General features: G+C 68.8%; 422 protein-coding genes, 5 tRNA genes, 3 rRNA genes and 3 pseudogenes (2 of these 433 only partly in view). 256 read left to right on the top strand and 177 right to left on the bottom strand.

Going from position 1 to position 458,290, the window contains the following annotated elements:
- Positions 1 to 771 carry the 5' portion of a class I SAM-dependent methyltransferase gene (locus G6N30_RS01125; protein ID WP_134055473.1) on the bottom strand. It extends 87 nt beyond the left edge of the window, so only the first 771 of its 858 coding nucleotides appear in the window; it begins with the start codon at positions 769 to 771; its stop codon lies off the left edge, out of view.
- On the opposite strand from G6N30_RS01125, the gene G6N30_RS01130 reads away from it, so the two are divergent.
- Together G6N30_RS01130 and G6N30_RS01135 are read left to right on the top strand one after the other, a co-directional pair.
- Positions 770 to 1,213 (top strand): PPOX class F420-dependent oxidoreductase, encoded by a 444-nt coding sequence (locus G6N30_RS01130; protein ID WP_134055471.1) that lies wholly within the window; start codon positions 770 to 772, stop codon positions 1,211 to 1,213. The genes G6N30_RS01125 and G6N30_RS01130 overlap by 2 nt on opposite strands.
- Before the next feature lie 41 nt (positions 1,214 to 1,254).
- On the top strand, positions 1,255 to 1,422 hold the full coding sequence (locus G6N30_RS01135; protein WP_163687310.1) for a DUF5302 domain-containing protein: 168 nt from the start codon (positions 1,255 to 1,257) through the stop codon (positions 1,420 to 1,422).
- Here G6N30_RS01135 and G6N30_RS01140 read toward each other — a convergent pair.
- From G6N30_RS01140 to G6N30_RS01170, 7 genes are all read right to left on the bottom strand, one after another.
- On the bottom strand, positions 1,419 to 2,540 hold the full coding sequence (locus G6N30_RS01140; RefSeq protein WP_234880245.1) for an MFS transporter: 1,122 nt from the start codon (positions 2,538 to 2,540) through the stop codon (positions 1,419 to 1,421). The two genes, G6N30_RS01135 and G6N30_RS01140, sit on opposite strands and share 4 nt — an antisense overlap.
- Positions 2,541 to 2,630: 90 nt before the next feature.
- Entirely contained in the window at positions 2,631 to 4,211 is a 1,581-nt protein-coding gene (locus G6N30_RS01145; protein ID WP_134057426.1) for a monocarboxylic acid transporter, read from the bottom strand.
- 41 nt (positions 4,212 to 4,252) lie between these two features.
- Positions 4,253 to 4,606 (bottom strand): DUF485 domain-containing protein, encoded by a 354-nt coding sequence (locus tag G6N30_RS01150; protein ID WP_134055468.1) that lies wholly within the window; start codon positions 4,604 to 4,606, stop codon positions 4,253 to 4,255.
- A gap of 150 nt (positions 4,607 to 4,756) precedes the next feature.
- Positions 4,757 to 6,493, bottom strand: a complete 1,737-nt coding sequence (locus G6N30_RS01155; protein WP_134055463.1) for a sodium/solute symporter — start codon at positions 6,491 to 6,493, stop codon at positions 4,757 to 4,759.
- On the bottom strand, positions 6,490 to 6,864 hold the full coding sequence (locus tag G6N30_RS01160) for a hypothetical protein (protein ID WP_134055461.1): 375 nt from the start codon (positions 6,862 to 6,864) through the stop codon (positions 6,490 to 6,492). The genes G6N30_RS01155 and G6N30_RS01160 overlap by 4 nt, the downstream gene beginning before the upstream one ends.
- The gene (locus G6N30_RS01165) at positions 6,857 to 7,639 is read right to left on the bottom strand and encodes a LytR/AlgR family response regulator transcription factor (RefSeq protein WP_134055459.1); all 783 of its coding nucleotides are present in this window, start codon (positions 7,637 to 7,639) and stop codon (positions 6,857 to 6,859) included. Before G6N30_RS01165 ends, G6N30_RS01160 begins: the two co-directional genes overlap by 8 nt.
- The gene (locus tag G6N30_RS01170) at positions 7,636 to 8,832 is read right to left on the bottom strand and encodes a sensor histidine kinase (RefSeq protein ID WP_134057425.1); all 1,197 of its coding nucleotides are present in this window, start codon (positions 8,830 to 8,832) and stop codon (positions 7,636 to 7,638) included. Before G6N30_RS01170 ends, G6N30_RS01165 begins: the two co-directional genes overlap by 4 nt.
- A gap of 64 nt (positions 8,833 to 8,896) precedes the next feature.
- Between G6N30_RS01170 and G6N30_RS01175 the strand changes: the two genes are divergently transcribed.
- Positions 8,897 to 9,487, top strand: coding sequence for an HhH-GPD-type base excision DNA repair protein (locus G6N30_RS01175; protein WP_134055457.1), 591 nt, complete (start codon positions 8,897 to 8,899; stop codon positions 9,485 to 9,487).
- Positions 9,488 to 9,591: 104 nt separating this feature from the next.
- Entirely contained in the window at positions 9,592 to 9,738 is a 147-nt protein-coding gene (locus G6N30_RS01180; RefSeq protein ID WP_011561426.1) for a DUF1059 domain-containing protein, read from the top strand.
- Positions 9,739 to 9,795: 57 nt separating this feature from the next.
- Here the strand turns inward: G6N30_RS01180 and G6N30_RS01185 are convergent, their stop codons facing one another.
- Both G6N30_RS01185 and G6N30_RS01190 read right to left on the bottom strand, forming a co-directional pair.
- Entirely contained in the window at positions 9,796 to 10,815 is a 1,020-nt protein-coding gene (locus tag G6N30_RS01185) for an Rv1157c family protein (protein WP_134055455.1), read from the bottom strand.
- Positions 10,816 to 10,863: 48 nt separating this feature from the next.
- A complete protein-coding gene (locus G6N30_RS01190) occupies positions 10,864 to 11,370 on the bottom strand; it encodes a hypothetical protein (RefSeq protein WP_134055453.1) in 507 nt (168 codons plus the stop codon).
- A 69-nt stretch (positions 11,371 to 11,439) separates the two neighbouring features.
- On the opposite strand from G6N30_RS01190, the gene G6N30_RS01195 reads away from it, so the two are divergent.
- Positions 11,440 to 12,753, top strand: coding sequence for a mannosyltransferase (locus G6N30_RS01195; protein ID WP_134055451.1), 1,314 nt, complete (start codon positions 11,440 to 11,442; stop codon positions 12,751 to 12,753).
- Here the strand turns inward: G6N30_RS01195 and G6N30_RS01200 are convergent.
- Positions 12,698 to 12,982 carry a 4a-hydroxytetrahydrobiopterin dehydratase gene (locus G6N30_RS01200; protein ID WP_134055449.1) on the bottom strand — a complete coding sequence of 95 codons (285 nt, stop codon included), beginning with the start codon at positions 12,980 to 12,982 and terminating at the stop codon, positions 12,698 to 12,700. The genes G6N30_RS01195 and G6N30_RS01200 overlap by 56 nt on opposite strands.
- 27 nt (positions 12,983 to 13,009) lie before the next feature.
- Between G6N30_RS01200 and G6N30_RS01205 the strand changes: the two genes are divergently transcribed.
- Positions 13,010 to 13,408 (top strand): (deoxy)nucleoside triphosphate pyrophosphohydrolase, encoded by a 399-nt coding sequence (locus tag G6N30_RS01205; protein ID WP_134055447.1) that lies wholly within the window; start codon positions 13,010 to 13,012, stop codon positions 13,406 to 13,408.
- A 49-nt stretch (positions 13,409 to 13,457) separates the two neighbouring features.
- On the opposite strand, the gene G6N30_RS01210 is transcribed toward G6N30_RS01205, so the two are convergent.
- The 3 genes from G6N30_RS01210 to G6N30_RS26880 all read right to left on the bottom strand — a co-directional run bounded on the left by G6N30_RS01210 (position 13,458) and on the right by G6N30_RS26880 (position 15,397).
- Positions 13,458 to 14,678, bottom strand: a complete 1,221-nt coding sequence (locus G6N30_RS01210; RefSeq protein WP_134055445.1) for a hypothetical protein — start codon at positions 14,676 to 14,678, stop codon at positions 13,458 to 13,460.
- A 177-nt stretch (positions 14,679 to 14,855) separates the two neighbouring features.
- Positions 14,856 to 15,128 carry a hypothetical protein gene (locus G6N30_RS01215; protein WP_163687313.1) on the bottom strand — a complete coding sequence of 91 codons (273 nt, stop codon included), beginning with the start codon at positions 15,126 to 15,128 and terminating at the stop codon, positions 14,856 to 14,858.
- 101 nt (positions 15,129 to 15,229) lie between these two features.
- The gene (locus G6N30_RS26880; protein ID WP_134055442.1) at positions 15,230 to 15,397 is read right to left on the bottom strand and encodes a hypothetical protein; all 168 of its coding nucleotides are present in this window, start codon (positions 15,395 to 15,397) and stop codon (positions 15,230 to 15,232) included.
- A 151-nt stretch (positions 15,398 to 15,548) separates the two neighbouring features.
- Here G6N30_RS26880 and typA point away from each other — a divergent pair, with 151 nt between their 5' ends.
- Entirely contained in the window at positions 15,549 to 17,444 is a 1,896-nt protein-coding gene (gene typA, locus G6N30_RS01220; protein WP_179965591.1) for a translational GTPase TypA, read from the top strand.
- 11 nt (positions 17,445 to 17,455) lie between these two features.
- On the top strand, positions 17,456 to 19,348 hold the full coding sequence (locus tag G6N30_RS01225) for an ABC transporter family substrate-binding protein (protein WP_276027542.1): 1,893 nt from the start codon (positions 17,456 to 17,458) through the stop codon (positions 19,346 to 19,348).
- 52 nt (positions 19,349 to 19,400) lie between these two features.
- Here the strand turns inward: G6N30_RS01225 and G6N30_RS01230 are convergent, their stop codons facing one another.
- The 4 genes from G6N30_RS01230 to G6N30_RS01245 form a co-directional block, all read right to left on the bottom strand.
- Positions 19,401 to 20,639: a hypothetical protein gene (locus G6N30_RS01230; RefSeq protein ID WP_134055436.1), complete on the bottom strand. Its 1,239-nt coding sequence runs from the start codon at positions 20,637 to 20,639 to the stop codon at positions 19,401 to 19,403.
- A 464-nt stretch (positions 20,640 to 21,103) separates the two neighbouring features.
- Positions 21,104 to 25,147, bottom strand: coding sequence for a hypothetical protein (locus G6N30_RS27320; RefSeq protein WP_280526592.1), 4,044 nt, complete (start codon positions 25,145 to 25,147; stop codon positions 21,104 to 21,106).
- A 1,048-nt stretch (positions 25,148 to 26,195) separates the two neighbouring features.
- Positions 26,196 to 27,377: a hypothetical protein gene (locus G6N30_RS01240; RefSeq protein WP_234880194.1), complete on the bottom strand. Its 1,182-nt coding sequence runs from the start codon at positions 27,375 to 27,377 to the stop codon at positions 26,196 to 26,198.
- A gap of 186 nt (positions 27,378 to 27,563) precedes the next feature.
- Positions 27,564 to 29,330: an alpha/beta hydrolase family protein gene (locus G6N30_RS01245; protein WP_163687316.1), complete on the bottom strand. Its 1,767-nt coding sequence runs from the start codon at positions 29,328 to 29,330 to the stop codon at positions 27,564 to 27,566.
- A gap of 514 nt (positions 29,331 to 29,844) precedes the next feature.
- On the opposite strand from G6N30_RS01245, the gene mshB reads away from it, so the two are divergent.
- The 7 genes from mshB to G6N30_RS01280 all read left to right on the top strand — a co-directional run bounded on the left by mshB (position 29,845) and on the right by G6N30_RS01280 (position 38,963).
- On the top strand, positions 29,845 to 30,702 hold the full coding sequence (gene mshB, locus G6N30_RS01250) for an N-acetyl-1-D-myo-inositol-2-amino-2-deoxy-alpha-D-glucopyranoside deacetylase (protein ID WP_134055430.1): 858 nt from the start codon (positions 29,845 to 29,847) through the stop codon (positions 30,700 to 30,702).
- A 113-nt stretch (positions 30,703 to 30,815) separates the two neighbouring features.
- Complete coding sequence (locus G6N30_RS27090) at positions 30,816 to 31,235, top strand: hypothetical protein (RefSeq protein WP_134055428.1); 420 nt, start codon at positions 30,816 to 30,818, stop codon at positions 31,233 to 31,235.
- A gap of 945 nt (positions 31,236 to 32,180) precedes the next feature.
- Entirely contained in the window at positions 32,181 to 34,760 is a 2,580-nt protein-coding gene (locus G6N30_RS01260; protein WP_134055426.1) for a bifunctional FO biosynthesis protein CofGH, read from the top strand.
- Between the two features lie 90 nt (positions 34,761 to 34,850).
- Positions 34,851 to 35,399 carry a YceI family protein gene (locus G6N30_RS01265; RefSeq protein ID WP_134055424.1) on the top strand — a complete coding sequence of 183 codons (549 nt, stop codon included), beginning with the start codon at positions 34,851 to 34,853 and terminating at the stop codon, positions 35,397 to 35,399.
- 305 nt (positions 35,400 to 35,704) lie between these two features.
- Positions 35,705 to 36,028 carry a ferredoxin gene (fdxA, locus tag G6N30_RS01270; protein ID WP_134055422.1) on the top strand — a complete coding sequence of 108 codons (324 nt, stop codon included), beginning with the start codon at positions 35,705 to 35,707 and terminating at the stop codon, positions 36,026 to 36,028.
- 45 nt (positions 36,029 to 36,073) lie between these two features.
- Positions 36,074 to 37,159, top strand: a complete 1,086-nt coding sequence (dapC, locus tag G6N30_RS01275; RefSeq protein ID WP_134055420.1) for a succinyldiaminopimelate transaminase — start codon at positions 36,074 to 36,076, stop codon at positions 37,157 to 37,159.
- 31 nt (positions 37,160 to 37,190) lie between these two features.
- The gene (locus tag G6N30_RS01280; protein ID WP_134055418.1) at positions 37,191 to 38,963 is read left to right on the top strand and encodes an acyl-CoA dehydrogenase family protein; all 1,773 of its coding nucleotides are present in this window, start codon (positions 37,191 to 37,193) and stop codon (positions 38,961 to 38,963) included.
- Here G6N30_RS01280 and G6N30_RS01285 read toward each other — a convergent pair.
- On the bottom strand, positions 38,864 to 40,522 hold the full coding sequence (locus G6N30_RS01285) for a PucR family transcriptional regulator (RefSeq protein WP_134055416.1): 1,659 nt from the start codon (positions 40,520 to 40,522) through the stop codon (positions 38,864 to 38,866). The two genes, G6N30_RS01280 and G6N30_RS01285, sit on opposite strands and share 100 nt — an antisense overlap.
- Before the next feature lie 83 nt (positions 40,523 to 40,605).
- Between G6N30_RS01285 and pruA the strand changes: the two genes are divergently transcribed.
- Together pruA and G6N30_RS01295 are read left to right on the top strand one after the other, a co-directional pair.
- Positions 40,606 to 42,234: an L-glutamate gamma-semialdehyde dehydrogenase gene (pruA, locus tag G6N30_RS01290; RefSeq protein ID WP_134055414.1), complete on the top strand. Its 1,629-nt coding sequence runs from the start codon at positions 40,606 to 40,608 to the stop codon at positions 42,232 to 42,234.
- Between the two features lie 3 nt (positions 42,235 to 42,237).
- The gene (locus G6N30_RS01295; RefSeq protein ID WP_134055412.1) at positions 42,238 to 43,194 is read left to right on the top strand and encodes a proline dehydrogenase family protein; all 957 of its coding nucleotides are present in this window, start codon (positions 42,238 to 42,240) and stop codon (positions 43,192 to 43,194) included.
- Between the two features lie 101 nt (positions 43,195 to 43,295).
- Here G6N30_RS01295 and G6N30_RS01300 read toward each other — a convergent pair whose 3' ends face one another.
- The 4 genes from G6N30_RS01300 to G6N30_RS01315 all read right to left on the bottom strand — a co-directional run bounded on the left by G6N30_RS01300 (position 43,296) and on the right by G6N30_RS01315 (position 46,744).
- Positions 43,296 to 43,820, bottom strand: coding sequence for an Rv2253 family sensor-like surface protein (locus G6N30_RS01300; RefSeq protein ID WP_134055410.1), 525 nt, complete (start codon positions 43,818 to 43,820; stop codon positions 43,296 to 43,298).
- A 116-nt stretch (positions 43,821 to 43,936) separates the two neighbouring features.
- Positions 43,937 to 44,329, bottom strand: coding sequence for a YybH family protein (locus G6N30_RS01305; RefSeq protein WP_134055408.1), 393 nt, complete (start codon positions 44,327 to 44,329; stop codon positions 43,937 to 43,939).
- 43 nt (positions 44,330 to 44,372) lie between these two features.
- The gene (locus G6N30_RS01310) at positions 44,373 to 46,112 is read right to left on the bottom strand and encodes a DUF222 domain-containing protein (protein WP_179965532.1); all 1,740 of its coding nucleotides are present in this window, start codon (positions 46,110 to 46,112) and stop codon (positions 44,373 to 44,375) included.
- An 86-nt stretch (positions 46,113 to 46,198) separates the two neighbouring features.
- Positions 46,199 to 46,744, bottom strand: coding sequence for an NUDIX domain-containing protein (locus G6N30_RS01315; RefSeq protein WP_134060742.1), 546 nt, complete (start codon positions 46,742 to 46,744; stop codon positions 46,199 to 46,201).
- Positions 46,745 to 46,787: 43 nt separating this feature from the next.
- Here G6N30_RS01315 and G6N30_RS01320 point away from each other — a divergent pair, with 43 nt between their 5' ends.
- A complete protein-coding gene (locus G6N30_RS01320; RefSeq protein WP_134060868.1) occupies positions 46,788 to 48,191 on the top strand; it encodes an acyl-CoA synthetase in 1,404 nt (467 codons plus the stop codon).
- Positions 48,182 to 48,532 (top strand): VOC family protein, encoded by a 351-nt coding sequence (locus tag G6N30_RS01325; RefSeq protein ID WP_134060743.1) that lies wholly within the window; start codon positions 48,182 to 48,184, stop codon positions 48,530 to 48,532. Before G6N30_RS01320 ends, G6N30_RS01325 begins: the two co-directional genes overlap by 10 nt.
- A 6-nt stretch (positions 48,533 to 48,538) precedes the next feature.
- On the opposite strand, the gene G6N30_RS01330 is transcribed toward G6N30_RS01325, so the two are convergent.
- From G6N30_RS01330 to G6N30_RS01340, 3 genes and pseudogenes are all read right to left on the bottom strand, one after another.
- Positions 48,539 to 48,940, bottom strand: coding sequence for a DUF302 domain-containing protein (locus G6N30_RS01330; protein WP_134060744.1), 402 nt, complete (start codon positions 48,938 to 48,940; stop codon positions 48,539 to 48,541).
- 30 nt (positions 48,941 to 48,970) lie between these two features.
- Complete coding sequence (locus tag G6N30_RS01335; RefSeq protein WP_134060745.1) at positions 48,971 to 49,240, bottom strand: metal-sensitive transcriptional regulator; 270 nt, start codon at positions 49,238 to 49,240, stop codon at positions 48,971 to 48,973.
- 74 nt (positions 49,241 to 49,314) lie between these two features.
- A pseudogene (locus G6N30_RS01340) lies at positions 49,315 to 49,443 on the bottom strand (rhodanese-like domain-containing protein); the annotation flags it as partial.
- A 136-nt stretch (positions 49,444 to 49,579) separates the two neighbouring features.
- On the opposite strand from G6N30_RS01340, the gene G6N30_RS01345 reads away from it, so the two are divergent.
- Both G6N30_RS01345 and G6N30_RS01350 read left to right on the top strand, forming a co-directional pair.
- The gene (locus G6N30_RS01345) at positions 49,580 to 50,959 is read left to right on the top strand and encodes an MBL fold metallo-hydrolase (RefSeq protein ID WP_134060746.1); all 1,380 of its coding nucleotides are present in this window, start codon (positions 49,580 to 49,582) and stop codon (positions 50,957 to 50,959) included.
- A 2-nt stretch (positions 50,960 to 50,961) separates the two neighbouring features.
- Positions 50,962 to 51,735, top strand: coding sequence for a sulfite exporter TauE/SafE family protein (locus G6N30_RS01350; RefSeq protein WP_134060747.1), 774 nt, complete (start codon positions 50,962 to 50,964; stop codon positions 51,733 to 51,735).
- Here the strand turns inward: G6N30_RS01350 and dapD are convergent, their stop codons facing one another.
- Positions 51,736 to 52,683 (bottom strand): 2,3,4,5-tetrahydropyridine-2,6-dicarboxylate N-succinyltransferase, encoded by a 948-nt coding sequence (gene dapD, locus G6N30_RS01355; protein ID WP_134060748.1) that lies wholly within the window; start codon positions 52,681 to 52,683, stop codon positions 51,736 to 51,738. It abuts the gene before it with no gap.
- Between the two features lie 25 nt (positions 52,684 to 52,708).
- Between dapD and dapE the strand changes: the two genes are divergently transcribed.
- Both dapE and G6N30_RS01365 read left to right on the top strand, forming a co-directional pair.
- The gene (gene dapE / locus G6N30_RS01360; protein ID WP_134060749.1) at positions 52,709 to 53,776 is read left to right on the top strand and encodes a succinyl-diaminopimelate desuccinylase; all 1,068 of its coding nucleotides are present in this window, start codon (positions 52,709 to 52,711) and stop codon (positions 53,774 to 53,776) included.
- A 129-nt stretch (positions 53,777 to 53,905) separates the two neighbouring features.
- Positions 53,906 to 55,525 (top strand): ABC-F family ATP-binding cassette domain-containing protein, encoded by a 1,620-nt coding sequence (locus G6N30_RS01365; RefSeq protein ID WP_134060750.1) that lies wholly within the window; start codon positions 53,906 to 53,908, stop codon positions 55,523 to 55,525.
- A 3-nt stretch (positions 55,526 to 55,528) separates the two neighbouring features.
- Here the strand turns inward: G6N30_RS01365 and G6N30_RS01370 are convergent, their stop codons facing one another.
- Together G6N30_RS01370 and G6N30_RS01375 are read right to left on the bottom strand one after the other, a co-directional pair.
- Complete coding sequence (locus G6N30_RS01370) at positions 55,529 to 56,170, bottom strand: ESX-1 secretion-associated protein (protein WP_134060751.1); 642 nt, start codon at positions 56,168 to 56,170, stop codon at positions 55,529 to 55,531.
- Between the two features lie 9 nt (positions 56,171 to 56,179).
- On the bottom strand, positions 56,180 to 58,288 hold the full coding sequence (locus G6N30_RS01375; RefSeq protein ID WP_134060752.1) for an ATP-binding protein: 2,109 nt from the start codon (positions 58,286 to 58,288) through the stop codon (positions 56,180 to 56,182).
- A 32-nt stretch (positions 58,289 to 58,320) separates the two neighbouring features.
- Here G6N30_RS01375 and G6N30_RS01380 point away from each other — a divergent pair, with 32 nt between their 5' ends.
- The 7 genes from G6N30_RS01380 (at position 58,321) to G6N30_RS01410 (ending at position 63,817) form a co-directional block, all read left to right on the top strand.
- Entirely contained in the window at positions 58,321 to 58,881 is a 561-nt protein-coding gene (locus G6N30_RS01380) for a cytokinin riboside 5'-monophosphate phosphoribohydrolase (protein WP_134060753.1), read from the top strand.
- A gap of 53 nt (positions 58,882 to 58,934) precedes the next feature.
- A complete protein-coding gene (fadD6, locus tag G6N30_RS01385) occupies positions 58,935 to 60,713 on the top strand; it encodes a long-chain-acyl-CoA synthetase FadD6 (protein ID WP_134060754.1) in 1,779 nt (592 codons plus the stop codon).
- A 19-nt stretch (positions 60,714 to 60,732) separates the two neighbouring features.
- Positions 60,733 to 61,608 (top strand): dihydropteroate synthase, encoded by an 876-nt coding sequence (gene folP / locus G6N30_RS01390; RefSeq protein ID WP_134060755.1) that lies wholly within the window; start codon positions 60,733 to 60,735, stop codon positions 61,606 to 61,608.
- Positions 61,605 to 62,570, top strand: coding sequence for a glucosyl-3-phosphoglycerate synthase (locus G6N30_RS01395; protein ID WP_134060756.1), 966 nt, complete (start codon positions 61,605 to 61,607; stop codon positions 62,568 to 62,570). Before folP ends, G6N30_RS01395 begins: the two co-directional genes overlap by 4 nt.
- Before the next feature lie 35 nt (positions 62,571 to 62,605).
- Positions 62,606 to 62,917, top strand: coding sequence for a DivIVA domain-containing protein (locus tag G6N30_RS01400; protein WP_134060757.1), 312 nt, complete (start codon positions 62,606 to 62,608; stop codon positions 62,915 to 62,917).
- Positions 62,914 to 63,534, top strand: a complete 621-nt coding sequence (locus G6N30_RS01405; protein ID WP_134060758.1) for a DNA-3-methyladenine glycosylase I — start codon at positions 62,914 to 62,916, stop codon at positions 63,532 to 63,534. The genes G6N30_RS01400 and G6N30_RS01405 overlap by 4 nt, the downstream gene beginning before the upstream one ends.
- A 115-nt stretch (positions 63,535 to 63,649) precedes the next feature.
- The gene (locus tag G6N30_RS01410) at positions 63,650 to 63,817 is read left to right on the top strand and encodes a DUF3117 domain-containing protein (protein WP_005059648.1); all 168 of its coding nucleotides are present in this window, start codon (positions 63,650 to 63,652) and stop codon (positions 63,815 to 63,817) included.
- Between the two features lie 75 nt (positions 63,818 to 63,892).
- On the opposite strand, the gene glgA is transcribed toward G6N30_RS01410, so the two are convergent.
- On the bottom strand, positions 63,893 to 65,056 hold the full coding sequence (gene glgA, locus G6N30_RS01415; RefSeq protein WP_134060869.1) for a glycogen synthase: 1,164 nt from the start codon (positions 65,054 to 65,056) through the stop codon (positions 63,893 to 63,895).
- A gap of 173 nt (positions 65,057 to 65,229) precedes the next feature.
- Here glgA and glgC point away from each other — a divergent pair, with 173 nt between their 5' ends.
- On the top strand, positions 65,230 to 66,444 hold the full coding sequence (gene glgC / locus G6N30_RS01420) for a glucose-1-phosphate adenylyltransferase (RefSeq protein ID WP_134060759.1): 1,215 nt from the start codon (positions 65,230 to 65,232) through the stop codon (positions 66,442 to 66,444).
- Positions 66,445 to 66,450: 6 nt separating this feature from the next.
- On the opposite strand, the gene G6N30_RS01425 is transcribed toward glgC, so the two are convergent.
- The 5 genes from G6N30_RS01425 to G6N30_RS01445 form a co-directional block, all read right to left on the bottom strand.
- Positions 66,451 to 67,125: a methyltransferase family protein gene (locus G6N30_RS01425; RefSeq protein WP_134060760.1), complete on the bottom strand. Its 675-nt coding sequence runs from the start codon at positions 67,123 to 67,125 to the stop codon at positions 66,451 to 66,453.
- 14 nt (positions 67,126 to 67,139) lie between these two features.
- Entirely contained in the window at positions 67,140 to 68,735 is a 1,596-nt protein-coding gene (locus G6N30_RS01430; protein ID WP_134060761.1) for an ABC transporter permease, read from the bottom strand.
- A complete protein-coding gene (locus G6N30_RS01435; protein WP_134060762.1) occupies positions 68,732 to 69,673 on the bottom strand; it encodes an ABC transporter ATP-binding protein in 942 nt (313 codons plus the stop codon). The genes G6N30_RS01430 and G6N30_RS01435 overlap by 4 nt, the downstream gene beginning before the upstream one ends.
- The gene (locus tag G6N30_RS01440; RefSeq protein WP_134060763.1) at positions 69,636 to 70,319 is read right to left on the bottom strand and encodes a TetR/AcrR family transcriptional regulator; all 684 of its coding nucleotides are present in this window, start codon (positions 70,317 to 70,319) and stop codon (positions 69,636 to 69,638) included. Before G6N30_RS01440 ends, G6N30_RS01435 begins: the two co-directional genes overlap by 38 nt.
- A gap of 83 nt (positions 70,320 to 70,402) precedes the next feature.
- Positions 70,403 to 71,068 carry an O-methyltransferase gene (locus tag G6N30_RS01445; protein WP_179965533.1) on the bottom strand — a complete coding sequence of 222 codons (666 nt, stop codon included), beginning with the start codon at positions 71,066 to 71,068 and terminating at the stop codon, positions 70,403 to 70,405.
- A 177-nt stretch (positions 71,069 to 71,245) separates the two neighbouring features.
- Between G6N30_RS01445 and sigE the strand changes: the two genes are divergently transcribed.
- From sigE to tatB, 4 genes are all read left to right on the top strand, one after another.
- Positions 71,246 to 72,007: an RNA polymerase sigma factor SigE gene (gene sigE / locus G6N30_RS01450; RefSeq protein WP_134060765.1), complete on the top strand. Its 762-nt coding sequence runs from the start codon at positions 71,246 to 71,248 to the stop codon at positions 72,005 to 72,007.
- Positions 72,008 to 72,095: 88 nt separating this feature from the next.
- Complete coding sequence (rseA, locus tag G6N30_RS01455; RefSeq protein ID WP_134060766.1) at positions 72,096 to 72,494, top strand: anti-sigma E factor RseA; 399 nt, start codon at positions 72,096 to 72,098, stop codon at positions 72,492 to 72,494.
- A 69-nt stretch (positions 72,495 to 72,563) separates the two neighbouring features.
- A complete protein-coding gene (gene htrA / locus G6N30_RS01460) occupies positions 72,564 to 74,057 on the top strand; it encodes a serine protease HtrA (RefSeq protein ID WP_134060767.1) in 1,494 nt (497 codons plus the stop codon).
- Positions 74,057 to 74,461, top strand: a complete 405-nt coding sequence (gene tatB, locus G6N30_RS01465; RefSeq protein ID WP_134060768.1) for a Sec-independent protein translocase protein TatB — start codon at positions 74,057 to 74,059, stop codon at positions 74,459 to 74,461. The genes htrA and tatB overlap by 1 nt, the downstream gene beginning before the upstream one ends.
- Positions 74,462 to 74,465: 4 nt before the next feature.
- Here the strand turns inward: tatB and G6N30_RS01470 are convergent, their stop codons facing one another.
- The 4 genes from G6N30_RS01470 to G6N30_RS01485 form a co-directional block, all read right to left on the bottom strand.
- Entirely contained in the window at positions 74,466 to 75,608 is a 1,143-nt protein-coding gene (locus tag G6N30_RS01470) for an Mrp/NBP35 family ATP-binding protein (RefSeq protein WP_134060769.1), read from the bottom strand.
- A 58-nt stretch (positions 75,609 to 75,666) separates the two neighbouring features.
- Positions 75,667 to 76,977 carry a lytic transglycosylase domain-containing protein gene (locus tag G6N30_RS01475; RefSeq protein ID WP_179965535.1) on the bottom strand — a complete coding sequence of 437 codons (1,311 nt, stop codon included), beginning with the start codon at positions 76,975 to 76,977 and terminating at the stop codon, positions 75,667 to 75,669.
- A 101-nt stretch (positions 76,978 to 77,078) separates the two neighbouring features.
- Positions 77,079 to 77,627: a DUF1003 domain-containing protein gene (locus tag G6N30_RS01480; RefSeq protein ID WP_134060771.1), complete on the bottom strand. Its 549-nt coding sequence runs from the start codon at positions 77,625 to 77,627 to the stop codon at positions 77,079 to 77,081.
- The gene (locus G6N30_RS01485) at positions 77,624 to 78,919 is read right to left on the bottom strand and encodes a magnesium transporter MgtE N-terminal domain-containing protein (protein WP_134060772.1); all 1,296 of its coding nucleotides are present in this window, start codon (positions 78,917 to 78,919) and stop codon (positions 77,624 to 77,626) included. Before G6N30_RS01485 ends, G6N30_RS01480 begins: the two co-directional genes overlap by 4 nt.
- A gap of 112 nt (positions 78,920 to 79,031) precedes the next feature.
- Between G6N30_RS01485 and G6N30_RS01490 the strand changes: the two genes are divergently transcribed.
- Complete coding sequence (locus tag G6N30_RS01490) at positions 79,032 to 79,928, top strand: HpcH/HpaI aldolase/citrate lyase family protein (RefSeq protein ID WP_407664767.1); 897 nt, start codon at positions 79,032 to 79,034, stop codon at positions 79,926 to 79,928.
- A gap of 12 nt (positions 79,929 to 79,940) precedes the next feature.
- Here G6N30_RS01490 and G6N30_RS01495 read toward each other — a convergent pair whose 3' ends face one another.
- A complete protein-coding gene (locus tag G6N30_RS01495) occupies positions 79,941 to 80,480 on the bottom strand; it encodes a DUF4190 domain-containing protein (RefSeq protein ID WP_134060774.1) in 540 nt (179 codons plus the stop codon).
- A 128-nt stretch (positions 80,481 to 80,608) separates the two neighbouring features.
- Between G6N30_RS01495 and G6N30_RS01500 the strand changes: the two genes are divergently transcribed.
- The 6 genes from G6N30_RS01500 (at position 80,609) to G6N30_RS01525 (ending at position 86,299) form a co-directional block, all read left to right on the top strand.
- The gene (locus G6N30_RS01500; RefSeq protein ID WP_134060775.1) at positions 80,609 to 81,136 is read left to right on the top strand and encodes a YflT domain-containing protein; all 528 of its coding nucleotides are present in this window, start codon (positions 80,609 to 80,611) and stop codon (positions 81,134 to 81,136) included.
- 179 nt (positions 81,137 to 81,315) lie between these two features.
- Positions 81,316 to 82,713, top strand: coding sequence for an ABC transporter substrate-binding protein (locus G6N30_RS01505; protein ID WP_134060870.1), 1,398 nt, complete (start codon positions 81,316 to 81,318; stop codon positions 82,711 to 82,713).
- Positions 82,714 to 82,721: 8 nt separating this feature from the next.
- Entirely contained in the window at positions 82,722 to 83,648 is a 927-nt protein-coding gene (locus G6N30_RS01510; protein WP_134060871.1) for a carbohydrate ABC transporter permease, read from the top strand.
- Positions 83,649 to 83,662: 14 nt separating this feature from the next.
- Positions 83,663 to 84,487, top strand: coding sequence for a carbohydrate ABC transporter permease (locus G6N30_RS01515; protein ID WP_179965594.1), 825 nt, complete (start codon positions 83,663 to 83,665; stop codon positions 84,485 to 84,487).
- 4 nt (positions 84,488 to 84,491) lie between these two features.
- Positions 84,492 to 85,709 carry an ABC transporter ATP-binding protein gene (locus tag G6N30_RS01520; RefSeq protein WP_134060777.1) on the top strand — a complete coding sequence of 406 codons (1,218 nt, stop codon included), beginning with the start codon at positions 84,492 to 84,494 and terminating at the stop codon, positions 85,707 to 85,709.
- Positions 85,706 to 86,299: a suppressor of fused domain protein gene (locus G6N30_RS01525; RefSeq protein ID WP_134060778.1), complete on the top strand. Its 594-nt coding sequence runs from the start codon at positions 85,706 to 85,708 to the stop codon at positions 86,297 to 86,299. Before G6N30_RS01520 ends, G6N30_RS01525 begins: the two co-directional genes overlap by 4 nt.
- Here G6N30_RS01525 and corA read toward each other — a convergent pair.
- Positions 86,296 to 87,327: a magnesium/cobalt transporter CorA gene (gene corA / locus G6N30_RS01530; protein WP_134060779.1), complete on the bottom strand. Its 1,032-nt coding sequence runs from the start codon at positions 87,325 to 87,327 to the stop codon at positions 86,296 to 86,298. The genes G6N30_RS01525 and corA overlap by 4 nt on opposite strands.
- 99 nt (positions 87,328 to 87,426) lie before the next feature.
- Here corA and G6N30_RS01535 point away from each other — a divergent pair, with 99 nt between their 5' ends.
- Both G6N30_RS01535 and G6N30_RS01540 read left to right on the top strand, forming a co-directional pair.
- A complete protein-coding gene (locus tag G6N30_RS01535) occupies positions 87,427 to 88,587 on the top strand; it encodes an NAD(P)-dependent malic enzyme (protein WP_134060872.1) in 1,161 nt (386 codons plus the stop codon).
- A 7-nt stretch (positions 88,588 to 88,594) separates the two neighbouring features.
- On the top strand, positions 88,595 to 89,428 hold the full coding sequence (locus G6N30_RS01540) for a glycine betaine ABC transporter substrate-binding protein (RefSeq protein WP_134060780.1): 834 nt from the start codon (positions 88,595 to 88,597) through the stop codon (positions 89,426 to 89,428).
- A 2-nt stretch (positions 89,429 to 89,430) separates the two neighbouring features.
- On the opposite strand, the gene G6N30_RS01545 is transcribed toward G6N30_RS01540, so the two are convergent.
- Complete coding sequence (locus tag G6N30_RS01545) at positions 89,431 to 90,261, bottom strand: SDR family NAD(P)-dependent oxidoreductase (RefSeq protein ID WP_134060781.1); 831 nt, start codon at positions 90,259 to 90,261, stop codon at positions 89,431 to 89,433.
- Positions 90,262 to 90,364: 103 nt separating this feature from the next.
- Between G6N30_RS01545 and G6N30_RS01550 the strand changes: the two genes are divergently transcribed.
- Complete coding sequence (locus G6N30_RS01550) at positions 90,365 to 90,733, top strand: DUF732 domain-containing protein (RefSeq protein WP_134060782.1); 369 nt, start codon at positions 90,365 to 90,367, stop codon at positions 90,731 to 90,733.
- Between the two features lie 2 nt (positions 90,734 to 90,735).
- Here G6N30_RS01550 and G6N30_RS01555 read toward each other — a convergent pair whose 3' ends face one another.
- Together G6N30_RS01555 and G6N30_RS01560 are read right to left on the bottom strand one after the other, a co-directional pair.
- Positions 90,736 to 94,530: a multifunctional oxoglutarate decarboxylase/oxoglutarate dehydrogenase thiamine pyrophosphate-binding subunit/dihydrolipoyllysine-residue succinyltransferase subunit gene (locus tag G6N30_RS01555; RefSeq protein WP_134060783.1), complete on the bottom strand. Its 3,795-nt coding sequence runs from the start codon at positions 94,528 to 94,530 to the stop codon at positions 90,736 to 90,738.
- Between the two features lie 165 nt (positions 94,531 to 94,695).
- Positions 94,696 to 95,454: a hypothetical protein gene (locus G6N30_RS01560; RefSeq protein ID WP_134060784.1), complete on the bottom strand. Its 759-nt coding sequence runs from the start codon at positions 95,452 to 95,454 to the stop codon at positions 94,696 to 94,698.
- Positions 95,455 to 95,626: 172 nt separating this feature from the next.
- Between G6N30_RS01560 and G6N30_RS01565 the strand changes: the two genes are divergently transcribed.
- Both G6N30_RS01565 and G6N30_RS01570 read left to right on the top strand, forming a co-directional pair.
- The gene (locus tag G6N30_RS01565) at positions 95,627 to 96,928 is read left to right on the top strand and encodes a multidrug effflux MFS transporter (protein ID WP_134060785.1); all 1,302 of its coding nucleotides are present in this window, start codon (positions 95,627 to 95,629) and stop codon (positions 96,926 to 96,928) included.
- Between the two features lie 85 nt (positions 96,929 to 97,013).
- A complete protein-coding gene (locus G6N30_RS01570) occupies positions 97,014 to 98,915 on the top strand; it encodes an MFS transporter (protein WP_134060786.1) in 1,902 nt (633 codons plus the stop codon).
- A 26-nt stretch (positions 98,916 to 98,941) separates the two neighbouring features.
- Here the strand turns inward: G6N30_RS01570 and G6N30_RS01575 are convergent, their stop codons facing one another.
- Together G6N30_RS01575 and G6N30_RS01580 are read right to left on the bottom strand one after the other, a co-directional pair.
- Positions 98,942 to 102,355 carry a TM0106 family RecB-like putative nuclease gene (locus G6N30_RS01575; protein ID WP_134060787.1) on the bottom strand — a complete coding sequence of 1,138 codons (3,414 nt, stop codon included), beginning with the start codon at positions 102,353 to 102,355 and terminating at the stop codon, positions 98,942 to 98,944.
- Between the two features lie 30 nt (positions 102,356 to 102,385).
- Positions 102,386 to 102,922: an LppP/LprE family lipoprotein gene (locus tag G6N30_RS01580; protein ID WP_134060873.1), complete on the bottom strand. Its 537-nt coding sequence runs from the start codon at positions 102,920 to 102,922 to the stop codon at positions 102,386 to 102,388.
- Between the two features lie 118 nt (positions 102,923 to 103,040).
- Between G6N30_RS01580 and G6N30_RS01585 the strand changes: the two genes are divergently transcribed.
- The 3 genes from G6N30_RS01585 (at position 103,041) to G6N30_RS01595 (ending at position 106,663) form a co-directional block, all read left to right on the top strand.
- Positions 103,041 to 104,714: a DEAD/DEAH box helicase gene (locus G6N30_RS01585; protein ID WP_134060788.1), complete on the top strand. Its 1,674-nt coding sequence runs from the start codon at positions 103,041 to 103,043 to the stop codon at positions 104,712 to 104,714.
- Entirely contained in the window at positions 104,711 to 105,874 is a 1,164-nt protein-coding gene (locus G6N30_RS01590) for an acyltransferase family protein (RefSeq protein WP_134060789.1), read from the top strand. Before G6N30_RS01585 ends, G6N30_RS01590 begins: the two co-directional genes overlap by 4 nt.
- Before the next feature lie 72 nt (positions 105,875 to 105,946).
- The gene (locus tag G6N30_RS01595) at positions 105,947 to 106,663 is read left to right on the top strand and encodes a siderophore-interacting protein (RefSeq protein WP_134060790.1); all 717 of its coding nucleotides are present in this window, start codon (positions 105,947 to 105,949) and stop codon (positions 106,661 to 106,663) included.
- Here the strand turns inward: G6N30_RS01595 and G6N30_RS01600 are convergent.
- The 3 genes from G6N30_RS01600 to G6N30_RS01610 all read right to left on the bottom strand — a co-directional run bounded on the left by G6N30_RS01600 (position 106,635) and on the right by G6N30_RS01610 (position 109,848).
- The gene (locus G6N30_RS01600) at positions 106,635 to 107,210 is read right to left on the bottom strand and encodes a TetR/AcrR family transcriptional regulator (protein ID WP_134060791.1); all 576 of its coding nucleotides are present in this window, start codon (positions 107,208 to 107,210) and stop codon (positions 106,635 to 106,637) included. The two genes, G6N30_RS01595 and G6N30_RS01600, sit on opposite strands and share 29 nt — an antisense overlap.
- On the bottom strand, positions 107,207 to 108,403 hold the full coding sequence (locus G6N30_RS01605) for a cytochrome P450 (protein ID WP_134060792.1): 1,197 nt from the start codon (positions 108,401 to 108,403) through the stop codon (positions 107,207 to 107,209). Before G6N30_RS01605 ends, G6N30_RS01600 begins: the two co-directional genes overlap by 4 nt.
- 80 nt (positions 108,404 to 108,483) lie before the next feature.
- Positions 108,484 to 109,848 (bottom strand): FAD-binding oxidoreductase, encoded by a 1,365-nt coding sequence (locus tag G6N30_RS01610; protein WP_134060793.1) that lies wholly within the window; start codon positions 109,846 to 109,848, stop codon positions 108,484 to 108,486.
- Positions 109,849 to 109,919: 71 nt separating this feature from the next.
- On the opposite strand from G6N30_RS01610, the gene G6N30_RS01615 reads away from it, so the two are divergent.
- On the top strand, positions 109,920 to 110,618 hold the full coding sequence (locus G6N30_RS01615) for a winged helix-turn-helix transcriptional regulator (RefSeq protein WP_134060794.1): 699 nt from the start codon (positions 109,920 to 109,922) through the stop codon (positions 110,616 to 110,618).
- Here G6N30_RS01615 and G6N30_RS01620 read toward each other — a convergent pair.
- Complete coding sequence (locus G6N30_RS01620) at positions 110,551 to 111,804, bottom strand: multidrug efflux MFS transporter Tap (protein WP_134060795.1); 1,254 nt, start codon at positions 111,802 to 111,804, stop codon at positions 110,551 to 110,553. The genes G6N30_RS01615 and G6N30_RS01620 overlap by 68 nt on opposite strands.
- Positions 111,805 to 111,882: 78 nt before the next feature.
- Between G6N30_RS01620 and G6N30_RS01625 the strand changes: the two genes are divergently transcribed.
- The 3 genes from G6N30_RS01625 to G6N30_RS01635 are packed head-to-tail and all read left to right on the top strand — an operon-like array spanning position 111,883 to position 114,949.
- Positions 111,883 to 112,704: a uracil-DNA glycosylase gene (locus tag G6N30_RS01625; protein ID WP_134060796.1), complete on the top strand. Its 822-nt coding sequence runs from the start codon at positions 111,883 to 111,885 to the stop codon at positions 112,702 to 112,704.
- Positions 112,704 to 113,846: an FAD-dependent monooxygenase gene (locus tag G6N30_RS01630; RefSeq protein ID WP_134060797.1), complete on the top strand. Its 1,143-nt coding sequence runs from the start codon at positions 112,704 to 112,706 to the stop codon at positions 113,844 to 113,846. Before G6N30_RS01625 ends, G6N30_RS01630 begins: the two co-directional genes overlap by 1 nt.
- Positions 113,847 to 113,899: 53 nt before the next feature.
- On the top strand, positions 113,900 to 114,949 hold the full coding sequence (locus G6N30_RS01635; protein WP_134060798.1) for an LLM class flavin-dependent oxidoreductase: 1,050 nt from the start codon (positions 113,900 to 113,902) through the stop codon (positions 114,947 to 114,949).
- Here the strand turns inward: G6N30_RS01635 and G6N30_RS01640 are convergent.
- The gene (locus G6N30_RS01640) at positions 114,946 to 115,389 is read right to left on the bottom strand and encodes a nitroreductase family deazaflavin-dependent oxidoreductase (RefSeq protein WP_134060799.1); all 444 of its coding nucleotides are present in this window, start codon (positions 115,387 to 115,389) and stop codon (positions 114,946 to 114,948) included. The two genes, G6N30_RS01635 and G6N30_RS01640, sit on opposite strands and share 4 nt — an antisense overlap.
- Positions 115,390 to 115,429: 40 nt before the next feature.
- On the opposite strand from G6N30_RS01640, the gene G6N30_RS01645 reads away from it, so the two are divergent.
- A complete protein-coding gene (locus G6N30_RS01645) occupies positions 115,430 to 116,620 on the top strand; it encodes an FAD binding domain-containing protein (RefSeq protein WP_134060800.1) in 1,191 nt (396 codons plus the stop codon).
- 3 nt (positions 116,621 to 116,623) lie between these two features.
- Here the strand turns inward: G6N30_RS01645 and G6N30_RS01650 are convergent, their stop codons facing one another.
- The 3 genes from G6N30_RS01650 to G6N30_RS01660 form a co-directional block, all read right to left on the bottom strand.
- Entirely contained in the window at positions 116,624 to 117,055 is a 432-nt protein-coding gene (locus tag G6N30_RS01650; RefSeq protein WP_134060801.1) for an HIT family protein, read from the bottom strand.
- A 116-nt stretch (positions 117,056 to 117,171) separates the two neighbouring features.
- Complete coding sequence (locus G6N30_RS01655; protein WP_134056399.1) at positions 117,172 to 117,420, bottom strand: hypothetical protein; 249 nt, start codon at positions 117,418 to 117,420, stop codon at positions 117,172 to 117,174.
- A gap of 140 nt (positions 117,421 to 117,560) precedes the next feature.
- Positions 117,561 to 118,073, bottom strand: a complete 513-nt coding sequence (locus G6N30_RS01660; RefSeq protein ID WP_134060802.1) for a DNA-deoxyinosine glycosylase — start codon at positions 118,071 to 118,073, stop codon at positions 117,561 to 117,563.
- A 44-nt stretch (positions 118,074 to 118,117) separates the two neighbouring features.
- Here G6N30_RS01660 and G6N30_RS01665 point away from each other — a divergent pair, with 44 nt between their 5' ends.
- Positions 118,118 to 119,224 carry an adenylate/guanylate cyclase domain-containing protein gene (locus tag G6N30_RS01665; RefSeq protein ID WP_134060803.1) on the top strand — a complete coding sequence of 369 codons (1,107 nt, stop codon included), beginning with the start codon at positions 118,118 to 118,120 and terminating at the stop codon, positions 119,222 to 119,224.
- A 3-nt stretch (positions 119,225 to 119,227) separates the two neighbouring features.
- On the opposite strand, the gene G6N30_RS01670 is transcribed toward G6N30_RS01665, so the two are convergent.
- Both G6N30_RS01670 and G6N30_RS01675 read right to left on the bottom strand, forming a co-directional pair.
- Positions 119,228 to 121,426 carry a heavy metal translocating P-type ATPase gene (locus G6N30_RS01670; protein WP_134060804.1) on the bottom strand — a complete coding sequence of 733 codons (2,199 nt, stop codon included), beginning with the start codon at positions 121,424 to 121,426 and terminating at the stop codon, positions 119,228 to 119,230.
- Positions 121,423 to 121,626, bottom strand: a complete 204-nt coding sequence (locus G6N30_RS01675; protein WP_134060805.1) for a cation transporter — start codon at positions 121,624 to 121,626, stop codon at positions 121,423 to 121,425. The genes G6N30_RS01670 and G6N30_RS01675 overlap by 4 nt, the downstream gene beginning before the upstream one ends.
- A 45-nt stretch (positions 121,627 to 121,671) precedes the next feature.
- On the opposite strand from G6N30_RS01675, the gene G6N30_RS01680 reads away from it, so the two are divergent.
- Positions 121,672 to 123,876 (top strand): Ig-like domain-containing protein, encoded by a 2,205-nt coding sequence (locus tag G6N30_RS01680; RefSeq protein WP_163687321.1) that lies wholly within the window; start codon positions 121,672 to 121,674, stop codon positions 123,874 to 123,876.
- On the opposite strand, the gene G6N30_RS01685 is transcribed toward G6N30_RS01680, so the two are convergent.
- The gene (locus G6N30_RS01685; protein WP_134060807.1) at positions 123,873 to 125,453 is read right to left on the bottom strand and encodes a class I adenylate-forming enzyme family protein; all 1,581 of its coding nucleotides are present in this window, start codon (positions 125,451 to 125,453) and stop codon (positions 123,873 to 123,875) included. The two genes, G6N30_RS01680 and G6N30_RS01685, sit on opposite strands and share 4 nt — an antisense overlap.
- Complete coding sequence (locus tag G6N30_RS01690) at positions 125,450 to 126,283, bottom strand: AIM24 family protein (protein WP_134060808.1); 834 nt, start codon at positions 126,281 to 126,283, stop codon at positions 125,450 to 125,452. The genes G6N30_RS01685 and G6N30_RS01690 overlap by 4 nt, the downstream gene beginning before the upstream one ends.
- Positions 126,284 to 126,432: 149 nt before the next feature.
- On the opposite strand from G6N30_RS01690, the gene G6N30_RS01695 reads away from it, so the two are divergent.
- A complete protein-coding gene (locus G6N30_RS01695; protein ID WP_134060809.1) occupies positions 126,433 to 126,996 on the top strand; it encodes an ATP-binding transcription factor AbmR in 564 nt (187 codons plus the stop codon).
- Here the strand turns inward: G6N30_RS01695 and G6N30_RS01700 are convergent.
- Genes G6N30_RS01700 through G6N30_RS01710 form a run of 3 tightly spaced genes read right to left on the bottom strand, consistent with a single transcriptional unit; the run spans position 126,993 to position 132,853 of the window.
- Complete coding sequence (locus G6N30_RS01700) at positions 126,993 to 129,158, bottom strand: molybdopterin-containing oxidoreductase family protein (protein WP_134060810.1); 2,166 nt, start codon at positions 129,156 to 129,158, stop codon at positions 126,993 to 126,995. The genes G6N30_RS01695 and G6N30_RS01700 overlap by 4 nt on opposite strands.
- Positions 129,159 to 129,218: 60 nt before the next feature.
- Positions 129,219 to 131,102 (bottom strand): ABC transporter ATP-binding protein, encoded by a 1,884-nt coding sequence (locus G6N30_RS01705; RefSeq protein ID WP_163687857.1) that lies wholly within the window; start codon positions 131,100 to 131,102, stop codon positions 129,219 to 129,221.
- An 8-nt stretch (positions 131,103 to 131,110) separates the two neighbouring features.
- Positions 131,111 to 132,853 (bottom strand): ABC transporter ATP-binding protein, encoded by a 1,743-nt coding sequence (locus tag G6N30_RS01710; protein WP_134060874.1) that lies wholly within the window; start codon positions 132,851 to 132,853, stop codon positions 131,111 to 131,113.
- A 77-nt stretch (positions 132,854 to 132,930) separates the two neighbouring features.
- On the opposite strand from G6N30_RS01710, the gene G6N30_RS01715 reads away from it, so the two are divergent.
- Entirely contained in the window at positions 132,931 to 133,515 is a 585-nt protein-coding gene (locus G6N30_RS01715) for a DUF3558 domain-containing protein (RefSeq protein ID WP_163687327.1), read from the top strand.
- Positions 133,512 to 134,063 (top strand): DUF3558 domain-containing protein, encoded by a 552-nt coding sequence (locus G6N30_RS01720; RefSeq protein ID WP_134060812.1) that lies wholly within the window; start codon positions 133,512 to 133,514, stop codon positions 134,061 to 134,063. Before G6N30_RS01715 ends, G6N30_RS01720 begins: the two co-directional genes overlap by 4 nt.
- On the opposite strand, the gene G6N30_RS01725 is transcribed toward G6N30_RS01720, so the two are convergent.
- On the bottom strand, positions 134,060 to 134,578 hold the full coding sequence (locus G6N30_RS01725; RefSeq protein ID WP_134060813.1) for a SixA phosphatase family protein: 519 nt from the start codon (positions 134,576 to 134,578) through the stop codon (positions 134,060 to 134,062). The genes G6N30_RS01720 and G6N30_RS01725 overlap by 4 nt on opposite strands.
- A 112-nt stretch (positions 134,579 to 134,690) precedes the next feature.
- On the opposite strand from G6N30_RS01725, the gene G6N30_RS01730 reads away from it, so the two are divergent.
- The 3 genes from G6N30_RS01730 (at position 134,691) to G6N30_RS01740 (ending at position 139,274) form a co-directional block, all read left to right on the top strand.
- Positions 134,691 to 135,842, top strand: coding sequence for a metallophosphoesterase family protein (locus G6N30_RS01730; RefSeq protein ID WP_134060814.1), 1,152 nt, complete (start codon positions 134,691 to 134,693; stop codon positions 135,840 to 135,842).
- Complete coding sequence (locus tag G6N30_RS01735; protein ID WP_134060815.1) at positions 135,839 to 138,472, top strand: AAA family ATPase; 2,634 nt, start codon at positions 135,839 to 135,841, stop codon at positions 138,470 to 138,472. Before G6N30_RS01730 ends, G6N30_RS01735 begins: the two co-directional genes overlap by 4 nt.
- Before the next feature lie 106 nt (positions 138,473 to 138,578).
- Entirely contained in the window at positions 138,579 to 139,274 is a 696-nt protein-coding gene (locus G6N30_RS01740) for a hypothetical protein (RefSeq protein WP_244964982.1), read from the top strand.
- Positions 139,275 to 139,377: 103 nt separating this feature from the next.
- Here the strand turns inward: G6N30_RS01740 and G6N30_RS01750 are convergent, their stop codons facing one another.
- The 6 genes from G6N30_RS01750 to G6N30_RS01775 form a co-directional block, all read right to left on the bottom strand.
- Positions 139,378 to 140,589: an acyl-CoA dehydrogenase family protein gene (locus G6N30_RS01750; protein ID WP_134060816.1), complete on the bottom strand. Its 1,212-nt coding sequence runs from the start codon at positions 140,587 to 140,589 to the stop codon at positions 139,378 to 139,380.
- Positions 140,590 to 140,654: 65 nt separating this feature from the next.
- Positions 140,655 to 142,319, bottom strand: coding sequence for an oligopeptide ABC transporter substrate-binding protein OppA (locus G6N30_RS01755; RefSeq protein ID WP_134060817.1), 1,665 nt, complete (start codon positions 142,317 to 142,319; stop codon positions 140,655 to 140,657).
- An 11-nt stretch (positions 142,320 to 142,330) separates the two neighbouring features.
- Positions 142,331 to 144,166, bottom strand: coding sequence for an oligopeptide ABC transporter ATP-binding protein OppD (locus tag G6N30_RS01760; protein ID WP_134060818.1), 1,836 nt, complete (start codon positions 144,164 to 144,166; stop codon positions 142,331 to 142,333).
- The gene (locus G6N30_RS01765) at positions 144,163 to 145,080 is read right to left on the bottom strand and encodes an oligopeptide ABC transporter permease OppC (protein ID WP_134060819.1); all 918 of its coding nucleotides are present in this window, start codon (positions 145,078 to 145,080) and stop codon (positions 144,163 to 144,165) included. Before G6N30_RS01765 ends, G6N30_RS01760 begins: the two co-directional genes overlap by 4 nt.
- A gap of 95 nt (positions 145,081 to 145,175) precedes the next feature.
- On the bottom strand, positions 145,176 to 146,156 hold the full coding sequence (locus tag G6N30_RS01770) for an oligopeptide ABC transporter permease OppB (protein WP_134060820.1): 981 nt from the start codon (positions 146,154 to 146,156) through the stop codon (positions 145,176 to 145,178).
- 65 nt (positions 146,157 to 146,221) lie between these two features.
- The gene (locus tag G6N30_RS01775; protein WP_134060821.1) at positions 146,222 to 146,434 is read right to left on the bottom strand and encodes a hypothetical protein; all 213 of its coding nucleotides are present in this window, start codon (positions 146,432 to 146,434) and stop codon (positions 146,222 to 146,224) included.
- A 163-nt stretch (positions 146,435 to 146,597) separates the two neighbouring features.
- Between G6N30_RS01775 and G6N30_RS01780 the strand changes: the two genes are divergently transcribed.
- The 12 genes from G6N30_RS01780 (at position 146,598) to G6N30_RS01835 (ending at position 161,008) form a co-directional block, all read left to right on the top strand.
- The gene (locus G6N30_RS01780; RefSeq protein WP_134060876.1) at positions 146,598 to 147,302 is read left to right on the top strand and encodes a response regulator transcription factor; all 705 of its coding nucleotides are present in this window, start codon (positions 146,598 to 146,600) and stop codon (positions 147,300 to 147,302) included.
- Positions 147,277 to 148,884, top strand: a complete 1,608-nt coding sequence (locus G6N30_RS01785) for a sensor histidine kinase (RefSeq protein ID WP_134060822.1) — start codon at positions 147,277 to 147,279, stop codon at positions 148,882 to 148,884. The genes G6N30_RS01780 and G6N30_RS01785 overlap by 26 nt, the downstream gene beginning before the upstream one ends.
- A gap of 22 nt (positions 148,885 to 148,906) precedes the next feature.
- Complete coding sequence (locus tag G6N30_RS01790) at positions 148,907 to 150,766, top strand: glycosyltransferase family 39 protein (protein ID WP_134060823.1); 1,860 nt, start codon at positions 148,907 to 148,909, stop codon at positions 150,764 to 150,766.
- 54 nt (positions 150,767 to 150,820) lie between these two features.
- Positions 150,821 to 152,095 carry a bifunctional glycosyltransferase family 2/GtrA family protein gene (locus tag G6N30_RS01795; protein WP_163687330.1) on the top strand — a complete coding sequence of 425 codons (1,275 nt, stop codon included), beginning with the start codon at positions 150,821 to 150,823 and terminating at the stop codon, positions 152,093 to 152,095.
- Between the two features lie 28 nt (positions 152,096 to 152,123).
- Positions 152,124 to 154,013: an ArnT family glycosyltransferase gene (locus G6N30_RS01800; protein WP_134060825.1), complete on the top strand. Its 1,890-nt coding sequence runs from the start codon at positions 152,124 to 152,126 to the stop codon at positions 154,011 to 154,013.
- 44 nt (positions 154,014 to 154,057) lie between these two features.
- Positions 154,058 to 154,549, top strand: coding sequence for a beta-class carbonic anhydrase (locus G6N30_RS01805; RefSeq protein WP_134060826.1), 492 nt, complete (start codon positions 154,058 to 154,060; stop codon positions 154,547 to 154,549).
- Positions 154,550 to 154,753: 204 nt separating this feature from the next.
- Positions 154,754 to 155,683 carry a sulfate adenylyltransferase subunit CysD gene (gene cysD / locus G6N30_RS01810; RefSeq protein ID WP_134060827.1) on the top strand — a complete coding sequence of 310 codons (930 nt, stop codon included), beginning with the start codon at positions 154,754 to 154,756 and terminating at the stop codon, positions 155,681 to 155,683.
- A 1-nt stretch (position 155,684) separates the two neighbouring features.
- Positions 155,685 to 157,535, top strand: a complete 1,851-nt coding sequence (cysN, locus tag G6N30_RS01815) for a sulfate adenylyltransferase subunit CysN (protein ID WP_179965536.1) — start codon at positions 155,685 to 155,687, stop codon at positions 157,533 to 157,535.
- Positions 157,532 to 158,260: a 3'(2'),5'-bisphosphate nucleotidase CysQ gene (locus G6N30_RS01820; RefSeq protein WP_134060829.1), complete on the top strand. Its 729-nt coding sequence runs from the start codon at positions 157,532 to 157,534 to the stop codon at positions 158,258 to 158,260. Before cysN ends, G6N30_RS01820 begins: the two co-directional genes overlap by 4 nt.
- Before the next feature lie 14 nt (positions 158,261 to 158,274).
- Positions 158,275 to 158,874, top strand: coding sequence for a cysteine hydrolase family protein (locus G6N30_RS01825; RefSeq protein ID WP_134060830.1), 600 nt, complete (start codon positions 158,275 to 158,277; stop codon positions 158,872 to 158,874).
- A gap of 71 nt (positions 158,875 to 158,945) precedes the next feature.
- On the top strand, positions 158,946 to 159,434 hold the full coding sequence (locus G6N30_RS01830; RefSeq protein WP_134060831.1) for an Rrf2 family transcriptional regulator: 489 nt from the start codon (positions 158,946 to 158,948) through the stop codon (positions 159,432 to 159,434).
- The gene (locus tag G6N30_RS01835; RefSeq protein WP_179965537.1) at positions 159,431 to 161,008 is read left to right on the top strand and encodes a threonine/serine exporter family protein; all 1,578 of its coding nucleotides are present in this window, start codon (positions 159,431 to 159,433) and stop codon (positions 161,006 to 161,008) included. Before G6N30_RS01830 ends, G6N30_RS01835 begins: the two co-directional genes overlap by 4 nt.
- Here the strand turns inward: G6N30_RS01835 and G6N30_RS01840 are convergent.
- The 3 genes from G6N30_RS01840 to G6N30_RS01850 are packed head-to-tail and all read right to left on the bottom strand — an operon-like array spanning position 161,005 to position 163,982.
- Positions 161,005 to 162,072, bottom strand: coding sequence for an NAD(P)H-dependent amine dehydrogenase family protein (locus tag G6N30_RS01840; protein ID WP_134060833.1), 1,068 nt, complete (start codon positions 162,070 to 162,072; stop codon positions 161,005 to 161,007). The genes G6N30_RS01835 and G6N30_RS01840 overlap by 4 nt on opposite strands.
- Positions 162,069 to 162,458: a VOC family protein gene (locus G6N30_RS01845; RefSeq protein WP_134060877.1), complete on the bottom strand. Its 390-nt coding sequence runs from the start codon at positions 162,456 to 162,458 to the stop codon at positions 162,069 to 162,071. The genes G6N30_RS01840 and G6N30_RS01845 overlap by 4 nt, the downstream gene beginning before the upstream one ends.
- A gap of 42 nt (positions 162,459 to 162,500) precedes the next feature.
- Positions 162,501 to 163,982: an HNH endonuclease signature motif containing protein gene (locus G6N30_RS01850; RefSeq protein ID WP_134060834.1), complete on the bottom strand. Its 1,482-nt coding sequence runs from the start codon at positions 163,980 to 163,982 to the stop codon at positions 162,501 to 162,503.
- Positions 163,983 to 164,142: 160 nt separating this feature from the next.
- Between G6N30_RS01850 and G6N30_RS01855 the strand changes: the two genes are divergently transcribed.
- Positions 164,143 to 164,391: a hypothetical protein gene (locus G6N30_RS01855; RefSeq protein ID WP_134060835.1), complete on the top strand. Its 249-nt coding sequence runs from the start codon at positions 164,143 to 164,145 to the stop codon at positions 164,389 to 164,391.
- A 166-nt stretch (positions 164,392 to 164,557) separates the two neighbouring features.
- On the opposite strand, the gene G6N30_RS01860 is transcribed toward G6N30_RS01855, so the two are convergent.
- The 4 genes from G6N30_RS01860 to G6N30_RS01875 form a co-directional block, all read right to left on the bottom strand.
- Positions 164,558 to 164,803, bottom strand: a complete 246-nt coding sequence (locus G6N30_RS01860) for a hypothetical protein (protein ID WP_134060836.1) — start codon at positions 164,801 to 164,803, stop codon at positions 164,558 to 164,560.
- A gap of 85 nt (positions 164,804 to 164,888) precedes the next feature.
- On the bottom strand, positions 164,889 to 165,779 hold the full coding sequence (locus G6N30_RS01865) for a DUF4097 family beta strand repeat-containing protein (protein WP_134060837.1): 891 nt from the start codon (positions 165,777 to 165,779) through the stop codon (positions 164,889 to 164,891).
- A 19-nt stretch (positions 165,780 to 165,798) separates the two neighbouring features.
- On the bottom strand, positions 165,799 to 166,443 hold the full coding sequence (locus G6N30_RS01870; protein WP_134060838.1) for a response regulator transcription factor: 645 nt from the start codon (positions 166,441 to 166,443) through the stop codon (positions 165,799 to 165,801).
- Positions 166,431 to 167,738, bottom strand: a complete 1,308-nt coding sequence (locus G6N30_RS01875) for a sensor histidine kinase (protein WP_163687333.1) — start codon at positions 167,736 to 167,738, stop codon at positions 166,431 to 166,433. Before G6N30_RS01875 ends, G6N30_RS01870 begins: the two co-directional genes overlap by 13 nt.
- Positions 167,739 to 167,842: 104 nt before the next feature.
- On the opposite strand from G6N30_RS01875, the gene G6N30_RS01880 reads away from it, so the two are divergent.
- From G6N30_RS01880 to G6N30_RS01890, 3 genes are all read left to right on the top strand, one after another.
- Complete coding sequence (locus G6N30_RS01880) at positions 167,843 to 168,730, top strand: LLM class flavin-dependent oxidoreductase (protein WP_134060879.1); 888 nt, start codon at positions 167,843 to 167,845, stop codon at positions 168,728 to 168,730.
- Positions 168,727 to 169,398, top strand: coding sequence for a DUF899 domain-containing protein (locus G6N30_RS01885; protein ID WP_134060839.1), 672 nt, complete (start codon positions 168,727 to 168,729; stop codon positions 169,396 to 169,398). The genes G6N30_RS01880 and G6N30_RS01885 overlap by 4 nt, the downstream gene beginning before the upstream one ends.
- Positions 169,399 to 169,515: 117 nt before the next feature.
- Positions 169,516 to 169,749, top strand: coding sequence for a hypothetical protein (locus G6N30_RS01890; protein ID WP_134060840.1), 234 nt, complete (start codon positions 169,516 to 169,518; stop codon positions 169,747 to 169,749).
- 65 nt (positions 169,750 to 169,814) lie between these two features.
- Here the strand turns inward: G6N30_RS01890 and G6N30_RS01895 are convergent, their stop codons facing one another.
- The 3 genes from G6N30_RS01895 to G6N30_RS01905 form a co-directional block, all read right to left on the bottom strand.
- Positions 169,815 to 170,306: a hypothetical protein gene (locus tag G6N30_RS01895; RefSeq protein WP_134060841.1), complete on the bottom strand. Its 492-nt coding sequence runs from the start codon at positions 170,304 to 170,306 to the stop codon at positions 169,815 to 169,817.
- Between the two features lie 263 nt (positions 170,307 to 170,569).
- Positions 170,570 to 172,555, bottom strand: coding sequence for a SpoIIE family protein phosphatase (locus tag G6N30_RS01900; RefSeq protein WP_134060842.1), 1,986 nt, complete (start codon positions 172,553 to 172,555; stop codon positions 170,570 to 170,572).
- 99 nt (positions 172,556 to 172,654) lie between these two features.
- A tRNA-Arg gene (locus tag G6N30_RS01905) sits at positions 172,655 to 172,727 on the bottom strand.
- Between the two features lie 102 nt (positions 172,728 to 172,829).
- Between G6N30_RS01905 and argS the strand changes: the two genes are divergently transcribed.
- The 6 genes from argS (at position 172,830) to rho (ending at position 181,562) form a co-directional block, all read left to right on the top strand.
- On the top strand, positions 172,830 to 174,482 hold the full coding sequence (gene argS, locus G6N30_RS01910) for an arginine--tRNA ligase (RefSeq protein ID WP_134060843.1): 1,653 nt from the start codon (positions 172,830 to 172,832) through the stop codon (positions 174,480 to 174,482).
- On the top strand, positions 174,479 to 175,903 hold the full coding sequence (lysA, locus tag G6N30_RS01915; RefSeq protein ID WP_134060844.1) for a diaminopimelate decarboxylase: 1,425 nt from the start codon (positions 174,479 to 174,481) through the stop codon (positions 175,901 to 175,903). Before argS ends, lysA begins: the two co-directional genes overlap by 4 nt.
- Positions 175,900 to 177,222 carry a homoserine dehydrogenase gene (locus G6N30_RS01920; protein WP_134060845.1) on the top strand — a complete coding sequence of 441 codons (1,323 nt, stop codon included), beginning with the start codon at positions 175,900 to 175,902 and terminating at the stop codon, positions 177,220 to 177,222. Before lysA ends, G6N30_RS01920 begins: the two co-directional genes overlap by 4 nt.
- A complete protein-coding gene (gene thrC / locus G6N30_RS01925; RefSeq protein WP_134060846.1) occupies positions 177,219 to 178,301 on the top strand; it encodes a threonine synthase in 1,083 nt (360 codons plus the stop codon). The genes G6N30_RS01920 and thrC overlap by 4 nt, the downstream gene beginning before the upstream one ends.
- A 12-nt stretch (positions 178,302 to 178,313) precedes the next feature.
- Positions 178,314 to 179,258, top strand: coding sequence for a homoserine kinase (thrB, locus tag G6N30_RS01930; protein ID WP_134060847.1), 945 nt, complete (start codon positions 178,314 to 178,316; stop codon positions 179,256 to 179,258).
- 291 nt (positions 179,259 to 179,549) lie between these two features.
- A complete protein-coding gene (gene rho, locus G6N30_RS01935; RefSeq protein WP_134060848.1) occupies positions 179,550 to 181,562 on the top strand; it encodes a transcription termination factor Rho in 2,013 nt (670 codons plus the stop codon).
- Between the two features lie 125 nt (positions 181,563 to 181,687).
- Here the strand turns inward: rho and G6N30_RS01940 are convergent, their stop codons facing one another.
- Positions 181,688 to 182,293, bottom strand: coding sequence for a TetR/AcrR family transcriptional regulator (locus G6N30_RS01940; protein WP_134060849.1), 606 nt, complete (start codon positions 182,291 to 182,293; stop codon positions 181,688 to 181,690).
- A gap of 142 nt (positions 182,294 to 182,435) precedes the next feature.
- Between G6N30_RS01940 and fadD1 the strand changes: the two genes are divergently transcribed.
- Positions 182,436 to 184,031 (top strand): fatty-acid--CoA ligase FadD1, encoded by a 1,596-nt coding sequence (gene fadD1, locus G6N30_RS01945; protein ID WP_134060850.1) that lies wholly within the window; start codon positions 182,436 to 182,438, stop codon positions 184,029 to 184,031.
- On the opposite strand, the gene G6N30_RS01950 is transcribed toward fadD1, so the two are convergent.
- On the bottom strand, positions 184,012 to 184,446 hold the full coding sequence (locus G6N30_RS01950) for a MarR family winged helix-turn-helix transcriptional regulator (protein ID WP_134060851.1): 435 nt from the start codon (positions 184,444 to 184,446) through the stop codon (positions 184,012 to 184,014). The two genes, fadD1 and G6N30_RS01950, sit on opposite strands and share 20 nt — an antisense overlap.
- Positions 184,447 to 184,513: 67 nt before the next feature.
- Here G6N30_RS01950 and G6N30_RS01955 point away from each other — a divergent pair, with 67 nt between their 5' ends.
- From G6N30_RS01955 to G6N30_RS02030, 16 genes are all read left to right on the top strand, one after another.
- A complete protein-coding gene (locus G6N30_RS01955) occupies positions 184,514 to 185,104 on the top strand; it encodes a maleylpyruvate isomerase family mycothiol-dependent enzyme (protein ID WP_134060852.1) in 591 nt (196 codons plus the stop codon).
- A gap of 119 nt (positions 185,105 to 185,223) precedes the next feature.
- Positions 185,224 to 185,436 (top strand): 50S ribosomal protein L31, encoded by a 213-nt coding sequence (gene rpmE, locus G6N30_RS01960; RefSeq protein ID WP_134060853.1) that lies wholly within the window; start codon positions 185,224 to 185,226, stop codon positions 185,434 to 185,436.
- A 75-nt stretch (positions 185,437 to 185,511) separates the two neighbouring features.
- The gene (gene prfA, locus G6N30_RS01965) at positions 185,512 to 186,585 is read left to right on the top strand and encodes a peptide chain release factor 1 (RefSeq protein WP_134060854.1); all 1,074 of its coding nucleotides are present in this window, start codon (positions 185,512 to 185,514) and stop codon (positions 186,583 to 186,585) included.
- Positions 186,582 to 187,433: a peptide chain release factor N(5)-glutamine methyltransferase gene (gene prmC, locus G6N30_RS01970; RefSeq protein WP_134060855.1), complete on the top strand. Its 852-nt coding sequence runs from the start codon at positions 186,582 to 186,584 to the stop codon at positions 187,431 to 187,433. Before prfA ends, prmC begins: the two co-directional genes overlap by 4 nt.
- Entirely contained in the window at positions 187,430 to 188,086 is a 657-nt protein-coding gene (locus tag G6N30_RS01975; protein ID WP_134060856.1) for an L-threonylcarbamoyladenylate synthase, read from the top strand. The genes prmC and G6N30_RS01975 overlap by 4 nt, the downstream gene beginning before the upstream one ends.
- Positions 188,087 to 188,117: 31 nt before the next feature.
- Positions 188,118 to 189,296: a glycosyltransferase family 4 protein gene (locus G6N30_RS01980; protein ID WP_134060880.1), complete on the top strand. Its 1,179-nt coding sequence runs from the start codon at positions 188,118 to 188,120 to the stop codon at positions 189,294 to 189,296.
- A 237-nt stretch (positions 189,297 to 189,533) separates the two neighbouring features.
- A complete protein-coding gene (locus G6N30_RS01985; protein WP_134060857.1) occupies positions 189,534 to 189,980 on the top strand; it encodes an ATP synthase subunit I in 447 nt (148 codons plus the stop codon).
- The gene (gene atpB, locus G6N30_RS01990) at positions 189,977 to 190,732 is read left to right on the top strand and encodes a F0F1 ATP synthase subunit A (RefSeq protein ID WP_134060858.1); all 756 of its coding nucleotides are present in this window, start codon (positions 189,977 to 189,979) and stop codon (positions 190,730 to 190,732) included. Before G6N30_RS01985 ends, atpB begins: the two co-directional genes overlap by 4 nt.
- 87 nt (positions 190,733 to 190,819) lie before the next feature.
- On the top strand, positions 190,820 to 191,065 hold the full coding sequence (locus tag G6N30_RS01995) for a F0F1 ATP synthase subunit C (protein ID WP_011561261.1): 246 nt from the start codon (positions 190,820 to 190,822) through the stop codon (positions 191,063 to 191,065).
- Positions 191,066 to 191,085: 20 nt separating this feature from the next.
- The gene (locus tag G6N30_RS02000) at positions 191,086 to 191,595 is read left to right on the top strand and encodes a F0F1 ATP synthase subunit B (RefSeq protein ID WP_134060859.1); all 510 of its coding nucleotides are present in this window, start codon (positions 191,086 to 191,088) and stop codon (positions 191,593 to 191,595) included.
- Positions 191,596 to 191,599: 4 nt separating this feature from the next.
- Complete coding sequence (locus tag G6N30_RS02005; RefSeq protein ID WP_134060860.1) at positions 191,600 to 192,931, top strand: F0F1 ATP synthase subunit B/delta; 1,332 nt, start codon at positions 191,600 to 191,602, stop codon at positions 192,929 to 192,931.
- Positions 192,932 to 192,976: 45 nt separating this feature from the next.
- The gene (gene atpA / locus G6N30_RS02010) at positions 192,977 to 194,623 is read left to right on the top strand and encodes a F0F1 ATP synthase subunit alpha (protein WP_134060861.1); all 1,647 of its coding nucleotides are present in this window, start codon (positions 192,977 to 192,979) and stop codon (positions 194,621 to 194,623) included.
- Between the two features lie 14 nt (positions 194,624 to 194,637).
- The gene (locus G6N30_RS02015; RefSeq protein ID WP_134060862.1) at positions 194,638 to 195,567 is read left to right on the top strand and encodes a F0F1 ATP synthase subunit gamma; all 930 of its coding nucleotides are present in this window, start codon (positions 194,638 to 194,640) and stop codon (positions 195,565 to 195,567) included.
- Positions 195,568 to 195,609: 42 nt separating this feature from the next.
- Entirely contained in the window at positions 195,610 to 197,157 is a 1,548-nt protein-coding gene (atpD, locus tag G6N30_RS02020) for a F0F1 ATP synthase subunit beta (RefSeq protein WP_134060863.1), read from the top strand.
- Positions 197,158 to 197,159: 2 nt separating this feature from the next.
- Positions 197,160 to 197,525 carry a F0F1 ATP synthase subunit epsilon gene (locus G6N30_RS02025; RefSeq protein ID WP_134060864.1) on the top strand — a complete coding sequence of 122 codons (366 nt, stop codon included), beginning with the start codon at positions 197,160 to 197,162 and terminating at the stop codon, positions 197,523 to 197,525.
- A 9-nt stretch (positions 197,526 to 197,534) separates the two neighbouring features.
- Positions 197,535 to 197,981 (top strand): DUF2550 domain-containing protein, encoded by a 447-nt coding sequence (locus tag G6N30_RS02030; RefSeq protein WP_163687336.1) that lies wholly within the window; start codon positions 197,535 to 197,537, stop codon positions 197,979 to 197,981.
- Positions 197,982 to 198,021: 40 nt separating this feature from the next.
- On the opposite strand, the gene G6N30_RS02035 is transcribed toward G6N30_RS02030, so the two are convergent.
- On the bottom strand, positions 198,022 to 198,588 hold the full coding sequence (locus G6N30_RS02035) for a cob(I)yrinic acid a,c-diamide adenosyltransferase (protein WP_134060865.1): 567 nt from the start codon (positions 198,586 to 198,588) through the stop codon (positions 198,022 to 198,024).
- 80 nt (positions 198,589 to 198,668) lie between these two features.
- Here G6N30_RS02035 and murA point away from each other — a divergent pair, with 80 nt between their 5' ends.
- The 4 genes from murA (at position 198,669) to rrf (ending at position 205,578) form a co-directional block, all read left to right on the top strand.
- Positions 198,669 to 199,922, top strand: a complete 1,254-nt coding sequence (murA, locus tag G6N30_RS02040) for a UDP-N-acetylglucosamine 1-carboxyvinyltransferase (RefSeq protein WP_134060866.1) — start codon at positions 198,669 to 198,671, stop codon at positions 199,920 to 199,922.
- A gap of 340 nt (positions 199,923 to 200,262) precedes the next feature.
- Positions 200,263 to 201,782, top strand: a 16S ribosomal RNA gene (locus tag G6N30_RS02045).
- 433 nt (positions 201,783 to 202,215) lie between these two features.
- A 23S ribosomal RNA gene (locus G6N30_RS02050) occupies positions 202,216 to 205,342 on the top strand.
- Between the two features lie 121 nt (positions 205,343 to 205,463).
- Positions 205,464 to 205,578, top strand: a 5S ribosomal RNA gene (gene rrf / locus G6N30_RS02055).
- The 16S, 23S and 5S rRNA genes sit together here, the layout of an rRNA operon.
- Before the next feature lie 65 nt (positions 205,579 to 205,643).
- Here rrf and G6N30_RS02060 read toward each other — a convergent pair.
- Positions 205,644 to 206,144: a methylated-DNA--[protein]-cysteine S-methyltransferase gene (locus G6N30_RS02060; RefSeq protein ID WP_134059350.1), complete on the bottom strand. Its 501-nt coding sequence runs from the start codon at positions 206,142 to 206,144 to the stop codon at positions 205,644 to 205,646.
- Positions 206,141 to 207,631 carry a DNA-3-methyladenine glycosylase 2 family protein gene (locus G6N30_RS02065; protein WP_134059353.1) on the bottom strand — a complete coding sequence of 497 codons (1,491 nt, stop codon included), beginning with the start codon at positions 207,629 to 207,631 and terminating at the stop codon, positions 206,141 to 206,143. Before G6N30_RS02065 ends, G6N30_RS02060 begins: the two co-directional genes overlap by 4 nt.
- A 128-nt stretch (positions 207,632 to 207,759) precedes the next feature.
- Here G6N30_RS02065 and G6N30_RS02070 point away from each other — a divergent pair, with 128 nt between their 5' ends.
- The 3 genes from G6N30_RS02070 to G6N30_RS02080 are packed head-to-tail and all read left to right on the top strand — an operon-like array spanning position 207,760 to position 210,439.
- A complete protein-coding gene (locus tag G6N30_RS02070; protein ID WP_163687339.1) occupies positions 207,760 to 208,143 on the top strand; it encodes an ArsR/SmtB family transcription factor in 384 nt (127 codons plus the stop codon).
- Complete coding sequence (locus G6N30_RS02075) at positions 208,104 to 208,586, top strand: SRPBCC family protein (RefSeq protein ID WP_134059359.1); 483 nt, start codon at positions 208,104 to 208,106, stop codon at positions 208,584 to 208,586. The genes G6N30_RS02070 and G6N30_RS02075 overlap by 40 nt, the downstream gene beginning before the upstream one ends.
- 35 nt (positions 208,587 to 208,621) lie before the next feature.
- Positions 208,622 to 210,439 carry a fatty acyl-AMP ligase gene (locus tag G6N30_RS02080; protein WP_134059362.1) on the top strand — a complete coding sequence of 606 codons (1,818 nt, stop codon included), beginning with the start codon at positions 208,622 to 208,624 and terminating at the stop codon, positions 210,437 to 210,439.
- 3 nt (positions 210,440 to 210,442) lie between these two features.
- Here the strand turns inward: G6N30_RS02080 and G6N30_RS02085 are convergent, their stop codons facing one another.
- Positions 210,443 to 212,059, bottom strand: coding sequence for an adenylate/guanylate cyclase domain-containing protein (locus tag G6N30_RS02085; RefSeq protein ID WP_134059365.1), 1,617 nt, complete (start codon positions 212,057 to 212,059; stop codon positions 210,443 to 210,445).
- Positions 212,060 to 212,109: 50 nt separating this feature from the next.
- On the opposite strand from G6N30_RS02085, the gene nucS reads away from it, so the two are divergent.
- Together nucS and G6N30_RS02095 are read left to right on the top strand one after the other, a co-directional pair.
- A complete protein-coding gene (nucS, locus tag G6N30_RS02090; protein ID WP_134059368.1) occupies positions 212,110 to 212,781 on the top strand; it encodes an endonuclease NucS in 672 nt (223 codons plus the stop codon).
- Positions 212,782 to 212,798: 17 nt separating this feature from the next.
- Positions 212,799 to 213,095 carry an Rv1322 family protein gene (locus tag G6N30_RS02095; protein ID WP_134059371.1) on the top strand — a complete coding sequence of 99 codons (297 nt, stop codon included), beginning with the start codon at positions 212,799 to 212,801 and terminating at the stop codon, positions 213,093 to 213,095.
- A gap of 4 nt (positions 213,096 to 213,099) precedes the next feature.
- Here the strand turns inward: G6N30_RS02095 and mce are convergent, their stop codons facing one another.
- Positions 213,100 to 213,570, bottom strand: a complete 471-nt coding sequence (gene mce, locus G6N30_RS02100) for a methylmalonyl-CoA epimerase (RefSeq protein ID WP_134059374.1) — start codon at positions 213,568 to 213,570, stop codon at positions 213,100 to 213,102.
- Between the two features lie 93 nt (positions 213,571 to 213,663).
- Between mce and G6N30_RS02105 the strand changes: the two genes are divergently transcribed.
- From G6N30_RS02105 to G6N30_RS02115, 3 genes are read left to right on the top strand one after another with little or no spacing between them, the layout of a single operon-like run.
- A complete protein-coding gene (locus G6N30_RS02105; protein WP_134059377.1) occupies positions 213,664 to 214,845 on the top strand; it encodes an acetyl-CoA C-acetyltransferase in 1,182 nt (393 codons plus the stop codon).
- Positions 214,846 to 214,901: 56 nt separating this feature from the next.
- Positions 214,902 to 215,285 carry a DUF3817 domain-containing protein gene (locus G6N30_RS02110; RefSeq protein WP_134059380.1) on the top strand — a complete coding sequence of 128 codons (384 nt, stop codon included), beginning with the start codon at positions 214,902 to 214,904 and terminating at the stop codon, positions 215,283 to 215,285.
- A 13-nt stretch (positions 215,286 to 215,298) separates the two neighbouring features.
- Entirely contained in the window at positions 215,299 to 216,201 is a 903-nt protein-coding gene (locus tag G6N30_RS02115; protein ID WP_134059382.1) for a tetratricopeptide repeat protein, read from the top strand.
- 79 nt (positions 216,202 to 216,280) lie between these two features.
- On the opposite strand, the gene glgB is transcribed toward G6N30_RS02115, so the two are convergent.
- On the bottom strand, positions 216,281 to 218,581 hold the full coding sequence (gene glgB / locus G6N30_RS02120) for a 1,4-alpha-glucan branching protein GlgB (RefSeq protein WP_234880306.1): 2,301 nt from the start codon (positions 218,579 to 218,581) through the stop codon (positions 216,281 to 216,283).
- Positions 218,582 to 218,606: 25 nt separating this feature from the next.
- Positions 218,607 to 220,694 carry an alpha-1,4-glucan--maltose-1-phosphate maltosyltransferase gene (locus G6N30_RS02125; protein ID WP_134059384.1) on the bottom strand — a complete coding sequence of 696 codons (2,088 nt, stop codon included), beginning with the start codon at positions 220,692 to 220,694 and terminating at the stop codon, positions 218,607 to 218,609.
- A gap of 189 nt (positions 220,695 to 220,883) precedes the next feature.
- Between G6N30_RS02125 and glgP the strand changes: the two genes are divergently transcribed.
- From glgP to G6N30_RS02140, 3 genes are all read left to right on the top strand, one after another.
- Complete coding sequence (gene glgP, locus G6N30_RS02130; RefSeq protein WP_134059386.1) at positions 220,884 to 223,493, top strand: alpha-glucan family phosphorylase; 2,610 nt, start codon at positions 220,884 to 220,886, stop codon at positions 223,491 to 223,493.
- On the top strand, positions 223,490 to 224,332 hold the full coding sequence (locus G6N30_RS02135) for a Vgb family protein (RefSeq protein ID WP_134059388.1): 843 nt from the start codon (positions 223,490 to 223,492) through the stop codon (positions 224,330 to 224,332). Before glgP ends, G6N30_RS02135 begins: the two co-directional genes overlap by 4 nt.
- 95 nt (positions 224,333 to 224,427) lie before the next feature.
- Positions 224,428 to 225,129, top strand: a complete 702-nt coding sequence (locus G6N30_RS02140) for an MspA family porin (RefSeq protein ID WP_134059390.1) — start codon at positions 224,428 to 224,430, stop codon at positions 225,127 to 225,129.
- Positions 225,130 to 225,142: 13 nt separating this feature from the next.
- Here the strand turns inward: G6N30_RS02140 and G6N30_RS02145 are convergent, their stop codons facing one another.
- The 3 genes from G6N30_RS02145 to G6N30_RS02155 are packed head-to-tail and all read right to left on the bottom strand — an operon-like array spanning position 225,143 to position 229,902.
- The gene (locus G6N30_RS02145; protein WP_134059393.1) at positions 225,143 to 226,588 is read right to left on the bottom strand and encodes a peptidase; all 1,446 of its coding nucleotides are present in this window, start codon (positions 226,586 to 226,588) and stop codon (positions 225,143 to 225,145) included.
- A 45-nt stretch (positions 226,589 to 226,633) separates the two neighbouring features.
- A complete protein-coding gene (locus G6N30_RS02150; protein WP_134059396.1) occupies positions 226,634 to 228,628 on the bottom strand; it encodes an ATP-dependent DNA helicase in 1,995 nt (664 codons plus the stop codon).
- Between the two features lie 2 nt (positions 228,629 to 228,630).
- The gene (locus G6N30_RS02155; RefSeq protein WP_234880331.1) at positions 228,631 to 229,902 is read right to left on the bottom strand and encodes a nicotinate phosphoribosyltransferase; all 1,272 of its coding nucleotides are present in this window, start codon (positions 229,900 to 229,902) and stop codon (positions 228,631 to 228,633) included.
- Between the two features lie 87 nt (positions 229,903 to 229,989).
- On the opposite strand from G6N30_RS02155, the gene clpS reads away from it, so the two are divergent.
- From clpS to G6N30_RS02215, 12 genes are all read left to right on the top strand, one after another.
- Positions 229,990 to 230,301 (top strand): ATP-dependent Clp protease adapter ClpS, encoded by a 312-nt coding sequence (clpS, locus tag G6N30_RS02160; protein ID WP_134059402.1) that lies wholly within the window; start codon positions 229,990 to 229,992, stop codon positions 230,299 to 230,301.
- 14 nt (positions 230,302 to 230,315) lie between these two features.
- A complete protein-coding gene (gene aosR, locus G6N30_RS02165; protein ID WP_134059405.1) occupies positions 230,316 to 230,903 on the top strand; it encodes an oxidative stress transcriptional regulator AosR in 588 nt (195 codons plus the stop codon).
- Positions 230,900 to 231,937: a P1 family peptidase gene (locus G6N30_RS02170; RefSeq protein ID WP_134059408.1), complete on the top strand. Its 1,038-nt coding sequence runs from the start codon at positions 230,900 to 230,902 to the stop codon at positions 231,935 to 231,937. Before aosR ends, G6N30_RS02170 begins: the two co-directional genes overlap by 4 nt.
- 10 nt (positions 231,938 to 231,947) lie before the next feature.
- Positions 231,948 to 232,361 carry a M67 family metallopeptidase gene (locus G6N30_RS02175; protein WP_134059410.1) on the top strand — a complete coding sequence of 138 codons (414 nt, stop codon included), beginning with the start codon at positions 231,948 to 231,950 and terminating at the stop codon, positions 232,359 to 232,361.
- Between the two features lie 20 nt (positions 232,362 to 232,381).
- The gene (locus G6N30_RS02180) at positions 232,382 to 232,663 is read left to right on the top strand and encodes a MoaD/ThiS family protein (protein WP_134059413.1); all 282 of its coding nucleotides are present in this window, start codon (positions 232,382 to 232,384) and stop codon (positions 232,661 to 232,663) included.
- 2 nt (positions 232,664 to 232,665) lie between these two features.
- The gene (locus tag G6N30_RS02185) at positions 232,666 to 233,637 is read left to right on the top strand and encodes a PLP-dependent cysteine synthase family protein (RefSeq protein ID WP_134059415.1); all 972 of its coding nucleotides are present in this window, start codon (positions 232,666 to 232,668) and stop codon (positions 233,635 to 233,637) included.
- Positions 233,628 to 234,317: a rhomboid family intramembrane serine protease gene (locus tag G6N30_RS02190; RefSeq protein ID WP_134059418.1), complete on the top strand. Its 690-nt coding sequence runs from the start codon at positions 233,628 to 233,630 to the stop codon at positions 234,315 to 234,317. Before G6N30_RS02185 ends, G6N30_RS02190 begins: the two co-directional genes overlap by 10 nt.
- On the top strand, positions 234,314 to 235,156 hold the full coding sequence (gene murI, locus G6N30_RS02195) for a glutamate racemase (protein WP_134059421.1): 843 nt from the start codon (positions 234,314 to 234,316) through the stop codon (positions 235,154 to 235,156). The genes G6N30_RS02190 and murI overlap by 4 nt, the downstream gene beginning before the upstream one ends.
- Before the next feature lie 75 nt (positions 235,157 to 235,231).
- A complete protein-coding gene (locus G6N30_RS02200; RefSeq protein WP_134059424.1) occupies positions 235,232 to 236,005 on the top strand; it encodes a cyclic nucleotide-degrading phosphodiesterase in 774 nt (257 codons plus the stop codon).
- 25 nt (positions 236,006 to 236,030) lie between these two features.
- Positions 236,031 to 236,813: a ribonuclease PH gene (rph, locus tag G6N30_RS02205; RefSeq protein ID WP_134059427.1), complete on the top strand. Its 783-nt coding sequence runs from the start codon at positions 236,031 to 236,033 to the stop codon at positions 236,811 to 236,813.
- A 5-nt stretch (positions 236,814 to 236,818) separates the two neighbouring features.
- On the top strand, positions 236,819 to 237,433 hold the full coding sequence (gene rdgB, locus G6N30_RS02210) for an RdgB/HAM1 family non-canonical purine NTP pyrophosphatase (protein ID WP_134059430.1): 615 nt from the start codon (positions 236,819 to 236,821) through the stop codon (positions 237,431 to 237,433).
- Positions 237,434 to 237,485: 52 nt separating this feature from the next.
- Positions 237,486 to 239,408: an MFS transporter gene (locus G6N30_RS02215; protein WP_134059433.1), complete on the top strand. Its 1,923-nt coding sequence runs from the start codon at positions 237,486 to 237,488 to the stop codon at positions 239,406 to 239,408.
- On the opposite strand, the gene G6N30_RS02220 is transcribed toward G6N30_RS02215, so the two are convergent.
- Together G6N30_RS02220 and G6N30_RS02225 are read right to left on the bottom strand one after the other, a co-directional pair.
- Positions 239,386 to 239,745 (bottom strand): DUF3817 domain-containing protein, encoded by a 360-nt coding sequence (locus G6N30_RS02220; protein ID WP_134059436.1) that lies wholly within the window; start codon positions 239,743 to 239,745, stop codon positions 239,386 to 239,388. The genes G6N30_RS02215 and G6N30_RS02220 overlap by 23 nt on opposite strands.
- Entirely contained in the window at positions 239,742 to 240,125 is a 384-nt protein-coding gene (locus G6N30_RS02225; RefSeq protein ID WP_134059439.1) for a hypothetical protein, read from the bottom strand. The genes G6N30_RS02220 and G6N30_RS02225 overlap by 4 nt, the downstream gene beginning before the upstream one ends.
- 74 nt (positions 240,126 to 240,199) lie before the next feature.
- On the opposite strand from G6N30_RS02225, the gene G6N30_RS02230 reads away from it, so the two are divergent.
- Positions 240,200 to 240,283, top strand: a tRNA-Leu gene (locus G6N30_RS02230).
- Positions 240,284 to 240,302: 19 nt separating this feature from the next.
- Here G6N30_RS02230 and G6N30_RS02235 read toward each other — a convergent pair.
- On the bottom strand, positions 240,303 to 240,521 hold the full coding sequence (locus G6N30_RS02235) for a hypothetical protein (RefSeq protein WP_163687344.1): 219 nt from the start codon (positions 240,519 to 240,521) through the stop codon (positions 240,303 to 240,305).
- A gap of 150 nt (positions 240,522 to 240,671) precedes the next feature.
- On the opposite strand from G6N30_RS02235, the gene G6N30_RS02240 reads away from it, so the two are divergent.
- From G6N30_RS02240 to G6N30_RS02265, 6 genes are all read left to right on the top strand, one after another.
- Positions 240,672 to 241,094 (top strand): DoxX family protein, encoded by a 423-nt coding sequence (locus G6N30_RS02240; protein WP_134059445.1) that lies wholly within the window; start codon positions 240,672 to 240,674, stop codon positions 241,092 to 241,094.
- Complete coding sequence (locus G6N30_RS02245) at positions 241,081 to 241,548, top strand: DUF309 domain-containing protein (protein WP_134059448.1); 468 nt, start codon at positions 241,081 to 241,083, stop codon at positions 241,546 to 241,548. The genes G6N30_RS02240 and G6N30_RS02245 overlap by 14 nt, the downstream gene beginning before the upstream one ends.
- A gap of 46 nt (positions 241,549 to 241,594) precedes the next feature.
- Complete coding sequence (locus G6N30_RS02250) at positions 241,595 to 242,923, top strand: MFS transporter (protein WP_134059451.1); 1,329 nt, start codon at positions 241,595 to 241,597, stop codon at positions 242,921 to 242,923.
- A 4-nt stretch (positions 242,924 to 242,927) separates the two neighbouring features.
- Entirely contained in the window at positions 242,928 to 243,917 is a 990-nt protein-coding gene (locus tag G6N30_RS02255; RefSeq protein ID WP_134059471.1) for a LacI family DNA-binding transcriptional regulator, read from the top strand.
- An 84-nt stretch (positions 243,918 to 244,001) separates the two neighbouring features.
- Positions 244,002 to 245,204 (top strand): cytochrome P450, encoded by a 1,203-nt coding sequence (locus G6N30_RS02260; RefSeq protein ID WP_134059476.1) that lies wholly within the window; start codon positions 244,002 to 244,004, stop codon positions 245,202 to 245,204.
- Entirely contained in the window at positions 245,201 to 246,289 is a 1,089-nt protein-coding gene (locus G6N30_RS02265) for a phosphotransferase (RefSeq protein ID WP_134059479.1), read from the top strand. The genes G6N30_RS02260 and G6N30_RS02265 overlap by 4 nt, the downstream gene beginning before the upstream one ends.
- 7 nt (positions 246,290 to 246,296) lie before the next feature.
- On the opposite strand, the gene G6N30_RS02270 is transcribed toward G6N30_RS02265, so the two are convergent.
- From G6N30_RS02270 to G6N30_RS02290, 5 genes are all read right to left on the bottom strand, one after another.
- Positions 246,297 to 247,595, bottom strand: coding sequence for an MFS transporter (locus tag G6N30_RS02270; RefSeq protein WP_134059482.1), 1,299 nt, complete (start codon positions 247,593 to 247,595; stop codon positions 246,297 to 246,299).
- A 53-nt stretch (positions 247,596 to 247,648) separates the two neighbouring features.
- On the bottom strand, positions 247,649 to 248,959 hold the full coding sequence (locus G6N30_RS02275; protein WP_134059485.1) for an MFS transporter: 1,311 nt from the start codon (positions 248,957 to 248,959) through the stop codon (positions 247,649 to 247,651).
- A 109-nt stretch (positions 248,960 to 249,068) separates the two neighbouring features.
- Complete coding sequence (locus G6N30_RS02280) at positions 249,069 to 249,371, bottom strand: hypothetical protein (protein WP_134059488.1); 303 nt, start codon at positions 249,369 to 249,371, stop codon at positions 249,069 to 249,071.
- Positions 249,368 to 250,882: a class I adenylate-forming enzyme family protein gene (locus tag G6N30_RS02285; RefSeq protein ID WP_134059491.1), complete on the bottom strand. Its 1,515-nt coding sequence runs from the start codon at positions 250,880 to 250,882 to the stop codon at positions 249,368 to 249,370. Before G6N30_RS02285 ends, G6N30_RS02280 begins: the two co-directional genes overlap by 4 nt.
- Positions 250,879 to 251,706: an SDR family oxidoreductase gene (locus tag G6N30_RS02290; protein WP_134059494.1), complete on the bottom strand. Its 828-nt coding sequence runs from the start codon at positions 251,704 to 251,706 to the stop codon at positions 250,879 to 250,881. Before G6N30_RS02290 ends, G6N30_RS02285 begins: the two co-directional genes overlap by 4 nt.
- A gap of 212 nt (positions 251,707 to 251,918) precedes the next feature.
- Here G6N30_RS02290 and G6N30_RS02295 point away from each other — a divergent pair, with 212 nt between their 5' ends.
- From G6N30_RS02295 to G6N30_RS02310, 4 genes are read left to right on the top strand one after another with little or no spacing between them, the layout of a single operon-like run.
- Entirely contained in the window at positions 251,919 to 253,496 is a 1,578-nt protein-coding gene (locus G6N30_RS02295) for a methylmalonyl-CoA mutase family protein (RefSeq protein WP_134059496.1), read from the top strand.
- 16 nt (positions 253,497 to 253,512) lie between these two features.
- A complete protein-coding gene (locus tag G6N30_RS02300; protein WP_134059499.1) occupies positions 253,513 to 253,917 on the top strand; it encodes a cobalamin B12-binding domain-containing protein in 405 nt (134 codons plus the stop codon).
- Positions 253,918 to 253,919: 2 nt separating this feature from the next.
- Positions 253,920 to 254,876: an LLM class F420-dependent oxidoreductase gene (locus G6N30_RS02305; protein ID WP_134059502.1), complete on the top strand. Its 957-nt coding sequence runs from the start codon at positions 253,920 to 253,922 to the stop codon at positions 254,874 to 254,876.
- A 44-nt stretch (positions 254,877 to 254,920) separates the two neighbouring features.
- On the top strand, positions 254,921 to 255,916 hold the full coding sequence (locus G6N30_RS02310; protein WP_234880333.1) for a CaiB/BaiF CoA transferase family protein: 996 nt from the start codon (positions 254,921 to 254,923) through the stop codon (positions 255,914 to 255,916).
- On the opposite strand, the gene G6N30_RS02315 is transcribed toward G6N30_RS02310, so the two are convergent.
- Positions 255,904 to 256,221, bottom strand: coding sequence for a 2Fe-2S iron-sulfur cluster-binding protein (locus G6N30_RS02315; RefSeq protein ID WP_134059507.1), 318 nt, complete (start codon positions 256,219 to 256,221; stop codon positions 255,904 to 255,906). The genes G6N30_RS02310 and G6N30_RS02315 overlap by 13 nt on opposite strands.
- Positions 256,222 to 256,328: 107 nt before the next feature.
- On the opposite strand from G6N30_RS02315, the gene G6N30_RS02320 reads away from it, so the two are divergent.
- From G6N30_RS02320 to G6N30_RS02335, 4 genes are read left to right on the top strand one after another with little or no spacing between them, the layout of a single operon-like run.
- Positions 256,329 to 257,753 carry a class I adenylate-forming enzyme family protein gene (locus G6N30_RS02320; protein WP_134059510.1) on the top strand — a complete coding sequence of 475 codons (1,425 nt, stop codon included), beginning with the start codon at positions 256,329 to 256,331 and terminating at the stop codon, positions 257,751 to 257,753.
- On the top strand, positions 257,731 to 258,546 hold the full coding sequence (locus G6N30_RS02325) for an acyl-CoA dehydrogenase family protein (RefSeq protein WP_134059513.1): 816 nt from the start codon (positions 257,731 to 257,733) through the stop codon (positions 258,544 to 258,546). Before G6N30_RS02320 ends, G6N30_RS02325 begins: the two co-directional genes overlap by 23 nt.
- Positions 258,533 to 259,621, top strand: coding sequence for an acyl-CoA dehydrogenase family protein (locus tag G6N30_RS02330; RefSeq protein WP_134059516.1), 1,089 nt, complete (start codon positions 258,533 to 258,535; stop codon positions 259,619 to 259,621). Before G6N30_RS02325 ends, G6N30_RS02330 begins: the two co-directional genes overlap by 14 nt.
- The gene (locus G6N30_RS02335; protein ID WP_163687347.1) at positions 259,622 to 260,389 is read left to right on the top strand and encodes an enoyl-CoA hydratase/isomerase family protein; all 768 of its coding nucleotides are present in this window, start codon (positions 259,622 to 259,624) and stop codon (positions 260,387 to 260,389) included. It begins immediately after the preceding gene.
- 82 nt (positions 260,390 to 260,471) lie between these two features.
- Here the strand turns inward: G6N30_RS02335 and G6N30_RS02340 are convergent, their stop codons facing one another.
- Positions 260,472 to 261,227 carry an SDR family NAD(P)-dependent oxidoreductase gene (locus G6N30_RS02340; RefSeq protein WP_134059519.1) on the bottom strand — a complete coding sequence of 252 codons (756 nt, stop codon included), beginning with the start codon at positions 261,225 to 261,227 and terminating at the stop codon, positions 260,472 to 260,474.
- Positions 261,224 to 261,988: an SDR family NAD(P)-dependent oxidoreductase gene (locus tag G6N30_RS02345; protein WP_134059522.1), complete on the bottom strand. Its 765-nt coding sequence runs from the start codon at positions 261,986 to 261,988 to the stop codon at positions 261,224 to 261,226. The genes G6N30_RS02340 and G6N30_RS02345 overlap by 4 nt, the downstream gene beginning before the upstream one ends.
- Before the next feature lie 78 nt (positions 261,989 to 262,066).
- Here G6N30_RS02345 and G6N30_RS02350 point away from each other — a divergent pair, with 78 nt between their 5' ends.
- Together G6N30_RS02350 and meaB are read left to right on the top strand one after the other, a co-directional pair.
- A complete protein-coding gene (locus G6N30_RS02350) occupies positions 262,067 to 263,218 on the top strand; it encodes a thiolase family protein (RefSeq protein WP_134059525.1) in 1,152 nt (383 codons plus the stop codon).
- Between the two features lie 24 nt (positions 263,219 to 263,242).
- Complete coding sequence (gene meaB, locus G6N30_RS02355; RefSeq protein ID WP_134060315.1) at positions 263,243 to 264,115, top strand: methylmalonyl Co-A mutase-associated GTPase MeaB; 873 nt, start codon at positions 263,243 to 263,245, stop codon at positions 264,113 to 264,115.
- Positions 264,116 to 264,121: 6 nt separating this feature from the next.
- On the opposite strand, the gene G6N30_RS02360 is transcribed toward meaB, so the two are convergent.
- Complete coding sequence (locus G6N30_RS02360; protein ID WP_134059528.1) at positions 264,122 to 265,729, bottom strand: FAD-dependent oxidoreductase; 1,608 nt, start codon at positions 265,727 to 265,729, stop codon at positions 264,122 to 264,124.
- A 31-nt stretch (positions 265,730 to 265,760) separates the two neighbouring features.
- A complete protein-coding gene (locus tag G6N30_RS02365; protein ID WP_234880307.1) occupies positions 265,761 to 266,468 on the bottom strand; it encodes an IclR family transcriptional regulator in 708 nt (235 codons plus the stop codon).
- Positions 266,469 to 266,576: 108 nt separating this feature from the next.
- Here G6N30_RS02365 and G6N30_RS02370 point away from each other — a divergent pair, with 108 nt between their 5' ends.
- From G6N30_RS02370 to G6N30_RS02405, 8 genes are read left to right on the top strand one after another with little or no spacing between them, the layout of a single operon-like run.
- Complete coding sequence (locus G6N30_RS02370) at positions 266,577 to 267,440, top strand: alpha/beta fold hydrolase (RefSeq protein ID WP_134059534.1); 864 nt, start codon at positions 266,577 to 266,579, stop codon at positions 267,438 to 267,440.
- Positions 267,440 to 269,146 (top strand): bifunctional 3-(3-hydroxy-phenyl)propionate/3-hydroxycinnamic acid hydroxylase, encoded by a 1,707-nt coding sequence (locus G6N30_RS02375; RefSeq protein ID WP_134059537.1) that lies wholly within the window; start codon positions 267,440 to 267,442, stop codon positions 269,144 to 269,146. Before G6N30_RS02370 ends, G6N30_RS02375 begins: the two co-directional genes overlap by 1 nt.
- Entirely contained in the window at positions 269,094 to 270,011 is a 918-nt protein-coding gene (locus tag G6N30_RS02380) for a 3-carboxyethylcatechol 2,3-dioxygenase (protein WP_244964983.1), read from the top strand. Before G6N30_RS02375 ends, G6N30_RS02380 begins: the two co-directional genes overlap by 53 nt.
- Positions 270,012 to 270,061: 50 nt before the next feature.
- Positions 270,062 to 271,777 carry an FAD-binding protein gene (locus G6N30_RS02385; RefSeq protein ID WP_234880334.1) on the top strand — a complete coding sequence of 572 codons (1,716 nt, stop codon included), beginning with the start codon at positions 270,062 to 270,064 and terminating at the stop codon, positions 271,775 to 271,777.
- Positions 271,774 to 273,093 carry an LLM class flavin-dependent oxidoreductase gene (locus G6N30_RS02390; RefSeq protein WP_134059542.1) on the top strand — a complete coding sequence of 440 codons (1,320 nt, stop codon included), beginning with the start codon at positions 271,774 to 271,776 and terminating at the stop codon, positions 273,091 to 273,093. Before G6N30_RS02385 ends, G6N30_RS02390 begins: the two co-directional genes overlap by 4 nt.
- A 10-nt stretch (positions 273,094 to 273,103) precedes the next feature.
- On the top strand, positions 273,104 to 273,916 hold the full coding sequence (locus G6N30_RS02395; RefSeq protein ID WP_134059545.1) for a coniferyl-alcohol dehydrogenase: 813 nt from the start codon (positions 273,104 to 273,106) through the stop codon (positions 273,914 to 273,916).
- A 1-nt stretch (position 273,917) separates the two neighbouring features.
- On the top strand, positions 273,918 to 274,907 hold the full coding sequence (locus G6N30_RS02400) for a cyclase family protein (protein WP_134059548.1): 990 nt from the start codon (positions 273,918 to 273,920) through the stop codon (positions 274,905 to 274,907).
- Entirely contained in the window at positions 274,904 to 275,485 is a 582-nt protein-coding gene (locus G6N30_RS02405) for an NADPH-dependent FMN reductase (RefSeq protein ID WP_134059551.1), read from the top strand. The genes G6N30_RS02400 and G6N30_RS02405 overlap by 4 nt, the downstream gene beginning before the upstream one ends.
- Before the next feature lie 133 nt (positions 275,486 to 275,618).
- On the opposite strand, the gene G6N30_RS02410 is transcribed toward G6N30_RS02405, so the two are convergent.
- The gene (locus G6N30_RS02410) at positions 275,619 to 276,206 is read right to left on the bottom strand and encodes a helix-turn-helix domain-containing protein (protein ID WP_134059554.1); all 588 of its coding nucleotides are present in this window, start codon (positions 276,204 to 276,206) and stop codon (positions 275,619 to 275,621) included.
- A 13-nt stretch (positions 276,207 to 276,219) separates the two neighbouring features.
- On the opposite strand from G6N30_RS02410, the gene G6N30_RS02415 reads away from it, so the two are divergent.
- From G6N30_RS02415 to G6N30_RS02475, 13 genes are all read left to right on the top strand, one after another.
- Positions 276,220 to 276,729: a GNAT family N-acetyltransferase gene (locus tag G6N30_RS02415; RefSeq protein ID WP_234880308.1), complete on the top strand. Its 510-nt coding sequence runs from the start codon at positions 276,220 to 276,222 to the stop codon at positions 276,727 to 276,729.
- A complete protein-coding gene (locus G6N30_RS02420; protein ID WP_134059560.1) occupies positions 276,726 to 277,982 on the top strand; it encodes an MFS transporter in 1,257 nt (418 codons plus the stop codon). Before G6N30_RS02415 ends, G6N30_RS02420 begins: the two co-directional genes overlap by 4 nt.
- Positions 277,983 to 278,120: 138 nt before the next feature.
- On the top strand, positions 278,121 to 278,963 hold the full coding sequence (locus G6N30_RS02425) for an alpha/beta fold hydrolase (RefSeq protein WP_134059563.1): 843 nt from the start codon (positions 278,121 to 278,123) through the stop codon (positions 278,961 to 278,963).
- The gene (locus G6N30_RS02430; protein ID WP_134059566.1) at positions 278,963 to 279,793 is read left to right on the top strand and encodes an SDR family NAD(P)-dependent oxidoreductase; all 831 of its coding nucleotides are present in this window, start codon (positions 278,963 to 278,965) and stop codon (positions 279,791 to 279,793) included. The genes G6N30_RS02425 and G6N30_RS02430 overlap by 1 nt, the downstream gene beginning before the upstream one ends.
- Positions 279,790 to 280,497 (top strand): TetR/AcrR family transcriptional regulator, encoded by a 708-nt coding sequence (locus tag G6N30_RS02435; RefSeq protein ID WP_163687350.1) that lies wholly within the window; start codon positions 279,790 to 279,792, stop codon positions 280,495 to 280,497. Before G6N30_RS02430 ends, G6N30_RS02435 begins: the two co-directional genes overlap by 4 nt.
- A complete protein-coding gene (locus G6N30_RS02440; protein ID WP_134059572.1) occupies positions 280,497 to 280,691 on the top strand; it encodes a ferredoxin in 195 nt (64 codons plus the stop codon). Before G6N30_RS02435 ends, G6N30_RS02440 begins: the two co-directional genes overlap by 1 nt.
- Before the next feature lie 4 nt (positions 280,692 to 280,695).
- Positions 280,696 to 281,934, top strand: a complete 1,239-nt coding sequence (locus G6N30_RS02445; protein WP_134059575.1) for a cytochrome P450 — start codon at positions 280,696 to 280,698, stop codon at positions 281,932 to 281,934.
- 34 nt (positions 281,935 to 281,968) lie between these two features.
- Positions 281,969 to 283,138, top strand: a complete 1,170-nt coding sequence (locus tag G6N30_RS02450) for an amidohydrolase family protein (RefSeq protein WP_134059579.1) — start codon at positions 281,969 to 281,971, stop codon at positions 283,136 to 283,138.
- Entirely contained in the window at positions 283,135 to 284,403 is a 1,269-nt protein-coding gene (locus tag G6N30_RS02455) for a M24 family metallopeptidase (protein WP_134059582.1), read from the top strand. The genes G6N30_RS02450 and G6N30_RS02455 overlap by 4 nt, the downstream gene beginning before the upstream one ends.
- The gene (locus tag G6N30_RS02460; RefSeq protein WP_134059585.1) at positions 284,393 to 285,526 is read left to right on the top strand and encodes a M24 family metallopeptidase; all 1,134 of its coding nucleotides are present in this window, start codon (positions 284,393 to 284,395) and stop codon (positions 285,524 to 285,526) included. Before G6N30_RS02455 ends, G6N30_RS02460 begins: the two co-directional genes overlap by 11 nt.
- Positions 285,519 to 286,475 (top strand): enoyl-CoA hydratase/isomerase family protein, encoded by a 957-nt coding sequence (locus G6N30_RS02465; protein ID WP_134059587.1) that lies wholly within the window; start codon positions 285,519 to 285,521, stop codon positions 286,473 to 286,475. Before G6N30_RS02460 ends, G6N30_RS02465 begins: the two co-directional genes overlap by 8 nt.
- A 2-nt stretch (positions 286,476 to 286,477) precedes the next feature.
- Positions 286,478 to 288,889: a CaiB/BaiF CoA transferase family protein gene (locus tag G6N30_RS02470; protein ID WP_134059590.1), complete on the top strand. Its 2,412-nt coding sequence runs from the start codon at positions 286,478 to 286,480 to the stop codon at positions 288,887 to 288,889.
- A gap of 16 nt (positions 288,890 to 288,905) precedes the next feature.
- The gene (locus G6N30_RS02475; RefSeq protein WP_134059593.1) at positions 288,906 to 289,712 is read left to right on the top strand and encodes an SDR family NAD(P)-dependent oxidoreductase; all 807 of its coding nucleotides are present in this window, start codon (positions 288,906 to 288,908) and stop codon (positions 289,710 to 289,712) included.
- On the opposite strand, the gene G6N30_RS02480 is transcribed toward G6N30_RS02475, so the two are convergent.
- Positions 289,709 to 290,776: an NAD-dependent epimerase/dehydratase family protein gene (locus G6N30_RS02480; RefSeq protein WP_134059596.1), complete on the bottom strand. Its 1,068-nt coding sequence runs from the start codon at positions 290,774 to 290,776 to the stop codon at positions 289,709 to 289,711. The two genes, G6N30_RS02475 and G6N30_RS02480, sit on opposite strands and share 4 nt — an antisense overlap.
- A gap of 155 nt (positions 290,777 to 290,931) precedes the next feature.
- Between G6N30_RS02480 and G6N30_RS02485 the strand changes: the two genes are divergently transcribed.
- Positions 290,932 to 291,729 carry a lysophospholipid acyltransferase family protein gene (locus G6N30_RS02485; RefSeq protein WP_166674622.1) on the top strand — a complete coding sequence of 266 codons (798 nt, stop codon included), beginning with the start codon at positions 290,932 to 290,934 and terminating at the stop codon, positions 291,727 to 291,729.
- Between the two features lie 50 nt (positions 291,730 to 291,779).
- Positions 291,780 to 293,372: an acyl-CoA ligase FadD12 gene (gene fadD12, locus G6N30_RS02490; protein WP_220097770.1), complete on the top strand. Its 1,593-nt coding sequence runs from the start codon at positions 291,780 to 291,782 to the stop codon at positions 293,370 to 293,372.
- Here fadD12 and G6N30_RS02495 read toward each other — a convergent pair.
- The 3 genes from G6N30_RS02495 to G6N30_RS02505 form a co-directional block, all read right to left on the bottom strand.
- Positions 293,369 to 294,820 carry a WS/DGAT/MGAT family O-acyltransferase gene (locus G6N30_RS02495; protein WP_134059601.1) on the bottom strand — a complete coding sequence of 484 codons (1,452 nt, stop codon included), beginning with the start codon at positions 294,818 to 294,820 and terminating at the stop codon, positions 293,369 to 293,371. The genes fadD12 and G6N30_RS02495 overlap by 4 nt on opposite strands.
- A gap of 162 nt (positions 294,821 to 294,982) precedes the next feature.
- Positions 294,983 to 295,819 carry a mycofactocin-coupled SDR family oxidoreductase gene (locus G6N30_RS02500; RefSeq protein ID WP_134059604.1) on the bottom strand — a complete coding sequence of 279 codons (837 nt, stop codon included), beginning with the start codon at positions 295,817 to 295,819 and terminating at the stop codon, positions 294,983 to 294,985.
- Positions 295,820 to 296,037: 218 nt separating this feature from the next.
- Positions 296,038 to 296,757 (bottom strand): TetR/AcrR family transcriptional regulator, encoded by a 720-nt coding sequence (locus G6N30_RS02505; protein WP_163687353.1) that lies wholly within the window; start codon positions 296,755 to 296,757, stop codon positions 296,038 to 296,040.
- 121 nt (positions 296,758 to 296,878) lie between these two features.
- On the opposite strand from G6N30_RS02505, the gene G6N30_RS02510 reads away from it, so the two are divergent.
- Both G6N30_RS02510 and G6N30_RS02515 read left to right on the top strand, forming a co-directional pair.
- Positions 296,879 to 298,060, top strand: coding sequence for an acyl-CoA dehydrogenase family protein (locus G6N30_RS02510; RefSeq protein ID WP_134059610.1), 1,182 nt, complete (start codon positions 296,879 to 296,881; stop codon positions 298,058 to 298,060).
- 9 nt (positions 298,061 to 298,069) lie between these two features.
- Complete coding sequence (locus tag G6N30_RS02515; RefSeq protein WP_134059613.1) at positions 298,070 to 298,852, top strand: enoyl-CoA hydratase; 783 nt, start codon at positions 298,070 to 298,072, stop codon at positions 298,850 to 298,852.
- Between the two features lie 75 nt (positions 298,853 to 298,927).
- Here the strand turns inward: G6N30_RS02515 and G6N30_RS02520 are convergent, their stop codons facing one another.
- The 8 genes from G6N30_RS02520 to G6N30_RS02555 all read right to left on the bottom strand — a co-directional run bounded on the left by G6N30_RS02520 (position 298,928) and on the right by G6N30_RS02555 (position 305,782).
- Positions 298,928 to 299,815: a type IV toxin-antitoxin system AbiEi family antitoxin gene (locus G6N30_RS02520; protein WP_134059616.1), complete on the bottom strand. Its 888-nt coding sequence runs from the start codon at positions 299,813 to 299,815 to the stop codon at positions 298,928 to 298,930.
- A 181-nt stretch (positions 299,816 to 299,996) separates the two neighbouring features.
- Positions 299,997 to 300,776 (bottom strand): acyl-CoA dehydrogenase family protein, encoded by a 780-nt coding sequence (locus G6N30_RS02525; RefSeq protein ID WP_179965597.1) that lies wholly within the window; start codon positions 300,774 to 300,776, stop codon positions 299,997 to 299,999.
- A 23-nt stretch (positions 300,777 to 300,799) separates the two neighbouring features.
- On the bottom strand, positions 300,800 to 301,927 hold the full coding sequence (locus G6N30_RS02530; RefSeq protein WP_134059622.1) for an acyl-CoA dehydrogenase family protein: 1,128 nt from the start codon (positions 301,925 to 301,927) through the stop codon (positions 300,800 to 300,802).
- On the bottom strand, positions 301,924 to 302,361 hold the full coding sequence (locus G6N30_RS02535) for a nuclear transport factor 2 family protein (protein ID WP_134059625.1): 438 nt from the start codon (positions 302,359 to 302,361) through the stop codon (positions 301,924 to 301,926). The genes G6N30_RS02530 and G6N30_RS02535 overlap by 4 nt, the downstream gene beginning before the upstream one ends.
- Positions 302,336 to 303,574 carry a metal-dependent hydrolase family protein gene (locus G6N30_RS02540; RefSeq protein ID WP_134059628.1) on the bottom strand — a complete coding sequence of 413 codons (1,239 nt, stop codon included), beginning with the start codon at positions 303,572 to 303,574 and terminating at the stop codon, positions 302,336 to 302,338. Before G6N30_RS02540 ends, G6N30_RS02535 begins: the two co-directional genes overlap by 26 nt.
- Before the next feature lie 2 nt (positions 303,575 to 303,576).
- The gene (locus G6N30_RS02545; RefSeq protein WP_134059630.1) at positions 303,577 to 303,906 is read right to left on the bottom strand and encodes a hypothetical protein; all 330 of its coding nucleotides are present in this window, start codon (positions 303,904 to 303,906) and stop codon (positions 303,577 to 303,579) included.
- On the bottom strand, positions 303,899 to 305,245 hold the full coding sequence (locus G6N30_RS02550; protein ID WP_134059634.1) for an SRPBCC family protein: 1,347 nt from the start codon (positions 305,243 to 305,245) through the stop codon (positions 303,899 to 303,901). The genes G6N30_RS02545 and G6N30_RS02550 overlap by 8 nt, the downstream gene beginning before the upstream one ends.
- A 6-nt stretch (positions 305,246 to 305,251) precedes the next feature.
- Entirely contained in the window at positions 305,252 to 305,782 is a 531-nt protein-coding gene (locus tag G6N30_RS02555; RefSeq protein ID WP_134059637.1) for a carboxymuconolactone decarboxylase family protein, read from the bottom strand.
- A 232-nt stretch (positions 305,783 to 306,014) separates the two neighbouring features.
- Between G6N30_RS02555 and G6N30_RS02560 the strand changes: the two genes are divergently transcribed.
- The 8 genes from G6N30_RS02560 to G6N30_RS02595 all read left to right on the top strand — a co-directional run bounded on the left by G6N30_RS02560 (position 306,015) and on the right by G6N30_RS02595 (position 314,238).
- Complete coding sequence (locus G6N30_RS02560; RefSeq protein ID WP_134059640.1) at positions 306,015 to 307,313, top strand: amidohydrolase family protein; 1,299 nt, start codon at positions 306,015 to 306,017, stop codon at positions 307,311 to 307,313.
- 101 nt (positions 307,314 to 307,414) lie between these two features.
- Positions 307,415 to 308,581 (top strand): acyl-CoA dehydrogenase family protein, encoded by a 1,167-nt coding sequence (locus tag G6N30_RS02565; protein ID WP_134060321.1) that lies wholly within the window; start codon positions 307,415 to 307,417, stop codon positions 308,579 to 308,581.
- A gap of 1 nt (position 308,582) precedes the next feature.
- Positions 308,583 to 309,350, top strand: a complete 768-nt coding sequence (locus G6N30_RS02570) for an SDR family NAD(P)-dependent oxidoreductase (RefSeq protein ID WP_134059643.1) — start codon at positions 308,583 to 308,585, stop codon at positions 309,348 to 309,350.
- A complete protein-coding gene (locus tag G6N30_RS02575) occupies positions 309,350 to 310,594 on the top strand; it encodes a CaiB/BaiF CoA transferase family protein (protein ID WP_134059646.1) in 1,245 nt (414 codons plus the stop codon). Before G6N30_RS02570 ends, G6N30_RS02575 begins: the two co-directional genes overlap by 1 nt.
- Before the next feature lie 29 nt (positions 310,595 to 310,623).
- A complete protein-coding gene (locus tag G6N30_RS02580; RefSeq protein ID WP_134059649.1) occupies positions 310,624 to 311,775 on the top strand; it encodes a thiolase family protein in 1,152 nt (383 codons plus the stop codon).
- A 28-nt stretch (positions 311,776 to 311,803) separates the two neighbouring features.
- Positions 311,804 to 312,952, top strand: coding sequence for an acyl-CoA dehydrogenase family protein (locus G6N30_RS02585; RefSeq protein WP_134059655.1), 1,149 nt, complete (start codon positions 311,804 to 311,806; stop codon positions 312,950 to 312,952).
- Between the two features lie 126 nt (positions 312,953 to 313,078).
- Positions 313,079 to 313,711, top strand: coding sequence for a TetR/AcrR family transcriptional regulator (locus tag G6N30_RS02590; protein ID WP_134059658.1), 633 nt, complete (start codon positions 313,079 to 313,081; stop codon positions 313,709 to 313,711).
- A gap of 14 nt (positions 313,712 to 313,725) precedes the next feature.
- Positions 313,726 to 314,238 carry a hypothetical protein gene (locus G6N30_RS02595; protein ID WP_179965598.1) on the top strand — a complete coding sequence of 171 codons (513 nt, stop codon included), beginning with the start codon at positions 313,726 to 313,728 and terminating at the stop codon, positions 314,236 to 314,238.
- Here G6N30_RS02595 and G6N30_RS02600 read toward each other — a convergent pair.
- The 5 genes from G6N30_RS02600 to G6N30_RS02620 form a co-directional block, all read right to left on the bottom strand.
- Positions 314,235 to 315,209 (bottom strand): NADPH:quinone oxidoreductase family protein, encoded by a 975-nt coding sequence (locus tag G6N30_RS02600; protein WP_134059664.1) that lies wholly within the window; start codon positions 315,207 to 315,209, stop codon positions 314,235 to 314,237. The two genes, G6N30_RS02595 and G6N30_RS02600, sit on opposite strands and share 4 nt — an antisense overlap.
- The gene (locus G6N30_RS02605; protein WP_134060323.1) at positions 315,206 to 316,189 is read right to left on the bottom strand and encodes a phosphotransferase family protein; all 984 of its coding nucleotides are present in this window, start codon (positions 316,187 to 316,189) and stop codon (positions 315,206 to 315,208) included. Before G6N30_RS02605 ends, G6N30_RS02600 begins: the two co-directional genes overlap by 4 nt.
- A 32-nt stretch (positions 316,190 to 316,221) precedes the next feature.
- The gene (locus tag G6N30_RS02610) at positions 316,222 to 317,523 is read right to left on the bottom strand and encodes an acyl-CoA dehydrogenase family protein (protein WP_134059667.1); all 1,302 of its coding nucleotides are present in this window, start codon (positions 317,521 to 317,523) and stop codon (positions 316,222 to 316,224) included.
- Between the two features lie 58 nt (positions 317,524 to 317,581).
- Positions 317,582 to 318,241: a TetR/AcrR family transcriptional regulator gene (locus tag G6N30_RS02615; protein WP_134059670.1), complete on the bottom strand. Its 660-nt coding sequence runs from the start codon at positions 318,239 to 318,241 to the stop codon at positions 317,582 to 317,584.
- Between the two features lie 86 nt (positions 318,242 to 318,327).
- The gene (locus G6N30_RS02620) at positions 318,328 to 319,245 is read right to left on the bottom strand and encodes a LysR family transcriptional regulator (protein ID WP_134059673.1); all 918 of its coding nucleotides are present in this window, start codon (positions 319,243 to 319,245) and stop codon (positions 318,328 to 318,330) included.
- Positions 319,246 to 319,367: 122 nt separating this feature from the next.
- Here G6N30_RS02620 and G6N30_RS02625 point away from each other — a divergent pair, with 122 nt between their 5' ends.
- The 3 genes from G6N30_RS02625 to G6N30_RS02635 are packed head-to-tail and all read left to right on the top strand — an operon-like array spanning position 319,368 to position 321,807.
- Complete coding sequence (locus G6N30_RS02625) at positions 319,368 to 320,654, top strand: aromatic ring-hydroxylating oxygenase subunit alpha (protein WP_134059676.1); 1,287 nt, start codon at positions 319,368 to 319,370, stop codon at positions 320,652 to 320,654.
- On the top strand, positions 320,651 to 320,974 hold the full coding sequence (locus tag G6N30_RS02630) for a hypothetical protein (RefSeq protein ID WP_134059679.1): 324 nt from the start codon (positions 320,651 to 320,653) through the stop codon (positions 320,972 to 320,974). The genes G6N30_RS02625 and G6N30_RS02630 overlap by 4 nt, the downstream gene beginning before the upstream one ends.
- Positions 320,975 to 320,979: 5 nt before the next feature.
- Positions 320,980 to 321,807 (top strand): TauD/TfdA dioxygenase family protein, encoded by an 828-nt coding sequence (locus G6N30_RS02635; RefSeq protein ID WP_134059682.1) that lies wholly within the window; start codon positions 320,980 to 320,982, stop codon positions 321,805 to 321,807.
- A 13-nt stretch (positions 321,808 to 321,820) separates the two neighbouring features.
- Here G6N30_RS02635 and G6N30_RS02640 read toward each other — a convergent pair whose 3' ends face one another.
- Genes G6N30_RS02640 through G6N30_RS02650 form a run of 3 tightly spaced genes read right to left on the bottom strand, consistent with a single transcriptional unit; the run spans position 321,821 to position 324,469 of the window.
- Positions 321,821 to 322,780: a TIGR03564 family F420-dependent LLM class oxidoreductase gene (locus G6N30_RS02640; protein ID WP_134059685.1), complete on the bottom strand. Its 960-nt coding sequence runs from the start codon at positions 322,778 to 322,780 to the stop codon at positions 321,821 to 321,823.
- A gap of 13 nt (positions 322,781 to 322,793) precedes the next feature.
- Positions 322,794 to 323,537 carry a hypothetical protein gene (locus tag G6N30_RS02645; protein ID WP_134059688.1) on the bottom strand — a complete coding sequence of 248 codons (744 nt, stop codon included), beginning with the start codon at positions 323,535 to 323,537 and terminating at the stop codon, positions 322,794 to 322,796.
- A gap of 11 nt (positions 323,538 to 323,548) precedes the next feature.
- Positions 323,549 to 324,469: an NAD-dependent epimerase/dehydratase family protein gene (locus G6N30_RS02650; protein WP_134059691.1), complete on the bottom strand. Its 921-nt coding sequence runs from the start codon at positions 324,467 to 324,469 to the stop codon at positions 323,549 to 323,551.
- 99 nt (positions 324,470 to 324,568) lie between these two features.
- On the opposite strand from G6N30_RS02650, the gene G6N30_RS02655 reads away from it, so the two are divergent.
- Positions 324,569 to 325,318: an alpha/beta fold hydrolase gene (locus G6N30_RS02655; protein ID WP_179965542.1), complete on the top strand. Its 750-nt coding sequence runs from the start codon at positions 324,569 to 324,571 to the stop codon at positions 325,316 to 325,318.
- Between the two features lie 15 nt (positions 325,319 to 325,333).
- Here G6N30_RS02655 and G6N30_RS02660 read toward each other — a convergent pair whose 3' ends face one another.
- Genes G6N30_RS02660 through G6N30_RS02670 form a run of 3 tightly spaced genes read right to left on the bottom strand, consistent with a single transcriptional unit; the run spans position 325,334 to position 329,055 of the window.
- The gene (locus tag G6N30_RS02660) at positions 325,334 to 327,079 is read right to left on the bottom strand and encodes a nitric oxide reductase activation protein NorD (protein ID WP_134059693.1); all 1,746 of its coding nucleotides are present in this window, start codon (positions 327,077 to 327,079) and stop codon (positions 325,334 to 325,336) included.
- A complete protein-coding gene (locus tag G6N30_RS02665) occupies positions 327,076 to 327,894 on the bottom strand; it encodes a CbbQ/NirQ/NorQ/GpvN family protein (protein WP_134059696.1) in 819 nt (272 codons plus the stop codon). Before G6N30_RS02665 ends, G6N30_RS02660 begins: the two co-directional genes overlap by 4 nt.
- A complete protein-coding gene (locus G6N30_RS02670) occupies positions 327,895 to 329,055 on the bottom strand; it encodes a spirocyclase AveC family protein (RefSeq protein WP_134059699.1) in 1,161 nt (386 codons plus the stop codon). It abuts the gene before it with no gap.
- A gap of 132 nt (positions 329,056 to 329,187) precedes the next feature.
- Here G6N30_RS02670 and G6N30_RS02675 point away from each other — a divergent pair, with 132 nt between their 5' ends.
- Complete coding sequence (locus tag G6N30_RS02675; RefSeq protein WP_134059702.1) at positions 329,188 to 329,790, top strand: TetR/AcrR family transcriptional regulator; 603 nt, start codon at positions 329,188 to 329,190, stop codon at positions 329,788 to 329,790.
- A 4-nt stretch (positions 329,791 to 329,794) separates the two neighbouring features.
- Here G6N30_RS02675 and G6N30_RS02680 read toward each other — a convergent pair whose 3' ends face one another.
- Complete coding sequence (locus G6N30_RS02680) at positions 329,795 to 330,961, bottom strand: spirocyclase AveC family protein (RefSeq protein ID WP_134059705.1); 1,167 nt, start codon at positions 330,959 to 330,961, stop codon at positions 329,795 to 329,797.
- 103 nt (positions 330,962 to 331,064) lie between these two features.
- Here G6N30_RS02680 and G6N30_RS02685 point away from each other — a divergent pair, with 103 nt between their 5' ends.
- On the top strand, positions 331,065 to 331,673 hold the full coding sequence (locus tag G6N30_RS02685; protein ID WP_134059709.1) for a TetR/AcrR family transcriptional regulator: 609 nt from the start codon (positions 331,065 to 331,067) through the stop codon (positions 331,671 to 331,673).
- Positions 331,674 to 331,699: 26 nt separating this feature from the next.
- Positions 331,700 to 332,902, top strand: coding sequence for a cytochrome P450 (locus tag G6N30_RS02690; protein WP_134059712.1), 1,203 nt, complete (start codon positions 331,700 to 331,702; stop codon positions 332,900 to 332,902).
- Here the strand turns inward: G6N30_RS02690 and G6N30_RS02695 are convergent.
- Positions 332,899 to 333,663 carry an emopamil-binding protein gene (locus G6N30_RS02695; RefSeq protein ID WP_134059715.1) on the bottom strand — a complete coding sequence of 255 codons (765 nt, stop codon included), beginning with the start codon at positions 333,661 to 333,663 and terminating at the stop codon, positions 332,899 to 332,901. The genes G6N30_RS02690 and G6N30_RS02695 overlap by 4 nt on opposite strands.
- A gap of 4 nt (positions 333,664 to 333,667) precedes the next feature.
- Positions 333,668 to 335,149 carry an aldehyde dehydrogenase gene (locus tag G6N30_RS02700; RefSeq protein WP_134059718.1) on the bottom strand — a complete coding sequence of 494 codons (1,482 nt, stop codon included), beginning with the start codon at positions 335,147 to 335,149 and terminating at the stop codon, positions 333,668 to 333,670.
- 200 nt (positions 335,150 to 335,349) lie between these two features.
- Between G6N30_RS02700 and G6N30_RS02705 the strand changes: the two genes are divergently transcribed.
- The 13 genes from G6N30_RS02705 to G6N30_RS02765 all read left to right on the top strand — a co-directional run bounded on the left by G6N30_RS02705 (position 335,350) and on the right by G6N30_RS02765 (position 345,523).
- Positions 335,350 to 336,624 carry an aromatic ring-hydroxylating oxygenase subunit alpha gene (locus G6N30_RS02705; RefSeq protein WP_134059721.1) on the top strand — a complete coding sequence of 425 codons (1,275 nt, stop codon included), beginning with the start codon at positions 335,350 to 335,352 and terminating at the stop codon, positions 336,622 to 336,624.
- Positions 336,625 to 336,626: 2 nt separating this feature from the next.
- Positions 336,627 to 336,995 (top strand): hypothetical protein, encoded by a 369-nt coding sequence (locus G6N30_RS02710; protein ID WP_134059724.1) that lies wholly within the window; start codon positions 336,627 to 336,629, stop codon positions 336,993 to 336,995.
- A complete protein-coding gene (locus tag G6N30_RS02715; protein ID WP_134059726.1) occupies positions 336,992 to 338,275 on the top strand; it encodes a metal-dependent hydrolase family protein in 1,284 nt (427 codons plus the stop codon). The genes G6N30_RS02710 and G6N30_RS02715 overlap by 4 nt, the downstream gene beginning before the upstream one ends.
- 33 nt (positions 338,276 to 338,308) lie before the next feature.
- Positions 338,309 to 338,761 carry a MarR family winged helix-turn-helix transcriptional regulator gene (locus G6N30_RS02720; RefSeq protein WP_134060326.1) on the top strand — a complete coding sequence of 151 codons (453 nt, stop codon included), beginning with the start codon at positions 338,309 to 338,311 and terminating at the stop codon, positions 338,759 to 338,761.
- 66 nt (positions 338,762 to 338,827) lie between these two features.
- Positions 338,828 to 339,859 (top strand): ferredoxin--NADP reductase, encoded by a 1,032-nt coding sequence (locus G6N30_RS02725; protein WP_134059729.1) that lies wholly within the window; start codon positions 338,828 to 338,830, stop codon positions 339,857 to 339,859.
- Between the two features lie 30 nt (positions 339,860 to 339,889).
- Positions 339,890 to 340,633, top strand: a complete 744-nt coding sequence (locus G6N30_RS02730) for an SDR family NAD(P)-dependent oxidoreductase (protein WP_134059732.1) — start codon at positions 339,890 to 339,892, stop codon at positions 340,631 to 340,633.
- A gap of 39 nt (positions 340,634 to 340,672) precedes the next feature.
- Positions 340,673 to 341,935 (top strand): aromatic ring-hydroxylating oxygenase subunit alpha, encoded by a 1,263-nt coding sequence (locus tag G6N30_RS02735; protein WP_134059735.1) that lies wholly within the window; start codon positions 340,673 to 340,675, stop codon positions 341,933 to 341,935.
- A complete protein-coding gene (locus G6N30_RS02740) occupies positions 341,932 to 342,267 on the top strand; it encodes a hypothetical protein (protein ID WP_134059738.1) in 336 nt (111 codons plus the stop codon). The genes G6N30_RS02735 and G6N30_RS02740 overlap by 4 nt, the downstream gene beginning before the upstream one ends.
- A gap of 19 nt (positions 342,268 to 342,286) precedes the next feature.
- A complete protein-coding gene (locus G6N30_RS02745; RefSeq protein WP_134059741.1) occupies positions 342,287 to 343,132 on the top strand; it encodes a TauD/TfdA dioxygenase family protein in 846 nt (281 codons plus the stop codon).
- The gene (locus tag G6N30_RS02750; RefSeq protein WP_134059744.1) at positions 343,129 to 343,653 is read left to right on the top strand and encodes a carboxymuconolactone decarboxylase family protein; all 525 of its coding nucleotides are present in this window, start codon (positions 343,129 to 343,131) and stop codon (positions 343,651 to 343,653) included. The genes G6N30_RS02745 and G6N30_RS02750 overlap by 4 nt, the downstream gene beginning before the upstream one ends.
- A 91-nt stretch (positions 343,654 to 343,744) precedes the next feature.
- A complete protein-coding gene (locus G6N30_RS02755; protein WP_134059747.1) occupies positions 343,745 to 345,031 on the top strand; it encodes a cytochrome P450 in 1,287 nt (428 codons plus the stop codon).
- A complete protein-coding gene (locus tag G6N30_RS02760) occupies positions 345,028 to 345,219 on the top strand; it encodes a ferredoxin (protein ID WP_134059750.1) in 192 nt (63 codons plus the stop codon). Before G6N30_RS02755 ends, G6N30_RS02760 begins: the two co-directional genes overlap by 4 nt.
- Before the next feature lie 16 nt (positions 345,220 to 345,235).
- Complete coding sequence (locus G6N30_RS02765) at positions 345,236 to 345,523, top strand: DUF1330 domain-containing protein (protein WP_134059753.1); 288 nt, start codon at positions 345,236 to 345,238, stop codon at positions 345,521 to 345,523.
- A gap of 68 nt (positions 345,524 to 345,591) precedes the next feature.
- Here the strand turns inward: G6N30_RS02765 and G6N30_RS02770 are convergent, their stop codons facing one another.
- The 9 genes and pseudogenes from G6N30_RS02770 to G6N30_RS02810 all read right to left on the bottom strand — a co-directional run bounded on the left by G6N30_RS02770 (position 345,592) and on the right by G6N30_RS02810 (position 354,079).
- On the bottom strand, positions 345,592 to 346,809 hold the full coding sequence (locus G6N30_RS02770) for a cytochrome P450 (RefSeq protein WP_134059756.1): 1,218 nt from the start codon (positions 346,807 to 346,809) through the stop codon (positions 345,592 to 345,594).
- A gap of 28 nt (positions 346,810 to 346,837) precedes the next feature.
- Positions 346,838 to 347,035 carry a ferredoxin gene (locus G6N30_RS02775; protein ID WP_134059758.1) on the bottom strand — a complete coding sequence of 66 codons (198 nt, stop codon included), beginning with the start codon at positions 347,033 to 347,035 and terminating at the stop codon, positions 346,838 to 346,840.
- Positions 347,032 to 348,234 (bottom strand): cytochrome P450, encoded by a 1,203-nt coding sequence (locus tag G6N30_RS02780; protein ID WP_134059761.1) that lies wholly within the window; start codon positions 348,232 to 348,234, stop codon positions 347,032 to 347,034. The genes G6N30_RS02775 and G6N30_RS02780 overlap by 4 nt, the downstream gene beginning before the upstream one ends.
- 63 nt (positions 348,235 to 348,297) lie before the next feature.
- Positions 348,298 to 349,113, bottom strand: a complete 816-nt coding sequence (locus tag G6N30_RS02785) for an NAD(P)-dependent oxidoreductase (RefSeq protein ID WP_134059764.1) — start codon at positions 349,111 to 349,113, stop codon at positions 348,298 to 348,300.
- Positions 349,110 to 349,928: an NAD(P)-dependent oxidoreductase gene (locus G6N30_RS02790; protein WP_134059767.1), complete on the bottom strand. Its 819-nt coding sequence runs from the start codon at positions 349,926 to 349,928 to the stop codon at positions 349,110 to 349,112. The genes G6N30_RS02785 and G6N30_RS02790 overlap by 4 nt, the downstream gene beginning before the upstream one ends.
- Positions 349,929 to 350,789: an alpha/beta fold hydrolase gene (locus G6N30_RS02795; protein WP_134060327.1), complete on the bottom strand. Its 861-nt coding sequence runs from the start codon at positions 350,787 to 350,789 to the stop codon at positions 349,929 to 349,931.
- A gap of 23 nt (positions 350,790 to 350,812) precedes the next feature.
- Positions 350,813 to 352,465, bottom strand: coding sequence for a thiolase C-terminal domain-containing protein (locus G6N30_RS02800; protein ID WP_134059770.1), 1,653 nt, complete (start codon positions 352,463 to 352,465; stop codon positions 350,813 to 350,815).
- A gap of 2 nt (positions 352,466 to 352,467) precedes the next feature.
- Positions 352,468 to 352,782 (bottom strand): ferredoxin, encoded by a 315-nt coding sequence (locus G6N30_RS02805; protein WP_134059773.1) that lies wholly within the window; start codon positions 352,780 to 352,782, stop codon positions 352,468 to 352,470.
- Positions 352,779 to 354,079, bottom strand: a pseudogene (locus G6N30_RS02810) (NADH-ubiquinone oxidoreductase-F iron-sulfur binding region domain-containing protein). The gene G6N30_RS02805 and the pseudogene G6N30_RS02810 overlap by 4 nt, the downstream one beginning before the upstream one ends.
- A 39-nt stretch (positions 354,080 to 354,118) precedes the next feature.
- On the opposite strand from G6N30_RS02810, the gene G6N30_RS02815 reads away from it, so the two are divergent.
- Positions 354,119 to 354,592: a hypothetical protein gene (locus tag G6N30_RS02815; protein WP_134059779.1), complete on the top strand. Its 474-nt coding sequence runs from the start codon at positions 354,119 to 354,121 to the stop codon at positions 354,590 to 354,592.
- 9 nt (positions 354,593 to 354,601) lie between these two features.
- Here the strand turns inward: G6N30_RS02815 and G6N30_RS02820 are convergent, their stop codons facing one another.
- From G6N30_RS02820 to G6N30_RS02835, 4 genes are all read right to left on the bottom strand, one after another.
- Positions 354,602 to 355,522, bottom strand: a complete 921-nt coding sequence (locus G6N30_RS02820; protein ID WP_134059782.1) for an alpha/beta fold hydrolase — start codon at positions 355,520 to 355,522, stop codon at positions 354,602 to 354,604.
- 88 nt (positions 355,523 to 355,610) lie between these two features.
- Positions 355,611 to 356,018 (bottom strand): Rieske (2Fe-2S) protein, encoded by a 408-nt coding sequence (locus G6N30_RS02825; protein WP_134059785.1) that lies wholly within the window; start codon positions 356,016 to 356,018, stop codon positions 355,611 to 355,613.
- 5 nt (positions 356,019 to 356,023) lie between these two features.
- Positions 356,024 to 357,166, bottom strand: a complete 1,143-nt coding sequence (locus G6N30_RS02830) for an amidohydrolase family protein (RefSeq protein ID WP_134059787.1) — start codon at positions 357,164 to 357,166, stop codon at positions 356,024 to 356,026.
- A 26-nt stretch (positions 357,167 to 357,192) separates the two neighbouring features.
- Positions 357,193 to 358,290 (bottom strand): amidohydrolase family protein, encoded by a 1,098-nt coding sequence (locus G6N30_RS02835; protein WP_163687357.1) that lies wholly within the window; start codon positions 358,288 to 358,290, stop codon positions 357,193 to 357,195.
- Between the two features lie 278 nt (positions 358,291 to 358,568).
- Between G6N30_RS02835 and G6N30_RS02840 the strand changes: the two genes are divergently transcribed.
- Positions 358,569 to 359,567, top strand: coding sequence for an acyl-CoA dehydrogenase family protein (locus G6N30_RS02840; RefSeq protein WP_134059790.1), 999 nt, complete (start codon positions 358,569 to 358,571; stop codon positions 359,565 to 359,567).
- Positions 359,551 to 360,738, top strand: coding sequence for an acyl-CoA dehydrogenase family protein (locus G6N30_RS02845; protein WP_134059792.1), 1,188 nt, complete (start codon positions 359,551 to 359,553; stop codon positions 360,736 to 360,738). Before G6N30_RS02840 ends, G6N30_RS02845 begins: the two co-directional genes overlap by 17 nt.
- A gap of 22 nt (positions 360,739 to 360,760) precedes the next feature.
- Here the strand turns inward: G6N30_RS02845 and G6N30_RS02850 are convergent, their stop codons facing one another.
- The 5 genes from G6N30_RS02850 to G6N30_RS02870 all read right to left on the bottom strand — a co-directional run bounded on the left by G6N30_RS02850 (position 360,761) and on the right by G6N30_RS02870 (position 364,473).
- A complete protein-coding gene (locus tag G6N30_RS02850; protein WP_134059794.1) occupies positions 360,761 to 361,099 on the bottom strand; it encodes a hemophore-related protein in 339 nt (112 codons plus the stop codon).
- Between the two features lie 133 nt (positions 361,100 to 361,232).
- Positions 361,233 to 362,627: a cytochrome P450 gene (locus tag G6N30_RS02855; RefSeq protein ID WP_264006998.1), complete on the bottom strand. Its 1,395-nt coding sequence runs from the start codon at positions 362,625 to 362,627 to the stop codon at positions 361,233 to 361,235.
- Positions 362,628 to 362,635: 8 nt separating this feature from the next.
- Entirely contained in the window at positions 362,636 to 362,830 is a 195-nt protein-coding gene (locus tag G6N30_RS02860) for a ferredoxin (RefSeq protein ID WP_134059798.1), read from the bottom strand.
- A 39-nt stretch (positions 362,831 to 362,869) separates the two neighbouring features.
- A complete protein-coding gene (locus tag G6N30_RS02865) occupies positions 362,870 to 363,742 on the bottom strand; it encodes a mycofactocin-coupled SDR family oxidoreductase (RefSeq protein ID WP_134059800.1) in 873 nt (290 codons plus the stop codon).
- Positions 363,743 to 363,771: 29 nt separating this feature from the next.
- Complete coding sequence (locus tag G6N30_RS02870) at positions 363,772 to 364,473, bottom strand: SDR family NAD(P)-dependent oxidoreductase (RefSeq protein WP_134059802.1); 702 nt, start codon at positions 364,471 to 364,473, stop codon at positions 363,772 to 363,774.
- 258 nt (positions 364,474 to 364,731) lie between these two features.
- On the opposite strand from G6N30_RS02870, the gene G6N30_RS02875 reads away from it, so the two are divergent.
- The 12 genes from G6N30_RS02875 to G6N30_RS02930 are packed head-to-tail and all read left to right on the top strand — an operon-like array spanning position 364,732 to position 379,518.
- Positions 364,732 to 366,237 (top strand): aldehyde dehydrogenase family protein, encoded by a 1,506-nt coding sequence (locus tag G6N30_RS02875; RefSeq protein ID WP_163687866.1) that lies wholly within the window; start codon positions 364,732 to 364,734, stop codon positions 366,235 to 366,237.
- Between the two features lie 31 nt (positions 366,238 to 366,268).
- A complete protein-coding gene (locus G6N30_RS02880) occupies positions 366,269 to 367,477 on the top strand; it encodes a CaiB/BaiF CoA transferase family protein (protein ID WP_134059804.1) in 1,209 nt (402 codons plus the stop codon).
- A gap of 14 nt (positions 367,478 to 367,491) precedes the next feature.
- On the top strand, positions 367,492 to 368,691 hold the full coding sequence (locus G6N30_RS02885) for an OB-fold domain-containing protein (protein WP_134059806.1): 1,200 nt from the start codon (positions 367,492 to 367,494) through the stop codon (positions 368,689 to 368,691).
- A 22-nt stretch (positions 368,692 to 368,713) separates the two neighbouring features.
- Complete coding sequence (locus G6N30_RS02890) at positions 368,714 to 369,880, top strand: thiolase C-terminal domain-containing protein (protein ID WP_134059808.1); 1,167 nt, start codon at positions 368,714 to 368,716, stop codon at positions 369,878 to 369,880.
- A complete protein-coding gene (locus tag G6N30_RS02895) occupies positions 369,873 to 370,670 on the top strand; it encodes an MlaE family ABC transporter permease (RefSeq protein ID WP_134059810.1) in 798 nt (265 codons plus the stop codon). The genes G6N30_RS02890 and G6N30_RS02895 overlap by 8 nt, the downstream gene beginning before the upstream one ends.
- Positions 370,671 to 370,673: 3 nt before the next feature.
- Complete coding sequence (locus G6N30_RS02900) at positions 370,674 to 371,531, top strand: MlaE family ABC transporter permease (RefSeq protein ID WP_163687359.1); 858 nt, start codon at positions 370,674 to 370,676, stop codon at positions 371,529 to 371,531.
- A 9-nt stretch (positions 371,532 to 371,540) separates the two neighbouring features.
- Entirely contained in the window at positions 371,541 to 372,818 is a 1,278-nt protein-coding gene (locus G6N30_RS02905; RefSeq protein ID WP_134059814.1) for an MCE family protein, read from the top strand.
- Positions 372,815 to 373,840, top strand: coding sequence for an MCE family protein (locus tag G6N30_RS02910; protein ID WP_134059816.1), 1,026 nt, complete (start codon positions 372,815 to 372,817; stop codon positions 373,838 to 373,840). Before G6N30_RS02905 ends, G6N30_RS02910 begins: the two co-directional genes overlap by 4 nt.
- Positions 373,840 to 374,922, top strand: a complete 1,083-nt coding sequence (locus G6N30_RS02915) for an MCE family protein (RefSeq protein WP_134059818.1) — start codon at positions 373,840 to 373,842, stop codon at positions 374,920 to 374,922. Before G6N30_RS02910 ends, G6N30_RS02915 begins: the two co-directional genes overlap by 1 nt.
- A complete protein-coding gene (locus G6N30_RS02920) occupies positions 374,919 to 376,394 on the top strand; it encodes an MCE family protein (RefSeq protein ID WP_134059820.1) in 1,476 nt (491 codons plus the stop codon). Before G6N30_RS02915 ends, G6N30_RS02920 begins: the two co-directional genes overlap by 4 nt.
- Positions 376,391 to 377,767: an MCE family protein gene (locus tag G6N30_RS02925; RefSeq protein WP_134059822.1), complete on the top strand. Its 1,377-nt coding sequence runs from the start codon at positions 376,391 to 376,393 to the stop codon at positions 377,765 to 377,767. Before G6N30_RS02920 ends, G6N30_RS02925 begins: the two co-directional genes overlap by 4 nt.
- Complete coding sequence (locus G6N30_RS02930) at positions 377,767 to 379,518, top strand: MCE family protein (protein WP_134059824.1); 1,752 nt, start codon at positions 377,767 to 377,769, stop codon at positions 379,516 to 379,518. The genes G6N30_RS02925 and G6N30_RS02930 overlap by 1 nt, the downstream gene beginning before the upstream one ends.
- Positions 379,519 to 379,593: 75 nt before the next feature.
- On the opposite strand, the gene G6N30_RS02935 is transcribed toward G6N30_RS02930, so the two are convergent.
- Positions 379,594 to 380,100 carry an Rv2253/PknI dimerization domain-containing protein gene (locus G6N30_RS02935; RefSeq protein ID WP_134059826.1) on the bottom strand — a complete coding sequence of 169 codons (507 nt, stop codon included), beginning with the start codon at positions 380,098 to 380,100 and terminating at the stop codon, positions 379,594 to 379,596.
- Between the two features lie 189 nt (positions 380,101 to 380,289).
- On the opposite strand from G6N30_RS02935, the gene G6N30_RS02940 reads away from it, so the two are divergent.
- Positions 380,290 to 380,679: a hypothetical protein gene (locus tag G6N30_RS02940; RefSeq protein WP_134059828.1), complete on the top strand. Its 390-nt coding sequence runs from the start codon at positions 380,290 to 380,292 to the stop codon at positions 380,677 to 380,679.
- 13 nt (positions 380,680 to 380,692) lie between these two features.
- Here G6N30_RS02940 and G6N30_RS02945 read toward each other — a convergent pair whose 3' ends face one another.
- The 3 genes from G6N30_RS02945 to G6N30_RS02955 form a co-directional block, all read right to left on the bottom strand.
- Complete coding sequence (locus G6N30_RS02945) at positions 380,693 to 381,109, bottom strand: Rv2576c family protein (protein ID WP_134059830.1); 417 nt, start codon at positions 381,107 to 381,109, stop codon at positions 380,693 to 380,695.
- Complete coding sequence (locus G6N30_RS02950; protein ID WP_134059832.1) at positions 381,109 to 381,567, bottom strand: hypothetical protein; 459 nt, start codon at positions 381,565 to 381,567, stop codon at positions 381,109 to 381,111. Before G6N30_RS02950 ends, G6N30_RS02945 begins: the two co-directional genes overlap by 1 nt.
- Positions 381,568 to 381,686: 119 nt before the next feature.
- Positions 381,687 to 382,964, bottom strand: coding sequence for a cytochrome P450 (locus tag G6N30_RS02955; protein WP_134059835.1), 1,278 nt, complete (start codon positions 382,962 to 382,964; stop codon positions 381,687 to 381,689).
- A 148-nt stretch (positions 382,965 to 383,112) separates the two neighbouring features.
- Here G6N30_RS02955 and G6N30_RS02960 point away from each other — a divergent pair, with 148 nt between their 5' ends.
- A complete protein-coding gene (locus G6N30_RS02960; RefSeq protein ID WP_234880311.1) occupies positions 383,113 to 383,730 on the top strand; it encodes a TetR/AcrR family transcriptional regulator in 618 nt (205 codons plus the stop codon).
- Positions 383,731 to 383,750: 20 nt separating this feature from the next.
- Here the strand turns inward: G6N30_RS02960 and G6N30_RS02965 are convergent, their stop codons facing one another.
- The 7 genes from G6N30_RS02965 to G6N30_RS02995 form a co-directional block, all read right to left on the bottom strand.
- Entirely contained in the window at positions 383,751 to 384,044 is a 294-nt protein-coding gene (locus tag G6N30_RS02965; RefSeq protein WP_134059839.1) for a cytochrome C oxidase subunit IV family protein, read from the bottom strand.
- 3 nt (positions 384,045 to 384,047) lie between these two features.
- Positions 384,048 to 384,635 (bottom strand): cytochrome c oxidase subunit 3 family protein, encoded by a 588-nt coding sequence (locus G6N30_RS02970; RefSeq protein WP_134059841.1) that lies wholly within the window; start codon positions 384,633 to 384,635, stop codon positions 384,048 to 384,050.
- Positions 384,636 to 384,640: 5 nt separating this feature from the next.
- Positions 384,641 to 385,387 carry a hypothetical protein gene (locus G6N30_RS02975; RefSeq protein WP_134059843.1) on the bottom strand — a complete coding sequence of 249 codons (747 nt, stop codon included), beginning with the start codon at positions 385,385 to 385,387 and terminating at the stop codon, positions 384,641 to 384,643.
- Entirely contained in the window at positions 385,384 to 386,124 is a 741-nt protein-coding gene (locus G6N30_RS02980) for a hypothetical protein (protein ID WP_134059845.1), read from the bottom strand. The genes G6N30_RS02975 and G6N30_RS02980 overlap by 4 nt, the downstream gene beginning before the upstream one ends.
- Before the next feature lie 6 nt (positions 386,125 to 386,130).
- On the bottom strand, positions 386,131 to 387,273 hold the full coding sequence (locus G6N30_RS02985) for a thiolase family protein (protein WP_134059847.1): 1,143 nt from the start codon (positions 387,271 to 387,273) through the stop codon (positions 386,131 to 386,133).
- A gap of 28 nt (positions 387,274 to 387,301) precedes the next feature.
- On the bottom strand, positions 387,302 to 387,715 hold the full coding sequence (locus G6N30_RS02990) for a Zn-ribbon domain-containing OB-fold protein (protein ID WP_134059849.1): 414 nt from the start codon (positions 387,713 to 387,715) through the stop codon (positions 387,302 to 387,304).
- Between the two features lie 107 nt (positions 387,716 to 387,822).
- Complete coding sequence (locus tag G6N30_RS02995; protein ID WP_134059851.1) at positions 387,823 to 388,539, bottom strand: enoyl-CoA hydratase/isomerase family protein; 717 nt, start codon at positions 388,537 to 388,539, stop codon at positions 387,823 to 387,825.
- An 80-nt stretch (positions 388,540 to 388,619) separates the two neighbouring features.
- Between G6N30_RS02995 and G6N30_RS03000 the strand changes: the two genes are divergently transcribed.
- The 7 genes from G6N30_RS03000 to G6N30_RS03030 all read left to right on the top strand — a co-directional run bounded on the left by G6N30_RS03000 (position 388,620) and on the right by G6N30_RS03030 (position 396,221).
- Positions 388,620 to 390,194 (top strand): AMP-binding protein, encoded by a 1,575-nt coding sequence (locus tag G6N30_RS03000; RefSeq protein ID WP_134059853.1) that lies wholly within the window; start codon positions 388,620 to 388,622, stop codon positions 390,192 to 390,194.
- 35 nt (positions 390,195 to 390,229) lie between these two features.
- Complete coding sequence (locus G6N30_RS03005) at positions 390,230 to 391,420, top strand: amidohydrolase family protein (protein WP_134059855.1); 1,191 nt, start codon at positions 390,230 to 390,232, stop codon at positions 391,418 to 391,420.
- 32 nt (positions 391,421 to 391,452) lie between these two features.
- Positions 391,453 to 392,865, top strand: a complete 1,413-nt coding sequence (locus G6N30_RS03010) for a FadD3 family acyl-CoA ligase (protein ID WP_208324453.1) — start codon at positions 391,453 to 391,455, stop codon at positions 392,863 to 392,865.
- 143 nt (positions 392,866 to 393,008) lie between these two features.
- Complete coding sequence (locus G6N30_RS03015; protein ID WP_234880312.1) at positions 393,009 to 393,854, top strand: Rv1363c family protein; 846 nt, start codon at positions 393,009 to 393,011, stop codon at positions 393,852 to 393,854.
- Entirely contained in the window at positions 393,851 to 394,483 is a 633-nt protein-coding gene (locus G6N30_RS03020; RefSeq protein WP_134059861.1) for an Rv1363c family protein, read from the top strand. The genes G6N30_RS03015 and G6N30_RS03020 overlap by 4 nt, the downstream gene beginning before the upstream one ends.
- Positions 394,484 to 394,576: 93 nt before the next feature.
- Positions 394,577 to 395,785, top strand: a complete 1,209-nt coding sequence (locus G6N30_RS03025; protein ID WP_134060330.1) for a low temperature requirement protein A — start codon at positions 394,577 to 394,579, stop codon at positions 395,783 to 395,785.
- Positions 395,786 to 395,801: 16 nt separating this feature from the next.
- The gene (locus G6N30_RS03030; RefSeq protein ID WP_134059863.1) at positions 395,802 to 396,221 is read left to right on the top strand and encodes a ChaB family protein; all 420 of its coding nucleotides are present in this window, start codon (positions 395,802 to 395,804) and stop codon (positions 396,219 to 396,221) included.
- Here the strand turns inward: G6N30_RS03030 and G6N30_RS03035 are convergent.
- A complete protein-coding gene (locus G6N30_RS03035) occupies positions 396,218 to 397,498 on the bottom strand; it encodes an MFS transporter (RefSeq protein ID WP_134059865.1) in 1,281 nt (426 codons plus the stop codon). The genes G6N30_RS03030 and G6N30_RS03035 overlap by 4 nt on opposite strands.
- Positions 397,499 to 397,772: 274 nt before the next feature.
- On the opposite strand from G6N30_RS03035, the gene G6N30_RS03040 reads away from it, so the two are divergent.
- From G6N30_RS03040 to G6N30_RS03060, 5 genes are all read left to right on the top strand, one after another.
- Positions 397,773 to 398,561: a MerR family transcriptional regulator gene (locus tag G6N30_RS03040; protein ID WP_134059867.1), complete on the top strand. Its 789-nt coding sequence runs from the start codon at positions 397,773 to 397,775 to the stop codon at positions 398,559 to 398,561.
- A gap of 629 nt (positions 398,562 to 399,190) precedes the next feature.
- Positions 399,191 to 408,412, top strand: a complete 9,222-nt coding sequence (locus G6N30_RS03045) for a type I polyketide synthase (RefSeq protein ID WP_134059869.1) — start codon at positions 399,191 to 399,193, stop codon at positions 408,410 to 408,412.
- A gap of 43 nt (positions 408,413 to 408,455) precedes the next feature.
- Entirely contained in the window at positions 408,456 to 408,848 is a 393-nt protein-coding gene (gene acpS / locus G6N30_RS03050; RefSeq protein ID WP_011561029.1) for a holo-ACP synthase AcpS, read from the top strand.
- 68 nt (positions 408,849 to 408,916) lie between these two features.
- Positions 408,917 to 409,735, top strand: a complete 819-nt coding sequence (locus G6N30_RS03055; protein WP_134059871.1) for a formate/nitrite transporter family protein — start codon at positions 408,917 to 408,919, stop codon at positions 409,733 to 409,735.
- Positions 409,736 to 409,834: 99 nt separating this feature from the next.
- A complete protein-coding gene (locus G6N30_RS03060) occupies positions 409,835 to 411,166 on the top strand; it encodes a dipeptidase (protein WP_163687362.1) in 1,332 nt (443 codons plus the stop codon).
- Here G6N30_RS03060 and bcp read toward each other — a convergent pair.
- Entirely contained in the window at positions 411,163 to 411,636 is a 474-nt protein-coding gene (gene bcp, locus G6N30_RS03065) for a thioredoxin-dependent thiol peroxidase (RefSeq protein WP_134059873.1), read from the bottom strand. The two genes, G6N30_RS03060 and bcp, sit on opposite strands and share 4 nt — an antisense overlap.
- A 115-nt stretch (positions 411,637 to 411,751) precedes the next feature.
- Here bcp and G6N30_RS03070 point away from each other — a divergent pair, with 115 nt between their 5' ends.
- Positions 411,752 to 411,976, top strand: a complete 225-nt coding sequence (locus G6N30_RS03070; RefSeq protein WP_134059875.1) for a DUF3618 domain-containing protein — start codon at positions 411,752 to 411,754, stop codon at positions 411,974 to 411,976.
- A gap of 464 nt (positions 411,977 to 412,440) precedes the next feature.
- Here the strand turns inward: G6N30_RS03070 and G6N30_RS03075 are convergent.
- Positions 412,441 to 412,516: transfer RNA gene (locus tag G6N30_RS03075), tRNA-Lys, on the bottom strand.
- A 159-nt stretch (positions 412,517 to 412,675) separates the two neighbouring features.
- On the opposite strand from G6N30_RS03075, the gene G6N30_RS03080 reads away from it, so the two are divergent.
- Positions 412,676 to 413,896, top strand: coding sequence for a L,D-transpeptidase (locus tag G6N30_RS03080; protein WP_134059878.1), 1,221 nt, complete (start codon positions 412,676 to 412,678; stop codon positions 413,894 to 413,896).
- A gap of 55 nt (positions 413,897 to 413,951) precedes the next feature.
- Here G6N30_RS03080 and G6N30_RS03085 read toward each other — a convergent pair.
- The 3 genes from G6N30_RS03085 to cmrA all read right to left on the bottom strand — a co-directional run bounded on the left by G6N30_RS03085 (position 413,952) and on the right by cmrA (position 415,588).
- Positions 413,952 to 414,024, bottom strand: a tRNA-His gene (locus G6N30_RS03085).
- A 57-nt stretch (positions 414,025 to 414,081) separates the two neighbouring features.
- Positions 414,082 to 414,711, bottom strand: coding sequence for an oligoribonuclease (gene orn, locus G6N30_RS03090; protein ID WP_134059880.1), 630 nt, complete (start codon positions 414,709 to 414,711; stop codon positions 414,082 to 414,084).
- Between the two features lie 70 nt (positions 414,712 to 414,781).
- Complete coding sequence (gene cmrA, locus G6N30_RS03095; RefSeq protein ID WP_134059882.1) at positions 414,782 to 415,588, bottom strand: mycolate reductase; 807 nt, start codon at positions 415,586 to 415,588, stop codon at positions 414,782 to 414,784.
- A gap of 25 nt (positions 415,589 to 415,613) precedes the next feature.
- Between cmrA and G6N30_RS03100 the strand changes: the two genes are divergently transcribed.
- Complete coding sequence (locus G6N30_RS03100; RefSeq protein ID WP_163687365.1) at positions 415,614 to 416,978, top strand: MFS transporter; 1,365 nt, start codon at positions 415,614 to 415,616, stop codon at positions 416,976 to 416,978.
- Here G6N30_RS03100 and G6N30_RS03105 read toward each other — a convergent pair.
- Positions 416,946 to 417,716, bottom strand: coding sequence for an MmpS family transport accessory protein (locus G6N30_RS03105; protein WP_134059887.1), 771 nt, complete (start codon positions 417,714 to 417,716; stop codon positions 416,946 to 416,948). The two genes, G6N30_RS03100 and G6N30_RS03105, sit on opposite strands and share 33 nt — an antisense overlap.
- A 123-nt stretch (positions 417,717 to 417,839) precedes the next feature.
- On the opposite strand from G6N30_RS03105, the gene G6N30_RS03110 reads away from it, so the two are divergent.
- The 3 genes from G6N30_RS03110 (at position 417,840) to G6N30_RS26885 (ending at position 420,228) form a co-directional block, all read left to right on the top strand.
- Positions 417,840 to 419,732, top strand: coding sequence for an alpha/beta hydrolase family protein (locus G6N30_RS03110; protein WP_134059889.1), 1,893 nt, complete (start codon positions 417,840 to 417,842; stop codon positions 419,730 to 419,732).
- Between the two features lie 93 nt (positions 419,733 to 419,825).
- The gene (locus tag G6N30_RS03115; RefSeq protein ID WP_134059891.1) at positions 419,826 to 420,035 is read left to right on the top strand and encodes a hypothetical protein; all 210 of its coding nucleotides are present in this window, start codon (positions 419,826 to 419,828) and stop codon (positions 420,033 to 420,035) included.
- Positions 420,036 to 420,072: 37 nt separating this feature from the next.
- A complete protein-coding gene (locus G6N30_RS26885) occupies positions 420,073 to 420,228 on the top strand; it encodes a DUF6131 family protein (protein WP_166674618.1) in 156 nt (51 codons plus the stop codon).
- Here G6N30_RS26885 and G6N30_RS03120 read toward each other — a convergent pair.
- Complete coding sequence (locus tag G6N30_RS03120; RefSeq protein ID WP_134059893.1) at positions 420,225 to 420,848, bottom strand: SACE_7040 family transcriptional regulator; 624 nt, start codon at positions 420,846 to 420,848, stop codon at positions 420,225 to 420,227. The genes G6N30_RS26885 and G6N30_RS03120 overlap by 4 nt on opposite strands.
- 95 nt (positions 420,849 to 420,943) lie before the next feature.
- On the opposite strand from G6N30_RS03120, the gene G6N30_RS03125 reads away from it, so the two are divergent.
- From G6N30_RS03125 to G6N30_RS03160, 8 genes are all read left to right on the top strand, one after another.
- On the top strand, positions 420,944 to 422,494 hold the full coding sequence (locus tag G6N30_RS03125; protein ID WP_134059896.1) for a carboxyl transferase domain-containing protein: 1,551 nt from the start codon (positions 420,944 to 420,946) through the stop codon (positions 422,492 to 422,494).
- A 2-nt stretch (positions 422,495 to 422,496) separates the two neighbouring features.
- On the top strand, positions 422,497 to 424,485 hold the full coding sequence (locus tag G6N30_RS03130) for an acetyl-CoA carboxylase biotin carboxylase subunit (RefSeq protein WP_134059898.1): 1,989 nt from the start codon (positions 422,497 to 422,499) through the stop codon (positions 424,483 to 424,485).
- Positions 424,482 to 425,642 carry an acyl-CoA dehydrogenase family protein gene (locus G6N30_RS03135; protein ID WP_134059900.1) on the top strand — a complete coding sequence of 387 codons (1,161 nt, stop codon included), beginning with the start codon at positions 424,482 to 424,484 and terminating at the stop codon, positions 425,640 to 425,642. The genes G6N30_RS03130 and G6N30_RS03135 overlap by 4 nt, the downstream gene beginning before the upstream one ends.
- A complete protein-coding gene (locus tag G6N30_RS03140) occupies positions 425,639 to 426,136 on the top strand; it encodes a MaoC family dehydratase (RefSeq protein WP_134059902.1) in 498 nt (165 codons plus the stop codon). Before G6N30_RS03135 ends, G6N30_RS03140 begins: the two co-directional genes overlap by 4 nt.
- Positions 426,136 to 426,951: an HpcH/HpaI aldolase/citrate lyase family protein gene (locus tag G6N30_RS03145; protein WP_179965544.1), complete on the top strand. Its 816-nt coding sequence runs from the start codon at positions 426,136 to 426,138 to the stop codon at positions 426,949 to 426,951. The genes G6N30_RS03140 and G6N30_RS03145 overlap by 1 nt, the downstream gene beginning before the upstream one ends.
- 104 nt (positions 426,952 to 427,055) lie before the next feature.
- Positions 427,056 to 428,129, top strand: a complete 1,074-nt coding sequence (gene pdhA, locus G6N30_RS03150; protein WP_134059904.1) for a pyruvate dehydrogenase (acetyl-transferring) E1 component subunit alpha — start codon at positions 427,056 to 427,058, stop codon at positions 428,127 to 428,129.
- Between the two features lies 1 nt (position 428,130).
- Positions 428,131 to 429,180, top strand: coding sequence for an alpha-ketoacid dehydrogenase subunit beta (locus G6N30_RS03155; protein WP_134059906.1), 1,050 nt, complete (start codon positions 428,131 to 428,133; stop codon positions 429,178 to 429,180).
- Positions 429,177 to 430,400, top strand: a complete 1,224-nt coding sequence (locus G6N30_RS03160) for a dihydrolipoamide acetyltransferase family protein (RefSeq protein ID WP_134059908.1) — start codon at positions 429,177 to 429,179, stop codon at positions 430,398 to 430,400. Before G6N30_RS03155 ends, G6N30_RS03160 begins: the two co-directional genes overlap by 4 nt.
- Position 430,401: 1 nt before the next feature.
- Here the strand turns inward: G6N30_RS03160 and G6N30_RS03165 are convergent, their stop codons facing one another.
- The 5 genes from G6N30_RS03165 to G6N30_RS03185 all read right to left on the bottom strand — a co-directional run bounded on the left by G6N30_RS03165 (position 430,402) and on the right by G6N30_RS03185 (position 433,464).
- Positions 430,402 to 431,154: an enoyl-CoA hydratase gene (locus G6N30_RS03165; RefSeq protein ID WP_134059910.1), complete on the bottom strand. Its 753-nt coding sequence runs from the start codon at positions 431,152 to 431,154 to the stop codon at positions 430,402 to 430,404.
- A gap of 26 nt (positions 431,155 to 431,180) precedes the next feature.
- Positions 431,181 to 431,762, bottom strand: coding sequence for a class I SAM-dependent methyltransferase (locus G6N30_RS03170; RefSeq protein WP_134059912.1), 582 nt, complete (start codon positions 431,760 to 431,762; stop codon positions 431,181 to 431,183).
- Complete coding sequence (locus G6N30_RS03175) at positions 431,759 to 432,460, bottom strand: pyrimidine reductase family protein (protein WP_134059914.1); 702 nt, start codon at positions 432,458 to 432,460, stop codon at positions 431,759 to 431,761. The genes G6N30_RS03170 and G6N30_RS03175 overlap by 4 nt, the downstream gene beginning before the upstream one ends.
- Before the next feature lie 2 nt (positions 432,461 to 432,462).
- Positions 432,463 to 432,960: a flavin reductase family protein gene (locus G6N30_RS03180; protein ID WP_134059916.1), complete on the bottom strand. Its 498-nt coding sequence runs from the start codon at positions 432,958 to 432,960 to the stop codon at positions 432,463 to 432,465.
- A 66-nt stretch (positions 432,961 to 433,026) separates the two neighbouring features.
- Positions 433,027 to 433,464, bottom strand: coding sequence for a pyridoxamine 5'-phosphate oxidase family protein (locus G6N30_RS03185; RefSeq protein WP_134059918.1), 438 nt, complete (start codon positions 433,462 to 433,464; stop codon positions 433,027 to 433,029).
- A 228-nt stretch (positions 433,465 to 433,692) separates the two neighbouring features.
- Here G6N30_RS03185 and G6N30_RS03190 point away from each other — a divergent pair, with 228 nt between their 5' ends.
- A complete protein-coding gene (locus G6N30_RS03190; RefSeq protein ID WP_134059920.1) occupies positions 433,693 to 434,574 on the top strand; it encodes a universal stress protein in 882 nt (293 codons plus the stop codon).
- A gap of 151 nt (positions 434,575 to 434,725) precedes the next feature.
- On the top strand, positions 434,726 to 436,279 hold the full coding sequence (locus tag G6N30_RS03195) for a PE-PPE domain-containing protein (RefSeq protein ID WP_163687368.1): 1,554 nt from the start codon (positions 434,726 to 434,728) through the stop codon (positions 436,277 to 436,279).
- 32 nt (positions 436,280 to 436,311) lie between these two features.
- Here G6N30_RS03195 and G6N30_RS03200 read toward each other — a convergent pair.
- Positions 436,312 to 436,384, bottom strand: a tRNA-Arg gene (locus G6N30_RS03200).
- A 165-nt stretch (positions 436,385 to 436,549) separates the two neighbouring features.
- Here G6N30_RS03200 and G6N30_RS03205 point away from each other — a divergent pair.
- The 9 genes from G6N30_RS03205 (at position 436,550) to G6N30_RS03245 (ending at position 452,437) form a co-directional block, all read left to right on the top strand.
- Positions 436,550 to 438,031 carry a wax ester/triacylglycerol synthase family O-acyltransferase gene (locus tag G6N30_RS03205; RefSeq protein WP_163687370.1) on the top strand — a complete coding sequence of 494 codons (1,482 nt, stop codon included), beginning with the start codon at positions 436,550 to 436,552 and terminating at the stop codon, positions 438,029 to 438,031.
- On the top strand, positions 438,028 to 439,749 hold the full coding sequence (locus G6N30_RS03210; RefSeq protein ID WP_134059926.1) for an HAD-IB family hydrolase/lysophospholipid acyltransferase family protein: 1,722 nt from the start codon (positions 438,028 to 438,030) through the stop codon (positions 439,747 to 439,749). Before G6N30_RS03205 ends, G6N30_RS03210 begins: the two co-directional genes overlap by 4 nt.
- On the top strand, positions 439,746 to 442,091 hold the full coding sequence (locus G6N30_RS03215) for a glycerol-3-phosphate 1-O-acyltransferase (protein WP_134059928.1): 2,346 nt from the start codon (positions 439,746 to 439,748) through the stop codon (positions 442,089 to 442,091). Before G6N30_RS03210 ends, G6N30_RS03215 begins: the two co-directional genes overlap by 4 nt.
- 43 nt (positions 442,092 to 442,134) lie before the next feature.
- On the top strand, positions 442,135 to 444,132 hold the full coding sequence (locus tag G6N30_RS03220) for a bifunctional copper resistance protein CopD/cytochrome c oxidase assembly protein (RefSeq protein WP_134059930.1): 1,998 nt from the start codon (positions 442,135 to 442,137) through the stop codon (positions 444,130 to 444,132).
- Between the two features lie 144 nt (positions 444,133 to 444,276).
- Positions 444,277 to 444,729, top strand: coding sequence for a single-stranded DNA-binding protein (locus tag G6N30_RS03225; protein WP_134059932.1), 453 nt, complete (start codon positions 444,277 to 444,279; stop codon positions 444,727 to 444,729).
- A gap of 72 nt (positions 444,730 to 444,801) precedes the next feature.
- Positions 444,802 to 446,475: an energy-dependent translational throttle protein EttA gene (ettA, locus tag G6N30_RS03230; RefSeq protein ID WP_134059934.1), complete on the top strand. Its 1,674-nt coding sequence runs from the start codon at positions 444,802 to 444,804 to the stop codon at positions 446,473 to 446,475.
- A gap of 54 nt (positions 446,476 to 446,529) precedes the next feature.
- Positions 446,530 to 451,371, top strand: coding sequence for an NAD-glutamate dehydrogenase (locus tag G6N30_RS03235; RefSeq protein ID WP_134059936.1), 4,842 nt, complete (start codon positions 446,530 to 446,532; stop codon positions 451,369 to 451,371).
- Positions 451,368 to 451,781 carry an acyl-CoA thioesterase gene (locus G6N30_RS03240; RefSeq protein WP_163687373.1) on the top strand — a complete coding sequence of 138 codons (414 nt, stop codon included), beginning with the start codon at positions 451,368 to 451,370 and terminating at the stop codon, positions 451,779 to 451,781. The genes G6N30_RS03235 and G6N30_RS03240 overlap by 4 nt, the downstream gene beginning before the upstream one ends.
- Positions 451,778 to 452,437, top strand: coding sequence for a DUF8010 domain-containing protein (locus G6N30_RS03245; RefSeq protein WP_134059938.1), 660 nt, complete (start codon positions 451,778 to 451,780; stop codon positions 452,435 to 452,437). Before G6N30_RS03240 ends, G6N30_RS03245 begins: the two co-directional genes overlap by 4 nt.
- Here the strand turns inward: G6N30_RS03245 and G6N30_RS03250 are convergent.
- Together G6N30_RS03250 and G6N30_RS03255 are read right to left on the bottom strand one after the other, a co-directional pair.
- Positions 452,434 to 454,041 (bottom strand): glycoside hydrolase family 13 protein, encoded by a 1,608-nt coding sequence (locus G6N30_RS03250; protein ID WP_163687375.1) that lies wholly within the window; start codon positions 454,039 to 454,041, stop codon positions 452,434 to 452,436. The genes G6N30_RS03245 and G6N30_RS03250 overlap by 4 nt on opposite strands.
- 24 nt (positions 454,042 to 454,065) lie before the next feature.
- Positions 454,066 to 454,461, bottom strand: a complete 396-nt coding sequence (locus G6N30_RS03255) for a globin (RefSeq protein WP_134059940.1) — start codon at positions 454,459 to 454,461, stop codon at positions 454,066 to 454,068.
- Between the two features lie 141 nt (positions 454,462 to 454,602).
- On the opposite strand from G6N30_RS03255, the gene G6N30_RS03260 reads away from it, so the two are divergent.
- From G6N30_RS03260 to G6N30_RS03270, 3 genes are read left to right on the top strand one after another with little or no spacing between them, the layout of a single operon-like run.
- A complete protein-coding gene (locus G6N30_RS03260) occupies positions 454,603 to 455,265 on the top strand; it encodes an HNH endonuclease (protein ID WP_134059942.1) in 663 nt (220 codons plus the stop codon).
- A gap of 42 nt (positions 455,266 to 455,307) precedes the next feature.
- A complete protein-coding gene (gene ctaJ, locus G6N30_RS03265; RefSeq protein WP_134060335.1) occupies positions 455,308 to 455,580 on the top strand; it encodes an aa3-type cytochrome oxidase subunit CtaJ in 273 nt (90 codons plus the stop codon).
- Positions 455,567 to 456,052 (top strand): DUF5130 domain-containing protein, encoded by a 486-nt coding sequence (locus G6N30_RS03270; RefSeq protein WP_134059944.1) that lies wholly within the window; start codon positions 455,567 to 455,569, stop codon positions 456,050 to 456,052. Before ctaJ ends, G6N30_RS03270 begins: the two co-directional genes overlap by 14 nt.
- Positions 456,053 to 456,165: 113 nt before the next feature.
- Here G6N30_RS03270 and G6N30_RS03275 read toward each other — a convergent pair.
- Positions 456,166 to 456,498: pseudogene (locus tag G6N30_RS03275) on the bottom strand (HNH endonuclease); the annotation flags it as partial.
- A gap of 91 nt (positions 456,499 to 456,589) precedes the next feature.
- Positions 456,590 to 458,290, bottom strand: the 3' portion of a protein-coding gene (gene pepN, locus G6N30_RS03280) for an aminopeptidase N (RefSeq protein ID WP_134059948.1). It continues 897 nt past the right edge of the window; 1,701 of the gene's 2,598 nt are visible here — the last part of the coding sequence; the start codon falls outside the window, past its right edge; the stop codon is at positions 456,590 to 456,592.

Here is a 458,290-nt window from a genome sequence, read left to right on the forward strand (position 1 = left end):
GAACAGGCCCCGACCGCGAGGCAGGGGGATGTCGTGGGCGGCGGCGACGCCGGGGATCCGGTCGGCCAGCTCCAGCCCCTCGTCGGCGGTCAGCGCGAACGGCATCAGCGGCGTCACGTAACGGTCGGACAGCTTCAGACCCTTCATGGTGCGACGGCTCAGCCAGTGCGGGATCGAATCGAACATCATCCGGCCGCCGGGGAAGCGCGCGGCGCACTCGGTGATCAGCGCCGTCACGTGCTCGGGGTCGAGGTACATCAGCAACCCCTCGGCGGTGATGAACACGCCGTGCTCGGCGTCCACGCGATCCATCCACGACAGGTCGAGCGCGGACTGCGCCAGCGCGACGATGCGGTCGTCGGCGGGCAGCAGCTGCTCGCGCAGCGCCATGACCGGTGGGAGATCGATTGAGTACCAGGTCAACTCGTCGGCCACCCCCATGCGGTCCAGTCGCCACAGGCTGGTCTGCAGGCCCTCGGCGAGTGCCACCACCGCGGCCTTCGGGTGGGCGGTCAGGTACTCGGCGGTGGCGGTGTCGAAGGCGCGGGCGCGCAGCGCGTGCGACTGGTTGGGTCTGCCGAACTTGAGGTAGTCGTACTCGATCGCGTCGAACAGCGTGACGGCCCACGGGTCGCGGATCGCGCCGTCAGAGCGCTTCGCCTCGGTGGCCCGGTTGTGCAGGGTCCACAGGGTGGTCGCCGAGACCCCGTCGAGGATGCTGCCGTCGATCGCCGTCACACTTTCGAGTGTAGGAACGTAGTCTCGAATCATGGTGCGCCAGGTATTCGACGACAAGCTGTTGGCCTTGATCAGCGGTAACTCGCTGGGAGTGCTGGCCACCATCAAACGCGACGGCCGGCCGCAGCTGTCGAACGTGACCTACCACTTCGACCCGCAGGCCACTGCGCTGCAGGTGTCGATCACCGAACCGCGGGCCAAGACCAGAAACCTGCGGCGTGACCCGCGCGCCTCGATCCACGTCAGCTCCGACGACGGCTGGGCCTACGCCGTCGCCGAGGGTGACGCGATCCTCACCCCGCCCGCCGCGTCGCCGGACGACGACACCGTCGAGGCGTTGATCACCTTGTACCGCAACATCGCCGGCGAACACCCCGACTGGGACGACTACCGCCGCGCGATGGTCGACGACCGGCGGGTGCTGCTCACGCTGCCGATCACCCACCTGTACGGGATGCCGCCCGGCCGGCGTTAAAGGAGGCGACGGCGGGCGCTCGCAGGGGTTACGCTGCCGGCATGGCTGACGAACCGGAAGACGACACCAAGCGCAAGTTCCGGGAGGCCCTCGAACGAAAGAAGGCCAACTCGGCGGGCAACGCCGCCCACCGCGACGGCGGACCGAAGCTGCCCAAGGCGCACGGCCCGGTGGAGAACCGCCGCGAATTCCGGCGCAAGAGCGGCTAGGCGGCGCGGGTCCTCTCCCGGGACACGATGGCGATCAGGCACCCGGTGGCCAGCACGGCGACGGCGATCGCGAAACCCACACCGGCCGTACGCAACCCCACCGCCTGGGCGGCCAGCCCCTCACCGATCACCGGCAGCGAGATCGCCACGTAGGCGACGACGAAGTACGTCGAGCTCACCTCGGCGCGCCGCTGCGGCGGGGTGCGTTCGACGACTGCGGCCAGCCCGCGGCTGAAACTCATCCCCTGTCCGACACCCGAGATCACCGCCGCCGCGACGAGTCCGGGCAGCGACGAGAAGTGCAGGGCGACAGCGAGAGTCGCCATCCCGGCCACCAAGATCGCGCAGCCGACCGCCACCGCCCGGGGCGGCGGGATGCGGTTGGCGGCGATCTGGGTGGCCGCCGAGCTGGCGAAGATGGAGCACACGATCGCACCGGTGACGGCGTGGTTGCCGACGCCGACGACGTCGGCCAGGAATGACGGCGCCACCGCGGTGAACAGGCCGGTGACGGCGAACCCGGCGAAGGCGGCCAGCGCGGCGATCACGAACACCGGCAGCGCCTCGCCGGGCACGGAGAGCCGCTGCAGTCCCACGCGGCCGCCGCGCGGCGAGGTCTCGGGCACGATGAGCACGGCGAGGCCGGCCAGCACCGCCATCACGATGTGGACCACGAACACCAGGTGCAGCGGCTGCGGCGCGTACTGGACCAGGAATCCGGCGAGCAGCGGGCCCGCGCCGAGGCCGCCGATGTTGGCGACCGTGGCCACCGCGGCCGCCCGCGTGCGCCAGCGCTCCGGGGCGGCCTCGATGACCGCGGCCGTCGCGGTGCCGGTGAAGACACCGGCCGACAGACCGGACAGCACACGCCCGATCAACAGCAGCGCCACCGAATCGGCGACCAGGAACACCACCGCACTGGCGATCGCGAACCCGACGCCGGCCAGCAGCATGGGCCGCCGGCCGACGGCGTCGGACCAGCTCCCGAAGGCCAGCAGCGCGAACAGCACACCGCCGGCGTAGGTCGCGAAGATGATCGTCGTGGTCAGCACCTGGAAGTGCATCCGGTCGGCGTAGAGCGCGTAGAGCGGTGTGGGCACCGTGGTGCCGAGCATCATTGCCGCGAAGGCGTACGCCAGCAGGGGGAACGCGAAACGGCTCAGTCGGCTCGGCACACCCTCAGACGGTAGGCGGTCCCCATTCGCTCCTCAGTGCGAGACGGCCTTCTCCGCGCCGACTCCGGTCAACGAGCGCACCTCCATCTCGGCGGCGATCGCCGGATCCTCGTCGTCCGGTGACGTCAGCGTGCCGACGATGCCGAGGAGGAAGGCCAGCGGAATCGACACGATCCCCGGGTTGGACAGCGGGAACCACGCGAAGTCGGCGCCCTTGATCATCGAGGTGGGTGTCCCGGACACCGCAGGCGAGAACACGATCAGCACGATCGTCGAGATCAACCCGCCGTACATGCTCCACAGCGCCCCGCGGGTGTTGAACCGCCGCCAGTACAGCGAGTAGAGGATCGTCGGGAGATTCGCCGCCGCCGCGACCGCGAACGCCAGCGCCACCAGGAACGCGACGTTCTGCTCGCGGGCCAGGATGCCCAACCCGATCGCGAACGTGCCCAGCACCACCGCGGTGATGCGCGAGATCTTGACCTGTTCGCGCTCGGTGACCTCATGGCTCTTCAGCACGCTGGCGTAGATGTCGTGGGCGAACGACGCCGAAGCGGTGATGGTCAGCCCCGCGACGACCGCGAGGATCGTCGCGAACGCCACCGCGGAGATGATGCCCAGCAGCACCACGCCGCCCAGTTCGAACGCCAACTGCGGTGCCGCGGAGTTCACCCCGCCCGGCGCGTCCAGGATGCGGTCGGGGCCCACCAGCGCGGCCGCACCGTAACCCAGGGCGAGGGTGAACAGGTAGAACGCGCCGATCAACGCGATCGCCCAGACCACGCTGCGCCGGGCCTCTTTGGCGGTGGGCACCGTGTAGAAGCGCATCAGCACGTGCGGCAGGCCCGCGGTGCCCAGCACCAGGGCCAGCGCCAGGGAGATGAAATTGATCTGCGTCGTCAGCGACGCGCCGTACTGTGCGCCGGGGGCCAGCACGTCGCGCGCGGCCACCTTGGCGTCCTCGCTGCCGCTGACCATCGCCTGCGCGCTGCCCAGGATCTCGGAGAAGTTGAACCCGAACTTCGCCAGCACCATCACCGTCATCACGCCGGCGCCGCCGATCAGCAGCACCGCCTTGATGATCTGCACCCACGTGGTGCCCTTCATCCCGCCGACCAGGACGTAGACGATCATCAGCACCCCGACGACCGCGATCACGATCGACTGGCCGAGGTCGCTTTCGATGTTGAGCAGCAGTGCGACCAGCACGCCCGCCCCGGCCATCTGCGCCAGCAGGTAGAACAGTGAGACGGCGAGGGTGTTGGTGGCCGCGGCCAACCGCACCGGACGCTGCTTGAGTCGGAAGCTCAGCACGTCGGCCATGGTGAATTTGCCGGTGTTGCGCAGCAATTCGGCGACCAGCAGCAGCGCCACCAGCCAGGCGACCAGGAAGCCGATCGAGTAGAGGAAGCCGTCGTAGCCGTAGACGGCGATGGCGCCCGCGATGCCGAGGAAGCTGGCTGCCGACAGGTAGTCACCGCTGATCGCGATGCCGTTCTGCGGACCGGTGAAGGCGCGGCCCGCGGTGAAGAACTCGGTGGCGGTGGCGTTCTTCTTGCTGGCCTTGATGACGATGAACAACGTCACCAGCACGAACAGCGCGAAGATCGCCATGTTGGCGACGGGGTTGCCGATGGTCTCGGCGGCGAGCACGGTCACGGTGCGTGGCCCTCCAGTTCGGCGCGGATGGCCGCGGCGCGCGGATCGATTACTTTGTTCGCGAACCGCACGTAGACGGCGGTGATGAGGAACGTGGTGAGGAACTGGCCGATGCCGATCAGCAGACCCACGTTGATGTTGCCCCAGACGCGGATCGCCATGAAGTCGTGCGCGAACGCACCGAGCAGCACGTAGGTGGTGTACCAGATCAGGAACCCCGCGCTCATCGGGAACACGAAGCGGCGCAACCTGTTTCGTAGCTCCTGGAATTCGGGGCTGGCCTGCATGGCCACGTACTGCTCACCGCTGGGCATGGCTGCCTCCCGCGGTGGAAGGTCCGTTTCGGGCACCGTGTCTCCTGACCTCGTCGTGTGAACCGGTTCTCGGCTGAACCTAGATGAGATGCAGGTCACATACCCAGGGCTTCGCGCGGTCACACGGCGAAGCCCGGCAGTGCTGCGGTGAGCGGTCGGTGACCGGCGACGAACGGCGGGGGTTGCTCAGCCCCTCGGCACGCGTTCGATGCCCAACCCCAGCCGTTCCGGCACGTGCATCCGCGCGAAGATCTGCGCCACGTCGGGCGGGACGCTGCGCCGGGTGAACCGGCTGACGACGATCATCGTCACGAACGCCAGCGGCACGGTGACCGCGGCCGGGTAGCCGATGGCCACCGCCGCCCACCCGCCGAGCGCCTGCTCGTCGACAACGCCGGCGATCGCGAGCGTCACCGCGGTGCCCGATGCGAGCCCGCCGACGACCAACCCGCACGATGCGCCGACCGCGGTGAGCCCGCGCCACCAGATCCCGAGCACGAGCAGCGGGCACAGCGTCGACGCGGCCACCGCGAACGCCAGGCCGACGCTGCGTGACAGCTCGAGCCCAGAGGTGATCAGCGACAACGGGATCGGGATCAACCCGCCGACCAGCGCGGCCATCCGGAAATCGCGCACGCGGCCCCACAGCACGTCGGTGGCCAGCGCCCCGGCGATGCTCACCAGAAGGCCCGACGACGTCGCCAGGAACGCCGCGATCGCGCCTGCGGCGACGAGCGCGGCGAGCAACTGGCCGGACACCCCGCCGATCGCCGCACCCGGAGCGAGCAGGACCGCGGCGTCGGCCGTGCCGGTGATGAGCAACTGCGGCACATAGAGGCGGGAGAAGACCCCGAGCAGCGTCGGGAAGAGGTAGAACAGCCCCAGCAGCGCGATCACCGCGAGCGCGGTCCGCCGGGCCACGCGGCCGTCGGGATTGGTGTAGAAGCGCACCAACACGTGCGGCAGTCCCATCGTGCCGAGGAACGTCGCCACGATGATCGACACCACCTGGTAGAGCGGATGTGCGCCACCCAGACCGCCGCCCGAGGCCAGCCACTCGCTGCCGGCGGCGGGCGTGCCCGCCAGCACGGGTGTCGCCGCGCCCTCGGCCAGCGTCATCGTGGTGCCCTGCGCGAGTTCGTGTTCGCCGGGCGCTCCGATCGGCGCCGCGGTGACCGTCCTGCCGTCGAGCGTGCCCGTCACCGTGATGCCCGCCGGTTCGGTGACCTGCACGACGACGTCGGTCTCGATGGCCACGGTGGTCTCATGGGTGACGGTGGGCGGTAGCGGACCGCCCAATTCGCCGCGGTCGGTGAAGAAGAGCCCGAGCAGGGCGAGCGCCGGGATCGCGATGGCGGTCAGCTTGAGCCAGTACTGGAAGGCCTGCACGAACGTGATCGACCGCATACCGCCGGCCACCACGTTGGTGATGACGATGCCGCCGACGACCACCGGCCCGATCCACACCGGCATCCCCAGCAGTGTCTTCAGCGCCAGGCCCGCGCCCTGGTACTGCGGGACCAGGTACACCACGCAGATCACGATGACGACGAGCATCGCGACCTTGCGCAACCGCCGCGACCCGAGCCGGAACTCGGCGAAATCGGGCACCGTGTACGCCCCGCTGCGGCGCAGCGGTGCCGCCACGAACAGCAGCAGGCCGAGATAGCCGGCGGTGAATCCGACCGGGTACCACAGCGCGTCGGCGCCGTACTTCGCGATCAGGCCCGCGACGCCGAGAAACGATGCCGCCGAGAGGTATTCGCCGGAGATGGCGGCGGCGTTCCACTGCGGGCCGACGGTGCGGGACGCGACCAGGAAGTCCGAGGTGGTGCGCGAGAGCCGCACCCCGTAGGCGCCGATCGCGATGGTGGCCACCGCGGCGAGGAGCAGTGCCGCGGCCGTCAACGGTGATCCGGTCATGGCTCGCTGTCGATGACCCGGACGAAGTCGCGCTCAGCCTGTTCGGCGAGCCGGACGTAGAGCCGACCCACCCCGTAGAGCAGCGGGTACACCAGCAGGGCCAGCAGCAGCCAGTTGAGCCGGATCCCGGCGACGGTGAGCGCGGCCCACTCGGGGAACAGCGCCGACAGCAACGGGATCGCCGCCACCACGCACACCACCACCGCGGCCAGCCGCAGCGCCAGCCCCAACTGGGCGCGCACCAACCCGCGCACCAGCGCGTCACCGACCTGGGTCTGCTCCTGCACCTCGACCCGGGTGCGGACCATGCGGGCGCCGCGACGGTGGGCGAGGACCACGCGCTCGCGGTGCGGGCGCCCCGGCTCAGTCATCGCCGCCGGCGGGTCGCAGGTGGCGCATCGGATCACGCACCAACCGGTCGCGCAACTCGCGGGCCTGGCGGCGGCTCACCGGCAGCTCCACCGCCGGTGAGGAACCGTTGGCGCGCAACCGCACCAGCACCGCCCCGTCGCTGGTGCGCAGTCCCGTCACCAGCCGCAGCGCCACGAGGTACGAGCGGTGGATGCGCTGGAATCCTCTTTCTCGCCAACGTGTTTCCAGGGTGCTCAGCGGGATGCGCACCAGATGCGAACCCGAAGCGGAATGCAGCCGGGCGTAGTCGCCCTCGGCCTCCACCCAGCCGATGCTGTCGCGGGGCACCAGATGGGTGATGCCACCGAGCTCGGCGGGCACGACGTCGGAGTCGGGTTCGTCCTCGGGTGGGGGAGGTTCGGCGCTGCGAGCGGCGGCCACCCGGCGGACGGCTTCGTCGAGGCGGTCCTGCCGGATCGGTTTGAGCAGGTAGTCGATCGCCCCGACGTCGAAGGCGGCGACCGCCTTGTCGTCGTGGGCGGTGACGAACACGATGGCCGGCCGGTGCGCGAAATTCGCCAGCACACCGGCCAATTCGATGCCCGACAGGCCGGGCATGTTGATGTCGAGGAAGACCGCGTCGATGGTGCGCTGATTGAGCTCGCGCAGTGCGGAGGTGGCGTCGCCGACGCGCACCACCTCGCCGATGTCGGGATGGCGGCCCAGCAGGTAGGCGAGTTCGTCGAGCGCGGGCGCCTCGTCGTCGACGGCCAGCACGGTCAGCGCCGGCCTCATACCCGCACCCCGGACCGGAACTTCGGTACCCGCATGATGACCTTCGTGCCCGCCCCGATCGCCGTCTCGACCACCAGACCGTAGTCGTTCCCGAACGCCGCGCGCAGGCGATGGTCGACATTCGTCAGGCCCACGTGCGCGGAGTGACCGCTGGCGGGCGATCCGTTGTCGCCCAGCGCATCGCCGGGTCCGGTGCGCAACGCGGCGGGATCCATCCCGACCCCGTCGTCCTCGACGGTGATGACACAGTCCGACCCCTCGTCGCGGGCGACGATCTCGATCGACCCGCCGCCGCGGTCGGCGAGACCGTGGCGCACCGCGTTCTCGACCAGGGGCTGCAGCGCCAGGAACGGCACCACGACGCCGAGCACCTCGGGGGCCACCTGCAGGCGGACCTCCAGCCGCGTGCCGAACCGGGCCCGCTCCAGCGTCAGGTAGCGGTCGATGTTGCGCAGCTCCTCGGCCAGCGTCGTGTACTGGCCGGCGGCGCGGAACGAGTAGCGGGTGAAGTCGGCGAATTCGAGAATCAGGTCGCGGGCGCGGTCGGGGTCGGTGCGCACGAACGAGGCGATCGTGTTCAGCGCGTTGTAGATGAAGTGCGGGCTGATCTGCGCACGCAACGCGAGCACCTCGGCGCGGTCGAGGCGCGCGCGCGACGCGTCGAGTTCGGCGAGTTCGAGTTGGCCCGCGGCGTAGCGCGCCACCTCGCCGACGGCGCCGAGCATGCCCGGCCCCGGATCCGGGGTGGTGACGACGGCGAGCACGCCCAGCAGATCACCGGCGTCGGTCAGCAGCGGCTGCGCGACGATCGTCGAGGCGCGTACGGACGTGAGGACCCGGCGCTCGCCGGAGATGGCTTCGCGCACGGTACGTGCCGCATCGTCGGCGACGTCTGAGGCCCAGATCGCACCGTCGTCCGGGTCGCGGGCGAGGAGCCGGCCGTCACCGTCGAACAGCGCGATGCCGTCGGTGCCGGTCAGCGCGCGCAGGAATGGGGCGGCCGACTGCGCGGAGCTGGTGTCGAGGCCCCGGCGCAGGGCCCGGGCGGCCTGCGAGGCGGTGTGCAGTGCGGCGTGGACGGCACGTTCGGTCGGCGTCGCCACCACCCGGCGGGTACGCACGACGACGACGGCGGCGGCCACCGCGGCCGCGATCAGCACCGCCGCCAGGACTATCGCGAGCTCGCCGGACATCAGCTGTAGGTGCTCCTCGCGTCCGCGTCTCCTCACGGGGTTTGGGCCACCTTAAACTGGCAGTGTGGCGAAACTGCAGCTTGTCCAGGATCCGGCGGCCGACGAGCTGCTCGAGGCCAACCCGTTCGCGCTGCTGGTCGGCATGCTGCTCGATCAGCAGATCCCGATGGAGGTCGCTTTCGGCGGGCCGAAGAAGATCGCCGACCGGATGGGCGGTGTCGACGCCCGCGAGATCGCCGAGTACGACCCGGAGGAGTTCACCGCGCTGTGTGCGACCCCGCCTGCGGTGCACCGCTTCCCGGGCTCGATGGCCAAGCGAATCCAGACGCTCGCGCAGATGATCGTCGACCGCTACGACGGGGAGGCCGCCGCGCTGTGGACCGCCGGCGATCCCGACGGCGCCGAGGTGCTGCGCCGGCTCAAGGCGCTGCCCGGGTTCGGTGAGCAGAAGGCGAAGATCTTCCTCGCGCTGCTCGGCAAGCAGTACGGCGTGACGCCGCAGGGTTGGCGGGAGGCGGCCGGCGACTACGGCACGGCCGGGTCCTACATGTCGGTGGCCGACGTGACCGACGCCGGATCGCTGCAGAAGGTGCGCGCGTACAAGAAGCAGATGAAGGCCGCGGCCAAAGACAAGGCGAAAGCCGCCAAGGGCTAGTGCTCGCGCGCCGAGGCTGCTGCCAGATCACGGTTTTCGGCGAATACGCGATCTGTGCGCAGTCTCGCTGACTCATATGCCGATGTGCGAATAGGCTGAGGCACATGAAGACACACTTGAACTGCCCGTGCGGTGAGGCCATCACCGGCAAGGACGAAGAGGATCTGGTCGAGAAGGCGCAGAAGCATCTGTCGGAGGCGCACCCCGGCCGCGAGTACGACCGCGACGCGATCCTGTTCATGGCCTACTGACTCCGAAACCACGAATCCCCGGCCGCTCGGCGACCGGGGATTCGTCGTATCAGGGGGTCAGGGCACGACCGTCGATCCGATGGTCGGCATGAACTGGCACTGCTTTTCGGTGGTGGTGACCTGGCCGAAGATCGTCGACATGATGCTGCCCGATCCCGTGTCGACGATCGCGGTCAGCGTCGTCGGCCCCTCCGGGTTGATGTCCGACCGCGGCTTGAGCGTCGCACTGCCGGACTTGCCGGTGGTCAGGTTGACCCATGTCACGTTCAGCGGGAGCTTCTGCTCGGCCGCCGGGCCTGGCGTGCCCACCGCGGTGAACACGTAGGCGGTCTGGCCGGGACCCGGGCCGGGTGCCGGGATCTTCGCCGGTCCCGCCACCGAGATCGCGGTGGCCAGCACGTTTCCGCCGTCCTTGAGGCAACCGTTGCTGATCGACGGGTACATGAAGTCCTGCGTCGGCGGCGCGTCCGGGCCGAATCCCGGCGGACCGGGTGCAGGCGCAGGAGCAGGAGCGGGCCCGGGGACCGGGTTGGCCGCCTGAGCCACCGGCGCTGCCTCCGGTGCCGGTCCCGTCGCAGGTGCGGCTTCGGATGCCGGCGCCGGTGCCGGAACCGCTGCGGCCACAGGGGCTGCGGCCGGGGCGGCGGCCGGATCCGGCCCCGGGGCCGGCGGGGTGGCGCCCGCGGGGAGCGGACCGACCGCATGGGCCGGGTTGACGCCGGCCGGCAGGTGCGCCTGCGTGCCCGGCACCGCGCCCGGTGCCGGGACATGCGCCGCCGGGTCGGCCACGAACTGGTTGACTGCCGACGCCACGTCGCGGGACGGCGCGGGCGCCGCCGCATCCCCGGCGAAGACGGCGGCTGCGGCCATCAGCATCGAGGCGGCGTTGTTCGGATCGGCCGCCGCCTGCTGGATGACCGGACCGAGGCTTTCCATCGCGGGCAGACCGGGCGCCTGCAGCGTGTCGATCGGAAGCCCGGGCGCGGGTTCGGCGGCGGCCGTCGCGCTGCTCAACAGCAGTGCGACGGACGCGCCGATCCCGGCCGCGGTCGTCAACAGAGTTCGAGTCGGTGACATGTCACTCCTCGCGAGAATCGGTCAGGGCACGGTCGAGCGGGGCAGTGGTCAGGGCAGGGCCGAGACCGGGAAGATCGGCGGCGTCGCCGGCGCCGCCGCTCCACCCGCCGCCGGTGCGCCGACGGCCGGTGCCGCCGGTGCCGCCGGGGTGGCGGCGGGTAGCAGGCTGGTCAGCGGTGAGCCCGCCGGCATCAGCGAGGCCAGACCGCTCGGCACGTTGACCCCGGGCAGCGGTGAGGTGGCCGCGGCCGGGGTGCCCGGCAGGGTCGTCGGCGCCTGCGGCAGCGTGATCGAGGCCGTCGCGCCCGGCGTGGCCGCCGGTGCGGCGGGCGTCGCGGGGGTGGACGCGGGCATCCCGGTGCCGGCCAGGGCGGTGGCGAAGGTCTGCAACAACTGCGGCGCGTTGCCGAGCTGATCCAGGAACGGGATGCCCGGCGCGGGCGGTGCGGGCGCCGCCGGCTGGGCAGCGGCGGGCGCACTGAGAGCCAAGGCGATCGGAACCGCCCCAGCCGCGGCAATCACGCTGGTCACGAGGGTTTTTCTGGTGAGTTTCATGGATCTCCCAATCCGTCGACAGCACGTCTGCGACCGACGCTACGCAGTTACTGGTGTTACTCAAGTGACATGTGTGGCATTTATTCAACCGTTACTGAGGTGACGGGAATCGGTTACCGGATCAGTAGAGTCGGGCTGATCGACACCTTCACCGCCAGTGCGGCGACCTCCGCCCGACTGCCCGGCCGACTGGCCGCGGCGGCGCCCGTACTGCTGGTGCTCAGCATCGCGGCGCGACTGGCGTGGACCTATCTGGTCGCCAACGGCGCGAACTTCGTCGACCTGCACGTGTACGTCGGTGGAGCGGCCGCCCTCGACGAACCGGGCACGCTCTACGACTACGTCTACGCCGACCAGACACCGGACTTCCCGCTGCCCTTCACGTATCCGCCGTTCGCCGCGGTGCTGTTCTATCCGCTGCACCTGCTGCCGTTCGGCGTCGTGGCGTTCGCCTGGCAGGTCGGCATCATCGCCGCGCTCTACGCCGTGGTGCGTCTCAGTCAGCGCCTGCTCGGCGACAGCGGTGACCGCAGGACCGCGATGGTGTGGACGGCGATCGGCATCTGGCTCGAGCCGTTGCGCAGCACCTTCGACTACGGGCAGGTCAACGTGCTGCTGGTGCTGGCAGTACTGGCAGCGGTCCACAGTTCGCGGTGGTGGCTGTCGGGGCTGCTGGTCGGGCTCGCCGCCGGGGTCAAGCTCACGCCCGCGGTCTCCGGGCTGTATTTCGTCGGGGCGCGGCGCTGGAGCGCCGCGATCTTCTCCGCCGTCGTGTTCGCCGCCACCGTCGCGGTGTCGGTGGCCGTCGTGGGCGAGCAGGCGCGGTTCTACTTCACCGATCTGCTCGGTGACGCCGACCGCGTCGGACCCATCGGCACGTCGTTCAACCAGTCCTGGCGCGGCGGCATCTCGCGGATCCTCGGATACGACGCCGGCTACGGGGTGCTCGTCGTCGCCGGCATCGTCGTCACCGCGGTGCTGGCGCTGCTGGCCTGGCGGGCGATCGGCGGCAGCGCGGACCGATTGGGCGCCATCCTCATCGTGCAGCTGTTCGGCCTGCTGCTCTCGCCGATCTCATGGACACACCACTGGGTGTGGATCCTGCCGCTGATGATCTGGCTGTGGCACGGCCCGTTGCGGCAGCGCACCGGGGCGCGCGTCCTGCGGTGGGGCTGGCTCGCCCTGACGCTCGTCGGGGTGCCGTGGCTGCTCAGCTTCGCCCAGCCGACGATCTGGGAGATCGGCAGGCCGTGGTACCTGGCGTGGGCCGGGCTAATCTACATCGTCGCCACGCTGGCGACGCTGGCGTGGGTGGCCGCTACCGGCGCTACTGGTCGAGGATGGCGTCGATCTCCCGCGCCATCTGCAGATCCTTCTCCGTGATACCGCCCTCGGAATGGGTGACGAGCGCGAAAGTCACTGTCCGCCAACGAATATCGATATCGGGGTGGTGGTCGCGCTCCTCGGCGCGCTCGGCGATGCGGCGCACCGCCTCGATCCCGTCGAGGAACGCCGGAAATTTCACTTTGCGGCGCAGCGTCCCCTCGGCGCGCTCCCAGCCGTTGAGGTCGGGCAGTGCGGCGTCTACTTGGTCGTCCGTCAACACAGCCATGTCCGCGACGGTATACCGTCGCCGCTGATGGCAGAGCAGATCGTCGTGGCCGGCGCCCTGATCGCCGGGTCGCAGCTGTTGGTCGCGCAGCGGGAGCGGCCCCCCGAACTGGCCGGCCTGTGGGAACTGCCGGGCGGCAAGGTCGCCGACGGAGAGAGCGACGCCACCGCGCTCGCACGAGAGTTGCGCGAGGAGTTGGGCATCGACGTCGCGGTGGGGGCGCGGATCGGGGACGACATCGCGCTGAGCGCCACGACCGCCCTGCGCGCCTATCTGGTGACCCAGACCGGCGGACGCCTGCGACCACTCGACCACCGTGCGCTGCGCTGGGTGGGGCGCGACGAACTCGACGCTCTGCCCTGGGTGCCCGCCGACCGCGCGTGGCTCGGCGCGCTCGCCGCCGCGTTGCGCGACGGCTCCCCGTAGAACGACGATCGGCCCCCTGTTGTGGAGGGGGCCGATACGTGTGCGGTGGTCAGGCCGCGGCGGCCTCGGTATCGCTGCTCTCGGGGGCGCTGTCACGACCCTCGGTCGAGTCGGATTCCTCGGCGTCGTCAGCCGCAGTCTCCTCCTCGTCGGCGGCCTGCTCCTCCGTGGCCTCTTCCTTGGCTTCCTCGGCAGCCTCTTCCTCGGTGACGTCGGTGGCTTCTTCGTCGGTGACGTCGGTGGTGTCGGTGGTCTCCTCGTCCGAGACCTCCTCGGCGACGTCTGCCGTTTCGGCGTCTGCCTCCTCCTCGGCGGCGGTGGCGCGGTCAGCCACTGCATCCCCGGCCTCCTCGTCGTCCGACGTGGTGGACACGGTGATCACGGTCGGCTCCGGGCTGGGCAGTTCATCGACCGCCCCGATGCGGGCGTTGGTCGTGGCGAGCGAGGGCGCCGGAGGCGCGATCGCCTGGGCGACGGCATTGCGCAGCCAGAGCAACCCGCCGAGGACGCCGTTGGCGAACGGATCGACGGTACTGCTCGCCAGGATGCCGTCGTTGAGGAACGTGTCGAACGTGTCGGCCACAGTTGCCAGCGCCGCGTTCACCACCGCCTCCAGGTCGCCGGACCGGATGGCGGCTGCCACACCCTCCAACCCCTCGCCGAACGCCTGCGCCGTGCCAGTGGTCAACTGCGTCACCCCGAGAAGGAGAGGCAGAACGTTCTGCGGGGTGGTGGCGGCGGTGATCGCCGCTCCGATGTTGGTGAACGGTCCCGCCAGGAGCCCGCCGATCTGCGGAATGATTTCGCCGAGCGTTCCGAAGACGTTGCCTGCGGTCAGGAAGAGGATCGGCACGGCCGCCAACAAGCCGAACGCGAGGCCGTAGTCGCCGTCCTCGAGGGCTTCGAAGGCGTCGGTGAGCTGGCCCGGCAACGTGACCCCGTCGCCCATCCCGGTGATGAAGTTGACGAAGTTCTCGACGTAGTCCCGGCCGATACCGCCGAGCACGCCGGCCGACGCGATCTGGTTCTCGATCACCTGGGTCAGGATGGGCGCCGGGTTGTTGATGACGGCGGTGACCAGCTTCTCGATGTTCGTCACGGTGTTGTCGAAGACCGGCCCGAACGGATTGGCCAGCGCCGCGGGCGTGACGGCCCGGCTGAGCACTTCAGGGACATCGGGCATCGGCGGTGCGACGGGGCCGACAGCGATGGCGCCGGCGCCGACCAGCGCAACGCCGACCGCGAGATAGGGACGAACAACGAGCTGCACGGGTAACTCCTTCACTAATCAAGCAATGTGACGCGCATAACTTACCCAGAAGTAAGTTGCTATCGAGAAGTTTTCGGCAAAGTACTTTCGCGCGCGTCAAAGCCGCAGGCGCGTGTGACAATCAGGCATCTGATCGGGGGGGGCGGCAACCTCTCGGGATGGTCGAACGCAGCGCTCTCAGTACCGCAGGCTGTCACCGACGACGCGTACCTGGCGCGCGTCGCGGGGGTGATGCAGCGCATAGAGCGGATGCGTCAACACCGGATGGCGGCAGTGCGGGCAGGATTGCTGCGGCTGCCTGGCGGATGCCATCGTCAGGTGGTGGCAGGAACTGCACCGCACCACGTGGGCGGCGCCGACCCAGTTCATCAACCCGACGTAGAGCGCGACGACCGTGGCCGCGGCCAACACGATGATCAGGGCGACGGTGAGCGCCTCGTAAACCGTCATGATCGCACCTCCAAGCACGTACGACAGACCTCGACGGATGCCACAACGGTACTCGCGAAAGCGCACTGCGGCACCCACTTTCGCCAGGTCAGCGGTGGTCCTCAGGCCTTCCGGGCGCGCTTGTAGACCTTCTCCAGCTCCTTGCCCCGGAGCCCCAGGTGTTCGGCCTTCTGCACCTTGTGCACCACGAGCGGGCACCGCTTGCAGCGCGGTTTGCTGCGGCAGCACTTCTTCTTCGGTTTGAGGCCGGCGAACTTGGTGGACTTCACGGGCGGGCAGGATCCTGACGTGGGTGCGGGGGAGGAGAATTCGGTTCTCATACATTGCCACGGGGCCGCCGTGCCGCGGTGACCTCCCTCGCATGCCGGGCTTTGCATTTCGCGATCGAGTCATCGCACTGCGACAATCAAGGACGTGGATTTGCCCAATGACTTTCGGAATGTCGCCATCGTCGCCCACGTCGACCACGGCAAGACGACCCTGGTTGATGCGATGCTGCGGCAGTCCGGTGCGCTGAGCCATCGTGGCGATGACGCCGTCGAGCGGCTGATGGACTCCGGTGACCTGGAGAAGGAAAAGGGCATCACCATCCTGGCCAAGAACACCGCGGTGCACCGGCATCACCCCGACGGGACGATGACGGTCATCAACGTGATCGACACCCCCGGCCACGCGGATTTCGGCGGTGAGGTCGAGCGCGGGCTGTCGATGGTCGACGGCGTGCTGCTGCTCGTCGACGCCTCCGAGGGTCCGTTGCCCCAGACCCGGTTCGTGCTGCGCAAGGCACTGGCCGCGCACCTCCCGGTGATCCTGGTCGTGAACAAGACCGACCGTCCCGACGCGCGCATCGCGGAGGTGGTCTCCGAGAGCCACGATCTGCTGCTCGACGTCGCCTCCGACCTCGACGACGAGGCGCAGAAGGCCGCCGAGGAGGCGCTCGGTCTGCCCGTGCTCTACGCGTCGGGCCGCGCCGGCATCGCCAGCACCACCGAACCCGCCAACGGGGAGAACCCCGACGGCGAGAACCTCGACCCGCTCTTCGACGTCCTGCTCGAGCACATCCCGCCGCCGCAGGGCGACCCGGAGGCGCCGCTGCAGGCGCTGGTGACCAACCTCGACGCCTCGGCCTTCCTCGGCCGGCTCGCACTGATCCGCATCTACAAGGGCCGCATTCGCAAGGGTCAGCAGGTCGCGTGGATGCGTGAGGTCGACGGGCACCCGGTCGTCACCAACGCCAAGATCACCGAACTGCTCGTCACCGTCGGCGTCGAACGCACCGCCACCGAGGAAGCCATCGCCGGTGACATCGTCGCCGTCGCCGGCATCCCGGAGATCATGATCGGCGACACCCTCGCCGATCCCGATCACGCGCACGCGCTGCCGCGCATCACCGTCGACGAGCCCGCGATCTCGGTGACGATCGGCACCAACACCTCGCCGCTGGCAGGCAAGGTCTCCGGACACAAGCTGACCGCCCGGATGGTCAAGTCACGGCTCGATCAGGAGCTGGTGGGCAACGTGTCGCTCAAGGTGGTCGACATCGGCAGGCCCGACGCCTGGGAGGTGCAGGGCCGAGGCGAGCTGGCGCTGGCCGTGCTCGTCGAGCAGATGCGCCGCGAAGGCTTCGAGCTCACCGTGGGCAAACCGCAGGTGGTGACCCAGACCATCGACGGCAAGCTGCACGAACCGTTCGAGGCGCTGACCATCGACTGCCCCGAGGAGTTCGTCGGCGCCGTCACGCAGTTGATGGCCGCCCGCAAGGGCCGCATGGAGGACATGACCAATCACGCCGCCGGCTGGGTGCGGATGGACTTCATCGTGCCGAGCCGCGGGCTCATCGGCTTCCGCACCGACTTCCTGACGTTGACCCGCGGCACCGGTATCGCCAACGCGGTCTTCGACGGCTACCGGCCCTGGGCGGGGGAGATCCGCGCCCGCCACACCGGTTCGCTGGTGTCCGACCGCAGCGGGTCGGTGACGCCGTTCGCGATGATCCAGCTCGCCGACCGCGGCCAGTTCTTCGTGGCACCCGGCGACGACACCTACGAGGGCCAGGTCGTGGGCATCAACCCGCGCGCCGAGGACCTCGACGTCAACGTCACCCGGGAGAAGAAGCTCACCAACATGCGCAGCTCCACCGCCGATGTGATGGAGACACTGGCCCGCCCGCTCGAATTGGGCCTCGAACAGGCCATGGAGTTCTGCGCCGAGGACGAATGCGTCGAGGTCACCCCGGAGGTCGTGCGGGTGCGCAAGGTCGAGCTGGACGCCACGTTGCGGGCCCGGGCCCGTTCGCGGGCGAAGGCGCGGGGATAGCGGCCGATACTCTGAGGAGCGTGCCGACCCGTCCCCGCTGTTCCCGCGTGACGCTGGGGGCACTCGTCTCCGCCACCGCGCTGCTGCTGGGTGGTTGCACGGTGAGCCCGCCGCCGGCTCCGCAGAGCACCGAGACGACGGAGACCACTCCGCCGCCGGCTCCCAAGGCCACGCAGATCATCGTCGCGATCGACTCGATCGGCCCGGGGTTCAATCCGCACCTGGTGTCCGACCAGTCACCGGTCAACGCCGCCATCGCCGCGCTGGTGCTGCCCAGTTCGTTCCGGCCCATCGCCGATCCGAACACGCCGACCGGATCGCGGTGGGAGCTCGACCCGACCCTGCTCGAATCGGCCGAGGTGACGAACCAGAACCCGTTCACTGTCACCTACAAGATCCGGCCCGAGGCGCAGTGGACCGACAACGCGCCGATCGGCGCCGACGACTACTGGTATCTGTGGCGCCAGATGGTCAGCCAGCCCGGGGTCGTCGATCCGGCCGGCTACGACCTGATCACCGGTGTGCAGTCGGTGGAGGGGGCCAAACAGGTCGTCGTCACATTCTCCCAGCCCTACCCGGCCTGGCGCGAGCTGTTCAACAACATCCTGCCCGCACACATCGTCAAGGACGTGCCGGGCGGATTCGGCGCCGGGCTGGCCCAGGCGATGCCGGTGACCGGCGGCCAGTTCCGGGTGGAGACCATCGATCCGCAGCGCGACGAGATCCTGCTGGCCCGCAACGACCGGTACTGGAGCGCACCGGCCAAACCCGATCTCGTGCTCTTCCGCCGCGGCGGGGCGCCGGCGGCGCTGGCTGACTCGATCCGCAACGGTGACACCCAGGTGGCCCAGGTGCACGGTGGCGCAGCGACTTTCGCGCAGCTGAGCGCCATCCCCGATGTGCGGACAGCGCGCATCGTGACCCCGCGCGTCATGCAGATGACGTTGCGCGGTCAGCTGCCCAAGCTCGCCGACCCCTCGGTCCGCCGGGCCATCTTCGGCCTGCTCGACGTCGACCTGCTGGCCTCGGTGGGCGCCGGCGACGACAACACCGTCACTCTCGCCCAGGCTCAGGTGCGTTCGCCGTCCGATCCCGGCTACGTGCCCACCGCACCGCCCGCGCTGGGCACCGAGGCGGCCCTGGAACTGCTGGCCGAAGCGGGCTACCAGATGGCGCCGGTGCCGGATCCGCAGCCGCCGGCACCCGGTACGCCTGGGCCGGACAACGGACGCGGGCGGATCTCCAAAGACGGTGTGCCGCTGACCCTCGTGCTCGGGGTGGCCGCCAACGACCCGACGTCGGTCGCCGTGGCCAACACGGCCGCCGATCAGCTGCGCAACGTCGGCATCGAGGCGTCGGTGCGGGCACTGGATCCGGTGACGCTCTACGGGGAGGGGCTGGCCGAAAACCAGGTCGACGCCGTCGTGGGGTGGCGGCAGGCCGGGGGAGACCTCGCGACGTCGCTGGCGTCGCGCTACGGCTGTCCGGCGCTGGAGGCGACGCCGGTGCCGACGGCGCCGAACGCGGCGCCCACTCCGCCGCGACCGTCGCCGTCGCCCACCCCCGACGGCGAGCAGCCGCCACCGCCGTCCGCCACGCCCACGACCACACCCGGTGCGGCGCCCGAGTCGGGCGCTCTGGTGCAGGCGCCCAGCAACATCACCGGCGTGTGTGACCGGAGCATCCAGCCGAAGATCGACGCGGCCCTCGACGGCGGGGAGCCGATCGGAGAGGTGATCGACGCCGTCGAGCCACGGCTGTGGAACATGTCGACGGTCCTGCCGATCCTCCAGGACACCACGATCGTCGCGGCGGGTCCGAGCGTGCGCAACGTGAGCCTTTCGGGTGCGGTGCCCGTCGGCATCGTCGGCGACGCCGGCAGCTGGGTGAAATCCCCGCAGTGACGGCACAGGGCCCCCACCCCGCAAGGGTGAGGGCCCCGATCAGCCGGCCGGCTTATGCTTCGGCACCTCCGGTGTCGTCTGCTCCGGTGTTCTCGGCTCCGGCGTTGTCCTCGGCCGCGGGCTCCTGCGCGGCCGGTTCCTCTTCGGCGGCTTCCTCTTCGGCCGCTTCTTCCTCAGCGGCTTCTTCTTCGGCTGCCTCGTCGTCGGCGACCTCGTCCTCGGCGGCGGTCTCGTCGGCGAGTTCGTCCTCGCCTGCCTTCTCGTCAGCCGTTCCGTCGGCCGTTCCGTCGTCGGTGGTCTCATCGTCGGTGGGCTCGTCGACCACGCCGGCGCCGCCACCCGTCTCGGGCGCGAGGTTCTCGGTCGTCGAGGTCTGGCGAGCCGCCGAGGTGACCGCCGAGTCCGTGACGTCGATCGTGACCGACGCCGCCGGATCGGTGGACGTCGACGAGATCTCTGTGGTGCGCAGTGGCGCCTCCGGGGGATTGGGCTTGAGCGCATCGGCGATCATGTTGCGCAGCGTCATGATCGCGGCGATCGTGCCGGACATCGGGGTGAGGAATCCGCCGTCGAAGCCGTAACCGTTGAGCACGCCGCCGGCCACGACGCCCGGGATGTCGAGCACAGCGGTGAACGCGCCGAGCAGATCGCCCTCGTTGGCGGCGTCGACCACGGCCTGGGCTGCCGCGCCGAAGGCGTTGAACCCGCTGAAGACCGGGTTGAGGAGGCCGATCGCGCCGAGCGCGACCGTTGTGATCGCCAGGTTGGCGACGTCGAGGACGTTCTGGGCCGACTGGGTGATGATGCCCTGGATCGGCACCAGCAGTTCGAGCGACGGGAAAAGGATGGGCTGAAGGAAGGCCTGGAAGATCGCCGGGACGCCTTCCGCCGGATGGCCCGTGATGATCAGTTCGAAGGCTTCTCGCAGGTTCGCCGGTATGCCGTTTGGATTCGTGGGCGACAACGATGCGAGGAAGCCCTGGGCGAACGCCTCGAGCGCCGGAGCCAGGGTCTCGACGTTCGACCACTGGTTCTCGATGATCTGCTGCAGGATGGGCGCCGGCCGGGCGATGAACTCCTGACCGAGTATCGAGATGTTCTCCGCCGCTTGCCCGAACACCTCGATCCAGGTCTGCAGGGGATTGACGGCGGCACTGAGTCCGACGCCGATCGACGACACCGCCGGCACCTCGAGATCGGGCACGGGTGGCGCGACCGGGCTCATCGCGATGGCTCCTGCGCCGACCAGTGCCACACCGGTCGAAAGATAAGAGCGGGCTGCGGCGTGCATGGGTTCTCCTTTACGTCGTTGTAACCATGTCGAGCCGGAACCTACGCCAGAGTAAGGTCCGAATCCGGCTAATTGGCAAACTTTTTTCGACTGATCAGCCGCCCTCCGGTTTGAGCTAGGCGCTCGGCGGTTACTCACCGAATCCGCATGTAGACCGCATGATCAGTTTCCTCGAACGTGCCGCAAAGTGCGGTCAGTGACTGTCATCTGACAGTGTCTGGCAACATAGAAGTTCTTGCATTGCAATTGATCGCGCAATGTTTTTGCCCGTGCCGACGGTGCGCGGGGATCTCGCAGTGACGAGGTCGTCAATTACGCGGGTGACTATTTGCGCCCAAAGGCTCAAACGTCGCCGTCCCGCTCCCGCCAAGCCGTCCACTGCCCGGAGGAGCGGAGTTGCCGGCAAACACCGGGCAACGCAAAGCGGCCCCGGACCGTGAGGTCCAGGGCCGCCTGCGTGGTGCTTACTCCGAAGCGGACTTGCTGCTCGCTTCCTTCTTGCTGGAGGTGTCCGAGGAGTCCTTCGTCGAACCCGCCGGCTTCTTGTTGCCGCCGACAGCGTTCTCGATGTTCTTCCGGACCCCGTTCGCCGCGTTCTCGAGGTTCTTGCGGGTCTGGTTCGCCGCACCCTCGAGGTTCTTGCGGGTCTGGTTCGCCGCACCCTCGAGGTTCTTGCGGGTCTGATTGGCCGCACCCTCGAGGTTCTTGCGGGTCTGGTTCAGCCCGTCGTTGATCTGCTTGCCGGCATTGTCGACCGCGTCCTGCAGCTGTGCCTGCGCCCGCGTGACCTGCTTCTGCAGATCTGCGGCCGGGTTGGCGGGCATGACCGGGTTGACGTTCACCGGAGGCAGCTTCGCCTCGGTGGCCGGTGCCTCTTCGGCGGGAGCATCGGTGGTCACCGACAGCGTCCGAGACTGCGGCGCGATGCGGGTCTCCGTGACCGCCGGAGACTCGACCTCACCGGTGTCCGCACGCAGTGCGTTGATCTCACCGTTCGCGTCGCCACCGACGTTGAGGCCACCACCGATGCTGCCACCGAGGCCGCCGATCGCACCGCGGATGGCGCCACCGATCGCGGCGCTGATCGCACCGCCGATGTTGACGTCACTGGCCGCTTCGGCGAAGGCGTTGACCGCGGCGAAGATGCCCGCACCGATCGCCTGGAGCGCGTCGTTGCCGTTCTCCAGAGCCGACACCGCCGTGGCGCGGAACGCCTCGACCACTGCGTTCGTGGCTGCGGCGATGTTGTTCGCCGCGTCGACACCGATCTCGGTGATCGCGTCGGCCGCCGCACCGAACTGGGCACCGGCCTCCTCGAACGAGGCGATGAACTCGGCGGGGGTCGGCAGGCCTTCCAGGCTGGCGCCGATCGCCGCGGAGATGTCCGCACCGACCTCGGCGAAGCCCTCCAGCGCGGCGGCACCCAGGTCGAGACCGGCCTCCAGACCCAGCTGCAGCGATGCGCCGAGGTCGGCCAGCACCGGGCCGAGCGCGGCCGATGCGTCGACCAGGGCGTCGATGAAGACCGCCGGGCTCGGCAGGTTCTCCAACGCGGCCTCGAACGCGGCGGCGAGCGTTCCGCCACCCTCGACCAGCGCCTCGAGGAACGCCCCGAATTCGGCGCTGCCGATGTCGATGCCCGTCTCGATGGCGGCGGTCAACGCGGCCGACAGGTTGCCGAGGGCCTCGGCGGTCGCTTCGGCGATCGCGTTGAAGCCCGGCACGAAGGCCTCGATGGCACCCTCGATCGCGGCGGCGAACTCGGCCGGTGTCGGGAAGCCCTCGAACGCCGCGTCGAACGCTGCGGCCAATTCGGCTCCGGCGTTGAGCAGCGCGTCGGCGATGGCGCCGGCATCCAGGTCGATGCCGAGGTCGACGAGAAGCTCCAGCGCCGCATCGAGCGAGGCACCGAGGTCGACGTCGATCGCACCGAATGCGGTGACCAGGGCGTCGATGAACGCTTCCGGCGTCGGGAAGGCTCCCAGTGCGGCTTCGAACGCCGCGGCCAGCTGGCCACCCGCATCCTGCAGTCCGGCGATCAGCGCCTCGAAGGCCGTCTCACCGGCGGCCAGGCCGGCTTCGATCGCCGCGGACAGCGCGCCCGAGAAGTTCGCGATCGCCGTGCCGGTGGCATCCGCCAGCGCGGTCAGCCCGGGGATCACGCCTTCCAGAGCGGCCTCGAAGACGGCGACGAACTCTGCCGGCGACGGGAAGCCCTCGAGGGCCGCGTCGAAGATCGCGCCGAGTTCGGCCCCGGCTTCGAGCAGCGCCTCACCGATGGCCGTCGCGTCCAGGTTCAGGCCCAGGTCGACGATGACCTCCAGGGCGGCGTCGATGGCCGCCGACAGGTCGACGTCGATCGCGCCGAAGGCCGTGACGAGAGCGTCGATGAACGCTTCGGGCGTCGGGAACGCCGCGATTGCGGCGTTGAACGCGGCGGCGAGGTCGCTACCGGCGTCCAGCAGGCCGGCGACGATCGCGTCGAACGCTTCGGTTCCGACGGCCAGACCGGTCTCGATCGCCGTCTCCAGCGCGCCCGAGAGGTCACCGATCACCTCGGCGGTCGCCGCGGCGAGCGCATTGAAGCCGGGGATGACGCCCTCGAGGGCGGCGTTGAAGGCCGCGATGAACTCTTCCGGAGTCGGGAACCCGTCCAGCACACCGTTGAACGCAGCGGCCAGCTCAGCGCCGGCTTCGAGGAAGGCATCGGCGATGGCGCCGGCATCCAGATCGATGCCGAGGTCGACGATCACCTCGAGTGCGGCGTCGATGGCCGCACCCAGGTCGACGTCGATGGCGCCGAAGGCCGACACCAGGGCGTCGATGAACGCCTCCGGCGTCGGGAACGCCTCGATCGCCGCGGCGAAGGCGGCCGCCAGTTCGCCACCGGCGTTCTGAAGCGCGACCACCAGGGACTGGAACGCGTCCAGACCCGCGGCGAAGCCGTCCTCCAGCGCGCCCGCAAGCGCACCCGACAGGTCGGTGAACGCCTCCGCGGCGGCCTCAGCCAGCACGTTGAAGCCCGGCACCAGCCCGGCGATGGCGGCGTTGAACGCGGCGAAGAACTCGCCCGGGGTGGGGAAGCCTTCCAGAGCACCCTCGAACGCGGCTGCCAGATCGGCCCCCGCCTCGATGAGCGCCTCGGCGATCGCGGTGGCGTCGAGATCGATGCCGAGGTCGACGATCACCTCGAGCGCCGCATCCAGGGCTGCGCCCAGGTCGACGTCGATGGCCGCGAACGCGTCCACGAACGCGTCGATGAACGCCTCGGGGGTCGGGAAGGCCTCGATCGCCGCGGCGAAAGCGGCGGCCAGATCGCTACCCGCGTCCAGCAGGCCGGTGACGATGGCGTCGAAGGCCTCGATACCGGCGGCAGCGCCTGCGTTGATGGCGGCGGCCAGCTCACCCGACAGATCGGTGAGCGCCTCGGCGGCGGCTTCGGCGAAGGCGTTCAGGCCAGGCAGGACGCCGGCGATCGCGGCGTTGAACGCGGCGAAGAACTCGGCCGGAGTCGGGAAGCCCTCGAAGACGGCACCGAAGGCGGCGGCGAGCTCGGCGCCCGCATCGATGAGCGCCTCGGCGATGGCGCCGGCGTCGATGTCGATGCCCAGCTCGACCAGCGCCTCGAGCGCCACGTCCAGGGCGGCGCCGAGGTCGACGTCGATGGCGCCGAACGCCGACACCAGCGCGTCGATGAACGCCTCGGGGGTCGGGAACGCCTCGATGGCTGCGGCGAATGCGGCGGCGAGTTCACCACCCGCGTCGAGCAGGCCGTCGACGAGCGCCTCGAAGGCGGTGGAACCCGCGGCGATGCCGGCTTCGATGGCGGCGGCGAGCTCACCCGAGAGCTCGGTGAGTGCCTGCGCCGCGGCGGTGGCCACCGCGTTGAAGCCGGGGATGACACCGCCGAGGGCTGCCTCGAACGCGGCGACGAACTCTTCCGGTGTCGGGAAGCTGGCGAGGGCGGCGTTGAACGCGGCGGCCAGGTCGGCACCGGCTTCGAGGAACGCATCGGCGATGGCGCCGGCGTCCAATTCGATGCCCAGGTCCAGTGCGGCCTCGAGCGCGAGCTCGATGGCGCCGGCCAGATCGATGTTGATGGAGGCGAAGGCCGACACGACGGCATCGACGAAGGCCTCCGGGGACGGGAAGTTCGCGATGGCGTTGTCGACCGCGGTTGCGAGCACGCTGCCGCCCTCGAGCAGACCGTCGACGACTGCCTGGAAGGCGTTGTTGCCTTCCTCGACGGCGCTGACGAGTGCCGCCTCGAGTGCGCCGCTCAGTCCGATGATCGCGGCCTGGGCCGCCGCGGAGGCACTGTCGAGTGCACCGCCGACCGGCTGCCACGCGGCCTGCGCCGCGGCGATCAGATCAGCGAGCGAGGACAGTGAAACGTCTTCGAGCACCGCGACCATCCGGTCGCCCCGAATCTGGAAGTCCGGCGGCAACACCTCGACCGGAGCCAACGCAATCGATGTAGCGCCTACAACAGCCACACCGGCGGTCAAGTATGACCGAACAGCAACTTCCATGACATCCCCTCAGAGTCTCAAACAGCCCGACGGAGCAAAACATACCTGAGAACTACCTAAGTAACAAAGCGATCTCTCGCTTTTTCTCTGACCGTTTTCTAACCCCCTGAATAGCGTTTGCTTGAGGTTCGACGAACGAAATTAGCCCCGTCGCTCTCACCGCACTGAGACGGCGCAGGATGGCAAATACGTAGCAGTCCGAAGTTGTTGGCGGGATCCGTGTGCGCGAGATCGTTCGCCTGGCGTACGAAAATAGCTGAACTCGTTGCAAGTGGAACTTTGAGCAGGAGGACAGCGGGCAGATCGAATCTCGGGACTTTGCCCTTCCGGCTCTCCGTGACACTGCGTTCGATGACCCGCCAGGCCATCGCCGTCAAACGGTCGCGCGATTGTTGTTTCAGCAAGGATCGGGAGGTGCGAGGGGCATCGGTGCAGCTCTTCGCTGTTGTCCGCGCGCCTGGAGATGTGGCAACCTTCGTCAGAAGCTCGGAAGTCGGCGGGTCGGTCGAGCGCCCGGCGAGGGAGTGAGGAGGGGGCCGGCACGCGGGCGGCGGGCTCATCCGGTCCGGAGCCGACGGCTATGCCGCTGCTACGCGGGTGGTTTTGACGCTGACGAAAGTGGGTACCTGTGCAGGACTTCGGAGACGTGCTGCCCAGCCGGCGCAGGAGGTTTATTCTGAGGATTCTGGGTGGTCGTCCCGCGGAGCAGGGGCAGGTGACGCGTACCTCCGGCGCTTATCGATCCCGGTCGCTGAATAGGTAGCTGGAACCTTAGTTTTCACCCACTATTCGCATTAGCCACCTTGGCAAAGACCACCAAAACCTGAGAGCAAGCTGAGTTGATCAGTTAACTTTCCGGAGGGCGCTGCAGCGAACAGTCTGGTAGGCGGCACAAGGGCGTCGAGGGGTGCCCGCTGACCCGCGGATGAGCGCACGGACCGGGCATCGGGCAGCTCGACAGGTGGCTGAAGGCAGGCCGCCGATCGGCGACGGAATCGCCACCGTGACGCTTTCCGAGAGCCTGCTATTCCTGGGTGTCGTCGCCGCGGTCGGCCGGCGGGTCGTCCCGATCCGGCGCCTGCGTGTCCGCCCCCGGAGCCTCTGCGGGCTTGTCGACAACGGTGCCGTCGTCTTTCCCGCCCGTCGCACCGTCGCCCTTGCCGTCGTCCGCGGCCGGCGCGTTCTTACGGCCGCCGGTGGTGAATCGTTTGATCGTGGAGTGGAAGTTGTCGAGGCCCTGCTGCACGCGGACGCCGAACTCGCGCGCGAGGTCGCCCGGCTTGGGCAGCCTCGGTGCCCCGGGGCGCGGGGTTGCGGCGGGCTCGGTGCCGTCGTCGTCGGGCAGGCCCTCGAGTTCCGGCGGGAGTTCCTGGTCGGTGCCGGTGGACGCTGACGGTCCAGTGAGCTGACCGGGGGCCGACGCCGCGGGAAGTCCATCGCGGATGTCGACCGCGACGTCGTCGACGGTCTTGTCGACCTGATCGATGAGCCCGCCGGGCTGGCCGATGGGCTTCGGCAGGTTGCGGATCAGTGCCCGGATGAGTGGTTTGAGGGCACTCTCGTGGAAGGCCCTGTCGATCGCTTCGATGCCGGTGAGGTTGGGGTGTCCGGTCAGGAGCGCGGTGAGCGGGTCCACGATGAGTCGGCGCAACGCCTCCTCGGGGCCGATCTGACCGGTGATCAGCTGGTGCACCACCTGCTGTGTCAGGACCAGCGCGACCGCCGGCGCGGCGGCGACCTGCCTGACGAAGTTGATGCCCGCTTCGCCGAATCCGGTCCCGATGTCGGTCAGTGCTCCGACGATGCCTTCGATGGCCTCGTGGGGAGCGACGGACGGCAGGGGAGTGTGGGGCACCATCGTGCGCTGATGCGGCGAGCTGAAACCGTCGACCGGCAGCGCAACCGCCGGCTCGGTGGTGGCCACTCCGACGCCGAAGGCGGAGATGACGGAGTCACGGCCGGTGTTGGACACGTCGTTGAACAGGCGCTGCAGTTCCTCGACCGAGCTCAACCAGTCCTGCCGGATGGCCCCGATGGATTGCAGGAACTCCGGATCGAGGACATCGAGACGCTGGCCATCGGGGGTGAAGTCAGTCGCCGACACCCGGATATCGGACGGAAGCGGTACCACGGGATTCGCCACCACGACGGCAGCACCGGACAACACGACTCCGGTGGCCAGAAAAGGGGCGATGGCCCGCCGCATGGCGCCCTCCCCACGTGCGCAGCGTTAGATCGATAAATGGTATCTGAGACTGTCCTGAGAATACAGCAGCGGGAAATGGTTTCTTCCTGAGAATTCGGGGCTGCAGGTTTAAACGAACCGGTGGCCGCGAAAAGAAACCGGCCCCCGAGGCGGTGCCTCGGGGGCCGGCTTCCTGATTATTTGTGGTCAGTCGTCCTGCGACGGCGACGCCTCGGTCTTGGTCTCCTGCTTCTCGGGTGCCTCGGTGTCGGCCGCGGGCTCCCGATTGGCGCGCCCACCGGTCAGGGTGTTGCGGAGGCGCTCACCGGCGTTGTTGAGCCGATCGACACTGTCTTCGACCGCGTCGCGCACCTGCTCGCCGGCGTCGCGCAGGTTGCCGACCAGCGAGGAGCGCTTCGGGCCGGACTGACTGCGCACGATGGGATCCTTGTCCCCGGAATCCGATTCCTCGACCTCACCGTCCGGCTCATCCGATGCGGTGACACCAACGGTCAATTGCGTTGCGTCCCGGCGCAATTGAGTGTCGTTGATCGATGGAGGTGTGAAACCGTCGGCGGTGATCTCCGTGGTGGTCCCGGCCGGGAGGTCGACGGGCAGGGCGGGCAGATTCTGCAGGAGACTGGCCAGGTCCCCGAGGACGTCGATCGGATTGCGATAGATGCCGTCCGGCGGATTGTTGACGCCGGGGATACCGCCGAAGAAGAAGGCCTCGGTGAACCCTTCGACCAGTGCGTTGAGCACGTCTTCGGGGACCTCGGCCCAGTCCACGTTCTGCGGGAACGTGAAGAACGGCGCGTAGTCCTGACCGTAGTTGTTCGAGAAGTCACGGTCGTACGGTTCGAGGCCCGCGGCGATCTGCGCCTGGGTCGGGTGCTGAACGACGTTGGTGTAGCCCAGGTTGCCGAGGATCTTGATCGCCGGTTCGACCGCGTCCGCGAACGGATTGGTGAATCCGAATGCGCCACCGGTGAAGAAGTTGGCGACGTCGAACGGATAGCGGAACGGCTCGAGGATCGGCTGACGGTCCGAGGGCACGGTGAGGAAGATGTTGATCGCGCCGTCTTCGTTGAGCAGGCCGGCGAGGATGGCCGGTAACGCGGCCGCCAGTTGGGGTGTCAGCGCCGCGACGTCGCCACCGCGCAGGATGTACGTCGGGAAGAGCCCCGCCGCAACGGAATTCGCCAGCGACACCGGGTTCGGCCAGGCCGGGAAGTCAGAGAAGGTGTCGTACTCCCAGGTCGCGTCGACCTTGATCGGGACGAGCCCGCCGACCGGGATGTCGAGGCCGAGCAAGTTGATGTAGTCGGCGTCGTTCTCGACGTCCGGCGTGACGACGCTCTCGTAGCCGAAGAGCCGGGCGATGGGGTCGAGCAAGGGTGCGAAGCGGGCGGCGATTCCACCGTCGGCACGGCCCCAGTTCCGCAGTAGCAGCAGCGGGAGGATCGTCAGGGTGTCCCGCTGCTCTTCGGACGTGAAGTAGTCCCTGATCTGCGGGTAGGCCAGTCCGGTCGCAAGCGCTCCGAGGCCGAAGCCGACGACGATCGGGATGCGGACCCCGTTGGGGATGGGAAGTGCGGGGAGTCCCAGGAGCCCGAGCAGCTGGCCGATGTTCAGGGCGGGCTCGGTGCTCGTCACCTCGTCGACGATGAGCGGCGGAAGTGCAGGCACGTAGCCGAGATTCAGCCCGAACAGCGCGGCCAGGCCGAACGGCGGACCGGTCGTCACGAGGTTGATTCCCAAGGGCTCCAACACATCTGTGATGCCGTTGATCGCGTCGAAGTCGAGGCCCAGGAGCCCGCCGAGGTCGAGGGCGCTGCCCAGGCCGAGGATGTCGGTCGGCGACAGATCCGCGAGCGCACCGCTGGGGAGTTCGACGCCGTCGGTGCCCGGGATCGTCCCGAGGCCGGGCAGCGTCAGCGCACCCGCCGCCGGCGCGGTCAACCCCATTGTCATGGCTGTCGCCGTAGCGGTGACGCCTCCCGCAATCGCGGCTTTCTTGATGCGATTGCGAATCGGCTTGCGCCGGTGCTTCGACATTTATTACCTCCCTCTAAGCGATCTCTCAGCTACTGGGGCGAAACGTAACACCGGGCGAATTCAAAACGACATCAATTGCTGTCAGCGCACCCACGGGTCCTTGCAGGCGGAAGTAAGTTTACTTACAGAGGCGAGAATGTGACGCCCGACACTTCGACCTAAGTGAGGGTTGGTTCTGCGGCAACCGTCGCCCGTCGGCGCGGCACGGCTGCAATAGAGGCTGGTCCTGGCCTATGCAGGAGCGGCGTCGACGCCAGGAGGTTGACGGTTGAGATGCCTGGCGCCGCTCCGTCCAGCGCGGACATGCGATACCGCCGATCGCAACAAGTCGGGCGGAAGCTGATCTTGAATTTTCGGGCGTTTGTTTGCCCAAATCGCTCCGCCGCGGCCCGGGGAGCGGTCCAGCGACGCTGGCGTACATTCACCGCTGATGACAGCTATCGCCCCCCGTCTGCTCTTCGTCCATGCCCATCCGGACGACGAGACGCTCACCACCGGCGGCACCATCGGTCACTACGCCCGGGCGGGCGCCGATGTACGGGTGGTCACCTGCACACTCGGCGAGGAAGGCGAAGTGATCGGCGAGCGGTATGCCCAACTCGCCGTCGATCACGCCGATCAGCTGGGCGGATACCGGATCAGCGAGCTCACCGCCGCGCTGTCCGCACTCGGTGTGGACGAGCCCCGGTTCCTCGGCGGACCCGGCCACTGGCGTGATTCGGGGATGGAAGGGACCCCGGAGCGCCACCACCAGCGGTTCGTCGACGCCGACATGTCCGAAGCCGCCGGCCTGCTGGCCGCGATCATCGACGACTTCCGGCCCCATGTCGTCGTCACCTACGACCCCGCCGGCGGGTACGGCCACCCGGACCACATCCAGACCCACCGCGTCACCACCGCGGCCGTCGAGCGCGCGCAGTGGCGGGTGCCGAAGCTCTACTGGACCGTCATGTCTGCCTCGGCCATGCAGGAAGCGCTCGACGCCGCCGAGGACGTCCCGGAGGCGTGGCTTCGGATCAACGCCAACGACGTACCGTTCTGTCTGCCGGACGACAAGATCGACGCGGGCGTCGATGTCAGCGACAGCCTCCAGGCGAAGGTCGCCGCCCTCCGGGCGCACGCCACCCAGGTCTCGGTCGCCGCCAACGGACAGTCGTGCGCGCTGTCCAACAACATCGCGATGCCGATCCCCGCCCAGGAGCACTACATCCTGGCCGCCGGCGAGGCCGGTGCCCGCGACGAACGCGGGTGGGAGAGCGATCTCCTCGCCGGGTTGGACCTGGCGTAGCGAATCCGGTGCACGGTAGGCTCCACGTCATCCGGCGACGTCGAAGGGGCATTCATGGATCCCGACCTTGATCCCAACCTGCAGCACTGGCAGGACCGCCTCGACAGCTACCAGTGGGTGGTCGGTTCCCTGGTGGGCCTGCTCGACAGCATCCCGACCTGACAGCCCCGCTCACGCGTGGTGTCGTTCTCACGCTTCTCGCGCTCGACGGCGTCATCTCGGCGGTCCTCGGCGCCTTCTTCCTGCCGCTGCGCCTGGGCGTGGTGCCGTTCCCCATCAGTGCCGTGATCGTCGGCGCGCTCAACGCCGCGCTGGTGTGGGCGGCGCTGGAGTGGACCGACTCCGGCCGCCTCGCGGCGTTACCCCTCTGGACTTGGCTGCTCACCCTCGTCGCGCTCACCCTCGGTGGGCCGGGAGGCGACATCGTCTTCGGCGGGCGTGACGTCATGGCCTACAGCGTCTTGTTCTTCACCGCCGTCGGCGTCGGTCCCGCTGCCTGGCTGCTCTGGCGGCGCGACGTCCGCCCCGTCTGAGAGCTCACCGTCTGAGAGCTCACCGTCTGAGAGCTCACCGCCCAAGTCCTGCCCGTCCGCCGACCCGGCCACCTCTTCGGCCGGCTCTTCGGCGGGCTCTTCAAGCGGCGCCTCGAGCTCGACGTTCGCCACTTCCTCCAGTGCGACCTCGTCCTCGACGACCTCGTCCTCGACGACCTTCTCCTCGACAACCTCGTCTTCCGCAACGGACAGGGTGGGGAAGGGGAACGGCCCGGGCAGCGGCGGGATGAGCCAGCCGAAGAAGTAGTCGACCTCACCCACGGCCACGTTGACCAGGGCGGTGACGGTGCTGACGGCGACGTCGACCAGCCCGTCGATGTAGGCGGCCAGATCCACCGGGTTCTCCAGCACCGGGTCGATCAGGTCGTACACGATGCTGTCGGTGACGCCGATGATCTGCGGATAGATGATGTTGATCTGACTGGAGATCAGGTAGCCGAACGGTACGAACTGCAGCGCGTAGTCGGCGAGTTCAACGCCGTAATCGGTCCAGTAGGTGATCGCCGAGTACACGGAGTCGACGACGTTCGTGGCGGCATTCTGCGGTGCGGCCAGCTGCTGTGCCGCTGCCGCGACGATTTCGCGGAACTCCGGTGAGACGACCTGCGACGCGGCGAGGCGCACCTCACGGGTCGCCGCCTCGTCGGGCAGCGGCCGCACCGCGGGTGCCGCGACGATGGCGGTCGCGCTGAGCGCGGCGACACCTGTCGCCATCCACGAGCGGGCTGCAACGGGCATGACGACTCCTTGTTATCGGCGCGCTAAGAACTTATCGTGCGCGTCCACCGGCGACCGGCCGTTCGCGTGAGGCGGGCCGCGCACCCATCGGGCGACCGCGGACTACTGTGGCCGATATGCCGGACCCAGTGCTTCCAGGATGTGAGACACGCGGATGAAAGTTGCCATCGCCGGGGTTAAAGGGGAGTGGCTCTGAACCCCCAGCACGGCGCTGATCTGCCCAGCCCGGTGGTCCCACCGAAGTCCGCAGCTACCGGTTCCGCAGCGCTGCGGCGCGTTCTGCGCCGGGCCCGCGACGGCGTCGCCCTCAATGTCGACGAAGCCGCGATCGCCATGACGGCACGCGGTGACGACCTCACCGATCTGCTTGCCAGCGCCGCCAGGGTGCGCGACGCCGGGTTGACCTCCGCCGGCCGACTGGGACCCAACGGGCGGCTTCCCGTGACGTACTCCCGAAAGGTCTTCATCCCGGTCACGCATCTGTGCCGCGACACGTGCCACTACTGCACGTTCGTCACCGTGCCCGGACGGCTCCGCGCCCAGGGCCTCGGTATGTACATGGAGCCCGACGAGATCCTCGACGTCGCACGCCGCGGGGCCGAGTTGGGCTGCAAAGAAGCGCTTTTCACCCTCGGTGACCGCCCGGAGGCGCGGTGGGACGAAGCGCGGCAGTGGCTCGACGAGCGCGGCTACGATTCCACTCTCGACTATGTGCGCGCCATGGCGATCCGTGTGCTCGAGGAGACCGGTCTGCTCCCGCACCTGAACCCCGGGGTGATGAGCTGGTCGGAGCTGTCGCGACTCAAGCCCGTTGCGCCGTCGATGGGCATGATGCTCGAGACCACGTCACGCCGGCTGTTCGAGACAAAGGGCCTGGCGCACTACGGCAGCCCGGACAAGGACCCGGACGTTCGGTTGCGCACCCTCGACGACGCCGGCCGGCTGTCCATCCCGTTCACCACGGGCCTGCTCGTCGGGATCGGCGAGACGCTCACCGAGCGTGCCGAGACCATGCACGCGATCCGCAAGTCGCACAAGGAATTCGGGCACGTCCAAGAAGTGATCGTGCAGAACTTCCGGGCGAAGGACCACACCGCGATGGCCTCGGCGCCCGACGCCGGTATCGACGACTTCCTCGCGACGATCGCCACCACGCGGCTGGTGCTCGGCCCCAAGATGCGCATTCAGGCGCCGCCGAACCTGGTGTCACGCGAAGAGTGCCTGGCGCTGATCGCCGCCGGCGTCGACGACTGGGGTGGCGTCTCGCCGCTGACCCCCGACCACGTCAACCCCGAACGACCCTGGCCCGCGCTCGACGACCTGGCCGACGTCACCGCCGAGGCGGGCTATGACCTGACCCAGCGGCTCACCGCACAACCGCAGTACGTGCAGGCCGGTGCCGCATGGATCGACCCGCGCGTGCGCGGCCACGTCGACGCACTGGCCGACCCCGAGACCGGGCTCGCGCTCGACGTCATCCCGCAGGGCCGGCCGTGGCAGGAGCCCGACGAGGCGCTGCAGTCCCTGGGGCGCATCGACCTGCACGAGGCCATCGACAGCGAGGGACGGCTCACCGACACCCGCAGCGATCTCGGCAGCGCGTTCGGTGACTGGGAGTCGATCCGCGAGAAGGTCCACGAGCTGGCGGCACGGGCGCCCGAGCGCGTCGACACCGACGTCCTGGCGGCGCTGCGCGCCGCCGAGCGCGACCCGGCGGGCCTGTCTGACGACGCCTACCTGGCGCTCGCCACCGCTGACGGCCCGGCCCTCGACGCCGTTGCCGCCCTTGCCGATTCGCTGCGGCGCGATGCGGTCGGCGAGGACGTGACGTTCGTGGTCAACCGCAACATCAACTTCACCAACATCTGCTACACCGGTTGCCGGTTCTGCGCCTTCGCGCAGCGCAAGGGCGACGCCGACGCGTACTCACTGTCCACCGACGAGGTCGCCGACCGCGCGTGGGAGGCGCACGTCGCCGGCGCCACCGAGGTGTGCATGCAGGGCGGCATCGATCCCGAGCTGCCGGTGACCGGCTACGCCGACCTGGTGCGTGCGGTCAAGGCACGGGTGCCGGAGATGCATGTGCATGCGTTCTCGCCGATGGAGATCGCCAACGGAGTCACGAAGAGCGGCCTGTCGGTGCGCGAGTGGCTGATCGCGCTGCGCGAGGCCGGGCTGGGGTCCATCCCCGGCACCGCCGCGGAGATCCTCGACGACGAGGTGCGCTGGGTGCTGACCAAGGGCAAGCTGCCGACGTCGATGTGGATCGACGTGGTCACCACCGCCCACGAGGTGGGGCTGCGGTCGAGTTCGACGATGATGTACGGCCACGTCGACCAGCCCCGGCACTGGATCGGTCACCTGCGGGTACTGCGCGACATCCAGGACCGCACCGGCGGCTTCACCGAGTTCGTGCCGCTGCCGTTCGTCCACCAGTCGTCCCCGCTGTACCTGGCCGGCGGCGCTCGGCCGGGGCCCACCCACCGCGACAACCGAGCGGTCCACGCGCTGGCGCGAATCATGTTGCACGGCAGGATCTCCCACATCCAGACCAGCTGGGTCAAACTCGGCGTCGAACGCACGCAGGTGATGCTGCAGGGCGGGGCCAACGACCTCGGCGGGACGCTGATGGAGGAGACCATCTCGCGGATGGCCGGCTCCGAGAACGGTTCGGCGAAGTCGGTCGAGGAACTGGTCGCCATCGCCGAGGGGATCGGACGCCCGGCACGGCAGCGGACCACGACGTACGCACCGATGGCTGCCTGATCCTCTCGCCGTCGGAATAGAACCGGACCGTGGTCCGTTTGATTGGGTGGAGCGTCGGAACCGGCCGGCGCACGACCCAAGGAGACGGATATGACTGCTGCAACCGAGACCACCCTGAGCGCCGGCACCTGGGCCATCGACCCGGTGCACTCGACCATCGGCTTTTCGGTACGACACCTCATGGTCAGCAAGGTGCGCGGCACCTTCGACGACTTCAGCGGCGCCATCACCATCGGCGAGGACGGCACCGCGTCCGTGGCCGCCGAGATCAACGTCGCTTCGCTCAACACCCGCAACGAGCAACGCGACGCCCACCTGCGCGCGGCCGACTTCTTCGACGTCGAGAACCACCCCGTCGCCACGTTCACCTCGACCGGTGTGCGTACCGAGGGCGACCGCTACGCCCTCGACGGTGAGTTCACGCTCAAGGGCCGGACCCATCCGATCACCCTTGACCTGGAGTTCCTCGGCACCAACCCCGGCATGGGCCACGGCGAGGTCGCCGGATTCGAGGCGTCGGTGGTGCTCAACCGCAAGGACTACGGCATCGACTTCGACGCGCCCCTTGAGACCGGCGGCGCCGTCGTGGGCGACAAGGTGACCGTCACCCTCGAGATCGAGGCCCTCAAGCAGGCCTGATTCCGCGACTTCCGAGCGCCACGGTGGCGGCGCGCACGCGGCCACCGTGGCGTTCGTCGTCCCAGCCCACATCCACTTACGCGCATCAGGCGTGGCGCCTAGCCGTTTTGTATCTGCGACGTTTAGTATCAGTAACCACGCGCAACTCCTATCGTGTTCGCGCGTGAAGTTAGGGCACACTGAGACAACCGTCCCGGTATCGGCTGGGGATACTTCCAGGCGGACTTGGCGGCACTGCCTCGGCGTGCCCGACCCGATCCGGCAGCCCACTGGACAGTTAGACCGAGGAACACTTAGGAGAACCGGTGACGTACGTCATTGCCGAACCCTGTGTCGACGTGAAAGACAAGGCATGCATCGAGGAGTGCCCCGTCGACTGCATCTACGAGGGCGCACGCATGCTGTACATCCACCCCGACGAATGCGTCGACTGTGGAGCCTGCGAACCGGTGTGCCCGGTGGAGGCGATCTACTACGAGGACGACGTCCCGGACCAGTGGAGCGGTTACACGCAGAGCAACGCGGACTTCTTCAGCGAACTGGGTTCGCCGGGCGGTGCCTCGAAGGTGGGGCAGACCGACAACGATCCGCAGGCCGTGAAGGATCTGCCGCCGCAGGGTGAGGACTGACCGACGGCCAGGCCTGAAGTAGCGCGTCGGGCGGTCTCAGCGAAGCTGCCCGAGTTCCCGTGGGACACGCTGGCGACCGCCGGCGCGCTCGCTCGCTCACACCCGGACGGGATCGTCGACCTGTCGGTCGGCACCCCGGTCGATCCGGTGGCGCCACTGATCCGCGACGCACTGGCCGCGGCCGGCTCCGCACCCGGATACCCGACCACCGCGGGCACTCCCGAGCTGCGGGCGTCGGCGAAGGCCGCGCTCGAACGCCGCTACGGCATCACCGGACTGGCCGCCGACGCGGTGCTGCCCGCGATCGGCACCAAGGAACTCATCGCATGGCTGCCGACGTTGCTCGGCATCGGCGGTGACGACGTGGTGGTGGTCCCCGAGCTCGCGTACCCGACCTACGACGTGGGTGCCCGGCTCGCCGGCGCCCAGGTGATCCGCGCCGATTCACTCACCCAGCTCGGTCCGCAGACCCCGGCGCTGGTGTTCCTCAACTCCCCGAGCAACCCGACCGGCAAGGTGCTCGGCCTCGACCACCTGCGCAAGGTGGTCGGCTGGGCGCGCGAACGCGGGGTCCTCGTCGCGTCGGACGAGTGCTACCTCGGGCTGGGCTGGGACGCCGAACCGGTCTCCGTGCTGCACCCCTCGGTCTGCGACGGTGACCACACCGGTCTACTGGCCGTGCACTCGCTGTCGAAGACGTCGTCGCTGGCCGGCTACCGCGCCGGATTCGTCGCCGGTGACCCGGCCGTCGTCGCCGAACTCCTCGCGGTGCGCAAGCACGCCGGGATGATGGTGCCCACCCCGGTGCAGGCCGCGATGGTGGCCGCGCTCGACGACGACGCCCACGAACACGAACAGCGCGACCGGTATGCGCGCCGCCGCGACGTCCTGCTTCCCGCACTGACGTCGGCCGGGTTCACCGTCGACCACTCCGAGGCCGGGCTGTACCTGTGGGCCACCCGCGGCGAGGCGTGCCGGGCAACCGTCGACTGGCTGGCCCGGCTCGGCATCCTGGCCGCGCCCGGCGAGTTCTACGGTCCCCGGGGCGCCCAGCACGTACGGATCGCCCTGACCGCCACCGACGAACGCATCGACGCCGCCGCCGCGCGGCTTTCGGCGATTCACCGCTAGCTCGCCGCCGCGCGTAATACCGTCGCTGTCGATGAGCGACTACGACGTCGAGCCCGTGGACCGGCTGCCCTTCAGCACCGGCGACAAGGCCGACCGGTACCGCACGGACCGCTTCGGCGGAGCTGTCGGGCTGAACTGGTATGCCACCGACCCGACGCTGCAGTTCACGATGGCCTACTACCTGCCGCCGGACCAATTGCCGCTCGCGGAAACACATCTGACGAGCATCGGCGCGCTGATGGGCGGCGCGGTCGCCCGCTGGGCCGAGGAGACCGACCGCAACCCACCCCGACTCGAACGCTACGACCGCTGGGGCCACGACGTCAGCCGCGTCGTCATGCCGCCGTCGTTCACCGACGCCAAACGCGCGGTGCTCGACGCCCAGCAGGCGCTGCGCGACGACGTGCGCGCCGCGGGCGGCCGCTCGTCCATACCGATGTTCGCCGCCAACTACCTGCTCAACCAGGCCGACATCGGGATGGGCTGCGCGCTGGGCACCGGCGGCGGCATGGTGCAGGCGCTGGTGGCCGCGTACGCACCGGCCGACATCCGCGACCACGTGCTGGCGAAGTTCGAATCCGGTGAGTGGGCGGGTGAGACGGCCCAGATGCTCACCGAGCGCACCGGCGGGTCCGACCTCGGCGCGCTGGAGACGACGGCCACCCGCCACGGCGAGGCCTGGCTGCTCAACGGGTTCAAGTGGTTCGCCTCCAACTGCGACGGGCAGGCGTTCGTGGTGCTGGCGAAACCTGAAGGGGCGCCGGACTCCGGCCGCGGCGTCGCGTCGTTCCTCGTGCTGCGCACCCGGCGCGACGGGTCACGCAACGGCCTGCGCATCCGGCGGCTCAAGAACAAACTCGGCACCCGCTCGGTGGCCTCTGGTGAGGTCGAGTTCGCCGACGCCGAGGCGTTCCTGCTGTCCGGTGAGCCCGATACCGCGGCCGGCCCGTCCGACGGCAAGGGGCTGGGCCGGATGATGGAGCTCACCAACGCCGCCCGCCTCGGCATCGCGCTGTTCGCGGCGGGCAATGCGCGACGGGCGCTGGTCGAATCGCTGACCTACACGCGCCACCGGCATGCGTTCGGCTCGGCGCTGATCGACAAACCGCTGATGCGGCGCAAACTCGCGGAGATGATCGTCGACGTCGAAGCCGCCCAGGCGTTGGTGTTCGACGGCACCGGGCTGGCCAACCACCGTCAGCCGCGGCGTATCCGGCAGCGCATCGCGGTGCCCGTCACCAAGCTCAAGGTGTGCCGCCTGGGCATCACCGCCGCATCCGACGCCATCGAGATCCACGGCGGCAACGGCTACATCGAAGACTGGCCGGTCGCCCGCCTGCTGCGCGACGCGCAGGTCAACACGATCTGGGAGGGCCCCGACAACATCCTGTGCCTCGACGTGGCACGCGGCATCCGGCGCGCCCAGGCACACGAACCGCTGCTGAGCCGGTTGCACGACGCGGTGTCCGCGTCCGACGACGACCCGACCACACAGCTGGTGTCGCGGCGGGTCGAGGATCTCGACGCGGCGATCACCGCGTGGACGAAGCTCGACGGCGCGGTGGCCGAGGCACGGCTGTTCCCGCTGGCGCAGTTCATGGCCGACGTGTATGCGGGCGCGTTGCTGACCGAGCAGGCGGCGTGGGAGCGCGCCGAACGGGGCGGTGAGCGAAAAGCGTTGGTGGCGAGCCTGTATGCCCGCCGCTATCTCGCCGACCTGGGGCCGCTACGCGGGATCGACGACGACGGTGACGAGGCACTCGAACGGTTCGACGAGTTGGTCGACGGCGCCTTCACCGGCTGAGTGGCCTCGGTGGCGCGCAGTCCCAGCGCGAGCACCAACCGGTCGTCGGGGTCGTCGAGCGAGGTGCCCAGCAACGTTTCGATGCGGCGAACCCGGTAGCGAATGGTGTTGGGGTGCACGTGCAGTCGGCCGGCCACCGCGGAGATGTCGCCGAAGCCGTCGAGGTAGGCCTGCAGCGTCTCGGCGAGCAACGGGTCCCGTTCCCGCAGCGTCCGCACGCGTGGGTCGACGAGACTCGGCTGGGTGGCGACATGCGCGACGATCTCGTCGAGCAGCACCGTCGTGCGGGCATCGGCGAGCGAGGTGATCTGCCCGATGGCTCCGGGATGACGTGCGGCGCTGTCGAAGACGCGGTCGATCTCGACGCGCGCCGCCGCCGCGGCGGTCAAACCCGGTAGGGGAGCCGCGATCACCGCCCGTGACGTCAGCCCGGCCTCGCGCTGCAGGACGCCGACGACGCCGCGCACCCACGACGTGACCGACGTCGGTGCCCCGATCTTGGGCAGGAGCACGTAGACCCGGTCGGTGGTCGAGGCCACCTGCGCGTCGGCGCGAAACGCGGTGGCGCTCAGTGCGATCACGTCGGAGGGGGCTGCGCCGAAGCCGATGAGCGCGGCGCGGCTGTCGGGGTCGACGCCGAGGTCCCGTGCGATGGCGCCGACGTCGATGTCGCCGCTGTCGGCCAAGCCGAGCAGTTCGCGGGTCCGCACCGTGTGCGTGGACGGGGTGGCTGCCATCCTGTCGAGCACACGCGCGGCCAGCACCGCCCCGCCGCGCAGCACCTCCTCGGCGTCGTCGGCGAACGGCGCCGAACCCTGCTGCAGCCAGATGGTGCCGGCGAACGTGGGCGTACGTCTGGTGCGCGACGGCAGGTGGATGCCGACGGCCATGCGGGGCCGCAGCCCGAGTTCGGGCCGCTCGGCCACCCGCACCACGTCCGCGCCGGAGCGCAACGCGTCGAAGATGCCCCACTGCCCGATCCACGCCAGGTGTTCGGGCGGGCCGGCGCGGCCGAGAATCGACAGGCGGCGCAGTTCGTCGGCCTCCTCGCTGGACGCCGAGTACGCGAGGACGTGTGATTGCGCGTCCTCGATGCTGACCATGCCGCGGGCCCGGTCGGCGATCGACTGGGCCAGGCTGAACAGGTCGGTGCCGCCGGGCAGCGGTGGGTCGTCACGGTCTCCGCGGTGGTCGAAGAACTGGTTCGCCAGCCGGTACAGCCGTTCCCACCGCGCGTGCGGATCGACCGCCACGACCGCCGCGCCGCGCGCCACTGCGTGCCGCACCAAGTCCGGCGACGGCTCCTTGACGAACACGGCCACCGGCGGCCGGGGCTGCGCGGCCAGCCAGCGCACCGCCGCCTCGGCCGGCACACCGAGGAGGAAGAACAGGTCCGCATTCCCGGCCGACGGCGCGATTCCGAGGCGGACGTCGTCGGCGTCGACCAGCGCCACGGAGGCAACCGGCAGGTCGAGACCCCGCGGCGCCTGCTGCAGCGTCACCATCGTGCGGTCCAGGGCCAACAGCAGCTCGCCGAGCCGGATGCGGGCGGCGCGCATATTGTCCGATAGTAACGACGACGCCCCGCTTCTTTGGCCGATCGGCTAAGTGACGCAGGTCTCGTCTCGGGGATTCTTGACTCATGGACGCGATCACCGACGTACCCCTGCCGGCCAACGAGCCGGTGTTCGACTACGCCCCCGGCTCGGGTGAACGCACCCGGCTCACCGACGCACTGGCGGAGCTGGCCGCGACGCCACTGGACCTGCCCCACGTCATCGGCGGACGGCACCGCATGGGCGACGGCGAACGCATCGACGTCGTCCAGCCGCACCGGCACGCCGCCCGGTTGGGCACGATGACCAACGCGTCGCACGACGACGCCCGTGCCGCCGTCGACGCCGCGCTCGCCGCGAAGCCGGCGTGGGAGGCGACGCCGTTCGACGAGCGCGCCGCGGTGTTCCTGCGGGCCGCCGATCTGCTCGCCGGGCCGTGGCGGGAGAAATTGGTGGCGGCCACGATGCTCGGACAGTCGAAATCGGCGTACCAGGCGGAGATCGACGCTTCGTGCGAGCTGATCGACTTCTGGCGGTTCAACGTCGCGTTCGCCCGGCAGATCCTCACCCAGCAGCCGGTGAGCACCCGCGGGGTGTGGAACCGCACGGACTACCGGCCGCTCGAGGGGTTCGTCTACGCGATCACCCCGTTCAACTTCACCGCGATCGCCGGCAACCTGCCGACGGCGCCGGCGCTGATGGGCAACACCGTCGTGTGGAAGCCGTCGCCGACGCAGACGTTCGCGGCGTATTTGACGATGCAGTTGCTCGAGGCCGCCGGTCTGCCCGAAGGGGTGATCAACATGGTGACCGGTGACGGCAAGGCGGTGTCGGACGTGGTGCTGCCCGATCCGCGGTTGGCCGGTATTCACTTCACGGGGTCGACGGCGACGTTCCAGCATCTGTGGCGTGAGGTCGGCGCGAACATCGAGCGCTACAACGGCTATCCCCGCCTGGTCGGGGAGACCGGCGGCAAGGACTTCGTCGTCGCCCACACGAGCGCGCAGCCGGATGTGTTGCGGACGGCGCTGATCCGCGGTGCGTTCGACTACCAGGGCCAGAAGTGCTCGGCGGCGTCGCGGGCGTTCGTCCCGCGGTCGGTGTGGCAGCGGATGGGCGACGACTTCCTCGGAGCCACCGAGGCGGTGCGCTACGGCGATGTCACCGATCTGTCCAACTTCGGCGGCGCGCTGATCGACGAGCGGTCGTTCGCCAAGAACGTCGCGGCCGTCGAGCGGGCGAAGAGCGCCCCGTCGGTGACGGTGGCGGCCGGTGGCGAATATGACGACAGCGAGGGGTATTTCGTGCGACCCACAGTGCTGCTGTCCGACGATCCGTCCGACGAGTCGTTCTGCACCGAGTATTTCGGACCGATCCTGTCGGTACACGTCTACCCCGACGACGACTACGAACGCATCCTCGGCGTCGTCGACACCGGTGCAAAGTACGCACTGACGGGTGCGGTGATCGCGGACGACCGCGGCGCCGTGCTCGCCGCGCAGCAGCGGCTGCGGCACACCGCGGGCAACTTCTACGTCAACGACAAACCGACCGGAGCGGTGGTGGGTCAGCAGCCGTTCGGCGGGTCGCGCGCGTCGGGCACCAATGACAAGGCCGGCTCGCCGCAGAACCTGTTGCGGTGGACCTCGGCACGGTCGATCAAGGAGAACTTCGTGCCGCCGACCGATCACCACTACCCGCACATGGGGGTGTGAACGATGGGTGCCTTCCAGCGCATCGCGCGGCCGGCGATCCTGGCCGCCGCTCGCTCGGACTCGCTGCGCCGCACCGCGGAACGGCTGCCGGTCACGCGGGGGGTGGTGCACCGGTTCGTGCCCGGTGACAGTGTCGACGAGGCGTCGTACTGCGTTGCCGGGCTGCGCAATTCCGGGCGGCTGGTCAGCGTGGACTACCTCGGCGAGGACGTCACGGACGCGGACACGGCGAATACGACGGTCGAGGCGTACGTGAAACTGCTGGATGCGCTGGGCCGGCGCGACGAACCGGTCGGCGGGGTGCGTCCGCTGGAGGTGTCGGTGAAGCTGTCGGCGCTGGGGCAGGCACTGCCCCGCGACGGGGAGAAGATCGCGTTGGAGAACGCGCACACCGTCTGCGCGCACGCACAACGCGTCGGGGTGTGGGTGACCGTCGATGCCGAGGACCACACGACCACCGATTCGACCCTGTCGATCGTGCGGGAACTTCGGGCGGAGTTCGACTGGCTGGGCACGGTGCTGCAGGCGTATCTGCGTCGCACGGCCGCGGACTGCGAGGAGTTCGCGGCTTCGGGTGCGCGGATTCGCTTGTGCAAGGGCGCGTATGACGAGCCGAGGTCGGTGGCGTTCCGGGAAGCCGACGCGGTCACCGACTCGTACCTGCGGTGCCTGGAGACGCTGATGGCTGGGCGCGGCTATCCGATGGTGGCGTCACACGACCCGGTGGTGATCGACGCTGTGCCCGCGCTGGCGTCGGCGCACGGTCGGGGTCCCGGCGACTTCGAGTATCAAATGCTCTACGGCATCCGGGATCCGGAACAGCAACGCCTCGCCGATGCGGGAAACGCGGTCCGGGTCTATGTTCCGTTCGGCACGCAGTGGTACGGCTACTTCGTGCGGCGACTGGCGGAGCGGCCGGCCAACATGGCGTTCTTCCTCAGGGCGTTGGCAAGTCGCTGAACGGTCTGCGATGATCATGATCGGCGCCGTGTCTGGCCGCACCTGTCTTGGGTTCGGGGGAACGCGGCGGAACCGGTCAGTCACGGGCGCCGCCAGGTGGGTCACCACACGGGGTGCGCTGCGACCGCCATGGTGACGTTGCCGTTGCAGGGGCCACCGAGGATGTCGGTCCGCCAACTGCCTTCCAGTGAGCCGTCGCGCTGCGGAACGTAGTAGACGAAGCTGCGCGCGGGGGTCCAGACTTTCGGAGCGCCGGGGCCCATGTAGCAGTCCCACTGCCAGTCGTAGGACTGCGTCCAGCGGGCGCCGTCCCAGGTGTATCGCAGGGGCTGGGGGACGGTGGGGTTCGTCGAGCGGGGGCCGCTGACCACGGTGGCGATGCAGACACCGCTGACGCAGTCGGTCTTGAAGACATACTGGCCGGTGAAGTCGGCTTCGGGCTGCTGGGCGGCCGGGCTGGTGCCTGCCTTCTGCGAGGCGTAGCTGACCACGGAGAACCGGCCCGTCCAGATCTGTCCCACGGGTGCGGCGGATGCGGTGTCCATCGGGCGGATGAGGGTTCCGGCCATGGCGACCAACACGACCGTTGCGGTCGACAACGCCACTAACGCTCGACGGGTAGCCATCGCCTTCCTCGCACTCTTCAGGACACTTTTCATGCCGGAAGCGCCAGCGTAGCAGCGGTTTTCAGCGGCCGAGTCCGACGTTATGCGAAATTGTCGATCTTGTTACCGCCCGCGGGTCACGTCATGCAGAAGGAGTGGTGTTCATGGGTGATGAGCCACTCCCCGTCCTGGCGGTGTAGGCCGAAGGTCATCCGCAGCCGATTGTCGGGATCGGTTTCGAACATCTCCTTGGGGCCGCACCGCAGCAGACCGTAGGCGAAAGCGACGTCGGTGCCCGCAGTAACGTGGAGTTCGACGAGTTCGAATATGGCGCCACTGCGGAGGAAGTCGAAGAACGGGGGCCACGTGTCGCGGTATGCGTCGATTCCGCGCACACCGGCATGGGGCGGCGGCACGTCGAACTGCACGATGTCGGAGTCGTGATGGGCCAGCACACCGTCGATGTCACACGCTGCCACGGCGTCGATCCAGTCGGTGATCAGCTGCCGGACGATCGTTTCGTTGTTCACACCGGTGCAGACCCGGCCGCTTCGTGAAAGTCATCGCCGCGCCTCAGAACGGGGGTGGTTTGGTGCGTTCGGCGACGAAGTCGTCGTTGAGTCGGCGTTCGGCGTCGATGCGGTAGCGGCGGTCTTGGGCGCGGGTGCGGCGGCGTTTGGGCATCATGAGGCCGCGGTTCTTCGCGGCGTCTGCGGTCTTCCCTTTCCGGGCTGCTGCGGTAGGGGTGCACAGGGTCGGGAACAGCAGCGCACTACCCGGGTGGGTGATGTGGGTCTGCCCGCTCGGTGAGGTCCAGATGACGGTGCCGTCGGCCAATTGTCTGTCCCGCCAACCGGTTTGGCCGGTCCAGAAAGTCTTGAGCAGGTGGTGTTTTCGGCAGAGGCATTTGAGGTTGGACGCGTTCGTGGGCCCGGTGGGGTAGGGCACGGTGTGGTCGATGTCGCAGAGGGTTGCGGGTTTGTCGCAGCCGGGGAAGCGGCAGGTCAGGTCGCGGCAGCGCACGAAGTCCTGCAGCGCGATCGAGGGCCGGTAGTGGGGTTCGGGTGGGGTGTCGCCGGGGTGGCGGAGTTGGCGGATCTTCGCGCGGTTGAGGAATGCGGGCAGCACCACCGGGCTGAGCACCCCGCCGCCGATGACGAACGCCGGCGCGGGGGTGGGCTTCGGGGCGGGCTGCGGGTCGGCCGGGGGTTCCTCTGACGCGTCACTAGTGGTGTGCGGGTTCGTGTGGTCGTCGACCGGCTGGCACTGGGCCGGTGAATCAGTCCTCGGCGGGGTTCCGGCGTTCACCGGCGCGGGCGACTGCGCGTCGTTGTCTGAGCTGTCCACGGATTCACTGTGCGCAGCGACTTCGTCGCCCGCTGGGGCCGGCGACGCTTCACTGGGTTCGGCATCGGTGTCCGACTCCGCAATAGGGTCGTCCTCAACAGGGGCTGTGGTGGCCGCACCCTCACCCGTCTGGGCCTGATCGAGTGCGTCGTGGGTGGTGATGAGGTGGATGATGACGTTGGGGGTGGGGCGGTCGGCGGTGGCGGTGGGGCAGTGGGGGTTGTCGCATTCGCAGCGCAGTGGGTTTCCGGTGGCGACTGCGGCGAAGGCGTCGTTGCGGCGTTCGCGCATGGTGCGGGGGTCGTCGGGGCAGACGGTGTGGGCCATGGCCTCGACGCGTTGTTCGAATGCGACGCCGTCGGGGGCGTACATGCGGGCCCAGAGGGTCATGTAGCCGGCGTCGTCGGCGGTGTCGCCGAATTCGATGTCGCGGTGTTGGTCGGCGGTTGTGGTGCGGCGCAGCGCTGCGGGGTCGTGGGTCTCGACGATCGCGTCGATGGCGGCTTTGGTCTTTTTGGCTGATGTGGGGCCCCAGGACAGTAGTTGCTCGGCTAGGGCGGTGTCGACGGCGGCCAGCGTGTCGGGGTCGGTGATCAGGGTGGTGCGGCAGACGACCGCGCGCACGAGCAGGTCGCTGAGGAGTCCGCGGGCGAACAGTGCGGCGACTTTGGGGAGTCGGTCGCGCAGGGCGACGGCGCGGTGGGTTTGGAACAGGGCCAGGGAGTCGGTGATGTTGTGGGCGGCGGCCAGTTCGCTGACCACGCTGGTTTCGGGGTCGACGAACCACAGGTTGCGGTCGAGGGCGTCGTCGAGGCCGGTGCGGCGGCGGAACACCTCGGCCATGGCGGCGAGTTTGCGGGCGGCGGCGGCGGATTCGACGCGGCTCCACCCGGCGGAGGCGGTGATGAGTTCGGCGTCGCTGAGCGCGGCGAGGTCACCGATCTCGGGGAGCGAACCATCGAACATGGTTTCGATTCTGGCACGCCCGACCGACACCAGCCACGCCAAAACAACGACCCTGTGGACAAAAACCCCGCTGTGGACAACCGCCGTCAGCCGTGCGTGCGCTCCCACAGCAGCAGCATCCCGTAGGCCGCGATGCTCTGCGCATCGGTGATCTCGCCGTCGGTGATCATCCGCTCGAACTCCGCGCGCGTGAACCAGGCGCTGCGCATGTCCTGCTCTTCATGCTCGCGCTCATGCGGGCCCTCGGTCAGGTCGGTGGCGAGGAAAACCCACCCGCGCTGGCTGCTCATCCCGGGCGCTACGTCGAGCAGTCCCAGCCGGGTGACGGTGCCGGCACGCAACCCGGTCTCCTCGCGCAGTTCGCGCGCGGCCAGGTCGAGAGGCGCCATATCGGCCCGCCCCGGCGCGGTGCCCTGCGGAAACTCCCAGCGGCGCAACCCCAGTGGATAGCGATACTGCTCCACCAGCTTCAGCCGGTCGCCGTCGCAGGCGATCACCAGCGCATAGTTCGGCTTGTCGACCACGGCATAGATCCCGTCGCTGCCGTCGGGTCGCAGGATGTCGTCCTCGCGCAACGTCAGCCAGTCGTTCCGGTACATCTCGCGCGACGCCACACATCGGATCGATTCCACGCGCCCAGTATCGCCGAGGGCGATGACGAGTAGCCTCGTCGGCGTGTTGCTGACCTCGCTGAACCCTGCCGCGGTCGCCGGCGGCGCCGACATCTCCGACGCCGTCACGATCGGGGAGACAGTGCTCAGCCGCAGCGATCTCGTCGGCGCCGCGACGTCGGTGGCCGAGCGTGTCGGTGGGGCGCGTCGGGTTGCGGTCCTCGCCACACCCACGCCCGCGACGGTGCTGGCCATCACCGGCTGCCTGATCGCCGGTGTGCCCGTCGTCCCCGTCCCCGCCGACGTCGGTGTGGCCGAACGCCGCCACATCCTCGCCGACTCGGGCGCTCAGGCCTGGCTGGGTGAGAAGCCGGAGGACGCCGACCTTCCACACATCCCGGTCCGGCTTCACGCCCGGTCCTGGCACCGCTACGCCGAACCGCATCCGGACTCGGCCGCCCTGGTCATCTACACCTCGGGTACCACCGGGCCGCCCAAGGGCGTGGTGATCAGCCGCCGCGCGATCGCCGCGGACCTCGACGCGCTGGCCGAAGCGTGGCAGTGGACCGCCGACGACACGCTGGTCCACGGTCTGCCGCTCTACCACGTGCACGGGCTGGTGCTCGGACTGCTGGGTTCGCTGCGCACCGGTAGCCGGTTCATCCACACCGGCCGTCCCACCCCCGAGGCCTACGCGCAGGCCGGCGGCACGCTGTACTTCGGGGTGCCGACGGTGTGGTCCCGTATCGCCGCCGACGAAAACGCCGCGCGCGCACTGAGTTCGGCGCGTCTGCTGGTGTCGGGCAGTGCGCCGCTGCCCATTCCGGTGTTCGACCGGGTCTCCGCGCTGACCGGTCACCAGCCGGTTGAGCGATACGGCAGCACCGAATCGCTGATCACCCTGAGCACCCGCGCCGACGGTGAACGCCGGCCCGGCTGGGTCGGTCTGCCGGTGCCCGGTGTCGAGACGCGACTCGTCGACGACGACGGCGCACCGGCCGCCCAGGACGGGGAAACCATTGCCCGCCTCGAGGTTCGCGGCCCGATGCTGTTCGACGGCTACCTCAACCGGCCGGACGCGACCGCCGACGTGCTCAGGGCGGACGGCTGGTACCGCACCGGCGACGTCGCGGTCGTCGACCGTGACGGTATGCACCGCATCGTCGGACGCGAATCGGTCGACCTGATCAAGACGGGCGGGTTCCGGGTCGGGGCGGGGGAGATCGAGACCGTCCTGCTCGGACACGACGGAGTCGACGAGGCCGCGGTGGTCGGGGTGCCCGACGACGACCTCGGTCAGCGCATCGTCGCGTTCGTGGTCGGCGACGCCGCCCCCGAGATACTGATCGGCTATGTGGCCGAACAGCTTTCGGTGCACAAGCGGCCGCGCGAAGTGCGCATCGTCGACAGCCTGCCACGCAATGCGATGGGTAAGGTGCTCAAGAAGGAGCTGACTCGATGGGTGTGAGATTCACCGATCTGTGTGTCGACGCGGCCGACACCCAGTCGCTCGGCAGCTGGTGGGCCGAAGTGCTCGGGTACACCGGGGAGGTCACCGACGACGGCGACGTGGTCCTCCGCCCGCCCGCCGGTGGGGGACCGAACCTGCTGTTCCTCGCCGTGCCGGAAACCAAGGTGGTCAAGAACCGCCTGCACATCGACCTCACCCCCGATGATCAGGAGGCCGAGGTCGACCGGCTGATCGGGTTGGGCGCCCGCCGGGTCGACATCGGTCAGGGCGACCAGAGTTGGGTGGTGCTGGCGGACCCCGAGGGCAACGAGTTCTGCGTCCTCGCCGCGCAGGACTGAGCGCGCTCAGGCACCGGCCAGCGCGTCGATCACCGCCTGAAGCCGTTCGGTGACCTCGTCGGCGATCGGCTGCAGCTGCGCCTCGCCGGTGACGTCGGCGAGCAGCTGAGGGTTCATCGCCTCGACGACCGTGGTGTTCGGATCGGACGGGTCGCTGCGCACCACCACGTTGCACGGCAGCAGCAGGCCGATCTGGCGGTCGACGCCGATGGCGCGGTGGGCCAGCGGGGGATTGCAGGCGCCGAGGATCAGATAGTTCTCCATGTCCTCACCGAGCTTGTTCTTCAGCGTCGACTGGACGTCGATCTCAGTCAAGACGCCGAAACCTTGCTCGGACAACGCTTCCCGCGTGCGCGCCACAGCGTCGTCGAACGTGGTGTTCAGGCTGGTGGACAGTGCGATGCTCATCATGACTCCTTTGTCTCGATGGTGGGGCGGTCAGGCCAACGCGAGGAACAGCTTCTCGAGTTCGGCGACGGTCATCGGATCGCGCGCGTCTGTCCCGTCTCCGGCAACGCATTCCCGTAGTCCGGTCGCGACGATCTTGAACCCGGCCCGGTCGAGCGCCCGGGACACGGCCGCCAGCTGGGTGACGACGTCTTTGCAGTCACGGCCCTGTTCGATCATCGAGATGACGCCGGAAAGCTGGCCCTGCGCCCGGCGGAGCCGGTTGAGGACCGCGTCGATGGCTTCCTGATCGCCGACCATGGTGGTTCCTTTCGTTCACCTGATGTCAGGGTACCCTGGGGGGTATACCCCGGAGAGGAACAAGCGGGGTGCTCTCAAGATTCCCGTGACCGGTCGGCTGTCAGCTGGCTGACGATCGTCTGTGCGTCGCAGGTCGCGCTGCCGCGGTTGTACGGCAGCCGGGCCAGCAGCATCCCCATGGCACAGCTGTTCGTCAACGCCGCGAGGGCGGGTGCGGCCATGGCTGGTGTTCCTTTCGGTGGGGATCGGAGGTCGGGAACTTATACCCCTGGGGGTATAGTGAAGATATACCCACGGGGGTATCCGAACGGAAGCCCCGAAACCGGAGGAGAGAAACCGATGATCCTGGAGCAGTACTACATCGAGTGCCTTTCGCACGCCTCGTACCTGATCGGTGACGAGACGACGGGACGCGCCGTCGTTGTGGATCCCCGCCGCGACATCACCGACTACCTGGCCGACGCCGAGAAGTACGGGTTGACGATCGAAGGCGTCATCAACACCCATTTCCACGCCGACTTCGTCTCCGGCCACCTCGAACTGGTCGAGGCGACCGGCGCATGGATCGGCTTCGGTGAAGCCGCGGAAACGGACTATCCGATCCGGCGGCTCAGCCACGGCGAGCGTCTGTCCCTCGGGCAGGTGGACCTGGAGACCCTCTCCACCCCGGGGCACACCTGGGAGTCGATCAGCATCCTCGTGCGCGAACGCCCCGATGCCGAGCCCACCGCGGTCCTGACCGGCGACTCGCTGTTCATCGGTGACGTCGGCCGGCCTGACCTGGTCAACATCGGCGACAGCTCGACCAGTGATCTTGCCCGGGCGATGTACCGCACCATCCACGAGACACTGATGACCCTGCCCGATTCCGTAACGGTGATGCCCGCTCACGGCGCGGGCTCGTCGTGCGGCAAGAACCTGTCGACCGAGCTCACCTCGACCATCGGCAAACAGCGGCTGAGCAATCCGTCGGTACAGCCGATGAGCGAAGAGGACTTCGTCGCGATGCTGACCCACGGGCAGCCCGCTGCTCCTGCCTATTTCGCCTCGGACGCCGCGATGAACAAGCGGGTGCACCCACTGCTGCGTCAGGACCGCGCGGTGCCCGAGATGTCACCGCGGCAGCTGCGCGCCGCACTCGATACGGGGGTGCGTGTAGTGGATGCCCGTGGCGTCGAGGATTTCGCCGCCGGACACCTGCGCGGATCGGTCAACGTCGGATTCGACGGGCGCTTCGCCGAGACCGGCGGCATGGTCGCCGACATCGGTGACGAACTGGCTCTCATCACCTATCCAGGTGAAGAGCAGGACGCCGCACTGCGCCTGGCCCGCATCGGGTTGGACAACGCCGTCGGCTACCTCAACGTCGGCCGGGACGGCCGGTTCCCCGCCGAACTGGCCGATCTCGTCCAGACGGCGTCACGGGTCGCGGTGACCGACCTGGACCGACTGCTGGACGAGAATGCGGTGACATTGATCGACATCCGCAACCCCGGTGAACGCGAAGCCGGCGCGATTCCCGGCTCGCTGCACATCCCGCTGGCGCAACTGCGGACGCGGGTGGCGGACGTCCCCACCGGCAAACCTGTCGTCCTGCACTGCGCCGGCGGATGGCGATCGAGCGTAGCCGCGTCGCTGTTGCGCGCCAACGGAATCGATCAGGTCGCCGATCTGCTCGGCGGGTACAACGCGTGGGTGGACGCCCACGCCGCGGTGTGACGATGACCCTCGCGGCGGGGCTGGGTCTCGGCGCGCTGATCGGCGTGCTGCTGGGCCTGCTGGGCGGCGGGGGTTCCATCCTCGCCGTCCCGGCCCTGGTCTACGGGATGGGCCTGGACATGGGGCAGGCCATTCCGGTGTCGCTGATCGTCGTCGGCGCCGCCTCCGCCGTCGGGGCAATCCCGAAAATCCGCGCCGGACAAGTGCAATGGCGAATGGCGGCGATGTTCGCCGCGGCAGGCATCCCCGCGACCATCGCCGGCAGCGCCGTCAGCAGGCACCTGCCCGAGTCGGTGCTGCTGATCGGGTTCGCGGTGCTGATGGTCGTGGCGGGTGTCCGCCTGCTGCGTGACGACGGCCGAACCGGCACCGCGTGTGCGGTGCGGACCGGGAAGGTCAACTGGCGCAGGTGTATTCCGCGGTCCCTCGGCGCCGGCCTGCTCGTCGGCGTGCTGACCGGACTCTTCGGGGTCGGCGGTGGATTCCTGATCATCCCGGCGCTCGTGGTGCTGCTGGGCGTCGAGATGTCGACGGCGATCGGCACGTCGCTGCTGATCATCGTCGCCAACTCCGTGGCAGGCACCGCCTCACACCTGACCGGGGTCGACGTCGACTGGTCGAGCACCGCCGCATTCATCGCGGCCGCGATGGTCGCGTCGCTGATCGCCGGCCAGGTCGGCACCAAGGTCGACACCGCCCGCCTGCAGCGCTGGTTCGCCTATCTGGTGTTCGCGGTCGCGGCCTACGTGGTCGTGGCGACCGTCGTCGGCGGCTGATCAGTTCGCGTGCAGCGCCTCGTTGAGGGTGATGCCGGTACCGTCACGCTTGACCACCTCGACGGCGCCGGACACCGAGTTGCGCCGGAACAACAGGTTGTTCCCACCCGAGAGCTCGCGGGCCTTCACGGTCTGCCCGTCGCTCGTCTGGACCTTGGTGCCCGCAGTGACGTAGAGGCCCGCCTCCACCACACAATCGTCACCCAGCGAGATGCCCACACCGGCGTTCGCGCCCAGCAGGCACCGCTTGCCGATGGAGATGACCTCTTTGCCGCCGCCGGACAGCGTGCCCATGATCGACGCGCCACCGCCGACGTCGGAGCCGTCGTCGACCACCACGCCGGCCGAGATGCGGCCCTCGACCATCGAGGACCCCAGTGTCCCGGCGTTGTAGTTCACGAAGCCCTCGTGCATCACCGTCGTCCCCGCCGCGAGGTGGGCGCCCAGCCGCACCCGGTCGGCGTCGGCGATGCGCACCCCCGTCGGCGTCACGTAGTCGACCATGCGCGGGAACTTGTCGATCCCGTAGACGGTGACCGAGCCGCGACGGCGCAACCGGGCGCGAACTGTCTCGAAGCCCTCGACCGCGCACGGCCCGAAATTCGTCCACACCACATTGGCCAGCACCCCGAAGATGCCGTCCATGTTCGCGCCACGCGGCTGGATCAGCCGGTGGGAGAGCAGGTGCAGCCGCAGGTAGGCGTCGTAGCCGTCGGCCGGCTTGTCCTCCAGCGACGAGATGACAGTGCGGACGACCACGACGTCGACGTCACGGTCCTCGTCGCGGCCGGTGAGCTCACCGAGTTCGGCGGGCACCTCGGCGACCGACATCCGCACCGTGCCGGACTCGCCGAGATCGTCGCCCAGTTCGGGCGCCGGGTACCAGGTGTCGAGGACGGTCCCGTCGGCGGCGATGGTGGCCAGGCCGATTCCTGCAGCAGAAGTCACGGGGCTAGAGACTACCGTTGACCTCATGGGCCTGGATTTGCACGGTGACCCCGTCGACCTGACCGCCGCGCTGGTCGACATCCCCAGCGAATCACGCCACGAGAAGCGCATCGCCGACGAGATCGAGACCGCGCTGCGGGAGCAGACCGAGGGCTTCGAGATCATCCGCAACGGTGACGCGGTGCTGGCCCGCACGCACCGCGGCCTGCCCTCACGGGTGGTGCTGGCCGGGCACATCGACACCGTGCCCGCCGCCGACAACGTGCCCAGCCGACGTCAAGGCGACGACCTGTATGGCTGCGGCACCTCCGACATGAAGTCCGGGGACGCGGTGTTCCTGCATCTCGCCGCCACCGTCGACGAGCCCGCGCACGACATCACACTGGTGATGTACGACTGCGAGGAGATCGAGGCCTCCGCCAACGGACTCGGCCGCATCGAACGCGAATTACCCGACTGGTTGCGTGCCGACGTGGCGATCCTCGGCGAGCCGTCGGGTGGCCTCATCGAGGCCGGCTGCCAGGGGACGCTGCGCGTGGTGGTGAGCGCCACCGGGACACGCGCACACTCCGCGCGATCCTGGTTGGGCGACAACGCGATCCACAAGCTCGGCCCGGTCCTCGACCGGTTGGCGGCCTATCAGGCCAGAAGCGTCGACATCGACGGTTGCGTCTACCGGGAGGGTCTCTCCGCGGTGCGCGTCGACGGCGGCATCGCGGGCAACGTCATCCCCGACGCGGCTTCTGTCACGGTCAACTTCCGGTTCGCGCCCGACCGCACCGTCGCGCAGGCGCTGGCGCATGTGCACGAAGTGCTCGACGGACTCGACGTCACCGTCGAGCAGACCGACGCCGCCGCCGGAGCGCTGCCGGGGCTGACCAGACCGGCCGCCGCCGCCCTGGTCGACGCGGCCGGCGGGCAGGTGCGCGCGAAGTACGGCTGGACCGATGTGGCGCGGTTCGCCGCACTGGGCGTCCCCGCCGTCAACTACGGCCCCGGCGACCCCAACCTGGCGCACCGTGCCGACGAACGGGTCGAGGTCGGGCAGATCACCGCGACGACCGAGGTGCTGCGGCGTTATTTATCCGCTTGACGGATGGTTTTATCCTGGAACGCATGTGGGGAGACGACGACATCTCCGGGTGACCGGAGACCGAACGCCTGATTCGTTGTCGTCTCCTGCGGCGCCGAGGTGCCCGCAGCGTCCTCCCGAGGTCTTCCCATGTCTCCGTCATCGATCGTCTGTTCCGGCCTGTCGTTCGCCTGGCCCGACGACACCGTCGTCTTCACCGACCTGACCGCCTCGTTCGGGGCGGGCCGCACCGGCCTCGTCGCGCCGAACGGCGCAGGCAAATCCACCCTGCTGCGGTTGATCGCCGGGCAGTTGCAGCCTTCCGCGGGCAGCGTCACCGTCAGCGGGACGCTCGGCTACCTCCCGCAGACCCTGCCACTGGCCGCCGACCTGACCGTTGCCGATGTGCTCGGCGTGGCGCCGGTGATCGCGGCGCTGAACGCCCTGGCCGCCGGGGACGCGGGCGACGCGGTGTTCACCGCGATCGGCGACGACTGGGACATCGAGGAACGCGCCCGCGCCGAACTCGACCGGCTGGGCCTGGCACACGTCGGGCTCGACCGGACGCTGAGCACACTGTCCGGCGGTGAGATCGTCTCGCTCGGCCTGGCCGCCCAGCTGCTCAAGAGGCCGGACGTGCTGCTGCTCGACGAGCCGACGAACAACCTCGACACCGACGCCAGGCACTCGCTGTACGCGGCGCTCGACGAGTTCCCCGGCGCACTGCTGCTGGTCAGTCACGACCGGGTGCTGCTCGACCGGATGGACCGGATCGCCGAACTGTATCGGGGCGAGATCGTCTTCTACGGCGGCAATTTCGCGGTCTATCAGGAGACGGTGCGCCAGGAACAACAGGCCGCCGAGAACGAGCTGCGCAGCGCCGAACAACAACTCAAACGCGAGAAGCGCCAGATGCAGGAGGCCCGTGAACGCGCGGCGCGGCGCTCGAGCACCGCCGCACGCAACCTGGCCGACGCCGGCCTGCCGAAGATCATTGCCGGTGCCCGAAAGCGCAGGGCGCAGGAGTCGGCGGGCAAGGCCGACGACGTCCACGCCAAGCGGGTGGGTGACGCCCGGTCACGGGTGGACGACGCCGAGCGGTCACTGCGCGACGACGATGCGATCGTGCTCGATCTGCCGGGCACCAGCGTCCCCGCGGGCCGCGTGCTGTTCACCGGCGAGGGGCTGCGCATGGCGCGTGGTGGCCGGGAGTTGTTCGGCCGCATCGGGATCGATCTGTCGATCCGTGGTCCGGAGCGCATCGCGCTGACGGGGGCCAACGGTGCGGGCAAGTCCACCCTGCTTCGCATCCTCGCGGGCGCCGTCGACCCCGATGAGGGCTCGGTGCAGCGCGCCGACGGCCGCGTCGCCTACCTGTCGCAGCGCCTCGACCTGCTCGACGACGAGTTGTCGGTGGCGGACAACCTGGCCCGCTTCGCGCCCGAGATGGGCGTGACCCGCAGTCGGCACCTGTTGGCGCAGTTTCTGTTTCGTGGTGACCGCATCCACCTGCCGGTCGCGGCGCTGTCCGGTGGCGAACGGCTGCGGGCGACGCTGGCGTGTGTGCTCTACAGCGAGCCCGCGCCGCAACTCCTGCTGCTCGACGAGCCGACGAACAACCTGGACCTGGTCAGCGTGGGTCAGCTCGAGTCGGCGCTCGACGCGTACCGTGGCGCGTTCGTCGTGGTGAGCCACGACGAGCGGTTCCTCGCCGAGATCGGCGTGAACCGGTGGTTGCGGCTGGCCGACGGGGCCCTGGTCGAGAGGTGACGGTCAGACCTCGCGCGTGTGGTCCGGCGCCGATTCAGCCGGGGCCGCGGGCTCGGGTTCCGCCTGCGGCTCGCCCGTGGCTGCCTCGCCGCCGCCCTCTGCGGCGCCCGTGGCCGCCTCGACGATCTGCTGGACACCCTGCATCACCTGTTGCGGGACCTGCTGCAATCCCTGTACGAGGCCCTGTACCGCGCCGCTGCCCTGCTGACCCATCTGGCCCAGTTGCCCCAGCTGGCCGAGCACCTGGCCGACAGCCCCGGTCGCCCCCGAAGCGCCCGACGTGCTCGACGCGGGGCTCGCGCCGCCACCGGCGCCGTCCGCCGGACCGCCGGCGCCTTCCATCGTGGCCTTGAGCTTGCCGGCCGACCGCTCATCGCCCTTGTCGTAGGCCGCGGCGGCCTTCCCGAGCAGCTCGGCGATCTTGTCGCCGCTCTTGGCGGTCGTCTGCAGAGTGCCCTGGCGCGCGCCGAGCAGGCCGCTCAGCGCGTTCTGCACCGCGAAGGCGATCTGCCCGTGCGAGGTCTCGACACCGGCGACAGTCGGTGCGCCGCTGACCAACTGGGCGACCCCCGCGGCGATCTCGGCATGTGTCTGCGAGAACTGACGCAGACCATCGGTCTGCACGAACAACGGCCCACCGGTCATGGGCCCAGTTTAAGGGCCGCTCGACGGCGCCTGAGGCGGCAATTTCCGGGCGCGCACCGCGTCCGCCTGGCGGACGGCGTCGGCCGCCGCGCTCTGCCAGCCCATCCCGGCGAACGCCGCCGCCGCCTCGTCGAGGCCGTCAGCGTCCGATGCGGTGAACGCCCTGGCGTGCAGAAGAGCGATCCTGCCGAATTCGCAGTCGACGCCGAGGCGGGCCATGTGGTCGCCTGCGCGGGAATCGCCCAGGCGCACCGCGGTGTGCAGCGCGCGCAGCGCCACCGCCAACTGGCCGCCGCGCTCGGCGGTGCGTGCCGCGTCGCGGGCGGCGGCGACCGCGCCGTGCGAATCGTGTCGCGCCGACATCGTCCACGCCCGGCCGAGGGCGAGCTCCGGCGCGAACAGCATGGACTTGAGCCCGTGGCGAGATTCCGCGCGCGCCAACGCCTTTGCGGCCTCCACGGCGGCACCCTGTTCACCGAGGGCCCGAGCCAGCAGCATCCACGCGAGCGGACCCCAGGAGTAACCCGTCGGCGCCAGCGTCGCCGCCGCGTCGCGCAGCAGTGTCACTGCGCCGTCCACCTCGCCGCGGGCGATGAGGACGTCGGCGATCAACACCTCACCGATCGCCCGGCCCGGCTGCTGCAATTCGGCGAATTCGGTGAGCCGGCGCGCCAGTTCGTGTGCGCGCTCCAGGTCGCCGGTCAGCATCAGCGCCGTCGTCTGCCCGAACCCGCTGGTGAACCGCAGCAGGCCGGGATGATTGGCCGCCGCCGCCCGCTCCGCCAGCGCGTCGACCTCGATGAACCGCCCCATCCGCGCGCAGCTGAGCGCGGCGGCGGCCGCCGCCCACCCGACCGCTGTGTCGTCGGCGTGTGGGGACGCCAGCACTCCGCCGGCGATCTCCATGGCCCGGCCCGGCGTGCCCGCGTTCATCGCGAACGTCGATGACAGCGCGTCGATCGTGGTCCTGGCCGCCGGGCTGACGGCTCGGTTGCGGACGGTGCGCAGGAACGCGGTCGCGCGCTCGGGTTCCGACAGCATCCAGAACCGGTTGGCCGCGCACGGCAGCGCCCACGCCATCAACTCCGCTTCGTCCAGCGCCGACTCGTCGACACCGGCCAGCACCTCCTCGGCGTCGCGTCCGCGGCCCTGCCACCCGAGTGCGTATCCCAGCGCCAACCGCGCCCGCAGCTCGCCCGACTCCTGCAGTGCCGCACGCGCCAACCGCTCGCTCAGCACCAGGTCGCCGAGCCGCAGCGCCTCCTCGGCGGCAGCCGTCAACGCCGCGGAGGGCACGTCGTGATCGCTGTCGAGCGCCATGGCCGCCACCTGCAGCCGGTCCAGCACCCCGGCGGGTCCCGCCGCAGCCAGGCGGGCCACCACGTCGGTGCGCAGCCTGCGCAGATCCGGTCCGCCCAGCCGGTCGCGCACCCCGTCGACGAACAGCGGATGGCCGGCGCGGGCCAGGTCACCGTCGACGGCGACCGCGCCCGCATCCGTCGCGGCGGCCACCGCCTCGTCACCGGCCAGCGCGCGCAGGTCCGCGACGGGCAGCGGATCGCACACCGCGAGGTACTCCAACGCCTGCCGCGCCGGCGCCGAGAGATCCGCGACGAAGGATTCGACCTGGCTCGCCACCCGGGCGTCGTCGTGACCGGGTGGCTGCACCTCGACGCGGGCCAGCAGATCGTCCTCCCACAGCGCGGTCACCTGGGCGGGTACGGGGACACCGGCGGCCACCGACACCACCAGGCCGGCCGTGCCCGTCAGCGCCAGTTGATACAGCAGCGTCGCCGACAGCGGGTCGAGCAGATGCGCATCGTCGACGAACAGCATCCGCTCGCGCAGGCGTTCCCGCGCGGCCCGCACGATCGCCGCCGTCTTGCCCGCGGCGGGGATGTCGATGAGATGACGGAAGGCGCCGAACGGAAGCACGGCGTTCGACGCGGTCCCCGTCACCCACGCGCCGGGACCGAGCCGTTCGGCCGCCGCGCGCAGCAGCGTCGTCTTGCCCACTCCGGCCGGGCCGATCAGCACCGCGCCCGAGCGTCCGCGCACACCCGCCTCGAGGGAATCCAGTGCCGGTTGGTGCGGCGCCACCACCCAGTCGACAGGCACGGCCGGATTCTAGGACCGTCTAGGTTGTCCGTGTGTCCGATCAGCCCGACCGCCCGTGGGCGGTGTGTGTGTACTGCGCCTCCAGCCCGACCGACGAGAGGTTGCTGGCTCTGGCCGCCCAGGTCGGGGAGGCGATCGCCGCCCGCGGCTGGACGCTGGTGTCCGGTGGCGGCAACGTCTCGGCGATGGGCGCCGTCGCGCAGGCCACCCGGGCGCACGGCGGCCGGACCGTCGGGGTGATCCCCAAGGCGCTGGTGCACCGCGAGGTGGCCGATGTCGACGCCGACGAACTCGTGGTCACCGACACGATGCGGGAACGCAAACAGGTGATGGAGGACCGCGCCGACGCCTTCTTGTCGCTACCTGGGGGTATCGGCACACTCGAGGAATTCTTCGAAGCCTGGACCGCGGCATATCTGGGTATGCACGACAAGCCGGTGGTGATGCTCGATCCCATCGGTCACTACGACGGTCTGCTGGCCTGGCTGCACGGTCTGGTCGACAGCGGCTACGTCGCGCAGAGCGCGCTCGACCGGTTGATCGTCGTCGGGGACGTCGACGAGGCGATGGCGGCATGTGCCCCTCGCCGCTGATCGGGCGCGGCTAGGGTGTTGCTCACAGACGACGATCGGAGGGTTTGCACAGCATGAGCGACCAGAAATCGGGGACTCGCAGCAGCGTCGGATTGCTGGACATCGCCGGGAGGCTGCCCGGGTTTCTCATGGACGTGCCGACCATCCTGGGCGGTGTCGTCACCGGCTTCGGGGCCAGGCCGTCGGCGAAGACGTCGATCGGCAAGGTCTTCCAGGAGCGGGCCGCCAAGTACGCCGACAAGACCTTTCTGAGGTTCGAGGACCAGGAGATCTCCTACCGCGAGGCCAACGAGACCGTCAACCGCTACGCCGCGGTGATGGCCGCCCGCGGCGTCGGTCAGGGCGACGTCGTCGCGATCATGCTGCGCAACTCCCCGGAACCGGTCCTGCTCATGCTGGCCGCCGTCAAATGCGGCGCGATCTCCGGGATGCTCAACTACCACCAGCGCGGTGACGTGCTCAAGCACAGCCTCGGCCTGCTCTCGGCCACGCTCGTGATCACCGACCCCGACTTCGTCGACCCCATCAAGGAATCCGGCGCGGACACCGACGGCCTGCTGACGATCGACGAGTTCGACCGGCTCGCCGAGACCGCCCCGACCACCAACCCCGCGTCGGCGTCGGCCGTCCTCGCCAGGGACAAGGCGTTCTACATCTTCACCTCGGGCACCACCGGCATGCCGAAGGCCAGCGTGATGACGCACTACCGGTGGCTGCGCGCACTGGCCGGGTTCGGCGGGCTCGGGGTGCGCCTCAACAGCGGCGACACCATGTACTGCTGCCTGCCGCTCTACCACAACAACGCGCTGACGGTGGCGCTGTCGTCGGTGCTGAACGCCGGTGCGACGCTGGCGCTGGGCAAGTCGTTCTCGGCGTCGAAGTTCTGGGACGACGTCATCCGCTACGACGCCACCGCGTTCGTCTACATCGGCGAGATCTGCACCTACCTGCTCAACCAGCCCGAGAAGGACACCGACCGCAAGCACAAGGTCCGGGTGATCTGCGGCAATGGCCTGCGCCCGGCGATCTGGGACGAGTTCACCAACCGGTTCGGCATCAAGCGGGTCTGCGAGTTCTACAGCGCCAGCGAGGGCAACACCGCCTTCGTCAACGCCCTCAACGTGGACAAGACCACCGGCATCTGCCCGACTCCCGTCGCGTTCGTCGAATACGACGGGGACACGGGTGAGCCGGTCCGCGACGAGAAGGGGCGGGTCAAGAAGGTCCGCAACGGCGAGCCGGGTCTGCTGCTGAGCAAGGTCAGCAACTTCCAGCCGTTCGACGGCTACACCGACAAGAAGGAATCCGAGAAGAAGCTGGTGCGCGACGCCTTCAAGGACGGCGACGTCTGGTTCAACACCGGCGACCTGATGCGCTACCAGGGCTTCGGCCACGCCGCGTTCGTCGACCGCCTCGGCGACACCTTCCGCTGGAAGGGCGAGAACGTCGCCACCACCGAAGTCGAGGCCGCGCTGTCGATGGACCCGACCGTCGACGAGTGCACGGTCTACGGCGTCGAGGTCGAAGGCACCGGCGGCCGCGCGGGCATGGCGGCCATCAAACTCAACGAGGGCAGCGACTTCGACGGCAAGACACTCGCGCAGACCCTCTACGACCGGCTGCCCTCGTACGCCGTGCCGCTGTTCGTCCGCGTCGTCGACGAACTCGCGCAGACGTCGACCTTCAAGAGCCAGAAGGTCGACCTGCGCAAGGAGGGCCACGGCAACCACATCGACGATCCGCTGTACGTGCTCAAGGGCCCCGACGAGGGTTACGTCGAGTACTACGACGAGTACCCCGAAGAGGTCAAAGCCGGGAAGCGACCGAAGTAGCGGTCTCTAGCCTGGGGGTGTGGAGTCGACCTTCTGCGGACGCCGGGTGGCCGGTGACCGCGCGTTGATCATGGCGATCGTCAACCGGACGCCGGACTCGTTCTACGACCGCGGCGCGACGTTCACCGACGAGGCCGCCAAGTCCGCCGCGCACCGCGTCGTCGAGGACGGCGCCGACGTCGTCGACGTCGGAGGGGTGAAGGCCGGCCCCGGTCAGACCGTGGACGCCGACGAGGAGATCGCCCGCGTCGTGCCGTTCATCGAATGGCTGCGCAGCACGTTCCCGGACGTGGTGATCAGCGTCGACACCTGGCGGGCGGCGGTGGCCGAACAGGCGTGCGCGGCCGGCGCCGACCTGATCAACGACACCTGGGGCGGCGTCGACCCGGAACTGCCCGCGGTGGCGGCGAAGTTCGATGCGGGCCTGGTGTGCTCACACACCGGGGGCGCGGTGCCGCGCACCCGCCCGTTCCGGGTGAACTACGGCATCACCGAACGCGGTGTGGTCGACGACGTCATCGCCGAGGTGACCGCCGCAGCGCAGAGGGCGGTCGCCGCCGGGGTGGCCGCGGACCGCATCCTCATCGATCCCACGCACGATTTCGGCAAGAACACTTATCACGGTCTTACTTTGTTGCGGCACGTGGAAGAGCTTGTAAAAACTGGATGGCCGGTCCTGATGGCACTGAGCAACAAGGATTTCGTCGGGGAGACTCTGGGTGTGGGTTTGACTGAACGCCTCGAGGGCACCCTCGCTGCTACCGCACTGGCTGCCCAGGCCGGCGCGGCAATGTTCCGGGTGCACGAGGTCGGGCCCACTCGGCGCGTTCTCGAAATGGTCGCGTCGATCCAGGGCGTGCGTCCGCCGACGCGCACGGTGAGGGGACTGTCATGACATTGACTCCGGAACTGGTGACACCAGAACTGCACGACGCCGACGCCATCGCGCGGCACCGCTGGTTCGACACGCACAGCTGGAACCGCCCGGACTGGACGATCGCCGAACTCGAGGCCGCCAAGGCCGGGCGCACCGTGTCGGTGGTGCTGCCCGCGCTCAACGAGGAAGGGACCGTCGCCGGCGTGATCGAGACGATCACCCCGCTGCTCGGCGGCCTCGTCGACGAGTTGATCGTGCTGGACTCCGGGTCCACCGACGACACCGCGATCCGTGCCCTGGCCGCCGGTGCACGGGTGGTGAGCCGCGAGACGGCGCTGCCCGAGGTCGCCCCGCAGCCGGGTAAGGGTGAGGTGCTGTGGCGCTCGCTGGCCGCCACCACCGGCGACGTGATCGCCTTCGTCGACTCCGACCTGCTCGACCCCGATCCGATGTTCGTGCCGAAACTGCTCGGGCCCCTGCTGCTCACCCCGGGTGTGCACCTGGTCAAGGGCTTCTATCGGCGGCCGCTGAAGGTGAGTGGACGCGAGGACGCCAACGGCGGCGGCCGCGTCACCGAACTGGTGGCCCGCCCGCTGCTGGCATCGCTGCGGCCGGAGCTGACCTGTCTGCTGCAGCCGCTGGGCGGTGAGTACGCCGGTACCCGCGAGCTGCTGACCTCGGTGCCGTTCGCCCCGGGATACGGCGTGGAGATCGGACTGCTGGTCGACACCTACGACCGGCTGGGCCTCGACGGCATCGCCCAGGTGAACCTCGGCGTGCGCACGCACCGCAATCGCCCGTTGACCGAACTCGCCTCGATGAGCCGTCAGGTGATCGCCACACTGATGTCGCGCTGCGGCATCGGTGACTCCGGCGTCGGGCTCACCCAGTTCTACGCCGACGGCGACGGCTTCACCCCGCGTGCCTCGGGTGTCTCGCTCGACGACCGGCCGCCGATGATCACGCTTCGGCCGCGGTGAGCGCTCTGTCGTAGCCGTCGGGCAGTATCGATGCCGTGACGTTGATACTGCTCTACCTGGTGGTGCTCGTCCTGGTGGCCATCGTGCTGTTCGGGGTGGGCAGTGTGCTGTTCGGCCGCGGGGAATCATTGCCGCCACTTCCGCACGGGACCACCGCGACGGTGCTTCCGGCCTCCGGCGTCACCGGTGCCGACGTCGAGGCCCTGAAGTTCACGCAGACGCTGCGCGGTTACAAGGCCAGCGAGGTCGACTGGGTGCTCGACCGGCTCGGTCAGGAGATCGACGCGCTGCGCGGTGAACTGGCCGCCGTGCACGCCGCCGCGCAGGTGGCCGAGGAGTCCCCGTGACCGAGGCCGTCGTCGACGACGGCCGGGTGCGGTGCGGCTGGCTCGACGGATCCCGGCTCGCCCCAGCGGATTTCATCCTCTACCGGGACTACCACGATTACGAGTGGGGGCAACCGGTGCGGGAGACGCCCGCGCTGTTCGAGCGGATCAGCCTGGAGGCCTTCCAGAGTGGTCTGTCGTGGCTCATCATCCTGCGCAAGCGGGAGAACTTCCGGCGGGCGTTCGACGGGTTCGACATCGAACGCGTTGCCGGCTACACCGAACGCGACGTCGACAGGTTGATGGCCGACACCGGAATCGTCCGCAACCGCGCGAAGATCGAGGCCACCATCGCCAACGCGCGCGCCGCGGCCGCCCTCTCGGACACCGGGGTCGATCTCGCGGAGTTGCTGTGGTCGTTCGCACCGCCGAACCACACCCGGCCGGCGAACCTGTCGGAGGTGCCTGCCGTCACCCCCGAATCGACCGCCATGGCCAAGGATCTCAAGCGCCGCGGCTTCCGTTTCGTCGGTCCGACGACGGCCTACGCGCTCATGCAGGCGACCGGAATGGTCGACGACCACATCGCGACATGCTGGGTGCCACCGGTCGGTGCGGCGCTTCGACACAGCAGTTAAAACGGGTCTTCGTACGCGTACCCGAGGGGATAGGGAACAATAGAGGAGTTGTGTATCGGTTTCGCCGAGAGGTGGGCGGATCCGGGCGGTTGGTTCATTGTGGAGGGAGCTCTCGATGGCGGCGATGAAGCCCCGGACCGGTGACGGTCCACTGGAAGCAACCAAGGAGGGGCGAGGGATCGTGATGCGGGTGCCACTGGAAGGTGGTGGCCGACTCGTCGTCGAACTGACCCCCGACGAGGCGGCCGCGCTGGGCGACGAACTGAAGAACGTCACCAGCTAGCGGTTTTCGGCTTCATCCGGCGCGGCGGCCCTCGGGCCCCGCGCCGGTTCACCGAACCCCCATGGTGAATCCGGTCTACTGCGACACCTTGCGGTAGATCTCCATGGTCTGCTCGGCGATGTGCGCCCACGAGAACTCGGCGATGCACCGTTCCCGTCCGGCGGCGCCGTAATCGCGGGCGCGTTGCGGTTCGGCGATCAGGGAGTTGACCGCGTCGGCCAGCCGCGTCTCGAAGAAGCCGGTGTCGCCGGCGTCGTAGTGCACCAGCAGTCCGGTCTGATGGTCGGCGACGACCTCGGGAATCCCGCCCACATCGGAGGCCACGACCGCCGTCGAACACGCCATCGCCTCGAGATTCACGATGCCCAGCGGTTCGTACACCGAAGGGCACACGAAAACTGTTGCTGCTGACAATATTTCGCGGATCTTGCCGATCGGCAGCATCTCCCGGACCCAGAACACACCGGTGCGGGCACGGGCGAGCTCCTGCACCGCGGCCGTCACCTCGGCCGCGATCTCGGGCGTGTCCGGCGCCCCCGCGCACAACACCAGCTGCACCTCGGGCGCGAACCGGTGGGCGGCCGCCACGAGGTGCGCCACCCCCTTCTGGCGGGTGATCCGGCCGACGAACGCCACGATCGGCCGCGTCGGATCGACGCCGAGCTCGGCCAGCACCGACTCGCCGGGCTGGGACTGGACGGGGTACCAGACGTCGGTGTCGATGCCGTTGCGCACCACGTGCACCCGACCGGGGTCCAGTGCCGGATAGGTCTTGAGCACGTCGTCGCGCATACCGGAGCTCACCGCGATCACCGCGTCGGCGGCCTCCACCGCGGTCTTCTCCACCCACGACGACACCCGGTAGCCGCCGCCGAGCTGTTCGGCCTTCCACGGCCGCATCGGCTCCAGCGAGTGCGCGGTGAGCACATGCGGGATGCCGTACAGCAGCCCCGACAGATGCCCGGCCAGCCCGGCGTACCAGGTGTGCGAGTGCACCACGGTGGCCTGCACCGCGGCGTTGACCATGTTCAGGTCCGCCGAGAGCGTCGACAGCGCGGGGTTGGCGCCCTTGAGCGCCGGGTCGGGTGCGGCGACGAAGGCGTCCGGGCGCGGCGCGCCCATGCAGTGCACGTCGACGTCGCAGAGCCGGCGCAACTGCGCGACGAGTTCGGTGACGTGTACGCCTGCTCCGCCGTAGACCTCGGGTGGATACTCCCGAGTCATCATCGCCACCCGCATGGTCATGACGGTAGTGGACCGCACCCGGCTGACACAGTCCTGTTCGCGAACGGGATTGCGCGGGGACCGGACGGGTATGCCGATTTACGAAATCGTCGTTCCACCACCCGTGAACGCGTAATCAATGGTGTCAATGGCTGGCCCCAGTCACCACCGCCGGATAGGTTTGAGACATGAGGGAATTGCCACACGTGCTGGGCATCGTCCTGGCCGGCGGGGAGGGCAAGCGGCTGTATCCGCTGACTGCGGACCGGGCCAAACCGGCGGTTCCCTTCGGCGGCGCCTACCGGCTCATCGACTTCGTGCTCTCGAATCTCGTCAACGCGCGTTACCTGCGGATCTGTGTGCTCACGCAGTACAAGTCGCACTCGCTGGACCGGCACATCTCGCAGAACTGGCGGCTGAGCGGCCTGGCGGGCGAATACATCACCCCGGTTCCCGCGCAGCAGCGGCTCGGGCCCCGCTGGTACACCGGCTCCGCCGATGCGATCTACCAGTCGATGAACCTGATCTACGACGAGGATCCGGACTACATCGTGGTGTTCGGCGCCGACCACGTGTACCGGATGGACCCCGAGCAGATGCTCCAGTTCCACATCGAGAGCGGTGCGGGGGCGACGGTCGCGGGGATCCGGGTGCCGCGCGCGGAGGCCACCGCGTTCGGGTGCATCGACTCCGACGAGTCCGGCCGCATCCGCAGCTTCATCGAGAAGCCCGCCGACCCGCCCGGTACCCCCGACGATCCCGAGCAGACGTTCGTCTCGATGGGCAACTACATCTTCACCACCAAGGTGCTCATCGACGCCATCCGCGCCGACGCCGAGGACGACGACTCCGACCACGACATGGGCGGCGACATCATCCCGCGCCTGGTCTCCGACGGCATGGCCGCGGTCTACGACTTCAGCAACAACGAGGTGCCCGGCGCCACCGAACGCGACCACGGGTACTGGCGCGACGTCGGGACGCTCGACGCGTTCTACGACGCGCACATGGATCTGGTGTCGGTGCACCCGATCTTCAACCTCTACAACAAGCGCTGGCCGATCCGCGGTGAGTCGGAGAACCTCGCGCCCGCGAAGTTCGTCAACGGCGGCTCCGCGCAGGAATCGGTCGTGGGTGCGGGGAGCATCATCTCCGCGGCGTCGGTGCGCAACTCGGTGCTCTCGTCCAACGTCTACATCGACGACGGCGCGATCGTGGAGGGCAGCGTCATCATGCCCGGCACCCGGATCGGCCGCGGCGCGGTGGTGCGGCACGCGATCCTGGACAAGAACGTCGTCGTCGGGCCGGGTGAGATGGTCGGCGTCGACCTCGAGAAGGACCGCGAACGGTTCTCGGTCAGCGCGGGCGGTGTCGTCGCCGTCGGCAAGGGCATCTGGATCTGACGCCGGTCACCACACCCCGGGGAGCAACCGGTAGCGCACGGTGCGCGTGTACTCGCGGTAGCCGGGCAACTGCTCGGTCAGCAGCCGCTCCTCGTCGAGGACCCGCAGTGCGAGCAGCGGAACAGCGGCGGGCGCCACGAGCATGCCCCAGTACGAGTCGAGGGCGAGCGGCGTGGCGACCATCATGGTCAGCGCACCGAGGTACATCGGGTGGCGCACGACCCCGTAGAGGCCCGTCGACACCAGCTGCTGTCCGTCCTCGACGGTGATCGTCGCCGCGGCGTAGCTGTTCTGGATGATGACGAGTTGGGCGAACAGCAGGCCGACCGCCACCAGCGCATTGCCGAGAATGACGACCGCGAGCGGGACCGCGGACCAGCCGAAGCGGTGGTCGAGGGCGCTGAGGACGAGGACGGCCACCACCGAGGCGATGGTGCCGACCATGAGGGCCTTCTGCACGGGGCGGGTCTCTGCGGTGGGGCCCGCCTTCATCCGCCGCTGCAGGGCGGCGGGGTCGTGCACCGCCAGGTACAGGCTCGGCCCGATGGTCGTCACCATGAACACCGCGATGAAGACCCACGCCTGCCAGTAGTCGAGGGTGCCGGCCGGCACGAACAGCAGCACCCCGAAGAAGGCGAGCCCCGCCACCGCCGATGCGAGGGTCTGCAGCGCGAGCTTCATCGCTCCGCCTCGACTCAGACCGCGTCGCGGCGGCGGTACAGCCAGCCGGCGATAGCGGTGAACGCCGCGGCCACCACGCACATCACTGTCAGCGCGGCCAGTGAATAGTCGCTGGGCGCCGTCGTCTGCCCGACCGGGGAGGCGTCGAGCAGCCACTGCGGCAGGCGCAGCAGTGCACCGAGGTACAACGAGACGACGATGAACGCCACCACCAGCCAGGCGATCCAGGGCCGGCGCAGCGCGACCGCCAGCGCGGCGACACCGGCGACCACCGCCATCGCGGGGACGAACGCCAGCCCGGCGACCGTGAGGTCCACGATGGTGGCCGGCTCACCGATCGTCAGGCCCGCACCGAGCCCGTTGCCGAAGCCGGCGCCCGCCATCAGCAGCGTGGCCCCCAGGAGCGCGGCGGCCACCGCGCCGAGCAGCCAGCGCCACCGCGAGACCGCGCCGGCCAGCACGGCCTCCCCGGTGCCGCTCTGCTCGTCGGTGTGCACCCGCAGCACCGCGCTCACCACGTAGGCGCTCGCCGCGGCGGCGAGGAACTGCGTCATCGTGGTGTAGACCCCGTCGGTGCCCTGAGCGGCCAGCACCTGGGCCAGCAGCTCGTTGGTCTCCGCGGCGTCCATCAACGATTTCGTCATCGAGCCGAAGGCCAGCCCGCCGAGGAAGAGCCCGATGCCCCAGCCCACCGTCAGCCCGCGCTGCAGTGTCAGGTGCAGGCCGAAGACACCGCGGATCGGCGGTGCGCCGGGCCGGTCGCCCCGGGTGGGCAGGGTGCCGTCGTCGTACTGCCTGCGCCGCTCCAATTCCGAGGCCAGCGCGATGAGCGCCACCGTGAGGGCGACCAGCAGGGCCAATGGCCACCACCGCAGGTCGACGAACGCCCGCATCTGCTGTGCCCAGGCGATGGGGGAGAACCAGCTCAACGTGCTGCCCGAATTGTCGATGACGTCCCCGATGCCGCGGACGAGCGCGGCCAGCGCCAGTACCCCCATCGCGGCACCGGTCGCGGTGCGGGCCTGCCGCCACAGCTGGGCGGTGACCGCGGCGACGGTCCCGAACAGCATCGACACCGCGGTCACGCCCAGGCACATGCCCAGGGTGTCGACGACAGCGAACCCGGCCGCGGACATGGCCGCCGTCATCGTGACGGTGAACACCGCGTTGACCGCGCCGACCAGGATCAACGCGGCCGATGTCCGCGCGTACCGGCCGACCACCGAAGACAACACCAATTCCGCTGCGCCGCTTTCCTCTTCGGCCCGGGTGTGGCGGATGACGGTGAGAATGGACAGGATCGAGGCGGCGACGATCAACGTGAGCATCAGCTCGTTGGCCATCATCGCGCCAAGGTCGGTTTCGCGGACGCCGAACATGGGGCCGCCCATGATGATTCCCGCCGGCGTCTTCATCAGGTTCACCCGCGCCAGCCGCTGCGGCTCGTCGGGATAGGCCAGCTTCACCGCGTTCGGGGCGTACACCATCATCAGCGTGAGCACCGCGATCCACACGCTCAGCCGGATGCGGTCGCGACGCAGCGCCAACCGGATCAGTTCGGCGACACCGGTGTACGACGAAGTCGTCCGGGCGGGCGCCACGGTGCTCATCGTGCCGCCCCCGAGTATTCGCGCAGGAACATGTCCTCCAGCGATGCGGGCGTGACGGTCAACTCCGCGATGCCGAGATCGGTCAACCGCGTCATCGCCGCGTCGAGGTCTCGGCGGTCGACGGAGAACCGGGCGCCGCCGTCGACCGCCGTGAAGTCGTGGACGAACGGGGCGTTCTGTAGCACCGCGGCGTCGTCGCGGGTCCGGACGCTGACCGTCGTGCGCATCAGGTGACGCAGTTCGTCGAGCGGACCCGAGCGTACGGTGCGGCCCGCCCGGATGATCGTCACGGTGTCGCAGAGTTTCTCCACCTCGGCGAGGATGTGGCTGGACAGCAACACCGCCGCACCGTCGCGGGCGGCCTCGGCGACGCAGCGTTGAAAAGCCTGCTCCATCAACGGATCCAGGCCCGAGGTGGGTTCGTCGAGAATGTAGAGATCAGCACCGGTGCTGAAGGCGGCGACCAGCGCCACCTTCTGCCGGTTGCCCTTCGAATACGTGCGGGCCTTCTTGTGCGGATCGAGTTCGAACCGTTCGATCAGCTCGTCGCGCCTCGTCGTGTCCAGGGCGCCCGGCCCGCGCAGGCGGGCCAGGAAGTCGATGGCCTGCAGACCGGTCAGGTTGGGCCACAGCGTGACGTCACCGGGTACGTAGGCGATGCGCCTGTGCAGTTCGACCGCATCGCGCCACGGGTCGCCCCCGAGCAGGCGGACAGTGCCCGCGTCGGCCCGCAGCAGCCCGAGCAGCACACGGATCGTGGTCGATTTGCCCGACCCGTTCGGGCCGAGGAAACCGGCGATGTCGCCGGAAGAGACGCTCAAGTCGAGACCGTCGACCGCCTGGGTCCGCCCGAACGTCTTGACCAGTCCGCGGATCTCGACCGCGAGCGGTGCGGTGCCCTCAGGCTGTCGCCGGGGCCTGCGTGTCTGGACCGTCATCACCGTCTCCTAGTTTCTCGGGAAAGGCGTCCTTCTGGAGGAAGGCGTCGTACATCGTGGAATCGGCCATCAGCCCGTTGGTGTAGATCTCGAGTGCGGGCAGGACCATGTCTTGCGAGTAGTCGCGCAGGACCCGGCGCAGATCGGTCGGGTCCTCGTGCATCTGCAGGTACAGCAGGAAGCCGCCGCCGCCGGCCATCGCGAGAAACCGGGCGCGGGCCTTCGGGTCGCGGCTGGGTTTGACGGTGCCGGCCCGAACACCCTCGTCGAGGTACTGCTCGACGTTGTCGATCATCCGGCGCCACAGCGTCCTCGCGAGCTCACCGCCGGCCTGCATGCTGCGCGCCAGGTACGCCATCATCGGCGCGAACGACTCGATCTCGGCCATCGTGGCGAACCAGGTCGCCGGGTCGTTGCTCGTGATCGACTCGGACTTGCTGGCGAGGATCTCCTCGGCGATGTGGTCGTCGCAGGCCTTGCGCAGTCGGTCCTTGGACCCGAAGTGGTGGATCACCAGGGCGGCGCTCACCCCCGCGGCCTCGGCGATGGTGCGCACGCTGACGCCGAAGCCGTGCTGGCCGAACTGCTCGATCGCCGCGTCGCGGATGCGGGCGGCGGCGGTACGGTCATCGGCGGCTGAACGCATGTTCAGTATGCTAAACGCGCGTTCAGTCGGCGGTCAAGAGCTTGGTGAAAGTCGCGCGAACGGTGATGGCGGGGCGGAGAGGGTCAGTCGCGCGCGGCGGCCAGCAGACCGTCGCCCAGCGGGACGAGCACCGGGGTGAGGCGTTCGTCCTCGGCGATCAGCCGGGCGGCCTCACGCACCGCGGCGACCTCCGCGTCGTGGGCGTTGGCGTCGCCGGCGCGGCCGCCGAGCGCGGCGCGATGCACCACGATCGCGCCGCCGGAGCGCAGCAGCCGTACCCCCTCGACCACGAACTGCGGCTGGTCGACCGGGTCGGCATCGATGAACACGAGGTCGTAGGACTCGTCGGCCAACCGGGTCAGTACATCCTGGGCGCGGCCGCTGATCAGCCGCGTGCGCCCCGGGCCGATACCGGCCTCCAGGAAGGCCTGCTTGGCGATGCGCTGGTGCTCCGGTTCGACGTCGATGGTCGTCAGCACGCCGTCCTCGCGCATCCCGGACAGCAGCCACAGCCCGCTGACTCCGGCGCCGGTGCCGACCTCGACGACGGCCTTGCCGCCGGTCAGCCGGGCGAGCACCGACAGCAGCGCGCCGACCGCGGGCGTGACCGCTCCGGCGCCGATGTCCACGGCCCGTTCCCGGGCCGCCGCGACGATCGCGTCCTCGGAGATGGACTGCTCGGCGTGCGCGACGATCGCCTCGGCGCGGCTCGATCGCGGCTGACCCGCCGGGTCGTCGGTGCTGGCCATGCCCGCACTGTAGAGCGCGGCCGCGAACCGCGGGTCACCGACACGCCCGCGCGGCAACGTGTGATGTACGTCCGATTCGACCTGTTTCTGCAGGTGAGCAATCGGGTATCCGGCATTCTCAGGGAACGTTCATATTGCTCATACCGCTCCCACACCCGGCTCGGGAACGGTGGCGGCATGGAACACGGGAGGCGTCTTCGCTTCGGGAATAGGAATACCGCCGATCGTGTTGCCCTCGATGACCAGCCGACGAACTCAGCCGGCCATGACCTGGAGGATCCGACGACCACCACGACAGCGGCAGCGCAAGCTGCCCCCGTTTCGATGGCTCATCTCGAGCAGTTCAGCGATTCGGACTGGGTCGAGCCCACCGACGAACTCACCGGCACGGCGGTGTTCGACGCCACCGGTGACCAGAAGAACATGCCGTCCTGGGACGAGCTGGTGCGCCAGCACGCCGACCGGGTCTACCGGCTGGCCTACCGTCTCTCCGGCAACCAGCACGACGCCGAGGACCTGACCCAGGAGACGTTCATCCGCGTCTTCCGGTCGGTGCAGAACTACCAGCCCGGCACGTTCGAGGGCTGGCTGCACCGCATCACCACAAACCTGTTCCTCGACATGGTCCGGCGGCGCGGCCGCATCCGCATGGAGGCGCTGCCCGAGGACTACGACCGGGTGCCCGCCGACGATCCGAACCCCGAGCAGATTTACCACGACTCCCGGCTGGGCCCGGACCTGCAGGCCGCGCTCGACTCGCTGCCGCCGGAGTTCCGCGCCGCGGTCGTGCTGTGCGACATCGAGGGTCTGTCCTACGAGGAGATCGGCGCCACGCTCGGCGTCAAGCTCGGCACTGTGCGCAGCCGTATCCACCGCGGCCGCCAGGCCCTGCGGGACTACCTCGCCCGCCACGCCCCGGACGCGGCCACATCCGCCTGACGATCTCGGTGTCTGCCGGACGGGGCCGCGCTAACCTCTTGTGGGCGGCGTCTTACAGACCAGTGAGCGAACCGAGAGGAGCTGGATGATGGTCGATCCGGGACATGTGTTCCGTCGGGCGTTCTCCTGGTTGCCCGCGCAGTTCGCCTCGCAGAGCGACGCCCCGGTGGGCGCACCCCGTCAGTTCGGCTCCACCGAGCACCTCTCCATCGAAGCCGTCGCCGCGTTCGTCGACGGTGAACTCCGCATGGGCGCGCATCTGCGCGCGGCCAGCCATCTGTCGATGTGCCCGCAGTGCGCCGCCGAGGTCGACGCGCAGAGCCAGGCGAGGGCGGCGTTGCGGGACTCCCAGCCGATTGCGATACCCAACTCCCTGCTCGGAATGTTGTCGCAGATCCCGGACCACATGCCGCGGCCGCCGGTCGACGGTGCGGACCAGCGGAAGTTTGCTGACGACGCTTCGCGCGACCGGCGCAAACGCCGGTAGGCTGAGTTCTGGAGTCGAGCAGCGACTGCGCCCGCCATGCCGGGCGCTCCGATAGAGAGTGATACACCGGTGACCAATCAGGACCAGGCCAGCCGCCGCATGGCGCCACGCCCCGTCGAGCGGCCGCCGGTCGATCCCGCGGCGCAGCGCGCCTTCGGTCGGCCCAGCGGTGTCAGCGGCTCGTTCCTCGGCGCCGACAAGTTCCGCGACCAGGGTGAGTACACCCCCAGAGCCCAGGCGCCCGACCCCGTGCTCGCCGAGGCCTTCGGCCGTCCGCCCTACGCCGGTGGCGACTCCTTACAGCGCCACCCCGCCGATGCCGGCGCCCTCGACGCCGAACGCGCCGGAGACCCCGGAGACGTGACGCCCGACCCGTGGCGTGATCCCCACGCGCCGGCGGCGCTGGGCACCCCGGCGATGCCGGCGGCCGCACCGGCCCAGGCTCCCGCGCAGGCCGGCAAGCTCAGCGTGCGCGACGTGCTCTTCGGCGGCCGGGTCTCCTACATCGCGCTGGCGATCCTGCTGCTCACCGCGTTGATGGTGGGTGCGCTCGGCGGGTGGGTCGGCAACAAGACCGCCGAGACCGTCCAGGCGTTCACCACCTCCAAGGTGACGCTCGAGACCAGCGACACCGGTGACCCGCCGGAGGGGCGCATCACCAAGGTGGCCGACGCGGTCGCCGACTCGGTGGTGACCATCGAGGCCAAGAGCGACCAGGAGGGCTCCCAGGGGTCCGGCGTGGTCATCGACGGCCGCGGCTACATCGTCACCAACAACCACGTGATCTCCGAGGCCGCCAACAACCCGGCCAAATTCAAGATGACCGTCGTGTTCAACGACGGCAAAGAGGTGCCCGCCAACCTCGTCGGCCGCGACCCCAAGACCGACCTCGCCGTGCTGAAGGTCGACAACGTCGACAACCTGACCGTCGCCAAGATGGGCGATTCGGACAAGCTGCGCGTCGGCGAAGAGGTGATCGCCGCGGGTGCCCCGCTCGGTCTGCGCAGCACGGTCACCGCGGGCATCATCAGCGCCCTGCACCGGCCGGTTCCGCTCTCGGGTGACGGGTCCGACACCGACACCGTGATCGACGGTGTGCAGACCGACGCCTCGATCAACCACGGCAACTCCGGTGGCCCGCTGATCGACATGAACGCCAACGTCATCGGCATCAACACCGCCGGAAAGTCGCTGTCGGACAGCGCCAGCGGCCTCGGCTTCGCAATCCCGGTCAACGAGGTCAAGACCGTCGTGGACGCGCTGATCCGGGACGGCAAGATCTCCCATCCGACGCTGGGCCTGACCGCGAAATCCGTGAGCAACGACGTGGCGTCCGGCGCGCAGGTCGCCAACGTGAAAGCCGGCAGCGCCGCCGAGCGCGCGGGCATCCTGGAGAACGACGTCGTGGTGAAGGTCGGTGACCGCAGCGTCGCGGACGCCGACGAGTTCGTGGTGGCGGTGCGTCAGCTCAAGATCGGTGAGCCCGCCCCCATCGAGGTGGTTCGTGACGGCCGGCCCGTGACACTCACGGTCACGCCGACACCGGACGCCAGCACCGACTGATGTTCGCGAACATCGGCTGGGGGGAGATGCTGATCCTGGTGATCGCCGGATTGGTGATCCTGGGACCGGAACGGCTGCCCGGCGCGATCCGCTGGACCTCCAGCGCGCTCCGCCAGGCCCGCGACTACGTCAGCGGCGCCACCTCGCAGTTGCGCCAGGACTTCGGACCCGAATTCGAGGATCTGCGCGAACCCATCACCGAACTGCAGAAACTGCGCGGGATGACACCGCGCGCGGCGCTGACCAAGCATCTGCTCGACGGTGACGACTCGATCTTCACCGGGAAGTTCGACCAGGCGGACCAGCCCAAGAACGGCGTCACGCCCGCTCAGGAGAAGCCGGTCACCCCGGTGGACCCGCCCCCGGCTCCGGCGGCGACGCCGTTCGACAGCGACGCCACCTGAGCCGTCAGCGGCCCGCGGGATCCAGGCCGAGCGACATGCCGGCCAGCCCGCGCTTGCGCGCCGACAGCGCGTCGGCGACGCCGCGCAGTTCCTTGCCCGCCGGTGAATCCGGGGCCGACAGCACCAGCGGCACGCCCGAGTCGCCCGCGGCGACCAGCGCCGGATCCAGCGGCACCTGACCGAGCAGCGGGACGTCGGCGCCGACCGCGCGGGTCAGCCGCTCCGCGACCTGACGGCCCCCGCCCTCACCGAACAGCTGCATCGTCGAACCGTCGGGCATCAGCAGCCCGGACATGTTCTCGACGACGCCGACGATGCGCTGACGGGTCTGCAGGGCGATCGCCCCGGCCCGCTCGGCCACCTCGGCGGCGGCCAGCTGCGGGGTGGTGACGACGAGGATCTCCGCGCCGGGGATCAGCTGCGCCACCGAGATCGCCACGTCGCCGGTGCCCGGCGGAAGGTCGAGCAGCAGCACGTCGAGGTCGCCCCAGAAGACATCGGCGAGGAACTGCTGCAGTGCCCGGTGCAGCATCGGTCCGCGCCACACCACCGGGGTGTTGCCCTGGGTGAACATCGCGATCGAGATGACCTTCACGTCATGGGCGATGGGCGGGAGGATCATCGAGTCGACCTGGGTGGGCCGGTCGGTGGTGCCCATCATCCGCGGCACCGAATGGCCGTAGATGTCGGCGTCGAGCAGACCGACGGACAGACCGCGGGCGGCCATCGCCGCGGCGAGGTTGACCGTGACGCTCGACTTGCCCACGCCGCCCTTACCGGAGGCGACGGCGTACACGCGGGTCAGCGATCCGGGCTGCGCGAACGGGATCACCGGCTCGCGCGAGTCGCCGCGCAGTTGCTTGCGGAGTTCGGCGCGTTGCTCGTCGTTCATCACGTCGAGACTCACACGGACGGCGCCGGTGCCGGGCACGTCGGTGACCGCCTTCTGGACCTGCTCGGTGATCTCGCTGCGTTTCGGGCACGCCGCGGTGGTCAGGTACACCTCGACGTGCACGCTGTCGTCGGGCGCGATCGTGACGGCTTTGACCATGCCGAGCTCGGTGATCGGTCGCCGCAGTTCGGGGTCGATCACCTTGGCCAGTGCGCCGCGGATCGCCGCCTGGCGCTCATCAGGAGTTGGGGACATCGCCTGCGAGTCTAGGCCGACCCGTCAGCGCGGTCCCACACGCGGGCTAGGACGCTGCTCAGGCCGCCGGGCCGGGCGCGGGACCGGTTCCGACCGGCCCCGGCGCGGCGGGCGCGGGCGGGGCCACGGGGCCCGGCGCCGGTGCGGCGGGCGGACCCGGGGGCACCGGTCCGGGCGCGGGTGCGGCGGCCGGTGCCGGCGTGTCCTCCAGGCAGAACACCACACAGCTCGGCGGCGGGGGCGGCGGCGGAGCCATCCACGGCGGCACCCAGGGGGCGGGTGCGGCGGGTGCCGGGACGGGGGTCGCGGGCGCGGCCGGGGCCGGACCGGGCAGCGGGCCGAGCCGTTGTCCGGGCGCGAACCCGGGCACGGTGCCGCCGGGCATCCGGCTGGCGTCGTTGCGGCTCAGCAGCGGCACCAGGGCCAGCGGGTCGTCGGCGGGCAGGCCCGTCGCGTTGACCGGGGCGTCCGGGCCGAGCCCTTCGGGGCGGTCGAGGTGCGAGTCGCCGAGCGCGGGGACCGGGCCGGTGATCGGGGGCAGGTCGACCGGGACGACGCCGGTCGCGTAGCCGCCGGCCCAGCTGAGCACGTTGCGCGCGTAGGCGACCGAGTTGTTGTACCGCAGGATCGCGGTCATCACCTGCGACGGATCGCGCAGGTTGAGCCCGCCGCTGCACAGGTACCGCGCCGCGGCCAGCGTCGAGTCGTAGAGGTTCTGCACGTTGGCCTTGCCGTCGCCGTCACCGTCGGAGGCGTACCGGGCCCAGGTGCCGGGCAGGAACTGCATCGGCCCCATCGCGCGGGCGTAGGTGACCCGGTCGGCGGTGCGGCTCATCTCGATGACCTCGTTGCCGGGCAGCGTGCCGTCGAGCGCGGGGCCGTAGATCGGGTTGACCGCGGTGCCGCGGGAGTCCGTCGCGCCGCCCGAGGCGTGGCCGGACTCGATACGGCCGATACCCGCCAGCAGGTTCCAGCTCAGGCCGCAGTTGGGCACGGCGGCGGCCATCATCCGTTCGGCGTTGCGGTACGCGCTGAGCGCCATCGCGGGGATCTTCAGGCTGCCGGGGGAGTTGACCACCACGGCCGGGGGCGGCGACGACACGGTCGACGCGGCGATGCGGAACGCGCTCGGCGGCCGTTTGACCGCCACCACCGACGGTCCCGGCGGGTTCTTCGGAGCCGCCGCCACGGCCGCCAGCGGGGTCACCGCGGCATTGCTCACCGAGTGATGCAGCCCGGGCGAGGACGCCCCGACGGCGCCCGCCAACACGAGCGGGGCGAGGATGACGATCCCGGCCGCCGGCTTACGCAGCACCCGGGCCGCGCGGCGTCGGGCCGCCGTCACAGCGGCGGTTCCCCCTATGTGCACTCAAACCGTCCTAAGCGTCTGCGCTGGCCCGACCCAGGTGTGTGAACCAAGTCACCATACATACCTCGCGTCACGTCCGTTGCAGCAATGCGCAACCAAGCTCAGCCGGTTCGCTTGGACCGCCGTTCGCCCCCGTCGTACTTGACGCCGGATCCGTGGCCGTCGGTGTCGGTGGCCGCCAGCAACGTCGCGACCATCTCGCGCAGTTCCTCGAGTTCGCGGCGCAGGTAATCGCGGGTCGCGACCTCGCCGACCGCCAGCCGCAGCGCGGCCAGTTCGCGCGCGAGGTACTCGGTGTCGGCCTTGGTCTGGGCGGCGCGTCTGCGGTCCTCGTCGAGTGACACCCGGTCGCGGTTCTCCTGGCGGTTCTGCGCGAGCAGGATCAACGGGGCGGCGTAGGCGGCCTGGGTGGAGAACGCCAGGTTGAGCAGGATGAACGGGTACGGATCCCACTGCAGCGAGACGGCGAACAGGTTCAACGCGATCCAGACGATCACGATGATTGTCTGCACCGCCAGATAGCGGCCGGTGCCGAGGAACCGCGCGACCCGTTCGCCGAACTGACCCACGGCCTCCCGGTCGACGGTGAACGAGATGCGGCGCGGGCTCCGCGGGGTGTCCAGCCGCCCGCGCGCCGACAGCTCGCTCATGAGGTCCCTTCGGTGCCGGTCAGTTCGGGTTCCTCGACCCGTTCGCGCCAGTCGTCGGGGAGCAGGTGGTCCAGCACGTCGTCGACGGACACCGCGCCGAGCAGGTGGTTCTCCTCGTCGACGACCGGGCCGCAGACGAGATTGTAGGCCGCGAAGTACCGCGTCACGGCGCCGAGCGAATCCTGCGGCGTCAGGCTCGGCAGGTCGGTGTCGAGGATCCCGCTGACCAGCGTGGCGGGCGGTTCGCGCAGCAGCCGCTGCAGATGTACGCACCCGAGGTAGTGACCGGTGGGTGTCGCCGTGGGCGGGCGGGCGACGAACGCCAGCGACGCCAGCGCGGGCGTCAGGTCGGGGTCGCGCACCCGGGCCAGCGCCTCGGCGACGGTGACGTCGGGGGCGAGCACCACCGGTTCGGAGGTCATCAGGCCGCCGGCGGTGTCGGGGGAGTGGCTCAGCAACCGGCGCACGTCCTCGGAGTCCTCGGGATCCATCCGGCGCAGCAGCGTCTCGGCGTCGGCGGGGGTCATGGACCCCAGCAGATCGGCGGCGTCGTCGGGATCCATCGCCTCGAGCACGTCGGCGGCGCGGTCGGTCTTCATCTGCCGCAGCACGTCGGCCTGATCGTCCATCGGCAGTTCCTGCAGCACGTCGGCGAGCCGTTCGTCGTCGAGCGCGTTGACCACCTCGTAGCGGCGTTTGGCGGGCAGCTCCCGGATCGCCTCGGCCACCTCCACCGCCCGCTGCCCCTCGAACTGCTCGAGCAGTGAGGCCACCCCCTGGTCGGGCATCGCCAGACCGGACGGCGTGAGCCCGTGCACGTGGTGCCATTCGACGATGTGGATGTTGGAGCGCCGCCCCAGCCGGCGCTGGGTGCGCACCGCGACGCGGGTCACCAGCCAGTCGCGGGTCCGGCTCTGCTCGATGCCGAGATCGACCACCACGACGTCGATTCCGGCGAGCTGCGCCAGGTCGGGATCGTCCACGCGCACCCGGGTCTCGAGCACCTGGCCGACCACCAGGACCTCACCGGGGCGTTGGACGAACTTGCGCAGCGACACGTTCGCAGTGGTGAGCGTGACCGCACTCGGCTCGATCGCGGTGACCCGCAGAATCGGCACGAAAATCCTTCGGCGGCTGAGCAATTCGACGACGAGACCGAGCACGCGTGGCTGCTGGCGCACGATGCTGATGCTGATCACCACATCGCGCACGCGACCGATCGACTCGCCGTCGGGGCCGAGCACCACCATTCCCGCGAGCCGCGCTGCGTAGACCCTGTTCACCGCCGCCATGACTCAAAGGGTAGAGAGTAGAGCCGTGACACACGCGCCTCGACCCCGCGAACTCGACGAATCCGCCCGGCCGCGCCGGACCTGCCTGTCGGTGCCCGGCAGCAGCGCCAAGATGATCGAGAAGGCAAAGGGTTTGCCGGCCGACGAGGTGTTCCTGGACCTGGAGGACGCGGTGGCGCCCGACGCCAAGGCCGAGGCGCGCACCCGGGTGGCGGTGGCGCTGGCCGAATCCGGTTGGGCCGGACAGCTACGCGGCGTGCGGGTCAACGACTGGACGACGCCGTGGACCTACGCCGACGTCATCGAGGTGGTGTCGACCGCCGGTGCCGACCTGGACATCATCGTGTTGCCAAAGGTCACCGACGTCTCGCACATCCACGCGCTCGATCTGCTGCTCACCCAGCTGGAGACGACACACGGTCTGCCCGTCGGCCGGATCGGGATCGAGGCGCAGATCGAGAACGCCCAGGGATTGACCAACATCGACGCAATCGCCGCGGCGCCGCGGGTGAGGGCGCTGGTGCTCGGGCCCGCGGATCTGATGGCCAGCCTCAACATGCGGACCCTGGTCGTCGGCGAACAACCCGAGGGTTACGACGTCGGCGACGCCTATCACCACATCCTCATGCGCATCCTCATCGCCGCCCGTACCCACGGCGTGCTCGCGATCGACGGACCGTTCCTCAAGGTGCGCGACGTCGAGGCCTTCCGCCGGGTGGCGGGCCGCTCGGCCGCGCTCGGCTTCGACGGCAAGTGGGTGCTGCACCCGGATCAGATCACCGCGGGCAACGAGATCTTCAGCCCGCGCCAACAGGACTACGACCACGCGGAGTTGATCCTCGAGGCCTACGAGTGGCACACCTCGCGCGCCGGCGGCGCCCGCGGTGCGGTGATGCTGGGCGACGAGATGATCGACGAGGCCAGCCGCAAGATGGCGCTGGTGATCGCGGCCAAGGGGCGCGCGGCGGGGATGAGCCGCCAGGGCGAGCCGTTCCGGCCGCCGAGTTGAGCCGACTGACCGTCAGACGTTCATGAAGACGACGGTCATCACCAGGCTCGCGAGCAGCGACACGGCGCCGACGGCGATGCCCGCGATGGCCAGTCCCTGGCCCTCTTCCTGCGACTGCTTGATCTGGTTGAGGCTGACGAGGCCGAGCGCGATGCCGACCACCGAGCCGATGCAGCAGATGAAGCCGACCAGCGACGCGACCAGCGACCAGATGGCCAGCGCGTTGGTCTTCGGCGCGGCGCTGTAGCCGCCGCCGTAGGGCGGATAGCCGGGCGGCGGAGGGGGATACCCGCCGGGCGCCTCGTACGGGGTCCCGAACGAGCCGTAGGGCGGGTAACCGGGCGGCGGAGGCGGATACCCCGGCTGCTGGTAGCCCGGCTGCGGGTAGCCCGGCTGCTGATAGCCCGGCTGGTCGAATCCCGGAGGAGGCGGCGGATAGTCGGACGGCTGGCCGTAGGCCGGGACCTCGTAACCGCCTGCGGGTGGTTCGGTGCCGCCCGAACCGGACTCCGCTGGTGACGAGTGCTCGGGGTCTCGGTCCGGATTCGTCATGACCTCAACCTAGCGCACGCGGGGGTCGTCGGGCAGGCACCCGAAGCGGGCACGAATTGCGCGGTCGGGACGTTGAATGGACGAGAACACGCTGCCGAAACCGGCGTCCTAGAGGAGAATGACGAGCGATGACGAGTCCTTTCCAGTCCGGGCCGACACCGGGCACGCCGCCGACCACCGCGGCCGGTGCGCGCGGGGTGCCCGCCCCGCTGCCCACGCCGCCCAAGGGGTGGCCGATCGGTTCCTACGCGACCTACGCCGAAGCCCAGCGCGCGGTGGACTACCTGTCTGATCAGCAGTTCCCCGTCCAGCAGGTGACGATCGTCGGGGTGGACCTGATGCAGGTGGAGCGGGTCACCGGCCGGCTGTCGTGGCCCAAGGTGCTCGGCGGCGGCGTGCTGACCGGCGCCTGGCTGGGCCTGTTCATCGGCTTGATCCTCGGGTTCTTCAGCCCGAATCCGTGGAGCGCCCTGCTCACCGGTGTGATCGCCGGTGTGTTCTTCGGGCTGATCACTTCGGCGATCCCGTACGCGATGGCCCGCGGCACAAGGGATTTCAGCTCGACCATGCAACTGGTCGCCGGCCGCTACGACGTGCTGTGCGATCCGCAGAACGCCGAGCAGGGACGGGATCTGCTGGCGCGCTTGACGATCTGAGGGCGGTGCCGCCTGCCGGCGTCGCGGACGACACGCTGAGGTCACGATCGGGCGGAAATCGCCACCCGGGGCCGCCGAAGTGTTGCACATCACGCACGTCTGCCTCTACGGTTTGCCCGCGGGAGGTTCCCAGCCGCAGCCGCTTCGCGGCGACATGGGGACGGACGGGAGGCCTGGTGGTGCGCGCTCGGCGGCTTGGGGCTGCAGCGATCGCCGCTCTGACGACGGCGTCGACTCTGTCGGCGTGCAGTTCCGGCGGCGGTGGAATCGTCATCAACTACTACACCCCGGCGAACGAGGCGGCGACGTTCACCGCGGTCTCCGAGCGCTGCAACGACGAACTCGGCGGACGCTTCCGCATCCAGCAGCGCAATCTGCCCAAGGGCGCCGACGACCAGCGTCTGCAGCTCGCGCGCCGGCTCACCGGCAACGACCGGTCACTCGACGTGATGGCGCTCGACGTGGTGTGGACCGCGGAGTTCGCCGAGGCGGGCTGGGCGCTGCCGCTGTCCGACGACCCGGCCGGACTCGCCGAGGCCGACGCGAACGCCAACACCCTGCCCGGGCCGCTGGAGACCGCGAAGTGGCAGGACAAGCTCTACGCGTCGCCGATCACGACGAACACGCAATTGCTCTGGTACCGCCCCGATCTGATGGCGCAGGCGCCGACCACATGGGACGGCATGGTCGCGGAGGCGACCCGGCTGCACGCCGAGGGCGGGCCCAGCTGGATCGCGGTGCAGGGCAAGCAGTACGAGGGCCTGGTGGTGTGGTTCAACACGCTGCTGGAGAGCGCGGGCGGTCAGGTGCTCTCCGACGACGGGCAGCGGGTCACGCTGACCGACACCCCGGAACACCGCGCGGCCACCGTGAAGGCCCTGCAGATCATCAAGTCGGTGGCCACCGCGCCGGGCGCCGACCCCTCGGTCACCCAGACCGATGAGACCACCGCCCGTCTCGCCCTCGAACAGGGCAAGGCGGCGCTCGAGGTGAACTGGCCCTACGTGCTGCCGTCGTTCCTGGAGAACGCGGTCAAGGGCGGCGTGTCGTTCCTGCCGCTCAACGAGGATCCGGCGCTGGCGGGCAGCATCAACGACGTGGGCACGTTCTCGCCGACCGACGAACAGTTCACCCGCGCGTTCGACGCGAGCAAGCCGGTGCTCGGGTTCGCGCCGTACCCGGGGGTCAACCCCGGTGAGCCGGCGAAGGTGACGCTGGGCGGGCTCAACCTCGCGGTCGCCAAGACCACCCAGCACCCGGCCGAGGCCTTCGAGGCCGTGCGCTGCCTGCGCAACGTCGAGAACCAGCGCTACACGTCGGTGGAGGGCGGCCTGCCCGCGGTGCGGGCCTCGCTGTACGACGATCCGGCGTTCCAGGCCGAGTATCCGCAGTACGAGATCATCCGCGACCAGCTCACCAACGCCGCGGTGCGGCCTGCCACGCCGGTGTACCAGTCGGTGTCGACCCGGATGTCGGTGACGCTGGCGCCGATCAATCAGATCGATCCGGAACGTACGGCCGACGAACTGGCCGAGCAGGTGCAGAAAGCCATCGACGGGAAGGGGCTGATCCCGTGACGGCCACGATGGAACCCCCGGCGCAGACCGCGGCCCCGACCGCGACCAGTGGCGGGACCGACGACGCCCGCTCCGAGCGGCGGCTGGCGTTCCTGCTGATCGCCCCGGCGGTCATCCTGATGCTGGCGGTCACTGCCTACCCGATCGGCTACGCGGTGTGGCTGAGCCTGCAGCGCTACAACCTCGCCGAACCCGACGACGTGGCGTTCGTCGGCCTGGACAACTACATCACCGTGCTCAGCGACGGGTACTGGTGGACGGCGTTCGCGGTGACGCTGGCGATCACGGTCGTGTCGGTGGCCATCGAGTTCGTGCTCGGCATGGCACTGGCCCTGGTCATGCACCGCACCATCTTCGGCAAGGGTGTGGTGCGCACCGCGATCCTGGTGCCGTACGGCATCGTCACCGTCGCCGCGTCCTACAGCTGGTACTACGCCTGGACGCCGGGCACCGGCTACCTGGCCAACCTGCTGCCCGAGGGCAGCGCCCCTTTGACCGAGCAATTGCCGTCGCTGGCCATCGTGGTGCTCGCCGAGGTGTGGAAGACCACGCCGTTCATGGCGCTGCTGCTGCTCGCCGGTCTGGCCCTGGTGCCCCAGGATCTGCTCAACGCCGCGCAGATGGACGGTGCGGGCGCCTGGAAGCGGCTCGTGAAAGTCATTCTGCCGCTTATCAAACCGGCGATCCTGGTGGCGCTGCTGTTCCGCACGCTCGACGCATTCCGCGTCTTCGACAACATCTACGTGCTCACCGGCGGCGCCAACAACACCGGTTCGGTGTCGATCCTGGGTTACGACAACCTGTTCAAGGCGTTCAACCTGGGCCTGGGTTCGGCGATCAGCGTGCTGGTGTTCCTGTCGGTGGCGATCATCGCGTTCATCTACATCAAGGTGTTCGGCGCATCGGCCCCCGGTTCCGACGAGGAAAGGCGCTGACGGTGAACGAGCGGGTGAGCGCCGGGCGCGCGACCGGGTGGACCATCGTCAACATCCTCGTGGTGGCCTACGCGCTGTTCCCGGTGCTGTGGATCCTGAGCCTGTCGCTGAAGTCGACGGCGACGGTCAAGGACGGCAGGCTGATTCCGTCGGAGATCACCTTCGCCAACTACAAGGCGATCTTCACCGGCAACGCCTTCACCTCGGCGCTGTTCAACTCGATCGGCATCGGGTTGATCACCACCTTCATCGCCGTCGTGATCGGCGGCATGGCCGCCTACGCGGTGGCGAGGCTGGCGTTCCCCGGTAAGCGGCTGCTGATCGGCGTCGCCCTGCTGATCGCGATGTTCCCCCACATCTCGCTGGTCACACCGATTTTCAACATCGAGCGCGCCCTCGGCCTGTTCGACACCTGGCCCGGCCTGATCATCCCGTACATCACGTTCGCGCTGCCGCTGGCGATCTACACGCTCTCGGCGTTCTTCCGGGAGATCCCGTGGGATCTGGAGAAGGCCGCGAAGATGGACGGCGCGACGCCGGCCCAGGCGTTCCGCATGGTGATCGCGCCGCTGGCCGCGCCCGGCATCGTCACCGCCGCGATCCTGGTGTTCATCTTCGCCTGGAACGACCTGCTGCTGGCGCTGTCGCTGACGGCGACGGAGCGGGCGATCACCGCGCCGGTGGCGATCGCGAACTTCACGGGCAGTTCGCAGTTCGAGGAGCCGACCGGGTCGATCGCGGCCGGCGCGATGGTGATCACGATTCCGATCATCATCTTTGTTCTCATCTTCCAGCGACGGATTGTCGCCGGGTTGACGTCCGGTGCGGTGAAGGGGTAGCTCGATGGCCGAAATCGTCTTGGACCGGGTGACCAAGAGTTACCCGAACGGTGCGACGGCGGTGAAGGATCTGTCGATCACCATCGCCGACGGCGAATTCATCATCCTGGTCGGACCGTCCGGGTGCGGGAAGTCGACGACGCTGAACATGATCGCCGGGCTGGAGGACATCACCTCCGGGGAACTGCGCATCGGCGGGCAGCGGGTCAACGACAAGGCGCCCAAGGACCGCGACATCGCGATGGTGTTCCAGTCCTACGCGCTGTATCCGCACATGTCGGTCCGGCAGAACATCGGATTCCCGCTCACCCTGGCGAAGGTCAAGAAAGAGGAGATCAACGCCAAGGTCGAGGAGACCGCGAAGATCCTCGACCTCACCGAACTGCTGGACCGCAAGCCCGGTCAGCTCTCGGGTGGTCAGCGCCAGCGGGTGGCGATGGGACGCGCGATCGTCCGCAACCCCAAGGCGTTCCTCATGGACGAACCGCTGAGCAACCTCGACGCGAAGCTGCGTGTGCAGATGCGCTCGGAGATCTCGCGGTTGCAGAACCGGTTGGGCACCACCACCGTCTACGTCACCCATGATCAGACCGAGGCGATGACGCTCGGCGACCGCGTCGTGGTCATGCTGGCCGGGGTCGCGCAGCAGATCGGCTCCCCCGAAGAGCTGTACAACCGGCCGGCCAACCTCTTCGTCGCCGGGTTCATCGGCTCACCGGCGATGAACTTCTTCCCGGCCTCGCTCACCGACGTCGGGGTGCGGCTGCCGTTCGGCGAGGTCACGCTCACCCAGGAGGCGCAGGATCTGATCTCGCGGCGCGGAAAGCCGCGCAACGTCATCGTCGGCGTGCGGCCCGAACACCTCGAGGACGCCTCGGTGCTCGACGGCTACGCCCGTATCCGCGCGCTGAGCTTCGAGGTCAAGGCCGACATCGTGGAGTCGCTGGGCGCCGAGAAGTACGTGCACTTCCGCACCGAGGGTGCCGGCGCGCGGTCGGATCAGCTCGCGCAGCTGGCCGTCGAATCCGGTCAGGGCGAGAACGAATTCGTGGCGCGGGTGTCCACCGAATCCCCGGTCCGCCAGGGTGACACCATCAACCTCGCGCTCGACACGTCGAAGCTGGTGATCTTCGACGCGGATTCGGGGCAGAACCTCACGATCCCCGACGAGAAGTCCTCTCCCGCACCGACGCTCGTGGAGCCGGAGCAGCCCGCCGAGTGACCGATGTCCTGAGCGTGGTGCGCGCCCATCTGGGCGAGCACTTCAGGCGGGCCGGGATCACCGCGGAACCCGTCTCCGCCAGCGTCACGTTCCTGGGCACCGAACAGATCGAGGTGCTGCGGTTCGGCCCGGATGCGGACGGTGTCGCGCACTATGTGTCGCTGGGCTGTTCGCGGCACCCGATGTTCGATCCGACCGAGCTGGTGACCGACCCGATTCACGGTCCGCGCGCCGAAGTCGTTGTGGCGCTGCGGGGTCCGACGCCCAAGGGGCTCGCGCGGTCGCTCGCGGTGCTGGCCGCGGCGCCCGCCGTCGAGGGACTCGTGCTCGAGGCCGATGCGTTGATCGACCTGGAGACCCCGCTGTGGGAGCCGGCGCCGTTCACCGCGTTCCTGTTGGGGCGCAGCGAGATCGAGGACGTGCCGTTGCCCGGGCCGATGCCGGACGTGACGATCTTCTCGGCCACTCCGATCACCCCGACCGAGGCGGCGTGGGTACGCCTCAAGGGCGCCGACGCCATGCGTGAGGCGTGGCTGACCGACGGCGTCGACGTGCTCGACCCCGACCGGCGGGCCGCCAGCCCGAGCTAGAGCCAGTGGTTGTGGCGGAAGGTGCGGTACAGCAGCCCGCACACCGTCACCATGACCAGCAGCACCGCGGGATAGCCCCACTTCTGGTGGAGTTCGGGCATGTAGTCGAAGTTCATCCCGTAGATGCCGGCCATCGCGGTGGGCACCGCGGCGATCGCCACCCAGGACGAGATCTTGCGCATGTCGACGTTCTGCTGCATCGCGACCTTGCCGAGCGCGGCCTGCACCAGCGAGCTCAGCAGGTCGTCGTAGCTGCCGATGCGGTCGGAGGCGCGGATGTTGTGGTCGAGGACGTCGCGCATATAGCGGCGCACCTCGATCGAGATCAGATCGTCGAAGTCGCTGATCCGCTGCAGCGCCGGGGTCAGCGGCGCGACGGACCGGCGCAGCTCCACCACTTCGCGTTTGAGCAGATAGATGTGTTCGATGTTGGTGCGCGACCGCGGCGAGAAGATGTCCTCCTCCATCGCGTCGATGTCGGTCTCCACCATCTCGGTGACGTCGAGGTAGCTGTCCACCACCTGGTCGGCAATCGCATGCATGACCGCGTACGGCCCCTGCGCCAGCGACGCGGGGGTGGCTTCGAGGCGGCGGCGGACGCCGGTCAGGCCGCTGTGGTCACCGTGGCGGACGGTGACGACGAAATCGGGTCCGACGAACACCATGATCTCGCCGGTCTCGACGATCTCGCGCACCTTGGCCATCGATTCGTGCTCGATGTACTTGACCGTCTTGAGCACCAGGAACAGCGTGTCGTCGTAGCGTTCGACCTTGGGCCGCTGATGGGCATGCACCGCGTCCTCGACGGCGAGCTCGTGCAGGCCGAACAGCTCAGCGACCGTTTGCATCTGGTGCTCGTCGGGCTCGTGCAACCCGATCCACACGAACGCCGTCCGGCCCTGGCCGGCCAGTTCGCGCGCCTCCTGCAGTGCGGACGCATGGGTGTACCTACCGGGAAGGCGGTCGCCGTCGCAGTACACGCCGCAGTCGACCACCGCCCTGGCCACCGGAACGTGGAACGACGGCATCCGGCGATGGTACGCGCCCGACCCGGTCGCCGAAGCTCACCGAGGGGTGATAGGGGCCGGTGAGATATCGGGGTCCGTTACTGTGACGACGTGGCTGAGATGGTGCGTACCCCGCAAGTCGTCATCGATGACGAAGAGATCTTCGCCGCCCACGAGGGCGGCAAACTCTCGGTCGAACTCAAGGCGCCGCTGGACACCCAGCGCGCACTGTCGATCGCCTACACCCCCGGCGTCGCCCAGGTCAGCCGCGCCATCGCGAACGACCCCGCGCTGGCCGCGAAGTACACGTGGGCCAACCGGCTGGTGGCGGTGGTCAGCGACGGCAGCGCCGTGCTCGGCCTCGGCGACATCGGCGCCGCCGCGTCGCTGCCGGTGATGGAGGGCAAGAGCGCGCTGTTCAAGACGTTCGGCGGCCTGGACTCGATCCCGATCGTGCTCGACACCAAGGATCCCGACGAGATCGTCGAGACGCTGGTGCGCCTGCGCCCCACCTTCGGTGCGGTGAATCTCGAGGACATCTCGGCGCCGCGCTGCTTCGAGATCGAACGCCGCGTCATCGAAGCGCTCGACTGCCCGGTCATGCACGACGACCAGCACGGCACCGCGATCGTGGTGCTCGCCGCGCTTATGGGTGCGACCAAGGTCCTCGACCGCGACATGGCCGCGCTGCGCGTGGTGATCTCCGGTGCGGGCGCCGCCGGCGTCGCGTGCGCCAACATCCTGCTGGCGGCGGGGATCCCCGACGTCACCGTGCTGGACAGCAAGGGCATCGTCCACTCCGGACGCGAGGACCTCAACTCGTTCAAGGCCGAACTCGCCGAGCGCACCAACCCGGCGGGACGCACCGGCGGGGTCGCCGAGGCGCTCGACGGCGCCGATATGTTCCTCGGCCTGTCGGCGGGCGTCGTCCCCGAGGAGGCGGTCGCGACGATGGCGCCGGGCGGCATCGTGTTCGCGCTGTCCAACCCGGACCCGGAGATCCATCCGGACGCCGCCCGCAAGTACGCGGCCGTCGTGGCCACCGGGCGCAGCGACTTCCCGAACCAGATCAACAACGTGCTGGCGTTCCCCGGTGTGTTCCGCGGCGCACTCGACGCCGGGGCGCGACGGATCACCGAACGCATGAAGGTGGCTGCGGCCGAAGCGATCTTCTCGGTGGTCGGTGACGACCTGGCCGTCGACCACATCGTGCCCAGCGCGCTCGATCCCCGGGTGGCGCCTGCGGTGGCCGCGGCCGTGGCGGCGGCCTCCGAGTCCTGACATCGCCGTGCGCCGTCTACTGGTCGCACTCTGCGCGGTGGTGGTGGTGGCCGCCTGCGGGGCACCGCAGCCCGGGCCGTCGCTGAGGATCGGGTCCGCCGAGGACGACGCATCGGTGCTGACCGCCCACCTCTATGCCGCCGCTCTTCGCTACTACGGCACCGCCACCCGGGTGGAGCCGACCGCCGACCCACTGACCGCGCTCGACGCCGGCGATGTCGCGGTCGTGCCCGGGTTGACCGGCCGGCTGCTGCAGCGCTTCCAGCCCGACGCGACCGCCCGCGCCGACGAGCAGGTCTACCGCGACATGGTCTCGGCGCTGCCCGAGGGCATCGGCGCCGGGGACTACACCACCGCGGCCGAGGACAAACCCGCGCTCGCGGTCACCGAGCGCACCGTCGCCGAACTCGGCGGTCAGGATCTCTCGGCGCTGGTGCGCCGCTGCGGTGAGGTCACGCCGGGCCGGGTCCGGGGGGTGCGTACCCCCGCGGCGATCGGCACCTGCAGGCTGCCCAATCCGCGCGAATTCCCCGATTCCGCAACGCTGTTCGCCGCCGTACAGGCCGGGAAGGTGGACGCCGCGTGGACCACGACGGCGGCGCCGGACATCCCGCCGCGACTGGTGGTGCTGGCCGACCGCACGGCGCTGGTGCGCGCCGAGAACGTGGTGCCGCTGTACCGGCGCAACACCCTCGACGAATCGCAGATCCTCGCGCTCAACGAGGTCGCCGGCGTGCTCGACACCGCGGCGCTGGCGCAGATGCGCGCCCAGGTCGCCGAGGGTGCGGATCCCGCCGCGGTGGCCGACGAATGGCTCGCCGCCCACCCGCTGCGTGACTGAGGTCAGTGCGGCCGGGGCAGCATCTTCGACGTCACCTTCGGGAACAGCCGCTGATAGTGCGGTCCGACCACCCGGATGATCGCGTCGAGCACCTTGGCGTCGTTACCGATCAGCACGCGGGCCCTGTTCTTGCGGACACCCTCGAGGATGACCTTCGCGGCCTGCTCGGGGGAGGTGTTGGCCAGCTTCTTGTCGAAGAGCTTGGCCAGTTCCTCGGGGTCCAGCCCCTCGGCGGCGGTCGCGTTGCGCGCGATCGCGGTCTTGATGCCGCCGGGATGCACGGTGGTCACCTTGACCGGGTGACCCGCCGCCGTCATCTCCTGGTGCAGCGCCTCGGTGAACCCGCGCACGGCGAACTTGGCGGCGTTGTAGGCCCCCTGACCGGGCACCGAGAACAGACCGAAGACGCTGGAGACGTTGACGACGTGACCGTCGCCGGAGGCGATCAGATGCGGCAGGAACGCCTTGGTGCCGTTGACGACGCCCCAGAAGTCCACGTCCATCACCCGTTCGATGTCCTTGAACTGGCTGATCTCGATGTCACCGGTGAACGCGATGCCTGCGTTGTTGTAGATCTGGTTGACCTTGCCGAAGTGGTCCTTGACCTCGTCGGCGTAGAGCAGGAACGCCTCACGCTCGGTCACGTCCAGGCGGTCGCACTTCACCGGTGCACCGATCGCCTTGATGCGCTCCTCGGTGACGGCCAGCCCCTCGGTGTTGACGTCGCTGATCGCGACGCTGGCCCCGGACCGGGCCAACTCGATGGCCAGTGCCTGCCCGATACCCGAGCCGGCGCCGGTCACCACGGCCACCTTTCCGGCGAAGCCCTGCATACGCACACTCCTCGTGTCAGTTGACTCGCGTCGAGGTTAGTCGGTACTCGCGGTACCGGTACAGCGGGGTAACAGTCCGTGGCGGTCCCGCGATGGTCCAGTCATGAAGCGCAGTCACCGCGCGGCCATCGCGTCGCTCGCCGTATCCGGCATGATCGGTTCCGCCATGTCGCTGGGCACCGGGACGGCGGGGGCCGATACGGCCACCGACATGTTCCTGTCCGCCCTGGCCGGTTCCGGGATCAGCGGGGTCGACACCGCCACCGCGGTGCGCGTCGGCCAGTCGGTGTGCCCGATGCTGGCCGAACCGGGCCAGAACGTCGCGAACGTCGCCGCCGACGTCTCCGAGATGATCGGCCGCCCGCTGGGACCGGCCACCATGTTCACCGGCCTGGCGATCCAGGTGTTCTGCCCGGGCGCGGTCGCGGCGCTCGCCTACGGCAAGTCGCCGCTTCCGCTTCCCGGTCTGTAGAACTACGGGGCGAACGCCTCGTCGAGGATCTCCTGCTGCTCGACGGCGTGCACCTTCGACGACCCCGACGACGGGGCCGACATCGCGCGCCGCGAGATCCGCTTGATGCCCGTGAAGTAGTCCGGGAGCATCTCGGGCAGCGTCAGCCCGAAGGTCGGCCACGCACCCTGGTTGGCCGGCTCTTCCTGCACCCAGAACTTCTCCTGGACGTTCGGATACTTGTCGAGCGTCTCGGCCAGCCGCCGCTTGGGCAGCGGGGCGAGCTGCTCGATCCGCACGATCGCGACGTCGTCGCGTTTCTCCTTGTTCTTGCGGGCCACCAGCTCGTAGTAGATCTTGCCGCTGGTCAGCAGCACCCGCTTGACCTTCTCGCGGTCGCCGTCGCCGTCGGTGTAGGTCGGCTCCTCGAGCACTGAGCGGAACTTCTGCTCGGTGAAGTCGCGGATGTCGGAGACCGCCGCCTTGTTGCGCAGCATCGACTTCGGTGTGAAGACGATCAGCGGCCGCTGGATGCCGTCGAGGCTGTGCCGGCGCAGCAGGTGGAAGTAGTTCGCGGGCGTCGAGGGCATCGAGATCGTCATCGAGCCTTCGGCCCACAGCTGCAGGAACCGCTCGATGCGGCCAGAGGTGTGGTCGGGACCCTGGCCCTCGTGGCCGTGCGGCAGCAGCAGCACGACGTCGGAGAGCTGACCCCACTTCGCCTCACCGGAGCTGATGAACTCGTCGATGATCGGCTGCGCGCCGTTGATGAAGTCGCCGAACTGCGCCTCCCACAGCACCATCGCGTCGGGGTTGCCGACGGAGTAGCCGTATTCGAAGCCCACGGCGGCGAACTCGGACAGCGGCGAGTCGTAGACCAGGAACTTGCCGCCGGTCGGGTTGCCGTCGGCGTCGGTGGCCAGCAACTGCAGCGGGGTGAACTCCTGACCGGTCTTGCGGTCGATCACGACCGAGTGCCGCTGCGTGAACGTGCCGCGGCGGGTGTCCTGACCGGAGAGCCGCACCAGCTTGCCCTCGGCGACCATCGTGCCCAGCGCCAGCAGTTCGGCGAACGCCCAGTCGACCTTGCCCTCGTAGGCCATCTCGCGGCGCTTCTCGAGCACCGGCTTGACACGCGGGTGCACGGTGAAGCCCTCGGGCACCGCGAGGTGGGCGTCACCGATGCGGGCCAGCAGCGACTTGTCCACGGCCGTGGCGAGTTTGGCCGGGATCTGCTGGTCGGACTCCACCGACTCGCTGGGGGCGATGTCGTGTTTCTCGAGGTCGCGGACCTCGTTGAACACCCGCTCCAGCTGGCCCTGGTAGTCGCGCAGCGCGTCCTCGGCCTCCTTCATGGAGATGTCGCCGCGGCCGATCAGCGCCTCGGTGTAGGTCTTGCGAACCCCGCGCTTGGTGTCGATCACGTCGTACATCGACGGCTGCGTCATCGACGGGTCGTCACCCTCGTTGTGCCCGCGGCGGCGGTAGCACAGCATGTCGATGATGACGTCCTTCTTGAACTTCTGACGGAAGTCGACGGCCAGCTTGGCCACCCACACCGCGGCCTCGGGATCGTCCCCGTTGACGTGGAAGATCGGCGCGCCGATCATCTTCGCCACGTCGGTCGAGTACTCCGCGGACCTCGCGCCGGACGGCGAGGTGGTGAAACCGATCTGGTTGTTGACGACGATGTGGATGGTGCCGCCGGTGCGATAGCCCCGGAGCAGCGCCATGTTCAGCACCTCGGCCACCACACCCTGTCCGGCGAATGCGGCGTCACCGTGCAGCATGAGCGGCACGACGGTGTAGCCGTCCTCGCTGTCACCCTTGTCGAGCAGATCCTGCTTCGCCCGCACCAGGCCTTCCATCACCGGGTCGACGGCCTCGAGGTGGCTCGGGTTGGCGGTCAGCGACACCGTGATGTCGTTGTCGCCGAACATCTGCAGGTAGGTGCCGCTGGAGCCGAGGTGGTACTTCACGTCGCCCGAGCCGTGGGCCTGGCTGGGGTTCAGGTTGCCCTCGAACTCGCTGAAGATCTGGCTGTAGGGCTTTCCGACGATGTTGGCCAGCACGTTGAGCCGGCCGCGGTGCGGCATACCGATCACGACCTCGTCGAGTGCGTGCTCGGCGCACTGGTCGATGACCGCGTCCATCATCGGGATGACGGTCTCGGCGCCCTCGAGCGAGAACCGCTTCTGCCCGACGTACTTGGTCTGCAGGAACGTCTCGAAGGCCTCGGCGGCGTTGAGCCGGCTCAGGATGTACTTCTGTTCGGCGACGGTCGGCTTCTCGTGCTTGACCTCGACGCGTTCCTCGATCCACTTCTGCTGCTCGGGTTCGAGGATGTGGGTGTACTCGACGCCGACGTGGCGGCAGTACGAGTCACGCAGCAGGCCCAGCACGTCGCGCAGCTTCTTGCGCTCGGCGCCTGCGAAGCCGTTGACCTTGAACTCACGGTCGAGGTCCCACAGCGTCAGGCCGTGGGTCAGCACGTCGAGGTCGGGGTGGCTGCGGAACCGGTCCTTGTCCAGGCGCAGCGGGTCGATGTCGGCCATCAGGTGGCCGCGGTTGCGGTACGCCGCGATCAGCTCGATGACGCGGGCGTTCTTGTCCTCGATCGAGTCGGGGTTGTCGACGCGCCACCGGACGGGCTCGTACGGGATGCCGAGTTCGCGGAAGATCTCGTCGAAGAACTCGTCCGACAGCAGCAGCTGGTGCACGGTCCGCAGGAAGTCGCCGGACTCCGCGCCCTGGATGATGCGGTGGTCGTAGGTGGAGGTCAGCGTGATCAGCTTGCCGATACCGAGGTCGGCGATGCGTTCCTCGCTGGCGCCCTGGAACTCGGCGGGGTACTCCATCGCGCCGACGCCGATGATGGCGCCCTGGCCGCGCATCAGCCGCGGCACGGAGTGCACGGTGCCGATGGTGCCGGGGTTGGTCAGCGAGATCGTCACGCCGGAGAAATCCTCGGCGGTGAGCTTGCCGTCGCGGGCGCGCCGCACGATGTCCTCGTAGGCGGCGACGAACTGTCCGAACCCGAGCGTGTCGGACTTCTTGATGGCCGCCACGACCAGCTGGCGGTTGCCGTCCTTGCCGGCCAGGTCGATGGCCAGGCCCAGATTCGTGTGAGGTGGGGTCACCGCGTTCGGCTTACCGTCCACCTCGGCGAAGTGGCGGTTCATGTTCGGGAACTTCTTGACCGCCTGGACGATCGCGTAGCCGATCAGGTGGGTGAAGCTGATCTTTCCGCCGCGGGTGCGCTTGAGGTGGTTGTTGATGACGATGCGGTTGTCGATCATCAGCTTCGCCGGGATGGCGCGCACGCTGGTGGCCGTCGGCACCTCGAGTGAGGCCGACATGTTCTTGGCGACCGCGGCGGCCGCGCCGCGCAGCACCTGGTTCTGGTCGCTGTCGTCAGAGGACTGGGCGGCGGCGGGCTTCTGGGCCGCGGGCTTCGACTCCTTCGACTCCTTGGTGTCTTTCGTGTCCTTGGTGTCTTTGGCAGGGGCCTTCGCGGTGCCGTTGCTCGACTTGCTCGCCGACTTGGTCTCGGCGGGCTTGTTCTCGGTCTTGGTCGCCGCGGGCTTGGGTGCCGGGGCAGGTGCGGGCTCCGGCGGCGCCTTGGGTGCGGCGGTGGTGGTGCTGCGCGCCTGCTGCCCGTTGCCGCTCGTGCTGGAGTCGGTGGTGGGTTCCGGGTTGTAGTCGACGAGGAACTCGTGCCAACTGGGGTCTACCGACGAGGGATCCTCGCGGAACTTGCGATACATCTCCTCGACCAACCATTCGTTCTGGCCGAATGGTGAAGGTGAACTGCTCACGGCAGCTACTCGCCTCGATTCCGTCGTCTCAGGCGAGCATGGCAAGGATGCTCGCCGCTCATGTTCTGTTCTGCGGTTACCCGCTTTGGCGCCGCCTAAAGGCTAGCGCTCCCACTACGACCGGACCACGGCAACGCTGCCTTGTCCACGTTCTGGTCGTAGTGGTCATGGATTCGGCCCCGCTGAGGGCAGGACGTGCAGCGTCGCCGGCCAGCGGGACGGCGGCGCGCCGAACGCCGAACGGGCGTTTTCGATGATTCGCTTGCCCATCATCCGGTTGCCGAGCCCGCCGACGACGGCACCGATGCCGACCGGCAGCACTTTGCCGAAGGCCAGCGCCCCGCGCTTGAGTGTGTAGCGCTTGACGAAGTACTTCAGCAGGCGTGAATTGAGCTGGGACACCGCGGGCAACGGCAGCGTCGCCGCGCCGTCGGTGATCCACGCCCCGCTGGTGCGGCCGGCGCCGAGCAGATCGGCCACCGCCCGCTTGCTGTCCTCCCCGACGAGGACCGAGAGCACCAGCGCGCGGCGGCGCTCCCGTTCGTGGGCTGGGATGCCGTGCACCTCGGCGACGGCGAGCACGAACAGTGACGTCGCCTCCAGGAACACCACCGTCTCGCCCGCCACCGCCGACATCGCGGTCAGCGTGCCGATCCCGGGCAGCGCCGCCGCCGAGCCGACCGCCGCGCCGCTGGCCATGACCGCGGCCATGTACTGCTTCTCCAGCTTCTTGACGATCTCGGCCGGTGAGGCGTTGCGGTCGCCGCCGCGGACGCGGTCCACATAGGCCTTGATCGCCGGTGCCTGCACCCGCGAGCTGCGTTCGATGATCTGCGACAGCACCTTGGCCGCCGCACCCGGCTTCTCGTCGCCGGTCGCGCCGGCAAGCGCCAGCGCTTTCTTGCGGTCCGATCGAGCGCTCATCGCGAGGCCTCCCTTACCCGTGGCGCCTGGCTCACCAGGCTATCGCGACGACAACGAACGGCGGCGCGGGTGGGTGCCCGGGGTGCCGGAGGCGTCGATCGGCAGGGGTGACAGCGGTCACTGTCGGGACGTAACCGGAAGAAAAAAACGATGCGACTCGCTGACCTTCGTCATGGCATCATCCCCGCCCGTGGACGACCGCGCGGCTCTCGACGAAACAGTGAAGGCGGCTCCGAGTCGACTGCGGATGATCGTGGTGCTCGGCGCTCTGGTGGCCCTCGGCCCGTTGACGATCGACATGTATCTGCCCGCGCTGCCGGGGATCGCCGACGAACTCGGGGTGTCCTCGTCGATCGTGCAGCTGACGCTCACCGGGACCCTCGCCGGGCTCGCCCTCGGCCAGCTGATCGTGGGTCCGCTGTCGGACTCGCTGGGCCGGCGCAGGCCGCTGATGGCCGGGATCGTGCTGCACATGCTGGCGTCGCTGCTGTGCATGTTCGCGCCGAACATCATGCTGCTGGGCTTGGCCCGGAGCTTGCAGGGCGTGGGCGCGGCCGCAGCCACGGTGGTCGCGATCGCGGTCGTGGGTGACCTGTTCGCCGGGAATGCCGCGGCGACGGTGATGTCGCGGCTGATGCTCGTGCTCGGTGTGGCGCCGGTGCTGGCACCGTCGCTCGGGGCGGCGGTTCTGCTGCACGCCTCGTGGCACTGGGTGTTCGCCGCGCTGGTCATCGTCGCCGGCGGGCTGCTCCTCATGGCGGTGCTGGTCCTGCCCGAGACGCTGCCTGCCGCGCACCGCCGCCCGTTGCAGGTGCGCGGGATCGCCGTCACCTACGTCTCCCTGGTACGCGATCTGCGGTTCCTGGTGCTCGTCGTCGTGGCGGCGCTGGGGATGTCCGGGCTGTTCGCCTACGTCTCGGGCGCGGCGTTCGTGCTGCAGGACCGCTACGGGTTGGACCAGCAGACGTTCGCGCTGGTGTTCGGCGCGGGTGCGGTGGCGTTGATCGGCACCACACAGTTCAACGTCGTGCTGCTGCGGCGGTTCTCCCCGCAGCGGATCATGGTGTGGGCGCTGGTCGCGGCGTCACTGGCCGGTGTCGTGTTCGTCGGCTTGACCGTCGCCGAGGTCGGCGGGCTGGCCGGGTTCCTGGTGTCGGTGTGGTTGATCCTCGCCGCGATGGGCCTGGTGCTGCCGAACGCTCCGGCCGTGGCGCTGTCGCGCCACAACGAGGCGGCCGGTACCGCGGCGGCGCTGCTCGGTGCCGCGCAGTTCGGCCTCGGTGCGGCAGTGGCCCCTCTGGTCGGCGTGCTCGGCAACGACGAATTCGCCCTGGCATTGGTGATGACGGTCGGCACGGTGGTGGCGCTGGTCGCGCTGCTGGCGGCCCGGGTGCCCCAGGGCCGCGAGGATGACGAGTTCGCCGGCGAGGCGATCGACGAGGTCTCCCCGGCAGCCGTCGTCGAACCCGCCTGAGATGTCACCCACCTGGTGACTTGTTTGGTGCGGGCCCGGGTACGTAGCGTCGGCTGGATCCTTTCGATAGGCGAGTCGACTCGATATGTTCTCCACCTCTGAATCCCCACCGGGCAACCCATGGCATGCGCTGTGGGCCATGATGGTCGGCTTCTTCATGATCCTGGTCGACGCCACCATCGTGGCCGTCGCCAATCCGGTGATCATGGAGAAGCTCGGCGCCGACTACGACGCGGTGATCTGGGTGACCAGCGCCTACCTGCTGGCGTACGCGGTGCCGCTGCTGGTGGCGGGCCGGCTCGGTGACCGGTTCGGCCCGAAGAACATCTACCTGCTGGGCCTGGCGGTCTTCACCGCGGCCTCACTGTGGTGTGGGCTGTCGGGATCGATCGACACGCTGATCGCCGCTCGGGTGGTGCAGGGCATCGGCGCGGCGCTGCTGACTCCGCAGACGCTGTCGACGATCACCCGGATCTTCCCGCCGCAGCGCCGGGGCGTGGCGATGAGCGTGTGGGGTGCCACGGCCGGGGTGGCCACGCTGGTGGGCCCGCTGGCCGGCGGTGTGCTGGTCGACCACCTGGGCTGGCAGTGGATCTTCTTCGTCAACGTGCCGGTCGGGCTGATCGGTCTGGCGCTGGCGTTCTGGCGGGTGCCCGCGCTGCCGACGTCCGCGCACCGGTTCGATCTGCTCGGTGTGGCGCTGTCGGCGGTCGGCATGTTCGCGGTCGTGTTCGGGCTGCAGGAGGGGCAGTCGCACGACTGGCAGCCGTGGATCTGGGCGGTGATCGTGTCCGGCATCGCGGTGCTGGCCGGGTTCGTGTACTGGCAGTCGGTCAATCCGCACGAACCGCTGATCCCGCTGCGGATCTTCGGGGACCGCGACTTCTCGCTGTCGAGCTTCGGCGTGGCGGTGATCGGTTTCGTGGTGACCGGCATGATCGTGCCCGCGATGTTCTACGCGCAGGCGGTCTGCGGCCTGAGCCCGACCGAATCCGCGCTGCTGACCGCGCCGATGGCCATCGCCACCGGCGTGCTGGCGCCGGTGGTGGGCCGCATCGTGGACCGCGCGCATCCGCGGCCGATCATCGGGTTCGGGTTCTCTGCACTGGCGATCGCATTGACCTGGCTGTCGGTCGAGATGGCGCCGGACACCCCGATCTGGCGGCTGGTGCTGCCGTTCCTGTTCATGGGCATCGGGATGGCGTTCATCTGGTCCCCGCTGGCGGCGACGGCGACGCGCAACCTGGGCTCCGATCTCGCCGGTGCGGGGTCGGGCGTCTACAACGCGACGCGCCAGGTCGGTTCGGTGCTGGGCAGCGCGAGCATGGCGGCGTTCATGACGTCGCGGATCAGTGCGGAGATGCCCCAGGCGCGGGGGGAGGCGCCGCAGGGAGAGGGGGCGGTGTCGGCGCTGCCGGAGTTCCTCCACGTGCCCTTCGCCGCGGCGATGTCGCAATCGTTGTTGCTGCCGGCGTTCGTGGCGCTGATCGGGGTGGTGGCGGCGATCTTCCTGCGCGGCTTCGGGGAGCGGCCTGCGCCGGTTGCGGCTGCGCCGGTGGTGCGGCCCGCACCGGAGGACGACGGACACTACTTCGACGACGACGAGTACCTCGAGTACGCGGTCAGCTGGGACGACCTCGAATTCGCCGACCCGACGCCGCCGCACGCGGACGTCGGCGCCGACGAGAGCGTCACCCAGCCGCTGGTCTCCCGCGGGCAGCGTGCCACGCGCCCACAGCCGGCCCCCGATGATGATCCGTGGCGTCGGGTCCTCGACGAACTGCTGCCGGAGGTGCCGCCGGCCCGGCCCGCGGTCGAGGCGGTGGGGCACGCGCACAACGGTTTCCACGTCGAGGCGCAGGAGGATGTCGCGCCACCGCCGGCCACCAACGGCAGGCGCCGCCGTTACCGCGAGGACGGCGACGACGTCCCGGACTGGCTGCGCAGGGACAGCCCACCGTCGGGCCGCCACTCGCAGCGGGACTAGCGCGCTCGGAGAGGTTGAGCGTCCCCCTACGTGGTCAGTGACAGGAACGCGCCGAGCTCAACGAGCCCCTTCGGTGTCGAGGGCAGATACTCGGTCAGCGCGTCGGACCGCACGATCACGGCTGCGTACTTGGCCCGGCTGATCGCCACGTTCAAACGGTTTCGGTTGAGCAGGAACGAGATTCCGCGCGGGACGTCGTCGATGGACGACGCCACCATCGAGATGAACACCACCGGCGCCTGCTGGCCCTGGAACTTGTCGACGGTGCCCACCCGCACACCGGTCAGCCCCGCCCCGTCGAGCCGGTGGCGCAGCAGCACCACCTGCGCGTTGTACGGCGTCACGACCATCAAGTCCTCTTCGGTGAGCGGTCGGGTGCCGTCCTCGTCGGTCCACGCCGCACCCAGCATCAGACGGATCCGCTCGACGATCGCGCCGGCCTCCTCCGGGCTCTCCGTCGCGTTGCCGTCGTGCGGGATGGTCAGTTCCTGCACCCCGGGCGCCCACCCCTCGAGGGTGCGGGCCGCGGTCACGCCGTCGAACGATTGCAGCCGCCCGTCGTAGGACAGCCGCGACACCGCAGCGCACACCGCGGGGTGCATCCGGTAGGACACGTCCAGGAAGTACCCGCGCTCGGCGGGCAGGGTGTGCGCACCGTCGACCAGCCACCCGAGCGCGGAGGTGTCGACCGGTTCCGGATGCGTGCCCTGGCTGACCTGCGGCAGCTGTTGCGGGTCGCCGAGCAGCAGGAGGTTCGCGGCGGCCGGCGCGACGGCGATCGTGTTGGCCAGGCAGAACTGTCCGGCCTCCTCGATCACCAGCAGGTCGAGGCAGCCCCGCGGAATCCGGTTGCCGTTCGCGAAATCCCATGCGGTGCCACCGATCACACAGCCGTCGTGGTCGGCGACGAACCCGGGAAAGGCCGCCTCGTCGAGCACGGTCCAGCACGCGTCGTCGCCGTGCTTCTTCTTCGCCACCCGCGCCGCGTCCACACCCGCGCCGATGATCCCGCGGAACAGGTTCTCCACCACCGCATGCGACTGCGCCACCACACCGATCCGCCAGCGGTGGGTGTTGACCAGTGTCGCGATGATCGCCGCCGCGGTGAACGTCTTGCCCGTCCCCGGCGGGCCGTGCACCGCCAGATACGACGAGTCCAGATCGAGCAGCGCGGCCGTGACCACCTCCGGCGTGTCCGGCCCGGCGGGCAGCGGTGCGCCGCTGCGGGTCCGCGGCGGGCGGCGCAACAGGATGTCGGTGACCGCCGTGGCGGGCAGCCGCGGCAGACTCTCGACGACCTCGGCGGCCGTGGCCTCGATCGACTCGCGCAGCGCGGTCGTGCGGATCGGCGGCCCCGGCGTCAGTGCGAAGGGCAGCTGGTCGAACTCCTCGCCGTCGCGGGGTGTCCGCTCGACGATGACCACCGCGGTCGGGGCGTCGAGAGCGTCGCATTCGACGACCGTGGCGCTGCCCGCAGCGCGGCGGTCCGGATCGTCGCTGAGACCGGCCGGAGCGGGCGGCGCGTAGAGCGCGTACATCTCCCGGCCCAGCACCCCGGCGGCCATCGCGCCGGTCAACCGGACCCGCCGCTGGGGTTTGCGCGCCCGCGGCGGCGTGTGCCAGTCCGTCTCGACGCGCGCACCGCCGTCGTCGACGAGGAACACGTCGGTGCTGTCGGCCCATTCGTCGACGGGGTTGTTGAGCCGGTCGAAGTGCGACCACCAGAACGGCTTGTCCTCGCGGCGGTGGTAGCCACGGGCGGCGGCGATCATCGCGACCGCCGACTGCTCGGGTGTACGGCCCTCGAGTTCGTCCCCGGCGTAGCGGCACAGCGCGCGGTCCAAGGCGTCGACGGGTTCGGCGGTGACGCCGTCGCGGTTCACCGGCTGCGGTCCGCGCGGCGGCACCTCGCAGTCGATGGCCCGGCACACCAGCCAGTCGCGCAGTTTGCGCGTCGACGTGCAGTCGTACCGGTTGTAGTCCTCGATCTCCTTGAGCACACCGGCCGCCTCTTCGTCACGGCCGGCGGCCCGCAGCTCGCAGTGCTCCGCGTACTGGGTGATGGACGCGGCGGCCGTGGTGACGTCACCGGTGCGGAGCTGCCCACCCATGTACAGCGGTTCGAGCGATTTGAGGCTGTAGTTCGCGGTGCCGACGCGAAAACTCTTGCGCACCAACGGATACAGATCGACCAGCACGCCACTGCGCAGCAGGTCGTCGACCGCCTCCTCGCCCACTCCGTAACGCCCCGCGAGTCGCAGCAGCGCGGTCTTCTCGTAGGCGGCGTAGTGGTAGATGTGCATGTTGGGGTGGCGCTTGCGCCGTTTTCGCACCATCTCGAGGAAGTCTTCGAGCGCCCGGCGTTCCTGCGACCGGTCGTGCGCCCACAGCGGGTGGAAGGCGTCGGCGGTGTCCAGCACGCCGAACAGGTACTCCAGACCCCACTCGTGGCCGTCGTCGGTCCACAGCGGGTCGCCCTCGAAGTCGAAGAACAGGTCACCCTTGTCGGGTTCCGGCAGCAGCATCAGCGGCTGCGGGTCGGCGACCTCGTACGGCGGCTTGCCGTCGACGCGCGGCGCGATCTGCAGCCGGGCCTGCGCGCTCAGCGCGTCGACCGTGCGCGTGGGCAGTTCCGGCACGGGACCGTCGTGTTCGGCGAGTTCGGCAACGGTGGTGATCCCCGCGTCGAGGAAGCGGGCCCGCTGGCTGACCCGCATCCCGGCGACCAGCAGCAGGTCGTCCTGGGCCCGCACCTCGATGCTGCACTCCGGGCAGCGGAAGCACGCGCGGACGTCCTCGTCCTCCCAGCGCACCGGGACCCCGCCGGCGAGATGCCCGTCGAGCAGCCGTTGCAGCGCCGCGCGCCGCGGCCGGTACACCGGAAGCAGTTCGGCGAGCGGGTAGCGGGCGTTGGCGCCGTCGCCCAGCACCAGTTCCACCTCGTCGGCGACCGGCACCCCGGCCGCGGTCAGCGCGTCGGCGTAGGCGGCGAGCTGCAGCAGCGCCTCGACCTTCACCGAACGCGCCAGCTTGGTGTCGCGCAGCAGGTAGCGGTCACCGGTCAACACCAGGAAGTCGGCGAACCCGGCGAAGCGGCCGTCGAACATCGCCGCCTGGTAGATCACCGGCGCGCGGCGGGCGACGGCGCGGGTGGTGGCCTCGGCGGCGGCGGTCAGCCCGGCCACGGTGTACGGCGGTCGGCCGATGACGGTGACGTTGTGGTCCGCGTCGGCCCTCAGCTCGTCGAGGTGGCGCTGTTCGTGCTCGTCACCGAGGACGGCGGTACGGGCCAGCAGGTCGTCCTCGACGACGACCGGCGGACCCCACCCCAGCCGGGCGTCGAAGGAGCGCAGCAGCGCGTACTCGCAGCGGGCCGCCGCGGCGAGATCGGATGCGCTGTAGATGACGTGATCGTGCGCCCCAACGGATTCGACGAACACGACAGCCACTGTAGGGCAGCGGTCCGACAGCTAGCCGGTGTTGCCGATCAGCTCGACGCCGTTGCCGTTCCAGCGGAACCGCACGATGCTGGCCAGCCCGTCGACCTCGCCGGAGTAGCGCAGGGCGACGGTGTCGCCGGTGGTGCCCGCCGGGTCGAGGCCGTTGAAGCCGTAGGTGTCGGGCACCCCGGTGGGGATGAACTTGCCGAGGTGGAACATCACCGCGCGGGTATTGGGGTTCTCGGCGTTGGTGTTGGCGCGCACGATCACCGCCGACAGTTGCGCGCACTCGTTGTAGTTGCCGGCCACGGGTTCGGGGCTCCACGCCTGGTTGCTGCGCGGATCGCGGGGTAGTTCGGAGACGGCCTTGGCGATCTCGGGGGCGGCGAGGTTGACCGCGCAGGGATCGGCGGGGCCCGGCGCCGGCGGCGGGGGACCGACGGTCGGGGCGATGCTGGGGGTGGTGACGGCGGGCGGAGGCGCCGCCGCCTCGGGGGTTTTCGACACCGTCGAATCGCCGGAGCCGCAGCCGACGAGGGTCGACAGTGCGGCGGTACTCACGGCGATACCGACCGCGATCGAGACCACCCGTTTCACAACAGCGCACCGTACCGGGATCGCCCGCGAGGTTCGAACAGGCGCGCTGGGCGGAAGTCGCGCGGTGGCGCATTAGACTGGGCACGTTATGACGTCGTCTGAACCGGACTCCACCGGCACCGAAACCACCTTCGCTGACCTGCAGATTCACCCTTCGGTGTTGCAGGCGGTGACCGACGTCGGGTACGAGACGCCGTCGGCCATCCAGGCGGCGACCATTCCGGCGATCCTCGCCGGGTCGGATGTCGTCGGCCTCGCGCAGACGGGCACGGGCAAGACCGCGGCGTTCGCGATTCCCATCCTGTCGAAGATCGACACCAGCAGCCGGAACACGCAGGCGCTGGTCCTGGCCCCGACGCGCGAGCTCGCGCTGCAGGTCGCCGAGGCGTTCGGCCGCTACGGCGCCCACCTGAACGTCAACGTCCTGCCGGTTTACGGCGGCTCGTCGTACGGTCCGCAGCTGGCCGGTCTGAAGCGGGGCGCGCAGGTCGTGGTCGGTACGCCGGGCCGGGTGATCGACCATCTGGACAAGGGCAGCCTCGACCTCTCGCACCTGGACTACATGGTGCTCGACGAGGCCGACGAGATGCTGCAGATGGGCTTCGCCGAGGATGTCGAGCGCATCCTCGCCGATACGCCCGAGTACAAGCAGGTTGCGCTGTTCTCCGCGACGATGCCGCCGGCCATCAAGAAGATCACCGCCAAGTACCTGCACGATCCGGTCGAGGTGACGGTCAAGGCGAAGACGCAGACAGCCGAGAACATCACGCAGCGCTACCTGCAGGTGTCGTACCCCCGCAAGATGGACGCGCTGACCCGGCTGCTCGAGGTCGAGCAGGGCGACGGGATGATCGTGTTCGTCCGCACCAAGCAGGCCACCGAGGAGGTCGCCGAGAAGCTGCGGGCACGCGGATTCGCGGCAGCGGCCATCAACGGCGACATCCCGCAGGCCGTGCGGGAACGCACCATCGCGCAGCTCAAGGACGGCTCGATCGACATCCTGGTCGCCACCGACGTCGCCGCCCGCGGTCTGGACGTGGAGCGGATCTCCCACGTGGTGAACTTCGACATCCCGCACGACCCCGAGTCCTACGTGCACCGCATCGGGCGCACCGGCCGCGCCGGGCGGTCGGGCACCGCGCTGCTCTTCGTCACCCCGCGCGAACGGCATCTGCTGAACGCGATCGAACGGGTCACCCGGCAGAAGCTCGTCGAGATCCAGCTGCCGTCGGTCGACGACGTCAACGCCCAGCGGGTGGAGAAGTTCCGCGACTCGATCAGCGAGGCGCTCAACGCGCCGGGCACCGACCTGTTCCGCCGCCTCATCGAGGACTACGAACGCGACAACAACGTGCCGGTGGCCGACATCGCCGCGGCGCTGGCCGTGCAGTCCCGCAACGGCGAGGCGTTCCTCATGACCGAGCCGCCGCCGGAGAAGCGGCGCGAGCGTCCCGCCCGGGAGGACACCGGCCCACGCAAGCCGCGCGACCGGACGAGGGAGGACCTCGCCACCTACCGCATCGCCGTCGGCAAGCGGCACAAGGTGATGCCCGGCGCGATCGTGGGGGCGATCGCCAACGAGGGCGGCCTCAACCGCAGCGATTTCGGCCACATCTCGATCAAGCCGGAGTACTCGCTGGTCGAACTGCCGGCCAACCTGTCGAAGGACACCCTCAAGAAGCTGGAACGCACACGGATTCAGGGCATGCTGATCAACCTCGAACCCGATCGCGGGCCCAAGGCGCGCCGCAAGCGCAAATGACCGCTCCCCGGGGCGTGCACGAGCCCGTCTCGGCCGGCCCGGCCCAGGGCGGGCTCGAGTCCGTCTCGGCCGCGGAGCGCGTGTCATCGCTGACCGGGGTGCGTGCCGTCGCGGCGCTGCTGGTGGTGTTGACGCACGCCGCCTACACCACCGGCAAGTATTCGCAGGGCTTCGCGGGGCTGGTCTATTCGCGCATGGAGATCGGGGTGCCGATCTTCTTCGTGCTCTCGGGTTTCCTGCTGTTCCGGCCCTGGGTGCAGGCGGCCGCGCGCGGTGGTCCGCCGCCGTCGGTGCGCCGCTACGCCTGGCATCGCGTCCGCCGCATCATGCCGGCGTACGCCGTCACCGTGGTCGCGGCCTACCTCGTCTACCACTTCCGCACGGCGGGGCCGAATCCCGGGCACACCTGGGAGGGCCTGTTCCGCAACCTGACCCTGACGCAGATCTACACCGACGACTACCTGTATTCGTTCCTGCACCAGGGACTGACGCAGATGTGGAGCCTGGCCGTCGAGGCGGCGTTCTACGTCGTGCTGCCCGCGCTGGCCTACGTGCTGCTGGTGGTGCTGTGCCGACGCGCGTGGCGGCCCGGTCTGCTGTTGGCCGGCCTGGCGGCGTGCGCGGCCGTCTCACCGCTGTGGCTGTGGCTGGTGCACAGCGCCGACTGGCTGCCCGACGGCGCCCGGCTCTGGCTGCCGACCTATCTGGCGTGGTTCGTCGGCGGCATGCTGCTGGCGGTGCTGCAGCCGATGGGGGTGCGGGTGTACGCGCTGGCGGCCATCCCGCTGGCGGTCGTCTGCTACCTCATCGCCTCCACGCCGATCGCCGGGGAACCCACGACCTCGCCGGCCGAACTGCGCGAGGCGCTGGCGAAGACCGCGTTCTACGCGGTGATCGCGACGCTGACGGTGGCGCCGCTGGCGCTCGGCAACCGCGGCCTGTACGCGCGGCTGCTGGCGAGCCGGCCGATCGTCTTCCTCGGTGAGATCTCCTACGAGATCTTCCTGATCCACCTGATCACGATGGAGGTGGTGATGGTGGAGATCCTGCGGTACCCGATCTACACGGGGTCCGTCGTGTGGCTGTTCGTCGGCACGATGGTGGTGACGATCCCGCTGGCGTGGGTGCTGCACCGGTTCACCCGGGTCGCCCCGCGCTGACCGACGGACCGGCGTCCCTGCCGCTGCATTAGGTTAAGCTGCCCTAAGTTGTCGAGACGAAGGGTGGATGTCATGTCCGACAAGAAACCGTCGCGCGGATTCAGCGGCGCAGTGCTCAAGCTCATGCGCGCCGGCGACTACACGTTCACGGTCACCGGTAAGCACGAGGTGGGACCGCACTATCTGCGGCTGAACTTCACCGCGGGCGGCATGCTCGCCGAGAACCCGCCGCACCCGACGCAGTGGCTGCGGGTGTGGTTCGCCGACGGCGACAAACAACACCAGCGCGGTTACACCCTGGTCAACCCGGATCCGGCCGGTGACACCGTGGACATCGAGTTCGCGCTGCACGACGGCGTGGCCTCGCAGTGGGCGCGCGACGCGCAGCCCGGCGACACCCTCGACATCACCGTGCTGGGCAGCAACTTCGCACTGCCCGAGCCGCGCCCGGCCGGTTACGTCATCGTCGGCGACACCGCATCGCTGCCCGCGATCAACTCGCTGCTGACCGCCGTCGGGGACGCCCCGGCGAGGGTGTTCCTCGAGGCCGGTCACGAGGAGGACAAGCAACTGCCGGTGGTCCGCAGTTCGGACGTCACCTGGGTGGACCGCAAGAACGCCGGTGAGGCGCTGATCGAGACGGTCGCCGCGGCGGCCTTCGACGCGGCCGACCACTTCGGCTGGGTGGCGTGCGACAACCGCACCACCCGTGCGGTGGCCAAGGTGCTACGCGAGGACTACAAGATCCCGAAGAAGTCCATCAAGGCCCAGGCGTACTGGCAGGTCTGACCGCCGACTCGCCGAGCACCACGGGCGCGACGAACTCCGCGAGCATCGCGCGTTCGTCGTCGTCGTCGCGGCCCGGGAACAGCAGCAGCGACGTCAGTACCCGGACCAGCCAGCGGGCCCGTCGTTCGACATCGTCTCCGTCGACGTCGTCCGTGTCGCCCAGGGACCGCACGAACGTCTCGACCATCGCCTTGACGACCTCGGACCGCGCGGCCCACTCACCGCCGATCGGCCGCGCCGTCGGGGCGAACCACGATGACAGCGCGGGGTTCTCGCGCACGCTGCGCAACGCGGTGACGGTGCCCTCGATGAGCCGCTGGGTGGGGTCCGCCATCCCGCCGACCTGTTCGGCGAGGACGCGGTACAGCCGCTGGGCCTCGCGGTGGACGTAGGCGGTGTGCAGGGTGTCGCGGCTGTCGAAGTGCCGGTAGAGCGTGGCGCGCGAACAACCGGCCGCCTTGGCGATGTCGTTCATGCCGACGCTCGCGGCGTCGCGTTCGGCGAACAGCCGCTCGGCCGCGTCGAGGATGCGGTCGGCGGCCGTCACAGCGCGAACGGAACCGACAGCGGCCGCCGCACGTAACTGCCCCCGGCCCAGACGATCCGGTCTTCGTCGACGGTGAAGTCCGGGCAGCGGGCGAGCAGCTCGGTGAGCGCGACGCGGGATTGCATGCGGGCCGCGGCCGCGCCCAGGCAGAAGTGCGCGCCGTGGCTGAACGTCAGGATGTTGCGCGGTCGGCGGGTCACGTCGAGTTCGCCTGCGTCCGAGCCGAATTCGCGCTCGTCGCGGTTGGCCGACCCGTAGAGCAGCAGCACCTTGCGGCCGGCGGGGATCGTGGTGTCACCGATGGTCACGTCGCGGGTCGCGGTGCGGGCCAGCCCCTGCACCGGTGAGGTGAGCCGCAGGAATTCGTCGACGGCGTCGCCGATGAGTGCGGGCTCCGCCACGAGCAGCCGCCGCTGGTCGGGGCGCTGATGCAGCAGTTGCACTGTGCCGCCGAGCATTCCGGTGGTGGTGTCGTTACCCCCGGTGACCATCGTGAACGTGAACGCCAGTACCGGCAGCACATCCACGCCGGCGGCCACGAGGTGGCTGATCGTGTCGTCGGCGGGTTCGCGACGGCGCCGTTCGATCAGCTCGGCGAAGTACCCCGCCATCGCGCCGATCGCGTCGCCTGCCGCGGCCACGCCGCCGGATTCGGTGTTGGCCGCCACGATCGCCTCGGTCCACCCGTCGAACTGCGCGCGGTCGGCCTCCGGCACGCCCAGGTAGTGCGCGACGACCATCGACGGCAGCGGTTTGAACAGTTCCCGCACGATGTCGCCGCCGCCGTTGGCGCGCAGCGTTTCGATGCGCTCGACGACGAACGCCCGCACCGCCGGTTCGACGGCCTCCACCTGACGGGGCGTGAACCCGCGGGACACCAGCTTGCGGAACTCGGTGTGCACCGGCGGGTCCTGCATCACGAACGGCGGGTTGTCGGCAAGGCCGATCAGCTCCAGTTCGCCGTAGTTGACGGTCAGGCCGTGGGCGGACGAGAACGTCTCGTGGTCACGTGCCGCGCGCCAGACGTCGGCGTGCCGGGACAGGACGTAGTAGTCGAGGTCGGGCGTATCGGGCGGGACGACGTGGTGCACGGGATCGGAGTCGCGCAGTGCCGCGTACATCGACCAGGGCTCCCGCCACGTCTCGGCCGTCGCCAGTTCGAACCGGGCTCGATGAGACACATTCGCCGTCATGTCTCATGACTACCACGCCTGCGTGTGGTTTGTGCACGAAAACGCGCGCCCACCGCGCGAAAGCGTGCACAAATCGCCGGCTAGAACGCCGCGCCCGGGTTCAGGATCGCGCCCGGGTCCAGTGCGTGTTTGATGCGGCGGTTGAGTTCCATCGCGTCCGGACCGATCTGTCCGGCCAGCCACGGCCGCTTCAGCCGTCCGACACCGTGCTCGCCGGTGATCGTTCCGCCCAGCCCGACGGCGAGGTCCATGATCTCGCCGAACGCGATCTGCGCGCGTTCGGCCATCGCCGGGTCGGCGGGGTCGAACACGATGAGCGGATGGGTATTGCCGTCCCCGGCGTGGGCGATCACCGAGATCAGCACATCGCGGTCGGCGGCGATCTTGTCGATGCCCGCGCACAGGTCCGCGAGCCTGGGCACCGGCACACCGACGTCTTCGAGCAGTAGTGACCCCTTCAGCTCGACCGCGGGGATCGCGAACCGACGGGCCGCCACGAACGCCTCACCCTCGTCGGGGTCCGAGGTCGAGAAGACCTCTGTCGCACCGGCTTCGGTGAAGACCTGCGCCATGAACGCGGCGTCCTCCCCGCCGGCGGCGCCGCGGTCGTCGGAGGCGGCGACCATCATCGCCGCGGCGTTGCGGTCCAGCCCCATCCGCAGTTTGTCCTCGACGGCGTTGATCGCGACGGCGTCCATGAACTCGAGCATCGACGGCCGGATGCGGCCGGTGATCGTGACGACGGCGCCCGCCGCCGCCTCCACCGAATCGAACGTCGCGACCACCGTGCACGGTGACGGCTGCGGGGGCAGCAGCCGCAGCGTGACCTCCGTGATCACGCCGAGCGTGCCTTCGCTGCCCACGAACAGCTTGGTCAGCGACAGGCCGGCGACGTCCTTGAGCCGCGGACCGCCGAGGCGCACCGCGGTGCCGTCGGCCAGCACCACCTGCAGGCCCAGCACGTAATCGGTGGTGACGCCGTACTTCACACAGCACAGCCCACCGGCGTTGGTGGCGATGTTGCCGCCGATGCTGCAGATCTCGTACGACGACGGGTCGGGCGGATACCACAGCCCGTACTCGGCGACGGTCTTCTTCACCTCGGCGTTGAGCAGGCCGGGCTGGCACACCGCGGTGCGGGTGACCGGGTCGACGGTGATGTCGCGCATCTTCTCCGTCGACAGCACGATCGCGCCGTCGAGTGCGGTCGCCCCGCCGGACAGGCCGGTGCCCATGCCGCGGGGGACCACCGCGACCTGATGCGCCGACGCCCAGCGCAGCACCGCCTGCACCTCCTCGGTGCGGGTGGGGCGCACCACGGCCAGCGCGGTGCCCGCATGCGGATCGGCGGCCCGGTCCTGCCGGTAGGAGGCCACGATGTCGGGATCGGTGACGACGACACCGTCGGGCAGTTCGGCGATCAGTTCGCTCAGCGCGGGGCTCACAGCGCCATGGTAGGTCGGTGCATTCCCCGAGTAACCGCTTGGAGCGCCGCCGATCGCACTACGTTCGACGCATGCCCCGCTCCTACGGTCAGCACTGCCCGCTGGCCAAGAGCCTCGACCTGGTCGGTGACCGGTGGACGCTGCTGATCGTGCGCGAGTTGCTCGACCGGCCGCGCCGCTACGGCGACCTGTTGAGCGGGCTCGCGCCGATCGCCACCGACATGCTCGCCGGGCGGTTGCGCGATCTCGAGCGCAACGGTCTTGTGGTCAAACGGGAGCTGCCGCGGCCGGCGTCGGCCAACGTCTACGACCTGACCGCCGACGGTCGCGCGCTCGAAGAGGTCGTCGACGCCTTCGCCCGGTGGGGCAGGCATCTGCTCACCACCCGCACACCGACCGATGTGGTGCGCCCGGAGTGGTTGGCCCGCGCCGTGCGCGCCTACGTGCGGGAGGACCGGACCGGGCCCGATCTGGTGCTACGGCTCGCGACGCCCCAGGGCGGTGCGACCGTGCGGATCGGCGCCGGACGGGTGGAGACGGTGGGCGACGGTGACGCGGCCATCGCGCCGGACGTCGTGATGACCGGTGAGGTGGACGTGCTGGCCGCCGCGACCGATCCGCGGCGGGTCGACGATCTGGTCGCCGCGGGCCGGCTGCACGTCGCCGGGGCGCCCGAGGCCCTGCGGCAGCTGGCGGCGGTGTTCAGCCCGCCTCGGGTCCGGGTCGAAGCGGGGCCGGCTCCGGGTCGAGTTGGCGCAGCGCGGGCATGAAGATCGCGGCCAGGCCGAGCGCGAGCATCGGCAGCGAGAGGGCGAGGAAGGTCACCGACAGGCCGGCGCGGTCGGCCAGCGGGCCGGCCACCACCAGACCGAGCGGACCGGCCGCGTAGGCCAGCGATCCCATCACCCCGACCACCCGGCCGCGCAGGTGCGCGGGCGCCCGCGTCTGCATGACGTAGTTGTAGATCGGCGCGATCGGCCCGTAGACCAGCCCGACGATCGCCGACAGCACCAGGATCACCGGCAGCGGCGGCAGGAACGCGATCACCGTCATCGCGACACCGAGGGTGATCACCGCGGTGAGCATCACCGTGCGGCGGTTGGCGTACCGCGACAGCACCGCGTAGCCCAGCGCACCGACCAGCCCGCCGATCGACAGCGCCATCAGCACCCAGCCCAGCTGTGCCGGTTGGTCGCGGTCGGTGAAGTACTTCGGGAACAGCACGCTCTCCATCGGCATGTACAGCCCGGTGGCGATCAGGTCGACGACGGCCAGCGTGCGCAATACGGGTGTGCGCCAGACGAATCCGAGGCCCTCGACGATGCCCGCCCACACCCGCTCCGGCAGCTGGTCGCGGTCGGGCCGGCCGGCCCCTTCCAGCCGCAGCGGCGCGATCGCAGCGATGGACAGCACGAACGCGCCCGCGGTCACCCACATCGTGTCCACGCCGCCCATCGTCGCGATCAGCAGGCCGCCGATACCCGGGCCGACGATGTAGGCGAGGTTGAACACCGCCTCGTAGACGCTGTTGGCGTGGTCGAGGGTCCAGCCGGCCCGGTGGGCGGCCTCGGGCAGCATGGTCTCGCGCGCGGTCATCCCGGCCGGATCGAAGAACGCGCCCAGCGCGGCGAGCGCGGCGAGCACCGCCACGTTGACCGCGTCCACACCGAAGGTGAGCGCGATGATCGGCACCGCCGCCACGGACATCGCGGACAGGGCGTCGGAGAGCATCGACACCCGCCGCCGGCCCAGATAGTCGACGGCGGCGCCGGCAATCAGCGTCGCGACCAGCAGCGGCAGCGTGCCGGCCATCGCGACGATCGATGCGTCGACCGCTGACCCGTTGCGCTGCAACACCAACCAGGGGAAGGCGACCAGCGAGATACCGTTACCCGCTCCCGCGGTCAACGCCGAGAACAAGATGAGGAACAGCGGGCCGCGCGTGGAGGTGGTCATGGGCTATCGCGGCCGAATGTAGCAGCGCACGCGGCGGTTCATCGACGGAATTTCCCCCAGGCCGGGCACAGTGGAGGCGTGCAGTTGCCCCACCCGCGCACCGGCGTCCGGTATCCGTCACCCGTGCCGCCGGGCACCGGATGGCCGGGTGATCCGGCGACCGCCGCGACGGTGGTGACGGAATCGGCGGCCGCGGTGGAGTCGCTGGCGTCGGCGGTGCAATCGCTCGGCGAACTCGACGCGCTGGTGTCGGTGTGCCGGGCGTGCCCGCGGCTGGTGGAGTGGCGCGAGGAGGCTGCCGCGGTCAAACGCAAGTCGTTCGCCGATCAGCCGTACTGGGGCAGACCCGCACCCGGTTGGGGTGACGCCCACCCCCGCATCATGGTGGTCGGCCTCGCCCCGGCCGCCCACGGTGCCAACCGCACTGGCCGGATCTTCACCGGGGACCGCTCCGGCGACTTCCTGTTCGCCGCACTGCACCGGGCGGGTCTGGCCAACCAGACGCTGTGCGTCGACGCCGCAGACGGGTTGGAGCTCAACGACGTTCGGATGGCGGCCGCGGTCAGGTGCGCCCCGCCGGCCAATGCGCCCACCCCGGCGGAGCGGGCGACGTGCGCACCGTGGCTGGACACGGAGTGGCGGCTGATCCGGGACGAGGTGAAGGTGGTCGTCGCGCTGGGCGGCTTTGCGTGGAAGGCGGCGCTGCAGATGCTGCGCCGTGGCGGTGTTGCCGTGCCGGTACCTGCGCCGACGTTCGGCCACCTCGCCGCGGCGGACCTCGGGGACGTGACGCTGGTCGGCTGCTACCACCCCAGCCAGCAAAATACGTTTACCGGCAAGCTCACTCCGGCGATGATGGACGACGTTTTCACCGCCGCGAAGGAGAGGGCAGGGATCTGATGGCCACTGTGCTGGTGTCCGGCGCCTCCGTCGCCGGGACGGCGACCGCGTATTGGCTGCGCCGGCAGGGGCATTCGGTCACCGTCGTCGAGCGGCATCCGGGCCTGCGGCCGGGCGGGCAGGCCATCGACGTACGCGGGCCTGCGTTGACGGTCCTCGACCGGATGGGCCTGCTCGACGCGGTCCGCGCCCGGGCCATCGCGTTCCGCGGCATGTCGGCGGTGGACGCCGCGGGCGCGGAGATCTCCCGCGACACCGAGAAGACGGCGACCGGCGGGCTGATCGGCAGTCCGGACATCGAGATCCTGCGCGACGACCTGGTCGACGTGCTGCACGCCGCGGTGCCCGACGTCGACTTCGTGTTCGGCGACACCGTCGCCGCGCTCGACGACACCGGTGAGGCCGTGCACGTCGAATTCGAGCGCGCCGCGCCGCAGACCTTCGACCTCGTCGTCGGGGCCGACGGTCTGCACTCGGCCGTGCGGCGGCTGGCGTTCGGGCCGGAGGAGGACTTCCTCCGGCGCATGGGGATGTTCCTCGCGGTCTGCACGATCGACAACATCCTCGGCCTCGACCACTGGCAGACGTGGTTCGTCGAACGGGAGCCCGAGCTGTTCTGTGGGCTCTACAGCGCGCGGGACGACACCGAGGCGCGGGTCATGTTCGGCTTCACCGACACGCACCTGCGCCTCGACTATCGCGACGGAGTGGCACAGCGTGCGGAGATCGAACGGCGCTTCGCCGGCACCGGCGCCTTCGTCGACCGGCTGCTCGACCTCACGCGCGACGCCACCGACTTCTACTGCGACGAGGCCGCGCAGATCGTCATGGACCGGTGGTCTGCGGGGCGCATCGCGCTGGTGGGCGACGCCGCGCACTGCGCGTCACCGCTGTCGGGGCAGGGGTCCAGCCTGGCCCTCATCGGCGCCTACGTTCTCGGCGGAGAACTCGGCGCCGCCCACGGCGACCACGTCCGCGGGTTCACCCGGTACGAGGCGGCGTTGCGCGGCTACGTGGCCGACAACCAGGCCCTCGCGTTCGAGGACAGCAGCGACGACGACACCTGGTGGGACCGCTTCTACCCGGTGGTCAACGGGCTGGTGCTCGGCGACTATCCCGACCGCGCCGTCGCCGGGCGCTGAGGATCACCGCCCGCCCGGGGAACGCCGGGGCGTGCGAATGCGTTGTCACTTCCATGCGCCTTTCTGTCCTGGACCTCATTCCCGTGCGCACCGACCAGACCACGTCCGATGCGCTTGCGGCGACCACGCACCTCGCGCAGACCGCCGACCGGCTGGGTTACACCCGCTACTGGATCGCCGAGCACCACAACATGCCCGCGGTTGCGGCGACCAGTCCGCCGGTGGTGATCGCCCACCTCGCCGCCCAGACGTCGCAGGTGCGGTTCGGATCCGGTGGGGTGATGCTGCCCAACCACGCCCCGCTGGCGGTGGCCGAGCAGTTCGCGCTGCTCGAGGCCGCCCACCCGGGCCGCATCGACCTCGGGATCGGGCGCGCGCCCGGATCGGATCCGGTGACCTCGATGGCGCTGCGCGGCGCCGCCGGGCGTGACGACACCGACATCGAACGCTTCCCGGACTACCTCGATGACGTCGCGGCGCTGATGAGCCGGCACGGCGTTCGAGTCTCGTTGCCGCGCAACCTGATGCGGGAGAACTACATCCTCAAGGCCACCCCCGCGGCGACCACCGAGCCACGGCTGTGGCTGCTCGGCTCGTCGATGTACTCCGCCCACCTGGCCGCGGCCAAGGGTCTGCCGTACGTGTTCGCCCACCACTTCTCCGGGCAGGGCACCGCCGAGGCGCTGGCCACCTACCGTGCCGAGTTCCGGCCCAGCGACGTCGCCGCCGAGCCGGTGACATTCCTGACGGTCAACGCCGTCGTCGCCGAGACCCACGACGAGGCGATGGCGCTGATGCTGCCGAACCTGCACATGATGGCCCAGCTGCGCACCGGCCAGCCGCTGACCGCGCTGGAACTGGTCGAGGACGCCCAAGCCAAGGAGCTCAGCCCGCAGGCCCAGGCAGTGGTTCAGCACGGACTGCAGCGCGCGGTGGTCGGGTCACCGACCGAGGCGGCCGAGCAGGTGCGGGCGCTGGCCGCGGAGTTCGACGTGGACGAGGTGATGGTCAACCCCGTCGCCTCGGCACGGCGCGGCACCGATCCGGCGACGGCGCCCGCCCGCGACACGACGCTGGAACTGCTGGCCAAAGAGCTCTTCTAGGGGGTCAGCACGACGATCGGGATGGGCCGCGACGTGCGCTTCTGATAGGCGTCGTAGCGGTTCGAGTTGTTGTCGTTGACGACGCGCCACAGGCGGGCGTAGTCCGGATCGTCGGGCAGCACGGGCCGTGCCGTCACGGCGAAACGCTTTGTCCCGACGTTGATTTCCACGCTCGGGTTGGCCTTGAGGTTGTGGTACCAGCCCGGCGATTTCGGCGCCCCGCCCATCGAGGCGACGATCAGGTAGTTCTCGCCGTCGCGGGCGTAGGTCAGCGTGTTGCTGCGCGCCTTGCCGGTCTTGGCGCCGACGGTGTGCAGGAGCAGGCTCGGCGGGACGCCCGGGATCCGATGCCCGATGCGGCCGCCGGACTTCTTGTACAGCAGGTCGTGCACCTTCAGCAGTCGCAGGCCGGCCTGCTCGATGGGGGAGGGGTGGCTCATCACACCAGTGTGGCAGCGTCTGCGCCCGTAGGGTGTCGGCATGCAGGACTGGAGCGACGCCCGCGCGGTGGTCGTCGGCGGTTCCATCGGCGGTCTGACCACCGCATTGTTGTTGCGGCGCCTCGGTTTCGACGTCTCGGTGTACGAACGCACGCCCGAGGACCTCGACGGTCGCGGCGGCGGCATCGTCCTGCACCCGGAGACCGTGCGCTGGTTCACCGAGTGCAGTGACCAGCACCCCGAGCAGGTCAGCACGTCCACCCGCCGCGTGCAGTACCTCGACGCCCGCAACGCCGTCGTCCACACCGAACCGCTGGCGTGGACGTTCACGTCGTGGGGCACGTTCCACCGGGCGCTGCTGGCCGATCTCGGTGCGGAGCACTACCACCTCGGCGAATGCGCCACGGATTTCGACGAGGACGCCGACGGGGTGGAGGTGCGGTTCGCCTCCGGGCGGCGCGACCGGGCGGATCTGGCGGTGTTCGCCGACGGGATCGGCTCGGTGAACCGGCGGCGGTTCTGTCCGTCCGCCGATCTGGAGTACGCCGGTTATGTGGGTTGGCGCGGGACCGTGCCGGAAAGCCGGCTCTCGGCCGAGACCTTCGACCTGTTGCACGATGCGATCACCTACAGTTTCGCGCCCCACACCCACCTGGTGGCCTACCCGATCCCGGCTCCCGGCGGCGGCCTCGCGGTGGGGCGGCGTCTGATGAATTTCGTCTGGTACCGCAACGTGGCGCAGGGCGACGAACTCGACGACCTGATGACCGACAGGCGGGGTGTCCGCGCCGAGGTGTCCCTGCATCCGGGTGCGGTGCAGGACCGCTACGTCGATGAGATGCGTTCGGCGGCAGCAGAACTGCTGGCGCCCGCGGTGGCCGAGGTGGTGGTGCGCACCGAGCAGCCGTTCCTGCAGGCGGTGTTGGACGCCAGTGCCACCCGGATGGCGCTGGGCCGGGCGGCGCTGCTGGGCGACGCGGCGAGCGCGGCCCGGCCCCATGCCGCGGCCGCCACGGCGAAGGCGGCAGCCGACGCCTGGGCACTCCACGACGCGCTGCGTGCGAGCGGCGACATCACCGAGGCGCTCGCGACATGGGAACCCGGACAGCTCGAGTTGGGCCGGCGACTGGTGGCGCGGGCCCGCGAGATGGGGGCTCGATCCCAGGTCGACTGCAGCTGGGAGCCGGCCGACCCGCGGAACCGGTTCGGGCTGCACGGCCCGGCGTGGTGACGGCTACGGCGTCGTGTCGAGTTCGGAGAGCGCCTCGCGCAGCAGGCGACCGGACTCCTCACGACCGGGGTCGCGGCGCAGGACCATGTTCTTGGCGAACGACAACTTGTCGCCGCTGCGGCGGGGCAGCACGTGCAGATGGATGTGGAACACCGTCTGGAAGGCGGCCTTACCGTCGTTGATGACGACGTTGTTGCCGTCGGCGTGCAATCCGGAACGTCGCGCGGCCTGGGCGATGCGCTGGCCGATGCGGGCCAGCCCGGCGACCGTGTCGGGTGGGGTGTCGGTCAGGTCCACGCTGTGACGTTTGGGGACCACCAGCGTGTGACCGCGGGAGAACGGGCGGATGTCGAGGAACGCGAGGAAGTCGTCGTCTTCGTAGACGCGGATGGCGGGCGCTTCACCGGCGACGATGTCGCAGAACACACAGGACATCCCGCCACGGTATCCCGCGCCGCCTACGCCCACATACGCCGAGACTGCGGTGAGATCACCGTTTCGACGGTTTTCGTGATCTCACCGCAGTCTCGGCGGTGGTGGCGGCGAGTGGGTCAGCGGGTGGTGACGTAGACGACGCGGTCTTCGTTGTCGTAGCGCACCGAGACGATGCTGGACTCGTCGAGGGGCTTGTTCATGCCCTGCTGGCTGACGCGGACCTCGTAGCCGCGGTCATCGAGCGAGCTGATGGTGTCGGCGGCGTTGCCGGGCCCGGCGGGGGCGGCCTGGGCGGGGGCGGCGAAGCCGAGGAATCCGGTGGCCAGTCCGCCGGCGATGATGGTGGCGAATCCGAACTTGTTCATTTCCGTACCTCTTCGTGTCCGTTCGGTCTGGAGGGTTTTCCTGGCCGGTCTGACTGCAACAACCTGCAGGTCAGCGCGATCCATCCCGTTGGCAGTGATTGACCGCCACGTGGCAGGAAGTGTGCGACGTGCCCCGGCGACTAGCGGGATTGGAGCGCCGCTCGCCATGCGGCGAGCTTCAGTTCGTAGCGCATCGTCTGCGCGGGGCTGGTCGACGGCAGCCGCTCGAACTCGACGTCGAACTCTCCCGGGACCAGCCGCCGGAAGTTGCGCTCCGCGGCGGCTCCGTTGAACAAGACCCGCCGGATCGACGGGTACCGGCCGAAGAAGGCGTGGAAGTCGTTGGCCACCATGCTGGGCGGTTCGACCGCCGAGTCGAGACTGCCGGCGCGTCGGCACTCACGCAGCACATCCCACACCGCCACTGCGTTGGCGATCAGCGCCGCGGTGCGCTCGGGGTAGGGATCGTCGGCGTCGAATCCGTACAGCGCACCGGCAATGCGCCAGAACGCATTTCGCGGGTTGCCGTAGTACTGGTGTTTCGCCAGTGCCAGCACGCTCGGCGCATTCCCGAGCACGAGAACACGCGGCGTGCCGCCGGCGATGGGCGCGAACCCGTGGAGCAGCGGCGCGCGCGGTGGTCTGACACTCATCACGAACAGGATGCCCGACGCGGCGCGCGGTATACGTTGAGCCGGTGGCCGACGACATCGAGGACCTGCTCGACGGGTTGACCGGGGCGGCGCGCGCCGAACGCGCCGAGTTGATCGAGTGGCTACTGGCGCGCGGGTTCACGGTGCCCGAGGTGCGCGACGCGATCTCCCCGATGCTGCTGGCCTCGCGGCGGCACGTCGGTGACGACGGTGTGTACGTCTCCGCCCGCGAGATCAGCGACAAGTTCGGCATCGACCTCGATCTGCTGCAGCGCGTGCAGCGCGCCATGGGTCTGTCGCGGGTGGACGACCCCGATGCCGCGGTGCACCTGCGCGCCGACGCGGAGACCGCCGCCCATGCGCAGCGGTTCATCGAGTTCGGGCTCGACCCCGATCAGGTCGTTCAGGTGGTGCGCGTGTTGTCGGAAGGCCTTGCGAAGGCCGCCGAGGTGATGCGCTACACCGCCTTCGCGGCCGTGTTGACGCCCGGCGCCTCGGAGCTGGAGATCGCCACGAAATCCGAGGCGCTCGTGCGCGACCTCGCCCCGCAGCTCGGCCCGATGATCCAGGACATGCTGCTGCTGCAGTTGCGCCACGCGATGGAGACCGAAGCCGTCTCGGCGACCGAGCGCGCGAAGGGGGTGCCGCTACCGGGCGCCCGCGAGGTCTCGATCATGTTCGCCGATCTGGTCGGCTTCACCCGCCTCGGTGAGGCATTACCACCCGAGAAGCTCGAGCAGCTTGCGCGCCGGCTGGGCGACATGGCCCGTGAGCTGGCGGTGGCGCCGGTGCGGTTCGTCAAGACGATCGGCGACGCCGTGATGCTCGTCAGCCCCGAGCCCGCGGCCCTGCTCGAGGCGGCGCTCGCCCTGCTCGACGCCGCCCAGACCGATGCCGACTTCCCCCGCCTGCGGGTGGGGATCGCCTCCGGTGAGGCGGTCAGCCGCGCCGGCGACTGGTTCGGCAGCCCGGTCAACCTCGCCAGCCGGGTCACCGGAGCGGCCCGGCCGGGCACGGTGCTGGTCTCCGAATCGGTCCGCCACGCCATCGGCGACGACGAGCGGTTCTCGTGGTCGTTCGCCGGCGCCCGCCACCTCAAGGGCATCAAGGGTGAGGTGAAGCTGTTCCGCGCGCGCCGCCCGCCGGAGTGACGTTCAGCGCGACGGGGTGAACCGCCGCAGCCGCAGGCTGTTGGTCACCACGAACACCGAGCTGAACGCCATCGCCGCACCCGCGATCAACGGGTTCAGCAATCCCAGTGCGGCCAGCGGCAGCGCCGCCACGTTGTAGGCGAACGCCCAGAACAGGTTTCCCTTGATCGTGCGCAGCGTGGCGCGCGACAGCCGGATCGCGTCGGGGACCGCGCGCAGGTCACCGGTCACCAGGGTGAGGTCGGACGCCTCGATCGCCGCGTCGGTCCCGGTGCCCATGGCCAGGCCCAGGTCGGCCTGCGCCAGCGCGGCCGCGTCGTTGACCCCGTCGCCGACCATCGCCACGACCTTGCCCTCGCGCTGCAGCCCGCGGATGGCGTCGACCTTGTCGGCGGGCAGCACATCCGCGATCACGGTTTCGATACCGACCTGGTCCGCGACCGCCTGCGCCGCATGCCGATTGTCACCGGTCAGCAGCACCGGGGTCAGCCCGAGCGACCGCAGGTCGGCGATCGCGTCGGCGGCGCGGTCCTTGACGGTGTCGGATACGACGACCACGGCCCGGATCGCCCCGTCGGCGGCGAACCACACCGGGGTCTGTCCCTGGTTCTGCGCCGCCTCGGCGGCCTCGCGGAGGTCGTCGGGCACCGACGCCGACGTGATCTCGGTCAGCCAGGCCAGGCGGCCCGCCGCGACGCGGTGACCGTCCACGACACCGCTCACCCCGCGGCCGCCGTGGTTCTCGAAGTCGTCCACGGCGGCTAGGTCGCCGCGTTCGGCGGCGTGCGCGGCGATCGTGCGCGCGATCGGATGTTCCGAGGCGTTCTCCAGCGCGCCGAACAGCCGCATCGTCGCCTCGTCGGCATGGGTGGCGACCACCGACATCTGGCCCGTCGTCACGGTTCCGGTCTTGTCCAACACCACGGTGTCGACGCGGCGGGTCGACTCGAGCATCTGCGGCCCTTTGATCAGGATGCCCAGTTGCGCGCCGCGGCCGGTGCCGACCAGCAGCGCGGTCGGGGTGGCCAGGCCGAGCGCACACGGGCAGGCGATGATCAGCACGGCGACCGCGGCGGTGAACGCCGCGCTGACCGGTCCGCCGGCCAGCAGCCACCCCGCCAGGGTCAGCAGCGCCGACCCGATCACGACCGGAACGAACACCGCCGACACCCGGTCGGCGAGCCGCTGCACCTCGGCCTTACCGCTCTGCGCCTCGTTCACCAGTCGGGCCATCTGCGCCAGCTGGGTGTCGGCGCCCACCCGGGTGGCGCGCACGGTGAGCCGGCCGCCGACGTTGACGGTCGCGCCGACGACGTCGTCACCGGGGCCCTTCTCCACGGGTACCGATTCACCGGTCAGCATCGACACGTCGACGGCCGAGGAGCCGGACACCACCACGCCGTCGGTCGCGATCTTCTCGCCGGGTCGCACCACGAAGTCGTCGCCGACGGTCAGCTGCGCGACCGGGATCCGGGTTTCGCGCGATTCCCGCAGCACGGCAACATCTTTGGCGCCCATGTCGAGCAGCGCACGCAGCGCCGCACCGGAACGCCGCTTGGCGCGAGCCTCGAAATAGCGACCCGCGGTGAGGAACGTCGTCACCGCGGCGGCGACCTCGAGGTACAGGTGCGGCTCGAAGGTGTCGGACGGCAGCAGGTCGAACGACATCGTCATCCCCGGCATGCCGGCGTGGGTGAAGAACAGCGCCCACAGCGACCACAGGTAGGCGGCGGTCACGCCGACGGAGATGAGGGTGTCCATGGTCGCGGCGCCGTGGCGCAGGTTGGTCAGCGCGGCGCGGTGGAACGGCCAGGCGCCCCACACGACGACGGGGGAGGCGAGCGTCAGGGCCAGCCACTGCCAGTTGTCGAACTGCAGCGCCGGGATCATCGACAGCAGCACCACCGGGATGCTCAGCGCCGCTGACGCGAGCAGCCGCTGGCGCCACGCCACGGCCTCGTCCGGCTCCCCGGCCCGGTCCTCGTCCGGCTCGGCGGTGGGCAGTGTCGCGGTGTAGCCGGTGGCCTCGACGGCGGCGACCAGGTCTTCCGGCCGCACCGAGTCGGGGAAGCTGACCGTCGCCTGCTCGGTCGCGTAGTTCACTGCGGCGGTCACACCGTCGATCCGGTTGAGCTTCTTCTCGACGCGCGCGGCGCAGGACGCGCAGGTCATGCCGCCGACGGTGAGGACGACCGAACTCATGCCGCCCGGCGTACGTCGTATCCGCAGTCCTCGATCGCCGCGACGACCGCGGCCTCGTCGGCTTCGCCGGCCACCGTGACGGTCCCGGCCTCGAGGTCGACGGTGACGCCCGCGACGCCGGGCAGTGGTTCGACCGCCGTCGTGATGGCCTTGACGCAGTGACCGCAGCTCATGCCTTCGACGTTCAGGTGGATGCTCATGACGCCATCATATACCCATAGGGGGTATGGGATGCGGCCCTCCCCGTGGTGGGGTCCGAGCAAAATTTATCGAGATCGTCAAAAAGCTCCAGATTTTGCGAACGCAATGGCATGCTCAGCGCCCATGGGCCGTCGACGGAGGGGGAACGGGTCGTGAGCACAGGGTCGTACATCGAACGGGCCGGCGCGCTCGCCTTCGCGGTCGGCTTGGGGGTTGCCGTGGCCACCGGCGGTACGGGGCTCGCATCCGCCGACAGCGGGGAGGCGGCAGGGGCGCAGACGGACACCCACTCCGAACCATCGGAGCCGTCTCCACGGCCGAACGCAGCCGATGAGGCGCCGGCGCCCGAATCCGGCGACGAATCCGACGACACGGAGCCGGGCGACGACGACACCGACGGCACCGACGACCTCGGCGACGAAGCGGCCGAGCCCGGTGTGCAGGACGGTGTCGAGGATGACGACATCGACGACGGTACGGGCACTACGAGCGGGGCGGAGCCGTCGACTCCACTCGAACAATCCGCTGCGGGCGACCTGGTGCAAGACCCCGCAGCCGAGATCGTGGCCCTCGAACCGGGCGGCCAGCCGCCGGCCGCGACGCAGATCATCGACCGCGACAGCCACTCCGCGGTTGAGATCGTCGAGGAGGCAGAGTCCGAAACCCCCTCCGCCGCGGAGTCTGCGGTCTCCCACGAGTCGTCCTCGGGCGCAGAAGATCATGACGCAGAGAATCTGCTCGAGTCGCCGCAGTCGGCTGCCGGCGCACGGACGACGGCCATCGCAGGTGCGGCGGAGACCGTCGGCGCGGCCACACTCGCCGCGACGGTCTCCGCGCCGACCGTCGCTCCCGCAAAGGGCCTGATTCCCCGGCTCCTGGCGATGGTGGGCCTGGCTCTCCCTCATGTCTCTCTGAAGATCCCGACCACGCCGGCCGCCCCCGCGGTGCTCGTGGGAATGCTCGACTGGGTGCGCCGTGAGCTCGACCGGATCTTCTTCAACGATCGCCCCACGCCCGACGCTCGGCAGATCGTGCAGGGCACCGGAACCGGCGTGATCGTCGGCACGTTCAACACCACCGACGAGGAGAACGACCGGCTGACGTTCGAAGTCGCCGAGAAGCCCAAATACGGCGACGTCGTGGTGTTCTCCAACGGCACCTACGTCTACACGCCCAACGCGGACGTCACGCCCGAACAGATGGCGTCGGGGTGGACGGACGCGTTCTCGGTGCGGATCGTCGATCGGGGACTGAGCGTACGCACGGTCACCGACTTCCTCACCGGTCGCAGTCCAGGCGTCAAACTGGCGGTCGGAGTGGACGTGTCACCGTACGATCAGGTCGCGCAGCCGGATTCGCCTCTCTCCGAGGGTCTGGTGATGGCGGCGGCCAGCGATACCGTCACCAAAGGCTTCGACGTCATCAACGCCTCGAGTAGGCCGGTCAAACTCATCGCCTACGGTGACCACCTCCAGAATCAGGTGACGCAGTCCCCGCACGTCGGGGCGATCCTGCAGCCCGGTGAGACCCACCACTTCGAGGTCGTGTACTACTTCCTCGGTGAGGGCCGGGTGTACCCCACCTACGGTGTGCTCGCCCCGGACGGTCGCGTCGACGGTCAGTGGTCTTTGATGATGCGGGTCGGAGCGTTCAGCGAGACGCAGTCCAGCTGTTCGACGAGCGGTGCGGCAGTCTGCAACCGCTACGGCGCTCCCATGGTGCTGATGGATCAGCCCGGCGGCGTCGTGGAGATCCCGGCTGGTCAGGGCCAGAAGCAAGCCGAGGCCCTCAACAGGCTCTGCGGCGGCAGCGCGCCGGCCACCTGTTCCTTCGAGGCGAAGAAGCAAGAGCGGACCTACGGCAAGGAACGTGAGATCTGGAGCTATCAGACCGCGGAGACCAAGGCCGAACTCAAGGATTCGGTCAAATTCAGCAACAGCACGAGCCACAGCGTGGAGATCAGCGCCACCGCCGGTATCAACATCAAGAAGATCGTCTCTGCGGAGATCTCGACCAAGTACTCCGCGAAATTCGAAGAGACCGTGGAGACGACCAAGACCATCGCGATCACGGTTCCCCCGTGGACGCACAAGATCCAGGTGGCCGAGCCGCCGGTCATCCGCTACACCGGTGACTTCACCGTCAAGATGGGAAACACGACCTACTTCCTGCGCGACGTCTACTTCGACGTGCCGGACCCGGACCGTGCGGTGCGCTACCGCGAGATCTCGGTGCCGATCGCGCACTAGCGGAGTTCGGCCGCCAGCGCTCGCTTGTCGACCTTCTCGCCGGCGAGCGTCGGCAGCGGTTCGGTCCTGATCCGCCAGCGGGTCGGCACGGCGAACGAGGAGACGACACCGGCGAGGTGACGGCGCAGCTCATCGTCGGTCGGTGGCCGCGCACCGTCGCGGTACACGACCACCGCCGCGAGCTCTTCTCCGAGATCGGGATGCGGTAGCCCCAGCGCGGCGGCTTCGACCACCGCGGGATGGCTGGTGAGTGCGGCCTCGACGTGGGGGCACGCGATGTTCTCACCCCCGCGGATCACGATGTCCTTGCTGCGGCCGTCGATGTAGAGGTAGCCGTCGTCGTCGAGGTGGCCCAGATCGCCGGTGTGCAGCCAACCGTCGGCGTCGACGGTCTCGTCGGCGCCGCGCCCGGCGTAGCCGAGCATCACGGCGGGGGAGCGGGCCAGCACCTCGCCCACCCCGTCGGCGTCGGGGCGGTCGATCTGTAGTTCGACGACGGGATAGGGCCGCCCCACCGTTCCCGGCCTGGCGCGCAGATCCCGGCTGTCGGCGACCGTGAGGAAACCACCGGCCTCGGTCATGCCCCAGGTGTTGGACAGTCCGCGCTCGCGCAGATTGGGCAGCGTCGTGCGGATCCGCTCGAGGAGTTCGGGGCTGACCGGCGCTCCGCCCAGCGGCCACGACCGCAGGCTGGTCAGGTCGCGGCTGCCGAACTCCGGGTGTTCGAGGACGCGCACGGCCATGGTGGGCACCGCACCCCACACCTGCACGCGTTCGCGCTCGATCAGCGCCATGACCTGTCCGGCGTCGAATCGGCCCTCTGCCAACACGATCCGCCCACCGGTGAGAAAGTGGGTGAGCAGGCTCGACAGTCCGCCGATGTGGAACATCGGCGTACTCGCCAGGCTGACGACCTGCGGGGAGTCGGCGTCGAGCAGATGGGGCAGCCTGCCATTGCGCACGAGGATGTTCTGTTGATTGGCGATGACGGAACGACGCGACAGCTCAACGGCTTTCGGCAAGCCCGAACTGCCGGAGGTGAACAGGATGAGCGCGACGTCATCGATGTCGGTGTCGATCTCGGAGTCGGTGCCCGACGCCTCGGGGCCCGGTGAGTCGAACGCACCGGCGAGCTCGGAGAGCGGACTGCTCGCGGAAGCGGTCTGCAGCGGGGTGTCGGTGAGGATGTGGCGCAGGTCGAGCAGGTCGGCGGCATGGGTCACCTCGGTGGTGCTCCACCACCGGTTGCCCAGTACCGGAACCGCTCCCCGCAGCCACAAGCCGAACACGGCCGCGATCCATTCCGGGCTGTTGTAGCCGAAGACCATCACGCGGTCGCGCGGTTGCACCCCGAGATCGCGAAGGCGCTCGCCGACCCTGCCGAGTGCCCCGCGGAACTGCGCGTAAGTGATCCGGCGCTCGCCGTGGACCAGGAATTCCCGGTCGGTCCAGCACCGGGTGCCGGCGATCAGATCGTCGATCGTGGCGGGGCCGCGTCGGTACAGGCGGCCGGGGTGTCCGGCGTAGACACCGCTGAATGCCTCGGTGTCCCACAGGGGTGCGCGGTCAGCGCTCACTGCGTCGGCACCGGGATGCCCTCGGAGGGCTGCACGATCACGAAACCCTGCCCGTGGAAGGCGACCTGCAGTGCCTCGCCGGATCCGCGGCCGATCAGCGCACCGGCCTTGAAGCTGGCCCTCAGTTGGGTCTGGAGATTGGCCGACCATGCGACGACGGCGTTGGTGTCGGCGAACGTGGGGGCCTCGGCGGCGTTGAGCACCACCGGCGGGCCGTCTGTGGTCAGGGCGACCCATCCGGTGCCGCGCAGCGTGGTGTTGAACAGGCCGCCGGTCGCGATGCTGCCGCCGCGCACGCGTTCAATGTTCCAGTCCAGCCCGGCCGAAAAGGCCAGCACGTTCTTGCCGCTGATCGACAGCCCGCTGTTGGCGAGGCGGAGCAGGTGCACGTCGTAGCCGCGCTCGGCGAGGAACACGTCCCCCTGCCCCTGGCAGCGCATCAGCGGCAGGCCTTCTCCGGTCAGCGCCTTCTTGAGGAATTTCGACGCCCCGCCGCCCTCGAAGGAGAAGTCGACGTTGCCCTGGTAGGCCACCATCGCGCCCTGGCGCGCCATGAACGGCTCACCGAGACGCACCCGCAGCATCTTGGTGTTCTGGTTGGCGATCGGGGTGGCTTCGCGCTCGCTGAACCGGCCGTCGACGAGATCTCCGGAGATGCCGCTGAATCCGTCACCACCCGCCGGCGCCGGCGGAGACGCCGGAGTCGCAGCCCCCGCCAGCGGCGCCTGCATCACCTGGCCCTGGCTGGACACCTGGTCGGTCCATCTCTGTCCGTCAAACCAACGGAATTCGTGACGGCCGTCGGGATCGGGCAGCCATTGACCGGTCATCGCCTCACTCCTCCTCGCTCGGGGTTGCGCCGAGACTACGGTTCGTGACGATTTTCGCGCCGAATGCGTCATCAACCGTAGTGTCGCCGACCTGTTTCGCCGATGGTGAACTCCGCTCATCAGCGTTGTAACGATGTAATCATGTAATCATGAAGACACATCATCACCGCCGACCCGGTCGTCCGGGCGGCTGGCAACAGGCCGAGCAACCCGACGCGAGCGACGCCGCGGACTGGTTCGCCGGCCGCGTCCCCGACGAATGGTTCGCCGGCGACCCCACCGTCGTCGTCGACCGCGAGGAGATCACCGTGATCGGCCGGCTGGCCGACGCGGGTGAACACGAGAGCGAGGCGCACGCCTCCGGGCGCGCGGCGCGCTTCCGTGAGCAGACCCGCCCTGAGCGGATGCGGATCGCCGACGAAGCCGAAGCCCGGTACGGCCGCAAGGTGGCCTGGGGTGTCGAGGTGGGCTCGCAGGAGCATCCGGAGCGGATCCTGTTCACGCACATCGCCGTTCCGGTGATGACGCGGCTGCGCCAACCCGAGCGTCAGGTGCTGGACACCCTGGTCGACGCGGGGGTCGCGCGGTCCCGCTCGGACGCGCTGGCCTGGTCGGTCCGGCTGGTCGGCCAGCACGCCGACGAATGGTTGGCCCAACTGCGCGAGGCGATGTCCAAGGTGGACGATCTGCGCGCCGAAGGGCCGCAGCTCTAGATCTTCTGGACGCCGACGTAGGCCTCGCTGAGTGTGGAGGTCTGCGACAGCGGGTCCAGTGCGGCGCCGTCGACCAGCAGGTTGCGGTTCACGCCGAAGGATTGGGGCGGACCTCCGCCGCGCGGATCGAAAACCCGTGAGCCCCAGCCGTGGTCGAGCACCACCATGCCGCGGCGCGGCTGATCGCTGACCGTGGCCCGCACCTCGACCGCGCCCACGGGGGAGAACACCCGCACCCGGTCACCGTCGGCCACCCCGAGGGCGGTGGCGTCGTCGGGGTGGATGACGACGGTGTTGTCCTTCCCGGCCGGGTGCAGGCCCGGCAGCTCGTTGAGCCAGGAGTTCATCGAATGCCGGTGGCGGCGGTTGCCCAGCTGGAACGGATAGCCGGGCGGCGCGGCCGGGCGCGGTTCGCGCAGTAGCTGCCGGGCCCGGGCGACGAACTGCGGTGGCGCGGCGTGCACCTTCTTGTCCGGCGTGCGCAGCGCGGCGCGGAAGTGCCCGAACTCGCGAGGACCCAGCACCAGACCGTGCTCGTTGTCCGCCACGTCACGCCACCGGAGCTTGCGCCCGTTGACCTTCCGCGCGGTGGCCACCACGATCCGGTTGATCCACCGCGGACCGAATGCGAGCTGCGGGCGTCCGGTGAGTGCGGCGGCGCGCCGGGTGGCCCGCACCAACGCGTTCATTCCCCGCACGCCGAACAGGGGTCGCCCCATGGCCAGCGTGAGGTCGGTGAAGATCCGCCATTCCTCGCGCGCGCCGGGCGGCGGTTCGACGGCGCGACGCCCGTACTGCACGTACGGTTCGTCGTGCATGCTGCTGGTGAACGCCAATAGATCGTCACGTTCCAGCCAGTGCGTGGCGGGCAGCAGCCAGTGCGCGTGGCGGTGGCTCTCGCGTTGCACCAGGTCGATCACGACCAGGAGATCCAGTGTCGCCAGCGCGCGGTCGAGTTTGGCGCCGTCCGGGCCGGACACCACCGGGTTGCCGCAGTTGATCAGCAGCGCCTTGATCTGCCCCGGGCCCGGCGTGGTGATCTCGTCGGGCAGCTCGGCCAGAGCATGTGCGCCCGCGACCATTTGGCGTCCGGCGACCCGGCTGACGTGGGTTGTGCCCTTCGCCAGATCCGCCAGCCGCAGCGCGTCGACATAGCCGGGTTCGAACCGGCGCCCGCCGGGCCGGTCCATCCGGCCGGTGATGACGTTGAGCACGTGGCCCAGCCATTCGGCCACCGTGCCCGCCGCGTGCAGTGACACCCCGGTGCGCGTCACGACCATCGCGCCGCGCGCGGCGGCGAACTCGCGGGCGACGCGTTCGATGGTCACGCGATCGACACCGCAGCGCGCCGCCAGGTCGTCGAGATCGGCTTCGGCGGCGAGCCTGCGTATCTCGGGCACGCCGACCGCGAGGTCCGCGCAGTCGCCGCGATGTTCCAGCCCCTCGTCCAGCACGACCTTCACCATCGCCAGCAGCAGCGCCCAGTCCTGCCCGGGCCGCACCGCCAGGTGCAGGTCGGCCTTGTCGGCGCTCTCGGTGCGGATCGGGTCGACCACCACCAGCGTCGCGCCCCGCTTCTGGCGCTCCAGTGCGCGCCGCCATCCGCCCGGCACCGTCTCCAGCCAATTCCACGCGCTCACTGCGGGATTCGTGCCGACCAGTAGGAAGTAATCGCAGTTGTCGATGTCGGACACCGGCGCCATCAGCATCGACCCGTACATCGCCTCGGCGACGACGTGCATGGCGTTCTGGTCGACGGAGCCGACGAAGTAGCGGTTGTGGGTGCCGACGGCGTCGAGCCAGGCGTTCATGAAGATGACGTTGGACCCCGAGAAGCCGGACGGATTGCCGTAATAGGAGCCGATCGCGTCGGGCCCGTCGGCCTCGATCGCCGCGTTCATCCGCGCCGCGATGTCGGCGATCGCCTCCTCCCAACTCGCCTCGACGTAGCGGTCGCCGACCCGGCGCATCGGCGCCAGGATCCGCCGCGGATGCTCGACGAGCTGCGCCGCGGTGCGGCCCTTGGCGCAGAAGTCGTGCCAGCTGTGCGGGTTGAGCCGGTCGGGGGCGATCTTGCGGACCAGGTTGTCCTCGACGGTGACCTCGACCCCGCACGACGCCAGGCAGTAGCGGCAGAAGGTGTGCACGGTGGTGCTCGTCATACCGCGCATCCTGCCCCAACGCACCGCACGCCGGACACGGAATCGTGGGCAGCGGAGTGCTTAAACCCGTGTCATGGACCAGTATTCGCCGCGGCGGGCCACCAGCTCCTCGTGGCTGCCGCTCTCGACGATGCGGCCGTGCTCCATCACCAGGATCAGGTCGGCGTCGCGGACCGTCGACAGCCGGTGGGCGATGATGAAACTGGTCCGGTCGCGGCGCAGTTCGGCCATGGCGTGCTGGATCAGCAGTTCGGTGCGGGTGTCCACCGAGCTGGTCGCCTCGTCGAGGATCAGCAGCTGCGGGCGGGCCAGCACCGCCCGGGCGATCGTGATCAGCTGCTTCTCCCCGGCACTGATCGAACCGCCGTCGTCGCTGACCCGGGTGGCGTAACCGTCGGGCAGGCTGTGCACGAAGCGGTCGACGTAGGCGGCGGTGGCGGCCTCCATGACCTCGTCCTCGCCGGCGTCGGGTCGGCCGTAGGCGATGTTGTCGTAGATCGTGCCGCCGAACAGCCAGGTGTCCTGCAGCACCATGCCGATCCGCGAGCGCAGGGAGTGGCGGCCGACCGTGGTGATGTCCACGCCGTCGAGCAGGATCCGGCCCGAGTCGACGTCGTAGAACCGCATCAGCAGGTTCACCAGCGTGGTCTTACCGGCGCCGGTCGGCCCGACGATGGCCACGGTGCTGCCGGGTTCGACGGTCAGCGAGAGGTCCTCGATGACCGGTGTGCCCGGCTGGTAGCAGAAATGCACGTGCTCGAACTGCACCCGGCCGCGCGCGGCGGGCAGCTGGGCCTCGCGGTCGGGCGGCTGCTCGTCGGCGTCGAGCAGGTCGAACACCCGCTCGGCGCTGGCGATCCCGGACTGCAGCGTGTTGTACATGCCGGCGACCTGGGAGAGCGGCTGGTTGAACTGGCGGACGTACTGGATGAAGGCCTGGATGCTGCCGAGCGTGATCTGCCCCGCTGCCACCTGCAGACCGCCGATCACCGCGACCGCCACATAGCTGAGGTTGCCGATGAAACCCGTCGCCGGCGACACCAGGCCGGAGAAGAACTGGGCGCCGAAACTCGACTGGTACACCTCGTCGTTCAGGTCGCGGAACTTCTCCTGTGCGGCGGCGCGGTGCCCGAACGTCTTGACGATCGTGAAGCCACTGTAGGTCTCCTCGATGTGGGCGTTGAGCCGGCCGGTGTTGCGCCACTGCGCGACGAACAGCCGCTGCGAGCGTCGCGTGATCCAGCGGATCGCCAACAACGACAGCGGAACCGTCAACACCGTGATGCCCGCCAGCAGCGGCGAGATCGTCAGCATCATCACCAGCACGGCGACGATCGTGAGCAGCGAGGTGAGCAGCTGGCTGATCGTGATGGTCAGCGAGGTCTGGATGTTGTCCACGTCGTTGGTGACGCGGCTGAGCACCTCGCCGCGCTGGCGGGTGTCGAAGTAGGACAGCGGCAGCCGGTGCACCTTGTCCTCGACATCGGCGCGCAACGTCACCATGGTGCGTTGGACGGTGACGTTGAGGAGCCGGGCCTGGATCCAGACCAAAAGGGCGGCAACGAGATACAGGCCCAGCGCGAGCGCCAGCGTGCGGGCGACCGCGCCGAAGTCCACGCCCTCCCCTGGCGTCACCGCCATGCCGGACAAGAGGTCGGCGAAATTGGAGTCCCCGCGCGCCCGCGCCGCCTCGACGGCTTGCTCCTTGGTCAACCCGGGGGGCAGCTGGCGGCCGATCACCCCGTTGAACAGCAGATCGGTGGCGTGGCCGAGGATCCGCGGGCCGATCACCCCGAGCGCGATCCCCGCGATGCCGAGCCCGATCACCGTCGCGGTGAGCGCGCGCTGCGGGGTGAGCCGCCGGACCAGCCGGATCGCCGAACCCCGGAAGTCGCGGGTGCGTTCGGCAGGCGGTTGCGGCAGACCGCGCATCGGGCGTCCCATCGGCCCCGTCACGGGCGGCCGCCCACATCGGCGCCGACCGACTGTGATTCGGCGAATTCGGCGTACGTCGGGCAGTCGACCAGCAGCGACTCGTGGGTGCCTGCACCCACGATGCGGCCGTCGTCGACGACGATCACCTGATCGGCCTGCGCGACGGTGGACAGCCGCTGGGAGACGACGATGACGGTGGCCTCGGCCGAGACCTCACGCAGCGCAGCGCGCACCCGGGCGTCGGTGTGCACGTCGAGCGCGGAGAACGCGTCGTCGAACAGGTACACCGCGGGACGGCGGATGACGGCGCGAGCGATCGCCAGCCGCTGCCGCTGCCCGCCGGAGAAGTTCATCCCGCCCTGCGCGACGCGCATCTGCAGCCCGTCGGCGTGGGCGCGCACGAAATCGTCGGCGGCGGCCACCCGCAGCGCCGCCCACATCTCGTCCTCGCTCGCATCGGCTTTGCCGTACCGCAGGTTGTCGGCGACGGTGCCCGAGAACAGGTAGCCGCGCTGGGGCACCAGCCCGATCGCCGCCCACAGCCGTTCGACGTCGTATTCGCGCACATCGATCCCATCCATCCGCACCGCGCCGGAGGTCAGGTCGTAGAGCCGGCAGATCAGCGAGATCAGCGTCGACTTCCCGGATCCGGTCGACCCGACGATCGCGGTCGTGGTCCCGGGTCGGGCGGTGAGCGAGATGTCGGCCAGCACCGGGCGTTCGGCGCCCGGATAGCTGAAGGTGGCGTTCTCGAGGCGGATCTCACCGCGCACGGTGTCCGGCCGCACCGCGTCGGGCGGGGTGTCGATCCCGGGCCGGGTGGCGAGCACCTCGCTGATCCGTTCGGCGCACACCGCCGCTCGCGGGATGATGATCAGCATGAAGGTGGCCATGAGCACGGCCATCAAGATCTGCATGAAGTAGGACAGGAACGCGATCAGCGAGCCGACCTGCATCTGGCCGGCGTCGATGCGCAACCCGCCGAACCAGATCAGCGCGACGCTGGAGACGTTGATGACCAGCGTGGTGACCGGCAGCATCAGCGCCTGCCAGCGGCCCGCCTCCAGCGCGGTGTCGGACAGGGCCTGGTTGGCCTCGCCGAATCGCGTTCGTTCGAGCGGTTCGCGGGCGAAGGCGCGGATCACGCGGATGCCGGTGAGCTGGTCGCGCATCACCCGGTTGACGTTGTCGATGAGTTGCTGCATGCGGCGGAAGATCGGCAACAGGTGGGTGACGATCCAGTAGTTCGCCACCGCCAGTACCGGAACGCTGACCAGCAGCAGCCAGGACAGCCCGGCGTCCTGGTGGACCGCCATGAAGATGCCGCCGACCGACATGATCGGGGCGGTGATGAGCATCGTGCACGTCAACTGCACGAGCAGCTGGATCTGGCCGACGTCGTTGGTGGTGCGGGTGAGCAGCGACGGCGCCCCGAAACGGGCGGTGTCCTCGGCCGAGAACCGTGTCACCCGGTCGAAGATGGCCGAGCGCAGGTCGCGGCCGAACCCCATGCCGGCGCGCGATCCGAAGTAGACGGCGCCGACGGCGCACACCACCTGCAGCGCCGTCACGCCGAGCATCACCATGCCCAGTTCCACGATGGTGGCGGTGTCGCCCTTGGCGACGCCGTCGTCGATGATCGCGGCGTTGACGGTCGGCAGGTACAGCGAGGCCAGTGTGCTGACGATCTGGAGTCCGGCGACTGTCGAAAGCAGCCCGCGGTACGGCCGCACGTACTGCCGCAGCAGGCCCCAGAGCATCCCGCTACTGTCGCACACCTCATGAAATTGCAGGTCAACCGGCATGTCGGTGGTTCACGATCGGCGCGGCCGCTACAGTGCATGGCGTGACTCCCAGCACGCGCACCCGCAACGCGAAAGTGCTGGCCGCGCTGGCTTCGGTGGCGGTGGCCGTGCTCCCGCTGTTGGCTGCCTGCTCCGACTCGGAGCCCGCGGCGCCCGGCGAGGTGCCGCAGAGCCCGCAGGCCCAGCAGGGCGACATCAAGCACGGCCCGTTCTTCCCGCAGTGCGGCGGTATCAGCGACCAGACCATCAGCCAGCTCACCGAGGTGCCCGGGCTGGTCAACACCGCGACCACCTCGGTGGGTTGCCAGTGGCTGGCCGGCGGCAGCATCGTCGGACCGCACTTCTCGTTCACCCACTTCCGCGGCAGCCCGATCGGGCGTGAGCGCAAGACCGAGGAGTTGTCGCGCACCAGCGTCGAGGACATCAACATCGAGGGTCACGACGGATTCATCGCCACGGGCGACGATCTGACGCTGGGCACCAATCTGTGTGAGATCGGCATCCAGTTCGACAACGACTTCATCGAGTGGTCGGTCAGCTTCGCCGAGAAACCGTTCCCGGACCCGTGCGAGGTCGCCAAGGAACTCACCCGTCAATCGATTGTGAACTCCCGATGAGCCGCACCGCACGGACGGTGGCCGCCGTGGCGGCTGTCCTCGCCACACTGACGATGCTGCTGGGCTGCACCCGCACCGTCGAAGGCACCGCGGCGCGGGCCGGTTCCGGCGGCGGCCCGAGCAACAACGACTCCGAACAGCAGTACCCCAACCTGCTCAAGGAGTGCGACGTGCTGACCGAGGACATCCTCGCCGAAACGGTCGGCGCGGACCCGCTGGACATCCAGAGCACGTTCGTGGGCGCGGTGTGCCGCTGGCAGGCCGCCAACCCGGCGGGTCTCGTCGACATCACCCGTTTCTGGTTCGAGGAAGGCAGCCTCGACAACGAGCGGCAGACCGCCGAGAAGCTCGAGTACCAGATCGAGAACCGCTCGGTGGCAGGCGTGCCGTCGTTCGTGATGCGGCCGGGGGATCCGAACGGCTCCTGCGGTGTGGCCAGCGATGCGGGCGGTGTGGTCGGCTGGTGGGTCAACCCGCAGGCCCCGGGTATCGACGCCTGCGGCATGGCGATCAAGCTGATGGAGCTCACGCTCGCCACCAACTCCTAGCGGGGTACGTGGAAGGTGACGAGCGCGGCGCCGCCGAGCGCCAGCTCCTCCCATGGCCGCGGTGTGCGCAGCACCGCCATCGCCGAGGTGGGGAACTTCGCCGCGATGTCCTCCGCGGCCTCACGGTCGCTGTCCTCGACGGCGGCCAGCCCGAGCGCGACGTGCGACATCGCCGGTTCGTGGCCGATCACCAGCAGCGTCGACACGTCGGCGCCGAAGTGCCGCGCCACCTTGGTGATCTCGTCGATGACCGTGCCCGGGGTGGCGTCGTAGAGGCGATCGGCATAGTGCACCGGCGCGTCGATGCCGATCCGTTCCAGCGTCTGCCGGGTCCTGGTGGCCGTCGAGCAGAGCACGGCGTCGACCGGCGCCACCGTGGCGCGCAGCCAGTCGCCGGCCAGGGCGGCTTCGCGGATCCCACGTGGCGCCAACGGGCGTTCATGGTCGCCGACCCCGGTGGGGTAGTCGGATTTGGCGTGCCGGAGCAGTACCAGGGTGCGGACGTCGGTGCTCACCCCTTACACGTTAGGTCGCGCGGCCACATGCCGGTCGAGGTCCGGCGAGTTGTCGGTGCGCGGTCCTACACTCGCCATGCACTGCACGACGAGGGGAAAGGGGCGGGCCCACATGCGATTTGTGCATACCGCGGACTGGCAGCTCGGGATGACCCGTCGCTTCCTCAACGGTGAGGCGCAGCCCCGCTATTCGGCCGCCCGGCGTGACGCGGTGGTCGCGGTCGGCGCATTGGCGGTCACGGCCGGGGCAGAGTTCGTGGTAGTCGCCGGTGACGTGTTCGAGCACAATCAGCTCTCGCCGCGTGAGGTCGGCCAGTCGCTGGAGGCGATGCGCACCATCGGTGTCCCGGTGTACCTGCTGCCCGGCAACCACGATCCGTTGGACGCCTCCTCGGTGTACACCAGTGCGCTGTTCGCCGCGGAGCGGCCGGACAACGTGACGGTGCTCGACCGCGCCGGTGTCCACGAGGTCCGGCCGGGCCTCGAGATCGTGGCGGCCCCGTGGCGGTCGAAGGCCCCGACGAGCGATCTGGTGGGCGACGTGCTCGACGGTCTGCCGGCCGACGGGGTGACGCGCATCGTGGTCGGTCACGGCGCCGTCGACGCGATCGATCCGGGGAAGGACAAGGTGTCGCTGATCCGGCTGGCCGCGGTCGAGTCGGCGTTGTCTCGCGGCGCCGTGCACTATGTGGCGTTGGGGGACAAGCACTCCCGGATGGCGGTGGGCGGAACGGGCCGGGTGTGGTACTCGGGCTCACCGGAGGTCACCAACTACGACGACATCGAAACCGATTCCGGCCATGCGCTGGTGGTCGAGATCGACGAGGACGACGACCGGCGCCCGGTGCGGGTGCGACCCGAGCGGTTGGGCCGCTGGCGGTTCGTCACGCTGTCCCGTTCGGTGGACAACAGCCGTGACGTCGCTGATCTCGACCTCAACCTCGATCTGATGCCGGACAAGGAGCGCACGGTCGTGCGCGCGGGGTTGACCGGATCGCTGACCGTCACCGACAAGGCCGCGCTCGATGCGTGTCTGGACAAGTACTCACGGCTGTTCGCGGCGCTGACGGTGTGGGAGCGCGGCACCGACATCGCGGTCCTGCCCGCCGACGGTGAGTTCGACGATCTGGGGATCGGTGGGTTCGCGGCCGCGGCGGTCGACGAGTTGGTCGAGGCCGCCCGCGCCGAGGGCGAGGGCGCCGAGGATGCCCGCGCCGCACTGGCGCTGCTGTTGCGCCTGGTCGAGCGGAGCGAGGTCGCATGAAGCTGCACCGTCTGGTGTTGACCAACTATCGCGGGGTCAGCCGCCGTGAGATCGAGTTCCCCGACCGCGGGGTCGTGGTGGTCAGCGGTGCCAACGAGATCGGCAAGTCCTCGATGATCGAGGCACTCGACCTGCTGTTCGCCGCCAAGGACCGCTCGACGAAGAAGGAAGTCAAGCAGGTCAAGCCCACCCACGCCGACGTGGGTGCCGAGATCAGCGCCGAAATATCCACGGGGCCATACCGTTTCGTCTACCGCAAACGGTTCCACAAGCGCGCGGAGACGGAGCTGACCGTACTGGCCCCGCAGCGCGAGCAGCTCACCGGGGACGAGGCCCACGAGCGGGCTCTGGCCCTGCTCGACGCGACCGTCGACATGGATCTGTGGCAGGCGCAACGGGTCTGGCAGTCCGCGTCGACCGCCGCGGTCGACCTGTCGGGTTCCGATGCGCTGGCCCGTGCGCTCGACGTCGCCGCCGGCGAGGCCGCCACGCTGTCCGGTGCCGAACCGCTGCTCGTCGACCGCATCGACGCGGAGTACGGCCGGTACTTCACCGCCACCGGTAAGCCGACGGGGGAGTGGGCCGCAGCCATCAAGCGGCTGCAGGCGGCCGAAGCCGAGGTGGCCACGTGCACCGAGGCGGTCGGTGAGGTCGACGAGGCGGTACGCCGGCACGCCGCGCTGACCGGACAACTGGCGGAGCTGGCGGCGCAGCGGGCCGCGCTCGCCGAGGAACTCACCGCGGCGCGGGCGGCCGCGCAGGCCGTGGCGGTGCTGCGTCGGCAGGTCGACGAGGCAGCCGTCATCGCGAAAGCGGCCGAGGCCACGCGCACCGCGTCGCTGGCGGCCGTCACCGAGCGCCGCCGGTTGCGGGCCGAGATCGACGAACGTCGCGAGGCCATCACCGAATTGCAGGCGGCCGTCACCGCCGCCGCCGACGAGGAGGCCGCCGCGCGGGAGGTCTGCGAGGCCGCCGAGCAGGCCGCCGGTCAGGCCAGGGCCGCAGTGGAGCAGCAGCACGCCCGCGTGGATGCGGCACGCGCTGTGGCGCAACGTCTTTCCGACCGCGACGAGGCCGACCGGCTCGCGGCCCGGCTGGCGAAGATCGATGCGGCGCTGCGCGAGCTGGCGGGCGTCGAGGACGAACTGGCCGGAATCGGGATCACCGACAGCTCGATGCGCGCCGTCGACACCGCCGCCCTCGCGGTCGAGCGGGCGGCCGGTCAGGCCGAACTCGCTTCGGCACGAATCGAACTCGACGCCGTGACCGACGTCGAGGTGCTCGTGGATGGCGAGCCGGTGACGGTGGCCGCCGGGCAGGAGTGGTCGGTCAACACGACCTCGTCCACCGAGATCTCCGTGCCGGGGGTGCTGACGGCGCGGGTGGTGCCCGGCGCCCCGGCGGCGCAGACCCAGGCGCGGCTGGACGCGGCCACTGCGGAGTTGGCGGCCGCGTTGGCGGCCGCCGGCGCGGACGACGTCGCCACCGCGCGCAGTCTGCACGAGCGGCGCCGCGAGTTGGCGCAGACGCGTGCCACACTTCGCGCGACGGTCGACGCGCTGACCGGCGACGACACCGTGGGCGACCTGCGCGCCCGGCTGGCCGAACTGCATGAGGGACAGCCGGACGAGGAGGGGCTGTTCGATCTCGACGGCCCGGCGGATGTGACGGCGGCGCGTGCCGCGCTCGACGCCGCCGTCGCCGCACACCAGCGGGCGATCGGGGAATGCGAGACGCATCGCAAGGTCGCGGTCGCGGCGTCGGCGAAGTTGGGCGAGAAGGCGACTCGGCTCGGCGTGGTGCGGGAGAAGCTTGCCGCCGCACAGGCGGAGCTCGGCATCGCGACCGACCGGCTGGCCGCAGCCCGGGCCGTGACCGCCGACGACGCGCTCGCGGTCGCCGCCGAAGCCGACGGTGAGGCGGCCGAGCGCGCTGCCGCACGCGCGGCCCGACTGCGCGAGGAACTCGCCGGGTGCGCACCCGACGCCGTCGACGCCGCGCTCGACGACGTGACGCGGCGTGAATGTGCGCTGCGGGCCCGGCACGAGGACACGACGGAGGCACTGCGGGAGGTCACCGCGGCGCTGAAGGTATACGGGACCGAGGGCAGGCAGGGCCAATTGGACAGTGCCCATGCCGAACGAGAGCACGCCGAATCCGATTACCTCCGGGTGCGTCGGCGGGCCCGGGCGGCGGAACTGCTGCGGACGGTGATGAGCAGACACCGCGCCGCGACGCGGGAACGCTACGTGGACCCGTTCCGCCGTGAGGTCGAACGGTTGGGCCGGCTGGTGTTCGGGGAGAGCTTCGAAGTCGAGATCGACACCGATCTGCGCATCTGCAACCGCACGCTGGCGGGCCGGACGGTGCCGTACGAATCACTGTCCGGCGGCGCGAAAGAACAACTGGGCATCGTGGCGCGGCTGGCGGGGGCGGCGCTGGTGGCGAAGGAGGATTCGGTCCCGGTCGTCATCGACGATGCGCTGGGATTCACCGATCCTGACCGGTTGACCAAGATGGGCGCGGTCTTCGACGTGATCGGGGGCGACGGCCAGGTCATCGTGCTGACTTGCAGTCCGCAGCGGTATGCGGCGGTGGCCGATGCGCATCACATCGAGTTGACCGTCTGAGGGTCGGTTTTCGCGGTTGTCGGGCATGACCGTGTCACGTTGCGCGTGAGGTCTCGCCGAAAACGGGTATGGGGCCTACGAGTCATACGTGAATCGGGAGGCCATGGTGTCATCAGAAGACACAACAGACGACAAGGGCGCGCCGCTGCAACAGCGCGTCACCGAACTGCTCACCTCTGTGGGAGCGGCGCTGGGAGAGCTGGCGCAGCGGGCGCGCGACGCCGTGGAAGGGGCAGCCGGACGCGTCGGTATCGGATCGTCGTCGGATGACGACGGCGACAAGGACGGCCCTGCGGCGCTGCCGGCCGGCGGGAAGGGCGAAGGCGCCGGACCGGCTTCCGCGCCACCGGCAGCCGAGAAGCCGGCGGCCAAGAAGGCTCCGGCGAAGAAGGCCCCGGCCAAGAAGGCCCCGGCCAAGAAGGCTGCGGTGAAAGCGACTCCGGCCAAGACCGAAGCCGCCAACATGGCGCCGCCCGCGAAGAAGGCGCCCGCCAAGGCGACACCGGCCGACAAATCGCCGCTGAGCAGTGCGCCCGCCAAGAAGGCGGCGCCGACCAAGACGGAGGCGGCGAAGACCCCGCCTGCCAAGACCCCGCCTGCCAAGACCCCGCCTGCCAAGACTCCGGCTGCCAAGAAGGCGCCGGCGAAGAAGGCGGCCGAGCCGGTCGCATCGCCGGTGGCGAAGACGACCGAACCCGCCAAGGCGCCCGCCGCCAAGAAGGCACCAGCCAAGAAGGCGCCGGCCAAGAAAGCGCCCGCCAAGAAGGCGCCGGCCAAGGCGGTCAAGCGCACCAACGGCTGACGGGTCACCTCCTTTCCGCGACCGTGCGTGTCTGCTTCGCGCCACGCCACGCCGCGGGGTGCATATGCGCACCCTCGCGCCGCGGCGATCGGGACGAAATCGCTCAGAAGTAGGCGTTCGCCGGAACCGGCGTGCCGTGCAACAGGTTCTCGCCGATCACCCGCGCCTTGTAGGCGACGGGGTTGTGCAGGGTGATCGTGCGGATGTTGCGCCAGTGCCGGTCGAGGTTGCGCTTACGGCTCGACGCGCTCGCGCCGCCGAGCTCCAGCAGCCGGGTCGCGGCTTCGGGAGCCACGCGGTCGAGATGCACTTTCACCTTCGCGACGGCGAGTTGCGCCTCCTGGGCCAGCGTCGCGTCGGGCACCCCGTCGACCGCCGAGTCGGTGGCCGCGCCGATCAGCGCGGCGGCGTCCAGCACGGCTGCCCTCGCGATGTAGGCGGTGCTCGCCAGCTCGCCGAGCTGGCGCTGCAGTAGCGGATCGTCGGTCGGCCGCTCGGCCACCGCATGGCTGAAGTTGCGTTCGCGCGACTCCAGCAGCGCGATACCGTCCTCGACGACATTGGCCAGGATCCCCGCGACCACCGCGTGGATGAACAGCTGCAGCGAGGCGTACTGCACCGTCGGCTGCGCTTCGGCGTCGTAGGGCGCATCGCTGAGCACCTCGTCGGCCGACACCGCGACGTCGGTGAACGTGGTGGTTCCGGTGCCGGTCCTGCGCTGCCCGAAGCCGTCCCAGTCGTCCACCACCCCGACGCCTTCGCGATCGGCGGGGACCACGACCGTGGCCACCGAATCGTGGTCGGTGGTGGCGGTCACCGTCAGGTAGTCAGAGAACAACGTGCCGGTGCTGTAGTACTTCTCGCCGGTCAACCGGTAGCCGCCCTGACCGTCGGGCAGCAGGCGGGTGTTGAACACCAGGCTTCCGACCGCCAGTGAACCCTTCTCGCTGAACGCGTTACCGAAGAGCTTGCCGTCGACCACCTTCTCCAGCCAGCGCCGAGACGCCGGGTCGTCGGCGGTGCGCAACCGCTCCTCGACGAACCAGAAGTGCGTGCGGAAGATGTGTGCCACGATCGGGTCGGCGGCGGCCAGCTCGATGATCGCCGAGAAGGTCTGCGGCACAGTGAAACCGGTGCCACCGAGGTGCTCCGGCAGCCGCAGCGTGCCGAACCCGGCGCGTTTGAGCGCGGCCACCTGGTCGAAGGGGTTCTCGTCGTTCAGGTCCCGCTCGCGGGCGCCGGCCGCGATCTGCGCCAGCAGCACGGCGAATTCGGGGGAGCCGGGCACGGCGCGGGTGTTCTCCACAGTCGTCATGGCTTCGTTCTATCGACGAGCCACCGGTGCAGGCACTGCTTTGAATCACCCGGAACCGAAGCCCGCTACTTCATGAAACCGATCTTCGTGTAATCCAGGTCGCCGATGCCGGCCGGTCCGTAGTTGGCGAGATTGCTGCGGACCGCGACGTTGCCGGCAGATTGGAACAGCGGCAGGCTGTGCACCTCCGCCCACAGCATCTTGTCCAGTTCGTTGGCCTGCTGGCGGGCCTTTGCCGCGTCGAGTTCGGACAACGTCTTCTCGATCTGGGCGTCGATCTGCGGACTGCCGATCTTGCCGAAGTTGCTCTCCCCACCGGTCGCGTAGATCTGCGTCAGGCTCGACAGGGCGAAAGCGTCGCCCGCGAACGCGAATTGGGCGATGTCGAAGTTGCCCGGCGTGACGTACTGGGTGAACAGCGCGCCACCCGGGGCCGAGATCAGCTCGAGTTTCACGCCGATCTGGCCGAGCAGGTTCTGCGCGATCTGGGCGATCTGCCGGGTGCTCTGCGCGTCGTAGAACACGTCGCGGATCACCAGTTGCCTGCCGTCCTTCTCCCGGAACTGCCCGTTCTGGCGCCAACCCAGTGCGTCGAGTTCACGTTTGGCGGCCTCCGGATCGAACGGGATGCCGTTGCGCTGATACCCCTCCTGGCCTGCCACGTAGATGTGGTTGTCGAGCGTGGTCGGGGTGTTGACCAGGCCGCGTTGGCTGACGTCGGCAATGACCTGACGGTTGATGCCCTTGGCGATCGCCGTGCGCAGCGCCGGATCGCTCAGGATGGATCCCGGTGCGCCGTTGAGCGTCAGGTGGTACCACTGCGCGCTGGGTGCGCGGCGGATGGAGACGCCGCCTGTGCGCTGCGCGATGGTGAGGTCGTCCAGTGAGGCCAGGCCCACCGCGTCGAGCGCATTGTTCTGCAGTGCGGGGATCTTGGCCGCGTCGTCGAGCACCGTGTAGGTGATCGTGTCCAGCCTGGGCGGGGCGCCCCACCATTTCGGGTTGCGGCTCAACGTGATCCGCTGTGCGGCCTTGTCGACGTTGCTGACGAGGAACGGCCCCGCCGACGGGCCGGGTCCGTTGAGCTGTGCCTTGTTGAACGCCTCGGCCGTCGCGGTCATGCTCTTCGGGTAGAGAATGGTGTTCCCGGCGAACATGCCCTTCCAGTCCGCGTAGTGCTTGGCGAATGTGACGACCGCCTGGCGGTCGTCGACACCGCGCGTCACCGAGGCGACCCGTTCCGTGCCGTTCGGGGCGGCGATCAGGAACGCCTTGTCCTTACCGCTCTGGGCGTTGATCTGGCTGGCGATGTCCTCCCAGGTGATCGGGGTGCCATCGCTCCACACCGCCTTCGGGTTGATCGTGTAGGTGACCACCTGCGGGTCGGTGCCGGTCAGCTCCACGTTCGTGAAGTAGTCGTGGTTGACCGTGGTCTCCCCCGACGGGGAGATGACGAAGGCGCGCGGCATCGTGGGCCGCAGCAGCGAACCCAGTTCGCCGAGATTGCCGTCGATGTGCAGGGTGTTGAAGTTCGGCGGGAAGCCGGTGAGCGCCAGCCGCAGATTGCCGCCGTCGCGCAGCGTGGCCGGGTCCTGGGGATTGATGTCGTTGGTGGTGCCGACCGCCGCCTCACCGCCGGGTGGCGGGGCGCCCTCCTGATCGCCGCCCGAACAGCCGGCCAGGAGCAGGGTGCCAACGAGGGCGGCGGAGAGCACGCGTCGCAACGTCATGCACACGGACTCTAACGTTGCGGGACGCTCGGTTGCGGCACCGCCGCCAGGAGACGTCGCGTGTACTCGTGCCGGGGAGCGGTGAAGACCCGGTCGCCGTCGCCCTGTTCGACGATCGACCCCTTGTGCATCACCGCCACCCGGTGGGCCAGGTGCCGGACCACCGACAGGTCGTGCGAGACGAACAGATACGACAGCCCGAACCGCTCCTGCAGGTCCAGCAGCAGGTTGATGATGCCGGCCTGGATCGACACGTCCAGCGCGGAGACGGGTTCGTCGAGGGCGAGGATCTTCGGCTGCGTCGCCAGCGCCCGGGCGATGCCGATGCGCTGTTTCTGACCGCCCGAGAACTCGGCCGGGTAGCGGCTGGCGTCCTCGCGGCGCAGCCCGACGATCCCGAGCAGCTCGGCCACCCGGTCGTCGATGCGGTCCTTGGCGAAATTGTTGGCCTGCAACGGTTCTGAGAGAACATCGAACACCGGCAGACGCGGGTCGAGAGAGGCGACCGGATCCTGGAACACCACCTGCAGATCGCCGCGCAGCGCGCGCCGCTGCGGCGCGCCGAGTGCGGCCACGTCGGCCCCGAGCACTTCGACGGAACCGCCCTCGGGCGGTGCGAGTTCGAGGATCTGGTGCAGCGTCGTCGACTTGCCCGAGCCGGATTCGCCGACGATCCCCAGCGTGCGGCCCTGCCGCAGTTCGAAGCTGATGCCGTCGACGGCGCGGACCTCGCCGATCTTGCGGCGGAACACCGTGCCCTTGGTCAGGGTGTAGGTCTTCACCAGGTCGCTGACCCGCAGCACCACGGGGTCGTCGGCCGCGGGCGGCGTCGTGGAAGGCGCGGTGGACACGCCGTACACCTCGGCGGCGCTGCGCCCCGCGACGTGTTCGGTGCGGATGCACGCCGCCCGGTGGGCGGGCGCCACCTCGAGCAGCTCCGGTTCGGCGGCGCGGCACTCGTCGATGGCCAACGGGCAGCGCGGGGCGAACGGGCAGCCCGGCGGCAGGTCCGCCAGCGATGGCGGCGTCCCGGGGATGGGCACCAGTCGTGCACCCTGCGGTGCGTCCAGGCGCGGCACCGAACCGAGCAGCCCGACGGTGTAGGGCATGCGGCGCGCGTTGTACAGCTCGGACACCGCGGCGATCTCGACGGCCCGGCCGGCGTACATGACCAGCGCGCGGTCGGCGAACTCCGCGACCACGCCGAGGTCGTGGGTGATGATCAGCACGCCCGCCCCGGTGACGTCGCGCGCGGTCCGCAGCACGTCGAGGATCTGCGCCTGCACGGTGACGTCGAGCGCGGTGGTCGGTTCGTCGCAGATCAGCAGATCGGGATCGTTGGCGATCGCGATCGCGATCACCACCCGCTGCCGCTCACCCCCGGACAGTTCGTGCGGGAACGCCCGCGCACGGCGGTCCGGCTGGGCGATGCCGACGAGTTCCAGCAGTTCGACCGCGCGGGTGCGCGCAGCCCGCCTGTCGAGACCGCGGTTGTGCACGCGCAGCGCCTCGGCGATCTGGTCGCCCACGGTGTACACCGGCGTCAGCGCCGACATCGGGTCCTGGAACACCGTGCCGATCCGGCGGCCGCGGATCCGCGACATCTCCGCATCCGACAGGCCGAGCAGTTCGGTGCCGTGCAGCCGCACCGAGCCGGACACCTCGGCGTGCTCGGGCAACAGCCCGGCGACGGCCATCGCCCCGGCCGACTTTCCCGCCCCCGATTCGCCGACCAGTGCCACCACCTCGCCGGCGTCGACGTGGTAGTTCAGCCCGCGCACCGCGGCCACCCGTTCGGTGTCGGTCGCGAACGTCACGGTCAGCCCGGACACCTCCAGCAGGCTCACGTCTTCCTGCCTCTCCTGGACGGCCGGGCGCCGGGGTCGAGCGCGTCACGCAAGCCGTCGCCGACGAGGTTGGCGCACAACACGATCAGCACCAGCACGCCGGCCGGGAACAGGAACACCCAGGGGAACGTGGTGACCGAACCGGTGCCGTCGGCGATCAGCGTGCCGAGCGAGACGTCGGGCCGCTGCACCCCGAATCCCAGGAAGCTGAGCCCGGTTTCGGCGAGCACCGCCAGCCCGACGTTGAGTGCGGTGTCGATGATGAGGATCGAGGCGACGTTGGGCAGGATGTGCCGCACGATGATCCGCCAGTGCGGCACCCCCATGTAGCGGGCGGCGACGACGAATTCGCGGTCGCGCAGGCTCATCGTCAGCCCGCGCACGATGCGCGAGCTGATCATCCAGCTGAACGCCGCCAGCAGCAGGATCAGCCACATGATGGTGCCGGAGTCGCGCGTGCGTGGCGTGACGATCGCGATCAGGATGAAGCTCGGGACCACCAGCAGCAGGTCGACCAGCCACATCAGCGCGCGGTCCCGCCACCCGCCGAAGTACCCGGCGATGGCGCCGACCGTGGCCGCGATGATCGTCGAGATGAACGCCACCGCGACGCCGATGAGCATCGACTTCTGCATTCCGCGCAGCGTCTGGGCGAACACGTCCTGGCCCAGCGCGTTGGTGCCGAACCAGTGGTCGGTGGTCGGCGGCTGCTGCAGCGCGTAGTAGTCGAGATCGGTGTAGCTGTAGGGCAGCAGCGGCGGCAGCAGATAGCAGCCGACGAACATCAGCACCAGCAGCAGCAGGGCGCCGACCGCGGGCCGGTTGCGCAGGAACCGGCGCAGCACCAGGGTGCGGCGCGACGCGAACCGCGCGGTGTCCAGCCCCGAGCGGGCTGCGGTACTCGCTTCGGTCATCACGGCCTTCTGTTCTTCGCGCAAGCGCTCATCACGGCCTTCTGTTCTTCGCGCAAGCGCTCATCACGGCCTTCTGTTCTTCGCGCAAGCGCTCATCACCGCGACACCCGCACTCTCGGGTCCAGCGCCGCATAGATCACATCGGACAGCAGGCCGGCCAGCAGGATCATCGTGCCGGAGAACACCGTGATCGCCGCGATGATGTTGGTGTCCTGCGTCGCGATGCCCTGCACCACCCACTCACCCATGCCGTGCCAGCCGAAGATCTTCTCGACGAACACCGATCCGGTCACCAGCCCGCTGACCCCGTAGGCGAACAGTGTGGCCATCGGGATCAGCGCGGTGCGCAGCCCGTGTCTGAACAGCGCCCGGCGCCGGGTCAGCCCCTTGGCGCGGGCCGTGCGGATGAAGTCCTGACCGAGCACGTCGAGCATCGCGTTGCGCTGGTAGCGGCTGAATCCGGCGGCCGCGGACAGTGCGAGCGTGACCGTCGGCAGGACCAGGTGCTGCAGCCGGTCGGCGAACTGGGCGAGCGGTCCGCCGACGGCGTCCGGCGAGGTTTCACCGGTGTACTGGAACAGCTGCACGCCGAGCCACGAGTTGGCGTTCAGCGCACCGAGGATCAGCAGGTTGGCGATGACGAAGGTCGGTGTCGAGAGCACCAGCAGCGACAACGTGGTGACCACCCGGTCCGACATCCGGTACTGCCGGACCGCGCCCCACGCGCCGACCACCACGCCGATGACCGTGCCGAGCACCGATCCGATGACCAGCAGGCGCAGGCTCACACCGATGCGCCGCCACAGCTCCTCGGACACCGGCTGGCCGGCGACCGTGGTACCGAAGTCGCCGCGCACGGCGTCACCCAGCCAGTGCGCGTACCGCAGTGGGATCGGCTTGTCGAGGTCGAGTTCGGCGGCTTTGGCGTCGATGACGGCCTGCGGTGGCCGGGGGTTGCGCTCGAGCAGGCTGTCGAGCGGCGCGAACGTCAGCGAGGTGAGCGAGAAGGTCAGAAAAGACGCGAGCGCCAACAGCACGACGTAGTTGAGCAGCCGGCGCGCGAGGAACCGCGTCATCGGCGGCTGCCGGTGCAGGGCTGCATGGGTCTAGAGGGTAGAGAGACTGCTGCACCCTCGCTGGCTCAGGGCTGCGGTGGGGGCGGCGCGCCCGGCCCGCCGAACCCGCCGGGCGGCGGGCCGAACTGGTGAGACCCGGGCCCGGTGGCGCCGTGATCGGTGGCCGCATAGATCACCCCGCCGCCCAGCGCGGCGATGACGGCGGCGGCCGCGATCGCCGCCGCGGTCTCGCGCAGGCTCCAGCGCCCCTCGCCTGGTGAACCCCACACGTCGCTCATGGCCCCACTGTGCGGGACCAGTGTGGGTGCCGGCTGTGCGCCCCGTGTGAATCGGCGGCCCTGGGCTTCACAGCGCGCACATAGACGACGCACAGGCCGGCCAAATCGCGGCGCGAATAATGAACTCATGAGCGCGAACCAGACCGACACCGAACGTTCGGTCATGCGCCGCGCCGACGGCAACCCCGTGCGCGTGCTCGTCGTCGACGACGAACCGGTGCTCGCCGAGCTCGTCTCGATGGCGCTGCGCTACGAGGGCTGGGACATCTCGACGGCGGGCGACGGCGCCACCGCGATCGCGCTGGCCCGCGAGAGCCCGCCCGACGTGGTGGTCCTCGACGTCATGCTGCCCGACATGAGCGGGCTCGACGTGCTGGCCAAGCTGCGCGAGCAGATTCCCGGCCTGCCGCTGCTGCTGCTGACCGCCAAGGACTCGGTCGAGGACCGCATCGCGGGGCTGACCGCGGGCGGCGACGACTACGTGACCAAACCGTTCTCCCTCGAAGAGGTGGTGCTCCGCCTGCGCGCGCTGCTGCGGCGCACCGGGGTCACCGAGACCGGCGGCGCGAAGATCGTCGTCGGCGACCTGGTCCTCGACGAGGACAGCCACGAGGTCACCCGCGGCGGCGACCAGATCACGCTGACCGCGACGGAGTTCGAGCTACTGCGGTTCATGATGCGCAACGCCAAGCGGGTGCTGAGCAAGGCGCAGATCCTCGACCGCGTGTGGAGTTACGACTTCGGCGGGCGCTCCAACATCGTCGAACTGTATGTGTCGTATTTGCGCAAGAAGATCGACAGCGGACGCGAGCCGATGATCCACACGCTGCGCGGCGCGGGCTATGTCCTCAAACCCGCCGCCCGCTGAGCCGGTCGGCCGTTCGCGGCTGCGTTCACCGCGTACCTGGTCGCTGCGGGGCCGTCTGCTGGCCACCCAGATCGTGCTGCTCGCGTTGGTGTGCGCCGCGGTCGGTGTCGGCACCGAACTCGCGCTGAAGAGGTTCCTGGTCAACCAGCTCGACACCCAGCTCGCCGAGACCGGGCGCCGGTCGGCCGGCCTGTTCGCGTTCGGGCCGCCACCGCCGGGCCCGCCGATGATGATGCCGGTGCCCCGGTTCCCTCCGCCGCCGGGCTTCCCGCACCGGGTGCTCATCCGCAACGGCGACGGCCCGGGGCCCGACTTCCTCAACGCGCCGGGTCAGGCCGCTCGCACCGTCGGTGCCGTGATCTCCCACGGCGCCCCGGTCGACGCCGGGGTCATCACCGCCGACGGCGCCCGCGTCGAGGTCAGCGGCGCTGCCGCCGAGCAGCTGGCCGCCGTGCCGGCCGACGAGGTCCCGCGCACGGTCACCCTCGACGGCCTGGGCCGGTACCGGGTGGTCGCGCTGCCCGCCCGCGGTCCCGCCGAGGTGATCGTCACCGGCCTGCCGACCTCCGACGTCGACGACACCCTGCTCACGGTGCTCGTCATCTTCTGCGTGGTCGGAGCCATCGCGCTGATCGGCGCCACCGCGGCGGGGGTGTGGATCATTCGCAGGCAGCTGGCCCCGCTGTCGCGGGTCTCGGCGACCGCCCGTGAGGTGGCCGATCTCGAACTCGACCGAGGTGAGGTGCGGCTGCCCACGCCGATCGTCAGGGTCGACCCCGCCGGTGCGCACACCGAGGTCGGCCAGCTCGGGACGGCGCTGAACAGGATGCTCGACCGGATCGCCGGGGCGCTCTCGGCGCGGCACGCCAGCGAGACCCGGGTCCGCCAGTTCGTCGCCGACGCCAGCCACGAACTGCGCACACCGCTGGCCGCCATCCGCGGATACACCGAGCTGGCGCAGCGCCGCTCCGACGAGCTGCCCGACGACGTCGCCCACGCAATGAACCGGGTGGAATCCGAGACCGGGCGGATGACGCAGCTCGTCGAGGACATGCTGCTGCTCGCTCGCCTTGATGACGGGCGGCCCCTGGAACGCGAACCGGTCGACCTGTCGCGGCTGGTCGTCGACGCGGTCAGCGACGCGCACGCCGCAGGCCCCGGACACGTCTGGTCCCTGGATCTGCCCGAGGAGCCGGTCGTGGTCGAGGGTGACGAGGCCCGGCTGCACCAGGTGCTCGGCAACCTGCTGGCCAACGCGCGGGTGCACACCCCGCCCGGCACGTCGGTGACCACGTCGCTGGCGGTCGGAGCCGACGGCGGCGCCGTGCTGACGGTGACCGACGACGGCCCCGGGATCCCGGCCTCCTTGCAGCCGGAGATCTTCGAGCGGTTCGCCCGCGGTGACTCGTCGCGCTCGCGCCGCGGCGGCAGCACCGGGCTGGGCCTGGCGATCGTCGCCGCGGTGGTCAAGGCCCACGACGGGACCATCGCCGTGGACAGCGCGCCGGGGCGCACCGAATTCGTGGTGACGCTGCCGGGCGGCGCACAGCCGACGCACAGGCCGGACCAATCCGGGGCCTAGTCTCGGCGGGAAGCATGGCCGGGTGACCCTGGTTCTTCCTGCCGAGCAGACGCAAAATCGCGCGATCACCGCCGCGAATGGGCGGTTCTCTGTCTGCTCGCGCCAGGTGGCGTTCGGCGCGCTGCTCGCGGCGACCGCGGTGCTCTACCTGTGGAACCTTTCCGCCAGCGGATGGGCCAACGCGTTCTACTCCGCCGCTGTGCAGGCCGGTGCGCAGAACTGGACCGCCATGCTGTTCGGCTCCAGCGATCCCGCCAACGCGATCACCGTCGACAAGACCCCGGCCGCCCTGTGGGTGATGGACTTGTCGGTGCGGCTGTTCGGGCTGAATTCGTGGAGCATCCTGGTGCCGCAGGCGCTGATGGGGGTGGCGGCCGTCGCGGTGCTGTACGCGGCGGTGCGACGGGTCAGCGGTCCGGGCGCCGCGCTGCTGGCCGGTGCCGTTCTCGCCGCCACACCGGTGGCCGCATTGATGTTCCGCTTCAACAACCCCGACGCACTACTGGTGTTGCTACTGGTCGTCGCGGGCTACTGCGTGACACGCGCCTGTGAGCGCGACGCCGGCCGCTGGTGGCTGATGGCGGCGGGGGTGGCGGTCGGGTTCGGCTTCCTGGCCAAGATGCTGCAGGCCCTGCTGGTGTTGCCGGGATTCGCCGTGGCGTACCTCGTCGCCGGCGGCCGCCCGGTCGGCCGCCGCCTGCTCGCGCTGGTCGGCGCCGCGGCGGCGATGGTGGTGGCGGGCGGCTGGTACCTGTTGCTGGCCGAGGTGTGGCCGCCGGGTGACCGCCCGTACATCGGTGGCTCGCAGCGCGACAGCATCGTCGAACTCGCATTGGGCTACAACGGTTTTGGCAGGCTCACCGGTAACGAGACGGGTGGATTGGGCAACCTGAACCACGACGTCGGGGCGGGGCGGCTGTTCGGTTTCGGCATGGGCCTCGACATCGCCTGGCTGCTGCCCGCCGCGCTGATCTGCCTCGGCGCCGGTCTGGTGCTGACCCGGCGGGCACCCCGCACCGACGTCACCCGCGCCGCCCTGCTCAACTGGGGCGGCTGGCTGGTCGTGACGGCTGTGGTGTTCAGCTTCGCCAACGGCATCGTGCACTCGTACTACACGGTGGCGCTCGCGCCCGCGATCGCCGCCGTGATCGGTATCGGCGCACACCTGTTGTGGCGGAATCGGTTTCACCCGTGGTGCGCCGTCGCGCTGGCCGGCGCGGTGCTCGTCACCACCGTACTGGCCGCGGTGCTGCTGTCGCGTCACGTCGAGTGGATGCCGTGGCTGAGGGCCGCGGTCGCGGTCGGGGGAGTGGGAGTCGCCGTGCTGCTGCTGGTGGTGCGCCGGCTGCCCGACGGCGTCGCCCGGACGGTGGCCGCCGTGGCCGTCATCGTGTCTCTCGCGTCACCCGCCGCCTACTCGGTGGTCACCGCGGCGAACCCGCACACCGGCGCGATTCCCTCGGTCGGCCCGGCCGGCGGCTTCAGCGGCGGACCGCCCGGACTGTTGAACTCACCGGAGCCGGACGCCGAGCTCACCGCCACGCTGGCCCGCGATGCGCACGACTACCGCTGGGCCGCAGCGGTGGTCGGGTCCAACAACGCGGCGGGCTACCAATTGGCAAGCGGCGCAGCGGTGTTGGCGCTGGGCGGCTTCAACGGCACCGACCCGTCACCGACGCTCGAACAGTTCCAGCGCTACGTCGCCGACGGTGACGTGCACTACTTCATCGGCGGCCGGTCGGCGCTGGGCTTCGGAGACCGCGCCGCGCAGAGCGGCAGCCGTGCCGCGGCGGACATCGCCGACTGGGTGCAGGAGCACTTCGAGTCGCGACTCGTCGGCGGCGTCGCCGTCTACGACCTCACCCACGGCGCCGCCTCGTGACTCATAGCGGGCCCACAGGTTCACCCCATCGAGGGCATACGCAGCCCGACGACCATGGTCGCCATGACAGACACCGCCGTGGAACTCGACGCTGACCGCGCGGGCCGGAGCACCTTCGCCTCCCGCCCCGATGTCGTGGAATACGCCCGCGCCGCAGGCGTACCGGTGCTCGACGTCGTCGTCCCCGTGTACAACGAGCAGGCCGCGCTGGCCGCGTCGGTGCACCGCCTGCACCGTCACCTGCGCGACCACTTCCCGTTCCCTGCGCGCATCACCATCGCCGACAACGCCAGCGTCGACGCCACCCCGGAGATCGCCGCGCAACTGGCCGCCGACCTGCCCGACGTGCGGTTCGTTCGACTGGAGGAGAAGGGCCGCGGCCGCGCCCTGCACGCGGTGTGGTCCGAATCCGACGCCCCGGTGCTGGCCTACATGGACGTTGACCTGTCCACCGATCTGGCCGCCCTCGCACCGCTGGTCGCCTCGCTGATATCCGGGCACTCCGACCTCGCGATCGGCACCCGGCTGAGTCGCGGTGCGCGCGTCGTGCGCGGGGCCAAACGCGAGTTCATCTCGCGGTGCTACAACCTCATCCTGAAATCGACGCTGTCGGCGCGCTTCTCGGATGCCCAATGTGGGTTCAAGGCGATCCGCGCCGACGTCGCCCACCGGCTGCTGCCGTACGTATCGGACACCGGATGGTTCTTCGACACCGAACTGCTGGTGCTCGCCGAGCGCAGCGGACTGCGCATCCACGAGGTGCCGGTGGACTGGGTGGACGACCCGGACAGTCGCGTCGACATCGTCGCCACCGCGAAAGCCGACCTCAAGGGCATCGGCCGGCTGTTGCGCGGCTTCACCAACGGTTCGATCCCCGTGCAGGTGCTGGCCGCGCAGTTCGACCCACCGCGGCCGCCTGCCGCCTCGCGGTCGCTGCTGCGCCACGCCGTGCGGTTCGGGGCGGTCGGCGTGGTCTCCACGCTCGCGTACCTGCTGCTGTTCGTGCTGACCCGCGGCTGGCTGGGCGCGCAGGCCGCGAACCTGATCGCGCTGGGGGTGACGGCGATCGGCAACACCGCGGCCAACCGCCGCTTCACCTTCGGGGTGACCGGGCGCCAGGGCGTCGGCCGCCATCACCTCGAAGGCCTCATCGTGTTCGCGATCGCGCTGGGCGTCACCAGCGGGTCGCTGGCCGCGCTGCACTCCGTCACCGCCGAACCGCACCGGTTCGTCGAACTCGGCGTGCTGGTGGCCGCCAACCTCGCCGCGACCGTGATGCGGTTCGTCCTGCTACGCGGCTGGGTCTTCCATCCCCGGCGCACCCGCTGACCTTCCACCGACTGAAGAGGAATCGCACATGACCGTGACCGCTGACGCGCCCCCTTCGACGGCGCCCGCCGCGGCGCAGCGCCGCGTGCGCTGGGAACGCCCCGCACTGCTGGCACTGCTGGCCGCCACCGCCGTGCTCTACCTGTGGGGGCTGGGCTCTTCGGGCTGGGCCAACGAGTACTACGCGGCGGCGGTGCAGGCCGGCACCCAGAACTGGACGGCGTGGCTGTTCGGATCCCTCGACCCCGGCAACTCCATCACCGTGGACAAGCCGCCGGCATCGCTGTGGTTGATGGTGTTGTCCGCCAGGCTGTTCGGTTTCAGCGCGTTCACGATGCTGCTGCCGCAGGCGCTGATGGGCGTGGCATCGGTGGGGGTGCTGTTCGCCGCGGCGCGACGGGTCAGCGGTCCGGCCGCAGGGCTGATCGCCGGTGCGGTGCTGGCCGCGACCCCGGTCGCGGCGCTGATGTTCCGCTTCAACAACCCCGACGCGCTGCTGGTGCTGCTGCTGCTCGTCGCTGCCTACGCGATGGTGCGGGCGATCGAGACCGCCGGCACCCGCTGGATGGTCCTCGTGGGCTGCGCCCTGGGGTTCGCGTTCCTCACCAAGATGCTGCAGGCGTTCCTGGTGATGCCAGGCCTGGCGCTGGCGTTCCTCGTGGCCGCGCCGGTGGGACTGGGGCAGCGGATCGGCAAGCTGGCCGTCGGTGCGGTGTCGATGATCGTGTCAGCCGGCTGGTTCCTCGCGCTGGTCGAGCTGTGGCCCGCCTCGTCGCGGCCGTACATCGGCGGGTCGACCGACAACAGTCTGCTGCAGCTGGCGCTGGGCTACAACGGGATTCAGCGCATCGCCGGTGGCGGCGCGCCGGGCGGCGACGGTCCCCCCGGCGGTGGGCCGGGTGGCGCTGCCGGGCGTGGCGCGAACCTGTTCTTCGGCGGTGAGCCGGGCATCGGCCGGCTGTTCGGGCACTCGATGGGCGTCGAGGCGTCCTGGTTGCTGCCCGCCGCGCTGATCGGTCTTGCCGCGGGCGTCTGGTTCACCCGGCGCGCCGCACGCACCGACTCCGTCCGCGCGAGCCTGCTGCTGTGGGGTGGCTGGCTGGTGGTGACCGGCGCCGTCTTCAGCTTCATGGACGGCACCATCCACCCCTACTACACGGTGGCCTTGGCTCCCGCGGTGGCCGCGCTGGTCGGCATCGCCGCCGCCGAATCATGGCGCGGCAGAAGACACTTGGCGCCCCGGTTGGTGCTGGCCGTGATGATGGCGGTGACCGGCGTCTGGGCGTTCGTCCTGCTGAACCGCACACCCGACTGGGTGCCGTGGCTGCGCTGGGCCGTGCTGATCCTCGGGATGGTGGTCGCGCTGGTGCTCGCGGTCGGCGTGCACCGGATGCGGCGGGTCGCCGCGGCCGTGGTCATCGCCGCGGCGCTGGCCGGTCTGGCGGCGCCCACCGCATTCGCGGTGTACAACGTCGCGCATCCGGCGAGCGGTCCGGGCACCATGTCAGGTCCGGCGCGGGGTGACGGCTTCGGCGGTATGCCACCCGGCGGGAGGCGGCCCGGCGGACCCGGCGGCGCGATGGACAACTCGGCGGTACAGGACCTGGTCCGCGGGGCGGACAGCCGGTGGGCCGCAGCCAGTATCGGCTCGATGGGTGCGGCGGGTCTGCAGTTGCAGACCGGGGCGTCGATCATGGCGATCGGTGGCTTCACCGGCGGGGACGACTCCCCGACGCTCGCCCAGTTCCAGCGCTACGTCGCCGACGGTGAGGTCCGCTACTTCATCGGCAGTGACAGGGGCGGTCCGCCCGGATTCGGGCGCGGCGGCACCGCGGCGGAGATCACCGCCTGGGTGCAGCAGAACTTCACCCCGATGCAGGTCGGTGGAACCACCGTCTACGACCTGCAATCCGGCTGATTCTGGGGGGTGTCATACCGGGCGGAGATTGTTATCGTCACGCCATGTCGGTCACGGACGAGTACCTGAAGAACAACGCGGAGTACGCGAAGACCTTCAGCGGTCCGCTGCCGTTGCCGCCGAGTAAGCACGTCGCGGTCGTGGCGTGCATGGACGCCCGGCTCGACGTCTACCGGATCCTCGGGCTCGCCGACGGTGAGGCGCACGTGATCCGCAACGCCGGCGGGGTGGTCACCGATGACGAGATCCGCTCGCTGGCGATCAGCCAGCGCCTGCTGGGGACGAAGGACATCATCCTCATCCACCACACCGACTGCGGCATGCTGACATTCACCGACGACGACTTCAAGAAGTCGATCCAGGACGAGACCGGCATCAAACCCGAGTGGGCGGCCGAGGCCTTCGGCGATCTCGAAGAGGACGTGCGCCAGTCCATCCGGCGCATCGAGGCCAGCCCCTTCGTCACCAAGCACGAATCGCTGCGCGGCTTCGTATTCGACGTCGCGACCGGCAGGCTCACCGAAGTCACGCTCTGACCCGTGCCACCAGGGCGCCGCAGCCAGGCGCTCGTTTCGGCGACGGCCGGGGTGTACCGGCTGGGCCGGGCCGCCAGACCGTAGTGTCCCCGCAGCCGCCCTGGGTACACAGTCGGCGTTCCCTTGACACCCACCCGGCCGGGCCGGTAATTTCCGGTCAACCGAGTAAATCTGGCAAGTTCAACCAACTTAACGAGGAATGCGATGACAGCCGCTCAGGTAGCCGCGCCGGAGCCGGGCCAGTACGAGCTGAGCCATCTGCGCTCGCTGGAGGCCGAGGCCATCCACATCATCCGCGAGGTCGCCGCCGAGTTCGAGCGGCCGGTGCTGCTGTTCTCCGGCGGCAAGGACTCGATCGTCATGCTCCACCTGGCGATCAAAGCCTTCGCCCCGGCGCGCCTGCCGTTCCCGGTGATGCACGTCGACACAGGACACAACTTCGACGAGGTGATCGAAACCCGTGACCGCCTGGTCGCCGAGAACGGCGTGCGCCTGGTCGTCGCCTCGGTGCAGGAGGACATCGACGCGGGCCGCGTGGTCGACAACGGCCCGTCGCGCAACCCGCTGCAGACCGTCACGCTGCTGCGCGCGATCCGCGAGAACAAGTTCGACGCGGCCTTCGGCGGTGCGCGTCGCGACGAAGAGAAGGCCCGCGCCAAGGAGCGGGTGTTCAGCTTCCGCGACGAATTCGGCCAGTGGGATCCGAAGGCCCAGCGCCCCGAACTGTGGAACCTCTACAACGGCCGCCACCGCAAGGGTGAGCACATCCGGGTCTTTCCGCTGTCGAATTGGACCGAGTACGACATCTGGGCCTACATCGGCGCCGAAGGCATCACGCTGCCCGCGATCTACTACGCCCACACCCGTCCGGTGTTCCAGCGCGACGGGATGCTGCTGGCCGTCCACCCGTACATGGCGCCCCGCGAGGGCGAAGAGGTCTTCGAGACCAGCGTGCGGTTCCGCACGGTCGGGGACGTCACCTGCACCGGGTGCGTGGAATCCACGGCGTCGACGGTCGAGGACATCATCGCCGAGACCGCGGTGTCGCGGCTGACCGAACGCGGCGCGACCCGCGCCGACGACCGCATCTCTGAAGCCGGGATGGAAGACCGCAAGCGCGAGGGGTATTTCTGACATGACAACGCTGCTTCGCATCGCGACCGCGGGTTCGGTCGACGACGGTAAGTCGACGCTGATCGGCCGGCTGCTCTACGACAGCAAGGCCGTCATGGAGGACCAGCTCGCCGCCGTCGAGCGCACCTCCAAGGAGCGCGGGAACGACTACACCGACCTCGCGCTGGTCACCGACGGGCTGCGCTCCGAGCGGGAGCAGGGCATCACGATCGACGTGGCCTACCGCTACTTCGCCACCGCCAAGCGGAAATTCATCATCGCCGACACCCCGGGCCACATCCAGTACACCCGCAACATGGTGACCGGCACGTCGACGGCGCAGCTGGCGATCGTCCTCGTCGACGCCCGGCACGGGCTGCTCGAACAGTCCCGCAGGCATGCCTTCCTGGCCTCGCTGCTCGGCGTGCAGCACATCGTGCTCGCGGTCAACAAGATGGACCTGATCGACTGGAATCAGGAGAAGTTCAACGACATCCGCGACGAGTTCCACGCCTTCGCCGCGCGCCTCGACATCCACGACGTCACCACGATCCCGATGTCGGCACTGCTCGGCGACAACGTCGTCACCAAGTCCGACAAGAGCCCCTGGTACGACGGGCCCGCGCTGCTGAGCCACCTCGAAGAGGTCTACATCGCCGGTGACCGCAACCTGACCGACGTGCGGTTCCCGGTGCAGTACGTGATCCGCCCGCAGACCCGCGACCACGCCGACCACCGCAGCTACGCCGGCACCGTGGCCAGCGGGGTGATGCGTGTGGGCGACGAGGTCGTCGTGCTGCCCAGCGGTAAGACCAGCAGCATCACCGCGATCGACTCGCCGACCGGTCCGGTGGTCGAGGCGTTTCCGCCGATGGCGGTGTCGGTCAGCCTGGCCGACGACATCGACATCTCCCGCGGCGACGTGATCGCCCGGGTGAACAACCAGCCCCACGTGTCGAACGAATTCGACGCGACGGTCTGCTGGATGGCCGACGCGTCGGCGCTCGAACCCGGCCGCGAGTACCTGATCAAACACACCACCCGGGTGACCCGAGTGCGTGTCGCGGCGCTGGACTACCGCCTCGACGTCAACACGCTGCACCGCGACAAGTCGGCGACCGCGCTGAAGCTCAACGAACTGGGACGGGTCACGCTGCGCACGCAGCAGCCGCTGCTGCTCGACGAGTACTCCCGCAACGCCGCGACCGGGTCGTTCATCCTGATCGATCCCGACACCAACGGCACCGTGGCCGCGGGCATGGTCCGCGACACCACGCCGGTCGCGAACCGCACCGCCACCCCGAACACCGTGCGCCACCAGTCGCTGGTCAGCGCGAAGGACCGGCTGTCGAGGGGCCGCACCGTGTGGTTCACCGGCTTGTCGGGATCCGGAAAATCGTCGGTGGCGATGCGGGTGGAGCAGAAACTGCTCGAACGGGGTTGTCCCGCATACGTTCTCGACGGCGACAACCTGCGGCACGGGCTCAACGCCGACCTCGGGTTCTCGATGGCCGACCGGGCGGAGAACCTGCGGCGACTCGCCCACATCGCGACGCTGATGGCCGATTCCGGCCTGACCGTACTGGTGCCGGCGATCAGTCCGCTCGTCGAGCACCGGGAACTGGCCCGCGCCGTCCACGTCGACCAGGGCTACGACTTCTTCGAGGTGTTCTGCGACACCCCGCTGGCCGACTGCGAGCGGCGGGACCCGAAGGGGCTGTACGCCAAGGCGCGCGCCGGGGAGATCACCCACTTCACCGGGATCGACAGCCCGTACCAGCGGCCGAAGAACCCCGATCTGCGGCTGACGCCCGACCGTGACGTCGACGACCTGGCCCAGCAGGTCATCGACATGCTGGACGGCAGCCGGTGAACGATCACGAACTTGCCGCCCGCCTGGCCACGCGGGCCGGCGATCTGCTGCTCGACGTGCGGGCGGAGTTCGCCGACGCGACCGTCGAAGAGCGGAAAGCGGCCGGTGACAAGCGGTCTCACGACTTCCTGATGGCCGAACTCGGCGAGCAGCGTCCCGGTGACGCGGTCCTCTCCGAGGAAGGCGCCGACGATCCGGTGCGGCTGCGGTCGCAGCGTGTGTGGATCGTCGACCCGCTCGACGGCACCCGCGAGTTCTCCGAACTCGACCGCGAGGACTGGGCGGTGCACGTGGCGCTGTGGCAGTCCGGTGAACTGGTGGCCGGGGCCGTCGCGCTGCCCGCGCAGAACACGACGCTCGCCACGCCCGACGTCGCGACCCCCGCTCCTCTCGACGGTCCGCCGCGGATCGTGGTGTCGCGCACCCGGCCGCCCGCGATCGCGCTCGCGGTGCGCGACGCGCTCGGCGGCACGCTGGTCGAAATGGGCTCCGCGGGCGCGAAAGTCGCGTCGATCATGCAGGGCCTGTCGGATGTGTACGTGCACGCCGGCGGCCAGTACGAGTGGGACTCGGCCGCGCCGGTGGCCGTCGCGCGCGCCGCCGGACTGCACACCTCACGGATCGACGGCTCGCCGCTGGTCTACAACGCCGAGGACCCCAAGCTGCCCGATCTGGTGGTGTGCCGTCCGGAACTGGCCGAGGCGGTGCTGGCCGTCACCCGCTGAGTAGGCTCGGCGATGTGCCGAACCCCACCCTGCGCATGCTGGCCGACCTGCCCCAGCAGCCCGTCAACCTCTCACAATCGACGCTGATACTCATCGACTGCCAGAACACCTACACCCGCGGTGTGATGGAACTCGAAGGCGTCGAGGCCGCTCTGGAGGAGACCGCCGCGCTGCTCGACCGGGCGCGTACCGCGGGCATCCCGGTCATCCACATCCAGCATTCGGACGGACCGGATTCCCTGTACGACATCGAGGGGGAGACGGGCGCGATCGTGCCGGTCGTCGCACCGCGCGACGGTGAGCCCGTCGTGGTCAAGCAGTACCCGAACTCGTTCGTGCAGACCGACCTCGACGAGCGGCTCAAGGCCGTCGGCGCTTCGAATCTGGTGCTGGCCGGGTTCATGACGCACATGTGCGTGAACTCGACGGCGCGCGGCGCGTTCAACCTCGGCTACGCCCCGACGGTCGTCGGGGCGGCGACGGCGACCCGCGCCCTGCCGGGCGTGGGCGGCGACGACACCGTGCCCGCCGCAGCGATGCAGGCGGCGAGCCTGGCCGCGATGGCGGATCTGTTCGCGGTGGTGGTCCCCAGCTCACAGGACATCCCCGACTAGGCCTGATGGTCGGGCTCCTCAGCGCGGCTCCTCCGTCGCCGCTTGATCGTCGCCCGACTAGCCTGGCCACCATGCGGATGTCGGCCAAGGCGGAGTACGCCGTCCGGGCCATGGTGCAACTGGCCACGGTCGACGACGGTGTGCTGGTCAAAACCGACGACCTGGCGAAAGCGCAGGGCATCCCGCCGCAGTTCCTCGTCGACATCCTCTCCGATCTACGCACCGACCGGCTGGTGCGCAGTCAGCGCGGTCGCGACGGCGGCTACGAACTGGCCCGACCGGCCGCCGACATCAGCATCGCCGACGTGCTGCGCTGCATTGACGGCCCGCTGGCCAGCGTGCGCGACATCGGCCTCGGCGACCTGCCGTACTCCGGTCCCACCGCGGCGCTGACCGACGTGTGGCGCGCGTTGCGGGCCAGCATGCGTTCGGTGCTCGAACAGACCAGCCTCGCCGACGTCGCCGCGGGCGCGCTGCCCGAGCACGTGACCGCGATGGCCGGCGACTACCTCGATCAGGAGCACAAGCGCGGGCACCGCAACCGCGTGGAGTCGAATTGAACCCTGATCGAGCAGACGGCACAGCTCGCCGCAGGCGCGCCATGAACCTCGCGCTGCCGGGGCGACGGGATCCGGCGTCCGGCGCCGGGCAGCGCAGACGCGTGTCGGGACAGATGAGCGACCGGCACACCCGCAAGGTCCTCGACCTGACCGTGCGACTGGCCGAGGTGATGCTGTCGTCCGGTTCGGGCACCGCCGACGTCGTCGCGACCGCCCAGGACGTGGCGCAGGCCTACCAGCTCACCGACTGCGTCGTCGACGTCTTCGTCACCACGATCTTCGTGTCGGCGCTGCCGACGGCCGACAGTCCGCCGGTCACCATCGTCCGGGCGGTGATTGCGCGTTCGACCGACTACACCCGGCTCGCCGAACTCGACGAGTTGGTGCGGCGGATCACCTCTGGCGGGGTGTCGGTCGACGAGGCCCACGAGGCGATGGACGTGCTGACCGAACGGCCCCACCCGTATCCCCGATGGGTCGCTACCGCGGGATGGGCCGGTTTCGCCCTGGGCATCGCGATGCTGCTCGGCGGAAGCTGGCAGACCTGGATCCTCGCAGCCGTGTCGTCGGCGCTGATCGATCGTGTCGGCCGGGTGCTCAACCGCTTCGGCACCCCGTTCTTCTTCCAGCAGGCCGCAGGCGCGTTCATCGCGACGATGATCGCGGTCGGGGCGTACCTGTTCGCCGGGCAGGAACCGACCGCGCTGGTCGCCACCGGCATCGTGATGCTTCTGGCGGGCCTGACGTTCGTCGGGTCGGTGCAGGACGCGCTGACCGGCTACATGGTCACCGCGGTCGCCCGGCTCGGTGACGTCCTGTTCCTCACGGCGGGCATCGTCGTCGGCATCCTGGCCGCACTGCAGGTCGCGGCGGTGGCCGGCATCCACATCGAGTTGCACGTCGACGCCACCGAGTCGTTCGTGACGCCGACCCGGCCGGTGTCGATCCTGCTGGCGGTGTCGGGCGCCGCACTGGCCGGCGCCTGCCTGACGATCGCCAGCTACGCGCGGCTGCGTTCGGTGATCACCGCGGGCGCCGCGGCGGGCACCGCCGAACTGGTGCTGATCGGACTCGGCTCGGCGGATGTCGGCGGAGTGGTCGCCACCGGCACCGCGGCGGTCGGCGTCGGTCTGCTCGCCACGCTCATCTCGATCCGCAGACAGGCGCCCGCGCTGGTCACCGCGACGGCCGGCATCACGCCGATGCTCCCGGGTCTCGCGGTCTTCCGGGCGGTGTTCTACTTCGCCGTCGACGGGAACATCGCCGCCGGGTTCGCCCAGGCGCTGGCCGCCGCGGCCACCGCGCTGTCGATCGGGGCGGGCGTGGTGATGGGTGAACTACTCGGTTCCCCGCTGCGCTATCGCGCGGGGCGGATCGGTGACTTCCTGCGCGTCGAAGGTCCCCCGGGGCTGCGCCGCGCGATCGGCAACGTGGTGGCGCTGCGGCCGTCCGGCAAGCAGCAACAGACGCGAACCCCGCACCGCCGGTCGTGGAGCGTCGCACTCGAACCGGAATCCCGGGATTCCGCCGATGGTGACGGCGCCGAACCGACCGATTCCGCAGGCGCCGGTTAGTTCCCGAACCCGACGGCGCTGCGGATCAGCGGCAGGGTCGCCATGGTCGCGAAGCCCGGTTCGGCCGCGCACACCGCGGGCACCGCGTTGAGCACCTGCATGCCGGTGGCGATGTTGGCGGCGTTGACGTGTTCGGCCATGCTGGCGGCGCGCGAGAAGCTGGCCAGCGCGATGAAGTGCGCCTGCATCGACGGGTCACCCTCGATGGTCAGTGTCCAGCCGTGCCGTGGGCTCGGCCAGTGCGACGGGTATTCGTTGCCGACCGTCCAGAGCGTCTCGATCTCGATGAGCGGTTGGCCGTGGCGCCGGCCCACCCAGTTCCAGCGTTGACCGGCCGTGGTGCCGGCGCGCAGGATGTGATCGAAGATCTCGTGGTCCTGTTGTGCGGGAACGGCTTCCACCGAGGCGGTCACTTCGTCGATACCCGCGTGCAACGCTTCGGCCAGCAGCCACACCTCCTCGCTGAAGATGCCGCTGTTGAAGGCGAGGAAATCCGTTGCAGTGGGGCTGATCTCGTCGACGGGCCGGCCGAACGACATGTTGTCGAACGTGATCGCCGTGCTGTCGTAGACCGACCAGTCCGCCCGCTCCTGCAGCGTGATCTTGTCGATGGTGCGGCTCATCCCGCTCAGCGCGAGGGGCAGCACCCCGGACAGGTTGCCGGGGTTGAGCCCGCCGCCGTGCACGGTGCTGCGTCCCTCCCGGCAGGCCTCGTCGAGGCGGCGCCGGACCTCGGCGGGCTGGCGGTCCGGGTGGAAGAGGAAGGCGGTGGTGACCAGGTTCTTGCCGCTGGCGAGGATGGCGCAGACCTCGTCGAGGTCGACGATGCGCGGCGTGTACAGCACGCAATCCGCGTCGAGGGCGAGGATTTCGTGGGTGTCGGTGGTGGCCGTGACCCCGATCGGCGCGCGGTCGACCAGGGTCCCGGCGTCAGTGCCGTTCTTGGCCTCGGAGTACACCCTGACGCCGACCACCTCGAGATCAGGGCGGTGGTCGAGGATCGTCGCGAGGATCTCGGTGCCGACCGCGCCGGTGCCCCACGGGATGACGCGCAGCGGCATCATGCACCCGAGCCGTAGGGCCGGGTGATGATCTCGAGGTAGTGGCCGGCCGGGTCCTGGAAGTAGACGCCGCGACCCCCGTCGTGGTGGTTGATCTCTCCGGGGTGCTGGCCGCGCGGGTCAGCCCAGTGCTGCAGGTTGCGGTCGCGGATGCGGCCGTAGATCGCGTCGAACTCGTCCTCCGACACCAGGAATGCGTAGTGCTGCGGACGGATCTCCTCGCCGGCGGACACCTGGGCGTAGTCGAGGCTGACGCCGTGGTTGAGTTCGACGGCGAGGAACGGGCCGAACTCCCGGGCAGCGGGCAGCCCGAACAGTTCGGTGAAGAAGTCGGCCGACTGCTGTCGGTCTCTGGCGGCGACGATTGTGTGATTGAACGTGATGGCCATGGCCACGTCAGTCAATCAGTCACGCCGGTGGCGCGGCAAGGTCTAAAAGGGCGGTGGCTCTTCGCCGGCGGCGGGTGTCGGCGCCGGCTGGAAGTAGGGGTGAACCCGCCGGCGGCGGGCTTCGCGGACGTCGCGGTTGTGCGCCCGTTCGGCGGCGATGGCGGCGGCCCGGTTCTGGTCGCGGGTGCGCCGGCGCCTTGGCATGCGGGCCAGCCGATTGCCTTGCGTCCCTTCGGCACTCTCACGACGCACCGCCGGCGCGGTGGGCGTGCACAGCGCCGGGAACAGCAGCGCCGAACCCGGGGTGGTGACGTAGGTGGGGCCGGCCGGGCTGGTCCAGATCACGGTGCCGTCGCGCAGTTGTTGGTCGCGCCAGCCGCCGAAAGTCTTGAGCAGGTGATGAAGCCGGCACAGGCACTTCAGGTTGGACGCCTGGGTCGGCCCACCCGATCCGAACGGGATTGTGTGGTCGAGATCGGTGCGAGCGGCGGGACGGTCACAACCGGGGAACCGGCACGTCATGTCCCGGCAGCGCACGAATTCGGCCAGCGCGGTGCTGGGGGTGTAGCGGGGCTCGGGACCCGCGTCGACCGGATGGGCGATCGGCCGGTGCGTGGCCGACGGCGCCACCTCCGCGATGAGTTCGGGCGGTAACCATCCGTCGGCCCCGATCAGCGAGCCCGCGCCCGCGGTGTTCGAGGTGACGGGGTCGGCGATGAGATGCAGGACGATCGGCGCGGCCGTCAATCCACCGGCCGGGCAGTCGGGCGTGCCGCACCGGCAGGCCATCCGATCGTCGCCGGCGACGAGGGCGTCGATCGCGTCGGCGCGCCGCTGTTTGGCGGTGCGGGGGTCCGCACTGCAGACGGTGGCGGCCAGTGCGTCGAGGCGTTGGTCGAGGGCGTGCGCAGTGGTGGTGAACACGCTGCCGCCGATATCGCTCATACCGTCGAGGCGGTCGGTCATCCACACATCCCGCTTCTCCGCGGAATCCTTGCGGCGGCGCACCGCATCGGGATCGAGCCGAGCGATGACCCCGTCGACATAGGACGCGAGCTTGCCCCGCGTCATGGTCGTCAGCCGGGCCGCCGCGGCGGCCAACTGGCCGTCGACGCGGGCCAGGATGCCGGGGTCGGTGATCAACCCGGTGCGATAGACCAGGAGCTCCACCAGACCCATATCGATGTCACCAGCGGCGAACACTTCCGCCACCTGCCGCAACCGATCGCGCAGCGCGCGGGCCAGCCGGACCTGATCGCAAGCGGCCACGTGCCCGATGTTCAAGGCCGCAGCGACTTCGGCGGCCACCGCATCGGCGATGTCGGCGGCCCACTTGTCCGCGTCCGCGCCGCCGGTGGTCTGACGCAGCGCGAACAACTCTCCGACGGCGGTCAGACGGGCGGCCGCCTCACGGTTCTCCCGCCGCGCCGCCCCGGCGATCAGTTCGACCAGCGCCGCCGACTGTGGCGTCACCGTCGGGCAGCGTCGCTCGAACAACCCGTCGAGTACGCCCTTGTCGAACATGTTTTCGATGTTAGATGCGGGCACCGACACGGGGCCGGATGCGGCCGGCGTCCGATTGCTGCCACTCACCGGTCAATCCCTGCCAACGGAAATCATCGGGCTGACCTGCTGGTTTGGACAGTCAGACCACCACGGAGCACCCCAGGAAGAAGTGAGAACAATGAAGAAGTTCACCGCCGCCACCCTGTTCGCCGGAGCTGCCGCCACCGCCGTCCTGGGCCTCGCCGCCCCCGCCCAGGCCGCCCCTGCCGGATCGGGGAACGCCGCCGACACCATCGCCTCGCTGGACGACCGCGGCTACGCCGTGCGGGTCAACCACCAGGGCATGGTCAAGCCGCTCGACCAGTCCAGCATCGTCTCGGTGAACTACGACAACGACGACCGCGTAGTCGACGTCACCGTCCGCTGAGCTAGCGACCAACAAAAGGGGTCACCGATCCGGTGGCCCCTTTGTTGCGTCTTTTGGTGTCGCGGGCTCATCGCCGGTCGTCGCCGTCACCTCACCGTTCGGCGGTGCCGTGTCCGTCGCGCACCTCGATGCGGCGGGCGGTTTCCTACGACAAGGCGGTGCAGTCTCAGCGGACGGTGACGTACACGACGCGGTCGTCGCTGTCATAGCGGACGGAGACGACGCTGGACTGGTCGAGGGGCTTGACCATGCCCTGATGGTTGACCCGTACGGCGTAGCCGCGGTCGTCGAGTTGTTCGATGGCCTTCTCGGCGTTGCCCGGCCCGGCCGGGGCGGCCTGGGCGGGGGCGGCCAGGCCGAAAAAGGCGGTGGCGGCGGCGCCGGTGAACAGTGTGGCTGCGAACTTCTTCATCTCTCACTTCTTTCGGTTGGTGTTCGAGCCGTGGCGATCGTCGCGGTCCGGACGCTTCGTTTGTTCTGTGACCGGCCGAACTCGCTCACCGCCAGCCGTTGTCACCCTCTTCGATCACGATGTTGCCGCGGTCCGAACGTGCGGTGATCTCACTGACCGCGTCCGCGGGGTCGGTGGTCTCGGGCACCCGCACCTTGGTCGAGTCTCCCGACTGCGCTCGCACCAGATAGGGCCCGCGGTCGGGCAACCCGAGCACGATGTCCCCGTCACGGCTGACCATCTCCACGGTCCGCGGTGCCGCGTCCCGGAAGTCGACGACGATGTCGCCCTCGGATGTGGTGGCCGCGAAGCGCTCTCGCACCGAGATGGGGTCACGCGCCGTCACGGCACCGTCGTCGGTCTGCACCTCGACACGGCGGGCGGAACCGCTCAGGATCACCGCACCGTGCGTCGTGCGCGCGATCAGCTGGTCGACGTCGGCCTGTGCGAACACCACCCCGGTCTGCTGTTGGGTGCGCACGTCGAGGCGGCGCGCCTGTTCCGGCGGCAGGGTCACGGTGATCTCCCCGCCCCTGGCCCAGCCGAACGCCCGCGCCGGACGGCCCTCGAGGACGAGCCGCGTCTCGGGGCCGGTGTTGGTGAGGGCCAGGCGATGGTCACCGCCGCTGGCGGTGTTCACCAGCCGCAGGCTCGCGCGCGCCTCACGGGCGTCGGGATCGGTGGCGATCCGGATCGCCACCGGGACGTCGGCGCTGTCGATGACCAGCGACCGCATGCCCGCGGGCAGGGCGTGGCTGTCGCTGAGCACGCGCACGGTGCTCAACCCCCACGCCGTCACGGCCAGCGCGGCGACGCTGCCGACCACCAGTACGGCGGCGGCGGCGATCAGGATGCCGCGCAGCGCGGTCCGTCCGCCGGGGGAGAGTTCGGGCGGCGGGCCGACCGGGGCGGGCGGTGGGGGAGTGATCGTAGTCATCGGGCGTCCTTCCGCACGTTCACGATTCGAGGAACCGCAGCACCGCCAGCACGCGGCGGTTCTCGGTCTCGTCGGGGGCGAGGTTCAACTTGGTGAAGATCGAGGCGATGTGTTTCTCGGCCGACCCCACCGAGATGTGCAATCCGGCGGCGATGGCCGAATTCGTCTTGCCCTCCGCCATGAGCTGCAGCACCTCTCGCTCGCGGGGGGTCAACTGGTCGAGTGCGGCCCGCCGGTGGGAGCGCACCAGAATCTGGGAGACCACTTCCGGGTCCAGCACCGTGCCGCCGTGGCCGACCACCTCGACGGCGTCGAGAAACGCGGGCACGTCGGCCACCCGATCCTTGAGGAGATATCCGAATCCCTTTGTGTCCGATGCGATCAGTTCGGCGGCGTACCGCTGTTCGACGTAATGCGACAGCACCAGCACCGGGGACTCCGGGTTCTGGCTGCGCAGCAACGCGGCCGCGCGGATGCCCTCGTCGGTGAAGGTCGGCGGCATCCGCACGTCGAGGATCGCCAGATCCGGGCGGGTGTCGTTCACCAGCCTCAGCAGGTTGGTGGCGTCGGGGACTCCGGCGACGACCTCGTGGCCGGCGTCGGCGAGGATCCGCTCGATTCCGGCGCGCAGCAGCGCGGAATCCTCGGCGATCACGATCCGCATGGCAGCACCGCGGTGACGATGGTCGGTCCGGTCACGGGGCTGGACACGGCGAACGTGCCGCGGGCCGCACGCACCCGTTCCTCGAGACCCCGCAGCCCGGTGGCGTTTTCGTCGTCGGCGATCCCCGCGCCGCCCCGCCCGTCGTCGAAGACCGAGACGTACAGCGAGTCCGTCGGTTCGTCGAACCGCACCGTCACCACGGCCTGACTGGCGCCGGCGTGTTTGGCGACATTGGTCAGGGCTTCGGCGACGACGAAGTAGGCGACCGATTCGGTCTCCTCGGGCAGACGCCGCGGCAGGTGCAGGTTGAGAGTCGTTGGAACGCCGGAGTTCTCGGCTCGCTGGACGACGGCGGACAGCGCTGCGTCCAGCCCGCGGTCGGCGAGGATGGTCGGCGCGATGCCTCGGACCACGTTGCGCAACTCGACCAGAGCGTTCTTCGCCTCGTCGTGCGCTTCGGCGATCAACTGTTTGGCCGCGGGCAGATCGCTGTCGAGTTTCGTCTGGGCCAACCCGATCGCCATGGCCAGCGACACCAGCCGGGGCTGAACGCTGTCGTGCAGATCGCGTTCGATGCGGTGACGTTCGGTCTGCGCCGACGAGACCGCACCCGCCCGGGCGTCGCGCAGCGCGCTGACCTGGTACTGCAGTGCCGCGGTCGGCGACGGTGTCAGCAGCCAGCGGTCGATCATCGGGTCGATCGCCGGCGCGAAGACGAGAATCGCGACCGAGGCCACCAGTGCCACCACGGCCAGCGGCCACGCCAGCGCCGGCGGCAGGAACGCCAACCCCGCCGCGTCGTCGCTGTGGTCGACCGCGAGCGCGGCCGCGGGCCCGAGGAACGCGAACGCCAGCAGCGCGAATGCCAGTGCGGTCGCCAGGATGTCGTAGAGCATCCGCAGGTAGTGGTGCGCGAGGACCTTCCAGAACCGGGCGCTGCTGACATCGAGCCACAGCTGGTGCAGCCACCCCTGGAAGCCGGTGTACGGCGTCACGCGCTGCGCAGGCCGGCCGATCCGCATCCCGAACACCGCCTCGCTGCGGACGCGCTCCACCCGGTCGATCCCGCGGACCAGGTAGACGAACACCACTGCGGCCAAACAGAATCCGATGACCGACGGAATCGAGGACACCCCGACGACGAGTAGCCCCAGCGGGATCCAGAACCACACCACGCCGATCGCGGCCCCGACGACCATCGAAGCCGTCGGGACGATGCCTACGGTGCGGGGTGCCGACGTGGCGTCACTGACCGCGACCGGCGCGGGTGGGGGGCTGGTGGTGACTGCGACCATGCCTCCAACCTAGGGAGTGGACGTCCGCCGCGACACGGCGTTTTCCGCCGAGGTGAGCGGGGGATAACCCCCGCAATGCCAGAATCGGCGGTGTGCGAATCGGAATGACCCTGCCGGTGATGGAACCCGACCTCGACTCGGCGACGCTGCGGGCGTGGGCCACGGCCGTCGACGAGGGACCGTTCTCCGCGCTGTGCTGGGGTGAGCGGATCGCCTTCGACAACCCCGACAGCCTGACGCTGCTGGGGGCGGTCGCCGCGTGGACTGAACGCGTCCGATTGGTGACGACGGTGATCGTGCCGCAGTTGCACGACCCGGTGATGCTCGCCAAGGCGCTCGCGACCGGCGACCTCATCAGCGGTGGCCGGTTGACGGTGGGTATCGGCGTCGGCGGCCGGCACGAGGACTATCGCGCGGTGGGGGCGGACCCCGCCACCCAGACCATGCGGGAGATGGCGCAGCGCGTCGAGCTGATGAAGCGGGTCTGGGCGGGGGAGAAGCTGACCGAGTCGGTCCTGCCGGTGGGTCCGGCCCCGGTCCAGGCCGGTGGGCCGCAGCTGCTGGTCGGCACCATCGGGCCCAAGACCGTCCGCAGCGCCGCGTCGTGGGCCGACGGGATGGCCGGCACCATCCTCGACCTCGACCCTGTCAAACAGAAGGATCTGTTCGACATCGCCAGGACCGCCTGGGCGGATGCCGGTAAGCCGGCCCCGCACCTGGCCACGTCGTTCTGGTTCGCGCTCGGGGAGCCCGAGGCGGCGCGCGCCCAGGTGCACCGCCACCTGCGCCGCTACATGAACTGGATCCCGGGCGAGTACGTCGACGCGATGGCGCCGGCGACGGGTTTCGCCGGTACCGAGGACGACCTGCTCGTCGTGCTCGAGCGGTTCCAGGAGATCGGCACCGACGAGGTGCACCTCATCCCGACCAGCTCGGACCTCGACCAGCTGACCCGCGTTGCCGATGCGGTGAAGCAATTGGTGCAGCCATGACAGCCGACGGCCTCCCTCCGATCGTCTCGCGCAGCGAGTGGGAACACGCCCGTGCCGAACTGTTGGTCCGCGAAAAGGAACTGACGCGGCTGAAGGACTCGGTGAGCGCGGCGCGCCGCCGGCTGCCCATGGTCGAGGTGACCGAGCCCTACGTGTTCGACACCGAAACCGGCCCGGTGGGGCTGGTCGACCTGTTCGACGGCCGGCGCCAACTCATCGTGCAGCACTTCATGTTCGGCCGCGACTGGCAACAAGGTTGTGAGGGCTGCTCGATGATGGCCGACCACCTCGGCCCGCTGTCGCACCTGCACGCCAAGGACACGTCGTTGGTGCTGGTGTCGCGGGCACCGCTCGGCACACTGATCGCCTTCCGTGAACGGATGGGATGGGATCTGCCGTGGGTGTCCTCCGGCGCGTCGAAATTCAACGAGGACTTCCACGTCACGGTGGACGGCGAGGAGCGTCACGGCATCAGCGTCTTCCTGCGCGACGGCGAGCGGGTGTTCCACACCTGGTCGACCTACAGCCGCGGGGAGGAACCGTTCATGCTGGTATTCGACCTGCTCGACCTCACGCCGTACGGCCGTCAGGAGACGTGGGAGGACTCACCGGAGGGCTGGCCGCAGCGTCCGCCCTACGAGTGGATGCGGCTGCACGACGAATACTGAGGGACTTCGGACCCGTCGAACTCCTTCCCGTTGCTAACGACTCGTCGGGTCGGCGCGATAAAACCATCGGAAGACTCATAGGCAGCAGCACAGCCGCCAGGCGATGAGGAGTTCACGATGAAATTCAAGAAGTTGGTAGTCGGAGCGGCGATGACCGGAGCGTTCGGCTTCGCCGCAGTCGGATTCGGCGCAGGTCAGGCGCAGGCCGACGAGTTCCGGTGGTGGGATCCGGTGCCGTCGCCGGGCCAGATCTCGCAACTGCCGTTCGTGCCGCCGCCGGGGCAGATCGCCAAGTTGCCGTTCGTCCCGCCGCCCGGGCAGTGGGACAAGCCGGGACACTGGTTCAGGTAGGCCGGATATGACAGTGGCCGCCTCGCATCGGCGAGGCGGCCACTGTCATTGTGGTCTGCGTCGGATCAGAACCCGATCTTCGGCAGCTTGAACGGGTTGTTCGGCGGGCCGAGGTTCAGCGGGTTGTTCGGCGGGCCGAGCTTCGGCGCCGGCAGATTCACACTGGGCATCCCGACCGCGGGCAGGCCGACACCGGGCACGTTCAGGGCCGGCGGATGCAGGTGGAACGGCACGCTGAGCCCGATATCCGGAACCACGTCGGGCAGGCCGACCGACACCGGGACGCTGGCGTTCGCCTCGACCGGCGACGGCAGGTTGGCGACGTTCTTGGCGACCTCGCGTGACCACGCCTCCGGAATCTGGATCGGCGCCTTGTTCGCGGTGTTCTTCTTCTCCGCAGGCTGCTCCTCGGCGGGCGCCTTCTCGCAGGTCGCCGGATCGGCGCACTCAGGACCGGCGGCCGGATCGGCGGCGGCGACGCCTGTGCCCAGGAACCACGCCGGAAGTCCGACGACACCGACGATCGATGCCCCGGCAAGTACTCGTTTGATATCCACGATCAACCCCTCGGATAGGAAATCCCCTAGATCATATGCCTACCGAGCAAATCGTGTCGCGCTCTTAGTCCCTTGCGGACGCACATTCCGGCGCTTTGCTTAGCTGAGCGAAACAACTTTGGCAGCTGCGCGAACGGCGACCGCGCCGCCCCCCGTTGATCTGGCAAACGTTTGCGGACGGCGAAGGTGGAGGGTGAGCGGCAAAACGCCCGAAACGGCGGCGGGGGCAGCGAATCCTGGGGCGCCCGCAGGCACTCCGCTGATCAGTGCGCCCCTGCCTCCACCGGCTCGCGCCGCAATACGACGGCCGTCACATCGTCGCGGTCCAGATCGCCGTTCGCCCGCGCGCACAGGGCGTCCACGAGCGCCTGCGGGCTGGTGCCGTACTGGCGCGCACACTGTGCGACCGCATCGGAGAGCTGTTCCACAGAGCCCCCCCACAGATCCATCACCCCGTCGCTGACGAGCAGGATCGCGTCGCCGGGCTGCAGCGCCCCCCGCTTCTCCACCCAGCCGCTGTCCAGCCCCACCGGGAGATCGCTGGACGCCGCGCGTTCGACGGAGTTGGAGCCGGTCCGGACGATGAAGTGCAGGCCGTGGCCGGCGTCGGCGAAGCGGAAGTCGCCGGTGACGAGGTCGACCAGTACGTAGGTCAGGGTGATGAACGCGCTGGTCCGCTGCAGGTCGCAGTCGACGACCCCGGCGGCGCGGCGGACAGCGGCCGACGGGCTGAGTTCGGGGTCGTTGGCGCGCAGTGCGGCGCGCGTCGCCGCGGCGAGCATCCCCGCGCCCATGCCCTTGCCCATGACGTCGCCGAGGCTGAGCACCGCGTGCGGTACCTCGACGCGGATGTCGTAGAAGTCGCCGCCGACCTGCCTGGCCGGCACCGACGCGGCGCCCGAGCTCCAGCCGGGCGTGTGCGGGAGCTGGCCGGGCAGCAGGGCCCGTTGCACCTCGGCGGCGCGTTCGAGCTCCTCCTGCTCCAGACGGCGCGCACGCATCGCCTCGGTGATGTCGAAGAACTGAAGCGCCAGCGTTCGGGTGTCGCCCTCGTCGCTGATCGGGGAGATGCTGACGTTGAGGATCCGGCCTGCGCCGGTGGTCAGCGTCAGGCGGGCGTTGCCCTCGGTCAGCGCGTCGGCTTCGGCGGACAGCGCGGCGGTTGCCTCCGCGCCGAGCAGGACGGGCAGCTGGGCTGACGGGTCGGCGAGCCCGGGGATGATGGCCACCGCGGAATCGTTGGCACGCAGCACTTTCCAACCGGTGGCGTCGCGAGCGGCGATCAGCATCCCGGCCACCGACGTCTCGAAGATCCTGCGGAAGAGTTCCTCGCTCTCGTTGAGGCGCTGGGCCGTGGCCCGCTCCTGACCGACCGCGAGCGAGAGCGACAGGAAGACCACCACCATCGACAGTTCGAAGACCTGCAGGACGAGGTTCCACGTGTCGGGTGCGAGGAGGTTGAACGCGAACGGCCCGGTGTTGTTCGCGCTGCCGACCGAGGCGATGACGGCGATGGCCAGCATCAGGACGATCAGCTGCCGCGTCGTCAGGCGCATCGCCACCCACACCAGCGGCATGAACGGCAGGAACGACAGCGGCATCCCGGGGTTGAACGCGAACACGAACGTGACCAGGCCGAGAGTGACGACGACCTGGGCGATCGTCTCCACCAGCCCCGCTTGCCGGGGGCGTTTCGGCAGGTGCATGAACAACGGAACGAGCAGCAGCATCCCGGCGGCGTGCTTGGGGGCCGAGGTCACCAGCCGCGTCCACGCCTCCGCCGAATCCGCGAGCAGGTACGTGGCGCTCGCACCGACCAGGTCGTAGACGACGGCCGCCGAGGCGACGGCCACCAGCAACCGGCCGAGGTCGCGCGGTGCGGACAGGGTCGGCAGGCAGTCGTTGCGGCCCCGGAGGATCACGGTCCCGATGATCATCTCGAGCGCGACCGTCAGTGCCAGCGCGACGGCGAGAGGTGCGGACCGCCCCGCCCAGAGCAGAAGGGGAAGCGTGATCGCGGCCACCGCTCCGGCCAGTACCCACACGTACCGGCGGGGGAAGCGGATGCCCAGCCCGAGCGCGATCCCGGCGACGGGCCACCACGCGGTCGACGCCAGCGCGGTGGGTTGGGTCACCAGCGAGAGCCAGCCGACGACGACGACACCCACCAGGCAGACGGCGACGAACACGGCGGCCGCTTTGGTCGAGCGAACCTGCTGATCCCTCAGCTCCCCCTGATCAGGATTCACCCGCTCACTTTTACACGCTGATCAACGGGAATGCGGGCGACTCGGGGACCCGGGCGACGGCGGCGCCCCAGTTAACCGCTGAGGAGGAGGTGATGTGGGTGCCCCCGGCAGGATTCGAACCTGCGGCCTTCTGCTCCGGAGGCAGACGCTCTATCCCCTGAGCTACGGGGGCGCGTTCGGACGGACCGCGCCATTGGGCGTGCACAGCGTAACGCATCGGGGGGGCGGGAATGGATTCGGGCTCTGACCACCCCAGACCATAGGATGGACCCCCGTGACACCCGCCGACCTCGCCGAGCTGCTCAGGACCACTGCGACCGCTGTGTTGACCGAGCGCGGCCTCGACACCGCCGCACTGCCCGCGACGGTGACGGTCGAGCGGCCCCGCAACCCCGAGCACGGCGACTACGCCACCAACCTGGCGTTGCAGCTGGGCAAGAAGGTCGGTGCGAATCCCCGCGAACTGGCCGGCTGGCTCGCCGAGGCGTTGGCGTCCGCCACCGGGATCGCGTCGGCGGAGATCGCCGGACCCGGTTTCGTCAATCTGCGCCTCGAGGCCTCGGCGCAGAACGCGATCGTCGGCACGATCATCGCCGGCGGTCAGCGCTACGGGCACTCGGCCGAACTGGCCGACCGCAACATCAACCTCGAATTCGTCTCGGCCAACCCGACCGGCCCCATCCACATCGGCGGCACCCGGTGGGCCGCCGTCGGCGACGCGCTGGGCCGGCTGCTGGCCACCCAGGACGCCGAAGTGGTGCGCGAGTACTACTTCAACGACCACGGCGCGCAGATCGACCGGTTCGTCAACTCGCTGATCGCGGCGGCCAAGGGTGAGCCCACCCCCGAGGACGGCTACGCGGGCAGCTACATCGGCGACATCGCCGCCCAGGTGCTCGCCAAGGACCCCGGCGCGCTCGACCTGCCCGACGACCAGATGCGCGAGGCGTTCCGCGCGATCGGCGTCGACTTGATGTTCGACCACATCAAGACCTCTCTGCACGAGTTCGGCACCGACTTCGACGTCTTCACCCACGAGGACTCGATGCACACCAGCGGCCGGGTCGACGAGGCGATCGCCCGGCTGCGCGAGAACGGCGCGATCTACGAGAAGGACGGCGCCACCTGGCTGCGCACCACCGACTTCGGTGACGACAAGGACCGCGTCGTCATCAAGAGCGACGGCAACCCGGCGTACATCGCGGGCGACCTCGCCTACTTCCTGGACAAGCGCCAGCGCGGATTCGACCTGTGCATCTACATGCTCGGCGCCGACCACCACGGCTACATCGCCCGGCTCAAGGCCGCCGCCGCCGCACTCGGCGACGATCCCGACACCGTCGAGGTGATGATCGGACAGATGGTCAACCTGGTGCGCGACGGCCAGCCGGTCCGGATGAGCAAGCGCGCCGGGACCGTCATCACGCTCGACGACCTGGTCGAGGCCATCGGCGTCGACGCCGCCCGCTACGTGCTGATCCGCTCGTCGGTGGACACCCCCATCGACATCGACCTCGCGCTGTGGTCCTCGGCGTCCAACGAGAACCCGGTCTACTACGTGCAATACGCGCACGCGCGGCTGTCCGCGCTGGCCCGCAACGCGGCCGACCTGGGGGTGACCGCCGATACCGGCCACCTCGATCTGCTCACCCACGACAAAGAGGGCACGCTGATCCGCAACCTCGGCGAGTTCCCGCGGGTGCTGGCGGCGGCCGCCGCACTGCGCGAACCGCACCGGGTGTGCCGCTACCTCGAGGACGTCGCCGGCGACTACCACCGGTTCTACGACTCCTGCCGGGTGCTGCCGCAGGGCGACGAGGAACCGGGCGACCTGCACGGCGCCCGGCTGGCGCTGTGCCAGGCCACCCGCCAGGTCATCGCCAACGGTCTGGCCATCCTCGGCGTGAGCGCACCGGAGCGTATGTGATGGCACATCCCGCAGGTCCGCGTCACGCGGAGGAGAAGCACCACGGCGGCGCCCCGGCCCGGCCCGCGACGGTCGACGAGGTGATGCTCATCGCGCCGAACGTCTGGCCGCTCAATGCCGTTCGGGACGAGGACGGTGAGCTGACGATCGCCGGCGTGCCCGTCGGCCGACTGGCCCGCGAATACGGCACCCCGCTGTTCGTCATCGACGAGGACGACTTCCGCACCCGCTGCCGCGACATCGCGCAAGCCTTCGGCGGCGGCGAACACGTCCGCTACGCGGCCAAGGCGTTCCTGTGCACCGAGATCGCCCGATGGATCGACCAGGAGGGGCTCGCGCTCGACGTGTGCAGCGGGGGAGAGCTGGCCGTCGCGCTGAACGCGAACTTCCCGCCGGACCGAATCGCCCTGCACGGCAACAACAAATCGATCGCCGAACTCGCGATGGCGGTGAAGGTCGGCGTCGGCCACGTCGTGGTCGACTCGTTCCTGGAGATCGAGCGGCTCAACGCCATCGCCGGTGACGCGGGCGTGGTGCAGGACGTGCTGATCCGGGTCACCGTCGGCGTCGAGGCCCACACCCACGAGTTCATCTCCACCGCCCACGAAGACCAGAAGTTCGGACTCTCGCTGGCCACCGGCGCGGCCATGGACGCCGTGCGGAAGGTGTTCGCCGCCGACCACCTGCGCCTCGTCGGACTGCACAGCCACATCGGATCGCAGATCTTCGACGTCGCGGGCTTCGAGATCGCCGCCCGCCGGGTCATCGGCCTGCTGCGCGACGTCGTGGCGGAGTTCGGCGTCGACAAGACCTCGCAGATGTCGATCGTCGACCTCGGCGGCGGGCTCGGCATCTCCTACCTGCCGCAGGACGATCCGCCGCCGATGTCCGAGCTGGCGGCCAGCCTGTGGGACATCGTGCGCAACGAGTCTGCGGCTGTTGGCCTTCCGTCACCTGATCTCGTCGTGGAACCGGGCCGCGCGATCGCCGGGCCGGGCACCATCACGCTCTACGAGGTCGGCACGGTCAAGGACGTCGCGGTCAGCTCGACCACGCAGCGGCGCTACGTCAGCGTCGACGGGGGCATGAGCGACAACATCCGCACGTCGCTGTACGACGCCGAGTACGACGCCCGCCTGGTGTCGCGCACCAGCGATGCGCCGCCCACACTGGCCCGCATCGTCGGAAAGCATTGCGAGAGCGGCGACATCGTCGTACGGGACACGTGGATCTCCGGGGACGTGACGCCGGGTGATCTGCTGGGGGTCGCCGCGACCGGCGCCTACTGCTATTCGATGTCGAGCCGGTACAACCTGCTCGGCCGGCCCGCGGTGGTGGCGGTGCGCGACGGGCATGCGCGCCTGATCCTGCGCCGCGAGACGGTCGACGATCTGTTGAGTCTGGAAGTGAGTGGTCAATGAGTAACGAAAAGCCGGTGGGCGTAGCGGTTCTGGGTCTCGGCAATGTGGGCAGCGAAGTGGTCCGCATCATCGAGCAGAGCGCGGCCGACCTGGCCGCCCGCGTCGGCGCCCCGCTCGTGCTGCGCGGAGTGGGTGTGCGTCGGGTGGCCGACGACCGCGGGGTGTCCGCCGATCTGCTCACCGACAACATCGAGGAACTGGTGTCGCGTGAAGACGTCGACATCGTCGTCGAGGTGATGGGTCCGGTGGAGCCGGCCCGCAAGGTGATCCTGTCCGCACTCGAACAGGGCAAGTCGGTGGTGACCGCGAACAAGGCGCTGATGGCGCAGTCGACGGGCGAACTGGCCCAGGCCGCCGAATCCGCCAGGGTGGACCTGTACTTCGAGGCCGCGGTGGCCGGTGCGATCCCTGTGATCCGCCCGCTGACCCAGTCCCTGGCCGGTGACAGCGTGCTGCGGGTGGCCGGAATCGTCAACGGCACAACCAATTACATCCTGTCGGCGATGAACGACACCGGTGCGGACTACGACAGCGCGCTCGCCGATGCCAGTGCGCTCGGCTACGCCGAGGCGGATCCGACCGCCGACGTCGAGGGCTACGACGCGGCGGCCAAGGCGGCGATCCTGGCGTCCATCGCGTTCCACACCCGCGTCACCGCCGACGACGTCTACCGCGAGGGCATCACCGCGGTGAGCGCGGCCGATTTCGAATCGGCCCGCGCGCTGGGGTGCACCATCAAGCTGCTGGCGATCTGCGAGCGCCTGACCACCGACGACGGGCAGGAGCGGGTCTCGGCCCGCGTGTACCCGGCGCTGGTTCCGCTGACCCACCCGCTGGCCTCGGTCAACGGCGCGTTCAACGCCGTGGTGGTCGAGGCGGAGGCCGCGGGCCGGTTGATGTTCTACGGCCAGGGCGCCGGCGGTGCGCCGACCGCGTCGGCGGTGATGGGCGATCTGGTGATGGCCGCGCGCAACCGCGTCCAGGGCGGCCGCGGGCCGCGGGAGTCCAAGTACGCCAAGCTGCCCGTGTCGCCGATCGGGTTCATCCCCACGCGCTACTACGTCAACATGAACGTCGCCGACCGTCCGGGCGTGTTGTCCTCGGTCGCAGCGGAATTCGCCAAGCGCGAGGTCAGCATCGCCGAGGTGCGCCAAGAAGGTGTGGTCGACGAGGGCGGGCAGCCGTGCGGTGCGCGCATCGTCGTGGTCACCCACCGCGCGACCGACGCCGCACTGTCTGAAACCGTGTCGGCCCTGGCCGATCTCGACGTCGTGCAGAGCGTCAACAGCGTGCTGCGCATGGAAGGAACAAGCGAATGAGTACGCCCGTCAACGCGGTCCACCGCCCCTGGCCCGGGCTGATCGAGGCCTACCGCGACCGGTTGCCCGTCGGGGACAACTGGACGCCGGTCACGCTGCTCGAGGGCGGCACCCCGCTGATCCACGCCAAGCGGCTCAGTGAATTCACCGGCTGCACCGTGCATCTCAAGGTCGAGGGCCTCAACCCGACCGGCTCGTTCAAGGACCGCGGGATGACGGTGGCCGTCACCGAATCGGCCGCCAGCGGGAAGCAGGCGGTGCTGTGCGCGTCGACGGGGAACACCTCGGCCTCGGCGGCGGCGTACGCGGCCCGGGCAGGCATCACCTGTGCGGTGCTGATCCCGCAGGGCAAGATCGCGATGGGCAAGCTGGCCCAGGCCGTCATGCACGGCGCCAAGATCATCCAGATCGACGGCAACTTCGACGACTGTCTGGAACTGGCCCGCAAACTGACCGCCGACTTCCCGACGGTCGCGCTGGTGAACTCGGTCAACCCGTACCGCATCGAGGGGCAGAAGACCGCGGCCTTCGAGATCGTCGACGCGCTGGGCACCGCCCCGGACGTGCACGCGCTGCCGGTCGGCAACGCCGGCAACATCACCGCCTACTGGAAGGGCTACACGGAGTACCACCGCGACGGACTGTCCGACCGGCTGCCCCGGATGCTGGGCACGCAGGCGGCGGGCGCCGCACCGCTGGTCACCGGTGAGCCCGTGAAGAACCCGGAGACCATCGCCACCGCGATCCGCATCGGCGCCCCCGCGTCGTGGAACTCGGCGGTCGAGGCGCAGCAGCAGTCCGATGGCCGTTTCCTGGCCGCCACCGACGAGGAGATCCTGGCGGCCTACCACCTGGTGGCCCGCACCGAGGGGGTCTTCGTCGAACCGGCGTCCGCGGCCAGCGTGGCCGGGCTGCTCAAGTCGATCGACGACGGCTGGGTGGCCAAGGGGTCGACCGTGGTGTGCACGGTCACCGGCAACGGGCTCAAGGATCCCGACACCGCGCTCAAGGGGATGCCCGCGGTCACGCCGCTGGCGGTGGACCCGGTGGCCGTCGCGGCCGAACTCGACCTGGTCTGACGGGGCGCATCGGTGACGCAGACTCTTCCCGCCGGGTTGACGGCGACGGCCGTGGTCTCGGCCTCGAGCGCCAACCTCGGGCCCGGCTTCGACAGTCTCGGTCTGGCCCTCAGCCTCTCCGACGAGATCATCGTCGAGACAGTCGATTCCGGGCTGACCGTCACCGTCGAGGGGGAGGGCGCCGGTCAGGTCGCGCTGGACTCCTCGCATCTGGTGGTGCGGGCCATCGAGGCCGGCCTGCGGGCGACCGGCTGCACCGCGCCCGGGCTCGTCGTGCGCTGCCGCAACGACATTCCGCACTCCCGCGGCCTCGGGTCGTCGGCGGCTGCCGTCGTCGGGGGACTCGCCGCCGCGAATGGGCTTGTGGCACAAACGGATTCGGCGCAACTGTCCGTGGAGCAACTGATCCAGCTGTCGTCGGCGTTCGAAGGCCATCCGGACAACGCCGCGGCGGCCGTGCTGGGCGGCGCCGTGGTCACCTGGACCGACGGCGTCGGGGCGCAGGCACGCTACGCGGCGGCGCCGGTCCGGTTGCACCCCGACATCCACCTGTTCCCGGCCGTCCCGCAACAGCGGTCCTCGACCGCGGAGACCCGGGTGCTGCTGCCCGAACAGGTCAGCCACACCGACGCGCGGTTCAACCTCAGCCGGGCGGCGCTGCTGGTGGTGGCCCTCACCGAACGCCCTGACCTGCTGATGGCCGCCACCGAGGACGTTCTGCACCAACCGCAACGGGCGGCCGCGATGCCGGCGTCGGCGGAATTTCTGCGGGTGTTGCGTGGTTGTGGCGTAGCAGCGGTGCTGTCAGGAGCTGGACCCTCGGTGCTCGCGCTGAGTTCCGAACCCGAACTGCCCGCGGAGGCGGTCGAGTTCGGCGCCGCGCACGGGTTCACGGTCGCGGAGATGGCCGTGGGCGACGGTGTGCGCTGGTCAACCGGCGTCGCCGCCCGCAGCTGAGGCTTGACACGCGTCACGCGAGTTGCGCAGGTTTCTTGCTTCCAGCACGTAAGCGGGTTATTCTCGCTTTCGTCCAGCAATTGCAGCGTCTCTGCCTGCGCCGACACTAGGACGACCCTCATCTTTCCCGTGTTTCACTCGTGGACCGACGGTTCGCCCTGTGGCGGCGAATCCCGGCGATCACCGTCGCACAGGCGACGGTGGGACTCTCGCGTTCGGCGAATCGCCTGAACGCCGAGGACATTTTGAGCCCTCGCACAACGCAATCGGCGAGGGAAAGAAAGGAAATCCGTGACTGATACGGACCTCTTCACGGCCGACAGCGCTGAGTTGCCGAGCATCGTGACCACTGATCCTTCTCCGGCGGCCGTCACCACGACCACCGCCGAAACGGCCCCGACTGCCGACGTCGCGTCGGGTAACCGCGCCTCGCTGACGTCGATGGTCCTGCCCGAACTGCGCGCCCTGGCGCGGCAGATCGGCGTCGAAGGCGCCTCCGGCATGCGCAAGAGCGAACTGATCGCCGCCATCCGCGAGCGCCGCGGCGACGGCAAGGGCAACGGCGCGAAGTCCGAGGCCGCGAAGTCCGACACCGCCGCGGACACCGCCGCCGCGCCGCAGACCCCGCCGCGCCGCGAGCGCCGGAGCGCATCGCGCCAGGCCGGGGCCGCGGAGGCCAAGACGGCCGACAAGACCGCCGAGACGCCTGCCGAGACCGCCACGGAGACCACCGCAGCGACCGCCGTCGAGACCCCGGTCGAGACGAAGGCCGCACCGCCCGAGCAGCCCGCCGCGGAGCCGAAGGCGGACCGCCCCAGGTCCGAGCGCACCAGGGCCGACAAGCCCGCGGAGCAACCGGCCACCGAGCAGCCCCAGGCCGAGCAGTCGAGGTCGGAGCAGCAGAAGTCAGAGCCCAAGGGCGATCAGCGCAGGGCGGACCGCCCCAAGACCGACCAGTCCGACGACCGCTCGGACGGCGATCAGCGCCAGGGCAACCGCAACGACCGCAACAGCGACCGCGACCGCAACAACAGCGATGACGACGAGGACGGCGACGGCCGCGGTGGCCGCCGCGGACGCCGGTTCCGTGACCGCCGCCGTCGCGGTGAGCGCGGCAGCGAGAGCGGCGGTGGCGACACCGAGATCCGCGACGACGACGTCGTGCAGCCCGTGGCGGGCATCCTCGACGTCCTCGACAACTACGCGTTCGTCCGCACCTCGGGCTACCTGCCCGGGCCGAACGACGTCTACGTGTCGATGAACATGGTCCGCAAGAACGGCCTGCGCCGCGGCGACGCCGTCACCGGTGCGGTCAAGGTGCCCAAGGACGGCGAACAGCCCAACCAGCGCCAGAAGTTCAACCCGCTGGTGCGTCTGGACAGCATCAACGGCGGACCCGTCGAGGACGCGAGGAAGCGGCCCGAGTTCGGCAAGCTGACCCCGCTCTACCCGAACCAGCGGCTGCGTCTGGAGACCAGCCCGGACAAGCTGACCACCCGCGTCATCGACCTGATCATGCCGATCGGCAAGGGTCAGCGCGCGTTGATCGTGTCGCCGCCCAAGGCCGGTAAGACCACGATCATGCAGGACATCGCCAACGCGATCACCCGCAACAACCCGGAATGCCACCTCATGGTGGTGCTCGTCGACGAGCGTCCGGAAGAGGTCACCGACATGACCCGCTCGGTGAAGGGTGAGGTCATCGCCTCGACCTTCGACCGGCCGCCGTCAGACCACACCACGGTCGCCGAACTCGCCATCGAACGCGCGAAGCGCCTGGTGGAGCAGGGCAAGGACGTCGTGGTGCTGCTGGACTCGATCACCCGCCTCGGCCGCGCGTACAACAATGCGTCGCCCGCGTCGGGACGCATCCTGTCCGGTGGCGTGGACTCGACCGCGCTGTACCCGCCCAAGCGCTTCCTGGGCGCCGCGCGCAACATCGAAGAGGGTGGCTCGCTGACCATCGTCGCGACCGCGATGGTGGAGACCGGCTCGACCGGTGACACGGTCATCTTCGAGGAGTTCAAGGGCACCGGCAACGCCGAACTCAAGCTGGACCGCAAGATCGCCGAGCGCCGGGTGTTCCCGGCGGTCGACGTCAACCCGTCGGGCACCCGTAAGGACGAGCTGCTGCTCGGACCGGACGAGTTCGCCATCGTGCACAAGCTGCGTCGCGTCCTGTCCGGGCTCGACAGTCACCAGGCCATCGACCTGCTGATGAGCCAGCTGCGCAAGACGAAGACGAACTACGAGTTCCTGGTGCAGGTCTCCAAGACCGCACCCGGCTCGGCCGACAACGACTAGAGCGACACCGAAAAGCCCCCGCCACGGCGGGGGCTTTTTCGTGTCCACGGCCTCGACTGTGTACACCGGGCGGGAAAACGGCGTGAACGCCGCCGTGAGTACACACTCGGCGCGGTGACAGCGCGTCAGAGCTCGGGGTCCGCCTTGAGTCCCGGCATGACATACCGCCGGACGTGGGTCAGCAGCGCGACCGGGTCGCTCGGGTCCAGGGTGTTGCCGGGCACGGTCGCCAGCGAGATCAGTGCGCGCGCCACCCACTCGGACGCCTCGGCGATATCGGTGGCCGGGTGGATCTCGCCGCGCTCGCGGGCGACCTCGAGGTAGCGGCTCCAGAACGCGGCGAGGTCGGGCACCAGGCCCTGCACGCCGGCGCCGGCGCAGGCCGCGAACTCCTCGGGTTCCTCGAGGCGCAGCTTCATCAGCAGGGCGCCCGGGTCCTCATAGGCCAGCCTGCCGTGCCGGATGCCCGCCGCGATCTGCTCGGCCAACCCGTCGATGCGTTCGAGCAGCGCGTGCGCCTCCGACCAGTAGGCGTCGTTCAGGCGGACGATCGCCGCACCGAGCAGCGACACCTTGTCGGGGAAGTGCCGGTAGAGCCAGCCACGGGACACCCCGGCCACCTCGGCGACCTCCGACACCGTCGTGGCCCGAATTCCCTTGACCCGCAGGCACGATTCGGCCGCATCGATCAATCGATCGCGCACGGACTGCGTGGGCGTGGTGGCCGTCACGAAGCGTGGCCCCTCCTTCGAGCGTTTGGCCGCGCGGACCGCGGCGACCAGTGCATTCTGCTACAGGCGTTCCGGCCCGGTGTGCCGTGTGAACATGGTAGACAGATCCGGAAATCTGTTCACTGATTCGAACGAGGTGGCCGTGCCGGACACACTGCAGGGATTACTGCGCGAGCGTGCCGACTCCGACGCCGTGGCCGTGCGCTACGGCGACCGCACGTGGACCTGGCGCGAACACATCGCCGACGCGTCCCGGCAGGCGGCCGCCGTCATCGCCATCGCCGATCCCGCCCGGCCGCTGCATGTCGGGGTCCTGCTCGGCAACACCCCCGACATGCTCACCGCGCTGGCCGCCGCCGCACTCGGCGGTTACGTGCTGTGCGGCGTCAACACCACCCGGCGCGGGGACGCGCTGGCCCGCGACATCGCCCGCGTGGACTGCCAGATCCTGCTGGTCAACGCTGAGCACCGCGAGTTGATCGACGGCTTGGACCTGCCGGGCGTCGCGGTCTTCGACACCTCGACCGACGCATGGGCGCAGCAGGTGGCCGCGGCCCCGCCACTCACCCCGTACCGCGAGGTCGGCGCCGACGACACGTTCATGATGATCTTCACCTCCGGCACCAGCGGTGAGCCCAAGGCCGTGCAGGTGCCGCACGCGATGGTGCTGTTCGCCGGCAGCGCGCTGGTCGAGCGCTACGGGCTCACCGACGCCGACGTCTGCTACCTGGCCATGCCGCTGTTCCACTCCAACGCCGTCTACGCGGGCTGGAGCGTCGCGGTCGGTGCCGGAGCGACGATGGCGCCCGCCACGTTCTCCGCGTCACGGTTCCTGTTCGACATCCGCCGCTACGGCGCCACCTACATGAACTACGTCGGCAAACCGCTGGCCTACATCCTGGCGACCACCGAGAGGCCGGACGACCACGACAACCCGCTGCGCATCGCGTTCGGCAACGAGGCCGCCGACCGTGACATCGAGGCGTTCGGCCGCAGATTCGGCTGCACGGTGTGGGACGGGTTCGGGTCGACGGAGACCGCGGTCATCATCACCCGGCCCGACGACTGCCCGCACGGCTCGATCGGCAAGGGGTTCCCCGGGGTCGCGATCTATGACCCCGACACGGTGCGCGAATGCGAGGTTGCGCGCTTCGACGAGAACGGGGCTCTGGTCAACGCCGACACCGCGGTGGGGGAGCTGGTCAACACCGCGGGCGGCGGGTTGTTCCGCGGCTACTACAACGACCCCGGCGCCACCGGTGAGCGGATGCGCCACGGCATGTACTGGTCGGGCGATCTCGCCTACCGCGACGCCGACGGGTGGATCTATCTGGCGGGCCGAACGGGCGACTGGATGCGCGTCGACGGGGAGAACCTCACCGCCGCGCCGATCGAGCGGATCCTGCTGCGGCTGCCTGCGATCAACCGGGTGGCGGTGTATCCGGTGCCCGACGAGTACGTGGGCGACCAGGTGATGGCGGCTGTCGTGCTGCAGGATGACGGGAAGCTCACCCCCGAGGAGTTCGAGCAGTTCCTGAGCGCCCAGCGCGATCTGTCCCCGAAGGCCTGGCCGCGGTACGTGTGGATCGCCGACGATCTGCCGAGCACCGCGACCAACAAGATCCTCAAGCGCGAACTGGTCGCCATGGGCGCCGAACCGCAGGGCCGCACGATCTGGAAGCGCGACCGCACCTCGTACGCTCCGGTCCCGTCACCGGTCAGCGGTACGGGTCGGTGATCTCGCGCAGCGCGACCAGGGCGCCGGTCAGCGCGGTGAACGCTTCGGTGCCCAGGTGCTCGCGCCACTCGGCCTCCACCTTCGCCAGCTCCGACGCCGCGGCGGCGCAGAGCCGCCGGCCGCGCGCGCTGAGCGTCACCAGCCTCGCCCGGGCGTCGGCCGGATCCGGTTTGCGCACCACGTAGCCGGCCCGTTCCAGCTCGTCGACCAGGGCGCCGGTGGTCTGTTTGGTGACCGAGGCCTGTTCGGCGAGGTCGGTCAGCCGGATACCGTCCGGCTGCAGCCGCTGCGCGATCCGGCACTGCGCCATCGTGAGGTCGTCGTATCCCGCCGCGCGCAGCGTCTCGAAGACCCGCGTCTCCGCGGCACGGTGCGCGATGAACATCAGCGCGGCGATGGACGGAGTGTCGGACACCCCGTTGACAGTAGTACGTTCTCCTGACTAATTTGGTCAGGAGAGCTGACTATCGGGAGGTCGCGCTGTGCACACCGAGGAGATCTGGGCCCACATCGACGCCCAACGGGCCGACCTCGCCGACTTCCTGGCGACGCTCGACCGCGAGCAGTGGTCGACGCCGTCGATGTGTGAGGGGTGGACCGTGCGCGACGTCGCCGCACACCTGACCCAATCGACGGCGAACCGGGCGCGGATGGGTTGGGAGATGGTGCGCTCCGGGTTCCGGTTCAACGCGATGGTGGCGCGGATGGCCACCGAGGATCCGCGCGCACCGGACGAGATCGTCGCCGCCATACGCGCGATGGTCGGCAACCGGCGTAGACCACCGGGCACGGCGGTCGCCGATCCGCTCGCCGACGTGCTGGTACACGGCCAGGACATCGCCGTCCCGCTGGGTGTCGACCGTCCGATGCCGGTCGCTCCTGCGGTGGTCGCAGCGCACCGCCTGTGGACGATGGGTTTCCCGTACCACGCCCGCAGACGGTTCGCGGGGCTCGCACTGCAGGCGACCGACGCCGACTTCGCGGTGGGGCAGGGCCGCCTGGTCACCGCCCCGATCCGCGACATCGTGCTGGCACTGTCCGGCCGGAATAGCCCGGTGCTGCCGCGCGTTTAGGCTGTCAGCGGTTGACCTGGCATAATTGACCGCTAGTCACACCCTCGGTTCCGGTTCACGCCTCACTCAGCGCAGGTCATGAGCGGGCGACCCGGCGGCCACGATCGAAGAGGACACCAATGAAGACGGGTATTCACCCTGACTACGTCGAGACCACGGTGCAGTGCGGCTGTGGCAACAGCTTCACCACCCGCAGCACCAAGAAGACCGGCAACATCGTCGTCGAGGTCTGCTCGCAGTGCCACCCGTTCTACACCGGCAAGCAGAAGATCCTCGACAGCGGCGGCCGCGTCGCGCGCTTCGAGAAGCGCTACGGCAAGCGCAACAAGTAGCTACCAACCCGACGCCCGTTCTGTCGCCACGCGCGCAGGCCGGGCGTCGGTTTGCGTTCGGGGAAGGAGGTCGCGATGAGTGCTCCCACCACCGCGATTGACGCGTTGCTCGCCGAGCACGCCGACCTGGAACGTCAGCTCGCCGACCCTGCACTGCACGCTGACGCGGGCAAGGCCCGCAAGGCCGGTCGCCGGTTCGCGCAACTGGCGCCGATCGTCACCACGTACCGCAAGCTCGAAGCCGCTCGCGGCGACCTGGAGGCGGCCCGTGAGCTGGGCGCCGACGATGCGTCGTTCGCCGCCGAGGTGCCCGAACTCGAGGCCACCGTCGACGCGCTGGAGACCCAGCTGTCGGACCTGCTGGCGCCGCGCGATCCGCACGACGCCGACGACGTGGTGCTCGAGGTGAAGTCGGGGGAGGGCGGCGAGGAATCGGCGCTGTTCGCCGCCGATCTGGCGCGCATGTACATCCGCTACGCCGAACGGCACGGGTGGACGGTGACGCTGCTCGACGAGACCCAGTCCGACCTCGGCGGCTACAAGGACGCCACGCTGTCGATCCGCAGCAAGGGCGACACCGCCGACGGCGTGTGGTCGCGGCTGAAGTTCGAGGGCGGCGTACACCGCGTGCAACGTGTTCCGGTCACCGAATCGCAGGGCCGTGTGCACACCTCGGCGGCCGGCGTGCTGGTCTACCCGGAACCCGAAGAGGTCGAGCAGGTGCAGATCGACGAATCCGACCTGCGTATCGACGTCTACCGGTCCTCCGGCAAGGGCGGGCAGGGCGTGAACACCACCGACTCGGCGGTCCGCATCACCCACCTGCCGACCGGAATCGTGGTCACCTGCCAGAACGAGCGGTCCCAGCTGCAGAACAAGGCGCGCGCCATGCAGGTGCTCGCGGCCCGGCTGCAGTCGCTGGCCGAGGAGCAGGCACAGGCCGACGCGTCGGCGGACCGTGCCAGCCAGATCCGCACCGTCGACCGCAGCGAGCGGATCCGCACGTACAACTTCCCGGAGAACCGGATCGCCGACCACCGCATCAACTTCAAGGCCCACAACCTCGACCAGGTGCTCGACGGTGAACTCGACCCGCTCTTCGACGCATTGGCCTCCGCCGAGAAGCAGGCGAGACTGCAGAGCTCATGAGTCTGCGCGAGGCCATCGACGACGCCGCAGCGGTCCTCGCCGCGGCCGGGATCGATTCGGCCCGGGTCGATGCGGAACTGCTGGCGGCGCACGCCGCAGGCACCGACCGGGGAAGACTCCTCTTCGCCGACGTGCCGTCCGATTTCGGCGCACGCTACGGCGACCTCGTGGCCGCCCGCGCCAAGCGGGTCCCGCTCCAGCACCTCACCGGAACCGCGGCCTTCGGTCCCGTCGAGGTGCGCGTCGGCCCCGGTGTCTTCATCCCACGGCCCGAGACCGAGGCGATGCTGGAATGGACTCTGGCACAACGGCTCCCGGCCCAACCGGTGATCGTCGACCTGTGCACCGGTTCGGGCGCGCTGGCACTTGCGCTCGCCACCGCCCATCCGCACGCGCGGGTGATCGCCGTCGAGAACTCCGCCGCGGCGCTGGACTACGCGCGCCGCAACCTCGACGGCACCGGTGTGGAACTGGTCGACGCCGACGTCACCGCCGCCGGCCTGCGCCGAGATCTCGACGGCGCCGTCGACCTGATCGTCGCCAACCCGCCCTACATCCCCGAGGGCGCCGCCCTCGATCCCGAAGTCGCCGACCACGATCCGGCGCAGGCGCTGTTCGGCGGGGCCGACGGCATGGCCGTCATCGACGCGATAGTCACCGTCGCGCAGCGTTGGCTGCGGCCCGGCGGCAGCTGCGCGATCGAACACGACGACACCACCTCGGAGCTCACCGCGGCCGCGTTCCACCGCACCGGTGCGTTCGACGCGGTGACCGCCCGTACCGACCTGACCGGGCGGCCGCGCTTCGTCACCGCCCGGCGCCGACCCGCCACCACGGAGGCGCGATGACCGAACTGTTCGACTGCACCGACCCCGAGGCCCGCGCGACCGGCATCGCCGCCGCCGTCGGCGCGCTCAAACAGGGTGGACTCGTGGTGCTGCCCACCGACACCGTCTACGGCATCGGCGCCGACGCGTTCGACAACGCCGCCGTCGCCGCGCTGCTGGCCGCCAAGGGCCGCGGCCGGGACATGCCGGTGCCGGTCCTGGTCGGTTCGTGGCACACCATCGAAGGCCTCGTGTACACCGTGCCGAACACCGCGCGCGAACTGATCCGGGCCTTCTGGCCGGGTGCGCTGAGCCTGGTGGTCCGCCAGGCGCCGTCGCTGCCCTGGGATCTGGGCGACGCGCACGGGACGGTGATGCTGCGGATGCCGCTGCACCCCGTCGCGATCGAACTGCTGCGGGAAGTCGGCCCGATGGCGGTGTCCAGCGCCAACATCTCCGGCCGCCCCGCGGCCGTTTCGGCCGCCGACGCGCGCGAACAACTCGGCGATCTGGTCGACGTCTACCTCGACGCCGGGCCGTCCGAGCAGCAGGCCGCGTCGACGATCGTCGACCTCAGCGGCGCGCACCCCCGCATCCTGCGCACCGGACCCGTCACCGCGGAAGCCGTCGCGGAGGTGCTCGGCGTCAACACCGAGAGTCTGCTCACCGAGTGACCACAGCTGCGTGCAGTACCGTTTCGCGGTGATGGAGGAGTACCTGGCGCTCTCCGACCGCGGCGCAGGCGTGCCGCTGCGTGAGCTCGTCCTCGTGGGGCTCACCGCGGCGATCATCACCTACCTGGCCACCGGATGGGTGCGCGTACTCGCGACCCGGCTGGGGGCGGTGGCCTATCCGCGCGAACGCGACGTCCACGTGCAGCCCACCCCGCGGATGGGTGGGCTCGCGATGTACGTCGGCGTCGCCGCTGCCGTGCTGCTCGCCTCCCAGCTCCCCGCTCTGACGCGCGGTTTCGTCTACTCCACCGGGATGCCGGCCGTCGTGGTCGCCGGCGGGCTCATCATGCTGATCGGCCTGATCGACGACCGGTGGGGACTCGACGCACTCACCAAATTCGCCGGCCAGCTCACCGCGGCCAGCGTCATGGTGACGATGGGCGTCGCCTGGAGCGTCCTGTACATCCCGATCGGCGGCGTCGGCACCATCGTGCTCGACCAGGTGGCGTCGATCCTGCTGACCCTGGCGCTCACGGTGGCGATCGTCAACGCGATGAACTTCGTCGACGGACTCGACGGTCTGGCCGCCGGGCTCGGGCTCATCACCGCGCTGGCGATCTGCATCTTCTCCGTCGGGCTGCTCCGCGACCACGGCGGCGACGTGCTGTTCTATCCGCCCGCGGTCATCTCGGTGGTGCTCGCCGGCGCCTGCCTGGGCTTCCTGCCGCACAACTTCCACAAGGCCAGGATCTTCATGGGGGACTCCGGGTCGATGCTCATCGGCCTGATGCTGGCCGCCGCGTCCACCACCGCGGCCGGCCCGATCTCGCAGACCGCATACGGCGCCCGCGACGTGTTCGCGCTCCTGTCGCCGTTCCTGCTCGTCGTCGCCGTGATGTTCGTGCCTGCGCTGGACATGCTGCTCGCGATCATCCGACGCACCCGCGCAGGCCTGAGCCCCTTCAGCCCCGACAAGATGCATCTGCACCACCGGCTGCTCGAGATCGGCCACTCCCACCGGCGGGTGGTGCTGCTCATCTACCTATGGGTCGGCATCGTTGCCCTCGGCGCGGCGAGCACGATTTTCTTCGACCCCCGCTACACCGGTTTCGCCATGCTGGCCGCCACGCTCGTGGCCACCGTCGTCACTCTCGTCCCGCTCGTCCGGCGTCGGGAACCAGCAGCGGAGAGCGTGTACGACAAAAAGTAGTAGGCCCCGTTTAGGGCCGCCTACCATGTGGTACCGTGCTGCTAGAACCCGAAGAAACCTCGCGGGTTGCCGGCCACCGGCTCGTCGGTTCGCCACCGATTCGGAGCCGTTTCAGACCGACAAAAGGGAGTACCCCTTGGGTGATTCCAGCGAGCCCGTAGCCCTCCGATACGCTCGGCAGGTTACTCACAGGAATCAGGGCCACTCCTCCAGCCAACCGCGGATTGAGGTGAAGCAGTGACGACGCCAGCGCAGGACGCGCCGTTGGTGTTGCCGGCAGTCGCCTTCCGGCCTGTCCGACTCCTCGTCATCTGTGTGGCACTCGCTGCCCTCGCGGCCGTGGCCGCGGCACTGCTCGGCTACCCGATGGTCGGCCTGTTCTTCGCGATCGGCCTCGGGCTCGGCCTCACCAACGCCGTGATGATCCAGCGCTCGGTGCAGTCGATCACCGCCAAGGACCATCCGCTCAAACGCAACATGGCCATGAACTCGGCCACCCGACTGCTGATCATGACCGTGATCGGCCTGACCATCGCCTACGTCTTCAAGCCGCAGGGCTTGGGCGTGGTGTTCGGCATGGCGCTGTTCCAGGTGATCCTGGTGGCGTCGACGACCCTTCCGGTGGTCAAGAAACTCAAGGCCCAAGCCGCTGACGGACTCGAAGGAGAGACTCCACAGCAATGACGCAGACGTTCCTCGCCGCCGAGAGCGGCATTCAGGTCGGCCACCACACGGAGGCCAACTGGTTCGGGCTGACGGTCAACACCGACACGATCCTGTCCACCGCGATCGCCGCGGCGATCGTGCTCGGACTGGCGTTCTTCCTGCGCGCCAAGGTGACCTCCACCGGAGTGCCCAACGGCGTGCAGCTGTTCTGGGAAGCGCTGACCGTGCAGATGCGCAACCAGATCGAGAGCGCGATCGGAATGCGGGTGGCCGGCTTCGTGCTCCCGCTGGCCGTCACACTGTTCGCGTTCATCCTGATCGCGAACTGGCTGTCCGTGCTGCCGGTGCAGTACTCCGACGAGACCGGCATTCACGAACTGCTCAAGCCCGCGGCCTCCGACATCAACTTCGTGCTGGCGCTGGCGCTGTTCGTGTTCATCGCCTACCACGCCGCCGGGTTCTGGCGCCGCGGCCTCCTCGGGCACCCCAAGAAGCTGCTGAAGGGCCACGTCGCCGTGCTGGCCCCGATCAACCTCGTCGAAGAACTCGCCAAGCCGATCTCGCTGTCACTGCGACTCTTCGGCAACATCTTCGCCGGCGGCATCCTGGTCGCCCTGATCGCGCTGTTCCCGCCGTGGATCATGTGGGCGCCCAACGCGATCTGGAAGAGCTTCGACCTGTTCGTCGGCGCGATCCAGGCGTTCATCTTCGCGCTGCTGACCATCCTGTACTTCAGCCAGTCGATGGAGCTCGACGAGCACCACGACTGACCGCACGTCTGACCTGCACGACCGCTTGAATCAAACGCTCGACCCACGTCCTGGTAGGCGACTACCAGTTATCAAGGAGGATAAGGAATGGATCCCACAATCGCTGCCGGCGCACTCATCGGCGGTGGACTGATCATGGCCGGTGGCGCCATCGGCGCCGGTATTGGTGACGGTATCGCCGGTAACGCGCTGATCGCCGGTATCGCCCGCCAGCCCGAGGCCCAGGGTCGCCTGTTCACGCCGTTCTTCATCACGGTCGGTCTGGTGGAGGCCGCGTACTTCATCAACCTGGCCTTCATGGCGCTGTTCGTCTTCGCCACCCCGGTCGCTTAGTCGGTTTGGAATCTTCAGTCATGGGTGACCTGAGCACGACCATCTTGGCCGCGGAGGAAGGTGGGGGCGGTAACTTCCTCGTCCCCAACGGCACCTTCTTCTTCGTGCTGCTCATCTTCCTGATCGTGTTGGGCGTCATCGCCAAATGGGTGGTGCCCCCGATCAGCAAGGTGCTGCAAGAGCGCGAAGCGATGGTCACCAAGACGGTTGAGGACAACCGCAAGTCGGCTGAACTGTTCGCCGCCGCACAGGCCGACTCCCGGCAGGTGATGGCCAAGGCACGCCGTGACGCCTCGGCCATCCGGGACGAGGCCCGCGGCGAGGGTCGCAAGATCCTCGAGGACATGCGGTCGCGCGCCAGCGCGGAATCGGCGGCCACACTGCAGGAGACCAACGAAGAGCTGTCCCGGCAGGGCCAGCAGACCGCGGCCGAACTGCAGTCGTCGATCGAGACGTTGTCGGCCACCCTGGCCAGCCGCGTCCTCGGCGTCGACATCACCAGCGCCGCCGCGACGAGCCAGGGACGGTAGCCGTATGTCGACATTCATCGGTCAGCTCATCGGGTTCGCGGTCATCGTGTTCCTCGTCGTGCGTTACGTGGTGCCGCCGGTGCGGCGCATGATGACCGCGCAGCAGGAGACGGTGCGCCGTCAGCTCGAGGAGAGCGCCACCGCGGCGAACAAGGTGGAGCAGGCGGATCAGCAGCACGCCAAGGCCGTTCAAGAGGCCGAGGCCGACGCCAAGCGGGTCGTCGAAGAGGCCCGGGCGGACGCCGAGAAGATCGCCGAGCAGATGCGCGCACAGGCCGACGCCGAGGTGGAGCGCATCAAGGTCCAGGGGCAGGCGCAGGTGCAACTGCTGCGCCAGCAGCTGATCCGCGAACTGCGTGCGCACCTCGGCAGCGAGTCGGTGGCCCGGGCACGGGAACTGGTGAGCGAGCACGTTTCCGACGAGGACAACCGGTCGGCGACTGTGGACCGGTTCCTCGACGAACTCGACGCCATGGCGCCCTCGGATGCCGCGCTCGACGACGGCGTGGGATCGCGGCTGCGTTCGATGAGCCGGGATGCCCTCAAGGCGCTGGTGGCGCGGTTCGACGAACTGACCGCCAACGTCGACGCGGACGGGCTGACGTCACTGGCCGACGATCTGACCGCCGTGGCCAAGCTGCTCAAGACCGAGCCGGTGTTGAGCAAGCACTTCGGTGAACCCACCGAGGACGGCGAGGCCAAGGCGAACCTGGCGGAGGCCGTGCTCTCGGGCAAGATCTCCGACACTGCGCTCGAGGTCGTCAAAGCCGCTGTGGCGCAACGATGGTCAGACGAATCCGACCTGGACCACGCGGTCCGGCACACGGCGCGGCTGGCTCTGCTGGTGCGTGCGGAGCGCAACGACGAGACCAGCGAGGTCGAGGACCAGCTCTTCCGGTTCAGCCGGATTCTGGACTCCGAATCGCGGCTGAGCGCGGTGCTCAGCGACTACACCACCCCCGTCGACGGCCGGATCGGACTGCTGGACCGGCTGCTCGAGAACCAGGCGGGCGCGACCACCCGGGCGCTGCTCGCGCAGACCGTGGAGCTGCTGCGCGGCGAGCGTGCCGACGAGGCCGTGCGCGAACTGGCCGAGCTCGCCGTGGCGCGCCGTGGGGAGGTCGTGGCGCACGTCAACGCCGCGGCAGAGCTCAGCGATGCCCAGCGCACCCGGCTCACCGAGGTGCTCGGCCGGATCTACGGTCGCCCGGCATCCCTGCAGTTGCACATCGATCCCGACATGCTCGGCGGCCTCACCATCGCCGTCGGCGACGAGGTGATCGACGGGTCACTGGCTTCGCGGCTGGCTTCGGCTGAAACCCAGCTGCCCGACTAACTCCGAACACCACCAGACTCAACACAAAGGCAGGAAGACGAACCCATGGCAGAGTTGACTATCTCGGCTGCTGACATCCAAGGGGCGATCGAGGACTACGTCGCCAACATCGCCACCGACACCGAGCGGGAAGAGATCGGCACCGTCGTCGACGCCGGTGACGGCATCGCGCACGTCGAGGGCCTGCCCTCGGTGATGACGCAGGAACTCCTCGAGTTCCCCGGCGGTGTCCTGGGTGTCGCGCTCAACCTCGACGAGCACAGCATCGGCGCGGTCATCCTCGGCGACTTCGAGAAGATCGAAGAAGGCCAGCAGGTGAAGCGCACCGGTGAGGTGCTGTCCGTGCCCGTGGGTGACGGCTTCCTCGGCCGCGTGGTGAATCCGCTCGGCCAGCCCATCGACGGCCGTGGCGAGATCGAGACCTCGGAGCGTCGCGCGCTGGAACTGCAGGCGCCCTCGGTGGTGCAGCGCCAGGGCGTGAGCGAGCCGCTGCAGACCGGCATCAAGGCGATCGACTCGCAGACGCCGATCGGCCGCGGCCAGCGCCAGCTGATCATCGGTGACCGCAAGACCGGCAAGACCGCGGTCTGCGTCGACACGATCCTCAACCAGCGGCAGAACTGGGAGACCGGCGACCCGAACCAGCAGGTGCGCTGCGTCTACGTCGCGATCGGTCAGAAGGGCACCACGATCGCCAGCGTGCGCCGCACCCTCGAAGAGGGTGGCGCGATGGACTACACCACCATCGTCGCGGCGCCCGCCTCGGATTCGGCCGGCTTCAAATGGCTTGCGCCGTACACCGGTTCGGCGATCGCCCAGCACTGGATGTACGACGGCAAGCACGTGCTGATCGTGTTCGACGATCTGACCAAGCACGCCGAGGCCTACCGCGCCATCTCGCTGCTGCTGCGCCGCCCGCCGGGCCGCGAGGCGTTCCCCGGCGATGTGTTCTACCTGCACTCGCGTCTGCTGGAGCGCTGCGCCAAGCTCTCCGACGAGCTCGGTGGCGGCTCGATGACCGGATTGCCGCTGATCGAGACCAAGGCCAACGACATCTCGGCCTACATCCCGACCAACGTCATCTCGATCACCGACGGTCAGTGCTTCCTGGAGACCGACCTGTTCAACCAGGGTGTGCGCCCGGCCATCAACGTCGGTGTGTCGGTGTCGCGAGTCGGTGGCGCCGCGCAGATCAAGGCGATGAAAGAGGTGGCCGGCTCCCTGCGACTCGACCTGTCGCAGTACCGCGAGCTCGAGTCGTTCGCGGCGTTCGCCTCCGACCTCGATGCGACCTCGAAGGCACAGCTGGACCGCGGTGCTCGACTGGTCGAGCTGCTCAAGCAGCCGCAGAACAGCCCGATGCCCGTCGAGGAGCAGGTCGTCGCGATCTTCCTCGGTACCCGTGGTCACCTCGACACGGTGCCGGTCGAGGACGTGCAGCGCTTCGAGCAGGAGCTGCTCGAGCACGTGCGTTCGTCGAAGGAGGAGATCTTCACCGAGATCCGCGAGAGCAAGAAGCTCTCCGAGGAACTCGAGGACAAGTTGACCGACGTGGTTAACGAGTTCAAGAAGGGCTTCGAGACCACCTCCGGTGAGTCAGTGGTTCCTGACGAGAACGTCGACGCCATGTCGGACGAGGACCTCGAGAAGGAATCGGTGAAGGTCCGCAAGCCCGCCCCGAAGAAGAAGTAAGGCGCTCATAACCCATGGCTGCCACACTGCGCGAACTGCGCGGCCGCATCCGCTCCGCCGGGTCGATCAAGAAGATCACCAAGGCCCAGGAGATGATCGCGACGTCACGCATCGCCAAGGCGCAGGCCCGAGTCGAGGCGGCTCGGCCCTACGACCGCGAGATCACCAACATGCTGACCGAACTCGCCAGCGCCAGCGCCTTGGATCATCCGCTGCTCGTGCAGCGCGAGAATCCGCGGAGGGCCGGGGTGCTGGTCGTGTCGTCGGACCGTGGGTTGGCCGGTGCGTACAACGCCAACGTGTTCCGTCGGTCCGAGGAGCTGTTCTCCCTCCTGCGTGAAGAGGGTAAGGAACCCGTCCTGTACGTGGTCGGCCGCAAGGCGCTGTCCTACTACAGCTTCCGCAACTGGGACGTCACCGAATCGTGGACCGGCTTCTCCGAGCGGCCCGAGTACGAGCACGCTCAGGAGATCGGCAAGACCCTGGTCGAGGCGTTCATGGCCGGCGTCGACGACGAGGGTGACGACGCAGGCGCGGACGGCGTCCTCGGACTCGACGAACTGCACATCGTGTTCACCGAGTTCCGGTCGATGCTCTCGCAGTCGGCGATCGCCCGCCGGATCGCGCCGATGGTGGTGGAGTACAGCGAGGAAGACGAGAACGAACCGCACACGCTGTTCTCGTTCGAGCCCAGCGCGGAGACGCTGTTCGACGCGCTGCTGCCGCGGTACGTGTCGACCCGCATCTTCGCCGCGATGCTCGAGGCGGCGGCATCGGAGTCGGCTTCGCGCCGGCGCGCGATGAAGTCGGCGTCGGACAACGCCGACGACCTGATCAAGGACCTGACGCTGATGGCGAACCGCGAACGGCAGTCCCAGATCACCCAGGAAATCAGCGAAATCGTCGGTGGCGCGAACGCGCTCGCGGACGCCGCCAAGAAGTAATCGCCTGAAGCCCAGCGATAGAGCCAGGAAGCGAAGAAGAGAATGACTGCTGCCACCGAACAAAGAGAAAAAGAGACCGGCTCCGACAACGTCGGGCGCGTCGTTCGCGTCACCGGCCCCGTCGTCGACGTCGAGTTCCCCCGCGGATCCGTGCCGGAGCTGTTCAACGCCCTGCACGCCGAGATCGGCTACAAGGACCTCGCCAAGACCCTGACGCTGGAGGTCGCCCAGCACCTCGGCGACAGCCTGGTGCGCTGCATCTCGATGCAGCCGACCGACGGCCTGGTCCGCGGCGTCGACGTCAAGGACACCGGTGCCTCGATCTCGGTGCCCGTCGGCGAGGGCGTCAAGGGCCACGTGTTCAACGCCCTCGGTGCCTGCCTCGACGACCCGGGCTACGGCAAGGACTTCGAGAAGTGGTCCATCCACCGCAAGCCGCCGGCCTTCGACGAGCTCGAGCCGCGCACCGAGATGCTCGAGACCGGTCTGAAGGTCGTCGACCTGCTCACCCCGTACGTCCGCGGCGGCAAGATCGCCCTGTTCGGTGGTGCCGGTGTGGGCAAGACCGTGCTCATCCAGGAGATGATCAACCGTATCGCCCGCAACTTCGGTGGCACCTCGGTGTTCGCCGGCGTGGGTGAGCGCACGCGTGAGGGCAACGACCTGTGGGTCGAGCTCGCCGACGCGAACGTGCTCAAGGACACCGCCCTGGTGTTCGGCCAGATGGACGAGCCGCCCGGCACGCGTATGCGCGTCGCCCTGTCGGCGCTGACGATGGCGGAGTACTTCCGTGACGAGAAGCAGCAGGACGTGCTGCTGTTCATCGACAACATCTTCCGGTTCACCCAGGCGGGCTCGGAGGTGTCCACGCTGCTCGGTCGTATGCCGTCCGCCGTGGGTTACCAGCCCACCCTGGCCGACGAGATGGGCGAGCTGCAGGAGCGCATCACCTCGACGCGCGGCCGCTCCATCACCTCGATGCAGGCCGTGTACGTGCCCGCCGACGACTACACCGACCCGGCGCCCGCCACGACGTTCGCGCACCTCGACGCGACGACGGAGCTGAGCCGTTCGGTGTTCTCCAAGGGCATCTTCCCGGCGGTGGACCCGCTGGCGTCGAGCTCGACGATCCTCGACCCGTCGGTCGTCGGCGACGAGCACTACCGGGTGGCCCAGGAAGTCATCCGGATCCTGCAGCGCTACAAGGACCTCCAGGACATCATCGCGATCCTCGGTATCGACGAGCTCGCGGAGGAGGACAAGCAGCTGGTGCAGCGCGCGCGTCGTATCGAGCGCTTCCTGAGCCAGAACATGATGGCGGCCGAGCAGTTCACCGGTCAGCCGGGTTCGACGGTGCCGCTCAAGGAGACCATCGAGGCGTTCGACAAGCTGTCCAAGGGCGACTTCGACCACCTGCCCGAGCAGGCGTTCTTCCTGATCGGCGGTCTCGAGGATCTGCAGCGTAAGGCTGAGAGCCTCGGCGCCAAGATGGAGGACGGCGGCGGCGACGGCGCACCGCTGCCCGACGACAAGAAGAAGAGCGACTCGAACGGTGACGGCAAGGGTGACGACGCCGACAAGGATGCCTAACGATGGCCGACCTTGACGTTGACATCGTCGCCGTCGAACGGGAGATCTGGTCGGGGAAGGCGACGTTCGTCTTTACCCGCACCACCTCCGGTGAGATCGGCATCCTGCCGCGGCACATCCCGCTGGTGGCTCAACTCGTCGACGACGCCATGGTGCGGGTCGAGCGTGAGGGCGAAGAGGACCTGCGCGTCGCCGTCGGCGGCGGCTTCATGTCCGTCACCGAGTCGGGCGTGATCATCCTCGCCGAGTCCGCTGAGCTGGAGTCGGAGATCAACGCCGACGAGGCGCGTCGCGACTCCGAATCCGACGACCCGGCGACGGCCGCCCGGGGCCGCGCGCGGCTTCGCGCGCTGGGCCAGATCGACTAACGGCACCGGATGAGCGCGTCCATGTGGAGCATGGTCGCGCTCATCGGTGTGCTGCTGCTCGTCGTCGTCGCGCTCTGCTACCGCCTGTGGAAACTCCGGCAGGTCGGTGGCACCGCGGCGATTCTGCGTGACGTCCCCGCCGTCGGCGGTCACGGCTGGCGGCACGGCGTGATGCGGTACCGGGGTGGCGAAGCCGGTTTCTACCGGTTGTCCAGTCTGCGGTGGTGGCCCGACCGGCGGTTGAGCCGGCGGGGTCTGGAAATCGTGTCGCGGCGCAGCCCGCGCGGCGACGAATTCGACATCATGACCCACGAGATCGTCGTGCTCGAACTGCGCGACACCAGTCCCGAACGCCGGCGTGGTTACGAGATCGCCCTGGACCGGGGCGCATTGACGGCGTTCCTGTCGTGGCTCGAGTCGCGGCCTTCGCCGCGCGCCCGCCGCCGCAGCCTCTAGCGGGTGCGGCCGCCGCGTTTCATGGTCTTCGCGCAAGCGCTCATCCGCCCGGTTTCCACAGCACGTCGCCGTCGGGGTTGGCGACGCGCGACAGGATGAACAGCAGGTCGGACAGCCGGTTGAGGTACTTCGCCGGCAGCACGCTGATGGTGTCGCCGTGTGCGGACACCGCCTCCCACGCCGAGCGTTCGGCGCGCCGGGCCACCGTCCGTGCGACGTGCAGCAACGCCGACAGCGGTGTCCCGCCCGGGAGGACGAACGAGTTCAGTGCGGGCAGCGGTTCGTTGAACTCATCACACCAGGACTCGAGCCGGTCGATGTAGTCCTGGGCGATCCGCAGCGGGGGATACTCCGGGTTCTCCGCGACCGGGGTGGACAGATCCGCACCCGCGTCGAAGAGATCGTTCTGGATCTGGCGCAGCACCGCGAGGATCCGCTCCGGGGGATTGCCCAGGGCAATCGCGACGCCGATGGCGGCGTTGGTCTCGTCGCAGTCGGCGTAGGCGATCAGCCGGGGGTCGTTCTTGGTGACGCGGCTGAAGTCGCTGAGCCCGGTCGTCCCGTCGTCACCGGTTCTCGTGTAGATGCGGGTGAGGTGCACGGCCATGGGTCAAACGTACTAGGCGCGCCGGTCTGCGGACCTTGTGGAAACTGACATGGCCGGAGCCGCTGTTTACACTGACCGGCGTGAGCGAGCGATTCGTGGTGACCGGCGGCAACCGGTTATCGGGCGAAGTCGCGGTCGGCGGGGCGAAGAACAGCGTGCTGAAGTTGATGGCCGCATCGCTGCTGGCCGAGGGCACGAGCACGATCACGAACTGCCCCGACATCCTCGATGTTCCGCTGATGGCGGAGGTCCTGCGCGGACTCGGCGCGACGGTGGAACTCGACGGCGACGTCGTGCGCATCACCTCGCCCGACGAGCCGAAGTACGACGCCGACTTCGCCGCGGTCCGCCAGTTCCGCGCGTCGGTGTGTGTGCTCGGTCCGCTGGTCGGTAGATGCAAGCGGGCCCGGGTGGCGTTACCCGGCGGCGATGCGATCGGATCCCGTCCGCTCGACATGCACCAGGCCGGGCTCCGCCAGCTCGGGGCACGGTGCAACATCGAGCACGGCTGCGTGGTCGCCGAGGCCGACGAGCTGCACGGCGCGGAGATCCAGCTCGAGTTCCCCTCGGTGGGGGCGACCGAGAACATCCTGATGGCGGCGGTGCTCGCCAACGGGGTGACGACGATCCACAACGCCGCCCGGGAACCGGACGTGGTCGACCTGTGCGCGATGCTCAACCAGATGGGCGCCCAGATCACGGGGGCGGGGTCCTCGACGATGACGATCACCGGCGTGGACCGGTTGTACCCCACCGAGCACCGGGTGATCGGGGACCGGATCGTCGCCGCGACGTGGGGGATCGCCGCGGCGATGACCCGCGGGGACATCTCGGTGACCGGCGTCGATCCCCAACACCTTCAGCTCGTATTGCACAAGCTGCACGATGCGGGGGCCACCGTCACCCAGAGCGACGACGGTTTCCGGGTGGTCCAGTACGAACGGCCGAAGGCGGTCAACGTCGCGACGCTGCCGTTCCCCGGGTTCCCGACGGATCTGCAACCCATGGCGATCGGGCTGGCCGCGGTCGCGGACGGGACGTCGATGATCACCGAGAACGTGTTCGAAGCCCGCTTTCGATTCGTCGAGGAGATGATCCGGCTCGGCGCCGACGCCAGGACCGACGGCCATCACGCGGTGGTGCGCGGGATCCCGCAGTTGTCGAGTGCACCGGTGTGGTCGTCGGACATCCGCGCCGGCGCCGGCCTGGTGCTCGCGGGGCTCGTCGCCGACGGTGACACCGAGGTGCACGACGTGTTCCACATCGACCGCGGGTATCCGCTCTTCGTGGAGAACCTCAAGAGCCTGGGAGCCGAGATCGAGCGCGTCGTCTAGCCCCCCGGCGCGGCCCAATACCGTTGAAACACCGGGAATTAGGCCTCTGGCCAGGGGATTTTGAAGCAGACGGAACCTGTGCGTAAGCTAGTGACACACCGACCGAAGGCCCCGGCCGAAAGGCCCGGAGGACGAGGTTGACTTCCCCGGTAGGATGCAGTACAGTATCGGGGTTGCCTGCAGAGCGGGTGTGTTGTTTGAGAACTCAATAGTGTGTTTGGTGGTTTTTGTTTGTTGTTTTTGTTTTGCCGCATCTCTTTTTCCCGTTTAGGGGTGTGGTTGTTTTTTGCCAGATGTTTCTGGTTGTGATCGGATTTTCCTGATTGCCTTTTTGAGGTTTTGTTTGGAGAGTTTGATCCTGGCTCAGGACGAACGCTGGCGGCGTGCTTAACACATGCAAGTCGAACGGAAAGGCCCTTCGGGGTACTCGAGTGGCGAACGGGTGAGTAACACGTGGGTGATCTGCCCTGCACTTTGGGATAAGCCTGGGAAACTGGGTCTAATACCGAATATACCTCTTGGATTGCATGATTCTTGGGGGAAAGCTTTTGCGGTGTGGGATGGGCCCGCGGCCTATCAGCTTGTTGGTGGGGTGATGGCCTACCAAGGCGACGACGGGTAGCCGGCCTGAGAGGGTGACCGGCCACACTGGGACTGAGATACGGCCCAGACTCCTACGGGAGGCAGCAGTGGGGAATATTGCACAATGGGCGCAAGCCTGATGCAGCGACGCCGCGTGGGGGATGACGGCCTTCGGGTTGTAAACCTCTTTCAGTAGGGACGAAGCGCAAGTGACGGTACCTACAGAAGAAGGACCGGCCAACTACGTGCCAGCAGCCGCGGTAATACGTAGGGTCCGAGCGTTGTCCGGAATTACTGGGCGTAAAGAGCTCGTAGGTGGTTTGTCGCGTTGTTCGTGAAAACCGGGGCTTAACCCTCGGCGTGCGGGCGATACGGGCAGACTAGAGTACTGCAGGGGAGACTGGAATTCCTGGTGTAGCGGTGGAATGCGCAGATATCAGGAGGAACACCGGTGGCGAAGGCGGGTCTCTGGGCAGTAACTGACGCTGAGGAGCGAAAGCGTGGGGAGCGAACAGGATTAGATACCCTGGTAGTCCACGCCGTAAACGGTGGGTACTAGGTGTGGGTTTCCTTCCTTGGGATCCGTGCCGTAGCTAACGCATTAAGTACCCCGCCTGGGGAGTACGGCCGCAAGGCTAAAACTCAAAGGAATTGACGGGGGCCCGCACAAGCGGCGGAGCATGTGGATTAATTCGATGCAACGCGAAGAACCTTACCTGGGTTTGACATGCACAGGACGCCAGTAGAGATATTGGTTCCCTTGTGGCCTGTGTGCAGGTGGTGCATGGCTGTCGTCAGCTCGTGTCGTGAGATGTTGGGTTAAGTCCCGCAACGAGCGCAACCCTTGTCTCATGTTGCCAGCACGTTATGGTGGGGACTCGTGAGAGACTGCCGGGGTCAACTCGGAGGAAGGTGGGGATGACGTCAAGTCATCATGCCCCTTATGTCCAGGGCTTCACACATGCTACAATGGCCGGTACAAAGGGCTGCGATGCCGTGAGGTGGAGCGAATCCTTTCAAAGCCGGTCTCAGTTCGGATCGGGGTCTGCAACTCGACCCCGTGAAGTCGGAGTCGCTAGTAATCGCAGATCAGCAACGCTGCGGTGAATACGTTCCCGGGCCTTGTACACACCGCCCGTCACGTCATGAAAGTCGGTAACACCCGAAGCCGGTGGCCTAACCCCTTGTGGGAGGGAGCCGTCGAAGGTGGGATCGGCGATTGGGACGAAGTCGTAACAAGGTAGCCGTACCGGAAGGTGCGGCTGGATCACCTCCTTTCTAAGGAGCACCACGAGATCCAGGCCTGCCCGCATCGTGTGGGAGTTCGGGTTCTGGGCGATTCGTGAAGATGGCTCGACCTCTGTAGTGGAGGCGGGTCGGGTGCACAACAAACATGTTCGGTCCGAAGGGAAATCGGGTCGGCGACTGAGATTGCCAGACACACTGTTGGGTCCTGAGGCAACAGGCCCGCGGGCCTCTCCTGTTGGGGAGGGGTGCCGGCTCTCAACATCAGGCGCGTCGGTTGGTTCCGGCGGGGCTGGGGGTTGGGGGTTCTGGTTGCTGCCCTGCTTTGGTGGTGGGGTGTGGTGTTTGATTCGTGGATAGTGGTTGCGAGCATCTGACACAGGTGGTTGTCGCGTTGTATGACGTGGGGAGCGCTTGTGTTGTTTGTATGCAATTTCATTGTTTGAACTCATTTTTTGGTTTTGTGTTGTAAGTGTTTAAGGGCGCATGGTGGATGCCTTGGCACTGGGAGCCGATGAAGGACGTGGGAGGCTGCGATATGCCTCGGGGAGCTGCCAACCGAGCGTGGATCCGAGGATGTCCGAATGGGGAAACCCGGCACGAGTGATGTCGTGTCACCTGTATCTGAATACATAGGGTGCAGGGGGGAACGCGGGGAAGTGAAACATCTCAGTACCCGTAGGAAGAGAAAACAAAAGTGATTCCGTGAGTAGTGGCGAGCGAAAGCGGAGGATGGCTAAACCGTGCACATGTGATACCCGGCAGGGGTTGTGTGTGTGGTGTTGTGGGGTTCGTCGTTCCTGGATCTGCCGGTCTGGGCTGCAGTGAGAAAAGCGTGTGTTAGTCGAACTGGTTTGGGATGGCCGACCGTAGAGGGTGAGAGTCCCGTAGGTGAAAACATGTGCTCTGTAGTGATGTGTCCCCGAGTAGCAGCGGGCCCGTGGAATCTGCTGTGAATCTGCCGGGACCACCCGGTAAGCCTGAATACTTCCCAGTGACCGATAGCGGATTAGTACCGTGAGGGAATGGTGAAAAGTACCCCGGGAGGGGAGTGAAAGAGTACCTGAAACCGTGTGCCTACAATCCGTCAGAGCCCTCGACTTTGTTGTGGGGTGATGGCGTGCCTTTTGAAGAATGAGCCTGCGAGTCAGGGACATGTCGCGAGGTTAACCCGTGTGGGGTAGCCGTAGCGAAAGCGAGTCTGAATAGGGCGTATCCATGCAACAGTGTGTGGTGTAGTGGTGTGTTCTGGACCCGAAGCGGAGTGATCTACCCATGGCCAGGGTGAAGCGACGGTAAGACGTCGTGGAGGCCCGAACCCACTTAGGTTGAAGACTGAGGGGGATGAGCTGTGGGTAGGGGTGAAAGGCCAATCAAACTCCGTGATAGCTGGTTCTCCCCGAAATGCATTTAGGTGCAGCGTTGCATGCTTCTTGTTGGAGGTAGAGCTACTGGATGGCCGATGGGCCTCACAAGGTTACTGACGTCAGCCAAACTCCGAATGCCGACAAGTGAGAGTGTGGCAGTGAGACGGCGGGGGGATAAGCTCCGTGCGTCGAGAGGGAAACAGCCCAGATCGCCGGCTAAGGCCCCTAAGCGTGTGCTAAGTGGAAAAGGATGTGCAGTCGCGAAGACAACCAGGAGGTTGGCTTAGAAGCAGCCACCCTTGAAAGAGTGCGTAATAGCTCACTGGTCAAGTGATTGTGCGCCGATAATGTAGCGGGGCTCAAGCACACCGCCGAAGCCGCGGCAATCCGCCCTTGTGGTGGGTTGGGTAGGGGAGCGTCCTGCATCCGGTGAAGCAGCCTAGTGATGGAGCTGTGGAGGGTGTGGGAGTGAGAATGCAGGCATGAGTAGCGATAAGGCAAGTGAGAACCTTGCCCGCCGAAAGACCAAGGGTTCCTGGGCCAGGCCAGTCCGCCCAGGGTGAGTCGGGACCTAAGGCGAGGCCGACAGGCGTAGTCGATGGACAACGGGTTGATATTCCCGTACCCGTGTGTGAGCGTCCCTGATGAATCAGCGGTACTAACCGCCCAAAAGGCTGCAGATCTGATCCTTCGGGAAAGGACTGTGGCCGGCTGCGCGGGACCTTCGTTGGTAGTAGTCAAGCGATGGGGTGACGCAGGAAGGTAGCCGTACCAGTCAGTGGTTGTACTGGGGTAAGCCTGTAGGGAGAAACCTAGGCAAATCCGGGTTTCACATATCCTGAGAGGTGATGCATAGCCGATTGAGGCGAATTCGGTGATCCTATGCTGCCAAGAAAAGCCTCTAGCGAGTGCACACACGGCCCGTACCCCAAACCGACACAGGTGGTCAGGTAGAGAATACCAAGGCGTACGAGTGAACTATGGTTAAGGAACTCGGCAAAATGCCCCCGTAACTTCGGGAGAAGGGGGACCCACATGGCGTGTAAGCCCTTGCGGCCCAAGCGTGAGTGGGTGGCACAAACCAGTGAGAAGCGACTGTTTACTAAAAACACAGGTCCGTGCGAAGTCGCAAGACGATGTATACGGACTGACGCCTGCCCGGTGCTGGAAGGTTAAGAGGACCGGTTAACCCTTCGGGGTGAAGCTGAGAATTTAAGCCCCAGTAAACGGCGGTGGTAACTATAACCATCCTAAGGTAGCGAAATTCCTTGTCGGGTAAGTTCCGACCTGCACGAATGGCGTAACGACTTCTCAACTGTCTCAACCATAGACTCGGCGAAATTGCATTACGAGTAAAGATGCTCGTTACGCGCGGCAGGACGAAAAGACCCCGGGACCTTCACTACAACTTGGTATTGGAGTTCGGTTCGGTTTGTGTAGGATAGGTGGGAGACTGTGAAGCGGCCACGCCAGTGGTTGTGGAGTCGTTGTTGAAATACCACTCTGATCGTATTGGGCTTCTAACTTCGAACCGTATATCCGGTTCAGGGACAGTGCCTGGCGGGTAGTTTAACTGGGGCGGTTGCCTCCTAAAATGTAACGGAGGCGCCCAAAGGTTCCCTCAACCTGGACGGCAATCAGGTGTTGAGTGTAAGTGCACAAGGGAGCTTGACTGCGAGACGTACATGTCGAGCAGGGACGAAAGTCGGGACTAGTGATCCGGCACCTCTGAGTGGAAGGGGTGTCGCTCAACGGATAAAAGGTACCCCGGGGATAACAGGCTGATCTTCCCCAAGAGTCCATATCGACGGGATGGTTTGGCACCTCGATGTCGGCTCGTCGCATCCTGGGGCTGGAGCAGGTCCCAAGGGTTGGGCTGTTCGCCCATTAAAGCGGCACGCGAGCTGGGTTTAGAACGTCGTGAGACAGTTCGGTCTCTATCCGCCGCGCGCGTCAGAAGCTTGAGGAAATCTGTCCCTAGTACGAGAGGACCGGGACGGACGAACCTCTGGTACACCAGTTGTCCCACCAGGGGCACCGCTGGATAGCCACGTTCGGACAGGATAACCGCTGAAAGCATCTAAGCGGGAAACCCCCTCCAAGACCAGGCTTCTCACCCATTAAGTGGGATAAGGCCCCCCGCAGACCACGGGATCGATAGACCAGACCTAGACGCACAGCAATGTGTGAAGGGAACTGGCACTAACCGGCCGAAAACTTACACACAAACAATGGGATGCCTCGCAACCACACCACACCAAGAATCACCCACCGATTCACACCCCACCACCAAAAAACACTTCCCCCACCACCCGTGGGGGCACTCAAAAACGAGTGAAAATAGAGTTACGGCGGTCCATAGCGGCAGGGAAACGCCCGGTCCCATCCCGAACCCGGAAGCTAAGCCTGCCAGCGCCGATGATACTACCCAACACGGGTGGAAAAGTAGGACACCGCCGAACACACATTAAACCTCGGCCCCCAACTCACGTTGGGGGCCGAGGTGTTTTTGTATGTGCCGTCCTCGTCAATCGAATAGTGTCGGCACCGCGTTATGGAATTGTCTTTCCATTCCGAGCAGCATTCGCTTTCTCTCGATTCCGCCGCCATATCCGGTGAGGCTGCCATTCGCGCCGATCACCCGATGGCACGGCACGATGATGCCGATCGGATTGTGGCCATTGGCCAATCCGACCGCACGGAATGCGCCGGGGGCGTCGATTTGTCGGGCGATCTCCCCGTAGGACCGCGTCTCCCCGTAGGGAATGGTCAGCAGCGCTTCCCAGACTCGGCGCTGAAACGCCGTCCCGACGAGTTCGAGGTCCAGTTCGAACGTCGTGCGTTCTCCGGAGAAATACGCGTCGAGTTGTTCGACGGCAGCGGGGAACGCCGCCTGGTCCGGCTCCCAGCCGTGTCGATTGGGTTCGTAGGTCTGGTCGACCATGCGCAGGTGCATGAGTCGGTTGTCGCGGCCGGCAAGGGTCAGCAGGCCGACGGGGCTGTCGATCGTGCGGAACCGGATCGTCACTGTCGGATCTCCTTCGGGGGCCAGTCGTTGACCGGGTGATCGAGGGCGGTCCACAGGTGCTGGGTCGCATAAGCCCGCCACGGCCGCCATCGCTCACTGTGTGCAGCGAGCGCGCGAGCAGCGTCCGGCAGGTCCAGGTGACGGGCGGCGGTCAGGACCCCGAGGTCCGTGACCGGGAACGCGTCGGGGTCACCGAGGCCACGCATCGCGATCACTTCTGCGGTCCACGGCCCGATGCCCGGCAGTGCGGTGAGTTGCAGACGCGCCTCGTTCCAGTCGCATCCCGGGTCGAGGCGAACGGCGCCGGAGGCCAACGCGGCGACGAGACCGACCACCGAGCGCTGCCGGCTGCGTGGCACCGCCAGATGTCCGGGATCGATGTCGGCGAGCTCGTGGACCGTAGGGAACACGTGGGTCAAACCGCCCTGCGGATCGCTGATCGGCCGACCGTAGTGGACGGCGAGCCGCGCCGCGTGCGTCCGTGCCGCCTTGAGGGACACCTGCTGCCCGAGCACGACGCGGATCGCCAGTTCCGCCTCGTCGACCGTGCGCGGGATGCGCTGCCCGGGAGCCTTCGTGACGAGGGCGGTGAGGTCGGGGTCGGCGCTGAGCGCGTCGACGACGGCCTCGGGGTCGGCGTCGAGATCGAGCAGCCGGCGGCACCGTGCGATGGCGCTGCTCAGATCCCGCAGATCGTCGAGGTGCAGGACGCAGGCGATGTGGTCGTCGCGCGGGGTGAGGCTGACGATGCCGTTGCCCCGCGACAGCCGCAGCGTGCGGCGAAAGGCGCCGTCGCGGAATTCCTCGACGCCCGGAACCGCGCTCGCCGCCAGGTGGCCGAACACCCCCTCCGGGGCGAACGGACGGCGCAGCGGTAGCCGCAGCGCCAGCGTCCCGGCGCCCGCGGTGGGCGATCCGAACCGGCGCCGTGCCTTCCCCCGCAGCGCCGTCGGCGTCGAATCGCATGTGGCGCGGACCGTCTCGTTGAACTGCCGGATGCTCGAGAACCCCGCGGCGAACGCGACATCGGAGAACGGCAGATCGGTCGTCTCGATGAGCACCCGGGCGGTCTGCGAGCGCTGCGCACGGGCCAGCGCCAGCGGATTCGCGCCCACCTCGGCCTGCAGGATGCGCTGAAGCTGCCGTGTCGTGTAGCCGAGGCGCTCGGCCAGGCCGGTGACGCCGTCGCGATCGACCGTGCCGTCGGCGATCAGGCGCATGGCCCGCGCCGCCACGTCGCCACGCACGTTCCACTCGGGGGAACCGGGCGACGCGTCGGGCCGGCAGCGCTTGCAGGCGCGGAAACCGGCGGCCTGCGCGGCCGCCGCGGTGGGGTAGAAGCGCACGTTGCGGGCGAACGGCGGACGGACCGGACAGCTCGGACGGCAGTAGATCCGGGTGGTGAGCACCGCGGTGACGAACCAGCCGTCGAACCGGGCGTCCTTGGACTGCACGGCCCGGTAGCAGCGGTCGAAATCGTCGTACATGCCTAGAGACTTACACGCCGCCACCGACACCACCGGCGGAAAACCGACATCGTGGTGGGCCCGCGAGCGGCCCCTCTTGGCGAGCTCACCCTTGACAACCTACAACCGTTTGGTTGTAGGTTGTGGTGGTGACCGTGATCGACGAGGACCGGGCCGACGCCCTGTTCCACGCGCTTGCCGACCGGACCCGGCGTGACATCCTGCGCCGCGTGCTGACCGGTGAGCACTCGGTCTCCGCGCTCGCGCTGAAGTACGACGTGAGCTTCGCGGCGGTGCAGAAGCATGTCGTCGTCCTCGAGAAGGCCGGCCTGCTGACCAAACGCCGCCGCGGCCGCGAGCAGTTGGCCAGCGGTGACGTGACGGCGGTGCGGTCGGTGGCGGCCATGCTCGCCGACCTCGAAGACATCTGGCGCGGTCGCATCGCCCGTATCGACGAACTCATCGCATCCGATTCACCCGAGGAGAACTGCCCATGCCTGTCACCGACGTCCGGCACGACACCGACAACCTGACGCTGACCATCACCGCCGACTTCGCCGCGCCCGTGGAGCGGATCTGGCAGATCTACGCCGACCCGCGCCAGCTCGAGAAGATCTGGGGTCCGCCCAGCTGCCCGGCCACCGTCGTCGATCACGACCTCACCCCGGGCGGCCGCGTCACGTACGTCATGACCGGACCGGACGGGGAGAAGTACGCCGGGTACTGGGTGGTGACCGCCGTCGACGAACCGAGGAGCTTCGCGTTCGACGACGGCTTCGCCGACGAGGACTTCACGCCCAACGACGAGCTGCCCGTCTCGACGAACGTCTTCACGTTCACCGAGCACGACGGCGGGACCCGCGCGACGTACGTGAGCACGTACGCGTCCGCCGAGAAGCTGCAGCAGGTGCTGGACATGGGCGTGGTCGAGGGCGCGACGTCGGCGATCAACCAGATCGACGGTCTGCTGGCCTGACCGCGCCGCCGGCGGTCTTCCCTAGACTCGTCGGCATGAGTGGCGGTACGGGGCAGGTCGTTTCGGAAGGTCTGCTGAAGATCGAGGACTGCCTGGACGCCGAGGGCAACATCGTCCTGCCGCCCGGCGTCACGCTGATCTCGCTGATCGACCGCAACATCGCCAGCGTCGGGGACGCCGTGGCCTACCGCTACCTCGACCACACCGGCACCGACGACGTCCGCGCCGTCGAACTCACCTGGGCCGAACTCGGCGTGCGACTGCGCGCGATCGGCGCGCGGTTGCAGCGGCTCGCCGCACCCGGCGACCGGGTCGCGATCCTCGCCCCGCAGGGCCTCGACTACGTCACCGGATTCTTCGCCGCGATCAAGGCGGGCACGATCGCGGTGCCGCTGTTCGCGCCCGAATTGCAGGGTCACGCCGAGCGTCTGCAGACCGCGCTCGACGACGCTCGCCCCACTGTCGTGCTCACGACGTCGTCGGCCGCGGGCGCGGTCGAGATCTTCCTCGACGACCTCGCCGGCGTGCCCAGACCGCAGATACTGCTGATCGACGAGATCCCCGATTCCGCGGGAGAGTCGTTCGAGAACAGGGCGATCGACGTCGACGACGTCTCACACCTGCAGTACACCTCCGGCGCCACCCGGGCCCCGGCCGGTGTCGAGATCACCCACCGGGCGGTCGGCACCAACCTGCTGCAGATGATCCTGGCGATCGACCTGCTGGACCGGAACACCCACGGCGTCAGCTGGTTACCGCTCTTCCACGACATGGGGCTGTCCATGATCGGCTTTCCGGCCGTCTACGGTGGCCACTCGACGCTGATGTCGCCGACGGCGTTCCTGCGCCGCCCGCAGCGATGGATCCGCGCGCTGGCAGAGGGGTCCCGCGACGGCCGTGTCGTCACTGCCGCTCCGAACTTCGCCTACGAGTGGACCGCGCAGCGCGGGCTGCCGGAGGCGGGTGAGGACATCGACCTGGCGAACGTGGTCCTCATCATCGGCTCCGAACCGGTCAGCATCGAGGCCGTCGACATGTTCAACGCGGCGTTCGCCCCTTACGGTCTGCCCGCGACGGCGTTCAAACCGTCCTACGGGATCGCCGAGGCCACGCTGTTCGTCTCGACGATCGCGCCGGACGCGCGGGCCACCGTGCGCCACCTCGACCGCGACCAGCTGACCAATGGAAAGGCGGTGCCGGTCGCCGTCGACGCGGAGAACGCCGTACCGCAGGTGTCGTGCGGTCAGATCGCCCGCAGCCAATGGGCGGTGATCGTCGAGCCCGCGGCCGGTGCCGAGCTGCCCGACGGGCACGTGGGAGAGATCTGGCTGCACGGCGAGAACATCGGCCGGGGGTACTGGGGACGGCCCGACGACACCCGCGCGACGTTCGGCGCCGCGCTGACACCCGCCGTCGGTGGACATGCCGACGGCGTTCCCGCCGACGCGCGCTGGCTGCGCACCGGCGACCTCGGCACCTATCTGGACGGTGAGCTGTACGTCACGGGCCGGCTGGCCGACCTGGTGGTGATGGGCGGGCGGCAGCACTACCCGCAGGACATCGAGGCGACCGTGGCCGCGGCGTCACCGCTGGTTCGCCGCGGCCACGCCACCGCGTTCACCGTGCCCGACGAGCAGCTCGTGGTCGTGGCGGAGCGGGCGTCGGGGACGCGCCGCGCCGATCCGGCACCGGCCGTGGACGCGATCCGCGCGGCCGTGCGGCAGCGCCACGGTGTGGACGTCGCTGACGTGCGTTTCGTGCCTGCCGGCGCCATACCGCGGACCACGAGCGGGAAGCTGGCCCGCCGCGCCTGCCGCGCGGAGTATCTCGACGGCACCCTGCGCGGACAGTAGGAGTCAGGCCAGCAGGGCGAGCCGGGTCGGCTCGTCGTGGCCGCGCAGCGTGACCTCGTCGCCCAGTGACCAGCGCGCACGTTCGGCCTCGGAGGCGCGATCGATGGTGTCCGACGAGGCCACCAGCCGGTGCGGTGCCGACTTCGCGAGCTCACACAGCCGGGCCGCCTCGTTGACCGGTTCGCCGATGACGGTGTACTCGAACCGCTCCTTGGCGCCGACATTGCCCGCGACGACCTGACCCGCGGCCACGCCGATGCCGGCCTGGCACTCCGGCACTTCGTCGGCCAGCCGCGTCGCGATCGCCCGGGCCGCCGACAGCGCCTCGTCCTCGGCGTTGTCGAGCGCGACCGGGGCGCCGAACACGGCCAGCACCGCATCGCCCTCGAACTTGTTGACCAGGCCGTGATGGCGATCGACCTCGTCGACGATCACTGCGAAGAACCGATTGAGCAGTTCGACGATCTCGGCCGCGGGACGGCTGGTGACCATCTGAGTCGATCCGATGATGTCGACGAAAACCACTGCGGCGTGGCGCTCTTCGCCGCCGAGCTCGATCTGCTGCTTCTCGGCCGCCAGAGCGACTTCGCGCCCGACGTGGCGGCCGAACAGGTCGCGCACCCGTTCGCGTTCGCGCAGCCCCTCGACCATCTTGTTGAAACCCCGCTGCAGCTCACCGAGCTCGGTGCCGTCGAACACCACCAGCTCGCAGTCGAAGTCGCCCCGTTCGACGTTCTTGAGCGCCGCGCGCACCACCCGCACCGGCGTCGCGATCAGCCAGGACAGCAGCCACATCAGGATTAGCCCGAACAGCAGTGCCACCATCGCGATGATCATCACCGCGACCCCGAACTGCGTGGCGGTCAGATTCTGCATCGAGAGCGAGAACACGGCGAGCAGGAGGATGCCCAGCACGGGCACTCCGGAGCCGAGCAGCCAGACCGTCATGGTGCGGCCCATGACCCCGTGCGCGAACCGGCGCGGTGGGCGGCCCGCTTCGAGCGCCTGGGCGGCGATCGGCCGCAGCGAGAACTCGGTGATCAGATAGGAGGCCGTGGCCACCACGATGCCGGGGAAGCCCACGGCGAACAGGAACCGGGGGATGAAGGCCGAGTTTTGCAGGCCGTACAGCAGCGTCAGCAGTGCGGTACCGAACCCCCAGAAGAGGAGCAGCATCTTCGCCACCTGCCACGGCGCACGGAACACGTTGTGCTGGTCGGTGCGGGTGGGGGTGCGCTCTTCGATGGCCCATCGCAACGTGCGGACCGTATGGGTGGTGATCCAGGTCGTGCCGAAGATCAGTGCGACCACCATGTATGCGGGCACCACACCCCAGGTCAACCACGCCGGCGCGTCGGAGAACACACTCGGCACGGGGATGGCCACGGCGTTGAGGAGCAGCGAGACCACGATGCCCAGGATGTTGGTGAGCAGGATGAAGAACGTGAGGATGACCTGGATGCGGATGCGCCGGCGCCGTTGATCCTCTTCGGGCTTGCCCAGCAGCCAGGAGCCGTAGTCGGGAGTGTCCGGCAGCCGCCCGCTCTGCCTGGTCACCTTCTCCAGGAGGAGGCCCAGTCGCTGTGGAACGCTCTTTTTGGCGGTCGTCGTCGCGTCCATTGTGTCGCCAGCCTAATTTGCGCGCGTCCACAGACCCTAATGTTGTGCGGGTGCGTCTCGTCATCGCCCAGTGCACGGTCGACTACATCGGCCGACTGACCGCCCATCTGCCCTCTGCACGCCGACTGCTGTTGTTCAAAGCCGACGGCTCGGTCAGCGTGCACGCCGACGATCGAGCCTACAAACCGCTCAACTGGATGAGTCCGCCGTGCTGGTTGAAGGAGGAGGACGGCGACGGCCACCCGGTGTGGGTGGTGGAGAACAAGGCCGGTGAGCAGTTGCGGATCACCGTCGAGGAGGTCGAGCACGATTCGAGCCACGAGCTCGGCGTGGATCCCGGCCTTGTCAAGGACGGCGTCGAGGCGCACCTGCAGAAGCTGCTCGCCGAGCACGTCGAACTGCTCGGCGCCGGGTACACCCTCGTACGCCGCGAGTACATGACCGCGATCGGGCCGGTGGACCTGCTGTGCCGCGACGAGGCCGGCCGTTCGGTGGCCGTGGAGATCAAGCGCCGCGGCGAGATCGACGGAGTCGAACAACTCACCCGCTACCTCGAACTGCTCAACCGCGACACGCTGCTGGCGCCGGTCAGTGGCGTGTTCGCCGCCCAGCAGATCAAACCGCAGGCGCGCACGCTGGCCACCGACCGCGGAATTCGTTGCCTGATACTCGATTACGACCAGATGCGCGGTATGGACAGCGACGAGTACAAGCTGTTCTGAGCCCCTAGACTGCGCACATGCCCAGGCGTCGCCCACCGCCGCGGCGGTCGCGTCCGCTGCCTCCGGTCTTCAGCGAGCGGCGCGTCGAGGCGGGTCCGGACGGGTACGACTACGAGGTGCGTCCGGTGGCGGGTTCCCGCGCCACCAAGACCTACCGGTGTCCGGGCTGCGATCACGAGATCCGGCCCGGCACAGCCCATCTGGTGGTCTGGCCGGCGGACGCGGGGGAGGCGGCCGTCGACGACCGCAGGCACTGGCACACGCCGTGCTGGACGCACCGGGCCACGCGGGGCCCGACGCGCCGATGGTCCTAGCGGATCAGTGCTCGGCCGCGGGTTCGACGAGCTCGATGAGAACGCCGCCGCCGTCCTTGGGATGGATGAAGTTGATGCGCGAGTTCGAGGTGCCGCGGCGGGGCGCGTCGTAGATCAGCCGCACGCCCTGCTCGCGCAACCGCTCGCTGAGCGTGTCGAGGTCACTGACGCGGTAGGCGAACTGCTGCAGGCCGGGGCCGCGCTTGTCGAGGAACTTCGCGATGGTCGATGAGTCGTCGATCGGCGCCATCAACTGGATCTGGGTGCTGCCGACCGCCGCGCCGCGCACCGAGAGCATGGCCTCGCGGATGCCCTGCTCTTCGTTGACCTCTTCGTGCAGCACGATCATGCCGAGGTGGTCGTGGTACCACCGGATCGCCTCGTCCAGATCCCGCACCGCGATACCGACGTGATCGATCGCGGTGACCAGGGCGGTGGCCAGTACTGGACGGGCGTCAATTTGCTCGGCAGTCATATCGCAAAGGTAACCTAACGGCATCGGTTCCGAACACTCTAGGTCAGCTGTATAACCCCACCGGAGCCGCCCGAAACCCGCTTGGAGGTAGTGATGACGACGTCGGTGATAGTTGCTGGAGCCCGGACGCCGGTAGGCAAGCTGATGGGTTCGCTGAAGGACTTCTCGGGCACCGACCTGGGCGCGATCGCCATCAAGGCCGCGCTCGAGAAGGCGGGTGTCGCACCGTCGGCCGTCGAGTACGTGATCATGGGCCAGGTGCTCACCGCGGGCGCCGGGCAGATGCCGGCCCGCCAGGCGGCAGTGGCCGCGGGCATCCCGTGGGACGTGCCCGCGCTGACCATCAACAAGATGTGCCTGTCGGGCATCGACGCGATCGCGCTCGCGGACCAGCTGATCCGCGCCGGTGAGTTCGACGTGGTGGTGGCCGGCGGCCAGGAGTCGATGAGCCAGGCGCCGCACCTGCTGATGAACAGCCGCTCGGGGTACAAGTACGGCGACGTGACGGCGGTCGACCACATGGCCTACGACGGGCTTCACGACGTCTTCACCGACCAGCCGATGGGCGCCCTCACCGAGCAGCGCAACGACGTCGACCAGTTCACCCGCGCGCAGCAGGACGAGTACGCCGCGCAGTCCCACCAGCGGGCTGCCGCGGCGTGGAAGGACGGCGTGTTCGCCGACGAGGTGGTGCCGGTGTCGATCCCGCAGCGCAAGGGCGATCCGCTCGAGTTCAACGAGGACGAGGGCATCCGCGCCAACACCACCGCCGATTCCCTGGCCGGACTCAAGCCCGCGTTCCGCAAGGACGGCACGATCACCGCGGGCTCGGCGTCGCAGATCTCCGACGGCGCCTGCGCGGTCGTGGTGATGAACAAGGCCAAGGCCGAGGAGCTGGGCCTGACGTGGCTGGCCGAGGTCGGTGCGCACGGCGTGGTCGCCGGACCCGACTCCACGCTGCAGTCGCAGCCCGCCAATGCGGTCAAGAAGGCGATCGCCAAGGAAGGCATCACCGCCGACCAGCTCGACGTCATCGAACTGAACGAGGCGTTCGCCGCGGTCGCTTTGGCCTCCACCCGGGAGCTCGGCGTCGACCCCGACAAGGTGAACACCAACGGCGGCGCGATCGCGATCGGCCACCCGATCGGCATGTCCGGCGCACGCATCACGTTGCACGCGGCGCTCGAACTGGCTCGCAAGGGCTCGGGCTACGCGGTGGCGGCGCTGTGCGGTGCGGGCGGGCAGGGCGACGCGCTGATCCTGCGGCGCCCCTGACCCGCCGCCAACGGTTCTACGACGGCTTGTAGTAATCGCGGCGGGGTTAGGGCACAATGGCGGCCATGACTGGCGCTTTCGATCTGCGTAGCTCTGTCGGGTGGCTCCGGCTCGTCGGCCTGCTCGAGGCCGTCAGCTGGGTGGGCCTGTTGCTGGGGATGTACTTCAAGTACCTCGGCAGCCCCCGCACCGAGATCGGGGTGAAGGTGTTCGGGCCGGTGCACGGCGGGGTGTTCGTCGCGTTCCTGGTCGCGGCCGTCGTCGCCGGTCTCGCTCTGAAGTGGGGGGCCGTCACATGGTTGCTGGCGCTGTTGGCCAGCATCGTGCCGCTGGGGACTGTGATCTTCCTCATATGGGCCGAGCGCACCGGTCGGATGGGCGGTGCCGAGGCCGTCTCGACCATGGGTCGGCCGGGCCGCCCGGCACCCGAAACAACGTGACAGACTTGCACGCGTGACACGTCCACGACCTTCCATCGGGCCGGCACTGGCCGGTGCGGTTGATCTGTCCGCGCTCAAGCAACGCCCCGCCGCCGAGTCGGCGCCCGGCGGCGCCGGGACCGGCGGCCCCGGCGGCGTCGAGGTCACCGAGGCCAACCTCGAAGCCGAGGTGCTGATCCGCTCCAGTCAGGTCCCCGTCGTCGTGCTGCTCTGGTCGCCGCGCAGCGACGCCAGCGTGGCGCTGGGGCAGACGCTCGCCGACCTGGCCGGTGCCGACGCCGGCAAGTGGTCGCTGGCGACGGTCAACGTCGACACCACCCCGCGGGTGGCCCAGATGTTCGGCGTCCAGGCGGTGCCGACGGTCGTCGCGCTCGCCGGTGGCCAGCCGATCTCGAGTTTCCAGGGGCCGCAGCCGGCCGATCAGCTGCGCCGCTGGGTCGACTCGCTGCTCGAGGCGACGGCGGGCAAGCTCGCCGGATCCGGCGATGCCGATCAGCCCGAACAGGTCGACCCCGCGGTCGCCCAGGCGCGCGCAGCCCTGGACGCCGGTGACTTCGACGCGGCGCTGAACGCCTACCAGGCGATCCTCGACACGCAGCCCAACCACACCGAGGCCAAGGGCGCGGTCCGGCAGATCATGTTCCTGCAGCGCGCGACGACGCAGCGCCCGGACGCGGTCGCCGTCGCCGACGCCGCACCCGACGACGTCGAGGCCGCGTTCGCCGCCGCCGACGTCGAGATCCTGCAGCAGCAGGTCGAGCCCGCCTTCGACCGGCTCATCGCGCTGGTCAAGCGCACCGCCGGGGACGACCGCACGAAGGTGCGCACCCGGCTCATCGAGCTGTTCGAACTCTTCGACCCGGCCGACCCCGAGGTGATCGCGGGCCGGCGCAAGCTCGCCAACGCCCTGTACTGACGCCACACCCCGCCGAGACTGCTAGGAGATCGCCGCTTCGGCGGTTTTCGTGATCTCCCAGCAGTCTCGGCGAAGGGGCCTACGACAGCGGCGGGTCGGTTGCGGGCTCCTGCTCGACGGGCGCGTCGTCGGGCACCGGTTCGAACCACAGCGCCGACAGCGGCGGCAGCACCATCACCGCCGAGGCGGGCCGGCCGTGCCACGGCTCGTCGGTCGCCTGGACCGCGCCGTAATTGCCGATACCCGCACCGTTGTAGTCGGTCGCGTCGGTGTTGAGCACCTCACGCCACGTTCCGGCGTGCGGCAGGCCCAGCCGGTAGTGGCTGTGCTCGGTGCCGGAGAAGTTGAACACGCAGGCCAGCACCGAACCGTCGTCGCCGTAACGCAGGAAGCTCAGCACGTTGTTGGTCGAGTCGTTGGCGTCGATCCACGAGTAGCCCTCGGGGCTGGTGTCGTGCGACCACAGGGACCGGCGGCTGGTGTAGATCCGGTTCATGTCCGAGACCATCCGCAGGATGCCGCCCGAGTAGCTGTTCTCGTCGAGCTGGTACCAGTCGACGCCGCGCTCCTCGGACCACTCCGCGCGCTGGCCGAACTCCTGGCCCTGGAACAGCAGCTGCTTGCCGGGATGCGCCCACTGGTAGGCCAGCAGCTGGCGGACGCCCGCCGCCTTGCGGTGGTCGTCGCCGGGCATCCGGCCCCACAGCGTGCCCTTGCCGTGCACCACCTCGTCGTGGCTGATGGGCAGCACGTAGTTCTCGCTGAACGCGTAGAGCATCGAGAACGTCATCTCGTGGTGGTGGTAGCTGCGGTGGATCGGGTCACGGCTGATGAACGCCAGCGTGTCGTTCATCCAGCCCATGTTCCACTTCATCGAGAAGCCCAGCCCGCCCAGATTGGTGGGGCGGGTGACGCCGGGCCACGACGTCGACTCCTCGGCGATGGTGACGATGCCCGGACTGGCCTTGTGCACCGTGGCGTTCATCTCCTGCAGGAACTGCACCGCCTCGAGGTTCTCGCGGCCGCCGTAGATGTTCGGCGTCCAGCCGCCCTCGGGGCGGGAGTAGTCGAGGTAGAGCATCGAGGCGACCGCGTCCACGCGCAGCCCGTCGACGTGGAACTCCTGCAGCCAGTACAGCGCGTTGGCCACCAGGAAGTTGCGTACCTCCGACCGGCCGAAGTCGAAAACGTAGGTGCCCCAGTCCAACTGCTCACCGCGGCGCGGGTCGGCGTGTTCGTAGAGCGGGGTGCCGTCGAAGCGGCCGAGCGCCCACGCGTCCTTCGGGAAGTGGGCGGGCACCCAGTCGACGATGACGCCGATGCCGGCCTGGTGCAGCCGGTCGACGAGGTACCGGAAGTCGTCGGGAGTTCCCAGACGCGAGGTCGGCGCGTAGTACGACGTGACCTGGTAACCCCAGGAGCCGCCGAACGGGTGCTCGGCCACCGGCAGCATCTCGACGTGGGTGAACCCGTTGTCGAGGACGTATTCGGTGAGCCGGTCGGCCAGTTCCCGGTAGGACAGGCCGGGCCGCCACGACATCAGGTGCACCTCGAGGGTGCTCATCGGCTCGAACACCGGGTTCTGGGCGGCCCGCTGCGCCATCCACTCGTCGTCGGCCCAGGTGTAGTCGCTCTTGGTGACCCGCGAAGCGGTCTGCGGCGGCACCTCGGTGGCGAACGCCATCGGATCGGCGCGCTCGCTGACCACACCGTCGGCGCCGTGGATGCGGAACTTGTAGAGGCCGTCGATCGGGAAGTCCGGCCAGAACAGCTCCCACACCCCGGTGGAGCCGAGCACGCGCAGCTGCGCCTCGTTGCCCTCCCAGTGGTTGAAGTCGCCGATCAGCTGGACGCCCTTGGCGTTGGGCGCCCACACCGCGAACGACACGCCCTCGACCACCCCGTCGGGTGTGGTGAAGCTGCGCGGATGCGCGCCGAGCACCTCCCACAACCGTTCGTGGCGGCCCTCGGAGAACAGGTGCAGATCCATCTCGCCCAGCGTGGGCAGGAACCGGTACGCATCCGCGGTGTGGTGCACGTGCGGCTGGTCGCCGCCATGGTCGTAGCTCACCTCGAGGCGGTAGTCGATCAGCCCGGTGAACGGCAGGGTCACCGCGAACACGCCCGCCTCCAGATGGGTGAAGACGTGGCGCTCGCCGCCGATGACCGCGGCGACCTCGGTCGCGTGCGGACGGTAGGCCCGGATCACCGTGTGGTCTTCGTACTCGTGGGCGCCGAGGATCGAGTGCGGGTCGTGGTGTTCACCGGCGAGCAGCCGGTTGAGGTCGGCGGTGTGCGGCCGCAGATGCGGGCTCGTCGTCGTGCCGCTCGTCGTGGTGCTGCTCGTCGTGGTGGTGGTCGTGGTCGTGTCGTCGTTCATTCGCGATGTTTCGGCCATGCGTGTGTCACTCCCTACGCAGTAGGTTGAGGCGTTGATCGGCGGGCACCTGGGGCATGTTCAGCACGTGCGCCACCGCCCTGGAGGGTTCGATGCGTACGTAGTTCGACTGACCCCACTGGTATTCCTCTCCGGTGATCTCGTCGCGCACCCAGAACCTGTCGTAAGGCTCCATTCCCAATGCGGCCATGTCCAACCACAAAGTGGCCTCCTCGGGCCCGAATGGGTTGAGCGTCACCACGACCAGAACCTGATCGCCGGTGGCCGGGTCGAACTTGCTGTAGGCCAGGATGGCGTCGTTGTCGGGGTAGTGGAACTTGATGGTGCGCAGTTCGTGCAGCGCCGGGTGCACGCGGCGAATCTCGTTGAGCCGCGTGATGAACGGTTCGAGTGATTCGCCGTCGGCCAGCGCGGCGTCGAAATCGCGAGGACGCAGCTCGTACTTCTCGGAGTTGAGGTACTCCTCGCTGCCTTCGCGCACCGGGCGGTGTTCGAACAGCTCGTACCCGGAGTACACGCCCCACACCGAACTCATCGTCGACGCCAGCACCGCGCGGATCGCGAACATGCCCGGCCCGCCGTGCTGCAGGCTCTCGTGCAGGATGTCCGGGGTGTTGACGAACAGGTTCGGCCGCGCATAGTCGGCGTGCTCGGCGATCTGCTCGCCGAACTCGGTCAGCTCACTCTTCGACGTCCGCCACGTGAAGTACGTATACGACTGCGTGTAACCGAGTTTCGCCAACCCGTAGAGGCGGGCCGGACGGGTGAACGCCTCGGCGAGGAACAGGACGTCGGGGTCCTCGTTCTTGATCTCGCCGATCAGCCACGCCCAGAAGTTGGGCGGTTTGGTGTGCGGATTGTCGACGCGAAAGACCTTCACCCCGTGTGAGATCCAGAACCGGACCACCCGCAGCACTTCCATGTACAGCCCGGCCGGGTCGTTGTCGAAGTTCAGCGGATAGATGTCCTGGTACTTCTTCGGCGGGTTCTCCGCGTAGGCGATGGTGCCGTCGGGCAGCACGGTGAACCACTCCGGGTGGTCGCGCGCCCACGGATGATCCGGCGCACACTGAAGCGCCAGGTCGAGCGCCACCTCGAGGCCCTCGCTGCGCGCGGCGGCGACGAACTCGTCGAAGTCGTCGATCGTGCCCAGCTCAGGATGGACCGCGTCGTGCCCACCCTCGTCGCTGCCGATCGCCCACGGGGAGCCGACGTCGTGGGGTCCGGCGGTGACGCTGTTGTTCGGACCTTTGCGGTGCACCTTGCCGATGGGGTGGATCGGCGGCAGGTAGACCACGTCGAAACCCATCCGGGCGACGCGCGGCAGCGCCTTGGTGGCGGTCGCAAACGTGCCGTGCACCGGGTTGCCCTGGCTGTCCCAGCCGCCGGTGGAGCGGGGGAAGAACTCGTACCAGGAGCCGAACCGGGCCAGTGGGCGATCCACCCACACGCCGTATTGCTCACCGCGGGTGATCAATTCGCGCAACGGATACTGGTCGAGCAGTGCGGACACATCGGCCGCCAGCGCGGCGCCGGCGCGGGTGAACGGATCGCCGGGCTCCCGCAACTGCTCGGCCGCCTGGATCAGCGGGTAGCGGTCCTGGCGGGGGACGCCTGCGGCGGCACGCTCGAGCAGACGGGCGCCCACCAGCAGGTCGTTGTTCAGCTCCGACTCGCTCTGGCCGGCGTCGAGCTTGGCGACCACGTTGTGGCGCCACGTCGCGATCGGGTCGCCCCAGCCGTCGACGCGGTACGTCCACAGTCCCACCGTGTCGGGGACGAACTGTCCGTGGAAGACGTCCGGCGTACGGCCCTGGCTCATCGGCAGCGCCTGCGGTTTGATGCGCGGCGACGGGGAGACGACCTCCTCGATCGGGACGGCCTTCGCGGTGCTCACCCGGCCCACCGGGGCCTCGGCGAGTTCGGGGTACGTGGTGCCGTGATAGCGCACGACCAGTGTCGCGGAGACCGCGTCGTGCCCCTCACGCCATACCGTGGCGCGCACCGGCACCACTTCACCCACCACCGCTTTGGCCGGATACCTACCGCCGGACACCACGGGCGCGACGTCATCGATTCCGATACGGCCGGCCACCACCACTCCTCACGAATTTCGGCGCGACCACCAGCATCGTCGGCGTGGCCACTTTGTCGGTTATGTGTCGGTTGGTCCTCTGACCTTCTCCGCGCCCTATACCCACCGTAGTGCGCGGCCCAACCCGAAGCCGGCCAAGGAATCGGTGAGACGCTGCGGGGCGCGGAGAAGTCAGTAAGGTAAGGCCACGTGAAAGCGCTGCGTAGGTTCACCGTCCGAGCCCACCTTCCCGACCGGCTTGCCGCGCTCGAGCGGCTGTCGATCAACCTGCGCTGGTCGTGGGACAAACCCACCCAGGATCTTTTCGCCGACATCGACCCGAAACTGTGGCAGCAGATCGGCTGCGATCCGGTCGCGCTGCTCGGCGGGGTGAAGCCCAGCCGGCTGGACGAACTGGCCCGCGACGATGCGTTCGTGCGCCGCCTCGACGCACTGGCCGCCGATCTCGACGACTACCTGAGCCGGCCGCTGTGGTACCAGCAGCAGCTCGAACAGGGCGCGCAGCTGCCCAACGGGATCGCGTACTTCTCGATGGAGTTCGGCGTCGCCGAGGTGCTGCCCAACTACTCCGGCGGCCTGGGCATCCTGGCCGGCGACCACCTCAAATCCGCCTCCGATCTCGGTCTGCCGCTGATCGCCGTCGGGCTGTACTACCGGTCGGGCTATTTCCGGCAGTCGCTGACCGCCGACGGCTGGCAACACGAGAACTATCCGTCGCTGGACCCGCAGGGTTTGCCGTTGCGGCTGCTGACCGACGCCGACGACAACCAGGTCCTCGTCGAACTGGCGATGCCCGACGAGGGGTCGCTGCGCGCGCGGGTGTGGGTGGCCCAGGTCGGGCGGATCCCGTTGCTGCTGCTCGACTCCGACATCCCGGAGAACGACCACGATCTTCGCGGGGTCACCGACCGCCTCTACGGCGGCGACCAGGAGCACCGGATCAAACAGGAGATGCTGGCCGGTATCGGCGGCGTTCGCGCGATCCGGGCGTTCACGGAGGTCGAGGGCCTGCCCTCGCCCGAGGTGTTCCACATGAACGAGGGCCACGCGGGCTTCCTGGGTGTCGAGCGGATCCGCGAATTGATCGACGCCGGACTGGATTTCGACACCGCGCTCACCGTGGTGCGGTCCTCGACGGTGTTCACCACGCACACCCCGGTGCCCGCGGGTATCGACCGCTTCCCGGTGGAGATGATCAAGCGGTACTTCGGCGGCCCGGCGGGCAGCGCGTCCGGCGGCACCTCGCAGCTGCTGCCCGGGGTCCCGCTGGACCGCATCATCGCCTTCGGCGCCGAAGACGATCCCTCGAAGTTCAACATGGCGCACATGGGTTTGCGGCTGGCCCAGCGCGCCAACGGCGTCTCGTTGCTGCACGGCCGGGTCAGCCGGGAGATGTTCAACGAGCTGTGGCCCGGCTTCGACCCGAACGAGGTGCCCATCGGTTCGATCACCAACGGCGTGCACGCTCCCACGTGGGCAGCGCCGCAATGGCTCGAACTCGGCCGCGAGCTGCTCGGCAGCCAGGACCTGGATCTGTTGCGCGAGACCGACACCTGGGAGCGCCTCAGGGAGGTCGACCCGGGTCACCTGTGGTGGATCCGCTCGGAGCTGCGGCGCGCGCTGGTCGACGACGTCCGCGCGCGGTTGCGCAGGTCTTGGCTCGAACGCGGTGCCGCCGAAGCCGAATTGGGCTGGATCGCAACGGCTTTCGATCCTGACGTGCTGACCATCGGCTTCGCCCGGCGGGTGCCGACTTACAAGCGGCTCACGCTGATGCTGCGCGACCCCGCACGGCTGGAGAAACTGCTGCTCGACAAGGAGCGGCCGGTGCAGTTGATCGTGGCGGGCAAGTCCCACCCCGCCGACGACGGGGGCAAGGCGCTCATCCAGCAGGTGGTGCGGTTCGCCGACCGCCACGAGGTCCGCAACCGCATCGCGTTCCTGCCCGACTACGACATGTCGATGGCCCGGCAGCTGTACTACGGCTGCGACGTCTGGCTCAACAACCCGCTGCGGCCGCTGGAGGCGTGCGGCACCTCCGGGATGAAGAGCGCGCTCAACGGCGGCCTGAACCTGTCCATCCGCGACGGCTGGTGGGACGAGTGGTTCGACGGCGAGAACGGGTGGGAGATCCCGACCGCCGACGGCCTGGCCGACGAGACGCGGCGCGACGATCTGGAGGCCGCCGCCCTCTACGACCTCATCGAGCAGTCGGTGGCCCCGAGGTTCTACGAACGTGACGAGCACGGCATCCCGCAGCGCTGGGTCGAGATGGTGCGCCACACCCTCAAGGTGCTCGGCCCCAAGGTGCTGGCCTCGCGGATGGTGCGCGACTACACCGAGAAGTACTACGCGCCCGCCGCCCAGTCGCTGCGGCGCACCGTCGAGGAGGTCGGCGGTGCGACGTTCGGCGCCGCCAGCGAACTGGCCGACTACCGGCGCCGGGTGCAGGCCGCCTGGCCCAAGGTCAAGATCTCCGACGTGGACAGCTACGGCCTGCCCGACACCCCGCTGATCAACTCCGAGCTGACGTTGACCGCCACGGTGTCGCTGGCCGGTCTGCGACCCGACGAAGTGTCGGTTCAGGCAGTGCTCGGCCGGGTGGACGCGAGCGATACGTTGCTCGATCCGGTGACGGTGCCGATGGAGCACACCGGCACCGCCGACGGCGGCAGCGAGATCTTCACCACGACGACGCCGCTGCCGGTCGCCGGCCCGGTGGGCTACACCGTCCGGGTGCTGCCGCACCACCCGCTGCTGGCCGGAGACAACGAGCTCGGCCTGGTCGCGCTGGCGTGAGCGCGGTCCGCGAGCTCGGCGGCGGGCCCTACGCGCTGGCGGCCGGAGCGGACGGCGCGATGTGGGTGACGCTCGTCCACGACGGGGCGATCGCGCGCGTCGGGCCGGACGGGACCGTCGACCGGTTCCCGGTCGCCGAGGACTCGCGGCCGTCGATCATCACCTCCGGACCCGACGGCGCGCTGTGGTTCACCCGCAGCGGCGACGACCGGATCGGCCGGATCACCACCGCCGGCGAACTCACCGAGTTCGCCCTCGGCGAGGGCAGCGCGCCGTTCGGGATCTGCGTCGGCGCCGACGGCGCACTCTGGTTCACCGAGATGGGATCGGACGTCATCGGCCGCATCACCGTGGACGGTCGGCTCGGCGACCGCACGGTGGTGCGCGGCACGCCGTCGATGATCACCCGCGGTCCCGACGATGCGCTGTGGTTCACCCTCAACCAGCGCAATGCGATCGGGCGGCTCGACCCCGCCGGCGGCGTGACGGTGCGCGACCTCCCCACTCCCGGATCGGGTCCGGTGGGCATCACCGCCACCCACGACGACGCGATCTGGTTCACCGAGATCCTCGGCGACCGGCTCGGGCGGATCCCGCTCGACGGAGCGCTGCAGGAGATCGACCTGCCGGGTAAGCCGCACGCGGTCGTCGCCGACCCCGACGACGGCGTGTGGGTGAGCCTGTGGGGGTCCGACCAGCTGGCCCGCGTCAGCGGGGACGGGGAGGTGGACACGATGGACCTGCCCGCAGGCAGCGAACCGCACGGTCTGGCGATCGGCCCCGACGGGGTGCCGTGGGTGGCGCTCGAATCCGGCTTCGTGCTGCGCCTGCCCGGCTGAACCGCGCCGAGACGTTCACGCGAACCGCGTCGCCGCGTCCTGCCGCCGGGTACGTTGCTCGGTTAGTGCATCTAGTCATTTGGAGGACGGCGGCAGTGTGGCAACGGGGCTTCACGGTGGTGACGATCTGCGGTCTGCTGACGGCCGCGCATCCGGTGTCGGCGTGGGCGCAGCCCCCGGCCGAACCGGTGGCCGCCGAGGCGGTGCCACCCGAGGGCGCCGTGGCGTCGACGCCGCCCGCGCACACCGAGACCCCCGGCGGCTGGACGCTCACGCTGTCGGCGAAAGACGAGACACAGGCGGTGATCCCGCCGCTGACCACCGCGCTGTCGTCACGGGAGTACGTCGTCGGCGGCACCTTTTCCGGTGACCTCGCGGGGCCCGACGCCGGTGAACCGCCGACGGGGATCCTCGAGGTCGGCTACGAGATCGGGTGCGGCATCGACATGAGCACGTCCAACGGCGTCTCGCTGACCGGGACCGCGGGTTTCAGCCCGAACATCGGCATCATCGGCACCGACGTGATCTCGCCGCTGCCCGACGGCATCGGCCCGGTGATCGGCGGCAACATCGGCGGCGGCGTCACCATCGGGCTCAAACCGGGCATCATCAACGTCGTCCCGGTGACCGAGAAGGAGTTCACCGGCGCCGCGCCGTGGGTGATGATCAGCAACTTCCGCATCAAGATCGACGGCTGCGTCGGCCAGTCGTTCATCCGGTCCTACGCGATCCTCACCCACGAGACCGAGATGAGCGAAGCGGTGCTCGCCTGGTACGGCACCACCAAGGTGGTCTGACCGGGGTCGAGCGTCAGGGAAAGCGGGCCAGACACCGCTGTTCGTCGCCGAGCACCCCGACGCGGAACGCGTCGATCCGGGCGAAACCGGACGGCACCGAATCGCCGTTGACATCGCTGGCGGCCAGCCCGTTGGTGAGGATCCCCGACACCGCCTCGTCGAGGTCGCCCGCGGTCAGCGCGATGGTGTTGCCGTCGGGGGTCGTCACATCGCGGGTCAGCGCGGTGGTGGCCACGCCCGTGAGGCACGCGGTGCGCAGCGCGGCTTCGGCGGTGTCGAGCACCAGCCCCTGTTCGTGCTGCACGGCCTGCAGGTAGCGCGACATCAGCACCGAGTAGGCGGTGTTGTCGCCGGTCGCGGGGCCGTTGGTGTCGACGTCTTCCTGCGGGGCGCCCATCACCTGCAGTTCGGGCAGGTCGACGACGAGGGTGTTGGTGGCCGGACAGTATGAGACCGGTGGGCTGGGACGCGCATCCGGGCAGCTCTCGGCGGCCTCGGCGGTGAACTCCAGCGCCGGCGGCCGGGCCGGCCGGAACGAGATGTTCAGCGCGTCGACGATGGCGCGCACGGACTCCTCGGCCACCGGCAGCTCCCCGGTCTGGTCCTCCGGCAGCAGTACCGGCAGATCGCCGCGGCGCTGCCCGATCTCGCGCAGGTCGATCGCCGCGCACGAGCCGGGCCCGTCGGTGAAGCCGAACTGGAAGGCCGATACGCGTTCGAACGCCGAACCGTGTTCGTCGATGCTTGCGAGGTCGTCGGCCTCGCTGAACAACGGGTCGCGGAACGCGATCACCGCCGACAGCACGCCGTTGAGTCCGTCGGCGGTGCTCAGCGTGAAGCGCGGCGACGAGCCCTCGGCCACCCAGCGCATGTAGGCCCCGGCGAAGCAGTCGGCCTGCTGTTCGGCGACGAGCACCGGGGTGCCCGGCTTGTTGAGCCGCGCCTGGTGTTCGATCGCGTGGCCGTACTCGTGGGCGAGCACCATCGCGACGCCCATGTCGCCGTTCGCGCCACGCAACGCGGGCAGCAGTTCGCCGCGGTCCCAGCCGATCGTGTTGTCGTCGAGGCAGAATCCCGCGTTGACCAGACCGATGGTGTCGGCGCCGCAGAACATCCCGTCGAAATCCGTGGAGTCCCAGGACACCAGCGCGTCGACCGGGGTGAACTCGGCGCCGTCGAACGTCTCCGGATAGGCCTGCGCCCAGAACTCCTCGATGTCGCTGACCGCGGCGGCGGCCAGCGCGTCGATGTCACCGCCGTCGGAGTCGGCGACCTCGCGGGTGGGATCCTGGGCGTCGGGGCGCAGACCCGTCGGCCCGTCGGTGGCGTCCATCCCGGCCACGCGGAACGGATCGTCGAACACCGAGACGGGACGGCCCTGCAACGTGGTCGTACACGCCGCGACCGCGAGGCCCGCCACCAGCAGCGCCGCCGCCCCGAACACCTGCCGTCGGCTCATGCTGGGCGCCTCCCGGGTCGAGAACTCGTCTGAACAATAGAGACGTCAGGCGCCCGCGCGGAGGCGTTCGAGGGAGGCGCGCACCCGCACCGGGTCGGTGGTGGCCCAGAACGGCGGCAGCGATGCGCGTAGATAACCGCCGTAGCGGGCGGTGGCCATCCGGGAATCCAGCACCGCCACCACGCCGCGGTCGTCGGTGCGGCGCAGCAACCGGCCGGCCCCCTGGGCGAGCAGCAGTGCGGCGTGCGAGGCCGCCACCGCCATGAACCCGTTGCCGCCGTGCGCGGTGACCGCTCGCTGCCTGGCGGTCAGCAGTGGGTCGTCGGGCCGCGGGAACGGGATGCGGTCGATGAGCACCAGCGACAGCGACGGGCCGGGCACGTCCACGCCCTGCCATAGCGACAGGGTGCCGAACAGCGAGGTCTGCGGGTCGTCGGCGAAGCGTTCCACCAGAGCCGACGTGGTGTCCTCGCCCTGGCACAGCACCGGGGTGTCCAGGCGCTCGCGCATCACCTCGGCGGCGGCCTTCGCCGCGCGCATCGACGAGAACAGGCCCAGCGTGCGCCCGCCCGCGGCGGTGATCAACGCCTCGATCTCGTTGAGCTGTTCGGCCGACCCGGTGCCGTCGCGGCCGGGCGGCGGCAGATGCGCGGCGACGTAGAGGATCCCCGACTTGGCGTGTTCGAACGGCGAGCCGACGTCGAGACCCTGCCATGTCGTCTCGGCCAGCCCCCACGCGCGGGCCATCGTGTCGAACGTGCCGCCGACGGTCAGCGTCGCCGAGGTCAGCACGGTGGTCGCGTGCTCGAACAGCCGGGTGCGCAGCAGGCCGGCCACCGACAGCGGCGCCACCCGCAGGATCGCGCTGACCGATCCGGAGTTGCCGCCCTCGTGGTCCAGCCACACCACGTCGTAGCGGTCGGGGATGGCGGGGACGAAGGAGTCGACGATGCGGGAGGCGGTGTCGCTGACCTCGGTCAGCGCGGTCACCGCCTCGGTGCGGGCGGCGGCGGCCTTCGGATCGGTCGGCGCGGTGTCGATCGCGAGGCGCGCCCGGTCGGCCGCATCGCGCAGCGCGGTCAGGTACGTGGCGAGTTCGTCGTCGAGCCGGTCGATGCGCCCGGGCGTTCCGTCGTGGATCGCCGACGACACGTTGGCGACCGCCGCCTCCAACCGCTCGGCGAGTTCGGCGTCCACCAGGCGCGCCGCCCTGCGGTGGGCGACGCCGAGGGAGGTCGCCGACAGTTCGCCGGTCGCGACCGAGGTCACCCGGTCGGCCAGCTCGTGGGCTTCGTCGACCACCACCGCGCTGTGTTCGGGCAGCACGGCCGCGTCGGACATCGCGTCGATCGCGAGCAGCGCGTGGTTGGTCACCACGACGTCGACGTCGGCGGCCTTCCCGCGCGCCTTCTCGGCGAAGCAGTCCGTGCCGTACGGGCAGCGGGTGACGCCGATGCACTCCCGCGCCGACACGCTGACCTGACGCCACGACCGGTCCGGGACGCCGGGCCGCAGCTCGTCGCGGTCGCCGGTCTCGGTGTCCGACGCCCACTTGGTCAGCCGCTGGACGTCGCGGCCGAGCGCGGTGGCGGCCACCGCGTCGAAGAGCTCCTCCTGCGGGCGGTCGTCCGGATCCGTCGTCCCCGTGGTGCCGTTGTGAATCTTGTTCAGGCACAGGTAATTTCCGCGGCCCTTCAACAGTGCGAACTGTGGCCGGCGGGGCAGCGCCCCGGTCAGCGCGTCCGCCAGGCGGGGCAGGTCGCGGTCGACGAGCTGACGCTGCAGGGCGATCGTCGCCGTCGAGACCACCACCGGCTGCCCGGCCGACACCGCGTGGGCGATGGCGGGCACCAGGTAGGCCAGCGACTTGCCGGTGCCGGTGCCTGCCTGCACCGCCAGGTGCTGGCCGGTGTCGAATGCGCGTGCCACCGCGCGGGCCATCTCGACCTGTCCGGTGCGTTCGGCGCCTCCCACCGCCGCCACCGCCGCGGCCAGCAGATCGGTGACGCGTTCGGTGGCGTTCTCGGTGTCCGCGGCCACTGTCAGAGACGCCCGCGTCCGGAGGGGGCGATCATGCGGGTGGGGATCGCCGGTTCGCCGCGGGAGAGTTTGAGCCCGTCCCACGGCAGGCTGTGCAGTCCGGCGGTGACCCGCTCACGCGCCGCGTCGAGGCCGGGGTCGGCGACCGGTTCGCCGGCGCGCACCAGCGGCACCGTCACCGGGCGGAAGTCGTAGCCGTTGCCGTCGGCGGGCGGTGCGCCGTACGGGTGCACGATCTCCTCGACGATGGTCCCGGACGGTTTGACCAGCCGGCCGGCCTGTTTGCGTCCGCCGTGGGATTCCTTGTGGCTGCTGCGTTTCTCCACCGGCAGACCGTCGACCTCGACGAGTTTGTAGACCATGCCCGCGGTGGGCGCGCCCGAGCCGGTGACCAGCGACGTTCCGACCCCGTAGATATCGACCGGTTCGGCACGCAGTGCGGCGATCGCGAACTCGTCGAGGTCTCCGGAGACGACGATGCGGGTCCGGGTCGCGCCGAGCCCGTCGAGCTGGGCGCGCACCTGGCGCGCCAGCACCCCGAGGTCGCCGGAGTCGATCCGGACCGCGCCCAGCTCCGGACCGGCCACCGCGACGGCGTTGGCGACCCCGGCGGTGATGTCGTAGGTGTCCACGAGCAGCGTGGTGTCGGCGCCGAGGGCCTCGACCTGCGCGCGGAACGCGGCCACCTCGTCGGGCCCGTCCTGCGTGGTGTGCAGCAGCGTGAACGCGTGGGCGCTGGTGCCCAGCGCGGGGACGCCGTAGCGGCGTTGTGCCTCGAGGTTGGAGGTTCCGGCGAATCCGGCGAGGTAAGCCGCCCGCGCGGCGGCCACCGCGGCCTGCTCGTGGGTGCGCCGGGACCCCATCTCGATCAGCGGCCGTCCCTGCGCCGCACCGGCCATCCTGGCCGCGGCCGCGGCGATCGCGCTGTCGTGATTGAAGATCGACAGCGCCAGCGTTTCGAGCAGCACGCATTCGGCGAACGTGCCGTGCACCGACAGCACGGGGGAGCCGGGGAAGTACAGCTCGCCCTCGGGGTAGCCGTCGACATCACCGGCGAAGCGGTAGCCGGCGAGGTAGCGCAGCGTCTCGTCGTCGAGGAACTCGGCGACCACGGACAGCGCCACATCGTCGAAGGTGAACTGCCGCAACATCTCGACGAACCGAGCCGTACCCGCGACGACACCGTAGCGGCGGCCGTCGGGGAGCCGGCGGGCGAAGATCTCGAACGTCGCGCGGCGGTGCGCGGTCCCGTCCCGCAGCGCGGCCGCCAGCATCGTCAGCTCGTATTTGTCGGTCAGCAGCGCGGCTGTCACAGCTGCCACCGTAACGGGTGGGCCGGGCCGTCCCGGTATCCTGACGACATGGTTACACCGGCGAAAGCCCCGGGGACCCGCGAGCAGCGCGATGTGGCCACGGTGCCGCATCAGGACGAGGCCACCGACTCACCCTGGGTGACCATCGTCTGGGACGACCCGGTGAACCTCATGACCTATGTGACCTACGTCCTGCAGAAGCTGTTCGGCTACAGCGAACCGCATGCCACGAAGTTGATGCTCCAGGTGCACAACGAGGGCAAGGCCGTCGTGTCGGCGGGCAGCCGGGAGTCCATGGAGGTCGACGTGTCGAAGCTGCACGCCGCCGGGCTGTGGGCGACCATGCAGCAGGATCGCTGACCGGGGCCGCTGGGGTGCGCAAATGGAAGCGTGTGCAGACCGCCGACGGTGCCAGGTTCCGGTCCGCGCTGGAGCCGCACGAGGCCGCGCTGCTGCAGAGCCTGGTGACGTCGGTGAAGGGCATGCTCGACGAACGTGAATCGTCCGCTCCGGCAGACGAACTGGAGGAGATCACCGGCATGAGGACCGGGCACTCCTCGCCGCCGCAGGATGCCACGATGAAGCGGCTGCTTCCGGACTTCTTCCGGTCGGCCACCGACCACCCGGCCGGCTCCGGGACGGCCGAGAGTCTCAACAGCGCATTGCGCAGCCTGCACGAACCGGAGATCCTGGCCGCGAAACGCGATGCGGCACAACGACTACTGGACACCGTGCCGGCCGGTGGCGGGCGCTTCGAGCTCACCGAGGACGATGCGCACGCGTGGGCCGCCGCGGTCAACGACGTCCGACTGGCGTTGGGCGCGATGCTCGACATCGAGTCCACCGGGCCCGACGGAGTTCCCGCCGACCATCCGATGGCCGGCCATGTCGACGTCTACCAGTGGCTGACGGTGCTGCAGGAGTACCTGGTGCTCAGCCTGGTCGGGAAGCCGCTCCGGTGAACGCCGGGTCGATCACCGACGTCGCCGGGATCCGTGTCGGCCACCACGACCGCCTCGACGACGACGCCGAACTGGGCAGCGGGTGGGCCACCGGCACCACCGTGGTGCTGACCCCGCCCGGCACCGTCGGCGCCGTCGACGGCCGGGGCGGCGCCCCCGGCACCCGCGAAACCGATCTGCTCGATCCGAGCAACTCGGTGCGCCACGTCGACGCCGTCGTGCTCACCGGCGGCAGCGCCTACGGACTGGCCGCCGCCGATGGGGTGATGACCTGGCTCGAACAGCGGGGGCGCGGCGTCGCGATGGACGGCGGGGTGGTGCCGATCGTGCCCGCCGCGGTGATCTTCGACCTGCCGGTCGGCGGCTGGGCGTGCCGGCCGACCGCGGACTTCGGCTACGCCGCCGCCGAGAGCGCCGGCGTCGAGGTCGCCGTCGGGACGGTCGGCGCCGGGGTCGGAGCGCGGGCGGGGGCGCTCAAGGGCGGCGTCGGGACGGCCTCGACGGTCCTGGATTGCGGGGCGACGGTCGGTGCGCTGGTGGTGGTGAACGCCGCGGGTGAGGCGTTCGACACGGCCACCGGACTGCCGTGGATGACCGAGTACCAGCACGAGTTCGGGCTCGTCACGCCGCCGGCCGACCAGATCGCGGCCTACGCGGACCGCCACCGGGAGCTCGGCCCACTCAACACCACGATCGCCGTGGTCGCCACCGATGCCGCGTTGAGCCCGGCCGGCTGTCGCCGGGTGGCCGTCGCCGCCCACGACGGACTGGCCCGCACGCTGCGGCCGTGTCACACCCCGCTCGACGGCGATACGGTGTTCGCACTGGCCACCGGTGCGGTCGAGGTGCCGCCGGACCCCACCACACCGGCCTCGATGTCCCCAGAGGTGCCGCTGCTGACCATGGTCGGCGCGGCCGCGGCGGACTGTCTGGCCCGCGCGGTGATGGTCGGGGTGCTGGCCGCCGAACAGGCGGCCGGAATACCGACGTATCGGGACCTGTTGCCCGGAGCAGTGCAACAGGACATGCCGTGAGGAGGGCTGCGTGCTGACGATTCGCGCCGACCTGGTCGACGCCATGGTCGCCCATGCCCGCGCCGACCATCCCGACGAGGCGTGCGGCATCATCGCCGGACCCGAGGGGTCGGACCGGCCGGAGCGGCACATCGCCATGCTCAACGCCGAACGTTCACCGACGTTCTACCGGTTCGACTCCGGTGAACAGCTCAAGGTGTGGCGCGCATTGGAGGAGTCGGGCGACGCCCCGATAATCATCTACCACTCGCACACCGCGACCGAGGCGTACCCCAGCCGCACCGACATCTCCTACGCCTCCGAACCCGACGCGCACTACGTGCTGGTGTCGACCCGCGACCCGGAGCAGCACGAACTGCGCAGTTACCGCATCGTCGACGGCGTGGTGACCGAAGAGCCCGTCACGATCGTCGACGAGTACTGACAAGAAAGGACGACGAACCCATGTCCGTCACCGTCTCCATCCCGACCATCCTGCGCACCCACACCGGGGGCGAGAAGCGCGTCAGCGCGTCCGGCGCCACCCTCGCCGACGTGATCAGCGACCTCGAGGCCAACTACGCCGGCATCTCCGAGCGGCTGGTCGACAAGGACAACCCGGGCAAGCTGCAGCGCTTCGTCAACATCTACGTCAACGACGAGGACGTCCGCTTCTCCGGCGGTATGGACACCGCGATCTCCGACGGCGACTCGGTGACGATCCTGCCCGCCGTGGCGGGCGGCTGATCTTGGCCCGCTACGACTCGGTTCTGCAGGCCCTCGGCAACACCCCGCTGGTCGGCTGCCCGCGGCTGTCGCCGCGATGGGATGACGACGAGCAGGGGCCGCACGTGCGGCTGTGGGCCAAACTCGAGGACCGCAACCCGACCGGTTCGATCAAGGACCGGCCCGCGCTGCGGATGATCGAACAGGCCGAGCGCGACGGGCTGCTGAAGCCCGGGGCGACGATCCTGGAACCCACGAGCGGCAACACCGGCATCTCGCTGGCGATGGCCGCGCTGCTCAAGGGCTATCGGATGATCTGCGTGATGCCCGAGAACACCTCGATCGAGCGCAGGCAGCTGCTCGAGCTCTACGGCGCGCGCATCATCTTCTCGCCGGCCGAGGGCGGGTCCAACACCGCGGTCGCCCACGCCAAGGAGCTCGCGGCGGCCAACCCCGAGTGGGTGATGCTCTACCAGTACGGCAACCCCGCGAACGCCGATGCGCACTACTACGGGACCGGCCCGGAACTGCTCGCCGACCTGCCCGAGATCACCCATTTCGTCGCCGGCCTCGGCACCACAGGAACCCTGATGGGCACCGGACGGTTCCTGCGCGAGAACGTGCCGGGTGTGCAGATCGTCGCCGCCGAACCGCGCTACGGCGAAGGCGTCTACGCGCTGCGCAACATCGACGAGGGCTTCATCCCCGAGCTGTACGACCCCGACGTGCTGACCACCCGGTTCTCCGTCGGTTCGTTCGACGCGATAAAGCGGACCCGCGAGCTGGTCACCACCGAGGGCATCTTCGCCGGTGTCTCGACCGGGGCGATCCTGCACGCGGCGCTCGGGATGGCCGCCAAGGCCGTGAAGGCGGGGGAGCGCGCGGACATCGCGTTCACCGTGTGCGACGCCGGCTGGAAGTATCTGTCGACCGGCGCGTACGCCGGTAGCCTGGACGACGCCGAAGACGCGTTGGAAGGGCAACTATGGGCATGACGGGCCCGGGATATCCCGCCAACCTCCCGGCGCCGCAGCAGAAGCGGCCGGTGTGGGTGGTCGGCGGTGTCACGATCGTCAGCTTCGTCGTCCTGCTCTACATCGTCGAACTGTTCGATTCGCTGACCGGGCACCGCCTCGATGACAACGGCATCCGGCCGCTGGAGACCGACGGTCTGTGGGGGATCCTCGTCGCGCCGCTGCTGCACGCCAACTGGCAGCACCTCGTCGCCAACACCGGCCCGGCCCTGGTGCTCGGCTTCCTGATGACGCTGGCCGGGTTGTCCCGGTTCATCTATGCCACCGCGATCGTGTGGATCCTCGGCGGGCTCGGGACGTGGCTGATCGGCAACGTCGGCGCGCACTGCCCCTATGTGGGTGTGCAATGCGAGACCAACCACATCGGCGCCTCGGGGCTGATCTTCGGCTGGCTGACCTTCCTGCTCGTGTTCGGCTTCTTCACCCGCAAGGTGTGGGAGATCGTCGTCGGCGTCATCGTGCTGTTCGTCTACGGCGGCATCCTGCTCGGCGTGCTGCCCGGCACGTTGGGAGTGTCCTGGCAGGGACACCTGTGCGGCGCCGTCGCCGGGGTGATCGCCGCCTACGTCCTGTCCAGCCCGGAACGCAAGGCGCGTGAGCTGCGCCGGTCGCGGACCTCACCGCCGTACCTGACCTCGTGACGGAGCCGGCGGACCCCCGGCTGGCGCCGGTCGGGATCTTCGACTCCGGCGTCGGCGGGCTCACCGTGGCGCGGGCCGTCATCGACCAACTGCCGGACGAGGACATCGTCTACGTCGGCGACACCGGCAACGGGCCGTACGGACCGCTGTCCATCCCGCAGGTCCGCGCCCACGCGCTCGCGATCGGCGACGATCTCGTGGATCGCGGGGTCAAGGCACTGGTGATCGCCTGTAACACCGCGTCCGCGGCGTGTCTGCGCGACGCCCGCGAGCGCTACGCCCCGGTGCCCGTCGTGGAGGTGATCCTGCCCGCAGTGCGCCGCGCCGTCGCGACCACCCGCAACGGCCGCATCGGGGTGATCGGGACCGCGGCGACCATCGCGTCGGGCGCCTACCAGGACGCGTTCGCCGCCGCCCGGGACATCGAGGTGATCGGCGTGGCCTGCCCGCGGTTCGTCGACTTCGTCGAGCGCGGCGTCACCAGCGGCCGCCAGGTTCTCGGACTCGCGGAGGGGTATCTCGAACCGCTGCAGCGCGCCGACGTCGACACCCTGGTGCTCGGGTGCACGCACTACCCGATGCTCTCGGGTCTCATCCAGCTGGCGATGGGCGATCACGTCACGCTGGTGTCCAGTGCCGAGGAGACCGCCAAGGACCTGCTGCGGGTGCTCACCGAACTCGACCTGCTGGCACCGCACCCGGACGGTCCGAACCCCGCACCGGCCACCCGGGTGTTCGAATCCACCGGGGACCCAGAGGCTTTCACCGCGTTGGCGGCCCGCTTCCTCGGACCCGGTCTGAATGGGGTCCGGCCGGTTCAGCGCCGCGTCGACGCGTAGCGGCTGCCGCGGCCGCGACGGGGCACGGCAAACCGGCCATGTTTTCGTCAACCGGGGAATGGGCATGGCAAGCTAGTGGGCGTGCGAATCACCGTACTCGGTTGCTCCGGCAGTGTTGTCGGGCCTGATTCGCCGGCGTCCGGGTACCTCGTGACCGCGCCCGACACCCCGCCGCTGGTCCTCGATTTCGGTGGGGGCGTGCTCGGTGCGCTGCAGCGGCACGCCGACCCCAACGCGGTGCACGTGCTGCTGAGCCACCTGCACGCCGACCACTGCCTGGACCTGCCCGGGCTGTTCGTCTGGCGGCGCTACCACCCGACCCCCGCCACCGACCGCGGCGTGCTCTACGGCCCGGCCAACACGTGGGCCCGGTTGGGTGCCGCGTCGTCGCCCGAGGGCGGGGAGATCGACGACATCTCCGACATCTTCGAGGTCCGGCACTGGTCGGACAATCAGGCGGTGCAGATCGGCTCGCTGTCGGTGCTGCCCAGGCTGGTGTGCCATCCGACCGAGTCCTACGGCATGCGGCTGACCGATCCGTCCGGCGCCACCTTCGTCTACAGCGGCGACACCGGGTTCTGCGATCCGCTCATCGAACTCGCGCGCGGCGCCGACGTGTTCCTGTGCGAGGCGTCGTGGACGCATTCGCCGGACCGGCCGCCCAAACTGCACCTGTCGGGAACCGAGGCCGGCCGGGTGGCGGCGCTGGCCGGGGTCGGGGAACTGCTGCTCACCCACATCCCGCCGTGGACCTCGCGTGAGGACGTGATCAGCGAGGCGAAGGCGGAGTTCGACGGTCCGGTGCACGCGGTCGTGTGCAACGAATCGTTCGACGTCACCCGGCGCTGATCGGGCCACCGGTTAGGGTTGGCGCGTGTCCAGACGAGAAGACGGCCGGCTTGACGACGAGTTGCGTCCGGTGCGCATCACGCGCGGTTTCACCTCGCACCCGGCCGGTTCGGTCCTGGTCGAGTTCGGCGAGACGCGGGTGATGTGCACGGCCAGCGTCACCGAAGGGGTGCCGCGCTGGCGTAAGGGTTCGGGGCAGGGCTGGCTCACCGCCGAGTACGCGATGCTGCCCGCCGCGACCCACGACCGCTCCGACCGCGAATCGGTCAAGGGCCGCGTCGGTGGCCGCACCCAGGAGATCAGCCGGCTCATCGGCCGGTCGCTGCGCGCCTGCATCGATCTGAATGCGTTGGGGGAGAACACGATCGCGGTCGACTGCGATGTGCTCCAGGCCGACGGCGGCACCCGTACCGCGGCGATCACCGGCGCCTACGTCGCACTGGCCGATGCGGTCACCTACCTCGCCGCGGCCGGGAAGCTGTCCGATCCGCGGCCGCTGTCGTGTGCGATCGCGGCGGTCAGCGTGGGCGTCGTCGACGGCCGGGTGCGCGTGGATCTGCCGTACACCGAGGATTCGCGCGCCGAGGTCGACATGAACGTCGTCGCCACCGACACCGGCACGCTGGTGGAGATCCAGGGCACCGGCGAGGGGGCGACGTTCCCGCGCTCGACGCTCGACAAGCTGCTCGACCTCGCGATGGCGTCGTGCGAGCAGTTGTTCGTCGTCCAGCGCGAAGCCCTCGACGCGCCGTACCCCGGTGTGCTGCCGGAGCCGACGTCGCCGCCGAAGAAGGCGTTCGGAAGCTGACGGTGTTGGTCGACGTGCTGGTGGCCACGCGTAACCGCAAGAAGCTGGCCGAACTGCACCGGGTGCTCGACGCCGCCGGAGTGTCGGGGCTCAACCTGCTGTCACTCGACGACGTCGCCCCCTTCGACGAGGCGCCGGAGACCGGGGCCACGTTCGAGGACAACGCACTGGCGAAGGCGCGCGACGCCTACCGCGCGACCGGTGTCGCGACCGTCGCCGACGATTCGGGGCTCGAGGTCGACGCGCTCAACGGCATGCCCGGGGTGCTGTCGGCCCGCTGGGCGGGTTTCGCCGGTGAGGCCGCCGAAAAGGACGGCGCGAACACCGCGCTGCTGCTCGCACAGCTTCGCGACGTGCCCGACGAGCGCCGCGGCGCGGGCTTCGTCTCCGCGTGCGCGTTGGTCGACGGCGCACAGGAGGTCGTGGTGCGTGGCGTGTGGCGGGGCTCGATCGTCCGGGCGCCGCGCGGCGACGGCGGGTTCGGCTACGACCCGGTCTTCCTGCCCGACGACTCCGAGCGCACCGCCGCCGAGTTGAGCCCGGCCGAGAAGGACGCCGTCTCGCACCGCGGGCGGGCGCTCGCGCAGCTGGTCCCGACGCTGCGCGCGCTCGGCGGCTGACGTCACACCGCGCAGGTTTTAGATAGACAAACTAATGGGTAGCATCCCCGTCGTGGCTCGGCACGGTGGGGAATCGACAGAGGCGGCGGTGGCGCCACGCGTGCGCCCCAATGTGCTCATCGCGGTCCTTGCGGCGGCCGGCATCAGCGTGTCGTTGATGCAGACGTTGATCATCCCGCTGATCCCGGAACTGCCGACACTGCTGCGCACCGGTCCGGCCAACGCGTCCTGGGCCATCACCGCGACACTGCTCACCGCGGCCGTCGCGACGCCGCTGTTCGGGCGGCTCGGTGACATCTACGGTCCCAAGCCCGTCCTGATCACCTGCGCGGCGCTGCTCACCGCGGGGTCGGTGATCGCCGCGGTCAGCACCTCGCTCATCCCGGTGATCGTCGGCCGCGGGCTGCAGGGCTTCGGGATGCCGATCATCCCGCTGGGGATCAGCGTGTTGCGCGCGGCCGTGCCCGCCGATCGGGTGGGGTCGGCGATGGGCATCATGAGCGCCTCGCTCGGAGTGGGCGGTGCGCTCGGCCTTCCGCTGTCGGCGGTGATCGCGGAGAACTTCAACTGGCACGTGCTGTTCTGGTTCGCCGCCGGGCTGGGCGCGGCGGCGCTGATCTGCTTCGCCGTGCTGGTGCCGCCCGTCGGCTCCCGGTCCTCCGAACGGGTCGATCTGCTCGGCGCGGTGGGTCTGGCGGGCGGGCTGACCACGCTGCTGCTGGCCATCTCCAAGGGGCAGACGTGGGGCTGGACCAGTGCGACGACGTTGAGCCTGTTCGCCGCGTCGCCGGTGATCTTCGCGGTGTTCGGGTGGTGGCAGCTGCGGGCGTCGTCCCCGATCGTCGATCTGCGCACCACGGTCCGGCGGCCGGTGCTGACCACCAATCTGGCGTCGGTCGGTGTGGGGTTCGGTCTGTTCGCGCTGTCGCTGGTCGCGCCGCAGGTGCTCGAACTGCCGGCCCAGACCGGGTACGGGCTCGGGCAGTCGATGCTGCACGCGGGGCTGTGGATGGCACCCGGCGGGCTGGCGATGATGGTCTCCGCCCCGATCGCCGCCCGCATCGCCGCCGCCACCGGACCGCGGTTCACCCTCGTCGTCGGGTGCGCGATCATCTCGGTCTCGTACGTGGTCGGACTGTGGCTGCTGGACAGCCCGGTCGAGGTGCTGGTGCTCAACGTGCTGGTCAGTGTCGGCGTCGGGTTCGCGTTCGCCTCGCTGCCCGCGCTGATCAACGCCGCCGTTCCGGTGTCGGAGACCGCGGCCGCCAACGGCATCAACGCGCTGGCGCGCTCGTTGGGGACCTCGGTTTCCAGCGCGGTGATGGGGGCGGTGCTGGCCGGGATGACCACCTCGTTCGCCGGGCGGGCCATTCCCTCGCTGGCGGGCTTCCACACCGCGCTGATCATCGCCGCATGCGCCGCGGGCGTGGCGGGCCTGATCGCGCTGGCCATCCCCAAGCCCACCGCGGTGCGCGCGGGAGTGCCGGCGGCGCAGGAGATCCCGGTCGGTGACCTGGAGGCGGCGCTGACGCGGCTGGACCGGCATTCGGCGTTGGGCGGGTACGCCGACGCCGCGCCGACGCACTTCCTCACCCGCCGCACCTACGTGCTGCTGGCCCACCTCGACGCCACCGGGCCCGCGTCGATCGCGGAGATGGCCGCGTCGCTGGGCGCGGACGCCGCGACCGTCAGCAGCGAGGCGTTCGTGATGCTGCGCGACGGCCTCGTCGAACCGGTCGCCGACGACAGCGCGCCGGCGTGGTCGGGGCGCACACCGCGTTTCACGCTGACCGGCACCGGCCGTGAGCGGTTGTGGCGCCAGCGGTCACACAAGGTCGACGGGCTGCGCCGCGCGGTCGACGGCTGGGACGCCGCGGAGGTCCAGGCGCTGGTCGGTTACGTGACGCGATTGACCGACGGCATCGACGATGCGCGCCGGGGCGCGCCGACGGTCACAGGCCGAAACGCGCCTTGAGGTTCTTGCTCTGGTAATGCTCGACGATGATGCCGAGCAGCGGGATCGTGCCGGCGAGCAGCACTCCGATGGTCTTGCCGATGGGCCAGCGCACCTTGACCGCGAGGTTGGCGGTGAACAGCAGATAGGCGAAGTACACCCAGCCGTGGATGGGGGCGACTAGCCACAGGAACGGCCAGTCCACCTTGACGATGTACTTGAGCACCATCTCCGCGCACAGCACGATCAGCCAGATACCGGTGGCCCAGGCCAGGATGCGATAGTTGCGGACCGCCTTGGCGATCGTCTCGGTGGACACTCCGGCGGGCGCGGTGTCGTTCGTCTCCGGTGCGGTCATGGGTGGGTCCTGCCTTCGTTGTCGGCTTCGGCGCGGTTGGCTCTGGCGAGGTCAGCAAGGTAGGCGTTGTATTCGCGAAGCGCGGGGTCGTCGTCAGCGGTGGGGGCCGGCGCCGCGCGTTCGGGCAGCAGGTCGGCGGGGATCTCGGTGACGGCGGCGCGCGGTTCGGGCGGGGCCTCTTCGTAGCGGACGAACTTGTAGTACGCGTAGAAGCAGAAGCCCGCGAACATCGGCCACTGCAGGGCGTAGCCGAGGTTCTGGAACGAGCCCGACGTCGACTCCCAGCGGGTCCACTGCCACCAGGCCAGCGCGAGGCAGCCGGCGGCGGCCGCGACCACCAGCAGGATCAGCGCCGGTCTCCTACGGCGTGTAGTGGACACGGCTCCACGGTACCGCTTGGTGTTCGAGGCGACGAACCGCTCGAAGGCCCGGACGGTACGATGATGACTCCGCTGCGGGCGTGATGAAACTGGCAGACATGCCGGCTTTAGGTGCCGGTGCTCGAAAGAGCGTGTGGGTTCGAGTCCCTCCGCCCGCACTCCTTCGATACGCGCTGGCTACTTCCAGTGCTTCCCGCCGTGATGGACATCCCACGGTCCATGTCCGGGGTTCCACGGTTTCCAGTCGATCCAGCCTGGTCCTGACACGCAGGCACTCCACATCCAGCCGTTCCAGCACAGGCCGGGGTCGTCGTTGGCTTGGGCGCTTCCAGCTCCAGCGAGCGCCATTCCCGCCGACACCGCGAGCATGGCCAAGGTGACGAGGATCTTCTTCATGGCACACACCTCCTCCTGGTGCTCACCCGGCTCAAAACGCCAGGTGTGCAGCCAGTCTAGGCCGGTCGCGGACTCCAGTTCCATGACCTGCTCGGGGTTGTTCGCGTCCCTCCACCCGCGCTTCGTGTACCGGGCAGGCACCATGGCCTGGTGACATCGCTTCGCCTCGTTGCCCGCGTGCTCCTCGGCGCAGCGCTCGGGTACGCGGGCATCGCCCACCTCACGTTCGCGCGCACCGAGTTCTACGCGCAGGTGCCGCCATGGCTGCCGTTGGACGCCGACTTCGTCGTGCTCGCCTCGGGCGTCATGGAGATCGCGCTCGGCGCGGCCCTGATCGTGCTGCACCGGTGGCGGGTGCCCCTGGGCTGGATCACCGCCGCGTTCTTCGTGCTCGTCTTCCCCGGCAACATCTCCCAGTTCCTCACCCACACCGACGCTTTCGGCCTGGACTCCGACCGCGACCGGGCCGTGCGGCTGCTCTTCCAGCCCGTCCTCGTGGTGTGGGCCCTGTGGTCGACGGGCGCGTGGGCGGCCTGGCGCCGGTCGAAGGAGGATTCGCATGCCCGAGCGTGATCGCGACGAGGCCGGCAGGCCCCGCAACAGCCGCCCGCGCGACGCGCTGGGCCGCCCGCTCCCGCCGGGCAGCGAGGGTGTCGACCGCATACCCGACGATCTGCACCTGCCGCCGGCCGAGTCGCTCGACTACGCCCAACGACTCCTCGATGGCGGCCGCGCCTTCCACGCCCACGAGGTGCTCGAGGCGGCGTGGAAGGACGGACCCGACGACGAGCGTCCGCTGTGGCAGGGCCTGGCCCAGCTCATGGTCGGCATCACCCACATCCAGCGTGGCAACGTCGCGGGCGCCGCGGCGCTGCTGCGCCGCGCGGCGTCGCAACTGTCGGCGGCGCCGGCGCGCTACGGCGTCGACCTGGCCGGGCTCGTCGGCTACGCCGGGGCACTGGAGTCGGATCTGGGGGCGGGCCGCGAGATCACGGCCGACCGGCTGCAGCCGAAGCTCACGCGCTGAAAACCGCCACCCACTTACGCGGATAAGCGATAGGCTCCCTCTCGCCATGGAGAGTCAGATGTCCGCGACCGCCCATCCCGCCGCGCCCGCGGCCATCCGGAAGGCGATCACCGGCGCGTCGATCGGTAACGCGGTCGAGTGGTTCGACTTCGCGATCTACGGCTTCCTCGCGACCTACATCGCCGCCAAGTTCTTCCCGGCGGGCAACGACACCGCCGCGTTGCTGAACACGTTCGCGATCTTCGCCGCGGCATTCTTCATGCGGCCGCTGGGCGGTTTCGTCTTCGGTCCGCTCGGTGACCGCATCGGCCGGCAACGCGTGCTGGCCGTGGTGATCCTGCTGATGTCGGCGGCCACGCTCGGTATCGGTCTGCTGCCCACCTACGCGAGCATCGGCGTCGCCGCCCCACTGCTGCTGCTGTTCCTGCGATGCCTGCAGGGGTTCTCCGCCGGCGGCGAATACGGCGGCGGCGCGGTATATCTCGCCGAGTACGCGCGCGACCGCAACCGCGGTCTGACGGTCACGTTCATCGCCTGGTCCGGCGTCGTCGGATTCCTGCTCGGCTCGGTGACGGTCACCGTGCTGCAGGCGCTGCTGCCCGCGTCGGCGATGGACAGCTACGGCTGGCGCATCCCGTTCCTGATCGCCGCGCCGCTGGGTCTGGTCGGCCTCTACATCCGGCTGCGCCTCGACGACACCCCCCAGTTCGCCGCGCTCGCCGAGACCGACCGCGTCGCATCGTCGCCGCTGCGCGAGGCGGCCACCACGGCGTGGCGGCCGATCCTGCAGGTGATCGGGCTGTTCATCGTCTTCAACGTCGGCTACTACGTGGTGTTCACGTTCCTGCCGACGTACTTCATCAAGACCCTGGAGTTCGGCAAGACGGCGTCGTTCGTCTCGATGTCACTGGCCAGCCTCGTCGCACTGGTGCTGATCCTGCCGCTGGCGGCGCTGTCGGACCGCATCGGGAGGCGGCCGCTGCTGATCGGTGGTGCGGCCGCGTTCGTGGTGCTGGCCTACCCGCTGTTCCTGCTGCTGACGTCGGGTTCGCTCGCCGCGGCGATCACCGCGCACTGCGTGCTGGCGGCCATCGAATCGGTGTACGTGTCCACCGCCGTCACCGCCGGCGTCGAGTTGTTCGCCACCCGAGTCCGCTACAGCGGCTTCTCCATCGGCTACAACGTCTCGGTGGCGGCCTTCGGTGGGACCACCCCGTACGTCGTCACGTGGCTGACCGCGACGACGGACAACAACCTCGCCCCGGCGCTGTACCTCGTCGTCGCCGCGGTGGTATCGCTCGCGACGCTGTTGACGCTGCGGGAGTCCGCCGGCCGGCCGCTGGCCGGGACAGCGGGCGCTGACGTGCGACGATGAGCTGGTGAACGGTAGGGGAGCGACGAGGCCGACCAAGGCCGACGTGGCCCGGCTGGCCAACGTGTCGACGGCGACCGTCAGCTACGTCCTCAACAACGTCGAGAGTCAGCGCATCTCCCCGCGGACCCGCGATGCGGTGCGCAAGGCCGCCGAGACCCTGGGCTACCGGCCGAACCTCGCGGCGCGCAACCTGGCCGTCGGCGGCAGCGGCGTCGTGCTCTACATCGTGCCGCGGATCGCACTCGGTGAACTGCCGATGGAGGTGGGCAGCAGGCTGACCACGGCGCTGGCCCGCCACGGCATCGTGCTGTCACTGCAGTTCGAGACCGACGACGACCGCAACGTCGTCGACGCGATCAACGACCTCAACCCGATCGCCGTCACCAGCGTGTTCCCGCTGACCGGTGCGGCGCTGGCCGCCGCCGACGCCGCGGGCATCCCGCAGATCCATGTGGGCAGCGCACAGTTGCACGCGCTGGGCGATCTGCACCTGTCCATCGGTGAGCTGCGCATCGCCCACCTGGTCGACCGGGGCCACCGCCGGCTCGCGTTCGCCTACTCCGACATCGGCAAGCTCCGGCCGCTGGGCGACTACTGGCTGGCCGGATTGCAGGTGGCCGCCCAGGGCCGCGGGCTGCCGGAGCTCGCGGTCGGCACCGTGGCGACCGACGGCACCGACGCCGTGACGGTGGTGAGCCGGTGGGTGGAACAGGGTGTCACGGCGGTGTGTGCCCAGAGCGACGAGACAGCGTTCGTGGTGCTGCACGGGCTGCGGGAAGCCGGCCTGCGGTGCCCGGCGGACCTGGCCGTGATGGGTGTCGACGCGCGACCCCTCGGGGCGGTGAGCGGACCGCCGCTGACCTCGGTGGGGTTCGACGCCAAGGAGATCGTGGACGTCGCGGTGGCGGCGATGATGGCGGAGCTGGGCTACCCGGTCGAGCGCGAGCGCAGCACCCGCAAGGTCGCCCGGCTTATCCAGCGCGCCTCCACCTGAGCGTTACATCCAAACCCGAAATTGTTGCTTCCGCCCACGCTTACGCGTGTAAGCTGCCTACCGCGTACAGAGAGGCGGATTTCCGTGACCGTGAGTGCCAGCCCCGACGTCTACTTCGATCCGTACGACGTCGAACTCAATGCCGATCCCTACCCGATGTTCAAGCGCCTGCGTGAGGAGGCGCCGCTGTACTACAACGCCCAGCACGACTTCTACGCCGTGAGCCGGTACGACGACGTCTGCAAGGCGCTCGTCGACCACGAGACCTTTAGCTCGGCGCGCGGCGCGATCGTCGAGCTGATCAAGGCCAACATCGACATCCCGCCGGGCACGGTGATCTTCGAGGACCCGCCGATCCACGATGTGCACCGCAAACTGCTCGCCCGCATGTTCACTCCACGCAAGATCAACGCGCTCGAGCCGAAGATCCGCGAGTTCTGCGCGCAGAGCCTGGACCCGCTGATCGGCGCCGGCCGATTCGACTTCATCACCGACTTCGGCGCCCAGATGCCGATGAAGGTGATCAGCTCGCTGCTGGGAATCCCCGAGGACGACCAGGAGATGATCCGCGACTACGGCAACGCCCAGTTGCGCACCGAGGCCGGCAAGCCGATGTCCGCCGCCGAACAGGGCATGGTGACCGGCGAGGTGTTCGAGGCCTACATCGACTGGCGCAAGGACAACCCGTCCGACGACATCATGACCGAACTGCTCAACGTCGAGTTCACCGACGAGACCGGCACCGTGCGGCGGCTGCGCCGCGAAGAGCTGCTGGTCTACCTCAACGTGGTGGCCGGCGCAGGCAACGAGACCACGACACGGTTGATCGGTTGGGCGGCAAAGGTACTCGCCGAGCACCCTGATCAGCGGCGCGAACTGGTCGAGAACCCCGCCCTGATCCCGCAGGCGGTGGAGGAGCTGCTGCGCTTCGAACCGCCGGCTCCGCATGTCGCGCGGTACGTGACCCGCGACATCGAGATCCACGGCCAGACGGTTCCCGAGGGCAGCGTGATGATGATGCTCATCGGGGCCGCGGTCCGCGACCACCGCCAGTTCCCGCCCGACGGCGACGTGTTCGACATCCACCGGGAACCGCGCCAGCACCTCGCGTTCAGCGTCGGCACCCACTACTGCCTCGGGTCCGCGCTCGCCCGGCTGGAGGGCCGGATCGCGCTGGAGGAGATCCTCAAACGCTTCCCGGAGTGGGACGTCGACATGGCCAACGCCGCGCTGTCGCCGACGTCGACTGTGCGGGGCTGGGATTCGATGCCGGCGATCGTGCGATGACGACCCCGCCGACTGCCGACCCGGCGCTGGCGGTCCCGAAGGACTGGGACGAGATCACGCCGGAATGGATGACCGCCGCGCTGTCGGCGACGCATCAGGACGCGGTGGTCGAATCCGTCCGCGTCGACCTGCGCGACGACGGCACCAACCGCCGGGCCCGCCTGCGCGTGGAGTACTCGGCGGGTTCGGGTCCGGCGACGGTGTTCGTCAAAGCGGTGGACCCCGCGCACCGCGACCTGGTCCGGCTCACCAGCGGTCTGTTCCACGAACCGCGGTTGTTCAACTCACGCGTCGATCTGCCGCTGGAGCACCCCACCGTGTTCTGCGCGCTGATCGACGAATCCGCCGAGGATTTCATCCTGGTGATGGAGGACCTCACCACCCGCGGTGCCGACCCGCGGGATGCGACGCGGCCGCTGAGCGTCGAGCAGGCCGCCACGGGTGTGCGCGGGTTGGCTCGCATGCACGGAAAGTACTGGGGTGAGCGGGTTCTCGAAGAGCCCGCCCTCGGCTGGCTGGAGCCGTTCGTGCCGTGGGACGGTATGGGCGCCGCCCCACTGTCGGAGGCGCAGAAGCGGCTGGGCGACGATGCGCCGGACGTCGTGATGGCTCTGACCATCGACGGGCTCATCGAGGACATCTGGAAGCCGTACATCCGCAGCCTCACCAAGGCTCCGCAGACGCTGCTGCACGGTGACCCGCACATCGGCAACACCTACCTGTTGCCCAGTGGTGAGGTCGGCTTCCTCGACTGGCAGGTCGCGCGGCGGGGTAACTGGTCGCTCGATCTGGGTTATTTCCTGCAGGGCGCGTTGACGATCGAGGACCGGCGCCGCAGTGAGCGTCACCTCCTCGAGGAGTACCGCGACGCGCTCGGTCTGCCCGCCGACGAGTTGCCGTCCCTCGGCGAGATCTGGTTGCGCTACCGGGCGTCGGTGGCACACGGGCTGACCCTGTGGCTGTGCACCGCGAGCGCGGGGGAGCTGTGGCAGCGCCCGGACATCGCGATCGCTCTGGCGCAACGCTATTCGGCCGCGTACGCCGACCTGCAGACCGCCGAGGCCCTGGCTGACATCGACACCTGAGTCAGTGTCACCGAACCCGGGGCTGTCGCCACGGTCCGGGCAGCAGGCTGACCGACACCGCGGAGATCACTGACACCACGATGAGGTAGGCGGCGATCGCATCGCTGGACTTCGTCGCCGTATACAGCGCGGTGGCGATCGTCGGCGCGAAAGCCGAGCCGACGACCGCGGACAGCGTATAGCCCAGGGACACACCGCTGTACCGGACGTCGGGGTCGAACGCGAGGCTGAACAGCGAACCCGTCACCCCGGCGGCCGGCGCCATGGCCAACCCGAACACCAGCACGAGCGCGAGCAGGAAGAGTCCGGGCTCGCCGGTGTTGATCAACGCGAACACGGGCACGACCGACACACCCATCGCGACCACGCCGGCCAGGAACACCGGTTTGCGGCCGACGACGTCGGAGACCGCACCGAACACCGGATACATCACCACCGCCACCACCGCGGCGACGCAGACGCCCAGAAGTGCCTGGGTACGGTCGATCCCGGCCACCGTCGTGGCGTAGGAGACCAGGTACGCCACACAGATGTAGGCGAACACCCCCTGTGACAGGTACGCCCCGGCGATGAGCAGGATCTGGCGCCAGTGCCTGCGCACCGCTGCGGCGATCGGCAGGCGCACCACCGCGGCCTCGGCCCGCACCGCCGCGAATTCGGGACTCTCGTCCAGCGACAGCCGGATGAACAGCCCGATGAGGATCAATACGGCGCTGGCGAGGAACGGGATTCGCCATCCCCAGGACAGGAACTGTTCGTCCGGAAGCTGCGAGACCGCGTAGAACGCCAGCGTGGCGATAGCGGTGCCGGCGGGCGCGCCCATCTGAGGGAACGCGCCGAAGAACCCCTTGCGGCCCGGTGCGGCGTGTTCGACCGCCATCAGCGTGGCGCCGCCCCACTCACCGCCGACGGCGAAGCCCTGCAGCAGTCGCAGCAGTGTCAGCAGGATGGGCGCCGCGACACCGATCTGCGCGTAGGTGGGCAGCGCTCCCATCAGCACCGTGGCGGCGCCCATGATGAGCAGCGAGTAGACCAGCATCCGCTTGCGGCCGAGACGATCGCCGAAGTGGCCGAACACGATTCCGCCCAGCGGGCGCGCGACGAACCCGACGCCGAACGTCGCGAAGGACAGCAGCAGTCCGGTGGCCGGCGAGACGTCCGGGAAGAACAGCTTCGGGAACACCAGCGCTGCCGCGGTGCCGTAGATCAGGAAGTCGTAGTACTCGACGGTGGTACCGATGAAACTGGCGGACGCGACCCGCGCGGGCGAGGTACCGACAGAGGCGGTCGCCCTGGTCGCTGCCATTGTGTGGACGTTATCGGCCGATCGGCGGCCCGGCAAGGGTTTTCGCGCCGGAATCAGACCCGCATACGCAGCGGACGGTTGGCGGTCTCGCGCATGGTCAGGATGGTGGCCAGTGAGATGACGGCGGCGACGATCACGTAGTAGGCGGGCGCCAGTTCGTTCCCGGTGCGATCGGTGAGCCAGGTCGCGACATACGGTGCGGTGCCGCCGAACAGCGCCACCGACGTGTTGTATCCGATCGAATAGCCGCTCGAACGCACCTGGGTGGCGAACAACTCCGCGCCCGCGGCCAGCGAGCCCGCGACGAACAGCGCCTCGAGAGCCGACAGCCCGGCGTGGCCGGCGATGGCCCCGAGCAGCGAACCGGTGTTGAACAGCGCGAACAGCGGATAGGCCAGCACCGCGAAACCGACGGCGCCTGCGATCAACAACGGTTTGCGGCCGACGCGGTCCGACAGCGCGCCCAGCGGCAGGATGAGCACGAGCCCGACGACACTGGCCACCGTGATCGAGATGAACGCGTCGGTCTTGGTGAAGTCGAGCGTTTCGGTCATGTAGCTCGGCAGGTAGGTGAACACGGTGTAGAAGCCGACGTTGTGGATGATGACGAGGCCGGCGATCTGCAGGATCGGCTTCCACGACGTCGTCACCGCATCCTTGAGCGGCGACGTGGACACCTCGCCGGATTCCTTGAGCTCTTCGAAATCCGGTGTGTCGCCGAGCTTGAGCCGGATGTAGAGGCCGACGCCGCCCAGCACGCCTGCGATGAGGAACGGGATGCGCCATCCGTAGGAGTTCATCGCCGACTCGCTCAGCGCCGTCTCGAGCACCGTCACCGTCACGGAACCGAGCAGGAAGCCGACGACCACCGACCAGACCAGGAAGCTCACCACGAAGCCGCGGTGCCGGTCGGGTGCAAACTCAGCGAGATAGCATGCGCCGCTTCCGTATTCGCCGCCCGCGGAGAAACCCTGCACACAGCGCAGCAGGAGCAGCAGCAGCGGTGCGGCCACCCCGATGGCGTCGTAGCTCGGCAGCAGGCCGATCGCGAAGGTCGACGCCGACATCAGCAGGATGACCAGGGCGAGCACGCGCTGGCGGCCGATCCGGTCACCCAGCGGGCCGAAGAAGAACCCGCCCAGTGGCCGCATGAAGAAGGCGGCGGCGAAGATGGCGAAGGTGTTCAGCAGTGCGGCGGTGTCGTCGGCGGTCGGGAAGAACTTCTTCGCGATGTAGGTGGCGAGGAACCCGTAGATCGCGAAGTCGAACCACTCGACGGTGTTGCCGATGGCCGCACCCCGCACGGCGCGCCGCACGGCGAGCGGTTCGGCCTCCCGCGGGCGGTGACCGTCGATGGTGGCCATGGTTTGCTCCTCGATGGCGAAGTCGACCCGGGCATTGCTGGGTTCGAGCATTCCCCATCGCGAGCGGGATCAACCCTCGCGAGCAGCCGGGTCCGGCCCGGCGCCGGGCTCAGTCGCTGGCCGGGAGGGGTTTGGCTTCCTTGAGGTTGAGCGGGGTGGCGCCGATGGACAGCGTCCCCGCGCCCGCCTTGGTGACCAGCACCTCGGCGCCGTTGTCGTCGACGTAGCGCTTGCCCATCACGTTGCCGTCGGACAGCGCGGGGTCCAGGGTGAGATCGGCCGCCTTCGTCTCATCCAGCGGCACCATCGGCGCACCGCCGGCGCGCAGATCGTCGAGGCTCTCGGCGCTGCGCACCACGATCACCTGGGTGTCGCACACCTGGCTCTGCAGGCGGGTGCCGTTCTTGATCATGCGGGCTCCTTCTCGGGCTCGTCGGCTGCGGCTTGGAGTTCTTGGATCAGATCGCGGCGCAGCACCTTACCGGTGGCGTTGGTCGGCAGCTCGGCGCGGAACACCACCCGGTCCGGGGTGCGGGAACCGCGCAGATGACTGCGGACGTGGGCGCGCAGTTCGTCAGGATCGGGGCTGGCCCCCGCGGCCGGGACGACCACCGCGACGATGATCTGCCCCCACTGCGGGTCCTCGGGTCCGACAACGGCGACGTCGCGCACCGCGGGGTGTTCGACGAGCACGTCCTCGATCTCGGCGGGTGCGATGTTCTCGCCGCCGCGGATGATCGTGTCGTCGGAGCGGCCGCCGATGAACAGGTAGCCGTCGGCATCAACGGAGGCAACGTCTTTGGTGGGGAACCAGCCGTCGGCGTCGAGTACGGATCCGATGTCGGTGTAGCGGCCCGAGACCTGGTCGCCCCGCACGAACAGCTCACCGGTCTCGCCGGGGCCGAGCACGGTGCCGTCGTCGGCGCGGATCTGCACCTCGATGCCCGGCACGATCTGACCCACCGAGCCGAGCCTGCGCGCGACCGCGTCGTCGTCGGAGGCGAGCGCGGCGCGGTGGTCGTCGGGTCCGAGCACGGCGATGGTCGAACTGGTCTCGGTGAGCCCGTAGGCGTTGACGAATCCGACGCCGGGCAGCAGTTCCAGTGCCCGCCGCACCAGCGGCAGCGCGACCTTCGAACCCCCGTAGGCCAGGTTGCGCAGCGTGGGCAGAGCGACCGGCTCCTCCGACAGCGCGGACACGATGCGGTCGAGCATGGTGGGTACGACGGTGGCGGTGGTGACGCCTTCGGTGCGGACCAGCCGGATCCATTCGCAGGCGTCGAAGTGGCGCAGGTACACCATCTTGCGGCCGGCGTAGAGGTTCGACATGGCGGCGCCGACACCGGCGATGTGGTACGGCGGTACACAGATCAGCGCCGCGTCCTCAGGTGCGGCCGAGGCGAACTCGACAGTGCCGGTCACGTAGCTGGTCAGGTTGTTGTGGGTCAGCTCAACGGCTTTGGGGCGTGAGGTGGTGCCCGAGGTGAACAGCACGACGGCCACCGCGTCGGGGTCGGCGAACTCCGCGGCGGGTTCGGCCGTGCGGGCGGCGGCGAGGAACTCCCGGGCGTCGAGCACCTGCCTACCGGCACCCGCGACGACGTCGCGGTACTCCGCGTCGGCGATCACCAGCGCGTCGGGCAGCCGGGCGATCAGTTCGTGCAGACCGTCGCGGCTGAGCCGGTAGTTGAGCGGGGTGAACGGGATCGCCGCCCTGGCCGAGGCGAACAACAGCAGCGGCAGCAGCGCGCCGCCGGTGCCGACGTAGGCGACGTGGGCCGCACCGGAATTCGCGATGACACCGGCGCCGCCGTCGGCCAGTGCCGACAGTTCGGTGACGGACAGCCGCAGGTCGTCGGAGACGACGGCCGTCCGGTCCGGGTCCGCCGAGAGAGACATCTCCAGCAGCAGCGAGATACTCATGTCCTGTCCACGAAGATGTCGAGGGTGGGGTTGTCCCCGCCACCGTAGCGCGACAGGTCGTCCACGCCGGCCGAGGCGAGCACCTCGGAGTCGATGAAGCACTGACCGGTGGTCTCGCGTGCCGGCCGGGACAGCACCTCGACCGCCGCGTCGGCCATGATCTGCGGATCCCGAGCCGACTGGAGGGCGTCCGCGCCGATGTTGGCCACGGCGGCGGTGGCGATGTAGGTCTCGGGCCACAGGCAGTTGAACGCGATCCCGGCGTCGGCGTACTCCTCGGCCCACCCGAGCGAGAGCAGCGTCATGCCGTACTTCGACAGCGTGTACGACGGGTGGGCGCCCAGCCAGTACGGGTTCATGTTCAGCGGCGGCGCCAGAGTGAGGACGTGCGCGTTACCCGACGCGCGCAGATGCGGCAGGCAGGCCTTGGTCAGCAGGAAGGTGCCGCGGATGTTGATGTCCATCATCAGGTCGAACTTCTTGGCCGACAGCTGTTCGGTCGGCTCGGTCGCGATGGCGCTCGCGTTGTTGACGCAAATGTCCACGCCGCCGAAGTGCTCGACCGCGGTGGCGACGGCGCGCGCGACGTCCTCCTCCTTGCGTACGTCCCCGACGACCGCGACGGCTTTCCCGCCCGCGGCCTCGACGTCGGCGACGGCGGTGTGCACGGTGCCGGGCAGCTTCGGATGCGGTTCGCCGGTCTTGGCGAGCAGCACGACGTTGGCGCCGTGGCGGGCCGCGCCGATCGCGATGGCAAGGCCGATTCCGCGACTTCCGCCGGACACCACCAGGGTTCGATCAGTCAACGATGGTTGGCTGGGCATGGGCCTCCTCGACTCACCTCGATGGTATTGGCATTCTCATTTTCTGCAAGTGGCGTATCCACCGATTGTGACGCACTCCCCGGCGCAGGTCGTGCGGGGGTCGCCCGGTGTGCCGATGCCGTCGCGCCGAACCCGGCGAGTTCATCTCGAGGCGGCGGCCTTCCCGATTGCGGTATTGGCATTCTCATTTTTTGCAAGTACGTTATCCACTGATGAGCGACCTCGTGCAGACTTCCTCGGGCCTTCCGCTCGAGCCCGTCTACGGGCCGGGCGACCGGAGCGGCGAACCCCCCGCGCCCGGTACCTATCCGTTCACGCGCGGAAACTTCGCCTCGGGATACCGCGGCAAGTTGTGGACCTTCCGGCAGTATTCCGGCTTCGGCACCGCTGAGGAGTCGAATCGCCGCTACCGGTACCTGCTCGACCAGGGCGGCACGGGACTGTCGGTGGCGCTCGATCTGCCCACCCAGTGCGGCTACGACTCCGACGATCCCGAGTACGGCGAAGAGGTCGGTCGGGTCGGGGTGGCGGTGGACACGCTGGCGGACGCGGAGATCCTCTTCGACAGCATCCCGCTGGACAAAATAAGCACCAGTTTCACCATCAACGGCACCGCCGCGATCCTGTTGGCGTTCTACGTCGCCGCGGCCGAGAAGGCCGGCGTGCCCCGGGAGAAGCTCACCGGCACCATCCAGAACGACATCCTCAAGGAATACGCCTCGCGCGGCACCTGGATCTGGCCGCCGGAGCCGTCGCTGCGCCTGATCGCCGACACCATCGAGTTCTGCGCGGCCGAGGTGCCGCGGTTCAACGCGATCTCAGTGGCCGGTGCGCACTTCCGCGATGCAGGCGCCAACGCGGTGCAGGAGATGGCATTCACCCTCGCCGACGGCGTCACCTACTGCGACACCGTGGTCGAGCGCGGCCGGATGTCCATCGACAAGTTCGCACCGCAGATCTCGTTCTTCTTCTACACCCACGGCGACTTCTTCGAAGAGATCGCGAAATACCGTGCCGGACGGCGGCGTTGGGCGACGATCGTGCGGGAGCGCTACGGGTCGACCAGCGACAAGGCGTCGATGTTCCGGTTCGGCTGCGTCTCCGGCGGCGCGTCGCTGTACGCCCCGCAGGCGCAGAACAACGTCGTGCGCATCGCCTACGAGGCGATGGCGTCGGTGCTCGGCGGGGTGCAGTCGATGTTCACCGCCGCGTGGGACGAACCGTTCGCGCTGCCCAGCGAGGAATCCGCGACGCTGGCGCTGCGCACCCAGCAGATCCTGGCCTACGAGACGGGCGTGACCCGGGTGGCCGATCCGCTCGGTGGCTCGTACTTCGTCGAGGCGCTGACCGACGCCACCGAGGCGAAGATCATCGAGATCATGCACGACCTGGAGACCCACGGCGGCATGGTGCGCGCGATCGAGGACGGCTACCTGCAGGGCCTCATCGCCGACGAGGCCTACAAGGTGCACCAGGAGATCGAGTCGGGGGAGCGGCCCGTCGTCGGGGTGAACAAGTTCGTCACCGACGAACCGCCTCCGGACATCGACACCTACGAGCTCGACGCCGAGGGCCGCGATCTACAGCTCAAGCGGCTGGCGAAGGTGAAGGCCGACCGCGACGCCGATGCGGTGGCAGCCGCGCTGGCGGCGCTGTCCCGGGCAGCCGAAGGTGACGACAACCTGATGCACAAGCTGATCGACTGCGCGAACGCCTACTGCACCGTCGGCGAGATGGTCTCGGCGCTCAAAGCGGTGTGGGGCGAGTTCCAGCAGCCGGTCGTCTTCTAGAAGGGTGGAGTTCCGGATGCCCACGCGTGTTCTCGTCGCCAAACCGGGCCTCGACGGCCATGACCGCGGCGCGAAGATAGTCGCGCGCACGCTGCGCGACGCCGGATTCGAGGTCATCTACACCGGCATTCGCCAGCGCATCGAGGACATCGTGTCGATCGCGCTGCAGGAGGACGTCGCCCTGGTCGGGTTGTCGATCCTCTCGGGCGCCCATCTCGCGCTGACCCGGCGGACCGTCGAGGCGCTGCGCGCGGCCGACGCCGGCGACATCGCCGTCGTGGTCGGCGGCACCATTCCGCAGGCCGATGTGCCGAAGCTGCTCGAAGCCGGTGCGGCGGCGGTGTTCCCGACCGGCACGCCGCTGGAGACGCTGGTGACCGAGGTGCGGAAGCTGACCGGCGCGACGGAGGCAGGGGAGTAGCGATGCGGTTGGGTGTGATGATCGGCGCCGAGCGCGGCGACATGGCGCGCAAGGTCGCCAAGCTGGTGTCCGACATCGAGTGGGCCGAGTCGGCGGGGATGGACACCGCATGGATGCCCCAGGTGCCCAACGACTTCGACTGCCTGACGATGGTGGCGCTGATGGCCGCGCACACCTCGCGCATCGAACTCGGCACCGCGGTGGTCCCGCTCCAGGCGCAGCATCCGATCGCGCTCGCGCGCCAAGCGCTTTCGGTGCACGCCGTGGCCGGCGGCCGGCTCGCGCTCGGCGTCGGCCCGTCGCACCACTGGATCGTGCGCGACATGCTCGGCCTGCCCTACGAGAAGCCGGCGGCCTACACGCGCGACTATCTCGAGGTGCTCGACGCCGCGCTGGCCGGCCCCGGTCCGGTGGACGTCGAGAACACCTCGTTCACCGTGCACAACCCCACCGTGCTGGGCGCGGACAAGCCGATGCCGGTGCTGGTGGCCGCGCTGGGCCCGGTCATGCTGCAGCTCGCCGGGGAACTGGCCGACGGTACCGTGCTGTGGATGGCCGACGAGAAGGCGATCGGTGACCACATCGCGCCGAAGATCACCAAGGCGGCGGCGGACGCCGGCCGCCCCGCCCCGCGCATCGTCGCCGGTATCCCGGTATGCCTGTGCGCCAACTCCGAGATCGACGCGGCGAAGGAGCGCGCCAACCGGATCCTGGCCGAGGCCGAGACTTCACCCAACTATCAGCGACTGCTCGACCGCGGCGATGCGCGCAATGTCGGCGACCTGTGCGCGGCCGGTGATGAAGAGTCGATCCTGGCCCGGTTCAAGCAGTTCGCCGACGCCGGTGTCACCGACCTCTCGGTGCGTCTGCTGCCGATCGGCGACACCCGCGACGAGTTGATCGCGTCCAAGTACCGCACGCGTGAGGTGATCGCCGAACTGGCCAAGCAGGTGCGGTGAGCGGCTCACCGCTGGCCGGCATCCGCGTGCTGGAGGTCGGCGTGATGCTGGCCGGCCCGTACGCGACGATGATGCTCGCGGACCTCGGCGCCGAGGTGATCAAGATCGAGCCGCCGGGTGGCGAGATCTCCCGCCAGGTCAGCGACAGTTACTTCGCCAGCCTGAACCGCAACAAGCGCAGCGTCTGTCTCGATCTGCAGTCCGAGCAGGGGCAGCGCAGGCTGGCCGAGCTGGTCGCGGACTCCCATGCGCTGCTGGTGAACATGAAGCCGTCGGTGATCCGTAAGCTCGGCCTCACCTTTGAGAACCTGCGGCGCTTCAATCCGAAGATCGTCTGCGTGGCGATGACGGGGTTCGGGCTCGACGGCGGCGACGACCCGGCATTCGACTACGTCATCCAGGCGGCCACCGGGGTAGCGGCCATGACCGGGGATCCGGATGGGCCGCCGACACTTCCGGGATATTCGTCGGCGGACAACTCCACGGGGCTGACGGCCGCTCTCGGTCTGCTGGCGATGATCGTGGCCGGCCGTGGCGGGCAGGTCGACGTCTGCCTGCGTGACGTGATGCTCTCCCAGCTGAACTACCGGGCGGCGGCGTACCTGAACGACGGGGTGGTGCCGCGCCGCTATCCCAATGGTGCGCACTCGTTCTACGTTCCGGCTCAACTGTTTCCGACGGCCGACGGGTATCTCGCGCTGTTCGTCACCCACGACGGGTTCTGGCGGCTGTTCGCCGCTGAGGCGGGTATCGAGGGCTTCCCCACGATGGCGGAGCGGTCGGCGCGCCGCGAGGAGGTGCTCGCCCTCGTCACGGCGGCGCTGGCCGGGGATTCGGCGAAGGGGTGGGAGGCGCGGCTGCGGCCGCTCGGTATCCCGGCTGCCGCGGTGCGCGGGCTGCCCGACGCGCTCGAGCAGACGCCCGAGGCGCTGGTCACGGCCGGCGGGTTCCGGCTGGTCGGCAGCCCGATCCGGATCGAGGGCTACGAGCCGCAGTACCGTCCGCCGCCGGCGCTGCCGGCCGCCGATCACTCGTCGTAGGTGACCACCACGCGGTCGGTCTCGGGAACCGCCTGGCAGGTCAGCACGTATCCGTCGGCCACCTCGTCGTCGTCGAGCGCGTCGTTGACCCGCATGGAGGCGGTGCCTTCGGTCAGCTTGGCGATGCAGGTGCCGCAGTTCCCGGCCTCGCAGGAGAACGGCGGTGACATGCCCGCCCTGCGCGCGCTTTCCAGCAGCGTCTCACCGGTCACCTGGGACACCGAGGCCTTCTTGCGGTCGAGCACGATGGTCACCTCGGCGCAGGACCCGCCGTCGGGCGCCACGGACATCGGTTCGGCCGTCATACGACTCCTTCTGACATGATGATTCTGCTGAACGGAGAACTCTATTCTCTCGAAATGATAGGCTCTTCTCAAGTGGAGTTTACGGCGTCCAGGAGGGTCCGGCGGCGGTGAGCGATGGCCGACACGTGACGGGCGCAGCCGCACTCGCTTTCGGTGAGCGCGAGTACACGCTGGCCGAACTCGAGGCGTTGGCCAGCGGTATGGCGACGGCGCTCGAGCAGCGGGGCGTGCGCGCCGGTGACCGGGTGGCGATGATGTCGTCGAACCGGCCCGAATTCGTCGCCGCCCTGCGGGGGATCTGGCATCTGGGCGCGGCGGCGGTGTTGATCAGCCCCGCGTGGAAGCGCACGGAGGTCGAGCACGCGCTGACGTTGACCTGCCCGAGCCACGCCGTCGGCGATCATCCCGTCCTCGCGGAGCTGATGCCGATGCTGCACCTCGACGAACCCGTCGCGCCCGGGCGGCGTGAGTTCGACGCGGTCGCCCCGGATGCGGACGCGCTGTTCGTGTTCAGTTCCGGGACGACCGGCATGCCCAAGGCGGTCCGGCACACCCACGGGGCGTTCGCCGTCGCGGTGCGGCACTGGCGCGACGCGCTGGAGCTGTCGTCGGCGGACCGCATGCAGATCATGACGCCGCCGTCGCACATCCTCGGGCTGCTCAACATCGTCATGGCGCTCGAGACCGGCACCTGGATCCGGCTGCATCCGCGGTTCGACATCGACACGATGCTGCACCACATCGAATCCGACCGGATCACCGTCGAGATGGCGGTCGCGCCGATCGCGCTGGCGCTGGCCGCCCACCCGAAACTGGAGACCTACGACTTGTCGTCACTGCGCTACATCATGTGGTGTGCCACCCCGGTCACCGAAAGCGTCGCCGCCGACGTCACCCGGCGCACCGGGGTGAACTGGGTGGCCGCCTACGGAACCACCGAATTACCGGTCATCGCAGCCAATCCCGTCACCGGCGCGCGGCTGGACACCGTCGGGCGGCCGGTGCCCGGTGTGCGCGTGCGGATCGTGTCGCTCGAGGACGGGACGCCCCTGGACGCCGACGAGGTCGGGGAGATCCAGGTCCGCGCGGATTCGGTGATGGCGGGTTACCTTCCGCGGGAGGCGACCGCGTCGGCGTTCGCCGACGGGTGGTACCGCACGGGCGATGTGGGACGTCTCGATCCCGACGGCTGGTTGCGCATCACCGACCGCTCCAAGGAGATGATCAAGGTCCGCGGCTTCCAGGTCGCCCCGGCCGAGGTCGAGGCCGTCCTGCACGGACATCCCGCCGTCGAGGACTGCGCGGTGTTCGGCGAGCCGCATCCCACAGACGGTGAGACGGTGGTCGCCGCCGTCACCACCAACGCCGCCGCCGTGACCGCCGACGAACTGATCGACCTCGTCGCCGAGCGGTTGGCGTCCTACAAACGACCGAGCCGGGTCGTGTTCGTCCCGGCGATCCCGCGCTTACCTTCTGGCAAGGTTCTGCGCCGCGTGCTGAAGGAGGAGCATGGACGTACGTCTGACAGCTGAACAACAGCAACTGCGCGACGCCGCAGCCAAACTCGCCGACGACCTCGGACCGGGCTCCGTGGCGGACCTGGCCGATTCCGCCAGGCTCGCGCGGCTGGAGAGGACGGTCGAGTCGACGGGCTGGCGGTCGCTGCGCTCCGACGGCGCCTCCGGCGTCGAAGTCGCGGTGGTGGCGGAGGAATTCGGCCGCGGCCTGGTCGACGTGCCGTTCCTCGGCCCGGCGCTGTCCGACGACCTCGGCAGGCTGCTTGGCCGGGCGCCGGCCGCAGCGGCCGACGAGCCCGGCGGGGTGGACCTGACCAACAGTGCGGCCGGGGTGACGGAGTCGCCGGAGGAACTCGCGGAGCTGTCGCCCGAGGACGGGCAGCGGTGGCTGGCGCTGGCGCTGGCGACGACGTCCGCTGACATCCTCGGCGCGGCCCGGGGGGCGCACGCCCTGGCGTGTGACTACGCCAAAGTCCGTGAGCAGTACGGGAAGTCGATCGGCTCGTACCAGGCGATCGCGCATCTGCTCGCCGAGGGGCTCGCGCTGATCGAGGGTTCGGTGTCGATCCAGCGCCACGCCGCGTGGGCGGTCGACGAACTGCCCGCCGCGGAGGCCGTGCGGGCCGGCCGCTACGCCAAGCTGTACTGCGCGCGCGCCGCCCGCACCGTGTGCGAGACCGCGATCCAGGTGCACGGCGGCATCGGGAACACCTGGGAATGCCTCGCGCACGTGTACCTGCGGCGCGTTCTGACTTCTGCCGAATTGTGGCCGGTACGTCTGGAGGACATCGATTTTGGATTTTCGTGATTCACCCGAAGAGGCCACCTTCCGTGAGAGATTGCGGAACTGGCTGGCCGACAACGCCGGACGGTTCGCCGTGTCCGGTGACGATTACTGGACCCGGCAGGGGGAGTGGCACCAGGCGCTGTACTCGGCCGGGTTCTTCGGGACGTCGTGGCCGCAGGAGTTCGGCGGGCGGGAACTGCCACCGGTCTACGACGTCATCGTCGACGAAGAACTCGCCCGTGCCGGTGCGCCGCCCCGGCCCAGCCTGGGATACCTGGTGGTGGGCCTCGGCCACCACGGCAGCAAGGAGCTGCAACAGCGGTTCCTGCCCGGCATGATCAACGGCACCGAGCGCTGGTGTCAGGGATTCAGTGAACCGGGCGCCGGTTCGGATCTGGCGTCGCTGACCACGACCGCGACCCGTGACGGTGACGATTACGTCATCCACGGCCACAAGATTTGGACCAGCTACTCCGACATCGCCGACTGGTGTCTGGTGTTGGCCCGCACCGACAAAGAAGTCCCTCGCCACAAGGGCATCTCGGCGTTCATCGTCGACATGCACCAGCCGGGAATCGAACAGCGGCCGCTGAAGATGATCAACGGGGTGACGACCGAATTCGGCCAGGTGGCCTTCGACGGCGCCGTGGTGCCCGCCGATCAGATGGTCGGTGCGCCGGGGGAGGGCTGGGCGCTGGCGATGACGGTGGTCAGCCACGAACGTGAACCCTCGACGCTGGGATACTCGGCGCGGTACGGAAAACTGGTGCGGCAGATGGCGGCTCGTGTCGACGGCAGGCCGCCGGAGGACCTGGTGTGGGCGGCGGTGGAGGCCGAGATGCTGCGTCTGCACGTGCGCCGCCGGCTCTCCGAACAGCTCGACGGCATCACCCACGGGCCGCAGGGTTCGCTGGACAAGCTGCTGATGACGTGGACCGAACAGTCCGTCGGCCATGCCGCGCTGGCGGTCACCGGTACGAAGGACCCCGATCTGCTGAGCGCGTACCTCTACAGTCGCGCACAGAGCGTGATGGGCGGGACGTCGCAGATCCAGAAGAACATCATCGCTTCGCGAATTCTCGGACTAGGAGTCTAGATGTACGACATGCCACCGGAGATCGAGGTCACCGCGGACGGTCCGCTGCGGATCATCACGCTCAACCGACCCGATGCGCTCAACGCGGTCAACGACTCCCTGCACTGCGGTCTTGCGCAGCTGTGGCCGCGGCTGAACGAGGATCTCGACGCCCGCGCGGCGGTGATCACCGGTGCGGGACGGGCATTCTCGGCCGGCGGTGACTTCGCCTATCTGCAGGAGTTGGCCGGCGATGCGAAGCTACGGGCCAAGACCATCCTGCATGGCCGCGAGATCGTGCTCGGGATGACGCGCACCCGGATCCCGGTGGTGGCGGCGGTGAACGGGCCGGCGGTCGGGCTGGGCTGCAGCCTGGTGGCGTTGAGCGACATCGTCTACATGGCGCCGACGGCGTACTTCGCCGATCCGCACGTGCAGGTCGGCCTGGTCGCCGCCGACGGCGGACCGCTGACGTGGCCGCTGCACATCAGCCTGCTGCTGGCCAAGGAATTCGCGATGACCGGCGCCCGCATCCCGGCCCAGCGCGCCGCGGAGCTGGGGCTGGCCAACCACATCGTCGAGGATCCGCTCGCCGAGGCGATCGCCTGTGCGAAGAAAATGATGCAGATGCCGCGCCAGGCGCTCGAGTCGACGAAGCGGCTGCTCAACATCCACTTGGAGCGCGCCGTGCTGGCGAGCCTCGACTACGCGAACACCGCCGAGGAGCAGTCGTTTCAGACCGAGGACTTCCGCACCATCGTCGCGAAGCTGAACGCCAAGAACAACTGAACTCCTCACCGCGAGCGTGCGTGTCTGCACGCGACGCACCGCGCGGTCTTCAGCAGTTTGCGCACGCTCGCGGGGCCACGAGTCAGCCGACGAGCTCTTCGGAGCGCTGAATCGTCCCGGTGACACCGCCGGCGTCCTGTGCTGCCAGCAAGACAGCGGCGCGGGCCATGGCCTCCGGCGGTTCGATCATCTCCGGCGGAATCTCCATGCCCGCCCCACCCGCCTCCCAGCCTTCGGTGAGCACGACCCGCGAAGGGCTCAGGCAGTTGACCGCGATGTTGTCCGGGCGCAGGTCGGCGGCCAAGCCGAGATACAACCGCTCCGCGGCGGCCTTGGACACCCAGTACGCATTGGCGCCCTGATCGGTCATCGTCACCCCGGTGGTCGTCACCGCGATCAGCGAACCGCCGCCGCGGGCCCGTACGTGGGGGATCACCGCTTTCGTGACGAGGAAGACTCCGGTCAGGTTGACGTCGAGGCACAACTGCCACCGCTTCAGCGGTGTCGACTCGATGGGGCCGAGCCACAGCACGCCGGCGTTGGCCACGAGGATGTCGACGCCGCCGAATTGTGACACCGTCGCCGCGACAGCGGCTTGCACCGACGACTCGTCGGTGACGTCGCACGACACCGGCAGGGCACGCCCGCCGGACTCCGTGATCGAGTCCGCGACCGAGTGGATGGTGCCCGGCAGTCTGCCCGCGGACTCCGAGCGGGCGGCAACCGCCACCGAAGCGCCCTCGGCGGCAAGGGCTTTCGCAACCGTCGCGCCGATGCCGCGACTGGCACCGGCGACGAAGGCGACTCGGCCCTCGAGCGCCCGGCCGCCGTCGGTCACTTGGGCGGGAACCGCAACGCTCCGTCGAGGCGGATGATCTCGCCGTTGAGGTAGTCGTTCTCGACGATGCTCTGCGCCAGCTGCGCGTACTCCGTCGAGCGGCCCATGCGCTTGGGGAACGGCACCTGCGGCGCCCAGTACTGTTCCAGCTGATCGGCCGCCTTGCCGTAGGCCGGCGTGTTGATCGTGCCGGGGGCGATCGTGACGACGCGGATGCCCAGCGGGGAGAGGTCGCGGGCGGCCACCAGCGTCATCCCGAGCACGCCGCCCTTGGCGGCCGAGTACGGGAGCTGACCGATCTGACCCTCGTAGCCCGCGATCGAGGCGGTGTTGATGATGACCCCGCGCCCGCCTTCGTCCAGCGGTTCGGATTTCGCGATCGCCGCGGCCGTCAGCCGCATCACGTTGAACACGGCCGTCAGATAGAACTCGATGGTCTTCTTGAACCCGTCGAGGGCGAGCGGCGAACCGTCCTTGCCGATGAGCCGTCCGCCGCTGGCCGGTCCGCCATGGGTGTCGACCGAGATCCGGAGGGGGCCGAGGGATTCCGCCTCGGCGATGGCGGCGTTCACCGACTCCTCGGACGTCGCGTCGGTGCGGACGTAGCGCACCCCGAGCTCCTGTTCGAGCGCCGCGCCCTTGTCGTCGGCCAGGTCGGCGACGACCACCTTGGCGCCCACGCGGTGCAGCCGGCGCACGGTCGCCTCACCGAGCCCTCCTGCGCCACCGACGACGATCGCTGAGCTCCCGGCGATTTGCATGCGGTTCCCCTTCTTGCAACTAAGACTCTCGTGTTGAGAGAATAGTATTCTCATACGCCGCAGAAACGGAGTCAATCCATGCCAGAAGCCGTCATCGTCTCCGCCCTGCGCACCCCGATCGGCACCGCGATGAAGGGAACGCTGCGCGACACCGACGCCTACCGGCTGGCCGAACACGTCGTGGGGGCGGCGGCCGGAGACCTGCCGGCAGGCCAGATCGACGACGTCGTGCTCGGCGAAGGCCTCTACGGCGGCGGTGTGATCGCCCGCCACGCCGCGATCACCGCCGGCCTCACCTCGGTGCCCGGCCTGTCGAACAACCGTCACTGCGCGGCCGGTCAGGCCGCGGTGCAGAGCGCGGCAGCCAGTATCCGCGCGGGCATGGATCAGCTGGTGATCGCCGGCGGCGTCAACTCCGCCTCCACCACACCGCGTTTCACCCGGCGCGCGAGCAGCGCCAAGGACGCCGCGATGCTCGACTGGTTCCCGCCCACCCACCCCGATCGCGCCGACGCCCCCAACATGGACATGTCCATCACCGTCGGCTGGAACGCCGCCGTGCGCGCCGGCGTCAGCCGCGAGGAGATGGACCAGTGGGCGCTCGACTCGCACCGCAAAGCGGTCCAGGCCATCGACGAGGGCCGCTTCAAGGAGGAGATCGTCCCGATCGAGACGTCGCACGGACTGTTCGAGACCGACGAGCACCCGCGCCGCGACACCAGCATCGAGAAGCTCGCCTCGCTCAAACCGCTGCACCCGGAGATCGAGGGCTTCTCGATCACCGCGGGAAACGCCTGCGGCGCCAACGACGGTGCCGCGGTGCTGGCCCTGGCCAGCGACCGGCTGGGAATGCCCGCGCTGGGCACCGTCAAGTCCTGGGCCTCGGTCGGCGTGGATCCCGCCTTCACCGGACTGGCGCCCGTCGAGGCGATCCCGAAGGCGCTGAAGCGGGCCGGCATGTCGATCGCCGACGTGGACCTCTTCGAGATCAACGAGGCGTTCGCGGCGATGTGCGTGGCGACGGTCAAGATGCTCGACATCGATCCCGTCCGGGTCAACGTCAGCGGCAGCGGATGCTCGCTCGGCCACCCGGTGGCCGCGACCGGCGCCCGGATGATCGTGACGCTGGTGCACGAACTGCGCCGCCGCGGCGGCGGTATCGGGGTTGCGGCCATGTGCGCCGGCGGCGGGATGGGCTCGGCGACGGTCATCGAGGTGCCGGCACCCTAGGCTGAGCGGTGCATGCACCCGCACATGGACATCAACGAGCTCATCGACGCGGCGCGTAACGGTTCGACCCGCGCCGCCGGCCGGCTGCTGAGCCTGGTCGAAGGCACCCGTCGCGACGAGGTGCTCGCCGCGCTGGCTCCGCATCCGGCGCGCGTCGTCGGCCTCACCGGACCGCCCGGCGCGGGGAAGTCGACCACGGTGGCCGCGCTGGTCGCGGCCTACCGGCAGCGCGGTCTGCAGGTCGCGGTGCTGGCCGTCGACCCGTCCTCGCCCTACAGCGGCGGCGCCCTGCTCGGCGACCGCATCCGGATGGCCGCCCACATCAACGATCCCGGCGTATTGATCCGGTCGGTGGCCACCCGCGGGCATCTCGGGGGGCTGGCCGCCGCTGTGCCGGCCGCGATCCGGTTGCTCGCCGCGCTGTCCTACGACCTGATCGTGCTGGAGACGGTCGGTGTCGGCCAGTCGGAGATCGAGATCGCCGCGATCGCCGATCCCACCGTGGTCGTGCTCAACCCCGGCGCCGGCGATGCCGTGCAGGCCGCGAAGGCGGGTCTGCTCGAGGTCGCCGACATCGTGGTGGTCAATAAGGCCGACCGTGACGGCGCCGACCAGACGGTACGGGACCTGCGGGGCGAGGTGAGTGTGCCGATCATCAAACTCATTGCCGCACAGGGTGACGGCGTGCCCGAGTTGGTCGACACCATCGACACCCATCATCGTGACGACACCGCCGAGCGGCGCACCGCCCGCGCCCGCACCCAGATCATGTCCCTGGCGCACACCCTGTTGCGCACTCATCCCGACCTCGACCGGCTCGCCGGGCTCGTCGCCGACGGTACTCACGATCCCTACAGCGCGGCCGCGCAGTTGTTCACGGCTCGCGTCGAATCCTGACCGCCGCTAGAAGGACTGACCCGTCGCCGCGGCGTGCCCGGCGCGCACACCGAAGACCATTGCGGGGCCCAGTGTTCCGCCCGCACCGCCGTAGGCTTTGCCCGTCGCCCCCGCCATCGCGTTGCCCGCCGCGTACAGCCCGGGGATTGGCGTGCCGCTGACGTGGAGGACCCGGCCGTCGCGGTCGGTGCGGGGACCGCCCTTGGTGCCCATGGCGCCGATCGCCACCGGAACGGCGTAGTACGGCGGCGTGTCGATCGGCCCGAGAGTCTGCAACGCCGGAGTGGGTGCGCAGGGATCACCCCAGTAACCGTCGTATGCGCTGGCGCCCCTGCCGAATTCGGGGTCGCGTTCCTCGGCGACGTGGTGGTTCCAGTCGGTCAGGGTGCGGGCCAGGCCGTCCGCGTCGATGCCGGTCTTCTCGCCCAGTTCGGCCAGGTCCGCCGACCTCGCGTACCAGTCCGGTGCTGGCCCGTCGGGTTCCACCGCGAGGAAGCCGTACTTCTTAAGGTGCAACGAGTCGAACACGATCCAGGCCGGATCGTTGACGTAACCGTGTCTGGGGTCGAGGTACTGGAACGCGCCGGCCATCGAGTTGTATTCGCCGGCCTCGTTGACGAACCGCCTGCCGGCCCGGTTGACGATGATGCTGCGCGGCCGGGTGCGTTCCAGCCGGACGCTGCGGCTGCGCGGGTGCCCGTCGATGGTGTCGCCCGGGATCCGCACGATCGGCACCCACCAGGCCTCGCCCATGTTCGCAAGATCGGCGCCGTGCGCCATGGCCATGCGCAGGCCGTCGCCGGTGTTGTTCGGTGGCGAGACGGCACCGCGCATCGGCCCGCGCAGGAATGCCTCGGTGAGCGCGTGATCCCACTCGAACCCGCCGGTGCCGAGGATGACGCCGCGCCGGGCATGAACGCGGATTTCCCTGTCCTGCTGCTGGATTCGCACGCCGGTGATACGCCCGTCGTCGGCCATCAGCTCGACGGCGCGGGACTCGGTGTACGGGGTGACGCCGGCGTCGAGCAGTCCCTTGAGGAGACCGGCGACCAGTGCCGTGCCTGCGACACAGGGATCGGTGAGCGTCTCGTCGACCGACGCGTGGATGCGGGCGCGGGTCTCGGCGTCGATGCCCACGTTGCTGAAGTCGGCGGGGAAGGAGGTGATCCGGTCCCGCCACGGCCCCAGCCTCGCGAGGTCGAAGGGGGCCGCCGACAGCGACCGGCCACCGCCGGGGCGGCCGCCCGGCAGTTCGGGTTTGTAGTCGGGGAAACCCTCGGCGACGGCGAAGCGCAGTTCACTGTGTGCCTCGACGAATTCGAGCATCCGAGGGCCGGTGCGAACGAACGTCTCGACCAGGTCGTCGTCCATCACGCCCAGCGACTGCGCCCGCAGGTAGGCCAGCGCGTCGTCGACGGTGAGGTCGTCGGCCGCCCGGTCGTGCGCCGGGATCCACACGATGCCACCGGACACCGCGGTCGTCCCGCCGACGGTCACCGCCTTCTCGTACACCTCCACCGCGGCGCCGTGCGCGACAGCGGCCAGTGCCGCGGCCAGGCCGGCGCCCCCACTGCCCAGCACGACGACATCGGTCTCGTGGTCCCAAGCGCTCACATCGGGTCCTTCCTGTCGGGACGCATCCTCGTCAGAGGACGGCGGCGAGTTCCTTGGCGGCGGTGATGACCGCGTCCTTCCCGCCCAGCACGACGTCCTCCCGATGCGAGATCAGGTTGATGCACGTCGGCGGTGAGGGCGGCCGCCGGCGCACCGGCACCGCCAGACCGTAGGTGTTGGGCTCGACCTCGCCGTGGGTGATCACCCAGCCCTGTTCGCGGGCCAGGGGCACGAGTTCCCTCTCGCCGGGCCGCGGCGGCATGCTCGCCAGCAGCGCGATCCCGGCAGCGCCACGGTCCAGCGGATATCGGCTGCCCTCATGGAATGACAAGTGGTAGTACACATTCGTCGGGCTGATGACCGCGACCGCCACCTGTTGATCACCCTCCGCGACGAGCAGCGAGACGGTGGTGCCCAACTCGTCGGCGAGGCCGCGCAGCACCGGGACGCTCAGTGCGCGCACGTTGTTGTCGAACGACGACCCGAGCAGCGCCAGCCCCGCCGCGGGACGGTACCGGCCGTCCTCGCCCCTGGTGACGTAGCGGAACTGGGTCAGCGTGCCGAGTAGCCGGTAGGCGATCGTGCGGTGCACGCCGACGTAGTCGGCGACCTGCTGGACAGTGAGTCCCGCGGGCGCGGTCGCCACCGCCTGCAGTGCCGACAACCCCCTCGCGAGGGTCTGGGACCCGGCCGCGAGCTTGTCGGGCACGTTCCCGCCCGTTCCCTTGACAGACGTCATCGCGAGAGTGATGCTCTTAACATAGTGCACATTAGTGAGCGATATTAGCACGCAGCACTACCGCAAAGCGAGAATCATATTTCCGCAGCGAAGAGGAGACGAAACTCGGTGGCTGAGCACGAAAGTGTGTGGAGCGACCTCCAGGGAGTCGCGTTCTCCCAGGGCTATCTCGACGCCGGGGGAGCCCGCACGCGCTACCTGCACGCCGGGGACATCGACAAGCCGGCACTTGTTCTCCTGCACGGGTCCGGCGGTCACGCTGAGGCTTACGTCCGCAACCTGGAGGCCCACGCCGAGCACTTCTCCACCTGGTCGATCGACATGCTGGGGCACGGCTACACCGACAAACCCGGCCATCCGCTCGAGATCCGGCACTACGTCGAGCATCTGCTGGCGTTCCTCGACGCCATCGACGCCGCCAGGGCCCACATCAGCGGCGAATCGCTGGGCGGCTGGGTCGCGGCCCGGCTGGCCGCCGATCACGGCGAACGCGTCGAGCGGCTGGTGCTCAACACCGCAGGCGGCTCCCAGGCCGATCCCGAGGTGATGAAGCGCATCGTCACGCTGTCCATGGCGGCGGCCGAGGACCCCAGCTGGGAGACCGTGCAGGCCCGCATCACGTGGTTGATGGCCGACAAGACCAAGGGGTACGACGACATCGTCGCCAGCCGCCAACGGGTCTACCGCCAACCGGGTTTCGTGTCCGCGATGCGCGACATCATGGCGTTGCAGGATCCCGAGATCCGCGCCCGCAACCTCCTCGGCCCCGCCGAGTACGGCGCGATCACCGCGCCGACGCTGGTGGTCTGGACCAGCGACGACCCGACCGCCGACGTGGCGGAGGGCCGCCGGATCGCGTCGATGATCCCCGGCGCCCGCTTCGAGGTGATGCCCGGCTGCGGGCACTGGCCGCAGTACGAGGACCCCAAGACCTTCAACCGGTTACACATCGACTTCCTGCTGGGCCGCTGATGACCGGCATCGCGGAGCAGGGCGCCACGGACACCGACGTCGTGATCGTCGGCGCCGGCCCGGTGGGCCTGACGCTGGCCAACATCCTCGGACTGCAGGGCGTTCGCACCGTGGTCGTCGAGGAGCGGGCGACGCTCATCGACTATCCGCGCGGCGTCGGGCTCGACGACGAGGCGTTGCGGACCTTTCAGGGCATCGGCCTGGTCGACAAGATCCTGCCGCACACCGTGCCCAACCAGATCCTGCGGTTCTTCGACGGCAACCGCAGGTTGCTCGCCGAGATGGCCCCGCCCGACGCCCGCTTCGGCTGGCCCAAGCGCAACGGCTTCGTCCAGCCGATGGTGGACGCCGAACTGCACGCCGGATTGTCCCGATTCCCGCACGTCGAGGTGCGATGGGGGCGGAAGATGCTGGCGTGCAACGAAACCACGGACGGGGTGACCGTGCGGCTGGAGGGTGACTCCACGCCTGTGCGCGCCCGCTACGTGGTCGGCTGTGACGGTGGGCGCAGTGCGACGCGCCGCCTGATGGGCGTGTCGTTCGACGGCACCACCTCACCGACGCGGTGGCTGGTCGTCGACATCGCCAACGATCCACTCGGCCACCCCAACAGCGAGGTGGGGGCCGATCCGGCGCGACCGTACGCCTCGATATCGATTGCCCACGGAATCCGCCGGTTCGAGTTCATGATCCACGCCGACGAGACCGACGAACAAGCCGAGGACCCGGCGTTCATCCACCGGATGCTGGGGCTGCTGGTGCCCCATCCCGAACGCGTCGAGGTGATCCGGCACCGGCTCTACACCCACCACTCGCGGATCGCCGGCGCCTTCCGCAAGGGCCGGATGTTCCTGGCCGGCGATGCGGCCCACCTGATGCCGGTGTGGCAGGGCCAGGGCTACAACAGCGGCATCCGCGACGCCGCCAACCTCGGATGGAAACTCGCCGCGGTGGTCAACGGCCGCGCCGGTGACGCCCTGCTCGACACCTACGACATGGAACGCCGCAAGCACGCCAGGGCGATGATCGACCTGTCCACGATGGTGGGCCGCGTCATCTCTCCGACCAATCGACGCGTCGCGGCGATGCGGGACAGGCTGATTCGTGGCGCATCGGTGGTGCCGTCGCTCAAGCGCTACGTGCTGGAGATGCGGTTCAAGCCGATGCCCCGCTACGAACAGGGCGCGGTGTTCCATCCGCAGGCGCCGACGGCGACCTCGCCGACCGGCACGCTGTTCGTCCAGCCCCGCGTCGACACCCGCGACCAGCAGAACGTCCTGCTCGACGAGGTGCTCGGTACCGGCTTCGCGGTGCTGTGCTGGAACAACAACCCCCGCGCACTGCTGGGTGACGAGACCTTCGACCGGTGGAAAGCGCTGGGCGCGAGGTTCATCGCGGCGCGTCCGTCGACCCAGTTGCACTGGACCGGTCACGACGACCCAAACGTCGTCGTGGTCGGCGACCGCACCGGGGCGCTCAAGGGATGGTTCGACGCGCACAGCGAATCGGTCCTGTTCCTGCGCCCCGATCGCTGCATCGCCGGCGCCTGCATCGCCCAGCTGGCCCCCGAAGTGAGCACCGCACTGTTCGGTGTGCTCCATCTGACCCAGGGAGGAGGCAATGGTCACCATGGCGCAGATCGCCCTGTGCTGCATGTCGCACAGTCCGCTACTGAACCTTCCGGGACCGTCGCGGGAACTCCTTGACGACATCGACGCGGCGCTCGCGGGCGCCCGTGACTTCGTCGCGGATTTCGACCCCGAACTGGTGGTCACCTTCTCGCCGGACCACTACAACGGGTTCTTCTACAAGGTCATGCCGCCGTTCTGCGTCGGCACCGCCGCCCAGGGCGTCGGCGACTACGGCACGTACGCCGGTCCACTCGACGTGCCGAAGGCACTGGCCGACGAATTGGCCACGGCGGTACTGGAAGCCGGTGTGGACGTCGCGATCTCGGCGAGCATGGACGTCGACCACGGCACCGTGCAGCCACTGGAAAAGCTCTTCGGCGACGCGACGGCCCGGCCGGTCATCCCGGTGTTCATCAACTCCGTCGCCACCCCGCTGGGTCCGCTGCGCCGCTCCCGGTCGCTGGGGGAGGCGGTGGGCGGCTACCTCGCGACGCTCGACAAGCGCGTGCTGGTGATCGGGTCGGGCGGGTTGTCGCACGACCCGCCGGTTCCCACGCTGGCGACCGCGCCGCCCGCGGCGCTCGACCGCATCGTGCACGGCGCCCCGATGAGCGCCGAGGCGCGGCTGGCCCGGCAGTCCGCGGTCATCGACGCGGCCCACGCATTCGCCCACGGAGACAGCCCGCTGCAGCCGCTGAACCCGGCGTGGGACGCCACGTTCCTGGAGATCCTCGACGAGGGCCGGCGCTCGGACCTCGACGGGTGGTCGAACGCCTTCATCGCTCGCGAGGGCGGCAACTCGGCGCACGAGATCCGCACGTGGGTGGCGGCTTTCGCGGCGCTCGCGGCGGGCGGCCAGTACCGCACGCAGCAGCGGTTCTACCGCGCCGCGCCGGAGCTGATCGCCGGGTTCGCGATCCGGACGGCGGTACCGGCGTGAACTTCGACAGGCAGGTCGACGTGCTGGTGGTCGGATCCGGCGGCGGCGGGATGACGGCCGCGCTGACCGCCCACTCCTGTGGACTCGACACCCTGGTGGTCGAGAAGTCCGCGCACTTCGGCGGATCCACCGCGCTGTCGGGCGGCGGCATCTGGGTACCGGGCGCGCCGTCGCAGCGCAAAGCCGGGTACACGCCGGACCCCGACGGCGTCTTCGACTACCTCAAACAGATCACTGGCGGGCTGGTCACCGATGCCCGGCTGCGCACCTATGTCGACGCCGCGCCGCAGATGATGGAGTTCCTCGAGGACCTCAGCCCGTGGTTCGAATTCGTCTGGAAACCCGGCTATGCCGACTACTACCCGGAGCTGCCGGGCGGATCGGAACTCGGCAGCACGATCAATGTGCCCGCCATCGACCTGCGCAGGCTCGGTGACGAGGAGCAGAACCTGCTGCAGCCGCTGGCGCTCGCGCCGAAGGGGATCTGGTTCGCGCCCAAGGACCTGCGCCTCTTCTATCAGGTGCGGCAGAACTGGCGCGGTAAGGCGGTGCTGGTCAAACTCATCTGGCGGATGGTGCGGGCACGGGTGTTCGGCGACCGCATGGCCGCCATCGGCCAGTCACTGGCCGCGCGGATGCGCCTGGCGATGAAGCAGCAGGACATCCCGCTGTGGCTCGACGCGCCGATGACCGAACTGATCACCGGGCCCGACGGCGACGTGGTCGGCGCCGTCGTCGAGAAGGACGGACGCGCGCTCCGTATCGGCGCGCGCCGCGGCGTCATCCTGGCCGCGGGCGGTTTCGACCACGACATGGCCTGGCGCAGGCAACACCTCCCGGTCCTGGAGAAGGACTGGAGCTTCGGCAACCCGGCCAATGTCGGCGACGGTATCCGGGCCGGAGAAAAAGTCGGCGCAGCAAGCGAACTGCTCGACGAGGCCTGGTGGTTCCCGGCTATCTGCTGGCCGGACGGCCGGCTGCAGTTCATGCTCAACGAACGCATGATGCCGGCCCAGTTCGTGGTCAACGGCGACGGTGAGCGCTTCATCAACGAGGCGGCGCCGTACATGGACTTCGCGCACGCGATGATCGACGGCCAGAAGACCGGGGTCACCCACATCCCGTGCTGGCTGATCACCGACATCCGCTCGTTCCACCGGTACGTCGTCGCCGGGCACCTGCCCATCCCGAAGGTCCCGTTCGCCCCCGTGCCCACCGGCTGGAAAGTGCCCAAGGCGTGGCTGGATTCCGGGGTGGTCAAGGAGGCCCACTCCTGGGAGGAGCTGGCGGAGAAGATCGGCGTGCCACCCGAGCGGCTGCGCCGCACCGCCGAGCGCTTCAACGAACTCGCGCACAAGGGTCACGACGACGACTTCAACCGCGGCGACAGCGCGTACGACAACTACTACGGCGATCCCACGCTGCCCAACCCCAACCTGCACCCGCTGGGGAAGCCGCCCTACTACGCGTTCCAGATCATCCTCGGTGACCTCGGCACCTCGGGCGGGCTGCGCACCGACGAGCACGCCCGGGTCCTGCGCGACGACGATTCGCCGATACCCGGTCTGTATGCGGTGGGCAACAACTCCGCCGCGGTGATGGGGCGCAGCTACGCCGGGGCGGGCGCGACCATCGGCCCCGCCATGACCTTCGGCTATGTCGCCGCCAAACACCTTGCCGCACAGCCGGCGTCGCGCGACGCCGACCGGACCGACCAGCACGCTCAACCCAGTCCAGGGCCGACCCCCATCGGAGGTAGCACATGAAAATCTCGCTGTTCTACGAATTCCCGCTGCCGCGGCCGTGGTCGGAGGACGACGAGCACCAGTTGTTCCAGCACGGGCTGGACGAGGTGGAACTCGCCGACAAGGCCGGGTTCTCCACCGTGTGGCTCACCGAGCACCACTTCCTGGAGGAGTACTGCCACTCGACCGCGCCGGAGATGTTCCTGGCGGCGGCCAGCCAGCGCACCAAGAACATCCGCCTCGGCTTCGGCGTCATGCACCTGCCGCCACCGATCAACCATCCCGCCCGCATCGCCGAACGGGTCGCGACCCTGGACCACCTGTCCAACGGCCGTGTGGAGTTCGGCACCGGAGAGGGCTCGTCGGTCGCCGAACTCGGCGGGTTCAACATCGATCCCGCCGACAAGCGCACCATGTGGGAGGAGGCCCTCGAGGTCTCGATCCGCTGCATGACCGAGGCGCCGTTCACCGGGTTCAAGGGCGAGCATGTCGAGATGGCGGCGCGCAACGTGATCCCCAAACCGCTGCAGCAGCCGCATCCGCCCGTCTGGGTGGCCTGTACGCGGCCCTCCTCGGTACAGATGGCCGCCCAGAAGGCCATCGGCGCACTGAGTTTCGCCTACACCGGTCCCGAGGCGCTCAAGGACCGCGTGGACGGCTACTACAGGGAGTTCGAGGAGAAGGGCACGCCGGTCACGCCGGCCATCAACCCGAACCTGCTGGCGATCGGCGGTGACCTGTCGATGATGGTGGCCAAGACCGACGAGGAGGCGCTCAACCGCCTGGGCATCGGCGGCGGCTTCTTCTCGTTCGGGATCATGCACTACTACCTCACCGGTATGCACACCCCGGGACGCACAGGCGTGTGGGAGCTCTACGAGAAGGCGGTCAAGGAGGATCCGACGCTGGCGTACGGCCCCGGCCGCGGTGCGATCGGCTCACCCGACACGGTGCGCGAGTTCCTGCGCGGCTACGAAGCCAGCGGCGTCGACGAGATCATCCTGCTGCTCAACCCGCGCAGCCACGAGGGCACGATGGAGTCGATCGAGCTTATGGGCAAAGAGATCCTGCCGGAGTTCATCGAGCGTGACGAGAAGGCGGTCAAAGACAAGGCCAAACGCCTGGAACCGGTCATCGACAAGGTCGAGGCGCGTCGTCAGCCGTCAGAGGCCCCACTGTTCGACGAGACGTACTCGTTCGGCGGGCTGCCCACCGGCCGCGGCGGCAAGTTCACCGCGGGGGAGATCCCCGAGGCGATGGCCGAGATCAACGAAGGTCGCGTGAAGGCCGCCGAACAGGAGAAGCAGGCCAGGGCGGTCAAGGAAGCGTCGGGCTAGGCCGACGCACGTGGGTGGAATCGACGAACTGTGGCGCTACGACGGTAGGCGCGTCGTCGTCACCGGGTGCGCATCCGGTATCGGCGCGCACCTCGTGCGGCAGCTGAACGACCTCGGCGCGCAGGTGGTGGGACTCGACATGCGGCGTCCCGCGGTCGATCTCGACGAGTTCGTCGAAATGGACCTGTCCGACGAGGCGTCGGTCGACCATGCGGTGGCGGCGCTCGGCGGCGACGTCGACGTGCTGTTCAACGTGGCCGGGGTGTCCTCGGGCATCGGGGACCCACCACTGGTGGTGCGGATCAACTTCCTCGGCACCCGGCACTTCACCGAGTCCGTCCTGCCCCGGATGCGGCCGGGGTCGTCGATCGTCAGCGTGTCCTCGCTCGCGGCCGCGTCCTATCTGGACAACGCGCAACGCACCGCCGGGCTGGTGCGCACAGCCACGGTGGATGATGGAATCGCCTGGTGCGCAGACCATTCCGAGGAGCTCGCCGACGGCGGGTACCGGCTGGCCAAGGAGGCGCTGATCCTCTACACCATGTGCAGCGCCGGACCGCTCGGTGCCCGCGGCATCCGCATCAACTGCACCGGGCCCGGCGTCACCGAGACGCCGATCCTCGATCAGCTGCGCACCGCCTACGGGCCGGCGTTCCTCGACGACATCCCCAAACCGCTGGGGCGCGTGTCGGATCCGGAGGAGCAGGCCGCCGTCCTGCTCTTCCTCGGCAGTGATGCCGCCAGTTACATCACCGGCCAGGTCATCTGGGTCGACGGTGGAAACCTCGCCGGCCGGGTGGCCGCGAGCCTGGAAGGAGAGTGACGTGGCCACACTCGACGAGTTCCGCCGCACGGGCGACGCCCTCCGGAACTGGGGTCGCTGGGGCGAATTCGACGAACTGGGCACGCTGAACTTCATCACCGCCGACAAGGTGGCCGAGGGGGCGGGCCTGGTCCGGCACGGCAAGGTGTTTCCGCTCGGCGTCGATTTCGGCTCCTCGGGTCCGCAGGGCGCGTTCCAGTACCGGCCCAACCCGATGCACGTGATGACCGTCGACGGCGGCGACGCCAACACCCTGGTGCAGTACGGCCCGCAATGGCTGAAGAACACCGTCGCCCAGCAACTCGCCGGCTATTTCGTCGACAACCCGTTCCGCTTCAACGACGACATGATCATCATGCCGCTGCAGGCCGCGACGCAGTGGGATGCGCTGTCGCACGTGTACTACGACGGCAAGCTCTACAACGGATTCCCGGCCGACTCGGTCACCAGCCAGGGGGCGTTCCACTGCGGTATCGACAAAGTCGACAGCAAGGGCATCACCTCGCGTGGTGTGCTGCTCGACCTGGTGCGCCACCGCGGGGCCCAGGTGTTCCTCGAACACGGCGAGCCGATCACCCCCGACGAACTCGACGAGGTGGCGCGCGCCCAGGGTGTCGCGGTGGGCAGCGGGGACATCGTGCTGATCCGTACCGGATGGTGGGACCGGTTCCTGGAGGCCGGCGACGGCACCGAACCGTACGCCGGGCTGGACTGGCACTGCGCGTCGTGGCTGCACGAGCGTGAGGTGGCCGCGATCGCCGCCGACAACCTGATGGTCGAGGACCCGGTATCCGGTGTGGAGGGCACGATCCTGCCGCTGCACATGCTGTGCCTGCGCGACATGGGCCTGATGCTCGGTGAGTATTGGGATCTCGGCGCGCTGGCGGCCGACTGCGCGGCCGACGGAGTCTACGAATTCCAGCTCGTCGCACCGCCGCTGCGGGTCACCGGCGCGGTGGGCGCGCCGCTGAACCCGATCGCGCTCAAATGACCGCGCCAGGCGAGGCGCCGCTGGTCGTCGGGCTCGGGGGCACCTTGCGCGCGGACTCGTCGACCGAGCGGGCGGTGCGGTACTGCCTGGAGGCCGTCGAACGCCAGGGGGGCCGGACCCGGATGTTCGCCGGACCCGACCTCGATCTGCCGATGTACGCACCACACCGACTCGAGCGCACCCCGGGGGCACTGCAACTCGTTGCCGCCCTGCGGGACGCCGATGCGGTCGTGGTCGGCTCGCCCGGCTACCACGGCGCGATCTCGGGGCTGGTGAAGAACGCGCTGGACTACATCGAGGATCTACGCGAGGACCCGCGGGTGTATCTCGACGACACCCCGTGGGGCTGTATCAGTTGTGCGTACGGGTGGCAGGCCGCGGTGAACACGCTCGGCCAGCTGCGCTCGATCGGCCATGCGCTGCGGGCCTGGCCGACGCCGCTGGGCGTCGCGATCAACTCGGCCGACGCGATCTGGGACGACGGCGGTGAACTCGTCGACGAGCCGGTGCGCAACCAGCTCGACCTCTTGGCGAATCAGGTGCTCACCTTTGCCGCAGCGCACCGGACGGCGAAGTAGAAATCGATCGGAGCGCGCGTACGCCGCCGCCGATCCTCTTGCCGATCCGAACCGGCCGCCGGCCGGGACGTCGCTGGATCGGCGCGTGTCGGCCGGCGTTGGTTCAGCGCGTCCGCGACATGCTGCGACCGGGTCACCTTCTGGTGCCCCAACTGCCAACGCCAGACCTCGGCCGCATGATCAACGCGGCGACGTGGTAGATGCACCGCGTCTGTGCGCGATTGGCATACCCGTGCGGGATGTCGGCGGCGAAGTACACCGAATCGCCTGCCGAGAGGGTGATTTCGCGCTCACCGAGCGTCATCGTCAAGGTGCCGGACTGAACCGCGACGAACTCGTGTGAACCGGGTGCGTAAGCGGGATACATGCCCGCGTCGCAAGAGGGCGGCAGGACGCTGCGTACCCACTCGAAGTTCACTCCCGGCACGACCGGGGTGAGAATCGTGCGCTGCCACCCGCCGGTTTCGTCCACCCGGTCCTGGTCGGCAGCGCGGCGCACGATGATTCGTTCGTCGTCCGGCTCGGCGACCAGGCCGGCCAGCGTGACGTCGAGGCCGCCTGCGATCCGGTCGAGCACCACGACGGTCGGCGCCTTGTCACCGCGCTCCACCGAAGAGAGCATGCTGACACTGACCTCCGAGCGGTCAGCCAACTCCCGCAGCGTGAGCCCGCGTTCACACCGCAACGACTGGATCCGCTGGCCGAGGGACTCGAGATTCATATACACTATAGTAGTGTCTGATTTCGCTATAGCGAACACTTCGCCGGATCAGCTGGCCGCTATCGGCGATATCTACGCACATCACGTTCGCACCGGCGTTGCGACGTTCGAACTGACGCCGCCCGACCCGGCCGAGTGGGATCGCCGGTATGAGGCGGTGCTCGAAAAGGGGCTTCCGTTCCTCACCGCAACCATGGACGGCAAGGTCGCCGGGTACGCCTACTGCGCGCCGTGGAAGCCGCGGTGTGCATACCAGTCCACGGTCGAGGACTCGATCTACCTCGCACCGCACGCGGTCGGGCGCGGTGTCGGGGGCAGACTGCTGGACGAGCTGCTGGACCGCTGCGCCGCCGTCGGAATCCGCGAGGTCATCGCCGTCATAGCCGATGCCGACGCGTCCGCATCCCTTGCGCTGCACCGAAACCGTGGCTTCCTCGATGCGGGACGACTGCGTGCGGTCGGCTTCAAACACGGCCGGTGGCTGGACACCCTGCTACTCCAGCGGAGCCTGCGCGACACATGATCGCTCGCCCCTACTACGGCTGGCTGATGGTCGGTGGTCTCGGCCTGACCGAGCTGGTGTCGTGGGGCGTGCTGATCTACGCATTCTCTGTGTTGGTGGTCCCGATGCGCGCCGAATTGGGTTGGTCCCTGGCTGAACTCAACGCCGCGTACACAACCGGGGTGGTGCTTTCCGGGTTGCTCGCACTCCCGGTCGGACGGCTGCTCCACACGCACGGCGCGCGCGGGGTCATGACGGCCGGCAGCGTTGCCACCGTCGTCATGCTGCTGCTCTGGTCAACCGTCGATTCGTTATGGGTGTTCTTCTGCGTCTTCGTCATCGGCGGCGTGGCCATGGCGACCACGCTGTACGAGCCGGCGTTCGCAGTCACCACGGCGTGGTTCGACCGGGACCGGCCTCGAGCAGTGCTGGTGCTCACCATCTTCGGCGGGCTCGCGAGCGTGGTCTTCGTACCGCTGACCGGCGCCCTGGTCGCCTGGGCCGGCTGGCGCGAGGCGGTGGTGGTGCTGGCCGTGATCGCAGGAGGCATCGGATTGCCGGTGCACGCGATGCTGGTGCGACGCCGCCCGGCCGACCTCGGCATGTATCCCGACGGTACGCACGATCCGCCGCGCCAACCGCAGCACTACGCCGACGTGTCCACGCGCTCCGTACTGCGCACCGCGTCGTTTCGATGGCTCACCGTCTGCATGGTGCTCAGCACGGCCGCGAAGTTCGCGGTGAGCGTGGTTCTGGTCGCCTACCTGACGTCCCGTGGCTACTCGCTGTCGAGGGCGTCGCTCGCGGCGGGTGGGGTCGGACTGTTTCAGGTTGGCGGTCGGCTGGTCGTGACGGCACTGCGCAACCGGGTGCCGCAATACCTTTCCACCGCCGGCATCTTCGTCTGCCAAGGAGCAGCGCTGGCAGTACTCCTGTGGGCCACCGGAACCGGCACTGCCGACACGGCGGTCACCGCCGCCTTCGTGGTGGTGTTCGGCCTCGGGTACGGACTCGAGGCGTTGTTGCGCGGCACGCTGGTAGCCGCCTACTACGGCGACGCGAACTACCCGCGTATCAATGGTGTGCTCGGCGCGTACGTCACCGGGGCGCGAGCCGTGGGTCCGTTGTTGGCCGGCCTCGCCGTTACTGCGTTGAACGGGTACGAAGCGGTGTTTCTCGCTGCGGGTCTCATGTGCGCGGCCAGCGGCATCGTCCTTGTTCTCGCTGAGCGCAGCCGCCGCGTTGAAGTGACGAGGCACGTCGGCGGCGCGTAGCTGTTGGGCTGGTCCGCCACCGCCGTAGCCGACGCACTCGAGGACCTGCGCCGCACAGCTCCGAGTTAAGCACTTCGGTCATCGAGCATCTCCGAGAATGAGGTTCTCCAAAGGAGAAAGTGTCAGTATCGTAGGGCCGTGAGTTTTCAGCGCAAATCGGTCGCCGTCGACGGGCTGACCACCGGCTATCTCGAAGCCGGACAGGGCGATCCGGTGGTGCTGCTGCATGGCGGAGAATTCGGCGCCGGTGCGGAACTCGGCTGGGAGCGGGTGATCGACCAGCTCGCGCGGCGGCACCACGTGCTCGCCCCCGACATGCTCGGGTTCGGCCGATCGGCGAAGGTTGTCGACTTCACCGACGGCCGCGGGATGCGCATCCGCCACATCGCAAGGTTCTGCGAGGTCCTCGGCATCCGGTCGGCCCACTTCGTCGGCAACTCGATGGGAGCGATCAACCTACTCGTCGACGCGACGTCGGAGGCGCCGGTGCTTCCTGCCCGCAGCCTCGTGGCCCTCTGCGGCGGCGGGACAATCCAGCGCAACGAGCACGCGAACGCCCTCTACGACTACGACGCGACGCTCGACGGGATGCGCCGCATCGTCACCGCACTGTTCGCCGATCCGGCGTATCCGGCCGACGACGACTACGTCCGCCGTCGCTACGAATCGAGCATCGCTCCGGGAGCATGGGAGTCGTTGGCCGCAGCCCGCTTTCGTCGTCCCGGCCTCGAACCGCCACCACCCCCTTCGGCCAACCGGCCGTATGACCGCATCGCCGTGCCCGCCCTGATCGTCGAGGGCGAGCGCGACAAACTCCTGCCGCCGGGTTGGGCCGCCGACATCGCCGGCCAGATCGAAGGCGGACGGTCGGCCGTCACCGCGGCGGCCGGGCACTGCCCACAGATCGAACAGCCCACGGCCGTCACCGAGTTACTGCTCGAGTTCTTCGCCCACGTGCCCCAACGAAAGGTGCCCGCCTGATGACCAACGAGTTGCAAGGGCGAGTCGCGATCGTCACCGGCGGGGCATCGGGTATCGGTCGCGGCATCGTCGAACGGTTCGTCGCCGAGGGCGCGAACGTCGTCATCGCCGACGTCCAGGACGAACTCGGTGCCGCGCTCGCCGAGCGGTCCGGGCCGAACGCGGTGTTCCGCCACACCGACGTGGGGGACCAGGACCAGATGAGCGCGCTGGTGGACGCCACCGTCGAGCGGTTCGGCGCCCTGGACGTGATGGTCAACAACGCCGGGATCTCCAGCCCGCTGCGGCGGGGCCTGTTCAGCGAGGACCTGACCGAGTTCGACCGGGTGATGCGGGTCAACCTGCTCAGCGTCATGGCGGGCACCCGCGACGCGGGCCGGTACATGGCCGACCACGGCGGAGGCTCGATCATCAACCTCTCGTCGATCGGCGGAATCCAGGCCGGCGGCGGGGTTCCGGTGTACCGGGCGTCGAAGGCGGCGATCCTGCATTTCACCAAGTGCGCGGCCATCGAACTGGCGCACTACGAGATCCGGGTGAACTGCATTGCGCCCGGCAACATCCCGACACCCATCCTGCAGTCCTCGGCCACGGGACAGGACCGTGAGCGACTCGAACGGTTCGAGGCCAGGATTCGCGCGCAGATGCGCGACGACCGGCCACTCAAACGCGACGGCACGCCTGAAGACGTGGCAGAGGCGGCGCTGTACCTGGCCACCGAGCGCTCGCGGTATGTCACCGGCATCGTGCTGCCCGTCGAGGGGGGCACGACCGCAGGCAAGGTCATGGTCCGCAAGCCCAGCCCGGAGGAGAACGGCGCCCGCCAGTGACTTTAAATCAGTCGCTTGACTTACAATCGTCGGCCGAGTTGACTGTGAGCGTGACCACAGCAAGGACCGCGCGGGCTGAGCGTGCCAACAGCACCCAGGAGGCGATCCTGCGGGCCGCCGAACGGCTGTACGCCGAGCACGGCGTGTTCGCGGTCTCCAACCGCCAGGTCAGTGAGGCTGCGGGGCAGGGCAACAACGCCGCGGTCGGCTACCACTTCGGGACCAAGACCGACCTCGTGCGGGCCATCGAGTTCAAACACCGCGGCCCGATCGAACGGCTCCGTGAGAAGATGGTGGCCGATCTGGGGCCCGCCCCCGACATGCGTGACTGGGTGGCGTGCCTGGTCCGGCCGCTGACCGACCACCTCGCCGAACTCGGCAATCCCAGCTGGTACGCGCGGTTCGCCGCGCAGGTGATGACCGACCCCGCCTACCACAGCATGATCGTGCGCGACGCATTGTCGTCCCCGTCGCTGGTCGAGGTCATCAACGGCATCGGCGCCTGCCTGCCCGACCTGCCGCCCGACGTCCGCGCCGAGCGGAACATCATGGGCCGCAACCTGTTGATGCACAGCTGCGCCGAGCGCGAACGCGGCCTCGCCGAGGGCGCCGCGGTGCCGCGCGCCTCCTGGGCCGGCGCGGCCGCCGGCCTGATCGACGCGATCGTCGGTCTGTGGCAGGCACCTGTCACCGAGGTGCCCTGATGAGGATCACTGTCGACCAGGACAAGTGTGTCTCCTCCGGCCAGTGTGTGCTCAACGCCGCCGACGTGTTCGACCAGCGTGACGACGACGGCGTCGTCGAACTGCTCGTCGACCGCCCAGCCCCCGACCAGGAGGCGGACGTCCACCGGGCGGCCGCGGCCTGCCCAGCCCTTGCCATCCACCTCGAGGAGTGACCACGTGTCGGACACGTTGACCGGAACCACCGAAGTCTCCGCTGACGTCCCGGAGTATCCGATGGAACGCTCGGCGGCCTGCCCGTTCGCGCCGCCGCAGCAGATGCTCGACATGGGGGCGGTCAGACCGCTTTCGCGGGTGCGGATCTGGGACGGCAGCACTCCGTGGCTGATCACCGGTCACGCGGTCGCCCGCGAGTTGTTCGCCGACTCCCGGGTCAGTGTGGACGATCGCCGGTCGGGATTCCCGCACTGGAACGAGCACATGCTCTCGACGGTCAACAAGCGGCCGCGGTCGGTGTTCACCTCCGACGCCGAGGAGCACACCCGCTTCCGCCGGATGCTGTCGAAGCCGTTCACCTTCAAGCGGGTCGAGGGGCTGCGCCCGGTCATCCAGCAGGTCACCGACGAGTGCATCGACGAGATCCTCGCCGGCCCGCAGCCCGCCGATATGGTCGCCAAGCTGGCGCTGCCGGTACCCACCAGGGTGATCAGCGACATGCTCGGCGTCCCGTACGAGGACCACGAGTTCTTCCAGCACCACGCCAACGTCGGATTGGCGCGCTACGCGTCGGCCGCGGACGGTCAGAAGGGTGCGATGAGCCTGCACCAGTACCTGATCGACCTCGTCGAGAAGAAGAGGGAGAACCCGGCCGAGGATGCGGTCTCCGATCTCGCCGAGCGGGTCAACGCCGGTGAGATCAGTGTCAAGGAAGCCGCGCAGCTGGGCACCGGGCTGCTGATCGCCGGGCACGAGACCACCGCGAACATGATCGGCATCGGCGTCCTCGCGCTGATCGAGAACCCCGAACAGGCCGACTTCCTGCGGGACACCGACGATCCCAAGGCCATCGCCAACGCCGTCGAGGAGTTGATGCGGTACCTGTCGATCATCCAGAACGGGCAGCGCCGCGTCGCCGTCGAGGACATCGAGATCGCGGGGGAGACCATCCGCGCCGGCGAGGGCATCATCATCGACCTCGCCCCGGCGAACTGGGATGCCGCCGCCTATCCCGAACCCGAGAAGCTCGATCTGCGCCGCGACGCCGGCCAGCAGCTGGGGTTCGGATACGGCCGCCACCAGTGCGTCGGACAGCAACTCGCGCGCGCCGAACTGCAGATCGTCTTCCATACGTTGCTGCGGCGCATCCCGACGATGCGACTGGCCATCCCGTTCGAGGAGGTGCCGTTCAAACACGACCGCCTCGCCTACGGCGTCTACGAACTTCCCGTGACCTGGTAACAGGTTGTCCCACAGCCCGATTGGAGCGCCAAAGATGTCAGCACCAAGCACCACCCTCTATCCGCCCGAAGGGTTCGGTGCGCCCAAGCACCGCCACGGTCACTCCACCGGCCAGGTGACCGGGCTGCCTGAAGGCACCGAGATCTTCTCCGCCGACAACCACATCTCGGTCGCCGACGACATCTTCTACGACCGATTCCCCGAGGAGCTCAAGGGTGCGGCCCCGCGCATCTGGTACGAGGACGGCGCCTACATGGTCGGCATGAAGGGCAAGGCCTGGACCGGTGGTGATTTCGGCCGCGTGCTCATGCAGTACGACGATCTCGCCGGTGCGGCGTCGAACAACATCGAGGCGCGTATCCGCGAGCTCAAAGAGGACGGCATCGACAAGGAACTCGCCTTCCCGAACGCTGTACTTGCCCTTTTTCATTACCCCGACAAATCACTGCGCGAGAGGGTGTTCCGGATCTACAACGAGCACATCGCCGATCTGCAGGAGCGTTCGAACGGGCACTTCTACGGCGTCGGGCTGATCAACTGGTGGGACCCCAAGGGCACCCGGAGCACGCTGGAAGAGCTGAAGTCGCTGGGCCTCAAGACCTTTCTGCTGCCGCTGAACCCCGGCAAGGACGACGACGGCAACATCTACGACTACGGCAGCACCACCATGGACGCGGTGTGGGACGAGATCGAGCAGGCGGGCCTGCCGGTCAGCCACCACATCGGCGAGACCCCGCCCAAGACGCCGTGCCAGAACAACAGTGTCGTCGTCGGCATGATGGTCAACGTCGACTCGTTCCGCGAGCAGTTCGCCAAGTACGTCTTCTCCGGAATCCTCGACCGGCACCCGACGCTGAAGGTCGGCTGGTTCGAAGGCGGGATCGCCTGGGTGCCCACCGCTCTGCAGGACGCCGAGCACATGCTGGCCTCCTACCGGCACATGTTCAACCACGAACTGCAACACGATGTGCGCCACTACTGGGCCAACCACATGAGCGCGTCGTTCATGGTCGACCCGCTCGGCCTTGCGCTGATCGACCGCATCGGCGTCGACAACGTGATGTGGTCGAGCGACTACCCGCACAACGAGTCCACGTTCGGGTACTCGGAGAAGTCGCTGGCCACCGTCGTCGACGCGGTCGGCCCGGAGGACGCCGTCAAGATCGTGTCCACGAACGTGAAGAAGTTCCTGGGGATCGGATGACGACGTCTACTCAATCCGGCGTCACCCAGATCGCCCGGACCGGGTACACGTGGCTGGACATCCCCGCGGAGCCTGATTTCGCCCGGATGCGCGCAGAGGTCGGTGCGCGTCTGCACGCCGCGATGACCGAACAGGGTGTGGATGCGCTTGTCCTGCTGGGCAACGGCAACGTCATGTACGCCACCGGGATCAGCTGGCCGCTGGCCGACGCGGGCCTGTCCCATGTCGAGCGGCCGGTGGCGGTCGTGCTGGCCGACGACGAGCACCCGCACCTGTTCCTGCCCTTCCGCGAGGGCGCGGCCATGGAGTCGGGCCTGCCCGATGACCACCTGCACGGCCCGGTCTATCTCGAATTCGACGAGGGCGTCGGCGAATTCGCGAAGACCCTGGCCCGGCTGATCCCGGCCGGTGCGACGATCGCGACCGACGAGCTGACCGGGGCGATGCGGCGGGCCGGCACTGCGTTGTTTCCCAGCGCGCCGATCGATGCCGCCCCGGTGATCGGGGCGGCCAAGATCGTCAAGACGATCGACCAGATCGCGTGCATCCGGCGCGCCTGTCAGATCACCGAACAGGCCATCGCCGAGATCCAGCGGTCTCTCGCCCCCGGTGCGCGCCAGATCGACCTGTCCGCCGAATTCGTGCGCCGCACCTTCGAACTCGGCGCCACCACGAACATGTTCGACTCGATCTGGCAGGCCATGCCGACGTCGAAGGCCGAGGGCACCTGGACCACCACCGGTGATCTGGCGCTGCCCCTGCTGACGACCGAGCGCGAGCTGGCACAGGGAGACGTGCTGTGGACCGACGTGTCGATCGCCTACCACGGCTACTGCTCCGACCACGGCCGCACCTGGATCGTCGGTCAGGATCCGACACCGGCACAGCAGGCCCAGTTCGACAGATGGGCCGGGATCGTGGACGCCGTGCTCGCGGTGACCAGAGCCGGTGCCACCTGCGGCGACCTCGGGCGCGCGGCGACTGCGGCCGCCGGCGGGGAGAAGCCGTGGCTCCCGCACTTCTACCTGGGCCACGGCATCGGAACCAGCGCGGCCGAAATGCCGATGATCGGAACCGATCTCGGCCAGGAGTGGGACGACAACTTCGTCTTCCCGGCCGGGATGTTGCTGGTGTTCGAGCCGGTGGTCTGGGAGGACGGCACCGGCGGCTATCGCGGTGAGGAGATCGTGGTGGTGACCGAGGGCGGCTGGATGCCGCTGACTGCGTATCCGTACGACCCGTATGAGGTGTCCGGTGGGAACTGAGATCGAGGCGGACGGCCGGGCACTGCGTTACAGCCGCCGCGAGCGCGCGCTGGCGCAGATGGAGATCCACGACATCGACATCCTGGTGCTCGGCCGCCAGGCCAACGTCCGCTACATCTCCGGCGCCCCACAGCTGTGGGTGGTCGGCACCCGGCCGTTCGGGCCGATCTGCGAGTTCGTCCGCGCCACCGGTGAAATCCACCTCAACAGCACGTGGGACGAGGGCATCCCCGAGGAGATCCCGCACGAGAATCTGTACGGGTTCGCGTGGAACCCGATGACACTGGTCGGCATCCTGCAGAACATCAAGGGCGCCGACACCGCCCGGCGAGTCGGAACCGATGCGCTGACACCGACATTCGCCAAGTTGTTGCCCATGGCGTTCCCGAACGCGCAGCTGATCGACGCCGAGCCTGCCATGCAGGCCGCCCGCCGGATCAAGACGCCTGAAGAGATACTGGCTCTGCGGCGAGCGCTCGTCGTCGCTGAGGAAGGTCTGGCCGCGGGTGTCACCGCCCTCGGTCCGGGCACCACCGAGAACGCCCTCGCCGGCGCGGTGCTGGAGGCCGAGGCCGCAGGCGGGGTGAGTACCCCGGCGACCCAGGATGCCGCCTGGGTGACGTCGAAGGAGCATCCGTGGCGCCGCGCCGACGGTGACGGCACGGTGCGCGACGGTGACCTGGTGGCGCTGGCGGCCGGGGTGCTGGCCGACGGATACGTCGCCGAGGTCGCCCGCACGCTCTATGTCGGTGAGCCGACCGAGGCCGCCCGCGCGCTGTACCGGCGCCGAGATGAGCTGTGGGACAGACTGCTCGAGGCGTGCCGGCCCGGTACGGCCACAAGCGGGTTGCTGGACGCCTATCAGCGGGCCGGTGAGAACCTGCCGGCGATGCCGGTGGCGCACGGCCTCGGACTGGGTTTCGATCCGCCGGTGGTGTCACCGAGTCTGCGGGCGACCGCGCAGGCCGAACCCCTCGAAGAGGGCATGGTGCTCGCGGTCACCGCCTACGTGTGGGAGGAGGGTGTCGGTGCGGTGTTCACCCGGGATGCGGTCCTGATCACCCCCGACGGCGCCGAGGTGTTGTCGTCCGCCCCGGCTTACGGTGAGGCCGTTCATGGCTGACCGGCCGTCACCGGAAGAGATCATTCTCTACGCGAAGGACCCGAAGACCAAGATCGCGACGATCACCTTCAACCGGCCGGAGTTCCTCAACGCGCCGACGTCGGCGGCCCGGCTGCGCTACGCCGATCTGCTGCGCGCCGTCACCGTCGACAACGACGTCAAGGTGGTGGTGATCCGCGGCGTCGGCGCCAATCTCGGCAGCGGTGCGGACCTCCCGGAGTTCATGGAGGGCAACGACAACCCCAAGGCGCGGCTGGCCGAACTGCGGCTGGAGGACGACGGCGTGGGAGAGGTGACCTACCCGCCGAAGGGCTCGTTCCGCAACGGCGCGACGATCAGCGCCTGGTACGCCAACGTGGCCGCCGGCAACCGGCCGCTGCAGGAGTGCAAGAAGATCAGCATCGTCGAGGCCAAGGGCTACTGCTACGGCTGGCACTTCTACCAGGCCGCCGACGCCGACATCGTGATCTCCAGCGATGACGCCCTGTTCGGTCACCCGTCGTTCCGGTATTACGGCTGGGGACCGCGGATGTGGACCTGGGTGCAGATGATGGGACTGCGCAAGTTCCAGGAGATGGTGTTCACCGGGCGGCCGTTCACCGCCGAGGAGATGTACCAGTGCAATTTCCTCAACCGGGTGGTGCCGCGGGAGGACCTCGAGGCCGAGACCGCGAAGTACGCATCGGCGTGCGCACGAAACCGGCCGACCGACACCATCTTTCAGCAGAAGGTCTTCTTCGAGGTGTTCAAGCAGTACCAGGGTGAGTACATGGGCAGCCTGCTCAGCGCGTTCTTCGAATCGATGGGCGGCCAGATCCAGCACGACGAGGACGACATGGACATGCACGCGGCGATCGACAGCGGCCTGGCCGACGCGGTGAACGACAACGACGACAAGTTCCCGCCCGACTTCCGGCTGTCCAAGTCGAACCGCGCGAAGACGGACTAGCCATGCCCGCCGATGAGGCCGCCCCGCCGCTCGACGGCTTTCGGGTCGTCGACCTGTCGACCGGTATCGCGGGCGCATACTGCACGAAACTGTTCGCCGACGGCGGCGCCGAGGTGGTGAAAGTCGAGTCACCCGAGGGCGACCCCTTGCGCGGGTGGTCGGCGTCCGGCGCCGACACCGGTGGTGACGGTGCGCTGTTCTCGTACCTGGCCTGCTCGAAGCGCAGCGTGGTGGCCGACCCCGCCGATTCCTCGGACTCCGCGTTCGTCGACGACCTGCTGGCGTCGGCCGAGGCGGTGGTGTGGTCGCGCGGTTCGGCGGTCGCCGGGCATCCCGACTTCACCGCCGCGGCGATCCACGCCCGCCATCCCGGCTTGATCGTCACGGCCATCACGCCCTTCGGGCTCGACGGACCATGGACCGACCGTGCGGCCACCGAATTCACGCTGCAGGCCTGGTCGGGCGGGATCGTCGGGCTGGGGCGGGGCGCGCCGGACCGGGCGCCGGTGTACGTCGGCGGACAGATCGGTGAGTACCTCGCCGGTGCGTACGCGAGCGCCGCCACGCTGGCCGCCCGGCGCCGCGGCGTCGGCGAGCTGATCGATCTGTCGATGCTCGAGACCCAGATCCTCGGGCTGACCTACTACCCGGTGACCTACCACCAGATGCTGGGCCGGCCGTGGCGCGACGCCCGCAAGCTGACCGTGCCCGGCATCGCTCGCGCCAAGGACGGGCTGGTCGACATCGGTTGCGGCACCGCACAACAGTGGTTCGACCTGTGCGCGATGACCGGACACGAGGACTGGATCGACGAGGACTCTCCGCTGTCGATCACCCAGCAGGCCAACGAGAAGGCCGAAGAGCTCTACGCCTGGGTCGCCGACCAGACCGTCGACGAGATCCGCGACCTGGCATCGGCGTTCCGCATCCCCAACGCGCCGGTCGCCAACGGCGAGAACGTCACCGCGCTCGACCACTACGTCGAGCGGGGATCATTCGGCACCAACCCCCGCGACGGCTTCACCCAGCCCGGCCCGCCCTACCGGCTCACGCCCGCGGTGCTGCGCGCTCCAGAGCCCGCGCCCCGGTTGGGCGAGCACACCGACGCCTACCGCCGAAACCGCATTCCCGGTCCTCGAGGTGACAGCTTGGCAGCCGGGAATGCGGTTTCGCGCGACGCGCTGCCGTTCGAGGGCCTGCGGGTGCTGGACCTCACGACATTCTGGGCCGGCCCCTCGTGCACCCACATCCTGGCGCTGCTCGGCGCCGAGGTCATCCACGTCGAGTCGACGCGGCGTCCCGACGGCACCCGGCTGATCGCCGGAATCCCCGCCACCGAGCCACGGTGGTGGGAGCGCTCGCCGATCTTCTCCGGCCTGAACACCAGCAAGAAGGGCCTGACCCTCGACCTGCACACCCCTCGCGGACGAGAGCTGCTCAACCGGTTGATCGCGACGTCGGAGGTGGTGGTCGAGAACTTCACGCCCCGGGTGCTCGACCACCTCGGCCTCGACTTCGCCGCCGTGCAGGCGCTTCGGCCCGACGCGGTCATGGTCCGGATGCCCGGTTTCGGCCTCGACGGTCCGTGGCGCGACAACCCGGCGTTCGCCTACGTCATCGAGGCCGCCGCCGGGATCAGCTGGCTCACCGGCTATCCCGACCGCAACCCGTACGAGCCCTACTCCGTCGGCGACCCCAACGCGGGTATCCACGCGCTCAACGGGCTGCTGCTCGCGCTCGAACACCGGCGGCGCACCGGCGAAGGCGTACTGGTGGAGGCCGCGATGGTGGACGCGGCCCTCAACGTCGCGGCCGAACAGGTCATCGAGTACACCGCCTACGGTGCGCTGCTGGGCCGGGCCGGTAACCGCGGACCGCTGGCCGCACCGCAGAACCTGTATCTCAGCATGGACATCGACGAGTTCGGCCGTCTCGACAGCTGGGTGGCGATCGCGGTGACCGGCGACGCCGAGTGGGCGGCGCTGTGCGAAGCGATCGGCGCCGCGGACTGGGCCGCCGACCCCACCCTGGCCGGCGCGGACGGCCGGCGCGCCGCCCACGACCACATCGACGAGCGTCTCTCCCAGTGGTGCGCGCAGCGCAGCGCCGACAACATCGTCGAATGTCTCTGGCCTGCGGGCGTTCCGGTCGCCAAGGTGATGCAGCCTCACCGGCAGACCGAACTGACCCAGCTCGCCCACCGCGGGTTCTTCGAAGAGGTCGGGCACCCGGTCAATCCGGCCACCCCGCACAGTTCGCTGCCGTTCCGCCTGTCGTCCGGACCGCAGCGCTTCCACCGCGATCCGGCGCCTTTGCTCGGCCAGCACACCGAGGAGCTGCTCGCCGAACTCGGGCTCACCGCCGACGAGATCGCCCGACTCGCCGCCGACAAGGTGATCGGCCACACGGTCTGACTGGTTGACTGGCGCCATGTCGATCGACCCCTCCGGCATCCTGCTCACCGGCCGCGTCGCCGTGGTCACCGGCGGCGGCACCGGTATCGGCCTCGGCATCGCCGCGGGGCTAGCCGCCTTCGGCGCCAGGGTGGCGATCTGGGAGCGCGACGCCGAAAGCTGCGCGGCCGCAGCCGAAGCGGTCGGGGGTCTCGGCGTCGTCACCGACGTGCGTGAGAGCGCCGCGGTGTCGGCGGCGCTCGACCGCACCGCCGCCGAACTCGGCACCGTGACGATCCTGGTCAACAACGCGGGCGGCACGTTCGCCTCACCGCTGCTCGAGACCAGCGAGAACGGCTGGGACGCACTCTACAAAGCCAACCTTCGGCACGTCATGCTGTGCACACAACGGGTCGCCCAGCACATGGTGGCCGCAGGCGTCGGCGGCAGCGTGATCAGCGTGACGTCCATCGAAGGAGTGCGGGCCGCGCCCGGGTACGCCGCGTACGCCGCGGCCAAGGCCGGCGTCATCAACTACACGCAGACCGCCGCGTTCGAGTTGGCGCCGCACGGGATCCGGGTCAACGCGCTGGCGCCCGATGTCATCGTCACCGAGGGTCTCATGGCGCTGTCACCGGCCGGCCTGCCCGCGGGCATCGGCGACGCGATTCCGATGGGCCGCCCCGGAACCGTCGACGAGATGGCTGGCGCCGCAGTTTTTCTCGCCTCGGACCTGGCGAGCTACATCACCGGGCAGACGCTGCACGTCGACGGCGGTACGCATTCCGCGGGTGGCTGGTACCGGCACCCCGGCACGGGTGCCGCCACCCTGGGCCCGGGTTAGCGGGGCCGGTCGAGCCCCGGTTCGCCGAGCCGGGACCGGATCGCCGCCCACGGATCGGCGTACTTCCCGGGCTTGTTCCGGTAGGCCGACTGACGCGCGACGAACAGCCGCGCCAACGGGGCGAGCAGCTGCATCGGATAACGCAGCAGACCCGCCTGGCCGCTCATCTCGGCGAGCATGTCGGGCCACGAATGATGTTGGAACGACAGCGCTTCCTGCGCCCGCGTCGCATCCATCCAGTCGGTGATGAACCACGCGTCGTCGCGGTCGGGGTCACCGGGCCGCCCAGGCGGCAGCGCGCCGGCCATGCCACGGGCGCCGGCGAGCGCGGGTCCGACCTCACCCTGACGCAATTTGTGGGTGTCGTCGCCCGCGATCAGCAGGATCTCGCCGACGACGTCGGCCGTGGTGGCCGCGGCGAAAGCCCATGCGACGTCGCGGACGTCGACGCTGTGCAGCCTGCCGTCGGTGGGCAGTGCGCTCTCGAAGAACAGTGCGTCGGTGGTGAACGGCATGGCCTTTGGATCGGTGCTGAGCACACCGCCGAGCCGCAGGACCACCCACTGCAGGCTCGACGCCCGCACGAGCTCCTCGGCTTCGAGTTTGTGTCCGCCGTAGAGGTCGGTCGGGTTGGGCGGGGTTTCGGCGGTGACCGGCGCGGTGTGGCGGTGCGGGTTGCGCGCACCGTAGACCGCATTGCTCGACGCCTGGACGAAGCGCGGGGGAGTGGGCAGCGCCTCGGCCGCGCGGACGAGTGTCGCGGTGGCGTCCACGTTGACCTTGCGGGCCAGCGCGGCGTTGCGGTAGATCGGCGGCGGGATCACCGCGGCGAGATGGATGATCGCCGCGGGCGCGACCTCGCCGAGCAGTTGCTCGACCTGCCCGGCGTCGGTCAGGTCCGCCCACCGCGCCTGGACGCCGTCCGGTAGTGCCGCGGCGGCTTTGCGGTTGGCGTCGGTCTGCAGATCGGTTGCCACCACCGGGCGGCCGAGTTCGGCGAGGCGCCGCACCGTCTGCGAACCGACCAGCCCAAAACCGCCGGTAACGAGCACCGCGTCTGACATTGTTCTCCCGAGAGGTCGGCGCGCGTGAGCATCGCGATTACGGAGTTCTCCTTTAGCGAGAGTAACGTATTCACCGACCTGCAACGGAGCAGCAGCCACAGGGGGATCCGGTGAGCGACCAGGACAAGAGCGACGACAGGGACGGCAACCGCAAGGTGCCACCCGACCGGCCCGAGGTCGCGAAGTGGGACCCGGAGTTCACCGCGGCCATCGCCAAGACGGTCGGCGCCGCCATCAGGCGCTACTTCCGCTCCGATGTCCGCGGACTGGAGGCGATCCCACCCGCCGGGGGCGCGCTGGTCGTCGCGAACCACTCCGGCGGCATGCTCACCCCGGACGTGCTGATCTTCGCGCCGGCGTTCTATCAGCGGTTCGGGTACGACCGACCGGTGTACACGCTGGCCCACTACGGGGTGTTCGTCCCACCGCTGGGCAGCCTGCTGCGCCGCGCCGGAGTGATCGAGGCCAGCCGTGAGAACGCCGGTAAGGCGCTGCGCTCCGGCGCGGTGGTCCTGGTCTTCCCCGGCGGCGATTACGACTCGTACCGACCGACGTTCTCCGAGAACAAGATCGACTTCGCGGGCCGCACCGGCTACGTGCGCACGGCCATCGAGGCCGGGGTGCCCATCGTCCCGATGGTGTCGATCGGTGGGCAGGAGACTCAGCTGTTCCTCGCGCGCGGTGACTCCATCGCCCGGCGCCTCGGGCTCAAGCGGGCCCGAATGGAGATCCTGCCGGTCAGCTTCGGCTTCCCCTTCGGCCTGTCGCTGATCTTCCCGCCCAATCTGCCGCTGCCGTCGAAGGTCGTGACCAGGGTGCTCGAACCCATCGACATCACCGCGCAGTTCGGCGAGGATCCGGATGTGGCCGAAGTCGACCAGCACGTCCGCACCGTGATGCAGAAGGCGCTCAACGAACTCGCGCGCGAACGTCGTTTCCCGGTGCTGGGGTGAGCACCGTGTTCAGCGAGACCGCCGCCAAGGTGGGCGCAAGCGTCGGGTTGATGCAGACCCTGTGGCGCGCACGGCTCATCGCCCCCATGCGACCGGACCGCTATCTGCGCATGGGCGGCGCCGTGCGCAGGGTGGGGATGACGGCGACGGTCGGGTTCGCCACCGCGGCGCAGCGCTGTCCCGACCGGCCGGGACTGGTCGACGAACGCGGCACCCTGACGTTCCGGGAACTCGACGACGAATCGGATGCGCTGGCCGTCGCGCTGCAGCAGTTGCCCGGCGGCACTCCCGGGACAGTCGCGATCATGTGCCGCAACCACCGCGGCTTCGTCCAGGCGCTGCTGGCCGCCAACCGCATCGGGGCCAACGCGCTGCTGCTGAACACGTCGTTCGCCGGGCCTGCACTGGCCGAGGTCGCCGAACGCGAGGGCGCCGACGTCGTGATCTACGACGAGGAGTTCGCCGAGACCGTCGGGGTGGCGCTGGCGAAGCTGCCCGATGCGCTGCCCATCGTCGCCTGGACCGACGAGCCCGGCGCGGACACCGAGACCACCGTGGACGCTTTGATCGACGCGCACCGGGGGCAGCGCCCGCGCCCCGCCGAGCGCAGCAGTGAGACCATCCTGCTGACCTCCGGAACGACGGGAACGCCGAAGGGCGCGAAGCGTTCCGCGGGCAGTGGTGGCGCGGGCGACCTCAAGGCCGTGCTGGACCGCACGCCGTGGCGCGCGGAGGAGACCACGGTCATCGTCGCGCCCATGTTCCACGCGTGGGGGTTCTCGCAGTTGTTGTTCGCCGGGCTGCTGGCCTGCACGATCGTCACCCGGCGCCGCTTCGATCCGGAGGCCACGCTGGCCCTGGTCGACGAGCACCGCGCCACCGGCCTCGTGGTGGTGCCGGTGATGTTCGACCGGATCATGGATCTCCCCGACGAGGTGCGGGCCCGCTACAGCGGCCGGTCGCTGCGCTTCGCCACCGCCTCGGGTTCGCGGATGCGTCCCGACGTCGTCACCGCGTTCATGGACCAGTTCGGCGACGTCATCTACAACAACTACAACGCCACCGAGGCCGGCATGATCGCCACCGCGACACCCGCCGACCTGCGGGCCGCACCCGACACCGCGGGCACACCGGCCGACGGCACCGAGATCCGCATCTTCGATCCGGACTTCCGCGAGCTGCCCCCGGGCGAGACCGGCAGCATCTTCGTGCGCAGCGGCACGCTGTTCGACGGGTACACCTCGGGTGCCACCAAGGACTTCCACGACGGCTTCATGGCTTCCGGTGACGTCGGGTACCTCGACGAGGCGGGACGGCTGTTCGTCGTCGGCCGCGACGACGAGATGATCGTCTCCGGCGGCGAGAACGTCTACCCGATCGAGGTCGAGAAGACGCTGGCCGCCCATCCGGGGGTGGCCGAGGCCGCGGTACTCGGGGTGGACGACGAGAAGTACGGCCAGCGCCTTGCCGCATTCGTGGTGCCCGCCGACGGTGCGTCGGTCACGGCCGAGGAACTCAAGGAACACGTCCGCGGCAACCTCGCGAATTACAAAGTGCCGCGGGAGATCAAGGTGCTCGACGAACTCCCGCGCGGCGGCACCGGCAAGGTGCTGCGCAACGAACTGCTCGCCCAGCTCGACTAGGGCGCGACCGCGGTGGCCGGTGCCATCGCGGTGTCGACCGGGCGCAGTTCGGCGGGCAATCCTGCGGCGCGCCGGATCTCGGCGAGCCCGTGCAGCATCGCGTCGGTCGCTTCGTGGATGTCGTCGAACGTCTGGTCGTCGGAGAGCACGGAGATGTCGACCTGGTCGACGTAACTCCACACGGTCATGTTGAAAGCGCTTCCCGCCGAGAGCACGCCGACGGAGTAGATCTCCGTGACGTCGGCGCCGCCGATGTGTCCACGCTCGCGCGGACCCGGCACGCTCGACACCGCGACGTTCATGATCCGGTTGTGCGCGGCGTGCTGCGCCTGCCAGCGGAATGCGCTGGGCGCCACCGGCGGCGGCAGGTATTCCATCATCCTGCCCTGCAGGCGGGGACCCATCAGATCGTGAACTTCCTTGGCGCGCTTGGTCGCCAGCGCCGTCAGCCGCACCCGGCGCAGCGGGTCGTCGATGTGGACGGGCAGCGACACCGCCAGCCCGCTGATCTCGTTTCCGGTCACCCGGTCGGGGGAGCGGTCGGTGGCCACGGGCACCGACGCCAGCAGCGGCCGGTCGGCGCGCCCGTCGTAGCGCAGCAGAAGTTCGCGCAGTCCGCCGGCGGCGACCGACAGCACCAGATCGTTGAACGTGACGCCGAGGTGTTTGGCCGTCTCCTTCAGATCCGCCAGCGACACCGGCGCAGTGGCGAAGGTGCGCGCGGGCGACACCACGTGGTTGAGGAACGTCGGGGGCGTCCGGAACATCTTCGCCATCTCGTCGCCGCCCCGCTGATCGCGAGTGCGCCGCCGCACCCGCACCGCCCCGCGCACCGCCTGGCTCACCAGGCCGGGGAATTCGACGGCCTTCTGCAGGTGGTCGCGGCTGGCCTCGGCCAACAGCTGTGACCGGGTCGGCGGCTCGCACGTCGTGTAGTGGTCGCGTTCGTCGGGCGCCGCGCCGGCCAGGTCCATCAGCCGGGCCAGCAGGTTCGCCGACGCGACGCCGTCGGCCAGCGTGTGGTGGACCTTGCCGATCAGTGCGTACCTGTTGTCGGGCATGCCTTCGGCGAAGTAGAACTCCCACAGCGGCCGGCTGCGGTCCAGCGGGGTGCTGGCGATGCGGCCGATGACCTCGTCGAGTTCGCGGCGGCCGCCGGGGGCGGGCACCGACACGGTCCGGACGTGGTAGTCGAGGTCGATGTCGCAGTTCTCCAGCCACATCGGATGGTGGAACCGCAGCGGGATGTCGATCAGCCGGTAGCGCAGCGGCTCGAGCAGGTGCAGCCGGCGGGCGATGGTGCGGCGGAACACCTCGAACGAGTACGGGCTGTCATGGTCGATGTCGTAGGAGGTGGCGTCGATGATCGCCACCTTGAGGGTGTGGGTGTGCAGGTTGGGCGTCTCGCTGTACAGCAGCATGGCGTCCATGCCGTTGAGTCGCTTCACGCCCCACCTCGATCCTCGCCGCCCGTAGAGCACGTATCCCCGCGATCGCGTGGACTCATGCAACCACCCCGGCCCGCCGTGGCGGCCGGTTTCGCGCGAATGGGGCCGACCCGAAACCGGGGACCTCGCCGCGCGAGATCCCCGGTCGACGCGAAGCGCGGCCTACTTCAGGCAGCTGCCGCCGTCGATGGGCAGCGTGACACCGGTGATGTAGCGCGACTCGTCGGAAGCGAGGAACAGTACGGCGTTGGCGATGTCCTCGGGCTCGACCCACCCGATCGGCAGGGTGTGCATCAGCTGGCCGACGACCTTCATGTCCTCGGGGCCCGGGTTCTCCAGATCGGGGCGGAACAGCTTCATGGTGCCCTCGTTCATGAACAGCGGCGTGTTGACGTTGGTCGGGTGCACGGAGTTCACGCGGATGTTCTGCGGGCCGAGTTCGACCGCGAACGTCCGCATCAGGCCCACCACACCGTGTTTGGCCGCCACGTAGTGGCCGGTGTGCGGGTAGGCCTTGAGGCCGCCGACCGAGCTGGTGAGGATGATCGAGCCGCCCCGGCCGCCGGCCAGCAGGTGGGGGACACCGGCTTTGACGGTCTTCCACACGCCGCCCAGGTTGACGTCGATCATGTCTTCCCAGTCGCCCTCGCTGGTCTTGTCCAGCGTCTCGCCGCCGTTGCCGATGCCGGCGTTGGCAACGATGATGTCGAGTCGGCCCAGCTGCTCGACACCGGCGTCCACGGCGGCCTTCAGCGCATCGAAGTCACGGGTGTCGACTTCGGCGGTGTAGATGCGTCGGTCGAGGTTCTTGACCAGGTCCGCGGTCTCGGCGAGATCCTCGGGCGTCGACAGCGGGATCCGGACGCTGTCGATCTGCTTGCAGATGTCGACGGCGATGATGTCGGCGCCCTCCTGCGCCAGCCGCACCGCGTGTGCCCGGCCCTGTCCGCGGGCCGCACCGGTGATGAATGCGACCTTGCCTTCTACGCGTCCTGCCATCGGGTCCTCGATTCCTGGTTCGTCGATTCGTCCATGTGCGCCGGTCTGCTGGGCACCTGCTCAGCAGACCTTCTCACCGGCATTCGATTGTGTCAACGCCACACTCGAAAAGGGCAATTTCTACTATCCGCTTAGAAGAACGGCATTTCCGGAGAATGCGGACTAGCGTCGCGAACACCGCGGGCGGCGGGTGGGCCGACCGCGATGAGCGGGGTGTGTCAGATGCGGGCGAACCCGTGCGCGACGAAGTCCCAGACCTCGTCGGCGGTGATCGGATGGACGGAGCCGTCATCGGCGCCGCCGCTGGATTGAGCGACGAACATGACCGTCTGCATCGTCATCGCGGCCATCCGCTTGGGGTTGATCCCCTCCCGCAGTTGACCGGCGGCGCTGGCCTCTTCCATGAGCTCGGCGAGCAGGATGAGCAACGGCGCGTGCGCGACCTTGACCTCGGCGGGATGCGAGACGAGCAGACGCGGGGCGAAGTCGGTGAACAGCGGCCGTTTGGCGGCGGGATCCGGCCGCGAGGTCTCGAACAGCAGCTGAATGGCCACTTTCAGACGCTCGATAGGGTCGGTGTGGCTGGCGGTGGCGGCCCGGATCTGGTCGGCCGACCGGCTCAGCGCATCCTCGAAGAGCGCCAGGAGCAGTTCGTGCTTACCGTCGAACTGCAGGTAGAAACTGCGAAGCGACTGCCGCGACCGATCGACCACCTCTTGCACGGTGAAATCCGTGCTGCCCTTCTCGATGATGATCGCCTGAGCGGCGTCGAGGAACCGCTGGACACGCTGCGCGGCGCGGAGTTTGGCGGTCTTGATCGACCGCTCGACGGCCCGCTGCTTCCAAGCCGGCTCTTCGCTGGGTGTGCTCACCGGCAGCTCGAAGCCTGGCCGAGTCGGGAGAACATGAATGAACTGTACCGGAGAACGCCTGGGCATAGTGGTCCGAGCCCCCCTCGCGGCCAACGTGTCGGAGATTGTGCCTTCCTCATGGCGAGAATAGTATTCTCAGATTGTGCGTTAGAGAAGCGTTTCCCCAGAGAGCAAACCCGGGAGTGCCGTGCAGCTGACTTTCGACGCCGACGTCGAAGCTTTCCGCGCCGAGTTCGTGGCGTTCCTCGATGCACACCAGCCCCGGGAGGCCGACGCGGCGCAGCGCCCCCGATCCTCGGCCGACGTGCCGGAGTGGGCCCGTCGCTGGCAGCGCCTGCTGTTCGACAACGGCTGGCTGCTGCCCGGTCATCCGCCCGAGTTCGGCGGCCGCAACGCCACCATCCTCCAGCAGTACGTTCACCAGCTCGAGCTGTCGCGGCGGCGCATCTACCAGAGTTTCAACCCGCAGGGCGTGGGCATCATCGCCGCGTCCCTGATCTCGTTCGGCACGCCCGAACAGCAGCGAAAGTGGGCGGTGCCGATCCTGCGCGCCGAGCTCACCGCCGCGCTGGGGATGAGTGAACCGGGCGCCGGTTCGGACCTCGCGTCGCTGCGCACCAGGGCCGTGCGCGCACCGGATTCCGGCCACTACGTGGTCAACGGGCAGAAGGTCTGGACGTCGGGGGCCAATGAGGCCGACGTCATCCTCACCTTCGTGCGGACCGATCCGGATGCGGCCAAACACCGCGGCATCAGCGTGCTGATGATCCCCACCGATTCCCCCGGTGTCGTCCGCCGTCCGTTCGCGTCAATCTGCGATGCCGACGAGAAGGACTTCAACGAGGTCTTCTTCACCGACGTCGAGGTGCCCGCGGAAAACCTGATCGGCGCCGAGAACGACGGGTGGCGGGTGGCCAACGGGTCACTGGGGCACGAGCGCACGATGCTGTGGCTCAGCTACGGCGACCGGCTGCAGGATCTGATCGACGACTTCCCGGCCCGCACGGCGCTCGACCGCGACCACTACGCCACCATGGTCATGGACTCGATGGCGCTGCGGCTGCTCGGTTCGGTCGCGCTCGCCCGGGCAGCGCGCGGGATCGACGACGGCGCCGCCCTGTCGGTGCTCAAACTGCTGGGCTCCGAGGCCGGGCAGGCCGCCACCGGACACGCACTGGCCGCGGCCGGGGTGGAGGGTCTGGCACACCCCACCACGGTCGGGCCGTGGACGCCGCTCAACCTCGACGCCTACTCGTGCGGCTGGTTCGAGCGGTACACCCGCAGCTTCGCCGGCACCATCGCCGGCGGCACATCGGAGATCCAGCGCAACATCGTCGCCCAGCGACTGCTCGGATTACCCAGGAACTAGAGGAGAAACGTGTACATCGACTACGAGGTCGCCGACAAGATCGCGACCATCTCGCTGAACCGGCCCGAGGTGGCCAACGCGCAGAACACCGAACTCCTCGACGAACTCGACGCGGCGTGGACGCGAGCCGCCGAGGACCCCGAGGTCGTCGTGATCGTGCTGCGCGCCAACGGAAAACACTTCTCCGCCGGCCACGATCTGCGGGGCGGCGGCCCGGTGCCCGACAAGATCACCTTGGAATTCATCATCGCCCACGAGTCGAAGCGCTACCTCGAGTACACGCTGCGGTGGCGCAACGTGCCCAAACCGTCGATCGCCGCCGTGCAGGGCCGCTGCATCTCCGGCGGGCTGATGCTGTGCTGGCCCTGTGATCTGATCCTCGCCGCAGACGACGCCCTGTTCTCCGACCCGGTCGCGCTGATGGGGATCGGCGGGGTCGAATACCACGGCCACACCTGGGAATTGGGGCCGCGCAAGGCCAAGGAGATCCTGTTCACGGGCCGGCCGCTGACCGCCGAGGAGGCCGAACGCACCGGCATGGTCAACCGGGTGGTGCCCCGCGACGACCTCGACGCCGAGACCCGCGCGCTGGCCGAGCAGATCGCCGCGATGCCGCCCTTCGCGCTGCGGCAGGCCAAGCGGGCGGTCAACCAGACTCTCGACGTGCAGGGCTTCTACGCCGCGATCCAGTCGGTGTTCGACATCCACCAGACCGGTCACGGCAACGCGTTGAGCGTGGGCGGATGGCCGGTGCTGGTCGACCTCGACAAGATGAAGAGCACCGTCCAGTAATCGGGTCACCTCGCCTCCGCGAGCGTGCGCGTCTGCACCCGACGCGCCGCGGTTTCCGCAGCACATTGTGCACGGTCACGCGGCGCGAGGGTGCCGAAGCTGATGGTCGATTCGCGCCACGAAGTCCCAGGCGCGGTGCCGCACGTCCTCGAACACTATCGGGATGACCACCCAGCCGACGTCCATCAGCGCTGACTGACGACGGCGGTCCGCACGCATGGCCTCCGGTCCGCTGTGCCAGTCGACTCCGTCGTACTCGACCGCGACGCGCTGATCCGGCCAGGCGAAGTCGAGCCGCCGCACCTCGCCGTTGCCGTCGACGACCGCGAACTGCAGCTCCGGTGACGGTAGACCACCGTCGATCATGGCGAGCCGGGCCTCGCTCTCCAGTGGGGACTCGGCTCGCGGATCGGCCAGCGGGAGGAGGTCGCGGACGGCGACGATGCCTCGCCTGCCGGCCTGTTCGATTGCCGCGCGCCACAATTCGCCCCGGCTGACGGTCTTGCTGCGCAGTGCCGCGTCGAGAGTGGCCAGGGCGCGCGGACGACGAAGGCCGCGTGCCACTTCGACCGCCGTCCACGCGGGCGTCGTCGCACGCCGCTCGCCGGTTGACACGAGCGGGGCGCCGTCGCGCCGGTGCACGACCAGCCCGTCGACCGGGCGCAGTTGGTGCCCCGGCGGGTTGAGCACGTGCAGCTCCTTGGGCTCCTCGGTGTCGAAACCGAACAGCGCCGCGGCGGTCGCCAGACACACCGCGATGCGGGTGCCGCAGGCCAGGTCGAGCCCGCGCAGACGCATCTCGTCGGTCGGTTCGCCCAAGCAGTACACACCCTGCCAGATGCGTTCGACGTACTTGCGTTTCACCACCGCTTCGAACTCGTATCGCGATGTGACGGCGAGGATCTGGCCGCTCGTCGCGACGCCACCCTGTCTGTCGAATATCCGCTGCAGTGCTTCGTCCATGGCGGCCATCGTCGGTCGGGCCGCGAGGTCAGGACAGCACCAACCATGCCGCCTGTGGATGAATCAGCGGCTGTGCACGGTCTCAGTGCCGCGAGCGTGCGCAAAGTGCCGGCGAAACCGCGGCGTCTCGTGGGCAGACACGCACGCTCGCGGTAAGAGGTAAAGAGGTGGGGAGGTGCTTCTACAGGTTGGCCAGCCGGGGCGCCGAGCCGCGGGCCCGCAGCCCCGCTCCCGCTCGGCGCGTGAGTTCGCGTGAGCTGCCCAGCAATCCGTCGAGTACCAGTGTCCGCTTCACGTGGATGTGCAGATCGTGTTCGGCGGTGAAACCGATTCCGGCGAGCACCTGCTGGCAGTTCCTGGCCGCCGTCAGCGCCGCCTTCCCCGCGGCGGCCTTGGCCAGCAGCGCGTTCAGGTCGGGGTTCTCCGAGCCGGGCAGCGTCAGCGTGGCCTCGGCGCCCTCGATGGCCACCAGCGTCTCGGCCAGCCGGTGCCTCACGGCTTGGAACTGGGCGATGGGCCGGCCGAACTGCACCCGGTCCTTGGCGTGCCGGCACGCCAGCGTCAGCATCGCCCTGGCCGATCCGACCAGCCACCAGCCGACCGCCATCCGCGCCTCGGCCACCCGGATGGGATAGCCCTCCTCCTCACGGCGCAGCGGCAGCCCGCCGAGTGTCGGATCGGCGCTCTGCGCGCTGATCCGGTCCCACACCACCCACGCGTTGCCGGCGTACGGCAGCGGCAGCTCGACGGTGTCGCCGATCGTGTTGCCGGTGGCGTGCAACACGACGTCGACGAGAACCGAAGCGTGCGAACCGGTCTCACCGAGAAGCCGGAACACCAGCGGCACGGCCGTTTCGGGCATGTCGGTCAGCATCTCGGCCCAGCCGAGTTCGGTGAGCGCGGCGTCGAGGTCGGGGCCCGACGCCGTCAGCATGGTCTTGCGCAGAGATGCTTCGAGCATGTCGAGTGATTGTCGGTCCACGATCACTCCTTCCCGAGGTCGAGCAGGCGGCGGGCGATGATGTTGCGCTGCACCTCTGCGGTGCCGCCGTAGATGGTGGCCGCCCGGGAGTACAGGTATTCGGTGCGCCAGTCGGTGTCTTCGAGTTCGACGGCGCCGGGCAGCAGATCGCGCGCGGTGTCGTAGAGGCGCTGTTCGGCGCCGGCCAGCAGCACCTTGTCGATGGAGGTCTCCGGTCCGAGCTTGTGTCCTTCGGCCAGCCGATACTGGGTGGCGCGCGAGCGGCACCGCAGCGTGTGCAGCGCCAGGTAGACGTCGCCCATGTCGACGTCCACGGCCTGCCCGATTCCCTTGACCTCGCCGATCAGCGCGTCGAATCGCGAATACAGGTAGGCGATCCGCTGCCAGAAGCACGTCGAGCGTTCGTAGGGCAGCAGGTCCATCGCCAGCCGCCATCCGTCGCCGGGCCGGCCGAGCATCCGGTCGGCGCCCACCACGACGTCGTCGAAGTAGACCTCGCAGAACTCGTCGACGCCGTGCATGGTGTGCAACGGACGCACCGAGATCCCCGGCGTGTCCAGGTCGACGAAGAACGCGGTGATCGCCTCGTGGTCGGGGATGTCCGCACCACCGGTGCGGGTGAGCAGGATGCAGCGGTGCGAGTACTGGGCGAAGCTGGTCCACACCTTCTGGCCGTTGATCACCCACTCGTCGCCGCGCTGCACCGCACGCGTGGTCAGCGACGCCAGGTCACTGCCGGAGCCTGGCTCGGAGAACCCCTGGCACCACTGCTCTTCGCCGCTGAGCAGTTTCGGCACCATCTCGGCGGCCAGCTCGGGGGAGGCGTAGTCGATCATCGTGGGCGCGAGCACCTCGAGCATCGAATACGGTCCGGGCTCGGCCAGCCGGCGGCCCACCACCTCCTCGCCGACGATGGCCCGCAGGATCGCGGGCCCGCCGAGCCCGCCGGCGCGTTCGGGCCAGCCGTAGCGCATCCAATCGGCGTCGTAGAGTGCGCGCTGCACGCGGGCGAACTGGCGCATGTGGCCCTGCAGCGAGTGGTCGTCCGGCGGCTCGACCAAGCCCGAGTTCTCGTCGAGCCAGCTCCGCAGTGCCGTCCGGAACGCGGCGGGCTCCAACAGGTCAGTCATCCGGCTTCGGGTCTCCCTATCGCGTGGGGGCGCCCGGAGTCGTGGTCCCCGGAGCGCCGGATGAACGTCATCGCACGGGTTTTCAGCCGCCAGCCGCCCGCGGTGCGGACGTAGGTGTCGTTGTAGTAACCGATGCGCATGTCGTGCTTGGAATGCTCGATGAAGCACAGCGGCTGGGTCCCGCTCGCCGTGTCGGCGCCTTCGGTCAGGTCCACCAGCGCCGTGCCGGTCATGAACAGCCCCTTGGGCGCCGCGTCCACCAGCACGGGGAACCGGTTGAGCGTGTAGGTCTCGCCGAATGCGCTGTAAGTGCCGTCGGGGGTGAAGACGCTGGTCAGTCCGTCGATGTCGCCCTGGGTGATGGTGACGGCGTACTTGGCGAGCAGCTGGTGGATCTCGACCAGATCCTCAGTTCGTGTCGGTGTCGTGCTCATTCTTGTAGACCTTACCGCCCTTCATTACAAAGTCGACATCGCGTGTAACGCCGATGTCCGCCAGGGGGTCGCCCGGCACCGCGATGATGTCGGCGAGGTAGCCGACGGCGAGGCGACCGAGTGAATCGGACCGGTTGATCAGATCCGCGGCGACGACCGTCGCGGCGCGCAGCACCGCCGCGGGCGGCATACCCCACTCGACGAGCGTGACGAGTTCATCGGCGTTGCGGCCGTGGGGGATTGCCGGTGCGTCGGTGCCGACGGCGATCTTCACGCCCGCTTCGTAGGCGGCCTTGATCGACGTCCTGGCCTTCGGGAACATCTCGGCGGCCTTGGCCTGCAACTCCGGGGGCGCCTTCGAGACGTCCATGTACTCGGCGAGCCGCCGGGTGGTGACGAGGAACCGGTCGTTGTCCACCAGCATCCGGATGGCCTCGTCGTCCATCAGGAAGCCGTGCTCGATGCAGTCGATCCCGCACGCCACGGCATGTTTGACGGCCTCGGCGCCGTGGGTGTGCGCGGCCACCCGCATCCCGCGCCGGTGCGCCTCGTCGACGATGGCCCGCAGTTCCTCGTCCGAATAGTGTTGTGCGCCTGCCTCTCCGGTCAGCGACATCACCCCGCCGGACACACAGACCTTGATCAGCTGAGCACCGTGTTTGATCTGGTAGCGCACCGCCTTGCGGATCTCGTCGACACCGTTGGCGATGCCCTCCTCGACCGTCAGTTCGAGGGCGCCGGGCATGAAGGCGGCGAACATCGTCGGGTCGAGGTGTCCGCCGGTGGGGGTGATCGCGTGTCCGGCCGGGACCACCCGGGGCCCGTCGATCCAGCCGGCGTCGATGGCCTTGCCCAGCGCGACGTCGAGCAGGTATCCGCCGGTCTTGACGAACAGCCCGAGGTTGCGCACCGTGGTGAACCCGGCGCGCAGCGTGCGCCGGGCATTGCCGACCGCGCGCAGCACCCGGGTCGGGGGATCGTCCTGCACCTGCGACAGGCCCGGGTTCTCCCCCCGGCCGCCCATCAGGAGGTTCACCTCCATGTCCATCAGACCGGGCAGCAGGATGGAGTCACCGAGGTCGATCACGTCGGCGCCGGCGGGCACGTCGCCGCCCACCGACACGATGCGATCACCGTCGACGGTGACGACGCCGGGGCGGACGATCTCCCCGCTGTCGACGTCGACGTATCCGGCTGCCTTGAGGGTGAGCACCTCTAGACCACCGGCTCCTTGATCAGTTTGATGTAGGCCGCACCGCTGTCGAGGACACGCGGCTGCTTCCACACCTCGACGGGGAAACTCACCATCACGATCGACTGGCCCAGGTGCACGAGTGCCTTCGCGTCCTCGGGCATGCCCTTGAGCGGGAAGCGGGCGTCGACGTAGACCATGATGTCCTCGAGTCGGGCCATTCCGGCGTCGTAGAGCTCCTGCATCTCGTCCATCGTCGAGTTGAGCCGCTTGGCGTACCGCTCCTCCTCGGTGGGCAGGCACCAGTCGGAGAACCGCTCCAGGTCGGCGAATTCCTCGGGCAGCTTAGACATTGGCGTGATCCTTCTCGGCAGAACTGGCGTGTCCATTCGTGGCGCTCGCGGTGGCACTGCCGTCGGCCAGTGACGCCTTGTACCGATCCACGTACTGGTGTGCGGTCATGTGCAGGTGACGCAGCAGGATCTCCTGGTCGCACAGCGGGAAATCCGTGACGACGCGGGTGCCGATCTGGGTCTGGGTGGCCTCCAGGGTGTTGGCGTCCTGGAACGCGTACTCCTTGAACGTCACCGCGGCCAGTTCCTGAGAGAGCCGCTGCCGCAGGTTGGTCGGTGGCACGAAGTACAGGTCGGCTTCGAAGATGTGCTTGTCCACCGCGGTGGGCCAGTAGTTGTAGGTCAGATACCAGCCCGGCGCCCAGAACAGCAGCGTGAAGTTGGGGAAGAACTCGAACGAGTCTGTGCCCCAGCTCTTGTGGCGCCCCGGGTTGATGGCGGGCGGCAGCTCGTCGGGCAGAATGCCCTTGATGTTCGGCCGGTCCCACGGGCCGAACAGCCCGCTGTGCAGGATGCGCTCGATCGGCTTGACCATGTTGAGATCCTTCGGCGGGGACATCCCGCCCCACGACGACACCATCGAGTGGTCACCCTTGATGTCGTAAGCCAGGGCCTCGAAGCCGAACTTGGCCAGCTTCTCGGCCTCCTCCTTCTCCGCCTGCTTCATGTGCAGGATCGGCGCGTGGTAGAACTCGGTGAACGCGTCGATGAACAGCTTCCAGTTCGCGTTGATCTCCGCGCGGTAGCTGTAGTGCTCGGTCATCTCGTGGAACGGGTAGCCCTCGAGGCCCTTCGCGAAGTCGCCGAGGTATTCGCGCAGCGGGATCGCGTCCTTGTCGAAGTTGATGAAGATGAAGCCTTCCCACACCTCGCAGCGGACCGGCACCAGGCCGTACTGCGCCTTGTCGAGGTCGAAGAACTCGCCTTCCTGCTGGACGAAGGTCAGGTCGCCCTTGAGGTCGTAGCGCCACGCGTGGTACTTGCAGACGAACTGGCGGCAGGAACCGGACACCTCTTCGCCCGGGAAGTCCGACCACACCAGCTTGTTGCCGCGGTGACGGCAGAAGTTGTAGAACGCCCGCACCTCGTTGTCGGTGCCCTTGACGATGATCACCGACGTCCCGGGCCCGGCGCAGGGCATCTCGCGGGTGAAGTAGCTGCCCTTCTTCGGCAACTGCTCGACGCGGCCGACCTTGAGCCAGGTCTTCTTGAAGATCGCCTCCTGCTCGAGCTTGAAGTGCTCGGGGTCGATGGAGTCCTCGTAGTTGACCGGCGCCGTGCCGAGTTCCGGCCAGTTCTCGGTCCAGCTACCGGCGGCCGGTTTCGGAAAATGTGCCACGGTTCGTTACCTCTCCTGGTCGGGTTCTACGCCGAATGTGTTGATGGCCATGGCCAGCGCGCCATAGCAGCCGATGGTGAAGACGAGATCCATACGCTGGCGCTCGTCGAGATGGGCGCTGAGCTCGGCCCACGTCTGGTCGGAGATGTTCGCCTTGTCCTGCAGTTGGTCCACCGCGTCGAGCACCGCCTGGTCGAGCTCGTCGGCGCCCCGTCCCTGGGCGGCACCCTCGATGGCGGCGTCGGTCAGCCCGACCTCGCGGCCCATCGAGACGTGGTGGCGCCACTCGTACTCCGAGCCCAGCACATGCGCGACCCGCAGGATCGCCAGTTCGCGCAGGCGGTCGGGCAGCGTGGACCGGAACAGCAGGTGGACGTTGAAGCGCAGGAAGGCTCGGGTGAGGTGGGGGTGGCGAACCAGCGTGGCCAGCAGGTTTCCCGCCGCTTCGGGGTTGAGCCGCTCCTCGGGGAGCATGACCGACAGTGCGCGCAGCACGTCGTCGTCCCACTGATCCGCCGGCAACGGGGCCAGGCGCACGGGCGTCTCCTCTCAGTGATGAGAATCAGGTTCTCATTTCTGCCTAACAGGTTTCCACACGACGTGCACGATGGTCAATACGGGCGCCCGAGGTGCCCGCGTCCGTGTGTCTCCACATGCCGCGCGTACTGCGGTAATTGTTCACCGACATTGATTCTCCCGCAGTGAGAAGATAGTTTTCTGAAGAGGAGAACTGCTCGAGCACGGAGCCGCCCAACGGAAGGACACCGCCGTGAAGCACGAGGACATGATTCTGATCAGCGTGGACGATCACATCATCGAACCGCCGGGCATGTTCAAGAACCACCTGCCGGAGAAGTACGTCAACGACGCGCCGAGGCTCGTGCACAACCCGGACGGCTCCGACACCTGGCAGTTCCGCGACACCGTGATCCCCAACGTCGCGCTCAACGCGGTGGCCGGCCGGCCGAAAGAGGAGTACGGCCTCGAACCCCAGGGTCTCGACGAGATCCGCAAGGGCTGCTACGACCCGAACGAACGCGTCAAGGACATGAACGCCGGCGGCGTGCTGGCCACCATGAACTTCCCGTCGTTCCCCGGTTTCGCGGCGCGGCTGTTCGCCACCGAGGACCCCGACTTCTCCATGGCTCTGGTGCAGGCCTACAACGACTGGCACATCGACGAGTGGTGCGGCAGCAATCCGGGCCGGTTCATCCCGATGGCGATCCCGGCGATCTGGGATCCCGAGCTGTGCGCCAAGGAGGTGCGACGGGTCTCGGAGAAGGGTGTGCATTCACTGACGTTCACCGAGAACCCCTCGACGCTGGGCTACCCGAGCTTCCACGACCTCGAGCACTGGAAGCCGTTGTGGGAAGCGCTCGTCGACACCGACACGGTGATGAACGTGCACATCGGCTCGTCGGGCAAGCTCGCGATCACCGCGCCGGACGCACCGATGGACGTGATGATCACGCTGCAGCCGATGAACATCGTGCAGGCCGCGGCGGATCTGCTGTGGTCGGCGCCGATCAAGCAGTATCCCGATCTGAAGATCGCGCTGAGCGAGGGCGGCACGGGGTGGATTCCCTACTTCCTCGACCGCGTGGACCGCACCTACGAGATGCACTCGACATGGACGCACCAGAACTTCGGTGACAAGTTGCCCTCGGAGGTGTTCCGCGACCACTTCCTGACGTGCTTCATCTCCGATCCGGTCGGTGTGAAGAACCGGCACATGATCGGCATCGACAACATCTGCTGGGAGATGGACTACCCGCACAGCGATTCGATGTGGCCCGGTGCGCCCGAGGAGTTGATGGCCGTCTTCGAGACCTACGAGGTCACCGACGAGGAGATCAACAAGATCACCCACGAGAACGCGATGCGGTGGTACCACTTCGAACCGTTCAATCACGTCCCGAAGGAGCAGGCCACCGTCGGCGCGCTGCGCAAGTCCGCCGAGGGTCACGACGTGTCGATCCGGGCGCTGAGCGCCCACAAGGACCGCAGCGGCTCGAGCTTCGCCGACTTCCAGGCCAACGCCAAGGCGGTCAGCGGCGCCCGCGACTGATCCGCGGCGCGTTCACCGGTGTGGTCGAAACCGACCGCACCGGTGAAAAGCTGTGTGGCCGTGCCCATCTGACGACAGAGGAGAACCAAGTGCCGGGCGGTATGAACTTCGAGCTGACCGAGGACCAGCAGCTGATCTACAAATCGGTCAGTGAGCTCGCCGCGAGGTTCGACGACCAGTACTGGATGGAGAAGGACTCCAACCACGAGTTCCCGACCGAGTTCTACGACGCGATCGCCGGTGGCGGCTGGCTGGGGATGACGATCCCCGAGGAGTACGGCGGCCACGGCCTCGGCATCACCGAGGCCACCCTGCTCGCCGAGGCGGTCGCCCGCTCGGGCGGCGGGATGAACGCGGCCAGCTCCATCCACATGTCGATCTTCGGGATGCACCCGGTGGTCAAGCACGGGTCCGAGGAACTCAAGGCCCGCACCCTGCCCCGCATCGCCACCGGCGATCTGCACGTGTGCTTCGGGGTCACCGAACCCGGTGCGGGGCTCGACACGTCACGCATCACCACCTTCGCCAAGCGCGACGGTGACAGCTATGTCGTGAACGGCCGCAAGGTGTGGATCTCCAAGGCGCTCGAGTCGGAGAAGATCCTGCTGCTGACCCGCACCACACCGTACGACGAGGTCAGCAAGAAGACCGACGGTATGACGCTGTTCATGACCGATCTCGACCGCGCGCACGTCGACATCCGTCCCATCCCGAAGATGGGCCGTAACGCGGTCAGCTCGAACGAACTGTTCATCGACGATCTGCGGATCCCCGTCGAGGACCGGGTCGGCGAGGAGGGCAAGGGGTTCTTCTACATCCTCGACGGGCTCAACCCCGAGCGCATGCTGATCGCCGCCGAGGCGCTCGGCATCGGCCGGGTGGCCCTCGACAAGGCCGTGCGCTACGCCACCGACCGGCACGTGTTCGACCGTCCGATCGGGATGAACCAGGGCATCCAGTTCCCGCTGGCCGACTCGCTGGCCCGGCTCGACGCCGCGGAGCTGATGCTGCGCAAGGCCACCTGGCTCTACGACAACGGCAAATCGTGTGGCCGCGAAGCCAATACGGCCAAGTACCTGTGCGCCGACGCGGGCTTCACCGCCGCCGACCGGGCGCTGCAGACCCACGGTGGCATGGGCTACGCCGAGGAGTACCACGTCGCGCGGTTCTTCCGTGAGGCCCGGCTGATGAAGATCGCCCCGGTCAGTCAGGAGATGATCCTGAACTTCCTCGGATCCCACGTGCTCGGCCTACCCAGGAGCTACTGAGATGAACAACGGCTACTTCGACCTGACCGGGCGCGCCGCGATGGTCACCGGCGCGGGCGCCGGCGGCGGGATCGGCGCCGCGGTCGCCGCCGCGCTGGCCCAGGCCGGCGCCGCCGTACTGGTCACCGACATCGACGCGGACGCAGCGGCGGCCGTGGCCGAGCGCATCCGCGCCGAGGGCGGTAAGGCGGATTCATGTGCGCTCGACGTCGCCGACCGCGGCGCCGCCGACGCCGCCGCCGCACAGGCCGCCGGGCTCGGCGGGGGATCGCTGCACATCCTGGTCAACAACGCCGGGGTCACCGCACCGGCGATGTTCCCGAAGCTGACCGAGGAGGCGTTCCGGCTCACCTTCGACATCCACGTGATGGGCACCTTCCACTGCACCCAGGCGGCGCTGCCGTACCTGCCCACCGACGGCACCGCGCGCGTCATCAACGTGACGTCGGCGGCCGGCCTCACCGGCACGCTCGGACAGGTGAACTACTCGGCGGCAAAGGCGGGCATCATCGGGTTCACCAAATCGCTGGCCCGCGAACTGGCCACCAAGAACATCATGGTCAACGCGCTGGCACCGCTCGCCGCCACCCCGATGACCGAGACCATCCGGACCAACGAGAAGTTCGCGGCGAACATGATGAACCGCATCCCGCTCAAGCGCTGGGCCGGCCCCGAGGAGGTGGCCGGGGCGTTCGTGTTCATGGCGTCGGACGCCGCGTCGTACATCACCGGTCAGGTGCTGCCGGTGGATGGTGGCATGGTGATGTGATGCAGACAGCGGCGGGCAGGAGCGGAGCGACCGGGGGATCGGGGGAGCCGCCGCTGGCCGGCGTCACCGTCGTGACGTTGGAACAGGCGGTGTCCGCACCGATGTGCACGCGCGTGCTCGCCGACTTCGGTGCGCGGGTGATCAAGATCGAGAACCCGAACGGCGGCGACTTCGCCCGCTACTACGACGACGTGGTCAAGGGGCAGGCCGCGCATTTCGTCTGGGTCAACCGCGGCAAGGAATCGCTGACGCTGGACCTCAAGTCCCCGGCGGGGATGGAGGTGCTGCACCGGTTGCTCGACGGCGCCGACGTGCTGGTGTCCAACCTCGCGCCCGGGGCGACCGCGCGGATGGGCCTCGGCGCGGCGGACCTCAAACAGCGCCACCCGCACGTGATCCCGGTCGAGATCGACGGCTACGGGACCGGCGGACCGATCTCGCACAAACGCGCCTACGACCTGCTGATCCAGGCGGAGTCGGGGGCGTGCGCGGTCACCGGCTACCCGAACATGCCGGCCAAGCCCGGTCCGCCGGTGGCGGACGTCTCCACCGGGCTCTACGCCGCGCTGTCGATCATGGCCCTGCTCTACGCCCGCAAGGGTGAGGACGTCGCACCGGCCCCTGGCGTCGCGGTGAGCCTGTTCGACACCATGACCGACATCATGGGGTACCAGCTGACCTACACCCAGTACTCCGGCATCGACCAGCAACCGCTGGGGATGAGCTCGCCGGCGGTGGCGCCGTACGGCGCCTATCCCACCCGCGACGACCAGACGGTGGTGCTGGGCACCACCAACGACCGGGAATGGCAGCGGCTGGCCCGCGAGATCATCGAACGCCCGGACCTGGCCGACGACCCGGTCTACGCCACCAACGCCGACCGGGTGGCACACCGCGACGTCCTCAACGACGCCATCGGGAGCTGGTGTGCCAAGCACGATCTCGCCCACATCCAGAAGAAGGCCGACGAGGCGGGGATCGGGAATTCCCGCTACAACCGCCCCAGTGAAGTGGTCACCCACCCGCATCTGAGCGCGCGGGACCGCTGGCGTCCGGTCCAGACCCCGAACGGCGAGATTTCCGCGCTGCTGCCGCCCCCGGTGATCGAGGGCTTCGAACAGCCCATGGGCGCGGTACCCGGTCTCGGCCAGCACACCGACGCGATACTGGCCGGGTTGGGAATGTCCGCCGGTGACATCGCCGCGCTGCGAGAGCAGGGCGCGATCGGCCCGGCGCAGGAATAGTCGCCACGCGTCACGAACGAGGAGCACCCATGCGCGAGACCGTCATCGTCGAAGCCGTCCGCACACCCGTCGGCAAGCGCAACGGCGGCCTGGCCGGTATGCACGCCGCCGACCTGTCCGCCATCGTCCTCAACGAACTGGTGCTGCGGGCCGGGATCGAACCCGACGTCGTCGACGACGTGATCTGGGGTTGCGTGTCCCAGGTCGGCGACCAGTCGAGCAACATCGGCCGGTTCGCCGTACTGGCCGCCGGGTGGCCCGAACACATCCCGGGCACCACTGTGAACCGTGCGTGCGGTTCGAGTCAGCAGGCGCTCGACTTCGCCGTGCACGCGGTGATGTCCGGACAGCAGGACATCGTCGTCGCCGGGGGCGTCGAGGTGATGAGCCGGGTACCGCTGGGATCGGCGCGCGCGACCGGAATGCCCTACGGCCCCAAGGTGCTCGAGCGTTACCGCGATTTCAGCTTCAACCAGGGGATCTCGGCGGAGCTGATCGCGGAGAAGTGGGGGTTGTCGCGGACCCGGCTCGACGAGTACTCCGCCCGTTCGCACGCGCTGGCCGCGGCGGCCCAGGACGACAAGGCGTTCGACGCCCAGATCGTGCCGGTGTTCCCGGGTGACGACGCGGCACCGGTGACCGCCGACGAAGGGGTGCGCCGGGGTACGTCGGTGGACAAGCTGGCCGGCCTCAAGCCGGCGTTCCGTGAGGACGGGGTGATTCACGCCGGCAACTCGTCACAGATCTCCGACGGGGCGGCGGCGCTGTTGGTGATGACGGCCGAGAACGCCGTGCAGCTGGGGCTGACGCCGATCGTGCGGTACCGGGCGGGCGCGGTGGCCGGGGCCGACCCGGTGCTCATGCTCACCGGTCCGATCCCGGCGACGCAGAAGGTGCTGCACAAGGCCGGCGTCGGTGTGGACGAGATCGGCGTGTTCGAGGTGAACGAGGCGTTCGCGCCGGTGCCGCTGGCGTGGCTCGCCGAAACCGGCGCCGCCGATGAGCGGCTCAACCCGCTCGGCGGCGCGATCGCGCTCGGCCACCCCCTCGGCGCATCGGGTGCGGTGCTGATGACCCGGATGGTGCATCACATGCGCGACAACGGAATTCGATATGGACTGCAGACCATGTGCGAGGGCGGCGGCACGGCCAACGCGACCCTCGTCGAGCTCATCGCCTAGACCATCCCGCCGACCAGGAGGACCCCGCGTGCGCCGAGACCTGTTCACCGACGACCACGACGCCTTCCGGCAGCTGGCCCGCGACTTCGTCGAGAAGGAGGTCGTCCCGCAGTACCCGCAGTGGGAGAAGGCCGGCCGCATGCCGCGCGAGGTGTTCAAGCAGATGGGCGCACTGGGCATGCTCGGCATGGCGATTCCCGAGGAGTACGGGGGAGCGGGGATCGACGACTACCGCTACAACGTGGTGCTCCAGGAGGAGGCGGCCCGCGCCTTGGTGACGCTGTCGACGGTGCGCACCCAGCTCGAGGTGATCCTGCCGTACTTCCTGCACTACGCGAACGACGAGCAGCGCGCTCGGTGGTTCCCGGGGCTGGCCGACGGCACCCTGCTGACCGCGATCGCGATGACCGAGCCGGGTACCGGATCGGACCTGGCCGGGGTGCGGACCACCGCGGTCCGGGACGGCGACCAGTACATCGTCAACGGCGCGAAGACGTTCATCACCGGCGGGATTCAGGCGGACCTGGTCGTGGTGGTGGCGCGCACCTCGACCGACCCGGAGAACCGGCGGAGAGGCCTCTCGCTGATCGTCGTCGAGGACGGGATGCCCGGGTTCGAACGCGGCCGGGAGCTCGAGAAGATGGGCTGCAAGGTCCAGGACACCGCGGAGTTGTCGTTCACCGACGTGCGGGTACCGGTCGCCAACCTGTTGGGGGAGGAGGGCGAGGCGTTCAGCTACCTCGGCCACAATCTGGCGCAGGAGCGGTTGACGGTCGCGGTGGGCTCGGTGGCCCAGGCGCGCTCGGCTCTGCACGCGACGATCGACTACGTCAAGAACCGCAAGGCGTTCGGGACCCCGGTGGCGTCGTTCCAGAACACGAAGTTCGAACTGGCGGCGGTGTCCACCGAGATCGAGGCCGCTCAGGCGATGCTCGACCGCGCCGTCCTCGACCATGTCGACGGCGTGCTGTCACGGGAGGACGCCGCCCGCGTGAAGCTGTTCTGCACCGAGATGCAGGCCCGCGCGGTCGACCGCTGCCTGCAGCTGTTCGGCGGCTACGGCTACATGATGGAGTACCCGATCGCCCGGCTGTACAACGACGCCCGGGTGGCCCGGATCTACGCGGGCACCAGCGAGGTGATGAAGGTGATCATCGCCAAGTCACTCGGGCTCTAAGCACTCTGCTGAGCGCCTGACCAGCGGTGTGACCGCGGTCTAAACGTGATTTCACTGAGACCCTTGTCACATCGGAAAAACCTACCTACTGTGTGTTCACTAGGTTGGTTCGACCGAGGGAGACAGTTGTCCGCGTTGCAGTCTTCGAGGCCCTACGCCACATTGCTGGCAAAGGGTGAGGACCGCCGTCAGCGGATACTCGCGGTCGCCGAGCGGCTGCTGGCCCGTAACGGTTGGCGCAACACGTCGCTCGCGCAGATCGCCAAGGAGGCCGGGGTCACCCCGGCGGGCCTGCTGCATCACTTCGAATCCAAGGAACAGTTGCTCCACGCGGTGCTCGACGCCCGCGACATGGACGACGACAGCCATGCCGACCTCACCGGCGACCTTTTCCTACAGATCGCCCGGGTCGCCCAGCGGTTCGAGCGCGCACCCGAGCTCGCGGGAACCTTCACCGTCCTGCTGGTCGAGAACATCGCGCCGGACGCGCCGCTGCACGACCGGCTGCTCGACCGCCAGCGCGCGGCGGCGTCGATCGTCACCAGCATCATCCGGCGCGGACAGGCTGCCGGACAGTACCGCCAGGACCTGAACGCGGCCACCAAGGCCCTGGAGATTGTGGCCTTCGTCAACGGCATGGAGACGTCATGGTTGCTCGACCCCTCCATTCCACTGGCCGAGGTGTTCAAGGACTACGCCGAGATGTTGGCCCGCGACTTCAGCCCCGTTCCGACGCCGCACGAGGAGATCAGCAGATGACCCAAGAGCCCGATATGCGCTACCGCCTCGACATCGTCTCCCCGAACGTGCGGGACGCCGTGCGGTTCGCCGGCGGATGGCTCTACGACCGGTCGATGGCCGGGTGGGACGTCACCGTCCTGCTCGACAGTGTGGGCGAGGACGAGCGGCCGCTGGAGATCCTCGGGGCCACCGTGCTCCCGCTGCAGCCGGTGCTCGAATCTTGGAGCGAGCGACCGCACCCCCAGACCGTCGCGGTCGCAGCCGAACTCATCGAAGGCGATGAGCGGGTCCGCGCACACGTGCGCACCGCGCTCGACCACGGTATGACCGAGGTGACGCTGTGGGGTGAGCGCTGTCCGGCCTGCCTCGACGACGACGTGGACACTGTCCGGCACGAGCTGAGCGCCGCCGCGCGGGCTTTCAAGGCGCAGGCCCTCGCGGCCACCAACGACATCGAGGCCGACTTCGTCGGTCAGACCGAGACCTTCCGCTGCGGCATGACGACCTACCCGTCGGTGGCGGCGGACCTCATTCCCGCCAGCTAGGCCCGCAGGCCGACGTCGACGACGACCTTGCCGACGGCGTGGCCGTCGGCCACCTGCCTCAGCGCGTCGGCCACGGCGGCGAGTGGATAGACCGCGCCGATGTGCGGCCGGATGACGTTGTCGGCCAGGAGTGTTCGCAACTGCTCGTCGTTGCGCCGGAATTCGCCAGCCGGGACGTCGCCGAATTGAAAACCCTGCACGGTGACGCCCTTGATCAGCACCAAGTTCAGCGGGATGCGGGGGATGGCGCCGGAGGCGAAGCCGACGGTGACGAACCGCCCCCCTCGGCGCAGCGCCCGCAGTGCCGGTTCCGACAACTCGCCGCCGACCGGGTCGATCACCGCGGCCGCACCGCCGGGTAGTGCGTCGCGCAGCGCGTGGCGCAGCGGCTGCGCCCGGTGGTTGATCGCCCGGTGAGCGCCGTGACCGATTGCCGCATGAAGCTTTTCGTCCGAGGACGCCACCGCGGTGACGCGGGCGCCGAGGTGGACGGCGAGCTGTACCGCGGCCAGGCCCACCCCGCCGCCGGCGCCGAGGACGATCACGTCGTCGCCTGGTTCGACCCGCGCCACCGAGCGCAGCGTGTGCCACGCGGTGCGGTGGGCCACGCCGAACGCGGCAGCGCTGCGGTCGTCGACACCGTCGGGCACGGGGGTCAGCCCGGCAGTCGCCACCGCCACCTCCTCGGCGAACGCGCCGAACATCCCGGTGCCTGCCACCCTGTCGCCGACGGCGAAACCCGTTGTGCCCTGACCGATCCCGATGACGGTGCCGGCGAACTCACTGCCCGGCACGAACGGAGTGGGAACGGCGACCTGATACCGGCCGGCGATCAGCAAGACGTCGGGATAGTTCACCGCCGCGGCACCCACCCGGACGATGACCTGACCCGGGCCGGCCTGAGGCGACGGCAGATCGTCGATCCGCACCGACTCCGGCGGACCGTACGCGGCGCAGACCGCGGCCCTCACCGGTAGTCGCTGGACTCGGCGAGCTCGGCGGCCGACGCCATCAGGCCCGTCACCACCGGCCCGAAGGCCAGCAGCTTCTCGTCGTCGCCGGCGCGCTGGAAACCCTGCTCCAGCACGATCGCGAGCTTCCATTTCGCCAGGATCAGGTAGTAGTCCAGATCGTCGACCTGCCGCCCGGACACCTCGGCATAGTGCGCCACCACGTCGTCGCGCGACGGCATCCCGCGCATGTCCACGTAGCCCATGTCGGATTCGCCCGCCTCACCGGTCGGCCAGCTCTGCACCATCCACCCCAGATCCAGCTTCGGATCGCCGACGGTCCCCATCTCCCAGTCGACGATCGCGGCCAGCCGCGCCGGCGCGCCATGGTGGTACATGACGTTCGCGAACTGGTAGTCGCCGTGCATCAGGCCGGGGACGAAGTCGAGCGGTCTGTGCGCCCGCAGCCACGCCGTCGCGGTCTCCAGCCCGGGCAGGTCGCGCCGCTTGATCCGCTCGAGGAAGCCGATCCACCGGTCCACCTGCCGCTCGTGGAAGCCGTCGGGGCGGCCGAGGTCCGCCAGCCCGCGTACGCGCCAGTCCACCTTCGACAGCAGCGCGATGCCCTCGGCCAGCTGATAGCTCAGGCCGGCGCGGGCGGAGGTGTCGCTGTGGAAGGGTTCCGGCCATCTGGCGTGGGTGTCCATCGGCGACCACCCGTCGACGAACCCCATCAGGTAGAACGGCCGTCCGAGCACCTCGGGGTCCGCGCACACGCCGACCGCGGCGGTGTGCGGTACGTCGGTGCCGTCGAGCGCCTCGATGATCCGCCACTCTCGCAGGATGCCCCTGTCCCGGTCGGGTGGGGCGCCGGGCGGCGGCATACGCAGCACACATCGGTGCTCACCGCGGCGGACCTCGTAGATGACGTTCTGCGTGCCACCGGAGAGGAACCGGGTCTGCAGCGGATCGCCCTTGCCCGGCATCGCGGCGTCGTCCATCCACGCGGCGAGACGGGCGGTGTCGATATCGCTCACAGGTTGCCCACCTCGTTCTCCAGGTACTGGGCGTACTTCGCCTGTGCCGCTTCCCGTTTGCGCGGAATCCACTCGGTGGGCCAGGTGTCGGCGCTGGGCTGATGGTCGCGGAGCACCTGTTTGGCCACCGTCATCTTGTGCACCTCGGTGGGCCCGTCGGCGAGGCCCATCACCGCCGCGCCGGTGACCATGCCGAGGAACGGCATCTCGTTGGTCACCCCCAGGGCGCCGTGCACCTGCATCGCCCGCCATGCGATGTCGTGCAGCACCGTCGGCATCACCACCTTGACGGCGGCGATGTCCTTGCGCACCCTCTTGTAGTCGTTGTACTTGTCGATCTCCCAGGCGGTGTACAGCACCATCAGCCGGAACTGCAGCAGCTGGGCGTAGGAGTCGGCGATATAGCCCTGGACGAACTGTTTGTCCGACAGCCGACTGCCCTGCGTCTGGCGGCTGAGCGCACGTTCGCACATCATGTCGAGTGCCTTGCGGGACAGGCCGATCGTGCGCATGGCGTGGTGGATCCGCCCGCCACCCAGGCGGGTCTGGGCGATCGCGAATGCCTGGCCCTCGCCGCCGAGCAGTGCCTCGGCGGGCACGCGCACGTTGTCGTAGTGGATCAGCGCGTGGCTGCCCTCGCCGGCGTGCTCACCGTAGAGGCCGATGTTGCGCACGATGTTCACCCCGGGGGTGTCGGTGGGCACGAGGAACATCGACATGCCCTGATACGGGCTGACATCCGGGTTGGTCACCACCATCACGATCAGGAACGCGGCCGTCGCGGCGTTGGAGGAGAAGAACTTCCGGCCGGTGATCACCCAGTCGTCACCGTCGCGCACCGCCCGGGTGGTGAACAGTGTGGGGTCGGCACCGGCGTGCGGTTCGGTCATCGAGTAGCAGGAGAAGAGCTCACCGTCGAGCAGTGGCCGCAGGTACCGCTGCTTTTGATCCTCGGTGCCGTAGTGGGCGATGATCTCCGCGTTTCCCGTGTCGGGCGCCTGGCATCCGAAGATTATCGGTGCCCACTGGGACCGGCCCAGGATCTCGTTGAGCAGCGCGAGTTTGAGCTGGCCGAAACCCTGTCCGCCCAGTTCGGGCCCGAGGTGGGTGGCCCATAGTCCGCGGCGGCGCACCTGTTCCTTGAGCGGGTCGACCGCGCGGCGACGTTCCCCGTCGAGTGGGACGAACTGCTGATGCGGCCACACCAGGTCCAGCGGTTCGACTTCCTCCCGGACGAACTCGTCGGCCCAGTCGAGGATCTCCTGGTACTCGGGGTCGGTCTCGAAGTCCCACGCCATCGGGGTTTCCTCTCTGTCGGGCCGCGTCAACCGGCCATCGTGTGCGGGCGACGTGCGGTCACCGGCGGTCCTGGCTGCGGACGTTGAATCCCGTGATCAGGGCGGCGATGTCGCCGGTGACGACGTCCGCGAAGGAACGGTCGCCGAAGCCGCCGATGGCCCAGCGGCGGACCCCCTCGCTCACGTGCATCTGCGCCAGCCGTGACAGGTGGGAGACGTCGACCTGCGCGGCGATTTTCCCGTCGGCCTGAGCGGCGGCGAACAGTTCGCCGAACATGTCGGCGCCAAGCGCGGTCTCGTCGTCGGCGAGGATCCCCTGCTCATGGCGATAACCCTCGAGAATGGTCTCGACGATCAGGTCACGGGGGTTGCGCGCCATCGAGCGCTCGAGGCTGCGCAGCGCCCGCGCGATGACGACCTCGACGTCGTAGTCGTTGCGCAGCAGTCCGCGCACGGTCTTCTGGGCGGCCCGGGTCGAGGTCAGCCCGACTTCGAACAGCACGTCCTCTTTGGCGGGGAAGTAGAAGTAGAACAGCGCCCGAGACACCCCTGCCGCACGGCAGATGTCGGCGACCGTGGTCTGCGCGTAGCCGTTCGTGCGCCACAGCGCCATCGCAGCGGCCACGAGCGCCCGCTTGGTCTCGTGTGACCGGGCGCGCTGATAGGTGGCACGCCGCTGACCACTGTCAGCGGTGACTGTGTCGGCGCCATCGGGCATGAACGGACTCTATCAACGGTTTTCCGTCCTGCATATAGCTGACGCGTGTCTAACTATTGGCCGTCTGACCAACGCGCTCGACGCGACTATGCGCGGGCGATGTTCTCGATGATGATCTCGCGCGCGGACTCGTAGAAGGCACTGATGAGCGTCGAGAAGGACAATTCGAACGGATAGATCATGTGCACGTCGAGCGCGTCGACCTGCCAACCGGGGAGCACCGGGACGATCGTGTGCTCACGCAATTCGGTGGTGCAGATGATCTGGGTGGGCATCACCCCGATGCCGAGGCCCTGCAGGATGTACTGCTTGCACACCTGGAAGTTGTTGGCTCGCGCGCGGATCCGGGGCGTCAGCTCATGTCGGTGCTGGTTGCGCGTGAGGGTGAGCCTGCGCGGGCCGCCGAACCCGAAGTCGATGAAGGGCAGCTCGCCCAGCTGCGTCGGATCGGTCACCGGTTCGGCCAGTTGCCGCACGAAGCCGGCCGAGGCGCACAGGAACAACTCGAGGCTGAAGATCTTGCGGGCGATCAGCGTCGAATCCTGCAACGGCCCGGTCCCGAACACCACGTCGAAACCGTCCCGAATCGGGTCCATCATGCTGTCCACCAGCCGGATGTCCAGCCGCGAGTGAGGGTAGTGCTGCAGAAAGGCCGCGCCGACCCGCGAGGCGTAGTCGATGCCGAGGAACACTGGGATCGCCACGCGGAGCTCGCCCTGGGGTTCGTGTCTGCTGGCCTCGACGAGGGCGCGCACACCATTGGCCTCGGTCAGGATGTTGACCGCGTGGCTGTAGACCTTCTCGCCGAGGTCGGTCACGGTCAACTGGTGGGTGTTCTTGCGCAGCAGCTTGATGCCCAGGTCGGACTCCAGCTTGCTGAGTTTGCGGCTGACGGTCGACTTCGGCATGCCCAGCAGCGTCGCCGCCTTCGAAAGGCTGCGGTGGTCCACCACCTTGCTGAACACGAGCAACGCATCGATGTCGAACGGAAGGTTCTGTTCCATGGCAATTGCCGCCGATGCCCTCTCCTGCCGGCCGTCGTTCCAAATATGCAACAGCGTGTTGCGGCTTTTGGGCTGTTTCGGCGGATTGACCGGCTGTTAGCGTCGGCGCCGAGGAGGGCCTCATGAGTCACGACAGCCTGGTGACCAAACCCGCGAGCGGACACTGGACCGACGCCTATCCCGAACTCGGCAGGGGACCGGTCTCGCTCGAGGACTGCGTCTCAGAGGAGTTCTACGACAAAGAACGCGAGCACGTCTTCAAGAAGACGTGGCTCTACGTCGGCCGGGTCGAGGCTGTGCCGAAGTCGGGCAGCTACTTCACCCGGGAACTGCGATTCCTCAACACCTCGGTGATCGTCGTGCGCGGCAAGGACGGCGTGATCCGCGCCATGCACAACATCTGCCCGCACCGCGGCAACAAGATGCTGTGGGAGGACGATCCGTTCCAGGAGGTGTCCGGACGCGCGCCGCTGCTGTACTGCCGCTTCCATGGTTGGCGCTACAAGCTGGACGGCTCCCTGCACTCGGCGACCCGCACGGATCTCCTGCTCGACTTCGATGGCGACAGCTGCCGGGTGCCCGCGATCCAGTGTGACGTCTGGGAAGGCTTCATCTTCATCAATCTGAACCCGGACAACACCGAGTCGGTGCGCGATTACCTCGGCGACCTCGCCCACGATCTGGAGGGCTATCCCTTCGCGGGACCGCACCAGGTCTACCGGTTCACGGCCGAATTGCAGTGCAACTGGAAGATCTTCGTCGACGGATTCGCCGAGAGCTATCACGGCCCCTATCTGCACGCCTCCTCGTTCGGCGCTGTCACCGCCGAGGCCAGAGACGCGTTCGACCAGCCCAATCCGTTCACCGATGCGCTGGCCTATCAGCTCGAGGGACCGCACCGGATGTTCTCCTTCGCCGGTGAGCCGTCGCGAAAAACGCCGTACTCCAAGCCGATCGAGTGCGTGATGGAGGCCAGCGCGGCGGGTCCGTGGAACAAGAAGCCCAACCGCGGTCCGATGCCGCGGGGTATCAATCCGACTCGCTCGGAGAAATACGGCTTCGACTCCTACCAGTTCTTCCCGAACTTCGTGCTCATCTTCGGGGCGTCGGGCTTCACCGTGCACACCCACTGGCCCACCGGACCGCACTCGCACATCTTCGAGACGGAGGCGTACTACCAGCCGCCCACGACCCACCGCGAACGCCTGGGCCAGGAACTGACCATGACGTATCTCAACGACATCATCCTCGAGGACGCCAGCCCCTCCGAAGGTCTGCAGGCGATGCTGAAAAGCGGTGTCCTGACCCACTTCCCGATGAACGACGAGGAGATCCTGCTGCGCCATCTGCACAAGGTCGTCGGTGACTACGTGGAACGGGGCGAGAAGGAAACGGCGGCGCAGCCATGAGTGCCTCTCTGCCGCCGGAATTCTCGCATCTGGCGCACCTTGTCGACGAGTGGGCAATCGAGGACGGCCACCAGCGGTACGTCAAGCGGGTCAACAGTTCGATGGAGCAGATCCGCGCCTTCTACGACGAGGTGTTCCCGTGCGCTGAGGAAGCGGTCGCCTACGTCGACGAATTCGACTACTGCCAGCCGCTGCCCGGCGACGTCGCGAACCTGCGCAACCTGCTCTACTCGCTGATCACGGTCTCTCTGGCGGTGGAGCTGTGGAAACAGCCGAGGGTCAAGCACTCGGCACGCACGATCTTGACGAGAGTGAGCTGAGCGCCATGAGCCTGACCACCCGACTCGAGGTCATCGACGTCGCGCCGCGGATCGCCAGCGAGATCAGGACCGACCTCGACACCCTGCTGAGCGGCCGCGAGTCCCAGCACATCCGCGCCGTCCTCGAACAGCGCGGCGTGGTCTTCGTCCGCGGGCTGGACATCACCGACGAGCAACAGGTGACCATCGCCAGGACGCTGGGCAAGCTGGTGGCCAACGAGGGCGACGGCGGCATCTACAAGATCTCGCTGGACAAGAACGTCAACCAGAAGGCCGATTACCTCAAGGGGTCGATGTTCTGGCACTTCGACGGTTCGCTGCAGCCCTACCCGAATCTCGCGACGCTTCTTCGCGCGATCACGCTCTCCGAGGTCGGCGGAGAGACCGAGTTCTGCAACACCTACGCCGCGTACGACGACCTGCCGCAGTCCGACAAGGAGCTCATCGCCGATCTGCGGGTGGTGCACAGCGCCGAACGCTCGCAGTACTACGTCCGGCCCGAGATGAGCTACGAGGAACTCTCGCTGTGGCAGAAGTCGCCGACGAAGGCGTGCCCGATCGTGTGGACCCACCGATCGGGCCGCAAGTCTCTGCTGCTCGGGGCAACCGCCGACTACGTGATCGGGCTGCCGGTGGAGGACAGCCGCGCGCTGCTGGCCCGCCTGCGCGACTGGGCCACTCAACCGCAGTACGTGTACCGGCACCGCTGGCAGCCCGGCGACCTGTTGATCTGGGACAACACCGGCACCATGCACCGAGTGCTGCCCTACGACGAGAACAGCGGCCGGCTGATGCACCGGACCATCCTGGCGGGCGAAGAGCCTCTGCATTGAAGCTCGCGAGGCGTCAGGTGAAGTCCGCGCACAGCGACGCCACGAACTCCTGGGTGCGCTGCCGGGACTTCCGCCGGGTCGCGGCGTCGTCGCCGAGGGGGATCACGCGTACGGCCAGGTCGGTGACACCGGCATCGCGATAGCGCCGCAGCCGGTTCGCCACGGCGGCCTCGTCTCCGGCGGCCATGGTGTCGCCGACGTCGTCGGCGTCGCCGTGCTCGAGCAGCCGAAGGTAGTTGGGTGAGAGTTCCGCGTGGCCGAGCACCTCACTGGCGTAGGCACGGGCGTCGTCGACCTCACCCGGTGAGCACAGCGCGACCGGTACACCGGCGACGATGCGCGGCGTCCGGCGTCCTGCGGCGGCCGCGGCGGCCGTGAGGCGGGGCGCGATGTGGCTTTCGATCGCCCGCTCGTCGGCCATCCAGAGGATCGTGCCGCCCGCCCGCTCCCCGGCCAGCTTGAGCATCACCGGGCCCAGCGCGGCCAGCAGGACGGGCACCTCGTAGGAGTCGGTGACGTCGATCGACCCGTGCACGTGGTAGGTGTCGTTGTCCACGTCGACCGCGGCCGGTCCGGACAGCGACGCGCTCAGGACGTCGAGGTAGTCGCGTACCAGCCGCGCGGGTTTGTCGTAGGCCAGGCCGAGTTGCCCGGAGATGATCCAGTCGTGAGAGGGGCCGACTCCCAACGTGAATCGCCCACCGCACGACACCTGTGTCGTCGCCGCCTGCTGCGCCATGATGAGCGGATGCCGAGTCTGGATCGGGACGACCGCCGTGCCGACCTCGATGCGCTCGGTGACTCGGCCCAGCAGCGCGACGGCGGTCATGGCGTCGAGGTACCCGGGCACCTGAGGGAACCAGAACGAGGCGAAACCCTGCTCGTCGGCGGTCCGCCCGTCGTCGAGGAGCCCGCTCAGGCGCTCGGACCGGGAGCGTTCCCGGTCGGAGCCGACCATCAACCCGATGCGCACCTATCCCCTCCGCTCACGGCACATGTCGGTCCCACTCGTGGGGCACGACGGGATGGAACGGCGCGGCGAACAGCGGGGTGACACCCCCGTCGCTCCAGCGCTTCTCGAGCGCCGGCCGCAGCCGGTCGGCGACGTCCACGGGGTCGTCGTCGAGGAAGCAGAACGAAAGGGTCTGTCCGGCAGGTGCACTGGCGAGCCGCGCGTCGACCGGTAGCGATGTGGCCGTCCACACGCCGCCCACGCCGTCCACGTCGAGCAGGTCCGTCGGCGCGCAGCCGCCCCGCTCCAGCAGCAGGTACGCCCCGCGCAGCGGCCACCACGGCAGGACGTCGGCGCCGACCTTGACGCGCGTCGCGGCCGCCTTCCCGGTGACGCCGTAGACACCGCGTTCGACCGGCGGCAGCAGCGGCAGTTTCCGGCCCGCGTCGCCCAGCGCCTTGGACAGCGCCAGGAACGCGCCCATCCCACCCGGGTCGGTGAAGAAGTACGTCATCACATGATCGACGGCGTCGTAGGGGCTTTCGCTGACCGCGCGCGCAGAGCGGCATTCGGGTGTGGACACCAGGCGCAGGGATGCGCGCACCGCGGACAACCGGTGTTGTTCGGGTCGGTGGTCGAGGGTGTGCCAGCGCAGGTATTCGGCGTCTGTGCCGTCGGGATGCCGTGTCGCCATCGACACGAACAGCGTGCCGATGTCTCCGCGGCCCTCGGCGAGGACGTCGCCGACCTCGTCGGACGGGGCGCCGGGTAGCTGCATCGTGTGCCTCCTCAGCCCTGCGCCGGCCCGACCGGGGCCAGCGTGATCTCCGGGTGCCGCGCCGCGGTCATCCGCCGCATACCGTCGCGCCACGAAACCCTGGTGCGGCCCAGGATCTCGTGCATGCGGGTGACGTCGGGCCACAGCGGTGTGTGAGCGTCGGGGGTGTAGTCGAAGGCGGGCGTGCTGCCGACCAGCGCACCGAGATAGGTGCAGTAGTCCTCGGCGCTGACGGTCTCGCTGCCGGCCCAGTTCACCACCACGGGCGGGACATCGGCCACCTCCATCGCGCGGATGCCCAATGCGACGTAGTCGTCCTCGTAGATCGGGTTGTAGTTGTTCGGCCGGTCGGGATGGAGCCGGATCGGCTCTCCGGCGAGGATCGCGTCGAGGCGGTCGGCGGGTGCACCACCCTCAGGACCGTAGGTCGAGCAGATCCTGATGATCGTGAGCGGGACCCGGTGGTGCCGGGATATCCACGTGCACACCGCCTCCGCGGCCACCTTCGAGAAGCTGTAGTTCGCCCGCAGCGGCACCCCGGGCGGATCGGTTTCCCTCAGGGGCCGCTGTCCCTGGTAACCGTAGATCGATCCGGTCGAACAGAGCACGAAGCCCTTGGCCGCGCGGCAGTGCCAGAGCAGGTCACCGGAGTGGTGCGCGTTGGTCTGCACGCAGTGCGTCCAGTCACCGGCGCCGGGGTCCACCGCCGCGTGGAAGACGTAGGTGAAATCGTCGGGGACGCCGGTGAAGTCGCCGCTGCTCATGTCGAGTGCCAGCGGGGTGACGCCCACGGCGTCGAGCCGGCCCCGGTCGACCGGGTCTCGCAGGCGGGCAGCGCCCCACACCTCGTTGCGTCCGGCCAGCGCCCGCGCGATCGGGAAGGCGATCTTGCCGGTCGCTCCGGTGATCAGGACCTTCTCGCCAGTCAACATCTCCTCAGTTGTATCGCACGTGGAGAGAAATGTCAGGTACTTGAGATGTTCGGAGGAAAGGTCCGGCCACCGCCGCTTCGCCGTGCGAGGATGACGACCGTGACTGTGGTTCTGGTACACGGCAACCCGGAGACCGACGCGGTCTGGGACCCGCTCGTCGAGGCACTCGGGCGCACCGATGTGGTCCGGTTGTCGCCGCCGGGATTCGGTGCGCCGTTGCCCAGCGGCTTCTCGGCCACGTTCCTCGCCTACCGTGACTGGCTCGTCGACGAGCTCGAGGGCATCGACGGCCCCGTCGACCTCGTCGGACACGACTGGGGCGGAGGTCACGTGGTGAACGCGGTGATGCACCGGCCCGAACTCGTGCGCAGTTGGGCCAGTGACGTCCTCGGCTTGTTCGACCGCGACTACGTGTGGCACGACATGGCGCAGGGCTTCCAGACGCCGGAGACCGGCGAGCAACTGGTCGAGCTGATGCAACAGGGCGCGGTGCAGGACCGGGCGCGTCAGCTGGCCGATTTCGGGATCCCCCAGGATGTGGCGGCGTCGTTCGCCGCGGCGCAGGGTCCGGAGATGGGTCGGGCGATCCTCGCGCTCTACCGCTCGGCGAGCCAACCGGCGCTGGCCGACGCCGGGAGGGCACTGGAGAACGCCGCGGCACGGCCGGGGCTGTCGCTCGTGGCCACCGAGGACCCTTTCGTCGGCACCGACGAGATGCGGCGCCGGGCGGCCGGCCGGGCCGGCGCCCGCACCGAGGTGCTCCACGGGCTGGGGCACTGGTGGATGGTGGAGGACCCGACCGTCGGTGCGGCGGCCCTCAACCGGTTCTGGGCGTCACTCGACGGATGACGGCTCGCCCGCCGGTCAGACCCGCGCCGGTTTCGGTGCGGCGAGTTCTGCCAGTGCGGACATGAACAACTCGTCCATCTGCGGGCTGAGATCGGAGAGGGCCGGGGCGCTCGCGTAGCTGGCAGAGCCGAAGACGCGTTCGAGCACGTCGGTCTCCGTGGCGGCGCCGATGGAAAGGCACAGGCACGCAACGCCTTCCATGCGGAGCTCTTCGAGTGCCTTGCTGGCGTCGGCCTCCGCGTAACGACCTTCGTAGCCGTCGTCGTAGGGAAAGCCGTCCGACAGCACGAGCAGCAGCCGATTCGGCGTACCGGCCTCGTTCTTGAGAACCTCGCCCGCACCGCGGATTCCGGCACCGAGTCGGGTGTAGCTCGCCGGCTCGAGCTGGTTTAGCCGGGCTCGGCCGACGGCGCTGAAACTCTGGTCGAACGTCTTGATGGCCGGCAGATGTACCGCGTGGCGGCCCTGCGATCGAAATGCGTAGACGGCGACGCGGTCACCGAGCTCTTCGAGTGTGACGGCCAGAGTGGCGGCGGCCCGTCGCTGGTGGTCGTGCACCGCGAGGCCGTCGGAATCGGCGTCGACGGCGGACCCGGAGGCGTCAATCAAGATCAGCACGCCGAGATTGCGCGCGAGTTTGCGACGCTCCAGATAGACGTGTTCGGCTCCGGAGAAGCCGGATTGCAGATCGACGAACAGGTCGATGAGCGCCTCGATGTCGAGGTCGTCCCCGTCGGCGCGGCCGCGCAGGACTTTCGGGCCGAGCCCGACGCGCGCCAGGCGGCGCCGCAGCACGTCGTCGCGACTGACACCGGCGTCGGCGACATCGGCGGCGACGGTCAGGGGAAAGTCGATGACCCGGCACCAGTCCGGCTTGTACCGGTCGTTGAAGACGTCCCACTCCGGATACAGTGCGCCACCGACGCCGACCGCCGCGCCGGGTTTGCCGTCGTCGGTGAAATGGATCCGGGTGGGCAGCGGGCGGGCATCGGGCCCGATCTCCTGCACCCGCCGGGTGGAACGGACTGTCATCTCGGCGCCCGCGGCGCCCTCCCCGGGAGAACGCGAACCTCCGAACATCTTGCGCATGTAGTCCGACATGGACTGGTTGTTGAAGATCGGGCTCTCGAACAGCTTGAGGATCTTGCTCTCCCCGGACTTTCCGCCGTCGTCGTCCTCATCTTCGTCGTCGTCCTCCGACTCGGGCATGTCGATCGGATCGAATGTCAGTTGAAGGTCTTTGTTGGTGGCCTGCCCGCCCGGTCCGGCGGGTGCCGCCAGCAGCCGGGAGGGTTTGATGACACCGAACCACTCCGGCGGTTCGGGGACATGGGCACGGCTCTTGGCCACCTCGAGTGACTCGTCGGCGGACGCCGTGCCGGGTGGTCCGTCGCCCAGCAGCGCGGCATCCAGCGGAATCTGGCGGGCCAGGTCGGCCAGCACCCGCCGCCCTTCGAGCGCCAGGTAACGGCGCGCCAGCGTGGAACGGGCGCGTAAACCCTTGACCAGGTGCGGTTTCAGGCTGCCCGCGCCGAGAAGGGCGGCCTGCACGATCATCTCGCGCCGTTGCTCGGGCACCGATCGACCGCCCGAGACGAAGATGAACTGGCCGTTGGTGTGCGCGGGCTGACCCTCCGGCGCCTCCGTGACATCGACCGACCTGCCGGCGATGTGGGTGGCCAGGAACCGGAACCGGTCAGGGTGTCCCGGGGCGAGCGGAGCGGCGGGGAATGAATGGCCGGGATCGGACGCGTCGGTCACGTCTGAGGCAGGACGGTGTCGACGAGTTCATCGAGGGCCCGGATGACGTCGTCGTCGTCGGAGAGCACCTGGACGACGGCCGCATGGACGGCACTGCGCAGGTTCAGGCCTTCGGCCGCAAGGCCACCCGCGAGGATCAACATGCGGGTGGAGGACACCTCCCGCAGGGGTGAGCCGTCGAGATTCCTGATGGCGTAGGCGAGTCTGACCAACGCATGGGCGGTCTGGCTGTCGATTCCGGCTTCGTACGCGACGACCTCGGTCTCGACCTCGGGGGAGGGGTAGCCGAGTTCGATGGCGATGAACCGCTGACGGGTCGACTCCTTGAGGTTCTTCAGCACGCTCTGGTAGCCGGGGTTGTAGGAGATCACCAGTTGGAATCCGGGTGCCGCCTGCAGTGTCGTGCCGAGCCTGTCGACGGGCAGTTCCCGGCGGTGATCGGCGAGCGGGTGGATGACCACGGTGGTGTCCTGACGCGCCTCCACCACCTCGTCCAGATAGAAGATGGCGCCCTCGCGCACGGCGCGGGTCAACGGCCCGTCCACCCAGACCGTCTCACCGCCCTTCAACAGGAACCGGCCGACCAGATCCGCCGACGTCATGTCCTCGTGGCCCGCGACGGTGATCAGATCCCGGCCCAGCTGGTGGGCCATCGCCTCGACGAATCGCGTCTTCCCGCATCCCGTCGGGCCTTTCAGAAGCACCGGCAGGCCTCGGCGGGCCGCCGCGCGGAAGACCTCCACCTCGTCGCCCACCGCGCGGTAGTACGGCGCGTTGGCAACGGGGGCGACCACCGCAGAAGTACTGATCGACATCTATTCTCCTCGCTCGAGCGGAACGTTCCTGGGAAGTTGCACGCCCTCGGGGAGGACAAGCTCACCGTCATGGTTGATGTAGCCGGAGTTCGTCAGCGGCATCGGCAACGACGGATCGGGGCACGGCCGATCGGTGTCTTCGCCGCAGATGCCCATCAGGAAGTAGGAACGCTTCAGGATGTCTTCGGGCCAGGGATCCTGGTGCATGGCGAAGAACTGTGCCGGGATGTTGTAGAACACGAAGAAGAATGCGCTGCACGCCGCGAAGATCGCCAGAAACCGGGTGAGCTGCTGTTTGACCATCCCGCCTCGGACCTGGTCGAGGCCGCGCTCGACGAAGGTGCGGCCACGGTCGTCGGTGAAGTAGCGCAGACAGCACAGGCCGGCCTGGACACCGCCCCACATGAGCCCTTCATAGAGCGGCCACTGGTAGTAGGTGCCGGCATTGACCGACAGCGCCTGGATGGCGCCCGGATAGGTGAACAGCCCCATCGGCATGAGGAACAGGCCCTCGATGACGAAATCGAAGAAGAAGGTCCAGGCGATGACCACGGCGATCAGCCCGAAGGTGTTGATGTTGGGGAACCGCTTCTTGGCCAGGCGCATGACCGCGCAGCCGAGCATCGTGCACAGCAGGACGAAGAAGTAGCCGGGGGCGTTCATCAGGACCGGTTCGGCCATCATGGCGCCCGGTTCCCCGTACGACACCCAACCCGGAATGTCCTGGACCCACGAGCCCATGTTCCACATCCAGGTGTTGTACGTACTCCACGTGTTGAAGTAGTTCAGCAGCGGGTCCTGAAACCACAGCAGGCCGCAGGACACGAAGAGCATGCCGTCGAGGGTGATTCGCCGCTCCCGACGCCACGGCCGGATCAGGAACCACCAGATGGCGACGGGCATTCCGACGACGATCACGGCGGTCCAGGTGAACAGGATCGCCTTCATGAACGTCGGTGGGTCGGTCGGGCCCGGCGGAACCCGCTCGAAGTAGGGGCCGGTGACCCAGCGGATCCACACGTACAGCTGGAAAGCGAGGATGAGTCCGCCGACCGTGGCCCAGACCCGCACCGGGGTGATCTTCTTCTGGGGCTGCGTGCCGATCGACGCGCTGCTCAACGATTCGGTGAGAACGGGCTTCTTGCTCGACAGATCGCTCACGACACTGTCTCCTCTGCATTTGTCGATCGCATGGACCTCGGTATTTGTCCGAAGTGGCCGATGCGTCGAAAATATACCAGCGAGTATCTGGATGACCAATAGTCCGAAAAAAATCTGTGGCAAGATTGCCGCATGGTCGAGCCTTGGACGCGCGAGCGACGCCTCGAGCGCACGCGCTCGCTGCTGCTGGACGCCGCCGAGCAGGTGTTCGCCGAAAAGGGTTTCATCGCAGCGACTCTCGACGACATCGCCAGGGCCGCCGGTTACTCGAAGGGTGCGATCTACAAGTACTTCGCCACCAAGGAGGAGCTGTTCCTGGCGGCAAGCGACCGCTACTGGCGACGGTACTTCGACAAGTTCGCCGAGGTGATGTCGTCGTCGGACCACATCGGAGCACGCGAACTCGAAGACATCGGTGAGCGGTGGCGCCAGCTGAGCCGTGACCGCGGAGCCGAGCACTCGGCACTGGGTCTCGAGTTCAACCTCTACCTACTGCGCAACCCCGACGCGCGGGAACGGGTGGCCGCCAAGCGATCCGAGGTCGTCGACCAGCTCGCCCAATACATCGTGCAGGGGATCGAAAGCCTCGGCGCGACCCTGCTGATCCCCGCGACGACGTTCGCCCACATCATCATCGCCACGACCGACGCCGTCGAGCTCAGCAGCCACCTCGACGAGATCGACCTCTACCAGCCGATCGTGGAGATGTACGTCTCGGCCGTGAAGATGCCCTGACGCCTCACTCGCCCTGTTGGATGGGAACGATCGGTGGCACCTCCGCACCCTCGGGGAGTACCAGTTCGCCGTCATGGTTGATGTAGCCGGAGTGCTTGGTCGGCAGCGGCAGTTCAGGATTCGGGCACGGTCGGTCGGTCCCCTCGCCGCAGATGCCTGGGTTGAAGTACGAGCGCTTCTGCACGTCCTCCGGCCACGGGTCGCCGTGCATGCCGAGCCAGGTCGCGGGAACGTTGTAGAAGAGGAAGAAGCATGCGCTGACACCGCCGAAGATCGCCAGGAAGCGTATGAACTGTTGCTTGACGACTCCGCCTCGGATGCTGTCGAGGCCGCGTTCGACGACGGTGCGTCCCCGGTCATCGGTGAAGAAGCGCAGGCAACACAGCGCTGCCTGGACACCGCCCCACATCAAGCCCTCGTAGATCGGCCATTGGTAATACGTGCCGGCGTTGAACGACAACGACTGGATGGCGCCCGGGTAGGAATAGAAGCCGATCGGCAGAAGGACGAGTGCCTCCATGATGAAGTCGAAGACGAACGCGATCGCATAGGTGGCCAGGATCAGCCGCAGATTGCTGATGTTCGGCCAGCGGTTCTTGATCTTGCGCATGATCGCGCACCCGACGATGGTGAGCAGCAGTACGCCGTACATGTAGCCGGGGATGTTGGTCAGCAGCGGTTCGGGCACGGTATGGCCCGGTTCCTCGTGTGCCACCCACCCCGGGATGTGCGGTGCCCAGGAGCCCTGGTTCCACAGCCAGGCGTTGTACGTACACCAGGTGCTGTAGTAGTTGAGCATCGGATCCTGGAACATCATCAGGCCCATCGACACCAGCAGCATGCCGTCGAGGGTTATGCGCTTCTCCCGTACCCAGGGCCGGATGATGAAGAACCAGAGGGCGACGGGCAGACCGATCCACAGCACCACCGAGTTGGCGATCAACGGGATCTTCATGTACAGCGGTGGCTCGCTCGGGCCTCCCGCCACCGGCTCGAAGTAGGGGCCGGTGACCCACCGAACAGCGACATAGACCGTGAACGCCAGGAACACGGCGCCGACAGTGGCCCAGATCTTGACGGCCTTCGCCTTGGGCTGAACCTGGGCGCCGAGTTCGGCCGTTGCGCCCAAAGGCTCGGTCACAGCGGGATTCTTGTTCGACAGATCGCTCACGACGCCTCCTGGAACGCCGCGTCCGCCGCGGCACCAAGCGAAAGATACCAGCGAGTATCCGAATGTCCAGATGGTTTCTGAGATTCTGTGGCACACTTTTCGCATGGTCGAGCGGTGGACACGGGAGCGGCGTCTCGAGCACACGCGCTCGCTGCTGCTCGACGCGGCGGAGGACGTGTTCGCCGAAAAGGGTTTCGCGCCAGCGACTCTCGACGACATCGCGCACGCGGCGGGCTACACGAAGGGCGCCATCTACAAGCACTTCGCGACCAAGGAGGACCTCTTCCTCGCCGTGAGCGACCGGTACTGGCGCCGCTACTTCGACAACTTCGCCGAAGTCATGTCGTCGGCCGAGCAGGTCGGGTCGCGCGAAATCGACGAGATCGCAGCGCGGTGGCGACAACTGAGCCGGGACCGGGGCGCCGAGCACGCCGCGCTCGGCCACGAGTTCGCGCTGTACCTACTGCGCAATCCCGAGGCTCGCGAGCGCGTGGCCGAGAAGAGGTCAGAGGTCGTCGAGGCGCTCGCGGCGTTCATCGTCGAGGGCATCGACAGGCTCGGTGGCGCCTTGCTGATCCCGGCGATGACGTTGGCTCAGGTGCTGGTCGCGACCAGTGATTCCGTCGTTCTGGGCAGCGAGCTCGACGATGTCGACCTGTACCGGCCGGTCATCGAGATGTACATGTCCGCGATCAAACTGCCCGACAACTGAAGCGAATATCGGCGAAGGGAGCTCCGGTGACCACCACCGCAGCGGAGGGACTCTATTACGACCCGTGGAATGTCGCCCTCAACGCCGACCCGTATCCGATGCTCGGGCGGATCCGCGAACAGGCGCCGCTCTACTACAACGCCGACCACGACTTCTACGCGCTGAGCCGCTTCGACGACGTGAACCGTGCGCTCGTCGACCATCAGACGTTCAGCTCCGCACGCGGTGCGGTGCTCGAGATCATCCAGTCCGGCATGGAGATTCCGCCCGGCACTCTGGTTTTCGAGGACCCGCCCCTGCACGACATCCACCGCAACCTGTTGTCCCGGGCGTTCACACCGCGCAAGATCAATTCGCTCGAGCCGAAGATCCGGGAGCTCACCGCGCGCTGTCTCGACCCGTTCATCGGCGGGGACCACTTCGACTTCGTCACGCACCTCGGCTCGGTCATGCCGATGCGTGTGGTCGGGATGTTGTTCGGAATACCTGAGGACTACCAGAAACTCGTCGCCGAGGACGGCGACAAGCACGTCCGGGTCGAGCACGGTCGGTCGATGACGGACAATCCGGAGGGTGCCATCACCGACGGAGAGGTGTTCGCCGAGTTCATCGACTGGCGGCGTAAGCACCCGGCCGACGATTTGACCACCGAACTGCTGAACGCGGAGTTCGAGGACGAGACCGGCACCGTCCGCACGCTGCACCGCGACGAGTTGCTGATGTTCATGAACGTCGTCGCGGTCGCCGGCGCCGAGACGACGACACGCCTGATCGGCTGGTCCGGCAAGCTGTTGTCCGACCATCCCGAGCAGCGCAGGCGGCTGATAGCCGACAGGGCGCTACTTCCCGGTGCGATCGAGGAGATCCTGCGCTACGAACCGCCGGCGCTGCAGGCGGCGCGCTATGTCACTCGCGACGTCGACTACCACGGGCGTACGGTGCCCGCGGGATCGGCGATGCTGATGCTCATCGGAGCCGCCAACCGCGACCCACGGCGCTTCGGGGAGGATGCCGAGCGCTTCGACATCACCCGTCCGGTCCGCCAGCATCTGACCTTCGGGGTCGGCGCGCACTACTGCCTGGGAAACGCGCTGGCACGACTCGAAGGCCGAATCGCGTTGGACGAGATTCTCATCCGGTTCCATGACTGGGAAGTCGACATCGACAACGCCGTGATGTCGCCGGCATCGGCGGTGCGGGGCTGGGACAGCATGCCGGCGCGTCTCTAGGCGGCTGCGCCCGCCCGCCGCGTCAGGTAGTCGATTTGCAGGTGGATCGCGTAGAGGACCACCGGGGGCAGCACGACGAACGGGACGTTCTCGGCGATGAACTTGAATCCCAGCCCGAACGCGCCCTGCCCGATGTTCTCGAAACCGGCGCCCACCTCCGCCAGGAAGTACACCGCGGTGCTGCTCATCAGCACCGCGCATCCGGCGAATGCCACCCACAGGCAGCGGATCCGCGACTCCGTCGGCAGGTCGACCTTGATCAACCGCAGCCACATGGTGAACACGATGACGCCGGTGACGACGCCGACCACCTCGAGCGCGAAGATCCACGGGTTCCCGCTGACGTAGCGGGTGTCGGCCAGCGCGTACTGCCACCACAGCCACTTCCAGCCGGGGTCCGTCGTCGGCGTCCACCATCCCAGCGGGTGCCCGACGAGGAACATCAGCTCGTAGCCGATCTGGCTGCACGCCGTGTAAGGCAGGTAGAACAGCGTCAGCTCAGCCGCCTTGTCGAGCGTGGTGCGGTTCTCGCCGGGCGCATCCCACAGGAGGATGAGCGGTACCAACAGCACCGGGATCCCGAAGAGCAGGTTGGCGATGACGTCGGCAGTGAAGGTCGGTGCGATCCAGCCGAATTGGACGCCGATCGTCATTCCGAGGAAGACCGCGCCGGTCAGCAGCCCGACACCGAGGTAGATCCGGCCCCGGTGGGGTGCGACCGGCCGGGCGAAGTTCGGTTCGCGGGTCTGCACCGTCGTCATGTCCTCACGCCCCCTTGCCCTGCGCGGCGGTCGCCGGGTCCTGCTTCGCGGCGACGGAGATCGATTTCGTGTCGGTGTAGCCGTCGATACCCTCCCGGCCGAGCTCACGGCCGTAGCCGCTGCCCTTCACGCCGCCGAAGGGCGCGAACGGGTCCATGGTGTAGCCCTGGTTGACGCCGAAGGTCCCGGTCCGGATGCGGGCGGCGACGCCGAGTCCGCGCTCGAGGTCCTCGGTGAACACCGACCCCGCAAGGCCGTAGTCGGAGTCGTTGGCGATCGCCACCGCCTCCTGCTCGTCGGCGAAGGGGATGACGGTGAGCACCGGACCGAAGATCTCCTCGCGGGCGATGCGCATGTCGTTTTTCGCGTCGGCGAACAGGGTCGGACGCACGTACCACCCCTTCTCGACTCCGTCGGGCATCTGGGCTCCGCCGGTGACCAGACGGGCGCCTTCGGCACAGCCGGTGGCGATGTAGCCGCGCACCCGCTGCTGCTGGCGCTGGGCGACCAGCGGGCCGACCTGAGTAGCGCTGTCGGTCGGGTCGCCGACCACCAGGGCGGCCATCTCGGCGGCCAGCGCATCGGTGAACTCGTCGGCCCGGGCCGCGGGCACCAGGATGCGGGTGAGGGCATTGCAGATCTGTCCGCTGTTGGACAGGCTGGCCGACCGCACGCCGCTCGCCACGGTCGCCGGATCGGCGTCGTCGAGCACGATGGCGGCGGACTTCCCGCCGAGTTCCAGGCTGACCCGTTTCAGATCGGGGGCGCACGCCGCGGCGACGGCCTTGCCCGCCGTCGTCGAGCCGGTGAACGAAACCTTGTCCACGCCCGCATGCTTCACCAGATACTCGCCGGCCGAGCCGTCGCCCGGCAGGACGCTCACCACGCCGGGCGGCAGATCCGACTCCGCGATCATCTCGGCAAGCAGCAACGCGTTGAGCGGTGACTCCGGCGCCGGCTTGAGGATCACGACGCATCCGGCGAGCAGTGCGGGCACCAGCTTGGTGACGATGAGGAACTGCGGCATGTTCCACGGCACGATCGCGGCGACGACACCGACGGGCTCCCGGCGGATGTGGACGGCGGCGCCGTACCTCCCCGGCCGCTCCTCGTGGAACGGATACGCCTCGGCCAGATCGCAGAAGGCGGTCATCATCGTCCACGGCAACGCGACCTGGGCGCGCTGCGCGAAGCTGATGGGTGCCCCGATCTCGGAGGTGATGATCTCGGCCATCTGAGAGCGTCGTTCGCCGTATGCGGCGGCCAGGCGCCGCACCGCGCCGATGCGCTCGGCGGGGTCGAGCCGCGGCCACGGACCGCCGTCGAACGCCGTCCGTGCGGCAGCGACCGCCGCATCGACGTCCCCGGGGCCTGCGGCGGCGACCTGGGCGATCGGCTCCTCGGTATGCGGGGCGATCACGTCGATGCGTGGCGCGGTGGTCGGCTCGCACCACACGCCGCCGATGAACAGTTCGTCAGGACGCACCTGTTCGACTTCCTTCCACCGAGACGACCCGGGAATATCAACTACTTGCGATTGACCGGATGAGCATATACCGTCGGCCATGCCGACTCTCGCGAAACGACGAAAAGGCAGCTGCGCCTGATTGTTTGCCTGAGACACTCAGATCGGCGCAGCGCCGAGGCGGGTAGCGCGTCACGAACACCGGTCAACAGGAGACGACAATGGCCCGATTCCCCAAGCCACCCGAGGGCAGCTGGACCGAGCACTACCCGCATCTGGGCACGGGACCGGTGTCCTACGAGGACTCCATCGACCCACAGTTCTACGAAGTCGAGCGCAAGGCGGTGTTCAAGCGGGCCTGGCTCAACGTCGGTCGGGTCGAGCAGATCCCCCGCAAGGGCAGCTACTTCACCAAGGAGCTGAAGGTCGTCAACACGTCGATCATCGTGGTGCGCACGACCTCCGGCGAGGTGAAGGCCTACCACAACATCTGCCGGCACCGGGGCAACAAGCTGGTCTGGAACGACATGCCGCTCGAGGAGACCAGTGGCGTGTGCAGGCAGTTCACCTGCAAGTACCACGCGTGGCGCTACGACCTCGACGGCAACCTGACGTTCGTGCAGCAGGAAGGCGAGTTCTTCGATCTGGACAAGAGCCGCTACGGCCTGGTGCCGGTCCACTGCGACGTCTGGGAAGGGTTCATCTTCGTCAACTTCGCCAGCAACACTGAAGCGCCCGAACAGTCCCTGCGCGACTTCCTCGGCCCGATGATCACCGACCTGGAGGGCTATCCGTTCGACCGGATGACCTCGCGGTTCCACTACAGGTCGGAGGTGAAGGCGAACTGGAAGCTGTACATGGACGCCTTCCAGGAGTTCTACCACGCGCCGGTACTGCACGCGAACCAGTCGCCGACGGCGTACTCGAAGGCGGCCGCGGAGGCCGGTTTCGAAGCGCCGCACTATCGGATCGAGGGGCCGCACCGGCTGGTGAGCACCTCGGGCATTCGGGCCTGGGAGATGGCCGACGAGATGCGCAAGCCCATCGAGGACATCTGTCAGAGCGGGCTTTTCGGGCCATGGGACAAACCGGATCTGGGGGAGATGCCGGTCGGGCTGAACCCCGCCAAGTGCGACCCGTGGGGCCTGGACTCGTTCCAGCTCTTCCCGAACTTCGTGATGCTCTTCTGGGGGCAGGGCTGGTATCTGACCTACCACTACTGGCCGACGTCGCACAACACCCACATCTTCGAGGGCACAGTGTATTTCCCGCAGCCGCGTACGCCGCGTGAACGCATCGCCCAGGAACTGGCCGCCGTGTCGTTCAAGGAGTACGGCCTGCAGGACGCCAACACTCTGGAGGCGACGCAGACGATGGTCGAGTCGCGAGTGCTCGACAACTTCGTGCTCTGCGATCAGGAGGTGCTCATCCGGCACCTGCACAAGGAGACGGCCGCCTGGGTCGAGGAATACCAGCGCAAGACGGCGGGGGTGTGAGCATGGCAGGCATCACGACCGCTGGGACCGTGACCGCGGAGACCGGGGCGAAACTGCCGCCCGAATTCGCCGACCTCGAGGAGTTCTCCGACTGGTGCCTGGGCTCCGAACCGGAGCGCTACGCCAAGCGGCTCGCCTCCTCGATGCGGGAGATGCAAGCCTTCTACGACGCGGTCACGGCGCGAGCGGAGGAGGCGATCTCCTACTGTGACAAGTTCCCGCTCGACGACCTGCCCGACGATGTTCTGAACCTGATGCATCTGCTGTACTCGATGATCCAGGTGTCGTTCCCGGTCGAGTGCTGGAAACAACCGAAGGTGCCCGACACCGGCGCGACGAGCCTGGACTGCGACGTCGAGCCCAGGCCGTGACACAACGGGAAACCGGTACGACCACGGTATTGCGCGCGACCCGCTGGGCCGACGTCGAGGCGCAGCAGGTGCGGTCGCCGGCGGTGATCGTCGTCCGGGGCAACAGGATCGAGTCCGTCAACCCGGCCGAGCTGCCGACGGAGGCGGACCGCGACATCGATCTCGGCGACGTCACGCTGCTGCCGGGGCTGATGGACATGGAACTCAACCTGCTCATCGGCGGCCCGGGCGGTCCGGAAGGACTGCCCAGCCCCATGCACGGAGTGCAGGACGACCCGGCCTATCGCACGCTGCGGGGGGCAGTGAACGCGCGATCGACGCTGGACGCCGGATTCACCACCGTGCGGAATCTCGGCTTGATGGTCAAGACCGGTGGTTACCTGCTCGACGTGGCGCTGCAGCGCGCGATCGATCAGGGCTGGCACGCCGGGCCGCGCATCTATCCGGCCGGTCACGCCGTGACTCCGTACGGCGGGCACCTCGACCCGACGGTCTTCCAGCGTCTCGCACCGGGAATCATGCCGTTGAGTGTCGCCGAAGGCATCGCCAACGGCGTGGACGACGTCCGCGCGTGCGTGCGCTACCAGATCCGGCACGGCGCCAAGCTCATCAAGGTCTCGGCCTCCGGCGGCGTGATGTCGCACAGTACAGCCCCTGGCGCGCAACAGTATTCGGACGACGAATTCGCCGCCATCGCCGACGAGGCACACCGGGCGGGGGTTCGGGTGGCCGCCCACGCGGTGGGCGACAGCGCCATCCGAGCCTGCATCCGGGCGGGCATCGACTGCATCGAGCACGGCTTCCTCGCCACCGACGACACCATCCAGATGATGGTCGACCACGGCACCTTCCTGGTGTCGACGACGTATCTCACCGAGGCGATGGCGGTCGACCGCATCGCACCCGAACTGCGCAAGAAGGCCGAGGAGGTGTTCCCGCGTGCGCAGGCCATGTTGCCGAAGGCGATCGCCGCAGGTGTCCGCATCGCCTGCGGCACCGATGCGCCCGCGATCCCGCACGGGCAGAACGCCAAGGAGCTGCGTGCGCTCGTGGCCCGCGGGATGACCCCGATGCAGGCCATCCGCGCGGCGACGATCACCAGCGCCGAACTGATCGAGGCCGACGACGAGCTGGGCCGGCTGGCGCCGGGGTACCTCGCCGACATCATCGCCGTGCCGGGCGACCCCTCCCGGGATATCGAGACCACCCTCGATGTGCGCTTCGTGATGAAGGACGGCGTCGTCCACTCAGGCGTTCAGGATGGCGGTCAGGAGCGCTAACGTCTAGGCATGGAGGCGCGTGACGTGGCTGGTATAGAGCTCACAGACAACATCCTGTGGCTGCTCAAGCAGGCGTTCTACTTCTCGTTGACCACCGTGAACGAGGCAGTGAGCGAACATGGCGTGAGCACCGCACAGATCGGCGTGCTGCGTCAGCTGTCCAATGAGCCGGGGTTGTCGGGCGCCGAGCTCGCCCGGCGGTTGCTGATCAGCCCCCAGGGCGTCCAGCTCGCGCTCACCGCGCTGGAGCGGCGCAATCTCGTTGAGCGCAAGCAGGATCCGCAGCACGGGCGCATCCTGCAAGCCTTCCTGACCGAGCAGGGCCGTAAGGTCGCCGGCACGGTGGTCCACGATGCGATCGCCGCGCACGAGAGGGTGTTCGGCGTGCTGAGCAAAGCGGAGCAGAAGACGTTGCGTGAACTGCTCGCGCGGGTGGTCGAACAGGGCACGGGCCACAAACTGCACGACGACCACGTCGAGAGCTGACGCGGCGCCGCCCAGGGTGTGACAAGTACTTGATATGAATGACAAGTACTTGATATCGTTGCCTCGATGGTCGACGACGGTAGCCCTGACGGATTCGCGCCGCTGCGTATCAAGCGGGTGGTGCGCGAGACGTCCGACGCCGTGTCCCTGGTGCTCGATGTGCCCGAACACTGTTCGCACCGGTACCGCTACCAGGCCGGGCAGTTCCTGACCCTGCGTGTCAGTGTCGGCGGACAGTATCTGCGCCGGTGCTATTCGATGTCGTCGGCGCCGATCGAGGACGAACTGCGCATCACCGTCAAGCGGGATCCCGGCGGTGTGGTCTCCAACTGGATCAACGACAGCGCCACCGAGGGCGACGAGCTGCTCGCTATGCCGCCTGAGGGCAGATTCGTTCTGCGGCAGGAGGTCTCCGCGTCAGCGGAGCTGATCGCGTTCGCCGGCGGCAGCGGCATCACCCCCATCATGTCGCTCGTGCGGACGGCGCTGGCCGGCACGGCCCGCCCGGTGCGGCTGTTCTACGCCAACCGTGGCCGCGACTCGGTCATCTTCTCCGAACCGTTGGCCGCCCTGGCCGAGGCGCACGCCGACCGGCTCGTCGTGTCGCACCATTACGACGAGGACCGCGGCGTGGTCACCGCCGCCGACGTCGAGGCCTTCATCGCCGGAGCCGGTGACGCCGACTACTACATCTGCGGACCCGCGCCGTTCATGGCGACGGTGGAGAAGGCCCTGCTGACCGCCGGGGTGGCGAAGGAGCGGCTGCACCTCGAGCGGTTCACGGTCGCCGAGGCACCGCCGCCTGCCGCCGATGCCGGCGAGGCGACCGAAGAGGTCGTGATCGAGCTGGACCGCCGGACGACCACCCAGCCCTACCGCGACGGCGACACGCTGCTGCAGACGGCCCGCATGGCTGGCCTGCGCGCCCCCTCGTCGTGCGAAACCGGTTCCTGCGGCACGTGTATGGCGCGGGTCGTCGACGGCAGCGCGCGCATGCTCAACAACGACGCCCTCGAGGACGACGAAGTCGAGGAGGGCTGGGTGCTGACCTGTCAGGCGCTGCCCACCAGCCGGACCGTCCACGTGGTCTACGAGTAGAAGCGAGAATCTGATGAACAGGCTTGTCCGATGAGCCGGGTCGCGGTGGTGACCGGGGGCGCCTCCGGCATGGGCGAGGCGACCTGCCACGAGTTGGGCCGGCGGGGACACCGGGTCGCCGTTCTGGACCTCAAAGGCGATGCCGCGCAACGGGTCGCCGAGGATCTACGGGCCGACGGGGTCACGGCGCTCGGCGTTGCCGCCGACGTGAGCAACCGCGCGGCCGTCGAGGAGGCCTTCGCCAAGGTGCGCACCGAGCTCGGCCCGGTACACATCCTGGTGACCAGTGCCGGCCTCGTCGATTTCGCTCCGTTCGTCGAGATCTCGCCGCAGTCCTGGCAACGACTGGTCGACGTCAACCTCACCGGCACCTTCCACTGCTGCCAGGTCGCGGTCCCGGACATGCTCGAGGCCGGCTGGGGCCGCATCGTGATGATCTCCTCGTCGAGCGCCCAGCGCGGATCGCCGGGGATGGCGCACTACGCCGCCTCCAAGGGCGCGTTGCTGTCGCTGACCAGATCGCTGGCGCGCGAATACGGCACAGCCGGCATCACGGTCAACAACATCCCGCCCTCAGGCATCGAGACGCCCATGCAGCACGAGTCGCAGGCGGCCGGCTTCCTGCCGCCCAACGAACAGATGGCGGCCAGCATCCCGGTCGGCCACCTCGGCACCGGTGACGACATCGCGGCCGCGGTCGGCTTCCTGTGTTCGGACGAGGCCGGGTTCATCACGGGTCAGACCCTGGGTGTCAACGGCGGCTCGGTGATGTGATGACGACAACGAGAAACACGACAGCGCACGGAGGTTCGCATGGCCCGGTGGCCTAAGCCCGCGGAGGGCAGCTGGACGGAACACTATCCTGAACTCGGTACCGGACCGATCTCGTTCCGCGACTCGATCTCGCCGGAGTTCTACGAACTCGAACGCGAGGCGGTGTTCAAGCGGGCATGGCTCAACGTCGGCCGCGTGGAGGAAGTGCCGCGGGTCGGCAGTTACTTCACCAAGGAAATCGACGTGGCGAAGGTCTCGGTGATCGTGGTGAAGGGCCGCGACGAGACGATCCGCGCCTTCTACAACGTCTGCCGCCATCGCGGAAACAAGCTGGTGTGGAACGACTATCCCAACGAGGAGGTCAAAGGCACCTGCCGGCAGTTCACCTGCAAGTACCACGGCTGGCGCTACGGCCTCGACGGCGAGCTCAAGTTCGTCCAGCAGGCCGGCGAGTTCTTCGGGCTGGACACCGAGAACCTCGGGCTCGCACCGGTGCAGTGCGACGTCTGGAACGGGTTCATCTTCATCAACCTCGACCCGGAGCCCCGATGGAGCCTGCGGGAGTTCCTCGGTCCGATGATCACCGCGCTCGACGACTATCCGTTCGAGCTCATGACCGAGCGCTACGAATTCGAAGCGCACAACAACAGCAACTGGAAGATCTTCGCCGACGCGTTCCAGGAGTACTACCACGTCCCGTCACTGCACAGCCAGCAGGTGCCCAGCGAGGTGCGCCAGCCGAACGCGACCTTCGAGTGCGGGCACTTCCAGATCGACGGGCCGCACCGGCTGGTGTCCACCGCGGGCACCCGGCGCTGGCTGCTCGCGCCGGAGTACATGTATCCCGTCGAACGGGTCACGCGCAGCGGCCTGGTGGGGCCGTGGCGTACCCCGGAGACCCATCACTCGGCCGGCCTGAACCCGGGCGGGATCGAACCGTGGGGCATCACGAACTTCCAGATCTTCCCGAACCTGGAGATCCTCATCTACCACGGCTGGTACCTGCTGTACCGGTACTGGCCGACGTCGCACAACACCCACAAGTTCGAGGCCTACAACGCCTTCCACCCGGCGCGCACCGTGCGCGAACGCATCGAACACGAGGTCGCGTCCGTGGTACTCAAGGAGTTCGCGCTCCAGGACGCCGGCATGCTCGGTGGTACCCAGGCGGCGCTCGAATACGACGTGGTCGACGATTACCCGCTGTCCGATCAGGAGATCCTCGTGCGCCATCTGCACAAAGTGGCCGTCGACTGGGTCGAGGAGTACCGCAGCGAACACCGGCCGGTGGGGGTGTCATGACCGGATCACGCCTGCCCAGCGCCTTCGCCGAATTCGAACCGTTCGCCGAGAAGTGGTGTCTGGCCACCGAAGCCGAGCGCTGGGCGACCCGGCTGGCCACCCCGATGCCGGAGATCCGCGAGTTCTACGATGCGTTCTCGCCACGCTTCGAGGAGGCGATCGACTACTGCGACAAGTTTCCGCTCGACGATGTACCCGACGACGCGCTGAACCTGTTGCACCTCATCTACTCGATGATCATGGTTTCGATGGCCGTCGAGATCTTCGGGACGCAGAAGCCCGCCGACTCCGCCGACGCTGTGATGAACCGCGTCAGCGCGCCGGTGCCGTGACCTACAGGATGGAACGACCATGAGTCTGCTGACGATCAACAAGCTCACCGCATCGGTCGGGGCGGAGGTGACCGGGCTCGACCCCGACGCGCTCGCCGCCGACGAGGCGCTGGCCACCGCGGTGCTCGAGGCGCTGGAAGACAATGGCGTGCTGGTGTTTCCGGGTCTGCGCCTCGGTCCGCAGGCGCAGGTGGATTTCTGCCGGCGCCTCGGCGACATCGACCACTCGTCCGACGGGCACCACCCGGTCGCGGGCATCTATCCCGTCACCCTCGACAAGTCGAAGAACTCTTCGGCGGCCTATCTGCGCGCGACCTTCGACTGGCACATCGACGGATGCACGCCCACCGGCGATGAATATCCGCAGATGGCGACGGTGCTCTCGGCGCTGCGGGTGGCCGAGAGCGGTGGCGAGACCGAATTCGCCAGTGCCTACGGCGCCTACGACCGGCTCGGCGAGGACGAGAAGCAGCGGCTGGCATCGTTGCGGGTGGTGCACTCGCTGGAGGCCTCGCAGCGCCGGGTCACCCCGGATCCGTCCCCGGAGTTGTTGGCGCGCTGGCGGTCCCGTCCCACCCACGAACATCCCCTGGTGTGGACCCACCGCAGCGGCCGCAGATCGCTGGTGCTCGGCGCTTCGGCGGATCACGTCGTCGGAATGGACCTCGACGAGGGCAGGGCTTTGCTGGCCGACCTGCTCGACCGCGCCACCCGCCCCGGACTCGTCTACCGCCACTCGTGGTCGGTCGGCGACACCGTCATCTGGGACAACCGGGGCGTGCTGCATCGCGCGGCGCCGTACCCGGAGAACTCACCGCGGGAGATGTTGCGCACCACCGTGCTCGGCGACGAACCGATCCAGTGACGCGCCTGACGCCGCTGCCGCCCGACGAGTGGGACGACGGCGTCCGCGACGCCCTGGGGCCGCTGTTGTCCGCCGAACGCGCCAATCCCCGCGATGCGGGCAACATCCTGGGGACCCTGGTCCGGCACCGGCCGCTGACGCGCGCGTATCTGGAGTTCAACGCCTACCTGCTGCGGGATTCGACGCTCAGCGCGCGTATCCGGGAGGTGGCGCTGATGCGCGCGGTGCTCTGGCGGCGGTGCGACTACCTGTGGGACCACCACGTCGAGCTCGCTGCGCGGGCCGGGCTGACGGCAGCCGAGATCGACGGCATCAAGACCGGGGCCCTCGACGACGAGCTCGACAGCCTGGTGCTGCGTGCGGTCGACGAACTCGAGCACGACAGCACGATCGCCGACGCGACGTGGGCTGCGCTGGGCCGGCACCTCGACGACCCGCAACGGATGGACCTGGTGTTCACGATCGGCGGCTACCACCTGCTCGCTCTCGCGGTGAACGCCTTCGGTATCGAGGCGGAGTAACCCCCTCGTTGACGCCGCCCTGGTGGTATGAAAACCTGATACGCAAAGATGAGAATAACGTTCTCGCTTCTGGGATCGAATGGAGCAGCGCATGGCGGAGGACCTCACCGCGGTTGACTTCTTCCGGGATGGCCGTCTGACCGACGACCCGTACACGTTCTACGCGGCGCTGCGCGAGAAGTGTCCGGTCACCAAGGAGAACCACTACGGCGTCACGATGGTGACCGGGTGGCAGGAGGCCGTCGACGTCTACAACGACGCCGAGACGTTCTCCTCGTGCATCTCGGTGACCGGGCCGTTCCCCGGCTTCCCGATCCCCCTGGAAGGGGACGACGTCACGGACCTGATCGTCAAGCACCGCGACGAGATCCCGTTCAGCGACCAGCTACCGACACTCGACCCACCGACCCACACCAACCACCGCGCCCTGTTGATGCGGCTGATCACGCCCAAGCGCCTCAAGGAGAACGAGGACGCCATGTGGCAGTTGGCCGACGACATCCTCGACGACTTCCTCGCACCGGGTGAGGGGGAGTTCATCAAGGGCTTCGCGGCGCCGTTCACGCTGCGGGTGATCGCCGATCTGCTCGGGGTGCCCGAAGAGGACCGGCCCGAACTCCTCGAGCGCCTCGCACGCGGCACCCACGGCGGCGCGCTGGGCAGCGCCGACAAGTCGTTGACCAAGACACCGCTGGAGTACCTCTACGACATCTTCGCCGAGTACATCGAGGACCGGCGGCGCGAACCCCGCGAGGACGTGCTGACCGGGCTGGCGACCGCGACGTTCCCCGACGGCACGATGCCCGAGGTCGCCGACGTGGTGCGGGTCGCGACCAACGTGTTCTCCGCCGGGCAGGAGACCACCGTGCGCCTGCTGTCCACGGCGCTCAAGGTGATCGGGGACCACCCCGACATCCAGCGCGCGCTGCGCGAGGACCGCAGCCTGCTGCCCAACTTCATCGAAGAGTGCCTGCGCATCGAGAGCCCCGTCAAGGGCGACTTCCGGTTGTCGCGGGTGCCGACCACCGTCGGCGACGAATCGCTGCCCGCCGGAAGCACGGTGATGGTGATCAACGGCGCGGCCAATCGCGATCCGCGCCGGTTCGAGAACCCCGACACCTTCGACCCACAGCGCAAGAACGCCCGCCAGCACCTGGCGTTCGGGCGCGGCATCCACAGCTGCCCCGGGGCGCCGCTCGCCCGCGCCGAGACGCGCGTCGGCCTCGAACGGCTGCTCGACCGGACCACCGACATCCGGATCAGCGAGACGCACCACGGGCCGGCCGGTGACCGCCGCTACGGCTACATCCCGACCTACATCCTGCGCGGTCTCACCGAACTGCATCTGGAGTTCGACGTCACAGGGGGACAGTCGTGAAGGTCACCGTCGACGAGGACCGCTGCCGCGGCCACGGCATGTGCCTCACGCTGTGCCCGGAGGTCTTCACCATGACCGACGACGGATACGCCGTCGCGGACCCGTCCGACGTGCCCGACGGGCTCGAAGGGGCGGCCAAGGACGCCATCTCCAACTGCCCGGAACAAGCCATCGTCGAAATCAGCTGAGCGACAAGGAGACACAGTGCCCAAGGGCTACATCCTCATCACCGAAGACGTCAAGGACCCGGCCGGTATGGCCGAGTACGGCAAGCTGGCCGCGCAGACCATGGCCGGTTCGACACTGCTGTCGTTCGACTCGAAACCCGAAGTGCTCGAGGGGGAGTGGCACGGCACCCAGACGGTGCTGCTCGAATTCGAGTCGGTCGAGGCGGCCCGTGAATGGTACAACTCCGACGCCTACCAGGAGGCGGTCAAGTTGCGGCAGGCCGCCGCCGACTGCAACGGCGTCATCCTGCACGGCCTCGGCTAGCACTCCCCGAAACCGCATTCCCGGCTGTCAAGCGCACCGCTTGGCAGCCGGGAATGCGGTTTCGCGGGTTACTTCAGGACCCGCACCGGGACGTGTGACCAACCCGCCACGTTCTGCATGGCCACCCGACGGCACTCGTCCCACAGCACCTCGTAGCGGGGCATGAAGTCGAGCAGGCGCTCCAGCGCGATCGCGCTCTCCATCCGCGCCAGCGCCGCGCCGAGGCAGCTGTGCACGCCGTATCCGAAGCCGAGGTTCTGCGCCTCGGTGCGGTCACGGTCGATGTCGAAGGTGTCGGCGTCGGTGAACGCCTCGGGATCGCGGTTGGCCGAACCACCCAGCAGGAACACGGGTTTGCCGGCGGGGATCGTGACGCCGTGCAGTGTCACGTCCTTCATCGAACGGCGGACGTTGTACTGCGCCGGCGCCTCGTAGCGCAGCAGTTCCTCGACCGCGGCGGGGATCTTGCTGCGGTCGTCGAGCAGCTTCTGCCACTGATCCGGGAAGCGGGCGAACGTGACGGCCGCGTTGCCGATCAACTTGGTCACCGTCTCGGCGCCCGCGCCGCCCAGAAGCGTTGCGAAGCCCGCGATCTCGAGGTCGTCGAGGCGTTCCATCCGCCCGTCTTCACGCTCGATCTCGGCCTGCACGAGGCGGGTGAACATATCGTCCTGCGGGTTCTCCCGGCGTTGCGCGATCAGCTCGAAGTACAGGCCCATGGCCTCGGCGATGGCCTGCATGCCCTCCGGGGACATCTCCTCCTGGCCCGGTTCGCGGTGCAGCGAGGTGTCCACCCATTGGCGCACCTGCTGGCGGCGATCCTCCGGGACGCCGAGCATCCGGGTGATCACCTCAACCGGGAAGAAGGCGGCGAACTCCTGCACCACGTCGAAATGCTCAGGATCGGCGGCGCGGAAGCACGAGTCGATGGTCTCTTCGACCATCGGCTTGAGGTTCGCGATCGCCCGCGGGGTGAACACCTTGTTGACGAGGCTGCGCATCTGCCGATGCTCCGGCGGATCCATCAGGATGATCATCTTGAACGGGGCCGGTTCACCGGTCTTCACCATCGACAGGTCGAGGCCGTACGCCGAGGAGAACGTCTGGTAGTCCTTGAACGCGGCCGCCACATCGGCGTGCCGCGACAACGCGTAGAAGTCCAGTTCCTCGTTGTAGTACACCGGCGCCTCTTCGCGCATGCGCCGGTAGATCTCCCACGGCTCGTTGAAATACTCCTCGGAGAACGGGTCGAACACGAGATCGGAATTGGTCTTTGGGGTGGTCATTCACTCTCCCGGTCGGCCGCGAGGCGTCTCATTCTTCGCGGATGCTGATGGCCTGCCGCGGGCACTGGCGCACCGCTTCTTTGACCCGTTCTTCGTTCTCAGGGGTGACCTCATCGGTCAGGACATGCAGGTAGTCCTCATCGTCCAGGTCGAACACCTCGGGGATGATGCCCATGCAGACCCCGTTGCTCTCGCACAGGCCGAAATCGACGACGATCTTGCTCATCGCAGTACCCGAACCGGGACATGGTGGTACCCCGCGACGTTCTGCATGTGCACGCGTTCCAGCCCGTCGAAGTCGACCTCGTAGCGCGGCATGAAGTCGAGCAGGTGTTCCAGCGCGATCGCGGTCTCCATGCGGGCCAGTGCCGCACCCAGGCAACTGTGGATGCCGTAGCCCAGGCCGAGGTTCTGCGCCTGGGTGCGGTCGCGGGTGATGTCGAACGTCTCGGCGTCGTCGAACGCGCGCGAATCGCGGTTGGCGGCGGCCTTCATCAGGAACACCGGCTTGTGCGCGGGGATCACGCCGCTCGGGACATGGGCTTCGCGCAGCGTGTAGCGCACGTTGTACTGCACCGGTCCGACGTAGCGCAGGAGTTCCTCCACGGCGGCGGGAATCAGGCTGCGGTCGTCGAGCAGCAGCTGCCACTGCTCGGGGTGCCGCGCGAACTCGACGACGGCGCTGCCGACGAGCTTGGTGACCGTTTCGGCGCCGGCGCCCCCCAGCAGCGCGGTGAAGCCGGTGATCTCGATGTCATCGAGCCTGCGCATTCCGCCGTTCTCGCCCGGGATCTCCGCGGCGATCAGTCGGCTGATCATGTCGTCCTGCGGGTTGGCCCGACGTTCCTGGACCAGGCTGTAGTAGTAGACGCCCGCCTCCATGTTGGCCTGCATGTTCTCGTCGGACATCTCGAGCTGTCCCGGCTTGACTTCCAGACCCTTGTCGATCCAGTGCCGGACCTGTTGGCGGAACTCCTCGGGGACACCGGCCATCCGGGTGATCACCTCGACCGGGAAAGGACCCGAGAAGTCCTGCACCACGTCGAAATTGTCCGGATCGACCTGGCTCAGGTAGTGCTCGACGAGGTTGACGACGGTGGCGTGCTGGGACTGGATGGCGCGCGGCGTGAACGCCTTGTTGAGCAGGCTGCGCATGAAGCGGTGTTCCGGCGGATCCATGAAGATGATGGATTTCTGGAACCCCTCGCCGGATTTGATCATCGACAGGTGGCACCCACGGGTCGACGAGAACGACTCGTAGTCCTTGAGCGCCGCCGCGACGTCCTCATGCCGGGTCAGCGCGTAGAAGTCCTCGTCCTCGTCGTAGTAGAGCGGGGTGTCGTCGCGCATCCGCCGATAGATCTCGTACGGGTCGTCGAAGTATTCCTGCGAGAACGGGTCGAACTTCAAGCGTGGCTTGGTCATGGGCTCCTCCTTCGCGGCGGGCTGATAGCCGGAAGCGTTACGTACAGCAAACTTACTGTAACGCTAACAGTTTTCGTCTCTCGTGAGAGCGAGTTCGGCGATCGCGTCCTCGAGCACACCGAGGCCGGTTCCGGCCTCACGGGCGATCGTGCGGACCACCTCGACGTCCTTGCCGACGAACGCCCCCGCCATGTCGAGGAACGTGCCCACCGATCCACGTGGCGCGATCATGGTCAGCACCCGGCTCGCCGAACTGCCGTGGGTCAGCGCGGTCAGCAGGTCGGGTTCGGCCACGCCCAGCGCGCCGCCCAGCCGCACCGCCTCCCGCAGCAACCCGATCTGCGCGGCGAACACCGTGTTGTTGACCAGCTTCACGCTCTGCCCGGCGCCCAGCGGTCCGACGTGCAGAACCGGATCGCCGTAGGCGCCCAGCACCGGCCGCACGGCGTCGACGGCGGCGGCCGCACCACCGACGAACAGCGTCACCGTCCCCTCGGCGATGTCGTGCGGCCCGCCGCTGATCGGCGCGTCCACGACCGCCACGCCGTACTCCTCGCCGCGGGCGGCGATGTCACGGGCGGTGGCCGGGCTGCCGGTGGTGTGGATGACCAGCGTCGCGCCCGGCACCATCGCGGCGAGAAGGCCGTCGTCGAGGCACATGTTGCGCACCTGATCGTCGGTGAACACGCACACGGCCACGACGTCGGCGTCGGCGGCGACGTCGGCCGGTTCGGACACCGCGATGGCGCCCAGTTCCTGGGCGGCCGTGCGCTTCTCCTGGGTCCGGCCCAGGACGGTGACGGTGTGTCCGGCCTCGACGAGGCGGCGCACCATGGGCGCACCCATGCGTCCGGCCCCGACGAAGCCGATCTTGCTCACCGCGGGTGGTCCATCGACTCCAGGGCGGTGTCGGCCGCGGTGAAGACCGATCCCTCGGGCGCCGACGCGGTCGCCGCGATGTTCGCGGCGTGGCGGACATCCTTCTGCAGCAGCGCACCGGCGATCGGCGCGAGGCCCTCCACGGTGCCGCCGAACATGCTGATGCTGCCGAGCGCCTTGCTGGTGGCCGATCCGCCGTTGAGGACCTCGGCGAGGCGGACCCGCGGGATGCCCAGCGATTCACCGAGTTCCAGTGTGCTCAGCGCACTGCCGAGGTTGGCGGTGAACAACAGGTTGTTCAGGATCTTGGTCACCTGGCCGCTGCCGAGCGGGCCCAGGTGCACGATGGGGTCGGCGTACGTGGCGAACACCGGACGCGCCCTCTCGACGTCGTCGTCCGCGCCGCCGACCATGACCAGCAGCGTGCCCTGCTCGACCGCCGGGGCGCCGCCGCTGACCGGTGCGTCGATCACCGAAACGCCCTGTGCCGCGGCCTTCTGCGCGATCTCCCTGCAGGTGTCCGGATGCACGGTGCTGTGGATGGCGATCAGTGCCCCGGACGCGAGGCCGGCCAGCACGCCGTTGTCTCCGTCGAGCACCTCGCGGACGTCGTCGTCGCCGACCACGCACAGGCACACCAGATCGCTGGCCGCCGCGAGTTCGGCGGGGCTGCCCGCGATCTTCGCGGCGGTGTCGGCGAACGGTTCCACCGAGGCCGGCCGGCGCGCCCACAGCGTCAGCTCGTACCCGCCTTCGACGATCCGTCGCGCCATCGGCGCACCCTGGCTGCCCAGGCCTATGAACCCGACGCGCATCTAACCCACCTCCACATCGACTCGTCCCGCGCGGTCGCGGGCCACCACACACTCTTCGACGAACGCCAGCACCTTGAGGTGATAGGCCGCCGCGGTCACACCCAGGCTCAGGTTGTGCCCGGCGGCGGACTGCTCGGCGGAGGCGAACGACGCTGCCGCGGTGAAGATCCCGGCGATCTGCGCGAGCGCGTCGCCGTCGGAGCACCACACCCGTTCGTGCTCGGCGTGGCTGAAACGCACCGGTGTCCGCACCCGGGCGGCCAGCGCACGGAAGTCGCGCTGCGGCCAGTCCCTGACCATCGCGGCCTCGTACGGCGCACCCGTCGAGGAGTTCGTGATCCCGGACAGCACCGCGTCCGGATACAGGTCGGCGGGCTCCCAGAGCAACTGGCGCAACCCGGGCGGCCTGCGGGTGGGCCCGGCGTCGCGCAGGATCTCGAGTGCGGCGTCCTGGTAGCGCAGACCCGTGCCGGCCAGCTCGAGACCGAGGAGGTCGGCGCCCTGATCTGCGGCGGCCATCCGCAGGGCGAGCTCACACCCGTTGGAATGCGCGACCACGAACAGCCCGGCGCCGCGCGATCTTTCGCCCAGCATCGCCTCGACCGCGCCGTAGGCCAGTGCGACTCGCTGCTCCGGCAGCTCGAGGGCGTCGGGGTACGGTGCGGAGCTCCCGTAACCCGGCCGGTCGAGGGCGATCACGGTGTAGCCGAGTGCCGCGCCGACCCGCAGCAACGACAGCCGGGGGTGTCCCGGGCAGTCGAAGTACGCGGCGGTGCTCGCACCGCCGTGCAGCGCGACGATCACCGCGCGGGGGTCCGCGGCCTCGGCCATCAAACCCGACATCGGCACGCCGTCGACCATGACGACGCGTGGGCGCGGCGCGCTCACGCGTCGCTCCGCAGCAGCAGCACCCCGCTGGGCGTGAGTCCGCCGCTGCTGACCACGGCGACGTGGGCGTCGGCGACCTGGCGCTCACCGGCCTCCCCGCGCAGCTGGCTGACGGCCTCGTGCATCAGCCCCATCCCGTGGGTGCGGCCGTGGGATAGCTGCCCGCCGTGGGTGTTGAGCGGCAGCACGCCGTCGCGGGCGATGTTGTGGCCGCCGTCGAGGAAGTCCTTCGCCTCGCCGATCCCGCAGAATCCCAGCGCCTCGATCCACGACAGACAGTTGAACGTGAAGCCGTCGTACAGCTCGGCGACGTCGACGTCGCCGGGCCGCAACTCGGTTCGGGTCCACAGGTGCGCGGACTGGCCGAGCACCTGCGGTTCGTGGGTCAGCGTGGTCTGATCCCAATCGGTGCGCTCGAGGATCTGGGTGCCGACGGCCTCGATGAACACCGGTGGCTTCGCCATGTCGCGCGCGGCGTCGACGGCCGAGACCACGACGGCGACCGCGCCGTCGCACGGTACGTCGCAGTCGTACAGGCCGAACGGGGTGGTGATCGGGCGCGCCGACAGGTAGTCGTCCATCGTCATCGGGTCGCGGTAGATCGCCGTCGGGTTCAGCGCGGCGTTGGCCCGCTGGTTGAGCGCGATGTAGCCCAGCGTCTCGCGGGTGGTGCCGTAGCGGTGGAAATGCCGCTGCGCGTTGAGGGCCAGCGTGTGCGCCGCCGAGGTCGCGCCGAACGGCATCTGCCAGCTGGTCGTCCGCCCACCTCCGGGCGGCGCCATCCTGCCCTCTTTGAGCAGCTGGCCGAACGTCGCCTCCCACAGCGTGCGGAAGCACAGCACGTGGCGTGCCATCCCGGTCGCGACGGCCATCATCGCCGCGATGACCGAACCGCCGGGGCCGAAGGTGTCCATCCCGCCGTTGATCCACGTGGGCCGCAGCCCCAGTGCGCCTTCGAGGGCGGTGACACCGCCTTCACCCATGCCCGCGACGTCCAGGCCGGGGTAGGTGGACAGCCCGTCGATGTCGTCGAACGTCAGGCCCGCATCGGCGACCGCTGCCTCGCATGCCTCGATGGTCAGCGACAGCGGCGGCACCATCAGCCGGCGGCCCAGCCGTGAGGCCCCGATACCGGTGATCGCCGAATGGTCCTCGAACTTCTCGCGGCGCAGCATGGGCCGGACGTGGTCGACGAACCGTTCGGGCGCGATGTCGTCGGCGGGCAGCTCGCCGGGTTCGCCGTCCACCGGACGGAACAGGGGTAGCCAGACGTCGTCGGCCTGGGCGAAGGTCACCTGCATCGGCTGGCCCAGCACCAGGGTCTCCGGATCGGCGTCGACGATGTTGGTGGTCAGCCGCACTCGCGGATCCTCGTCGACGGCCACCTGGGCCACCACGTACGGCGGCGGCAGGTCGGGGAAGCCGAAGCGGTGGTTGACGGTGAACCCGGCCAGCGTGCCACGGCCGGAAACCGTACGCACACCCAGCTTCTGGCTGCGGCAGTACCGGCAGATCGGTTGTGGCGGGTGGAGGAGCGACTGGCAGTCCTGGCACTCCTGGATGCGCAGTTCGCCGTCGCCGCCCGCGGTCCAGAAGAACTCGTTCTGCGCGGTCATCTGCGGCAGGGGCCGGCCCGGGATGTCGGCCACGTCTACAGCCCCGGCAGCATGTGCTCTTCGCGGACGGCGCCGGCGTGGTCGCCGTTCGCCGCATCGTCCACGGACACGGCACCGGCCGGCGGCTGTGAAGGCCTGTCGCGCACCGGTTCTCCCTCGCGCATCTCGATGATGGCGTGTACCGGGCAGTCGAGCAGCGCCCGCCGCACCGCGGGCTGGTCGGCCTCGGGCACCGTGCCGTTGCCGATCAATGAGGCGTACCCCCAGTCGTCGAGCGAGAAGTACTCCGGCGCATGCTTGGCGCAGATGCCGAAACCGTCGCACATGGTGCGATCGAGACGGACTCTCACGCGGTCACCACCGCCTCTACTTCGTAGGGTCGTCGGACGTCGAAGGCCTCGACCGCGCAGCTGTCGCAGGCACCTTGCAGATGCCGCGTCACGGCCTGCGGGAACGCGGTCAGCAGGCTGGCCGCGACGTTGGTGGCGGCGTCGAGCGTCGCGCAGGCACCGCGGCCCCGCAGCACCACCGACCAGCGTTCCAGCCGGGCCAGATCCTCGTCGGCGGCAACGCCGTCGCGCAGCGCCCCGGCGACCGCCGCCATCGCCGCGGTGCCGTTGAAGCACGATCCGCACTGCCCGGCGTTCTCCCGGTCGAAGTACGCCAGCACCGACGCGGCGACCGCGACGGGGCATTCGTCGGTCAGCACCCCTACCGCCCCGCAGCCCAATCCACTGCCGAGCCGGCGCAGCGCCTCGTGGTCGAGCGTCGCGTCGAGGACGTCCCGGTTGAGCAGACCGGTGAAGTAGCCGCCCATCAGCACCCCGCCCACCCGGTCGGGGGAGATTCCGTGCCAGGACAGCACATCGGCCAGCGCGACGCCGTGGGGGAGTTCGTAGAGCGCCGGCGGCAGGCCGCCCCCGGTGACGGTGGCCAGGAAGGTGCCGGGCGACGACGGGGTGCCCGCCGCCCGGTAATCGCGCGCCCCGTGGCTGTGCAGGTACGGCAGGTTCGCCAGCGTCTCGACGTTGCTGACCAGGGTGGGCAGGCCGCCCACCCCTCCTCGAACGGCCGCGGTGGCTTGTCGGTCGGTTTGGCCGGCCCGCCGTTGACGGCGCGCACCGCGGCGGTCTCCTCACCCGCGACGTAGCCGGCGTCGACGCACACCACGCTCACCGACACGCCGTCCAGCACCGCCGAATCAATCTGGGACAGCGCCGTTTCCACGCTGCGGGCGGCCTCCGGGTCGGAGACGTAGACCACCGCGCGGTCGGCGGCCACCATGCGAGCGGCCAGCCGCAGGCCGTCGAGCACGAGGTGCGGACGACGCCGCAGCAGCCAGCGGTCCTTGATCGAGGCGGGTTCGCCCTCCTCGCCGTTCGCGATCGCGACGGCACCGCCGCGGGCCCGGCCGTGATCGCGCACCGAGCGGAGTTTGACCGCCATCGGGAACGCGGCACCGCCGCGCCCGAGCAGTCCGGACAGTTCGACCTCTTCGAGCAGTCGGTCCGGATCCGGCAGCTCACGGTACCCGCCGGACTGCGCGTAATCGGCGTAGTCCTCGCGACCGGTCGGCACCTGGAGCAGGCGCGGGGTGCCGCCGGGCCAGACGGCGGTGGTGAGATCGGTTGTGGCGGTGGGGTTCATCGGCTTCTACCTCGTTCAGTGCCGGTTAGGCTGGCCGGCATGAGGACTGCGGTGGTGCGGGTGGGCGTCGACCCGGCGGGTGAATTGACACCCGCACAGTTAGCGGGCGGCATGACGCGTCTGCGCGAACTCGGCGCCGCGGCGGGCGCCGAAGTGGTGGACAACAACCTGCCCGCGATGCCCCCGAGCCGGCGCGAGGCCGAGCTGCTGATCGCCGGCGACGACCCGCAGGCCCTCACGGCCCTGGCGGTCGCCATGTGCGCGGAGGCGTTCGGCACTGAACCGGTCGCGGGTGTGCTCACCTACATCAGCCGCGGCACCGACGACGACGCGCTCGGCGTGCTGGCCGGCTTCGGGTTGACCGGCGAGGTCACCAGGACCGCGGACGACGACGGCTGGGACGTCGTCCACGTCACGCTGCGTAAGGCGGACCTGGACCGGATCCCGGAGAGCCGCATCCACACCGCGCTGGAGGCCTCGCTGAACTGCGAGGTGCACATCCGCATCCGGTGACATGGTCGCCTACCGGCCCAGGAAGTCGAGGATGGCCGGTGCTGCCTGCACCCAGGTGTCGAACATGTTGAACCGCTTGACCTTTCCTGACGCGCGCTTCTCGCCCGCACGCTCCCAGGCGTCCTCCGGCCACGGCGGGTCGATCAGCGTCGAACCCTTGATCAGGCAGCTGACCTCCAGTGAGGTCCGCTTGGGGTGGTCGAGGTCGTTCTCCCCGCCGCGGATGATCAGCGTCGGCACCCGGATGTTGTCGAACATCTCGTCCTCGACTCCCGGAATCGTCTGACCCGGTTTGGGGACGAACGCGTTGAGCCAGCGCAGCATCAACTTGAGGAACTCGTCGGCGTCCAGGCGCAGGATGCGGTCGCGGTTGGCCGGATTCTCGGCGATCCGTTCCTGCCACTCCGCGACGTGGACGACGCCCTTCATCCCGGCGCCGCGGACGGCCAGGATGCTCGGCACGATGTAGTACGAGCCCAGCACGAACGAGCCGTACACGCCGCCGACGATGTTCCACACCACCAACTTGGTGACGATCTCCGGATGCAGCATCGTCGTCAGCATCGAATCGCGCGCCCCGCCGGACCCGCCGGCCAGGATGCACGGCCCGATGTCGAGCGTGGTGATCAGCTGGTGCAGCGTCTCGGCCCGCATATGGGACTCGCTCTGACCGTAGAACTGCACGTCGGATTTCCCGCAGTTCGGCCGGTCCCAGAGCAGGACGCGGTAGCCGCCCTTGACCAGTGCCTGAGCCAGCGGTCGCAGCCCCGGGATGTCCTTGCTGAAGCGCCCTCCCGGGGTCAGCGCGATGAAGTCACCGCTCTTGCCGAGGATCTCGTAGACGACGTTGCCGCCGTTGATCTCGATGGTCCTCTCGCCGCGCTTGAGCTCGGGACCGAGCTGCTCGGTCGCGTCGTCGGTAGTGGTCATGCGAAACCTCCGCGAGCGTGCGCACAGTGTCGTTTTTTCGCGGCATGTCGTGTGCAGACGCGCACGCTCGCGGGGGAAGGTGACCCGTTCATGCCATCACCAGCACATCGTTGCCCACCACACGCACCGGGTAGGTGCGGATGCTCCACTCCGGTTTCACCGCGGTGGTGCCCGTCGCCAGCTCGAAACCCCATTGGTGCCAGGGGCAGTAGATGTACTCCAGATCGCGCACCATCACCGCGTCGCCGGGCACGCTGTCGTCGACCACCGTGCGCCCACGGGCGCGGCCCACACACAGCGGACCGCCCTCGTGCGGGCAGTAGTTGGCGATCGCGTAGAAGGTGCCGTTGACGTTGTAGACGCCCACACCGTGGCGCCCGATGGGCACCACTTTGTGTGCGCCCGGCGGAATCTCGTCGACGGTGGCGACGATGTGCTCCCGCCCCTGCGCCAATCTCTGTGGGCGAGCCGGGGGCGTTTTGGCTTCTTCGGTCATATCGGTCAGAACACCCGGACCTGGCCCTCGAGGGCGGGCACGGTGTCGGGGAGGTGATAGGTGGCCAGACCGTTGCGGAACATCACGTTCTCCCTGGCGTGTTCGGGCAGATGCTTGACCAGCCACCGCGGATCGTCGAACGTCCAGTGCGGGTAGTCGGAGCTGTACAGCAGGATCTTGTCGCACTCCATCCATTCGAACGCCCGGGTCAGTTCGGTCTTGTCCTCGGGGTAGTCCAGCGGCTGGGTGGTGAACTTGATGTGGTCCTTGACGTATTCGCTCGGCTTGCGCTTGATGTCCAGCCACGACTTGCGGGCCTCGTAGATCGCGTCCATCCGCCACATCAGCGGCAGGATCCACGTGAAGGCGTGTTCGACCAGCACGATGCGCAGGGTCGGGAAGCGGTCGAAGAGGCCGTCGAACACCATGCTCATCACCTGATTGGCGGCCAGCAGTGAGTAGGTGACCATGAAATCGTGGTTGTAGCTGGGGAATCCGACCGGCGGGATGGGCAGCTCTTCGTGATGGCTGCGCGAGAGGTGGCAACTGACGGTGATGTCGTGCTTGGTGGCGGCCTCCCACAGGGGGTTGTACTTCGGATCGCCCCACGCCGGGCGCGGCTCGGCCTTGATCAGGATCTGCCCCATGTAGGGGTGTCCGGCCCAGCGCTCCACTTCACGCGCCGCGTCCTGCGGTGCCTCGATCGCCACACATATCGAGCCGCGCCAGCGCTCATGCCAGTTGTTGTGGCTGTCCAGCCAGTGGTTGGCCTGCCAGTCGTTCAGTGCGCAACTCATCGCGTGGTTCACCTCGGGGAACCGCGCCGGGTATGCGGCGGGCTCGAGGATCGCGATGTCGGCACCGGCCTCCATGATCAGTTGCCTGAACGCGAGATCCGGGTCGCTGCCCGGGAACTGGCCGTCGGCCGGGAAGGTGTCGACGCGCATCGCGTAGGCGTGGGCATAGTCCGGCGCGTCGTAGTAGATCTGATCGCCGACCCTGCGGTTGAGGAAGTACTTGCTGCGCCACGGCTCGGGGATGTACTGAGCCAGGTCACCGCTGCGGGGCACAGGGTGGACGTCGGAGTCGACGCACCGGACCGCGATGCGCTCGGCCGCCGGCATCCGCGGTGTGGTTGTGACCGTCATCGTCGTGTCTCCCTTGATCGCTGTCGTCACTGCTGTGCGCCGACCCCTGCGCCGATCTGTATGCCGTAGAGCTCAGCGGCGTTGCGCCACAGCAGTTTGTCGCGCTGCTCGGCGCTGAAGGCGGCCGGCGCCGACGGCTCGTTGAGTTGCCAGTGCGGATAGCTGGACCCGTACATCACCATGTCGTCCTTGCCGGTGAACGAGTGCCACTCGCCGGCGAAGTCGGCGTCTCCCGGACCGTCCATCGCACCCTGCACGAAGTAGGTGTGGCCGGGCAGGTAGTCGCTGGGCATCCGCGGCGCCCACGGAGTCTGCTCGAGGTGCGGGCGTCCGAAGCAGTCCATCCGCCACATGAACGGCGTCAGCAGATCGGCGGCGCCGTCCGCCCAGACGAACCTCAGAGCCGGCATCTTCTCGAATACCCCTTCGACGATGAGGTTCATCAAGTGGTACAGGTAGTTCAGCGCCATGAAACTGACGTAGTTCTCATACGTCCTCGGCACGCCGGACGGGGTCGGGGCGAACTGGACGCCCGCACCGACCTCGATGTGCACCGACACCGGCAGGTTCGCCTCGGTGGCCGCTTCCCACAGCGGCCAGTACTGGGGCTTTCCGTAGAGCTCGCGTGACTGCAGCGGGACCCCGATCTGCACGACGCGCGGATGGTCACGGTACTTCTCGATCTCGCGCAGCGCGCCGGTCACGTCGTCGGGATTGACGCGGATCGTCCCGCGGAAGCGTTCGCCGTGCTCGGGGTGTTCGAGCCAGCGGGTCACCAGCATCTCGTTGTGCGCCGCGGCGATCGCCGTGCCGAGATGCCGGTCGGGCATGATTCCCCGGGTCATCGGATGCAGGATCGCCACGTCGACCCCGCGGTCGGTGAACAGGTGCTTGGCCGCCAGGTCCGGATCCGACCCGGGGTACTGGCCGTCCGGGCCCTCGGTGCCCGTGGCGTATTCGCCGCCGGGGGCGCCGTACCAGTCCATCTCGTAGTCGGGGAAGCCGCGGCTCTTGAACGGCTCGCGCATGAAGTTCTGGCGCAGGTCCTTGTTGGAGCCGAAGAAGATGTGCACGCTGGCGTCGATCAGGGGCGTCTGCGTCCCGTCGGGCTGCGTTGTGGCCAAGGCTGTCCTCCGATGTTCGTCCGGCGACACCACGGCGCGCAGACGGTTTCGAGCGTGTGCGGCGAAGCCGGACACACAGTCAGTGTAAATCGAAGTTCTTCAAAGGCAAGAACCGAGTTCTCCGAATACTTACGCGCATCAACGCAGGTCGGAGACTGTGCTGGTCAGTCGGCCAGCGGTGTGCCCACAGAAGCTGCCACGCGTTGGACGAGAACGCGTGATCCTGCGATGAGAATGATATTCTCCCTCTGATCTGACTGAGCCCCAGGAGGCGCCGGATGCTACTCGAGTTCGATGCCGATCAGCGGCTGTGGCAGGAGACCGTGCGCGACGCGGTGACCAAACAGTGTCCGGCCTCGCTGGTCCGCGAGATCGCCGAGAACGGTGTCGACCCGACGCCGCTGTGGAGAAGCTACGTCGACGCCGGGTGGACGGAGCTGACCGACCCCGAGAACGCCGTCGAGTTGGCGATCGTGCTCGAAGAGATGGGGCGCGCCACCGATCCGACGCCGTTCCTCGCCACGATGACGCAGTACGCGCCGCTGGCCGGGGACCGGTTCGAGGCGCAACAGGCGGGCGCGGCCATCTACGACGGCATCACCGCGGTCCGCGACGCGGACGGCTGGGTGCTCGACGGCGCCGCGCGCTTCGTCCTCGACGGCGACCGCGCCGACCGGTTCGCGGTGGCCACCGACGCGGGCGTCTTCGTCGTGGACGCCGCCGTCGCGGCGCGCCGCCGCACTCCGGTGTTCGATCCCGTGCTGCACATCGCCGACGTGTCGTTCGACAGGGTGCGCGTGCCCGACGGCGACCGGGTGCCCACCGACGCGGAGCGGGCCCGCCACCTCGCGCTGACCGGGATCGCGATCACGACCGTCGGCGCCTGCCAGCGGATCCTCGACCTCGCCCTCGACCACGTCAAACAGCGCCACCAGTTCGGGGTGCCCATCGGCTCGTTCCAGGCCGTGCAGCACAAGGCCGTCGACATGCACGTGGCCACCGAACGCGCCCGCGCGCTGTCGTACTTCGCCGCGCTGACCATCGCGGCCGACGATCCGCGTCGCCGGCTGGCCGCAGCCATGGCCAAGGCCGCGGCCGGCGAATGCCAGGCGGTGGTGTTCCGGCACGGCCTGCAACTGTTCGGCGCCATGGGTTTCACCTGGGAGAACGACCTGCAGTTCGCGCTGAAACGGGCCAAGGCCGGCGAGCTGCTGCTGGGCGGTGCCGCCGAACACCGCGCGACGATCGCGAAGGAATTTCATGCAGCTGACTTTTGATTCCGACGTCGAGCAGTTCCGCGCCGAGTTCGCGGCGTTCCTCGACGAGCACCTGCCGCCCGAATCGGCCACGCTCGAGCGTCCCAAGTCGGTGTCGCACATGCCGCAGTGGGCCCGGGACTGGCAGCGGCTGCTGTTCGACAACGGCTGGCTGCTACCCGCCCAGCCGCCCGAGTTCGGCGGCCGCAACGCCACCGTGCTGCAGCAGTTCGTCCACCTCGACGAACTGTGCCGCCGCCGGATCTACCACAGCTTCAATCCGCAGGGCGTCAACATCGTCGCGGCGTCGCTGATCACGTTCGGCAGCGACGAGCAGAAGCACCGCTGGGCGGTGCCGGTGCTGCGGGGCGAACTCACCGCGTCACTGGGGATGAGCGAGCCGAGTGCCGGCTCCGACCTCGCGTCGTTGCGCACCCGGGCGGACTTCGTCTCGGGCGGCGACGGGGACCACTTCGTGGTCAACGGTCAGAAGGTGTGGACGTCGGGCGCCCACGACGCCGACTACCTGCTGGCGTTCGTGCGCACCGATCCGGATGCCCCCAAGCACCGGGGCATCAGCGCGCTGATCATCCCGACCGATACGCCGGGCGTGGTGTGCCGGCCGTTCGCCGACCTGTGCGGCGAGGAGAACAAGGACTTCAACGAGGTCTTCTTCACCGACGCCCGGGTACCCGCCGAGAACCTCGTCGGACCGTTGAACCAGGGCTGGAAGGTGGCCAACGGGTCACTCGGCCACGAACGCACGATGATGTGGCTGGGTTTCGCCGACCGGATCGACAACGTGATCGCCGACTTCGTCCCCCATACGGAGATCGAACGCGATCAGTACGCCTCGATGATCATGGATTACCAGGCGCTGCGGGCCATGGGCTCGGCGGCGCTGGCGCGCGCGGCACGCGGAGAGATGGACACGGCCTCGGTCTCTGTGCTCAAACTGTTCGGCTCCGAGGCGGAGATGCGGGCCGCCGATGCGGCGCTCACGGCATCCGGGTCCGCCGGGTTGGTGCACCCCTCGACGACTGGGGCGTACGCGCACATGAACCTCGACCACTACTTTGCCAGCTGGTTCGAACGCTATGCCCGCAGTTTCTCCGGCACCATCGCCGGCGGAACCTCGGAGATCCAGCGCAACATCATCGCCACGCAGGTACTGGGGTTGCCGCGCGGCTGATGATCAGCCGCGCGGCCACCGCTCAGTAGTTGTTGCAGGTGTTCGCGACGTCCGAGATCGGCCCGAAGTAGGCCTGTGCGGTCGGGTTGCCCTGCAGGAAGGCAACCGTGGCCTGCCGCTGCTGCGGCGACGACGCGAGGAAGTTACGAACAGCGGCCTGGCCACTACGCTGCTGCGCGAACTGCGCTGCCAGGTCCGGATGCTGGTCGTTGAGTGCCGCGATCACCTGGTCATAGGTGCACGTGGTGTTGATGATCGGGCCCAGGTCGGGCTGCGCCGACGCGACGCCCGCGGAGAGCGGAATCGCCACGGCGAGGCCGCCGAGCGTGACAGCCAGTTTCGTGCGCGACAGCTTCAGCATGGAGTACACCCTCTTCTCGGAATTCTGTTGTCGAAATGCGCTTTGCCGGGCAACAAGATCGCCCGACAGCAGATACATCGACAGTAACAGCGGGACTGTTACCTTTTCATCCCTCGAGCAAACCTCGCGGCGGTCAGTCGATGACCGCGGCCTCTTTGCGCTCGGTGATGGGACGGGCCAGTTCCTGCTGGTCGCATATCCGCTGCAGCTTGTCGAGTGTCTCGTCGAGGCCCGGTCCGAGCGGTTTTGCGGGGGTGAACGTCGCCGGCAGGTTGCGCATGCCCTGGATCACGCCGATCGTGTCGTAGTGCACAGCGCCCTCGGGGTCGCACACGTAGTCCGGCATTCTGTCGAGCACCGCGGTCAGCATCGACTTGAACACCGTGCGGGCCACGTTGGAGCCCACGCAGCGATGCACACCGATGCCGAAGCTGAAGTGCCGGTTGCCCTTACGGTCCAGGATCACCTCGTTGGGCCGGTCGAACACCGACGCGTCGCGATTGGCCATGGCCCAGGAGAGCCAGAGCCGTTCGTACTTCTTGAACTGCTGACCCTCCACCTCGACGTCGTCGGCGAAGGTCCGGCCGTCACCGGGCGCCGGGGTGAAGAAGCGCAGGAACTCCTCGGTGGCCGGATGCAGCAGCGTGTCGCGCTCACGGCTGAGACGCTCGCGCTGATCGGGGTGCTCGCCGAGCCATTCCAGCGCGTGCGCGGTGAGCGCGGTCGTCGTGTCGAAACCACCACCGATGATGAGGCCGAGATTGCCGAGGATCTCCATGTCCGGTGCCGGCTCACCGTCGATCCGCAACTGCACCAGCGCATTGACCAGACCCGGACGCGGATGCTGCCGGATCTCCATCATGTTGTTGATGAGGTCGATGCCCATCTCGCGATGCTGTTCGTTGATCTTCTCGCGTTCGGGGGAGTGCTCAGGGGTGTACACCGAGGCGTGGGTCGGCTCGCTGTAGACGTTCCACTTCTTCAGCTCGATGCCCATCATCGCCAGCGTGAACACCGCCGGCACCACGTTCGCCAGGTGCTCCACGAAATCGATGCGGCCCGACTCGATGTGCTCGTCGAGTGCGGCGCGGGTGATCTCGTCGACGAACGGTTCCCAGCGCTTGATCGCCGCGGGCGACAGGTAGGGGTTGAGCGCCCCGCGGTACGCGCTGTGTTCGGGTTCGTCCATCTCCAGGATGCCGCCGCGCACGACGGTCGCGCGGCTGGCCTTCGGGACGGTGATCCCCTGGAACGGTGTCTCACCGGTGATGTCGTGGTGATTGGACACCACCGGACAGCGCGCCAACTCGAACACGTGCTTGCTGTCGGCGGCCACCCAGTGCCCGCCGTACGTCTCGGTCCACGCCATCGGGCACTTGGCGTGCATCTCCTCGGTGATCTTCTCGAACTGCTCCCGGTATTCCGGTGTGTGCCGGTCGAAGTGGTACTGGCTCTTCCGGCGATCACTGTCGGCAGAGTCGCCGCGCCGATCGTCGACGGTGCTCACGTGGTTGGCTCCCTGAGTCATTGGTCGAGTCAGTCGTCGATCGAGATCGCTTGTTCGGGGCAGGACGAGACCGCCTCGCGGACCGCGTCCTGCTGATCGTCGGGAACGATCTCGTTGACCGGCGACGCGGTGCCGTCGATGTCGCTCAGCTCGAAGGAGTCCGGCGCGATCATCGCGCAGAGTGTGTGCCCCTGGCAGCGGCCCGAATCAACCCTTACCTTCACTGTTCTCCTCGAAGTCCCTGGCGGCCAACGTCTTCGGCGTCAGACGTGGTAGTCGTACCACTTGAGATAACCGCCCGCGTCCACGCGCAGCTGCATGCCGGTGACGAACCGTGACTCGTCGGAGGCCAGCCACAGCACGGCGTTGCTGATGTCCTCGGGTTCGATGAACGGCACGGGCATCGCCTGCTGCACGCCGAAGGCCAGTTCGGCGTCGGCGCGGGTCGGCTTCTCGAGGTCGGGCCGGAACGAGCGGTACATCGGCTCGCTCTGCAGCATGTCGGTGTTGCAGTTGGTGGGGTGGATGACGTTGGCCCGGATGTTGCGGACCGCCAGTTCGGTCGCCAGGTCGTGCACGTACTGGGAGATCAGGCGTTTGGAGGTCATGTACCCCATCCCGCCGGGATCGGCGCCCGGGCGGTCCTTCTTCGACGCGTCCATCAACGCCGCGGCCGAGGCCGTCGCGATGATCGACGCACCCTCCTTGAGGTGTGGCAGCGCCACCTGGATGGCGTTGATGGTCCCGACGAAGTTCGTGTTGATCCCGTCGGTCCACGCCTGCATCGGCGGGGCGCCCTTCATCGCCGCGATGCCGGCCTGCGCGACGACGATGTCGAGGTGGCCGAGTTCGGCGACGCCGTTGTCGAGTGCTTCCTTGAGCTTGGCGGCGTCCCGGACGTCGGCCTGGGCGATGATCGCCTTCCGGCCGGCCTTCTCGACGTACTGCGCGGTCTCCTCGAGGTCCTCCGGCTTGGCGAGCGGGTAGCCCACGGTGTCGATGTCGGCGCAGATGTCGACGGCGATGATGTCGGCGCCTTCCTCGGCGAGCCGAATGGCGTGGCTGCGGCCCTGCCCGCGTGCTGCGCCGGTGATGAAAGCAACTTTCCCTTGTACGCGCCCATCTGAGTTACCCACAGGATGTCCTTCCTTCGGTTGACCGGCCGTCAGGTGTTGCGGCCGCCGTTGACACCGAGGATCTGGCCGGTGATGTAGCCGGCCTCCTCGCTGATGAGGAATGCGCACGCGGCGGCGATGTCCTCGGGTCTGCCGATGCGCCGCACCGGCGTGGCCGCGATGGTCGCGTCGATGTCGCCGAGGTATCCGCGCTCGGCGGCGGCGCGCAGCATCGGGGTGTCGATGAAGCCGGGCGGCACGGCGTTGACCGTGATGCCGCTCGGGCCGTATTCGAGCGCAAGCGATTTGGTCAGGCCGTTGACCGCGGACTTGGCCGCCACGTAGGGCGACATGTACGGCGCGCCCGAGTGCGTACTGGACGACGAGATGTTGACGATTCGCCCCCACCCGGCCTCGACCATGTCGGGCAGCACCGCCTGGATGGTGTGGAAGACGCCGTTGAGGTTGACGTCGATGACCTTCTGCCAGCGGTCGAAGGACACGTCGGTGAACCGTTTGAAGCAGTCCAGCCCCGCGGCGTTGACGAGCACGGTGATGGGGCCGAGCTGGCTGCGGATCGCGGTGAAGGCGGCCTCCACGGCGCCGCGGTCGGTCACATCCGCGGCGTGGGCGAACTCGCCGTCGCCCGGGTTGAGGTCGATCGTGGCGACGTGGATGCCGTCCGCCTGCAGGCGACGCGCGATGGCAAGTCCGATACCCGACGCACCGCCGGTGACGACGGCGGTCTTCACAGAGCGTCCTCCACCGCGGTGGCGGGGGGTACGACGGGCGTCTCAGGCATCAAGAATCATCCTTCCGATTATGAGAACCGTACTCTCGACATTGATCATTCTGCAAGAAATCACACGGGTCCGCTCGGCTTCGACCTATGCTCCGAGCCGGTTCATCAAGCCTATGACTAGCCACTCTAGGTTTCCTTGAGTTCTCTGGGACCGAATGTATGATTCGCCGGGAATGAGAATGGAATTTCCATCACACTGAGGAGGATGATGGCTCAGACGCCCACGGCGGCCGACGACCGGCAGACCGGCGCCGACCCGCAGGCCGGCGGCGCGGCGGCCGACCGGCGGCTGCTCATCGACGGACGACTGGTCGACACCGGACGGGTGTTTCCTTCTCTGAATCCCGCCACCGGCGAGGTCCTCGGACACGCACCGGACGCGACCGTCGAGGACGCCCGGGCCGCCGTCGCCGCCGCCCGGCGCGCTTTCGACACCACCGACTGGTCGACCGACGTCGAGCTGCGGGTCCGTTGCCTGCGCCAATTGCACACCGCACTGGTCGAACAACGCGACGAACTGGCCGCGCTGACCATCGCGGAGGTGGGCGCCACCGAGGCGCTGTGCCAGGGCGCCCAACTCGACCAGCCCATCGAGATCGTGCGTTACTACGCCGATCTGCTCGCCGGCTATCCGCTGACCGAAGACCTCGGCAACATCGACAGCCGGGGGATGCAGCACCACCGCTGGGTGGAGAAGGAAGCCGCGGGAGTCGTCGCCGCGATCATCGCCTACAACTATCCCAACCAGCTCGCGCTCGCCAAGCTGGCCCCCGCGCTGGCCGCCGGCTGCACCGTCGTCCTCAAGTCGGCGCCCGACACGCCGCTGATCACCCTGGCCCTCGGCGAGCTGATCGCCGAACACACCGACATCCCGGCGGGCGTGGTCAACGTGCTCTCCGGCGCCGACCCCGAAGTCGGTGCGGTGCTGACCACCGATCCGGACGTCGACATGGTCACGTTCACCGGCTCGACTCCGACGGGCCGGCGCATCATGGCCGCCGCGAGCGAGACGCTCAAGAAGGTGTTTCTCGAACTCGGTGGGAAATCCGCCGCGATCGTGCTCGACGACGCCGACTTCACCACCGCCGCCCTGTTCGCCGCATTCTCGATGGTCACCCACGCCGGCCAGGGATGTGCCCTCACGTCACGGCTGCTGGTACCCGCCCGGCACAAGGACGAGATCGTCGAACTGATCAGGAACAACTTCGGTCTGGTGCGGTTGGGGAATCCAGCCGACCCGAAGACCTACATGGGTCCGCTCATCAGTGACAAGCAGCGCGACAAGGTCGACGGCATGGTCAAGCGCGCCGTCGAGGCGGGCGCCACGCTGGTCACCGGTGGCGAGAAGGTCGACCCCGGCTACTTCTACACCCCGACGTTGCTCGCCGACGTCGACCCCGACAGCGAGATCGCGCAGGAAGAGGTGTTCGGCCCGGTCCTGGCGGTGATCGCCTACACCGACGACGACGATGCCGTGCGCATCGCCAACAACTCCATCTACGGACTGTCCGGCGCGGTGTTCGGCAGCGAGGACCGCGCGCTGGCGATCGCCCGGCGGATCCGCACCGGGACGTTCTCGATCAACGGCGGCAACTACTTCAGCCCCGACACCCCGTTCGGTGGCTACAAGCAGTCCGGTATCGGCCGGGAGATGGGAACCGCGGGGCTCGAGGAGTTCCTGGAGTCCAAGACCTTCGCAACGGTGGTGGGGTGATGAGCGCTTGCGCGAAGAACGGAGGGCTGCGATGAGCAGACCGTTGGAGGGCGTCCGCATCCTCGAGGTCGCGATGTACGGGTTCGTCCCGTCGTGCGGTGCGGTGCTCGGTGAGTGGGGCGCCGATGTCATCAAGGTCGAACACGCGGTGACCGGCGACCCGCAGCGCGGGCTGCGCCAGACCGGCCCGCTGCGCGTCGAGGGCGACCCGAACCCGAACATTGAACACGCCAATCGGGGCAAGCGCAGCATCGGGCTGGACATGTCGGTGCCCGAGGGGCGCGAGGTGCTGCTCGAACTGGCCCGCCGCGCCGATGTGTTCCTCACCAGTTTCCTGCCGGGGCACCGGCAGAAGTTCGGCATCGACGTCGACGACATCCGCGCGGTGAACCCGAACATCATCTACGCCCGCGGTAGCGCGCTCGGACCGCGCGGCGAGGAGTCGGTCAAGGGCGGCTACGACATGACGGCGTTCTGGTGCCGGGCCGGGACGGCCGCCACCATCACCCCGCCCGGGATCGAGGGCATGATCGGTCCGCCCGGGCCGGCCTACGGCGACACCATCTCCGGGACCAATCTGGCCGGCGGCATCGCGGCGGCGCTGTTCAAGCGGGAGCGCACCGGAGAGCCGTCGGTGGTCGACGTATCGCTGCTCGGCAGCGGCCTGTGGTCGATGGGCCACACTGTCGCGCTGACCACCCACCTCAACCAGCTGATGGTCACCCCCCCGCCCGGCGTGCACGGGTCACCGATCAACCCGCTGGTGGGCGTCTACCCGACGGCCGACGCCCGCTACATCTCGTTCGTGATGATGCAGCCGACGAAGTTCTGGGCCGACGTGTGCAAGCACATGGATCTCGAGGACTACGCCGACGATCCGCGCTTCGCCACCGCAGAATCCTTCGCCGAGCACACACCTGCCGCCGTCGAGATGCTCACCGAGGCGATGCGTAAACGCCCGCTGCCCGAGTGGAGCGAGCGGTTTGCGACGCTTGCCGGTCCGTGGGCTCCCGTACAGGACACCCTGCAGGCGGCCCAGGACGCGCAGATCCGGGCCAACGAGTACATCGTGCAGGCCGGCGAGCTGGAACTGGTGGCCAATCCGGTCCAGTTCGACGTCGCCGCCCCGCAGACCGGTGGGGCACCGGGTTTCGCCGAGCAGACCGACGACATCCTGGTCGAACTCGGCCTCGACTGGGACCGCATCATCGAGCTCAAGACGGCCGGCGCCGTCACGTGACAGTGGAGACCTGAATGCCGTTCATCGCTTCGATCGGGACGTACCTCCCGTGTTGGGGCACACCGCATCACCGCATCGCCGGTGATGACGAGGACGCCATCACCATGGCCGTCGAGGCCGGGCGCGCGGCGCTGAGCGCGGGTGGGCCGGCGGAGCGGGTGGTGCTGGTCGGCCGCGACCTGCCGCTGACCGAGAGCAGCAACGCCGCGGTCCTGCTGGCCGGTCTCGGCCTGGATCCGGAACTGGAGGTCGACGAGCGGCTCGGCGGTGCGCCGGCCACGCTGGACGCGGTGAGTTCCGCCCGGCCCCGGTCCCTGGTCATCGGGGTGGATCTCGAACCGGCGGGCGCCGCGGCGATCCTCACCTCCGACCGCGGAAAACAGGTCCGCACCGCCGCCCGCGTGGCGCGCAGCCTGCCGGTGCGCACCCGTAACGCCGTCGGCGTCGTCCACGACTACGGCGACCCGCGACTGCTGCACGAGCGCGGACTGCTGGCGTCCCTGTCGGCGGCCTGGCTGGACACGCCGGTGGTCGTCGCCGGGGTCGAGCACGACAAGGTCGTGACGCTGTGCGCCGGCGATCCGCCACGGCTGCCGACTTTCGGAGCAAGTTCTGGTCTGTTCGCCCTCGCGAGCCTGACCGAGTCCCATACGATGGGCCCCTTGGTCGCGGTGGAGCAGGCGAGTCTGTCCGGCATCACCGTCACAGGCGGTGAGGCACAAGTGATTCGACGCGAACCGGCGGCGCGGCCGCTACCGGAGGGGACGGTCACCCCGGGCGCCGACCTGGCGATTTCGCTGGCAGCCTACGAGCGCGCATTCGAAGCGAAGGTGCGCTGGGAGGCCGGCAGGCACACCGGCAGTGACGATCTCGATTTCCCGCCGCGGTACCGGGTCGGCGACGACTGCGCCCTCGACACCGACTACGAGTTGGTGCCGTTACCGCGCACGGGCACCGTCTACACCGAGGCGACGGTGCGGATCCCGGTGCCGGGGATGCGGTCGCCGTACTCGCTGGTGATCGTCGAACTCGACGGGACCGACGTGCGGGCACTGGTCAAGGTCACCGGTGCCGAACCCGGTTCGGTCGACATCGGTGACCGGGGACGGATGGCGTTGCGCCGCGTCGCGGTGCGCTCCGGGGTGCCCGACTACGGCTATGCCTTCGAACCCGGTGCCTTCGAACCCGGTGCCTTCGAACCGGATGCGGCATGACCGCGCCGGGGCGGGAGGCGCCATGCGCAAGGTAGCGATCGTCGGGGCGGGGATGACCCCGTTCGCCGAACACTTCGCGCTCGGCATCAAGGACCTGCTGCCGATGGCGTTCGCGGAATGCGCTGCCAGCGTGGACAAGGGCATGGCGAAGAACGACATCGACGCGGTCTGGTTCGGGGCCATGGGCACCACCGACGGCTTCCCGTCCGGCATCCTCGCCGACACGCTCGGTATGCAGGACATTCCGGTCACCCATGTCGAGAACTCCTGCGCCACCGGCAACGACGCGGTGCGCAACGCGCTGTACGGCATCGCCTCGGGCGCGGCCGACGTCGCGCTGGTGATGGGAGCTGACAAGCTGCGCGAGGTCGCCACCAAGGACATGCTGTGGGGCTGGGAGGCGACCACCCGCGACATGGCGTGGGACTACCCGCTCGGCCTCGTCGCACCAGCCGGGTTCGCGCTGCACGTGCGCCGGTACCTGTACGAATCCCCGGCCACCCGTGAGCATCTGGCGATGATCGCGGTCAAGAACCACCGCAACGCCGTTGAGAACCCGAAGGCCAGGCTGCGCTTCGAGATCACGGTCGAGCAGGCGCTGGCCGCACCGATCGTGGCCGACCCGTTCGGGGTCTACGACTGCGCACCGCAGAGCGACGGCGCCGCCGCACTGGTCCTGGCCGCCGAGGACGTCGTCGACCGCTTCACCGACCGGCCCGTGTGGGTCCGCGGGGTGGGGCTCGGCATGGATTCGGTGATGTATCCGCACAAGCCGGATATGACGACGTTCCCCGCGACCGTGCGCGCCGCCAAACGGGCCTTCGGCATGGCGGGGCTGACACCCTCCGACGTCGACGTCGCCGAGGTGCACGACTACTTCACCGGTATCGAGCTGATCAGCTACGAAGACCTCGGATTCGCCGAGAGGTTCGGCGCCCACAAACTCGTCGAGGCCGAGGTGACCAGCATGGGTGGGGCGCTGCCGGTCAACCCCAGCGGCGGCCTCAAGGCCAAAGGCCACCCGCCGGGCGCGACCGGCGTCGCGCAGTGCGTCGAGCTGTTCGGGCAGCTCCGCGGCGAGGCGGTCAATCAGGTCGACGGGGCACGAATCGGTCTGGCACACAACATCGGTGGTCCGACCGCGGTCGCGGCGGTCACCATACTGGAAGGGGCCGGAGCCCATGGCTGAGCGGTGGACCCCAGGGATCTCCCTGGGCCGCAACCTGTCCGGGCCGATGCAGGCCGTGGGCGGGTTGTTCGCGATGTCGGCCGACGCGGTGCGGTACGTGTTCCAGCGGCCGTTTCAGTGGCGCGAATTCCTCGAGCAGTGCTGGTTCGTGGCCCGGGTGTCCCTGGCCCCGACCCTGCTGGTGGCGATCCCGTTCACCGTGCTGGTGAGCTTCATCCTCAACATCCTGTTGCGCGAACTGGGCGCCGCCGACCTCAGCGGCGCCGGTGCCGCGTTCGGCGCGGTGACCCAGGTCGGCCCGATGGTGACGGTGCTGATCGTCGCCGGCGCCGGGGCCACCGCGATGTGCGCCGACCTGGGGTCGCGCACCATCCGCGAGGAGATCGACGCGATGGAGGTGCTGGGCATCAACCCGGTCCAGCGGCTGGTGACGCCACGGATGCTCGCCTCCGGTCTGGTCGCCCTGCTGCTCAACAGCCTGGTCGTCATCATCGGCATCCTCGGCGGCTACGTGTTCTCGGTCTTCATCCAGGACGTCAACCCCGGTGCCTTCGCCGCAGGCATCACGCTGCTCACCGGTGTGCCCGAAGTGATCATCTCCTGCATCAAGGCCGCGCTGTTCGGGCTGATCGCCGGCCTGGTGGCGTGCTACCGCGGCCTGACGATCAGCGGTGGCGGCGCCAAGGCCGTGGGCAACGCGGTCAACGAGACGGTGGTGTACGCGTTCATGGCGCTGTTCGTCATCAACGTGCTCGTCACCGCCATCGGCATCCGGATGACGACGGGCTGAGCCATGGGAACGATGACCACACTGCGGGCGACCTATCCCCGCATCAGCCGCCAACTCGGCCGCCCCGCGCAGATCCTGGGCCGGATCGGCGACCACACCCTGTTCTACGTCCGCGCCCTGGCGGGCACCCCCCACGCGGCGGTGCACTTCCGCAAGGAGATCATCCGGTTGATCGCCGAGATCTCCATGGGGGCGGGCACTCTGGCGATGATCGGCGGCACCGTCGTGATCGTCGGATTCCTGACCCTCGCCGCGGGCGGCACGCTGGCCGTGCAGGGCTACAGCTCGCTGGGCAACATCGGCATCGAGGCGTTGACGGGCTTCCTCGCCGCGTTCATCAACGTGCGCATCTCCGCGCCGGTGGTGGCGGGTATCGGGCTGGCCGCCACCTTCGGCGCGGGCGTCACCGCGCAGCTGGGTGCGATGCGCATCAACGAAGAGGTCGACGCGCTGGAGTCGATGGGCATCCGGCCGGTCGAGTACCTGGTGAGCACGCGGATCGTAGCCGGGATGATCGCGATCACCCCGCTGTACTCCATCGCGGTGATCCTGTCGTTCGTGGCATCGCAGTTCACCACGGTCGTCCTGTTCGGACAGTCCGGCGGTCTCTACGACCACTACTTCGACACGTTCCTCAACCCGATCGACCTGCTGTGGTCGTTCCTGCAGGCGATCCTGATGGCGATCACGATCCTGTTGATCCACACGTACTTCGGCTACTTCGCCACCGGCGGGCCGTCGGGTGTGGGGGTTGCGGTCGGCAATGCGGTGCGGACCTCGCTGATCGTGGTGGTCTCGGTGACCCTGCTCGTCTCGCTGTCCATCTACGGCTCCAACGGCAACTTCAACCTGTCGGGGTAGGGGAGCACTGTGTCGAAGAATATGGGCCCCGGACCGATGCATCGCTCCGAGACGACGAGCGGAGCCTCACCAATCGCCTCGTCGAGCGGTCGCCACTTCGGGGTCACGCATTACGCGAGGCCGCTGGCCGGTCTCGGCATGGTCGTGGCCGTGGTACTCATCGTTGCGCTGGCGGTCGGGCTGTTTCGCGGCAGCTTCTCCGAAAGCGTTCCGGTGACCGTGATCTCGGACCGCGCCGGTCTGGTGATGAACCCCGACGCCAAGGTCAAGATGCGTGGGGTGGAGGTCGGCAAGGTCGACTCGATCGAGCACCGTGCCGACGGCACGGCCGCGCTGCATCTGGCGATCGAGCCGTCACAGATGCGGCTGATTCCCGAGAACGTGGGCGTCGACATCGAGTCGACGACGGTGTTCGGCGCGAAATCCGTGCAGTTCGTCACGCCCCCTGATCCGTCGGCCAAACCGCTGAGCCCCGGTCAGACACTGCGCGGTGACCGGGTCATGGTCGAGATCAACACCGTCTTCCAGGATCTGGTGGCCGTACTGGACCGTATCGACCCGGCCAAATTGAACCAGACGCTCGGAGCGCTCTCGTCGGCCTTTTCGGGTCGCGGGGAGAGCATGGGTAAGACCCTGAGCGATTTCAACGCCCTGCTCGCCGAGCTGGAGCCCAGCCTGCCCAACCTCGCCAGGGACATGGAACTGACCGCACCGGTGGCCTCCGCCTACGCGGACATCGCACCGGACCTCCTGCGCACCATGCGCAATGCGACGACGATCAGCGACGGCATCGTCGAGGAACAGAACAACCTGGACGCGTTCCTGGTCAGCGCGATCGGACTCGCCGACATCGGCAACGAGGTCATCGGCGGCAACCGTGAGGCGTTCAGCGAGGTGCTCAGACTGCTCGTCCCCACCACCGATCTGTTCAACGAGTACGCGAAGGCGATCAACTGCACCCTCGAGGGCATGAGCTACGTGCTGCACCAACCGCCGCAGCTGGATCCGGGAGTTGTGGTGAACGTGGCCTTCACCATGGGCATCGAGCGCTACCGCTACCCGCGGAACCTGCCGAAGGTCGCCGCGAAGGGCGGACCGCAATGTATGGGACTGCCCTACATCGGATTCGGCAACCGGTCGAAGTTCCTGGTCACCGACAACAACGGCAACCCGTGGCAATACGGCAACCAGGGCATCTTGCTGAACTCCGACGGTCTCAAGCAACTGCTCTTCGGACCGCTCGACGGGCCGCCGCGTAACACCGCACAGATCGGACAGCCGGGATGACGCGCGTAACAGGCACACTGGTGAAGTTCGCGGTGTTCGCCACAGTGATGACGCTGCTGACCGTCTTCCTGTTCATGGCCTTCAGTCAGTACCGGAGCGGTTCCACCTCGAGTTACTCCGCGGTGTTCTCCGACGCATCGCAACTGAAGACCGGCGACTCGGTGCGGGTGGCCGGGGTCAGGGTGGGCACCGTGGAGGGCGTTGCGCTGCAGAACGATAAGACCGTGCTGGTGGAGTTCGACGCCGATCAGAGCGTCGTCCTCACCTCCGGCACGCAGGCCGCCGTGCGCTACCTCAACCTGACCGGTGACCGCTATCTCGAACTCATCGACGGTCCCGGTTCGACGCGTGTCCTGCCCGCAGGGGCACAGATCCCGAAGGAACGCACCGCCGCTGCGCTCGACCTCGACCTGTTGCTCGGCGGCCTGCGTCCGGTGATCCAAGGCCTCAATCCCCAGGACGTCAACGCGCTGACGACCTCGCTGATCCAGATCTTCCAGGGTCAGGGCAACACGCTGGATTCGCTGCTGAGCAAGACCTCGTCATTCTCGAACACCCTCGCCGACAACAGTCAGGTCATCCAGCAGTTGATCGACAACCTCAACACGGTCGTCGACACCCTGGCCCGGGACGGTGACAAGTTCTCCGGCGCCATCGACCGCCTCGAGCAGCTGATCAGCGGCCTGGCCGAGGACCGCGACCCGATCGGCACCGCGATCACCGCCCTGGACAACGGAACCGCGTCCATCGCCGATCTGCTCACCGAGGCTCGCCCGCCGCTCAACCGCACCGTGGACGAGTTGAACCGGCTGGCGCCCCTGGTCGACGATCACAAGATCATCCTCGACATGGCCTTGCAGAAAGGACCCGAGAACTACCGCAAGGTCGCGCGGCTCGGCGCCTACGGCAGCTGGATCATGTACTACATCTGCGGGATCTCGTTCCGCGTGACCGATCTGCAGGGCCGTACGGCGGTCTTCCCGATGCTCAAACAGGAAAGCGGGAGGTGCGGCGAGCCCTGATGCGCAAATATCGTGAATCGAATCTGATCAAGGCCGGCTTCATCGGCGTAGCGCTGATCGTGCTGGTGATCGCCGTCGGGCTGCAACCCGAGCGCATCATCCAGTGGGCCACCTCGGTGCGGCACCAGGCGCTGTTCACCGAGGCCGGTGGCCTCACCGCCGGCAACGACGTCATGGTGTCGGGGATCAAGGTCGGTTCGGTGACCGACGTGTCGTTGTCCAATGGCGATGCGCTGGTGACGTTCACGACGGACGGACGTTACACGCTGGGATCGCAGACGACCGCGCACATCCGCATCGGATCCCTGCTGGGTGAGCGCATCCTCACCCTCACGTCCGAGGGCAGTGGATCGCTGAGCCAGTCCGAGATCATCCCTGTCTCGCGGACTTCGTCGCCCTATTCTCTGACCGATGCCGTCGGCGACCTGACGACCAACACCGCCGGTACGGACACGACGTCGCTGAATCAGTCGCTGGACACCCTGGCGGCGACGATCGACCAGGTGGCGCCGCAGCTCGGACCGACCTTCGACGGACTGAGCCGGCTGTCGCGTTCGCTCAACAGCCGCAACGAGAACCTGGCCGGGTTGCTCAAGAGCGCCAGCGAGGTCACCGAGGTGCTGTCGCAGCGCAGCCAGCAGTTGAACACTTTGATCCTCAACGCGAACGATCTGCTCGGGGTGCTCAACGACCGCAGGCAGGCGATCGTCGATCTGCTGGCCAACACCTCGGCCGTCGCCCAGCAACTCACCGGTCTGGTCGCCGACAACGAACAGGAGTTGGCGCCGACGCTGCAGCGGCTCAACTCGGTGATGGCGATGCTCGAAGGCCATCGCGACAACATCGCCAAGATCCTGCCGAGCCTGAAGAAATTCATTCTCGCGCAGGGCGAGACGCTGGCAAACGGCCCCTACTACAACGCCTTCGTGCCCAACCTGCAGCCGGCGCAGATCCTGCAGCCGTTCATGGACTACGCGTTCGGCTTCCGGCGCGGCACCAACGCCGGTCAGCCGCCGGACACCGCGGGGCCACGTGCCGAATTGCCGCTGCCCTACAACGGCATCCCGGGAGGTTCGCGATGACAAGCCGGGGACGTCTGACGAAGCTGCTGACGGTGGGGCTGGTCGCGCTGGTGGTGGCCGGTGTCGCCGTGCTGGTGCGCCAGGTGTACTTCGGTCCGAAGAAGATCGCCGCGGTGTTCACCTCCGCGACGGGCATCTATCCGGGTGACGAGGTCCGGGTGTCCGGTGTGCAGGTGGGCACCATCGACTCCATCAACCCGGAGGGCACCCAGACCCGGCTGATGCTCCACATCGACCGCGACGTGCCGATCCCCGCGGACGCCAAGGCCGTCATCGTCGCGCCCAACCTGATCGCCGCGCGCTACGTCCAGCTGACCCCGGCCTATCGCACGAGCGGCCCGACGATGCCCGAGGACGCGGTGATCCCGCTGGAGCGCACCGCCGTCCCGGTCGAATGGGATGAGGTCAAAGAACAGCTCATGCGCCTGGCGACCGACCTCGGCCCGCAGAGCGGGGTGGACGGCACCTCGGTGTCGCGGTTCATCAACAGCGCCGCCAACGCGATGGACGGCAACGGCGACAAGTTGCGCCAGGTCATCACCGAGCTGTCCGGGGCCGCCCGCGTGCTGGCCGAGGGCAGCGGCAACATCGTCGACATCATCAAGAACCTGCAGACCTTCATCTCGGCCTTGAAGAACAGCAATGAGCAGGTGATGTTGTTCCAGGACCGGTTGGCCACGCTGACGAGCGTGATCGACGGCAGCCGGTCGGATCTCGATGCGGCGCTGAAGGATCTGTCGGTGGCCGTCGTCGAGGTGCAGCGTTTCGTTTCGGGCACCCGCAATCCGGCCTCCGAGCAGGTGCAGCGGTTGGCCAACGTCACGCGGAACCTGCTCGACAACAAGCTCGAGATCGAGAACCTGCTGCACATCGCGCCGAATGCCTTGAGCAACGCCTACAACATCTACAACCCCGACACGGGCAGTGCCGTCGGCCAGTTCGTGTTGAACAACTTCTCCAACCCCGTGCAGTTCATCTGCGGTGCGGTCGGCGCAATCGAGAACACCACCGCCCCCGAGACCTCGAAGCTCTGCTCGCAGTACCTCGGACCGGCGTTGCGCCTGTTGAACTTCAACTATCTGCCCATCCCGATCGCGCCGTATCTGTCGCCGTCGGCCAATCCCGAGAACATCATCTACTCCGAGCCCGGTCTCGCCCCGGGAGCGGGCGGCAGCACTCCGCAACCGCCGTTGACTCCGCCATCCGTTTCCGCCTACGAGGGTGTCGCCCCCGGTCCGCCACCGTTCACCGGGCGACCGCCCGGTGTACCGGGTCCCGGTGCGCAGCAACTGCTTCCGGGGGCGCCACCCGTGATACCGCCGAATCTGCCGACCTCGGTGGAGAACGTTCTCAATCCGGCCGGTGTGCCGGCGGGTCCGCCACCCGGGCCGCCACCTCCCGGGCCACTGCTGCCGGCCGAGGCCCCGGCACCGGGCGCACCCGCACCCGCGGAAGGGACCCCACCAGCATGACGGGCGGAAAGGCCAAGCGCCTCACCATCGCCGTGGGCTCGTGCGTTGCCGTGACCCTCAGCGGTTGCGGGTTCCAGGGCGTCAACACCCTGCCGCTGCCGGGTGCGGTCGGCCGCGGGCCCGACGCGAAGACGTATCACGTCGAGATCGCCAATGTCGCTCAGCTGGAACCGAACTCGCCGGTGATGATCGACGACGTCGTGGTCGGCAGTGTGAAGTCGATGTCGGTGAAGAACTGGCACGCCGACGTCGAGATCTCTGTGAAGCCGGAGGTCGTGGTGCCGGGGAACGCGATCGCGAGTGTCGCGCAGACCTCGCTGCTGGGGTCGATGCACCTCGCGCTCAATCCGCCCCTCGGCGAGGATCCCGAGGGCGTGCTGCAGCCCGGATCCACGATCTCGCTCAACGACTCGTCCACCTACCCCACCACCGAGCAGACGCTGTCGTCGCTGGCGGCCGTCGTCAACGGTGGCGGGCTGGGGCAGATCGGCGATGTGATCCACAATTTCAGTACCGCGCTCGACGGCCGTCAGGGTGAGGTGCGCGATCTGCTCACCCGGCTCGACACGTTCGTCAGCACGCTGGACGCCCAACGCGACAACATCGTGTCGTCTATCCAATCGCTGAACCGGCTGTCGTCGACGTTCGCCCAGCAGCGCGACGACATCACCGTGGCGCTGGACCGGATTCCGCCGGCCATCGACGTGCTCGTCAGGGAGCGGCCCCGGTTGACCACCGCGCTGCAGAAGCTCGGTACGTTCAGCGACACCGCGACGCAGTTCGTCAACGATTCGCAGGCCGACCTGGTGAGGAACTTGAAGAACCTGGAACCCGCGATCAAGGCGTTCGCCGACGTGGGCCCGGATCTGAACAAGATCCTCGAGTTCGCGGCCCACTTCCCGTTCACGCAGAGCTTCATCGATCGCGCCATCCGCGGCGACTACTACAACCTGTTCGCCATCGTCGACTTCACGATCCCGCGGTTGAAGCGAACTCTGTTCCTGGGGACCCGGTGGGAACAGGAGGGCGCCGAATTGATCCCTGCGCCAGGCGATCCCAACTACCTGCAGTACACCTACGATCCGCTCAAGCTCGGGATCGACCCACCGCCACCCGATGCGTTCCCGGATGCGGCGCCGATCGAGTCGGCGACCGGGGAGGCTGCGCCGCCACCGCCACCGCCACCGCCGCCGGTCACCGCCGACGTGGGGCCGATTCTGCCGGTGACGCCGCCGGCGCCGATGTCGGCCTTCGGGGCGCCCGCCCCGGCGCCGGCGCCCGCCCCCGGAGCGACGGCACCGGTCTTCGCGGGACCGTATCCGAATTCGACGCCGCCGCCTGATGCGGCGCCGCCGGCTCCAGGGGGTCGCTGATGCTGACACGCTTCGTCCGGATCCAGTTGATCCTCTTCACGATCGCCTCGATCGTCGGCGTTGCGGTCATGGCGTTCGTCTACATGCAGGTGCCCACGCTGCTCGGGGTGGGCCGGATGATCGTCAAGGTGGAGCTGCCGGATTCCGGTGGTCTCTACCAGTTCAGCAACGTCACCTATCGCGGCTCTCAGGTCGGCAAGGTCACGACGGTGACGCTCACCGAGAAAGGTGCCGAGGCGACGCTGTCCCTCGAGGGTTCGGCGAAGATCCCGGCGGATCTGAAGGCCGAGGTGCGCAGCGTGTCGGCGGTCGGCGAGCAGTACGTCGAGCTCCTGCCCCGCACGGATCAGCCGCCGTATCTGGAGGACGGCTCGGTGATCGCCATGGAGAACACCACGGTTCCTCAGGCGGTCGGCCCGATGCTGGATCAGGTGAGCGCATTGGTCAACACGATTCCGAAGGACACGCTCGGTCAGTTGCTCGACGAGTCGTACAACGCGTTCAAGGGCACGGATTTCGACTTCGGATCGCTCCTCGACTCGTCATCGACCATCACCCGGGACGCGCGCGGGATAGCGGGGCAGACGCGAGCCCTCACCGACGACGCTGTGCCGTTCCTCGACGCGCAGGCCCAGACGGCCGATTCGATCCGCACATGGGGCAGAAGCCTCGCCGGCGTCACCGATCAGATCTCCAACAACGACCCCCAGGTCCGCTCGATCCTGCGCAACGGGCCGGGCTTCGCGCAGGAGACCGCCCGGTTGCTCGAACAGGTGAAGCCGACGCTGCCGGTGTTGTTGGCCAACCTCACCACGTTCGGCCAGATCGGCGTGACCTACAACCCGTCGATCGAACAACTGCTGGTACTCGTGCCGCCGTTCGTCGCGCAGATCCAGACCTACGCGCCGACCAACAACCCCAGCGGTCTGCCCAATGGTGACTTCTCCTTGGGCCTGGGCGATCCCGCGGCCTGCACCGTCGGGTTCCTGCCGCCGTCGTCGTGGCGCAGTCCGGCCGACACGTCGGTCATCGACACCCCGGACGACCTCTACTGCAAGCTGCCGCAGGATTCTCCGGTCGCGGTGCGTGGGGCGCGCAACTACCCGTGCATGGGACACCCGGGGAAACGCGCACCCACCGTGGAAATCTGCAACGATCCCAACGGCTTTCAGCCGCTGGCGCAGCGTCAGCATGTACTCGGGCCGTACCCCTTCGACCCGAACCTGATGAAGCAGGGCATTCCACCGGACAGCCGGGCGTTGGTCGACTCGAACACCTTCGGACCCATCGAGGGCACTCCGCTACCACCCGGGGTGACCGAGCGGCCGGCCGACATACCACCGCCCCCGTCACCGCCACCGAATTTCGCGGGCACGGGTCCGGGACCACTGTTACCCGGGCGGCCGTTGTACACCTCACCGCCGGTGAGCCCGCCGGGGCCGGCCCAGGTGACCGAACCCGACGCCGTTCCGCTGCCGCCCGCGCGACTCCCGCAGGCCACCGAGGTTCCCGTGCCGCCCGGTATGGCCCCCGAAGACGTGCCGCTGCCACCCGGCGCCTCACCAGTGCCGTCGCCGGCTCCGGCCGCGGCGCCCACGGGGTTCGACGGCGGCGCCTCGTCCGGCCCGTCGGTGGGCATCGCGAAATACAACCCGCGGACCGGTGAGTACATGGGCAGTGACGGCAACATGTACCGGCAGTCCGACCTCGTCACGCAACCGAAGTCGTGGCAGGAGATGATGCCGACCTGAGACGCCGACCAACGAAAACCGGCCCGGGCAGACAACTGCTCTGGGCCGGTTCTGGTTGTGACGCAGCGACTCTGGTCAGATCTTCTTCATGTAGAACGGCATCCGGATCTGGGGCCACTGGTTGCGGCCACACGATCCGCTCGGGCCGACGGTCTGGTTCTCACCGGTGTACTCGGTGGAATTCGGGTCGAGGTGACCGTCGAAGCCGACCGGGTAGATCTTGTAGATGCGGAGTCCTTCGACCGGCTGACCGTCGGCGCAGAACCGCCACTCCGGGACCACCCGTTTGACGTACCACAGACCGTTCGTCGTGTAGATCGGCGCACTCCAGCCCGCATCGCTGTTGACCGTGCCTGCACAGTCGTTGGGTGACGTGCACACCGTGTTGATCGTCCACGTGCTGCGCTCGCCGGGCTGGATCTCGAAGCGCTCGTTGACCTTTGCGCGATCACCGTTGGACGAGATGGCGAAGGTTCCGTTGATGCCCCAGTCGTTGCTCGCGCCGGCAGGCGCAGCCGAGGTCATCCCGACGACCGCGGTGACTCCCGCGATCGCGGCACCGACCTTGATCTTGGCCGACATTGGCGTCACTCCTCTGCCCAGCATAGTGCAGTCATCGATCTGCGAGAATACCAGTTCTGACGAAAGACCGTTGCGCATCAACCGGATTCGGCCCGGGACGTTCTCTCGCGGTCGGTGGCTGAATGGCGTACCAATCTTCTCCGAAGGCAAGAGTTCAGTTCTGCGATGTGGGAAACTGTAGGGGTGCGGATGACCATGTTGGCTGCCGTCTCGGCGGTGGTGGCCGGAATGCTGACTGCGCCGCAGGCGAGCGCGGAACCGCAGACCTGCAATGACCCCTTCTGCGTTCCCGGTATCACGCCGAACGTCGTGCAGGGCTCCTATTGCTCGAACACCAGCTACTACGTGTTCGGCACCGCGGTCGCCGGTGCGTCGACGCGGGCGGGCCGCCTGCTTTTCTGCGGTTCCCCCCGCCGGTACGAACCGCGATGGTTCCGGTCGCCGCCGATGGCCGGGATCCGGACCGAGGGCAGCGACTGTGCCAACTATCTGGACTACGTGGCGCAGGCGCCGGACGGCCTGTTTCTGACCTGTGTCCCGATGAACGGTCGGCAGCTCTGGCGCCGAGGGGATGCCTGAGTACCGCTGCCGTCTACCAGGCGCGGATGGAGCACAGTGCGCCCCGAGTACCGCTGTCGGTCTTGACGACCGTACCGTCGACAGCCAGTTCGCATCTGAGCGTGGGCGCCTGCAGCTCCGGCGACTCGCCGCTCTGGACGAGAACCATTGCCCAGCGAGCCGGATCGGCGAGCCGGGTCTCGAGCACCCACGGCCGGTCCGGCGCGATGTCAGCCTCCGCCTTCGGGCTGAAGATGTAGGGGTTGTGGCTGTATTCGGAGAAGTTCGGGGGTTCGACGTCGCGGTAGTAGATGTCGCCATAGAACGGAGCGTCGGCTGTCACGGTGTATCGGACCTCGTGCATGACCGGCTGCGCCGTCGCCGGGGCTGCCGTGCCGAGCGCCCCACCGACGAGAACCATCGCCGCGCTGATCGCCATCGTGGTGCGCATCAGGACATCCTGGTCAGGGTGAAGGGATAGGTGCGCTGACCGCCCGGGGCCCCGTCGCAACCGGCGTTGAACGACGAGACCATGTGACCGGCCAATGTCGTCGCGTCCCAGGTGTAGACATCGTGTGTGGGGATGGTCGGCCCGTAGTAGATGTCGCCGCAACGCAATCCGAACGGATCGTCGATGACCATGGTGTAGCGGCCGTCGGCCAACCATGCCTCGGCCTTCGTGTAGACCGCCTTGGCGATCGGCTGCGGCATCGTCATTGCGTCGATGCAGTCGGTCCGCTTGGAGTTGTCCGGGTTGCGGCACGGTGAGATCGCCGAGAGGATCCAGGTGTGGAAATCCCTGCGGTCGGGGATGTTGAGCATGTAGTTGCCGAGGGTCATGGCCGACGCCTGAGGGGCGCCGACCAGCGCCGCCGTCACGAGTGCGACACCGATCAAGACAGACTTCACGGACCCCTCCAGCGCATCGAAAACCCTTGCTCGCCTTGACGAGATCGGCCTTCTCATCACGGGAGAATATCAACTGCACGGGCGGCGCACCGGGGAACGGCCGGATGCGCCACCGTCTGTCACTCGCCGCTGAAGGTGATGTGCAGATCGGTGAGCCCGCGCAGGATGAAGGTCGGCTCGTAGGTGTAGCGGCGGTCCTCCCGGGGGCCGTGCCGCTCTTCGTCGATCGCGATCGTGCCCAACCGGTCCAGGAGCCGCTCCACCGAGACACGGCCTTCGACCCGTGCCAGCGGTGCGCCCGGGCACGAGTGGATGCCACGGCTGAACGCCAGGTGTTCGCGCACGTTGCGGCGGTTGATGTCGAACTCGTGGGGATTCTCGAACCGGCGCGGATCCCGGTTGACCGCACCGGGACTCACCATCACCGTGGTGCCCGCGGGAGTGTCGACCTCGCCGACGGTGGTGGTCTTGCGCGCCATCCGGAATACGGTCTTCACGGGGCTGTCCATCCGCAGGCACTCCTCGATGAAGTTCGGGATGCGGCTGCGGTCGGCGCGCAGCGTCTCCTGCAGTTCCGGTCGGTCGCCGAGCACCCGCAGCGCCGCACTCAGCAGCTTGGCCGTCGTCTCCTGACCTGCGGCGAACAGGAACGTCGCGGTGCGCACGACGTCGACGACCTCGGGGGTGGAGCCGTCCGGGTATTTCGCGGTCGCGATCGAGGTGAGGACGTCTTCACGCGGGTTGCGCCTACGGTCTTCGATGTACTGGCCGAACTTCTCGTCGGCCCACGCCAGTGGGTTGACGGAGATGGTCTCGTGGTCCAGCGAGCCGATGCGCGAGCCCGGCCGTTCGGCGCCGAAGGCTTCGCGGAACTCTTCGTGGTCTTCTTCGGGCACACCGAGCAGGTCGGCAACGACCAGGAGCGAGAACGGTTTCGCGTACGCGGCCAGGAACTCACACCTGCCGTCCGCGATGAATTCGTCGATGTGCCGGTCGGCCAACCGCCACATGAAGTCCTCGTTCTCCTTGAGCCGCTTGGGCGTCAGCAGACGGGAGAGGATCGACCGGGCATCGGTGTGCTGCGGTGGATCCATGGTCACCATGTGCTCGAACATGGGGATCTCGGTGCGATGCGCGTCGATCTGGGCGCAGATGTCGTCACCCTCGGGGGTGAACGGCATCGGCGTGAACGGACCCATGACCGAGATACATGAAGAAAAGGACTCGGTGTCGCGGTAGACCGCGTTGGCCTCTTCCCAACCGGTGACCGCCACCACCCCGTGGTGCGGCTCCCGGATCACCGGGCACTTGGCCCGCAGGTGGTCGAAATACGGATGCGGGTCGGGCACGAGCGAGGGGTCGGTGAAGTAGTCGATGTTGTCGAAATCGGTTGTCATGGATGTTCCTTCCCGAACGTCCGCATCGTTGCTGAGCACCTGCTTAGCATGGCCGTAGAGTGTTGGTCAAGGTCGACTGGTGGACGGCGCCTACCATTCCTGTTGTGGCGCGGGCGGACCCGGTGACCGCAGGACAGGAGGTGGCGGAGTGACGACGGCTTCGCAGCGGAGAATCGGTGCGCCCGACGCGAAGAACCGCGGCGTTCTTCTCGACGCCGCCGAACGACTGATGGTCGAAGAGGGATACGCCGCGGTGACGTCGCGGCGGGTCGCCGAACGGGCGGGACTCAAACCGCAGTTGGTGCACTACTACTTCCGCACCATGGACGACCTGTTCCAGGCGGTGTTCCGACGCCGAGCCGAACAGGGACTGGAAGTGCAGGCGCGCGTGCTGGACTCCCCGCAGCCGCTGTGGGCGCTGTGGCGGTTCAGTACCGACGCCGCGGCGACCCGGCTGACGATGGAGTTCATGGGTCTGGCGAATCACCGCCACGCGTTGCGCGAGGACATCGCGTACTACGCCGAGCGGTTCCGCGCTGAACAGAACAAGGTGCTCACCGCCGCGCTGCAGCGCTACGGTGCCGACGTCTCGGATGTTCCGCCGGTGGTGTGGACCGTGTTCGCCACGAGCGTCTCGCGCGTGATGGTCATGGAGCGTGCGTTGGGGATGTCCGCCGGTCACGCCGAGACGTGGGCGTTCTGCGAACAATGGCTGCGCCGCCTGGAAGGCGACTACCGGCCGCAGGACACCGAAGCCCCTGCCTGACGCGGTGATCCGGCCGGCATTCACCACAGGTACACCGCCAGGATGGCCGCCCACAGCACGAGAAGCCAGGCGTCGGTCGACAACTGCAGCCAGCGGGGCGCGTGCCGGACCTCCATGAAGTAGCGGATGATCAAGCGGCTTTTGATCACGGCCAGCGCGGCCACTGCGAGAGTGATCGGCACGCTCGAGGTCACCGGTCCGTGGGAGTGTGCGGGCGCCAACCACCACGACAGCACGGTGATCGCGGCGAGGGCGAGCCACGCCACGGTGACGGCGCGCGGCGCTGCGGTGCGGTTGGCGGCTGCGGTGTCCATCGGTCATCTCATCACGTAGAGCAGAGCGAAGATGACGATCCACAGCAGATCGACCATGTGCCAATAGGTTGCGCCGGACTCCACCATCGACATCCGCCGTCGCGTCCGCAGCTCCCGCGCGACGATGCCCAGAATCAGCAGGCCCAGTGCGACGTGGAACAGGTGGACACCGGTGAGCATGTAGTAGAAACCGAAGAACTCGCCGCTGCCCAGCGAATACCCCTCGGTGATCTTCGCCGACCACTCGTAGACCTTGATGCCGATGAAGACGGCGCCGCACAGTCCGCCGGCGTAGGTGAGGCGCAGCGCTCGGGTGTGGTCACCGGCGCGGGCGGCGAGCACCCCGCGCGCCACGAACCACGAACTCGTCAGCAGCACAACGGTGTTGAGCATGCCCGCGGTCAGGCTGAGATGCTGCTGGGCGGTGAGGAACGCCTCGGGTGCCATGGCCCGGTGGACCATGTAGATCACGAAGTATGCCCCGAAGATGATCAGATCGCCGAGCACCATGACCCACATCGCGCCGTCGCCGGGGAGATGGGCCTCGGGGCGGGCGGGGGACGTGGACGGCGCCTGTCGGGTCTCGGTCATCGGCGTCAGGCCACCGGTGCTTCGTCGGGGGACTGCTGTTCGTTGGCCCTCTTGAGGAAATAGATCACGCAGGACAGCCAGAATCCGAAGATCACTGTCCCCGTCCAGAACGACATCGAGCCGTTCCAGGCGAAGGGCCCCGCGGTGGTGACGAAGACCGGGATCGCCATGATCTCGGTGACGATCTGCCACACCGTCACGTAGGCCAGCCATTTCGGGAAGATCCCGTTGCGGTCGTAGAGGATGGCCACCGCGAACCCGAAATACGCTGCGGTGAAACACCCCAGCGAGCCGACGTAGGACAGGCAACCGAGGTCGTAGAGCAGGGAGAGCAGTTCCGGGTCGCGATCGGGGCGGTAGACGGCGGCCAGGAAGCAGAAGGCGACCAGCAGACAGCCCGGCAGCGCGCCGACCGCCATCCCGCCCAGATAGATGTACGCGCAGACGGATCCGGCCGTCATCCGCTTCATGTGGTAGACCACGATGCCGTTGGCCACCCCGGCGCCGCCGACGATGAGGATCAGCAGGCCGAAGCCGATCTGGATGGTCAGATCGTGGGCGGCGAAGAAGTCCACCTTGCCCGCCGTCGTGACGTCCGGCCGCGGCGGCGGCATCGTCCGGGCGAGGAGGAAGAAGATCGCGCCGAACGCGGTGTAGAAGGCAGGCACGATCCAGAAGGCGATCCAGATGTCGCGGGTGCCGGCGGGCCGGATGCGGTCCACCGTCGTCTGGTCGGAGACCAGGGCACTCACGGCGCGGCGCCTTCCTCGGCGGCCTGGCGGCGCAGTGCGGTTCGCAGCGCGAAGAACATCACGACGACGAAGCCGACGAACGCGCCGTTGCGCAGCCAGAACGACACCGCGCCGTCCCACGCCAGCGGACCGCTCGAGACCGCCGCCGCGCACGCCGCAGGCGCCATGGCCAGCCCCGTGATCAGCGCCACCAGCGCCACCCACCGCGGGAAGACCGGCCGAGGGCCGTCATCGAGATGGATCGCCAAGGCCAGCAACAGGTTCTGGGCCACCAGCATGCCGACGGGGGCGACGAAGACGATCCACGCCATGTCGTTGAGCAACTGCACCAGTTCCGGGCTGCGGTCCGGCCGGAACGCCGCGACGAGGAAGAAGATGTCGGCGAGCGCGAAGATCGTCGCACCGCTCACCGCGGCCGTCAGATAGCAGTACGCCAGCACATGGGTCTGGGTCGCCATGCGCTTCATCTGCACGACGATGACCATGAAGAACGGCAGCACCATGATGCCGCACAGATTCCAGGTGATCATGGTGGCGCGGACCAGGTCCGCGTTGTCGCGGTAGAACGCCGCCACCTCGTCGGCCGGCATGGCCGGTGACATCGGCGGGAAGAACCCCGGATACACCAGGAAGCCGATCAGCACCACGACCCCGGCGCACAGACCCGTCCACAGGCCTATGGTCTGTGTCCTGACGTCAGCCGAGGCGGGCGTCTGGGGTCCGGCGACCGTGGTCATCGGCGGTCACACGGACAGGATCGTCGCCGAGGCGGTACCGGGGGCGCCGTACACCTGCGCCAGGCCGACTTTGGGTTCACCCGGCACCTGCCGGTCGCCGGCCTCGCCGCGCAGCTGGCGCACGAGCTCGTGCACCTGACGCAGGCCCGACGCCCCGATGGGCTCACCGTTGGCGATCAACCCGCCGTCGGTGTTGACCGGGATGGAGCCGTGGATCTCGGTGGCGCCGTCGGCGAGCAGCTTCTCCTGCTCACCGTCGGCGCACAGGCCGGTCTCGGCCATGTGGATGACCTCCGCGCCCGCGTCGGTGTCCTGCAGCTGCGCGATGTCGACGTCTTCCGGGCCGATGCCGGCGATCTCGTAGGCGGCGCGCGCGGCGTACACGGTCGGGGAGGGGTCCTCGTCGAGCGGCGCGGAGGTGGCGTGCACCTCGTACGCGCCGTACGTACGGGTGCGGATCTCGCTGGCGCGCAGATACACCGGCTTGTCGGTGTAGCGGTGCGCGATGTCGCCGCGGCACATGATGACCGCGGCCGCGCCCTCGTCCGGTGCGCAGAACATGTACTGCCGCAGCGGGTAGTTCAATACCGGCGAGGCCATGATCTCCTCGACGGAGATCTCCTTGCGACGGAACGCGTTCGGATTCAGCGCGCCGTTGCGGAAGTTCTTGTTGGCGACCCGCGCCAGCGTCTCCTCGGAGATGCCGTGTCTGTGGAGATAGGTGTTGGCCTTGATGCCGAAGAATTTGGTGGTCACGAACTGACCGTTCTCGGCATACCACTGGGGGAGCGCGAGTTTCGCCGGATCGTCGGTGAACGCGCCGCGCGGGTGCTTGTCGAGGCCGATGGCGATACCGATGTCGTACTTGCCCAGGCGGATGGTGTCCGCCGTCTGCTGGATGGCGCTGGCGGCCGTGGCGCAGGCGTTGAACACATTGGTGAACGTGATGCCGGTCAGGCCGACCAACCGGGTGACCGCGTCGGGGTTGGACACCTCGTAGCTGCCGCCGAAGCCGAACTGAATGTCCTTCCACTCCAGCTTCGCGTCGGTGAGTGCGGTCTGGATCGCGTCGGCGCCCATCTGCATCGCGGTCTTGTCGAACCTCCCGAACGGGTGCAGGCCGACGCCGATGATGGCTACGTCGTTCATATCTCGACTCTTTCTCTCGTCGGCCGGCTCAGATCGGCTGGAACGCGAAGGTGACGACGTCCTCGCCGTCCTCGTCCTTGGTGAACGGCACCATGGTCAGCTCGACCTGCATGCCGAATTCGAGTTTGGCGGGGTCGTTCTCGGTGAGCCGGCCCTCGACCCGCACCACGTCATCGAGTTGGACGAGACCGACCCCGAACGGAACGAAATCCTTTCCCGTGGGGCCCTTGTAGGGAGGTCCCGGCGGGAACCCCTGGGTCGTCCAGGCGACCAGCGTGCCCCGCCGCGGAAGCAGCACCTGCGACATCTCGCCGCCACTGCACTTGGGGCAGCGGTCCTGCATCGGGAAGGTGGTGGCCGCGCAGCGTGCGCAGCGGCTGCCGATCAGCTGCGGTCGGTCCTCGGGCCAGGTCGAGATCTCGGGCGCGAGCGCCTTCGCCATGCGTCGTCCTCCGTGTCCGGGCAAGCCGCGATCCGGCGTGCATGCACAACGGTGACACTAGTGGGAAATGGCATTCTCGTCTAGAGAGAATCGTCGCTGCGACGCGGTCACTTGCCGCGCTTCATGACTTTCTCCGCGGCGACCCAGTGCTCGTCGGCCACCCACAGCCGCGCGAAGGCGGACACCGCCTCGGTGGCCGGCACCCCGTCGATCACGCGTTTGATCTCCGCGGCCGGCCGGCCGGCGAGCGCGCGGGCGATCGTGCGCCAGCCCTCGTCGAAGCTCTCCCGCGGCAGGACCATGTCCACGAGGTGCACCTGGTACGCCTCGGCGGCGGTCAGGATCCGGCCCGTACCCGCCAGCAGCAGCGCCCTGCTCTTGCCGACCAGGTCGGCCAACCGCTCGGCGCCGCCCCATGCCGGCATGATCTCCAGCGACACCTGGTTGAACCCGATCCTGATGTCGTCGGCGGCCAACCGGATGTCCGCTGCGACCGCCACCTCGGCGCCGCCGCCGAGCGCGTGGCCGTTCAGCGCCGCGATGACCGGACCCGGGAATTCGGCGATCCGGTCGCAGATGCCGCGCATGCGCCAGGCCATTTCGGACGCCTCCGACTCGGTGCGCAGCGCGGCGAGTTCCTTGAGATCGCCGCCGGAGACGAACGCCCGGTCGCCGGCACCCGTCACGGCCAGTGCCCGCGCGCCGTGGGCGCCGTCGAGCGCCTTCTCCAGCTGGTCCATCGTCTCCAGTGAGATGGCGTTGCGGGCATGCGGGCGATCGATTGTGATGACGGCCAGACCGTCTTCGATTTCGAGGTCGACCATCAGACGTTCTCCCAGTCCGGTATTGGCATTCTCGGTTGCGGAGAATAGCATCACCAACGAGCTGGAGGTGCTGCGGAGGCGTGCGAAAGATCCCTGATGAGCTGACCAAACGCTACGAGCAAGAAGGGTGGTGGACACCCGAAACGCTCGGCGAACTCCTCGCGCGGCATCTCGCGACGGGGCCGGACACCGGGTTCTGCGTGCACTCCGAGCTGCGCCCCTACCGGGGCACCTTCGCCGACGTCGAACGCCAGGCCCGCCAGCTCGCGGCCGGGCTGCGCAGGCGTGGCGTCGGCCCGGGCGACGTCGTCGCCCTGCAGCTGCCGAACTGGGCCGAGGCGGCGATGACGTTCTGGGCCTCGGCGTTCCTGGGCGCGGTCGTGGTGCCCATCGTGCACTTCTACGGCCGCAAGGAACTCAGCCACATCCTGTCCAGCGCCCGGCCGAAGGTGTTCATCACCACCGCGGCGTTCGGCCGGATGACCTTCCAGCCGGACCTGTGCGCCGACGTCCCGATCGTCGGTCTGGTCGGCGAGTCCAGCTTCGGGGAACTGCTCGACGACGAGCCGATGGCCGGTACGGTCCACACCGATCCCGCCGGACCCGCGCTGATCGCCTTCACCTCCGGCACCACCCGCGATCCCAAGGGCGTCGTCCACAGCCACCAGACCCTCGGGTTCGAAACCCGCCAGCTGCTGGAGAACTATCCGCCCGACCGTGGGCGCCAGCTGACGGCCACCCCGGTCGGACACTTCATCGGGATGGTCGGCGCCTTCCTCATCCCGGTCCTCGAGAACGCGCCGATCGACCTGTGCGACGTCTGGGACCCCGGCAAGGTGCTCGGCCTGATGGAGACCGAGGGGTTGTCGATCGGCGGCGGACCGCCGTACTTCGTCACCAGCCTGCTCGACCATCCCGACTGCACCCCCGCCCACATCGCACGCTTCTCCACCGTCGGCCTCGGGGGGTCGACCGTCCCTGCGGCGGTGACGCGCCGGCTGGCCGATCTCGGGCTGTTCGTCTTCCGTTCGTACGGCAGCACCGAACATCCCTCGATCACCGGCTCGCGGCCGAGTGCGCCGGAGGCCAAGCGGCTCTACACCGACGGCGACCCTCGCCCCGGTGTGGAGATCAAGCTCACCGACGACGGTGAGATCCTGTCCCGCGGCCCGGACCTCTGCCTCGGGTACACCGACGCGGCGTTGACCGCCAAGGCATTCGACGACGACGGCTGGTACCACACCGGCGATGTCGGGGTCATCGACGAGGACGGCTATCTGACCATCACCGACCGCAAGGCGGACGTCATCATCCGCGGTGGCGAGAACATCAGCGCGCTCGAAGTCGAAGAGGTGCTGCTCAGCATGCCCGCCGTCGCCGAGGCGGTGGTGGTGTCGGCGCCCGACTCCCGGCTCGGCGAACACGCGGCCGCGGTGCTGCGAATCCGGCCCGGCCATTCGATGCCCACCCTCGACGACGTCCGCGGGCACTTCGAACGGGCGGGTGTCGCGCGGCAGAAGTGGCCCGAGCAACTGGTCGAGATCCCCGAAGGTCAGGACTACCCGCGGACCGCCAGCGGAAAGGTGCAGAAAGTGCTCATCCGCGAGCAGGTTCGCCGCATCGCACAGCAGGGCATTGCAGCCGTGGCAAATTGAGAATACGATTCTCGCAATAAGAAAAGGAGTGTTTCATGGGGCAACTGTCGCATCGGGTCGACATACCGTTTCCGCTGTTCGACGCGGACAACCATCTCTACGAGCCGCCGGAGGCGATGACCAAGTACCTCCCGAAGGAGTACAAGGACGTCGTCCAGTACGTCGAGGTCAACGGCCGCACCAAGATCGCCCTCAAGGGCCAGATCAGCAACTACATCCCCAACCCCACGTTCTCGGTGGTCGCCAAACCGGGCGCATGGGAGGAGTACTTCAAGTTCGGCAACCCCGACGGCAAGAGCAAGCGCGAACTGTTCGGTGAGCCGATGAAGGCCATCCCGGCGTTCTTCGAGCCCGAACCCCGTATCAAGGTGATGGACGAGCTCGGTGTCGACCGCAGCCTGATGTTCCCGACGCTGGCCAGCCTGATCGAGGAGCGACTCTCCGACGATCCGGTCGCCATCCATGTCATCATCCACGCGCTCAACGAGTGGCTGCACGAGGTGTGGGGCTTCAACTACCAGAACCGCATCTTCACCACCCCGGTCATCACGCTGCCGATCGTGGAGAAGGCCATCGAGGAGCTGGAGTGGGCGGTCAAGCGTGGTGCCCGTGCCATCCTCATCCGTCCGGCGCCGGTGCCCGGATTCCGTGGCCCCCGTTCGTTCGCGCTGCCGGAGTTCGACCCGTTCTGGGAGCGCGTCGTGCACCACGACATCTTCGTCGGCATGCACTCGTCGGACAGCGGCTACTCGCGTTACACCTCGGAGTGGGACGGTCAGGCGCAGGAGATGCTGCCGTTCCAGACGAACGCCATGTCCATCCTCAACGAGTGGCGGCCGATCCAGGATGCGGTGGCGTCGTGGGTGATTCACGGTGCCCTGTTCCGGTTCCCGAAGCTCAAGGTGGGCATCGTCGAGGCTGGTTCGAAGTGGATGTTCCCGCTGCTCGACTCCATGGCCGAGGTGTACAAGAAGGCCCCTGAGGCGTTCCTCGGCAACCCGATGGAGGAGATCAAGAACCGGATCTACGTCAGCCCGTTCTACGAGGAGGGCATCGACGACCTGATCAACCTCATCGGCGTGGATCAGGTGCTCTACGGATCCGACTGGCCGCACCCCGAGGGTCTGGCCGAGCCGACGCACTATGTGACGGCGCTCGAGCACCTCTCGGTCGAGGACCAGGCGAAGATCATGGGCGGCAACCTCGGGCGTCTCGTCACGACGTGACGTACCGGGCGCGCTGGAACACCATCCCCGAGATGGTGTTGAGCGCAGCGGACCGGTTCGGCGACGCGGAAGCGGTCGTCGACGGTCCGCTGCGCTTGTCCTTCGCGGAGCTGGTCCACCGGATTCGCTGCGCCGCAGGCGCTTTCGCCGAACTCGGCATCGAAAGGGGTGACCGCGCCGCGATCTGGGCGCCGAACTCCGCCGAGTGGATCATCGCGGCGTTCGGGCTGCTGACCGCGGGCGGCGTCCTCGTGCCGGTCAACACCCGCTTCAAGAACGAGGAGGCGGCCGACGTCATCGGCCGCAGTGGCGCGAAGGCGGTGCTGGTCCAGAAGGGCTTCTTGGGCCAGGACTACACCGCACCGGCCGGTGTGCCGGTGATCGACGTCAAATCCGACTTCCTCAGCAGCGGAAGCGCTTTCGAGCGTCCGGTCGAGGGCTCCGACATCTCCGACATCATCTTCACCTCCGGTACCACCGGCAGGCCCAAGGGCGTGATGATGAACCACCGCCAGAACCTGCGGTTGTACGAGGAATGGTGCGACCTCGCCGATCTGCGGCAGGGTGACCGGTACCTGATGGTCAACCCCTATTTCCACACCTTCGGGTACAAGGCCGGCCTGATCGCCTCGTTCATCCGCGGGGCGACGATGCTGCCGGTCGCGGTGTTCGACGTCGACCGCGTCGTGGACCTGATCGCGGCCGAACGCATCACGATGCTGCCGGGGCCGCCGACGCTGTATCACTCGCTGCTCGCGGTCGAGGACAAGACGAAACTGGCCACCCTGCGTGCCGGTGTCACCGGCGCGGCCGACATCCCCGTCGAACTGGTGCGCCGCGTGCTCGAAGAACTGCCGTTCCAGACGCTGGCCACCGGATACGGGCTCACCGAGGCCGGCACCGCCACGCTGTCGCGCCCCGGTGACTCGTTCACCGACATCGCCACCACGGTCGGCACCGCGTGCGACGGCGTCGAGGTCCGCATCGCCGACGACGGCGAAGTGCTGGTGCGCGGGTACAGCGTCATGCAGGGCTACCTCGACGATCCGGCCGCCACCGCCGAGGCCGTCGACCGCGACGGCTGGCTGCACACCGGCGATCTCGGCACGCTCGACGATGCCGGACGACTGCGCATCGTGGGCCGTAAGAAGGACATGTTCATCGTCGGTGGGTTCAACGCCTACCCGGCCGAGATCGAGGGTTTCCTGCTCGAGCATCCAGCCGTCGCCCAGGTCGCCGTGATAGGCGTGGACGACGAACGCATGGGGCAGGTGGGGAAGGCGTTCGTGGTGCGAAAAGCCGCGAACACCGATATGACGGCCGAGGATCTGATTGGCTGGGCCAGGGGCAGGATGGCCGGCTACAAGGTGCCGCGCTACGTCGAGTTCCGCGACGAGCTACCACTCAACGCCACCGGGAAGGTGATGAAGGATCGGTTGCACTGAGCGGCTGCCCAAAACGGAAATGACATTTCCGCTGTATAACAGCCCTTCTGCGCCGATCCGGACATGAGGTATGGTCGCGGCGATATCCTGAACAGGTAATGGCATTCTCGTTGTTTCAAGCGCTCAACCGACAAGGAGGTCGCGTGGCTTTCCGCAAGCGACCCTCATCGGTACTCGACGGCGACCGGGTCGAAGACCTCGCTGAAAAGACCGATCTCGACACCATCGACGACGTACTGGCGCGGGCCGAGGAGGCCGAGGCCGAGGCGGCTGAGGCCGAAGCCCTCGCCTCCGCCGCCCGCGCCCGCGCCCGTGCCCTGCGGTTGCGCCGCGAGGCGCAGGCCAAGGCGTCGGAGAAGGCGCCGGCGGAGCAGTCCGACGCGGCGGACGCTCCGGCCACGGACACCACGGTCATCGATGACGCCGTGGACACCGCCCAGACCACCGCCGCCGAGACCAAGGTAGAGGCCGCCCCGGTCCGCCGGCGCTTTCCGCGTCCGCGCCGGGTGCCCTGGCGCGCGCTCGGAGTCGGCTTCGCCGCCGTCGCGACGATCGCGCTGCTGGCCGTCAGTGGCCTCATGTTCGTCCACCACCGCCAGGCTCAGGCCGAACAGCAGCGCTCGGCCGAGTTCGCCGCGGCCGCCCGCCAAGGCGTGGTCACGCTGATGTCGCTGAACTTCGGCACCGCCAAAGAAGACGTGCAGCGCATCATCGACAACGCGGCCGGCCAGTTCAAGGAGGACTTCGAAGCCAGCGCTGAGGATTTCACCACGGTCGCGGAGCGGTCGAAGGTGATCACCGAGGCCAACGTGAACGCGACGGCCGTTCAGTCGATGACCGACAACTCGGCTGTGGTGCTGGTGGCCGCCACCTCTCGGATCACGAACGAGACCGGGGCGAAGCAGGACCCCCGCACGTGGCGATTGATCGTGGACGTGGTCCGCGACGGTGACCGGATCAAGATGTCGAAGGTGGAGTTCGCGCCGTGACGAGCAACGACAACACGAACCCGGACGACGTCGGCTCAGCAGCCGAGGCGAGCGAGGCCGACACCAGAGACGACGCCGAACCCGACGCCGTCGAGCAGCCGGCGGAAGAGCCGGCGGAGACGTCGACCCGACCCGTGCGCAGGACGCGGAAGTGGATCGTCCCCGTCGCGGCGGTGATGGTCGTGCTGGCCGCGGCGTCGGCCGCCGGCTGGCTGTACTTCTTCCAGTACAGGGTCGACGAGGAGACCGACGCCGACGCGTCCCGGGTGGCACTCGACGCGGCGAAGGACGGCACCGTCGCGCTGCTGTCCTATGCACCCGAGACCCTCGACGACGACTTCACGACCGCGAAGTCGCAGTTGACCGGCGACTTCCTGAACTACTACACCGACTTCACCGAGAAGGTGGTCGCGCCCGCGGCCAAGCAGAAATCGGTGAAGACCGAGGCGACGGTCGCGCAGGCCGCGATGTCGGAGATCACGCCCGATTCGGCGGTCGCGCTGCTGTTCGTCAACCAGGCGACCACCAGCAAGGAGAACCCGGACGGCGCGTTCGCCTCGAGCAGCATCAAGGTGGGGCTGACCAAGGTCGACGGCAAGTGGCTCATCTCGTCCTTCGATCCGGTGTGACGCTCGGTCGTCCCTGACGGACGGCGGTGCTGAACCCGAGGCCGCGTGAGGGAAACTCGGGGCGTGACTGTCGAGCGACGAGGTATCCGGCCGATGCGCGGGCGCGACCCGCACGAAGTCCATCGGGTCGCGACGCCCCTGGAACTGCTGTTCGATCTGACGTTCGTGGTCGCGTTCGGTGTGGCCGCCTCGCAGTTTGCCCACCTGCTCGCCGAGGGGCACCTCGGCGGCGCGCTGGCCGGGTTCTGCTTCGCCACGTTCGCCGTCAGCTGGGCGTGGATCAACTTCAGCTGGTTCGCCTCGGCGTATGACACCGACGACTGGGTCTACCGGCTGACCACGATGATCCAGATGGTCGGCGTGCTCATCCTGGCGTTGGGGCTGCCGCAACTGGCGGCGTCCATCGACCACGGCGGACACCTCGACAACCGGATCGTCGTGGCGGGGTACGTGGTCATGCGAATCGCGTTGGTAGCGCAGTGGTTACGGGCCGCGTACGAAGACCCGCCACGGCGCGCCGCGTGCCTCACCTATGCCGGCGCGGTGGCTGTCGCGCAGCTGGGCTGGATCGCGTCGATCTTCGTCGACACGTCGGTGACCGTGAGCCTGGTGATCGCCGCGTTGCTCGCGCTGACGGAGATGTCCGGCCCGCTGGTGGCCGAACGGCGGATGGGCGGCACACCGTGGCATGCCCACCACATCGCCGAGCGGTACGGGCTGCTCGCGATCATCGCGCTGGGGGAGGGCGTCGTCGGCACGGTCGCATCGTTGACCGCCGCGGTCGAGGAACTCGGGTGGTCGACCGACACCGTGCTCGTCGCGGTGGCGGGCACGGCGTTGACGTTCGGCATGTGGTGGGTGTACTTCGCCGAGCCGTTCGGGCCGCTTCTGCACGAGCGAAGGCAGCGCTCGTTCACGTTCGGCTATCTGCACATCCCCGTGTTCGGCGCCATCGTGGCCACCGGCGCCGGTCTGCACACCGCGGCCTACTACATCGAGCACCACTCTGCGCTCGGGGCGACGGGCACCGTGCTGTCGGTCGCGGTTCCGGTCGGGGTGTACATCCTGCTGGTCGCCGCGTCGCGCGTGCTGCTCACCGGCGACCGCGCACCCACGGCGGTGCTGTCGACCACGCTGTCGGCCGTCGTCCTCGTCGCGGCGGTGGTCGCGGCCGCCGCCGGAGTACCGATGGCCTGGTGCCTGCTGATCGTCACTGCGGCGCCCGTGGTCACCGTGGCGTCCAGGGCGTGGCTGGCGGGCCGGTTTGTCCGAAACGGTGCACGGGTATCTCGGCCGGTGTAGTCGAAGGGAGGCCACGATGCCGAAGACCACAAAGAGCGGTCAGGCCAAGAAGAGTGAGTTACCCAGCACCCTGAAGAAGTCCGACGCCAAAGCGCAGCGCACGTTCGCCAAGGCCCACGACTCGGCGGCCGAGGAGTACGGCGAGGGCGAGCGCGCGCACCGGGTGGCGTACAGCGCGCTCAAGCACAGCTACGAGAAGGTCGGCGACCATTGGGAGCCCAAGGACGAGAAGGGCCCGTCGGACCAGCGGGCGAAAAGCGGCGGCCCGAACGCCAAGGGTGAGACCGCCGAGGGCGTCAACGCCAACGCGTCGAAGAAGCACCTCATCGAGGTGGCCCGGCGACTGGACATCTCCGGCCGGTCGACCATGACCAAGGATGAACTGGTCTCGGCGATCAAGAAGGCCAACCGGCGCGAGTCGGCCCGCAAGCGTTAGCGATCCTGGCGCGGGGCCAGGCTGGCGTCGAAGGTCTCGAACAACATGCGTTCCTGCTCGAGGCGCATCATCCGCCGTGCCTTGCGCCGGGTGATCAGGATCCCGATGGTGGCCAGCGTCCACACCGCGTACTGCGCGGTCCACGCCCACCGGAATGTGTCGAACGAGTAGCCGCCCGCCGCGTCGAGGATCTGTCCCATCGCCTGCATCACGAGCAGCGAGGCGAGGAATCCGCCCATATTGACCATGCCCTGGGCGGTGCCGAGCGTGGCGCTCGGATTGAAGGTGCGTGCGAAGTCGAAGCCCACCATCGAGCCCGGTCCGCCGACCGAGATGACCACGACGAGCGTCACCAGCAACCACAGCGGCGCAGGCCCGGACAGCGCGAGCACCACCGTCCACGCCAGGGCGTTGGAGCCGATGATCCCCAGCACGAGCCATGACCTGCGGTGTGGGTGTCTGCCGGTGAAGATGCCGATGACGACGCCGGACGCGATCGCCGCGACCACCGAGACCGACAGCAGGGTGCCCGCGGTCCGCGTCGACAGGCCCTGGGCAACGGTCAGGTACGGAACGCCCCACATCAGCGCGAAGACGGTCACCGAGAACTGCGTGCCCATGTGGGTGAAGAACCCGAGTCGCGTCCCGGGCCGCAGCCACACTGACTTGACGCTGCGCAGCGTGTCGCCGATCGTGCCGGTCGACTCCGGGACGTGCCGCCCAGAGGGCGTGTCCCGGACCAGCACGAGGGTGAGCACCAGTGACGCCAGGCCGAGGGCGGCCACCGAGGTGTAGGCCGCGGTCCATCCGGCGACGCCGAGGATCGCCAGGAACGGCACCGCCGAGAGCACCTGCCCGAGCTGTCCGCAGATGCCGGTCAACTGCGTGACCAACGGGACCCGCTTGGGGGAGAACCAGTGGGGGACCAGCCGCAGTACCGAGATGAACGTCAGGGCGTCACCGAGGCCCAGGACCGCCCTGGCGGCGATGGCCGCAGGCAGTGACTCGCTCACCGCCAGCGTCATCTGACCGGCCGCCATCAGCGCGGCCCCGGCGACGATGAGGGCTCTCGATCCGAAGCGGTCCAGCAGCACCCCGGCGGGCACCTGAGCGCCCGCGTAGACCACGACCTGTAGGACGACGAACGTGGCCAGGACGCTCGGCGTGGCCGAGAACCGTTCACCGGCGTCGAGGCCCGAAACCCCCAGGGTGGTGCGGTCCATCACCGCGACGATGTAGGCCAGCAGTCCGGTGGCCCACACGATCCAGGGCCGCACGCGGAACCTCTCGTCGATGGTTGTTTCTCGGATCCATGGTGTCCCACGGGGGTGTCCGTTGACGACTCCGTGGGTTGTGAGATTCGCTGCGACCCGGTCGCCGGCCCAGGTTCGGATTGCCTAAGAGTTGGCTGAAAACGCACTTACGTGCTGAGTGTTACAGGTGGGGTTTGATGTTGTTCCAGCTCACCGGCCATAGTGCGCTGCGCGCCGGATTCTTGTCGTAACTGCCGTCGAGTTCGCTCGATTCACCGTACCGCGGGTACAGTGATTTGTGCCGCGGTTCGAAGCACGACGCGCGCGGGAGAGGAGCGTGGACGTGATCGAGTACCGCCTGAACGAATTGGCGCGGATCTCGGGGGTGAGCACCCGCAACATCCGCGCCTACCGGGAACGCGGACTGCTGGACCCGCCGCGCCGCCAGGGCCGCTCGGCCTTCTACAACGCCTACCATCTGGCCCAGCTCGACACGATCAACCAACTGCTGCGCCGGGGCTTCAGCTCCGCGCACATCGCCGAGTTCTTCGCGAGCATGCGCGCCGGCGCCGACCTGGCCGACATCCTGGGCCTGCAGCGCTCGTTGTTCGCCGCCGAGGGCGGCCGCGACGAGAATCCGCCCGTGGCGCGGGCGGTCGACATCGACGCCGACGGGGAAGAGGCGGCCCAGCTCGTGGCCTACGGCCTCGCCGAGGTGATCGACGGCAAAGTGGTGTTCCTCGACGCGTCGATCGCCGAGATCGTCGGGCGCGCCTCCGACCCGATGCTCTACATCCGCGCCATCGTGCGCATCGTGGCCTCCACCCGACGCGACGTGGACACCCTGGCCGGCGTCGTGGCCGATGCGTTGCAGGAATGCATCGAGGCGCGGTTCGGACCGGACCGGACGCCGGATCCGCTCGAGATGCACCGGATGGTGCAGGACTACCGCGAACTGGCCAACCGGCTCGTCGCCCGCCACCTCGACGAGGCCTTGGACGCACAGGTCTCATCCCGGTGCGGTGGCGACGCGGCCGGCGCACTCACCCGACCGGCACCGCCGCATGCGGTCCGGGAGGGGAGCTGACGTCGTCGGCATGAGCGCCGGTCTCCACGCCGTCGCCTCCGCGTGGCGCCGCCGGCCACACGCGGCTGGAACTCCAGGACTTCGAACGTCGGCCAGTGAGACGGAAAACCTTACCGATCAGTAAGTAAGGACAGCAAACATCGGCGCCACGGTTCGACCGCCGACTGGACAGATCGGGGGCCGCTGTCGACCCGTCACCGGCCCTGACCTCGCCGTTCGAGCTGCCGAAAATTCAGATAACGATTTGGTAACAATACTGCCGTGATCAGCAGCGTTGTAGCTACTCGACCGTAACCACCCGCCAGCAGGACGTTTGTCCCGGAAGCCGGGCGCGCCTTCTGAGCAGGGTGTTACCCAAGTACGGGTTACCCGTGCGTAGAACTCACCAGTAACCGTTTTGGGCACCCGGTGGCCGTCTCCTCTTATGCCACTCTTAGTGGGGGCCGGGTTGTCTCCCCGCGGACCGAACGACAGGTCCGCTCGCGACGGCGACTCGCCGGATTCGACGCCGAATCGCCGTCGGCCCGCCGCAGAGCAGCGCGGGCCGCGCCGCAGACGACCACCCCACACACCGACGTTCGCGAGCGATATCCGCGAGCGCCAGAGCACCACCGAGGAGATAACGAGACGTGACGATCTACGAGCATGACAGGGTGTCCACCGGTTGGGACGACGAGTCCGGGGCCAGGTCCACCCATGCACTTGTGGATCGCCTGACCGCGGGTGAGCCGTTCGCGGTGGCCTTCGGCGGGCAGGGCAGTGCATGGCTGGAGACCCTCGAGGAACTGGTGTCCTCGACCGGCATCGAATCGGAGCTCGCCACGCTCGCCGGCGAGGCGGAGTTGCTGCTGGAGCCGGTGGCCAAAGAACTGGTCGTGGTGCGCCCGATCGGCTTCGAGCCGCTGCGCTGGGTGCGCGCGCTGGCCGCCGAGGAGCCGGTCCCGACCGCCAAGCAGCTGACCTCCGCAGCGGTGTCCGTACCGGGCGTGCTGCTGACCCAGGTCGCCGCGGTGCGCGCGCTCGCGCGCCAAGGAATGGACCTGTTCGACACGCCGCCCGTCGCGGTGGCCGGACACTCCCAGGGTGTGCTCGCCGTCGAGGCGCTGGCCGCCAAGGGCGCCAAGGACGTCGAACTGCTCGCCCTGGCCCAGCTGATCGGCGCCGCGGGCACGCTCGTGGCCCGTCGCCGCGGCATCACCGTCCTCGGCGACCGTCCGCCCATGGTCTCGGTCACCAACGCCGACCCTGAGCGGATCTACGAACTGCTCCAGGAGTTCTCCTCCGACGTGCGCACCGTGCTGCCGCCGGTGTTGTCGATCCGCAACGGCCGCCGCTCGGTCGTCATCACCGGAACGCCCGAGCAACTGTCGCGCTTCGAGCTGTACTGCAACCAGATCGCCGAGAAGGAAGAGGCCGAGCGCAAGAACAAGCTGCGCGGCGGCGCGGTCTTCGCGCCCGCATTCGACCCTGTCCAGGTCGAGGTCGGCTTCCACACGCCGCGCCTCGCCGACGGCATCGACATCGTCGGCCGCTGGGCCGAGGCCGTCGGGCTGGACGTCACGCTCGCGCGCCAGATGACCGAGGCGATCCTCGTCAGCCAGGTCGACTGGGTCGACGAGGTCACCGAACTGCACGACGCCGGCGCCCGGTGGATCCTCGACCTCGGTCCGGGCGACATCCTCACCCGCCTGACCGCCCCGGTGATCCGCGGGCTCGGAGTCGGCATCGTGCCCGCCGCCACCCGCGGCGGCCAGCGCAACCTGTTCACCGTGGGGGCCGTGCCCGAGGTGGCCCGCCCCTGGTCCAGCTACACCCCGACCGCGGTGCGCCTGCCCGACGGTTCGGTCAAGCTGTCCACCAAATTCACCCGGCTCACCGGCCGCTCGCCGATCCTGCTGGCCGGGATGACGCCCACGACCGTCGACGCCAAGATCGTCGCCGCGGCCGCCAACGCCGGCCACTGGGCCGAACTCGCCGGCGGCGGCCAGGTCACCGAAGAGATCTTCAACGACCGCATCGAAGAGCTCACCACGCTGCTCGAGCCGGGCCGGGCGATCCAGTTCAACTCGCTGTTCCTCGACCCCTACCTGTGGAAGCTGCAGCTCGGCGGCAAGCGACTGGTGCAGAAGGCCCGCCAGTCCGGCGCCCCCATCGACGGCGTCGTCGTCACCGCAGGCATCCCCGACCTCGAAGAGGCCGTCGACCTCATCGACGAACTCAACGGCATCGGCATCAGCCACGTCGTGTTCAAGCCCGGAACCGTCGAGCAGATCCGCTCGGTCATCCGGATCGCCGCCGAGGTGCCCACCAAACCGGTCATCGTCCACATCGAGGGCGGCCGCGCCGGCGGCCACCACTCGTGGGAGGACCTCGACGACCTGCTGCTCACCACGTACAGCGAGCTCCGGTCGCGCGCCAACATCACGATCTGCGTCGGCGGCGGCATCGGCACGCCCGAGCGCGCCGCGGAGTACCTCAGCGGCCGCTGGTCGCAGGTCTACGGCTTCCCTGTGATGCCCGTCGACGGCATCCTCGTCGGCACCGCGGCGATGGCCGCGCTCGAAGCCACCACGTCGCCGGCCGTCAAGCAGCTGCTGGTCGACACCCAGGGCACCGATCAGTGGGTCGGTGCAGGCAAGGCCCAGGGCGGCATGGCCTCGGGGCGCAGCCAGCTCGGCGCCGACATCCACGAGATCGACAACGCGGCGTCGCGCTGCGGCCGGCTGCTCGACGACGTCGCCGGTGACGCCGACGCCGTTGCCGACCGCCGCGACGAGATCATCGCCGCGATGGCCGCCACGGCCAAGCCGTACTTCGGCGACGTCGCGGACATGACCTACCTGCAGTGGCTGCGCCGCTACGTCGAGTTGTCGATCGGCGACGGCGACAGCACCGCCGACACCCGCAAGGGCGACTCCCCGTGGCTGGACATCACCTGGCGCGACCGGTTCGCCCAGATGCTGCAGCGCGCCGAGGCCCGGCTGCACCCGCGCGACCACGGTCCGATCGACACGCTGTTCGCCGACGAGTCGCTGCTGGAGACCCCGGACGCCGCGCTCGACCTCCTGCTGCAGCGCTATCCCGACGCCGATCGCGTGCAGCTGCACCCGGCCGACGTCCCGTTCTTCGTCCAGCTGTGCAAGACGCTGGGCAAACCGGTCAACTTCGTGCCGGTCATCGACAAGGACGTGCGCCGCTGGTGGCGCAGCGACTCGCTGTGGCAGGCCCACGACGCCCGCTACACCGCCGACCAGGTGTGCATCATCCCCGGCACCGCGGCCGTCGCGGGCATCACCCGCGTCGACGAGCCCGTCGGTGAACTGCTCGACCGGTTCGAGCAGGCCGCGGTCGACGAGGTGCTGTCCCACAACGGCGACCCACGGCCGGTGACCAGCCGCCGCCAGGGCCGCACCGATGTGGACGGTCCGCTCGCGGTGCTGCTCGACGCCCCCGATGTGCTGTGGGCCGGCCGCACCGCGGTCAACCCGGTGCACCGCATCGCCGCCCCCGCCGACTGGCAGGTGCGCGACGAGGGCCGCACGGCCACCCACGCCTCCACCGGCGCCCGGCTCGACGTGGCCGGCGACTCGCACGTCGTGCTGAACGTGCCGTTGTCGGGCACCTGGATCGAGATCCGCTTCACCCTCACCGACGTCATCCGGACCGGCGGCGCCCCGCTGGTCACCACGGAGGACGCGGCGACCGCCATGCGTGCGGTGCTGGCGATCGCCGCCGGTGTAGAGGGTCCGTCGGCCCTTCCTCCCGTGAAGGACGGCACCGCGACCGTCACCGTCGGGTGGGATCCCGAACTGGTCGCCGACCACACCGGGGTCACCGCGACCTTCGGCGCCCCGCTGGCGCCGACGCTGACGGTCGTGCCGGACGCGCTGGTCGGCCGCTGCTGGCCCGCCGTGTTCGCCGCCATCGGCTCCGCCGTCACCGACACCGGCTTCCCCGTCGTCGAGGGGCTGCTGAGCCTGGTGCACCTGGACCACGGCGCCCATCTCGTCGCCGCGCTGCCGGCCGAGCCCGCCGAGCTGACCGTCACCGCGACCGCCGGCACGGCCACCGACACCGAAGTCGGCCGCGTCGTCCCCGTGAGCGTCACCGTCACCGGGCCGGACGGCACCCTGCTGGCCACCCTCGAAGAACGCTTCGCGATCCGCGGCCGTACGGGCGCGGCGGAACTGAGCGATCCTGCTCGGGCCGGCGGCGCGATCTCCGACAACGCCACCGACACCCCGCGCCGGCGTCGCCGCGACGTCGCGATCGGCGCGCCGGTCGACATGCGGCCGTTCGCGGTGGTCTCCGGTGACCACAACCCGATCCACACCGACCGCGCCGCCGCGCTGCTGGCCGGACTGGAATCGCCGATCGTGCACGGCATGTGGCTGTCGGCCGCCGCCCAGCACGTCGTCACCGCGACCGACGGCAAGGCCGTCCCGCCGGCCCGCCTGGTGGGCTGGACCGCGCGGTTCCTCGGCATGGTGCTACCCGGTGACCAGATCGACTTCCGCGTCGACCGGGTCGGCATCGACGTCGGCGCCGAGGTGCTCGAGGTCACCGCGAAGGTCGGGACCGACCTGGTGATGTCGGCGACCGCCCGCCTGGCGGCGCCGAAGACCGTCTACGCCTTCCCCGGTCAGGGCATCCAGCACAAGGGCATGGGCATGGAGGTCCGCGCCCGCAGCAAGGCGGCCCGCAAGGTGTGGGACTCCGCGGACAAGTTCACCCGCGAGACGCTGGGCTTCTCCGTGTTGCACGTGGTGCGGGACAACCCGACCAGCCTCATCGGCTCCGGTGTGCACTACCAGCACCCCGAGGGCGTGCTGTACCTCACGCAGTTCACCCAGGTCGCGATGGCCACCGTCGCCGCGGCGCAGGTCGCCGAGATGCGCGAGCAGGGCGCGTTCGTCGAAGGCGCGATCGCCTGCGGACACTCCGTCGGCGAGTACACCGCGCTGGCGTGCGTGTCCGGTGTCTACGAACTCGAGGCACTGCTCGAGGTGGTATTCCACCGCGGCAGCAAGATGCACGACATCGTCCCGCGCGACGAGCTGGGCCGGTCCAACTACCGGCTGGCCGCGATCCGGCCGAGCCAGATCGATCTGGACGACGCCGACGTCAAGGACTTCGTCGCCGAGATCTCCGCGCGCACAGGCGAATTTCTCGAGATTGTGAACTTCAACCTGCGTGGCTCGCAGTACGCCATCGCGGGCACCGTCCGCGGGCTCGAGGCGCTCGAGGAGGAGATCGAACGGCGTCGCGAGATCAGCGGTGGCAAGCGGTCGTTCATCCTGGTGCCCGGCATCGACGTGCCGTTCCACTCCTCGGTGCTGCGGGTCGGTGTGGCCGACTTCCGGCGCTCGCTGGAGCGCGTCATGCCGCGCGACCAGGATCCGGAGCTGATCGTCGGGCGGTACATCCCGAACCTGGTGCCGCGGCCGTTCACCCTCGACCGCGACTTCATCCAGGAGATCCGCGACCTCGTGCCGGCCGAGCCGCTCGACGAGATCCTCGCCGACTACGACACCTGGCGCAAGGAGCGGCCGCGCGAGCTGTGCCGCAAGGTCGTGATCGAGTTGCTGGCCTGGCAGTTCGCCAGCCCGGTGCGCTGGATCGAGACCCAGGATCTGCTGTTCATCGAGGAGGCCGCGGGCGGACTCGGTGTCGAGCGGTTCGTGGAGATCGGTGTGAAGTCGGCGCCGACGGTGGCCGGCCTGGCGACCAACACGCTCAAGCTGCCGGAGTACTCGCACAGCACGGTGGAGGTGCTCAACAGCGAGCGCGACGCCGCGGTGCTGTTCGCGACCGACACCGATCCGGAACCGGAGCCCGAGGAGGCGGCACCCGCCGCCGCCGAGGCGGCACCGCAGGCCGCGGCGCCCGCCGCCGCAGCGCCTGCCGCACCCGCCGCCCCGTCGGGTGGTCCGCGGCCGGACGACCTCACGTTCGACGCCGCCGACGCGACCGTTGCGCTCATCGCGCTGTCGGCCAAGATGCGGCTGGACCAGATCGAGGCACTCGACTCCATCGAGACGATCACCGACGGTGCGTCCTCGCGGCGCAACCAGATGCTGGTCGACCTGGGCTCCGAGCTCAACCTGGGTGCGATCGACGGCGCGGCGGAAGCCGACCTCGGCGCGCTCAAGGGTCAGGTCACCAAGCTGGCCCGGACGTACAAGCCGTTCGGCCCGGTGCTCACCGACGCGATCAACGATCAGCTGCGCACCGTGTTCGGCCCGTCCGGCAAGCGTCCGGCCTACATCGCCGAACGCGTCGGCAAGGCATGGGAACTCGGCGCAGGCTGGGTCAAGCACGTGACCGTCGAGGTCGCGCTGGGCACCCGTGAGGGCAGCAGTGTCCGTGGCGGCAGCCTCGGCGGCCTGCACGACGGCGCGCTGGCCGACGCCGCCAGCGTCGACAAGGTGATCGACGCCGCGGTGGCCGCGGTGGCGGCCCGCAAGGGTGTGGCGGTCTCCCTGCCGTCTGCAGGCGGCGGCGGTGGCGGCGTGGTCGATTCGGCCGCGCTCGGCGAGTTCGCCGAACAGGTCACCGGCCGCGACGGTGTGCTGGCCAATGCGGCACGCCTGGTGCTGGGCCAGCTCGGCCTCGACACCCCGGTGTCGGCGGCGCAGACCGCGACCGACGCCGAGCTGATCGACCTGGTCACCGCCGAACTCGGTTCGGACTGGCCGCGTCTGGTGGCGCCGGCGTTCGACGGCCGCAAGGCCGTGGTGTTCGACGACCGGTGGGCCAGCGCCCGCGAGGATCTGGTCAAGATCTGGCTGGCCGACGAGGACGCCATCGACCGCGACTGGCCCGCTCTGTCCGAACGCTTCGAAGGCGCCGGGCATGTCGTTGCCACACAGGCGAACTGGTGGCAGGGCAAGGCGCTCGCCGCGGGCCGCAACGTCCACGCGTCGCTGTTCGGCCGCATCGCCGCGGGTGCCGAGAACCCGGGCAAGGGCCGCTACAGCGACGAGGTCGCGGTGGTGACTGGTGCCTCGAAGGGTTCGATCGCCTCGGCCGTGGTGGGTCAGCTGCTCGACGGCGGCGCCACGGTCATCGCGACCACCTCGCGCCTCGACGACGCCCGGCTCGAGTTCTACAAGACGCTCTACCGGGACAACGCCCGCTACGACGCGAAGCTGTGGGTGGTGCCCGCGAACATGGCGTCGTACTCCGACATCGACGCGCTGGTGTCGTGGGTGGGCACCGAGCAAACCGAAAGCCTTGGGCCGCAGTCGATCCACCTCAAGGATGCGCAGACCCCGACGCTGCTGTTCCCGTTCGCCGCTCCGCGGGTGGCCGGTGACATGTCGGAGGTCGGTTCGCGCGCCGAGATGGAGATGAAGGTGCTGCTGTGGGCCGTGCAACGGCTCATCAGCGGGCTCTCGTCGATCGGTGCGGAACGCGACATCGCCTCACGACTGCACGTCGTGCTGCCCGGTTCCCCGAACCGCGGCATGTTCGGCGGTGACGGCGCCTACGGCGAGGCGAAGGCTTCGCTGGACGCGCTCGTCAACCGGTGGAAGGCCGAAACGTCATGGGCGCAGCGGGTTTCGCTGGCGCACGCGCTGATCGGCTGGACCAAGGGCACCGGGCTGATGGGCCACAACGACGCCATCGCCGGCGCCGTCGAGGAAGCCGGAGTGACCACGTACACCACCGCGGAGATGGCCTCGATGCTGCTGTCGCTGTGCGACATCGAGTCCAAGGTCGCCGCGGCGCGTGAGCCCATCACGGCCGACCTGACCGGTGGCCTCGGCGACATCGAACTCGACATGGCCGCGCTGGCCGCCAAGGCCCGCGAGGACATGTCCGCCGACGCCGCTGCCGACGAAGACGCCGACGCACCCGCGCCCGGCACCATCGCCGCGCTGCCGTCGCCGCCCCGGGGCTTCTCGCCCGCACCGGCGCCGGAGTGGGCCGACCTCGACGTCGACCCGGCCGACCTGGTCGTGATCGTCGGCGGTGCCGAACTCGGCCCGTACGGTTCGTCGCGCACCCGCTACGAGATGGAGGTCGACCACGAACTGTCGGCCGCCGGCGTGCTCGAACTGGCCTGGACCACAGGCATGATCAAGTGGGAAGACGATCCGAAGCCGGGCTGGTACGACACCGCGAGCGGTGACCTGGTGCCCGAGGAGGAACTGGTCGAGCGCTACCACGACGCGGTCGTGGAGCGGTGCGGCATCCGCGAGTTCGTCGACGACGGTGCGATCGATCCCGATCACGCGTCGCCGCTGCTGGTCAGCGTGTTCCTCGACAAGGACTTCTCGTTCGTGGTGTCGTCTGAGGAGGAGGCGCGCGCATTCGTCGAGGTCGATCCCGAGCACACCGTGGTGCGCCCGGTGCCGGACTCGAGTGACTGGCAGGTGACCCGCAAGGCGGGCACCGAAGTCCGCGTGCCGCGCAAGACCAAGCTGTCCCGCACGGTGGGCGCGCAGATCCCGACGGGCTTCGACCCGACGGTCTGGGGCATCACGCCGGACATGGCCAACTCGATCGACCGGGTGGCGCTGTGGAACATCGTGGCCACGGTGGATGCGTTCCTGTCCGCGGGCTTCACGCCGACCGAGCTGATGCGCTGGGTGCACCCCAGCCTGGTGGCCAGCACGCAGGGCACCGGCATGGGCGGCATGACCTCGATGCAGACGATGTACCACGGCAACCTGCTCGGCCGCAGCAAGCCGAACGACATCCTGCAGGAGGTGCTGCCGAATGTCGTTGCCGCACACGTCGTTCAGTCCTACATCGGCTCCTACGGCGCGATGATCCACCCGGTCGGCGCCTGCGCCACCGCGGCGGTGTCGGTCGAGGAGGGGATGGACAAGATCCGCCTCGGCAAGGCCGAGTTCGTGGTCACCGGCGGGTTCGACGACATGACGCTGGAAGCCGTCATCGGCTTCGGTGACATGGCGGCCACCGCCGACACCGCGATGATGCGGGCCAGGGGCATCAGCGACGGGAAGTTCTCCCGCGCCAACGACCGTCGTCGTCTCGGCTTCGTCGAGGCCCAGGGCGGTGGCACCATCCTGCTGGCCCGCGGCGACCTCGCTCTGAAGATGGGTCTGCCGGTGCTGGCGGTCGTGGGCTACGCGCAGAGCTTCGCCGACGGTGTGCACACCTCGATCCCGGCTCCGGGGCTCGGCGCGCTGGGCGCCGGCCGTGGCGGCAGGGATTCGGTGCTGGCCCGCTCGCTGGCCAAGCTCGGGGTGGGTGCCGACGACATCTCGGTGATCTACAAGCACGACACCTCGACGCTGGCCAACGATCCCAACGAGACCGAACTGCACGAGCGGCTCGCCGACTCGATGGGCCGGTCCGACGGTGCGCCACTGTTCATCGTCAGCCAGAAGACCCTGACCGGCCACTCCAAGGGCGGTGCCGCGGTCTTCCAGATGATGGGCCTGTGCCAGGTGCTGCGCGACGGGGTCATCCCGCCGAACCGCAGCCTGGACTGCGTCGACGACGAGATGGCCACCTCCGGGCACTTCGTCTGGCCGCGGGAGACGCTGCGAATGGGTGAGAAGTTCCCGCTCAAGGCCGGTCTCGTGACCAGCCTCGGGTTCGGACACGTCTCCGGGCTGATCGCGCTGGTGCATCCGCAGGCGTTCCTCGCCACGCTCACCCCAGAGCAGCGGGAGGACTACGTCCGTCGCGCCGAGCAGCGCACGCTGGCGGGTCAGCGACGGCTGGCGTCGGCGATCGCCGGTGGCCGGCCGATGTACGAACGGCCCGCCGACCGCCGGTTCAGCCACGACGCACCCGAGAAGCGCCAGGAGGCGGCGATGCTGCTCGACGCGGCGTCGCGGCTCGGCGACGGCGACGTGTACGTGCGATGAACGCGTGCGCAAGGCGCGATCGGGGTTGGGCTAGGGTCGCTGCGTGGCGATAGTCGGAGTGGGCATCGACCTGGTATCCATTCCGGACTTCGCGGAGCAGGTGGACCGACCGGGCACGGTGTTCGCGGAGACGTTCACGCCGGGGGAGCGCCGCGACGCCGCGGACAAGAGTTCGTCGGCGGCGCGGCACCTCGCGGCCCGGTGGGCGGCGAAGGAAGCCGTGATCAAGGCGTGGTCGGGGTCGCGGTTCGCCAAGCGGCCCGCCCTGCCCGAGGGCATCCACCGCGACATCGAGGTCGTCACCGACATGTGGGGCCGGCCGAAGGTGCGGCTCACCGGTGACATCGCCGAGCACCTGAGGGAGGCGACCATCCACGTGTCGCTGACGCACGAAGGGGACACGGCGGCCGCCGTCGCGGTCATCGAGGAGCCCTGAGCCGGCTTCACTCGCCCCTTTCGGGGTACCCGTGCGGTTCGCCTGTCGCCGAGCCGTGAGGATCCATCGTGAGTGAGACCAGCCAGCGTCAGCTGGGCGATTCGGACAGTCCCATCGAGGACGCGCTCGAACACGCCTTCCGGCGGATGGTCGACGAAGGCACCCAGCGGCTGCACCGCAGCTGGCGCGAAGTGCTCGTCACCGGCTTCTTCGGCGGCACCGAGATCGCCGTCGGCGTCCTGGCCTACCTGTCCGTGCTGCACGCCACGCACGATCCGCTGCTCGCGGGCCTGGCGTTCTCGATCGGTTTCCTCGCGCTGCTGCTGGGCCGCAGTGAACTGTTCACCGAGGGCTTCCTGGTGCCGGTCACCACGGTCGCGGCCAAACGCGCCAGCATCGCGCAGCTGCTCAAGCTGTGGAGCGGCACGCTGGTCGCCAACCTCGTCGGCGGCTGGGTGCTGATGTGGCTGATCATGGCGGCTTTCCCGAAACTGCACGCGCAGACCATCGAGTCGGCCTCGCACTACGCCACCGCACCGCTGTCGGGGGAGACGTTCGCGCTCGCGCTGCTCGGCGGCATGGTGATCACGCTGATGACCCGGATGCAGCACGGCACCGATTCAGTGCTCGGCAAGATCGCCGCGGCGGTCGCGGGCGCCTTCCTGCTGGCGGGGCTGCAGATGTTCCACTCGATCCTGGACTCGCTGTTGATCTTCGGCGCGATGATCGCCGGCGATGCGCCGTTCGGTTATCTGGACTGGCTGCAGTGGTTCGGCTACACCGTGGTCGGCAACATCGTCGGTGGCCTCGGGCTGGTGACGCTGTTGCGGCTGCTGCGCAGCAAGGACCGGCTGCAGCAGGAACGCAGCGCGGCGGAGTCGGACTAGTTTTCTCCGCGAGAAGACAGGAAATCGCCTTTTTAAATGCGTCGGAGGGCGATTCTGCGTCTGCTCGCGCCAGACCGGTGACCCACTACCCTCGTTCCCATGAGCGACGTGGTGGCGCGGGTGCAGGAGGTTCTCCCGTCGGTCCGGTCCGATCTCGAGGACCTGGTCCGCATCGAATCGGTGTGGGCCGATCCGGCCCGGCGTGACGAGGTGCATCGCAGTGCGAAGGCGGTGGCGGATCTGCTCGGCGCCGCGGGATTCGACGACATCCGCATCGTCGCCGAGGGTGGGGCGCCCGCGGTGATCGCGCGGCACCCCGCGCCGCCCGGCGCGCCGACGGTGCTGCTCTACGCCCATCACGACGTGCAGCCCGAGGGTGATCCCCGCCAGTGGTCGTCGGCGCCGTTCGAGCCCACCGAGCGCGACGGGCGGCTCTACGGCCGCGGCACCGCGGACGACAAGGCCGGTATCGCCACGCATCTGGCCGCGTTCCGGGCCTTCGGCGGCCGGCCGCCGGTCGGGGTGACGGTGTTCGTCGAGGGCGAGGAGGAGTCCGGGTCGCCGTCGCTGTCGAATCTACTTGCCGCGCACAAGGATCTGCTGGCCGCCGATGTGATCGTCATCGCCGACTCCGACAACTGGAGCACCGACCGGCCCGCGCTGACGGTCTCGCTGCGCGGTCTGGCCGACTGCGTGGTCGAGGTGGCCACCCTGGACCACGGGCTGCACTCGGGACTGTGGGGCGGTGTGGTGCCGGATGCGTTGAGCGTGCTGGTGCGGCTGCTGGCCAGCCTGCACGACGACGACGGCAATGTGGCGGTCGCCGGGTTGCACGAGGGCAGCGCCGCTGACGTCGACCGCGGTGCGGACTGGGTGCGCGAGGAGTCGGGACTGCTGCCGGGCGTGAGTGAGATCGGTTCCGGCTCAGTGGTGCAACGGCTGTGGGCCAAACCCGCGATCACGGTGATCGGCATCGACACCACGCCGATCGACAAGTCCTCGAACACGTTGATCCCGCGGGCACGGGCGAAGATCAGCATGCGGGTGGCGCCCGGCGGCGACGCCAAGGCGCACCTCGATGCGCTCACCCGCCACCTGCAGGCGCATGTGCCCTGGGGTGCTGCTCTCACCGTGACGCCCGGTGACCTCGGTCAGCCGTATGCGGTCGACGCGTCAGGTCCGGTCTACGAGGCCGCCCGCGCCGCGTTCACCGAGGCGTGGGGCGCCGAACCGGTGGACATGGGGATGGGCGGGTCGATCCCGTTCATCGCCGAGTTCGCCGCCGCATTCCCCGACGCCACGATCCTGGTCACCGGCGTCGAGGATCCGGGGACGCAGGCACACAGCGTGAACGAGAGCCTGCATCTCGGGGTGCTCGAGCGCGCCGCCACCGCCGAGGCGCTGCTGCTCGAAAGGCTCGGCGCGGGTTAGACCGACAGGTCGCGGCGCAGTTTGGCGACGTGGCCGGTGGCGCGCACGTTGTACTGCGCCTCGGCGATCTTGCCGTCTTCGTCGACGACGAACGTCGAGCGGATGACGCCCTGGACGGTCTTGCCGTACATCGTCTTCTCCCCGAAGGCGCCCCAGGCGGTGAGGACCTCCTTGTCGGGGTCCGACAGCAGCGGGAAGGTCAGCCCTTCGGCATCGCGGAACCTGGCGAGTTTGGCCGGCTTGTCGGGCGAGATGCCGATGACGTCGAGACCGGCGCCGTTGAGGTCGGCCAGGCTGTCGCGGAAGTCGCAGGCCTGCTTGGTGCAACCCGGCGTGGAGGCGGCGGGGTAGAAGTACACGATCACCTTGCGGCCCTGGTAATCCGACAGGGAGACGGTGTGGCCGTCGGCGTCGGGCAGGCTGAAGGCGGGTGCGGTGTCGCCCACCGACAGTCGAGGGGTCTGGGCCATGCCTTGCCACTCCTTCTGGTCGACCGGTGCCGTCCGGGTCACACCGGCTGATCTAGGGTAGTTCGGCAAGACGGGAACCAGACTGGGGACCCAGCACGGACTTGGAGGACATGACGTGGCGGACCGGGATCCCGAGGCCATCAAGAAGGACATCGACGCGGCGCGTGACCAGTTGGCGCTGACGGTCGATTCCCTGGCGGAGCGCGCCAACCCGCGCCGGTTGGCCGACGACGTCAAGGCCAAGGTGATCGGGTTCGTCTCCCAGCCGCCCGTGGCGGCCTCGCTGGCCGGTGTCGCGCTGCTCGTCCTCGTGGTGGCGGTGCGGCGCTCGCGCCGCTAGGCCGGTTCAGCGCCGACGGTAAGGACGCAGCCAGTCGGCGAGCGAAAGACGCGGCGGGTTCGCCTGCCGGCCCAGTCGGCTGCAGTTCATCACGGACAGCGGGCCGTGTGCAGCAGCGCCACCTGTGGGGGCCGAGTCGGGGGTCCGCGGAACGTGTGCTGTCGACATCAGCTAAGACCCCATTCCCTCGGTGCGCATCGTGCCGCAAACTCGTCAGCTAACGACTGACGGTACCAGTCAAATTCTCAAGTGGCCAGCTCGGGAACGCAGAAGATCACTTTTGTGACCAGGTCCGCAACGCCAGCGGTCCGCACTGGCTCAGCCCGTACGGCGCCGACGTGCGAGAACAGCACATATCAACGCCGGCGAAAGGGCAGATGGCGACGTGAGGTGACCGTCGGCCGCGCAACACGAACCAGGCAGGCGCGGAAACAAAAACATCGCCGGCGAAGCGGCGATGTCTGTGGTGCGCCGTCAGGGTTTCGAACCCCGGACCCGCTGATTAAGAGTCAGCTGCTCTACCAACTGAGCTAACGGCGCGCGGGAGAGACATTAACAGGCCACCCGCCGAGACGTGAAATCGCGGTGTCACCGAGGTCTCGGGGGAGTCTCGCGGCAGGCCACATGTCGGAGCTGCCAGTAGACTGTGGCACGACGAATCCGTGTGAGAAGAACCCTGGGTGTGAGGTGGAGAAGACAATGTGGCAGGTCCGTTCAGAGACCCGTCCGCGTCGGCAACGGGCCTGGTGGGCGGGCATGCTGGTGGTCCCCGCCGTCGTGCTGGGGCTCACCTCGTGCTCGAGTGACGCAGAACCCGAGACCCCGCAGGTGATCTCCGACAAGGGCACACCCTTCGGTGACCTGCTGGTGCCCAAGCTCATCTCGTCGGTGAGCGACGGCGCCGTGGGCGTCGCGGTCGACAGTCCGGTCACCGTCGGCGCCGAAGGCGGTGTGCTCGGTTCGGTCACGATGGTCAACGAGGACGGTGAGCCGGTCGAGGGCAAGCTGAGCCCGGACGGCCTCACCTGGGCCACCACCGAGCCGCTCGGCTACAACAAGAGCTACACGCTCACCGCGAAGTCGATGGGCCTCGGCGGTGTGACCAGTCGGCAGATGACGTTCGAGACGCATTCGCCGGAGAACCTGACGATGCCCTACGTGCTGCCCAACGAGGGTGAGGTCGTGGGTGTCGGCCAGCCGGTGGCGATCCGTTTCGACGAGAGCATCACCAATAGGCTGGCGGCGCAGCGCGCGATCACGGTGAAGACCGATCCGCCGGTCGAGGGCGCGTTCTACTGGCTGAGCAACCAGGAAGTGCGCTGGCGTCCCGAGGAGTACTGGAAGCCGGGCACCAAGGTGTCGGTGGCGGTGAACACCTATGGCGTCGATCTCGGCGACGGGCTGTTCGGCCAGGAGAACGTCAAGACCGAGTTCACGATCGGCGACCAGGTCGTCGCGACGGCCGACGACGCCACCAAGACGTTGACGGTCCGGCGCAACGGCGAGGTCGTCAAGACCATGCCGATCTCGATGGGCAAGAACAGCACGCCGACCAACAACGGCACGTACATCATCGGCGACCGATACTCGCATCTGGTGATGGACTCGTCGACGTACGGCGTTCCGGTCAACTCGCCCAACGGCTACCGCACCGAGGTCGACTGGGCCACCCAGATGTCCTACAGCGGCATCTACGTTCACTCCGCGCCGTGGTCGGTGGGCAGCCAGGGCCACAGCAACGTCAGCCACGGCTGCCTCAACGTGAGCCCGTCGAACGCGAAGTGGTTCTACGACAACACCAAGCGCGGCGACATCGTCGAGGTGGTCAACACCGTGGGTTCGGTGCTGCCCGGCACCGACGGTCTCGGCGACTGGAACATCCCGTGGGAGCAGTGGAAGGCGGGCAACGCCGGAGTCTGAACCCCAACGAAGAAGCGCCTCACCCTTTCGGGGTGAGGCGCTTCTTCGTACTCGGGGTGGCTGACGGGACTCGAACCCGCGACAGCCAGGATCACAACCTGGTGCTCTACCAACTGAACTACAGCCACCATCGCTGCTGACCCGCCGGGCCGTGCAGCCCGTCGATCTTAACCGGTCGGATGCCGTCAGACCGAATCGGTTCCGGTCCCGTCCTTGCCGGGCGGCCCGAGCTCGGCCGCGATGGCGGCGATATCGCTGGTCGACGGCCCCGGCGGAGCGACGAACGCGGTCTGCCGGTAGTACTTCAGCTCGCGGATCGACTCGTGGATGTCGGCCAGCGCACGGTGCGCCAGGCCCTTCTCCGGCTGGCCGAAGTAGATCCGCGGATACCACCGGCGGCACAGCTCCTTGATCGAGCTGACGTCGATCATCCGGTAGTGCAGGTACTCGTCGAGTTTGGCCATGTCGCGCGCGATGAAGCCGCGGTCGGTGGCGATCGAGTTGCCGGCCAGCGGGGCGGTCTTGGCCTGTTTGACGTGCCCGCGGATGAAGTCGAGCACCATCTCCTCGGCGGTCGCGAGATCGACCGTCGAGGCGCGCACCTCCTGGATCAGCCCCGAGCGGGTGTGCATATCGGTCACCACGGGGATCATCGCGTCCAGCGCCTCGTCGGGCGCGTGGATGACCACGTCGAGCCCGTCGCCGAGGATGTTCAGGTCGGCATCGGTCACCAGGACCGCGATCTCGATGAGCAGATCCTTACTCAGATCCAGCCCGGTCATCTCGCAGTCGATCCACACCAATTCGTCACGCACAACGATTCAGGGTATTCGCCTCCGCTGAACGCGCATGCCGACACCCGTCGCTAGGCCGCCCCGAGTACAGCTAGTCGCCGCCGAGCTTCTTGTAAACGGCCCCGACGATCGGCGTGACGATCGCGCGTGGGGTGTATCCGCTGGCGACCGACATGGCCTTCGAGGTCACCCCCGGCACCACCCGCATCTTGTTGCGCTCGAGACTGTCGAGCGAGAGCTTCGCGGTGTACTCGGTGGAGATCCACAGGAAGTCGGGGATGAGCTTCTCCACCAGCGACTGCTCGTGCTCGTCGGGCAGCGTCTCGCGCACGGGCCCCGGCGCCAGCAGCGTCACATGCACACCGACGCCCTTGAGCTCGCCGCGCAGCGACTCGCTGAACGTGTTGACGAACGCCTTGGTCGCCGCGTAGGTGGCGTTGTTCGGGATGGGGGAATTCCCGGCCGCCGATCCGGAGATGAGAATGCCGCCGTTCCGGCGGGCCACCATGCCCGGCAGCACCGCGAGCACCAGGTCGTGCACGCCCAGCACGTTCAGCTGCACCTGCGCCTTCTCGTCGGCCGGATCGAGCTTGGCGACGGGTCCGAACGTGGCGGTGCCCGCATTCGCGCACAGGATGGAGATCTCGCGGGTGGCCAGCTCCTCGCACAGCGTGGTCCGCGCGGTCGGGTCGGCCAGGTCGACCGGCCGCACCTCGACGGTGACGCCGTAGCGCTCGGTCAGCCGTTGCGCCAGCGCGGTCAGGACCTCCTCGCGGCGGGCGGTGATGATCAGGTGGTGTCCGCGCGCGGCCAATTCCGTGGCCAGCGCTTCGCCGATGTTCTGAGAGGCGCCGGTGACGACCGCGCGGGCATCGGGTCGGGGTGCGGGTACTGGCATGCGCCGGACTATATCGTGGGCGAGCGTGACTCAACCTGCGCCGGCCAGCCCACCCTCGGCACCGGTTGCCGGCCGCGCCCGCGTGCTGGCGTGGGCGCTGTGGGACTGCGGGAACACCGGTATGAACGCGATCGTCGCCACGTTCGTGTTCGCGGTCTACCTGACCGGTGCGGTCGGATCGGATCTGCCGGGCGACACGTCGGCGACCAGTTGGCTGGGCCGCGCGATGACCGTGGCGGGTCTGGTGGTGGCGGTGCTGGCGCCGGTGACCGGGGTGTGGGTGCAGGCCCCGCGCCGGCGGCGCGCGGTGCTGACGCTGCTGACCGGGACGGCCGTCCTGCTCACCGCCTCGATGAGCCTGATCCGCGACGACCACCGCTACCTGTGGGCGGGGCTGGTGCTGCTCGCCTGCACCGCGGCGTGCGGCGATCTGGCCAGCGTGCCCTACAACACGATGCTGCGGCAGTTGGCCGGCCCGCAGAGTTCGGGCCGGGTCTCCGGATTGGGGTGGGCCGCCGGGTATCTCGGCAGCGTCGTCCTGCTGCTGCTGGTGTACGTGGGCTTCGTCGCCGGCGACGGCGACACCCGCGGTCTGCTCGGGCTGCCGGTCGCCGACGGCCAGAACGTCCGCGCGGCGATGCTGCTGGCCGCCGCCTGGTTCCTGCTGTTCGCGCTGCCGCTGCTGCTCACCGTGCCGCCGCATGTGCCCGGCCCCGACGATGACGACGTGCCGCCCACCGGGGTGTTCTCCGCCTATCGCAAGCTGTGGTCGGAGGTCGTCGGCGAGTGGCGGCGGGACCGCAACATCATCTACTACCTGCTCGCCAGCGCGGTGTTCCGCGACGGCCTGGCCGGGGTGTTCGCGTTCGGTGCGGTGCTCGGCGTGAGCGTCTACGGCATTTCCGAGGCCGACGTCCTGCTGTTCGGGGTGAGCGCGTGCGTGGTGGCGGCGGTCGGTGCGGTCATCGGCGGTCTGCTCGACGACCGGGTCGGCTCCAAACGGGTGATCGTGGTGTCACTGACCGCCATGATCACGGTTGGACTGACGCTGCTGAGCCTGTCCGGTGCGACGGCGTTCTGGGTGTGCGGGCTGCTGCTGTGCCTGTTCATCGGGCCGACGCAGTCCTCGGCGCGCACGCTCATGTTGCGGATGTCCGCCGCGGGCAAGGAGGGCGTCGCGTTCGGCCTGTACACGACGACGGGGCGGGCCGTGGCCTTCCTGGCGCCGTGGCTGTTCTTCATGTTCATCGATCTGTTCGGCACTGACCGCGCGGGTATGGGCGGCCTGTGCGTGGTGCTGGCCGTCGGGCTCCTGGCCATGCTCGCGGTGCGCGCACCGCATCCGTGGTCGCCGGTGTCAGCGGGTGCCGACGCAGAACGTCAGCCCTGACCCGGTGTTCTGCTGCACCCGGGTGCCGTTGATCGACACCGAGCACGTGACGTCGCGGCCCACGTTGATGATGCTGATGCGGGCCGAACTACGCGCCGGTGCAGGCAACTCGACCTGCTTGCTCCACGGCAGCGCCACGTTGAACTCGGTCTGCGGGACCCCGCCGGTGTCGGTGTAGGTGATGTTGATGACGCGGCCCTCGCCGATCACGTCGTAGGTGACGGTCTCGGTCGCCTCCGACGGCGCTGTCGTGGGCGGAGTGGGCGAGGGAGGCGTGGTCGGCAGCGGTACCACCGGGGTGGGTGTGCGCGTCGGCGTGGTGGGCCGCGGGGTGGTCGTCGCGGTGGGCTCCGGCATCGACGGCGCGGGCGCGACGACGGTCTGCTGCCGGGAGCTGTTGGCGATGACGAGCGCGATGACCAGGGCGACGACGAGCAGCACCACCGCGCCCGCCAGAACCCACAACCACATCGGCGATTTGGGTCCCTCGGGGGGCTGTTGCTGCGGCGCGCCGGGGGGATACCCGGGTCCGTACTGTCCGGTCGCGTACGGGTCGTACCCGTATTGGCCATACTGGTAGTACGGCGACAGCCGTTCGGTGGGATTCGGCCCGGCGGGGGGCTGGTAGGGCGGACCGTACGGGGTCTGGTTGGCGTACGCCGGGTCCGGCGGACCCGGGTAGCTGTTCCCCAGCGGTTGGGTCGGCTCGGCGCCGTCCCGACGTGGTGACTCGGTCATACCCACCTCATGGTCGCAGGGTACCTGCGGATCCCGTCGCGCCGTCGCGGTGTTGGGTGTGCCGGTCCTTGCAGACGTCGATACCGTCAGGTGGGTGGCCGTCCGGTCACCGGTGACGAGACGATGGAGAATCAACGCGTGAGACGTCAGGTGCGGGCGAACTACGGTGCGTCGCTGTCGCCCGATGCGACGGCATTCGCCCACCTCGTCGACGACGGCGGCTTCCCCCGCGCGGTGCAACGGTTCCTGCTGGGCTGGCGCGCGAGCTCTTCGCGTGACGTCGAACTCCCGGTCGAGGGTCCGGTCACCCGCGTGCTGCACTCCGCCGACGGGCACTGGCTTGCCTGTCAGGTCGCCCCGGACGGCAGTGACCGATTCCAGATCTGGGTCGTCACAACCGATCCCGACGACCGCGATGCCCGCCGTATCGATTCGTGGCCCGAGGGCCATCCGGAGGGCAGCGCCGAACTCATCGGGTGGGACGGCACGCAGGTCGCGGCGATCCTCACCGGCGAGGACGGGGTCGGCAGTTCGTGTCTGATCAACCCGGCTGACGGCCACACGATCGTGCTGGACCGCCGCTCGGCGGGCCGGCTGGTCGACGCGTGGGCCGGTGCCGCGCTGGTGCGGGTGGGGCCCCGCGGCTACCGCGATCTCATCATGCTGCGCGGACAGACCGAGATGGTGCTGCTGCCCTACGATCCCGGGTCGACCACCGACATGGGATTCATCCTCGACGACCACAGCCCGCGCCGGCTGCGTTCGGGGCCGACCGGAGAAACGTTCGAGCTGTTCCACCCGGCCAAGGACTACGGACTCAACAGTTCCGAGGGGTACGTGCGGGCGCTGATCCGCAGCGACAACGGTGGCACGCACGCCCGGCTCATCGAGGTCACCGCCACCTCGGAGGGTGTGTCCTACCACGTCGTCGCCGAGAAGCCGGGGTTCGACCTCGACGAGTTCGTCGTCAGCGACGACCTGTCGACCGTCGCCCTGCTGTGGAATGTCAACGGCTGCAGCGAACTCCAGATCCTCGAGTACGCGGACAACACGCTGTCCGGCCCGATTCCGTTGCCCGGCCTCGTCGCGACGGAACTGAGCATCAGCGCGGGCGGTTCGATGGTCGCGATGACCGTGGAAAGCCCGTCGCTGCCGCCGACCGTCGAGCTGGTCGATCCCCGCTCACGGGAATGGCAGCGCGTCGACCGCGAGCCCAGTGAAGGCCCCCTGACGGCGGATCCGACGCTGGAGGTGGTCGTCGCCCGCGACGGGCTGGAGCTGACCGGCTGGATGTACCGCCCGCCGGCGCCGGTGGAACCCGTCGGCGCGATGATCTTCCTGCACGGCGGGCCCGAAGGGCAGTCGAGGCCGGGTTACAACGAGTACTACCCGGCGCTGCTGGCGGCGGGGATCACCGTGTTCACGCCGAATGTGCGGGGCTCCGGCGGATTCGGCCGCGCGTTCATGCACGCCGACGACAAGGAGTTGCGGTTCGCCGCCATCGACGACGTCGCAGACTGCGTGCAGTACCTGATCGATCGTGAAGCCGTGCCCGCCGACCGCATCGCGTGCTGCGGCTGGTCCTACGGCGGTTATCTGACGCAGGCGGCCTTGACGTTTCACCCGGAGCTGTTCGCCGCGGGCATCAGCATCTGCGGGATGAGCGATCTGAACACCTGGTACCGCAACACCGAGCCGTGGATCGCCGCGGCTGCGTACCCGAAGTACGGCCATCCGATCGGTGACCGCGACCTGCTCGAGCGGCTCTCACCGCTGCTGCGGGCGTCCGCGCTGACCGCACCGCTGCTGCTCGTGCACGGCGGCAACGACACCAACGTTCCGCCGAGCGAATCCGAGCAAATGTTCGACGCATTGCGCGCACTGGACCGCACCGTCGAACTGCTCGTCTTCGACGACGACGGCCACGAGATCGTCAAGCGCGAGAACCGCACTGCGCTGCTCAATGCCATGACGGCCTGGCTGCTGAAGGCTTTCGCACCGACTGCTGTGCACTGACTTCGGCGTCGCTGGCACCGGGTTTGGAGAAATTGCCTCAGGGGTAAACGGTCCTGCCGCGTCACACCGGCGCGAACAGGATGGAGGGACGGCATGAGAGGGATCATCGGCGTCATCGTGCTCGTCTGGTTGCTGATCGGCGTCGTAGCCGCCTTTCAGCGCGATTATTTCAAATCAGGGGACGCCAACTGCGCCACCACAGCTCGGGTGGCGTTGACGGTTGTCGCGGGTCCGCTGAATTACGCGGGCGTCAACCCGAAGGTGGACTGCACCGAGGTTCAGCTTCCCCAGCCCAGCCAGTGACGACTGGCGCCAACAAGTAAGGGAGAAGGAGTAGACAGTGATAATTCTCGGAATCATCTTGGTGGTGTTGGGATTCGTCCTGGGCATGAACATCCTGACGACCATCGGTGCGGTACTCGTGGTCGTTGGGGCCATCTTCTGGATTCTCGGGGCGACCGGCCGCGCGGTCGGGGGCCGAAAAGTCTGGTACTAGCTCTGTAGCCGACCGGCCGAGGTCAGCGCCGCCACTGTCATCGCTCGTAGGACAGTGCGCGAGCTGGCCTCGGCCGCTTTGTTGGGTCCGGGTTTGACGCTGTGCGGGGTGGAGTTGAGCAGACCGAACGCGGCATGGGCCATCAACCGCGCCTCCGCTTCACCGAGGGTGGCGTCCAACGCGCGCAACACCTCAACCCAGATCTCGACGTACTGCCGCTGCGCCCGGCGGACCTGACGTTTCGCCGGCTCGGGCAGGTGGCCCAGGTCCCGGTCCTGGATACGGATGAGGTCCGACTCGCCGAGCGCGAAGTCCAGGTGGAAGTCGATCAGCCCGTCGAGCGCGGCCGCCGCGTCGGCGGCTTCGGCGAGCACTTCCCGGGCGCCGGCGAGTAGCCGGGTGCTGATCCCCACCAGCAGCTCGACGAGCAGCGCCTCCTTGTTCGGGAAGTGCCGGTAGATCGCCGGCCCGCTCACGCCGACGGCGGCGCCGATGTCCTCCAGGCGCACCGCGAGGTAACCCTTCTCGGCGACAAGGCGTTCCGCGGCGGCGATCAGCTGGCCGCGGCGGTCCGACTTCGCCCGGCTCCGGCGGGTGTTCGCGACTGACGTCGACGCCATGACAAGCCTCTGCGGTCGGGGGTGGACACCGGGTGTTAATCGTGATTAACATACCACGAGTTAGTCGTCATTAACTCAAATGAACGGGTTCACCGATGGCACCGCGGGCATCACATCGTGACGAGCACACAGCGCTCGTCGAGGAGTTGCGCAGCAAGCTCGCGGGGGCGGCGCTCGGCGGGCCCGCCAAGGCGCGCGAACGCCACGTCAACCGCGGCAAGCTGCTGCCGCGTGACCGCGTCGACGGCCTGCTGGATGCCGGAAGCCCGTTCCTGGAGATCGCCCCACTGGCCGCCGACGGCATGTACGACGACGAATGCCCCGGCGCCGGCATGATCGCCGGCATCGGGCGCATCTCGGGACGCGAGTGCATGATCGTCGCCAACGACGCGACGGTCAAAGGCGGCACCTACTACCCGGTGACGGTCAAGAAGCACCTGCGCGCCCAGGAGATCGCGGGGCAGAACCGGTTGCCGTGCGTGTACCTGGTCGACTCCGGCGGCGCGTTCCTGCCACGCCAGGACGAGGTCTTCCCGGACCGCGATCACTTCGGCCGCATCTTCTACAACCAGGCCACGCTGAGCGCCCAGGGTATCGCGCAGATCGCCGCGGTCCTCGGATCCTGCACCGCCGGTGGGGCTTACGTGCCCGCGATGAGCGACGAAGCGGTCATCGTGCGCAATCAGGGCACCATCTTCCTCGGCGGACCGCCGCTGGTGAAGGCCGCCACCGGAGAGGTCGTCACCGCCGAGGAGCTCGGCGGCGGCGACCTGCACTCCAAGACCTCCGGCGTCACCGACCACCTCGCCCACGACGACCGCGACGCACTGCGGATCGTGCGGCGCATCGTCGGCACGCTCGGCCGCCCGCAGCCGCCGCCGTGGGACGTGGCTCCGGCGGTGGACGCGGTGGCCGATCAGACCGAGCTCTACGACGTCGTCCCGGTCGACTCACGCGTGCCCTACGACGTGCACGAGGTCATCACCCGCATCGTCGACGGCGGCGAATTCGCTGAGTTCAAGGCCGAATACGGGGCCACGCTGGTGACCGGGTTCGCCCGCATCCACGGCCACCCCGTCGGCATCATCGCCAACAACGGTGTGCTGTTCGGTGAATCGGCCCAAAAGGGTGCCCACTTCATCGAGCTGTGCGACAAGCGCGTGGTGCCGCTGCTCTTCCTTCAGAACATCTCCGGGTTCATGGTCGGCCGCGACTACGAGGCGTCGGGGATCGCCAAACACGGCGCGAAGATGGTCACCGCGGTCGCGTGCGCGCGGGTGCCGAAGCTGACCGTCGTCATCGGCGGCTCGTACGGGGCGGGCAACTATTCGATGTGCGGCCGCGCGTATTCGCCGCGCTTCCTGTGGATGTGGCCCAATGCGCGGATCTCGGTGATGGGCGGTGAGCAGGCCGCCTCCGTGCTGGCCACCGTGCGCGGTGAGATGACGCCCGAACAGGAGCAGGAGTTCAAGGCCCCGATCCGCGAACAGTACGAACGGCAGGGCAACCCCTACTATTCGACGGCCCGGTTGTGGGACGACGGCGTCATCGACCCCGCCGACACCAGAACCGTTGTCGGGTTGGCTCTTTCGATTGTCGCGCAGGCGCCGCTGGAGCCTGTTTCCTACGGCGTCTTCCGGATGTGATCATGAGTTTTGAAACCGTACTGGTCGCGAATCGCGGCGAGATCGCCGTGCGGGTGATCCGCACCCTGCGCACGATGGGCATCCGCTCGGTGGCGGTCTTCAGCGATGCCGACGCCGGCGCGCGTCACGTCGCCGAGGCCGACGTCGCCGTCCGCATCGGCCCCGCCGCAGCCCGGCAGAGCTATCTCGACATCGACGCGGTGGTGTCCGCCGCACGCCGCACCGGCGCCCAGGCCGTGCACCCGGGATACGGATTCCTCTCCGAGAACGCCGAATTCGCCGCCGCGCTGCAGGACGCGGGCATCGTGTTCATCGGACCACCCGTCGGGGCGATCCGCACGATGGGCGACAAGATCGCCGCGAAGGCGGCGGTCTCGGCGTTCGGGGTCCCGGTCGTACCCGGTATCTCGCGGCCCGGGCTGACCGACGACGACCTGATCGGCGGCGCCCCCGACGTCGGCTTCCCCGTGCTGGTGAAGCCGTCGGCCGGTGGCGGCGGCAAGGGTATGCGGATGGTGCACGACGCGAGCGAGTTGCCTGCCGCGCTGATCAGCGCCCGCCGTGAGGCGGCCGCCGCGTTCGGCGACGACACGCTGTTCCTGGAGCGCTTCGTGCTCAATCCGCGCCACATCGAGGTGCAGGTGCTCGCCGACGGGTTCGGCAACGTCATCCACCTCGGCGAACGCGAGTGCAGCCTGCAGCGCCGCCACCAGAAGGTCATCGAGGAGGCGCCGTCACCGCTGCTCGACGCCGGCACCCGCGCCAGGATCGGTGCCGCGGCCTGCAACACCGCGCGTAGCGTGGACTACACCGGCGCGGGCACGGTGGAGTTCATCGTGTCGGCCGACCGGCCCGACGAGTTCTTCTTCATGGAGATGAACACCCGCCTGCAGGTGGAGCATCCGGTGACCGAGATGGTCACCGGTATCGACCTGGTCGAACAGCAGGTCCGCATCGCGGCAGGGGAGAAGCTGCCGATCGCCCAGGACGACGTCGTCCTGCACGGCCACGCGGTCGAGGCGCGCGTCTACGCCGAGGATCCGGGCCGCGGGTTCCTGCCCACCGGCGGCACCGTCCACGGCCTGTCCGAACCCACCGGGGCCGGGGTGCGGGTGGACTCGGGGCTGACCGCCGGTGCGGTGGTCGGCAGCGACTACGACCCGATGCTGGCGAAGGTGATCGCGCACGGCGCCGACCGGCCGGCCGCGCTGCGGTCACTCGACCGCGCGCTGGCGCGGACCGCGGTGCTCGGCGTCGACACGAACATCGACTTCGTGCGGTTCCTGCTCACCGACCGCGACGTCGCCGCCGGCCGGCTCGACACCGGGCTGCTCGACCGCAGGGCGCCCGACTACACCCCGGCCGAGGTGAGCGACGACGACCTGATCGCGGCTGCCGCATACCTCTGGCTGCGGCAGTGGCCGACGCCGGGCGGTGACCTGTGGGCGGTGCCGTCGGGGTGGCGGATCGGCGACCACGCACCCACCACACATCGCTTGCGGTCCGGCAAACGCACCGACCACGTCCACCTCACCGGCAGCCCGCGGGCGGCCACCGCGAGGGTAGAGGACGGTGAGACCCGTTCGCTCACAGCCACTCTCGACGGGGAACGGCTCGTCGTCACCCTCGACGGTCTGCGCGGCGACTACCTCGTCGCCGCCGACGGGGCACAGATGTGGCTCGCCGGCGCGGACCGCACCGTGGCGGTCGAGGAGGTCCGCGAGGCCCCGGTGCGCCAGGACGACGCCCACAGCGGGGACGCGGAACTGACCAGCCCGATGCCCGGATCCGTGGTGGCCGTCGGCATCGAAGCCGGGGCGACCGTGACGTCCGGTGCCGTGGTGGTCACCGTGGAGGCGATGAAGATGGAACACGCCCTGACCGCACCCGTCGACGGTGTGGTGGAACTCCTCGTGGCCGTCGGCGACCAGGTGAAGGTGGGCCAGCCGCTGGCGCGAATTCTCGCTACCGACAAAGGAGACCAGTCATGACCGACTTCCTGTCGTCCGGCACCCTGCCGGACCACTACGAACAACTCGCCAAGACCGTCCGCGACTTCGCGCGCACCGTTGTCGCACCGGTGGCCGCCAAACACGACGAGGAGCATTCGTTCCCGTACGAGGTGGTGCGCGGGATGGCCGACATGGGGCTGTTCGGCCTGCCGTTCCCCGAGGAGTACGGCGGGATGGGCGGCGACTACTTCGCGCTGTGCCTGGCGCTCGAGGAACTCGGCAAGGTCGACCAGAGCGTGGCGATCACGCTGGAGGCGGGTGTGTCACTGGGCGCGATGCCGGTGTACCGCTTCGGCAACGAGGACCAGAAGCGGGAGTGGTTGCCACAGCTGACCAGCGGGCAGGCGCTCGCGGCGTTCGGGCTGACCGAACCCGGCGGCGGCAGCGACGCCGGCGCCACCAAGACCACCGCGCGCCTCGACGACGGGCACTGGGTGATCAACGGCAGCAAGCAGTTCATCACCAACTCCGGCACCGACATCACCAAACTGGTGACCGTCACCGCGGTCACGGGCGAATCCGATGGGCGCAAGGAGATCTCGTCGATCCTCGTACCCGTGCCCACCGAGGGGTTCACCGCCGAACCGGCCTACAACAAGGTCGGCTGGAACGCGTCGGACACCCATCCGCTGAGCTTCGACGACGTCCGCGTTCCCGAAGAGAACCTGCTCGGTGAACGCGGCCGCGGCTACGCCAACTTCCTGCGCATCCTCGACGAGGGCCGCATCGCGATCGCCGCGCTGTCCGTCGGCGCCGCGCAGGGCTGCGTCGACGAGAGCATCCAGTACGCCAAAGAGCGGGAGGCGTTCGGCCGCCCGATCGGCGCCAACCAGGCCATCGCGTTCAAGATCGCGCGGATGGAGGCGCGGGCCCACACCGCGCGCACCGCCTACTACGACGCGGCCGCGCTCATGCTGTCCGGTAAGCCGTTCAAGAAGGAGGCCGCGATCGCCAAGCTGGTCGCCAGCGAGGCCGCGATGGACAACGCGCGCGACGCCACCCAGATCTTCGGCGGCTACGGCTTCATGAACGAGTTCACCGTCGCCCGGCACTACCGCGACAGCAAGATCCTCGAAATCGGCGAGGGCACAACCGAAGTGCAGTTGATGCTGATCGCACGGCAGGCCGGCCTGTGAGCGAAGAGAGCGACAAGAAGGTCGTCGTCCAGCGCGGGCTGTGGTTCGAGGAGTTCGAGACCGGCGTGCTCTACCAGCACCGGCCCGGGCGCACCATCACCGAGGCCGACAACGTGCTGTTCACCACGCTGACCATGAACACCCAGGCGCTGCACCTCGACGCGGCGTTCTCCGACGCACTGCCGCCGTTCCACCAGCGGCTGGTCAACTCGATGTTCACGCTGTCGACCCTGGTGGGACTGTCGGTCGCCCAGCTCACCCAGGGCACGATCGTCGGCAACCTGGGGTTCGGCGAGGTCGCGTTCCCCAAACCGCTGTTCCACGGCGACACGCTGTACGCCGAGACCGAGGTGCTCGAGAAGCGGGAGTCCAGGAGCAGGCCGGGAGAGGGCATCGTGACGTTCGCCCATGTCGGGCGCAACCAGCACGGCGACGTCGTCGCCACCGCGTCGCGAAAGACCATGGTGCGCAAGCAACCCCGCGAGGAGGCCTGATGCTCGGCACCACAGGGCCAGGGTGGCTGTTCTGTCCGGCCGACCGGCCGGAGCGGTTCGAGAAGGCCGCCGCCGCGGCGGATGTGGTGATCCTCGACCTCGAGGACGGGGTGGCCGCCAGGCACCGCGAGGCGGCCCGCCAGGCGGTGATCGACCATCCGCTCGACCCGGCGCACACCGTGGTGCGGGTCAACCCGGCCACCACCGCCGACCACCGACTCGACCTGCAGGCACTCGCCCGCACGGACTACACGACCGTGATGCTGGCCAAGACCGAAGCCGCCGAGCAGGTGAGCGCGCTCGCGCCGCTCGACGTCGTGGCGCTGATCGAGACGCCGCTCGGCGCGCTCACCGTCGCCGAGTCCAGTCGCGTGGAGAACTGCGTGGCGGTCATGTGGGGCGCCGAGGATCTGCTGGCGGTGCTCGGCGGGACGTCGAGCCGGTGGCCCGACGGCGCCTACCGCGACTTCGCCGTGCACGTCCGCTCCCAGTCGCTGCTGGCCGCCAAGGCCTACGGGCGCATGGCGCTGGACTCGGTGTACCTCGACATCAAGGACCTCGACGGGCTGCGGGCCGAGGTCGACGATGCGGTCGCCGTCGGGTTCGACGCCAAGGTCGCGATCCATCCGTCCCAGGTCGCGGTGATCCGCGACGGCTACCGGCCCACCGACGAACAGGCCGACTGGGCCCGCCGTGTCCTGGACACGTCGCGCGATCAGCGGGGCGTCTTCCAGTTCGAGGGCATAATGGTGGATGCCCCAGTGCTGAGGCGGGCAGAGCGCATCGTCGCGCTGGCACCACACCCCGGTAGCTAGCCGACAGCCCTCCACCAAGGGATCCTGCTCCGACCGCCACACGCTGAGCGCCTGAAGTCGTCGGACGGCGAAACATGCCGTCGATGCGATCTGAAGGAGGCGGTATGGCCGGCGTCCTCGTGGACCCTGTGCAGCTGGTGGGTGCCGACGGCACACCGAGCGCGCAGCACCCCGACCACCGGGACCTGCCTCCTCCGGAGACCCTCTGCTGGCTCTACGAGACGATGGTCGTCACCCGCGACCTCGACACCGAGTTCGTCCACCTGCAGCGCCAGGGCGAGCTCGCGCTGTACGCCTCGTGCCGCGGCCAGGAAGCCGCCCAGGTGGGCGCCACGGCATGTCTGCGCAAGACCGACTGGCTCTTTCCCCAGTACCGGGAGATCGGCGCGTTCCTGCTGCGCGGCATCACCCCGGGGCAGATGGCCGCGGTGTGGCGGGGCAAGTGGCACGGCGGGCTGGAGTTCACCGCGAAGTGCTGCGCGCCGATCTCCATCCCCATCGGCACCCAGGGCCTGCACGCCGTCGGCGCCGCGATGGCCGCCCAGCGCCTCGGCGAGGATTCGGTGACGGTGGTGTTCCTGGGCGACGGCGCCACCAGCGAGGGCGACGTGCACGAGGCGATGAACCTCGCCGCGGTCTACCAGGTGCCGTGCGTGTTCTTCGTGCAGAACAACCAGTGGGCGATCTCGGTGCCGGTCGAACGCCAGGTGGCCGGACCGTCGATCGCCCACCGCGCCGCCGGATACGGCATGCCGGGGGTGCGCGTCGACGGTAACGACGTACTGGCCTGTTTCGCGGTGATGTCCGAGGCGGCGGCGCGGGCACGCGACGGTGGTGGACCCACGCTGATCGAGGCGGTCACCTACCGGCTCGGACCGCACACCACCTCCGATGATCCGAGCCGATACCGCGACCCGGACGAGGTGGACCGGTGGCGGGCGCTGGACCCGATCCCGCGGTACCGCGCGTACCTGGAGGGCGCCGGTCTCTTGACCGAACGTCTGGAGGAGCGGGTGGCCGCCAGGTCGAAGCGGTTGCGGGCCGAATTGCGCGACGCCGTCGTCGGTGCGCCGGACGTCGACGTCGCCGAGGTGTTCGACACGGTCTACCGCGACATCACCCCGGATCTGGCGGAGCAGCGCGACCGGTTGCTCGCCGAGCTGGCCAAGGAGGCGTGACATGACGCAGCTGATCGAGCGGCCCGCCGGCGCCGACGGCGACGAGCCGTTGCTCACCGATGTCCCGCCGGTCGCCGAGCTGACGATGGTGCAGGCCATCAACCGCGCACTGCACGACGCGATGGCCGCCGACAACCGGGTGCTGGTGTTCGGCGAGGACGTCGCGACGCTGGGCGGGGTGTTCCGGGTGACCGACGGGCTGGCCGGGACCTTCGGCGCGCAGCGGTGTTTCGACACCCCGCTCGCTGAGTCGGCGATCATCGGCATCGCGATCGGCATGGCGATCCGCGGCTTCGTCCCGGTGCCCGAGATCCAATTCGACGGTTTCGCCGCGCCGGCGTTCGACCAGGTGGTCAGCCATCTCGCGAAGTACCGCATGCGGACCCGCGGCGATGTGGACATGCCCGTGACCGTCCGTATCCCGTCGTTCGGCGGAATCGGTGCGGTGGAACATCATTCGGAGTCGACGGAGACCTACTGGCTGCACACCGCCGGTCTCAAGGTGGTGACACCGTCGAGCCCCGCCGATGCCTACTGGCTGCTGCGCTACGCGATCGACAGCCGCGACCCGGTGATCTACCTGGAACCCAAACGCCGGTACTGGGCCCGCGAACCGGTGGACACCGCGCAGCCGGGTCTGCCGATCGGGCGGGCGGCGGTACGGCGCGACGGTGCCGACGTCACGGTGCTCACCTACGGTCCGCTGGTGGCGACGGCGCTGTCGGCCGCCGAACACGCCGCCGCGGAGGCGGGTTGGTCGCTGGAGGTCGTGGACCTGCGCACGCTCAACCCGCTGGACTTCGCCACGGTGGCGGCCTCGGTGGCGAAGACGGGCCGCGCGGTGGTGATGCACGAGGGGCCGCGGACGCTGGGGTTCGGCGCCGAACTGGCCGCCCGGATCTCCGAGGAGTTGTTCTACGACCTCGAGGCACCGGTGCTGCGGGCTACCGGGTTCGACACCCCGTATCCGCCGGCGCGGCTGGAGAAGCTGTGGCTGCCGGGTGTGGACCGGCTGCTGGACTGTGTGCAGCGGACGCTGGAGATGCCATGAGCGTGCAGGATTTCCTGGTGCCCGACCTGGGCGAGGGGCTGCAGGACGCGACGATCACCTCGTGGGCGGTCGAGGTCGGCGACGAGGTCGAGCTGAACCAGACGCTGTGCACGGTCGAGACGAACAAGGCGGAGGTGGAGATCCCGAGCCCGTACGCGGGACGGGTCGTCGAGCGCGGCGGCGAGGACGGCCAGACGCTCGACGTCGGCTCACTGCTGATCCGCATCGCGACCTCGGAATCGGCGACGTCGGAATCGACGACCTCGGAATCGGCGACGTCGGAATCGGTCACGCCGCAACGCAAACCGGTGCTGGTCGGCTACGGCGCCGACGATGCGATGGATGCCAGCAGACGGATGGCGCCGCGGCGGCCGCGGGCCAAACCGCCGGTGCGCAAACTGGCGTCCGAGTTGAACGTCGACCTGACCGGGGTGCGCGCATCGGGTCCGGACGGGGTGATCACCCGCGAGGACGTACAGCGCGCGGCGGGGACGGCTCCCGCGGGCTCGCCTGGTCCCGCCGAGACGACGGCGGTGCGCGGCGTGCAGGCCGAGATGGCGCGGCGGATGGCGTTGTCGCGCCGGGAGATCCCCGATGCGCACGCGAGCGTCACCGTGGACGGCAGCGCCCTGCTTTCACTCCGGGATCGGCTGCGCGACCAGCTTCGCGACACCGATCCGCCGGTGACGCCGTTCGTGCTGACGCTGCGGATGATCACCCTGGCGCTCTCGCGTCATCCGGTGCTCAACGCGACGTGGATCGAGACGGCCGACGGTCCGCAGATCCACCGCCACAGGGCGATTCACCTCGGGTTCGGGGTGGCCGCACCGCGTGGGCTGCTGGTTCCGGTGATCACCGACGCGCAGGACAAGACGACCCGCGAACTCGCGGGCGTGGTGGAGCGGTTGGTGGAAGAGGCGCGTGCCGGACGCGTGCGGCCCGCGGAGTTGTCGGGGTCGACGTTCACGGTGTCGAACTTCGGGGCGCTCGGCTTGGACGAGGGCGTGCCGGTGATCAACTACCCGGAGGCGGCGATCCTCGGGATGGGATCGCTCAAGCCCAGGGCGGTGGTCGTCGACGGGGATGTGGTCGCCCGCCCCACGATGACGTTGACGTGCGCGTTCGACCACCGGATCGCCGACGGGGCCGCGGTGGCGGCGTTCCTCGGTGAGCTTCGCGAACTCGTCGAGACACCCGAGGTCGCGCTGCTGGACCTGTGACCTAGCGGCGCTTGGCCGCGGCGAGGCGACGGGCGAACTCGGGGGATTCGATGGACGACGCCTGCGGTCCGAGTTCGATGTCGACCGCAGCGCGGTGCTGTTCGGTGTCGACGGTGCCGGGATCGGCGGTCGCGCGCATCGAGGCCTTCGTGGCCAGGACGATCTCACGCGGGGCCGCGGCGGGTCCGGCGGCGAGGTCACGGGCCGCGGCGACGGGATCGTCGGCGACCTCGAGGGCGAGACCGTACCGGACGGCCGTTTCGGCGTCGAAGCGCTTGCCGAACAGCAGCGCCGCGCGGGCCACCTCGGGTCCGACGGCCCGCTGCAGCATCCAGGTCGCGCCGCCACCGGGGTGGATGCCGAGCTTCTGGAACCGCGGGTCGAACAACGCGTTCGGGCCGGCGATGCGGACGTCCGCGGCGAGCGCAAGGTTGAGCCCGGCGCCGACGGCCGCCCCATTGACGGCCGCGATGGTCGGCAGCGTGCAGTTCGCCACGGCGAGAAAGCCGTCGTAGATGCGCAACAGTCCGTCTCGGGTGGCTTCACCGAGGGCCGTCAGGTCCGCGCCCGCGCAGAATGCCTTGCCCGCGCCGGTGACGATCAGTGCGTGCACGTCCGGATCGGCTTCGGCCGATTCGACCGCCGCGCGCAGTGCGGCCGACATCTCGAACGTCACCGCGTTGCGCCGGTCGGGGTCGTTGACGGTGACCAGGGCGACGTGATCGTCCACCTGCATCAGTACGGATTCAGCCACGCGCCCACCCTAGCGGGCGGGGTCGGCTAGCTCTGCCAGGTCAGCAGGTACCGGTAGTACAGCCCGCGGCGGATCGACGCACCGGGCAACAGGTCCGCCGCGACGGCGCGGATCTCGTCGAGATTCTGGTGCGGTCGGGCCGTCTGCACGCCCACGTCGCGGACCTCGTGGTGCAGGCGTGAAGCGATCCGCACGGCAGGCAGACACATCGCCGACCACAGCCAGTCGGTGGCGGTCTTGTTCGCCGCCAGACCCACGACGGCGATCCGCCCGCGCGGTCTCAGCAGGTCCTTCGCGTGTTCGAGCGCGGGCCGCAATGGCATGTGGTGCAGGCTGGCGACGAACGTGATGAGGTCGAATCGCCGGCCGTCGAACTCCAGGAACTCCGCCCGCGACACGTCGGCGTGCGGCATGCCGGCCAACCGCTCAGCGGCTCGGGCCACGGCTGCGGCGTCGGGGTCGATCGCGGTCACCGACCGGGACACCGGCGCAAGGCGCTGCGCCAGAAGCCTGTCGCCGCAACCGACGTCGAGGGCATCTCCGCGCTGTTCGGCGGCGAGACGGACGAGCCACGGGTGGTACGCGGTGTTGTGGTTCCAGTAGCTCATCGATGACGTGAGTACTTCAGGTACAGGTAGTCGGCGTGGGTGAGGGCATGGTCGAGCCGCATCGGCCTGGGCGACGCGAGCGCGCCTGCGCCGTGGCCGATGTCCTGCACACCGGCCAGTGTCGGCGACACCGTCACGCAGATCTCGTCGACGACGTCGGCCGCGACGAGTTCGTCCAACAGTGTCGGACCGCCTTCGCACAGAACATGATCCAGACCGCGCCGCCGGAACTCGGCCAGCACATCGGACACGTCGACGGTGTGCTCACCGGCGATGAGGACGTCACGCCGTTCATCGGCTGCCAGCCGGTGCTCGTCTGCCGCACGCTGGGTCGTGACGAGGATCGGCCGCTGCGCGGGATCGGCGAACAGGGAGTCCGGCAGCACACCCGACAGGCTGACGACCGCAATCGGCGGGATCGGCCGGCCGGGGGACCAGCTGTGCGACATCGCCTCGACCCGGACGGGGCCGTAGTGCTCGGCGCGCACCGTTCCGGCGCCCACCAGGACGACGTCGGCGAACCCCCGCAGCTCACGCAGCAGCGCCTGATCGAGCGGATCGGACAGGGGGCCGGCGCGTCCGGCGAAGGCGGCGGCGCCGTCCGCACTGAAGATCATGTTGGCGCGCAGCCCCGCGGGAGGGGTGCGGTAGTACTCGATCAACTCGTCGAGGTCGGCAACGGCGGCGAGTCGCGTCATCGTCACGCCTCGTGGCCGGGGGTGAGATCGCGGACGTCGGCGAAGGTCGTCCAGTCGGTCAGATCCCCAGGTGGCTGACCGGCGATCGGCGCCAGCAGATGGCCGACGTGGTCGCCGACTTCGAAACGGCGCTCGATCTTCCCGACGAACCAGGCGCCCGCGTCGTCGAGAACGGGCACACCTTCGGGTCCGCTGTGCCACGCGCAGCGCTCGAATTTGTCGATCCGGTCGCCTGTTTCGCCACCGAACAGCTGCGCCAGCTCGATGCGTTCGCGCGGGACGACGTGTACCGCCAGATGCGTCGCGTTCTGTGCCACCCGAAAAGTCCGGTTGCGCTTGGACAGGCCGATCAGGAAGCGCGGCGGGTTGATACTCGTCTGGCTCCCGAACCCCACCAGACACCCCGACATCTCGTCGCCTGCTCGGGTGGTGACGACGAACATCGGATAGTCCAGCAGCGCCACGAGTGCCTCGAACGATTCGGCTCCGGGTTCCGGCATCGTCACAGTGTCCATGTCCCGTGGCGGGTCCGCTCACCCACCCGGGTCGAGCCGCCGGGTGGTGCGTTATTCGCCCGTCCCGTGGTAGTCGGGAAGCGCGGTTTCGCGGATGCGGCGACCCGTCATCTTCTGAGCTTCGATGCGGATGAAGTGGTCCCGTCGGCCGTCCACCCATGGCTGGAGGAATGTGCCGGACACCTCGACCAGTTCGTCCACGTCGGTGATCGGGTGCGCCGTTCCGACGATGGTCACACTCCACCCGGTGCGCAGATCGGCGTCTAATTCGTCGGCTTCGAACGCCACCACGTCATTCTGTTGCGCGGCAGTGAGTTTCGCGCCGCCCGCCACCCGGATGATGACGTCGTCGCGCTGCATCCGGAAGTTGACCGGCTGCACGGCGGGCAGACCGTCCTCGGTGAACACCAGCCGGCCCACCCGAACCCCCTGCAGGAGATCGAGACACTGCCTGCGGTTGAGGACATCGAGTTGTTGTCCCTTCGACATGGTGATCAGTCCCCTCTGGTCGTAGCCCTGCGAGCGCCAGTGTCCGCCTTGCCGTGCCGTCGCGAAAGGGGCATAGGTCCCTTGTGTGTCGGCGCTTCCCGATTTCTGCGGAAATCGTGGGGGTCCAAAGCCCCTGCGCCGGGCATGGTCGCCACTCCATACTGAACACATCCAAGACGTCAACGGTGGCGACTCACAGGGTGCTCGACGGGCCCGGAAAGGCTACTCATGTCCAGTGCGCTCCGACCCGGCATCGTCGTGGCGGTCGACGGGTCCGCCAGCTCCGATGCTGCCCTGCGATGGTCTGCTCGGGAGGCGGTGCTGCATCGGATTCCGCTTCTGCTCGTGCATGTGCTGTCCACCGATGTCACTGCTGCCTGGGCGACCGCCGTTCCGGCCGCGCTGCTGCCGCTCGAGTACTTCCAGGGCCGCGAGGAGCAGGCGCGCGGCGTGCTCGCCGAAGCCGAAGCACTGGTGAAGGACGCCGGCGCGACACTCGTCACGACGAAATTCGTACACGCCGCACCGGTGCCCGCCCTCGTCGAGGCCTCCACGGAGGCCGAGATGGTGGTGGCCGGCACCCGCGGAAACGGTGCGGTGAAGCGGCTCCTGCTCGGATCAGTGAGCACCGGGCTTCTGTACCACGCACGATGCCCCGTCGCTGTCGTCGGCGCCGACACGGTGCTGGACCGGCCCGACGCTCCCGTCGTGGTGGGGGTGGACGGTTCGAGGGCGTCGGAACAGGCTCTGGGCATCGCCTTCGACGAGGCATCGTTGAGAGGTGTCGATCTCGTCGCCCTGCACAGTTGGAGCGACCGCAGCGAATCGCTGCACCCCTACGTCAACTGGGAGGGGGTGCGCGCCCAGGCCGAAGAGACGCTGGCGATCAGTCTGGCCGGGTTCGGTGAGCGGTATCCGGATGTGACCGTGCATCGCGAGGTGGTGTTCGACCGGCCGGCCGAGCATCTGCTCGAGCGCTCGGAGTCGGCGCAGCTCCTGGTGGTGGGCAGCCGCGGCCGCGGCGGATTCGCGGGCATGCTGCTGGGCTCGGTCAGCGCCGCCGTGGTGCAGGCGGCCGGGGCGCCGGTGATCGTGGCGCGCGGCCGGTAGGTCCTCGCGGAACGCGCGCCGGGAATCCGGCCCGCAACCGACCACCACCCGCCGGGTGCACGGGCTACCATTTCGCTGCACTCGCAAACAAGCGGGTGCACAGTGCATGCGGAACGCACGGGTCGGGCGGCCGCGACGGGGGAGGGCCGCTATGCGCATCACACGGAAATCGCTGGCCATGACCGCTGCTGTCCCGCTCGGGGCGATGGCTCTGACATTCGCGTCGGCCGGTCCGCTGCCGTTGCCGGTCCTACCGGTGCCGACCGAGTTGCTGGCGCAGGGCTTGTATCTGCGGGGCACGAAGATCGGCGGCTACACGGAGTTCGATGCTCCGTTCGTCCAGTTCGCCAACGGCGTCATCGACCAGACGTACAACGCGGACAACCCGGACGACACGGTGACGCTGTCGGTCGACACCGACCAGATCGAGTACAACGGGGGCTTCCGCCCGTTCTCGCAGGGCGGCTTCAACGACCTGACGTACGGGCAGTCGGTCGAACAGGGCGTGAACCGGCTGGGCGACGGCGTCGCCGCTCAACGCGCCGCCGACCCCGCCGGGACGATCCTGGTCTACGGCTACTCGCAGGGTGCCGTGGTCGCCGGGCAGTACAAGGCGCGGACCGACGAAGGTGACATCGTCTACGTCCTGCTCGCGAATCCGGGGCGTCCCAACGGCGGAATCCTCGCCCGGTTCCAGGGTTTCACGATCCCGATCCTCGACATCCCGCTGTCCGGGCCGACCCCGACCGTCAGCGAAGGATGGGAGGAGGGCGACGCGCCCACGAGCTACGACCTGACCCGGCAGTACGACGGCTGGGCGGATTTCCCCAAGTATCCGCTCAACGTGCTGGCGACGATCAACGCAGTGCTCGGCATCGCCTATCTTCACGGCAACTATGAGGTCGACATCGACCCCGGGGAGGCGCTCGCCGACGAGGCGGAGACCGACACCCACGTGTACCGCGACACCGTCTACTACACGATCGGTACCGGCCTGCTGCCGCTACTGCGGCCGCTCGAGCAGATCGGTGTGCCGCGACCGCTCCTGCTGGCGCTCGACGCGCCGTTGCGGGTGATCGTCGAGCAGGGCTACGACCGCGGCACCAACCCCGGTGCGCCGGGCGCCGCGAGCCTCATCCGGCTCGCCAATCCCGCCACCGACCTCGTCAACCTGCTCACCGCGGTTGCGGTCGGCATCGACGACGGGCTCGAGGCGGGTGGGTTCGGCCGTCCGCTCCACACCACCTCGGCGGGCATGTACGGGGTCGGCGGCCCGACCGTGACACCTCCGGGCGACCTCGACCTCGACCTCGACACGGCCGAGCAGGGCGACGCCGACGACGATGCCGATGCCGATGCCTCGATCGCCGCTCAGGAGTCGAAAGCCCGTGCGCCGCTCCAGGACGACGACCTCGATGAGCTGGACGGGGACACCGACGAGGAGCAGGAGCAGGATTCGTCCTCCGGCCGGAAGCTCACGACGCTCACCGCAGACGACGAGTTGCTCGAGCCCGACGGTGGGGACGACGTCGTGACCGATCCGCCCGCGGACCCGCAGGACGACGCAGAGGGTCAGGACGACGGGCCGGCGGACGAGCAGGAAAGCGACACCAACGCTGACACTGACGCCGACACCGACACCGACGGCGGATACGTCGGCAAGCACCGCGCCGACGACGGTCCGACGCAGGGCGCTGCGGCGTGACGGCAGGACTCGAGCGGCGCCACCCGATAACGCGCCCCCGGCAGGGATCGAACCTGCGACCAACCGCTTAGAAGGCGGCTGCTCTATCCGCTGAGCTACGGAGGCAAGCGGAGTCACTGTAGCCCAACGGCTGCCGACCGGGTGACGTGTCATCCCTGGTCTGGGGAGTGCTCGATGCGGCTGACCCCGCGCCGCGCCGGAAACGCTGTTCGCGCCGCGTCACCGCGGACTAGCGTGGTCTCAGCAGTACAGGCGACGGGAGGAGACCGCGTGGCGACGAGCGACGTGCCGGAACTGGATGCCGCGGGGTTGCCGGAGGAGCTGAGCCCGTTCGACCAGATCCTGCATCGGGGTGAGGCCAACCCGCGCACCCGTTCAGGGATCCTCACGCTCGAGATCCTCGACACCACGCCGGACTGGGACAGGTTCCGCACCCGCTTCGAGCATGCGTCCCGCAAGGTGCTGCGGCTGCGGCAGAAGGTCGTGACGCCGACCCTGCCTACGGCCGCGCCCCGCTGGGTCGTCGACCCGGACTTCAACCTCGACTTCCACGTCCGCCGGGCCCGCATCCCGGAACCCGGCACCATGCGCCAGTTGATCGACCTCGCCGAGATCGCTCTGCAGTCGCCGCTGGACATCTCCCGCCCGCTGTGGACCGCCACGCTGATCGAAGGCCTCGAGGGTGGCCGCGCCGCCACCATGCTGCACTTCAGCCACGCGGTGACCGACGGCGTCGGCGGCGTCGAGATGTTCGCCAGCGTCTACGACCTGGAACGCGATCCGCCGCCGGACGAGGTCCCGCCGCTGCCGATTCCGCAGGATCTATCGCCGAACGACCTGATGCGACAAGGGCTCAACCGGCTGCCGTTCTCCCTGCTCGGCGGTGTCCGCGGCGCATTGGGCGGCGCGGCGAACGTGGTGGGAAAAGTTGTGCGCGATCCGATCTCGTCGGTCAGCGGGGTGGTCGACTACGCCCTTTCCGGCGCGCGGGTGGTCGGCTCGGTGGCCGAACCCTCGCCGTTGCTGCGCCGGCGCAGCCTGTCCACCCGCAGCGAAGCGATCGACATGGAACTCGGCGACCTGCACAAGGCGGCAAAGGCGGCGGGCGGATCGATCAACGACGCCTACCTGGCGGGTGTGTGCGGCGCATTGCGGCTCTACCACGACGCGTTCGGCGTCCCGGTCGCAACACTGCCGATGGCGGTGCCGGTCAGCCTGCGGTCCGACGCCGACCCGGCGGGCGGGAATCGCTTCGTCGGCGTGAACCTCGCCGCCCCCATCGGAGTCGTCGATCCGCGGGAGCGCATCAGCAAGGTGCGGGCGCAGATGACGCGCAAGCGGGAGGAGCGCGCGCTCGACATGGTCGGCGCCATCGCGCCGGTCGCCAGCCTGCTGCCCGACACCGTGCTGGAAGCCATGGCGGGGCAGGTCGTGAACTCCGACGTGCAGGCCAGCAACGTTCCGGTGTACGCCGGTGACACCTACATCGCGGGCGCGAAAATACTGCGGCAGTACGGAATCGGGCCGCTACCGGGGGTGGCGATGATGGTCGTGCTGGTGTCCCGCTCCGGCTTCTGCACGGTCACCGCCCGCTACGACCGCGCCTCGATCCGAGACCCGGAGCTGTTCGCCAAGTGCCTGCTCGCGGGATTCGACGAGGTGCTCGCGATCGGCGGACCCGGCCGGGCGAAGCCCGCGTCGTTCACCGAGCCCACTGAAACGACGTCACCGAACGGGAGTGCGCCACAATGAGTCCGGATGACGGTCAGCAGAGCGGGTCACGGGCCATGCGTCTGCCCGGGTCGGTCGCGGAGATCCTCGCCGCGCCGGAAGGACCACAGGTAGGTGCGTTCTTCGATCTCGACGGCACGCTGGTGGCGGGGTTCACCGGCGTCATCATGACGCGGGACCGGTTGCGCCGCAGGCAGATGAGTGTGGGTGAGTTCATCGGCATGGTGCAGGCCGGGCTCAACCACCAGCTCGGCCGGTCGGAGTTCGAGGACCTCATCGGCAAGGGCGCGCGCATGCTGCGCGGCAGCTCGCTCAGCGATGTCGACGAACTCGCCGAACGCCTCTTCGTCCAGCACATCCGCGACCGCATCTATCCCGAGATGCGCGCCCTGGTCCGCGCGCACATGGCGCGCGGGCACACCGTCGTCCTGAGTTCGTCGGCGCTGACGGTCCAGGTCGAACCGGTCGCGCGGTACCTCGGTATCGACAACGTGCTGAGCAACAAGTTCGAGACCGACGACAACGGGTGCATCACCGGCGAGGTGGTCCGGCCCATCCTGTGGGGGCCCGGTAAGGCCCGCGCGGTGCAGGCATTCGCGGCGCGCAACAACGTCGACCTGTCGAAGAGCTATTTCTACGCCGACGGGGACGAGGACGTGGCGCTGATGTACCTCGTCGGCAACCCCCGGCCCACCAATCCCGCGGGCAAGCTCGCCGCCGTCGCCGCCAAACGCGGCTGGCCCGTATTGAGATTCACCAGCCGCAGCGGCAGCAATCCGTTGTCGCAGTTGCGCACGGTCGCCGCGATCGGCTCGGTACTTCCGGTGGCCGCCAGCGCATTCGGCGTGGGCCTGCTCACCCAGAACCGGCGCACCGGGGTGAACTTCTTCACCTCGAACTGGACGAGGGTGCTGCTGGCCACGGCCGGTATCACCCTCAACGTGATCGGGCGTGAGAACCTCACCGCGCAGCGGCCCGCGGTGTTCATCTTCAACCACCGCAACCAGGCCGACCCGCTGATCGTCGGCAGGCTGATCGAGAAGGACTTCACCTCCGTCGGCAAGAAGGAGCTCGAGAAGGACCCGCTGATCGGCACCATCGGGAAAGTGATGGACGCCGCGTTCATCGACCGTGACGATCCCGAAGCGGCGGTCGAAGGTCTCCGTAAAGTCGAAGACCTTGCGCGCAAGGGTATTTCGATCCTCATCGCACCGGAGGGCACCCGCTTGGACACCCACGAGGTCGGCGAGTTCAAGAAGGGGCCGTTCCGCATCGCCATGTCGGCCGGGATTCCCATCGTGCCCATCGTCATCCGCAACGCCGAGGTCGTCGCCGCGCGGGATTCGAGCACCTTCAACCCGGGCACGGTCGACATCGCGGTCTATCCGCCGATCCCCACCGAGGACTGGACGCTCGACGATCTGCCCGACCGTATCGCCGAGGTCCGCCAGATCTACCTCGACACCCTCAAGGCGTGGCCGCAGGACAAACTCCCGATCCCCGCGCTGTACAAGCGCTCGCCGGGCGAGACGGTGGAGCCCAGGAAGGTGGCGGACGAGGTGCCGGCCAAGGCGGCCCAGAGCAAGAAAGCGCCCGCCAAGAAGGCCGCCGCGAAGAAAGCGCCCGCCAAGAAGACGGCCGCCAGGAAAACGGCCAGGAAGGTGACGAAGAAGGCTGAGCCGCAACCGAAGTCATCGACCAACGGCAGGTCGCGGTCCGGGGTGGAGGGACGACAGTGAAGCTGCCCGACGACTACTACGCCAGCTTCAGCACCACCGACGACGCACTGGTACTCGCCGCCGCATCGTCGCCGGCCGAGGTGGAACTGCTCGACGAGTGGCTGGCCGCCCAACGCCGCGACAACCCGGACGTCAACGTCGAGGTGCTGCAGTTGCCCGTCGACGGTGAGCCCTCGCCGGCGGTACTGGCGCGACTCGTCGAAGAACTCGAGGCCGACGAGGACCGCACGGTCGTGCCCGTCCGCGTGTTCTGGGTGCCCGCCGGCCTGCCCACCCGGTCGAAGGTGGTGGCGCTGATCTCGGGCCGCGACACCTACCGCCCGCCCCAGGCGCTGCAGCGCCGCATCCTCAAACGCGACCGGACCCGTGCCCGCGTCATCGCCGGTGAACCCGCAAAGGTCTCCGAACTGCGGCAGCAGTGGCACGACCACACCGTGGCCGAGAATCCGCGTGACTTCGCGCATTTCGTGATCCGCCGCGCGGTGCTCGCCATCGAGCGCGTCGAATACCGGCTGTTGGGCCCGGAGTACAAGTCGCCCCGGCTGGTGAAGCCGGAGATCCTGGCCTCCACCAAGTTCCGTGCCGGCCTCGAGCAGATTCCCGGGGCGACGGTCGACGAGGCCGGCAAGATGCTCGACGAACTCGCCACCGGCTGGAGCCGGGTATCGGTCGACCTCATCCCGAACCTCAGCCGGCTGATCACCCGGCGCGGGTTCGATCCCCACTTCGACTACGACCAGTCCGAGATCGCCCGGCTGCGGCGGGATCTGGAGAACCATCCCGCGGTGCTGCTGTTCTCGCACCGGTCCTACCTCGACGGGGCGGTGGTGCCCGCGGCGATGCAGGAGAACCGGCTGCCCCCGGTGCACATGTTCGCAGGGATCAACCTGTCGTTCGGGTTCATGGGCCCGCTGCTCCGCCGTTCCGGCGTCATCTTCATCCGCCGCAACGTCGCCGGCGACCCGCTGTACAAGTACGTGCTCAAGGAGTTCGTCGGCTACGTCGTCGAGAAGCGGTTCAACCTCAGCTGGTCGATCGAGGGCACCCGGTCACGCACCGGCAAGATGCTGCCCCCCAAACTCGGCCTGCTGGCCTATGTCGCCGACGCCTACCTGGCCGGCCGCAGCGACGACATCCTGCTGCAGCCGGTGTCGATCAGCTTCGATCAGCTCCACGAGATCGCCGAATACGCCGACTACGCCCGCGGCGGCGAGAAGACGCCCGAAGGGCTGAGCTGGCTATACAACTACATCAAGGCCCAGGGCGAACGCAGCTACGGCAAGATCTACGTCCGCTTCCCCGAGGCGGTGTCGATGCGCCAGTACCTCGGCGAGCCCGGCGGGCCGTGCACCACCGACGAGGCCGCCAAGCGGCTGGCGATGCAGAAGATGGCGTTCGAGGTGGCCTGGCGCATCCTTCAGGTCACGCCGATCAACGCGACCGCGCTGGTGTCCGCGCTGCTGCTGACCACCCGCGGTGTCGCGCTCACCCTCGACCAGCTGCACCACACCCTGCAGGACGGGCTCGACTACCTGATGCGCAAGCAGATGCCGCTGACCAACAGCGCGCTGCGGTTACGCACCGCCGAAGGGGTGCTCTCGGCGGTCGACGCGCTGTCCCACGGTCACCCGGTCACGAAGGTGGACAGCGGGCGTGAGCCGGTCTGGTACATCGCCGCCGAGGACGAACACGAGGCCGCGTTCTACCGCAACACGCTCATCCACGCCTTCCTCGAGACGTCGATCGTGGAACTGGCGCTCGCGTACGCCGCTCGCGCCGAGGGCGACCCGCTGGAGGCGTTCTGGGCGCAGGCGGCCCGGCTGCGCGACCTGCTGAAGTTCGACTTCTACTTCGCCGACTCGGTGGCGTTCCGTGAGCACCTCGCCGAAGAGATGTCGTGGATCGCGGACTGGGAATCGCAGGTCTCCGCCGGCGGTGAGCAGATTCTGACGCTGCTGCGCGCCAAACGGCCGCTGATGGCGGGCGCAATGCTGCGACCGTTCTTCGAGGCGTACGAAATCCTCGCCAGCGCCCTGCGCGACGCGCCCGCCGACATCGACGAGAAAGAGCTGACGAACCGCGCGATGGGGCTGGGACGTCAGTACGTGGCGCAGGACCGGGTGCGCAGCAACGAATCAGTGTCGGCCCTGCTGTTCGCGACCGCTCGCCAGGTCGCCGCGGATCAGCAGTTGTTCGATCCCGGGCCCGACCTGGAGGCCCGCCGCAGGGCGTTCTGCGAGGAGCTGGGCGACATCCTGGCCGACATGGACAAGGTCGATCAGTACGCGCGCGCACAGTTCGCCGCGCGGGAGGCCGAACGCAAGCGCGCCAAGGCGGGATGAACCGTCCACCAGGGTGACGGCGCACACGCCATACCCTGGAAACATGAACACGGTCGCGGTGAAGACGCGCAGCAGCGCGGCCTGGCCGCTCCTCGTGGGGGTGGCGGTGCTGGCGGGTGCCACCGCCGCCGGCATCGGGGCCTTGTCACTCGCCGACGCGTTGACCGCGACCGGGCTGCCCAATCCCGGCCCCGTCACCACCTACGGGCTGCCGTTCATGCGCGCCGCGGGCGAGATCGCCGCGGTGACCGCCGTCGGGGCATTCCTGTTCGCCGCATTCCTCGTGCCGCCGCAACCCAGCGGTGTGCTGGACGTCGCCGGATACCGCGCGCTGCGGCTGGGCACCGCGGCCTCGGCGGTGTGGACGGTGTGCGCGGTGCTGCTCGTGCCGCTGACCGTGTCCGATGTGTCCGGGCAGCCGCTGCGCGACCACCTCAACCCGGTCGAGATCTGGTCGGTCGCCGGCCTGGTCGACGTAGCCGGGGCATGGCGGTGGACGGCGCTGCTCGCCGCTGTCGTGACGCTGGCCGGCCTGCCGGTGCTGCGCTGGGCGTGGACCCCGCTGTTGTTCGCCGGCTCGCTGCTCACGCTGATGCCGCTGGCCCTCACCGGACATTCGTCGTCCGGCGGCGCACACGACCTGGCCACCAACAGCCTGATCATCCACCTGATCGCGGGATCGCTGTGGGCCGGCGGGCTGCTGGCCCTGCTGGTGCACGCGCTGCGCGGCGGCGAGCACGGCGCGGTCGCGGCCCGCCGGTTCTCCGCGCTGGCGCTGTGGTGCTTCGTCGCGATGGCGTTCAGCGGCGTGATCAACGCGATGGTGCGGATGTCGCCCGCCGATCTGTTCCGCACCGAGTACGGCGCCCTGGTTCTGGCCAAGGCGGTCGCGCTGTCGCTGCTCGGGGTGCTCGGCTACCTGCAGCGCCGCAAGGGCGTCGCCGGCCTCACGGCCGACCCCGACCGGCGCGGCCCGCTGGTGCGGCTGGCGCTGGCCGAAGCCGTCCTGTTCGGGCTGACGTTCGGTATCGCGGTCGGACTCGGCCGCACCCCGCCGCCGGCGCCGGGCAGTCAACCCACCCCGGTGGAGGTCGAGATCGGCTACGACCTCGCCGGGCCGCCGACCGCGGGCCGGATCCTGTTCGACTGGCGGTTCGACCTCATCCTCGGCACCGCCGCGATCGTCTTGGCGCTGGTCTACCTCGCCGGGCTGTGGCGGCTGCGCAAGCGCGGCGACATGTGGCCCACCGGTCGCACGGTGGCGTGGCTGCTCGGGTGCGCGACGCTGCTGATCACCACCTCGTCGGGCCTGGGCCGCTACATGCCGGCGATGTTCAGCGTGCACATGGTCGCGCACATGCTGCTGTCGATGCTGGTGCCGATCCTGCTGGTCCTGGGCGCACCGGTGACGATGGCGCTGCGTGCGCTGCCCGTGGCGGGCAAGGGCCAGCCGCCGGGACCGCGGGAGTGGCTGCTGGGCGCGCTGCACTCGCGGGTGTCGCGCTTCCTCACCCATCCGATCGTCGCGCTCGTCTTGTTCGTCGCGGGGTTCTACGGGCTGTACTTCGGCGGCATCTTCGAGGCCGGGGCGGATGACCACGCCGCACACGTCCTGATGAACATCCACTTCCTGCTCAGCGGTTACCTCTTCTACTGGGTGGTGATCGGTGTCGATCCGACGCCGCGGCGCATCCCGCAGCTCGCCAAACTCGCGATCGTCTTCGCCTCGCTGCCGCTGCACGCGTTCTTCGGTGTGGTGCTGATGGGGATGCAGACGGTGATCGCCGAGGGGTTCTACCGGTCGTTGCAGCTGAGCTGGCACAACGACCTGCTGGGTGATCAGAAGCTCGGCGGCAGTATCGCCTGGGCGGCGGGGGAGATCCCGCTGGTGCTGGTGCTGCTCGCACTGCTCATCCAGTGGCGGCGCAGCGATCAGCGCGACGCCAAGCGGCTCGACCGGGCCGCCGAACGCGACCACGACGCGGACCTGGCCGCCTACAACGCGATGCTGGCGGAACTGTCCCGCCGCGAGGGCCGCTGACCGGTTGTCCCCAGCGCCCGGTTGATCCACAGCCCACCCCTGCAGCAGCGCCGCGGACCGCGGCCCGTCGGTGGCTTCACGGTGAATGGTTCTCAGCGGCGACGTCGAGATGTGCCGCATCCGAGAAGAGCGAGAGGAAACACCATGTTCGAGACACCGTTCACCGTCGTCGGCACCATCGTCACCGACCCCGTCCACCGCCGGGTGGGGGAGCAGGAGATGGTGAGGTTCCGGGTGGCGAGCAATTCGCGGCGCCGTACCAGCGACGGAACATGGGAGCCGGGCAATTCGTTGTTCGTGACGGTGAACTGCTGGGGCAGGGTGGTGGCCGGCACGAGCGCAGCCCTCGTCAAGGGCGATCCCGTCATCGTCGTCGGGCACATCCACACCAGCGAGTACGACGACCGCGACGGCAACCGGAGGTCGTCGGTCGAGGTACGCGCCACCGCTGTCGGACCCGACCTGGCGCGGTGCAACGCACGTCTCGACCGGCGGCAGCAGGCCGAGCAGCCGGCACTCGAAGCCGACCGCCCGGCGGACGGCGTCATCACCGACGATGCAGACCAGATCCCCGAGGCGCTGCCACTGACCGCTTAGCCGCATGAGGCCACGCCTAGGATGGGGCCCGCGGCAACACCAGCACGCTTTGAGAAAGGCAACACCACGGCAATGGCCGAATTCATCTACACGATGCGCAAGGTCCGCAAGGCGCACGGCGACAAGGTCATCCTTGACGACGTCAACCTGAACTTCCTTCCGGGCGCGAAGATCGGCGTCGTCGGCCCCAACGGCGCCGGTAAGTCGAGCGTCTTGCGGATCATGGCCGGCCTGGACACCCCGAACAACGGTGACGCCTTCCTGGCGCCCGGGGCCAGCGTCGGCATCCTGCAGCAGGAACCGCACCTGGACGAGTCGAAGACGGTCCGCGAGAACGTCGAAGAGGGTGTGCCCATCAAGGGCAAGCTCAACCGGTACAACGAGGTCGCCGAGCTGATGGCCACCGACTACACCGACGAGCTGATGGAGGAGATGGGCCGGCTGCAGGAAGAGCTCGACGCCGCCGACGCCTGGGACATCGACAGCCAACTCGAACAGGCGATGGACGCCCTGCGCTGCCCGCCGCCCGACGAGCCCGTCACCCACCTCTCCGGTGGTGAGCGCCGCCGCGTCGCGCTGTGCAAGCTGCTGCTCAGCAAGCCCGACCTGCTGCTGCTCGACGAGCCGACCAACCACCTCGACGCCGAGAGCGTGCTGTGGCTCGAACAGCATCTGGCCGCCTACAAGGGCGCCATCCTGGCCGTTACCCACGACCGGTACTTCCTCGACAACGTCGCCGAGTGGATCCTCGAGCTCGACCGCGGCCGGGCCTACCCGTACGAGGGCAACTACTCCACCTATCTGGAGAAGAAGGCCGAGCGCATCGCGGTGCAGGGCCGCAAGGACGCCAAGCTGCACAAGCGGCTGCAGGAGGAACTGGCCTGGGTGCGCTCGGGCGCCAAGGCCCGCCAGGCCAAGAACAAGGCCCGCCTCGGGCGCTACGAGGAGATGGCCGCGGAGGCCGAGAAGTCGCGCAAGCTCGACTTCGAGGAGATCCAGATCCCGACGCCGCCACGCCTGGGCAACGTCGTCGTGGAGGTCGAACACCTCGACAAGGGCTTCGAGGGGCGGACGCTGATCAAGGACCTGTCGTTCACGCTGCCCCGCAACGGCATCGTGGGCGTGATCGGCCCCAACGGCGTCGGTAAGACGACCCTGTTCAAGACCATCGTCGGTCTCGAACAGCCCGACAGCGGCACCGTGAAGGTCGGCGAAACGGTCAAGCTCAGCTACGTCGACCAGAACCGCGCGGGCATCGATCCGAAGAAGAACGTGTGGGAGGTCGTCTCCGACGGACTGGACTACATCGAGGTCGGCCAGAACGAGATCCCGTCGCGCGCCTACGTTTCGGCGTTCGGGTTCAAGGGCCCGGATCAGCAGAAGCCGGCGGGCGTGCTGTCCGGTGGTGAGCGCAACCGACTCAACCTCGCGCTGACGCTCAAAGAGGGCGGCAACCTGATCCTGCTCGACGAGCCGACCAACGACCTCGACGTGGAAACGCTCAGCTCACTGGAGAACGCGTTGGAGAGCTTCCCGGGCTGCGCCGTGGTGATCTCCCACGACCGCTGGTTCCTCGACCGCACCTGCACGCACATCCTGGCGTGGGAGGGCGACACCGACAACGAGGCGAAATGGTTCTGGTTCGAGGGCAACTTCGGTGCCTACGAGGAGAACAAAGTGCAACGACTCGGTGCAGAAGCGGCCCGCCCGCACCGGGTCACCCACCGCCGGTTGACTCGGGACTAATGTCGCTCGTGCACCGTCCAATGAGGGGCGGTGCGTGAGTCAGGAGTGATCCGCATGACGGGAACCGGCGCCGGCGCTACGGGCGACCCTTCGACGGACACGCTCGACCAGTTGGCCAAGGCCTACGTCGAGACGTATCGCGGTCCGCAGCAGGGTGAATCGGACGCGGACAGTGCGACCACCGGTCCCACGGACCCCGCCGACATGCTGGAATCCTCGGACCTGGTACGGGCCCACCACCGGCTCGCCCAGCACAGGCAGCCCGGAGAGACGCTCGTCGCCACCTACGGCGCCGACGAACGGGACGGCGTCGGGCCCGCCCTGCAGGTGGTGACCGACCACGCGCCGATGCTCATCGATTCGGTGACGGTGCTTCTGCACCGGCTCGGCGTCGCCTACCGGGCGATCATGAACCCGGTGCTACGGGTCCGGCGCGACGCGTCCGGTGACCTGCTCGACGCGCGGCCCGCCGCGGAAGCGGAAACCGACGGCGACGACGGTCTCGACGAGGCCTGGATCCACATCGAGCTCGCCGACACCGCAGACCGGTCAGCGGTCGAGGCGGCCACCCGGAGGCTGCCGCGCATCCTCGCCGACGCCCGCCAGGTGGCTGTGGACGGCAGCGCCATGGTGGCCCGGCTGCAGTCTCTGGCCAACGACGTCGAAGCCGACACCGAGGGCCACTTCACCGCCTCGGAGCGCAAGGACGTCGCCGCCCTGGCGCGGTGGCTCGCCGACGGCCACTTCGTGCTGGTCGGATGCCAGCGGTGCCCGGTCAACGGGGACGTGTCGTCGGTGGAATCCGACAGCCGGCTCGGCGTGCTGCGCCTGCGGGAGGACGTCCTGCCGCCGCTGACCCGCCAGGGCGAACTGCTGGCGCTGGCGCAGGCCACGATCCCCAGCTACGTGCGATACGGCGCGAACCCGTACATCGTCGTGATCCGCGAACAGGGCGCCGGCGGAGACGGCTACGACGCGGTCGAGCACCGCTTCGTCGGACTGTTCACCGTCGCCGCGATGAACGCCAACGTACTGACCATCCCGTTGATCTCACGGCGGGTCAACGAGGCGCTGGCCATCGCCCAGCGCGATCCCAGCCACCCCGCGCAGCTGCTGCTGGACATCATCCAGACCATCCCGCGCCCGGAACTGTTCGCGCTGCAGGCCGACGAACTGCTCGCGATGGCGATGGCGGTCATCGACCTCGGCTCACGGCGGCGCGCGCTGCTGTTCCTGCGCGCCGACAGCCTCGCGCACTTCGTGGCCTGCCTGGTGTACCTGCCGCGCGACCGCTACACCACCGCCGTCCGCCTCGAGATGCAGGACATCCTGGTCCGCGAACTCGGCGGCGTAAGCATCGACTACTCCGCCCGTGTGAGCGAATCCCCCTGGGCCGTGGTGCATTTCACGGTTCGCCTGCCGGAGGGTTCGCGTCCGGGCGACGTCGACGTGTCCGCGGAGAACGAGGAGCGCATCCAGCGCCAGCTCACCGAGGCCGCCCGCACCTGGGGTGACCGCCTGCTCGGCGCGGTGGCGTCCGGCGACCTCGACCAGGAGGTCGCAGAGCACTACGCCGACGCTTTCCCCGAGGACTACAAGCAGGCGGTCGCGCCGGACGAGGCGATCGGCGACATCGCGATCATCGAGTCGCTGGAAGACAATTCGGTCAAGCTGGTGTTCGCCGAGGGCGGTGAGGACCGCGTCGGCAAGCTCACCTGGTACCTCGGTGGCCGGTCGGCGTCGCTGAGCCACCTGCTGCCGATGCTGCAGTCCATGGGTGTCGTGGTGCTCGAGGAGCGGCCGTTCACCGTCACCCGGGCCGACGGGCTCGCGGTGTGGATCTACCAGTTCAAGATCCGGCCCCACCACACCATGCCGAAGACCTCGGGCGACGAGTCCGAACGCGATGCGACCGCCGCCCGGTTCGCCGAGGCGGTCACCGCGATCTGGAACGGCCGCATGGAGATCGACCGGTTCAACGAACTGGTGCTGCGGGCCGGGTTGACCTGGCCGCAGGTGATGGTGCTGCGCGCCTACGCGAAGTACCTGCGGCAGGCCGGATTTCCGTACAGCCAGTCCCACATCGAATCGGTGGTCAACGACAACCCGCACACCGCCCGCTCACTGGTCGACCTGTTCGAGGCGCTGTTCGACCCCACCGAGGGCGCCAAGGAGCGCGACGCCCAGCGCGCGGCCGCGGCCGTCGCCGCCGACATCGACGCGCTGATGAGCCTCGACACCGACCGGGTGCTGCGCGCGTTCGCCTCGATGATCCAGGCCACGTTGCGCACCAACCACTTCGTGACACGGGCGGAGTCGGCCCGGGCGCGCGACGTGCTGTCGATCAAGCTCGACCCGGGCCTGATCGACGAACTCCCGCTGCCCAGGCCGAAATTCGAGATCTTCGTGTACTCACCCCGGGTCGAGGGTGTGCACCTGCGGTTCGGTCACGTCGCCCGCGGCGGCCTGCGCTGGTCGGATCGGCGGGAGGATTTCCGCACCGAGATTCTCGGCCTGGTCAAGGCGCAGGCGGTGAAGAACGCCGTCATCGTGCCGGTCGGCGCCAAGGGCGGATTCGTCGTCAAACAGCCGCCCGTGCCGACCGGGGACGCCGCCGCCGACCGTGACGCGCAGCGCGCCGAAGGCGTCGACTGCTACAAGCTGTTCATCAGCGGACTGCTCGACATCACCGACAACGTCGACAAGGTCAGCGGTGAGGTCGTCTCGCCCCCTGAGGTGGTCCGCAGGGACGGAGACGACGCGTACCTGGTGGTGGCAGCCGACAAGGGCACCGCGACCTTCTCCGACATCGCCAACGAGGTTGCGGGCAACTACGGCTTCTGGCTGGGTGACGCGTTCGCCTCCGGCGGTTCGGTCGGCTACGACCACAAGGCGATGGGCATCACCGCCAAGGGCGCGTGGGAGTCGGTCAAACGCCACTTCCGCGAGATGGGCGTGGACACCCAGCGCGAGGACTTCACCGTCGTCGGCATCGGCGACATGAGCGGTGACGTCTTCGGCAACGGGATGCTGCTGTCCGAGCACATCCGGCTCGTCGCCGCATTCGACCACCGGCACATCTTCCTCGACCCCGACCCCGATGCGGCGACGTCGTTCCGGGAGCGCAAGCGGTTGTTCGAGCTGCCCCGGTCGTCGTGGGAGAACTACGACCGGTCGCTGATCAGCGAGGGGGGCGGGGTCTACAGCCGCGAGCACAAATCGATTCCGGTGAGCCCCCAGGTGCGTGCGGCGCTCGGTCTCGACGACAGCGCCGAGGAGATGACACCGCCCGCCCTGATCCGGGCGATCCTCGAGGCGCCGGTGGATCTGCTGTGGAACGGCGGCATCGGCACCTATGTCAAGTCCGAGGCCGAATCCGACGCCGACGTCGGCGACCGCGCCAACGACCCGGTCCGGGTGAACGCGAATCAGGTGCGCGCCAAGGTGATCGGGGAGGGCGGCAACCTCGGTGTCACCTCGCGCGGGCGCATCGAATTCGACCTGTCCGGTGGCCGCATCAACACCGACGCGCTGGACAACTCCGCCGGGGTGGACTGCTCGGACCATGAGGTCAACATCAAGATCCTCATCGACTCGCTGGTGACGGCGGGGCGCGTGGAGCTCAGTGACCGCACCGACCTGCTGCTGTCGATGACCGACGAGGTCGGCGAACTGGTGCTGTCGGACAACCGCGACCAGAACGACCTGATGGGCACCAGCCGTGCCAACGCGGCGAGCCTGCTGCCGGTGCACGCCCGCATGATCGACGACTTCGTCAAACAGCGGGGGATGAACCGCGAGCTCGAGGCGCTGCCGATGCCCAAGGAGATCCGTCGCCGCATCGACGCCGGAATGGGACTCACCTCACCGGAACTCGCGACGCTGATGGCCCACGTGAAACTGGCGCTCAAGGCCGACCTGCTCGGAAGTGAACTGCCCGACCAGGAGGCGTTCGCCGCACGGCTGCCGCGCTATTTCCCGTCCACCCTGCGCGACCGGTTCGCCGCCGACACCCGCTCGCACCAGCTGCGCCGGGAGATCGTCACCACCATGCTCGTCAACGACGTCGTCGACACCAGCGGGATCACCTACGCCTACCGGATCACCGAGGACGCCGGGGTGGGCCCCGTCGACGCAGTCCGCAGCTTCGTCGCGGTCAACGCGATCTTCCGGGTCGGCGACGTGTGGCGGCAGATCCGCGCCGCGGACCTGCCGGTCTCGGTCAGCGACCGGATGACCCTGGACCTGCGCCGGCTCATCGACCGGGCGGCGCGATGGCTGCTGAACTACCGGCCGCAGCCACTGGCCGTGGGCGCCGAGATCAACCGCTTCGCCGAGAAGGTCGCGGCGCTGACCCCGCGGATGGAGGAGTGGCTGCGCGGTGACGACGAGGCCATCGTCGCCAAGGAGGCCGGCGAGTTCTGTTCGCACGGCGCGTCGAAGGAGCTGGCGTATGCGGTGGCCACGGGCCTCTACCAGTTCAGCCTGCTCGACATCATCGACATCGCCGACATCGACGACCGGGATCCCGCCGAGGTCGCCGACACCTACTTCGCGCTGATGGACCACCTCAACACCGACAGCCTGCTGACCGCGGTGTCCCAGCTGCCGCGCGGTGACCGCTGGCATTCGTTGGCCCGCTTGGCCGTTCGCGACGACATCTACGGATCGCTGCGGTCGCTGTGCTTCGACGTACTGGCGGTCGGCGAACCCGACGAGAGTGGCGAGGAGAAGATCGCCGAGTGGGAGATGACCAACGGGTCGCGGGTGGAGCGGGCGCGGCGCACGCTCACCGAGATCTACGAGGACGACGAACGTGACCTGGCCACACTGTCGGTGGCGGCACGCCAGATTCGCAGCATGACACGAACAAGTGGAACGGGGTCTTCCGGGTGACAGTAGGTTTTGTGGCGCCGGTGCATGTGCGGTGGTCCGACATCGACATGTACCAGCACATCAACCACGCCACGATGGTCACCATCCTCGAAGAGGCCCGAATCCCGTTCTTGCGTGAGCCTTTCGAGTCGCGGATCACCGAGATCGGCCTGCTGATCGCGGAGGTCAAGATCGCCTACAAGGGTCAGCTGCGCCTGGTCGATTCGCCGTTGCAGGTGACGATGTGGTCCAAACGCGTACGCGCGGTGGACTTCACCATCGGTTACGAGGTGCGCTCCGTCGGTGCGCCGGCGGACGCCAAACCGTCGGTCATCGCCGAGACCCAGCTGGCCGCCGTGCACATCGACGAGCAACGGCTGGAACGACTGACGGCCGAACAGCGCGATTACCTGCAGCGCTACCTGCGATGACCGGCCCCGAACGCGGGCTCTGGCTGGCCGACTCCGGTAACCGCGACGACCTGGCCGTGTTCGCCGAACGGGCCCTGCGTCTCGACGACGCGGCGGTGGTGCGGTTGCGCGAGCGCGCCGGCGGCGACGTCGTCGCGTTCGTGGCAACGGGTTTCGACGTCCTGGCCAGCCGGGTGGTGCACGGCCGGGTGCGCCCCAGGGACCTCTGCGCGGGCGCGGACGCGCTCGCCGCCGGTCTGGCCGCGATGGACGGGTCGGGCTTCGTCGACACCGGCTTCCCCATGGACTCGGCCTGGCGGGGTGCGGTGCCGCCGGATGCCGGGTTCACCCACCTCGACGACGTGCCGGCCCGGGTGATGCTCGATCTGGCGTCGCGGGGCGGCGCCCTGGTACGCGAGCACAGCGGCGCCCACGGCCCCCCGTCGTCGCTGCTCGACCAGGAGGTCGTCGCGGTCAGCGCGGGCGACGACCGCGTCGGGGTCCCGATGCGGTGTGTATTCGCGCTCACCGCAATGGGTTTCCTGCCGCAGAGCAGTGCGGCGCTGACCTCCGACGACATCGTGCGGATCCGCGTCACCGCCACGTGGCTGCGGATCGACGCCCGGTTCGGTTCGGTGCTGCGCCGCCGCGGCGACCCGGCCGTCGTGTTGCGTTAGACCACCCAGGCGGCCGCGTCGACCGGAAGCCGGCCGGGCCGGGGCGAGCGGAGCGACGGGGAATGTTCCTGCAGGGCGGCGCTGGTGATCAGCACCTCACCGGCGGGCAGGTCCACCGGCCGCTCGCCGGCGTTGAGCACACATGTCAGCCCGCCCCCGGTGTGCACCGTCAGCACACCGCCCTCGGCGGAGAGTCCGGTCACCGGGCCCACGGCCACCGCGGTGCGTTCCCGGCGCAGCGCCAGCGCCCGCCGGAAGAAGTTCAGCGTGGAGTCGGGATCGGCCAGCTCGTGCTCGACGGTCAGCGACGACCAGTCCGCGGGCATCGGCAGCCACGTGTCCGCCGTCGTCGAGAACCCGAACGGTGGAGCGTCACCGCTCCACGGCATCGGCACCCGGCAGCCGTCGCGGCCGCGCTCGGTGTAGAGCGATCGTTCCCAGACCGGATCCTGGAGCACCTCGTCGGGCAGGTCGACGTTCGGCAGCCCCAGCTCCTCGCCGTTGTAGACGAACACCACACCGGGCAGCGCCAGCATCACCAACGCCATCGCGCGGGCGCGGGCCAGCCCGAGCGGCCCGCCGCCGTACCGGGTGACTTCCCGTTCGACGTCGTGGTTGGACAGCGTCCAGGTCGGCGTCGCGTTCTGCAGCGCGACGGCGGCGAGCGAGTTCTCGATCGCATCGCGGATCTCGTCGGCGTCGAACTCCGCGCGCACCAGCCGGAAGTTGAACCCCAGGTGCAGTTCGTCGGGCCGCAGGTAGGCGGCGAAAGCAGCGTTGTCGTACACCCAGACCTCGCCGACGGCGACCGCGTCGGGATAGTCGTCGAGCACCGCGCGGATGTTGCGGTGGATCTCGTGGACGCCTTCGTGGTTGAAACGCGGATCGCTGTCCATGTCGGCGAGCAGTCTGTTCTCGGCGATCTGCATGTCGGGCAGGTCGGGCGGTTTGCTCATGCCGTGTGCCACGTCGATGCGGAAGCCGTCGACGCCGCGGTCCAGCCAGAACCGCAGCGTCTTCTCCAGATCCTCGAAGACCTCCGGATTCTCCCAGTTCAGGTCGGGCTGCTCCGGGTCGAACAGGTGCAGATACCACTGGCCCGGCGTGCCGTCGGGTTCGACGATCCGGGTCCATGCCGGCCCTCCGAAGATCGAGATCCAGTTGTTGGGCGGGTGCAGACCGTCCGGGCCGGTGCCGTCGCGGAAGTGGTAGCGCGCCCGCTGCTGGCTGCCCGGACCCGCGGCCAGCGCCGTACCGAACCACGGGTGCGCGGAGCTGGTGTGGTTGGGCACCAGGTCCATCGTGATGCGGATACCGCGCTCGTGGGCGGCGGCGATCAGCCGGTCCATCGCCTCGAGGCTGCCGAACAGCGGGTCGATGTCGCGTGGGTCGGCCACGTCGTATCCGTGATCCGCCATCGGCGACACGGTGACGGGGTTCAGCCACAGCGCGTCGACCCCGAGGTCGGCCAGGTAGTCCAGACCGGCGGTGACGCCGTCGAGGTCGCCGACGCCGTCGCCGTTGCTGTCGCGGAACGACCGGGGATAGACCTGGTAGAACACCGCGCGCGACCACCAGGGGCCCGGTCCTGTCATGGCGCCCATCGAACCAATTGTGGCCGCCTGCGCTCAGAAGGGCGAGTTGACCATCGACTGGGCGGCCATCTCGAGGTAGCTCAGCAGCTCCCTGCGGTGCTCGTCGTCGAGCGTCGCCGAATCGATCGATGCGACCGCGGTGTGCATGCAGCGCAGCCAAGCGTCGCGCTCGATGTAGCCGATGCGGAACGGCGCGTGCCGCATCCGCAGGCGTGGATGTCCCCGCTGGTCGGAGTAGGTGCGCGGGCCGCCCCAATACTGTTCGAGGAACATGCGCAGCCGCACCTCGGCCGCGTCGAGTTCGTCCTCGGGGTACAGCGGGCGCAGGATCTCGTCCTCGCGTACCAGCTCGTAGAACCGCGCCACGATCGCGTTGAACGTCTCGTGGCCACCGACTTCGTCGTAGAACGACCGGGCTGGTTGCGTCACGGCTCCATTGTGGCCTGTCACCGCCCGGGCCCGTCGACTCCTGCGACGTCACCCGATGTTCACGGGACTGACCTGCGTACACGTACCGAATTGCCGTGCGGTGGCCGCCGATCCGTGGTGGACTGTCTCCTCGGAGGACGTATGGCGCAACGCAAGAAAAGCCCGTCGAGATCGGCCGGCCACAAGCGTGCGGCCGCGGCCGGCCCCCCGGGTCCCGCGGCGAGCGCCCGCGTCCTGCACAGCGTGGAAAACCACCGCGTCGAGCCTGCGGTGCACGACGGGTCGTTGTGGGGCCGACGCCGCGTGTTGCTGCTGAACTCCACCTATGAACCGCTGACGGCGCTGCCGCTGCGGCGGGCGGTGGTCATGCTGATGTGCGGTAAGGCCGACGTCGTGCACGACGACCCGGCCGGTCCGGTGATCCACTCGGCCAGCCGCAGCATCACGGTGCCGACCGTCATCCGGCTGCGCAGTTTCGTCCGCGTGCCCTACCGGGCGCGGGTGCCGATGACCCGGGCCGCGCTGATGCACCGCGACCGGTTCCGCTGCGCCTACTGCGGCGCCAAGGCCGACACCGTCGACCACGTGGTGCCGCGCAGCCGCGGCGGCGCCCACTCGTGGGAGAACTGCGTGGCGGCGTGCGCGCCGTGCAATCACCGCAAGGCCGACCATCTGCTCACCGAACTGGGCTGGACGCTGCGGTCGGCGCCGCTGCCGCCCAAGGGGCAGCACTGGCGGTTGCTGTCGACGGTCAAGGAGCTCGACCCGGCGTGGGTGCGATATCTGGGTGAGGGAGCGGCCTGATCTTGCGGTGAGATACCGTTTGGGATCGTGAGCACCCCCGTGATGCACTCTCTCTTCGTCCTCGTGCCGTTGGGACTGACCGCGGTCCTCGCCCTCCTGATCTGGCGTGGCAAGGGTCCGCACCCGGCGAGCTACAAAATGTCCGAACCGTGGCGGTACTCGCCGATCCTGTGGGCGGCCGAGGAACCCTCGGGTCACCACACGGCCACGACCGGTCGCAGCATTCAGGCCGACTCCGCCGCGGAGGGCGGCAACGTCGGCGAACACCATTCGAATCACGTGACGATCGGAGGCGGCGCAAGTGGCAAGTGGTGAAGTCAAGGTCACCGGTCACCGCGCGGCGGTCGAGCGCCAGGGGCTGCCCTACGGCTGGGCGCTGACCACGAGCGGCCGCCTGTCCGGGGTGACCGAGCCCGGCACCCTGTCGGTCGACTACCCGTTCGCGACCAAGGACCTCGTCGTGCTCGACGACGCGCTCAAGTACGGCTCGCGGGCGGCCAAGGCGCGGTTCGCGGTGTACATCGGCGACCTCGGCGCCGACACCGCCGCCACCGCGCGTGAGATCCTGTCGCAGGTGCCCACGCCCAACAACGCGGTGCTGCTGGCGGTTTCGCCGGACCAGCACGCGATCGAGGTCGTCTACGGCGTCGACGTCAAGGGCCGCGGTATCGAGACCGCCGCCCCGCTGGGCGTCTCGGCGGCCGCCGCGTCGTTCCAGGAGGGCAACCTCATGGACGGGCTGATCAGCGCGATCCGCGTGCTGTCGGCGGGCGTCTCACCGCGCTAGTTTCCTTCGCGCTCTTCCCCGGCGAGCGGGGGGCTTTTCCCGGCGAGCGTGCGTGTCTGTTCCACGACACGCCGCTCGCCGGTCGGCGTTTGCGCACTCTCGCGACCCTGCAACAGGGCGCCGCGGATCTCGACGTAGCGAGTCAGGAACCTGCGCTCGTCGAGGCGTTTGCGTCGCATCCAGCCGGTGACCTCGTCATTGCACTTGCTGGTGTTGCATGACGCACAGGCGGGCACGACGTTGTCCAGCGTGTACCGCCCGCCCCGGGATATCGCCATGACGCAGTCGCGCTGCATGGTGCCGTCGGTGGCCCCGCAGTAGGCGCATCCGTTCCAGGCCGCCTTGAGCGCCGCCCACTCGTCGACGGTGAGGTCGTTGACCACCCGCTCCATCCGCAGCTTTCGCCGGCGCGCCGCGCGTGCCCTGCGAGTTCGATTGACGGCCATCGCATGAGAATGCCCCGCGAGCGTGCGCGAACTGCTGCACACCACCCGGTGTGTCGTGTGCAGACGCGCACGCTCGCGGGGAAGTGGGGAGTCAGCTGGCGTCGTAGCGGCGCGCCCGCAGTGAGCGCTCCACGCCGGCACGGCCTTCGACGACCAGCCGCCGCAGCGCAGGCGGCACGTCACCGGCGAGGAAGCGGTCCGCCGCGGCCAGGGCCTCGTCGCTGATGTCCCACGACGGGTACAGCCCGATCACCACGGTCTGCGCGACCTCACTCGACCGGCGCTCCCACACTCCGGGGATGGCGGCGAAGTACTTCTCCGTGTACGGCGCCAGCAGCTCCTGCTGACCCGGCTGGACGATGCCCCCGACGATCGAACGCGTGGTGATGTTGGCCAGCGTGTCGTCCTCGACGACCTGTTGCCACGCGGCCGCCTTCACCTCGGGCTGCGGCCGCGCCGCGGACGCCGCCGCAGCGTGGCGCCGGCCGGCCGCGGTCGGGTCGCGCTGGGCCTCGGCGTCGATGAACGGCGTCTCGGGTCCGTCGGCGTCGATGTCACCGCTGGCGGCCAGTGCCGTGACGATGCGCCAGCGCAGGTCGGTGTCGAGGACCAGCCCCGGCAGGTTCACCTCGGCGGGCTCGTTGTCGAGCAGCGTCGCCAGTACCGCGACGTGGTTGCGCGACAGCACCGAGTTGCACAGCGCGTTGACGAACGCGAGCTGGTGGTCCGAACCCGGCGCCGACTCGCGCGCCAGGTCCAGCAGCCGGTCGGCGAACGCCGGCCAGCCGGTCTCCCGTGCCCACTGCGGATCGGCGTAGGAGTTCAGCGCGGTCTGCGCCTGCAGCAGCAGCCGCTGCGCCACCCCCACCTCGGTCTCGGCGTGAACGCCGCTCATCACCAGCGCCACGAAATCGCGGGCCTTCAGTTCGGCTTCGCGCGTGATCTCCCACGCCGCCGACCAGGCCAGCGTGCGGGGCAGCGGTTCGGCGATGTCGGCGATGCGGGTCAGCACCGTGTGCAGGGAATCCGGATCGAGCCGCAGCGCGCAGTACGTCAGGTCGTCGTCGTTGACCAGAACCAGCTTGCCGCGCGGAACGCCCTGCAGCGCAGGAACTTCGGTGCTCTCGCCCTCGACGTCGAGTTCCTCGCGGTGCACCCGGACCAGCTTGCCGGTGGTGGCGTCGTCGTCGTACACACCGACCGCCAGCCGGTGCACGCGGGTTTCCCCGGCGCCCGGCGCGGCACCGCTCTGGCTGATGGCGAAGCGGGTGAAACGGCCGTCGCCGTCGACGTCGAAATCGGCGCGCAGCGTGTTGAGCCCGGTGGTCTTGAGCCACTGGCGGCCCCAGCCGGACAGGTCGCGCCCCGACGACTTCTCGAGCGCGCCGAGCAGATCACCGAAGGTCGCGTTGCCGAAGGCGTGGTCGCGGAAGTAGTCCCGCAGCCCCGCCAGGAACGACTCCTCTCCGACGTAGGCGACGAGCTGTTTGAGGACGCTGGCGCCCTTGGCGTAGGTGATGCCGTCGAAGTTCACCTCGACCGCGTGCAGGTCGGGGATGTCGGCGGCCACCGGATGCGTCGACGGAAGCTGGTCCTGGCGGTAGGCCCACGACTTCTCGACGTTGGCGAACGTGGTCCACGCCTCGGTGTACTCGGTCGCCTCGGCCTGGCACAGCACTGACGCGAACGTCGCGAACGACTCGTTGAGCCACAGGTCGTCCCACCACGCCATGGTGACCAGGTCGCCGAACCACATGTGCGCCATCTCGTGCAGCACCGTCTCGGCGCGGCG

The sequence above is a fragment of the Mycolicibacterium litorale genome, from assembly GCF_010731695.1.
Lineage (GTDB): Bacteria > Actinomycetota > Actinomycetes > Mycobacteriales > Mycobacteriaceae > Mycobacterium > Mycobacterium litorale.

Coding starts and splice junctions, on each gene's coding strand:
- clpS (WP_134059402.1), top strand. CDS start 229,990: ATGGTTACACCGGCGAAAGCCCCGGGGACCCGCGAGCAGCGCGATGTG.
- G6N30_RS02615 (WP_134059670.1), bottom strand. CDS start 318,241: ATGCCCGATGGCGCCGACACAGTCACCGCTGACAGTGGTCAGCGGCGT.
- G6N30_RS01395 (WP_134060756.1), top strand. CDS start 61,605: ATGACATTGACTCCGGAACTGGTGACACCAGAACTGCACGACGCCGAC.
- G6N30_RS01485 (WP_134060772.1), bottom strand. CDS start 78,919: ATGGCGGCGGTGAACAGGGTCTACGCAGCGCGGCTCGCGGGAATGGTG.
- fadD12 (WP_220097770.1), top strand. CDS start 291,780: ATGCAGACCCTGTGGCGCGCACGGCTCATCGCCCCCATGCGACCGGAC.
- G6N30_RS01490 (WP_407664767.1), top strand. CDS start 79,032: ATGATCGAGAAGGCAAAGGGTTTGCCGGCCGACGAGGTGTTCCTGGAC.
- G6N30_RS01430 (WP_134060761.1), bottom strand. CDS start 68,735: ATGAGCACCGTGGCGCCCGCCCGGACGACTTCGTCGTACACCGGTGTC.
- G6N30_RS01880 (WP_134060879.1), top strand. CDS start 167,843: ATGACCCTGCCGGTGATGGAACCCGACCTCGACTCGGCGACGCTGCGG.
- G6N30_RS02945 (WP_134059830.1), bottom strand. CDS start 381,109: ATGCGCACCACGATGGCGATCAGCGCGGCGATGGTTCTCGTCGGTGGG.
- G6N30_RS02900 (WP_163687359.1), top strand. CDS start 370,674: ATGGGAACGATGACCACACTGCGGGCGACCTATCCCCGCATCAGCCGC.
- G6N30_RS02180 (WP_134059413.1), top strand. CDS start 232,382: ATGTCCGTCACCGTCTCCATCCCGACCATCCTGCGCACCCACACCGGG.
- sigE (WP_134060765.1), top strand. CDS start 71,246: ATGGAACACGGGAGGCGTCTTCGCTTCGGGAATAGGAATACCGCCGAT.
- G6N30_RS01310 (WP_179965532.1), bottom strand. CDS start 46,112: ATGTTCGATGGTTCGCTCCCCGAGATCGGTGACCTCGCCGCGCTCAGC.
- G6N30_RS02825 (WP_134059785.1), bottom strand. CDS start 356,018: ATGACCGAAGAAGCCAAAACGCCCCCGGCTCGCCCACAGAGATTGGCG.
- G6N30_RS02930 (WP_134059824.1), top strand. CDS start 377,767: ATGCTGACACGCTTCGTCCGGATCCAGTTGATCCTCTTCACGATCGCC.
- fadD6 (WP_134060754.1), top strand. CDS start 58,935: ATGAGCGACCAGAAATCGGGGACTCGCAGCAGCGTCGGATTGCTGGAC.
- G6N30_RS02440 (WP_134059572.1), top strand. CDS start 280,497: ATGAGGATCACTGTCGACCAGGACAAGTGTGTCTCCTCCGGCCAGTGT.
- G6N30_RS02915 (WP_134059818.1), top strand. CDS start 373,840: ATGCGCAAATATCGTGAATCGAATCTGATCAAGGCCGGCTTCATCGGC.
- ctaJ (WP_134060335.1), top strand. CDS start 455,308: ATGCACTCTCTCTTCGTCCTCGTGCCGTTGGGACTGACCGCGGTCCTC.
- G6N30_RS02430 (WP_134059566.1), top strand. CDS start 278,963: ATGACCAACGAGTTGCAAGGGCGAGTCGCGATCGTCACCGGCGGGGCA.
- G6N30_RS02920 (WP_134059820.1), top strand. CDS start 374,919: ATGACAAGCCGGGGACGTCTGACGAAGCTGCTGACGGTGGGGCTGGTC.
- G6N30_RS03180 (WP_134059916.1), bottom strand. CDS start 432,960: ATGCCGGAACCCGGAGCCGAATCGTTCGAGGCACTCGTGGCGCTGCTG.
- G6N30_RS02745 (WP_134059741.1), top strand. CDS start 342,287: ATGAGTCTGCTGACGATCAACAAGCTCACCGCATCGGTCGGGGCGGAG.
- G6N30_RS01440 (WP_134060763.1), bottom strand. CDS start 70,319: ATGCGTTCAGCCGCCGATGACCGTACCGCCGCCGCCCGCATCCGCGAC.
- glgC (WP_134060759.1), top strand. CDS start 65,230: ATGAGGGAATTGCCACACGTGCTGGGCATCGTCCTGGCCGGCGGGGAG.
- G6N30_RS01870 (WP_134060838.1), bottom strand. CDS start 166,443: ATGCGGATCGTGATCGCCGAGGATTCCGCGCTGCTGCGCGCCGGAATC.
- G6N30_RS02235 (WP_163687344.1), bottom strand. CDS start 240,521: ATGAAGAAGATCCTCGTCACCTTGGCCATGCTCGCGGTGTCGGCGGGA.
- mce (WP_134059374.1), bottom strand. CDS start 213,570: ATGACTGCCGAGCAAATTGACGCCCGTCCAGTACTGGCCACCGCCCTG.
- G6N30_RS02005 (WP_134060860.1), top strand. CDS start 191,600: ATGTCGACATTCATCGGTCAGCTCATCGGGTTCGCGGTCATCGTGTTC.
- G6N30_RS01645 (WP_134060800.1), top strand. CDS start 115,430: ATGCAGGACTGGAGCGACGCCCGCGCGGTGGTCGTCGGCGGTTCCATC.
- G6N30_RS02265 (WP_134059479.1), top strand. CDS start 245,201: ATGACGACCCCGCCGACTGCCGACCCGGCGCTGGCGGTCCCGAAGGAC.
- G6N30_RS02250 (WP_134059451.1), top strand. CDS start 241,595: ATGGAGAGTCAGATGTCCGCGACCGCCCATCCCGCCGCGCCCGCGGCC.
- G6N30_RS01995 (WP_011561261.1), top strand. CDS start 190,820: ATGGATCCCACAATCGCTGCCGGCGCACTCATCGGCGGTGGACTGATC.
- G6N30_RS02685 (WP_134059709.1), top strand. CDS start 331,065: ATGGTCGAGCGGTGGACACGGGAGCGGCGTCTCGAGCACACGCGCTCG.
- G6N30_RS01135 (WP_163687310.1), top strand. CDS start 1,255: ATGGCTGACGAACCGGAAGACGACACCAAGCGCAAGTTCCGGGAGGCC.
- G6N30_RS03260 (WP_134059942.1), top strand. CDS start 454,603: ATGGCGCAACGCAAGAAAAGCCCGTCGAGATCGGCCGGCCACAAGCGT.
- G6N30_RS02475 (WP_134059593.1), top strand. CDS start 288,906: ATGTCGATCGACCCCTCCGGCATCCTGCTCACCGGCCGCGTCGCCGTG.
- G6N30_RS02790 (WP_134059767.1), bottom strand. CDS start 349,928: ATGCGCGTCGGGTTCATAGGCCTGGGCAGCCAGGGTGCGCCGATGGCG.
- G6N30_RS01830 (WP_134060831.1), top strand. CDS start 158,946: ATGCGGATGTCGGCCAAGGCGGAGTACGCCGTCCGGGCCATGGTGCAA.
- G6N30_RS01795 (WP_163687330.1), top strand. CDS start 150,821: ATGGTCGCCATGACAGACACCGCCGTGGAACTCGACGCTGACCGCGCG.
- G6N30_RS02350 (WP_134059525.1), top strand. CDS start 262,067: ATGCCAGAAGCCGTCATCGTCTCCGCCCTGCGCACCCCGATCGGCACC.
- G6N30_RS01850 (WP_134060834.1), bottom strand. CDS start 163,982: ATGTTCGACAAGGGCGTACTCGACGGGTTGTTCGAGCGACGCTGCCCG.
- G6N30_RS01245 (WP_163687316.1), bottom strand. CDS start 29,330: ATGACAATGGGGTTGACCGCGCCGGCGGCGGGTGCGCTGACGCTGCCC.
- G6N30_RS02925 (WP_134059822.1), top strand. CDS start 376,391: ATGACGGGCGGAAAGGCCAAGCGCCTCACCATCGCCGTGGGCTCGTGC.
- G6N30_RS03135 (WP_134059900.1), top strand. CDS start 424,482: ATGACCGACTTCCTGTCGTCCGGCACCCTGCCGGACCACTACGAACAA.
- G6N30_RS01695 (WP_134060809.1), top strand. CDS start 126,433: ATGAAGACACATCATCACCGCCGACCCGGTCGTCCGGGCGGCTGGCAA.
- G6N30_RS01655 (WP_134056399.1), bottom strand. CDS start 117,420: ATGAACAAGTTCGGATTCGCCACCATCATCGCCGGCGGACTGGCCACC.
- G6N30_RS03210 (WP_134059926.1), top strand. CDS start 438,028: ATGAGTCCGGATGACGGTCAGCAGAGCGGGTCACGGGCCATGCGTCTG.
- G6N30_RS01350 (WP_134060747.1), top strand. CDS start 50,962: ATGACCCTCGCGGCGGGGCTGGGTCTCGGCGCGCTGATCGGCGTGCTG.
- G6N30_RS02650 (WP_134059691.1), bottom strand. CDS start 324,469: ATGTTGACTGGCGAGAAGGTCCTGATCACCGGAGCGACCGGCAAGATC.
- G6N30_RS02850 (WP_134059794.1), bottom strand. CDS start 361,099: ATGCTGAAGCTGTCGCGCACGAAACTGGCTGTCACGCTCGGCGGCCTC.
- meaB (WP_134060315.1), top strand. CDS start 263,243: ATGGACATCAACGAGCTCATCGACGCGGCGCGTAACGGTTCGACCCGC.
- G6N30_RS02270 (WP_134059482.1), bottom strand. CDS start 247,595: ATGGCAGCGACCAGGGCGACCGCCTCTGTCGGTACCTCGCCCGCGCGG.
- G6N30_RS02980 (WP_134059845.1), bottom strand. CDS start 386,124: ATGACCACGGTCGCCGGACCCCAGACGCCCGCCTCGGCTGACGTCAGG.
- G6N30_RS01285 (WP_134055416.1), bottom strand. CDS start 40,522: ATGCGCGCCGCCCGCATCCGGCTCGGCGAGCTGCTGTTGGCCCTGGAC.
- G6N30_RS01565 (WP_134060785.1), top strand. CDS start 95,627: ATGGCATCATCCCCGCCCGTGGACGACCGCGCGGCTCTCGACGAAACA.
- G6N30_RS01690 (WP_134060808.1), bottom strand. CDS start 126,283: ATGACCGGTCAATGGCTGCCCGATCCCGACGGCCGTCACGAATTCCGT.
- G6N30_RS02730 (WP_134059732.1), top strand. CDS start 339,890: ATGAGCCGGGTCGCGGTGGTGACCGGGGGCGCCTCCGGCATGGGCGAG.
- G6N30_RS01195 (WP_134055451.1), top strand. CDS start 11,440: ATGTGTGGCATTTATTCAACCGTTACTGAGGTGACGGGAATCGGTTAC.
- G6N30_RS03130 (WP_134059898.1), top strand. CDS start 422,497: ATGAGTTTTGAAACCGTACTGGTCGCGAATCGCGGCGAGATCGCCGTG.
- G6N30_RS01370 (WP_134060751.1), bottom strand. CDS start 56,170: ATGACCGGTGGGCCGTTGTTCGTGCAGACCGATGGTCTGCGTCAGTTC.
- G6N30_RS03160 (WP_134059908.1), top strand. CDS start 429,177: ATGAGCGTGCAGGATTTCCTGGTGCCCGACCTGGGCGAGGGGCTGCAG.
- G6N30_RS01280 (WP_134055418.1), top strand. CDS start 37,191: ATGAGCGACTACGACGTCGAGCCCGTGGACCGGCTGCCCTTCAGCACC.
- G6N30_RS01785 (WP_134060822.1), top strand. CDS start 147,277: ATGTCCTCAAACCCGCCGCCCGCTGAGCCGGTCGGCCGTTCGCGGCTG.
- G6N30_RS01265 (WP_134055424.1), top strand. CDS start 34,851: ATGACTGCTGCAACCGAGACCACCCTGAGCGCCGGCACCTGGGCCATC.
- G6N30_RS01980 (WP_134060880.1), top strand. CDS start 188,118: ATGGAGGAGTACCTGGCGCTCTCCGACCGCGGCGCAGGCGTGCCGCTG.
- G6N30_RS02885 (WP_134059806.1), top strand. CDS start 367,492: ATGCCGTTCATCGCTTCGATCGGGACGTACCTCCCGTGTTGGGGCACA.
- G6N30_RS02505 (WP_163687353.1), bottom strand. CDS start 296,757: ATGCCCAGGCGTTCTCCGGTACAGTTCATTCATGTTCTCCCGACTCGG.
- G6N30_RS01975 (WP_134060856.1), top strand. CDS start 187,430: ATGACCGAACTGTTCGACTGCACCGACCCCGAGGCCCGCGCGACCGGC.
- G6N30_RS01770 (WP_134060820.1), bottom strand. CDS start 146,156: ATGACGCGGTTCCTCGCGCGCCGGCTGCTCAACTACGTCGTGCTGTTG.
- G6N30_RS01425 (WP_134060760.1), bottom strand. CDS start 67,125: ATGAAGCTCGCGCTGCAGACCCTCGCATCGGCGGTGGCGGGGCTCGCC.
- G6N30_RS01330 (WP_134060744.1), bottom strand. CDS start 48,940: ATGAGCATCGCACTGTCCACCAGCCTGAACACCACGTTCGACGACGCT.
- G6N30_RS01875 (WP_163687333.1), bottom strand. CDS start 167,738: ATGGTCGCAGTCACCACCAGCCCCCCACCCGCGCCGGTCGCGGTCAGT.
- G6N30_RS01845 (WP_134060877.1), bottom strand. CDS start 162,458: ATGGCCATCACGTTCAATCACACAATCGTCGCCGCCAGAGACCGACAG.
- G6N30_RS02500 (WP_134059604.1), bottom strand. CDS start 295,819: ATGGCAGGACGCGTAGAAGGCAAGGTCGCATTCATCACCGGTGCGGCC.
- G6N30_RS02695 (WP_134059715.1), bottom strand. CDS start 333,663: ATGACGACGGTGCAGACCCGCGAACCGAACTTCGCCCGGCCGGTCGCA.
- G6N30_RS02220 (WP_134059436.1), bottom strand. CDS start 239,745: ATGACCGCACCGGAGACGAACGACACCGCGCCCGCCGGAGTGTCCACC.
- G6N30_RS01705 (WP_163687857.1), bottom strand. CDS start 131,102: ATGGGACGCCCGATGCGCGGTCTGCCGCAACCGCCTGCCGAACGCACC.
- G6N30_RS02535 (WP_134059625.1), bottom strand. CDS start 302,361: ATGAGCACGACACCGACACGAACTGAGGATCTGGTCGAGATCCACCAG.
- G6N30_RS01640 (WP_134060799.1), bottom strand. CDS start 115,389: ATGAGCCACCCCTCCCCCATCGAGCAGGCCGGCCTGCGACTGCTGAAG.
- G6N30_RS02725 (WP_134059729.1), top strand. CDS start 338,828: ATGGTCGACGACGGTAGCCCTGACGGATTCGCGCCGCTGCGTATCAAG.
- G6N30_RS02525 (WP_179965597.1), bottom strand. CDS start 300,776: ATGCTCGAAGCATCTCTGCGCAAGACCATGCTGACGGCGTCGGGCCCC.
- G6N30_RS01780 (WP_134060876.1), top strand. CDS start 146,598: ATGCGCCGCGCCGACGGCAACCCCGTGCGCGTGCTCGTCGTCGACGAC.
- G6N30_RS01595 (WP_134060790.1), top strand. CDS start 105,947: ATGTCCGACAAGAAACCGTCGCGCGGATTCAGCGGCGCAGTGCTCAAG.
- G6N30_RS01205 (WP_134055447.1), top strand. CDS start 13,010: ATGGCAGAGCAGATCGTCGTGGCCGGCGCCCTGATCGCCGGGTCGCAG.
- G6N30_RS02385 (WP_234880334.1), top strand. CDS start 270,062: ATGACGGCCGCGCTGACCGCCCACTCCTGTGGACTCGACACCCTGGTG.
- G6N30_RS02895 (WP_134059810.1), top strand. CDS start 369,873: ATGGCTGAGCGGTGGACCCCAGGGATCTCCCTGGGCCGCAACCTGTCC.
- pdhA (WP_134059904.1), top strand. CDS start 427,056: ATGGCCGGCGTCCTCGTGGACCCTGTGCAGCTGGTGGGTGCCGACGGC.
- G6N30_RS01550 (WP_134060782.1), top strand. CDS start 90,365: ATGAAGCGCAGTCACCGCGCGGCCATCGCGTCGCTCGCCGTATCCGGC.
- G6N30_RS01240 (WP_234880194.1), bottom strand. CDS start 27,377: ATGCGGCGGGCCATCGCCCCTTTTCTGGCCACCGGAGTCGTGTTGTCC.
- G6N30_RS02610 (WP_134059667.1), bottom strand. CDS start 317,523: ATGGCGTGGGACTTCGAGACCGACCCCGAGTACCAGGAGATCCTCGAC.
- G6N30_RS02375 (WP_134059537.1), top strand. CDS start 267,440: ATGACCGGCATCGCGGAGCAGGGCGCCACGGACACCGACGTCGTGATC.
- G6N30_RS02705 (WP_134059721.1), top strand. CDS start 335,350: ATGGCCCGATTCCCCAAGCCACCCGAGGGCAGCTGGACCGAGCACTAC.
- G6N30_RS02390 (WP_134059542.1), top strand. CDS start 271,774: ATGAAAATCTCGCTGTTCTACGAATTCCCGCTGCCGCGGCCGTGGTCG.
- G6N30_RS02795 (WP_134060327.1), bottom strand. CDS start 350,789: ATGGTCGACGGCGTGCCGATGTCGGGTTTGATGGCCGAGGCCGCGGAC.
- G6N30_RS02450 (WP_134059579.1), top strand. CDS start 281,969: ATGTCAGCACCAAGCACCACCCTCTATCCGCCCGAAGGGTTCGGTGCG.
- G6N30_RS01840 (WP_134060833.1), bottom strand. CDS start 162,072: ATGATGCCGCTGCGCGTCATCCCGTGGGGCACCGGCGCGGTCGGCACC.
- G6N30_RS01630 (WP_134060797.1), top strand. CDS start 112,704: ATGGCCACTGTGCTGGTGTCCGGCGCCTCCGTCGCCGGGACGGCGACC.
- G6N30_RS01345 (WP_134060746.1), top strand. CDS start 49,580: ATGATCCTGGAGCAGTACTACATCGAGTGCCTTTCGCACGCCTCGTAC.
- prfA (WP_134060854.1), top strand. CDS start 185,512: ATGAGTGCTCCCACCACCGCGATTGACGCGTTGCTCGCCGAGCACGCC.
- G6N30_RS02380 (WP_244964983.1), top strand. CDS start 269,094: ATGTCGCACAGTCCGCTACTGAACCTTCCGGGACCGTCGCGGGAACTC.
- G6N30_RS02830 (WP_134059787.1), bottom strand. CDS start 357,166: ATGACGGTCACAACCACACCGCGGATGCCGGCGGCCGAGCGCATCGCG.
- mshB (WP_134055430.1), top strand. CDS start 29,845: ATGACAGCTATCGCCCCCCGTCTGCTCTTCGTCCATGCCCATCCGGAC.
- G6N30_RS02875 (WP_163687866.1), top strand. CDS start 364,732: ATGGCTCAGACGCCCACGGCGGCCGACGACCGGCAGACCGGCGCCGAC.
- G6N30_RS02845 (WP_134059792.1), top strand. CDS start 359,551: ATGCAGCTGACTTTTGATTCCGACGTCGAGCAGTTCCGCGCCGAGTTC.
- G6N30_RS02570 (WP_134059643.1), top strand. CDS start 308,583: ATGAACAACGGCTACTTCGACCTGACCGGGCGCGCCGCGATGGTCACC.
- G6N30_RS01710 (WP_134060874.1), bottom strand. CDS start 132,853: ATGCTCTGGGGCCTGCTGCGGCAGTACGTGCGGCCGTACCGCGGGCTG.
- G6N30_RS01180 (WP_011561426.1), top strand. CDS start 9,592: ATGAAGACACACTTGAACTGCCCGTGCGGTGAGGCCATCACCGGCAAG.
- G6N30_RS02035 (WP_134060865.1), bottom strand. CDS start 198,588: ATGGCCGTGCACCTCACCCGCATCTACACGAGAACCGGTGACGACGGG.
- G6N30_RS02310 (WP_234880333.1), top strand. CDS start 254,921: ATGCTGGCCGGCCCGTACGCGACGATGATGCTCGCGGACCTCGGCGCC.
- G6N30_RS01560 (WP_134060784.1), bottom strand. CDS start 95,454: ATGAGCGCTCGATCGGACCGCAAGAAAGCGCTGGCGCTTGCCGGCGCG.
- G6N30_RS03225 (WP_134059932.1), top strand. CDS start 444,277: ATGTTCGAGACACCGTTCACCGTCGTCGGCACCATCGTCACCGACCCC.
- G6N30_RS02345 (WP_134059522.1), bottom strand. CDS start 261,988: ATGCAAATCGCCGGGAGCTCAGCGATCGTCGTCGGTGGCGCAGGAGGG.
- G6N30_RS02545 (WP_134059630.1), bottom strand. CDS start 303,906: ATGTCTAAGCTGCCCGAGGAATTCGCCGACCTGGAGCGGTTCTCCGAC.
- G6N30_RS01670 (WP_134060804.1), bottom strand. CDS start 121,426: ATGAGTTCGGTCGTCCTCACCGTCGGCGGCATGACCTGCGCGTCCTGC.
- G6N30_RS03170 (WP_134059912.1), bottom strand. CDS start 431,762: ATGAGCTACTGGAACCACAACACCGCGTACCACCCGTGGCTCGTCCGT.
- G6N30_RS02880 (WP_134059804.1), top strand. CDS start 366,269: ATGAGCAGACCGTTGGAGGGCGTCCGCATCCTCGAGGTCGCGATGTAC.
- G6N30_RS01635 (WP_134060798.1), top strand. CDS start 113,900: ATGCGCCTTTCTGTCCTGGACCTCATTCCCGTGCGCACCGACCAGACC.
- G6N30_RS02480 (WP_134059596.1), bottom strand. CDS start 290,776: ATGTCAGACGCGGTGCTCGTTACCGGCGGTTTTGGGCTGGTCGGTTCG.
- G6N30_RS01435 (WP_134060762.1), bottom strand. CDS start 69,673: ATGACGGTCCAGACACGCAGGCCCCGGCGACAGCCTGAGGGCACCGCA.
- G6N30_RS01615 (WP_134060794.1), top strand. CDS start 109,920: ATGCCCCGCTCCTACGGTCAGCACTGCCCGCTGGCCAAGAGCCTCGAC.
- G6N30_RS01855 (WP_134060835.1), top strand. CDS start 164,143: ATGAAGAAGTTCACCGCCGCCACCCTGTTCGCCGGAGCTGCCGCCACC.
- G6N30_RS03110 (WP_134059889.1), top strand. CDS start 417,840: ATGGAGAATCAACGCGTGAGACGTCAGGTGCGGGCGAACTACGGTGCG.
- G6N30_RS01170 (WP_134057425.1), bottom strand. CDS start 8,832: ATGTCCGGCGAGCTCGCGATAGTCCTGGCGGCGGTGCTGATCGCGGCC.
- G6N30_RS02335 (WP_163687347.1), top strand. CDS start 259,622: ATGTACGACATGCCACCGGAGATCGAGGTCACCGCGGACGGTCCGCTG.
- G6N30_RS02595 (WP_179965598.1), top strand. CDS start 313,726: ATGCGCTACCGCCTCGACATCGTCTCCCCGAACGTGCGGGACGCCGTG.
- tatB (WP_134060768.1), top strand. CDS start 74,057: ATGTTCGCGAACATCGGCTGGGGGGAGATGCTGATCCTGGTGATCGCC.
- G6N30_RS02635 (WP_134059682.1), top strand. CDS start 320,980: ATGAGCCTGACCACCCGACTCGAGGTCATCGACGTCGCGCCGCGGATC.
- G6N30_RS02675 (WP_134059702.1), top strand. CDS start 329,188: ATGGTCGAGCCTTGGACGCGCGAGCGACGCCTCGAGCGCACGCGCTCG.
- G6N30_RS01165 (WP_134055459.1), bottom strand. CDS start 7,639: ATGAGGCCGGCGCTGACCGTGCTGGCCGTCGACGACGAGGCGCCCGCG.
- corA (WP_134060779.1), bottom strand. CDS start 87,327: ATGCCGTCGTTCCACGTTCCGGTGGCCAGGGCGGTGGTCGACTGCGGC.
- G6N30_RS01480 (WP_134060771.1), bottom strand. CDS start 77,627: ATGAGCGAGCTGTCGGCGCGCGGGCGGCTGGACACCCCGCGGAGCCCG.
- G6N30_RS02275 (WP_134059485.1), bottom strand. CDS start 248,959: ATGGCCACCATCGACGGTCACCGCCCGCGGGAGGCCGAACCGCTCGCC.
- G6N30_RS02315 (WP_134059507.1), bottom strand. CDS start 256,221: ATGACGGCCGAACCGATGTCCGTGGCGCCCGACGGCGGGTCCTGCGCC.
- G6N30_RS02145 (WP_134059393.1), bottom strand. CDS start 226,588: ATGAGCCGACGGCAGGTGTTCGGGGCGGCGGCGCTGCTGGTGGCGGGC.
- G6N30_RS01585 (WP_134060788.1), top strand. CDS start 103,041: ATGACGTCGTCTGAACCGGACTCCACCGGCACCGAAACCACCTTCGCT.
- G6N30_RS01130 (WP_134055471.1), top strand. CDS start 770: ATGGTGCGCCAGGTATTCGACGACAAGCTGTTGGCCTTGATCAGCGGT.
- G6N30_RS02935 (WP_134059826.1), bottom strand. CDS start 380,100: ATGTCGGCCAAGATCAAGGTCGGTGCCGCGATCGCGGGAGTCACCGCG.
- G6N30_RS02605 (WP_134060323.1), bottom strand. CDS start 316,189: ATGGACGACGCCGCGATGCCGGGCAAGGGCGATCCGCTGCAGACCCGG.
- G6N30_RS02365 (WP_234880307.1), bottom strand. CDS start 266,468: ATGACGTCTGTCAAGGGAACGGGCGGGAACGTGCCCGACAAGCTCGCG.
- G6N30_RS02735 (WP_134059735.1), top strand. CDS start 340,673: ATGGCCCGGTGGCCTAAGCCCGCGGAGGGCAGCTGGACGGAACACTAT.
- G6N30_RS02405 (WP_134059551.1), top strand. CDS start 274,904: ATGACCGCGCCAGGCGAGGCGCCGCTGGTCGTCGGGCTCGGGGGCACC.
- G6N30_RS03145 (WP_179965544.1), top strand. CDS start 426,136: ATGCTCGGCACCACAGGGCCAGGGTGGCTGTTCTGTCCGGCCGACCGG.
- G6N30_RS01535 (WP_134060872.1), top strand. CDS start 87,427: ATGGTGCGTACCCCGCAAGTCGTCATCGATGACGAAGAGATCTTCGCC.
- G6N30_RS02105 (WP_134059377.1), top strand. CDS start 213,664: ATGACGACGTCGGTGATAGTTGCTGGAGCCCGGACGCCGGTAGGCAAG.
- G6N30_RS01860 (WP_134060836.1), bottom strand. CDS start 164,803: ATGAAGAAGTTCGCAGCCACACTGTTCACCGGCGCCGCCGCCACCGCC.
- G6N30_RS02015 (WP_134060862.1), top strand. CDS start 194,638: ATGGCTGCCACACTGCGCGAACTGCGCGGCCGCATCCGCTCCGCCGGG.
- G6N30_RS02770 (WP_134059756.1), bottom strand. CDS start 346,809: ATGACCACCCCAAAGACCAATTCCGATCTCGTGTTCGACCCGTTCTCC.
- G6N30_RS03010 (WP_208324453.1), top strand. CDS start 391,453: ATGGTGTTGAGCGCAGCGGACCGGTTCGGCGACGCGGAAGCGGTCGTC.
- G6N30_RS01335 (WP_134060745.1), bottom strand. CDS start 49,240: ATGGTCGGCGATCAGGAAGCCATCGACGCGGTCCTCAACCGGCTCCGC.
- G6N30_RS02280 (WP_134059488.1), bottom strand. CDS start 249,371: ATGATCAAGAACGGCACCCGCCTGCAGAGCCAGGTGTGCGACACCCAG.
- G6N30_RS03120 (WP_134059893.1), bottom strand. CDS start 420,848: ATGGCGTCGACGTCAGTCGCGAACACCCGCCGGAGCCGGGCGAAGTCG.
- G6N30_RS03175 (WP_134059914.1), bottom strand. CDS start 432,460: ATGACGCGACTCGCCGCCGTTGCCGACCTCGACGAGTTGATCGAGTAC.
- G6N30_RS01445 (WP_179965533.1), bottom strand. CDS start 71,068: ATGGCCAGCACCGACGACCCGGCGGGTCAGCCGCGATCGAGCCGCGCC.
- G6N30_RS02580 (WP_134059649.1), top strand. CDS start 310,624: ATGCGCGAGACCGTCATCGTCGAAGCCGTCCGCACACCCGTCGGCAAG.
- rpmE (WP_134060853.1), top strand. CDS start 185,224: ATGAAGACGGGTATTCACCCTGACTACGTCGAGACCACGGTGCAGTGC.
- G6N30_RS02575 (WP_134059646.1), top strand. CDS start 309,350: ATGCAGACAGCGGCGGGCAGGAGCGGAGCGACCGGGGGATCGGGGGAG.
- G6N30_RS02990 (WP_134059849.1), bottom strand. CDS start 387,715: ATGGCGAAGGCGCTCGCGCCCGAGATCTCGACCTGGCCCGAGGACCGA.
- G6N30_RS02645 (WP_134059688.1), bottom strand. CDS start 323,537: ATGCAGCTACCCGGCGCCCCGTCCGACGAGGTCGGCGACGTCCTCGCC.
- G6N30_RS02890 (WP_134059808.1), top strand. CDS start 368,714: ATGCGCAAGGTAGCGATCGTCGGGGCGGGGATGACCCCGTTCGCCGAA.
- G6N30_RS03060 (WP_163687362.1), top strand. CDS start 409,835: ATGAGCGACGTGGTGGCGCGGGTGCAGGAGGTTCTCCCGTCGGTCCGG.
- G6N30_RS02565 (WP_134060321.1), top strand. CDS start 307,415: ATGAACTTCGAGCTGACCGAGGACCAGCAGCTGATCTACAAATCGGTC.
- G6N30_RS02455 (WP_134059582.1), top strand. CDS start 283,135: ATGACGACGTCTACTCAATCCGGCGTCACCCAGATCGCCCGGACCGGG.
- cysD (WP_134060827.1), top strand. CDS start 154,754: ATGACAGCCGCTCAGGTAGCCGCGCCGGAGCCGGGCCAGTACGAGCTG.
- atpD (WP_134060863.1), top strand. CDS start 195,610: ATGACTGCTGCCACCGAACAAAGAGAAAAAGAGACCGGCTCCGACAAC.
- G6N30_RS03190 (WP_134059920.1), top strand. CDS start 433,693: ATGTCCAGTGCGCTCCGACCCGGCATCGTCGTGGCGGTCGACGGGTCC.
- G6N30_RS02710 (WP_134059724.1), top strand. CDS start 336,627: ATGGCAGGCATCACGACCGCTGGGACCGTGACCGCGGAGACCGGGGCG.
- G6N30_RS02000 (WP_134060859.1), top strand. CDS start 191,086: ATGGGTGACCTGAGCACGACCATCTTGGCCGCGGAGGAAGGTGGGGGC.
- dapE (WP_134060749.1), top strand. CDS start 52,709: ATGGGCCTGGATTTGCACGGTGACCCCGTCGACCTGACCGCCGCGCTG.
- G6N30_RS02775 (WP_134059758.1), bottom strand. CDS start 347,035: ATGAGCAAGATCGTCGTCGATTTCGGCCTGTGCGAGAGCAACGGGGTC.
- G6N30_RS01735 (WP_134060815.1), top strand. CDS start 135,839: ATGAAGCTGCACCGTCTGGTGTTGACCAACTATCGCGGGGTCAGCCGC.
- G6N30_RS01700 (WP_134060810.1), bottom strand. CDS start 129,158: ATGACGAGCACCACCGTGCACACCTTCTGCCGCTACTGCCTGGCGTCG.
- G6N30_RS01215 (WP_163687313.1), bottom strand. CDS start 15,128: ATGACGGTTTACGAGGCGCTCACCGTCGCCCTGATCATCGTGTTGGCC.
- G6N30_RS02290 (WP_134059494.1), bottom strand. CDS start 251,706: ATGCCCAGCCAACCATCGTTGACTGATCGAACCCTGGTGGTGTCCGGC.
- glgA (WP_134060869.1), bottom strand. CDS start 65,056: ATGCGGGTGGCGATGATGACTCGGGAGTATCCACCCGAGGTCTACGGC.
- cmrA (WP_134059882.1), bottom strand. CDS start 415,588: ATGCCAGTACCCGCACCCCGACCCGATGCCCGCGCGGTCGTCACCGGC.
- G6N30_RS03245 (WP_134059938.1), top strand. CDS start 451,778: ATGACCGGCCCCGAACGCGGGCTCTGGCTGGCCGACTCCGGTAACCGC.
- G6N30_RS02820 (WP_134059782.1), bottom strand. CDS start 355,522: ATGACCACTACCGACGACGCGACCGAGCAGCTCGGTCCCGAGCTCAAG.
- G6N30_RS02420 (WP_134059560.1), top strand. CDS start 276,726: ATGATCGCTCGCCCCTACTACGGCTGGCTGATGGTCGGTGGTCTCGGC.
- G6N30_RS01160 (WP_134055461.1), bottom strand. CDS start 6,864: ATGACTGAGCCGGGGCGCCCGCACCGCGAGCGCGTGGTCCTCGCCCAC.
- G6N30_RS01470 (WP_134060769.1), bottom strand. CDS start 75,608: ATGTCCCCAACTCCTGATGAGCGCCAGGCGGCGATCCGCGGCGCACTG.
- G6N30_RS02025 (WP_134060864.1), top strand. CDS start 197,160: ATGGCCGACCTTGACGTTGACATCGTCGCCGTCGAACGGGAGATCTGG.
- G6N30_RS02470 (WP_134059590.1), top strand. CDS start 286,478: ATGCCCGCCGATGAGGCCGCCCCGCCGCTCGACGGCTTTCGGGTCGTC.
- G6N30_RS02110 (WP_134059380.1), top strand. CDS start 214,902: ATGGCGGCCATGACTGGCGCTTTCGATCTGCGTAGCTCTGTCGGGTGG.
- G6N30_RS01410 (WP_005059648.1), top strand. CDS start 63,650: ATGGCGGCGATGAAGCCCCGGACCGGTGACGGTCCACTGGAAGCAACC.
- G6N30_RS01510 (WP_134060871.1), top strand. CDS start 82,722: ATGGAACCCCCGGCGCAGACCGCGGCCCCGACCGCGACCAGTGGCGGG.
- G6N30_RS02295 (WP_134059496.1), top strand. CDS start 251,919: ATGAGCGACCTCGTGCAGACTTCCTCGGGCCTTCCGCTCGAGCCCGTC.
- G6N30_RS02190 (WP_134059418.1), top strand. CDS start 233,628: ATGGGCATGACGGGCCCGGGATATCCCGCCAACCTCCCGGCGCCGCAG.
- atpA (WP_134060861.1), top strand. CDS start 192,977: ATGGCAGAGTTGACTATCTCGGCTGCTGACATCCAAGGGGCGATCGAG.
- thrC (WP_134060846.1), top strand. CDS start 177,219: ATGAGTACGCCCGTCAACGCGGTCCACCGCCCCTGGCCCGGGCTGATC.
- G6N30_RS01200 (WP_134055449.1), bottom strand. CDS start 12,982: ATGGCTGTGTTGACGGACGACCAAGTAGACGCCGCACTGCCCGACCTC.
- G6N30_RS01545 (WP_134060781.1), bottom strand. CDS start 90,261: ATGCAGGGCTTCGCCGGAAAGGTGGCCGTGGTGACCGGCGCCGGCTCG.
- G6N30_RS01590 (WP_134060789.1), top strand. CDS start 104,711: ATGACCGCTCCCCGGGGCGTGCACGAGCCCGTCTCGGCCGGCCCGGCC.
- G6N30_RS01520 (WP_134060777.1), top strand. CDS start 84,492: ATGGCCGAAATCGTCTTGGACCGGGTGACCAAGAGTTACCCGAACGGT.
- G6N30_RS01495 (WP_134060774.1), bottom strand. CDS start 80,480: ATGACGAATCCGGACCGAGACCCCGAGCACTCGTCACCAGCGGAGTCC.
- G6N30_RS01675 (WP_134060805.1), bottom strand. CDS start 121,626: ATGAGCATCCACCTGAACGTCGAAGGCATGAGCTGCGGTCACTGCGTC.
- G6N30_RS02970 (WP_134059841.1), bottom strand. CDS start 384,635: ATGACCGAGACCCGACAGGCGCCGTCCACGTCCCCCGCCCGCCCCGAG.
- G6N30_RS02665 (WP_134059696.1), bottom strand. CDS start 327,894: ATGTCGATCAGTACTTCTGCGGTGGTCGCCCCCGTTGCCAACGCGCCG.
- G6N30_RS01230 (WP_134055436.1), bottom strand. CDS start 20,639: ATGCACGCCGCAGCCCGCTCTTATCTTTCGACCGGTGTGGCACTGGTC.
- G6N30_RS02520 (WP_134059616.1), bottom strand. CDS start 299,815: ATGGACGAAGCACTGCAGCGGATATTCGACAGACAGGGTGGCGTCGCG.
- G6N30_RS01140 (WP_234880245.1), bottom strand. CDS start 2,540: ATGATGCTCGGCACCACGGTGCCCACACCGCTCTACGCGCTCTACGCC.
- G6N30_RS01660 (WP_134060802.1), bottom strand. CDS start 118,073: ATGAGTGTCAGACCACCGCGCGCGCCGCTGCTCCACGGGTTCGCGCCC.
- G6N30_RS01720 (WP_134060812.1), top strand. CDS start 133,512: ATGAGCCGCACCGCACGGACGGTGGCCGCCGTGGCGGCTGTCCTCGCC.
- bcp (WP_134059873.1), bottom strand. CDS start 411,636: ATGGCCCAGACCCCTCGACTGTCGGTGGGCGACACCGCACCCGCCTTC.
- G6N30_RS02985 (WP_134059847.1), bottom strand. CDS start 387,273: ATGAACGACGTAGCCATCATCGGCGTCGGCCTGCACCCGTTCGGGAGG.
- G6N30_RS02410 (WP_134059554.1), bottom strand. CDS start 276,206: ATGAATCTCGAGTCCCTCGGCCAGCGGATCCAGTCGTTGCGGTGTGAA.
- G6N30_RS02095 (WP_134059371.1), top strand. CDS start 212,799: ATGCCCAGGCGTCGCCCACCGCCGCGGCGGTCGCGTCCGCTGCCTCCG.
- G6N30_RS03005 (WP_134059855.1), top strand. CDS start 390,230: ATGGGGCAACTGTCGCATCGGGTCGACATACCGTTTCCGCTGTTCGAC.
- G6N30_RS03155 (WP_134059906.1), top strand. CDS start 428,131: ATGACGCAGCTGATCGAGCGGCCCGCCGGCGCCGACGGCGACGAGCCG.
- G6N30_RS01800 (WP_134060825.1), top strand. CDS start 152,124: ATGACCGTGACCGCTGACGCGCCCCCTTCGACGGCGCCCGCCGCGGCG.
- G6N30_RS03185 (WP_134059918.1), bottom strand. CDS start 433,464: ATGTCGAAGGGACAACAACTCGATGTCCTCAACCGCAGGCAGTGTCTC.
- G6N30_RS01570 (WP_134060786.1), top strand. CDS start 97,014: ATGTTCTCCACCTCTGAATCCCCACCGGGCAACCCATGGCATGCGCTG.
- G6N30_RS03025 (WP_134060330.1), top strand. CDS start 394,577: ATGCGCGGGCGCGACCCGCACGAAGTCCATCGGGTCGCGACGCCCCTG.
- G6N30_RS01500 (WP_134060775.1), top strand. CDS start 80,609: ATGACGAGTCCTTTCCAGTCCGGGCCGACACCGGGCACGCCGCCGACC.
- prmC (WP_134060855.1), top strand. CDS start 186,582: ATGAGTCTGCGCGAGGCCATCGACGACGCCGCAGCGGTCCTCGCCGCG.
- G6N30_RS02300 (WP_134059499.1), top strand. CDS start 253,513: ATGCCCACGCGTGTTCTCGTCGCCAAACCGGGCCTCGACGGCCATGAC.
- G6N30_RS02630 (WP_134059679.1), top strand. CDS start 320,651: ATGAGTGCCTCTCTGCCGCCGGAATTCTCGCATCTGGCGCACCTTGTC.
- rseA (WP_134060766.1), top strand. CDS start 72,096: ATGGTCGATCCGGGACATGTGTTCCGTCGGGCGTTCTCCTGGTTGCCC.
- G6N30_RS02285 (WP_134059491.1), bottom strand. CDS start 250,882: ATGAGTATCTCGCTGCTGCTGGAGATGTCTCTCTCGGCGGACCCGGAC.
- G6N30_RS02155 (WP_234880331.1), bottom strand. CDS start 229,902: ATGCTGGCGGCCGCGCTGCGGGACGGGACCGCGCACCGCCGCGCGACG.
- atpB (WP_134060858.1), top strand. CDS start 189,977: ATGACGCAGACGTTCCTCGCCGCCGAGAGCGGCATTCAGGTCGGCCAC.
- G6N30_RS02740 (WP_134059738.1), top strand. CDS start 341,932: ATGACCGGATCACGCCTGCCCAGCGCCTTCGCCGAATTCGAACCGTTC.
- G6N30_RS02530 (WP_134059622.1), bottom strand. CDS start 301,927: ATGACTGACCTGTTGGAGCCCGCCGCGTTCCGGACGGCACTGCGGAGC.
- G6N30_RS02465 (WP_134059587.1), top strand. CDS start 285,519: ATGGCTGACCGGCCGTCACCGGAAGAGATCATTCTCTACGCGAAGGAC.
- G6N30_RS02855 (WP_264006998.1), bottom strand. CDS start 362,627: ATGACTCAGGGAGCCAACCACGTGAGCACCGTCGACGATCGGCGCGGC.
- G6N30_RS01920 (WP_134060845.1), top strand. CDS start 175,900: ATGAGTAACGAAAAGCCGGTGGGCGTAGCGGTTCTGGGTCTCGGCAAT.
- ettA (WP_134059934.1), top strand. CDS start 444,802: ATGGCCGAATTCATCTACACGATGCGCAAGGTCCGCAAGGCGCACGGC.
- G6N30_RS02245 (WP_134059448.1), top strand. CDS start 241,081: ATGCCCGAGCGTGATCGCGACGAGGCCGGCAGGCCCCGCAACAGCCGC.
- G6N30_RS02085 (WP_134059365.1), bottom strand. CDS start 212,059: ATGGACGCGACGACGACCGCCAAAAAGAGCGTTCCACAGCGACTGGGC.
- G6N30_RS01605 (WP_134060792.1), bottom strand. CDS start 108,403: ATGACGGCGAATGTGTCTCATCGAGCCCGGTTCGAACTGGCGACGGCC.
- G6N30_RS01775 (WP_134060821.1), bottom strand. CDS start 146,434: ATGAGCGACGTGTGGGGTTCACCAGGCGAGGGGCGCTGGAGCCTGCGC.
- G6N30_RS01190 (WP_134055453.1), bottom strand. CDS start 11,370: ATGAAACTCACCAGAAAAACCCTCGTGACCAGCGTGATTGCCGCGGCT.
- pruA (WP_134055414.1), top strand. CDS start 40,606: ATGGACGCGATCACCGACGTACCCCTGCCGGCCAACGAGCCGGTGTTC.
- G6N30_RS03125 (WP_134059896.1), top strand. CDS start 420,944: ATGGCACCGCGGGCATCACATCGTGACGAGCACACAGCGCTCGTCGAG.
- G6N30_RS01185 (WP_134055455.1), bottom strand. CDS start 10,815: ATGTCACCGACTCGAACTCTGTTGACGACCGCGGCCGGGATCGGCGCG.
- G6N30_RS01755 (WP_134060817.1), bottom strand. CDS start 142,319: ATGACGTTGCGACGCGTGCTCTCCGCCGCCCTCGTTGGCACCCTGCTC.
- glgB (WP_234880306.1), bottom strand. CDS start 218,581: ATGAACGACGACACGACCACGACCACCACCACGACGAGCAGCACCACG.
- G6N30_RS03105 (WP_134059887.1), bottom strand. CDS start 417,716: ATGACCGAGTCACCACGTCGGGACGGCGCCGAGCCGACCCAACCGCTG.
- G6N30_RS01325 (WP_134060743.1), top strand. CDS start 48,182: ATGGGTGTGAGATTCACCGATCTGTGTGTCGACGCGGCCGACACCCAG.
- G6N30_RS03195 (WP_163687368.1), top strand. CDS start 434,726: ATGCGCATCACACGGAAATCGCTGGCCATGACCGCTGCTGTCCCGCTC.
- G6N30_RS02030 (WP_163687336.1), top strand. CDS start 197,535: ATGAGCGCGTCCATGTGGAGCATGGTCGCGCTCATCGGTGTGCTGCTG.
- G6N30_RS03115 (WP_134059891.1), top strand. CDS start 419,826: ATGAGAGGGATCATCGGCGTCATCGTGCTCGTCTGGTTGCTGATCGGC.
- G6N30_RS01365 (WP_134060750.1), top strand. CDS start 53,906: ATGTCTCCGTCATCGATCGTCTGTTCCGGCCTGTCGTTCGCCTGGCCC.
- G6N30_RS02995 (WP_134059851.1), bottom strand. CDS start 388,539: ATGGTCGACCTCGAAATCGAAGACGGTCTGGCCGTCATCACAATCGAT.
- G6N30_RS02325 (WP_134059513.1), top strand. CDS start 257,731: ATGGACGTACGTCTGACAGCTGAACAACAGCAACTGCGCGACGCCGCA.
- G6N30_RS01765 (WP_134060819.1), bottom strand. CDS start 145,080: ATGACCGAAGCGAGTACCGCAGCCCGCTCGGGGCTGGACACCGCGCGG.
- G6N30_RS02940 (WP_134059828.1), top strand. CDS start 380,290: ATGACCATGTTGGCTGCCGTCTCGGCGGTGGTGGCCGGAATGCTGACT.
- G6N30_RS01620 (WP_134060795.1), bottom strand. CDS start 111,804: ATGACCACCTCCACGCGCGGCCCGCTGTTCCTCATCTTGTTCTCGGCG.
- G6N30_RS01750 (WP_134060816.1), bottom strand. CDS start 140,589: ATGACGACTGTGGAGAACACCCGCGCCGTGCCCGGCTCCCCCGAATTC.
- G6N30_RS02965 (WP_134059839.1), bottom strand. CDS start 384,044: ATGGACACCGCAGCCGCCAACCGCACCGCAGCGCCGCGCGCCGTCACC.
- G6N30_RS02620 (WP_134059673.1), bottom strand. CDS start 319,245: ATGGAACAGAACCTTCCGTTCGACATCGATGCGTTGCTCGTGTTCAGC.
- G6N30_RS03030 (WP_134059863.1), top strand. CDS start 395,802: ATGCCGAAGACCACAAAGAGCGGTCAGGCCAAGAAGAGTGAGTTACCC.
- G6N30_RS03235 (WP_134059936.1), top strand. CDS start 446,530: ATGACGGGAACCGGCGCCGGCGCTACGGGCGACCCTTCGACGGACACG.
- G6N30_RS01730 (WP_134060814.1), top strand. CDS start 134,691: ATGCGATTTGTGCATACCGCGGACTGGCAGCTCGGGATGACCCGTCGC.
- G6N30_RS02780 (WP_134059761.1), bottom strand. CDS start 348,234: ATGACCAAGCCACGCTTGAAGTTCGACCCGTTCTCGCAGGAATACTTC.
- G6N30_RS03250 (WP_163687375.1), bottom strand. CDS start 454,041: ATGGGCGCCATGACAGGACCGGGCCCCTGGTGGTCGCGCGCGGTGTTC.
- G6N30_RS02755 (WP_134059747.1), top strand. CDS start 343,745: ATGGCGGAGGACCTCACCGCGGTTGACTTCTTCCGGGATGGCCGTCTG.
- G6N30_RS02955 (WP_134059835.1), bottom strand. CDS start 382,964: ATGACAACCGATTTCGACAACATCGACTACTTCACCGACCCCTCGCTC.
- G6N30_RS02625 (WP_134059676.1), top strand. CDS start 319,368: ATGAGTCACGACAGCCTGGTGACCAAACCCGCGAGCGGACACTGGACC.
- G6N30_RS01890 (WP_134060840.1), top strand. CDS start 169,516: ATGAAATTCAAGAAGTTGGTAGTCGGAGCGGCGATGACCGGAGCGTTC.
- G6N30_RS01650 (WP_134060801.1), bottom strand. CDS start 117,055: ATGTCCTGTGTGTTCTGCGACATCGTCGCCGGTGAAGCGCCCGCCATC.
- G6N30_RS01145 (WP_134057426.1), bottom strand. CDS start 4,211: ATGGCGATCTTCGCGCTGTTCGTGCTGGTGACGTTGTTCATCGTCATC.
- G6N30_RS03080 (WP_134059878.1), top strand. CDS start 412,676: ATGTGGCAGGTCCGTTCAGAGACCCGTCCGCGTCGGCAACGGGCCTGG.
- G6N30_RS01295 (WP_134055412.1), top strand. CDS start 42,238: ATGGGTGCCTTCCAGCGCATCGCGCGGCCGGCGATCCTGGCCGCCGCT.
- G6N30_RS01865 (WP_134060837.1), bottom strand. CDS start 165,779: ATGACTACGATCACTCCCCCACCGCCCGCCCCGGTCGGCCCGCCGCCC.
- G6N30_RS03220 (WP_134059930.1), top strand. CDS start 442,135: ATGAACACGGTCGCGGTGAAGACGCGCAGCAGCGCGGCCTGGCCGCTC.
- G6N30_RS01885 (WP_134060839.1), top strand. CDS start 168,727: ATGACAGCCGACGGCCTCCCTCCGATCGTCTCGCGCAGCGAGTGGGAA.
- cysN (WP_179965536.1), top strand. CDS start 155,685: ATGACAACGCTGCTTCGCATCGCGACCGCGGGTTCGGTCGACGACGGT.
- G6N30_RS02075 (WP_134059359.1), top strand. CDS start 208,104: ATGCCTGTCACCGACGTCCGGCACGACACCGACAACCTGACGCTGACC.
- G6N30_RS01805 (WP_134060826.1), top strand. CDS start 154,058: ATGTCGGTCACGGACGAGTACCTGAAGAACAACGCGGAGTACGCGAAG.
- G6N30_RS02065 (WP_134059353.1), bottom strand. CDS start 207,631: ATGTACGACGATTTCGACCGCTGCTACCGGGCCGTGCAGTCCAAGGAC.
- G6N30_RS02840 (WP_134059790.1), top strand. CDS start 358,569: ATGCTACTCGAGTTCGATGCCGATCAGCGGCTGTGGCAGGAGACCGTG.
- G6N30_RS02080 (WP_134059362.1), top strand. CDS start 208,622: ATGAGTGGCGGTACGGGGCAGGTCGTTTCGGAAGGTCTGCTGAAGATC.
- G6N30_RS02910 (WP_134059816.1), top strand. CDS start 372,815: ATGACGCGCGTAACAGGCACACTGGTGAAGTTCGCGGTGTTCGCCACA.
- G6N30_RS01300 (WP_134055410.1), bottom strand. CDS start 43,820: ATGGCTACCCGTCGAGCGTTAGTGGCGTTGTCGACCGCAACGGTCGTG.
- G6N30_RS02305 (WP_134059502.1), top strand. CDS start 253,920: ATGCGGTTGGGTGTGATGATCGGCGCCGAGCGCGGCGACATGGCGCGC.
- G6N30_RS02815 (WP_134059779.1), top strand. CDS start 354,119: ATGAGGACTGCGGTGGTGCGGGTGGGCGTCGACCCGGCGGGTGAATTG.
- G6N30_RS01155 (WP_134055463.1), bottom strand. CDS start 6,493: ATGACCGGATCACCGTTGACGGCCGCGGCACTGCTCCTCGCCGCGGTG.